The 461373-nt window shown below is 37.1% G+C and carries 344 protein-coding genes, 5 tRNA genes, 1 other RNA gene and 4 pseudogenes (1 of these 354 only partly in view); 180 read left to right on the top strand and 174 right to left on the bottom strand.

Features of this window, described 5'->3' with window-relative positions:
• Positions 1 to 563, bottom strand: the 5' portion of a protein-coding gene (locus IPJ80_01770) for an SDR family oxidoreductase (protein ID MBK7912210.1). 382 nt of this gene lie to the left of the window's left edge; 563 of the gene's 945 nt are visible here — the first part of the coding sequence; its start codon is at positions 561 to 563; the stop codon falls past the left edge of the window.
• Positions 564 to 1167: 604 nt separating this feature from the next.
• On the opposite strand from IPJ80_01770, the gene IPJ80_01765 reads away from it, so the two are divergent.
• From IPJ80_01765 to IPJ80_01750, 4 genes are all read left to right on the top strand, one after another.
• On the top strand, positions 1168 to 1917 hold the full coding sequence (locus IPJ80_01765) for a hypothetical protein (protein ID MBK7912209.1): 750 nt from the start codon (positions 1168 to 1170) through the stop codon (positions 1915 to 1917).
• Positions 1918 to 2067: 150 nt separating this feature from the next.
• Positions 2068 to 3309, top strand: coding sequence for a hypothetical protein (locus IPJ80_01760; protein MBK7912208.1), 1242 nt, complete (start codon positions 2068 to 2070; stop codon positions 3307 to 3309).
• Positions 3306 to 4301 carry a hypothetical protein gene (locus IPJ80_01755; GenBank protein ID MBK7912207.1) on the top strand — a complete coding sequence of 332 codons (996 nt, stop codon included), beginning with the start codon at positions 3306 to 3308 and terminating at the stop codon, positions 4299 to 4301. Before IPJ80_01760 ends, IPJ80_01755 begins: the two co-directional genes overlap by 4 nt.
• Before the next feature lie 86 nt (positions 4302 to 4387).
• Positions 4388 to 6274 (top strand): T9SS type A sorting domain-containing protein, encoded by a 1887-nt coding sequence (locus tag IPJ80_01750; GenBank protein MBK7912206.1) that lies wholly within the window; start codon positions 4388 to 4390, stop codon positions 6272 to 6274.
• Between the two features lie 443 nt (positions 6275 to 6717).
• Here the strand turns inward: IPJ80_01750 and IPJ80_01745 are convergent, their stop codons facing one another.
• The 7 genes from IPJ80_01745 to IPJ80_01715 all read right to left on the bottom strand — a co-directional run bounded on the left by IPJ80_01745 (position 6718) and on the right by IPJ80_01715 (position 15154).
• Complete coding sequence (locus IPJ80_01745) at positions 6718 to 7386, bottom strand: response regulator transcription factor (GenBank protein ID MBK7912205.1); 669 nt, start codon at positions 7384 to 7386, stop codon at positions 6718 to 6720.
• Positions 7383 to 8027, bottom strand: a complete 645-nt coding sequence (locus IPJ80_01740) for a hypothetical protein (protein ID MBK7912204.1) — start codon at positions 8025 to 8027, stop codon at positions 7383 to 7385. The genes IPJ80_01745 and IPJ80_01740 overlap by 4 nt, the downstream gene beginning before the upstream one ends.
• Before the next feature lie 723 nt (positions 8028 to 8750).
• Positions 8751 to 9140, bottom strand: coding sequence for a hypothetical protein (locus IPJ80_01735; protein ID MBK7912203.1), 390 nt, complete (start codon positions 9138 to 9140; stop codon positions 8751 to 8753).
• Between the two features lie 12 nt (positions 9141 to 9152).
• Positions 9153 to 9656 (bottom strand): hypothetical protein, encoded by a 504-nt coding sequence (locus tag IPJ80_01730; GenBank protein MBK7912202.1) that lies wholly within the window; start codon positions 9654 to 9656, stop codon positions 9153 to 9155.
• Between the two features lie 726 nt (positions 9657 to 10382).
• Positions 10383 to 13016 carry a valine--tRNA ligase gene (locus tag IPJ80_01725; GenBank protein ID MBK7912201.1) on the bottom strand — a complete coding sequence of 878 codons (2634 nt, stop codon included), beginning with the start codon at positions 13014 to 13016 and terminating at the stop codon, positions 10383 to 10385.
• Between the two features lie 10 nt (positions 13017 to 13026).
• On the bottom strand, positions 13027 to 13608 hold the full coding sequence (locus IPJ80_01720) for a hypothetical protein (protein MBK7912200.1): 582 nt from the start codon (positions 13606 to 13608) through the stop codon (positions 13027 to 13029).
• A gap of 376 nt (positions 13609 to 13984) precedes the next feature.
• The gene (locus IPJ80_01715; protein MBK7912199.1) at positions 13985 to 15154 is read right to left on the bottom strand and encodes an N-acetyltransferase; all 1170 of its coding nucleotides are present in this window, start codon (positions 15152 to 15154) and stop codon (positions 13985 to 13987) included.
• 162 nt (positions 15155 to 15316) lie between these two features.
• Between IPJ80_01715 and IPJ80_01710 the strand changes: the two genes are divergently transcribed.
• The 3 genes from IPJ80_01710 to IPJ80_01700 are packed head-to-tail and all read left to right on the top strand — an operon-like array spanning position 15317 to position 19188.
• Positions 15317 to 17254: a hypothetical protein gene (locus IPJ80_01710; protein MBK7912198.1), complete on the top strand. Its 1938-nt coding sequence runs from the start codon at positions 15317 to 15319 to the stop codon at positions 17252 to 17254.
• A 9-nt stretch (positions 17255 to 17263) separates the two neighbouring features.
• Positions 17264 to 18445, top strand: a complete 1182-nt coding sequence (locus IPJ80_01705) for a T9SS type A sorting domain-containing protein (protein ID MBK7912197.1) — start codon at positions 17264 to 17266, stop codon at positions 18443 to 18445.
• Positions 18442 to 19188, top strand: a complete 747-nt coding sequence (locus tag IPJ80_01700) for a hypothetical protein (GenBank protein MBK7912196.1) — start codon at positions 18442 to 18444, stop codon at positions 19186 to 19188. Before IPJ80_01705 ends, IPJ80_01700 begins: the two co-directional genes overlap by 4 nt.
• On the opposite strand, the gene miaA is transcribed toward IPJ80_01700, so the two are convergent.
• On the bottom strand, positions 19174 to 20088 hold the full coding sequence (gene miaA / locus IPJ80_01695; GenBank protein ID MBK7912195.1) for a tRNA (adenosine(37)-N6)-dimethylallyltransferase MiaA: 915 nt from the start codon (positions 20086 to 20088) through the stop codon (positions 19174 to 19176). The genes IPJ80_01700 and miaA overlap by 15 nt on opposite strands.
• A 122-nt stretch (positions 20089 to 20210) precedes the next feature.
• On the opposite strand from miaA, the gene IPJ80_01690 reads away from it, so the two are divergent.
• The gene (locus IPJ80_01690; GenBank protein MBK7912194.1) at positions 20211 to 21416 is read left to right on the top strand and encodes a 1-acyl-sn-glycerol-3-phosphate acyltransferase; all 1206 of its coding nucleotides are present in this window, start codon (positions 20211 to 20213) and stop codon (positions 21414 to 21416) included.
• 11 nt (positions 21417 to 21427) lie between these two features.
• Here IPJ80_01690 and rffA read toward each other — a convergent pair whose 3' ends face one another.
• On the bottom strand, positions 21428 to 22567 hold the full coding sequence (gene rffA, locus IPJ80_01685; GenBank protein MBK7912193.1) for a dTDP-4-amino-4,6-dideoxygalactose transaminase: 1140 nt from the start codon (positions 22565 to 22567) through the stop codon (positions 21428 to 21430).
• 101 nt (positions 22568 to 22668) lie between these two features.
• Here rffA and IPJ80_01680 point away from each other — a divergent pair, with 101 nt between their 5' ends.
• The gene (locus tag IPJ80_01680) at positions 22669 to 24168 is read left to right on the top strand and encodes a polysaccharide biosynthesis protein (protein MBK7912192.1); all 1500 of its coding nucleotides are present in this window, start codon (positions 22669 to 22671) and stop codon (positions 24166 to 24168) included.
• A gap of 16 nt (positions 24169 to 24184) precedes the next feature.
• Here IPJ80_01680 and IPJ80_01675 read toward each other — a convergent pair whose 3' ends face one another.
• Complete coding sequence (locus tag IPJ80_01675; GenBank protein ID MBK7912191.1) at positions 24185 to 26803, bottom strand: LPS-assembly protein LptD; 2619 nt, start codon at positions 26801 to 26803, stop codon at positions 24185 to 24187.
• A gap of 65 nt (positions 26804 to 26868) precedes the next feature.
• On the opposite strand from IPJ80_01675, the gene IPJ80_01670 reads away from it, so the two are divergent.
• From IPJ80_01670 to IPJ80_01650, 5 genes are all read left to right on the top strand, one after another.
• Complete coding sequence (locus tag IPJ80_01670) at positions 26869 to 27984, top strand: N-acetylmuramoyl-L-alanine amidase (GenBank protein ID MBK7912190.1); 1116 nt, start codon at positions 26869 to 26871, stop codon at positions 27982 to 27984.
• Between the two features lie 76 nt (positions 27985 to 28060).
• A complete protein-coding gene (locus IPJ80_01665; GenBank protein ID MBK7912189.1) occupies positions 28061 to 29089 on the top strand; it encodes an MCE family protein in 1029 nt (342 codons plus the stop codon).
• A 221-nt stretch (positions 29090 to 29310) separates the two neighbouring features.
• The gene (locus tag IPJ80_01660) at positions 29311 to 32475 is read left to right on the top strand and encodes a histidine kinase (protein ID MBK7912188.1); all 3165 of its coding nucleotides are present in this window, start codon (positions 29311 to 29313) and stop codon (positions 32473 to 32475) included.
• 2 nt (positions 32476 to 32477) lie between these two features.
• Entirely contained in the window at positions 32478 to 33227 is a 750-nt protein-coding gene (locus tag IPJ80_01655; GenBank protein ID MBK7912187.1) for a response regulator transcription factor, read from the top strand.
• A gap of 334 nt (positions 33228 to 33561) precedes the next feature.
• Positions 33562 to 36153 (top strand): serine hydrolase, encoded by a 2592-nt coding sequence (locus tag IPJ80_01650; GenBank protein MBK7912186.1) that lies wholly within the window; start codon positions 33562 to 33564, stop codon positions 36151 to 36153.
• Between the two features lie 77 nt (positions 36154 to 36230).
• On the opposite strand, the gene IPJ80_01645 is transcribed toward IPJ80_01650, so the two are convergent.
• From IPJ80_01645 to IPJ80_01615, 7 genes are all read right to left on the bottom strand, one after another.
• Positions 36231 to 38270, bottom strand: coding sequence for a T9SS type A sorting domain-containing protein (locus IPJ80_01645; GenBank protein ID MBK7912185.1), 2040 nt, complete (start codon positions 38268 to 38270; stop codon positions 36231 to 36233).
• A gap of 123 nt (positions 38271 to 38393) precedes the next feature.
• Positions 38394 to 38909: a GNAT family N-acetyltransferase gene (locus IPJ80_01640; GenBank protein MBK7912184.1), complete on the bottom strand. Its 516-nt coding sequence runs from the start codon at positions 38907 to 38909 to the stop codon at positions 38394 to 38396.
• A 24-nt stretch (positions 38910 to 38933) separates the two neighbouring features.
• Positions 38934 to 39317, bottom strand: a complete 384-nt coding sequence (locus tag IPJ80_01635; protein ID MBK7912183.1) for a cupin domain-containing protein — start codon at positions 39315 to 39317, stop codon at positions 38934 to 38936.
• Positions 39318 to 39327: 10 nt separating this feature from the next.
• Positions 39328 to 39741, bottom strand: coding sequence for a DUF1648 domain-containing protein (locus IPJ80_01630; protein MBK7912182.1), 414 nt, complete (start codon positions 39739 to 39741; stop codon positions 39328 to 39330).
• A gap of 155 nt (positions 39742 to 39896) precedes the next feature.
• The gene (locus IPJ80_01625) at positions 39897 to 41135 is read right to left on the bottom strand and encodes a DUF4153 domain-containing protein (protein ID MBK7912181.1); all 1239 of its coding nucleotides are present in this window, start codon (positions 41133 to 41135) and stop codon (positions 39897 to 39899) included.
• 25 nt (positions 41136 to 41160) lie between these two features.
• Positions 41161 to 41457: a transcriptional regulator gene (locus IPJ80_01620; protein ID MBK7912180.1), complete on the bottom strand. Its 297-nt coding sequence runs from the start codon at positions 41455 to 41457 to the stop codon at positions 41161 to 41163.
• Entirely contained in the window at positions 41454 to 42092 is a 639-nt protein-coding gene (locus tag IPJ80_01615) for a hypothetical protein (GenBank protein ID MBK7912179.1), read from the bottom strand. The genes IPJ80_01620 and IPJ80_01615 overlap by 4 nt, the downstream gene beginning before the upstream one ends.
• Before the next feature lie 189 nt (positions 42093 to 42281).
• Here IPJ80_01615 and IPJ80_01610 point away from each other — a divergent pair, with 189 nt between their 5' ends.
• Positions 42282 to 43556 (top strand): hypothetical protein, encoded by a 1275-nt coding sequence (locus tag IPJ80_01610; GenBank protein MBK7912178.1) that lies wholly within the window; start codon positions 42282 to 42284, stop codon positions 43554 to 43556.
• Positions 43557 to 43641: 85 nt separating this feature from the next.
• On the opposite strand, the gene IPJ80_01605 is transcribed toward IPJ80_01610, so the two are convergent.
• The 12 genes from IPJ80_01605 to IPJ80_01550 all read right to left on the bottom strand — a co-directional run bounded on the left by IPJ80_01605 (position 43642) and on the right by IPJ80_01550 (position 59720).
• Positions 43642 to 44172, bottom strand: coding sequence for an SRPBCC family protein (locus tag IPJ80_01605; GenBank protein MBK7912177.1), 531 nt, complete (start codon positions 44170 to 44172; stop codon positions 43642 to 43644).
• Positions 44173 to 44323: 151 nt separating this feature from the next.
• The gene (locus IPJ80_01600) at positions 44324 to 45511 is read right to left on the bottom strand and encodes a beta-lactamase family protein (protein MBK7912176.1); all 1188 of its coding nucleotides are present in this window, start codon (positions 45509 to 45511) and stop codon (positions 44324 to 44326) included.
• A 341-nt stretch (positions 45512 to 45852) separates the two neighbouring features.
• On the bottom strand, positions 45853 to 46407 hold the full coding sequence (locus IPJ80_01595; protein ID MBK7912175.1) for a dihydrofolate reductase family protein: 555 nt from the start codon (positions 46405 to 46407) through the stop codon (positions 45853 to 45855).
• Between the two features lie 254 nt (positions 46408 to 46661).
• Entirely contained in the window at positions 46662 to 49010 is a 2349-nt protein-coding gene (locus IPJ80_01590; protein MBK7912174.1) for a DEAD/DEAH box helicase family protein, read from the bottom strand.
• An 11-nt stretch (positions 49011 to 49021) separates the two neighbouring features.
• The gene (locus IPJ80_01585) at positions 49022 to 49336 is read right to left on the bottom strand and encodes a hypothetical protein (GenBank protein MBK7912173.1); all 315 of its coding nucleotides are present in this window, start codon (positions 49334 to 49336) and stop codon (positions 49022 to 49024) included.
• Complete coding sequence (locus IPJ80_01580) at positions 49317 to 51347, bottom strand: histidinol-phosphatase (protein ID MBK7912172.1); 2031 nt, start codon at positions 51345 to 51347, stop codon at positions 49317 to 49319. Before IPJ80_01580 ends, IPJ80_01585 begins: the two co-directional genes overlap by 20 nt.
• Positions 51344 to 52573: a restriction endonuclease subunit S gene (locus tag IPJ80_01575; GenBank protein MBK7912171.1), complete on the bottom strand. Its 1230-nt coding sequence runs from the start codon at positions 52571 to 52573 to the stop codon at positions 51344 to 51346. The genes IPJ80_01580 and IPJ80_01575 overlap by 4 nt, the downstream gene beginning before the upstream one ends.
• On the bottom strand, positions 52570 to 54087 hold the full coding sequence (locus tag IPJ80_01570; GenBank protein MBK7912170.1) for an N-6 DNA methylase: 1518 nt from the start codon (positions 54085 to 54087) through the stop codon (positions 52570 to 52572). Before IPJ80_01570 ends, IPJ80_01575 begins: the two co-directional genes overlap by 4 nt.
• Positions 54088 to 54599: 512 nt before the next feature.
• Positions 54600 to 55595, bottom strand: coding sequence for an alpha/beta hydrolase family protein (locus IPJ80_01565; protein ID MBK7912169.1), 996 nt, complete (start codon positions 55593 to 55595; stop codon positions 54600 to 54602).
• On the bottom strand, positions 55588 to 57624 hold the full coding sequence (locus tag IPJ80_01560; protein MBK7912168.1) for a hypothetical protein: 2037 nt from the start codon (positions 57622 to 57624) through the stop codon (positions 55588 to 55590). The genes IPJ80_01565 and IPJ80_01560 overlap by 8 nt, the downstream gene beginning before the upstream one ends.
• On the bottom strand, positions 57624 to 58055 hold the full coding sequence (locus tag IPJ80_01555; protein ID MBK7912167.1) for a hypothetical protein: 432 nt from the start codon (positions 58053 to 58055) through the stop codon (positions 57624 to 57626). Before IPJ80_01555 ends, IPJ80_01560 begins: the two co-directional genes overlap by 1 nt.
• 234 nt (positions 58056 to 58289) lie before the next feature.
• A complete protein-coding gene (locus IPJ80_01550; protein MBK7912166.1) occupies positions 58290 to 59720 on the bottom strand; it encodes a hypothetical protein in 1431 nt (476 codons plus the stop codon).
• Positions 59721 to 60791: 1071 nt separating this feature from the next.
• On the opposite strand from IPJ80_01550, the gene IPJ80_01545 reads away from it, so the two are divergent.
• From IPJ80_01545 to IPJ80_01530, 4 genes are all read left to right on the top strand, one after another.
• The gene (locus IPJ80_01545) at positions 60792 to 62984 is read left to right on the top strand and encodes a glutamine synthetase III (protein MBK7912165.1); all 2193 of its coding nucleotides are present in this window, start codon (positions 60792 to 60794) and stop codon (positions 62982 to 62984) included.
• A 742-nt stretch (positions 62985 to 63726) separates the two neighbouring features.
• The gene (locus tag IPJ80_01540; GenBank protein MBK7912164.1) at positions 63727 to 63990 is read left to right on the top strand and encodes a co-chaperone GroES; all 264 of its coding nucleotides are present in this window, start codon (positions 63727 to 63729) and stop codon (positions 63988 to 63990) included.
• 33 nt (positions 63991 to 64023) lie between these two features.
• Positions 64024 to 65661 (top strand): chaperonin GroEL, encoded by a 1638-nt coding sequence (gene groL / locus IPJ80_01535; protein MBK7912163.1) that lies wholly within the window; start codon positions 64024 to 64026, stop codon positions 65659 to 65661.
• A gap of 326 nt (positions 65662 to 65987) precedes the next feature.
• Positions 65988 to 69413, top strand: coding sequence for a T9SS type A sorting domain-containing protein (locus IPJ80_01530; GenBank protein ID MBK7912162.1), 3426 nt, complete (start codon positions 65988 to 65990; stop codon positions 69411 to 69413).
• A gap of 149 nt (positions 69414 to 69562) precedes the next feature.
• On the opposite strand, the gene IPJ80_01525 is transcribed toward IPJ80_01530, so the two are convergent.
• Positions 69563 to 70063, bottom strand: coding sequence for a hypothetical protein (locus IPJ80_01525; protein ID MBK7912161.1), 501 nt, complete (start codon positions 70061 to 70063; stop codon positions 69563 to 69565).
• 37 nt (positions 70064 to 70100) lie between these two features.
• Here IPJ80_01525 and IPJ80_01520 point away from each other — a divergent pair, with 37 nt between their 5' ends.
• The 7 genes from IPJ80_01520 (at position 70101) to smpB (ending at position 78929) form a co-directional block, all read left to right on the top strand.
• A complete protein-coding gene (locus IPJ80_01520) occupies positions 70101 to 70673 on the top strand; it encodes a HupE/UreJ family protein (GenBank protein MBK7912160.1) in 573 nt (190 codons plus the stop codon).
• 13 nt (positions 70674 to 70686) lie between these two features.
• The gene (locus IPJ80_01515; protein MBK7912159.1) at positions 70687 to 73029 is read left to right on the top strand and encodes a M1 family metallopeptidase; all 2343 of its coding nucleotides are present in this window, start codon (positions 70687 to 70689) and stop codon (positions 73027 to 73029) included.
• 118 nt (positions 73030 to 73147) lie between these two features.
• Positions 73148 to 74314, top strand: coding sequence for an NADP-dependent malic enzyme (locus IPJ80_01510; protein ID MBK7912158.1), 1167 nt, complete (start codon positions 73148 to 73150; stop codon positions 74312 to 74314).
• Between the two features lie 107 nt (positions 74315 to 74421).
• Entirely contained in the window at positions 74422 to 75819 is a 1398-nt protein-coding gene (locus IPJ80_01505) for an aldehyde dehydrogenase family protein (protein ID MBK7912157.1), read from the top strand.
• Entirely contained in the window at positions 75819 to 77987 is a 2169-nt protein-coding gene (locus tag IPJ80_01500) for a S9 family peptidase (GenBank protein MBK7912156.1), read from the top strand. The genes IPJ80_01505 and IPJ80_01500 overlap by 1 nt, the downstream gene beginning before the upstream one ends.
• A gap of 25 nt (positions 77988 to 78012) precedes the next feature.
• Positions 78013 to 78483: a hypothetical protein gene (locus IPJ80_01495; protein ID MBK7912155.1), complete on the top strand. Its 471-nt coding sequence runs from the start codon at positions 78013 to 78015 to the stop codon at positions 78481 to 78483.
• Positions 78480 to 78929, top strand: coding sequence for an SsrA-binding protein SmpB (smpB, locus tag IPJ80_01490; protein MBK7912154.1), 450 nt, complete (start codon positions 78480 to 78482; stop codon positions 78927 to 78929). Before IPJ80_01495 ends, smpB begins: the two co-directional genes overlap by 4 nt.
• Positions 78930 to 78987: 58 nt before the next feature.
• On the opposite strand, the gene IPJ80_01485 is transcribed toward smpB, so the two are convergent.
• A complete protein-coding gene (locus IPJ80_01485; GenBank protein MBK7912153.1) occupies positions 78988 to 81144 on the bottom strand; it encodes a T9SS type A sorting domain-containing protein in 2157 nt (718 codons plus the stop codon).
• A gap of 773 nt (positions 81145 to 81917) precedes the next feature.
• Positions 81918 to 84290, bottom strand: coding sequence for a choice-of-anchor B family protein (locus IPJ80_01480; protein ID MBK7912152.1), 2373 nt, complete (start codon positions 84288 to 84290; stop codon positions 81918 to 81920).
• Positions 84291 to 84561: 271 nt separating this feature from the next.
• On the opposite strand from IPJ80_01480, the gene IPJ80_01475 reads away from it, so the two are divergent.
• Together IPJ80_01475 and IPJ80_01470 are read left to right on the top strand one after the other, a co-directional pair.
• Positions 84562 to 85338, top strand: a complete 777-nt coding sequence (locus IPJ80_01475; GenBank protein ID MBK7912151.1) for an enoyl-CoA hydratase/isomerase family protein — start codon at positions 84562 to 84564, stop codon at positions 85336 to 85338.
• Positions 85338 to 86126: a class I SAM-dependent methyltransferase gene (locus tag IPJ80_01470; GenBank protein MBK7912150.1), complete on the top strand. Its 789-nt coding sequence runs from the start codon at positions 85338 to 85340 to the stop codon at positions 86124 to 86126. The genes IPJ80_01475 and IPJ80_01470 overlap by 1 nt, the downstream gene beginning before the upstream one ends.
• Before the next feature lie 619 nt (positions 86127 to 86745).
• Here the strand turns inward: IPJ80_01470 and IPJ80_01465 are convergent.
• Positions 86746 to 87120: an activator of HSP90 ATPase 1 family protein gene (locus IPJ80_01465; GenBank protein MBK7912149.1), complete on the bottom strand. Its 375-nt coding sequence runs from the start codon at positions 87118 to 87120 to the stop codon at positions 86746 to 86748.
• A 226-nt stretch (positions 87121 to 87346) separates the two neighbouring features.
• Between IPJ80_01465 and IPJ80_01460 the strand changes: the two genes are divergently transcribed.
• Genes IPJ80_01460 through IPJ80_01450 form a run of 3 tightly spaced genes read left to right on the top strand, consistent with a single transcriptional unit; the run spans position 87347 to position 91293 of the window.
• The gene (locus tag IPJ80_01460) at positions 87347 to 88213 is read left to right on the top strand and encodes a sigma-70 family RNA polymerase sigma factor (GenBank protein MBK7912148.1); all 867 of its coding nucleotides are present in this window, start codon (positions 87347 to 87349) and stop codon (positions 88211 to 88213) included.
• Positions 88214 to 88273: 60 nt separating this feature from the next.
• Positions 88274 to 89743 carry a glyceraldehyde-3-phosphate dehydrogenase gene (locus tag IPJ80_01455; protein ID MBK7912147.1) on the top strand — a complete coding sequence of 490 codons (1470 nt, stop codon included), beginning with the start codon at positions 88274 to 88276 and terminating at the stop codon, positions 89741 to 89743.
• 2 nt (positions 89744 to 89745) lie between these two features.
• Positions 89746 to 91293, top strand: coding sequence for a hypothetical protein (locus IPJ80_01450; GenBank protein ID MBK7912146.1), 1548 nt, complete (start codon positions 89746 to 89748; stop codon positions 91291 to 91293).
• Here the strand turns inward: IPJ80_01450 and IPJ80_01445 are convergent, their stop codons facing one another.
• Together IPJ80_01445 and IPJ80_01440 are read right to left on the bottom strand one after the other, a co-directional pair.
• Complete coding sequence (locus IPJ80_01445; protein ID MBK7912145.1) at positions 91294 to 91482, bottom strand: hypothetical protein; 189 nt, start codon at positions 91480 to 91482, stop codon at positions 91294 to 91296. It lies immediately after the preceding gene.
• A 175-nt stretch (positions 91483 to 91657) separates the two neighbouring features.
• Entirely contained in the window at positions 91658 to 92242 is a 585-nt protein-coding gene (locus IPJ80_01440) for a threonylcarbamoyl-AMP synthase (GenBank protein MBK7912144.1), read from the bottom strand.
• A gap of 206 nt (positions 92243 to 92448) precedes the next feature.
• Here IPJ80_01440 and IPJ80_01435 point away from each other — a divergent pair, with 206 nt between their 5' ends.
• Together IPJ80_01435 and rplS are read left to right on the top strand one after the other, a co-directional pair.
• Positions 92449 to 94707 (top strand): gliding motility-associated C-terminal domain-containing protein, encoded by a 2259-nt coding sequence (locus IPJ80_01435; protein ID MBK7912143.1) that lies wholly within the window; start codon positions 92449 to 92451, stop codon positions 94705 to 94707.
• Between the two features lie 77 nt (positions 94708 to 94784).
• Positions 94785 to 95156 carry a 50S ribosomal protein L19 gene (gene rplS, locus IPJ80_01430; GenBank protein MBK7912142.1) on the top strand — a complete coding sequence of 124 codons (372 nt, stop codon included), beginning with the start codon at positions 94785 to 94787 and terminating at the stop codon, positions 95154 to 95156.
• Between the two features lie 299 nt (positions 95157 to 95455).
• Here rplS and IPJ80_01425 read toward each other — a convergent pair whose 3' ends face one another.
• A complete protein-coding gene (locus tag IPJ80_01425; GenBank protein MBK7912141.1) occupies positions 95456 to 97096 on the bottom strand; it encodes a M1 family metallopeptidase in 1641 nt (546 codons plus the stop codon).
• Positions 97096 to 97944 (bottom strand): SDR family oxidoreductase, encoded by an 849-nt coding sequence (locus IPJ80_01420; protein ID MBK7912140.1) that lies wholly within the window; start codon positions 97942 to 97944, stop codon positions 97096 to 97098. The genes IPJ80_01425 and IPJ80_01420 overlap by 1 nt, the downstream gene beginning before the upstream one ends.
• Positions 97945 to 98047: 103 nt before the next feature.
• Here IPJ80_01420 and IPJ80_01415 point away from each other — a divergent pair, with 103 nt between their 5' ends.
• The 4 genes from IPJ80_01415 to prmA all read left to right on the top strand — a co-directional run bounded on the left by IPJ80_01415 (position 98048) and on the right by prmA (position 101858).
• Complete coding sequence (locus IPJ80_01415) at positions 98048 to 98401, top strand: hypothetical protein (protein ID MBK7912139.1); 354 nt, start codon at positions 98048 to 98050, stop codon at positions 98399 to 98401.
• Position 98402: 1 nt separating this feature from the next.
• The gene (locus IPJ80_01410) at positions 98403 to 99857 is read left to right on the top strand and encodes a GWxTD domain-containing protein (protein ID MBK7912138.1); all 1455 of its coding nucleotides are present in this window, start codon (positions 98403 to 98405) and stop codon (positions 99855 to 99857) included.
• A gap of 280 nt (positions 99858 to 100137) precedes the next feature.
• Positions 100138 to 101013, top strand: coding sequence for a bifunctional methylenetetrahydrofolate dehydrogenase/methenyltetrahydrofolate cyclohydrolase FolD (gene folD / locus IPJ80_01405; GenBank protein ID MBK7912137.1), 876 nt, complete (start codon positions 100138 to 100140; stop codon positions 101011 to 101013).
• Between the two features lie 2 nt (positions 101014 to 101015).
• Positions 101016 to 101858, top strand: a complete 843-nt coding sequence (prmA, locus tag IPJ80_01400; protein MBK7912136.1) for a 50S ribosomal protein L11 methyltransferase — start codon at positions 101016 to 101018, stop codon at positions 101856 to 101858.
• Here the strand turns inward: prmA and IPJ80_01395 are convergent.
• The 5 genes from IPJ80_01395 to IPJ80_01375 all read right to left on the bottom strand — a co-directional run bounded on the left by IPJ80_01395 (position 101821) and on the right by IPJ80_01375 (position 104539).
• Positions 101821 to 102423, bottom strand: a complete 603-nt coding sequence (locus IPJ80_01395; protein MBK7912135.1) for a Maf family protein — start codon at positions 102421 to 102423, stop codon at positions 101821 to 101823. The genes prmA and IPJ80_01395 overlap by 38 nt on opposite strands.
• A complete protein-coding gene (locus IPJ80_01390; protein ID MBK7912134.1) occupies positions 102413 to 103330 on the bottom strand; it encodes a UbiA family prenyltransferase in 918 nt (305 codons plus the stop codon). Before IPJ80_01390 ends, IPJ80_01395 begins: the two co-directional genes overlap by 11 nt.
• Entirely contained in the window at positions 103324 to 103818 is a 495-nt protein-coding gene (locus IPJ80_01385; GenBank protein MBK7912133.1) for an HAD-IIIA family hydrolase, read from the bottom strand. The genes IPJ80_01390 and IPJ80_01385 overlap by 7 nt, the downstream gene beginning before the upstream one ends.
• Positions 103819 to 103937: 119 nt before the next feature.
• The gene (iscX, locus tag IPJ80_01380) at positions 103938 to 104186 is read right to left on the bottom strand and encodes a Fe-S cluster assembly protein IscX (GenBank protein MBK7912132.1); all 249 of its coding nucleotides are present in this window, start codon (positions 104184 to 104186) and stop codon (positions 103938 to 103940) included.
• 11 nt (positions 104187 to 104197) lie between these two features.
• On the bottom strand, positions 104198 to 104539 hold the full coding sequence (locus IPJ80_01375; protein ID MBK7912131.1) for a 2Fe-2S iron-sulfur cluster binding domain-containing protein: 342 nt from the start codon (positions 104537 to 104539) through the stop codon (positions 104198 to 104200).
• 141 nt (positions 104540 to 104680) lie between these two features.
• Here IPJ80_01375 and IPJ80_01370 point away from each other — a divergent pair, with 141 nt between their 5' ends.
• Positions 104681 to 107311 carry an AAA family ATPase gene (locus IPJ80_01370; protein MBK7912130.1) on the top strand — a complete coding sequence of 877 codons (2631 nt, stop codon included), beginning with the start codon at positions 104681 to 104683 and terminating at the stop codon, positions 107309 to 107311.
• A 2-nt stretch (positions 107312 to 107313) separates the two neighbouring features.
• Here the strand turns inward: IPJ80_01370 and IPJ80_01365 are convergent, their stop codons facing one another.
• Positions 107314 to 108123 carry a class I SAM-dependent methyltransferase gene (locus IPJ80_01365; GenBank protein ID MBK7912129.1) on the bottom strand — a complete coding sequence of 270 codons (810 nt, stop codon included), beginning with the start codon at positions 108121 to 108123 and terminating at the stop codon, positions 107314 to 107316.
• Between the two features lie 32 nt (positions 108124 to 108155).
• On the opposite strand from IPJ80_01365, the gene IPJ80_01360 reads away from it, so the two are divergent.
• Positions 108156 to 110999, top strand: a complete 2844-nt coding sequence (locus IPJ80_01360; protein MBK7912128.1) for a CRTAC1 family protein — start codon at positions 108156 to 108158, stop codon at positions 110997 to 110999.
• A 389-nt stretch (positions 111000 to 111388) separates the two neighbouring features.
• On the opposite strand, the gene IPJ80_01355 is transcribed toward IPJ80_01360, so the two are convergent.
• Both IPJ80_01355 and IPJ80_01350 read right to left on the bottom strand, forming a co-directional pair.
• Positions 111389 to 111462 (bottom strand) — tRNA-His (locus IPJ80_01355).
• Positions 111463 to 111537: 75 nt separating this feature from the next.
• Positions 111538 to 112314 (bottom strand): phosphopeptide-binding protein, encoded by a 777-nt coding sequence (locus IPJ80_01350; protein ID MBK7912127.1) that lies wholly within the window; start codon positions 112312 to 112314, stop codon positions 111538 to 111540.
• Positions 112315 to 112492: 178 nt separating this feature from the next.
• Here IPJ80_01350 and IPJ80_01345 point away from each other — a divergent pair.
• The 12 genes from IPJ80_01345 (at position 112493) to IPJ80_01290 (ending at position 125467) form a co-directional block, all read left to right on the top strand.
• Positions 112493 to 112577 (top strand) — tRNA-Ser (locus IPJ80_01345).
• A 547-nt stretch (positions 112578 to 113124) separates the two neighbouring features.
• Complete coding sequence (locus tag IPJ80_01340) at positions 113125 to 113793, top strand: helix-turn-helix transcriptional regulator (protein ID MBK7912126.1); 669 nt, start codon at positions 113125 to 113127, stop codon at positions 113791 to 113793.
• Positions 113794 to 113914: 121 nt separating this feature from the next.
• Complete coding sequence (locus IPJ80_01335; GenBank protein MBK7912125.1) at positions 113915 to 115201, top strand: hypothetical protein; 1287 nt, start codon at positions 113915 to 113917, stop codon at positions 115199 to 115201.
• Between the two features lie 18 nt (positions 115202 to 115219).
• Positions 115220 to 116281 carry an imelysin gene (locus IPJ80_01330; protein ID MBK7912124.1) on the top strand — a complete coding sequence of 354 codons (1062 nt, stop codon included), beginning with the start codon at positions 115220 to 115222 and terminating at the stop codon, positions 116279 to 116281.
• A gap of 9 nt (positions 116282 to 116290) precedes the next feature.
• The gene (locus IPJ80_01325) at positions 116291 to 117649 is read left to right on the top strand and encodes a thiol oxidoreductase (GenBank protein ID MBK7912123.1); all 1359 of its coding nucleotides are present in this window, start codon (positions 116291 to 116293) and stop codon (positions 117647 to 117649) included.
• 424 nt (positions 117650 to 118073) lie between these two features.
• On the top strand, positions 118074 to 118457 hold the full coding sequence (locus tag IPJ80_01320) for a hypothetical protein (protein MBK7912122.1): 384 nt from the start codon (positions 118074 to 118076) through the stop codon (positions 118455 to 118457).
• Positions 118458 to 118487: 30 nt separating this feature from the next.
• Positions 118488 to 119216: a hypothetical protein gene (locus IPJ80_01315; GenBank protein ID MBK7912121.1), complete on the top strand. Its 729-nt coding sequence runs from the start codon at positions 118488 to 118490 to the stop codon at positions 119214 to 119216.
• Between the two features lie 108 nt (positions 119217 to 119324).
• Positions 119325 to 119525 (top strand): hypothetical protein, encoded by a 201-nt coding sequence (locus IPJ80_01310; protein ID MBK7912120.1) that lies wholly within the window; start codon positions 119325 to 119327, stop codon positions 119523 to 119525.
• 53 nt (positions 119526 to 119578) lie between these two features.
• The gene (locus IPJ80_01305; protein MBK7912119.1) at positions 119579 to 120109 is read left to right on the top strand and encodes an archaeosortase/exosortase family protein; all 531 of its coding nucleotides are present in this window, start codon (positions 119579 to 119581) and stop codon (positions 120107 to 120109) included.
• Positions 120106 to 120768: a hypothetical protein gene (locus tag IPJ80_01300; GenBank protein MBK7912118.1), complete on the top strand. Its 663-nt coding sequence runs from the start codon at positions 120106 to 120108 to the stop codon at positions 120766 to 120768. The genes IPJ80_01305 and IPJ80_01300 overlap by 4 nt, the downstream gene beginning before the upstream one ends.
• A complete protein-coding gene (locus IPJ80_01295) occupies positions 120758 to 121321 on the top strand; it encodes a hypothetical protein (GenBank protein ID MBK7912117.1) in 564 nt (187 codons plus the stop codon). Before IPJ80_01300 ends, IPJ80_01295 begins: the two co-directional genes overlap by 11 nt.
• A 198-nt stretch (positions 121322 to 121519) precedes the next feature.
• A complete protein-coding gene (locus IPJ80_01290; protein ID MBK7912116.1) occupies positions 121520 to 125467 on the top strand; it encodes a S8 family serine peptidase in 3948 nt (1315 codons plus the stop codon).
• Between the two features lie 687 nt (positions 125468 to 126154).
• On the opposite strand, the gene IPJ80_01285 is transcribed toward IPJ80_01290, so the two are convergent.
• From IPJ80_01285 to IPJ80_01275, 3 genes are read right to left on the bottom strand one after another with little or no spacing between them, the layout of a single operon-like run.
• Positions 126155 to 126505: a 4Fe-4S dicluster domain-containing protein gene (locus IPJ80_01285; GenBank protein ID MBK7912115.1), complete on the bottom strand. Its 351-nt coding sequence runs from the start codon at positions 126503 to 126505 to the stop codon at positions 126155 to 126157.
• 60 nt (positions 126506 to 126565) lie between these two features.
• On the bottom strand, positions 126566 to 129910 hold the full coding sequence (locus IPJ80_01280) for a VCBS repeat-containing protein (GenBank protein ID MBK7912114.1): 3345 nt from the start codon (positions 129908 to 129910) through the stop codon (positions 126566 to 126568).
• 41 nt (positions 129911 to 129951) lie between these two features.
• Positions 129952 to 131496: an acyl-CoA carboxylase subunit beta gene (locus IPJ80_01275; protein ID MBK7912113.1), complete on the bottom strand. Its 1545-nt coding sequence runs from the start codon at positions 131494 to 131496 to the stop codon at positions 129952 to 129954.
• A gap of 1201 nt (positions 131497 to 132697) precedes the next feature.
• On the opposite strand from IPJ80_01275, the gene IPJ80_01270 reads away from it, so the two are divergent.
• The 3 genes from IPJ80_01270 (at position 132698) to IPJ80_01260 (ending at position 150497) form a co-directional block, all read left to right on the top strand.
• Positions 132698 to 133291 carry a hypothetical protein gene (locus IPJ80_01270; GenBank protein ID MBK7912112.1) on the top strand — a complete coding sequence of 198 codons (594 nt, stop codon included), beginning with the start codon at positions 132698 to 132700 and terminating at the stop codon, positions 133289 to 133291.
• Positions 133292 to 133757: 466 nt separating this feature from the next.
• Positions 133758 to 134387 carry a hypothetical protein gene (locus tag IPJ80_01265; GenBank protein MBK7912111.1) on the top strand — a complete coding sequence of 210 codons (630 nt, stop codon included), beginning with the start codon at positions 133758 to 133760 and terminating at the stop codon, positions 134385 to 134387.
• A 12-nt stretch (positions 134388 to 134399) separates the two neighbouring features.
• Entirely contained in the window at positions 134400 to 150497 is a 16098-nt protein-coding gene (locus IPJ80_01260) for an HYR domain-containing protein (protein MBK7912110.1), read from the top strand.
• Between the two features lie 788 nt (positions 150498 to 151285).
• Here IPJ80_01260 and scpA read toward each other — a convergent pair.
• From scpA to IPJ80_01210, 10 genes are all read right to left on the bottom strand, one after another.
• Positions 151286 to 153415 (bottom strand): methylmalonyl-CoA mutase, encoded by a 2130-nt coding sequence (scpA, locus tag IPJ80_01255; GenBank protein MBK7912109.1) that lies wholly within the window; start codon positions 153413 to 153415, stop codon positions 151286 to 151288.
• 7 nt (positions 153416 to 153422) lie between these two features.
• Positions 153423 to 154907 (bottom strand): acetyl-CoA carboxylase biotin carboxylase subunit, encoded by a 1485-nt coding sequence (locus IPJ80_01250; protein MBK7912108.1) that lies wholly within the window; start codon positions 154905 to 154907, stop codon positions 153423 to 153425.
• A complete protein-coding gene (locus IPJ80_01245) occupies positions 154900 to 155928 on the bottom strand; it encodes a hypothetical protein (protein MBK7912107.1) in 1029 nt (342 codons plus the stop codon). The genes IPJ80_01250 and IPJ80_01245 overlap by 8 nt, the downstream gene beginning before the upstream one ends.
• Before the next feature lie 4 nt (positions 155929 to 155932).
• Positions 155933 to 156421: an acetyl-CoA carboxylase biotin carboxyl carrier protein subunit gene (locus IPJ80_01240; GenBank protein ID MBK7912106.1), complete on the bottom strand. Its 489-nt coding sequence runs from the start codon at positions 156419 to 156421 to the stop codon at positions 155933 to 155935.
• A gap of 48 nt (positions 156422 to 156469) precedes the next feature.
• Positions 156470 to 157669, bottom strand: a complete 1200-nt coding sequence (lhgO, locus tag IPJ80_01235; GenBank protein ID MBK7912105.1) for an L-2-hydroxyglutarate oxidase — start codon at positions 157667 to 157669, stop codon at positions 156470 to 156472.
• Positions 157670 to 157686: 17 nt separating this feature from the next.
• Positions 157687 to 158919, bottom strand: a complete 1233-nt coding sequence (locus IPJ80_01230) for a carboxylesterase family protein (GenBank protein ID MBK7912104.1) — start codon at positions 158917 to 158919, stop codon at positions 157687 to 157689.
• A 34-nt stretch (positions 158920 to 158953) separates the two neighbouring features.
• The gene (locus tag IPJ80_01225; GenBank protein ID MBK7912103.1) at positions 158954 to 159940 is read right to left on the bottom strand and encodes an aldo/keto reductase; all 987 of its coding nucleotides are present in this window, start codon (positions 159938 to 159940) and stop codon (positions 158954 to 158956) included.
• A 67-nt stretch (positions 159941 to 160007) separates the two neighbouring features.
• Complete coding sequence (locus IPJ80_01220; GenBank protein MBK7912102.1) at positions 160008 to 161573, bottom strand: T9SS type A sorting domain-containing protein; 1566 nt, start codon at positions 161571 to 161573, stop codon at positions 160008 to 160010.
• A 26-nt stretch (positions 161574 to 161599) separates the two neighbouring features.
• Positions 161600 to 164503 carry a TonB-dependent receptor gene (locus IPJ80_01215; GenBank protein MBK7912101.1) on the bottom strand — a complete coding sequence of 968 codons (2904 nt, stop codon included), beginning with the start codon at positions 164501 to 164503 and terminating at the stop codon, positions 161600 to 161602.
• A 94-nt stretch (positions 164504 to 164597) separates the two neighbouring features.
• Positions 164598 to 165503: a glycosyltransferase gene (locus IPJ80_01210; GenBank protein MBK7912100.1), complete on the bottom strand. Its 906-nt coding sequence runs from the start codon at positions 165501 to 165503 to the stop codon at positions 164598 to 164600.
• A 247-nt stretch (positions 165504 to 165750) separates the two neighbouring features.
• Between IPJ80_01210 and IPJ80_01205 the strand changes: the two genes are divergently transcribed.
• The 11 genes from IPJ80_01205 to IPJ80_01155 all read left to right on the top strand — a co-directional run bounded on the left by IPJ80_01205 (position 165751) and on the right by IPJ80_01155 (position 178805).
• Positions 165751 to 166932 carry a CofH family radical SAM protein gene (locus tag IPJ80_01205; protein MBK7912099.1) on the top strand — a complete coding sequence of 394 codons (1182 nt, stop codon included), beginning with the start codon at positions 165751 to 165753 and terminating at the stop codon, positions 166930 to 166932.
• Between the two features lies 1 nt (position 166933).
• Positions 166934 to 167560 (top strand): histidine phosphatase family protein, encoded by a 627-nt coding sequence (locus IPJ80_01200; protein ID MBK7912098.1) that lies wholly within the window; start codon positions 166934 to 166936, stop codon positions 167558 to 167560.
• Positions 167557 to 168300, top strand: a complete 744-nt coding sequence (locus IPJ80_01195; protein MBK7912097.1) for a menaquinone biosynthesis protein — start codon at positions 167557 to 167559, stop codon at positions 168298 to 168300. The genes IPJ80_01200 and IPJ80_01195 overlap by 4 nt, the downstream gene beginning before the upstream one ends.
• 228 nt (positions 168301 to 168528) lie before the next feature.
• A complete protein-coding gene (gene dnaA, locus IPJ80_01190; protein MBK7912096.1) occupies positions 168529 to 169929 on the top strand; it encodes a chromosomal replication initiator protein DnaA in 1401 nt (466 codons plus the stop codon).
• Positions 169930 to 170027: 98 nt separating this feature from the next.
• Positions 170028 to 170116: transfer RNA gene (locus IPJ80_01185), tRNA-Ser, on the top strand.
• Between the two features lie 158 nt (positions 170117 to 170274).
• Positions 170275 to 170349, top strand: a tRNA-Pro gene (locus IPJ80_01180).
• Between the two features lie 323 nt (positions 170350 to 170672).
• Positions 170673 to 171725 carry an NAD-dependent epimerase/dehydratase family protein gene (locus tag IPJ80_01175; protein ID MBK7912095.1) on the top strand — a complete coding sequence of 351 codons (1053 nt, stop codon included), beginning with the start codon at positions 170673 to 170675 and terminating at the stop codon, positions 171723 to 171725.
• Positions 171722 to 172906 carry a hypothetical protein gene (locus tag IPJ80_01170; protein ID MBK7912094.1) on the top strand — a complete coding sequence of 395 codons (1185 nt, stop codon included), beginning with the start codon at positions 171722 to 171724 and terminating at the stop codon, positions 172904 to 172906. The genes IPJ80_01175 and IPJ80_01170 overlap by 4 nt, the downstream gene beginning before the upstream one ends.
• A gap of 672 nt (positions 172907 to 173578) precedes the next feature.
• Positions 173579 to 174802: a TCR/Tet family MFS transporter gene (locus IPJ80_01165; protein MBK7912093.1), complete on the top strand. Its 1224-nt coding sequence runs from the start codon at positions 173579 to 173581 to the stop codon at positions 174800 to 174802.
• 7 nt (positions 174803 to 174809) lie between these two features.
• Positions 174810 to 177227 (top strand): T9SS type A sorting domain-containing protein, encoded by a 2418-nt coding sequence (locus tag IPJ80_01160; GenBank protein ID MBK7912092.1) that lies wholly within the window; start codon positions 174810 to 174812, stop codon positions 177225 to 177227.
• 12 nt (positions 177228 to 177239) lie between these two features.
• Positions 177240 to 178805 (top strand): hypothetical protein, encoded by a 1566-nt coding sequence (locus IPJ80_01155; protein MBK7912091.1) that lies wholly within the window; start codon positions 177240 to 177242, stop codon positions 178803 to 178805.
• A gap of 7 nt (positions 178806 to 178812) precedes the next feature.
• On the opposite strand, the gene IPJ80_01150 is transcribed toward IPJ80_01155, so the two are convergent.
• Positions 178813 to 180360 carry a hypothetical protein gene (locus tag IPJ80_01150; GenBank protein MBK7912090.1) on the bottom strand — a complete coding sequence of 516 codons (1548 nt, stop codon included), beginning with the start codon at positions 180358 to 180360 and terminating at the stop codon, positions 178813 to 178815.
• Complete coding sequence (locus IPJ80_01145) at positions 180347 to 180895, bottom strand: sigma-70 family RNA polymerase sigma factor (protein MBK7912089.1); 549 nt, start codon at positions 180893 to 180895, stop codon at positions 180347 to 180349. Before IPJ80_01145 ends, IPJ80_01150 begins: the two co-directional genes overlap by 14 nt.
• A 180-nt stretch (positions 180896 to 181075) precedes the next feature.
• Here IPJ80_01145 and IPJ80_01140 point away from each other — a divergent pair, with 180 nt between their 5' ends.
• Both IPJ80_01140 and feoB read left to right on the top strand, forming a co-directional pair.
• Positions 181076 to 181306, top strand: a complete 231-nt coding sequence (locus tag IPJ80_01140) for a ferrous iron transport protein A (protein ID MBK7912088.1) — start codon at positions 181076 to 181078, stop codon at positions 181304 to 181306.
• A complete protein-coding gene (gene feoB, locus IPJ80_01135) occupies positions 181287 to 183371 on the top strand; it encodes a ferrous iron transport protein B (protein MBK7912087.1) in 2085 nt (694 codons plus the stop codon). The genes IPJ80_01140 and feoB overlap by 20 nt, the downstream gene beginning before the upstream one ends.
• On the opposite strand, the gene IPJ80_01130 is transcribed toward feoB, so the two are convergent.
• Positions 183359 to 183805 (bottom strand): hypothetical protein, encoded by a 447-nt coding sequence (locus tag IPJ80_01130; GenBank protein MBK7912086.1) that lies wholly within the window; start codon positions 183803 to 183805, stop codon positions 183359 to 183361. The two genes, feoB and IPJ80_01130, sit on opposite strands and share 13 nt — an antisense overlap.
• A 271-nt stretch (positions 183806 to 184076) precedes the next feature.
• Between IPJ80_01130 and mnmE the strand changes: the two genes are divergently transcribed.
• The 5 genes from mnmE to IPJ80_01105 all read left to right on the top strand — a co-directional run bounded on the left by mnmE (position 184077) and on the right by IPJ80_01105 (position 187466).
• Entirely contained in the window at positions 184077 to 185453 is a 1377-nt protein-coding gene (gene mnmE / locus IPJ80_01125) for a tRNA uridine-5-carboxymethylaminomethyl(34) synthesis GTPase MnmE (protein ID MBK7912085.1), read from the top strand.
• A 229-nt stretch (positions 185454 to 185682) separates the two neighbouring features.
• The gene (locus IPJ80_01120) at positions 185683 to 185949 is read left to right on the top strand and encodes a hypothetical protein (GenBank protein ID MBK7912084.1); all 267 of its coding nucleotides are present in this window, start codon (positions 185683 to 185685) and stop codon (positions 185947 to 185949) included.
• 106 nt (positions 185950 to 186055) lie between these two features.
• Positions 186056 to 186241: a T9SS type A sorting domain-containing protein gene (locus tag IPJ80_01115; GenBank protein ID MBK7912083.1), complete on the top strand. Its 186-nt coding sequence runs from the start codon at positions 186056 to 186058 to the stop codon at positions 186239 to 186241.
• Positions 186238 to 186699, top strand: a complete 462-nt coding sequence (locus IPJ80_01110; protein MBK7912082.1) for a hypothetical protein — start codon at positions 186238 to 186240, stop codon at positions 186697 to 186699. Before IPJ80_01115 ends, IPJ80_01110 begins: the two co-directional genes overlap by 4 nt.
• Positions 186700 to 186914: 215 nt before the next feature.
• Complete coding sequence (locus IPJ80_01105) at positions 186915 to 187466, top strand: ORF6N domain-containing protein (protein MBK7912081.1); 552 nt, start codon at positions 186915 to 186917, stop codon at positions 187464 to 187466.
• 361 nt (positions 187467 to 187827) lie between these two features.
• Here the strand turns inward: IPJ80_01105 and IPJ80_01100 are convergent, their stop codons facing one another.
• Positions 187828 to 188409: a YdeI/OmpD-associated family protein gene (locus IPJ80_01100; protein ID MBK7912080.1), complete on the bottom strand. Its 582-nt coding sequence runs from the start codon at positions 188407 to 188409 to the stop codon at positions 187828 to 187830.
• A 305-nt stretch (positions 188410 to 188714) separates the two neighbouring features.
• Here IPJ80_01100 and IPJ80_01095 point away from each other — a divergent pair, with 305 nt between their 5' ends.
• Positions 188715 to 191792 carry a gliding motility-associated C-terminal domain-containing protein gene (locus tag IPJ80_01095; GenBank protein ID MBK7912079.1) on the top strand — a complete coding sequence of 1026 codons (3078 nt, stop codon included), beginning with the start codon at positions 188715 to 188717 and terminating at the stop codon, positions 191790 to 191792.
• A gap of 235 nt (positions 191793 to 192027) precedes the next feature.
• On the top strand, positions 192028 to 192690 hold the full coding sequence (locus IPJ80_01090; GenBank protein ID MBK7912078.1) for an NAD(P)-binding domain-containing protein: 663 nt from the start codon (positions 192028 to 192030) through the stop codon (positions 192688 to 192690).
• Between the two features lie 72 nt (positions 192691 to 192762).
• Here IPJ80_01090 and IPJ80_01085 read toward each other — a convergent pair whose 3' ends face one another.
• Entirely contained in the window at positions 192763 to 193935 is a 1173-nt protein-coding gene (locus tag IPJ80_01085) for an NAD(P)/FAD-dependent oxidoreductase (protein ID MBK7912077.1), read from the bottom strand.
• A 549-nt stretch (positions 193936 to 194484) separates the two neighbouring features.
• Between IPJ80_01085 and IPJ80_01080 the strand changes: the two genes are divergently transcribed.
• From IPJ80_01080 to IPJ80_01070, 3 genes are all read left to right on the top strand, one after another.
• Entirely contained in the window at positions 194485 to 195240 is a 756-nt protein-coding gene (locus IPJ80_01080) for a hypothetical protein (protein MBK7912076.1), read from the top strand.
• A gap of 77 nt (positions 195241 to 195317) precedes the next feature.
• Positions 195318 to 196073 (top strand): hypothetical protein, encoded by a 756-nt coding sequence (locus IPJ80_01075; GenBank protein MBK7912075.1) that lies wholly within the window; start codon positions 195318 to 195320, stop codon positions 196071 to 196073.
• Between the two features lie 185 nt (positions 196074 to 196258).
• A complete protein-coding gene (locus tag IPJ80_01070; protein ID MBK7912074.1) occupies positions 196259 to 196738 on the top strand; it encodes a hypothetical protein in 480 nt (159 codons plus the stop codon).
• Positions 196739 to 196829: 91 nt separating this feature from the next.
• Here IPJ80_01070 and IPJ80_01065 read toward each other — a convergent pair whose 3' ends face one another.
• From IPJ80_01065 to IPJ80_01035, 7 genes are all read right to left on the bottom strand, one after another.
• On the bottom strand, positions 196830 to 197291 hold the full coding sequence (locus tag IPJ80_01065) for a VOC family protein (protein ID MBK7912073.1): 462 nt from the start codon (positions 197289 to 197291) through the stop codon (positions 196830 to 196832).
• A gap of 78 nt (positions 197292 to 197369) precedes the next feature.
• Positions 197370 to 199940 (bottom strand): DUF4062 domain-containing protein, encoded by a 2571-nt coding sequence (locus IPJ80_01060; GenBank protein MBK7912072.1) that lies wholly within the window; start codon positions 199938 to 199940, stop codon positions 197370 to 197372.
• A gap of 324 nt (positions 199941 to 200264) precedes the next feature.
• Positions 200265 to 201044: a response regulator transcription factor gene (locus IPJ80_01055; protein ID MBK7912071.1), complete on the bottom strand. Its 780-nt coding sequence runs from the start codon at positions 201042 to 201044 to the stop codon at positions 200265 to 200267.
• A gap of 144 nt (positions 201045 to 201188) precedes the next feature.
• Positions 201189 to 202226, bottom strand: coding sequence for a histidine kinase (locus IPJ80_01050; protein MBK7912070.1), 1038 nt, complete (start codon positions 202224 to 202226; stop codon positions 201189 to 201191).
• 1 nt (position 202227) lies between these two features.
• Positions 202228 to 203334 carry a histidine kinase gene (locus tag IPJ80_01045; protein MBK7912069.1) on the bottom strand — a complete coding sequence of 369 codons (1107 nt, stop codon included), beginning with the start codon at positions 203332 to 203334 and terminating at the stop codon, positions 202228 to 202230.
• Positions 203335 to 203394: 60 nt separating this feature from the next.
• A complete protein-coding gene (locus tag IPJ80_01040; GenBank protein MBK7912068.1) occupies positions 203395 to 204777 on the bottom strand; it encodes a tyrosine phenol-lyase in 1383 nt (460 codons plus the stop codon).
• A 10-nt stretch (positions 204778 to 204787) separates the two neighbouring features.
• Entirely contained in the window at positions 204788 to 206176 is a 1389-nt protein-coding gene (locus tag IPJ80_01035) for a tryptophanase (GenBank protein MBK7912067.1), read from the bottom strand.
• 144 nt (positions 206177 to 206320) lie between these two features.
• Here IPJ80_01035 and IPJ80_01030 point away from each other — a divergent pair, with 144 nt between their 5' ends.
• A complete protein-coding gene (locus IPJ80_01030) occupies positions 206321 to 206854 on the top strand; it encodes a hypothetical protein (GenBank protein ID MBK7912066.1) in 534 nt (177 codons plus the stop codon).
• Positions 206855 to 206896: 42 nt separating this feature from the next.
• Here IPJ80_01030 and IPJ80_01025 read toward each other — a convergent pair whose 3' ends face one another.
• Both IPJ80_01025 and IPJ80_01020 read right to left on the bottom strand, forming a co-directional pair.
• Complete coding sequence (locus IPJ80_01025; protein ID MBK7912065.1) at positions 206897 to 207943, bottom strand: response regulator; 1047 nt, start codon at positions 207941 to 207943, stop codon at positions 206897 to 206899.
• A complete protein-coding gene (locus IPJ80_01020) occupies positions 207927 to 209216 on the bottom strand; it encodes a PAS domain S-box protein (GenBank protein ID MBK7912064.1) in 1290 nt (429 codons plus the stop codon). The genes IPJ80_01025 and IPJ80_01020 overlap by 17 nt, the downstream gene beginning before the upstream one ends.
• An 83-nt stretch (positions 209217 to 209299) precedes the next feature.
• Here IPJ80_01020 and IPJ80_01015 point away from each other — a divergent pair, with 83 nt between their 5' ends.
• The 4 genes from IPJ80_01015 to IPJ80_01000 all read left to right on the top strand — a co-directional run bounded on the left by IPJ80_01015 (position 209300) and on the right by IPJ80_01000 (position 211498).
• Positions 209300 to 209719, top strand: a complete 420-nt coding sequence (locus IPJ80_01015) for a CBS domain-containing protein (GenBank protein MBK7912063.1) — start codon at positions 209300 to 209302, stop codon at positions 209717 to 209719.
• Between the two features lie 38 nt (positions 209720 to 209757).
• On the top strand, positions 209758 to 210213 hold the full coding sequence (locus tag IPJ80_01010) for a universal stress protein (GenBank protein MBK7912062.1): 456 nt from the start codon (positions 209758 to 209760) through the stop codon (positions 210211 to 210213).
• 16 nt (positions 210214 to 210229) lie between these two features.
• A complete protein-coding gene (locus tag IPJ80_01005) occupies positions 210230 to 210670 on the top strand; it encodes an Hsp20/alpha crystallin family protein (protein MBK7912061.1) in 441 nt (146 codons plus the stop codon).
• A gap of 129 nt (positions 210671 to 210799) precedes the next feature.
• A complete protein-coding gene (locus IPJ80_01000; GenBank protein ID MBK7912060.1) occupies positions 210800 to 211498 on the top strand; it encodes a sulfite exporter TauE/SafE family protein in 699 nt (232 codons plus the stop codon).
• Here IPJ80_01000 and IPJ80_00995 read toward each other — a convergent pair.
• Positions 211495 to 211902 carry a hypothetical protein gene (locus IPJ80_00995; protein MBK7912059.1) on the bottom strand — a complete coding sequence of 136 codons (408 nt, stop codon included), beginning with the start codon at positions 211900 to 211902 and terminating at the stop codon, positions 211495 to 211497. The two genes, IPJ80_01000 and IPJ80_00995, sit on opposite strands and share 4 nt — an antisense overlap.
• 223 nt (positions 211903 to 212125) lie before the next feature.
• On the opposite strand from IPJ80_00995, the gene IPJ80_00990 reads away from it, so the two are divergent.
• Together IPJ80_00990 and IPJ80_00985 are read left to right on the top strand one after the other, a co-directional pair.
• Positions 212126 to 212743, top strand: a complete 618-nt coding sequence (locus tag IPJ80_00990) for a hypothetical protein (protein ID MBK7912058.1) — start codon at positions 212126 to 212128, stop codon at positions 212741 to 212743.
• Between the two features lie 12 nt (positions 212744 to 212755).
• Entirely contained in the window at positions 212756 to 213280 is a 525-nt protein-coding gene (locus tag IPJ80_00985) for a DinB family protein (protein ID MBK7912057.1), read from the top strand.
• 598 nt (positions 213281 to 213878) lie between these two features.
• On the opposite strand, the gene IPJ80_00980 is transcribed toward IPJ80_00985, so the two are convergent.
• From IPJ80_00980 to asnB, 3 genes are read right to left on the bottom strand one after another with little or no spacing between them, the layout of a single operon-like run.
• Positions 213879 to 215156, bottom strand: coding sequence for an O-antigen translocase (locus tag IPJ80_00980; protein ID MBK7912056.1), 1278 nt, complete (start codon positions 215154 to 215156; stop codon positions 213879 to 213881).
• Positions 215157 to 215180: 24 nt separating this feature from the next.
• Complete coding sequence (locus tag IPJ80_00975; protein MBK7912055.1) at positions 215181 to 216236, bottom strand: hypothetical protein; 1056 nt, start codon at positions 216234 to 216236, stop codon at positions 215181 to 215183.
• 10 nt (positions 216237 to 216246) lie between these two features.
• Complete coding sequence (gene asnB, locus IPJ80_00970) at positions 216247 to 218178, bottom strand: asparagine synthase (glutamine-hydrolyzing) (GenBank protein MBK7912054.1); 1932 nt, start codon at positions 218176 to 218178, stop codon at positions 216247 to 216249.
• A gap of 151 nt (positions 218179 to 218329) precedes the next feature.
• On the opposite strand from asnB, the gene IPJ80_00965 reads away from it, so the two are divergent.
• Positions 218330 to 219622, top strand: coding sequence for a glycosyltransferase (locus tag IPJ80_00965; protein MBK7912053.1), 1293 nt, complete (start codon positions 218330 to 218332; stop codon positions 219620 to 219622).
• Positions 219623 to 220023: 401 nt separating this feature from the next.
• Here IPJ80_00965 and IPJ80_00960 read toward each other — a convergent pair whose 3' ends face one another.
• The gene (locus IPJ80_00960) at positions 220024 to 222510 is read right to left on the bottom strand and encodes a YfhO family protein (GenBank protein MBK7912052.1); all 2487 of its coding nucleotides are present in this window, start codon (positions 222508 to 222510) and stop codon (positions 220024 to 220026) included.
• Positions 222511 to 222787: 277 nt separating this feature from the next.
• Between IPJ80_00960 and IPJ80_00955 the strand changes: the two genes are divergently transcribed.
• The gene (locus IPJ80_00955) at positions 222788 to 223165 is read left to right on the top strand and encodes a GxxExxY protein (protein ID MBK7912051.1); all 378 of its coding nucleotides are present in this window, start codon (positions 222788 to 222790) and stop codon (positions 223163 to 223165) included.
• A 667-nt stretch (positions 223166 to 223832) separates the two neighbouring features.
• On the opposite strand, the gene IPJ80_00950 is transcribed toward IPJ80_00955, so the two are convergent.
• Genes IPJ80_00950 through IPJ80_00940 form a run of 3 tightly spaced genes read right to left on the bottom strand, consistent with a single transcriptional unit; the run spans position 223833 to position 228504 of the window.
• Complete coding sequence (locus IPJ80_00950; protein ID MBK7912050.1) at positions 223833 to 224885, bottom strand: 2-oxoacid:ferredoxin oxidoreductase subunit beta; 1053 nt, start codon at positions 224883 to 224885, stop codon at positions 223833 to 223835.
• Positions 224882 to 226732, bottom strand: coding sequence for a 2-oxoacid:acceptor oxidoreductase subunit alpha (locus IPJ80_00945; GenBank protein ID MBK7912049.1), 1851 nt, complete (start codon positions 226730 to 226732; stop codon positions 224882 to 224884). The genes IPJ80_00950 and IPJ80_00945 overlap by 4 nt, the downstream gene beginning before the upstream one ends.
• Positions 226714 to 228504, bottom strand: a complete 1791-nt coding sequence (locus IPJ80_00940; protein ID MBK7912048.1) for an FAD-dependent oxidoreductase — start codon at positions 228502 to 228504, stop codon at positions 226714 to 226716. Before IPJ80_00940 ends, IPJ80_00945 begins: the two co-directional genes overlap by 19 nt.
• Before the next feature lie 399 nt (positions 228505 to 228903).
• Between IPJ80_00940 and IPJ80_00935 the strand changes: the two genes are divergently transcribed.
• The 8 genes from IPJ80_00935 to gldN all read left to right on the top strand — a co-directional run bounded on the left by IPJ80_00935 (position 228904) and on the right by gldN (position 238129).
• The gene (locus IPJ80_00935) at positions 228904 to 229380 is read left to right on the top strand and encodes a hypothetical protein (GenBank protein ID MBK7912047.1); all 477 of its coding nucleotides are present in this window, start codon (positions 228904 to 228906) and stop codon (positions 229378 to 229380) included.
• A gap of 409 nt (positions 229381 to 229789) precedes the next feature.
• Entirely contained in the window at positions 229790 to 230560 is a 771-nt protein-coding gene (locus IPJ80_00930; GenBank protein ID MBK7912046.1) for an MBL fold metallo-hydrolase, read from the top strand.
• The gene (locus IPJ80_00925; protein MBK7912045.1) at positions 230557 to 232521 is read left to right on the top strand and encodes a thioredoxin domain-containing protein; all 1965 of its coding nucleotides are present in this window, start codon (positions 230557 to 230559) and stop codon (positions 232519 to 232521) included. The genes IPJ80_00930 and IPJ80_00925 overlap by 4 nt, the downstream gene beginning before the upstream one ends.
• A 7-nt stretch (positions 232522 to 232528) precedes the next feature.
• Positions 232529 to 233494 carry a PorP/SprF family type IX secretion system membrane protein gene (locus IPJ80_00920; protein MBK7912044.1) on the top strand — a complete coding sequence of 322 codons (966 nt, stop codon included), beginning with the start codon at positions 232529 to 232531 and terminating at the stop codon, positions 233492 to 233494.
• Between the two features lie 199 nt (positions 233495 to 233693).
• Positions 233694 to 234935 (top strand): SUMF1/EgtB/PvdO family nonheme iron enzyme, encoded by a 1242-nt coding sequence (locus tag IPJ80_00915; GenBank protein ID MBK7912043.1) that lies wholly within the window; start codon positions 233694 to 233696, stop codon positions 234933 to 234935.
• Between the two features lie 95 nt (positions 234936 to 235030).
• Positions 235031 to 235627, top strand: coding sequence for a gliding motility protein GldL (gldL, locus tag IPJ80_00910; GenBank protein MBK7912042.1), 597 nt, complete (start codon positions 235031 to 235033; stop codon positions 235625 to 235627).
• A gap of 49 nt (positions 235628 to 235676) precedes the next feature.
• Positions 235677 to 237248, top strand: coding sequence for a hypothetical protein (locus IPJ80_00905; protein ID MBK7912041.1), 1572 nt, complete (start codon positions 235677 to 235679; stop codon positions 237246 to 237248).
• Between the two features lie 11 nt (positions 237249 to 237259).
• The gene (gene gldN / locus IPJ80_00900) at positions 237260 to 238129 is read left to right on the top strand and encodes a gliding motility protein GldN (GenBank protein MBK7912040.1); all 870 of its coding nucleotides are present in this window, start codon (positions 237260 to 237262) and stop codon (positions 238127 to 238129) included.
• Between the two features lie 126 nt (positions 238130 to 238255).
• Here gldN and IPJ80_00895 read toward each other — a convergent pair whose 3' ends face one another.
• The 3 genes from IPJ80_00895 to IPJ80_00885 all read right to left on the bottom strand — a co-directional run bounded on the left by IPJ80_00895 (position 238256) and on the right by IPJ80_00885 (position 242053).
• The gene (locus IPJ80_00895; GenBank protein MBK7912039.1) at positions 238256 to 239566 is read right to left on the bottom strand and encodes a hypothetical protein; all 1311 of its coding nucleotides are present in this window, start codon (positions 239564 to 239566) and stop codon (positions 238256 to 238258) included.
• A gap of 232 nt (positions 239567 to 239798) precedes the next feature.
• Positions 239799 to 241277 carry a glycosyltransferase gene (locus IPJ80_00890; protein ID MBK7912038.1) on the bottom strand — a complete coding sequence of 493 codons (1479 nt, stop codon included), beginning with the start codon at positions 241275 to 241277 and terminating at the stop codon, positions 239799 to 239801.
• A gap of 68 nt (positions 241278 to 241345) precedes the next feature.
• Entirely contained in the window at positions 241346 to 242053 is a 708-nt protein-coding gene (locus IPJ80_00885; GenBank protein ID MBK7912037.1) for a glycosyltransferase family 2 protein, read from the bottom strand.
• 236 nt (positions 242054 to 242289) lie between these two features.
• Here IPJ80_00885 and IPJ80_00880 point away from each other — a divergent pair, with 236 nt between their 5' ends.
• Positions 242290 to 243786, top strand: a complete 1497-nt coding sequence (locus IPJ80_00880; protein ID MBK7912036.1) for a right-handed parallel beta-helix repeat-containing protein — start codon at positions 242290 to 242292, stop codon at positions 243784 to 243786.
• On the opposite strand, the gene IPJ80_00875 is transcribed toward IPJ80_00880, so the two are convergent.
• Positions 243783 to 245060 (bottom strand): MFS transporter, encoded by a 1278-nt coding sequence (locus IPJ80_00875; protein ID MBK7912035.1) that lies wholly within the window; start codon positions 245058 to 245060, stop codon positions 243783 to 243785. The genes IPJ80_00880 and IPJ80_00875 overlap by 4 nt on opposite strands.
• A 150-nt stretch (positions 245061 to 245210) precedes the next feature.
• On the opposite strand from IPJ80_00875, the gene IPJ80_00870 reads away from it, so the two are divergent.
• The 4 genes from IPJ80_00870 (at position 245211) to IPJ80_00855 (ending at position 249217) form a co-directional block, all read left to right on the top strand.
• Positions 245211 to 246089: a RimK family alpha-L-glutamate ligase gene (locus IPJ80_00870; GenBank protein ID MBK7912034.1), complete on the top strand. Its 879-nt coding sequence runs from the start codon at positions 245211 to 245213 to the stop codon at positions 246087 to 246089.
• Positions 246090 to 246110: 21 nt separating this feature from the next.
• Complete coding sequence (locus tag IPJ80_00865; GenBank protein MBK7912033.1) at positions 246111 to 247076, top strand: succinylglutamate desuccinylase/aspartoacylase family protein; 966 nt, start codon at positions 246111 to 246113, stop codon at positions 247074 to 247076.
• Between the two features lie 121 nt (positions 247077 to 247197).
• Positions 247198 to 248535: a D-alanyl-D-alanine carboxypeptidase/D-alanyl-D-alanine-endopeptidase gene (dacB, locus tag IPJ80_00860; GenBank protein ID MBK7912032.1), complete on the top strand. Its 1338-nt coding sequence runs from the start codon at positions 247198 to 247200 to the stop codon at positions 248533 to 248535.
• Positions 248536 to 248539: 4 nt separating this feature from the next.
• On the top strand, positions 248540 to 249217 hold the full coding sequence (locus IPJ80_00855; GenBank protein ID MBK7912031.1) for a methyltransferase domain-containing protein: 678 nt from the start codon (positions 248540 to 248542) through the stop codon (positions 249215 to 249217).
• On the opposite strand, the gene IPJ80_00850 is transcribed toward IPJ80_00855, so the two are convergent.
• Both IPJ80_00850 and IPJ80_00845 read right to left on the bottom strand, forming a co-directional pair.
• Entirely contained in the window at positions 249218 to 250486 is a 1269-nt protein-coding gene (locus tag IPJ80_00850) for an adenylosuccinate synthase (GenBank protein MBK7912030.1), read from the bottom strand.
• Positions 250487 to 250619: 133 nt separating this feature from the next.
• A complete protein-coding gene (locus IPJ80_00845) occupies positions 250620 to 252854 on the bottom strand; it encodes a bifunctional (p)ppGpp synthetase/guanosine-3',5'-bis(diphosphate) 3'-pyrophosphohydrolase (GenBank protein MBK7912029.1) in 2235 nt (744 codons plus the stop codon).
• Between the two features lie 170 nt (positions 252855 to 253024).
• Between IPJ80_00845 and IPJ80_00840 the strand changes: the two genes are divergently transcribed.
• The 6 genes from IPJ80_00840 (at position 253025) to IPJ80_00815 (ending at position 258062) form a co-directional block, all read left to right on the top strand.
• Positions 253025 to 253106: transfer RNA gene (locus tag IPJ80_00840), tRNA-Leu, on the top strand.
• Positions 253107 to 253172: 66 nt separating this feature from the next.
• Positions 253173 to 254546, top strand: coding sequence for a hypothetical protein (locus IPJ80_00835; protein MBK7912028.1), 1374 nt, complete (start codon positions 253173 to 253175; stop codon positions 254544 to 254546).
• Between the two features lie 17 nt (positions 254547 to 254563).
• Complete coding sequence (locus IPJ80_00830; GenBank protein MBK7912027.1) at positions 254564 to 255250, top strand: ATP-dependent Clp protease proteolytic subunit; 687 nt, start codon at positions 254564 to 254566, stop codon at positions 255248 to 255250.
• A gap of 5 nt (positions 255251 to 255255) precedes the next feature.
• Positions 255256 to 256509 carry an ATP-dependent Clp protease ATP-binding subunit ClpX gene (gene clpX / locus IPJ80_00825; protein MBK7912026.1) on the top strand — a complete coding sequence of 418 codons (1254 nt, stop codon included), beginning with the start codon at positions 255256 to 255258 and terminating at the stop codon, positions 256507 to 256509.
• A 162-nt stretch (positions 256510 to 256671) separates the two neighbouring features.
• Entirely contained in the window at positions 256672 to 257028 is a 357-nt protein-coding gene (locus IPJ80_00820; protein ID MBK7912025.1) for a DoxX family protein, read from the top strand.
• A 254-nt stretch (positions 257029 to 257282) separates the two neighbouring features.
• Positions 257283 to 258062 (top strand): tRNA pseudouridine synthase A, encoded by a 780-nt coding sequence (locus IPJ80_00815; GenBank protein MBK7912024.1) that lies wholly within the window; start codon positions 257283 to 257285, stop codon positions 258060 to 258062.
• Here IPJ80_00815 and IPJ80_00810 read toward each other — a convergent pair.
• Positions 258036 to 259322 carry a serine hydroxymethyltransferase gene (locus tag IPJ80_00810; protein ID MBK7912023.1) on the bottom strand — a complete coding sequence of 429 codons (1287 nt, stop codon included), beginning with the start codon at positions 259320 to 259322 and terminating at the stop codon, positions 258036 to 258038. The two genes, IPJ80_00815 and IPJ80_00810, sit on opposite strands and share 27 nt — an antisense overlap.
• Before the next feature lie 203 nt (positions 259323 to 259525).
• On the bottom strand, positions 259526 to 260737 hold the full coding sequence (locus IPJ80_00805) for an HD domain-containing protein (GenBank protein ID MBK7912022.1): 1212 nt from the start codon (positions 260735 to 260737) through the stop codon (positions 259526 to 259528).
• Between the two features lie 57 nt (positions 260738 to 260794).
• Between IPJ80_00805 and IPJ80_00800 the strand changes: the two genes are divergently transcribed.
• The gene (locus tag IPJ80_00800) at positions 260795 to 262360 is read left to right on the top strand and encodes a PglZ domain-containing protein (protein MBK7912021.1); all 1566 of its coding nucleotides are present in this window, start codon (positions 260795 to 260797) and stop codon (positions 262358 to 262360) included.
• 45 nt (positions 262361 to 262405) lie between these two features.
• Here IPJ80_00800 and IPJ80_00795 read toward each other — a convergent pair whose 3' ends face one another.
• Both IPJ80_00795 and tatC read right to left on the bottom strand, forming a co-directional pair.
• A complete protein-coding gene (locus IPJ80_00795) occupies positions 262406 to 262840 on the bottom strand; it encodes a hypothetical protein (GenBank protein MBK7912020.1) in 435 nt (144 codons plus the stop codon).
• Positions 262837 to 263637 (bottom strand): twin-arginine translocase subunit TatC, encoded by an 801-nt coding sequence (gene tatC, locus IPJ80_00790; protein ID MBK7912019.1) that lies wholly within the window; start codon positions 263635 to 263637, stop codon positions 262837 to 262839. Before tatC ends, IPJ80_00795 begins: the two co-directional genes overlap by 4 nt.
• A 135-nt stretch (positions 263638 to 263772) precedes the next feature.
• On the opposite strand from tatC, the gene IPJ80_00785 reads away from it, so the two are divergent.
• Positions 263773 to 264957 (top strand): gliding motility-associated C-terminal domain-containing protein, encoded by a 1185-nt coding sequence (locus IPJ80_00785; protein MBK7912018.1) that lies wholly within the window; start codon positions 263773 to 263775, stop codon positions 264955 to 264957.
• A 255-nt stretch (positions 264958 to 265212) separates the two neighbouring features.
• Here the strand turns inward: IPJ80_00785 and IPJ80_00780 are convergent, their stop codons facing one another.
• The 3 genes from IPJ80_00780 to IPJ80_00770 form a co-directional block, all read right to left on the bottom strand.
• The gene (locus IPJ80_00780; protein MBK7912017.1) at positions 265213 to 268941 is read right to left on the bottom strand and encodes a gliding motility-associated C-terminal domain-containing protein; all 3729 of its coding nucleotides are present in this window, start codon (positions 268939 to 268941) and stop codon (positions 265213 to 265215) included.
• A 116-nt stretch (positions 268942 to 269057) separates the two neighbouring features.
• Positions 269058 to 270302, bottom strand: a complete 1245-nt coding sequence (locus IPJ80_00775) for an imidazolonepropionase (GenBank protein MBK7912016.1) — start codon at positions 270300 to 270302, stop codon at positions 269058 to 269060.
• 23 nt (positions 270303 to 270325) lie between these two features.
• On the bottom strand, positions 270326 to 271168 hold the full coding sequence (locus IPJ80_00770; GenBank protein MBK7912015.1) for an SPOR domain-containing protein: 843 nt from the start codon (positions 271166 to 271168) through the stop codon (positions 270326 to 270328).
• Positions 271169 to 271363: 195 nt separating this feature from the next.
• On the opposite strand from IPJ80_00770, the gene IPJ80_00765 reads away from it, so the two are divergent.
• Positions 271364 to 272353 carry a ketoacyl-ACP synthase III gene (locus tag IPJ80_00765; GenBank protein ID MBK7912014.1) on the top strand — a complete coding sequence of 330 codons (990 nt, stop codon included), beginning with the start codon at positions 271364 to 271366 and terminating at the stop codon, positions 272351 to 272353.
• A 7-nt stretch (positions 272354 to 272360) separates the two neighbouring features.
• A complete protein-coding gene (locus IPJ80_00760; GenBank protein ID MBK7912013.1) occupies positions 272361 to 273308 on the top strand; it encodes a nitronate monooxygenase in 948 nt (315 codons plus the stop codon).
• Positions 273309 to 273409: 101 nt separating this feature from the next.
• Here the strand turns inward: IPJ80_00760 and IPJ80_00755 are convergent, their stop codons facing one another.
• Both IPJ80_00755 and IPJ80_00750 read right to left on the bottom strand, forming a co-directional pair.
• Complete coding sequence (locus IPJ80_00755) at positions 273410 to 274153, bottom strand: hypothetical protein (protein MBK7912012.1); 744 nt, start codon at positions 274151 to 274153, stop codon at positions 273410 to 273412.
• Positions 274154 to 274550: 397 nt separating this feature from the next.
• Positions 274551 to 276254, bottom strand: a complete 1704-nt coding sequence (locus IPJ80_00750) for a S8 family peptidase (protein MBK7912011.1) — start codon at positions 276252 to 276254, stop codon at positions 274551 to 274553.
• Between the two features lie 123 nt (positions 276255 to 276377).
• Between IPJ80_00750 and IPJ80_00745 the strand changes: the two genes are divergently transcribed.
• The 11 genes from IPJ80_00745 (at position 276378) to IPJ80_00695 (ending at position 288139) form a co-directional block, all read left to right on the top strand.
• Positions 276378 to 277208 (top strand): outer membrane beta-barrel protein, encoded by an 831-nt coding sequence (locus IPJ80_00745; GenBank protein MBK7912010.1) that lies wholly within the window; start codon positions 276378 to 276380, stop codon positions 277206 to 277208.
• Between the two features lie 14 nt (positions 277209 to 277222).
• The gene (locus tag IPJ80_00740; protein MBK7912009.1) at positions 277223 to 279139 is read left to right on the top strand and encodes a RecQ family ATP-dependent DNA helicase; all 1917 of its coding nucleotides are present in this window, start codon (positions 277223 to 277225) and stop codon (positions 279137 to 279139) included.
• Entirely contained in the window at positions 279136 to 280209 is a 1074-nt protein-coding gene (locus tag IPJ80_00735; GenBank protein ID MBK7912008.1) for a glycosyltransferase, read from the top strand. Before IPJ80_00740 ends, IPJ80_00735 begins: the two co-directional genes overlap by 4 nt.
• 90 nt (positions 280210 to 280299) lie before the next feature.
• A complete protein-coding gene (locus IPJ80_00730) occupies positions 280300 to 281133 on the top strand; it encodes a hypothetical protein (protein MBK7912007.1) in 834 nt (277 codons plus the stop codon).
• A gap of 102 nt (positions 281134 to 281235) precedes the next feature.
• On the top strand, positions 281236 to 281454 hold the full coding sequence (locus IPJ80_00725) for a DUF3098 domain-containing protein (GenBank protein ID MBK7912006.1): 219 nt from the start codon (positions 281236 to 281238) through the stop codon (positions 281452 to 281454).
• A gap of 75 nt (positions 281455 to 281529) precedes the next feature.
• The gene (gene truB / locus IPJ80_00720) at positions 281530 to 282234 is read left to right on the top strand and encodes a tRNA pseudouridine(55) synthase TruB (GenBank protein MBK7912005.1); all 705 of its coding nucleotides are present in this window, start codon (positions 281530 to 281532) and stop codon (positions 282232 to 282234) included.
• Positions 282235 to 282301: 67 nt separating this feature from the next.
• The gene (gene gldA, locus IPJ80_00715) at positions 282302 to 283213 is read left to right on the top strand and encodes a gliding motility-associated ABC transporter ATP-binding subunit GldA (protein ID MBK7912004.1); all 912 of its coding nucleotides are present in this window, start codon (positions 282302 to 282304) and stop codon (positions 283211 to 283213) included.
• Position 283214: 1 nt separating this feature from the next.
• On the top strand, positions 283215 to 283946 hold the full coding sequence (locus IPJ80_00710) for an ABC transporter permease subunit (GenBank protein ID MBK7912003.1): 732 nt from the start codon (positions 283215 to 283217) through the stop codon (positions 283944 to 283946).
• Positions 283946 to 285652, top strand: a complete 1707-nt coding sequence (gene gldG / locus IPJ80_00705) for a gliding motility-associated ABC transporter substrate-binding protein GldG (protein ID MBK7912002.1) — start codon at positions 283946 to 283948, stop codon at positions 285650 to 285652. The genes IPJ80_00710 and gldG overlap by 1 nt, the downstream gene beginning before the upstream one ends.
• Entirely contained in the window at positions 285649 to 286665 is a 1017-nt protein-coding gene (locus tag IPJ80_00700; protein MBK7912001.1) for a DUF4340 domain-containing protein, read from the top strand. Before gldG ends, IPJ80_00700 begins: the two co-directional genes overlap by 4 nt.
• Positions 286666 to 286900: 235 nt before the next feature.
• The gene (locus IPJ80_00695; protein MBK7912000.1) at positions 286901 to 288139 is read left to right on the top strand and encodes a hypothetical protein; all 1239 of its coding nucleotides are present in this window, start codon (positions 286901 to 286903) and stop codon (positions 288137 to 288139) included.
• A 38-nt stretch (positions 288140 to 288177) separates the two neighbouring features.
• Here the strand turns inward: IPJ80_00695 and IPJ80_00690 are convergent, their stop codons facing one another.
• A complete protein-coding gene (locus IPJ80_00690; GenBank protein MBK7911999.1) occupies positions 288178 to 288804 on the bottom strand; it encodes an aquaporin in 627 nt (208 codons plus the stop codon).
• Between the two features lie 63 nt (positions 288805 to 288867).
• On the opposite strand from IPJ80_00690, the gene ribD reads away from it, so the two are divergent.
• Both ribD and IPJ80_00680 read left to right on the top strand, forming a co-directional pair.
• Entirely contained in the window at positions 288868 to 289884 is a 1017-nt protein-coding gene (gene ribD, locus IPJ80_00685; GenBank protein ID MBK7911998.1) for a bifunctional diaminohydroxyphosphoribosylaminopyrimidine deaminase/5-amino-6-(5-phosphoribosylamino)uracil reductase RibD, read from the top strand.
• A 100-nt stretch (positions 289885 to 289984) separates the two neighbouring features.
• Positions 289985 to 290542 carry a DUF255 domain-containing protein gene (locus tag IPJ80_00680; protein MBK7911997.1) on the top strand — a complete coding sequence of 186 codons (558 nt, stop codon included), beginning with the start codon at positions 289985 to 289987 and terminating at the stop codon, positions 290540 to 290542.
• 50 nt (positions 290543 to 290592) lie between these two features.
• On the opposite strand, the gene IPJ80_00675 is transcribed toward IPJ80_00680, so the two are convergent.
• Positions 290593 to 292134 carry a DUF853 family protein gene (locus IPJ80_00675; protein MBK7911996.1) on the bottom strand — a complete coding sequence of 514 codons (1542 nt, stop codon included), beginning with the start codon at positions 292132 to 292134 and terminating at the stop codon, positions 290593 to 290595.
• A gap of 215 nt (positions 292135 to 292349) precedes the next feature.
• Here IPJ80_00675 and IPJ80_00670 point away from each other — a divergent pair, with 215 nt between their 5' ends.
• Both IPJ80_00670 and mqnB read left to right on the top strand, forming a co-directional pair.
• Positions 292350 to 293117 (top strand): hypothetical protein, encoded by a 768-nt coding sequence (locus IPJ80_00670; GenBank protein MBK7911995.1) that lies wholly within the window; start codon positions 292350 to 292352, stop codon positions 293115 to 293117.
• Positions 293110 to 293799 (top strand): futalosine hydrolase, encoded by a 690-nt coding sequence (gene mqnB, locus IPJ80_00665; protein MBK7911994.1) that lies wholly within the window; start codon positions 293110 to 293112, stop codon positions 293797 to 293799. The genes IPJ80_00670 and mqnB overlap by 8 nt, the downstream gene beginning before the upstream one ends.
• 72 nt (positions 293800 to 293871) lie before the next feature.
• Here the strand turns inward: mqnB and IPJ80_00660 are convergent, their stop codons facing one another.
• The gene (locus tag IPJ80_00660; protein MBK7911993.1) at positions 293872 to 294975 is read right to left on the bottom strand and encodes a DUF3810 family protein; all 1104 of its coding nucleotides are present in this window, start codon (positions 294973 to 294975) and stop codon (positions 293872 to 293874) included.
• A 51-nt stretch (positions 294976 to 295026) separates the two neighbouring features.
• Between IPJ80_00660 and trxA the strand changes: the two genes are divergently transcribed.
• From trxA to IPJ80_00640, 4 genes are read left to right on the top strand one after another with little or no spacing between them, the layout of a single operon-like run.
• Entirely contained in the window at positions 295027 to 295344 is a 318-nt protein-coding gene (gene trxA / locus IPJ80_00655; protein ID MBK7911992.1) for a thioredoxin, read from the top strand.
• Between the two features lie 56 nt (positions 295345 to 295400).
• On the top strand, positions 295401 to 296330 hold the full coding sequence (locus tag IPJ80_00650) for a DUF58 domain-containing protein (GenBank protein MBK7911991.1): 930 nt from the start codon (positions 295401 to 295403) through the stop codon (positions 296328 to 296330).
• A gap of 9 nt (positions 296331 to 296339) precedes the next feature.
• Positions 296340 to 297101, top strand: coding sequence for a polyphosphate kinase (locus tag IPJ80_00645; protein MBK7911990.1), 762 nt, complete (start codon positions 296340 to 296342; stop codon positions 297099 to 297101).
• Positions 297082 to 297486, top strand: a complete 405-nt coding sequence (locus IPJ80_00640; protein ID MBK7911989.1) for an RNA-binding S4 domain-containing protein — start codon at positions 297082 to 297084, stop codon at positions 297484 to 297486. Before IPJ80_00645 ends, IPJ80_00640 begins: the two co-directional genes overlap by 20 nt.
• 41 nt (positions 297487 to 297527) lie before the next feature.
• On the opposite strand, the gene IPJ80_00635 is transcribed toward IPJ80_00640, so the two are convergent.
• Positions 297528 to 299573, bottom strand: a complete 2046-nt coding sequence (locus IPJ80_00635; GenBank protein ID MBK7911988.1) for a hypothetical protein — start codon at positions 299571 to 299573, stop codon at positions 297528 to 297530.
• Positions 299574 to 299768: 195 nt separating this feature from the next.
• Here IPJ80_00635 and IPJ80_00630 point away from each other — a divergent pair, with 195 nt between their 5' ends.
• Entirely contained in the window at positions 299769 to 300677 is a 909-nt protein-coding gene (locus IPJ80_00630) for an EamA family transporter (protein MBK7911987.1), read from the top strand.
• Between the two features lie 128 nt (positions 300678 to 300805).
• Here IPJ80_00630 and IPJ80_00625 read toward each other — a convergent pair whose 3' ends face one another.
• Genes IPJ80_00625 through dusB form a run of 4 tightly spaced genes read right to left on the bottom strand, consistent with a single transcriptional unit; the run spans position 300806 to position 304192 of the window.
• Positions 300806 to 301264 carry a DUF1772 domain-containing protein gene (locus tag IPJ80_00625; protein ID MBK7911986.1) on the bottom strand — a complete coding sequence of 153 codons (459 nt, stop codon included), beginning with the start codon at positions 301262 to 301264 and terminating at the stop codon, positions 300806 to 300808.
• A gap of 5 nt (positions 301265 to 301269) precedes the next feature.
• The gene (locus IPJ80_00620; GenBank protein MBK7911985.1) at positions 301270 to 301713 is read right to left on the bottom strand and encodes a hypothetical protein; all 444 of its coding nucleotides are present in this window, start codon (positions 301711 to 301713) and stop codon (positions 301270 to 301272) included.
• 38 nt (positions 301714 to 301751) lie between these two features.
• Complete coding sequence (locus IPJ80_00615; protein MBK7911984.1) at positions 301752 to 303182, bottom strand: HD domain-containing protein; 1431 nt, start codon at positions 303180 to 303182, stop codon at positions 301752 to 301754.
• Positions 303179 to 304192 carry a tRNA dihydrouridine synthase DusB gene (dusB, locus tag IPJ80_00610; protein ID MBK7911983.1) on the bottom strand — a complete coding sequence of 338 codons (1014 nt, stop codon included), beginning with the start codon at positions 304190 to 304192 and terminating at the stop codon, positions 303179 to 303181. The genes IPJ80_00615 and dusB overlap by 4 nt, the downstream gene beginning before the upstream one ends.
• Before the next feature lie 271 nt (positions 304193 to 304463).
• On the opposite strand from dusB, the gene nhaD reads away from it, so the two are divergent.
• Genes nhaD through IPJ80_00595 form a run of 3 tightly spaced genes read left to right on the top strand, consistent with a single transcriptional unit; the run spans position 304464 to position 309270 of the window.
• The gene (gene nhaD, locus IPJ80_00605; GenBank protein MBK7911982.1) at positions 304464 to 305732 is read left to right on the top strand and encodes a sodium:proton antiporter NhaD; all 1269 of its coding nucleotides are present in this window, start codon (positions 304464 to 304466) and stop codon (positions 305730 to 305732) included.
• A gap of 10 nt (positions 305733 to 305742) precedes the next feature.
• A complete protein-coding gene (locus IPJ80_00600; GenBank protein ID MBK7911981.1) occupies positions 305743 to 308844 on the top strand; it encodes a glycosyl hydrolase in 3102 nt (1033 codons plus the stop codon).
• 3 nt (positions 308845 to 308847) lie between these two features.
• Positions 308848 to 309270, top strand: coding sequence for a TonB family protein (locus IPJ80_00595; protein MBK7911980.1), 423 nt, complete (start codon positions 308848 to 308850; stop codon positions 309268 to 309270).
• 18 nt (positions 309271 to 309288) lie between these two features.
• Here the strand turns inward: IPJ80_00595 and IPJ80_00590 are convergent, their stop codons facing one another.
• The 5 genes from IPJ80_00590 to IPJ80_00570 all read right to left on the bottom strand — a co-directional run bounded on the left by IPJ80_00590 (position 309289) and on the right by IPJ80_00570 (position 315130).
• Positions 309289 to 310029 carry a TIGR02206 family membrane protein gene (locus tag IPJ80_00590; GenBank protein ID MBK7911979.1) on the bottom strand — a complete coding sequence of 247 codons (741 nt, stop codon included), beginning with the start codon at positions 310027 to 310029 and terminating at the stop codon, positions 309289 to 309291.
• 15 nt (positions 310030 to 310044) lie between these two features.
• The gene (gene trmD, locus IPJ80_00585) at positions 310045 to 310725 is read right to left on the bottom strand and encodes a tRNA (guanosine(37)-N1)-methyltransferase TrmD (GenBank protein ID MBK7911978.1); all 681 of its coding nucleotides are present in this window, start codon (positions 310723 to 310725) and stop codon (positions 310045 to 310047) included.
• A 169-nt stretch (positions 310726 to 310894) separates the two neighbouring features.
• A complete protein-coding gene (locus IPJ80_00580) occupies positions 310895 to 311479 on the bottom strand; it encodes an FKBP-type peptidyl-prolyl cis-trans isomerase (protein MBK7911977.1) in 585 nt (194 codons plus the stop codon).
• A gap of 85 nt (positions 311480 to 311564) precedes the next feature.
• Entirely contained in the window at positions 311565 to 312935 is a 1371-nt protein-coding gene (locus IPJ80_00575; protein ID MBK7911976.1) for a dipeptidase, read from the bottom strand.
• A 41-nt stretch (positions 312936 to 312976) separates the two neighbouring features.
• On the bottom strand, positions 312977 to 315130 hold the full coding sequence (locus tag IPJ80_00570; GenBank protein ID MBK7911975.1) for a S9 family peptidase: 2154 nt from the start codon (positions 315128 to 315130) through the stop codon (positions 312977 to 312979).
• Between IPJ80_00570 and IPJ80_00565 the strand changes: the two genes are divergently transcribed.
• Both IPJ80_00565 and IPJ80_00560 read left to right on the top strand, forming a co-directional pair.
• The gene (locus IPJ80_00565) at positions 315129 to 316208 is read left to right on the top strand and encodes a hypothetical protein (GenBank protein MBK7911974.1); all 1080 of its coding nucleotides are present in this window, start codon (positions 315129 to 315131) and stop codon (positions 316206 to 316208) included. The genes IPJ80_00570 and IPJ80_00565 overlap by 2 nt on opposite strands.
• Positions 316187 to 316792, top strand: coding sequence for a tRNA-(ms[2]io[6]A)-hydroxylase (locus IPJ80_00560; protein MBK7911973.1), 606 nt, complete (start codon positions 316187 to 316189; stop codon positions 316790 to 316792). The genes IPJ80_00565 and IPJ80_00560 overlap by 22 nt, the downstream gene beginning before the upstream one ends.
• Here IPJ80_00560 and IPJ80_00555 read toward each other — a convergent pair.
• The 5 genes from IPJ80_00555 to yidC all read right to left on the bottom strand — a co-directional run bounded on the left by IPJ80_00555 (position 316789) and on the right by yidC (position 321900).
• Positions 316789 to 317310, bottom strand: a complete 522-nt coding sequence (locus IPJ80_00555; protein ID MBK7911972.1) for a hypothetical protein — start codon at positions 317308 to 317310, stop codon at positions 316789 to 316791. The genes IPJ80_00560 and IPJ80_00555 overlap by 4 nt on opposite strands.
• A 29-nt stretch (positions 317311 to 317339) precedes the next feature.
• Positions 317340 to 318359, bottom strand: a complete 1020-nt coding sequence (locus IPJ80_00550) for a hypothetical protein (GenBank protein MBK7911971.1) — start codon at positions 318357 to 318359, stop codon at positions 317340 to 317342.
• Between the two features lie 102 nt (positions 318360 to 318461).
• Positions 318462 to 319505: an NAD(P)-dependent glycerol-3-phosphate dehydrogenase gene (locus IPJ80_00545; GenBank protein MBK7911970.1), complete on the bottom strand. Its 1044-nt coding sequence runs from the start codon at positions 319503 to 319505 to the stop codon at positions 318462 to 318464.
• A gap of 32 nt (positions 319506 to 319537) precedes the next feature.
• Complete coding sequence (locus IPJ80_00540) at positions 319538 to 320014, bottom strand: hypothetical protein (GenBank protein MBK7911969.1); 477 nt, start codon at positions 320012 to 320014, stop codon at positions 319538 to 319540.
• 65 nt (positions 320015 to 320079) lie between these two features.
• Positions 320080 to 321900 carry a membrane protein insertase YidC gene (gene yidC, locus IPJ80_00535; protein MBK7911968.1) on the bottom strand — a complete coding sequence of 607 codons (1821 nt, stop codon included), beginning with the start codon at positions 321898 to 321900 and terminating at the stop codon, positions 320080 to 320082.
• A gap of 796 nt (positions 321901 to 322696) precedes the next feature.
• Between yidC and typA the strand changes: the two genes are divergently transcribed.
• Complete coding sequence (gene typA, locus IPJ80_00530; GenBank protein MBK7911967.1) at positions 322697 to 324520, top strand: translational GTPase TypA; 1824 nt, start codon at positions 322697 to 322699, stop codon at positions 324518 to 324520.
• A gap of 40 nt (positions 324521 to 324560) precedes the next feature.
• Here typA and IPJ80_00525 read toward each other — a convergent pair whose 3' ends face one another.
• The 5 genes from IPJ80_00525 to IPJ80_00505 all read right to left on the bottom strand — a co-directional run bounded on the left by IPJ80_00525 (position 324561) and on the right by IPJ80_00505 (position 329986).
• A complete protein-coding gene (locus tag IPJ80_00525) occupies positions 324561 to 324980 on the bottom strand; it encodes a hypothetical protein (GenBank protein ID MBK7911966.1) in 420 nt (139 codons plus the stop codon).
• Positions 324981 to 324991: 11 nt separating this feature from the next.
• Positions 324992 to 325891, bottom strand: a complete 900-nt coding sequence (locus IPJ80_00520) for a hypothetical protein (GenBank protein MBK7911965.1) — start codon at positions 325889 to 325891, stop codon at positions 324992 to 324994.
• Positions 325892 to 326424: 533 nt separating this feature from the next.
• On the bottom strand, positions 326425 to 327762 hold the full coding sequence (locus IPJ80_00515; protein ID MBK7911964.1) for a vanadium-dependent haloperoxidase: 1338 nt from the start codon (positions 327760 to 327762) through the stop codon (positions 326425 to 326427).
• A 70-nt stretch (positions 327763 to 327832) separates the two neighbouring features.
• Positions 327833 to 329266: a HAMP domain-containing histidine kinase gene (locus IPJ80_00510; GenBank protein MBK7911963.1), complete on the bottom strand. Its 1434-nt coding sequence runs from the start codon at positions 329264 to 329266 to the stop codon at positions 327833 to 327835.
• 39 nt (positions 329267 to 329305) lie between these two features.
• Positions 329306 to 329986: a response regulator gene (locus IPJ80_00505; protein ID MBK7911962.1), complete on the bottom strand. Its 681-nt coding sequence runs from the start codon at positions 329984 to 329986 to the stop codon at positions 329306 to 329308.
• Positions 329987 to 330159: 173 nt separating this feature from the next.
• On the opposite strand from IPJ80_00505, the gene IPJ80_00500 reads away from it, so the two are divergent.
• A complete protein-coding gene (locus tag IPJ80_00500; protein ID MBK7911961.1) occupies positions 330160 to 331557 on the top strand; it encodes a vanadium-dependent haloperoxidase in 1398 nt (465 codons plus the stop codon).
• A gap of 131 nt (positions 331558 to 331688) precedes the next feature.
• Positions 331689 to 332159, top strand: a complete 471-nt coding sequence (locus tag IPJ80_00495) for a hypothetical protein (protein ID MBK7911960.1) — start codon at positions 331689 to 331691, stop codon at positions 332157 to 332159.
• Positions 332160 to 332175: 16 nt separating this feature from the next.
• Here the strand turns inward: IPJ80_00495 and IPJ80_00490 are convergent, their stop codons facing one another.
• Positions 332176 to 332874, bottom strand: coding sequence for a DUF1003 domain-containing protein (locus tag IPJ80_00490; protein MBK7911959.1), 699 nt, complete (start codon positions 332872 to 332874; stop codon positions 332176 to 332178).
• Between the two features lie 77 nt (positions 332875 to 332951).
• Positions 332952 to 333884: an SPOR domain-containing protein gene (locus tag IPJ80_00485; GenBank protein ID MBK7911958.1), complete on the bottom strand. Its 933-nt coding sequence runs from the start codon at positions 333882 to 333884 to the stop codon at positions 332952 to 332954.
• A gap of 219 nt (positions 333885 to 334103) precedes the next feature.
• Between IPJ80_00485 and IPJ80_00480 the strand changes: the two genes are divergently transcribed.
• The gene (locus IPJ80_00480; GenBank protein ID MBK7911957.1) at positions 334104 to 336968 is read left to right on the top strand and encodes a S8 family serine peptidase; all 2865 of its coding nucleotides are present in this window, start codon (positions 334104 to 334106) and stop codon (positions 336966 to 336968) included.
• 1 nt (position 336969) lies between these two features.
• Here the strand turns inward: IPJ80_00480 and IPJ80_00475 are convergent, their stop codons facing one another.
• On the bottom strand, positions 336970 to 338103 hold the full coding sequence (locus tag IPJ80_00475; protein MBK7911956.1) for a cysteine desulfurase: 1134 nt from the start codon (positions 338101 to 338103) through the stop codon (positions 336970 to 336972).
• A gap of 7 nt (positions 338104 to 338110) precedes the next feature.
• Positions 338111 to 339484: a phosphoglucosamine mutase gene (gene glmM, locus IPJ80_00470; GenBank protein ID MBK7911955.1), complete on the bottom strand. Its 1374-nt coding sequence runs from the start codon at positions 339482 to 339484 to the stop codon at positions 338111 to 338113.
• 61 nt (positions 339485 to 339545) lie between these two features.
• Here glmM and IPJ80_00465 point away from each other — a divergent pair, with 61 nt between their 5' ends.
• Both IPJ80_00465 and IPJ80_00460 read left to right on the top strand, forming a co-directional pair.
• Positions 339546 to 340271, top strand: a complete 726-nt coding sequence (locus IPJ80_00465; protein MBK7911954.1) for a class I SAM-dependent methyltransferase — start codon at positions 339546 to 339548, stop codon at positions 340269 to 340271.
• Positions 340272 to 340281: 10 nt separating this feature from the next.
• Positions 340282 to 340866, top strand: coding sequence for a phosphatase PAP2 family protein (locus IPJ80_00460; protein ID MBK7911953.1), 585 nt, complete (start codon positions 340282 to 340284; stop codon positions 340864 to 340866).
• A gap of 15 nt (positions 340867 to 340881) precedes the next feature.
• Here IPJ80_00460 and IPJ80_00455 read toward each other — a convergent pair whose 3' ends face one another.
• Positions 340882 to 342075 (bottom strand): pyridoxal phosphate-dependent aminotransferase, encoded by a 1194-nt coding sequence (locus IPJ80_00455; protein MBK7911952.1) that lies wholly within the window; start codon positions 342073 to 342075, stop codon positions 340882 to 340884.
• Positions 342076 to 342172: 97 nt separating this feature from the next.
• Positions 342173 to 345331, bottom strand: a complete 3159-nt coding sequence (locus IPJ80_00450) for a hypothetical protein (GenBank protein ID MBK7911951.1) — start codon at positions 345329 to 345331, stop codon at positions 342173 to 342175.
• 466 nt (positions 345332 to 345797) lie between these two features.
• Here IPJ80_00450 and IPJ80_00445 point away from each other — a divergent pair, with 466 nt between their 5' ends.
• The 6 genes from IPJ80_00445 to IPJ80_00420 all read left to right on the top strand — a co-directional run bounded on the left by IPJ80_00445 (position 345798) and on the right by IPJ80_00420 (position 367482).
• Entirely contained in the window at positions 345798 to 352127 is a 6330-nt protein-coding gene (locus IPJ80_00445; GenBank protein MBK7911950.1) for an HYR domain-containing protein, read from the top strand.
• Positions 352128 to 352556: 429 nt separating this feature from the next.
• The gene (locus IPJ80_00440) at positions 352557 to 356924 is read left to right on the top strand and encodes a hypothetical protein (GenBank protein ID MBK7911949.1); all 4368 of its coding nucleotides are present in this window, start codon (positions 352557 to 352559) and stop codon (positions 356922 to 356924) included.
• Between the two features lie 149 nt (positions 356925 to 357073).
• Positions 357074 to 361546 carry an HYR domain-containing protein gene (locus IPJ80_00435; protein MBK7911948.1) on the top strand — a complete coding sequence of 1491 codons (4473 nt, stop codon included), beginning with the start codon at positions 357074 to 357076 and terminating at the stop codon, positions 361544 to 361546.
• A 141-nt stretch (positions 361547 to 361687) separates the two neighbouring features.
• Positions 361688 to 365950: a T9SS type A sorting domain-containing protein gene (locus IPJ80_00430; GenBank protein ID MBK7911947.1), complete on the top strand. Its 4263-nt coding sequence runs from the start codon at positions 361688 to 361690 to the stop codon at positions 365948 to 365950.
• 69 nt (positions 365951 to 366019) lie between these two features.
• A complete protein-coding gene (locus IPJ80_00425) occupies positions 366020 to 366988 on the top strand; it encodes a zinc-binding dehydrogenase (GenBank protein ID MBK7911946.1) in 969 nt (322 codons plus the stop codon).
• The gene (locus IPJ80_00420; protein MBK7911945.1) at positions 366988 to 367482 is read left to right on the top strand and encodes a metallophosphoesterase family protein; all 495 of its coding nucleotides are present in this window, start codon (positions 366988 to 366990) and stop codon (positions 367480 to 367482) included. Before IPJ80_00425 ends, IPJ80_00420 begins: the two co-directional genes overlap by 1 nt.
• Here IPJ80_00420 and IPJ80_00415 read toward each other — a convergent pair.
• Positions 367468 to 368676: an aminotransferase class I/II-fold pyridoxal phosphate-dependent enzyme gene (locus IPJ80_00415; protein MBK7911944.1), complete on the bottom strand. Its 1209-nt coding sequence runs from the start codon at positions 368674 to 368676 to the stop codon at positions 367468 to 367470. The two genes, IPJ80_00420 and IPJ80_00415, sit on opposite strands and share 15 nt — an antisense overlap.
• A 43-nt stretch (positions 368677 to 368719) precedes the next feature.
• Between IPJ80_00415 and IPJ80_00410 the strand changes: the two genes are divergently transcribed.
• From IPJ80_00410 to nth, 3 genes are read left to right on the top strand one after another with little or no spacing between them, the layout of a single operon-like run.
• The gene (locus tag IPJ80_00410) at positions 368720 to 369781 is read left to right on the top strand and encodes an RluA family pseudouridine synthase (GenBank protein MBK7911943.1); all 1062 of its coding nucleotides are present in this window, start codon (positions 368720 to 368722) and stop codon (positions 369779 to 369781) included.
• Complete coding sequence (locus IPJ80_00405) at positions 369774 to 370805, top strand: hypothetical protein (GenBank protein MBK7911942.1); 1032 nt, start codon at positions 369774 to 369776, stop codon at positions 370803 to 370805. The genes IPJ80_00410 and IPJ80_00405 overlap by 8 nt, the downstream gene beginning before the upstream one ends.
• The gene (gene nth / locus IPJ80_00400; GenBank protein MBK7911941.1) at positions 370806 to 371447 is read left to right on the top strand and encodes an endonuclease III; all 642 of its coding nucleotides are present in this window, start codon (positions 370806 to 370808) and stop codon (positions 371445 to 371447) included. It begins immediately after the preceding gene.
• Here nth and IPJ80_00395 read toward each other — a convergent pair.
• Complete coding sequence (locus IPJ80_00395) at positions 371444 to 373792, bottom strand: BamA/TamA family outer membrane protein (GenBank protein MBK7911940.1); 2349 nt, start codon at positions 373790 to 373792, stop codon at positions 371444 to 371446. The genes nth and IPJ80_00395 overlap by 4 nt on opposite strands.
• A gap of 18 nt (positions 373793 to 373810) precedes the next feature.
• Between IPJ80_00395 and IPJ80_00390 the strand changes: the two genes are divergently transcribed.
• Entirely contained in the window at positions 373811 to 374560 is a 750-nt protein-coding gene (locus IPJ80_00390) for an RNA methyltransferase (GenBank protein ID MBK7911939.1), read from the top strand.
• Positions 374561 to 374767: 207 nt separating this feature from the next.
• Here IPJ80_00390 and IPJ80_00385 read toward each other — a convergent pair whose 3' ends face one another.
• From IPJ80_00385 to IPJ80_00365, 5 genes are all read right to left on the bottom strand, one after another.
• Positions 374768 to 375700: a TlpA family protein disulfide reductase gene (locus IPJ80_00385; protein MBK7911938.1), complete on the bottom strand. Its 933-nt coding sequence runs from the start codon at positions 375698 to 375700 to the stop codon at positions 374768 to 374770.
• A 183-nt stretch (positions 375701 to 375883) separates the two neighbouring features.
• Entirely contained in the window at positions 375884 to 378103 is a 2220-nt protein-coding gene (gene purL / locus IPJ80_00380) for a phosphoribosylformylglycinamidine synthase subunit PurL (protein ID MBK7911937.1), read from the bottom strand.
• A gap of 95 nt (positions 378104 to 378198) precedes the next feature.
• The gene (locus tag IPJ80_00375; protein MBK7911936.1) at positions 378199 to 378792 is read right to left on the bottom strand and encodes a thioredoxin family protein; all 594 of its coding nucleotides are present in this window, start codon (positions 378790 to 378792) and stop codon (positions 378199 to 378201) included.
• Positions 378789 to 379277, bottom strand: a complete 489-nt coding sequence (locus tag IPJ80_00370) for a TlpA family protein disulfide reductase (protein MBK7911935.1) — start codon at positions 379275 to 379277, stop codon at positions 378789 to 378791. Before IPJ80_00370 ends, IPJ80_00375 begins: the two co-directional genes overlap by 4 nt.
• A gap of 98 nt (positions 379278 to 379375) precedes the next feature.
• Complete coding sequence (locus IPJ80_00365; protein MBK7911934.1) at positions 379376 to 380623, bottom strand: S8 family serine peptidase; 1248 nt, start codon at positions 380621 to 380623, stop codon at positions 379376 to 379378.
• 207 nt (positions 380624 to 380830) lie between these two features.
• Between IPJ80_00365 and IPJ80_00360 the strand changes: the two genes are divergently transcribed.
• Together IPJ80_00360 and IPJ80_00355 are read left to right on the top strand one after the other, a co-directional pair.
• A complete protein-coding gene (locus IPJ80_00360; GenBank protein MBK7911933.1) occupies positions 380831 to 383101 on the top strand; it encodes a T9SS type A sorting domain-containing protein in 2271 nt (756 codons plus the stop codon).
• Positions 383102 to 383104: 3 nt separating this feature from the next.
• Entirely contained in the window at positions 383105 to 384730 is a 1626-nt protein-coding gene (locus tag IPJ80_00355; protein ID MBK7911932.1) for a T9SS type A sorting domain-containing protein, read from the top strand.
• Here the strand turns inward: IPJ80_00355 and IPJ80_00350 are convergent.
• Genes IPJ80_00350 through IPJ80_00340 form a run of 3 tightly spaced genes read right to left on the bottom strand, consistent with a single transcriptional unit; the run spans position 384727 to position 386909 of the window.
• Positions 384727 to 385380 carry a YggS family pyridoxal phosphate-dependent enzyme gene (locus tag IPJ80_00350; GenBank protein ID MBK7911931.1) on the bottom strand — a complete coding sequence of 218 codons (654 nt, stop codon included), beginning with the start codon at positions 385378 to 385380 and terminating at the stop codon, positions 384727 to 384729. The genes IPJ80_00355 and IPJ80_00350 overlap by 4 nt on opposite strands.
• Before the next feature lie 13 nt (positions 385381 to 385393).
• Positions 385394 to 385990, bottom strand: coding sequence for an aminotransferase class IV (locus tag IPJ80_00345; protein MBK7911930.1), 597 nt, complete (start codon positions 385988 to 385990; stop codon positions 385394 to 385396).
• Positions 385974 to 386909 (bottom strand): aminodeoxychorismate synthase component I, encoded by a 936-nt coding sequence (locus IPJ80_00340; GenBank protein MBK7911929.1) that lies wholly within the window; start codon positions 386907 to 386909, stop codon positions 385974 to 385976. Before IPJ80_00340 ends, IPJ80_00345 begins: the two co-directional genes overlap by 17 nt.
• Positions 386910 to 386938: 29 nt before the next feature.
• Between IPJ80_00340 and IPJ80_00335 the strand changes: the two genes are divergently transcribed.
• Together IPJ80_00335 and IPJ80_00330 are read left to right on the top strand one after the other, a co-directional pair.
• Positions 386939 to 387577 (top strand): aminodeoxychorismate/anthranilate synthase component II, encoded by a 639-nt coding sequence (locus IPJ80_00335; protein ID MBK7911928.1) that lies wholly within the window; start codon positions 386939 to 386941, stop codon positions 387575 to 387577.
• Positions 387574 to 390051 (top strand): carboxypeptidase-like regulatory domain-containing protein, encoded by a 2478-nt coding sequence (locus IPJ80_00330; GenBank protein MBK7911927.1) that lies wholly within the window; start codon positions 387574 to 387576, stop codon positions 390049 to 390051. The genes IPJ80_00335 and IPJ80_00330 overlap by 4 nt, the downstream gene beginning before the upstream one ends.
• Positions 390052 to 390116: 65 nt before the next feature.
• On the opposite strand, the gene pfkA is transcribed toward IPJ80_00330, so the two are convergent.
• Both pfkA and IPJ80_00320 read right to left on the bottom strand, forming a co-directional pair.
• Entirely contained in the window at positions 390117 to 391097 is a 981-nt protein-coding gene (gene pfkA, locus IPJ80_00325; protein ID MBK7911926.1) for a 6-phosphofructokinase, read from the bottom strand.
• Positions 391084 to 391929, bottom strand: coding sequence for a hypothetical protein (locus tag IPJ80_00320; protein MBK7911925.1), 846 nt, complete (start codon positions 391927 to 391929; stop codon positions 391084 to 391086). The genes pfkA and IPJ80_00320 overlap by 14 nt, the downstream gene beginning before the upstream one ends.
• 90 nt (positions 391930 to 392019) lie before the next feature.
• Here IPJ80_00320 and IPJ80_00315 point away from each other — a divergent pair, with 90 nt between their 5' ends.
• Positions 392020 to 392937, top strand: coding sequence for a 3-hydroxybutyryl-CoA dehydrogenase (locus IPJ80_00315; protein ID MBK7911924.1), 918 nt, complete (start codon positions 392020 to 392022; stop codon positions 392935 to 392937).
• A gap of 6 nt (positions 392938 to 392943) precedes the next feature.
• Here IPJ80_00315 and IPJ80_00310 read toward each other — a convergent pair whose 3' ends face one another.
• Together IPJ80_00310 and IPJ80_00305 are read right to left on the bottom strand one after the other, a co-directional pair.
• On the bottom strand, positions 392944 to 393288 hold the full coding sequence (locus tag IPJ80_00310) for a hypothetical protein (protein MBK7911923.1): 345 nt from the start codon (positions 393286 to 393288) through the stop codon (positions 392944 to 392946).
• A gap of 5 nt (positions 393289 to 393293) precedes the next feature.
• Entirely contained in the window at positions 393294 to 396131 is a 2838-nt protein-coding gene (locus IPJ80_00305; protein MBK7911922.1) for a leucine--tRNA ligase, read from the bottom strand.
• A gap of 337 nt (positions 396132 to 396468) precedes the next feature.
• On the opposite strand from IPJ80_00305, the gene IPJ80_00300 reads away from it, so the two are divergent.
• The 9 genes from IPJ80_00300 to IPJ80_00260 all read left to right on the top strand — a co-directional run bounded on the left by IPJ80_00300 (position 396469) and on the right by IPJ80_00260 (position 404549).
• The gene (locus IPJ80_00300; protein MBK7911921.1) at positions 396469 to 397011 is read left to right on the top strand and encodes a hypothetical protein; all 543 of its coding nucleotides are present in this window, start codon (positions 396469 to 396471) and stop codon (positions 397009 to 397011) included.
• Between the two features lie 85 nt (positions 397012 to 397096).
• A complete protein-coding gene (locus IPJ80_00295; GenBank protein ID MBK7911920.1) occupies positions 397097 to 397681 on the top strand; it encodes a Crp/Fnr family transcriptional regulator in 585 nt (194 codons plus the stop codon).
• A gap of 136 nt (positions 397682 to 397817) precedes the next feature.
• Positions 397818 to 398798 (top strand): MBL fold metallo-hydrolase, encoded by a 981-nt coding sequence (locus IPJ80_00290; GenBank protein MBK7911919.1) that lies wholly within the window; start codon positions 397818 to 397820, stop codon positions 398796 to 398798.
• A 605-nt stretch (positions 398799 to 399403) separates the two neighbouring features.
• Positions 399404 to 399814 (top strand): DoxX family protein, encoded by a 411-nt coding sequence (locus IPJ80_00285; protein MBK7911918.1) that lies wholly within the window; start codon positions 399404 to 399406, stop codon positions 399812 to 399814.
• Positions 399815 to 399819: 5 nt separating this feature from the next.
• Positions 399820 to 400806 carry a VOC family protein gene (locus tag IPJ80_00280; protein MBK7911917.1) on the top strand — a complete coding sequence of 329 codons (987 nt, stop codon included), beginning with the start codon at positions 399820 to 399822 and terminating at the stop codon, positions 400804 to 400806.
• 4 nt (positions 400807 to 400810) lie between these two features.
• A complete protein-coding gene (locus IPJ80_00275; protein MBK7911916.1) occupies positions 400811 to 401554 on the top strand; it encodes a hypothetical protein in 744 nt (247 codons plus the stop codon).
• A gap of 12 nt (positions 401555 to 401566) precedes the next feature.
• Complete coding sequence (locus tag IPJ80_00270; protein MBK7911915.1) at positions 401567 to 402178, top strand: DUF1003 domain-containing protein; 612 nt, start codon at positions 401567 to 401569, stop codon at positions 402176 to 402178.
• Positions 402179 to 402691: 513 nt separating this feature from the next.
• Entirely contained in the window at positions 402692 to 403168 is a 477-nt protein-coding gene (locus tag IPJ80_00265) for an acyl-CoA thioesterase (GenBank protein ID MBK7911914.1), read from the top strand.
• Between the two features lie 127 nt (positions 403169 to 403295).
• A complete protein-coding gene (locus IPJ80_00260; protein ID MBK7911913.1) occupies positions 403296 to 404549 on the top strand; it encodes a metallophosphoesterase in 1254 nt (417 codons plus the stop codon).
• A 165-nt stretch (positions 404550 to 404714) separates the two neighbouring features.
• On the opposite strand, the gene IPJ80_00255 is transcribed toward IPJ80_00260, so the two are convergent.
• The 9 genes from IPJ80_00255 to IPJ80_00215 form a co-directional block, all read right to left on the bottom strand.
• Entirely contained in the window at positions 404715 to 405656 is a 942-nt protein-coding gene (locus IPJ80_00255; protein MBK7911912.1) for a hypothetical protein, read from the bottom strand.
• 139 nt (positions 405657 to 405795) lie between these two features.
• Positions 405796 to 406482 carry a hypothetical protein gene (locus IPJ80_00250; GenBank protein ID MBK7911911.1) on the bottom strand — a complete coding sequence of 229 codons (687 nt, stop codon included), beginning with the start codon at positions 406480 to 406482 and terminating at the stop codon, positions 405796 to 405798.
• A 51-nt stretch (positions 406483 to 406533) separates the two neighbouring features.
• Positions 406534 to 406896 carry a DUF2065 family protein gene (locus IPJ80_00245; GenBank protein MBK7911910.1) on the bottom strand — a complete coding sequence of 121 codons (363 nt, stop codon included), beginning with the start codon at positions 406894 to 406896 and terminating at the stop codon, positions 406534 to 406536.
• Between the two features lie 198 nt (positions 406897 to 407094).
• Positions 407095 to 408402: a TolC family protein gene (locus IPJ80_00240; GenBank protein ID MBK7911909.1), complete on the bottom strand. Its 1308-nt coding sequence runs from the start codon at positions 408400 to 408402 to the stop codon at positions 407095 to 407097.
• Positions 408403 to 408443: 41 nt separating this feature from the next.
• Positions 408444 to 411527, bottom strand: coding sequence for an efflux RND transporter permease subunit (locus tag IPJ80_00235; protein ID MBK7911908.1), 3084 nt, complete (start codon positions 411525 to 411527; stop codon positions 408444 to 408446).
• A gap of 6 nt (positions 411528 to 411533) precedes the next feature.
• Entirely contained in the window at positions 411534 to 412604 is a 1071-nt protein-coding gene (locus IPJ80_00230; GenBank protein ID MBK7911907.1) for an efflux RND transporter periplasmic adaptor subunit, read from the bottom strand.
• Positions 412605 to 412721: 117 nt separating this feature from the next.
• A complete protein-coding gene (locus IPJ80_00225; protein MBK7911906.1) occupies positions 412722 to 413240 on the bottom strand; it encodes a MarR family transcriptional regulator in 519 nt (172 codons plus the stop codon).
• A 302-nt stretch (positions 413241 to 413542) separates the two neighbouring features.
• Positions 413543 to 413752 (bottom strand): hypothetical protein, encoded by a 210-nt coding sequence (locus IPJ80_00220; protein MBK7911905.1) that lies wholly within the window; start codon positions 413750 to 413752, stop codon positions 413543 to 413545.
• A 324-nt stretch (positions 413753 to 414076) separates the two neighbouring features.
• A complete protein-coding gene (locus IPJ80_00215; GenBank protein ID MBK7911904.1) occupies positions 414077 to 415096 on the bottom strand; it encodes a DUF3667 domain-containing protein in 1020 nt (339 codons plus the stop codon).
• Between the two features lie 505 nt (positions 415097 to 415601).
• Here IPJ80_00215 and katG point away from each other — a divergent pair.
• Positions 415602 to 417800, top strand: a complete 2199-nt coding sequence (katG, locus tag IPJ80_00210; GenBank protein MBK7911903.1) for a catalase/peroxidase HPI — start codon at positions 415602 to 415604, stop codon at positions 417798 to 417800.
• A gap of 410 nt (positions 417801 to 418210) precedes the next feature.
• Here the strand turns inward: katG and IPJ80_00205 are convergent, their stop codons facing one another.
• From IPJ80_00205 to IPJ80_00165, 9 genes are all read right to left on the bottom strand, one after another.
• The gene (locus IPJ80_00205) at positions 418211 to 418690 is read right to left on the bottom strand and encodes a tail fiber protein (GenBank protein ID MBK7911902.1); all 480 of its coding nucleotides are present in this window, start codon (positions 418688 to 418690) and stop codon (positions 418211 to 418213) included.
• A gap of 217 nt (positions 418691 to 418907) precedes the next feature.
• Positions 418908 to 419105 carry a hypothetical protein gene (locus IPJ80_00200; GenBank protein MBK7911901.1) on the bottom strand — a complete coding sequence of 66 codons (198 nt, stop codon included), beginning with the start codon at positions 419103 to 419105 and terminating at the stop codon, positions 418908 to 418910.
• Positions 419106 to 419188: 83 nt separating this feature from the next.
• Positions 419189 to 419836 (bottom strand): hypothetical protein, encoded by a 648-nt coding sequence (locus IPJ80_00195; protein MBK7911900.1) that lies wholly within the window; start codon positions 419834 to 419836, stop codon positions 419189 to 419191.
• A gap of 721 nt (positions 419837 to 420557) precedes the next feature.
• Positions 420558 to 421385, bottom strand: a complete 828-nt coding sequence (locus IPJ80_00190; GenBank protein MBK7911899.1) for a hypothetical protein — start codon at positions 421383 to 421385, stop codon at positions 420558 to 420560.
• Between the two features lie 82 nt (positions 421386 to 421467).
• Positions 421468 to 422088, bottom strand: coding sequence for a DUF4276 family protein (locus tag IPJ80_00185; protein ID MBK7911898.1), 621 nt, complete (start codon positions 422086 to 422088; stop codon positions 421468 to 421470).
• Positions 422085 to 423437, bottom strand: coding sequence for an AAA family ATPase (locus tag IPJ80_00180; GenBank protein ID MBK7911897.1), 1353 nt, complete (start codon positions 423435 to 423437; stop codon positions 422085 to 422087). The genes IPJ80_00185 and IPJ80_00180 overlap by 4 nt, the downstream gene beginning before the upstream one ends.
• 168 nt (positions 423438 to 423605) lie before the next feature.
• The gene (locus IPJ80_00175) at positions 423606 to 424430 is read right to left on the bottom strand and encodes a hypothetical protein (protein ID MBK7911896.1); all 825 of its coding nucleotides are present in this window, start codon (positions 424428 to 424430) and stop codon (positions 423606 to 423608) included.
• Positions 424431 to 424583: 153 nt separating this feature from the next.
• The gene (locus IPJ80_00170; protein ID MBK7911895.1) at positions 424584 to 425333 is read right to left on the bottom strand and encodes a hypothetical protein; all 750 of its coding nucleotides are present in this window, start codon (positions 425331 to 425333) and stop codon (positions 424584 to 424586) included.
• 369 nt (positions 425334 to 425702) lie between these two features.
• Positions 425703 to 426194: a UpxY family transcription antiterminator gene (locus IPJ80_00165; GenBank protein ID MBK7911894.1), complete on the bottom strand. Its 492-nt coding sequence runs from the start codon at positions 426192 to 426194 to the stop codon at positions 425703 to 425705.
• Between the two features lie 1703 nt (positions 426195 to 427897).
• Between IPJ80_00165 and IPJ80_00160 the strand changes: the two genes are divergently transcribed.
• Together IPJ80_00160 and IPJ80_00155 are read left to right on the top strand one after the other, a co-directional pair.
• The gene (locus IPJ80_00160; GenBank protein ID MBK7911893.1) at positions 427898 to 428164 is read left to right on the top strand and encodes a DUF4160 domain-containing protein; all 267 of its coding nucleotides are present in this window, start codon (positions 427898 to 427900) and stop codon (positions 428162 to 428164) included.
• On the top strand, positions 428161 to 428421 hold the full coding sequence (locus IPJ80_00155; protein ID MBK7911892.1) for a DUF2442 domain-containing protein: 261 nt from the start codon (positions 428161 to 428163) through the stop codon (positions 428419 to 428421). The genes IPJ80_00160 and IPJ80_00155 overlap by 4 nt, the downstream gene beginning before the upstream one ends.
• Positions 428422 to 428634: 213 nt before the next feature.
• On the opposite strand, the gene IPJ80_00150 is transcribed toward IPJ80_00155, so the two are convergent.
• Positions 428635 to 429072, bottom strand: a complete 438-nt coding sequence (locus IPJ80_00150) for a hypothetical protein (protein ID MBK7911891.1) — start codon at positions 429070 to 429072, stop codon at positions 428635 to 428637.
• Between the two features lie 1360 nt (positions 429073 to 430432).
• Between IPJ80_00150 and IPJ80_00145 the strand changes: the two genes are divergently transcribed.
• The 5 genes from IPJ80_00145 (at position 430433) to IPJ80_00125 (ending at position 440694) form a co-directional block, all read left to right on the top strand.
• Positions 430433 to 431773 carry an MATE family efflux transporter gene (locus IPJ80_00145; GenBank protein MBK7911890.1) on the top strand — a complete coding sequence of 447 codons (1341 nt, stop codon included), beginning with the start codon at positions 430433 to 430435 and terminating at the stop codon, positions 431771 to 431773.
• 876 nt (positions 431774 to 432649) lie between these two features.
• Positions 432650 to 436204, top strand: coding sequence for a chromosome segregation protein SMC (gene smc / locus IPJ80_00140; protein ID MBK7911889.1), 3555 nt, complete (start codon positions 432650 to 432652; stop codon positions 436202 to 436204).
• A gap of 359 nt (positions 436205 to 436563) precedes the next feature.
• Positions 436564 to 437157 (top strand): GTP cyclohydrolase II, encoded by a 594-nt coding sequence (gene ribA / locus IPJ80_00135; protein ID MBK7911888.1) that lies wholly within the window; start codon positions 436564 to 436566, stop codon positions 437155 to 437157.
• 887 nt (positions 437158 to 438044) lie between these two features.
• Positions 438045 to 438812: a nucleoside triphosphate pyrophosphohydrolase gene (gene mazG, locus IPJ80_00130; GenBank protein ID MBK7911887.1), complete on the top strand. Its 768-nt coding sequence runs from the start codon at positions 438045 to 438047 to the stop codon at positions 438810 to 438812.
• A 205-nt stretch (positions 438813 to 439017) separates the two neighbouring features.
• Positions 439018 to 440694, top strand: a complete 1677-nt coding sequence (locus tag IPJ80_00125; GenBank protein MBK7911886.1) for a T9SS type A sorting domain-containing protein — start codon at positions 439018 to 439020, stop codon at positions 440692 to 440694.
• A 114-nt stretch (positions 440695 to 440808) separates the two neighbouring features.
• On the opposite strand, the gene IPJ80_00120 is transcribed toward IPJ80_00125, so the two are convergent.
• From IPJ80_00120 to IPJ80_00095, 6 genes are all read right to left on the bottom strand, one after another.
• The gene (locus IPJ80_00120; protein ID MBK7911885.1) at positions 440809 to 443262 is read right to left on the bottom strand and encodes a TonB-dependent receptor; all 2454 of its coding nucleotides are present in this window, start codon (positions 443260 to 443262) and stop codon (positions 440809 to 440811) included.
• 397 nt (positions 443263 to 443659) lie between these two features.
• Positions 443660 to 444607, bottom strand: a complete 948-nt coding sequence (locus tag IPJ80_00115; GenBank protein MBK7911884.1) for a hypothetical protein — start codon at positions 444605 to 444607, stop codon at positions 443660 to 443662.
• 80 nt (positions 444608 to 444687) lie between these two features.
• Positions 444688 to 445626, bottom strand: coding sequence for a hypothetical protein (locus IPJ80_00110; protein MBK7911883.1), 939 nt, complete (start codon positions 445624 to 445626; stop codon positions 444688 to 444690).
• Between the two features lie 272 nt (positions 445627 to 445898).
• Positions 445899 to 447005: a DUF2911 domain-containing protein gene (locus IPJ80_00105; GenBank protein MBK7911882.1), complete on the bottom strand. Its 1107-nt coding sequence runs from the start codon at positions 447003 to 447005 to the stop codon at positions 445899 to 445901.
• Positions 447006 to 447359: 354 nt separating this feature from the next.
• The gene (locus tag IPJ80_00100; GenBank protein ID MBK7911881.1) at positions 447360 to 447770 is read right to left on the bottom strand and encodes a hypothetical protein; all 411 of its coding nucleotides are present in this window, start codon (positions 447768 to 447770) and stop codon (positions 447360 to 447362) included.
• Positions 447771 to 447841: 71 nt separating this feature from the next.
• On the bottom strand, positions 447842 to 448240 hold the full coding sequence (locus IPJ80_00095) for a hypothetical protein (protein ID MBK7911880.1): 399 nt from the start codon (positions 448238 to 448240) through the stop codon (positions 447842 to 447844).
• Between the two features lie 463 nt (positions 448241 to 448703).
• On the opposite strand from IPJ80_00095, the gene rpsO reads away from it, so the two are divergent.
• The 6 genes and pseudogenes from rpsO to ssrA all read left to right on the top strand — a co-directional run bounded on the left by rpsO (position 448704) and on the right by ssrA (position 454195).
• A complete protein-coding gene (gene rpsO, locus IPJ80_00090; protein MBK7911879.1) occupies positions 448704 to 448979 on the top strand; it encodes a 30S ribosomal protein S15 in 276 nt (91 codons plus the stop codon).
• A gap of 103 nt (positions 448980 to 449082) precedes the next feature.
• Positions 449083 to 451223: pseudogene (gene pnp / locus IPJ80_00085) on the top strand (polyribonucleotide nucleotidyltransferase).
• A gap of 171 nt (positions 451224 to 451394) precedes the next feature.
• The gene (locus IPJ80_00080) at positions 451395 to 452261 is read left to right on the top strand and encodes an RNA polymerase sigma factor RpoD/SigA (protein ID MBK7911878.1); all 867 of its coding nucleotides are present in this window, start codon (positions 451395 to 451397) and stop codon (positions 452259 to 452261) included.
• A gap of 71 nt (positions 452262 to 452332) precedes the next feature.
• A complete protein-coding gene (locus tag IPJ80_00075) occupies positions 452333 to 452755 on the top strand; it encodes a hypothetical protein (GenBank protein ID MBK7911877.1) in 423 nt (140 codons plus the stop codon).
• A gap of 30 nt (positions 452756 to 452785) precedes the next feature.
• Positions 452786 to 453732, top strand: a pseudogene (locus IPJ80_00070) (phosphoribosylaminoimidazolesuccinocarboxamide synthase).
• A 94-nt stretch (positions 453733 to 453826) separates the two neighbouring features.
• Positions 453827 to 454195, top strand: a transfer-messenger RNA (tmRNA) gene (gene ssrA / locus IPJ80_00065).
• 511 nt (positions 454196 to 454706) lie between these two features.
• Here the strand turns inward: ssrA and IPJ80_00060 are convergent.
• Both IPJ80_00060 and IPJ80_00055 read right to left on the bottom strand, forming a co-directional pair.
• Positions 454707 to 454928 carry a hypothetical protein gene (locus tag IPJ80_00060; GenBank protein ID MBK7911876.1) on the bottom strand — a complete coding sequence of 74 codons (222 nt, stop codon included), beginning with the start codon at positions 454926 to 454928 and terminating at the stop codon, positions 454707 to 454709.
• Positions 454929 to 455283: 355 nt separating this feature from the next.
• On the bottom strand, positions 455284 to 455526 hold the full coding sequence (locus tag IPJ80_00055; GenBank protein MBK7911875.1) for a hypothetical protein: 243 nt from the start codon (positions 455524 to 455526) through the stop codon (positions 455284 to 455286).
• 398 nt (positions 455527 to 455924) lie between these two features.
• Between IPJ80_00055 and IPJ80_00050 the strand changes: the two are divergent.
• Positions 455925 to 456523 (top strand): annotated as a pseudogene (locus IPJ80_00050) (transcriptional regulator).
• A pseudogene (locus tag IPJ80_00045) lies at positions 456520 to 457237 on the top strand (DUF3307 domain-containing protein). Before IPJ80_00050 ends, IPJ80_00045 begins: the two co-directional pseudogenes overlap by 4 nt.
• A gap of 166 nt (positions 457238 to 457403) precedes the next feature.
• Here IPJ80_00045 and IPJ80_00040 read toward each other — a convergent pair.
• The 8 genes from IPJ80_00040 to IPJ80_00005 all read right to left on the bottom strand — a co-directional run bounded on the left by IPJ80_00040 (position 457404) and on the right by IPJ80_00005 (position 461306).
• Positions 457404 to 457547, bottom strand: a complete 144-nt coding sequence (locus IPJ80_00040) for a hypothetical protein (protein ID MBK7911874.1) — start codon at positions 457545 to 457547, stop codon at positions 457404 to 457406.
• Between the two features lie 137 nt (positions 457548 to 457684).
• The gene (locus IPJ80_00035; GenBank protein ID MBK7911873.1) at positions 457685 to 457894 is read right to left on the bottom strand and encodes a hypothetical protein; all 210 of its coding nucleotides are present in this window, start codon (positions 457892 to 457894) and stop codon (positions 457685 to 457687) included.
• A gap of 57 nt (positions 457895 to 457951) precedes the next feature.
• Positions 457952 to 458125 carry a hypothetical protein gene (locus IPJ80_00030; protein ID MBK7911872.1) on the bottom strand — a complete coding sequence of 58 codons (174 nt, stop codon included), beginning with the start codon at positions 458123 to 458125 and terminating at the stop codon, positions 457952 to 457954.
• A gap of 15 nt (positions 458126 to 458140) precedes the next feature.
• The gene (locus tag IPJ80_00025; GenBank protein ID MBK7911871.1) at positions 458141 to 458428 is read right to left on the bottom strand and encodes a DUF2520 domain-containing protein; all 288 of its coding nucleotides are present in this window, start codon (positions 458426 to 458428) and stop codon (positions 458141 to 458143) included.
• Between the two features lie 51 nt (positions 458429 to 458479).
• Positions 458480 to 458791 (bottom strand): hypothetical protein, encoded by a 312-nt coding sequence (locus tag IPJ80_00020; GenBank protein MBK7911870.1) that lies wholly within the window; start codon positions 458789 to 458791, stop codon positions 458480 to 458482.
• Between the two features lie 743 nt (positions 458792 to 459534).
• Entirely contained in the window at positions 459535 to 459942 is a 408-nt protein-coding gene (locus tag IPJ80_00015) for a hypothetical protein (GenBank protein MBK7911869.1), read from the bottom strand.
• A 16-nt stretch (positions 459943 to 459958) separates the two neighbouring features.
• Complete coding sequence (locus IPJ80_00010) at positions 459959 to 460126, bottom strand: hypothetical protein (protein ID MBK7911868.1); 168 nt, start codon at positions 460124 to 460126, stop codon at positions 459959 to 459961.
• Between the two features lie 883 nt (positions 460127 to 461009).
• Positions 461010 to 461306 carry a hypothetical protein gene (locus IPJ80_00005; GenBank protein MBK7911867.1) on the bottom strand — a complete coding sequence of 99 codons (297 nt, stop codon included), beginning with the start codon at positions 461304 to 461306 and terminating at the stop codon, positions 461010 to 461012.
• Positions 461307 to 461373: the final 67 nt, after the last annotated feature.

Genomic DNA, 461373 nt, shown 5'->3' with positions numbered 1-461373 from the left:
CCATCTTCAACCCGCATGCGAGGACCGTAGGTATTGAAAATTCGAACAATGCGCGTTTCCAGATTGTGGTAACGATGGTAAGCCATGGTAATCGCTTCCTGAAATCGTTTGGCTTCATCATAAACGCCGCGCGGTCCGATAGGATTTACATTCCCCCAATAATCTTCCCGTTGTGGGTGTACCAAGGGGTCACCATAGACTTCAGAAGTAGAGGCTATCAGCAAACGAGATTTTTTATCTTTTGCCAAACCCAGTAAATTATGAGTCCCTAATGAACCGACTTTTAAGGTCTGAATGGGCATTTTTAAATAATCGATTGGAGAGGCCGGCGATGCAAAATGCAGGATATAATCCAGTTTACCCGGCACATGGACAAAACGGCTTACATCGTGATGATAAAATTCAAATTCCTTTAAGCGAAACAAATGTTCGATATTGGCCAGATTGCCGGTTATCAAATTGTCCATACCGATAACCTGATAGCCTTCTTTAATAAAACGGTCAGAAAGATGCGAACCGATGAATCCTGCCGCTCCGGTGATTAATATTCGTTTTGTAGCCATAGCTGCCACAAATATAAAAATTCAGAATGAAATAGTTGATAATCAATGAAGAATACAATAAATAAAATATATATGTTATTTTTTATATATACTTATCAACCTAAATATTAATAAATTATAAATAATGAAAGCTGGTATTTGAATCGAGAAATTGTCTAAAAATTACTTGATTTTTCAATGGGTAGAAAGTTGAATACCTAGGTTCTAATGGGGTGGATGAAGGTCTGGACGTCTGCAGGTCTGGACGACTGATCGGGATAAATGCATTTTTATTCTAAATGCTTTTGCATAAACGCAATTAATTGTGAGAGAGATGATTAATCAAATGTACACGAATCCTTTGCGCCTTGCACATTGTTGATTGCACATTAAAAATATAGGTAAGAGCTATTTTTTAATGATCCTTGGTCCAGGGTCTTCCTATTACACTTTAGCGCCTCTGCGTTTCAATGAGAATTCAACCAGTTGATACTGACAAATGGCTTATCGAACTTGGTCTTTTGGTCCATGGTCATAGGCCAAGCTATTCTCCATATTATTTTCACTCTTTACTCTAAATCACATTAAACTCATTTTAAACGTTTTTCTGGTAATTTTGAGCGATATGAATCGGATCATACTATTTTTTTGCTTTGCATGGTGGCTTCAATTCAGTGAGCTGTTTGCCCAGGAAAAGCCGGCTTTATTATTGGATTTTAATTATGGAATCGGGCTTCCTTTACAAGATTTATCGGAACGATTTGGGAATCATCTGGTTCTCGGAGCCGGAGCGACCTATCAACCTGCCAGGAATTGGATAAATTTTGGCGCCAGGTTTAGTTATTTTTTTGGCAGCCAGGTAGATGAAAATGTACTTAAACCATTTCAAACTTCTTATGAAGGATTGTTGATTGGTTCAGACCAGTATTTAAGTGAACTAAAACTTCGGGAGCGCGGGTATTTTATGCAACTGTATTGTGGTGGACTGGTCTCCATCGGGAGTCAGGAAAAGGCCCGCCAAAGTTTAAAACTGCAATTAGGCGCAGGTTTTATTCAACACCACATTCGGTTTGTGGATGATGCGCGGGCACTGAATCAATTCACAACCGATTACCTGCAAGGTTTGGATCGATTGAGTAATGGATTTGCAATAATACCATTTATAGGATATGAATACATTTCAAGAAAAAACTGGCTATCGTTTTACAGTGGAATAGACCCCGTTTTTGGATTTACAAAAAATCAAAGGAAATTAAATTACGATACCAATCAATCAGAATATGGCATCAACCGAAATGATTTTTTAATCAATTTCAAAATGGGTATTTATTTACCATTTTATTTAGGAAATACCGGTGAAGAAATTGAATATTAATTTATATGCAGGAGCAACAATTTATACATTTAATTCATCCCCCGAGTACGCGGGATGTACGTTACGCTCCCATAATCCTTAATCCTAAATTCGTAATCCGTAATTCGTAATCCGTAATTTTTAATTCTTATTTCTTAATTTGCATCTTCCGTGTACCTTCTTTATCGACATCTGATTCCGGTTTATTTTTTTGTGCTGCGCATAGCAGCCTGGTTTAGAACAGATGCTAAGGAATGGGTTGAAGGACGAAAAAATTGGAAGCGCGATTTACTTCAATTTACAGAAATCAATCCCTTGCCAAATTCAAAACGCATTTGGATGCACGTAGCATCTTTGGGTGAGTTTGAGCAGGGTCGGGTTCTTTTAGAGTCCATTCGTTTGAAACATCCGGAACACCAGATTGTATTGAGTTTTTTTTCACCATCGGGTTATAACAAACAAAAAAAGTACGATAAGGTAGATTATGTGTGTTATTTCCCATCAGATTGTTATTGGGAAATTCGTGATTTTATAGCTTGCTTAAATCCAACATTGGTTTTGTTTGTCAAGTATGATTTTTGGTTTAATTGTCTCGATGTACTTCATCAAAGAAAAATTCCATTTTGCTTTGTGTCCATGATTTTGCGTCCGGATCATTTTTTATTAAATGCATTAAATACTTCACTTTTAAATAAACTGAAGCCGGCCCATCAATTGTTTTTACAAAATCAAGAAACCTATAATTTATTAAAGGACCAATCATTTTCAAATATCCAAATTGCAGGAGATACCAGATGGGACCGTGTAGATCAAATTGCCCGGGAAAATAAACCCATACCTGGGTTGCATTTTTTTAGTGAATCAGAAAAAATTTGGATAGCTGGCAGTATCTGGCCTCATGATTTAAGCATATTACGTGAGGGGGTTTATGAATCCATTCAATCCGGATGGAAAATTATTTTAGTTCCCCATAAAACGGATGAAGAAAGTATTCAATCCATTGAAACCAATTTTTCAAATCAAACGATACGATACAGTCAACTGAATTCCAAAACAGCAGTTCCGGTTCTCATAATGGATCAAATTGGGTATTTAGCTGCTTTGTATCGCTTTGCACAATTTGCCTATATCGGAGGTGGATTTGGAGTTGGAATTCACAATATTCTGGAAGCATTAATTTATAAAATACCAGTTTGTTTTGGACCAAGATTTCACAAGTTTCCGGAGGCTGGCCAAAGTATCAAAAGCGGAATGGGTTTTGTAATAAATTCATCCAGGGATTTTGTTAAATTTTTACATAGTCAGGCCCAGCAAAAAAATGAAGACAAGACCCATTTTGATGCTTATTTTGTGGAAAATCTGGGTGCCAGCACACGCATTTATGACTATTTGAAAGAAAATAAACTGGTTTGAAAAAGTTTGAAATTGAAATCGGTCAAATGCAAAAAGACCATAAAGACCTCCATATTTTAGTTTTGGGGGATATTATGATCGATCGCTACATGAGGGGTCAAGCCACCCGCATTTCACCAGAGGCGCCGGTACCAGTGGTCTTGTGGAAGGAAACGGAGAATAAATTGGGAGGTGCCTCTAATGTTGTAGCCAATTTAAAATCTATGGGTTGTAAAACCAGTTTGATGGGCCTTTGTGGCGAAGATGCAGATGGCTTAATTCTAGAACGTTTATTGAAAGAAATTTGCTGTGACCAATTGTACATAGTAAAAGATCCCAAAAGGCCGACCACGGTTAAAACCCGAATTGTAGCAGACCAGCACCAGATTGTACGGGTAGATCAGGAGACCGAGGCAGAAATAGGTAAAGACATCCAGGAACATTGTTTACAGTCCTTGTATTCAATTTTAAAAAACCAGGACGTTAAAGTATTGATATTACAGGACTACAATAAAGGATTTTTAAATAAGGACTGGATCGCTCGAATCATTGAAATGGCGCGCTTACAAGGGGTCAAAGTGGTTGTCGATCCTAAAAAAAATCATTTTTTTGATTACAAGGGTGTACATTTATTTAAGCCTAATTTACGGGAAGCTGTACAAGCCACGGAATGGGTCTCCAAGCACCACGACGACCTTCCCCATTTGTCTAAATTCTTGAAAAACAAGTTGTTGTGTGATAAAGTGATGATTACATTGGCCGCAGATGGTATTTGGATTGAGGGAAAAAATAAAGGACAGATTTACAAAACGAGGCCCCGGAAAGTGGCGGATGTCAGTGGAGCGGGAGATACTGTAATCAGCCTGGCAGCGATTTGCGCTGCTTATTCGTTATCTGATGAGTTTATGGCAGTGTGCTGTAATATCGGCGGAGGGCAGGTCTGTGAGCGGTCGGGAGTGATTCCAGTTCGGAAAGACGAATTATTAAAAGAACTGGAGGAGATTATCTGCTAAAAATCGACCAATTATATAATACGGTTTTATATATTTGTGGGCTTTTTTGAAAAAAATTTATTCACAATCATCAATTTTCAGAATTTATGCAAAAAATTTTTACAATTTTATTTTTCTTAGGACTTAGCGTAAGCTGGGTAAACTCCCAGATCTTATGGGGAGGACCTAATGATCCAAATTCCACGTTTGCTGGTGGATTTAACGATTGGACTACCCAGGGTTTAAGTTCAGACGACCCTGCAAAAGCGGATAGTGCACGCTGGTATTATAGTGCTGCGGCATCTGCAGCAGGCGGCGCATATTATGGTACAAGAGGTGCAATTAACTCTCCTTCAAGAGCAAATGGAGCCATGGTTTTCAACTCCGATTTATTAGATAATGCTGGAGTTGTCGGAAATTTTGGCGGTGGCAAATGCCCTTCATTGCATTCAGGTGTATTAACTAGCCCTGTAATCAATTGCGCAGCTTTCGGCGGCGTTGCATTGAAGTTTAATCAGTACTATCGGAATTTTAATTCTACTTGTTTTGTAGATGTTTCCAATGACGGTGGTGTAAACTGGAATAGTTACCAGTTAAATCAGGATATCGCAAGCAATGCTGAAACGACTACAAACAATAGTGTTTTGATTGATATTTCTGCTGATGCAGCAAATCAAGCGACTGTTCAATTTCGTTTTCGTTTTGATGGCGAATATTATTTCTGGATTGTAGATGATGTTCAATTGGTTTCAGTACCAGATTATGACTTGGCTTTAAACAGTCATTTTTATACACCAGCTGCTTACAGACAGCCAAAAGCAATGATTTGTACAGACAGCTTTTTATTTCAGGCAAACCTTAATAACAAAGGTGGAAAAGCACAAACCAATGTGGTTTTAAAAGGAGAGGTTATTGGTATTGATCGCAAAACAGTTGTTTTTGCAGATTCAGTTATCATTGATCGTTTGGAAACTACAGATGATGACACTGCATTTAATGTAGCTAATTTATTTGTACCAAACAATTTAGACTTCGGTAAATATTTCCTCCGTTGGTCTGTTTACAGTAAAGATGCAACTACTGCTGATTTTAACAGAAACGACAATACCCGTGTTGACTCTTTTGAGATTTCCTTAAATGAGTTTGCTAAAGCTCCAAGAGCAACCAGTGGTGTTCGTGCAGGTGGTGGTGCTGCTTATGTTTTTGGTAACCAATACCGCACTTCAGATTGTTGGAATGACAATGATAAATGGTTTGCAAAACAAGCCAGATTCAGTATGGTAACCAATCAAGGGGGAACGCTTGATGGATATGCAGTTTCTATCTATTTAATGAAAGTTAAAGACGATGTAGATGGTGGATTCACCAATTTTGATGGATCAGGCGGAATCGCTTCACCTTCTGTAGATATTTTATCTGCTGAAGCATTTAGCGGTACTACTGAGAAAAATTACGACCCAATCACTGTGGATCTTACCGATTTCAATACAGGTGATAATGGAATTTTATTACAAAAGAGTTCTCGTTATTTCATTGGTGTGGATCACCCTGCAACTCCAACAGGCGCAGTACCAACATTCCACTCAATCAGCAATGAAAAATCATATAACTCTCAACCATTTTCAACGTTTGTAATTGACCAGGCTGGCGAATGGTTCAATGGATTCCAGGGAGTTAATACTCCGATTTTGGAATTAATCCTTGAGTTTGTTACTAAAACTGACGAAAAACCATTGGCTGACAATGTAATGAGTTTATATCCAAATCCAGTTGTTAATGACAACCTGAATGTTGGTTTGAATTTCTCTAACCCAACAGATGCTAACTTAACCATTGCAGATATCAATGGAAAAATCCTGAATTTTGAATCACACAAACAAGTAACTAAAGATGTATTTAAAATCAGTACATCTGCATTAAATGCAGGTTCTTATTTGATCCGTGTTTCTACCAATGAAGGAACCAGTACAAAACAATTTACAGTTGTAAAATAATAATTTATCAATCATTGATTGATACTAAACCCGGGGTCATTGACTCCGGGTTTTTTTTTAGCAGTTAGCAGTCAGGGGTCAGGGGTCAGTAGTTAGGGGTCAGTGGTACAAATTCAAAAATGCCCAGCATTCCAATTATATTTTGATCATTAAAACATGATTCATAGCAAGAAATTTTCTCTATAGCTAAAAGCTATGCATGTCTCACTTCTTATAGAAAATTTCCTTAATTATGCTTCGATTGAAATTTGACGTAGGCCAAGCCTACGCCCAGCAAGGGAATCAGTGGTCAGCAGAAAGGAGTCAGTAATTAAAAATTCAAAAATGCTCAACATTCAAATAGCCCTCCTCCCCAACAGCCCAACAGCCCAACAGCCCAACAGTCTAACAGTCTAACAGTCTAACAGCCCAACAGTCCAACAGCCCTCCCTCCTTTCCAAATCCTATTTAATCGTGGCTGCATCCAGCAAATCATTACGGATTGCATATAAAATTAGTCCAACGATGTTTTTGGAATTGGTTTTATCCAATAAGTTTTGGCGGTGTCTTTTGACTGTAAGAGGAGAGATGAAAAGTTGTGCAGCGATTTCGTCGGTAGTAAGTTGTTGACAAATGAGTAAAAGGATTTCTACTTCCCGTTCAGATAAGAGTTCTAGTGGATCTTTAGGAGTTTGTAATTTTTCATTGATTAATCCGTGGATGACGGTGGCGCCTAACTCTGCAGAGAAGAACTGATTGCCTTCCAACACATGTACGATGCCTCGTTTTAAATCTTCCAGCGAAGTATTTTTTACTAAATATCCTTCGACGCCTATTTTATAAAGTTGTAAAAACAATTCCTTGTCATTGTGAAAGGAAATCATGATGATGCGAATCTCGGGATGATTTTTTTTGAAATATTTAGCTGTATCTACGCCATTGAGATAAGGCATTTCGATGTCTAAAAGGATTAGATCAACTTTATTGGTTTCTGCTACTGCAATGGCTTCATTTCCATTGGAAGCCTCATAGATATGATCTGTAACGGGTAATTTGCGGACGATGTTTTTCATACCGGTCCGGAAGATGGTATGATCATCACAAATCAGAATGTTGATTTTCTGTTCACTCATATCAGTAATTTAGATGGCAATTTAATCATACATTGGAAGCCTTCCTGCATTTTACTTTTAAATTGTACTTCCCCTTCCAACAGGGTGACTCTGGATTTAATACTCAACATGCCATGACCTGGTTTTAGCACATCTGTGCCCATCCCATCATCCGAAAAATGGATTATAATTTCTTTTTTGGGCCCCAGCTGACTCGAGATCTTAATGTTTTTACAGCGGGCATATTTTAGAGAGTTATTGAATAGTTCGAGTAATATCCTGTAAACAGATAAGCCGTTGTCATCTGAAATATGGATGTTATCGTCAAACTGAAAATCAATTTTCGGAGCGGATTCGACTGAAGCCATTTGTTTGAAGAAATTTTGTAGAGACTTTTTTAACCCCAAATCCTTAAACAAGATGGGAGAGTTGCTGTGACAGATTCCACGAATTTCAGAAATGGACTGTGCCAAAATACCCGTCAGCTCTTTTTTATGTTCTTCCGACTCCACGGATTCCGGATAATCAAAAGACTCCACTTGCAATTTAGAAATTGCAATCAAAGGAATGACCTGGTCGTGCAGGTTTCTGGATAACTCCAGTTTCTCCCGTTCACCAGCATCAATGACCGCTTTAAACATCTCATTGTTTTTTCGAATCATGTTTTTATTGTACTTGTAAATCAGGTAGATGAAAAATCCTACGAGGAATACAAGGGAGAAGGTGGATGCGATTATTGGGTATAAGAGGGATTCCTGAGATGACATATAAATACGTAAGCGAAAAGTAAATTGTAGATTATATTAAGTACACTAAAAACTGTCCAGATCTGATTATAGAATAAATTATTGTCATAATACAAACTGTTTGGAAAAATGCTGTAAACAATATTGGAGGCTGTACTAAACATTAATAGATTTGCAGATAACCAAAACAATGGTTGAAGAAATAAATGTTCAACGTCTCCATTTGTCATTTTGATCAAAGATTTTGCTGAAAGAAACATCAGAATAAAATTGGCAAATACAATTAAAATAGTGTTCAATTGGTTTAGCACACCCTGGAAATAAATGGAATAGCAACTTCCTATTATAAAAACTGAATTAAGTATCCAAAACCATTTTTCTGAGATTGTTTTTGTTTTTTTATATAAAAATATGAATACAAGACAATTAAGAAAAGTGTAAATATTCATACTTAAGATATTTTTCATACCTAGATTTCGTAAGATAGGGTTTACAATTTCCGCTATTGTGCCAATCGTAATTGCAACAAGTAAAAAATTTAGGTATTTATGCATATTCTTTTTGAAATATGCATAAATACCTAAAAGGAAAGACAAATATTGAGAATAGGTAGAAATATCAAGAATATCCATTTGGATTCTAGAATATTTTTTCTGCTTTAAGGCAATCTGGAGGACAAGGACGTCCGTGTTCAGCAACTCCAACAACCGTTTCAACAAAACCTAAACTCAGACCTAAACCAGCAGCAGATACTCCTGCTATGTTATTGTTTTTTGGAACAATGATTTTTTCGTGTTCATCAACGCCTACCACAATCAGTCGGTTTTGTTTTTTTTCTCCTTCTGTTTTGATGGCATTAAAAACGCGTATTCCCTTACAACGAGGATGATTTATTATGGATTTTAAAAATTCTAGATTATAATATTCTGAAGCTAGGAAATCAGAATCGGTACCGTGAAGATATTTATAATCTTCAATCATCCTTTGTGCATCTGGAAGTGAAATATTATTATTAATATTGTTTTTCATGATTTTTATTTATTAAATTTTTTTAATATTTGAAACTACAATTACAATACAACTCATTTTATTCTTTTTTCGTTTACACAAGTAATCTCTGGTTTCTTGTGAAGTAATTTGATCTAATCTTTTTATTCCATTGCAAATACGAATTTTTTGATTTTTTTTCTTGTCAAGAAGATTAATAAAATTTTTTACAAAACTAGGTTCAAATGATTCGTAATCAATTAATTCGTATTCACTTAATCGATCTCTAATTTGATGAATATCATTTTGCCAATCTGTATACCTTGAAGGGACTTTTGACATTTCTATAAATTCATTAAAGTCATTTCTGAATTCTTTCCATTGAGACATGTATGAAGTGGCATCATCTTGAGAAATAAATTCTCCACCTAATATCTTACTTGTATTACTAAAATCTAATTCAACTTTAATAATTTTTACTGAACCTCGTACTTGTTTTGGATCAGTAATTGATGGGGATCGCCCATAACATTCATTTAATTCAACAATTTTAGCCATATTATTTTTTTTATTTGGTTATTGAAAAATGGTTTAACAATTCCAAATATAGCTATAAAAATTTGGCATTGCAATCTAAGTATTTTTACATATATATTATTGTAATATGTAAAAACCTGTAAAATTGCATTCTAAGTCATTTAGAATCTTTTAAAATACTCCTAAAGGAGTAGTGCAATTGGTCCATTTGGACGAAACAATTCAAATGAGCTTAAAATTCACATAGAAACACGGGTTCAAATTCGGAGTGAATTTATTCCCCATATAATTTAAAACAGCTTTTAGAGTATGCAATAGTCCAAAATAACCATTTTGAAAAATGGGCCTTTTTACCGATTGTTTTCTGTATGCAATCGTACAATCTTTGTAAGGTAATTAATCAAGAAACACCAATCTCACAGATAAGAACTGTAGAGCACCCTAAACAACATAGAAAGGACTTCGAAAGAAGTCCTTTTTTAATTAAGAATTAAGAATTAAAAATTAAGAATTATTTTTCCTTAGTGTATTATCCTTAATCCTGTTTTTTATGTTTACCAAATTTCCACTTGGTGGCCTATATTACTTTTGCAAATTATGGTTAAGGTCCAATCTGTTCATCGTATTCTTCCCGACAGCTCACTAGATATACGCTAAGTTCCCATAATTATTAATTCTTAATTATCCTAACGGGTACACGGGATGTATGCTACGCTCCCATAATTCTTCATTCATAATTCTTAATTCTTAATTCGTAATTGACTCCAGTCTTTCTTTCAACGCAATCAATCGGCTTTGTCCGTCTTCCAGTTTTTTGCGTTCTTTAGCTACCAGGTCTTTTGGTGCAGAGGCAACGAAGCGTTCATTTTCTAATTTTTTGAGGACGCTGTTTATAAATCCTTCCTGATAGCTGATCTCTTTTAGCAATTCAGTTTTTTCAGCTTCTATGTCTAATTCAACGGGGAGTTGTACAAAATACTTTTGGCGCATTCCCATAAAGGATTGGGCTGCTTCTATTTCCTGATCGGTTTGCAGGATCTCCGTTAATACTGCCATCTTTTTCAATAAACTGGAGGCTCCGGAGATTGCTAATAAATTGGTTTGGTCGTTTTTCATGATGTGCAAGGGAACGGAGATATTCATTTTCACACCGTATTTATTTCGCAATTCGCGAATTTGACTGAGGACAGTTCGCAATTCGGTCATGTTTGCAAGTAGTTCTGCGTTGACTGCTCCCTGGCTTGGCATCGATGCTACAATGCAATCTTCGCCTTCGTTTCTGGTTTTTAATCCGTGCCAGATTTCTTCGGTGATGAATGGCATAAACGGATGTAGGACGATGCAGATTTTTTCATACACTTCAATGATTTTAGTGTACAATTCCCCGGAAATGTTTTCTTGACTGGCAGGCTTTGCAGCCTCTAATAAAAATCCACAAAAATCTTCCCAGATGAAATTGTAAAGGGTTTTAATTGCTTCTGATAATTTAAGTTGTTCGAAATACTGCTTTTGCTCTAGCAATACAGCATTCAATTTGCTCTCCATCCATTCCATCAGCAGTTGATCTCCATCATTTGCTTGTTTTGAATTATCAGGAGTCCAACCTTTTATCAGTCGAAGTGCATTCCACATCTTATTGGAAAAATTGCGTCCTTGTTCGCACAGTTTTTCATCAAACAATAAATCCCCACCTGCCGGCGAACAAGCCAACATTCCAAATCGCACGCCATCGGCACCAAAATCTTCAATCAGTTGCAGTGCATCGGGTGAATTTCCCAATGACTTACTCATCTTTCTGCGCAGTTTATCGCGTACCATCCCGGTAAAATAAACTTTGTGAAAAGGCAATTGTCCTTTCCATTCATAACCGGCCATAACCATCCGTGCAACCCACAGAAAAATAATATCCCATCCGGTCACTAACACCGAAGTAGGATAATAGTATTTAAAATCCTCTGAATTATTATTTCCATCAAATACAGAAATAGGCCAAAGCCAGGATGAAAACCAGGTATCCAACACATCCTCATCTTGCTGTAAATCGGAAAGTTGAAGTGATAAATTGCCAGTCTTTTGCTGAGCCTGGGCCAATGCTTCTTCTGCTGTTTTTGCAACGAAGACTTCTTCCCCATAATACCAGGCTGGAATCCGATGGCCCCACCACAATTGACGTGAAATGCACCAATCGCGGATGGTATCCATCCAATGTCTATAAGTATTTTTAAAATGTTCTGGAGTAAACTGGATGGAATCGTCCATAACTGCTTCCAATGCAGGTTTGGCCAATTCGCCCATTTTAACATACCACTGCAAACTCAATCGTGGTTCGACCACTGCATTCGTGCGTTCACTTCGACCAATGCTGGTGGTGTAGTTTTCAATTTTAATTAAGACACCGGCTTCTTCAAGCAGCGGTTTTATTTTTTTACGTGCAACAAAGCGGTCTTCACCGACCAGGATGATGGCTTCTTTGCTTAGTGTTCCATCTTCATTCAAACAATCAATGACTTCCAATCCATGACGCAATCCAATTTCATAATCGTTGGGATCATGAGCAGGAGTCACTTTTAATGCGCCGGTTCCAAATTCACGATCAATGTACGTATCTGTTATTACCGGAATGGCTTTGTTTAATAAAGGTAAAATCACTTTTTTGCCATGAAAGGCAGTGTATCGTGGATCATCCGGATGCACACACACAGCAGTATCTGCCATGATGGTTTCCGGACGTTGTGTTGCGATTACAATTCCTTCTGTATCCGAACCTTCCAGTTTATACAGGATGTGAAACAAACTCGCTTGTTCGTCATGATGCAAGACTTCTTCGCTGGACAAAACGGTTTTTGCTTCCGGATCCCAGTGAACCATGCGTTTGCCGCGGTATAGTTTTCCTTTGTTATATAAATCGACAAAAGCACTGATTACAGCTTCTGAGCGCACCGGATCCATGGTAAATGAAGTCCGATCCCAGTCGCAGGATGCACCAAGTTTTTTTAATTGCTCGAGTATGATGCCCCCGTATTTTTCTTTCCATTCCCAGGCATATTTCATGAACTCATCTCTGGTAATGTCAGATTTTTTGATTCCTTTTTCACGAAGCATTTGGACTACTTTCGCTTCGGTTGCAATGGAAGCATGGTCGGTTCCGGGTACCCAACAGGCATTCATTCCATTTTGACGGGCTCGCCGTATCAAGACATCTTGAATTGTATTGTTGAGCATGTGACCCATGTGGAGCACTCCCGTCACATTGGGAGGTGGGATCACTATTGAAAACGGGACCCGTTCATCTGGTTTGGATGAAAAATAATTCCGTTGAAGCCACCAATCATACCATTTTGATTCAATGCTCCCCGGTTTAAATCGGGTTTCTAATTCCATAAAATTTTTATTAACGGACCTTGTAGGTACAAGCTTTCCACAAAATTCCCTGTTTCCGGTCTCGCTGAATCAGGATGATTTTATCAGATCGATTTGTACTTAAGTCCATAGTTAACTTAGATTGCGTAATACGCTCAAATATAAGGCCAACTGTTTCCGGATGAACCATCACCATGATTGGATAAGGAGATAAATTCGCTATTTCCTTTATAAGTACCTGAATATCAGATTGATCGTAATATCTTGGCTGGGTTTTCTTGTAATCCACCAGGGGTTGTAAAGTGAGGATGTTGTTGCGAAATGGGGTTGTGAAAAATGCGCCAAAATCAATGGTTTTCATGATGCGCAACAAATTTATTGCTCGCCATCGTCCTTCGGTTGACAAACCGGGATCCAAGCCAATCGTATCTTGTTCGGCATGAAACAGCAATACGATTAACTGTTTATCGGGATCTAAAACCAGGGAATCCCCATTTTCAAATTGAAATCGTTGATTTTTAAAGTGTAACAGTCCGGTGACCGTTTCTTGGGCGGAAAGCAAATTCAGAAACAAGCTCAGGAAAACGGAAAGTAAACAATTGGTTTTATTCATGGACTTAGAGAATCGTTTACAAAAGTACCGGTCTAAAAAAACTAAAAGGGTGGGAATCCTTCATTTAACAGGAGATTAACGCAACAAATTGATTGTGGACTTTGTGATAGAAGAGTTTAACGCGAAAATCACAGAGGGAGGAAAACGGAAGAGGAGGAGATTAACTTTGTATTTCTTCGTGTGTATTTTCTTCGTGGTCTTTGGTTTAAAGAATTTTCACGCAGAGACGCAGAGACGCAGAGACGCAAGAAAAATGTATGTTCTTACTATCAACTATCACCTATCACCTATCACCTATCAACTAATTTATTGCACACTAAGATCACAGAGTGAGGAACACAGAGGAAGAGGAGATAAAGCAGCGTGGAATCATAAATTACGATGATGGGGTATCAGATGCTTTTTTGAAAGGCTTTCGAATTGTAAATTGTTCATCCGGTTTTAAATATTGGATAAGGTTAGGAACTAAATGATTTACAATTCGATTGCGATGTGTCAAATAGCATACAAGGTCAACGGGCACCGCACCGACCGAACTTTTAATTTCAATGGCAGTTCGTGCAAGATTGATTTCTTTAAAATTCCCTTGAATGGCTATTTCAATAAATTTAATTAAGATATTAAAATAAACCTGATAACGCAGGTTATTCTCTTTCATCGTTCCGAGAAAATGTCCTAAAAGCTGTTGGCCATCATCAATCAAAGAATAAAATGCAATGAGTTCGTTGTCATGAAAAAAACCAAAGATGCGATAACGAGTTCCCAATTGACGTTTTAACTCAAGAAAATAATTTGGATTCAATTTTACCAAATTAAAATCTGCGCCATCAGCAGTGTTTAAATAGAGTTGATAAATGGCTGAATGGTAATCAGCTAGTTGTTCGAGATCAAATTCTTTATGAGTGAGGGATGCTCCGGCCTGAAGTGCTTTTTTAATACGCAGTCTGTATTTGGATTGCAATGCTGCAATGTAATCGTTGAGTGATTTCCATTCAGCATTTAAATGAAGCATCATGGAAGGTTGAATTAAAAACGGATGTAAATTTGAAAAACAGTCTTCTGCATTGGTGTTAAAGGCCTGTTGGGGTGGCAATTCTTTTAACAAGCAGAGATTGGCATAATCAATGTGTTCGTGTTGTTTAAAAAGTACCTGTAATAGCGAATCAAAAATTTGTTGAAATTCAGAATTAGCTAAATCAGGGTGTAATTTAAAACCATACGGGCCGGTTGATAGTAAATTGCCATTGATCAGGGTTACAAAATCTACTTGTTTGGCAACAAGTTTTTTGATTTGCGTATAAAAACAAGAAACCAAACTTTTTTTAGGCGCATTTTCCATTTTTAAGCGATCTGCTGCTTTAAATGGTACAATTTGAAAATAGAGGCAGGCCACCAATTTGGAGCTTTTATAAACCAAAACATAGCGGAATTTCATGGATTCCGGGGGAAATCGCTCGAGGATGTCCAGGTACTCCGAACTTAAAAGACGGCTGGTTGCAGGAATTTGATCCCAAATAGCAGAAATGCTTGATATGGCATCAAACATTTTAAATGTATACGGGGATTTAGATAAAACAACTTCCAAGCAAGTCTGTATTTTCAATACAAAATAACTGAAAATGAAAGGAATAGTTCATACGGTCGATTCGGAATGTCAAAAAAATTAGCCTAAAGCTGGTAAATTTGTGGAATCATCCGCTATTAGATTATGTATTCCAAACTATTCCTTTTATGTGCAGGATTGAATTTATGGGCTTGTGTTTCAAGTTCCCGTTATCATTCAGTACGATCTGAACGGGATCAATTGGCAATACAACTCAAGGAAAGTCAAATAAATAAGGATAGCTTTGAAGTAATTGCTCAGGATCTTGAAACGACCAAGCTTCAATTGCAAAAAACAGAAAATGTATTGATTGAATTTTATTTGAAGTACAATCAGGGTTCTGAGAAATCAGATTCAATTGCCAAAACCAATCCATTAGTAAACGAACAACAAGAATCCACCATTCAGGAAAGCCAAATGCTTGAGATGAAACGGCTCAATGACCAGTTAGTTCAAGCAAGAATTAATTATGAACAATTGAATGAAAAATACGAAAAACTGTTAAAATCAAAAGAACCAAAGAAGTCAACCGCTAAAAAATTAGACAGTTTAAATAAGGAAATCGTCGCTTTAAAAAATGCAGTTGCAAAAGAAAAAGCAAACCAGGTTATACAAGATAAGAAATTGGCAGCATCCAATAGTCTGCTGGATTCAATGACTTCACAAATTCAGTATGGGGAAGTTCGGATTAAACAATTGCAATACGAATTGAATGAAGCAAAACAAGAATCAGAAGCATTAAATGCATCCAAAGGTATTGATCAAAAGTTACAGGAATCTGAGTTAAAGACTGAAATCAACCAGTTGAAAGCGAATTTAGATGAACTGAATCGACTCAATGCACAAATGCTTGAAACCGTTCAATTGAAAGACAAGGAAATTCAAAAATCGCAGGAAGCTCTGGCGGCAATTAAAACTGAAAACGAACAAACGCAACAAGAATTAAAGAATTTAAAAGCTGTGAAATCCACTTCAGTCAATGAAGCAAGCTTGAAATCAGTTCAGGAAGAACTTAATCAACAGCTCAGCACGATTAAGGTCTTAAATGAAATCATAGAAGATAAAAATCAACAAATTCAAAAACAACAGACCGATCGTGCAGCCTTGGAAAACAAATTGATGAAAGCGGAAGCACAAATTCATGTGGAGTCTGACAGGTCTATGAATTTAGAGCAAGCCGATTCGATCAGGAAAATCCAGGAGATGGATTTAATGGCATTAAAAAGAAAGAATCAAGAATTGCTAGATAAGATGGAAATCCTTGCACAAGAAAAGGAGCAAGCGCAACAGCAACTAAAGCAATTGAAACTTGAATTAAAATCATTCGATCGAATGAAGGACAGTATTCAATTACAACAAGCCGAATTGCTTCGTTTGAAGAAAATGCATTCAGAAGAATTAAGTATAGCCAATTCGAGATTAAAAAACAAACAATCCAGTCTGGATAGTTTGAATGTAAAAATCAAGAAGCTAGAGGAGTCTAACAAGCAATTGCAACAACATATTACCCCACAAAACACAACGAATAATCAAAAAGAAGCAGCACCCCGTGTTGAAGCCAAGCAAGAGCAAAAAGAAATTCATGTTGATGAAGTGGAGCAACAGCCTGTTCAGAAACCAACCGGGGATGCAAGTAAAAAGAGATTGGGTGAACCTGTTATAGCTCAACTAAAAACATTGATAAAAACCAATCCTAAGCTCGAATTTGAAACCACTTCCTCTAAAGAACAGGGATTTATACAGATTCCATGGGCAGACTTATTTGATTCCGGCAGTTATGCTATAAAGGGATCGGGGGCAAATCTCATGGCTCTGCTTAGTACGACTGTTAAGCAAAACAGAAAATTACGCATTTCATTTGTAAAAGGGACACAAAGCCCAACTGATGTAGTTTCAACAGACAAGAGAATTCATACTTTAAAAAAGTTAATGCAGGTATATGGCGTATCGCAAAATCAAATCAATGAAAATTCAGAGGTTCCGGTAAGTTTAAAATGGACTACCAATACGGATCAGGTGGTTCTGATCGTTTATACTGAATAAAACACAGAGATGAGCAGGTGGGTCTGGATATTTTTATTACTCGTTTACAGTCAAGCAGTGGATTGCCAGCGGTGTAAGGCATACAGTTCCATTTATGAACCTGCAAACAATTCAGATCAAATATATAAGTTTCAATTCAGGGAAGCCTTGCAATGCAGATTAGTTTTTCATGTGTTTTATTCAACTCCTGAAGAAAAGCTAAGCAGCCTTCAAATCTATTCGCAGATGGAAGTATTGAATCGGTATTTCCATGAAGCCGTGAATTCAGAGGATTTTAACATTCCGGAACCATTCAGATCTTTAAAAGCTAATCCAAACATCCAATTTTGCCTGGCAGACACCACTCCGGCGGGAGAGCAGACAATTGGAATCGAATGGATTGCAATCAATGATTTGTCTATTGCCTGTAAATCAGAATTTGGAAAGCGCAATTTGATGCATAAAAATTTGGGTGGTGTTGACGTTTGGGATCCCAAAACCTATATCAATATTTTTGTGATCAATAGAAACCAATGTCCTGTATTGGGTGAAGCCATCTATCCCTGGGATGCAACGCTTGATGAGGATGGAATTTTCATTGATTATCGGAGCGTTGGAGCAATTGGCAGTGCCTATGGAAACAAACCTTTTCATCAAGGGAAAACCTTGGTGCACGAAATGGGTCATTATTTTGGTTTGTTACACCTTTCCGGGGATAAATCGGAATGTACAGGAGACGATGGTGTTTCAGATACCCCCGTACAGGATCTTGAATATTATGGATGCCCTGGGTTTCCACAAATACGCTGCGGACAATCGAGTCAATACATGAACTTTATGAGTTTAGTGGATGATGCCTGCATGCATATGTTTACAAAAGGACAAGTAAACAGAATGAACGAACAAATTCAATTATATCGCCCGGAAATTGGTAATATGAATTGTGCTATTGGTTCACAATCCGGTTTAGAGCAAATTTTTATACGGCAAGATCAAATGGATTGGCAATTGCTGACTAAAAATCACAAACTTTTTGACAGCAATCTTGAGTTGTATGATATGAATGGCCGACTTCGTTGGAAGCAACAGGTAAAAGCGGCATTAAGCATTAGCTTGTCCGCGGAAATTTTGGGTGTAAACCCTGGTGTATATTTTTTGTTAGTGTCAAATAAGGAAGAGAAACTATGTTACAAATTAATATTAGTAAGATGAATTGGAAGGGAATTAAATATGTTCTGTATTTTTTAATTGCTTTATTTAGCTTAAATGCCTGTAAAAGTGCAAAAGATGCGGCAAAGCCTAAGCATGTTGAATTGAAACATTGGCTTACCCTTCAAAAATATCCATGTTTCGGACATTGCCATGTTTATAAATTGAGTATGTATCGCAATGGATTAGTGATACTGGAGGGGAAGGAGCATTTAGAAAAAACCGGTGTTTATTTTAGTCAGTTGAGCCAAGATAAAATCAGAAGTTTCAAAAGAATGAGTGATGCATTAAACTGGGAAAGTTATCAGGCAGAATATTTAATAAACATTCCGGATCTACCGCTTACGGAACTTACTTACTTTGATGAAAATGGAGCAAAGAATAAATTTATTAAAAGCAATTCAAACCTTCCGAATGCTTTGGATGAATTGACAAAAACCATGGCAGCATTGATCAAGTCTGAAAAATGGACTCAAATCCAAAAAAAATCGGATCTGACAAATCCAGAAATCATCAGTGATGAGTTTATTGTTGATATGGATAGCACATTGACTGCAACGCAATTGGAAAATGAATTTTATTTGTATGATTTAAAATCAAAAAAGAGACTTTCCAATGAAATGAATTTATGGAGTTTTAAATACGATGAAACAAAAATAAATCGCTATGAAATGCTCATTATGTTGCGGATGCGTCCAGGAATACGGAGTGTAAATAATAATTTGAAAATTCTACCGAGGGAATAGTTCACTGAATTGTGTTCTGATATTCTTTAATGTTAAGGGATCTGTAGCATTAATTTGAATTCCGTTAAGTTCCTTTTTAAACCAGGTAATTTGCCGCTTTGCATAATTACGGGAATTTTGTTTAATGAGTTCGATGCAACGATCTTTAGTAATGCGTCCATCGAGATATTCATACGTTTCACGATAGCCAACCGTGTTTAATGCCTGGCACGAACGATATTGTTCAAGAGATTTTGCTTCATCAAACAATCCAGCTTCAATCATTTGATCAACGCGATGTTCAATTCTTTGATATAGCAGGCTTCTTTCCGGAATCAGACAAATTTCTTTAATATCAAAGGGTTTGGGAATGTTTGGTTTATTCAAAAAACTTGAAAATGGTTTTCCGCTTTCAAAATAGACTTCCAATGCTCTTAATATTCGTCTTGAATTGTTTAAATCGACTGTTGCGTAATATTCGGGATCGACTTCTGCTAACATATTGCGACAAGCTTCTATGCCCTTTTCATCCAGGAGTGTTTGACTTTGAAGTTTTACTTCTGTTGAAGATAAAGGAATTTGATCAATCCCTTTTAGGATTGCTTTTATATAGAGTCCGGTTCCACCACACAGAATCAAGACCGGATGTTGTTTAAATAATTCACTCAAGAGTACATGGACTTCCTGTTCGTAGTGGCCTACACTGTAAGTTCCATCAATTGGGATGTGATTAATGAAGTAGTGTTTAACCGATTGAAGCATTTCATTTGATGGTTTGCACGTGCCTATATTGACATCGCAAAACAGTTGTCGGCTGTCAGCAGAGAGAATCGGACAATTCAGTTCGACAGCCCAATGGTATGCTAAGTCTGTTTTGCCGGCTGCTGTTGGACCATCTATTACCAGTAAAGTATTCTTCATGTTCTGCCGTCAAAAGTAAACAATTGTTTATTTTTACAGATTCCAATTAATGAACATTCAGTATGTTTTATAAATTACTAAAGGTCTGGGCGCATCTTGCATTCAGATTGTACTTCCGACGGATGTTCATTTTCGGCAGGGAACGCATACCCAAAAAGGGACCCGTAATTTTTCTTGTAAACCATCCGAGTACTTTTTTAGAAGCTTGTATCATAGCATCCAACCAGCACCGTGATTTGCATTTTTTAGTTCGGGGTGACATGTTTGAAAAGAAATGGCTCTTGCCAATTTTGCGATCCACCAACCAAATTCCTATCTACAGATTTAAAGATGGCTTTGGTAAATTGCGCAACAACAAAAGCACGTTTGATCAAAGTTTTGAAGTATTGGCTCAACAGGAAGTTGTACTCATGTTTCCTGAGGCGAGTTCGCAATTGGTAAAATATTTACGCCCTTTGCAAAAAGGTGCTGCGCGATTGGCGATTGGAACGATTGAAGAGAAAAACGTAGATGAACTTTATGTGGTGCCGACCGGAATCTATTATATAAATCCAACCAAAAGCCGAAAAGATGTGTATTTGGAATTTGGTGAACCGATTGATGTTGTTGAATGGTATCGTTTGAATGAGCAGGCAGATGACAAATTGGGTTTATTAACCAATTTATTTCAAGAAAAAATGCAGGAAGTGGTGCCATCCATTTCGCATCATCATCAGGAGGGGGTTTATAACCTTGCATTTGAAATGATCGAAAAGCAATTAAATCCTTACAATGGATCAGGTGTTTTTTATCATAAGGCGCCGCATCAACAATTGTCAAAATTTATTGCAGCACTCAATAGCAAACCAACGCATGCATTGACAGAAATTAATAATGCAATTCATGCTTATGTGCCCAAAAATGTAAATTTTAATTCGTTTGATGCAGCTGTTTATTTTAATAGCGCACAACGAATTATCCAATTCATAGCATGTTTTATCTGTTTTCTGATTGGATTACCGGGAATACTAGCTTTTGGGATTCCATTGGTACTTGCTAAGTCATTTTCCAAACGCAAAATCAAGAGTTTAGAATTTTATCCACCGGTTCGTCTGGCAATCACCATGGTTTTTCATTTTTTATTTTCAATACTCATAGTGATTTGGTTACATTCCTATTATAATTGGATTGAAACCTTCCTGTTGTATTGGTTCTTAATACTTTCTTTGTATGCATTTGGACTGTTTATGGATTTTGCGGCCTACTTAAAAGTTCCTTTTTTAACTAAGTCCAATAAAAATTATAAAAAGCAACGGACGCAGATCGTTCGGAGCATTTGGAATAGATAGCAAAAAACAATTTATTTTTTAAAAAATTGAGTAATTCGGTCACAGACTATCAACACATCAGATTCTGTTAGATAGAAATGTAAAGGCAATCTTAGTAAGCAAGCTTCAAAAATATCGGTGTTGATCAAGGTTTGATTTAATTTATTTTTATAAAAACTGCTTCTGTGCAAGGCTCTATAGTGGGTTCTGGTTTGAATGTTTTGGGATGCAAGCATTTGTTGCAATTGAATCCGTTGAGATTCATCATTTAATACAATGTAAAATTCACTTCCATTTATGTGAGCATAATCGGGTACATCGGGTAAACGCAACATGCCATTTACAAGTAATTCATTTAGATTTTGTTGATACAGATTCCAAAGTTTCATTTGGTAGTTAAGCACCATGGTAAGTTCTTCTAATTGAGATAACAACACAGCGGCTTGAAATTCTGACATGCCATAGGAAGAACCGAGGGTTTGCCATTCATAAAAACTGGTTTCATGATTTTGAAAAGCTTTTCGGTTGGTTCCTTTTTCAAATATTAGCTCAGCTTGAGTTAAATAGGCTGACTGATTAACGAATAGTGCACCCCCTTCGCCGCAATGTATTATTTTGGAAGGGTGGAAAGACAAGCATCCCAGCGGAGCTATACTTCCTAAATATTGATCTTTATAACGGGCGCCGATGCATTGTGCTGCATCTTCGATAACTAAAATGTTATTTGCTTTCGCAAAAGCAAGAATTGGATCCATATTGATGGCGATGCCTGCATAATGTATTAAAACAATTGCTTTTGTTTGTGCTGTTACTTGCGGAAGAATTTGCTCTAATTCAACATTCGGTCTTAATGAAGAGGTATCTGCAAAGCGAATTGTGCATCCGCGGAGCAGAAAAGCATTTGCAGTGGAGGCAAAGGTGAAGCTTGGTAGAATAATTTCATCTCCGGTATTTAATCCAGCGAGCAATCCTGAAAATTCCAATGCATCTGTACATGAGCCGCACAGAAATACATTTGAAATTTGTTGATTTTGTTTAAACCAGCCTTTGCATTTATGGTGAAAAACTCCATCGCTGGAAGCATTATTTATTTTCAGCACCTCATCCAGATAGTTCGCTGCATGCGTCGATTGATAGGCGATATGAAATGGGATGTTGTGGGCGGACTGCATTTCCAAATGATTGCTTACTTTCGCTGTAAATGTAAAACATTCTAAACTGATCTTGGTTTTGTAATTTAATTAATTCAATCATACAATTTTTCTAAGAGTTCATGGAGTTTATTCGCAAACAAAGCCTTCTCAGTTCTATTATACAGATTGCAGGTGCAGTTTTAGGAGGACTCAGTACGATTTTTATTTATCCAAATGAACTTAGATTGTACGGTCTTTATGGATTTTTAACCAATACGGCTTCTTTGTTGGTTCCATTTATTAGTTTGGGCTTTGGTACGGTTTTGTTGCGGTATTATCCACATTTTAGTAATTCAGAAGAAAATTCATCCCGATTTTTTAGTTTTATTTTTTCTGCATATACTCTGGGGATCCTTGTATTTGCATGTTTGTTTTTAATGTTGTTTCCATGGATTCAAGACATTTTAAGTTCAAATGATACTTATATAGTGCCCTTTGTACTATTTATTTTGCCCATAGGGATTTTGTACGTTGTATTTGATTTGTTTTCAATTCTATTTATCAATTTTAAACGACTGGCTTTACCTGCATTCCTTGTTTTTTTGATGAAGTTGTTTTTGCCATTTTTATTTATACTGAGTTTTAAGGATTATATCTCTGACATTCAATTTACCTGGTTGATTTGTCTTTATTATGTATTTGCTATTGGATTTTTATATTATAAACTATCGGGCACCTCTCAGTTTAAATTTCCTTTAAAGCAATTTGTATTTCGTATTCAACAACGTGATGCGATGGTTCGATTTGCACTGTTTTCCATCTTAGGTGGAGCCAGTGCCATTTTGGCCTTGAGGATCGATTCGATTTTAGTGACTTCGTTTATAGGCGCTAAGGCAAATGGTTTGTTTACCCTGGCTGTTTTTATCAGCAATGTTGCGTTTATTCCTGCTGCAGCATTGACCGATGGGTTGAATGCAATGGTTGCGGCACATTCCAAGGAAAAGAATCAACATGATCTTAAATCGGTGTATTCAAAATCATCCGTAAATATGTTAATTCCAACGGTATGGATCGCATTATGCATTTACACAGGATTCATTTATTTAAGTCAATTGATGCCTAATCCGGATGAGCTGATAAAAATCGAACGATTGTTAGCCTGGCTTTTGCTGGCACGCATTGTAGATGCTGCAACAGGAATTAATCATTACATTTTAGCCTATTCAAAATACTATGTGTTGGAATTGTATTTATTGGTTTTGATGGCTGTACTTAATATCGCATTTAATTTCTGGCTTATTCCACAGTTAGGGATTGAGGGAGCTGCATTGGCAACCTTTTTGTCGGTTGCGATTTATAACATCCTCAAAACCCTGGTAGTCTATTGGAAAACAGGCATGCAGCCATTTTCGAAATCCTGGCTAAAGTTGGTGTTGCTCATCGGCTTTTGTTATGAATTGATGTCCCAAATCCATCTTGAACTATCTCCGCTGTGGTCACTTGCAATTCAATCTACACTCACAACAATTGTCTTTTTAGGTTTGGTGTATTTCAGTAAAATATCTTATGATTTAAATCAATTGATTCAAGAATTTTCAGAAAAAGCACTCAGATTGATTTCAAGCAAACGAAACGTATAGTGGAAATTCATTGAAACTACCTTCGGGCTCCTGAAAACGATTGATTGCTTGGCAATCGGATAAATTCCAGTGATCCTGGTTTGACTCCTAAAGTAAAAGAATAATAGCCAAATTGGGGAGACCAATCAAATTTCATTAACCAGCAATGTAAATCGCGTTCAAGTCCAAAACTTGGATATTGAATTCCTTTTTTATCAAAATTATAACTGATGTTGTTGATATTGATCCTCCATTTATTGGTAAGCGCAATGCTACCAGTTAAAGTAATGTTATGCAGCGTTCGTTCAAAGGTGTCTTTTCCTGTAGCTAAGCGGGTATGTCTGAAATTAATAATATGCTGTATGTTAAAATTGTAAAACAGTTCAGGCAAGGCTGCTTGTCCATTGTCTTTTTTATTTAAAATTTCTTTATTAAACAGTCCAATTAACTGTCCAATATTGATGTTTGTGTTAATATTAATAAACGAACTCGTGAGGTACACAAGTTTTTTATTTAAGTTGAGTGCATACGATTGACTCCGAATTTCATTTCCATTTAATAGGGTCCGACCATAAGGATCCATCGTAATTCCATAATACAAGGTAGTGTATCCCTTAAATATGCGACTGCTTCCACTACCGGATATCAAGCTAAGTTTGAAGGAGTCTGCAAACACATTGTAATTCGCTGAAAAATTGAAACCTTCCAGCAATGCAATTTTTTTAGCGGTAGAATCTTTTTTGGAATAGTATTTTAGTTCAACCCGATTGCCAATGTTGAAATTTATATTAAAATTTTCTGAAGGCACAGAGGATGTTCCAAATGGACTTTTTCCATAAATCAAGTATTCATACCTGCGGTTAAATGAATCACGTAAGTCAGAGTCAACTTGCTTAAAATAATTGAATGGATTTTTATGGTAGTCTGGAGCATAACTCATAGAAATGGTAGGAGTTACTTGATGTCTTATTCCTCTAAACCAGGATTTGGAGGATTGGATTTGTCCAAAGATCTGAGTTCCCAAACTTGCGCCGGTGCTGAACGTACGAAATGGATAAAATCCGGATTTATATTTAGTTTGGGTCAGACCAAACAAAGAATCTATCCCTAAAGTATCCTTTAATATGGTGTCCAGTAAAATTTTTTCTTGTTTATGAAAGAAAAATTCTTCATTGTAATTGATGCTCGGTGTAAGATTAAAATATTTTAATACTTTGAATGTTGCATTGATATCAGCGCGGTGTTTTATTCCATAAACTAAATCTTTTTCAAAGCCCTTTTGAAATATACTGGTATCGGTTGTGTTTAATGTATTCTGAAATTGAGCACCATAACTTAAGTTAATCCGGTCATACCATTTTTCAGATTGAGAAATGCGATTTTTATTTTTAAAGGGATTGATGGTACGCATTTGTACGTTTAATTCAGGAAGTGTCAGATTTAATTCGTGGGTAATTAAATTCTGTGAGTGACTCATTGCAGCAGATAAACTAAACGGACTGTTTGGAAAAGTATATCCGTAGTTAAAATTTGATCGCAAGACATTTTGTAAGGACTGTCTGGTATCCGAATAGACTGTTTTACTAAAACCCTTGGTTTCGATGTTCATGCTACCACCAAAGGTTTGATACGGATGTGCACCGGCTTCCTGATTGTGGCTCCAACGGAGACTTATGGGACGGTTTATATTCTTTTTATAATCGCCGGAAATTTCCTGAATCCGATTTTCGAACTGAAGTGAAAAATTGCCATTGTAACGGTAACGCCATTTGTAATTTCCACTGACATTTATTTTAAATGAACCTTTAAAAAAGATGTCCGTTAAAAATTTCAAATCCACATGATCATTTAAAGGCAGATAATACCCGATACCGGCTAGCCCAAAACCGCGATCATCGTATTGATATTCTTTGGGAAATAAAATCCCGGATTGTGCGTCTCTGGAAATTGGAAAAAAACCAAAAGGTAACCAGATGGGCGTGGGTATTCCTTCAATTTCTATATTGGAAGGACCGACCACCACCAATTTATTTGGAATTATTTTTTGTCGGGTACTTGCTATGCCAAAATGGGGTTTTTCTGCATCGCAGGTCGTGATTAATGCATGTTTATTGTAAATGATGTCATCCCCCTGGCTGCCGCTACTTTGTTTGGAGATAAATTTGGTTTGACTGCCATGGATGTATAAATCTTCTTCATGGGTTACCACTTCCTCAATCAAACCTTTTTTAGATTTAAAATTGTAAGTGATTTTTTTAGCTTTAAAAGATTGATCTGTTTCTTTAAATTGAGGAACTCCGGTCAAATTTCCACTAGAATCTGTTTGCGGTAAGGCGATTGCAAGATTCGTATTCAATTCAATACGAATGTAATCTGCCCGAATGTCCATGGTTTTATAATGGATGAATGCATTTTTGTATAAATGAATGACCCGTTCTTTGTAGTCAAACCGCACCCGGTCGTCTGCCCCATAATCCACCGGAACATCGATGCTATCAGGAGAAACCAGATACAATGCACCATTTCGAATGACCAGGGAATCCGATCTGGGAATACGAGTGGACGGCCTTTCCGGATTGGGCAAACTGTCCAGAATCTGGGCTGGTAAATTATAGTGTAAACTATATATTATAAAAAAAATAAATACTTTATTCAAAAAAAGATATAAATTTATATATATTAAATTATTTAATATGTATATTTGTACTAAGAAAACTCAAAATGCAAAACTACGATAACAGGGCATGCCTTGCAATGCAATTTATTGTCTATAATTTAATAAGCTTAACGCTTTATTTTGGTCCATTTATATCCACGGCTCAAAATTTGTCATATTACGGTGGACCGACCATCGTTTTAGATCCCGGACACGGGGGGCAGGATGACGGTGCAAAGGGGAAGGATTGCTCTGAAAAGCAAATAACCCTGGCTGTTTGTAAAAAAGTGCAGGGTATTCTGGCTGAAAAACTTCCCAAGGCTGCTGTCTATTTTACCCGGGAATCGGATGTCTTTGTCGCTTTGCATGAACGCGCCCGGATTGCGAATGACCTTGATGCCGAGCTGTTTATTTCTGTCCATTGCAATGCAGTGCCATCAAATCAGTCAAAGGTCAGGGGAACAGAAACTTATGTGATGGGATTGCATAAGGCCAGGGAGAACCTGGAAGTAGCCAGAAGGGAAAACAATGCAATTGCTTTAGAACATGCCAGTGATATTCACTATAAAGGCATTGATTTCGAATCACCGGAGTCCTTTATTGTACTCAATCATATCCAGGATCAGCATTTGCAAAAAAGCATCACTTTGGCAAAATCCATTGAATCCGAGTTCGATTTAGAGCATCCTGGGCATAGTAAAGGGGTCAAACAGGCAGGATTTCACGTATTGCATCAAGTGAGTATGCCCGCGGTTTTGATTGAGTGCGGTTACATGACCCATCCGGAGGAAGTATCGTATTTGTGCTCAGCCAAAGGCCAACAGGAACTCGCCGAAATGATTGCACGAGGCATTGTGCGGTATTTCTCAGTCAACCCGATCTATCCTAGCATTGCTATGCAGGACATTCAATCCAAAGCAGCTGTAAAGTCTGTTTCAGAGGAGTCCTTGGTTATTTATAAAATTCAACTTGCTGCTGCCAAGAACAAACCAGCCCAGGGATCTGTTTGGTATTCGGATCCTAATTACGAAATTCTTCAGGAGGACGGTGCATACAAATTGGTTTATGGAAGTTTTATAAGCCAGGAAGATGCAAACGAGGAAAAGGAACGAATGAAACAGCAAGGTTTTAAAGATGCTTTTATCATTAAGTTTAAAGAAGATCAGAAACAAACGAAATAGTCTGATAATGCCTCGGGGTCGCCTGATATAAAATACGTAAATTAGCACCTCTTTTTAAAAAAATAAATTCAGAGCCTTGCGCAACGAAGTTAAAGTCGGAATATTAGGTATTGTTACCCTAGCCTTGTTGATTTTTGGTTATAAATATTTAAAAGGCAGCAATTTGCTGGATCGTTCCAAAACCTATTACATCAAATATCCGGATGTTGGACAAATGGACCCTTCCTCACCGGTATTAACCAGAGGATATAAAGTGGGGACGGTTACTAAGTTGCAATTGGATCCAGACAATCCTAAAATGATCCTGGTTACCATTGAAGTTAAAAATGAAATAAACATTCCAAAATCGGTTAAGGCAATTTTAGTAAGTCAGGGATTAATTGGAGGAAAAGCAATCGTGCTTCAATTTGAAGAGTATTGTACCGATGATTGTTTGGCGAATAATTCCATAATTGCAAATGCTGAAATCGCCGGCACGCTCTCCAGTATGTTTAGTAAAGATGAATTAAAGGATTATACGCAAACATTTGGTGAAGAATTAAATCATATTTTGGATACAAGCAATGTAAATCAAAATGTTCAGGTTGCTGCCACCGTAAAAAATATACATTTCATATTAGACAATCTTGCAAAGGCTACTAAAAGTTTAAATCAATTGCTAAATGCCTCCACGGTACATTTGGATAAAACACTTTCAAATCTGGATGTATTGACCACGAGTTTAGCAAATAATGCAAATTCTGTTTCCAAGACTTTACAGAATATTGAAAAAATTTCTTCCAATATCAACCAATCGGATCCTGGCAAATTGGTAAAATCAACAGAAGAGACCATGCAAGAGCTCAATAAGACGCTTCGTGATAGTAAAGCGAGCATCGCCACTTTAAATTCTATTTTAACTGAAGTACAATCAGGCAATGGCAGTCTTACTAAATTAATCAAAGATCCTGCTTTATACCAAAATCTAAATAGCACCTCGCATAACTTAAGTCTGTTGATGCAGGATTTACGTCTCAATCCAAAGCGTTATATCCACGTTTCAGTATTTGGAAAAAAAGCAAAAGAATACAGCTTACCTGAAAACGATCCGGCAGAGAAACGTTAAAGCACCATGCTTTAAGTTTTTTTTTTTATTAAATTTACAAAACATGTGTAGGTATAAATGGGCTGAATCTGAATCTCAGCCATTCATTTGTCAAGCCGGACATTCATTGTAATACGATTTCTGAATTTAATTGTCCACCGGTCAATTGAAAATCGCATTGGGTCAATTCTTTAAAGTAAATGGATTTTTATTGACTCATTATTTTAGTAATTTTACAAGGAATGTCAACTTATGCTAAAGTAAACCCCTTTGTCAGTTTATGGGTGTGTGTAATAATGGGTTTGCTGGGCTCCTTTAATCTGATGGGTCAACAACATCGACTCAGCTTCCAACACTTAAATATTGAAAATGGACTCACCGATAATTCTATAAATTGTGCAACACAAGATGATGAGGGTTTTATTTGGATTGGTGGAGATTATGGTTTGTCAAAATTCAATGGGTATAGCTCCCGTTTAGTACAAGCTTGTCAAAAAGATACATCCGAAGGCAGCAATTTGCGAATTGCTTGTGTCTTTAAAGATAGCAAAGGGAGAATGTGGTATGGCTCTGTTGGTTTGATTTTATTTGATCCGATTTCAAAAGACTGTAAAATGTTTCGACATGAAAAAGGAAATGTCAACAGTTTACCTCACAACGATGTATTTGTAATAGTTGAAGACGAGTACCATACGATTTGGGTAGGCACCAGAAAAGGATTATTGAAATACAATGAGCAATCACATGATTTTATAAATTATGTTCATGATACTATTGGGACTGCATCTGAAATTCATGCTAAGAATCGCATCATCGACATGGTGGCCGACCAAAATGGGTCTTTATGGATGACCACCTTATCTGGATTATATCGTTTTTCAATTGCGACAAAAACCTTTGATGAATATCTGTTGGATCCCATAAACAGGACTTCTGAAATTGAAAATCACAGTACGTTTTTAAGTCTCGATAAAAAAGGAAGCATTTGGATCAATTATTATTCAAAGGGAATCTATTTATTTGACACCGTTCGAAAGAACTATGAACGCATCCACTTTCCAACGATTGCGATGCAAAATGCTTCAAAACGGATCAGTGATCTATTTTGTGATTCGAATGGAAATACCTGGGTCGCCACTACGTTCAATGGAGTTTTGTTTTATAATAATAATTTAAAAGAATGGCAACATTATACACACGATCCATTCAACATAACTAGTTTGTCAGATGATAAAACGACTTCAATATTTGAGGATGACGCAGGAATGATTTGGATTGGTACTTCAAGCAGGGGTATTGATCGGGTAAATTTATCAGGCGAACCGTTTGACCTGTATGTCTTACAACCTGGAAAACAATTCTCCATGTGTGAAAATGATATCACCAGTTTTTGTGAAGATAAAAAGTCAAATTTATGGATTGGGACTAAAAACGGCTTGATGTATTTCGACTTTAAATCAAATGCGTTTAGCTGTTTCAAACATGATTTGAATGATCGAAATTCGCTTTCAGATAATTACATCTATGGGGTTGATATGGATTCGTCAGAAACGATCTGGATTGCAACAGAAAATGGACTTAATTCGTACAATCCGAAGTCTAAAATTTGGAATCGTTATTTGTATTCAAAAAGCAATCCGAATTCTTTACCAGGAAGAATTGCTTTTGATGTTGAAGTACGTAAAAATGGCGAAGTTTGGGTTGCAAGCAACAGTCTTGTTTGTCGACTAAAATCCAAACAGGGATTTTTTGAGAATCGATACAATAATCCAATCATTGAAAAGTTGCGGCATTCTTTTTATATAACAATCTTTGAAGATAGCAGAAAAACGCTGTGGCTATCCACTGCACGTGCCGGAATATTGAATGTGAATGATTCATTTAGAATTCTGTATTCGCGTTTCCATACTACTGATTTTAAAGCAAGCATGGTACATCAATTTACAGAAGATTCAATCGGAAATATTTGGATGGCTTCTGATAAAGGAATTTATATTTGGATTAGATCCAGTGGAAAAATACTCCCTATCGAAACCAATGATCCCATTTTAAAAGGGGACATTCGATCCATTGTCTTAGCCAGCAATTCAAACCTTTGGGTAGGTACGCATCAAGGATTGTATCAGGTCAAAATGCTTCCAGATTATACCATGGATACGTTTACGAGATTTACCAGCAGTGATGGACTTCAAAGCAATGCGTTTAACACATTTGCAGGAATCAAATTAAAATCAGGAGCCCTGTGTTTTGGGGGGATAAATGGTTTTAATATTTTTAATCCGGAGCAGATCCGATCCAATCAATACATACCTAAAGTACAAATTGAATCTTTTAAAATAGGAAATCAAGCGTATGATATAGTAAATCAAAATGGCATGACTGAGTTGAACTTGAACCATACTCAGAATTCATTTTCTTTTGAAATGACTTCCCTTAATTACAACCATCCGGAGAAAAATCAATATGCCTATCAATTGGTGGGTTTTCATGAAAACTGGGTGCATACCGGTACCTATCGCTTCGTAAGTATCAACAATGTACCTCCTGGAAAATATACATTGCATGTAACTGCCTCAAACAATGACGGTATATGGAATAAGCAAGGTCGTCAATTACACATAACGATATCCGCTCCCTATTGGAAAACAAATTGGTTTAGATCATTGCTGGGTTTACTTGCAATCAGCATCGGATACTTTATTTACACCAGAAGAATCAATTCAATAAAGAAGTTAGAGCAGTTGAATTCAGATACCGTGCGGCAAATTGCAGAAGCTCGATTAATAGCACTAAGGGCACAAATGAACCCACATTTTATTTTTAATTCCTTAAATGCGATTCAACATCTCATTTCAGAATCAGAAAGTGAACTCGCACTTAGATATCTTTCGAAATTTTCAAAACTGATCAGGCTAATTTTAAAAAATGCAAATAAGAATACCCATACGATCGCAGAAGAATTAAAGATTTTGGAGTATTATTTGGAGTTAGAGTCTCTTCGGTTTTCTCCAAAATTCTCCTATCATTTTGACATTGACCCAAAACTAACTATCGATACGATCGAAATTCCATCAATGCTTATTCAGCCTTTTGTCGAAAATGCTTTGGTCCATGGATTGCTCCATAAAGAAGCAGCAGGATATGTTGAAATTCGTTTGATTAAAAACGAGAAGTTTCTGATCTGTTCAATTACTGACAACGGGATTGGAAGAGAAGCTGCTGCCATCATTCAAAAGCAGAAAGGGCTCGTTCATGAGTCGATGGCTGTCCGGCTAAGTACCGAACGTGTTGACATGTTGGCCAGATTGAGCAATCATAAAGTATCCATTGAAATTAATGATATAAAAGATGCACAAGGTACGATAATTGGAACTTGCGTAACGATTGAGATTCCATTAGATTTATAATTATGATCAAAGCAATTATTATAGAAAATGAACCCAGAAGCATCAAGCTGCTTAAAAATTTGTTGTTTGAGTATTGTCCGGAAGTCCTTGTCGTTGGTGAGGCTCAAAGCGTTGAGGAAGGTTACCATTGCATCATGCAACATCAACCTGATGTTATTTTTTTGGACATTGAGTTGCAACGAGAGTCCGGATTTGATTTATTGAATAAGTTTGTTGACATCCAGTTTGAAATTATTTTTACTACTGCTTTTGAACAGTATGCGCTGAAAGCAATTAAGGCATGTGCTCTGGATTATTTATTAAAACCCATCGATATTGATGAAATGCAATTGGCAGTTGGTAAAATTAAGAATGCCACAGCAACCAGTAAATCCAATAAAAAAATAGCCGTATTAAAGCAAAATTTGAATGAATCTAAATCTGAAGTATATCAATTGGCACTTCCTTCAATTGATGGATTGACTATTGTTCGGGTCAATGAAATTATGTATTTGCGATCAGATCGCCAGTATACTATCTTTTATTTGAATTCAGGGGAGAAATTGGTAACTTCAAAAAACCTGGGTGAATATGAAGAATTATTATCGGAGAATAATTTTTTTAGAGTGCATCATTCATCAATCGTAAATATTGCAGAAGTAAGAAAATATTTGCGGGGTGAAGGTGGTTCGGTGGTTATGAGTAATGGCGAACAAATTGAAGTTGCCAAACGAAGAAAAGACGATTTTTTAAGTAATTTCATTCGGAGATAATTTGTGTTTTTCCGGATGCCAGTTGTATATTAGTTTCTGCCACAAGTCAATTCTCGCTTTACAGGTTTTCTAATTGATACATATTTGTGAAGGATTAAATAAGTTGATTTTTATTTAATCTACAATCAAGCTTTAACCTTACCTATTTATTTATTCAATACTTTTTACTTCTGACTTTTTAGTTCAGTGGGTTATTTTATTTTAATGATTGTCATAGGACCTGTGTGCCGGGCAATTGGTTTGTAAAGTCATTAAAGGGTCTTTTGACGGTACTTCAATGACTGCTAGGTTTTATTAGAATAAATTAAATTATTATTTACTTATAATGCTAACTATGAAAAAATTAATTCAATTGGTTATTGTGTTTTTCACATTTGCAAATGCAATTGGGCAGTCTTTTAATCCTAATTTGGCTTCTAAGTTGCAACAGAAATTGGATGCATTGGTGTCGTCAAATCCCAACACGAAAGGGATGGCTGCAAGTGTCTATTATCCTGGTCAAGGGATATGGACGGGAGCAAGCGGCCTGTCGTACAGTGGACATCCAATTACGGCGGACATGGAGTTTGGACTGGCCAGTAATTCTAAATTATTTACTTCGGTAATGTTGTTAAAGCTTGCGGAGCAACACGTGTTATCATTGGAGGATTCACTCCATGAATGGTTGCCAAATTATAATAACATCAATCCAAATGTCACAATTCGTCAACTATTGAATCATCGAAGTGGCATCGATGATATGTTTTCTACACAGGCGCATTTGGATTCTATATTAAAAAAGCATGACCGGATTTGGAAACCAGAGGAAGTTTTAAAATGGATAGGCCCCATGCGATTTACTCCTGGTACGAATTTTTATTATTCAAATACAAATTACATCCTGGCAGGTTTAATTGTCAAAAGTGCCACCGGACAATCAATCGCAAAGCTCATCAGAGATAGCTTATTGACTCCACTGCAATTAGACAGCACATTCTTTGATGTTGAAGAAGCACCGGTTGGAACGATTTCGCATCGATGGTATAATGAAATTGATTTTCACGATACGTCCAGATTGTCTTTAAATAGCGCTGGCGGGCCTGCAGGTGCTATATTTTCAACTGTAAATGAAATGGCACAATGGTATCATGCATTGTTGGATGGAAATATCTTATCACCAAGTTCTTTAGCTGAGCTGACTAATTTTCTCACTCCTGGAAATTACGGATTGGGTTTTGCAAAATATACTTTCTTTGGAAATCTCTGTTGGGGACACGGAGGGCAAACACTGGGTTATAAAACACGTATGATTTATGATCCTTGCATGAAAGCGGTAGTTTGTGGACTTTCAAACTCTTTTCCTTCGGCATCTGATGGAATCACGGCATCATTGTATCAGGTATTGGTAGATTATTTACCAGCTTGTCCAGGTTTAATCTCTGGATTGACTACAGTTTGCCAGGGACAATCGAATGTAGTCTATACCGTACCGGCTATTAAAAATGCAACGAGTTATCTATGGACCTTGCCTGATGGAGCACAAGGCTTTAGTACAACGAACAGTATCAATGTTCATTTTGGATCAAATGCAGTTTCCGGAATGATAAGCGTACGGGGTGTAAATGATTATGGAGAAGGAGCTATCGCAAAATTAGCAATCACTGTAAATCCAATGCCCAATGCCATTATTACCGCAAATGGCCCAACAACAATTTGTCAAGGAAGCAAAGTGGTGTTAACTGCAAATCAAGCCAGTTCATATCTTTGGAATACAGCTGCCAAAACACAAAGCATTGAAGTGGCAACTGCTGGAAATTATATTGTAACGGTAACTAATTCTTATGGATGTAAGGCTGTATCCAATCCAACTACCGTAAAAGTTATAACAATTCCTGGAATGCCGGATCCAATTGTTGGACAAACATTTGCCGTGTGCGCAAATTCAAGTGGAACGTATTCCGTGACCCAAGTAAATGATGTGCAATATTATTGGACTCCTCCACCTGGATCAACTATTACCCAAGGACAGGGAACGAATTCAATTAGTATAAACTTCAACGGCAATTTTATAGGTGGAAGTTTAAGTGTGTTAATGTATAATGCCTGTGGTTTAGGTCCAAAAAGAAAAATAACGATAAGCTCTGTTCCAGCCGTGCCTGGTTCAATCGTTGGAAAAGTGTATGCAAATTGCAATGCGACTTCCAGTTATTCAATACGAACTGTTGAATCGGCTTTAAATTATACCTGGACTACGGACATTCCAGGTGCAGAAATTACCACATTTCAAAGTCCGGGAGATACCGCTGTGAGTATAAAGTTTCAACAATTTTATAGTGGGTACATACAAGTCTCCGCGAATAATAATTGTGGTTCCAGTGCCCCCAGAAAATTGCTTGTATATGGCGTTCCTTCAGTTGCAGGAACAATTTATGGAAATACCTCGCCATGCGCAGGTACAACACAGAACTATTACATTGCGGCAGTTACCGGTGCAACATCATACCAATGGACGGTTCCTACCGGATCTGTAATAATTTCAGGAAGCAATACCAATAACATCAAAGTATTAATTGGTGCAAATGGAGGTGATGTTTCAGTAATTGCAAAAAATGCATGTGGTAATGGTCCAATTAAAAAACTTACAATAACGGTTCCATGTCAAAGTATTAAACAGCCGGATGATATGGGCTTGAGCTTATCTGTTTATCCCAATCCATGCAATGAATCGGTTCACCTAAGTTTTAATGAGACAAAATTTGGGACAGGGCTCATTCAGATAACAGATTTTAAGGGGACATTATTACAAGAATTTCAGCATGCTTATGTTTCTGGAAGCAATACAGCCATTGTTCAATTAAATGGTTTAAGCAATGGAATTTATTCTTTGCATTGGATTTCAAATGATAAAATTAAAACAGTTAAACTTATCAAGATAAATTCCAATTAAAATATATTGGAAACTTTAAGATCGCCTGGACTACCTGCTTAGTCCAGGCGATTTTAAAGTTGAGTTATAAATTATATTTATTCAACAATCAGTTTTTTTGATATTTGATCATGCCCATGAACGAGCTCAATTATATAAACACCTTTCACCAAATTGGAAACTGTCAACGGTATTTTGTGCAAACCGGAAGCCAAGGTTCCGTTTATAAAAGATTGAATCTTTGTTCCGTGAATATCAAAAATAGATAATGAAACATCCTGGGATTCATTCAATTCAAAATTTACAAATGTCTGTGTACTGGCAGGATTTGGTATGATTTGGAATTTACTATTAGATGTTGATTCGTTGGTTGCAGTTACAGGAATGGATGCTTTCAAGGTAATGATGCTGTATGCTGGTAAGGAAATGTTAGTTTGCATACCACTTACATTCAAGTTGCTGGATTTCCAATAATTATTTAAATAGGAGGTATATTGATCGAATTGCAATCCGCTATAAGGTAAATTTAATAAAGCAGTTTGAACGGAATTTCGTGTATTGATGAGGACGATGGTCAAGCTATGGTCGGTTTCATGCAAATAAGCACTGCCCAATAAATCTGTTGAACCATTTGTAATGCAGGAAATGCGTTGAGCTCCCGGACGAATGAATTTATAATAATGTTTAGCTGCATTGTATTTTGGCGAATTGGTAGAAGCATTTGAATTGGTTAATCCATAATTTGTAACATTGCCATTGTTGTCAGCCGTTGTAAATGTCCAATATATCCATGCACTTTCCATGCCGGTTGTTAAAGCCTGATGAATGCGAATTCCAATTCCAAAAGCACCGTCTCCTGGAAATCCATTTGCCGGAAATAACCATTCCGGACTTTCTCCAGACGTTTCGGTCATCCAGGATTTTTTATTGAAGGAAGAAAATCCTTTGATGTTTGCAGGAATTCCTGGTGCGGGACTGGCATTCCATCCATTGACCCACCAATTCCATAAATTTGGATTGGCACCCGCAGCTGTTACACCATCATTTGCATATCCGTGAATGCAGAAAAAGTCAATGGCTTTTAATGCATCGGGATCTTGTCCGATGGATCGCAGGTATTGTAAATTTTTATGAGTAGGGCCACCGTATTCCCATAGTCCATAGGAATCACCGCCCAATAAATCCTCAGGCCCCATGATGCGGATGGATTTTAGTTCAGGATATTTATCAAATTCATTTCGAACAGCTTTAAGTGCGGCTATGTATTGCAATGAAAGGGGATAGGTCATGCTGGAATAATACTCTTCAAAATTTAATTCATTTTGAATGCTGATTGCATAAAAATTCATCTTATGAAATCGTTGATATCCGGCAATGTATGCAGCCGTACTGCGTGCAAATTGAGTCAGTGAAGAAGTAGGTCCGGTTCCGCCCTGAGATAGATCATTAAATACTGCAAGGGGTGTCCCTGAAACATCCAAACGACCTCCTGCAAAATTACCGCCCCATACAAAAGGCCAAGGAGTATTGGCAACCGGTCCAGGCCACCAGTTTTGATTGTAGCGATTTCCGGAACTTACTTTCAACCAGGGGAGCGGCGACCAGATAGATCCTACCAATTTGAAGTCACCCAATTGCGGGATCTTGGCTTTTCCATTTGTAATGGCTCCATCCGTCTGATATCGAAAATAGCTGATGTTTTTTTCTAAATCCGGACCCATTACGGCAATGGGTGCATTTCGCCCTCCAAAAGTTCTTGAGTAATCTGTAGGATTTGTATACGTTCTCACCCGATTTCCTTCAGGACCATCCGGATTGGCAGGGTCTTCAAAGTTAAATACGCTTTTTACGGATGAACCCATAAACCAGGGTGAGAAATAACTGAGATCTGAATAGGGAGCAATTAAACTGGGAGTCAGATCCACTCTATAAATGCTGCAGCCCATATCATCGAAATACAATTGATTCCACCAGGTTTGATTTACGGAAGCATCGCCCTGATGGGCTCCAAATCCATCAATAAACTGGTATTTTGTATTCGTAGATATACTGATCATTGGAGTTTGCGAAAATGCAGTAATAAAAACCAATAGGAAGCATAAGCAAGTAAGGTGTTTGTAGTACGTATTCAGTTTCATTTATTTTGATTTGAGGCTAAGGCTTATTCAACAAGACTGTACAAGATACAAAAATGTTGCCTGAGGTTTTTTAAAAAGGAGATATTATTTAATTGATGTACACTTTGAATGCATAGAAAATTCTCAGCTTGTTATGGTCTTTCTTGCTGCTTTATAAACAAACCATTCTTCACCATTTATTAAAAATGAATTAGCATAGTGCATGCCGATTTTTTGCAATACATGTATTGAGTTTACATTTTGTTTCATGGCCCTTCCTAAAATGATTTCCAGTTTCAAATGTAGAAATCCATAATTCAAACTTGCTCTTGAAACTTCAGTTGCAAATCCTTGTCCCCAGTACATTTTAAAAAATCTAAAACCTAGATCATATTCATTGAGATCCGGATTGTATTTTATACCACACCATCCTAAAAATTGATCGGTTGTTTTATGGATTACAGCCCATCGCCCCAATCCAGGCGCCTGGGTTTTGATGTATTGCATTATAAAATGGTTTGCTTCCTCCACCGATTGGAATGGAACATCCCCGGTATATTTTAGTACTTCCGGATCTTGATTTAAATTAAAAAGAGCAATGCCATCTTCAATAATAAAGGGTCGCAGCACAGTGCGTTCTGTTTCCAGGAATTGCATGATCAAAAATAATTCTTTTACAATAAATCAGATCCATTCCAATTCGTTTATTGTCATCTCACTTTTCACTGTTCCGGTATGTGCAGTTTCTTTGGGTTCAAACAATAGATTAAAAACCAGTTCACCATCTGTATGGGGTCGGTGTTCAACACCTTTTGGGACGATCAAAATTTCTCCTTCATGAACTGCTACTGTTGTACCATCTCTAAAATCCATCAACAAGGTTCCTTTAAAAACCATAAACAATTCATCTTCATGTTCATGACTGTGCCAGACAAAGTCGCCTTTAAGTTTGCATAATTTAACGTATTGGCCGTTTAGTTCGCCAATAATATGTGGAGTCCAAAGTTTATCAAACAATGAAAATTTTTGCATTAAATTAATGGACTGAATATGCTGTTTAGCTTGCATGTGTTTGTATTTATTTTGATCTAAAAGATAAAATTAAAAAATAAGCAATACTCCCAATCAAACAAACTAAAGCAATGGGTAAAAACCAAAAGCCAAGTTCATGAGTTCCTCCTTTTGCAATAAGTATGGTTTTAATTATTAGCGAACTAAAAATCAAAACCAGGATTAATTTTACAAAGCGAAGCATTCTGGTAGCGATTGCATATTGTCTGAATTCATTTTCTTTCGTAATTTCAACCGGATAATTAAAGCGATGCGGATATTTTTTTAGTATGCTAAGTCCTATATTGAGTATGCTAGCAATACCGGCCAAAATAAATAAATTTGATTTACTTCCAAAACCATCTGCTTTTCCATATGCATTGTAATGTTGAGGTATTACTTCTGGCAAATCGGAAAAATTTGCAAGAAGAAAAACCCACATCGCAAGAAGCGCAATCCAGCTGCAAACTTCAACAAGGCTGTCTACAGTACTTTCTTGATTTTTATTTTTAAATCTGGTGTCTATACTATTTGTTTTAAAGTTTTACAAGCTGTAAAGTCCATTGGCTCAGTTTATGCCATCATGTGCTTTATGCATTAGTTGAATTGAAAAATAAATGGAAATATAAAAGTAACCAAACAGATCCACAAAATGTAAACCGGAATAAAAAGAACGATGGAATATTCCACCCGTTGAATTTCAACTTTTTTAAATACATGTCTCGTAAGTTGAATCGTTATAAAAACCAGGTGAATCAGCATCAAAGTATTTGCACCCAACACAGCCAATCGGTTGGGTGTAATTCCCCATTCTGAAATTCTATATAAAATGGCAGAAAGTGCGATTCCATTTACAATTATGGTTACAAGGGACAATCCCAAAAGGATATAGCTTCCTAGTTTACCCGTGCGTTGTTTACCGGTTTCTGAAATTGAAAACAGGATAATAGCCATGACACCAATTAAGAGTGCATTAAAGATCATTAAAAACTCGCGGTCATTGTAGGGATCTTTTCCTGAATAGAAAATAGCCACTAAGTAAATTAGCAGCATGATGAATACCAGCGGACTAAAAATCCCCGCAATGACAGGAGAAATTTTATTTACCAGTTGTGGATTTGTTTGTGTTAAATACGTACCAAGTATTGGAGCAGCGGCAAGTCCGAAAATACCAAAGTAATTAAAATATAAATCCTCAATTTGAATTCCAATGACTGAAAACAATCCAATGGTAATGCCCGTAAGCATTCCACCTGATATTAAGATCAAGCCTGTTATAATGAGTAAGTCCCCATTGTAGCGCAGAAACTCAAGAATTTTGGATGTGTTTTTAAATTCCCCGCATGCATAGGAAAATCCTACGACAGCCCACAACAATAAAGGCAGGTGGATGCAAGCTAAAATCAAGCTATCACTTTTATCAGCGGACGGCAATAAATTTATATACACGACACTAAGAAGGAAAACAAGGCCGGCAAAGATTGTTTTTTTTATGGAAAGCCCTTTGTTCCATGCGAAATAACAAGTTAGCATTGGAAAGACAATAAATCCGATGTTTCTCTGATAAAACAACTCCGGATTTAAATTAAATAGCGATGGTATTTTAGCCAATAAGCCCGCAACAAGTGATGCAATCAATAAAAAGATAAGTTCATTTCGATTGCCCCAGGATATGTCGGGTCGATCATAGTTAATTCGTTCATTCCAATAAGCAAACAATTTTTGGTCCATCTGCTGGGGCTTAAGCAATTTCAAGGCTGCTTTAAATTCGGATTTATTGTCGCGGTACATTTTTTCCAATTGTTTTGGATTGTCAAGGTGTGATTGTATGTCCATGATCTTGTATTTTACGTTGACGGGTTTATTGTTTTTTTAAGAATTTTTCCAACAATTTTAAATGTGCATTAAAGGCTTTTTTTCCTTCACTGGTGGCACTGTAGCTGGTGTTTGGTTTTCGATCTATAAATTGTTTTTTTACTTTCAGATAACCTGCTTTTTCAAGCGCTGACAGATGGCTTGCGAGATTGCCGTCCGTTAGTTCAAGCAATTCTTTTAAGCTTTTAAATTCGACTTTATCGTTGACCATCAGTATGGACATGATCCCTAAACGGATTCGACTTTCAAATTCGCGATTCAGGCCATAGATCAATTCTTTCATCGTTCATAATTATAATAAAAGCGAATTCCGTAAGCGATGTGCAATACTCCAAATCCAATGGCCCAGCACAGCAATCCATAAGCTGGAACTAGGGCAGCAATCAATCCAAGAAGAATTTCCATTAATCCCAGATGGCGAATTTCAGTTCGGGTATAATGACTTGCATTTAATAAGGCAAGCCCGTAAAAAATCAGCATGGAAGGAAGGATCCATTCGATTTGTTGGTGCACGATGAGTATCAGGCAAAAAAGGGCACCGGTTAAGAATGGGATTAATAAGTTGATCAACAAACGTTTTGCTGTGGCATCCCAATGTTGCATTCCTTGCTTTTTAGCCAGCCGTTGGGTAAATAGGTAGGTGCTTAAAATGGACAGCAGTAAAACCAACAAGGCGTCGATTGTTAAAAAAACGGTTATGCTATGGGTAGATTCCTCTGAAGCACTTGCAAATTGTTTAAAATAGCTGTTTAAATTAAGGGATTGATCTTGAAGATACCAATAACCAACAGCAGCACCAACAAGTGCGTAAATTCCAATGCAGATACTGGAAAGTCCGCTGAGGGAAAGGAATCGGGAAGAGCGTTCCATGAGCTGTTTGATCTCAGAAAGTGTTTTTAAATGGTCTTGTTCGTTCATTGCAAAAGTACTTTGTAATGCAAAGTAAACGCATTTAAAGCGTATTATTGTATAATCCTGAAAGAAATTTCTTTTGAGGTAAGTATCATTCTAAATTCTTGTAGGAATTGCTTAAATGAAAAATCTCGGAGTTGGATATTTCTTGGGTTACGTATTTTTTTCTGTTAATTTGCTTTTATAATTGAATTCATGAAAATTGTGCTCCTCATTGGGATCAGCTTAATCGCTTGTATTTATTGGTTTTATGGCAGAAAATCTTTTCGAACGATTGAAAAGGATATTTCCTATGGACCCTTTACAATCCGTGCTACGGCAAATACGGGTCGCGAGCTCAACATGAATTATGGGATGGTTGACCGAACTCAGGTTGCCTATTCCATATTATACCAAGGCAAAGCCATTGAATTTCCAGACGGTTTACAAAGCAATACCGGCTTAGCTTTTTTATGGAATGTCTATGCTTTAGAAGGTGCGCGGCAACCCAGCCTGATAGCAGGCAGTCAGAATCTCTATTTAATTTATATCAACGAGGGAACTCCTGTCGTTGAGCCTTTGTTAAAACAATCCCACGATTTTGCTTCCTTGCAATTTTTAGATAGCAATCAGGGTCAGCCTGGTCTTTATGAAGAAGTATTTTCTAAAAGCGACACCGCCAATCTGGAGCAATTGAATCGTTTGGTCGGTGGCCGTTATTTAATGATTGGTGAACAAACGGTTCTTGATATTCAAACTTTTGAGAAATGGAATTTTCATGTTAACAATGATGCCATTGAAAATTATTCATTTCCGGCTCCACACGGTGCATTGGCATTTGCACCCGATCAAAAAAGCATCGTCTTTCTTGCAGAATTTCAATCCTGGAATGCACAGGATGAAGATTTGCCTGAATCTGAAAATGCCCTGGTGGTTTATAATTATTTAAATGATACGGGATATGTTGTTAAATTTGATAATACAGCGACCCGATTGATCAACATAAAGGAAGCAAATCTTGAATGGTTCAATCGATTTTTTGAATGGCGCAAAACGCAAGATGGCTATCATCTGGAATTGATCCAACATCAAAAACCTCCCAATTGGACCGGGCGATTTGATTCGACAGATGCTTATTATACCTTGTATCCGGTAAAGCCATCCATGCTGCCAGTTTTTTTAGATTTTGTTTTAAATCAATTGGGTTGGACGAAAGCAAACATAGTCCGGGATGAAACCCATGAATACACCGGTCATTGTTTAGATCTTGAGTTTGAAAATACCAAATTGGATATACGGTTTAAAGAAGACGAACAAAGCTTGTCATTCAGTAAGAATTTATATGTTGAAAATTCAACCAAATATGGATTGCTGGTAAATAAAATTGCCGATACGTTTGATGCTGAATTGCAATCCGGAAAATACCAGGAACATTTTGGACAGATACTCAATGAAACCAAGAAGATTCGGGGGGTGTATAAAGATAAATAAAGGCACAACTTTTTTAATCATTGCAGCTGCATAAACAAACTGGCTGTAAAATCAATTCAATTGCTGGTTGATAGGTATTGACAAACTAGTTTTCAAGTATGTTTTTCAAATTAGTCAAACTGATGTCCATATCCTTAGGAAGCATTTTTTCCATCATGGGGATCATGATGTTTACTGGATAGTTTAAGGTACCTGCATTGCTCCAGGATACTTTGGTTTGATTGTCAGCGATAGATTCTAATTCCATTATAATATAAGAAGACGTTTTCATAGGTTTTATAAAACGAATTTCTGCTTCCATTCTCTGGCCTTCGATGAGCTTTTTAATTTCCTTTTCTCCCTGACCGGCATCTTTGTTCCCGCTCCAGGCATAAATAAATCCTTCTGTCCCATCTGTGCCTTTATATTCTCTAATCCGATCTGAACCCGCCATCGCATTTTTGTTGAAATAGTCCTGGTTTTTAAGCAGCTTGATGTAGTCAAATACTTTTTGACGTGGCGCATTGATCGTGATTTCACATTTTACATAATGTTCTTTTTTCATGAAAAGTGCCAGGATTAAAAGCAATGCGATGATACCAACGATAGTCAACAAAATTATCAGTAGAATTTTCATTTCAATGTTTTAAACTGTTAAATAGAATAAAGTGTAAAGATACGAAGCTGGCAGGGGAAATGCCAAATCTGAAAATGTATGGATCCTGAGCCAGAGAGAAGGTGATCTCTACAAAATCCGGTATTCTCACAGCTGTATTTGTACAGACTTATTATTTTTTATTATTGTATGGAATATAGCCATGCCATTTCCAGGGAATGCACGTAGGGCCAACTAAAGTTTCTATAAGTTCTTGATATATGGATTCACCATTTTCACTATTGATTAAAATGACAATAGAAATGCCTTTGTCAATAAAATTTATATTGTAATTTCTCCAGGCCCCTCCATTGCCTTCTTTGAAGATGGCTTTACCGTTTGGACAATGTAAAATTCCCCATCCCAAACCATAAGACAATTTAATTTCTTTATATTCTGATGATTTTTCAAATGTTATCGGTGGAAATTGGGTAACTGAATGGATTTCAATTTGGGGTGTAATCATTTCATTAAACCATTTCTTTTTTAATCCTTTTTTTTGCATGATATATTCTATAAACTTAGAATAATCTGCTAAAGTTGTTACCAAAGAGCCTCCTGCAACTGCTTCTGTGCGTTTACGTTTTTTATCAATGTCGCCATTGCTCATATGGCCTACAGCTACATTGTCATCACCAAATGAATTGTGCCAAACATACCCTGTTCGGGACATTCCAATAGGCTTAAAAACATTTTCAATAGCTAATTCATCAATTTTTTTATTTGTAATTTCTTCTACAACCAATTGCAAGAGTTTAAAACCTTCACCGGAATAGGCGTATTTTGTTCCGGGGCTAAAGTAGATTTTCATAATACCCAAGGTATCTTGTTCTGAGGTGATTGGATTAAACCATCTTACATTAGGCAGTCCAGTAGTATGGCTTAAACACATTCTTGCGGTTATTAATTTCCAATTATCATCATTCGTTAAATCGGAAAAATAGTCGTATTCAGGGATTGGTTTGTTTAAATACAGGTAAAGCGGTTTGTCAAGATCCAATTTATTTTGTTGAACTAATTTCATTATAAGAAAACCAAATACAGCTTTACTAAAAGAAGCTCCATACATAATCGTACCAGGGTCAAGCAATTCATTTTTAGGTTTATTTCTATAGCCATAGGATTTTATAAAAACAGTTTTATTATTGTTTAGTACGGACAGGCTTAAGCCGTCAATATTTGCTTCGTTCATTAATCGTGTGATGGATTTATCAATTTCGTTAATCGAAACTTTGCTCCCATCAAGCTTAGTGATAAACTGTGATTGTCCAATGCTTAAGGTGAACGAAGTCAAAAATACAAGTGTGATTATTCCATTCATTGTATTTGTATAATTATTTATTGCACCAGCCTTTTGTATTTTTTTGAACGATTTAAGGCTTGTAAAAACTGTTGGGTCATAATGTGGGATCGACTCATTAATTGCAAATTTTGATAAAGGTACATTGCAGAATCTACCTGGACCCTGGCTTTTTTGTTAAACTTTTAAGCATTTCAAAATGGGGCAAATCGATTGGTATAGACTGGAAGCAAAATAATTTCTTTCATTTGCTTATGTATAAATAGTGTGAGACGGATCCTGTCAGCATGTATTAGGTAGTACCTACTGCCCGATGAGCGATTCATACATCTGGCTATCCAATGTCATAAAATTCTAAATTGTCAGTCGTTTTTTATAGGCTGGTAATAAAGTATAACCGGGCCGCTGTTAAAGTTTTTTGTCTTTAAGAGATTAAGCATCTTTCTGTCCTGCATATTTTCAAACAAGGGCAAGCCGCTTCCGGCCACCACTGGGTGAACCATGAGTTGATATTCGTCAATCAAATTGAGTTCCATTAGTTGAATAATTAAGCTCCGGCTGCCAATAAAAATGGCTTTGCCTGTTTGTTTTTTGAGTTCTAAAAGCGCTTCCTCAAGTGTTTTATTCGCCAGCTTTGCACTTTCCCATCCTGTGCTTTTCAGTGTATTAGAAAACACAAGTTTTGGAACTTTGTCTATTGCAATTGCAAAGTCGTCCATCGATTTGTCTCCAGAAGGATTTATGAGTAGCGTTTGCCAAAATTGCATGAGTTGAAAGGTAATTCGACCATAGAGGATTTCGCCCGATTCATTTAGCAAATCGGAATAATGATCATGTATTTCTTCGTCCGGACTAATCGCTGTGTGGTCGCAATATCCGTCCAGTGTCATATTGATTGCTGCAATTACTTTTCTCATTCTATCATGTTTATATTATTTAGTCTTTCATGTATATATGAAAACACTTTCGCTGTTGTTGTTTTATGAATACTAAGGATTTTCGGCTTTGCTTTTTCTATTTTTTTGAAGAGTCGATAAATATTTTAAAGCAATTTTGTCTTGCGTTGGCTTTCCAAACTCTTTGACAAAGCATTGATCCGTGTTTGGGCTTTTGCAGCTTAGCTATGTGTATCACTTTTGTTCGTTGCCTGTATATACTTGGATTCCTTTCATTACGCTGCTTTCTGTTTGTAAAGATGTTCTTGAAATTCTATGAACAGTCTACTAATGTTTGCTACGTCTCCTAAAATTTCTTTGGCGTCTTCCAATGATTGATACTTGTTTGTCAATAAGATTGGAAGTTTTTCTTGGTCGAGTTCGTCAACGCCTGTTTCAATATATTTACTCAATACGAACGTGATAAACTCTTTTTGTTTGTCGTTGAGTAAAGCAAAGATGGTCGCTTCGGCTGCTTTGGCTCTGGCTTCTCTTGTCATTGCGATATAGTCGCCATTGAAAACGTATTCCAGTACATCATACAAGTCGCTTTTTTCCATATCTACTAACTTTTGCAAAGTCAATAAATCGTCTTTTGGGAAACCTGCTGCATCTAAATTCTCTAGCAAGGTTTTTCTTGTTAATGGGTTGCTCCAAAGTTTTCGCAATTCTTCTTCGTCCCTGAAAAGTTTGGGCAATTCTCCAAACAGATTATTTAAAAATTCTTCGGATGAAATGGGTTTACCATCGGCACTCCAAAAAGAAGTTGAAATCATAGATTGTATTTCTCTTTCTTTTCCATTGCGTAGTTTGATTTTTATTTTCGGCTTCTTCAGAGTTAGCTCACCTGTATCTAAAAAAATTTGTGGTACGGTTGGTTTAGGTGTTGGATATAGTTTAGATTCTTTTGGTTCTTCTTCCAAAGGTTCACCGTCCCATTCGGGATCGCTGAAATGTTTATAAGCATCTACAAAGTCGTAAATGGTAAAAAACTCTTTGCCGTCAAACAGTCGGGTGCCACGTCCAACAATTTGTTTAAACTCAATCATTGAATTGACTGGACGAAGCAAAACAATATTCCGAATGTTTCTTGCATCAACACCTGTAGAAAGTTTTTGCGAAGTTGTCAGAATGGTTGGCAATGTTTTTTCGTTGTCTTGAAATTCACGCAACAATCTTTCACCTTCTTCTCCATCATTGGCAGTTACACGAACACAATAAAATGGGTCTTTGCTTTTTGCATTTTGGTTTACCAAATCCCTTATCAATGCTGCGTGTGCTTGATTGGCACAGAAAATTATTGCCTTTTCATTCTGATTTGCTTCTTCTAAAAAGATGTTTACACGCTTGGCTTCACGTTCTACAATTTCAATGGTGCGATTAAAGTCTTTTTCTTCATAGAGTTTACCTTCTTCAATTTCACCTTCCACAATGGTATCGTCCGAAGTATAGCGATAATCATCTAAGGTTGTTTTAATGCGTTTTACTTTGAAGGGCGTTAAGAAACCATCATTAATTCCTTCTTTAAGCGAATAGATAAAAACTGGTTCGCCAAAGTATTTGTATGTATCCACATTGTCTTTTCGCTTGGGTGTGGCTGTTAAACCTAATTGAACCGCAGGACTGAAATATTCTAATATGCCCCGCCAATTACTCTCGTCATTTGCTCCGCCACGATGGCACTCGTCTATGATGATGAAATCAAAGTAGTCGGCTGGGTATTCGCCAAAATAGGGCAGAGGTTTTCCGTCTGCATCCGTACCACTCATAAAGGTTTGAAATATGGTAAAGAAAATGCTGCCATTGGTTGGTACTTTTCCGCTTTTTTTAATTTCAGTGGGTTTAATTCGCACCAAAGCATCTTCGGGAAATGCTGCAAATGAATTGTAGGCTTGATCTGCCAAAATATTTCTGTCTGCTAAAAATAAAATTCTCGACCTGCGGCTACCGTCTCGTTTTAAATTCCAACGGGTTTGAAACAATTTCCAGGCAATTTGAAATGCAATGGCCGTTTTTCCTGTGCCTGTTGCAAGTGTAAGTAAAATTCTGTTTTTGCTTTGAGCAATGGCTTCAACGGCTCTCTGAACGGCTATTTCCTGGTAATATCTTAACTGCCAACTTCCGCTTTTATCTTCAAACGGCACATTGGCAAATTTTTCTCGCCAATCCGCTTCAGCATTCAGCTCTGAGTCTGACGGAGGGAAGGTTTTATTCCAAAGTTGTTCAGGACTTAAAAAGTCTGGCACCAAACCTTCTTCACCTGATTTCATACAGATTTGGTAAATGTTTTTTCCGTTGGTGCTATAAGTAGTTTCCAATTGCAATTTTTGAGCGTATTTCTTGGCTTGCATGACACCTTCGCCAACTTCTAGTTCATCGCTTTTTGCTTCTACAATTGCTAACTTGATGCCTTTGTAAACCAACACGTAATCGGCAATTTCTTTTTTGCCATTCCCACCGCCTGTTTGAATTTTTCCTAGTGTAATATGGTATTCACGAAGGACTTTAGAACCTTCTACAACGCCCCATCCACATGCCTTTAACTTGGGGTCTATGAGTTCTGCTCTTGTTTCTGCTTCGTTCATTTTATATTCATTTAAACAACACCACTTGCTTGAATGGCTTCTGTGTATTTTTCTATTGCACTTTTGTAAAGCTGTTCGCTTTCATCTTTGAAGCGACTTTTATTTTCAACTAGCTCATTGAACTTTTGAAAAAGGTGTTTGTAGATTATTTGATGTGCCGTGTTTTGTAACAAGCCTGCATCATAATCATTCATTTCAAAATCATCAGCAATTGCTTTATCGAGTAAAGTCAATAAATCTTCTTTACCAATTTGGTCTATTTCAATCCACTGGTCAGGCTCTTTGAAGAAGTAGCCTTTACCGTTTTCAATTTTTAAGTATATCATAGGACTGTTTTCTTTCAATGTATGCTGAATCACCTGCTTCAAGGCAATTAAGCATTATATTATAATTATTAATTTCTTCGCCATCAATAGATTTTAGTATTGGGTCAGCAGGATTACCCGAATAAACTTCATAAACTGCTTTGCCACCAACAATTTCCTTCTTTGTGTAGAGAATATAATCAGGCTTAATAGATGCTCCTACTGTGTTGTTGTGGGTAACAACAATTACAGGAACTGTCTTTGAAATTTGCCTGATTTGCTCATTCACTTCATTTTTTAAAAACAAATTATCAAATGATGATTCGGGTTCATCCACTAAAAGCAAATCAAAATGATGAGCATTTTGAATTTTTTCAAGTAGATTAAATTCTGACCTTTCTCCACCTGAAATTTCGGCATCAAATTCATTCAATATCCGATAACTGACATCTACAAAATATTTATAAAATTCAGTTTCTGGTATACGCTCCATTTTCTTTAGTTCATCCAAATATTGAATAGGAGAATCGTATAGTGGATAAGCAATACTGAAAGCAGTTTGTTGAATGCCGCTTTTGTTTTTTAGCTCTTGTGCTCCGTTAAATCTTCTTGTTGATGCCACAATCTTAAACCTACGGACATCTGTTTGTTCAATTACTTTTTCTCTCTTGATTTGAGTTGCAATATTTTCAAATTTCCTTAGCTTATCTTTTTCAAGAAGAATTGTATAGAAGTCAACATCTTTAATGTGTTCTGATGCTGTTGATGATTGCAACTCCTTTTGAATATTAAAAACAAGAGAATTTATCCACCTTGCTTTCAAGTTTTTCTCTTGCACTTCTTCATATTTCTTCATTAAATCAACAACTAACTCTTGCAACACCTTTTTAGAAATGTGGCTATCTATTAGAGTTCTGTATTGAGTATTCTCAATAAGTAATTCGGTTGCAGTTACTAATTGCTTTAATGTATCGTTGCTTGTTTCAATGAACTTGCTTTCATTAAACAGAGTGCATTTTGAGTAAACATCTTTTTTCTCTTCTTCTGCTGCAACTTTTAACAATGAGGTTAAATAACTTTCAATCCGTTTTTCATTTTCTTTTCTGTCAATTTTTGAAACATCTTCTACAACTTCTTTGAATTCTTTTAAGAATTGTTCTGAAATACTGCTTTGTTTAGTAGTAAGCAATTCATCAAATTTCTTTTTGTCTCTTTCTTCATCCGTTTCCAATAGCTCAAATTGCTTAATGTGTATGACATTGTCATACATAGCAGCAATTGTTTTAAGTGTATAGGTTTTACCTGATGACCTTTCACCTAAAATTACATTCAAACCTGTTGAAAGTTTTTGACCATTTTCAAAAATCTGAAAAAACCGATGTCCTTCTGTATGATGAAGAAAAACTTTGTGCTTATCCATCAAGCACGTTTTAATTGCCCTTAAAGAAGTATCATCAATATCAATAAAAGTTTGGCGTGGTGAGAATGCAGTCATATTCTCTGTAAATCTCAAATCACTAAATAAAACAGGAACTAAGCTGTTTGCATCTTTCAAACAATATTTGAATTTCTTTGCACTGGTTACTTCTCCCGATGTAATATGTGGTTTTAATTTTTCAATTATTTCAGGTCGAATAATTGGAGTTTTATCATAGTGCGGAATTAAAAGGTATCGACTTAGGTCAATGAATATTTCATTTAGCTTTTGAACAGTAATAAATTCAGATTCACTTGTGATTAAACTTTCAACTTGGTTGCACTTGGCTTCAAAGTCATCAAGTTCCGCATTTTCTGAGACCAATAGCAGATGTCCTTTCTCTAAATTTATTTCTATTCCTGGCAAAACTTTTATTCCAAGTTGTGCTGAAATCTGATTGAATTGAGGTAAATCAAATAAGTTGTGATTGGTAACTGCGATGCAATCAATAGCTAACTTTTCAACATACTCTTTTAGCTTTGGAAGGCTAAATATAAATGCTGAATCACTGTATTGTGATGGCTTTGTATGTAGATGTAGGTCTATCTTTTTCATACTGCAACCGCTTTTTCAGTTTTCAATTCTCCTGCAAATGCTTTTTGTAGGATAGATTTTTTCAGTTCTTCCAAATCGTTGATTTTTCTTTGGTATATGTCTTTTAGCTTTTGACTTTGCTCTGCTATTGAATCTACCTTGTCAATTATCATTTCCTGCTCTTTTAATGATTTCGGAAAAGGAATTTTCAATGAGGAAAGTGAACCCTGATTTAAACTCCTAATTCCAACTCCATTCCCACTTTCTACAAGTGTTTTTCTTGTCTGTTGAATTTTCAAAAAATGACAGAGATAGTTCGGATTAACTATTTTTGAATCTAACCTAATCCTTATAGTGAAACCCGAATGAGAAACTTTTTCATTGATTTTACCTGCTAATAACGTCCGACCAATTAATTGAGGATTACCATTAGAACGGACAGCCAAAATGTCCCCTTTTTTTAGCAAGTCAGTTTCGTTTATCTTACCATCAAGAGAAACTTCAACCAAATCATTGTCTGGAACCCAATAACTATCTTGAAAATCTTTGACCCCAACTATTTTTATTTTCTCCCCCTTGCTTCCTTTTGTATAGTTTATTCCATTCCTAAATGTTGCAAATTCTCCTAAAAGTTTTTGTTCCCAATCAGTTCCCTTTTGAGTGAATATTGCCTGTGCAGCATTTTCAAAAAGTTCATTTGCATTTAATAAGTTATGTTCGGCATTGGCTTTTACCTTATCTATGGCGGCAAAGCACTCGTCTAAAATGGAAACAATGCGTTGTTGTTCGGGGAGGGGTGGAAGGGGGACTTCAACAGAACTAACAAGAGCAATATTTAAATTTCTAACAGTTGAACCTGCAGCTAAATAATCAAATTGTTTAAAAACGTAAGGTGATGAAAGTAAGTAGTATAAAAACTCTGTATCAAATACTTTACTTCCGTTTTGCTTTAATACTAACCAACCATCGTGAATACAACCTGTTGTTTTCATTATGTATGGTCTTCCAAAGCTCATTGAGTTTGAAAGAATGAAATCACCTTCATTTACTAATCTTGTTTTATGCAGTCCGTCCTTTGTAATCTTTTCTTTGGTTTCATAAATATATTTTGTGGACGCTGTTGCATCAGAAATTTTTATCCAATTAATACCATCGGGAGAGTTCGTTAAATATTTATCTATAGGTCGAGGAGAACCACCACGCTCAATAGTTAGAATATCCCCCAATTTTTTCTTTCTCCAAGTCATATCAATTCCAAAATTGAGTTTAATATTTCCGCACTTTCTTCATCCAAGGCTTTCATTTCTTCCAATATCTCGTTTGGTGAACGGAGTCGAGCCGCTTCTTTTTTGTTGGGGTTTTTAACACTTAAATCAAAAGTGCTTTGGTCAATGTTTTTAATGTTTACTGTCCAGGAGTTTTCGCTATCGGCAAAGTTTTTTTGTAGTGCTACAAATTCTGCCAAGTCGTTTTCGTTGAGTGGGTTGGTCTTGCCTAAATTACGATCAAGGTTCAACTGGTAAAACCAAACCTTTTGTGTGGGCTTGCCTTTTTCAAAAAACAGCACCACGGTTTTTACCCCTGCACCGGTAAAAGTTCCGCCCGGTAAATCCAATACGGTATGCAGGTTGCAGTTTTCCAACAAAGTTTTTCGTATAGCAACCGTGGCATTGTCGGTATTGCTCAAAAACGTGTTTTTAATTACCACACCTGCTTTGCCACCTGCTTTCAGAATTTTAATAAAGTGCTGTAAAAAAAGCGAAGCGGTTTCGCCTGTTTTAATGGGGAAATTTTGTTGCACTTCGGCACGTTCCTTTCCGCCAAAAGGTGGATTGGCAAGCACTACATCATAACGGTCTTTTTCTTGTATGTCGGCAAGGTTTTCGGCAAGGGTATTAGTGTGTATGATGTTGGGGGCTTCTACTCCGTGCAAAATCATATTCATAATGCCAATGATATACGCCAATGATTTTTTCTCTTTGCCATAAAAAGTGCGTTTTTGCAGGATCTCCCAATCTTTTGTAGAAAGTGATTTAACCTGTCCTGAGCTTGCCGAAGGATTTTTCAGGTAGTCGAACGCTTCACACAAGAAGCCCGCAGAGCCCACAGCGCCATCATAAATTTTGTCTCCAATTTCTGGGGCAACTACTTTTACAATGGTGGTAATGAGCGGTCGGGGTGTGTAGTATTCTCCACCGTTTCGGCCTGCGTTGCCCATGTTTTTAATTTTGTCTTCATACAGATGGCTCATTTCGTGCTTCTCTGCATGGGTGCGGAACCGCAACTCGTCAATGCGGTTAATCACTTCTCGTAAATTGTAGCCGCTTTGTATACGATTTTTCAGTTCACTGAAAATCTCGCCTATCTTGTATTCAATGGTGGCGGCACTTTCGGCACTCTGTTTAAATTTTTTGAGGTAAGGAAAGAGTTTGTTGTTTACAAAGTCGGTGAGGTCGTCACCTGTCATTGCCTTGTGGTGGTCTGGTTCGACAAGCTCACCATCCTTCATTCTCGTCTTAGAATTCGGCCCCTGAGCCTGTCGAAGGGGCATTGCCCAAACTGTCCATTGGTAATCTTTGTCAATTATGGGCGTGTAAGTCTTGCCTGTGAGTTCCGCAGCTGTGGCTCGGTCTTTCTCCAAGTCGTCCAAATATTTGAGGAACAAAATCCAACTGGTTTGCTCCACATAATCCAATTCACTGCCACAACCGGCATCTTTGTGAAGTATGTCGTCTATATTTTTAAAGGTCTGCTCGAACATTATTTATCTTAGTTTTTATCAATTTGTAAAGTTAAGATTCTTGTCGTTGCCATTTGTCCAGTTGGCTAATATAGAATTAAAAACGATGTGTCCAGCTTTTTGCGGGATAAACTTGAAGGAAAATAAGAAGTACAGGTGGGTTGGCAAGGAGTGTTGGTTTAGTAGCTGTCCGTTTTTAATATTGTTTGTATGTCTGTGATCACCATTCAAAATGGTTTATTTTTTGCTAGTTTTAGTTGTCTGTTTGATTCTATCGATAAAGACGTTACACATGATTTTATAGAGTTGGTATTGCCAAAGTGCAGGAAATAGAATTCCGCCTGTCGCAGCTGACCACTGCTGAATAAAGATATAAAAGATGATGATCTAGACATAGTTAAATATTAAAGATTATGCTGGATATGCAGATGCATAATGCAAAGAAAGATGAAACACGGCTTCCTCCAGCCTGCATTTTGGCAATACCTATGTTGTTAACAGTATGGCCAACATGATGAGTTTGTCTTTCAATTTTAAGTTAAGGATTTTATTTCCTTTATCATGTCTGCTAAAATAGAGTTGAGACTAAAAAATACGGAAGTGTGAGCACTATTGATATAAAAAATTGGCGGTTTTTTATAAATATCATTAAGGATTAACTGATACTTAGTTGGGACAACTTCATCATATTTACTGATGTATTGTTTTATATACTTTGCTTTACAGTTATTGCCAAGATATTTTTGGTCAGCAATTGCCCAAATATCATTTAATTGTTTCTCTGTTACATTTTTTTTTAGTAAATCTTTTTTTACAAACCTTGTCAGGCTCCCATTCCAAGTTATACCTCCAAGCTCTGCACCTGTAATAAAGGGAAGGTAAAAATCTAATTCTTCAACCGTAGCTAATAGTCCAGCTTGAAACCCGCCACTGCTCATTCCAACAATTCCTAGTTTCTCATATTTACTTCTATAATAACTTACAATCTGTCTAAGTTCTGAAACATATTGCCTAAAGTTTGCAACAGTAAAAAGTTGATTGGCACTAATAAAAAGCTCACCCGAATAATAACCATCTGGCGTCCTTTCTTGATGAAATGGTTTTATGGGGAGTATGCAATCAATGCCAGCTTTTGAAACTTTTGTGCAAAAATTTTGTTCCATTTTTAAATTTGGCCTCGCCCATCCTGGAGAGAAGATTAAAAGAGTGCTCGCAGAACCTTCACTAAATATTTTATAGTAGCAATTCGTGTTTTCTTGAAATTTCGTAGAGAAAGGAGAAGTGAAAGAAAATGATTTGCACTTTGCCGTTTCATTTATTTCTTTAATATCAAAAAGATAATCTGGCAATTCACTTTTTCTGTAAAAATTCTCCGGCCAATTAAAATACTGCTTTGAAAACTCGTGAAAACTATCATTAGAATATTCTTTGCCATCAAATTCTTCCTTTTCGAAAAGAAGCGAACAGGATTTTTTATTAGTAACCTTTTGATATAGGTTATCAATTAATTGGCTAAAAAATTTATTCATAGGTATATAATTTAGCTTTAGTTACATCTTTCTTAGAAATTGTATTTGAATAAACCTCTTCGATAGAAAGTGACTTAATGAATACATTTGACTCTTCATAGTATGATTTAGTTAATTCTACAATAAACTTCCTAAATTCTTTTGAAAAATCCTCGACAGAATTTGATTGAATTAGTCCACCAATTAAATCCCGAATTAAGTAATACCTTATTCGTTTATTTTCTATAAATCCATTAATTATAAACTCATTCCATTTGATCTGGTAACTTCTTGGAAAATGTAAAGATAAAATTGAAGGGTTAGTTTTGTTGATTAATTGCCATTCGTTGATCACAAGACTGTTTTTAGATTTTGAAAGCAATGTTAAGATATAATCTCTATCATTTTCAAAACAAGAAGCAAGAAAAGTCAATAGGCTATCTCTCCAAATTTCATTATTAAGAATATTTAATTCAAATATTTTTCCGGCCACATACCTTGATGGCTTTTTATTTTCGAGAAAAGAAATATAGTTTAATTTTGGAGTAATTCTTTTAATGATTTCAGGGGATTTTATTACAAAGAATTGATTTGTAATTTCGGAAAATATCCCTTCGTCGGGATTATTATCAAAAAAACTATTGTCTAAATAATAAAATGGATTAAAATCAAGTTGCCCTTCAATAATTAATGGGTTGATAATTTTCTTACTAGTATTTAAAATATCCAAATAAAATTCCGGTGTCTGATTATTTATTTTTAGCAAATTATCAATAAAAATTGATAGAAAGAAGTAGTTTGATTCCGTTGGATTAGATAAAATTATTGATGTAATTGTATCAATGGTTTTTTGTTTATTTATACTAACCTGCATAATATAAACATTAAGAGCTATTGTACTTAGGTATCCATTAATACTGAATTTTCCAAATTCTATCATTTCCATAGAATTATTAATAAAGCTTAACTCATTCTTTGCATCTAATGTTTCATTAAAAAGGTCAATGAAATATTTAAAGTATCTATCTAATTGTTCTCGTTGAATTTTTATTTTGGATTTAGTATCGCTATACTCTATAAAAAAATAATTATTAATTTGTCTGCCAGTTTCAATGTTGCCTATTCCTTTATTCCATTGTTGGATACCTGCTGCTTCTAAAAAAGCAAATACCCTTTCTTTGATTTTAGATGAAATTGGGTTGTTTGAATTTCCGTAAATACTGTCGAAAATGAATTTATATTTTTCAAAGAGTAGCCTTTTAATAGTATTGATATTTTCGATTTTCCCTTTTGAATCTATAAGTACTTTAACAAAAAAAAATATTGTCAATTTTAATATAGTTAATTCCTTTTTGTCTTCCAATTTTCCAATATTAAGCATATTATATTTAGGAGTTATCTCGTTCAAAAGGTTTATAATTCTTTCAGGCTCTTTGAAGTAACTTAATGCTAAAATATCAGAATAGTTTTCAATAGTTGTGTCATCTTCAGTCAGCTCTAAAATGAGATTACGTAAATCTGAGTAATTTACTTTTGCCTTTAAGAAATGCAGAAAAAGGGCCTTTTTTAAATTGCTTGAACCAAATTGCTTTATGTTGCCACTCAATTCTTTTGATGATACTGTTTTCTTGGATAATAGAGTTTCAAAAAAGGTACCTATAAAATAAGTATAAAGGGAATTATTGAATTCGCACAAATGATTAAATATTGGGAATAGGAAATCCGTTATCCTGTCCGTTCCTTGTAGCATATTAGAAACTAATATACCATTAATATTACTGATTTTGTATGGATTTGTGTAGGAATTGTCTATGTGGCTTCTGATTTTATACAAAGTGTCAGCGAAAAAAGCACGATCACTTTCAAGTTTTTGAGTAGTAATTATTTCAGCAAATTCAATGTTTAAGGGATTGGTATAACTCCCTAAATCAATTTTATTATCTGCCAATGAAGGTTGATTTATTTTGTATTTTGAATATAAAAAAACAAACACATAAATAGTTAAGAATAGAGCTGATAAAATTATAGGAAACAAATCGGTTGTTGTCATTATTTATAGAGTGTTGAGTTTGAAAATTCAGTAGACTTCATTAATATTATATAAACTAATGTAGATACTACAACAACTAAAGTATTTACAAGAACTGTAGTAATATTTATATTATTTTCTGGAAGGGATAAAACATTAATGGCAACAATTATTGTCCAGAAGAAAATAAATAATGGGAGAATAAGTACATTTATCAACTCCCTTAAAAATATAAATTTTGTAGTAGTATTAAAAAAATAGTCTACACAGACACCTATTGTTGCAGCACAACAAAAGTAAAGGATTGAGCAATCAATTAACATACTTTTGAGGCTAAATATTTTGGAAGAATCAATTGAGGCGTTCATCAGTTTTGTCCATAAGGGCATAAAACCAAAGAAAACAGATAGAATAAGCCATATGGCTGTCTTTATTATGCTTTTTCTTTTCATATTGATTTCAAGGTTTATTCATTAACATTTAGGTTTAAAAATAATCAATTTACTTAAATTCTGTCAACTATCTGATTTCATTATAATATTTATATCAAAGTTTTGAAGATATCCGAAGGTTGAGATCTTGAAGCACTTCACTGTCAACCAAACACAAAATTTGATAGAAGCACAAAGCTTGATTTAACCACTGAACCGCCACTTTTGGTTAGGTGCTGTTAGATGTAGACCTTCTTATTTCAACAAGGTCCTTAAGTTGTCAACCGAGGTTTTTACTGTCTTGTCGAGCATCAAGTTGGATGATTTGCCTTTGTGTTCTTCTGTTATATATTTTATTAAGTCGTTTACAGGAGGCGATGTAATACTTGGTTTAACTATTTCTATGAGTTCTTTAAATTTTCGTTCGCACAATGAAAATTGCAGTCGGCTTGAAATTTTTGAATCTGTAAAAGATAAAGCAGCAATGTTTGCTTGGTGTGAGTCAAGACTGGAAAGAATTTCTGTATATATTTCATTGGCTGAAACAGCGACACCATTTCCATTAGTCAAAAATGTTTCAACGATAGCCATCACAAATTTCTTTTCTACTGACTTTGGAATTTTCATCGGTTGTCCGATAATTCGTAAGAGTTGTCGAGCAAAAGCAGGTTCGTTGTAAAAATTGTTGAAGCTTCTATGTGCAGACAAGAGGTTGTCAATGGTATTGTCAATTTCAATTGCTCTCAGGTCATCAGGAATATAACTTTCTGCATTGACAATTTGGAGAAACTGTCGTGATAACTTTTTTTCGTCTTGGCTATTGTTTGCTGTAAAATGAGCATACTTTAAACCAAATGATTGCTTAACATCTTCATCGACACGTCCCCAAATCTCAGGTAGTAATAAATTGATATTTTGATGCGTTTGGCTAGTGGTTTCGGGTCTTACATATATTCCGAAAAATCCAGATGCCAAATTGTTTATCTGTTCTTGCGTTAAGCTAGTTGAGAATACAGCAATTTCTTGTGCATCGCTTGCGGAAATAGTTGTGTTTTTTACTCCTTGAAGAAGTTGCTTAATTCTAATTGTAACATTTGAAATGGGTAATGTTATGACTTCTTTTATGCACGTTTCAAGCCAAGAGACTAATTGTAGTCCTGTTATTTCGCTATTATTTGGATGAGCAGCACTTGCCCAATTTCGCATATAATTTATGTATTCGAGATGCTTAAATCCTAAGTCTGAAATTAGCCCAATTTCTTTAGCACCTTTAATTAGGTCGTAATCATCAACTTTATCTAAATCATTATCATCCTTGAGTCTTTTTCTTCTATCTCCAGTTACGGCATTGTCATAAAAGAACTCAATGTCATATTGTGAAACACGTTTTCTTATTTGCAAAATTGTTTCATCCCATAGGTAATTTAGAGACGCGTCAAAAAGTCCAGAAGCTGTGCTTGCTATAAATTTGGAAAGATAAAGTGATTGTTGTTTTTCGTCTTGCGATATTTGGTTAAGAACGGTGTCAAGGTTCTTAAATACATTTACTCTCTCTGGGATGTCAACAAAAACACCCTCAGTAGGTAAATTATGTAAACTTAAAACTTGCTTTAATCCAGTTTCAAATTCGTTCAATTGAATTATGCCATTATTAGCTTGTTGATTCTGTGGTAAATTTTCGTTCATTGTCTTTGTTTTAGGATTACATCTAACTCGTTCATACAAGCTACAAAATATCGCATGGTCAATATATGTGGTTGGTTAAACTAGGTTTTAAATCCCTTCCTATGCAAATTTAAGTTTTTCTTTAATTTTTAAAAAGGCTTCAAGCAAATGAAAGATTAATTTATCCTTAAAATTTAATCATCCTGGGATTTTTCTGGAGCGTAAGCATGAATTACATCGCTAATTTTTCAAATTTAAAGCCCATGACGCGTTTTTTAGTCAAGAGCGATACATATTACCAAACTTGAAAAAGAATCGCCGACATGCAATATAAATAAGCTTTTCTTGCTAGGGTTCCAACCCATAAATATCTTTCGCTAAGCCGTAGGTTTCACCTACGTCCTAAATTTCAACCATAGAAGAACCTAAGTTATGCACAAAATAAAACGAAAACATGATTTAGGCTCCGCCTATAATGAGTTACATGATTTAAATTATTTCAGCTTAGTTTTTTCCTTTATAGGTTCAACCTATGCATGTCCCCTTTGCCATTGAAATTTTTTTCATTAATTTTTCAATCAAAATTAGGAGATTGCAGGATTCCAGAATTGCACCATTGCAGGATTTTATCAGCATTATTCAGCTTGAAAATTGCTGTTTTATTGCATGTTTTCCGTCGTTTTCCGTGCTTTCTCGGCATTTGACGCTATTACAAGCAAGTATCCTGGGAGTATGTACGGGATATGTACGGAGTATCCACGGAGTATCTACGGAATAGCTATACAAAGTGTCTTGTCAGCAATTAGTAGTCAGTGGCAAGTGGATCGTGTATATAATCCTAAAATAAAGTACAAGTTAAAATCAGGTTTCAAAGATTATAGGATTACAAGATTGTAGCATTGCAGCATTCTCCCCATCCACATATCAGGTTAATAAAAATATAAATATTTTTAGTAATTTTTAGTCACTTCAGACTATTTTACATAAAATAATTCACATTTATTTGTTAAAAACTGTGATTTCGTGGGGAAAAGCTCAAAATATTTAAATAATTTTGGGCATCCATTTATTTTTAATCTAAAAATTAAGCTCATGCCTACCAACCGCAGTACTGCCCTCAGTTTGTTTTTATCAAGACCCAAAACCCCGAAAGAACGGGATAATGCTAAAATCTCCAGTTATTATGGGGAAAATGTGTTTACCGACAATAAGTTAAGAAGCTATTTGTCTAATGATGCGTATAAGGCTTATACCCAGACCATCAACAACGGACAAAAAATCTCCCGGGAATTGGCGGACCAGATTGCCGCGGCTTTGAAGGCCTGGGCAATGGAACAAGGCACCACCCATTACAGTCACTGGTTTCAACCATTGACAGGGAGTACTGCCGAAAAACACGACTCCTTTTTTACATTGAGCGGTTCCGGATCGGCGCTTGAAAAATTTGACGGGGATGCTTTGGTTCAACAAGAACCGGATGCGTCTTCATTTCCAAGTGGTGGTTTACGGGCAACTTTTGAAGCCAGAGGGTATACAGCATGGGATCCCATGTCGCCTGCATTTATAATGGATATCGCGGGTTCGAAAACCCTTTGTATTCCAACGGTATTTATTTCCTATACCGGAGAAGCCCTCGATCACAAAGCACCGCTTTTGCGTTCTGTCGAAGCATTGGATAAAGCAGCTACCGGCGTAGCGCGTTATTTTGATCGCTTTGTCAACAAGGTAACGGCCACCCTGGGTTGGGAACAAGAATATTTTGTAATCGATAAAGCCATGTATTATGCGCGTCCGGATTTAATGTCCAGCGGACGAACCGTCTTTGGGCGCGGACCAGCTAAAGGCCAACAATTAGAAGACCATTATTTTGGAACCATTCCGGAACGTGTGTATGCCTTTATGGTAGACCTCGAGCGCGAATGTCATAAACTGGGAATTCCATTGCGCACCCGCCACAATGAGGTCGCACCCAGTCAATTTGAATGTGCTCCGATGTTTGAAGTGGCAAACATTGCGGTAGATCACAATCAACTCTTGATGGACTTAATGGATCGGGTAGCACGCAGACACAATCTGATTGTTTTGCTTCATGAAAAACCTTTTGCAGGCATCAACGGGTCCGGTAAACACAACAACTGGTCTATGAGTACCGATACCGGTACTAATCTCTTGGGTCCGGGTAAAACGCCACGCAATAACCTGCAATTCCTTACTTTCTTTATCAATACCATCAAAGCGGTTCACGATCATGCGGATCTCTTACGTGCAAGCATTGCAGCAGAAAGCAATGACTATCGCTTAGGAGCCAACGAAGCACCTCCTGCCATCATCTCGGTCTTCATTGGGGATTACCTCACCAAAGTCTTAGAAGCGATTGAAATGCGCGTAGACAATGATTTGAAGGAGGAAGAAGAAAATGAATTGAAACTCGATATTCATAAAATGATTCCGGATGTCATGATGGACAATACCGATCGTAACAGAACCTCTCCCTTTGCATTTACAGGAAATAAATTTGAATTCCGGGCTGTCGGTTCCACTGCAAATTGTGCAGATCCGATGATGATCCTTAATATGATTGTAGCCAATCAGTTGAATGAATTTAAAGAGCGCGTAGACAAACACATAGCAGATGGCGAGAAAAAAGATTCTGCCATCCTTAAAGAACTTCGCGAGTGCATAAAATCTTCAAAAAACATTTTGTTTGAAGGAGATAATTACAGCGAGGCCTGGGCAAAGGAAGCAGCAAAAAGAGGCTTGCCAAATATCAAAACCACGCCGATGGCATTGGATGCATTTACAACAGCCAAAGCCAATAAAATCTTTAAGGATATGAAAATCCTCAATGACAAAGAGCAAGAAGCGCGTCATGAAATCTATCTTGAAAAATACATCAAGAAAGTTGAAATCGAATCCAGCCTTGTAGAAGAACTGGCATTAAACCAAATCTTGCCGGCTTGTATCCGATACCAAACTGAATTGGTTTTAAATATCAAAGCAAGCAAAGATGCCGGATTGTCAAAAGGCGCATGCGCTACGCAGGAATTACTCGCAGAAAGTATCTCCAAACACATTAATGCCGCCTACGAAGGAATTGAAAAAATGCGTGTTCAACGAGAAAAAGCCGAACACCAAAATTCAACCCGCTCCAAAGCCATTTATTTCTGCGATCATGTAAAACCAATTTTTCTGGAAATTCGCGATCACGTAGATCAACTGGAATTGATTGTAGAAGATTCCTACTGGCCTTTGCCAAAATACAGAGAGATACTTTTTAATAGATAAGTCATTTCAAAAGAAAAAAAATCCCGGACTAAAACCTGGGATTTTTTTTTTTGAATAGTGCTTTTTTTTAATCGATCCATTTAAGACGAGACAAAATCAACCCTCCTCCCAAATCAAGGGTTTCAACCCTTGATTTTTCGAAAGACTCAAAATCAAAGAAACAAAACAACATCACGCACAAGCTCCACCCATCAATACACCCCTCCTCCCCAAATCAAGGGTTTCAACCCTTGATTTTTCGAAAGGCCCAAAATCAAAGAAACAAAACAACATCACGCACAAGCTCCCCCCCAAAATCCACTCCTCCTCCACAAATCAAGGGTTTCAACCCTTGATTTTTCGAATGCCCCAATCAAAGAAACAAACCCAAAAAGCTCCTTATTTCACAACCACCAACCTCCCTCATCTCCAAATCAAAAACATTCCTCCATATAAAAAAAATCACCCAATTATTCCTATCTTCCAGATTATCAACCACATACACATTGACACAGGTGTCATAGGGCATTTTTAATAAAAAAGCCTCATTTTTTAGATTTTTGATGCATTTTGAGTAAAACGCAGGCCGTTTTTTGCAAAATCATGTCAATTTGTCCCTGGTTTTGTCAGATTTTAATGCAAATCCGTTGGATTTTGACATAAAACCCTGCCAAAACGTGTTTTTTATTGGGATGGCATAATCTATGATACGGCAGTAGTGTAATTCGCAAATTTTTAATTCACTTAATAAAAATAGATTCATATGAAACCAATCAACGACCGGGTCGTAATTAAACCGGCTCCCGCTGAAGAAAAAACTAAAGGGGGAATTATCATCCCAGACACCGCTAAAGAAAAACCACTTCGTGGAGAAGTTATTGCTGTTGGTCCGGGAAAGGACGGCAACATGATGACTGTTCACAAAGGCGATATGGTATTGTACGGCAAGTATGCCGGACAGGAATTTCAATACAAAGGCAATGATTATCTGATCATGCGCGAAGACGACATTCTTGTAATTATCTAATCATTCATTCATTTTAAATAAATAGCAAACGATATGGCAAAAGAAATAAGTTTTAATGCCGATGCCCGTGAAAAATTAAAATCAGGCATCGATCAAATGGCAAATGCGGTAAAAGTAACACTTGGACCAAAAGGACGTAACGTCGTAATTCAAAAAAGCTTCGGTGCACCTCAGGTAACTAAAGACGGTGTGACCGTTGCAAAAGAAATCGAATTGGAAGATCCAATTGAAAATATGGGTGCGCAGCTTTTAAAAGAGGCAGCATCAAAAACAAATGACCTCGCTGGTGATGGTACAACGACTGCAACTGTATTAGCGCAATCAATTGTTGCTGCTGGTATGAAATACGTTGCAGCAGGTTCCAATCCAATGGATTTAAAACGCGGTATTGACAAAGGCGTAGCAACAGTTATCAATGATTTACAAAAGCAATCCGAACAAATCGGAAATGATTTTAGTAAAATCAAACAAGTTGGTTCGATCTCTGCAAACAACGACGAACAAATCGGAGACCTGATCGCAAACGCTATGAAAAAAGTGGGTGTGAATGGAGTCATCACGGTTGAAGAAGCAAAAGGAACTGAAACAACAGTTGATGTTGTTGAAGGTATGCAATTTGATCGCGGTTATTTAAGTCCGTACTTTGTTACCAATGCAGAAAACATGACAGCTGATTATGAAAATCCGCTGATCCTGATTTACGATAAGAAGATCTCTAACATGCAGGAAATGTTACCGATCCTTGAAAAAGTAGTTCAAACTGGAAAACCATTATTAATTATTGCCGAAGATGTAGATTCACAAGCATTGGGCGTATTGGTGGTAAACCGTTTACGCGGTGGATTGAAAGTGGTTGCGGTGAAAGCTCCAGGATTTGGAGATCGTCGCAAAGCCATGTTGGAAGACATTGCCATTTTAACCAATGGTACTGTAATCTCTGATGAAAAAGGATACAAACTTGAAAACACCGAGTTGGACAACTTAGGTACCTGCGAAAAAATTTCCATCGATAAAGACAACACTACCATCGTAAAAGGAAAGGGTGCCAAGAAAATGATTGAAGCGCGTATCAACCAAATCAAAGCGCAAATCGAAACAACAACATCTGAATACGATAAAGAAAAATTACAAGAGCGTTTAGCTAAATTAGCTGGCGGTGTTGCAGTTTTAAATATCGGTGCTCCGACGGAAGTTGAAATGAAAGAAAAGAAAGATCGTGTAGACGATGCATTGCATGCAACCCGTGCTGCTGTTGAAGAAGGTATCGTAACCGGAGGCGGCGTGGCTTTGGTGAGAGCAATCCCATCTTTAAACAGAACCCGTACTGTCAATGAGGACGAAGCATTGGGTATCGAGATCGTTAAAAAAGCACTCGAATCTCCAATTCGTGTAATTGCTGAGAATGCAGGTGTTGAAGGATCTGTTGTTTACATGAATGTTGCTGCAAAGAAAGGCTCTTATGGCTTCAATGCAAGAACTGGTGAATACGAAGATTTAAAGAAAGCCGGTGTAATCGATCCAACAAAAGTAACCCGTATCGCTTTGGAAAAAGCAGCGTCTATTGCTGGAATGATCCTTATGACGGAATGCGTTGTAAACGACAAACCAAAAGAGGACAAAGGCGGAGGCGGCCATCACCACCACGGCGGTGGAATGGACGGTATGATGTAAGAACCGTTTTAAACTATACTACTGAAAAAAGTCCTGCCTAAAAAACAGGACTTTTTTAATTTGTAGGTATAATCAATATTTTTTGGATTGCCACGAATGCACGAATTAAGGACGAATGAAGAGGAATCGCCACGAATGCACGAATTAAGGACGAATGAATTTTACACTTCGCATCTTCCATTCGTCTTCCATTCGTGCATTCGTGGCATTTCTTACATTTTCCATTCATTGCAACTCTTACCTATCAGTCCACCAACGCATGCATGTTTAAAATTTATCCGTTGAACCTTCTGAATTGCCTTAATTTTACCAGTTCAATGTTGCATATGAAAAACCTACTCCAATTCCTCAGCTTATTTTTAATCTTAAATAGCCTCGCCGCCCAGGATACCGTCACCGTCCAAACCTTCACCTGGGACAGTACAACCCGTAGAGCGGTATTCCAATTTCCCGATGATCCGACACAATCCTATCGTAAAATTATCATGCAATACAACATGCGTTGCCATGGCGCAAGGGTAGGAGTTGGCAGTGTGGGCTGTTATGAATGGGATTACAGCTGCAATACCTTTATCACCGATAGCACCAAACAAGATAGCAGTTTAGCCACGATTGGAAATTATGTGATTTCCGGGTTTAACGGATTGCAATTTTACTATACCACGATTCCAACATTCACCTACTATAATTCATTTCAAAAAAATGTAAACTATAGTGGAACCGTATCTGAACAAAAATTTGCAATTGGAAATGGAACCAATAATACAATTAGTTTTAATTCCAACGATGGAGTTTACCGCGCGCAATACCTGCTCACAGCAAACGAATTGTTGAGCAGCGGAATGAAAGCCGGAAAAATTACCGGATTGGATTTATTTGTGGTTGCACCGGGATCAAAATTGGATAATTTTCGCATTCGCCTTAAACATACCAAATTAAATGCGATATCAAATCCAGATCAGGAATCACTTTCAGAAGTTTATTTTAAGGATACCAATTTCAATCCATCGGGTATTCAACACTTTCAATTTTACAATGCCTTCAACTGGGATGGTATTTCTTCGATCTTAGTAGATTTAAGTTATTCAAATCCAGCAAGCACCACTGCACCTCAATTGGCTGCACATTATGTTGGCAATGTCCAACAATCAACTCACGCAAATGCATTGGAGCGGTCCTTGGTTTGGGATGGTTTGAGCAGTAAATTGGATGGCGGTAAATTGAATGCCATTTCTAATGAACTCACCGTATCCTTTTGGTTATTCGGAGCAACACCCATTCAACCAAACAACAACAGTGTGCTGGAAGGAGTAAATGCAAACAATCAACGGGCACTCAACATCCATCTTCCCTGGAGTAATGGAAGCATTTATTTTGATTGCGGTTTTAAAAATGGAGGTTATGATCGGATTGAAAAAGCAGCTGCTGTTTCTGATTACGAAGGACAATGGAATCATTGGGCTTTCACTAAGAATGCAGTAACCGGCGAAATGAAAATTTACAAGAATGGTACTCTATGGCTCACAGGTCTTGCTAAATTAAATCCCATTCAATTGAATTCCTTAACCATAGGCGATGCATCCAACAATGGAATCCCTTACAACGGACGCATGCGCGAATTGTCAATCTGGAATAAGACATTGGATTCCATACAAATCAATCAATGGAAAAACAAAAGCATCGATCCATCCCATCCAAATTATTCCAATCTGGTATTTTATTTTCCGTTTCAAGAAACAACAGGAGCTCTAATAAATGATTTAGCAGCTAGCCCGCAACATGCAACCCTCCCAGTTTCCTTAAACAGAAATCAAGAAAGGGGTCATCAATTACTCATGAATTTTACAAACAGTAATTTGCGACCCAATATGATTTTAGTTCAGGGAGTCTATACCGGACAAGTGGTTACAGACATTCCGGTTCTGGATTCGATACCGAATGGTCCACGGACTGTACGCCAATACAAAGTAGTTAATAATGACTTGATTTTAGATTCTACTTTTTATGTCTATGCAGCCGCAGAAGACAAAATTTATCTCGAGAATGGAGATGCATACGGTACTACGTTTATTGATCCGGAAGATTTAATTGATATTCAAAATTTAAAATACTATCTCCGCACGCCTGCAAAGTTTGAATTGCTTTCATTGGTTACACCTTATGGAAATAACCTGGATCTTGGAAAAGATGGAAAAACATTTCAGTTTGATGTAACGGATTTTACACCCATCCTTAAAGGCAAATGCATGTTATCGATGGAGTTAGGAGGGGAAAATCAGGAAGAAATCGATATCAAATTTTTATTTATAAAAGGAATTCCGGAACGCAATGTATTGGACATTGCAAATATTTGGCCGTTTCAACGGGGTTACTTTTCTGAAATATTAAGCAACAAACGATTTGAAGCGCGCAAGTTGCGATTGCATCCAACAGCTAAAAATTATAAATTGAGATTCTCTGTTACCGGTCACGAACAAAATGGAGAGTTTACACCCAGAGCGCATTTTGTTACGGTCAACGGTGCCAGCAGTAAAAAATTTCCATTTACGGTTTGGAAAGAATGTGGCTTTAATCCAATCTACCCACAAGGAGGAACCTGGATTTTTGATCGCGCCGGATGGTGTCCGGGCGCACCAACAGAAGCTTTTCACTTTGATATCAGTAATTTGGTAAACAGTGGTCAGGAAATTAATGTGGATTATGGTTTAGAGCCTCCGCAATTAGATCAGGCAAATTATTTGGTGTCGAGTCAATTGGTTTCCTACGGTCCTTTAAATCACAAATTGGATGCATCCATAGAAGAAATCGTAAGACCTGTGAGCAATCGGGTAGAATTTGATCGCCTGAATCCATCTTGTAATTTACCAACCGTATCGATTCGCAATACAGGGGCTGATGAAATTCGTACGCTTAAAATTGAATACGGTATAAAAAATCGAATCAAAGAAATTTATACCTGGAGCGGAGTATTGAGTTCGCTTACTGAACAACGCATTGAATTGCCTGTGACTCAAACTGATTTTTGGAATCCGGGTCCAGACAGCATTTTCCTGTTTGAAGCAGCTATTTTAGAAGTGAATGCTCAAAGCGATGAAGATCTTTCTAATAATATTAAAAGGGTAGCGTTTAAACCGGTTGATCGATACAACGGATCCATCTTGTTTGAATTTAAAACCAATAACATCCCACAGGATAATTCTTATAAAATAGTAAACAGTCAGGGTCAAATCGTGATTGAACGATCTAATATGGCACCCGTCACAGCCTATCGTGATGAGTTGTTGTTACCTCCCGGTTGTTATACCTTATATGTAAACGATGTTTCAAATGATGGATTGAATTTCTGGTACTTTCCAACGTATGGAACCGGATCCGCACGCATCATGCGTAAAGTAAACAACACCGTGATTCCGATTAAAACATTCAATCCTGATTTTGGTGGTGCCTTTCAATACGATTTTGTGTTGAATGGTCCGGTAAAAACCAATGAAGAAAACCTCACTGGAATGTTGAGCATTACACCCAACCCCAGTCATGGAAATGTTGACATCGCATTTCAATCACAATTATCAAATCCGGTGCAGATAAACATCAGAACCCTCGAAGGAAAAATCGTGTTTACAGACATCAGCAATCCTGGAAAATCCGGGCAGCCCATTAACTGGTCGCCAAAAAATTTGGAAGCCGGCAGCTATTTTGTGCAGATTATTCAGAATAATAAAATTGTAACGAGGAAATTAGTGGTGCAGTAAATACGATAATTTAAATACGGGTTTTAGTTTTTTATGGATGCGTTCTGTTCAAGTTTAATGTAAGCTGATATTTTAGCAAAGCATTTCATCTGTAAAACAGAATACTCAAATAAATTTTAAAATTTGGAATTGGATAAAAAATCAAATCCTTAAAATTGAAACGCTGCTTCAAATTCCGGTTGATCTACCTTCAATGATTTGCGTTGATTGCCTACTGTAACATGCATGATGTTAATCTGTCCTTCCAGGGCTTGATAGAGCAGGGTATTTTTTATTTGAACTGTACTGGGTAATTCGCATGCATCGGATTCAAAATAACACCAAACGGCTTCTTCTTCTTTTTCAAGTCCAAGAAATTGTAGGGCAATTGGTTTTCCATTAATTGTCAAAATTAAATTTTTTTGAATGTATTCATCTACCAGTTGATCCCGGACTCCAGGATCTTTTGGGAATGTTAAATTGATCGATTGACCGGTAACTTTGTGAAGGGTATTCTCAAAATCATCAATAAAAATTTTCACACTTAATTCCAGGTGCTTGCTTTCTGAATTGTACTTGATCTCACTGACGCTGAGATAAAATGGATGCAATGGAACATTAGAATTTGTAAAACTCAAGCTATGCACTAAGAAAATTAGGAAGTTCAACATTAGAAAAATTTACATTTGCGGAATAAAGTTAAGGGAGATGAATGAATTCATGCTATGGTTTTCAACCGGACTGCAACATATTTTAGATCTAAAAGCTTACGATCACATTCTTTACATTGTCTGCCTGAGTTTGTTATTCAGACTCAGCGATTGGAAAAAACTCCTGATCCTGGTCACTGCGTTTACATTGGGACATTCATTGACACTGGCACTGAGCGTTTTTGATTTGGTGACCATTCCAGCTTCATGGATAGAAATTGCAATTGCTTTAACAATAGCTGTAACCTGCCTTATAAATTTCAGGGAGTTGGCCATTAATCAGGCCAGCATTCAGGCCAGGTATTGGACCGCTTTGCTGTTTGGTTGTATTCATGGATTGGGATTTTCGTTTCTGTTAAAGGCAATGCTGGGCAAAGAAGAATCGGTGCTTTTTCCCCTGTTTTCTTTTAATCTGGGATTGGAAATCGGACAAATTGCAGTCCTGGTAGTCGTACAGGCTTTTACTTATTTTATCCACCATTTTGCAATTCAATTTGAAAAAATAATTCTATCTACGATAACTTTCGTAATTTTGTTGGTCAGTATCTATCTTATCCTTGGAAGGATCTAATAATATGAATAAAATGAAACGGACACTTTTTCTTTTAATTGGACTGCTGGCTTATGTTCAGATTCTTCAGTCTCAAAATATCCGCAACAATCCTACTTCAAATCACGGCAATCGATTCGAACAATTAGGGATCATATTACCGGATCCTAATGGATATCGGACAGCTTCAGGTGCTCCAGGCTCGGAGTATTGGCAAATGCGGGCGGACTACGACATCCAGGCCAGATTGGACGAGGAGAATACTAAATTATATGGTAGTGAATGGATTACATATTATAATAATTCACCAGATAAATTATACTACCTCTGGTTACAGCTTGATGAAAATGAACACAGTCCAAAATCTCCCAACAATTATGAATCCTATGACAGCAAAACCGATGAACGCGTCACACAAAATGATATAGATAATCTCGACCGCAGACCGATGACAACTGGCTACGGTGTGAATATTGAATCTGTGAAAGAAGGCAGTGGCCGCCCTTTGGCCTATACCATCAATCACACCATGATGCGGGTAGATTTGAATAAAGCGCTCCTTCCCGGCAAGTCTTTTAAAATCTTTGTGCAATGGAATTATAAAATTCCAGATCGCATGACAATGGGAGGACGCGGAGGTTTAGAGTATTTTCCGGAAGATGGAAACCACTTGTTTACCATGTCGCAATGGTTCCCTAGAATGTGTGTGTATTCAGATTTTCAGGGATGGCAAAACAAACAATTTACAGGAAGAGCAGAATTTGCGCTTGCATTTGGAAATTATAAGGTTCAACTGACAGTCCCTTCCGATCATGTGATAGCAGCTACCGGACAATGTCAAAATTATAAAGATGTTTTAAGTCCAGCGCAGTATAGACGTTGGGAATCCGCTCAACAAGCAAACGATGTGGTTGAAGTGGTTACCCTGGAAGAAGCCGTACAAGCTGAAAAAAACAAATCAGGCAAAACAAAAACCTGGATTTATAAAGCAGAAAATGTAAGAGACTTTGCATGGGGCAGTTCGAGAAAATTTGTTTGGGATGCGATGCCAATTCAAGTAGGATCCAACAAAGTCATGTGCATGAGTTATTATGCTAAAGAAGCCTATCCATTGTACAGACGCTATTCAACTAAAACAGTTGCACATACCATAAAAACCTATTCCAAATTTACAATTCCGTATACCTATCCGGTTGCAATTTCTGTAGAAGCTTCCAATGGAATGGAGTATCCTATGATTTGTTTTAATTTTGGAAGAGCTGAAAAAGACGGTACTTATTCTGAAGGAACCAAGTACGGAATGATCGGAGTTATTATCCATGAAGTAGGTCATAATTTTTTTCCAATGATCATCAACAGCGATGAAAGGCAATGGACCTGGATGGATGAGGGACTGAATACTTTTGTTCAAACCCTTACTCAGGAAGCATTTGACAACAATTACCCAACAGACCGGGGCAATCCTTCGCGAATTGCAGATTACATGCGTTTGCCAAAAGATCAGCTGGAACCCATCATGACAAACAGTGAAAACCTGGTGCAATTTGGTTCGAATGCTTATGCAAAAACAGCAGCCGGACTCAATATTTTACGGGAAACCATTTTGGGTCGTGAGTTATTTGATTACGCCTTTAAGGAATATGCACGTCGCTGGGCTTTTCACCATCCAACTCCGGCCGATTTTTTTAGAACAATGGAAGACGCTTCCGGTACCGATCTGGATTGGTATTGGCGCGCCTGGTTTTACGATATCGAACCGGTTGATTTATCAATTGATTCGGTTCATGTCAAACTAACCAATGAAGCCGTTCCAATGACACAGCTCAATTATTACATGCAAGCAGATGAGCCTACAGAATCACTGTCGAAATATATAAACAGAACTTCAGGAATGTCATTTTTAGTGGATCAGGATACCAGCCTTCGCGATTTTTATTACCACTACAACCAGGCAGAAGAAAAAAAGCGCGTTCGCATTCAGGCACAATTGGCTCCGGAAGAATTACAAAAAGGAGGAGACAGTACCTACTTATATGAAGTGCAATTCTCAAATAAAGGGGGTATGGTAATGCCGATTATTTTAAGATGGAATTATACAGATGGAACCTATCAGGATGAACGATTGGATGTGCAGATCTGGAGAAAAAACGAATATAAAATTGTCAAAACCTTCATTCGGAACAAGGTGGTAAAATCCATACAATTAGATCCTTTCAAAGAAACTGCCGACATCGATATAACCAATAACCAATGGAATGTTGCAGAAACACCCAGCAGGTTTGAAATCTTTAAAGCCAAGCGGGAACCACGCAGAGGAGGCCGACGCGGAACCTCCAATCCAATGCAGTTGGAAAAAAAGGGAAAAGGCGCCAATTAAGACCCGAGTCGGTTGGAAATGTTAATTCCAAGCCCTAATTGATGGGTATTTAAGACTATTCTAAGCGAACAGGACTAAAATCCGGTTTCGGTATTATTTTTGCTGGCTTAACAACTCTATGGATATATTCGAACGTTCCATTCGACTGCACCAGGAATTGCAGGGGAAAATTACCGTTGAAAACAAGTTGGACATCCGCTCAAAGGATGATCTGTCGCTTGCGTATTCACCGGGTGTGGCAGCTCCCTGCGAAGAAATCCATAATGACCCTTCCAAAGTGTATGATTATACCATTAAAGGAAATACCGTTGCCATTGTCTCTGATGGATCTGCAGTTCTCGGTTTAGGGAATATAGGCGCCCATGCAGCCATTCCGGTTATGGAAGGGAAAGCCATGCTTTTCAAACGGTTTGCAGGCATCAATGGCTTCCCAATCTGTTTGACAACTCAGAAAACTGATGAAATCATTTCAATAGTTAAAAACATTGCACCCGTTTTTGGGGGTATCAATCTGGAAGACATTTCTTCACCTCGTTGTTTTGAGGTAGAAGAAAAACTTCAGGATATTGGAATTCCCGTATTTCACGACGACCAACATGGCACAGCCATCGTCGTTTTGGCTGCCTTGATGAATTTTTGCAGGTTGACCGGAAGAAAAATGGAAGACCTCAAAATAGTGATCAATGGAGCCGGAGCAGCCGGCATTGCCATTGCAAGATATTTAGGTAAAAAGGATCGCGACGCCCGCAATCAAAAAATCGCCAAAGAGATTATCATGTGCGATACCATGGGAATCATACATAAAAATCGATTGGGAGTCAACGACATTAAAGAAGAATTGCTGCTCTATACCAATCCAAGAAATTTGATGGGAAATGTTGAGGATGCGCTCGTTGGGGCGGATGTTTTTGTTGGAGTAAGTAAAGCAAATCTTTTAAATAGAAATCACATCCGTTCGATGGCAAAGGATCCGCTCATTTTAGCATTGGCGAATCCAATTCCGGAAATATTACCGGATGAAGCCATGGCAGGTGGTGCCTTCATCGTTTGTACCGGACGATCCGATTTTCCCAACCAGGTAAACAATGTCCTGGCCTTTCCAGGCATCTTTTTAGGTGCATTGCACGCACGAGCCAAACGCATTACCCTGGCTATGAAATTTGCCGCTGCACAAGCTATTGCTTCCGCTGTGGAAAACCCGAGCCGGGAGCAAATCATTCCGCCTGCATTGGACGAATCCATCGCACATCGCGTTGCCAAAGCGGTAGCCGATGCAGCCCATTAATTCAATTTCCCCATTTAAGGGATCCTAACAATGCCACAGCCTTCTCGTATCTTTGATTCCTCATGCAAGTACCCGAACTAATTGATACTTCAGTTGATTTAAATTCAATGCATTCCATTTTTAAACAAATGGAGGCAAGTTTTCAATTAGCTCCTATTCCAGGCTATGAATTTCGCATGGCTGGTTTAAATAAACTCGAGCAAAATTTGTTGCGCTATCAGGATCGGATTGCAAAAGCCATGCAACTTGATTTTAATAAATCGGATTTTGAATCGCATACCTCAGAGCTTTTAACCTGTTTACTCGAATTGCGTATTGCTAAACGCGAATTAAAAAAATGGATGCGTCCAAAATCAGTTCAAACGCCTACCGAGTTAATTGGAAGTTCACATTACATTAGTTATGAACCTAAAGGAGTGGTTTTAATTTTGGCTCCCTGGAATTATCCGATAAATATTTCAATCATTCCTTTGATAGCCGCCTGGGCTGCTGGAAATAAAATTATACTCAAACCTTCTGAATTTGCTCCAAATGCAGCGAGCGTGATACAACAGCTGATTCAGGAAAGCTTTGCACCCACCGACGTTTGTGTGATCCTGGGCGATTCTAAAATTGCGGAGGCTTTAGTTCAATTACCTTTCAATCACATCTTCTTTACCGGATCGCAAAACACCGCGAAAAAAATATTAAAAGCTGCAGCCGAAAATTTGACCAGTGTGACCTTGGAACTTGGTGGAAAAAATCCGCTGATTCTCGATAATACCATTTCATTAAAGAAAATAATGCCCGACATTGTCTATGGAAAATGTATCAATGCCGGCCAAACTTGTGTTTCGCCTGATTATGTCTTGCTTCCAAAAAATTTAGTCACAGAGTTTGTAAGCCAATGGAATGAAACGCTTCAGAATATGTTTGGAGAAAAGATAATTTTCAATCCGGATTATTGTGGAATTGTAAACGAAGCACATTACCAAAGAATTTTAAAGATTGTCAACGAAAGTTTAGATCAGGGCGCGCAGCTGACAGACCCCATCCAATTAAATGCTGCTGATCGGAAAATTAAACCCATTCTTTTGCTAAACACAAACTGGGATCATGCGAGCATGCAATCCGAACTCTTTGGTCCGGTGTTGCCTTTGATTGCCTATGATTCATTGGAAAATGAACTCCATAACATTCAAAAAATTGACAGGCCCTTGTCCTTGTACATTTTTTCGAATGATACCCAACACCAAAATTTTATTTTAAATACCATCCGTTCCGGTGGAGTAACCATCAACAATTGCTTATTAAATTATTGCAATTTCAATTTACCTTTTGGAGGAAATCACCAAAGTGGTCATGGTTCGAATCACGGTTTTTATGGATTTGAAACCTTCTCACATAAACGAGGAATCAGTAAACAAGGAAAGTTGATTAATTCCTTGCGATTTTTTTATCCTCCATTTACAAAATCAAAAATTATTCTTAAAACCTACTTATTAAAATTAATAGGAAAAATATGATGCATCGAAAAGTATTAGTGCTCCTAAGTCTCTTTGTTTTTCAGTTTCTTACTGCGCAATTAAAAGAAATTAGCTTGGAGGATATTTATGAAAAAGGTAGTTTTTCGACCAAGGGCATACCTGGTTTTAAGTTCATGAATGATGGACAAAGCTATGTCCGTTTGCAAAACTCAACCATCACGCAGTATTATTTACTGAGCAATGATGTAAAGAAAGTTATTTTGGATGCTAGTAAAATTGAAAATGGACTCTTGAAAGATAAATTGGAATCCTTCGAATTCAGCGAGGACGAAACAAAGCTTTTATTAAAAACAGAATCAGAAGGCATATACCGATATTCATCCAGAGCAATTTATTATGTCTACGATTTGGAATCTGAAAAATTACAGCGAATCTATTCTCCTAATAAGATTATGTATCCTGCTTTTAATCCTAAAGGGGATAAAGTAGCCTTTGTGTTTGAAAACAACTTGTATTTTCAAGATCTAAAACACGGAAGTGTAAAACAAATTACAATGGATGGTAAGAAAAACTTTATCATCAACGGCGCATCAGATTGGGTATATGAAGAAGAATTCACCCTGACCAGAGCTTTTGAATGGTCACCGGATGGGGAAGATATTGCTTATTTGAGATTTGATGAAAGTCATGTTAAAGAATTTACTTTAGAGTATTATAAAAATGAGACCTATCCTGAACCCTATACTTTTAAATATCCAAAGGTCGGTGAAGAAAATTCCAATCTAACTGTTTGGAATTATTCTCTGAAAAAGAAGAAATCCGTCCAATTGGATATCGGCGAACGGGAAGATGACTATTTGCCCAGAATGAAATGGACTGGAACGCAAGATGAATTATGCATCACATGGATGAATCGGGACCAAAACCATTTAAAGTTGATCGTAAACAATGTTTCAACCAATAAATACAGAACTCTGCTGGAGGAAAAGAACAAGTATTACATTGATTTACATGATAATTTACAATTCTTAACCAATGGTAATTTTATTTGGACCAGCGAACAATCAGGTTATAATCAAATCTATTTATACGAAGCTACCGGTCGTTTGATCAAAGGACTTACAGAAGGCAATGAGGAATTGACTGAAATTTATGGGATGGATGAAGCCCAACAAAATTTGTTGTTTCAAAAATCAGTAAACAGAGGACTCGATCGTGCTATTTATAAATTGAATCTGGAAACCAAACAAATCACTCCGATTGCCATTAATCCTGGTTACAACAGCGCACAGGTCAGTCCGGGATTAAAATACATCATTTTGACCCATTCAGAAATCAACAAACCACCCGTCTATAGCCTGAACAACCAGGAAGGCAAAATCATCCGGGTATTGGAATCAAATGAAGCATTGAGCGAAAAGTTGAAATCTTATAAATTGTCCAATGTAGAAATCAGCAGCTTATTCAATCGACATGGTGATATGTTGAATGCTTTATTTATTAAACCCGTTGATTTTAATCCGGCGAAAAAGTATCCGGTATTTATGTTTTTATACGGAGGTCCAGGAAGTCAGGAAGTCATGAACCGATGGAATAGTTTTGGACAGTATTACTGGTTGCAAATGCTTGCTCAAAAAGATTATATTATTTGCGTTGTGGACAATCGTGGAACAGGAGGTCGTGGTGAAGAATTTAAAAAATCTACCTACATGCAATTGGGTAAACTGGAAACTGAAGACCAGATTGATGCAGCAAAATACTTATCCGAATTGTCTTATGTAGATGGAAGCCGTATAGGTATATTTGGTTGGAGCTACGGTGGCTATATGTCTAGCTTATGCATTTTAAAAGGAAACGATGTTTTTAAATCTGCGATTGCTGTGGCGCCGGTAACCAATTGGAAATGGTATGATTCCATTTATACAGAGCGTTATATGAAACGATTAAAAGACAATGCAAAAGGTTATGATGAGAATTCTCCGGTTAACTTTGCCGATCGGTTGAAAGGAAATTATTTGTTGGTACATGGAATGGCAGATGACAATGTGCATTTTCAAAATACTGCAGAAATGGCAAATGCGTTGATTAAAAACAAAAAACAATTTGATACCTACTTTTACCCAAACAGAAATCATGGGATTGGAGGTCAAAATGCACGAATTCATTTATACACAAAAATGACTTCCTTTGTATTAGAAAAAATATAATTAGCTTAGAAATTAAATCCATATTATGAAATCCTTACTCAGTTGTCTCGTTTTATTCGTCTTGTGTTCATGCGGCTCTGCACCTAAAATGGTCAATAAGAAACCCATCGATGTCGATTGGATTGTTGGTAAATGGAAACAAAAAGACATTGAAGTCTATGAAAAATGGGTTAAAATTTCAGAAATGGAATACAGCGGATTGAGTTATGATATGAATGCAGGATATGCAACCATCAAAGAGAAGATGCGCATTTTTTCTAAAGACAATAAGACTTGGTTTTATGAAGCAACGATCAAAGAAAACAACAACCTTCCTATTTTATTTACCTGGGTGCCGGATCCGGTAATTACTTTAAAATTTGTGAATGAACAACATAACTTTCCTCAAATAATCCAATACAAAAAGGAAGCTTTTGATGTCATGACTGCAACGATTTCAGATAAGAATGGAGATAAAAAAATGATTTTTGATTACAGCCGTTACGCGACCCAGTGAAAGACATTGAAATCCTAAACCGAAAAGCCAGTTACCTCTATAATTTTATTCAAACCTACGAGGCTGGAATTCTATTATCCGGACCCGAAGTAAAGTCAATTAAAGCAGGAAATGCCAACATGAGCGATGCCTATTGTATCGTTGAACACGGTGAGGTGTGGATTAAAAATTTAAATATCAATCCGTATAAACAGAGAGCAGAATCTGATTACAACCCCAAACAAAATCGCAAACTCTTATTAAACAAAGAAGAAATCCGTAAGATCGAACGGAAGATTTCAGAAAAGGGATTAACACTCATTCCTTATAAAATCTATGTAGCCGATCGGGGAATTATTAAAGTTGAAATTGTCTTGGTCTCCGGTAAAAAATCATACGACAAACGCGAATCCATCAAAGAAAAGGACGAAAAAAGAAATCTCGACCGAAATTTTAAATTGGGATAAACGGCATTCTAAAATTTGATTCAATACAACAGCTGATATGTATTTAACCTATCTGGGTTTATTTAAAAACTACAAATTTTGATATTTGACTCAGATTTCCTGATGTCATATTGATAAAATAGATACCCGGGTTTAAATCGATGTTTAGCTGGATCAACGATTCATTGGTAACCGTTGGAATGGTTCCTGCATCAATAGCTTGTCCCTGAATATTTATTATTTGATAGTGAATTGCATTTTTAATCTCCGAAGCAAATTGAATATTGAGTTGGCGATTGATGTATTGAGATTCAAACGCTGAAATGTTTGGACCCGATAAACCATATCCTTTAAATGGCGGGAGGTATTCGCCTTGCAATTCTGGAAATTCAATGTAAAAATTAATTGTAAGATATCCATAGACTTCGCAACCGTCCTGAAATGTAGTCCACTTTAAAGTATAGGCTCCAAAACGAGAAACACGCACTCTTGATTTTGGATCCGTAGGATCCGTAAAATGAACGGTTCCGGGTCCACCCGCATAGGTCCAGAGGCCTTTCTTTCCTTGTGCATTTAGTTTGGTTCCAAGCACCCCGCCTATTTCCTGGTCAGGACCAGCGATCATTTTTTTAGACCGCCCAAATTCAATGTCCAGGCAAGCCTGTAAACTACTTGAACAGGAATCTGAGTAACTAACACAGATTTTACCACTTGGCATACTGCTGTTCTTATGCCATAAGACACAGATACTGTCTGATTGATTTGGATTCGGACTTACGATGTCGCCCTCCACAACAGTCCAATTAAATGAAAATGGATCTTTAACGATATCTTTAATCGAATAACATTCAACGTCGCCTTTACAAACCTGATTTTTTCCCAATAAGTTGCCGGTATGAGGTGTACTTAAATAAGTATCCTCATCAATATCTTCATCAAATACAAAACTGCAGGTACCGGACTCAGTGCCAAATGTATATTGAGCTAAAACCAGCAATTGGTAAGTTCCTTTTTTTACTATTTTTAATTCCGGACCTTGTCCAAGAAATTGTGTGATGTTGTTTATTTTTTCAAACCAGGAATAACTATATTTCATATCGATCCCAACCCCGCAGGTATCCGTGTAATTTATAATTTCAGGACTCATAAACACATTTCCATTTTTGCAGTTTAAATGAAAATTAGTTTTCAGATCAACATAGGCAACGTTTAGAATGTAGCTACTATCACATGCGTAAATTTCTGTAGATTTTGTAATGGGTATTTTTTTATTAGCCGTACAATTCTTATAAAATACATTTTGGATTGGGTCGAAATAAGGATCGCTTCTTGTGCAAGAGACATAATTTATTTTGCCTGATTCTGGTTTGGGAAGTAATATAAATTCTACAATGCTATCAAAAATATGGCAGGATGTATTAAACCCCTGAGTATAAACTCCACTTGCGTTAATCTTCTGCTGATGCCACCTAAAGCCTCTTTGTTCATTACAAAGTATGCGCGTATTGCCATAAAATTGATCCTTTGTTACCTTGATCGTGGTACATGTGAGATTGGATTGACCGCAATTATAATCAGGAACACCGATGTAACCCTGAACACACAATACAAAATCCCCCTCATTGGGAAAATCGATTCGTACTTCCCGATCAAAATCATTTAGGGGCTGGCCATCAAATGTCCATTCATAATATCCTTCACAGGGTTCGTCTCGTGGTTCGACCGTAAATTTCTGAGAGCATGCACCCAAACTCATGTCAATAATATTGTTTGCGTCGTTGTTGATATTTTTTAAAACCAAAGGCAGGGGCGCATAGCCTCCGCTAACATTCATGGTGTAATCGCAAACAGTACCATTTAATCCATCAATATCAATATAATAAACTTTACAGGGTATTGGACTTGCTATCGTTATTTTCAATTGATAGCTGGGCGGAATGGGTGTTGGTGATCGTTTGCAAGAAACGGAAGTGCCTCCACAGCAGGCAGTACTAACACCCATATCCAGGCCTGGATTGTTATACCAGATATCTGAACAATTTGCCGTGGTAAGTATAATGTCAATTTTACTCCCATTGCTGACAAAGGCATAATGCACCTGATTTTGAGCTGCTCCGGTGCAAAGTTCATTGCATCGATCCCCACTGTAATTGCTGGACTCATCCAGGGTACAGCTTGAATTATTTAAGTTATTGGCTCCACAGGTCAATGGGATATTTGCGCAAAAACTGGACATGTTAGGACAATTTTGGCAATGGGATGAATAGACCATAAAGACGTTAAGGATAACTAACAAGAGATTTTGACCAGTCCGAAATAAGATGGAATTTAGATCTATTCGTTTCATAGATTTAGTTTTGTCCTTTAAACAATGACCCAATTTAATCAATAAATGCTGCTTTGGCGAAATTAAATTTGAGAAGGGCGTAACAAGTATTCAATACTTACAACAAATGCAGCTTGATTTATATAATATAAAATCGCAAAGAAACAACCATTGCTGTGCTTGGTACATACTCTTATAAGTAGAGATTATCTTAGAACAAATGATAAATTGGAATTATAAAAGGAAGTTACAAACTCATTTTATTCATTGGTATTTAAAAGCTTCCCTCAACAGATTTAAAAGTCATTGGATCAATCCATGCAGGATTCCTAATTGGCTGGATTAAATAGGAATCAATTTATAAATGAACTAGAAAAAGAAACAGGTATTTTAGAAAAAGCTTAACGGATTAAATTTTGTTTCAGTTTCGGTGGGCTCAACAATACATAGCGCCGCCAATTTTTACCATTTTAAATTTAGCGTACATTAAAAAGCTTAATTTAAATGCCTGAAACTAAGGATCGGAAATTATCTTTTATTGAATCCTAAGGATGGATCAAATAAACTGAATGCTGGAATTACTTCATTTTAGAATGGTAAATTAATATGGATGCCGCTTGTTCTTCAACATCCATATTAATTTATGCCATCAAATTAAATTCACTATAAGGAATTAATTTTATTTAAATTTTTACCACTTTGAAAAGTTTAGTTTCACCGGATTCATTTTGTACACGTACAAAATAAATTCCCTTCTCCAAAGTACTTCCAATTGGAATGTGTGACTCGTGTTTAATTTTCGTTGATAGTAAGATTTGTCCTTTCAAATTGCTGATGCTAAGATTTAAAGTTTGTGCATTTGGATTGATCAAGATGGTTTGATTTTCAAATACAGTGGCACTTAAAGTAATCTGAAGGCCAGTATTTACATCAGAATTTGCTACAGGATTTCCATCAAAAACTAAAAACGCATCCAATCCACCTTCAACTAAATGACCTGGATTGTCGTCTGCAATGCTTACCATAAACTTAACATCCGCTAATTTATTCGTTAAAGATTTTATAGCAAACCGTTCTTTGGCAATCCATGCAGATTCGCTTCTGTTTATATCTTCAATACTTAAAGTATCCGTACCAGATAAAATATAAAATTTGATTTTATCATTGGGGGCATTATTTCCACCGCCATTATAAAACCAATACGAATAATTCAATAGGGGTTCGTTGTATTTACTTAAATCCATCGTTGGGCTGGTTAAAATAGTAGCGCCATTATCTACATCTGCAGCGGATGGATCGATTGTTCCATTTCCTGTAACATAACAAGCATCCCCTAAATCAGTATCAACATCTGATTCTGCTTGCGCCTGATCGATTCCACTAATGGTTCCAACAGGTTCGCCACGAACCCAGGCACCGGTAGATGCAGTTGTTTTTGTGGTCCAATTTTGTTCTAAGATGAAATCATCCTGATATCCTTTGTCTAACAATACTTCAATTTCTGCTTTTGGACTTAAGGAACTAAAAACTTCTGCATGATGTAAATAGCCCCACTTTCCAACAACCAATTGAAAATTCAAACTATCCTGAAAGATTTTAATATTGGCTACACCGTCTGCTGCTGTCTGTGCAAGAATGGTTTTATTGGCATTAAACAACACAATTTTTGCATCAGCGATTAAATTTAAACTGCCTTTTTCTTTTACTATAATTTTTTGAACGATGGTATTTTTAGGAACGAGTTTGACATTTTTAATCGTTACTACACCATTTTCCAAAACAGCACTAGTAGTAAGTAAATTGTAATCCGGGTGAGAAAATTCAACCATGTAGTTACCTGCATTTGCATAGCCGGTTTTGTATTCTCCTTTTAGATTGGTTTGTTCATTGTTTTTTCTCGGAGTAATCAAACGCACTACAACATTTGAAATCACTTCATCGGTAAAACTGTCCCGAACAATACCTTCCAAATAGCAAGCCCGTATGTATTGAGGTTTAATAACAAACAATCCTCCTTCAATATCCGATGCGACGATGGTTTTACTTGGTAAAAACGGACTCACACCCCAGCAACCGTGAAACCCGGTTAGATTTCCGGAATAGGTGTCAACAGATCCAACTTCAATTAAATTTTCAGGACGGTGTGCATCGATAATTTTTACTCCATCGGTGTAATAGGATGTAATCAAATAACCATCCAGGTATCTGGTATTGTGTGGAATGACTCCGGTACCTTCCGTATCTTTTGGACGCCACTGATCAAGTAATTTTATATTATGTATATCAGAAATATCATAAGCAGCTACATACGCATTTTCTTTCTCATCTGTCGTAAACATATAGCGGTTATCATCCGATGGCCAGTTATTATGGGTAAAAGCAAAAGGAGTTTTTACACCATTGATTTCAACTGGTTTTGATTTATCCCTAACATCATATGCAGTCATCAGACCTTCATAAATTTCTGATGAATACAAAGTATCTCTGCGCATAAACATATCGTGGCAATAACGGGTGGTCTCAGCTCCTAAAAATTTAGGGTTATCAGGATCTTGATTGAGATCAAAAAATAAAACACCCTGCCAGGGACGACAGCCATTCAAACATAGAATTCCTTTGTCATCAACATATACCGTATGACAAGTTGTAATATTTGCAGTTTGATTGTTTGCAGTTATTGAAGTGGTCCAGAATTTACTGGTTATGGTACCCGGAGCATTTTTCATATTGACAATAATCACTCCATCGGAGGCATTATCTGTAACAGCATAGATGTAATCTTGGTAAGCATACACTTCTCTCCATATCGTATTAACTCCTTTTACGCTGGCTCGCAGAATCGGTTTTGAAGGATCTTCCAGACTGTAAATTTCTAAGGCATCACGGGTTCCGATGGCAGCATATTCAATCCCGTTGCGATCGACATAATGCCAAATGCCACTGCCTCCGCTAGGAGCCGGTACATGGGCAATGATTTTCATGTTGAGATCACCGTCCTGAGCTACTAAGCTATTGCTTAAAACAAGAAAGAACAGTAAACCAAGTATATTTTTCATACGATTTTATTAAAATTTCGTCAAAGGTAGTTCTACAAATATGAATTCATCCAGAATTTAACGTATAAATCGATAAATTTGGGCTAAATCACAAGCAGTATAACGCATGCAACTGCAAAGATGTGTTAGCCGAATTAGCTCTCTAAAAGCTGGACTGTTACAGTCAAAACATTTAAGATTCATTAAGAAATGCCCGTTCTCAATATATTTGCACCCGTTACCTAAAATCTCAGATACATAAACAATTCTGAATCAATCAATTAATTAAATCATGAATGAGGTATTAAAGCAATACGAACATAATGTCTGCATTTTGACAATCAATCGCGAGCAGGCGATGAATGCGTTAAATCATAATGTAATTGACGAATTAAATGCCGCAATCGATGAGATTGAGGCCAAAACAGATGAATTACGCGGCTTAATTATAACAGGCGCCGGTCCTAAATCTTTTGTTGCCGGGGCAGACATTTCTGAATTTGTAGGACTTAACAGAAAAGAAGGCATTGCGCTGGGACGAAAAGGCCAAATGTTGTTTTCGGAAATCGAAAAACTCAATATCCCTGTAATTGCAGCAGTAAATGGATTTGCGCTGGGAGGAGGTTGTGAATTGGCAATGGCCTGTCACATCCGGGTAGCAGGTTCCAATGCCAAATTTGGCCAACCGGAAGTAAATCTTGGATTGATTCCGGGATATGGAGGCACCCAAAGACTTATTCACTACATTGGAAAAGGAAAAGCAATCGAAATGTTGATGACAGGAGATATGATTACTGCAGAAGAAGCGCATCGTCTGGGTTTGGTAAATCACGTAGTTGATCCTGGAAAAGAAGTTGAAAAATCATTGGAGATCATCCAAAAAATTGCAACCAAAGCACCCATAGCCATCCAGAAAGTTATCAAAATTGTGAATTCATATTTTGATTTTGAAATGCAGGGATATGAATCAGAATTAGATTCATTTGGAAATTTAATGATTACCAAAGATGCAAATGAAGGGGTGGATGCTTTCTTAAATAAGCGCAAACCAACGTTCAAAGGAAATTAATGTTTGAATACCATAAAGATAAACAACGCTATTTTGACATGCAGTATCTCACTGCAAGAGATTTTATTATTCCATTTATAGAAGAAAAACGTCCACTTCAAAATCAGGATCGGGTTTTAGAAATTGGATGCGCAGAGGCAGGTGTTTTAAAGGCATTTGTTGAAAGAAACCTATCCTGTTATGGCATTGATTTAAGTCCTTCACGTATTGAAGCAGCCAAACATTTTCAACAAGAAGCATTTGGTTTGGGTAAATTAAAATTCCTTTCAAAAAATATTTATGACATCCAACTTAAATATGATTTGGATGGTCCGTTTGATATCATCTTATTAAAGGATGTGATTGAGCACATTCCAAATCAGGAGCAATTTATTCAGCAATTGAAAAGTTTTTTAAATCCCGGTGGAGTAATATTTTTTGGATTCCCTCCCTGGCAAATGCCTTTTGGCGGGCATCAACAAATGGCACAGTCAAAGCTCCTGAGCAAATTGCCCTGGTTTCATCTCTTGCCAAAATTCATTTACAAAAAACTATTGGAGTGGGGTGGCCAAGATGCCATCACCCTCAATGAATTTATGGAAATAAAAGAAACCGGAATTTCCATTGAACGCTTTGAAAAAATAATCAAACAAAATCAATTTCAAGTTTTAAACAGAAAGCTTTTCTTCACCAACCCCATCTACAAATTTAAATTTAATGTAGAACCCAAATCAGTTCTTCCGGGTTTAAATGCCATTCCTTATTTTAGAAATTACTACACCACAGCAGTGTATTATTTGATTGCCTGAGTATTGATTGATTTCAAATCTTGAAAAAACCAATTACTGAAGGTGTCCACGCCGAGGCTCACGGAGACGCCTTCGGAAACTTTGAGATAATCGAGTTATCTGAATCTCAAATTCGCATCTCTTCTGAACAACAAAAAACATTAAAAAAAACCAGTTCCCGAAGGCGTCCTCGCCGAGGGTCACAGAGACGGGTACATGATTAAAGCATTTTCCCAAAGCAACATGCTTTAATTTCAGCATTGTTACATTGAAAGATTGCAGGATCGCAGAATTGCAACATTATTTACCCTCCGCAAAAGGTCTTAAATTTTTTGATATACGTAGACGGGTACATAATTGAAGCATTAAAAAGTAAATTGCATCTAAAAAGGAAAATTTCTCTCCGAAAATCCTCGGCGGGGACGCCTTCGGAAACTTTGAGATAATCGAGTTATCTGAATCTCAAATTCGCATCTCTTCTGAACAACAAAAAACATTAAAAAAAAAACAGTTCCCGAAGGCGTCCTCGCCGAGGGTCACAGAGACGGGTACATGATTAAAGCATTTTCCCAAAGCAACATGCTATAATTTCAGCATTGTTAAATTGAAAGATTGCAGGATCGCAGAATTGCAACATTATTTACCCTCCGCAAAAAGTCTTAAATTTCTTGATATAAACCTCCCAAAGATCTTTTTGACCTTTTACCTCATCGTCATCACAAAAATCGGTCACCTCCAAAATGGTCTCATTGGTTATATCTGTCTTATAGATTCGGAATTGCAAAAATTCGTCTTCCCGGTCATTCCATCGGTATCTTACCAATTCTTCTTCGATATCTTGAACAAGGGTCGCCTCTTCGTGATCTCCTTCCCAATCAAAGGTATATTGGTCACCGATGTTATCCACCCGGTCACAAAACCAACGTACCATACAGGTGGGTTCGGTTGTAAAAAGGTAAAGCGTCGCAGGCGATGACTTAAACATGAACTCGGTTTGAAATTGGACTCTAGCCATTGATACTGTATCTTTTTTAATCTAATTGAGTACGTTGAAGCGGCAATATTAAAATTGTTTGAATATTTTTTTGTTAAATCATGAACTTTTTTTATTCACAAAACATTAATTCCTGATAGGGTTATTATTGCCAGCTTGGCATTATTTTCGCCCTCTGTTATAAAATTTCTCTAATTTATTTTATAATTCGTTGAATTTTAATAATTTATAAATTTACCAATCCTACATGAGGCAGTTAAAGATTACGAAATCCATCACCAATCGGGAAAGTCAGTCTCTCGAAAAATATTTACAGGAAATTGGAAAAGTAGATCTTTTGACTCCAGAGGAAGAGGTAGATTTAGCAAAAAAGATTAAACAAGGGGATCAGCTTTCCCTTGAACGACTCACTAAAGCAAACCTCCGTTTTGTGGTTTCAGTCGCAAAACAATATCAAAACCAGGGTCTTTCTCTTTCAGATTTGATCAATGAAGGCAATTTAGGTTTGATTAAAGCCGCTCAGCGTTTTGATGAAACCAGGGGATTTAAATTTATCTCCTATGCGGTGTGGTGGATTCGTCAATCCATACTTCAGGCATTAGCCGAACAATCACGGATTGTGCGTCTCCCATTAAACAAAGTGGGTTCTTTAAATAAAATTAACCGTGCTTTTTCTGAACTCGAACAAGAATTTGAACGGGAACCCTCTGCAGAGGAGTTGGCTACTTTGCTGGAGATTCCAACAGAAGAGGTGGAAACAACCATGGGTGTAGCAGCACGCCACGTGTCCATGGATGCACCTTTCGTGGAAGGTGAAGACAATTCTTTGTTGGATGTTCTGGAAAACGACAGCACACCTGCCACCGATGCAAAGCTGGAGTTCAAAGATTCTTTACGTCAAGAAATTGAACGGGCTCTTGGCACTTTAACAGATCGCCAGGCAGATGTCATCAAATTGTATTTTGGAATTGGTGTAGAGCATCCTGAGTCTCTTGAAGATATTGGGGATAAATTTGGATTAACCCGCGAACGGGTGCGCCAGATTAAGGATAAAGCCATTAATAAACTGCGTTCAGCTTCCAGAAGTAAATTACTTAAACAATACCTCGGATAAACCGCAAGCCGGATTGTTTTTTGCTTCGGATTTTATAACCTTTGCGGAAAATTAAATCCTATGTCTATCGTTAACCAAAACGAAAAAATTGAACTCGCACTAAAGGACTGGCGGGAAAAGGAAAAAAATGCACTTGAGTTAAGTAAAATCGTTGGCGACCTGCGTTTTGACCGTTCGATTGAATTGGTCATTTTTCGCAAGGATCTTTACGACGTGCGTCCCAGTCAAATTATCAGCGACCACCTCTTTGCAAAGAATTATATTGACAAACCCCTTGACCTTGATTTAAGCCTGGAGATTGCCCGCATTATTTTTAAAATGGATGAACTGGGCCCGTCACGGATAGACATTGGAAAATTAGCCTCCGAATGGGAAACACAGCAAAAGCATTTCGATAGCTTAGACCATTTTATAAAAGACCGTCTGCAATCGGGTTTGCAAATTGGTAATGTTGGATTTGAACCCAAAGACGTTGTTTTGTATGGATTTGGTCGAATCGGCCGATTGGTTGCGCGCAGATTGATTTCATCAACCGGAAGTGGCGAACAATTGCGATTAAAAGCCATCGTTGTGAGGGCAGGCATGAAAAATCAATTTGAAGAAGTGCATAAGCGATTGGCGCTTTTGGAAAGTGATTCAATCCATGGAAGTTTTCCCGGGGCTATTGAAGTAAGCCCGGACGGAACAGAAGCGATCATCAATGGAAATCGAATCAGAATGATCTTTGCTGCATCACCTGCGGAAATTAATTATGAAGATTATGGCATTCATGATGCACTCCTGATTGATAATACAGGAATGTTTGATACGCGTGAAAAATTATCCGCTCATCTTAGACCCGGTATTTCTGAAATAATTTTAACGGCTCCAGGAAAAGACATTCCCAACATCGTAGTAGGTGTCAACACCCAGGAAGCAGACAATGTAGATGAAAATATTTTTTGTGCAGCTTCCTGTACCACCAATGCAATCGTTCCAATTATTCAAGTAATAGATCAGGCATTCGGAATTGAAAAAGGACATTTGGAAACTGTTCATGCTTATACCAGTGACCAAAACTTGTTGGATAATTTTCACCGCAAACCGAGAAGAGGTCGCGGCGCACCGATCAATATGGTAATCACAAGCACAGGTGCAGCAAGTGCCGTTGCAAAAGTATTGCCTCATCTTAAAGGTAAATTAACCGGCAATGCCGTTCGCGTTCCGGTACCAAATGTTTCATTGGCAATTTTGAATCTGACTTTGGAAAAACCAACCAACCTGGAAGAAATCCTTGCCAAATTGCGTCATGCAAGTCTGTATGGGGATTTGGTTGAACAACTTCAGTATTCAACTTCAAACGAATACGTTTCCAGCAATGCAGTAGGTACTACCTGTGCTTCTGTTGTAGATGCACCGTCCACCATCGTTTCAGCAGATGGAAAAACAGTGACCATTTATGCCTGGTATGATAATGAATTTGGATATACCTGTCAGGTTGTAAGACTTGCAAAACACGTAGCTAAAGTGAGACGCTATACGTATTACTAGCCGTGAGCACCAACTTGGATACATATAAAAAATGGCAACCATTTTTATTGGGTTTGTGTGCAGCAATCGGTCTGATAGCTGGCATGAATATGCGACAAGTTCAAAAACCATCCGTTGAAACCAATGCGATCCAATTAAATTCAATGGATCGCATTCAAAAATTTGCGGATGTCATGGGTTATATTCAATCAAAATATATTGATAGCATTGATTTGGAAAAAAGCACAGACCTTGCTTTGGATGCATGGCTTGCAAGTTTAGATCCTTACTCAGATTACATTCCATCGAGCGAACTCAATTCATTTTCGAATCGAATGAATGGCACCGATGAGGATTTTGGATTGGATTTGGTAGTTGCTGATTCAAAAATAGTTATTCAAAAGGTTCGTGAAGCGAGTGATGCAGCTGCCGCAGGGATGCAAGCCGGTGATCAAATTAAATTGATCAATGGTTTGCAAATCAAACCCGACATGTATTATTTAGATTCATTAATTGATTCCATTTTAGAATCAAATCAGGATAGTATTGAAATTGCATGGTATAGTCATGAATTTGCACGGGAACAAAATTCAAAAATTGGTCTGAGTCCTTTTAAAGACAATGCTGTAGGACTTTCTTTCAGTCCTGAAAAAGGAGTCGTGTATTTGAAATTAAAAATCTTAAACAAAGAAAGTTACAGAGAATTTATGAATGTTTTGGAAACCTATGTTTCCGGAAAAAATTGCAATCGCCTGATCATAGATTTACGCGGAAATGCGGGCGGCCTGGTTCATGAAGCAGCTTATATTCTCAATCAACTCATACCGGAAAAAGATATTTTATTGTTTAAGACGCAAGGATTTAAAACTGCTGCAAAGGAATTTAAATCAACGGGAAAACCTTTTTTTAGATTAGATAAAATAGTAGTGTTGGTTGATAACGAAACAGCTTCTGCCGCAGAATTGATTGCAGCTTCTCTTCAAGATTTGGACCGTGCGACCATAGTCGGTCAAAATACGTATGGCAAAGGCACTGTGCTCGAACAATACAGCTTACCGGATGGATCTGCAATCCGCCTGGCCGTAAGCAGATTCAGTACCAATTCCGGAAGACTCATTCAAAAACCGTATGAAAATTCAGAAGAGTATAATTATTTGTCAAATCCTGAAAATTCAGGGGAGGCCATTTATTATAGTAGAAAAAAAAGAAGATTGGCTACAAATAAAGGGGTCGTTCCTGATATTGAATTAGATGCAACAAACTCTGCTTTTGATTCTACCCAACAATTAATTGCAATACCAATTATTGCAGGACATATCCATGAAATAAAAAAACTAGTAGCAAATCCAAAGGAATCTTTGAAAAGCAATAAGCAATTGGATTTGATTCTAAAAAATGAATTGTCAAAAGCAAAGACAAAATATTCCGGCATCCGTTGGAATGAAGAACAAATCATCCAAACTTGTCATGCAACAATTTTATTGTGGTTGTTTGGTGAATCCACCTTTCAGGAAGAACGATTAAAAACAGATCCGGTTTTTCAACGAGCTTTGCAAGAATTGAGAAATTAATTAAGAAAGAAGAATCGCCACGAATGCACGAATTAAGGACGAATAAATTTTATACTTCGCATCTCCCTTCTTCCATTCGTGTTCCATTCGTATTCCATTCGTGTTCCATTCGTGCATTCGTGGCATTTCTTCCATTCGTGTTCCATTCGTATTCCATTCGTGCATTCGTGGCATTTCCTCCTTCTTCATTCGTGTCCTCTATTCGTGCATTCGTGGCAATTCTTCCTTCCTCTATTTGTCCTCCATTCGTGGCAGCTCGTTTATTCAGTTTGACTTCAATTCAATAATTTTTAGAGACTAAAATTTCAATTGCAATCAGTTTATAAAAACTACACAGTTTTTTTCGAGAATCTATTCATCAGAATTACATCCTGATGAATTCCAATTCCCCTTCCGGATCAAATCGTATGATAGAGCTTACTTGATTTTTTGAAGTATCATCTTGTCTGTATTTTACAACATAATCTACTTGTTGTATGAGTAAGGGATCAATTTCTTCAAAATGAGTAGGAGCATCGACCCCGTTGAAATTTGCCGAAGTAGAAACCAGGGGCCCCTTAATTTCTTGAATGAGTGCCTTGCAGAAAACATCCTCACAAACACGAATGGCTATGGAACCATCCTGTGCAGTAAATCGGGGATCTAAATTCTTTGCATTCTTGTAGATGACTGTTAAGGGTCTTTTATGAAAACCCATTAGCGTTTCGACCCGGGGGTGAATGTAATCGATGTATTTTTTTAACATATCTATCGAGTCTACCAAAAGGATGGCAGCCTTGTTTCCGGGCCTTTTCTTAATTTCATACAATCGCTCCAATGCTTCAGGAAAATCCGTTGAGCAGCCCAAACCCCATATCGTATCAGTTGGATACAAAAGCACCTTCCCATCTTTTAGACACTGGACTGCACTCCAGAAATCAGTATTTTCATCATTTAAATTGAAATTCATCCAACAAATTTAATTTTGCATAATATATGGAAATTGTAAAGATCAAAGAAAAGCTTCAAAAATTTAAATGCCTTGAATAAAGCCCTTTTGGGGCAAATTAATTCAGTTCATTATGAGTTTTTGAATCGTTCATTTAAATTAGTTTTACATTATCATAACCAATTAACGCTAGAATTCGTTTAGTTAGATATAATCACAGGGAAATTTTGAGACACTTTCTACTATTATTGGTTTTTTTAAGTCATACCATGCTGTTGAATGGCAAACACATCATTGGGGGAGATATGTCCTATCGGTGTTTAAGCGTGGATACAGTCAATAAGTTTGTCAATTTTGCGGTGACCTTAAAAATGTATAGAGACTGTTATGCCTTTCAGGCCGCAGAATTTGACCAACAGATTAAAATAGGGATTTATGAGAAATTGCCCAATGGTTTTTATAGAAATGTCAAGAAACTGGATCAAGTATTATTAAAATCACCCATTGTTAAAATAAATGCTGATGAAGATAATCCTTGTTTGATAGTACCGGAGAATGTCTGTGTCGAGGAAGGTACCTATGAATTTCAAACCGGAAATTTGCGAATGAGTACCAATTCCTATTACATTGCTTACCAACGATGTTGTCGGAATGAAACCATTTCCAATATCCTAAACCCGGGAATGGATGGTGCTGCGTTTGTAATCGAGATTACTCCCGAAGGTCAGCGGGTTTGCAATAACAGCCCTCGATTTAAAAAATTTCCTCCCATCGTAATTTGCATCAACAGTGCGTTGAATTTTGATCATTCCATCATTGATGCGGATGGCGATTTAGTGACCTATGAATTTTGTACACCCTTGGTTGCGGGCGGACAGGATGGCACCCTCAACGGAAGTGAAATGTGTTATGGTGTAAAACCAGATCCGTTTGGCTGTCCGCCGCCATTCAGCACCGTGAATTTCAGAACTCCGATATATACTGCAAATACTCCGCTTGCCGGAAATCCGGTAGTTTCAATAAATCCTTTAACCGGATTGATTACAGGTAAACCCGAAATCCAAGGTCAATTTGTGGTGGGTGTTTGCATCCGGGAATTTAGAAATGGAATTCTGCTTACAGAAACCAGACGGGATTTTCAATTTAATGTGACCTATTGTGAACCAAAAGTGCATGCAAAACTGAAATCTGATTCAATACTCAGTGATAAAAAATTTATTATCAATCTCTGTGGCAAAACAAGCATTGATTTTGAAAATTTAAGTACCGATGTACAATACATTAGAGCCTATGATTGGACTTTTAATATCGGAGGTGTAAACCAAAAAGAAGCCCAAAGAAATGCGCGTTTTACCTTTCCTGGATTGGGTACGTATTTTGGAAAAATGGTTTTAAATCCAGGCAGTGAATGTTCGGATTCGGCTGATATTCAAGTGAATGTTTTTCCTGAAATCCGTGCCGGTTTTGGGTTTACTTACGATACCTGCGTTGCCGGACCGGTCTCTTTCTCAGACAATTCATTTTCAGGAAGTGGGCAACTAACCAATTGGAATTGGAATTTTGCTGGTGCTGGAAATTCGATTATTAAGGATCCAAGCTACCTGTTCAATACCCCTGGATTGAAATCAATCCGGCTTCAAGTTCGGGATATCAATGGATGTTTGGATGATACAGTGGCTACAATTTCCTATTTTCCGGTACCTCCTTTGTTGATCGTAGAACCTTCGACCTTTGATGGCTGTACGCCATTAAACGTGTGTTTTAAAAATCTTTCGATTCCTATCGACACGACCTATGACATTTTATGGGATTTTGGGGATGGGCAAACCAGTTCAGAAATTTCACCCTGTCATAGTTACAAAACCGGTGGTGTGTTTTCAGTTAAGCTCCAGATAACTTCACCCATAGGATGCTATATTGAGAAAAACTACCCCAATTGGATAAATTCTAGGCAGTCTCCGAATGCAGACTTTAGTTTTACCCCGGATAAATTTAATTCATTTCAAAAAACGGCCAGCTTCACAGATCTTTCAACTAATAGCAACAGCCGGTTATGGGTTTTTAACCTAAGTGATCGAAGCGTGTTGCTTAACCCAATTTATACATTTAGAGATACGGGTCAACAAAGGATCCAACTGATTGCCATAAATAACAATGGGTGTCGCGATACTTTGACTCAATACATTGATGTAGAGCCAATTGTGACCTATTTTATGCCCAATGCCTTTACACCAAACGGTGATTCAAAAAACGAGCAGTTTTTAGGCTCAGGGATTTTGGATGGCATGAGATCGTTTGAAATGAGTATTTGGGATCGTTGGGGTGGCCAGGTTTTTAAAACCAATGACCCCCTGGAAGGATGGAATGGCCGATTTGATAATTCAGGCAATAATTTGCCGAATGGCGTTTACGTATACGTAGTTCGATATACCACGCCTAGAAATCAACTCATCGAATTGAAAGGATTTGCCAGTTTGATAAGATAAATTAGGCTAAATTTTTAGAATTTCAGGTAAAAACTATATCTTTGCGACTCTTTTTAAAATCCTTAAACTAGAATATCATGGATTTGCTCAAATATGTACAGGACACATTAATGGACACCAGCCGGATCCCTGAATTTTCTTCAGGAGATACCGTCGTAGTCAGCTATAAAATTATCGAAGGAAATAAAGAGCGTATCCAGGATTACAGAGGAGATGTAATCAATGTCCGTGGTGAAGGCAAAAACAAAACCTTTACAGTTAGAAAAGTATCCAGCGGAGTTGGTGTAGAGCGTATTTTTCCATTTTCATCTCCCAATATTGCAGAAATTAAAGTGGTAAAAAAAGGACGCGTTCGTCGTGCCAAATTGTTCTACCTGCGCAAATTATCTGGTAAAAAAGCACGTATCAAAGAACGTACCTTGGCTGTCAAAGAAAGCACCGAGGCTTAATTGATTCCAAAAATCAGTAGCCAGGGATTAGTGTTCTGTGGTCAAAAAATTCTAACAAGCTAATAAGCTAATAAGCTAATAAGCTAATAGCCCTTCAGTCCTCCAGCCCAAAATCAGTGTTTAGGAAAAAGTGGTCAGTGGTTAAAAATTTCTAACAAACTAACAAGCTAACAAGCTGATAAGCTATTAAGCTAACAGCCTAACAGCCTAACAGCCTAACAGTCTAACAGTCTAACAGCCGTTCAGCCTTTCAGCCCTTCAGCCCTTCAGCCCTTCAGCCCTTCAGCCCTCCTCCTCACCTAATTTTCAATCGGTAACACTTCCACCAGGGATTGATTGTTTACTCCTTTAATGTTTTTAAACTTTTTACGGAATTCAATATTGCGTTCTTTGGTTCCGGCTTCAAGAGGGATGACCCGACCATCAATACTGATTTCTATTGGGATTTCTAATTTTTCTTCAGCAGCAATTAATTTATAAATGATTCGAGTCCGGTTGCTGTCAGCTTCTACTTTGATTTTTAATTTTGGAATTTCTGCATGATAAAAATACTGTTTAAAAAATGGCGTAAAATCTTTTTTTGTATAATTGTTTACATAATTAAAAAAAGTTTCACTGTCGATATTTTTATATTTATAGGTATTGTAAAATCCTTTGATCAGTTTAAACCAGGTACTGTCATTTTTAATTGCAAAACGCAAGGTCTGTAAAGCCCAACTTCCTTTGTAATACATATCTGAATCAGGAAATCCTTGATAATTTACATCGCGTGGTCCGATTAATGGATGTTTATTTTGGATCATGGACCGTTGACTATCTAGGTATTTCAGTGCTTCCTTTCTTCCAAATAAATATTCAACGTATAAGGATTCCAGATAGGTTGTAAATCCTTCATGGATCCACATATCAGCATGGTCTTTGCAGGAAACTGCATTTCCAAAATACTCGTGACCGCTTTCATGGACAATGATATAATCAAAATTTAAATTTTCTGGAATCCGTCCACCCAAATAGCCACGCTGGTAATTGTTTCCATATGCAATGGCACTTTGATGTTCCATTCCTAAATAGGGCGATTCTACCAAAGCATAGCCATCATTCCAGAAGGGATATTTATCAAAAAAATGTTCGTAAACTTCCAACATTTTTTTAGCCTGTTCAAAATGATTGCGGGCTTTCTCAACATTATAACTCAAAACATAATAATCCAATGGCAAAATGGATCCATCAAGTGCAGTGTATTGATCGCTAAAATGGCTGTAATCACCGATGTACAAACTCACATTGTAGTTGTTGATTGGATAACTCACTTTCCAATGATAGGTTTTATGCGTTTTATCCGCATCCGTCACTTTTGAAAGATTCCCATTTGAAATGGCCATCAATTCGGAGGGTACGGTAATGTGAATTTCCATCCCTTTCTCAGGTTCGTCTGAGAGATGGTCTTTGTTTGGCCACCATAAGCTAGCGCCGGTACCTTCGCAAGCAACACCCACCCAAGGTTTACCATTCTGATCTTTAGACCACACAAATCCTCCGTCCCAAGGTGCATTCTTTGCTACTTGTGGTTTTCCATCATAATAACATTTGAAAACAGCCTGTTCACCCTTTTTTAAATTGGTTTGAACCAGAATGGCATCATAGCTCCTTTGAAATTTTAATTCACGGCCACCTTCTGTTATTTTTCGGATATTCATTTTTTCAAAAAGGTCAATCTGCAGAACAGACAGCGCTTCGTTTGCAGATAAGTGGATTTCACAGACCCCTTTGAGGCTCTGATTATTAATATCTACAGCTACATCCAAGTCGTAAAAACTAACATCGTAGTTTCGTTCGGGCCTCAGTGAACCGCGAAGACTGTCTTTCAGACTAAACGAATTCTGACAAATTGCCGTTACACTAAAAAGAAAGAAGAGAAAAATTGCAGATAGGTATTTCATCAGACAGGCCTTATTTTTTTGTTATTGGACTTTAAATTTCTATTAACCAGATAATCAGCCCATTTATCAGGCAAAATTTTTGCCAAAAGTAAGAACAGAAATTTGTTTTTGTGGATCAGGTATCGGGTTTTAGGTTTCGTTGACAGTAGCGCATCCAGAATAGGCTGATTTAAAATGTCCGGAGACATGGCATTTTCTTCCATTTGTTGAATGATATCTGTAGCTTTTAGAAGATATTGTGCAAATAATCCCCCTTTATAATCTTCCGAAACGCCTAAATGTTTACTCCAGATTGCGGTTCGAATGGGTCCGGGTTCTATAACAACTACTTCAATTCCCAATAATTTTAATTCTCTTCTAAGGCTATCTGATAATCCTTCCAGGGCAAATTTGGATGCAGCATAACTTCCTAAAAAGGGTGAAGCAAATAAACCTGAAACCGAACTCATGTTTATAATTCGGGAACCCGGTCCATTTATTTGCAATAGGGGCATCAATTTTTGGATGAGCAACAAATTTCCAAATACATTAACCTGAAATTGATATTTGATCTTTTCCATCGGAACTTCGGTCAAAGGGCCTGGTATGGCTTGACCTGCATTATTAATTATGGCATACAGTCCCTGATTTCCTACGATTTTTTGAATTTGAATTGCAGCAAGCTCAATGGAATGCTCATTAGCTAAATCCATATACAATTGTATAAGTCCATTGGTTGATTTAGTCAACCCTTCAGCCAGATCACGATCCCGATGGGTCCCAATAACCTGAAATCCCTCATTTATTAAAAATTTGCTTAGATACAAACCAATCCCAGATGAAATTCCGGTAACAACTACAAATTTCAAAGTATTAATTTAGATGTAAATTTATCGAAAATACGCATCTTTAACGGGACTGCTTATCTTTACCAATCCAAGCACTAGCATTATTTGATCAGAGCCAATCATCATGCGATTTTTTTTATTTATTTCTGTCTGCCTGTTCCTAACTTCCTGTGTAAGTGATACTTCCATTAAACAAGACGAATTGATTGGAAAATGGATTGTGATTGAAGCCCTTCGAAATAATAAAAAAACGAATACGCTGGAAGGTGCCTTTTTCTATTTTGACCAACACATATTAACTACCAATTTTATGGGTGGCGAAAATCAGGCTGGCTATCAATTGGCAAAAAATGTATTGCAATTAACAAAAGGCATGGATTATACGTTTCACTTAGAAAGGACTCCGGAGTTGGGTGTAATTGTTATGAAAACAAAAATTCAGAAAACGGAATTCCTTTTCAAATTAAAGAAAGAATAGGATGAACAATTGGATAGCCTGGTTTCTTTTTCTCCCTAGTTTGCTGATGAGCAATTCTAAAGAGGGTATAGAGGCCTTTGTTCAGTCCAATGTATTTTACACCACCGAGTTAAGCCCCTACCTAGAAATCAGATTGCACATTTTAGCAGATCGATTTACCAAAAAAATCGAACGGGATAGCTTGTTGTCTATTGAATCTCAGGTAACCCTGATTTTGAGAAAAGACAGCAACATGGTTAAAGCAGAACGTCTCTTGCTAAACTCAACTCCTCAAAAAAATTTGCACGATATAATTCACCTCGTTCGGTGGCAGCTTCCGGCAGGAAATTATATTTTGGAAACTAAAATCGAAGATCTGCGGGATACAAGCAGGGAGTTGAGCTTGTTAGATTCTATTGAAATAAAAAACATTCCCCTAAAACCCCATGTCTCTGGTTTGCAATTGGCTTCAGTTATCAGAGAATCCAAAGACACTATTAATTTATTTTATAAAAATGGTTTTATAAGCGAACCTTTGCCTTACGCAGTATATAAAGAAACACAAAAGTTGCTTGGTGCATATTTTGAAACATATCATTGTGATAAACTTGGAAAACGATTTTTCTATAAATTCAATTTATCCAAGCAAGATTCAAGTGGAAATTTTATAGTCCAACAAGAATGGCACAAAGCACGCAATGCTCGAAATTTTGATGCGTATTATCTAAAACATGATATCAGTAATTTAACCAGTGGGACTTATCGCTTAACAGTTAAATTATTGAATGAATCTTCCAAAGAAGTAGCAGAATCATCTGTTGAATTTAACCGTGTGAATCCATTTTGGGATAAAATTGCTAAGTTAGTTGCAAGCAAAGTTGAAGATCATCAGTTTTTTGATACTTTATCTGAACCAATTATAGACTACAGCTTGCGGGCGATGTATCCCTTGATATCAAGCCTGGATGTCGATATCCTCAATAATTTTTTTAAGGATAAAAAATTAGAGGAAAAAAGAATTTTTCTCTTTGCCTATTGGAGTGATCAGGCCGACACAGCGAGAATTGCTTTTGATAAATTTTTAAAATACATTCGAAAGTTGGATGCCATGTTTTATTCAGGCTTTGGCTATGGTTTTGAAACCGCTCGGGGAAGTATTTATTTACGATACGGAAAACCGGATGAACAAATCGCTGAAGACAAAGACAACGGAGCTTTTCCTTATGAAATTTGGAAGTACAATAAAATTCTTAAAACAGGCCAAACCAATGTAAAATTTTTATTCTACAATCCGGATCTGGCTGGCAGCGATTTTCGTTTACTGCATTCAACAGCCCATGGAGAAATACACAATAAGAATTGGGAACTCGAACTCTATAAAAATGCCCTTCAGGAAGTGCGTGGCAACAATCCGATCGATGCCAACACCATTCCAGATGGATATAATCGCAGAGCCCGCGAATACTTCTATAATTGAAGTATTTATAAAATCTGCCATCATCAAAGCGATCTTTAATTTATTTAAAAAATTCACGCTATCTTAGGTAAGGACAAGCTTTTAATATCCACTGACAACGAACACCTATCAACTATTTTATTTCTCGCAGAGACGCAGAGACGCAATGGACAACTAAAAGCTCTTACTATCACCTAACAATTAACAACTATCAACTATCAACTATCAACTATCAACTATCAACTATCAACTATACTCCTATATTTGCACCCAAAATTAAATTCCCAATAATTCAAACCCTATGCTTCTATTAGACGGCAATAAATTATCGACGATTATAAGAAAGGAGATCTTGGCTAAAGTCATCCAGTTTTGTCAGAATGACATTCGGCCACCTCATTTAGCAGCGGTCATCGTTGGGGATAATCCTGCCAGTCAGGCTTATGTAAGAAATAAAATGCGCGCTTGTGAAGAAGTTGGTTTTGCTTCCAGTTTGATTAAGAAACCACATTCAACTACCCAAGCCGAATTATTGGATATTATTGCCAAATTAAATGAGGATGATCAACTGGACGGTTACATCGTGCAACTTCCATTGCCCAGACACATCGATGAACATGCAATAAATTTGGCGATTAATCCGATAAAAGATGTCGATGGATTTCATCCCAATAATTTTGGCAAAATGGCTTTGGGGTTTAAAGCATTTCAACCTGCTACGCCTATGGGAATTATGATGATGCTTGATCGATATCAAATTGATACCGAAGGAAAACATTGCGTGGTGTTGGGTAGAAGTAATATTGTCGGCACACCCATTGCTTTATTAATGTCAAAAAAAACCAAGCCAGGCAATGCAACCGTGACAATCGCACACAGCCGCACATCCAATTTAAGGGAAATTTGTTTGAGTGCGGATATATTAATTGCGGCTTTGGGAATTCCAGGTTTTGTGAAAGGAGACATGGTTAAAGAAGGCGTTGTAGTAGTCGATGTTGGTATCAATAAAATGGAGGACCCGGGAGTACCAAAAGGGTATCGATTGGTTGGTGATGTGGATTTTAATGAAGTTTCCCGAAAAGCAAGCGCCATTACACCCGTGCCCGGAGGCGTAGGTCCAATGACCATCACGGCTTTATTGGAAAACACCTGGAGTGCCTACAGTAAAGTGTATTAACCATGGTGGATTGCATTTCGTATCGCATTGAGACCAGTACCGAATCTTTTGATTTATTACTTGCTGTTTTATCGGAGTTGGGGGCAGATGCCTTTCAGGAACACGAAGATGCATTGGAAGCTTTTCTGGAAGGGGAAGACCTCTTGCAAAAACAAACAGCAATTGAAACTTACTTAATAGAAAATAAGCTTGTTTTTCATAGAATCGAGCATCAACGAAAAGACTGGAATGCTGAATGGGAATCAAATTTTATTCCATATACCATTGAAACAAAATTAATCGTTCGAGCTCCATTCCATTCTGAAGATCCAAATTATAAAGAGGAACTTATCATCTTTCCAAAGATGGCATTTGGGACGGGACACCATGAAACCACTTCCATGATTTTATCTTATATAGTGGATCAGGATTTTTCCAATAAAAAAGTCCTTGACTTTGGTTGTGGTACAGGCATCATTGGCATTCTTACTGCCAAACATCATGCAGATCAAGTGATTTTTATAGACAATGATCCTTTATGTATCGATAATACCCAGGAAAATTTACGATTGAATTTTGTTGAAGGTGCTCAAGTACTTTTAGGATCTGCAGATTTAATTCCAAAAATGGAATTTGATTTGATCATAGCCAACATTACACGAAACATTTTATTGGATACCTTGCCCACATTGTCTCAACATTTGAAACAAAACGGCCAAATCATTTTATCAGGTTTTCTTCATCAGGATTTGGATGATATGAACCATCAAATACACGCAGTTAGTTTAAATTATAAAAGCCACATGCAAAAAGGAGAGTGGATTTGCATTATTGCGGAAAAACCAATGCCCCTTCAAAGGATTTAAGTCCTTCATAAACCAAATCAGTTGGTAAGCCCATAATGTTTGCCTGACTACCATGTATATGAGAAATTTTACATAGTCCAATCCATTCTTGCACAGCATACGCTCCCGCTTTGTCGTAGGGTTTATACTGTGCTATATACCAACAAATTTCTTCGTGATTTAAAGGACGTAAATAAACTTCGGAACTCCCGGTAAACGCTATTTTTTTATGGTGGTCCTGGAGACATACCCCTGTATAAACGAGATGTTTTTTACCAGATAAATGAGCCAACGTAGTATATGCTTCATCAAAATCGGAAGGTTTGCCAAAAACCCGTTCATTAAGTACTACAATTGAGTCAGCAGTTAATAAGATTTCATTCGGTGCGATGCTGTGAATGGCATGCTTTGATTTGTTTTCAGCAATATGCTGAGCGACTTTAAATAACGGCAGATCATCCGGATAGCTTTCTTCAAAATCAAAACTCCGCTGTTCAAACCAAAATCCGGATTCCAGCATCAATTGAAATCTCCTTGGAGAGTTAGATGCAAGAATTATTTTTCTTAAATTAATTTTAGAATTCATACAATATGCAAAATAGAATTAATCCTGATAGCATTAAAAATTTTAAGGATGCACTGACATGAGCAAAATCATTTTGTTGAAATGACTTAAATAATTTAAATGAACAATAACTTGCCGGTGCTAATGCAAATGCAACGGCTAGCACTTGATTGAAGCTTGTGGGTTGTCGAATCATGTCTAGAACCAATACCGCGTCCAATGCTAGCATACACCACAAGGTCATCTTTTTTGCAGTTGGGATTCCGTAGTAAACGGCCGTACTTTGGCATTGTTGGACTTGGTCCGGAATAAAGTCTTCCAGATCTTTACAGAGCTCACGGCACAAATTGCAAAGCATTGCAAATATTCCAAGCATTAAGAACCGGTAATTCAACTGAGCCCACAAAGAATAATCGAGCATTCGTAAATCATTTAAATTCTCACGAAATGCAAATGGGATAAAAAGCAGCGCAAGCCCTGTAAAAGCGGCTACAATTAAATTGCCCAATACAGGAAAACATTTCAATTTGTAAGAGTAAATCCAAAGTAAAAAAACACTGATTGGATAAATCCACCATAACATTGTTTGGTGGCTTGTCAGGGCTAAATAAAAACTAATAGCTGCACCGACTCCAATTAAACTTATATAGAGTATCCAGCAAAATTGCAAGCTAAAATATTTAGGAATAATAAAATAGGATTCCTGTGTTGCGTCTATATGCCGATCATAAATTGCATTGATCACATTGCCGGATGCACAAACTAGAGTAAAAGCCAGCATGAGTAATAAAAACTGATTGAAATTTAAAGTCAATTCATCTGCGTCAAAAAATGGAAGGATTAAACAACGAAACACTAAAAATTGACTCCAGGCCAGAATAAATAAATTAGGCAATCGAAGCAGGCGATTCCAGGCTTTGATTACCATGAATCCTGTGCTTGTAAGATTTTTTCAATGATTTCGCGGACACAGCCATTGCCACCGGTTGCAGAAGCGATGTATTTTGAAACAGAAATAATTTCCGGGACAGCATCGGAGGGGCAACAAGGAAGTTCTACAACACGCATGATTTCAAGATCCGGCAAATCGTCTCCTACATAGGCACACACTGAATGATCTATATTCCATGATTTCAAGAGTTGATTCAGGACTTCCAATTTATTTTCAATCCCAAGGTAAATTTCCCGAACACCCAATAATTCAAAACGTTTGCGGGTGCCTTCTGAACGACCTCCTGAAATTATCCCGACGTGAAGGCCTGCCTGGAGAGCTAGTTTAATAGCATATCCATCTTTAACATTCATGCTACGTAAAAATTGACCTTCTTCGGTTACCAGGATCTTATTATCGGTTAAAACCCCGTCTATGTCCATTACGATTGCCTTGATTTTTGGAAAAAGCTGATATACATTCATGCATTAAAGGTATATGAATCTCGAATATTCATTTAGCTGGTAAATTATAAATATCGATTTTCTCTGCTAAAAAGGAATAATATTTATTGAAAGGACTGCAGGTTTTGTTCTACAACAAATTACGAATTATTATCCCGCCATTCATAGACCCATTTGGCTTGTATTTGCTCCAGATGAGCCTCGCTGCAGGCGTCGCGATGTCCTTCAAAATTTGGAATTTCCAAAACCCATTCTATTAAATCGGTGAAACGAATTCTGTATATTTTACCTTCATTAAATTCACTTCCAAAACGTTCATATAAGGCCATTGCGATGTCTTCATGATCTGCCCAATGAATAGGTAAATTTTCAATTTCTTTAAATGACATGCTTGTAGGTATTAATGTTCGTGTCCAATAATTCTTTTTTGGTCAGGAATCTCAACTTTGATATCTGCTTGTTCGTCCAGTAAAATGCATTGGCATGCCAAACGGGATTCCAGCCTGGGATTGATTGCCCGATCTATAAAATCTTCTTCTTTGTCTGAAATGGATTCTAAAAAGGACTCTCCGGAATGGATATAAACATGGCAGGTTGAACAGGCGCAAACGCCACCACAATTATGATTGAGATGAATATCGTGTTCTTCAGTGATTTCCAGGATCGATTTATCCAAAGCAGGGCACTCGACCACCCGATCGGCTATGAGCTTGTCCTCAAAAATAAAATGTATTCTAGCCATTATAAAACTGAAAGCTTAACACGAAGTCCGCTTAAAAGTTCATTTTTTATGGAAATTCAGGATTTTTTAAAAAATTGACTGAACCATCCTTTTTTGAATAAATGTGTTATATATTTAATCTTGAATCTGGTATAAACCAAAATGGAAGAAGAAATTAAAATTCCCGAAACCAAAAAATTTAAGTTTAAAGAACTAAAGGTTTACGCATCTACAGAATGGCTGGCAGATAATAAAAAAAAGTACCGCCAGGTATTTGATCGATTTGATACGTCCTATATCTATGTCGAACTATCATTTATTAATAAATATTTTGACAAGGAATCCTGGGAGACTGACATTGAATTAAAATGCTTTAGTTTAATTAAAACCAAGAAAGAAGTTTGCAATCTCAGCTTCCGGCGTAAGATTTCAAAATTTGATCATACGGTGTTTATTCGGGAAGGTTGGGGTAATAAGAAGGAAGGCTCTTTTTGGAAGAAGGGCAGTTATTATTGGGAAGCCTGGATGGATGGAGAAAAAATAGGGAGTAAGTATTTTTATATTGAAGATCCTGGAGTCTCTAAAACTGAAACCGACAGACCTTATATTGAATTGCAATCTCTTAAATTGTATGAGGGTCCTTTTGAAGATGTTTCTCAAGAAGAACGGAATTATGTAAAAACATTTAACGGGGAAGAAACCAGATATATCTATGCAGAATTGGTCCTGGACAATAAAAGTGTTCAAGCACATTGGCAATGCGAACTCTTTGTGAAGTTTTTAAATGAGTCTCGTGAATTAAAAGGACAAGTAACCCGTTTGGTTCCGGTACGCAGAGAAGATGAGAAAATACTTATTACAGCTGGGTGGGGCTCTAATGTGAAAGGATCCTGGTGGGAAGGTTTATATACGGTTGAAATAGTATTTATGGAGCGCCTTTTGGCTGTGATGCCTTTTGAGGTGGCTTTTGAGTTTGAAGAAGGTATTGCTCCTATAACACTTCCGCATATATCTGATCCCATCGTATTGCCAGGGATCGAACCCGATCAATCTAAATTGGAAGACATCTTATCTGAGTTAAACCAATTAATCGGTTTACAGGATATAAAGAGAAAAGTAAGCGAACATGCGCAATACGTTAAATTTTTACAACTAAGACAAGAAAAAGGAATTCGGGAAGAAGAAAAATTGGCTTTGCATTCTGTGTTTTATGGAAATCCCGGAACAGGTAAAACGACTATTGCCAAAATGATGGGTCGTTTGTATCGCAAGATGGGCGTGCTTTCAAAAGGACATGTTTATGAAGCGGATCGTGCAGAACTGGTTGGAGAATATATTGGACAAACCGCACCAAAAGTCAAAGAAGTTATTGAAAAAGCAAGAGGCGGCGTTTTGTTTATTGATGAAGCCTATGCTTTGGCAAGAACCAATGATGACAGCAAAGATTTTGGAAGAGAGGTAATTGAAATTCTTGTAAAAGAAATGTCAAATGGACCTGGTGATCTTGCAGTCATCATGGCGGGTTATCCCAAAGAAATGCGCTATTTTCTGGATTCAAACCCCGGCTTAAAATCCAGAATTAAATTGTATTTTGAATTTCCTGATTATTTGCCACAGGAACTTTATGAAATCGCAAATTTTGCAATGATGCGTAAAGGGGTTCAATTTAAATCAGATGCTGTGGAAGAATTACAGCATCTTATTCTCGAAGCCTATCGCAACCGCGACAATACCTTTGGTAACGCACGTCTTGTTTTCGATCTCGTGGAAAAAGCAAAAATAAATCTTGGAATTCGGGTGATGTCAAATAGCGCACCTCAGGAATTGGAAGTGGAATTATTAAGTAGCGTTACCCTGGAAGATGTGCAAAAGATCGAATTAGAACCTGTGCATGTTAAACCATTAATTCCAGTAGATCAGGAATTATTGCAAACTGCTTTAGTTGAATTGGATCAACTGGTAGGAATTGAAAAAGTAAAAAAAGAAATCCGAGAATTGGTTCGCATTGTTCAATTTGCCCGTAAATCAGGTAAAGAAGTATTAAATCAACATTTTCTACATACGGTGTTTCTGGGAAATCCTGGAACCGGAAAAAGTACCGTTGCAAGAATATTAGCAAAGATTTACAAAGCCCTTGGAATTTTAGAACGTGGTCACATGGTTGAAACCGATCGCCAGGGTTTGGTAGCAGGATACATTGGCCAGTCTGCAATTAAAACTGCAGAAAAAATTGAAGAGGCTATGGGTGGCGTTTTATTTATTGATGAAGCTTACTCACTCAGTTCCGTGAATCAACAAAACGCTGATTACGGAAGTGAGGTCATTCAAACCCTCCTGAAACGGATGGAAGACCAGCGTGGACAGTTTTTTGTCTTTGTAGCTGGATACACAGATTCTATGGAGCTCTTTTTAAAATCAAATCCTGGATTAAGCAGTCGCTTTGATAAGATTCTAAAATTTGAAGACTATTCCGAAGAGGAATTGTTTATGATTGCAATGAAAATGTTTTCAGATGTCAACTTGCATATCAGCGATGCAGCAGATACCCATTTGCGTGCTTATTTAGCCTATCTATTTGATAGTAAAGACAAGTTTTTTGGCAATGCCAGGGTGATTCGTTCGATATGTGAAGAAATCATTCGCTTCCAAAATATTCGTCTTTCCAATTTAAGTGAAAATGAGCTGCTAAAAACAAATCAAACGATAATTGAATTAGAAGACGTTTTGTCGTTTGTTCCGGGAAAAGACAGAAGGGATGTATTTAACAGACCTCGTTTAGGTTTCATGAAATAATTTCAGATAAATTTTTGCCAGGGTTTATAATACACAGGGATATAACTAAAGCATCCTTTTGTTAATTTTTTTGATTTAAATAATAAACCCCATCGCATCATTTCCAAACTGCAATGTATGGATGGGTGTCGACTCAATTCAATCCAGGCTTTATGCATTTCTGCTGACCAATGAATGTCATCTATTAGTAAGACTGCATCTTCTGTAAGCATATCAAGCAACTTATTAAAATTATCCAGGGTCGCTTGGTATCGGTGGTCTCCATCGATAAATACAAAATCAAACAAATTGGAACGGGGGTTATTTGATAAAAATTCATCAAATCGGGAATGCAAACAACGAGCAGAATTCAGTTCATAGTTTTGAAATAATCGGTTTGTTGATTCAGCGAGCGATGAATTTCCTTCAACGCTGGTATGAATACCGTATTTATTAGCCAGGGCCATACTCAAACCACTCATTCCGACAGATGCGCCAAGCTCCAAACTATTTTTAGGCTTAATAAAAGTAACCAATCGATACAAGCACTCATAGGCTGTCAAGGTATGTCCAGATTTCTTATACATAGCACCAATGCTCAGTCCTGCTTGTTGATGCGTTTTTGAGAAATCATTTTCAGCAATCAAATTATAATTTGATTCTAAGGATTTTGATGCCTCATGGATTTTTATAAAATCATAATAATTTCTGTCCGGATCATATACAAATTGTAGCAATTCAAACAAATAGGGTGCATGCATTTGATAAATGCTTTTGGCACTCAGATAATAGCGGCTATACAGGAACAGGCGTTGAATCAGTAGGGAGTTCAAATATTATAATTTTTTTAATATATTTGCATACTATGAAAAGCAAATTTAAGCTACACCCGATTCGTTTAACCTGCTTATCAATAATTTTATTGGTTTTGCAGCAGTTTATTTCTGCACAATCAATCTGGAACGAACACACTTTAGGTAAATCTTTTTTCAGTGGCATTGCAATCGCTGCTACAGATGTCAACGGAGACGCTACGGATGATTTATTAATTCTTGACCAGTCCAAAAAATTATGGTACGGAATCAATGACGGTTCAGCCCATTTTTTTTGGAATCAATTGCCATTTCATAGTCTTACAGCAGTCTATTCTATTAATGTTGCAGATATTGATCGAAATGGATACAATGACATCGCGTTAAGTGGAGAAGGAACACAAGTCCATATTTTATATCAATCAGCTACTGGATTTTCTGATAAAATTTCAGATGTTGATTATTTTTTCTCCCAGGCAGCTTGCTTTTTTGATATTAACCGGGATGGCTGGATTGATTTCACCATTTGCGATGACAATGCGGCATCACGGGTTTATCTAAATGATTCAACCGGTCAACTGATACGCAATAGCAGTATAATTAATTTGGAATTACCCGGTGTCGGGAATTCAGCAGGCAATTATGGCTGCATTTGGACCGACTTTGACTGGAATGGTATCCCCGATCTGTACATTTCAAAATGTAAGCCAGGAGTAAATGATCCGAGAGATCCCAGAAGACTCAATCTGTTTTATGTTTATGATAGTTTAACAAAATCTTGGAACAACCAGGCGGTCACTCGAGGATTAGATATTGGAGATCAAAGTTGGGCTAGCTTGTTTGAAGATTTTGACAACGATGGATTGACAGATGTTTTTGTTATCAATCATTATACTCCGTGTAATTTGCTTAAGCAGACTGCAGATCATCGATTTGAAAATGTTACGGCAAGTACTGGTTTGGAATACAATGGAATCGCCCTGCAAGCAGTTGCTTTTGATTATGACAATGACGGAGATTTAGACATTTTGCTAACAGGCACAGGTACCGAATTGTGGCAAAATCTGGGCAGCTTTAAATTCGAAAAAATAGACATAGAAGCTTTCTCTCAGGCATTTTCGAGTTGCGCAACAGGAGATTTTAATAATGACGGCAGTCTGGACCTTTATGCAAGTTATGCAGATCTGTTAAATGCGCCTTCCAACAAACAAGATAAGCTCTGGCTTAATCCATCAAACGGAAATCATTATATAAAATTTAATTTTGAAGGGACTCATTCCAATCGAAATGGAATTGGGACGAAAATTAAATTGTTTGTAAATGGTAAGATTCAAATCAGGGAAGTTCATGCAGGTGAATCCTATGGAATTCAAAATAGTATGGCTGTTTATTTTGGATTGGCTAAGGCGTCACGTGTTGACAGTGTTTATATTTATTGGCCATCCGGTTTAGAAGAAGTTTTCTACAATTTAATTCCAAACACACAATATAATTTTTATGAAAGTGGATGTTATCAGATAGTAGATCGAACAAAGCCAAACAAATTATTCTTTTGTGGCACCATTGATACCAATTTAATTGCTGATAGTAGATTTCGGGATATTCATTGGAATACAGGAAGTAACTCATATAAGATCCAACTCGTTGAGGAAGGTGTTTATTATTATACTGCACGGGATTCTAATAATTGTTTTTTTATTTCAGATCCGGTTTCTGTGTATCTGAATCCAAAAAATCAAATTCAATTAAATCACCGATACACAAAATACTTGTGTTCAGGTGATGAATTGGAATTGGCATTGAACCCCGAAGAATCGGTGCGCTGGTCCACAACAGATAGCGCTGCATCGTTAACAATAAAAACAAGCGGATTGTATTATGCCATCCGACAAGGTTTTTGTGATCTGGAATATTCTGACACACTTAATCTACAGTTTTTTGATACACCACTTTCACCACAAATTATCCCCGATACAGCCTATAAATCAGGTCCCAGAATTTTAAATGGGGGCGCCGACTCTTGTTTATGGTTTAGAAACGAAGACGATTTGTTTCCAATAGCAAGTGGACCTTTTTTTACTACAGACAGTTTGTTGCAATCAACATCGTATTGGCTTGAATATTTTAATAGAAACAGATACCCTCATGTACACGGAGGATTAAAAACCCCAAGTTATAGTGCGTCACCCTACCATGCCAATTTTATTAATAATCAAATGTTGTTTACGGTTTATAATCCGGTGATTTTAGATTCTGTCACGGTGTACACAGATGACCCCGGTAAACGAATCATTGAATTATTAGATGCAAATGGTGTGGTGATTCAACAACAAGAAATAAACACGGTCAAAGGACGTAATCAGGTATTTCTTGGTTTTAATATTCCCCCCGCTGAAAAACCATATAAATTAACTACCAATTCAATACAAAACACTGCAATTTTTGGATCAATTAGTCCCAGATTGTATCGATCCGATCAGAATTTTTATTACCCATTTTTTATTGAAGATAAAATTCGGATCAATACATCAGACAAAGGAGATAGTTACTATTATTATTTCTACGATTGGGTAGTTCGCTCCAATGATTTGATCTGTAAAAGTGAACGAGTTGAATTTCCAGTAGTCTTGATTCCCGATGCCAATCAAGAAGTATTTGCTAAGAATCCAAAACTTTATATTAATTCAAATCATGAACTAATCATTGAAGGGATTGATGGGTTTTATCAGATTGAAATACTTAGAATAGATGGCAGTTTGTTGGGTCAATATATAAGCAGCGCAACAAGTAATCCGATTACTACCGAAGCCTTTCCACCAGGTTTATATTTTATAAGAATCAATGCTGCTGATTTGGATCAATCTGCTATCCGGAAAATTTTAATAACGGGTCATTGATTTAATTCGGCCTCGATAGGGATTCAAATTGAAACAAAATCAGAAGAAAACAATCCGATTCTTGTAAAAATTGCACCAAAACAAATTGAGACCCTTTTTAATATCCAATTGGGTTTATGGAATTGTTTCTCAGTTTTAATTCCATTCCGGCGGAGAATTCCAAATCAAATGGATCTAAACCAGTATTTTTCTTTTGATTTCGTAGTGAGCCTCAAAAGTCCAATAAAATCTTTGCAAATAAAATATTTTTAGCATAAGTGCGGTCATGCTTATATTGTGAATAAAAATATGTGTAAGTTCTTGATCTAGAAGAAATTTAGGCTCGCGATACTAAGCCAAAGAAAAATCTGGGTTGAATAAAAAAAGCCCCAAAAAAGGGGCTTTAAATGGGTGGATGATGGGATTCGAACCCACGACCCTCGGAACCACAAACCGATGCTCTAACCAACTGAGCTACAACCACCATGTGATTCTTAATAGACCGTTGAACGCTTTGGTTCTCCTGGTTTCTTAAAAAGGAATGCAAAGATAAACAAAATTATTTCTGACCCGGTTCTGCTTGTAGGGTAAAAGTTCGTTCTACTGGATTAAATGGGTTATTAACCAGAACACCCGCACTGTCTAATAAACTTAATTTAATTTTATTCTCACCCATTGGTAAACCTGTCATGTAATAGGGTTGCCATTTATCAATGATAAATTCCTTTTGATTGATTTCTGCTTTTACTTTAAACATTTGACCTAAACGACAATTAGCCAAATAAAAGTCAAGCATCACTTTTTTAGTGTCTTTTCCTACATAAGTTCCTTTAGGCCGGGAATAAAATAGCATGGGCATATCTACAGGGCTCAGTTTTTTAAAGGAGCTGTCTTTGACTTCTGCATGGATCAATACGGATGCCTTTGGGTTTTTGATACTTTCATGGTAAGAACGGGAAAGAAAGGCGAGTACATAATGACTGCCGTCTTCGATTTTATAGTGAAATTCGGATTCATATTTGGCTTCATAGGGTTTATTGTCCACAATTAAGTGAATGTGTTGACCTTTATCCGAGTTAGCGCACATTTTTTGAGGCGCATCCGGTGTTTGTTGCCCCAACTGATAATCCCCGGAAAGAGTGAATTTAAATTGCCCATCACGATAATCCATTTTACTAATGGCAGCATCATAAAATGCGGCTGAGGGTTCAAAAGCAACAAGTTGTATACTGTCCTTGGGCGCATCAGTTGGAACCTGAGCATTTTCAGTTTTAGATTTACAGGACAAAAGACAGCTCAGAAGTGTAAAACAAGAAAAAACGATCCAGTTTTTCATACTTATATAAATTAATAAGGCTCTAAAATTAAGGGGAATTCGTATAAAACAGCGGTCATTTGGCAGCTGTTAACGTTTAAATGGTAGAAAAGGACCGGGATCATCAATTTAGACAGTCAAGAATAGCAGGATTTTGTCAGGGAGATTATCTTTGTGCCCGCAAGCTGAAATTCAGCCAGGAGGAATGGCAGAGTGGTTTAACGCGGCGGTCTTGAAAACCGTTGACTGTAACAGGTCCGGGGGTTCGAATCCCTCTTCCTCCGCAACATTCGAATGCTGACGAAGCAAAGCTTGTCAGCATGCCGACATTCCAAAAGGAAATAATTTTTTAGAAAGAAAGTAAGGTGGAATCGTCGGCATCCCTCTTCCTCCGCAAAATTCGAATGCTGACGAAGCAAAGCTTGTCAGCATGCCGACATTTCAAACGGAAATAGTGTTTTGGAAAGAAAGTATTGTGGAATCGTCGGCATCCCTCTTCCTCCGCTTCTTATAGAATTAAATTTCGGATTGGTATTTTAATTCCCATACTTTTATGGCTTAAGTGTATCACTTTCAAAATCAGTAATTGCCTTAGTTATTTAACAAACAGCCCACAGAATTTTAAACTTTTAGTCCGACGTCTTTATAAAAATGAACTTTTTACATGCAAATTGTATTTTTACATATTAAACCTTCCAATTCTTCAATACGGGTTTTTATAAAATGTTTCACGAGCAACTGATTCGAACTGGATTAACATATTCCTTAAGAACCTTAGAGAGTTCTAAGGAAAGCCATTGCTCGTTAACAAGAAGTTCAGATAAACTAATCTTGCGTTGCCAATTTGCTCCTCAAGATTGTAATATTTCCTTAAATGACAGTTTGGCTACCTATGAACTGCAATTTGATTTCCACAATGAATTTTTGGAAGTTTACTCCAATGATTTTGGAGCATTAGATTTAGATCAATTTACCTTATTTAGCCACAAAGAAATCTGTTGTAATACGCAAATGGTATTGCACGATATTGTAAAGTGCAAATATTCGGGAATATTAAAAAGTATGTTTTTAGAAAGTAAGGCACTTTCATTGCTCTTGTGTTTTCAAAATGAGCAAAACGCCCTCCAGGCATTTTGCAACAGTTGTAAATTTTTATCCAAACCAATTGAAAAGGATAAAATATTAAAAGCAAAGGAAATTATTTTAAGCACTTTAGATAAACCATATACCATCCCTGAATTGGCCATGATTATTGGGATCAACCAATGCTATTTAAAAAAGGGATTTAAAGAACTTTTTGGTAAAACCGTCTACGATTTTGTGCAAGAACAACGTATGATGAAAGCCAGGTTATTACTAACTACCACCACATTAAGTGTTTCGCAAGTAGCCGACCAGATTGGCTTCTCAAGCCAAAGCAATTTTAGTGCAGCTTTTAAAAAACATACTGGAGTTTTTCCCAGTGATTTGCAACGGGTCCTGACTGATGCAATCTCATAATGTATTTTCCCGAAAGGGCTAATAATTTCCTTTTTTAATATATTGAATTGAACAAAAGCAATAGACCTTTGCTTTCGTTTAGAAAATTCTTTTTAAATAGTATTCTTTTATTCATTTAATTATGAAAATCCAGTTGCCTAGAATCGGACCATACTTTATTAAAATTGCCGTATTAAGCAGCATGCTGTTTGGATCTGTTGGGTTACAGGTCTTAAATGCACAAACAGATTCGACCCCTTTGAAATCTGAATCTTTCAATCAACTGACCCAAAAACTTGATTTTGAAGCTTATGGAATTATAAATTATCATGCGTTTAATTGGCAATTGTTTCCAGACAAACGCAATGAAATTGATTTTTCGCAGGCAGTTATAGGCTTAGATTATCAAATTTCTGATCGTTGGAAATTTACTTCGGAATTGGAATTTGAGCACGGAGGTACAGGCGTTGCCTTGGAATTTGATCCTTTAGAGGAGTTTGGAGAGTTTGAATATGAAGTTGAAAAGGGTGGTGAAATTTGGTTAGAAGAATTTAATTTATCCTATCAATGGTTTAAGAATCATGCAATCTCATTTGGAAGGGTTAAACTCCCATTTGGACTTGCAAGCTTTTATGATGAACCAACTGAATATCTGGGCACTAGCTACAATCAATTAGAAAACACCATACTCCCTTCCAATTGGACTGAGTTTGGGATTCTTGTAAATGGCAAATTTGGTAAACATTTTAACTATTCACTGGGCATGGTGAACGCATTGGATGGTTCCGGTTTTAACTCAGCGAATTTTATCAAGAGAGGCAATCAAAGACGCTTTGAAACAGTCAAAATTGAAGACATTGCAGGCGTATTGCGTTTGGATTATGAATTTCAAAAAGACCAACTTTTTGGTATCTCATTTTATTCTGGAAACAGTAGAAACAACAGGCCCAAACCGGATTTGAATGTAAATGCCCTAGTGAGTTTGGCTGAATTCCATACCTATTTTAAATTTAAAACATTTAGCATAAAGTCGATGGCTTTATTTGGCCATTTACAAAATTCAGAATTACTGAGTCTTGCCAATAGAAACTTATCAAATAATCTCAATGTAAAACGAACACCCGTTGGTAAACAAGCTGCAGGATTCAATGCGGAATTTGCCTTAAAACCCCTGGCTCTTTTTACAAATATGAATACAAAGGAGTTGTATGTGTTTTCCAGTTTTGATTATTTTGATACGCATCAAAAAACAGAGGGCAGTATATTTAATAATCCACGTTGGAAAAGGCACATTTGGACTTTTGGAATAAATTATTTTCCAACAAAATGGTTGGTTTTTAAATCCCAATTTGAAAACCAGCGATTGGGTATTTCTGAAAAGAAATTTCAGCGAACATTTTCAATGGGATTTGCTTTTAATTTTTCTTAATAATAATTAAATAATAAGATGATAACAACTCAATTAAAATATTTTCTGAGCTTCGGAATCTTTTTTTCGATTTTTTCCTGTTCGGATGAACCGGTCAATCCACAATCAAATTATAGTGAAATTTTAAAGACTGAAACAAATCAAGTGATCATACTTACATATTATGATCTAAATGAAAAGGCTGGGTTACTTTCAGTGCGATGTGATGAATTTTCTTCAAATAAAACACAAGCCCATTTGGATCTGATGCGGCAACTTTGGCGCGATGCGCGAAAGCCATGGGAACAATCTGAAGGCTTTTTATTTGGACCTGTCGACATACAGGGAATTGATCCATCCATTGATTCCTGGCCTGTAAATGTGATCGATTTGGATGCCGTATTGGCAAGCAGTGATCCGTTGACTAAAGAGTACTTGGATGGATTGGAAGGAACTTTGAAAGGATTTCATACACTGGAATATTTGTTGTTTGGAATAGATGGAAATAAATCTGTTCAGGAATTTACAGACCGACAAATAGAATATTTAAAAGCATGTGCTCAAAGTTTAAAAGGAGAAACCAATAAATTACACACTGCCTGGATAAGCGGACCAAGTCCTTACGGAACGATTCTGAAAACAGCAGGGGAGCCTTCAAATCAAGTGTATCTCTCTCAAAAATCTGCTTTACAAGAATTGCTGGATGGGATTATTACCATTGCTGATGAAGTGGGTAATGGTAAAATCAATGACCCCTTTGTAACGAATAATATCACCTTGGAAGAAAGTCGATTTTCTGCAAATTCTAAACAAGATTTTGCAGATAATATTCGGAGCATTCAAAACATTTATTTTGGATCAACTGATGGGAATTATAATTTAAATAGTTTATCAGGCCTTATTAAAACAAAGGATGCAGCATTGGATAGTAAAATAATTAATCAAATACAAGAGGCTATTACAGCGATAATAAATATTCCTGGTACTTTTACGGAAGCAATTTCTGCCAACAGAGCTGCAGTTCAAAATGCACAAGATCAGGTCAGACAACTTCAGTTAATTCTTGAAAGTGAATTAAAGCCATTATTTGATAAACTCTAAGAAAAATACATGCTGCAAAGAGAATTTTGGATAATAACCTTCACAATTGGGTTCTTTTTGAGCTGTACAAAAAACGAAGAAGAACCGCTAAATGTATTGGCTGGTGGAAAGACAACTGTATTTGTAGAAAATTCAAATTCATTTCAATTTCCGGCTCCTAATCTATCGATTGAAGAATTGGAGCAACATCGTTTGGGCGATCAAGCCTTTGAAGCAATATTTGTTACCGCTCCTGCAACAAATAATAGCGGATTGGGTCCCTTGTTTAATCAAAGCGCTTGTGGATCCTGCCATCCAAAAAATGGACGCTCCGTTTTTTCTGAAAATCCCGGAGACCTGGCAGGTTTGTTATTTAGATTGAGTATTACCGGAAAGGGCCCACATGGCGAACCGCTTGCTGTTCCAGGGTTTGGCGGACAACTTCAAACCAAAGCCAACTTAGGCAAGCCAGCAGAAGCTAATGTTGATTATCAGTTCAAGTATGTCAATGGAACATTTGCCGATGGTGAATTGTATGAACTACGTCAGGCCATTTTCAGTTTGACCAATTCGTATATTCCTATTCCGGGAGGAACGCTAATTTCTCCCAGGATGGCCCCACCTGTTTTTGGTTTAGGATTATTGGAGTTTATATCGGAATCTGAAATTTTAAAAAACGAGGATATTCAGGATTCCAATGGAGATGGCATTTCCGGTAAAGCCAATTGGGTATGGGATGTTCAAAAATCAAGCATCCAGTTAGGGAGATTTGGTTGGAAAGCTGGTCAACCTGATTTAGTTCAACAAGCAGCTGCTGCATACAATGAAGATATGGGAGTGACCAATCCCTTGTTTAAAATCGAATCCTCCACCGGACAACGGCAACAGGATAGTTTGAAAGATGATCCGGAAATTGATCAGGAACTGTTAGAGCAAACTGCGTTTTATACCCGATCCTTAGCCGTTCCAGCGCCACGCAATCAATCAGATCCAACGATTCAAAATGGGAAAAGACTTTTTAAAAAAATAGGCTGTGAAAAATGTCACCTATCTAGTTTTAAAACCGGTGTCAGTCCATTTTTATTTTTAAGTAATCAATCGATTCAGCCTTATACAGATTTATTACTACACGACATGGGAGATGCTTTGTCAGATGGCAGACCAGATTTTAATGCATCTGGAAACGAATGGCGAACGCCGCCCTTATGGGGAATTGGTTTAACCTTATTAGTAAATGGCCATACCCATTTTTTGCATGATGGCCGGGCCAGAAATCTCCAGGAAGCCATCCTTTGGCATGAAGGAGAAGCTAAATCGAGTCGGGATCAATTTATAAAGTTGAATAAATCAGAACGCAGCGCAATCTTAAAATTTATTTTATCTCTTTAATTAGCTGATAAGCTAACAAGCTAACAAGCTAATAAGCTAATTTAATAATTCCGAGCTTTCCAACTTTTCTCACTTATCAGCTTAACAGCTTAACAGCTTATCAGCTTGTCTGCAGTTGTTCATCTTATACATTAAAATAATTTTTAATACAAAAAATACCATTTTGAATAGATCAGGATGATGATATTATTTCTACTTTTGCCATTGCCTAGGGGCATCGTATGCCCCGGCTAAACCAAAACTTAAACCATATATCTAAAATGCTAGCAGGGTAAGGGTTGGTAAAGCATAGGCGATTTATTTAAACCAATCTGTCCTGTGAATGATATCTCATCAGCACAAAGGTTGCTTATTGTCCTTCCGGATTGTATTGGTTGTTTATACTAAACCATTATTATTATTTTTAACATATTAAACCAATACCATGAATAATTTACTTAAATTGCTTGCGTTCGTGTGTATAGCCTTAATGGCCAATGCATCCACCGCACAGGCAATCCGACCAGCTACCGTTACGATTGATGGTCTCATTATCCTGGATAATAGTATTCCTGATTTAGCATCTGACTATGTTGCAGATATTACCAATCTGAATATTACTTCCTGGCAAGGAGCTAACACGTTTTTCCAAAAATATTTGGACAGAACAAATGGACGTGGAATTAACATTAGTTTCGATTTACCAAATCGTAAAATGTACATTTCAATTGATGTTGCTAACCAATATGTGGTGCCTCTATCACACGAACCACTAACCGTTGCAAGTTTCAATGAATTCTTCCGTGCGGTTCATGAAGGTCGCATCTAATTTTATCAATAGTTAAAAACTCAATAAATCATGAAAAAATTACTTTTATTAATATGTTGTATCGTTCTGAGTAAAGCTGCCTTTGCACAGTGTACAACAGGTGGATCTGGATTATTTCCAATTTTCACTTCAATGAACGGGGTAAAACCTACAGCTTATACTTGCGATACATTCCGTGCTTCTGGATTAACTGGTCAAACAGGGGTTCCATTAACTACTGGTGCATCTTCTTGCCCAGGTGGTACTTGTACTAACCCAGGGTATTTCGCTCCTTATTATGAAACATACCAATTCAAAAACACTTTATTGCAAAATCAGTGTTTGAGAATCAGCTTTACTGCTGTAAATGCTGGTGGTTGTAACATTACTTGTGCTTACTTAGGTTTGGCTCCAATCTTATTATGGACTGCAGCTGGCGCACCTTGCTACAATGCAGGTGAAATGGGTTCTCCAGGTGGTGTTTGTATGGGTGCTGGTGTTTCTTACCAATTAGAAATCCCACCATGTTCAAATTTCACTGTATTCTTAGCTAATAACAATGGTGCAAGAGGTTCTTATAACATGAACATTACTACTCCTTCTGGTGGCGTTGCTGCTGTAGGTTGTTTAGGTGCTGAGTGTAAAAAATTGTTGACTATCGGTGGTACACCGGTTCCAACGATGACTCAGTGGGGATTATTCCTTTTCGGTTTAATTATCCTGACTTTTGCTTCTGTTGCTCTTTATAACTTTACTCAAAGAGCTTCTGTTAAGCAATAAGATATTGCATTGTTAAAATATATTTAAGGGCAGCTTTTTAGCTGCCCTTTTTTGTTTTATTAGGAATATCCCTGCTTTGGATTGTTATTTTTGCAAATTATTATAATCATGATGCAATTTCCATTTAACCGTTCTGTCTTTGATAAAGCTTTTATGATTTCTTGTGTTCTTGCAGTACTGGGATGGGTTCTGATCTATCTGATTTGGGGAGAATATACCACCGCTGATATTGTATGCATGATCGTGACAGTACCAATTTTGGCTTATTTTATCCATGTATTATTGCTTTTCAAAGACTCAAATGATTAATTTGTTTATTTCATCTAAATCAAATCCCTAAAAATCTAAACCATTAATTTCCAATGTCCTATTTAAAAATTTGGTGGCAGGCTAAATCACCCATAAGCCGTTTCTTGATAGGGTTTATAGGGTTAATGCTTGCTTTTTATGTATTTTATTATTCTCCGCTCTATGAAAAATACATAATGGACTCCCTGCTTTCTGTTCAGGCCAGACTTTCGAATTCCATATTAAATTTACTTGGATTTGATACAGATACCAGTGGTGACATAATAGCTGGTTCTGATTTTAGAGTCAGTATTAAAAATGGATGCGATGGAATTGAAGCAACTGCTTTATATGTTTGTGCGATATTAGCTTTTCCATTTGTTTCGTTCCGGTCTAAACTCAAAGGACTGTTCTTTGGCGTTCTTACGCTTTCTGTATTAAATTTATTCCGGATTGCAGGTCTGTATCTAGCAGGCGTTTACTGGAAATCTGCTTTTGAATTTTTACATTTACATGGTGGGGTAATCGTTTTTACGATGATTGCTATTTTACTTTGGCTGATTTGGGTTTCTCAAATAAAATCTCACTTTGATCAAAAGCCATGAGTGGAGTCCTTAAATTCATCGTGTTTTGTCTTTTATTGTACACTGCATTCATGTTGTTGTTTAAAATACCTATGGTAGAGTCAGGTATTAATTCTGGATTCAGAAGTTCCGTTGAATGGGTATTGAAACAAGCATTTCCGGATGCTTATATCGAGACACAAAACTATTTAGATGCAAACAATCAGCTGGATCCAAATAGTTTTTATTTGGTGTACGGAAATCCTAAGACCATTGCTGCAGAAGAAGCATATGCAGCCCAACAACAGTTAAAAGAATATAAAATTTCAACCTTCTCATTTCAGTTTTTCATATTTCAAATGTTTGTTGTTCCGTTTGTGTTTCTGTTTTCTATCTTTTTGGCAAGTCCCATTGATTGGAAAAAGAAATTGATCAATACTGGATTTGCTGCACTTGCCTTATTGATTTTAATTCTTATAAAAACACTTTTACTTACCTTGTTCTCAATCGCTAATACACAAATTGGTATTTATACATTATCCGAATCTCAACTTTCTTGGGTATTTCACATAATTTCTGCAATGACACTTGGATTTAGTGTGATGTTCGTTTTTTGCCTTTGGCTGCTCCTGGGATTTCGAAATTCGAAATTCAACTCCATGTTTTCAAATTATATTAATCAATTTAAAAATGAAGCTTAGTTTTCTATTAGCATTTTGCCTTTTAATACTGATGGCCTGTTCGACCACTCAAAAACCATTCTCCAATTTAAAAGCAGAAGATTGCAGTCAATTTATTTTTGGACGGATTGAGTCCAGAAGACAACTGACTGAAGCCGATAAAAAAGCATTGCTTGAGAAGGGATTGAGAATTCAAGAAGTAATTTTAGATAATTTTTATCTGGGCTCCTGGAATCAAAAATGGGCTCAAACGGATCTGGAAAAAACAAACATCCGTTCGTTAAATCCATTTGGCTTTCAAGATAAACTGGCTTCCGGTTTAAATGTTACGGATTTAAAAAAATTGGTTGAGTCTCCCGGAAAAAGTATCATTTTACTGCAAACCATTACTACCGTTGATTCCACAGAATGGAGTGCTTTTGGCGAATTAATTTTTCATAAGGATTACTTCTATAGATTGGTTGTGCCACATCAAAATTTAATGGATCTCATCCAATATCCTTGTTTGCGGATGATGAGTATCGTAAAAGAGAATTATGAACCCGAGGACCAATCTTTTAACCCAAAGAAATAGGTTTTAGCTCCTGAAACACGCATTTTTATCAGCTATTACAGCTGATTTCTGATTGTTTTCCTGATTTCAATAGTTTGGTTATCTTTAATACTATTATTTAACATTTATTAAATGAAACCAGTATTTTTATTGATTTTCACAATTAGCTTCTGTGTATCGCTGCTCCCATTGAATTGCATCTTTGCCCAGTCAAAAAATTTGACGGAGAAAATAACCTTGCAATCTGAAAAGTCAATTCCCATAACGAGTTATAACAGGGATGAACTTATCGCTGATCGCTTTTATCGCATTCTTAGTTTTAGTCACTTGTTAAAGGAACAGGAAAAAGTTCAATTAAAGCAACTTGGAATTCATATTCTCGAATATTTAGATCAGTTTAATTACCTCGCCTCAATTCAACCTGCACATCTCAGTAAGGATCTGGGATTTTCAGCATTGCAATCATGTTACCGACTCGAAGCAAAACAAAAGCTTTCAACACAATTGTACTATGGTGAACCATGTATCACTCAAAATGGAAAATTTCAATTGGTCATTAAATATTTCAGCGATATCAGTGAAACTTCAATTCATCAATTACTGGCTTCCTCTGGTTTAAAATCAGACAGAATCTATCCATACAATCAAGTAATCTATTTATCAATTCCTGAAAATCAAATTTCTTCTTTGGCCAGTCTTCCATGGCTTGTTTTTATTGATTGTGAATCTGCCCCAGGGGAACCTGAAGATCGGGAAGGAAGAGCTCTGCATCGCGTCAATACCCTTGTCAACAATAAAATTGAAAACATTCATTTAACCGGACAAGGAGTTAAAGTCATGGTTCGTGATGATGGTTCAGTAGGTCCTCATATTGATTTTACCGGAAGGATCCAACAGGATATTGCTTTGGAAATAGGAGATCACGGAGATGGTGTTTCAGGAATTTTCGCAGGCGCCGGGAACCAGGATCCGATTGTGGAAGGGATGGCACCGGGAGCTGACCTTTATGTAATTAATTATCAACCCGATTTTTTGGATAAAACACTTTCCTATCATCAGAATGAAGGGGTGATGATTACCAATTCATCCTATAGCAATGGATGCAATGCAGGTTACACTATAGAAACCCAGGTAGTAGATAAAATGAGTTTTGAAAATCCAAATTTGCTACACGTTTTTTCAGCGGGTAATTCAAATGGCGCTGATTGCGGTTATGGAGCAGGTAACCAATGGGGAAATGTAACCGGTGGACATAAAATTGGTAAAAATGTTCTCACCGTTGCCAATCTTCGCTTGGACGGCACATTGGAAGAAAGTTCCAGCCGTGGCCCGGCGAAAGATGGACGAATGAAGCCGGAAATTTCTGCCCGGGGTACCAACGAATTATCAACTGCTCCAGGTAACGGGACCTTGGTTTTTGGTGGCACTTCAGCCGCTGCTCCCGGCGTAGCAGGTGTCTGTGCCTTGCTGTATGAAGCCTATAAGAAAAAATACAATCAAAATCCTGAATCTGCATTGATTAAAGCAGCCGTAATGAATACCGCTACAGACATCGGGACACCCGGACCGGACTATCAGTTTGGTTGTGGGGTGATCGATGCCTACAGGGCTTATAAATTGATCCAGGATGAACGTTTTCAAAAATTTACAATCAATCAAGGAGATTTAAAAGAATTTACTATCCAAATTCCGGATGGACTGCCCATTGCAAAATTCATGATCTATTGGCCAGAAATGGAATCCGCCTTAATGGCTCGCAAAGCGCTCATAAATGATCTGGATTTTGAAATAGTCGACCCAAACGGTACCATTTTGCTTCCCTGGGTATTGGATCCAAGTCCAAACGCAAGCACACTCGCTGGTGGTGCCAGTCGTGGTATTGACACCTTGAATAATTTTGAACAAATAACGATTAATTTTCCAAAAGCTGGAAATTACTCCGTTCGGATTAAAGGCAAGTACCTGCCTTCCAATTCAGTTGATTGCTATTTTTTAACTGAAATGGAGGATAAATTACTGAGATTGAATTTCCCCATTGGTGGAGAACAATTTAACATCACAGAGGTTTCTCAAATACACTATACTGCGTACGGACAAGATCCAATTCAATTTAACTTTTCAACGGATGCTGGTAAAACCTGGACTGATTTAGGGACTAGCGTTGCTGGTTCCAGAGTTCGGAATTTTTACATCCCCAATAATTTGTCATCTGATTCTTGTTTAATTGAAATAAGTCAAGGAACACAAACGGTGCGTTCAGATTTTTTTACGATTACCAATGGCGTCCAGGGATTTCGTGTGAGTAAATATTGTCCAACTGAAATGGAATTAAGCTGGAATGGAATTGAAAAAGACAGTTTTGTAATTTATAAATTGGGAGAAAAATATATGGAACCCTTATTTAAAACAACCAATAGTTCCATCTCGCTTCCAAATGATGATCCAAGAAAAGTTAAATGGTTTTCCATTGCGGGTTTTAAAAATTCAGCGCTCAGTAGAAGAGAATTAGCGATTCCAACACCGGATACATTAATTGGTTGTTCGATCTCCTTGGACCTTGCGTTGCATAATGCATCTCAAAATGGATCTTCTTTTTACAGCTGCAATGATTTAAGTCTTCAACCTGTATTTGAAGTGATAAACCGGGCTGCTACACCGGTCAATGGATTTAAAATCAAAGCAATCAGTAAAACAGGAATTGTTGAACAGCAATACAATGATTTAGTACCACCTTATGATACCATCCAGGTTGCATTTAATCAAGGCATTGTGATCAGTGATTTTGGAGTTAAAGAATTGAAAGCATGGATTGAATTCAATGGAGATCAAAATTATTTTAATGATACCATTTCTGTTCCTATTGAAATACAATCGTTGATAGATATCAATGGAACGTATCCGATGCTTGAATCATTTGCTGGAGCAGCCATTCCAAATACCTGGATTCAAAAAAATGCATTACCCGCATCTGATTGGAGCCTTACGGATGTTAAAGGAAAAAACAATCAAACATCAAAAGCTTTGTTTTTTGCAAACCAAAATCCAAATTTCAGAACATTGCCAATTACAATCGTCTCCAGTACGGCCAATTTAGCTACTGCAATCGAACCCTATTTATATTTTGATATGGCGGTGCATCATTTTACAAATAATGTCTATCAGGATAGTATCCAATTTAAAGTCAAAGCAGTTTGTGGAAATAAACAATTTGAAAAAATAATATTAAGTGGCATATTGCCAGAATTAACCACTGTAGAATCAACAGTAAATCAAAATTGGTTACCATTAGACACTTCCTGGTTTTGGATGGCTTACGATTTATCAGAATTTAAAGGATATAAAGTAGTTGTTGAAGTTGAAATCAAGAGAGGACAAGGTGATCGCATTTTTATAGATAATGTAGAAATTCGGGAACGGATTCCTGGAACCGGACAGGCGAGAATGGATATCAATCCAAAGCCAGGTTGTTACAATCGTATCATTACGTTTAAGGACAGTTCGGATTTTATTGGAGATGCTTATTACTGGAATTTTGGTTTAGGCGGAAATCCTGTATTAACGAATGGGAAAGGTCCGGTTACCACCAGATATACTTTGAATGGAAATAAGCGGATTAATTTAAAAATAAAATCTGCGCTGGCAAATGATGCAATTGTAATTGAAGATTTAGGTTTAGTAAATCAGGTTACCAATAGTTATACCTATAAGATAATCAGTGGCCGCACCGTTCAGTTTACCAATAATTCTGTTAACGCAGACAGCTACTTATGGGAGTTTGGAGATGGAACTACCTCTACAGAAAAAAATCCAATCCACGTATTCGATTCAGCAAAAATCTATCGGATAAAATTGACAGCAACCAATGTGTGTGGAGCTTCCAATCGCTCCATCTTTTTGGATTTAACCCTGACAGGAACTTCAAGCACTGACGAAATAATTACCTATTTGTATCCAAATCCAACTAAAAATGAAATTCATGTAATCAGTGGAAAAGAAATTCAAGCGGTTAGTATCTTAAATTTGGAAGGAAAAGAAATTTGGAGTTACCAAAATGTCAATCGAAAAAATTGCCTGATCGCAACCAGTCAACTTCAAGCTGGTATTTATACGCTGAAAATCATGTATAAAAATGGAGTAGAAATTCATCGGATTGAAAAAGTGAATTAAAGGAGGGCTGGAGGGCTGTTAGACTATTAGACTGTTAGACTGTTAGACTTTTAGACTGTTGGGCTATTAGGGAGGAGGGTTATTGATATGTCGAGCATTTTTGAATTTTTGACCACTGAATCCTAACTGCTGACCATTGATTCCCTGGCTAGGCGTAGGCTTGGCCTAGGTCAAATTTCAATCGAAGCATAATTAAGGAAATTTTCAATAAGAGGTGAGAAATCCTTAGCTTTTAGCTATAGAGAAAACTCCTTGCTATGAATCATATTTTAAAACCAAACAAACAGCCCACCAGCCCATCAGTCCTACAGCCGAACAGCCCTTCAGCCCTCCTTGAGTTCGTTCTTAGCTATCACCAAATTAAGCCTAATATAAAATGAGAACAATAAATAGGCTCAGCCTATGAGTAGTTATCTGTTTTCAATAGAAGAATAATTTTGCTTCTTTTTTAATTCTTTCCTCTATAGGTTCAACCTATGCAAGTATCCTTTACAATTGAAATTTATTTGATTTATTTATAGATCAAAATAAGGGACGTAGGCTAAGCCTACGCCCAGCGATGTAGTCTAACAGCCCAACAGTCTAACAGTCTAACAGTCTAACAGTCCACCACCCCTTCAGCCCATCAGCCCTCCAGCCCTCCATTCCTTCAGCCCTTCAGCCCTCTTTCATTAAACCCTCCTCACATTATTTCAAATGCAAACGGTGTTGCCTGTCGGCTAGTATTTCTTTAGATTCTTTTCGATCCGGATCAGGTACGCAACAATCGACCGGACATACGGCTGCACATTGAGGTTCTTCGTGAAAACCTACGCATTCGGTGCATTTATCAGGAACAATAAAATAGTATTCGTTGCTGACTGGTTTTTGTTTTTCCTGAACGTCGACAGTTTCACCATCTTCCAGAGTATAAGAACCGGATAGGGTGGTACCCTCTGCCATCGCCCATTCAATTCCACCTTCATAAATGGCATTGTTAGGACATTCTGGCTCACAAGCTCCGCAATTGATACACTCTTCAGTAATAATAATAGCCATTCAAATGGTATTTTGTAATAAAACAGTAACTAAGGCGATCAGTTCAATTCATTCATTCAATTATCTGACTTTGAATGCTTGAAGCTTTTCGTTGTTATTCGCAGCGATAATATAATAAAGATCATCACGACCTTTTACAATGCGCAATTCTCTCAAATCGTGAATGAGTTTTAATCCAGAAACAGAATTTACCAGGGATAAAAAAGAACCCGTTCCTGTATTAATTAATATTTGACCAACGCTTGCATCATTGCGTGCAGTTTCCACTTCTCGGTTAAAATAGTTTCCACCCAAGAGAATGTCATCAATCCCATCTTTGTTGAAATCAAAAAAAGCGATACTGTAAACAGGCGCAATTTGTGCATCCGCTGGCAAATTGACTTGTTCGAAACTGTTGTTTCCTTTGTTGATCAATGCAATGCTATGAAATTCAGTGGCTTCTTTTACTACAGTGCCATCCATTTTACCTTCAAGAATTTCATTGACAGATGCACGTGCAAATGCATCGTAGGTTTTAAATTTTTGAGAAATAAATGGCATTTGTTCTGATGAACATTGTCTTCCCCGTACTGGAAATAATTTACCATCCGGACTTTTAGAAGCGAGGTAAGTATCCCAACTGCCATTGTCGTCAAAATCATTTAAATAAACATAAAATGGCTTTTTTAATGAAGCTTTAAACTTAGAATTCATACCTAAATTACCTACTACCAAGTCCATTAAACCATCTTTGTTTAAATCCTTTTTTTCTATGGTATTCCACCATCCAAACAAACTATCCGTTTTAAATTCTTTAGTAACTTCTTCTAAATGATTTTTTTCATTTTTAAAAAACCGAATGGTCGACCACTCTCCAACGGTTACTAAATCTTCATCTTTATCATTGTCGACATCAATCCAACAGGCACCGGTAATGCAATCGAATGCCTTAGTCATATCCGGGAAATAACTTGCAGTTTTATCTTCAAAACTTCCGCGATTATTTATAAGAATGCAGCTGCGTTCAGATAATCCATATTTTCCTGGAACCAATCTGCCGCCAATAAATAAATCTAAATCACCATCTCCATCAATATCAGATGCTTTTGCAATAGACTTGCTAAAATGAAGTGCAGGAATTTTATTGCTGCCATCACTAAAAATTCCTTTTCCATTGTTAAGATATAAATGATCCGCATAAAGATTGGAGCCTTCCGGAAATTCATTACTTCCTGAAACGGTATAAATATCTAAATCTTTATCACCATCTGCATCAAAAAATAATACATCGAGATCTTCACTGGCTTTGTATGCCGCCCAGGGATTGGAATTGGATGGAATAAATTTTCCATCAGGAGTTTGCAATAATAATTGACCGGAAGAGCCAGCTGATCCTCCGAGAAATACATCACTCAATCCATCGCCATTAACGTCTCCTTCTTCAAGGGGTGGTCCCAATGTGGATTGTTTATAAGGGATTAATACTTCTTTTTTAAAATCGTCGTATTCATTTTCTACATGTGCAGTATTTTTAAAACTTTGTGCAGTCACTTCTTCCGTTAAAATAAAGGGAACTATTTGTAACAATTGTTCCTTCATCACAACGGTGGCATCTTTTTCTTTTATTGTAATGCTTGAATTGGCTTTTACATTATCTACCCGTATGTATTTTCCATTGGGCCATCTTACAAAGATGGAATCAACTTTTTCAACCCTGCCTAAACCAAAAGTGAGTATGGGTTCAGAACTTGACATATAGCCACGTGCATTTACAACTTCAGCCATTTGAATTTTGGATTCTCCATAAGCAATTAACACACGAGCACCATAAGATTTTAAATTTTTTCCCATGCCTTCGAGTTTAACCCGAACAAAATTTCCGGTTTTATTTTCTACTGCTAAATTTTTATAAACAAAAGCCTCCTGATTCATATTGTTGACAACAAGATCAACATCCCCATCATTGTCTAAATCTGCATACGAAGCACCTTGAGAAAATGATTTCTCATCCAATCCCCATGTTTTTGATAGATTGTTAAAATGCAAGAGTCCATCATTTTTATACATGTAATTAGCCAGTGGTACAGAAGGAGCTTTGTCTAAAATTTTTAAACGCGACATACTTTTATCCTTAATAGCTTCAAGTGCATAACTTGAAAAATCACGATTTCGGATATCGCGCAAAATACCATTGGTAATGTATAAATCTTTAAATCCATCCAAATCAAAATCAGAAAACAGGGTACACCAGGACCAATCCGTTTTTGCAACACCGGCCATCAATCCAACTTCACTAAAAAATCCATTTCCTTGATTTAATTGTAATGTGTTAAACATGTATTGAAAATTATTTCCGGATTTGGAAATTTTCCAAAATTTAGCAGGATCCATGCCAGCCATGTTTGTTTTATTTCTATAATGATCTTCCGGTGTCATATCGGCTATAAACAAATCCAACCAGCCATCATTATTTATGTCAGCTGCATCCACACCCATGCTAAAATTACTTATGTGCCGCAAAGAATAATTCGCAACGTTTTGATACGTACCATCTTCTTTATTTACAAATAAATAATCACCATAGTCGTAATCATTAGCCACGTAAATATCCGGATGGCCATCATTAAAATAGTCACCAATCGTTGCACTTAATCCGAATGCATAACTTTTTACACCTGCCTGATCTGTAATGTCTGTAAAACTTTCATTTCCATTGTTGCGGTACAGTCGGCTGGAGTATTGATAATGAGGTACATTCAGTGCCATAAGTGAATCACGTGTAGTATTGTGGTTTGGTGGTTGATTGACTAAATATAAATCCAAATCACCATCCAGATCATAATCAAAAAAACTTCCTTGTATTGAAAAACCCGGATCATCCAATCCATATTCTTTAGCCTTATTGGTAAAGGTGTTGTCTTTATTATTGATGTATAAAATGTTTCTCCGGCGTTCAGGATCCAGGTATAAACTATTGCACACGTATATGTCATCATAGCCATCACCGTTTACATCTGCTGCAGTCACTCCACCAGACCATTGGTTGCCTCCTTCAATACCCGCAGACTTGGAAATATCCTCAAACTTAAAATTTCCTTTGTTTAAATAAAGTTTTTCAGGACCCTGGTTTGATGCAAAAAATACATCTTGCAATCCATCATTATTTACATCTAAAATTGCAGTTCCGGATCCGGTATAATAACTGTCGAAAAACAATACATTTTCTTCTTCCGTTTCTGTGAGTTTATTATTGAATTTTATACCGGTTTCAGAACTCGGCATACTCTGAAATAATTTTACCTGATCAGAATCGGACGCATTTGTTGCTGTTTCTTTTTTGCAAGAATTACAAATCATCACAATAGAAAATAAAAGAAACAATTGTTTTAATGAATGCATTTTGTTCTTTGAAAATGATACGATCATAATAGCGATTGATATGGAATATAAAATTAATGAGTGATAGTTTATAATGGAATGTTTCCGTGTTTTTTTCTTGGTAAATTATCAACTTTATTAACCAGACTGGCAAACGCTTTGATTAATTTTATACGCGTTTCGGATGGTTCGATGACTTCGTCTATAAATCCTCTTGCTGCTGCATGATAAGGATTAGCAAATTTTTCAGCATATTCCATTTCTTTTTCAATTGCTGCATGTAATGGATCTGCTGCTTGTTCGATTTCTTTTTTAAAAATAATTTCAATAGCACCTTTGGCACCCATGACCGCAATTTCTGCTGTGGGCCATGCAAAATTAAAATCCGCACCAATGTGTTTGCTGTTCATAACATCATAGGCGCCACCATACGCTTTACGTGTTATTACAGTTATACGCGGAACGCTGGCTTCGCTGAATGCATACAACAATTTAGCACCGTTTGAAATGATTGCATTCCATTCCTGATCAGTCCCTGGCAAAAATCCTGGAACATCTTCAAATACCAACAACGGAATATTAAAGCAATCACAAAATCGTACAAAACGAGCAGCTTTTTTCGATGCTTTTACATCAAGACATCCTGCCAATACCATGGGTTGATTTGCAACGATGCCAATACTATTTCCAGCCAATCGTGCAAATCCAATGACCATATTTTCAGCATATAATTCCTGCAATTCAAAAAAGCTGTTTGAATCTACAACGGCCTCAATGGCTAGTTTAATGTCATAAGCTTGTGAGGAAGTAGAAGGAATCAAATCATTCAACTCCATTCGGATTTCATTGCCTGGAATGTAATCAACGTAAGGTGCTCGCTCTTCACAGTTTTGAGGAATGTAAGAAAGCAAGCTTTTTATTTTTTCAATGCAATCTTCATCATGATCGGCTGTCAATTGGCTTACACCAGATTTATTGGCATGTGTAAATGCACCTCCTAAATCTTCTGCAGTTACTTCTTCATTCGTAACGGTTTTAACCACATTGGGACCCGTCACAAACATATAGCTGCTTTGCTCTACCATTATAATAAAATCCGTGATAGCGGGGGAGTAAACGGCACCACCCGCACAAGGACCCATGATCGCAGAAAGTTGAGGAATTACCCCGGATGCACGCACGTTCCGATAGAAAATATCAGCATAGCCGGCCAGTGACCGAACCCCTTCCTGAATACGGGCTCCACCGGAATCATTTAAGCCGATCAACGGAGCACCGTTGCGCATGGCCATATCCATCAACTTACAGATCTTCTCTGCATGCGTTTCAGATAGAGATCCACCAAATACCGTGAAATCTTGAGCAAAAACATAAATCAGCCGTCCATGGACTAAACCATAACCGGTTACCACTCCATCTCCATAATAAATGGATTCCTCCATTCCAAAGTCCGAACTGCGGTGTGTAACCAGCATCCCCATTTCTTCAAAGCTTCCCGGATCACAGAGCAAATCGATTCGTTCACGAGCAGTAAGCTTCTTTTTAGCATGTTGTGCATGGACCCTGGCCAGACCCCCTCCAAGGAGCGCATCTTGTTTTCGGGACCGGAGGGCATCCAGTTTTTTAGTATCCATAATCCGCAAAGGTAGCTAGGCCAACAGAAATGAAGTATAAAGCTTTGTAATTTAAACAAGTGTATAAATTATCCTCGTAAACTCAATCAGGGATTCAGTATAAATTGCATTCTGGATTCGAATGGATGCTATTTAATAAGCATGTGAATTTGAACCCCAACCCCTTGAAAGGGGCTTTGCATTTTACTTCAAATAATGGCTTTGAATCCTTATGTGATTTTATTTTATTAAAAAAAAATTTGCTCTCAACACAAAACAGAAAGCCCCTTCCAAGGGGTTTGGGGTTCGGAGTTCAGTTAAATTGTTTTTTTAATAAATCATAAAATTTAAGAGTTAGCCTTTTCTTTCCATTTATCTTAATTCGAACCCCCAACCCCTTGAAAGGGGCTTTGCATTTTACTTCAAATAATGGCTTCGAATCCTTATGTGATTTTGTTTTAAAAAAATTTACTCTCAACACAAAAGAGAAAGCCCCTTCCAAGGGGTTTGGGGTTCGGAGTTCAGTTAAATTGTTTTTTTAAATAAATCATAAAATTTAAGAGTTAGCCTTTTCTTTCCAATTATCTTAATTCGAACCCCAACCCCTTGAAAGGGGCTTCGCATTTTACTTCAAATAATGGCTTCGAATCCTTATGTGATTTTGTTTAAAAAAAATTTACTCTCAACACAAAACAGAAAGCCCCTACCAAGGGGTTTGGGGTTCGGAGTTCAGTTAAATTGTTTTTTTAATAAATCATAAAATTTAAGAGTTAGCCTTTTCTTTCCATTTATCTTAATTCGAACCCCCAACCCCTTGAAAGGGGCTTTGCATTTTACTTCATAAAATGGCTCCGAATCCTTATTTGATTTTATTTTAAAAAAAAATTTGCTCTCAACACAAAACAGAAAGCCCCTTCCAAGGGGTTTGGGGTTCGGGTACGATTGAATGGAGAACAGATACTATTTTAAGAGGGAATTGATTTTTTAAAACATCATAGGGATAATAGATAATAGGCTGAATTCAAATCCCAAACCCCATTGACAGCAGGTTTATCCCTGGTTTGACTGGAACGCTTGCATTCTGGTTTGGGAATGATTCTAAATAAAACATCATTAATTAGGCCTATTATAAGAAGCAAAGGATGTCCATCATTGTGAATTTATTGATACCGATTGAAATTGCTTTAATGTAATTTTGCGACCTAAACCATAAGATACCATCATGTTCAAAATAGGTCTTACTCATTTAATGTGTTTACCCTTTCTATTGTTTCTGTCAGAATCTTGTAAGAAAACAAAGCAAGCAACAGTGGCAGCCCCTGCTGCTAACAGTTTCCCAACCACCCCGGCAGAAAAAACTGAGGAGGATTTAAAAAAGGAGGAAGCATCCCGTGAGATCATGGCACAGATTTACGACTACCTCCAGGCTCAAGGCAATTGCAATCAATTCAATCATTTGATTGATCAATTTAAAAGCAGGCACTTATTTGTAAATGCAGGTTTTCAGACCTACCAAATCTTAGCTGTAACAGATAAGGGTTTCGGCAGCATTCCGGAAGAGAAAAAGCAGGTATTGCGGGACACCAGCCGTTACAACCAGGGCTATCGGCTCGAATTTTTGCTACACCACATCATGGTGGTCCCCAAACGGAGGGATTCCAGAATACCTTCAAAAACTTTGCTAGGAGAAGAAATCTATGTACTTGATGACCAGAAAAAAATCCGGCTGGGATCTACTGATTATAAAATGAGGACTCAAAAAATGGTTTCAGAACAATTAGAAGTCATTCAAATTGATTCGGTACTTTACAGATAAGCATCCAAAATATTTTAACAAAACGGAGGAAAACGGACAATTGTATTACAAATTAATCATATACGTAAAAGCTGATTGATTATGATTTTACAAATTCACTCCATATTTTATATGTGCTTGGTTCACCCCGGACTGCTTACCCCCCTAAAATTACACATTGTTAATAAGTGTAATGTGTATAAAACTATATCACACAATGATATACGTTATTAAAAAAAAAATATAAGTTTTTTTTGCTTTCTTTAACTAGGCAATGAAGGCCTGTTTATATTTGCAAGGTATAAATCGGGGGAACGAAGACTCCGGTGACGAAGCAATTATTTATAAATTATTGATTTTCTGATGAGTAGCTATGCTATTCCGGGAGATTTTTAGTTTGTAAACAACCAAACCAAGGATGAAAAGACGCACCAAGCTAGAACTTAAGCTCAGGCTATGTATACATACATGGTTGATAAACTGCTGCATGGCAGTTGCCGTCTTTTTACTTTCCTCTTGCAACGAATCAAACGCCAATCAATCCAAAGAAGTCAAAGTGACTGCTCAGGATTCCGGCATGGTTAAAGTTGAATCTACCCAACAAGCCAATGAAGGAAGTGGAGTTAAAGGTCCTTTTGATTCCGACACCACCCTTCAAAATTTATATGCTGATATTATTGCTGGGATTAAATCCAAACCAGGCTATTCTCATTTTGCTGAATTCATGGAACGGGGCAAATTCATTTCGGTGTTTATGCGCCCTAGCAATTTACTCTATACGGTTTTGGTTCCATCCGATGCTGCCATGAAAACTTTGAATCAGGCAAAATTCAGTCAATTGGTATATCCTGAAATGGTCACCCAGGAAAATCTGGATTTCATGTTCAATTATGTTGGCTTTGGATTTTCAACAGAAGAAGGAAGATCTCCTGTGAGAACCATGGTTGGCAAACTACTTATATATGATTACGATAAAAAGAAATTAACCTTAGACGGGCACGAGTTGAAAGTTGAAGACGAGCTGAATCTCAAACCCTCTACGAAACTATATTTTATTAACAAGCTGGTTGAAGGTTCTGAAACCAGTGCTGCTAAAAACGAAGTTAAATCAAATTAAAAAACTAATCTCATGATAAACCTTTCCACATTTGACGCCAGTTTACGATCCAGGTTACTCGGATGGTGTTGTAGTTTAGTCTTAATCCTAGGCTTGACTCCAATGGCTTTCGCTCAGCCAACCTGTACCGTGGGTTCCGGAAATACGTTGACCGGACCAACTGGACCACCAAATCTTACAGTCAATTTTGATGCAGGCTGTAGTATTACTGTACCAAACGTAATCCCTCGCTGGACACCCACGCCGGGTCCTGGTTATGTATTAATAACCATCGACCAAGCGCCTTTGGCGGGCACTCCTTATACAGCGCCCAAATCGGGCACCTGTGCAAATGAGGATGTCAACGTATTGGTGACAGCCCTGTTCTTTTTTATAGGAAACGTCTTAGACCCATCGGATGATATCCTGTGTTCCTTAATACGTACCGATGTGGTATTGTTAAGAGACGTTACCCCTCCTACGGTGACGCCTCCCGGCATTACCTTAGATGTCGGACCTGGTTGTACTGTAACTGCTCCTCAGATTATAGCAACCTTGAATTCAGGTAATGTGGATGACAATTGTACCACAGATATGTACTTATTAAGCACAGCTACCGTAATCTCATCTTTACCTCCGGCATTGTCTTGCCCAACCAGTCCACAGGGACCCTATGGAGTAACCATTCGGGTTACGGATGCTTGCGGTAATACCGGTACAGGGATTCAATCCGTTACTTTGAGGGATCAAACCTTGCCTACTGTAACTTGTCCACCGCAACAAACCATATTTTGGAATGCTGCTTGCCAGTACAATGTCCCGGATTTAAGAAATTTAGCAACTGTATCTGATATATGTGGTGGCCCTGGTTTTACTTTAAGTTACCGTTTATATTCTGATGCCTCTTGCCCAGTAAATACAGCTTGTCTGAGAGTTCCTGGAGGAATCATATGTCCTTCAGCAAGATTAGATCTTTATCGTATATGTGCTCAAGACTGTTTTGGAAATGGAAATTTAGATCCTGCTTTCCCATCAGTACCTGCTAACTGTTGCACAACTACACTTTTGATTCTTGATAATACCCCTCCTGTTGCAACGGCAAATTGTCCTGCTAATATTACTTTAAATGCAGGTGCGAATTGTACAGTAATTATTCCGGATTTAAGGTTTGCCGGTTTATATACAGACAATTGCGATCCTATAAATCCAGCGGCAATTGTTCAAACACCTCCACCTGGGCCATTCAATGCCAGTGGTTTGGTTTGTCCGAATCCAACAACAATTAATGTAAGCTTTACTTATACCGACTGTAATGGAAATGGTCCTGTGGTTCATAATTGCGGTGCAATTATTACAGTACAAGATAATACTGCTCCATCAGGAACAGTCGTTTGTCCTCCCGGAGTAACTTATTTAAATTTAGATATTGATCCGGTTACTTGTCAATATACTACTGCTAATTTACCATCAGACTTTTTTGATGGATTGGCTATGATTTCTGATAACTGTGATCCAAGTCCTGAAATATTCGTTTTACCAGGTAATTATTACTGGGATTGTTATTTCTTAGGTCCAGATCTTATTCCTCTTGGTGCAAGAGATTGCGCAGGGAATGTGAATAATAACATAGGTTCTTGTGAAATTTTTGTTCGTGCAAATCCTGCAGATGCAGATTGGACCAACCCAGGTCGTATCTGTTTAAATACAGGCCAATTGCCTTTAAACTTATGTACTTTAATAACAGGTGTAACCTGTGGAGAGTGGAGTGGAGATGCTGTATCACCAGGACGTTGCAATGCGGGCGGTGGTATTTTCAATCCAACCCAACCAGGCGCTTATGCAGTTACTTATACGGTTGGTGATGCCAATTGTCACGTAGAATTAACCCGCGTGATCAATGTAGAACAAAGCACCAATCCTCCATACTTGATCGCAGATTTTGCATTCTGCGTTTGTCCGGATGAACTCATCGATTTAGAAACATTCTTATTAGGTTCTGCTCCGGAAGGCGGTAACTGGATCATCCAGAATCCTGGTGGTTTAAATTTTGTGTTACTTCCTCCTCCAGGACCGGGTAATTCACATGCAGCCCTTTATAATGACGGTTGCGGAATTAGCAGAATCATTTATGAATATACTGATTGCAACAACAATGCACGCAGAGATACCATCAACGTGGATTTCCACCGTTGTGCTGAGTTGGAAGTTGCTACTACTGACATCCGTTGTCAAGGAGATGGTACCTTTTCAACTTTAACTAATTTAAGAGGTTGTGATAATTATATAGTACGGGTATTTTCCGGATTAATTCCAGGAGGTAGCCACGTAACAACCATTGGTGCATTTACCTTCCCAACTTTTGATTTAAATCCTCCTGCAGGTAACTACAGCATTAGCTGGTCTGTTCAAGATCCTTCTGGTGTTTGTCCGGAAATATCACGGACCGATGTAGTGACCGTTTATCAAAAAGCACCTGCAGCATCCTCAACTTACGGTATCCAAAATCCGGGAGTGTTATGTGAAAGCAGAGCTTGGCCAGTGATTATATCCATGTTTAATGCAGTTGATCGTGCAGGCAATCCGTTGACAGCAGACAACATTCGTTGGTTTGGAGATGGAATTACCGATATCGGAACAACCGCTGAGTTTTTACCACCTGATGTGGACTATGACGGTTTACCTGGCCCTGGATTTTTCACAGTCTGTGTAAATGTAGGTGATCCAAAATGTGAAGAAACTATTTGTACAACCGTTGAAGTTAGAAATAATGTTGCCGGTACTTGTACAATTCAAGATTATAAAGCCTGTTTAGATCCAAAGGCGACCATTTCATTCTCGGATCTTTTAGCATCCAATGCGATACTGGGTGGTAAGTTTACAGTTACTGGAGTTACCAGTACAGGCGTGAATCCTCCAGCAGTAAACCAAACATTCAATTTCACTGGTGGTGTTCAACAATATGTTGTTCCAGCTGGTGTGTTTTCCTTGCAAATTGATACTTGGGGTGCTCAGGGCGGAAACGGAAGCTGGGGTGGCCCATGCGGAACGGGTGGTCGAGGTGGTTTTGCAAGTGGAACACTTGCTGTTACCCCTGGTCAGGTTCTAAATATTTATGTTGGTGGTCAAGGAGACAGCCAATTTGCAGTTGACGCCAACAATCCGGGAGGATTTAATGGTGGTGGAAACGGAGGATTTGATAATTTCCCACAAGTTGCTAATGGCGGCGGTGGCGGAGGCGCTTCTGATGTAAGAGTTGGAGGTGTTGGTCTTGCAAATCGTGTAATCGTTGCTGCTGGTGGCGGTGGTGCTGCTTGTAATGCTAATGGTGGTGCTGGTGGTGGCTTAACTGGTTCTGATGGAGTCGGATTTAGCGGATCTATTGGCGGCGGCGGTGGTACCCAAGTATCTGGTGGCTTAGCTGGTTTATTAACTCGCGGAGCAACCAATGGTTCCTCTGGCCAAGGTGGCCAGGGTGGTACTGCTGTAAATGCACAAGGTTGCGGCGGCGGTGGCGGCGGCTATTTTGGCGGTGGAGGCGGTACCTCAACGCAAGACCATGGATCTGGTTGGCCTGCTGGTGGTGGTGGTGGTTCTTCCTATATTGGAGGAGTTACTGCCGGATCTACAATGCCAGATGTTCAATCTGGTAATGGTTTAGTGAGAATTACAGCAAACCCAGTCGATTTTGATGTAAATGTTAGTACTGGCGACATGGTTACCGGTTTAGTTTACAACGGCGGTTGCGGTTATGTTGATTATGAATATAGAATTACAAGTTGTCCTCAGGACATCGTTTGTACCGGAAGAATTACAATAAATCAAAAAGCTCATATTGACTTAATTGGTGAGCAAACATTCTGCGCAAACGATACAGCCTTATATACTTTAAGAAATAATGGAACCACACGAATTTGTGGTGTTAATGGAGTTTTTGCTGGTCCAGGTATTGTTGATGCCGGTAATGGCGCTACAGCGACCTTTAGCCCTTCCGTTGCGGGAGAAGGCACGCACCTGGTTACTTATACCATTGGTATGAACAGTCCGGATGGTCCAAACTGTCAGGAAGTGGATACCATGGTGATGATCGTTTATGCTGCCAGCGATCCAAGCTTTAACTTACCAAGCAATATTTGTGCGGATGTTACAAGCTATACCTTATCATTAAGCAACCCACATGCATCTGTGGATGATGATTCTCCTGATTTTAATGCAGAAGTAATCTGGTCTGGTGATGGCGTTACGGATGGAACAGGGAATGACCCAACGGGTACATTCAATCCTTCTGCAGCGGGTCCAGGTTATCACCTGATTTGTGTGATGACTGGAGAAGCCAATTGCATGAAATACAATTGCAAATTAATTTATGTAGCTCCGGTTAATGACCCATCCCTTATTGCGGATCGTTCATTCTCTTGTTTTGACTTTGACTTTGGTTCAGGTCCATTTATTTTATTTGATTTGAGTCAATTATATGCAGGAACTAACACAACTCGTGGTGGAACCTGGTCTATTATATCAAGTGCTTCAGCTGCTGTTATTGGTAATGAAACATTGAGAGGAGGACCTGGTTGTTACCAATTGCGTTATTCATTACCTGCGAGATATACAGGTGCAACTGGCGGTTGTGCTGCAGTTTCTGAAGACATCTTTATCACTTTGGGTGAAGAACCTCAAACTGGCTTCGACCTTGCTGAAGAAGTATGTTGGAATGGAATTGCAGGTTCTGTAGTATTACCAACTTCTTACCATGGCGAAACTTATGGTAACGGTACATCATCCAGAACCTTCCAGTGGACTGCAAGCATCGTATCCGGTGCAGGTCCGGTTCCTAATTTTGGAACGGCTACAAGCCAAAACCCAACGATTACCGTTATGGGTGCTGGCGTATTCAACATTTGTTTAACTGAAACTTTAAACTACCCAGCTTGCGGTGCTGCTGGCGGCATTAGCTGTAGCAGACAATACTGTGAATTATTAACAGTACACCAAACTACTGCTGTTTCTATACCAAGTTGGACTCGTTTCGGTCCATTATGTACTGACGATCCTTGTGTTGACCTGGATTTAAGAATCACGGGAACAACTGGTGGTGTATTCACAGGTAATGGAGTTCAATTAGATCCTTCACATCCGAATTACAGATTCTGTCCTGGTATTGCAGGTCCTGGTATCCATGCAGTTACTTATACTGTACAAAATGGTGCAGGTTGTACTGCTGTAGAAACACATAATATTGAAGTATTTGCACCAGTTAGTGCAGTATGCCCACAAAACAATTTTGGTATTGCTTGTGCAGTGCATCGTTTAGGTTCTGTTCAGACTTATGGTGGATTTACCAATGCATCAGTTAGTACATTACCTGTATTTATCGGTAGCTACTACACCATGGGACAATTTGATTTAACTGGTTTCTTGTGCCCAACTGCAACCCGCGGTGGAACATGGACATTGATCAGTAGCCCAACCAATGCTATTGGTTCAGGTATTACTGGTTTTGTTCAAAATGAAACATTAGTCTATACCGATCCAGGTTGTTATACAGTTCGTTACACCGTAACAGCCTTCCCGGGTGCTGATGGAGCTTGTACTTCAAGTTTTGACTATACTTTATCAGTAGGAGAAGAGCCAACACCAAGATTCAGTATTCCTGATCAAACCTGTTGGGCAGTTGGTGTGCCAACTATCACATACAACATTCCTGCTAATTATTTATTGAGTACACAGCCTCATCCGAATACTACCTTATTCTTAAGAGGATTTAGTTCAAGTAACAATGCAGTTGCGACCGTTTCTGCCGGTGGTTTAGTTACCATTGTCGGTGCAGGTACTGCAACCATTTGTATGCAAGAACATTATGATAACAGTGGATGCACTTTTGTAGAATGTCGTAAAGAATTCTGTCAAACCATCACAGTAACCAACACAGTGACTGCTTCTAGTCCAACCTGGACTGGTTTTGGTCCAATTTGCGTAGATGCACCTTGTGTTGATTTAGATGCATTGGTTACAGGAACTCCAGGAGGTATCTTTACCGGACAGGGCGTACAACCTGCAGCGGGTGGTCATCCAAATTATGAATTCTGCCCTGCATTAGCAGGTGTAGGAACACATGTTGTTACCTATACAGTACAAAGCCCAGATGGATGTTCTAACGTATTGAGCAGAAACATCATCGTTGCACCATTAGCAAATGCTACTTTGGTCAACAAACAAATCCCATGTATTATTGAGCCAGGTGGCGTGATTCCATTATCTGTATTGTTTGCAAGCAGTGCAACTACGGCTGGTGGGACATGGACCTTTGCAGGTACTCCACCATCCGGTGCTCAAATTATGGGAGGAAATTTAGTATTTACTCAAGCAGGTTGTTATTGCTTTACTTATACAGTTCAAACAGTACCTGGAGCAACAGGCGGTGGATGTTTTGCACAAAACACAGCGTGCTTACAGATATCTGAGCAACCAACTCCTGGATTTAGTGTACAAAATGAGATCTGTTGGTCTACCAATGATCCGGTTACTACATTCAGTCCTTTAGTAAATAGTCCTTCATATGATCCTGCTGGAACGGTTACAAGAACTTGGGCTACAAACCCAACACCACTCCCTGCGATCACATTGAATACAACAAATGGTTCATTCACCATCAACGGACCAGTTCCTCCTGGTGGTTTGGTATTTGATCTTTGCATGACGGAAAACATTACTACTCCATCTTGCGGACCAACATCCGGACCAAATCAGGTGACGCCTCCAAATGCACAAATTGTTTGCAGTGAGGTGTATTGTGAGCGGATCTCTATCAGAGATGGTACTTTATTGAATGCAACCTTTACTGCAAATCCGGTTAACCCATGTGTGGGTCAATCGGTTACTTTAACCCCTGTATTGGGTGGCGGTACCTTTACTGGATTAGGTGTTACCAACAGTGGTAATGGCGGTCCAGGTACTTTCGTTGCCAATGCTTGTGGAATCTACGCTGTTACTTATACAGTGGATGATCCAAACGGTTGCAACAACAGCTATACTTTAAATATTTATACTGATACAGTCAGACCGACCTTAAACTTACCTGCACCAATTACTGTAAACTGCCAAAACCCATTGAGCCCATCTATGGCTACCTGGGCTGCTGGCGCAAGTGCTACGGATAATTGTGCCGGGGTTACAGTTTCTAGCCGCGTATTTGATCGCCAATCTTCATGCAGTCCTGGAACAGGAGTATATGTATTTGTATTTACTGCTACAGATGCTTGTGGAAACACACGGGTTGGTTATGCAAACTATACAGTTCAGGATGTAACACCTCCGGTAATTTCCGGTGGTTCTAACCTGGTTGTAGAATGTGGAAACGATGTGTATGCAAGAGTTTACAATTGGATTGATACCCATGCAGGTACAACTGCTACAGATGCTTGCGATGCATCCACATTCCTGTCTTGGACCAATAACTTCTCTGGTTTAATCAATAATTATTGCGGAGCTGCAATTCCAGTAGTATTTACTGTAAGAGACCGTTGTGGAAACACATCTTCAATAACATTTACATTACAAGTTAGGGATCAAACACCTCCGGTTTGGAATGTAAGACCTCAAAACCTTACAGTAGAATGTGATAATTCAAATGATCCATATTCTCAGATTTCAGCTTGGTTAAGATCAAATGGAAACGGAGTTGCTTTAGACTCTTGCCAAACGACTGTAAATTATACTAACAACTACAACGGTTTAACCGGTGGATGTAACAGAAACACAGGGTCAGCTTTAGTAACTTTTACAGCTTTTGACGTTTGCGGAAATGCAAATTCAGCTCAGGCTACCGTTACCATTGTAGACCGTACAGCTCCCGAAATTTTATCACCAGCAAAAGACACAACTGTTGAATGCGATGGTAGAGGAAATCTTCAGGAATTCGCAATATGGATTGCAAATCATGGTGGTGCAAGAGCAGCAGATTTATGCAGCGGCGTAAGCTGTCAGCCTTTAGCAAATGCTCGAGTTGCTTTGATTACTTCAAATCCATTCCCATGGGGATCAAATACCTACACCAATGAAATGAATGCGGTGTTTGGTGTTGGAAACTGGGATCGTTTTGATTTTAATGTGAATGCAGCGACAGTCTTCTCAAGAAATTATAGATTGGTATACGTAGATGGTAGTGATGCAGGTGCAAACTTATTTAATACGTTTGTCGGTAATAACAATAACCTCATGGAATCATGGGTTACTTGTGGTGGTCGCTTATTCTTGAATGCAGCACCTAATGTTGGTGGAAACATCAACTTAGGCTTTGGTGGAGTTGTAATTCAATATCCAAGCTTTACAGCCAATGTAATTCAGGCAAACCCACACGCTATTTTCAACGGTCCATTTTCACCAACTGGAGCAACATACAGTGGCTCATACTATGGACATTCTCTGGTTGGTCCTCCAACTATGAAGACAATTATCCGTGAAAATGGTGGAACCAATGGAACTGTATTAGCAGAAAGCTTATGGGGAGGTGGTATTGTAATGTTTGGTGGAATGACTTCAACAAACTTCCATTCACCACAACCGAATGCTGCAAACCTCAAGCAAAATATGCTTGCGTATTTAAATACAACGCCTCTTCAGACAGATCTGAACGTGTTGAATGATGGAATTTTTGTTTGGGATACTACATTAATGCGTACTGAAGTTACCTGTGGTGCAAATCGCAGATTAACCTATATGTTTAATGCATTGGATTCATGCGGAAATATTTCTGTAGGAACTATCGCGAAATTTATTATTCGTGATACAACACTTCCAGTTTGGTCAGTACCACCTTCTAATGCTACTGCTCAGTGCGATAGCAGAGGAAACATTGCTCAGTTGAACGCGTGGTTGGCTGCTAATGGTAATGGAACGATTTTGGCAGATGCTTGCAATGGTACCGTTCGCGTTGAACATGATTTAGTTAGAGAATATGATCGTTGCAGCAATACAGACAGTACTGTTTACAGATTTACTGCTTACGATTGTTCAGGAAATTCTGCAACTCGCGAAGCTTCATTTATTATCGTAGATACTCAGGCACCAACTTTAGTTACGCCAGCAAGAGATACTACAATTTCATGCGAGAATTTATCAGGTAATAATGATGATGAATTAATCGGCTGGTTAAATATCAGAGCAAGATTCTCTACAACAGATGCTTGCAGCGATCAAATCACTTATACCAACGATTACCAATCCTTAAATTGGGTGCGAGTATGTGGACCTTCAAGATATGTGGATGTGACATTCAGAGCAACAGACGACTGCGGTAACTTTACTACCAGCCGTGCACGTTTTGCAATTGTTGATACCACCAGACCAAGATTCTTGAATTGTCCTCCTCCTATTGTACAAAATGCAGAAGCGGATCATTGCGATGCATATGTAACAGTACCAAAATTGATTGCAGTTGATAATTGCACACATCAAGACAGTATTGTTATTACTCAGATCTATGGTCCAAATCCAGTACAATACAGATTCCCAGTAGGTACAACGATATTGAAATACGAAGCAAGAGATCTTTGCAATAACAGAGATACTTGTACGATTAAAGTAGTTGTAAATGATTACTGGGATGTTCCAACAATAACTTGTCCTGCAAACGTGGATGTAGAAAATACTCCAGGTGTTTGTGGTGTAAATAATTTACAAGGTCTTGCACCTGCATCTGTTAAAGATGTTTGTCCGCATACTGCTGTATTATACGTTATTAAAAATGAAGCAGGCGATACCCTTAAGAAAGGCATTCGCGATGCAAGCGGAAGTAATTTCCCTAAAGGAAATAATTCTGTATGCTATACCGTACAAGATCAACCGATCTTGTTGATTACTGAAGTGACCCAGCAAATAGATGCGACAGTAGTTGGTACAACCAGCCCACTGCCTACATTTATTGCTCCTTCTGATACCAATGGGGATTATGTGGAGATTACTAACTTCGGACCATCATCAATTGATGTAAGTTGTTTGTCTCTTCAAATCTTCCAGGGTGGAGCATTGGTTGGTACCTATACTTTACCAAATATGCCTGGACCGGTATTACCAGCAGGCGGCGTGTTGACTTTACACGTTGGTGCAGCAATACCTGGTTTCCCAGACAATCCTGCTAGGTTCTTCTACAACATGAACTTACCTGAGGTGGCTATAAACATGCCAAGAGGTTATGTTTTAAATCACCTGGGCTTACGCAATGTAGACGCAGTTACAACCAATGGCTATAATATTATTGGTCAGGGTACACCTGCTATGACTGCAGCTGGTTGGAGTGGAACCAGTGCAACAAATAACGACCGTGGTTCTTACTACAGATGGTGCATCTTCGACAATAATTCAGCTAATGACTGGAGATTGGCAGAAGCTTGCGAGCCAGCAAGTATTGGTTCAGTGAATCCAATATTGTTGCCTTATGTATTCCCATCCAATGGTTTAACTACTTCAGTACAAACAATTGCTGCTCAAAAAGCAACTTGTTGTTTCAATGTATTGGTTAGAGATACTGAAACTCCAATGTGTGCAACCAATGATACTTTAACATTCTCAGGTTTAACAGGTACTGCAACTGGACCAAGCTGTACTAGCTTTAGTTTAACAGTTCCTGCAAATCCTGCAACTAAGATCATTGATGTTTGGGTAAGAAACTTAAACTTAACAGTAACAAACTTTGCAAATTCAGAAGTGACCTTGATCCATCCAGATGGAACAAGAATCAGATTGTGGAATGATGGCAATTGTAATGGTACAACCAATATCAATGCCTTCAGAATATCAGATCTAGATCCTACTAAGATCAATGCGGCAAATTGTGGAACTTTAGGAACTGGCTTAAACTATAAACCAGATCAACCACTTTCAGTATTGTGTCCTAAATCCGCAGCAGGTACCTGGAGATTGGAGGTTGAAAACAATTCACCTGCTCCATCTTCACTTACCTTGAGTTCTTGGTCATTGACGATCATTTCTCAAAGAGCATATGCTCAAAGAGATACCATCATAAGCAACATTCCAAACTTGTGTGCTGCTGACTTAATGTGGATTCATCCGGATGTAATGGACAACTGTTGTATGGGTACTGTTGATGTTGAGTACATCCCAGTTCCAATGGCAGGTGCACCATTGCCAAAAGTTCCAATAGGAGGTCGCGTTGCAAATGGTTCTAAAACCACACAGCGTTTTGATGTTGGTATGACTCGCGTAGTGTACACATTGACTGACATGTCTGGAAATACAGGTACTTGTGAGTTTAAAGTAACTGTTCGCGATACGCAAAGACCAGTATTCTTAAACTGTCCAAAAGATTATACTATTAATCTTCAGGGTGGAGAGTGCTTTGCATTCCTTGAAGTTAACCCAGCATTAAACTGGTTTGAAAATTGTGATTCAACTCGTTTGGTTGTTGATCCACCATTAAATTCTCAATTGAGTATTGGTGTTCATGTAATCAGAGCAACGATCACAGACAGAGCAGGAAATAGTTCAGTATGTACCTGGACGATCACAGTAAATGAGTTTAGTCCAAATGGCACAGACTTAGCTTGCCATGATCAGATAAACTTCTCTTTAGGTCCAAATTGTACAGGTACATTAACTGCTGATGAATTATTGGCAGGTATTAACTACGGATGTAAAGACAAATTCACATTAATAATTGAAGATTGGATTACTGGTGCCAGACATAGTAACAACTTTACTACGGCTGATATCGGAAGATGTTTCAAAGTAACTGTAATTGATCCTACAACAGGAAATAAATGCTGGAGCAAAGTTTGTATTGAATACAAAGCAACTCCTTCTATTTCTTGTCCAAGAGATACCACAGTTCCTTGTAATTCTTCATTGGATCCATCTGTTTTAGGTAATCCACTTATTACAACATGTGTATTTGATTATGACATTCATTGGGATGATGTAATTGAAAAAGCAAGAGATTGCGATTTCCCAATTGCATTCATTATTCACAGAACATTTACTGTTACCAATGAATTGGGTAATGGCTCACAGTGTACTCAAACCATCCGCGTAAGAGGATTTGACTTAAGTGCAATTGAATGGCCACGCAGTTATGATAACCTGGATTTACCAGCATTGAAATGTAATGAAAAACGTTACGATAAAGACGTTACTCCACATATCTTACCTTCACCATATTGTGTTGATGGATACTTGTTGGATAGCGCATACTGGTATGCAACCGGTGGTGATCCAAGTATTGTAGATCCATTTACTAGAGATTTAAGTGGAGATAGAATACCAAAACGTTTAGGTTGGAATTATTTGGAAGGTGGTGTAAATGATCAGCATCCAAACCCAAGTCCAATTTATTACGATGAGCATCCAAACTGGAGAAACAGTGGTGCATGTTGGGGACCAACTCAGGTTGTTAAATGGTTAGGAACCGGTATTCCATCATTGGGCGGTCAACCATTAAGCAAGGACAATAAAGAATGTAATCTCTCTATCAGATATGATGATGAGGTTTATGATGTTTGTGCAAACGGTTATGAAATACTTCGTTACTGGAAAGTTAGAAACATGTGTTTACCACCATTAGCTGGCGTAAACCCTGTAGAATACATTCAGGTAATTAAGGTATTGGATCAGGAAGGACCAAAAGTTGCTTATCCTGATACTGTAATCGTAGGTACAGGTCCTTGGACTTGTGATGGTACTTGGGAAGTTCCATTCCCATGGATTACCGACAATTGTTCTGATTCAGTAAGCTATACTGTTCGCTCTTGGACTGGAACACCAATCCAACAAGCAGATGGAAGCTGGATCATCATCAATATGAAATTAGGAATTCATAATGTAATTATTACAGCGCAAGATGCTTGTGGTAATAAAACAGAAAAATCTATCAAAGTAAACGTTATTGATAACACACCTCCAGTTGCTGTGTGTGATAGAAATATCGTGGTTAGCATTTCCGGCAATCAATCAGCTGGTGATAACTATGGAAAGATTTTCGCTGAAGACATTAATGACGGATCATTTGATAACTGCAAAGCCCATGTATTCTTTAAGGCAATCCGTATGGATCAGTTAAGAGGAACCAACAATGGTAGCAATGCAAATCAGGCGGATAACGGTACAAACTGTGCTGGAGTAAATGGTGATGACAATTCGATCTTAGATGGCAATCAAATTTATTTTGATGACCATGTGAAATTCTGCTGCTCTGATGTAGGTAAGAAAATCATGGTGGTATTAAGAGTATTTGATCTTGAGCCAGGTGACGGTCCGATTGCACCAAGTAGAATGAATCAAAATGGAAACTTGTTTGGTCATTACAGTGACTGCATGATTGAAATTGAAGTTCAGGATAAAGGTGTACCAACAGTAGTACCTCCACCAAATATTGTGGTGAGCTGCTGGTTCTGGTTTGATGTAGATAAATTAGATGATCCAAACGATCCTACATTTGGACGTGTTGTGACTGACTTAGGAGATCGTCATAAAGTTGTGACTAACGACTTAGTATGTTACAATTACTGTGTGCGCAATGACATTACCGGATATCCTGGTTATGTACCTGGTGCACCACCATCAAATCCACCAGCTTGGAACAGAGCTTGTGATTACTACAGAAGTTTGTTTGATACAGCTCATTATGACAGAAAATATGAATTGGTTTGGGGATTTGACGGATATGTCTTAAGCAATTGCGGCAATACACCAACCATCAGTGTAAATGATAACAGAGAGTGCGGTCAGGGTCAAATTACCCGTACGATCGTAGCTCGTGGACCAAATGGAGTAAGTGTAACAGGAACTCAGATTATCTGGGTTGTTGATTGCGATCCATTCTATATCAACGGAGCAGACAATTGCGATCCTGATGATGACATTACCTGGCCAGGTAACTGTACAGGTCAGGCAACTACTATTGATGGTTGTGGAGCTGACATCAGCCCAGACAATCCATTATTAGGAAGACCAGTTGTAGAAAATGGTGCAGATGATCTTTGTTCATTAATCAGTATCGAGTACGTGGATGAAATATTCACAATCGAACCAGATGCATGCTTCAAAGTATTACGTCATTGGACAGTAATTGACTGGTGTCAATACGATCCAAGCATCGATCCTACAAAAGGTCGTTGGGAATATTTACAGATTATCAAAGTTCATGACACAGACAAACCAGTTGTAAGTATCAGCGTAGGAGATTGCGAACCAGCAGTTAAGAATGCAACAGACAACATTTGTTATGGTCACATCAGCTTAACAGCAGATGCAACAGATAACTGTAGCCCATTGGATTGGTTATTCTATGACTATAAAATTGATTTGTTCAATGATGGAATAGGAGCGCATTCTGGTTATGACTATAAAGTAGGTCCATTAACTCGTAAAGAGTTTGCTGCAGGTCGTACACCATTGTTCCACCATAACCCAGCTGCTGACGATGAAAACAATCCATTCGATGCAAGCGGTAACTATCCAGTTGGTATCCATAAGATCTGCTGGTTTGTAGAAGATGGTTGCGGAAACATTGGAACATTATGCCAATTATTTGAAATCAAAGATTGCAAAGCACCAACACCATATTGTTTGACCGGAGTAATTACTGTACCAATGCCAACAAGCAAGTGCGTAACAATCTGGGCAAAAGATTTGGATAGAGGAAGCTTTGACAATTGTACAGATCAGGATGACTTATTATTCTATTTCAATGGAGATCCAAATGCAACAAGCATTACAATATGCTGTGATGATTTCGTAGCAGCAGGTGCAAATGACGAGTTGTTAGTAGATGTTCAAATGTGGGTAGAAGATGAAGAAGGAAATACTGACTACTGCAAAACAGTAATCATCGTACAAGACAATCAAGATGTTTGTCCTAATACTGGAGCAGCGAAAGGTAGAATCACTGGAGATCTGAAGACAGAGAAAGGTGAGGAAACTGAATTTGGCGATGTTCAGATGTATGTAGGTGCTTCAATGAAAAAACAAGTGATTACACATTCTGATGGACACTTTATGTTTGGAGATTTGGATTACGGTCCTGCTTCAGAATATGTCGTTAGACCATTCAGAACTGATAATCCAATCAACGGAGTATCAACTGCAGACATCGTTAAAATCCAAAGACATATTCTTGGAATCGAAAGCTTGAACAGTCCTTATAAACTGATTGCAGCAGATGTTAATAACAGTGCTACAATAACTTCAGCTGACGTTTCTGAAATCAGAAGATTGATTTTGGGTATTACATCAGAATTCAGTAAAGTACAATCCTGGACGTTTGTACCTACACTTTACACATTTATCGATCCTACATATCCATTTAAAGCTCCAAGAGAAGCAGTTATACCTATGCCAGATGCTGGTAAGCATAATGAAGATTTTGTAGCAATTAAAATGGGAGATGTTACGAACAATGCACAAGCGCATAACTTCAGTGGAATTTCCAGCAGACATAATGACCAACTTCATTTAGAAATTGAAAGTGGTAAATTGAAAGCCGGTGAGACCTATACAGTTGAGTTTAAATCAAGCAACTTTAATGATATTGCAGGGTACCAGTTTACTCTGAAATTTGATCAGGAAGCAATGGTTTATACTGAATTAAAATCTGGAGTTCTTAATGTGGATGAATCTAATTTCGGAATGAAATCTCTTGAAAATGGAATCATCACAACCAGCTGGAATAATAAAGAAGGATTAAGCTTTGGTAAAGACGATGTGTTATTCTCATTGACATTTACAGCAATGAAAGATGTTAATATTGAAGAACTGTTGGCAATTACCAGTGACATTACTGCTGCAGAAGCATACAATGCTAAATTGGATATTAAAGGAGTTGACTTAAGTGTTCGTACGGACAATGGTGTTGTTGAAAGTGGTGTATTTGAATTATACCAAAATTCACCAAACCCATTTGAGGTTGAAACTTCAATCAGCTTCAGATTACCAAATGCAGGTCCTGCTTTATTGACAATCTATGATGTTACAGGAAAAGTTGTTCGGGTTTATGACATCAAAGGTGTGAAAGGTTTAAATACCTTGAAGATCGAGAAAGATGAGATCGAAAACTCTGGTGTACTATACTATCAATTAGATGGTGCAGGCCACACAGCTACTAAGCGAATGACTAAATTGAAATAAACATTTAATCATGTTTGAAAAATAAAAAGGCTGCCCATTTGGGCAGCCTTTTTGTTTTATTTGTTTTTTGATCACTTCTTCAATGCAACAATTCTTCAATTCTTCAATTCTTCAATGCTACAATGCTACAATTCTACAATTCTACAATGCTACAATGCTGCAATGTTGCAATTCTTCAATTTTTCAATACTTTCAGTTTAGGTAAGGGTAAATTCCTTCTATCAACTAACAACTATCAACTAACAACTAATTGATTTCACGCAGAGACGCAAAGAAGCCAAGAAGCAAGGAAGCAAGGGAGCCACAGTTCCTGCTATCAACTAACAACGATCACCTAACAACTAATTGATTTCACGCAGAGAAGCAAAGGCGCAAAGAAGTAAAGAAGCAAAGAAGCAAGGATGCAAGGAAGCAAGGAAGCAAGGAAGCAAGGAAGCAAGGAAGCAAGGAAGCAAGGAAGCAAGGAAGCAAGGAAGCCACAATTCCTGCTATCAACTAACAACTATCAACTAACAACTAATTGATTTCACGCAGAGACGCAAAGGCGCAAAGGCGCAAAGAAGTAAAGAAGCAAAGAAGTAAAGAAGCAAAGAAGCAAAGAAGCAAAGAAGCAAGGAAGCAAAGAAGCAAAGAAGCAAAGAAGTAAAGAAGCAAGGAAGCAAGGAAGCAAGGAAGCAAGGAAGCCACAGTTCCTGCTATCAACTAACAACTATCAACTAACAACTATCAACTAACAACGATCACCTAACAACTATTACCTATCCGCCAACATTAATAATGCTAATTATTTAGTATCGCGCTAATAATTTGAGAAGAACGGTTTTAGCTGCAGTAGGAACCGGAGTACCCGGACCAAATATGGCGATCACACCTTGATTATATAAAAATTCAAAGTCCTTTTCCGGGATGATGCCGCCTAGAACCACTAAAATATCTGAACGGCCAATTTGGCTTAATTCCTGAATTAATTCAGGGACCAAAGTTTTATGACTCGCTGTGAGTGAAGAAATCCCAATCACATGGACATCATTTTCTGCAGCTTGTTTTGCCACTTCAGCAGGAGTTTGAAATAATGGGCCAATGTCAACATCAAAACCTAAATCAGCAAACCCGGTTGCGACAATACGGGAACCGCGGTCATGACCATCTTGACCTAATTTTGCAACCAGGATGCGCGGACGTCTGCCATTTAATTTGGCAAAGTCGTCTGATAATTTAATGACTTCATTCATCATTGGTTTTTCCTGAAAACTTTTGAAATATACTCCAGAAACAATTTTTGGGTCAGATGTATAACGGCCAAACACATTTTCAAGTGCCTGGCTGATCTCTCCAAGAGTGGCACGGGCCTTTGCTGCCCGGATGCAACATTCCAGCAGGTTGCCATTTCCATTACGGGCCAGGGCCTCTAATTCGTTTAAACAAGCTTGCACTAATTCTTGATTTCTGTTTAAACGAATGGTTTTTAAAAGTTCTATTTGTTCTTCACGCACTCTGGCATTATCGATTTCCAGAATTTCAAATTCAGAAGCTTCCTGGCGTTCATTATAGATATTAACCCCTATGATTGAATCGATGCCAGAATCGATTCGTGCCTGTTTTTTGGTTGCTGCTTCTTCAATTTTTAATTTGGGCAAACCAATATGAATTGCTTTTGTCATGCCTCCCAATTCCTCTATTTCCTGAATGAGCTTTTTGCTTCTAGTGTATAACTGATTTGTTAAATATTCTATTTGGTAAGAACCACCAAGAGGATCTACCGTATTACAAATCTTCGTTTGTCTTTGAATATATAATTGAGTATCTCTGGCAATGCCTGCTGAAAATTCACTGGGGAGGGCAATGGCTTCATCCAGTGAATTGGTATGTAGGGACTGGGTGCCTCCAAAAACCGCAGCTAAGGCTTCAATACACGTTCGAGCGACATTATTAAAAGGTTCTTGCTCAGTAAGACTCCAGCCTGAAGTTTGGCAATGGGTTCTTAATGCCAGTGATTTTGGATTTTTAGGTTTGAATTCTGAAACCAATTCGGCCCATAACAACCTGGCAGCTCTCAGCTTAGCCACTTCCATCATAAAATTCATCCCAATTCCAAAAAAGAATGAAATCCTGGGAGCAAAATCATCAATGTCTAATCCTGCCTTTAAGCCGGTTCGGATGTATTCTAATCCATCAGCCAGGGTATAGGCTAATTCAATCTCAGCAGATGCACCAGCTTCTTGCATGTGATATCCACTGACACTTATTGCATTAAATTTGGGAAGATTTGCTGAGCAATATTTAAAAATATCAGATACAATTTTCATGGAAGGCTCTGGTGGATAGATGTAAGTATTTCGAACCATGAATTCCTTCAAGATATCATTCTGAATCGTGCCGGATAGTTTATGACTTGGTATGTTTTGTTCTTCGGCCAATGCAATATAAAATGCGAGAATCGGAAGCACGGCACCATTCATGGTCATGGATACTGAAATCTGATCCAGAGGAATCTGATCAAATAATATTTTCATATCCTCGATGCTATCAATGGCAACACCTGCTTTTCCGACATCCCCCCGTACGCGAGGATGGTCAGAATCGTATCCGCGGTGGGTAGCTAAATCAAATGCAACAGATAATCCTTTTTGTCCTGCTGCCAGATTTTTTTTATAAAATGCATTGCTGTCCTTAGCGTTTGAAAAACCAGCATATTGCCTGATCGTCCATGGCTGATTTAAATACATGCTTGCATAGGGGCCTCGTAAAAACGGGGCAATTCCTGAAACATAATATTTATAATTTTCATCCAACTCTGCTGGATTCAAATAAGATTTTATGACAATCGATTCGGAGGTATCAAATGTGTTTATTGCTTCCGGCGCAGGAAGATCCGGATGAGTCCACTTTAGATTTTTGATTTTTTTTAAATCCAGCATGCAACAATTAGTTATAAGTTTTTCTGTTGCTTTTCCAATTTGTTACAAGTCCTGAACTTATTTTAGGGGACTTAATTTGCATTATATAAATTTTCAGTGCAGCTAAGGCTGCTGCTTCTTCAAATTCCACATCCTCGTTTTTTGCCAGATAAGCTTCATAATTTTTCTGAATAAATCCAGTATCAAAATCACCCCGAATAAATTCAGGATGATTTAATACATAGCTTCCAAAATCAAGGGTGGTTTCAATACCTTTTATTTGAAATTGATTGATTGCAATTTTTAATTTTTCAATTGCCTCCAAGCGATTTGAACCATGTGAAATCAATTTTCCAATTAATGGATCATAGTGTATTGGAATTTCCATTCCTTCACAATATGCATCATCCAATCGGATGCTTTGATCTGTTGGCGGGCGATACATCTCCAGGGTTCCGGTACTAGGTAAAAATTGATTCAATGGATCTTCCGCACAAATACGGAGTTCAATACTGTGTCCATTGATTTTTAAGTCTTGCTGATTTAAATTTAATTTCTTGCCATCTGCAATTTCAATCTGCAATTGGACTAAGTCTATACCGGTTATCATTTCAGTCACGGTATGTTCAACTTGCAATCGCGTGTTCATTTCAAGAAAATAATAATTCAAATACTCATCGGCTAAAAACTCAACAGTTCCTGCACCTACATAGCCACAAGCCATGGCGAGTTTCAAAGCATCTTGGCCCATTCTTTCACGCAGTTCCGGGGATAAGCAACTTGATGGGGCTTCTTCAATAATTTTCTGATGCCTTCTTTGAATGCTGCATTCACGTTCATATAAATGAATGCCATTGCCATATGAATCTGTAAAAATCTGAATTTCTATATGTCTTGGTTTTGAAATATATTTTTCTATAAAAACAGAAGCATCACCAAAGGAAGCCATGGCCTCATTTCCGGCTGATTTTAATTGTTGCGCTAATTCATCCAATGAATTGACAATACGCATTCCTTTTCCACCACCACCTGCGGATGCTTTAATTAATAATGGAAATCCAATTTGAGTGGCGATTAGTTTGGCTTCTTCTAAAGAGTGAATCGCATGATCCGTTCCGGGAACTAAAGGAACGTTCATTTTTGTAGCAGTTTGTTTAGCTCCAATTTTACTACCCATTTTTTCCATTGCGGAAGCAGGTGGACCAATAAATTTTATAGATGATGATTCCACTAATTTTGCAAAAGCCGGATTTTCACTTAAGAAACCATAGCCTGGATGAATGGCATCTGCATTTGTGTCAATGGCGGCTTGCAGAATGCGATCCATTTTTAAATAGGAATCTCTGGATGCAGATTCACCAATATAAATAGCTTCATCTGCAGCAAGCGTATGCCGGGCATAGCGATCTGCTTCACTAAATATGGAAACTGTTTTAATACCCATTTTCTTTGCAGTACGGATAATACGTAAAGCAATCTCTCCTCTATTGGCTATAAGTATTTTACTAATCATAATTTAAACTCAATTGAATACTGTTCCATAAATGTTCGGCAATTTGTTCTGTTAAGTTTTCTATGCTATACGAACCAGATAATGGATCAGGTGTTTGATTTAAAAAAGCTTCATGTTGCAAAATCTGCAGTAGATGGACAGAAGTACGCAACCATTTTTTATTTTTATTCTCCAATGCTTGGTCTGATGAGGGTAATATAATTACATCAGGACTTGAGAGAGCGGCTGAAAGTGCAATGCTTGATAAACTGATCAGGTTTGAATTAATTGAATCATCCATTACCGATGGATCAATTGTAAGTGCAAAATGGGGATTCAAATTAATTTGAAAGACCGTTTCAAATTGTCGTAAAAGCAATTTAAGTGCACGGACAGAAGCAACATTTACCAGAAAGTCGTGGCCAAGATTTATTGATATAATTAGTTTCTCAGAAGTCAAATTTGTTTTTGAAAGAAAGTTAAACAGAGTACTCAATGCCTTAGTCCAACTGATGCTATTGTATGTTGGTAATGAAACGAACAGATGTTTGGCTTTTTCTGAAAAGTCACCGGTGATATGATTGATATAAAATTCAGAGCCTGGATGATTTAATAAGATATAAGTTTCAATTTCATGTGCTGTCGTATCATCGTAAACGTTCCAATGACTCGTAATGAGATCCAATTGAATGGTATGAAGCAAGATATCAAGGTAATCACCATCCATAGATAAATTGCATTCAAGGCTGATGTAATCTGCTCCATTTTTTAATGCGTGGAGTAAAAATTCATTGTTCTGTTTCGCATCGCTGAGTTGTATATGAATTCCACATTTCCACGGTTTAAAAGGAAAGGAATCTGAATGAATGGTGCTTGCCATTAAACCATCCGTATAAAACGGAAATGCTTTGACCGTAATCGCGTCATCTATTTTCCGATCAGCCTGGGCAATTTCTAGATTAGGATTTTCTTTTTTAATTTGTTCGATCCAGGAATCCAGATTTTGTTTTGGCCAGATTTTATTTATCGAATCTGAATTCATACACTCAGATAAAAGAAATTAGAATTTTATTTTTTTCCACTTTGTCGCCTTTTATAACAAAAATATTTTTAACGACGCCATCATGAGATGCCCGGAGTATGTTTTCCATTTTCATGGCTTCCAAAACGATTAATGGATCTCCTTTCGCAACAGTTGCATCCGGAGTGACTAAAATATCCAATACGACTCCCGGCATGGGAGCGAGCAAGGCATCGGTGTGTTTGGCTTTGCCTTCATGATAACCCAATGTTTGAATTAATTGTTGTATGGGTCCATTAATTTGAACTTGGAAAATTTTATTGGAACTTTTTAATTCAATACAATTTTTTTCAAGATTTGCATCTATAAATTCGAAACTAAAATTTCTATTTTTATGCAATAGGTAAAATTGATTGGGGTTTGTTTTTTTTAAAGGAATTGATTCAATTTCATCAAAACTTTTTTGAATCTTAGTATTCCTGCAAATAGCCTGGTAAGTATTATTCGTTTTCATGTTTTAAAGGTGTGCAAAGATACAATCAAATCCAGGGAACTGTAAATATTAATCCTTCTCAAAATACCAATCTGCAATTTGTTTGCCAATTGAAAGTCCGGCAGTTGCAGCAGGTGAAGGGGCATTGCAAACATGGATCATATTCGCACTGCGGAGGCGTACAAAATCCTCTACCATGGATCCCTGATCGTCTACCAGTTGGGCACGGATTCCGGAACCAGCTGGTTCAAGGTCTTGTGGTTCGATGCCTGGAGTCATTTCACAGGCTTTTGCTGCAAAATATGCTTTAGAATAATTCCTGCGATATTCAGAAATTCCGGTTTTCCAGTGCTTGGCAATTAATTTCCAAAAACCGGAATAATTTATAATGTCCATGCTATCCTTTAAATCAAATGCATGGTTTGAATATCCTTCTCTGTCCAATACTAAAACAGCATTTGGTCCTAAGGTTTGATCGCCATTCATCAATCGGGTGTAATGGATTCCCAAGAATGGAAATTGGGGATCAGGTACCGGGTAGATGAGTCGCTCGACAATGTCTTTTTTTTCTTGTTTTAATTTAAAATAATTTCCTTTAAATGGAATGATTTTAAAATTTAATTTTAATCCACACATTTTCGCAATCCGGTCTGATTGCAGTCCGGAACAATTAATAAAAAAATCAGTTACATATTCAGATTGATCTGAACACCGAACAATAAGTTGATTGTTTTTTTGTTGGACACTTATGATTTTTTTATTTGTGTCAATCTGGGAATCATTTTTGCTAATATTTAATGCAAGACTTTTAACCACCTTCTTGTAGTCAATTATTCCAGACTGAGGAATCAGGATCGCTTGTAAACAGCGTACATTTTTTTCAATTTCTGTAACCTGGTCCTGATTCAGTAATTTTAAATTCTGTAGTCCGTTTTGAATTCCATTATTATAAATTTGATTTAATTTAGGAATTTCATTGGCATGATTCGCTACAATTAATTTGCCGATTAAATTATATGGAATGTCATGTTTATTACAATATTCTACCAGCATTTGATAGCCTTGTATGCAATTCCAGGCTTTATACGATCCAGGTTTATAATAAATTCCGGAATGCATGACACCCGAATTATGGCCCGTTTGATGCATTGCAGGCTCGGCTTCTTTTTCTAAAAGCACGATGCGCAAATCCGGAGATCTGCTAAGCAGCTGATAGGCTGTAGATACCCCCACAATGCCGGCTCCGGCAATCAGTACATCGTATTTCATTAAGAGAACAGAATAAATTAATATTTAATCCAACGCAAGGTTTTTTGTGAAGAACCATTATAAATCGTCATAAAATAAACTCCGGATTTATAATTGGAAACCTGAATTAAATGATTAGTAGTTCTGTTTTCATGTGTTAAAATTTGTCCGGCTGCATTGAAAATAGTAAAGCCAAATTGGTCTGGTGCATTTTTAATTTCAAAATAATCAGAAACCAGGTTTGGAATAATATAAACACCATCTAGTGGTTGTGAGGTTTCAGTGCTGGAATTTGTAATTGTTTTACAGAAAAATGGTTTTGCTTGTTGCAATAGAAAATCGATGACGGCTTCATTGTCATGGGTAGCATGTTGATTGCCCTGGTAAATCCATGTTTCGTAATACAGTGGGTCCATCCCAATGTTTTTTAGACGTTCTGTTATTACACAGGTTCCATAAGCAACTGGATAGTTATTTGAAATAAAGGTATAGTTATAGTATGGAGGCCTTGCATCACAAGGAACCACCGGATCCTGGATTTGATGATAAGAAAACACTGCAATTTTATTATCCGTATTGATTGCATTCGTATCCAGTAATGCTCCAAAAATATTGAAGACACCCTGAATTTTTGAATCATAACCATTTTGGTTAAGCACTCCTTCAATGGGTCCTAAATCGGATCGTATTTTTGTCCCAATGGGTGAGATGGCGCCAGTTTCTTTTGGTTTTTCAGATGGCAGATCAAGAAATGCAGCATTTAAGGCAACAATTGACCCAGCGCTTGCTCCTCCAATCCAAATCCTGTCCAAATCAATTCCATATTGGTTGGATTTTGCTTTTAAGAATCGAATGGCTCCTTTCATATCGGTGGCACCGCGGTAACCAGCTCTAATAATTTCGGCAACATCATAAGAAAATGGCGGACCTAAGGTCGGATACGGTCCATCAAAGCCAATTCTATAATCTATGGTAGCAGAAACAATGCCCCGGCTCGCCAGATCACTACAAACGGCAGCAAAATCTTCACGGGCGCCTTGAAAAAAACCACCGCCGAATGCCCAAATGACAAGCGGTTTTTGAATTTCAGGAGATCCAATGGGGTAATAAATATCCAAAAACAAGGAATCTTGTAAGTCTCTGTAATCCGGGAGTATGCCGTAAAGCAATTTCTTCTCAGATGCAACTGCAAAACGCCCAGAGGAATAATCGCATTGTGAAAACGCATTGAATGTAAAGCAGGAGAATAAAAACAAGGCAAGATATTTCATACGTCAAATAGTTTATACAAAAATAGAACAGGACTCAATAGGGTGTTGTTGCAGGTTTGTTATTTAATATATTCTCAATTTGTTCATTTACTTCTTTTGTTAATAAAGGCAATGCATCTAAAGATTCAATGGTTTCTTCCAATTGTTCCAATCGGGTAGCCCCTAAAATGACTGTACTTACGTTTGGGTTCTGTGCACACCAGGCAATTGCCAATTTAGGAAGTGTTGTATTCAGTTGCTGTGCAAGTAGATTTAATTGGCTTGCTATTTTTAAATTTTCAGGTAGTAAATTTTTTTCTTTTAACCATTGGTATTCTGGTAATGCCATTCGACTTCCTTCAGGAATTTGATTGTTGAGATATTTGGTAGTTAATATGCCAGAGGCCAATGGAGACCATATGGTCGTTCCAAGTCCAACGGTTTTAAAAATTTGACTGTATTCAACTTCAATTTTATTTCTTGTAAGCATATTGTATTGAGGCTGTTCCATGGTAGGCCCGATTAAATGATATTGTCTTGCCCAGAGATGGGCTTCCATGATTTCCTGAGCAGACCATTCCGATGTTCCCCAATAAAGGATTTTTCCGGCATGGATTAATTGATTCATAGCCCACACGGTTTCTTCGATGGGTGTGTTTTTATCCGGGCGATGGGCAAAAAACAAATCCAGATAATTTAATTGCATTCGAATTAACGCTTCATCGCAGGCTTCCCGAATGTGTTTGCGACTCAATCCGGTCATATTGGGTCTTTTATCTCCTCGCCCGAAAAAGACTTTACTGGATACCAGGTAACTGCTTCGATCCCATTGCATGGATTTAAGAACCTGACCCATGATTATTTCTGCTTTGCCATGGGCATAGACTTCTGCATTATCAAAAAAGTTTATGCCTTTATCATATGCATAAGCCATGAGCTTTGCAGCAAGTTGTTGGTCTACTTGATTGTGAAAACTCACCCAGGAACCAAATGAAAGTAAACTGACTTGTAATCCGGAATGCCCTAATTTTCTGTATTGCATGTTCTGACATTAAAAAATAAAGGGTTGCTTGATTAAAGCAACCCTTTAAAATAATTATTTATTTTTTTTACTTAAACACAACTTTTGAAAAACTCTCTCCTTTGTTGAAATGAATTTTCAAAAAGTAAATACCAGATTTAAGTTCATCGCGATTGATTGTAACACTGTTTGAATTAATTTTTGAAATGGTGTTATAAACGCGTCCGTTTAAATCTAATATGGTAATAGATTGAATTGGAAAAGCAGCATCTGTTTTTACTACAATTTGATCTTGTGCAGGATTAGGTACAACATCTAAACCAACTGTAGACGGATCCAGATTCGTAATTCCTGTATATCTGCTAAGATCACAATTGAGACCCAATGCCAAACAAGCTCTAGGCTTTACATAATTGATTAAGGTATCAATAAAGCGAAGTGCTTTAGCTTTTGACATATCTGGATTCGTTTGCAAGCCTCTGGCATGATTGATGTTTGTTGCTGGATCCCAATAATCCCAAGGACTTGAATCATATGGACTTTCTCTAACTAATGGATACAGACCATCCAATCCATCGTTTAATTGATTAGCAGCCAATGTATATGGGTCGTTAAATAATTTCGACTTCGTACTAAAAACTTCGTTGTTACCAAATGCTGTATTCAAATATTGAATGAGGTAACTTCCTTGAACCGGAACTACTTCAAGAGGTGGAGTTACTGGAACTAACACAAGACCTTCTTTGTAAGGTGCAAATGGGTCGGTTGTACTGTGCATAGAAATAACCGGTGGTTGACCTGGATCAATCCAGGCAGAATCGCCTACAGCTCCACCCATGTTAACTCCAAGTTGGAATCCGGATTGGTATCCAACATGGTTTGGATAGCATAAGGTGTCGCCATCTGGAACACCCAATAAGGCACCAAATCCTGGAGGAACCGTACCTACCGTGGTACCCGTTAAATTTCCATTGATTGCTTCAATAACCATTGGAAGAATTCCGACGGGTGTGTTGATTAAAAATTTACCATTTGAAGCAGTTGGAATTTTTCCATAACTGTCTAATGCACCTAAGTTAGCAGCGACATAACCGCCGGTTCCCTGTCCCCATATTGTGATACGGGAAGTATCAACACCAAAACGATTACCAAATTCAGTTACATCTCTTTTAAAGAATCGTATGCAGGTATGTCCATCCTGAACACCGCGGTATGCAGCATTGATTAAGGTATATACACGAACGTCTTTGCTGGTATTTACAGGATCCCATCCAAGACGATAGTCAACGGATGCAACAACATATCCCATTTTAGCTAATTGTGTACAAATTTCAACACAGGTTGAATCGCGTCTTGTACCACTTACACTTCCATTTTGTGGATAAGGTAAAAAGTTTCCAGTGTGATAATAAAGAATCAATGGACGTGTAGCCAGATTATCTCCAACCGGACTGTATATGTCCATCATCAGAGGCTGTGGCATTGCTTGTTTAAAACGTGGATCTGCAACGGTTAAAATAGTTGCATTCACACCATAAACAATGTTTGTGTCAACTTTTACTTCACTGTATATCTGATCAAGATATCTTTGATTTTGTCCGAATAACAAAGTCAGGTTAAGTAAAAGAAAACAAAAGAGTAAAGTTTTTTTCATATAAAATTAATTTTTATTAACAATGATTATTTTTTCTTCCATTCATATAAGATCGTAAAGTAACTTAAGCGGCCAATAGATGGTCCGCCATAGGCTTCATAATGTTCGTTGTTTAATAAATTTGAAGCACCAAGTTTAAAAGTGGTATTCCATTTTGAACTCCTCCAATTGATTTGTGCATCCATTAATCCGTATGCAGGTAGATAACCGGTGAATTGTGGTGAGCCTTCAAAAATAAAATCCTGCACCCATTTATAATTAATATTAAATCCAATATTCCTGATGGTTCCACCAAAAAAAGAAAAATAAATATCCCTGCCTGAAAAACCAAGATTGTATTTGTTTTCAGGAGTATTGAAAGCAGGAATTATAGGATCTTCTTCATTCGTTTTAATCAGTTTATTGTAGGAATAATTTCCACTCAATGCAAAGAAGTCAGAAAAATAATAATTAATCCCGGCTGAAAATCCTTGTGTTTGTACTGTATTGATTGAATTGGCAGATACTCTATAAGCTTGAGGATCTTTTGGAAATCCGGTAACAGGATCAAATCTGGATTTGATTCCAATATTATAGCCAATAAAATCTTTGTACGTACTAAAGTAATATCCTAAGTCAATAAACGTGGAGTTAAACAAACTGGTTCGAATTCCTAATTCAAATGTTTTTACACGTTCCGGACGAATTGGATCTACAAAAGGTGGATTTATGGAGTCTTTTCGGATATACTCTATAGGTGTTGCCCGGTTTCCAAGATAATTTACAAAAGATTCAACCGTTATCAAGCTATCAAATCCGGAAAGGTTTCCTGAAAGGATGGCTCGTCCCACATTCAAATGCAAATATTGGTCAGTTAAAGTTGGATTTCGAACTGCAGATGAAAAGGAAGCCCGCAGGTATGTATTTTCTTTAGGCTTATAGACTAAAGAAGCTGCAGGGGAAGAGATAAGATCAAAATTTTCATTTTTATCAACACGCAATGCAAGATTTACATTTAATTTATTATCGAACAATTTTTTATTGATTCCCGAATACAAACCAAATTCAAAATTTCGAATTTTCCGTCCCATGGAATCTGTAAAAATGGTACCATCTGAATTGGGACTATACCAGCGCATGTTTCCACCTACAATTAAATTTTCTAAAAAGAATGGTTCAAAAGTGTATTCTCCCTGGACATGGTATAAAGCAGATTGGTCATAAAACCGGGTTCCCTTTTCAATGGAATTTGATTTGCCTGAAGTAATAATATTAAAAAGAGAATCAAATGCCCGGGTGCCTGGTGTTAGAAAATCAATCGTTTGTTCAGAAGGATTTAAGCTTTTCTTATTGGCAAAATCTTCTGCAAGACTGTGCCAATTGCGCAAGGTATCCGCATAATCGACCAACCATTTTTTCGCAGCATTAAAATCAAATTCACCCATTCCGGTATTTGGATTAAATATCACTTTTGGATAACCGAGTGCCCACATTTTTGAAGGTGAGTTGTTGTTTAACAACCAAAAGGTTCTGTAATTATTAGCCCAGATTTCATTGTTTTTAGTATAATCCAATAAGCGAATGGCAGTAAAATAGGGATCGTAAGAATCTCCTGCGTTTTCATTGGTTGAATAAGCCCTTAAAAAGTATTTGTTTGTTTTTTGTATTTCTATCCGATTTTGATAGAACAATATATTCTTAAGTGAAAAACGATTGTCTCCCTGATACACGGTAGTGCCGCTGCCAAAGCAACTGGCAATAATTAATTCAGGAGAATTGAATTTGTTTTTTGGATTTAAGCGCACATGCACTGCGGCATTGCCTTTGTAATTTTTTGTATTGTAATCAACCAGATCTTCTTCTTTGTATCCTGTGCGATAAAAGCTACGCAATCCCGGATTAGTCCAATAGTTGGATTCAGTTCCTGTTAAGGTATTGTTGCTGGTTAGGTCATTTAATGAATAATATTCATCTCCATAAATATTTACTGCATCCCATCTGCCCGGATTCGGAATGTTGTTGAGATAAAAGATAGAATCTTTTTTAATATTATCAACCGGATTGAAATTATTTGCAACCCAATCGTATGCTTTCATGAAAAAGAAATTGGCTTTGAAACCAATTAAATCATTTCCAGATTTATTTTTAATTACATCGGCATAGCGAATTCCGGTTTCAACTAAATTTCGTTCACCGGTTTTTATCATAGCCGACAGTCCTTTGTGATAAAACGGACTCTTGGTTTCCATTTTAATAACACCATTAAAAGCATTGGGCCCATAAAATGCTGAACTGGCTCCAACAATTAAATCAACTTTTAAGACATCCAATTCAGAGCAGCCAAGGAAATTACCTAAAGAAAAGTTTAAACCAGGTGCCTGATTATCAACCCCATCAATAATTTGCAAAGACCTTACCGGACTGGTGCTGTTAAACCCTCTGGTATTTACCACTTTAAAACCCAGACTGGCTGCAGTCAGATCCACATCTTTTAAAGAGCCAAGTCCATCATAAAAATTGGCCGAAGGAGTTTCTTTAATTGCAATTAAATCCATGGATTCAACAGTAAGCGGGGAAGATTTTTGTTTGTCACTAATTCTTTGACCACTCACTTCAACAACATCAATTAAAATGGATTCAACCTCCAATTGCATGTTGATTTTTTTTCCTGCTTCTGTATAATTTAACTCTTTGGTAGCATAGCCGCTGTATCTGAATTCCAAAACAAGGGGAAGACTGAGGTTCGTTTTTAATACAAAATCACCATCAAAATCCGTGGTGGTTCCTTGAGTGGTTCCTTTTATCAGTACGCTGGCTCCAATTAAAGCTTCACCTGTTTTTGCATCTGTCAATTTTCCGTTTAGGACTGTTTGTGCAAAAATATTTCCAGAAATACTGAAAAAGAAGCTATAATAAATTAGAGATAACTTTAATATGTAGTGAGCTTTCATTTAAACTTGTCTGAAATTGGGAATTTTGTTAAAATTCAAAGGCAAGTTAACGAAATCATTGCAATTCCTAATTAAATTATTAACAGAATCCGTTTTAGAATTGCCGGGTTAATTTATTTTTAAATCTGAGATAGAGTCCTAATTTATATATATCTAAATATATCATTTTTGGATTGTTGCTTAAAAGGTTTCGAACGAGTTTTCGCTCAATGCTTTTATACAATTTAAAAACCAACCAGCCTGGTAAGAAGGATTGAATCTTTTTAACCGTGGATTCAAGTTTTGTATTCAGTTTTTTATGGTGGAATTCTAATAGCAATAAATTTTTTACAGCACTTGCGGTTTTTCGTAAAAATATTCTCGAGCTATAGAGGCCCAAGTGTAAAACTTCATTTTCAATTTGCACAATTTCGATGACATGTTCCTGAAGCGTTCTTGCCCAAAGGCTGTCTTCATGCCCATAAACACTAAGGCTTTCATCAAAGGGATGTTTTAATAAAATGCTTCGGTGTGTAATAAAATTTACCGTATGAAACGTTTGGTAGGGATGTGCGATTCGTTTTGAAATCGGTGGATTTTCTCTTAACTTTCCATATTTCCAATGCAATTTTAATTGATCTTTTTGTGGTGGAAATTTATCATAACAACATGATCCATAATAAACAGATTGCTTCCCTAATTTAATGGCATTTAAATACGTTTGAATAAAATTGGAATGGATTAATTGTACGTCGCAATCTAAAAATAGCAACCAGTCAAATTGTGCTAAGTTACCCAGGCGATTTCTGGATGCAGCGCGGCCACAGTTTTTTGAATTTTCAAAAAATTTTACCTTGGATACTGATTTTAATTCCTCAAAAATATGGTGATATGATTGATCTGATGCATCATTTAATATAATGAGTTCAAATGGTATCTGACATTGTTGACATTGTTCAATAACTTGCCGTACTAAATTTCGCACATCATAATTGTAAACTGGAATTAATACGGATAGCATGTCACAAAGTTATCTATAAAATGAAACCGGAGCCTATGATTTTAAGGCAGCTAATTAAATCCAGTGAACCTTTAAGCCTTCACTTCTAATGGATTGACATTTTAATAAACAGCACATTTACATCCGATATTTTAATTAGAGGAATGCAAGCTTAATTGCATAAGTTTTCAAATTCCTCAAAATAGTTTTCATATTAAACACGATGGGAATATTCTTGTTACATTTATAGGATTAAATTAGTGAACGCATGACTTTATGGGAAGAAAGTGATATTTTGTTGAATTCTAATGATTTAATTCGTGGAATTCAGTCTAAAGTTTTAAATTCGGAACGCATAACAGCTGAAGAGGGCTTGTATCTGTTTGAGCATGCCAGTCTTTCTGAATTGGCCTATTTAGCAAATTACATTCGGGAGAACAAGCATGGTGATAAAAGTTTTTTTAACCGTAATTTTCATATAGAACCGACCAATGTCTGTGTCTATACCTGCTCTTTTTGTTCCTATTCGCGTTTGATAAAAAAGAGGGATGAAGGTTGGGAGTACACCCATGAACAAATCATGGACATTGTAAAATCGTTTGACGATAAACCTGTTACAGAAGTTCATATCGTTGGAGGTGTTTTACCAAAATATGATGTAGACTTTTACCTGAATCTTTTTAAGGAGATTAAGACTCACAGACCTGATTTACATATTAAAGCACTTACCCCGGTTGAGTTTCATTACATATTCAAGAAAGCGAAGCTTTCTTATGAAGAGGGTATGGAGCGCATGCTTCAAGCAGGTTTGGATTCCTTGCCAGGTGGGGGTGCAGAAATATTTGATGAAACACTCCGTGAAAAGATAGCAGGTGGAAAATGCAGTTCGGAGGAATGGCTGCGAATTCATGAAATCTGGCATGGCCTTGGTAAAAAATCAAATGCTACGATATTATACGGGCACCTTGAAACCTATGCCCACCGGATCGATCATTTGGAGCGATTGCGCGTATTGCAAGATAAAACGGGAGGTTTTCAAACATTTATTCCTTTAAAATTCAGAAATAAGGATAATGAAATGTCGTATTTGCCTGAAGTAAGTATTTTGGAGGACTTAAGAAATTATGCTGTGTCCAGAATTTATCTTGACAATTTTGAGCACATTAAAGCCTATTGGCCTATGTTGGGACGGACAAATGCACAGCTCAGTTTATCTTTTGGTGTCGATGATTTGGATGGAACCATTGATGATACCACTAAAATTTATTCGATGGCGGGATCAGAAGAACTCAACCCTGCTATGAGTACCGGGGAGTTGGTGCAATTGATTCAACAAGTTGGACGTACAGCCGTAGAACGGGATTCAGTATATAATATCATTAAAGAATATCAGGAAGGAGAATTAGTGAATACCAATACGTATAATTTTTACAATTTGCCAGTAGTGTAGTATGCATACTAGAAAAATGTTTATTCTTCGCCATGGTGAAACAGATCAAAACAGGAATGGTATTGTACAAGGCAGAGGCATTAATTCAACATTGAATGAAACGGGTTTGCATCAGTCGAAAGCGTTTTACCAACAGTATAAAAATATTGAGTTTGATCATATCCGTTGCTCAAGCCAACAAAGAAGTTACCAAACCATCCAACATTTTGATTCGTCAGACAGGCCAATCCTTCGGGACAGCAGATTGGATGAAATTGGTTGGGGAGAACATGAAGGGAAAGCAGGAGATCCTGAATTAATGGAAAAATATTATCGAATTATAAATTCCTGGTCCAATGGAAATTATTCTGATGCTGCACAGGGTGGTGAAAGTGCATGGGAGTTGAGTTTACGACTTCAGTCCTTTTTAGATGAGGTTCATGCTCTGGATTTTAAGAATGCATTAATTTGTACGCATGGAAGGACTTTGCGTGCAATGATTTGCCTTTTAAAAAAGCAAGAACTCATGCATATGGAGTTGGTTTACCACAGCAATACGGGTTTGTATGTTGCAGAATTCAATAACGACGATTGGCAAATCATTTTAGAAAATGATTGCAATCATTTATCTAAAAGTATCGAACGTTGAAAGTAGCTTGTGTTGAGTATCTGAATGCTTTGCCATTTACAGATGCTTTAGAAATCTTGTTTAAAAAAAATCAACTCAATTATATAAAGGCTGTTCCTGCTAATTGTGCTAATTTATTAAAAACAGGAGCTGTAGATTTGGCTTTATTGCCAATTGGAGCCATTTCAGATTTTGAAAAACTGTATTTAATTTCAGACTATTGCATTGCCTGCGTTGGGCCGGTTCGAACGGTTAAATTATTTTCAAATCAATCCATTGAGTCCATTGATTCTATTGTATTAGATTCTGCTTCCAGGACTTCTAATGAATTATTAAGAATTCTACTTAGAGATTATTGGAAAAATTCTTCCATAAAATTAATTAAGGAATCCGATGAATTGTCAAATGCACAATTTGCAAAATTAAAAATAGGGGATGCTGCATTTGAACTGGAAGGGAGGTATGCCTTTGAATATGATTTAGGTGAAATCTGGTATGCTTTAACCGGATTGCCTTTTGTGTTTGCAGTTTGGGTCGCTACCAAACAAATTTCCAAAGAGCAACAAAATATTTTGAATGAAGCTTTTAAAAAGAGTATTGCATCCATTGATCAATTGATTTATAAAAAAGAGGAATACAATTCACAAATTCTGGAATCCTATTTTAAACACAACATTCATTATGAATTGGATGTGAATAAAAGGGAGGGAATGAAACAGTTTTTAAATCGAGCTGGAATTTCAAATTGTTTAATGGATTAAACATCCGCCCTTTCCGATTCATCCAGCTGACTAGTAATTTTTTATATATATGTTTTATTAATATGTTACAAGTTTTTGATTATCAGATGCTTATTGTGATAAAAAAAATTGAAAGATTTGAATCAAGTCCATTTATTTTTTGCAATTTTGCAATCCTTTTAAAGTAAATTAGAGTCCATCCCAAAAATCGATTTAAATTTTACTTTGGAACCAATCGTAGTGCATAGTATCAGTGATCCTGTTATTGTCTGGAATAACATTCTGAATTTAATTCGGAATTCTGTGCCTAAGGAAAATTTTAGAAAGTGGTTTGAACCCATTGTTCCTGTTAAGTTGGTTGATCAATCCTTGACCATTCAGGTACCTAATAAATTTTTTTATGATTGGATTGAATCTCATTTTTTATCGCTTTTAAGATCCTGTGTTCGTAAAGAGTTAGGCGATCGGGGAAAATTGGAGTATCAAATCTTAATGGAAGATTATCAGAAGCCCCAATTGCTTACAAAAACGAAAACCAGTCAGCAACATGATTTTGAAGATCCGGGAGTTATAACCAATCCATTTGTTATACCCGGAATTAAAAAAGTGAAAATTGAAACCAACCTTTCACCGGCCTATCAATTTGAAAATTTTATTGAAGGTAATTGTAATCGGGTAGCCCGGCAGGCAGGAATTCATATTTCCCAAAAACCGGGCAATATGTTTAATCCCCTGGTCATTTATGGGAATGCTGCTTTAGGTAAATCACATTTGATGCAAGCAATCGGGAATGCGGTATTAAAGCAATATCCTGAAAAGACGGTACTCTATACCAATGCTGAAAAATTTACAAACCAGTTTATCAGTTCGGTCAAGAATAACACGGTCAGTGATTTTTCGAATTTCTATCATAACCTTGATGTCTTGTTATTGGATGACATTCAATTTTTTGCTGGCAAGTCTGGTACGCAGGAAATATTTTTCCATTTATTCAATCAATTGCATCAAACGGGAAAGCAGATTGTATTGGCATCTGACAGAGCCCCCAAAGACCTAAATGATATTGAAGAGCGGCTCATCAGTCGATTTAAATGGGGCCTCACAGCAGATCTGACCGTTCCGGATTTTGAAACCCGTATGGCCATTTTATTGACGAAGATGGACCAGGGGCAGATCCAATTGCCATCCAATGTGATGGAGTTTATATGTCAGAACATCAAATCAAATATTCGCGAATTGGAAGGTGTGCTCATTCGGATCATAGCAGAGTCATCCTTGAATTTCAAAAAAATTGACGTAGAATTGGCTAAAGAGGTCGTTCAAAACTATGTGAATCAGGTAAACCAGGAGTTAACCGTTGAATCAATAGCCAAAATCGTATGTGATCAATATAAGATTCCGGTTGAGAGGCTGGTAGGCAAAAGCCGGCAGCGACAAATCGTGATGGCAAGGCAGACAGCCATGTATTTTACCAAACAATACACCCAGAAGTCTTTGAAGCAAATTGGGGAGTATTTTGGGGGAAAAGACCATGCGACGGTGCTTTATTCCTGTAACATGGCAAAGTATTTAATAGATTCTGACCTTATTTTCAGAGAAAGAGCAGAGAATATTGAAAAGAAAATCCAGAAAAGCCAACGATTTAAATAGAATTCCTATTTTTGCGAGCCCAAAAGGGAAATGTCTCTTTTGAATACGAGCCTGACCAGCAGGAGTTAGCAAACCGGCAAATAAATCAGGTGCGTTTCGGAGAGGTGGGTGAGTGGCTGAAACCAACGGTTTGCTAAACCGTCGTACCTCGAAAGGGGTACCGAGGGTTCGAATCCCTCCCCCTCCGCAAAAACTGCATGGGTGTGTATTTTAACATGGAGGAATGAAGATTCTTAATGTAGTTTGTAAAGTGTATTTTTTACAAATAAGAATAAAACATCAATGATGTTATTGGGCTCATACAGAAATGCAAAAGAAGTTAAATTCTTTGCAGCCAAATATATTCGGGGCGTAGCGCAGTCCGGTTAGCGTACCTGCTTTGGGAGCAGGGGGTCCCAGGTTCGAATCCTGGTGCCCCGACAATAAAAGGTCTTTTGAGAAATCAAAAGGCCTTTTTTTTTGGGGAGAAAATAATGATCTGTTAGCGTATGGCGCCAAAGGCGCCAGGGTCCCCAGGTTCTCCTGCTATGCAGGACATGGAATCCTGGTGCCCCGACTACAAAAGCTCCTGTAAATTTTTACATAGGCTTTTTTTATTTTTTGGAAATAATGTTCTGTTAGCTTATTGAACTTTGAGCGCAAGGGTCACTCATCAAGGCTGGTTAGGGTAATAAAGATTCCTAAAATATTTAATACTTTTGCGCTTGTAATTCATAAGTTTATATATTAGTTTTTCATTCGCTATGCCCAAATTACTTGTTACAGGTTCCTCTGGTTTAATAGGCTCTGAAGTGGTCCGATATTTTGACCAAATGGGTTGGGAGTTGTTTGGGGTGGATAACAACATGCGGGCTGATTTTTTTGGCCCCAAAGGGGATACCCGCTGGAATCAAAAGCAATTGGAAGCCCATTGCAAACACTTCAAACACATCGAATTGGATCTTAGGGAGCGACAAAAAGTCCTGGAACTGATCCAGCAAATTCAGCCGGATTTTATCGTCCATGCGGCCGCACAACCCAGCCATGACCTGGCAGCTACCCGGGTTTTTGACGATTTTGATGTCAATGCCAATGCAAGCCTCAATCTATTGGAAGCCTGTCGCCGGTTTTGTCCGGAGGTAGTATTTGTATATATGTCAACCAATAAAGTGTATGGGGATGCACCCAATGCATTGAATTTGATAGAAAAAGAAAGCAGATTTGATTTTGCTGATCCAGCGTATTTTCAAGGGATTCGCGAAGACTTTACCATCGACCAATCCAAACATTCCCTATTCGGAGCTTCCAAACTGGCTGCCGATATTCTTGTACAGGAATACGGCCGTTATTTTGGATTGCGGTCCTGCGTATTGCGCGGCGGATGTTTGACGGGTCCCAATCACAGCGGTGTCGAACTGCATGGTTTTTTAAGTTATCTCGTCCAGGTCAATTTAACAGAAAAAGTATACACGATATTTGGATATAAAGGCAAGCAAGTACGAGATAACATTCATGCCTTTGATGTCGCACGCTTCATCGAACAATTTTTCCAAAACCCACGGGTAGCAGAAGTTTATAATATCGGAGGTGGCAGACAAAATGCTTGTTCAATTTTAGAAGCATTTGAAATCGTTGAATCAATTTCCGGCAAGAAAATGAACTATGTTTATAATGAAAAAAATCGCGAAGGAGATCACATTTGTTACATTTCAGATTTAAGTAAAATGAAAATGCATTATCCATCCTGGGATATCAGTAAATCCCTTGAAACCATCAACGAAGAAATTGTATTATCCTGGAAAACCCGATTGCATTGACATCGGATTCTAAATTATTAATTGTTTCCTGGGCTATTCCACCCTTGTCAGGAGGAAGCTCGTATATCACGCATCAACTCGCCAAACAATTTAAACCGGAAGAAATTATTATAGCCGGTGGCACGAAATCGTTTTTTAAAAAATCGGCTGTTTATGATGAGATTAAATACCATTATTTCTTTTCTGAAATTAATTGGAAAGGACATGGGGACCGGTATTTTGTTTTGTTTCGATGGTTGTTGTTTCCTATTGTTCTCTATCAATTAATTCGACTGATTCGAAACCAAAAGCCAACAGCTGTATTAGCATGCTTTCCGGATCCGTATTATTTGATAGCATCAAAATTTGCAGCCACCTATTTTAAGCTTCCATTCTATTCCTATTTTCACAACACCTTGGTAGAAAATCGTTCCGGCATTTCAAAATGGATTGCAAAGAAGATTCAGAATACAGTTTTTAATTCATCAAGAATTATATTCACCATGAGCACCGGGATGCAAAGCTATTACAGCAAGACCTATCCGCAATGGAAAGAAAAGTTTGATGTATTGCCTCATACGTTTAATGAATATCCCCATCGAACCGTTCAAAAATCCTTTAATCAAAATCCTCCCTACAAATTGGTTTTAATTGGTACGTTCAACCATTCCAATATGGAAGCTACCAGCCGCTTGCTGCAGCTGCTTTCAAAATATCCGGAGTTGTATCAATTAGACATTTATACCTCAACTCAAAAACCAATTTTTAAATATAAATGGAATCTGGATTTAGATGAATTGGGAATTCATTACAAGGGATATGTAAATCAAGAACTTGTTGATAACGTTCTTCAAAATTACGATGCCTGCTTATTAACTCATGGATTTGAAGGAGCCTATTCAGATATCGAATACCAGACCATTTTTCCAACACGCATGCTGCCTTTTTTACTTTCCGGAGTTCCAATTGTTGCACATATTCCAGGCGATGTTTTTCTTGCAGAATTTATTCGTAGCTATGATTGCGCGCAATTAATTTGTTCTAAGGAAGAACAAGCTATTTTGGAGGGATTGCAAATGGTCACCACCAATCCAAATCGGAGGCAAACATTAATTTCGAATGCACAAAAGACCACACCTTACTTTTATGGAAAGCAGGTAGTGGATCGTTTGAAAATGAAGATATTTATTCTAGGGGAATAGTCTGTAGAGAAGAAGTCTTTAGGGAAATGTTACAATGCTGCAATTTTGAAATGCTGCAATACTGTAATGCTGCAAAGCTGCAATTTTTCAATGCTGCAATTTTGAAATGCTGCAATGCTGCAATTTTTCAATGCTGGAATCCTGAAATGCTATAATGTTAATTTTAAATGCAATTTTCTGCCACCCAATGAGATCTCAACAAAAATGCCCAAAAGCTAATAAGCTAATAAGCTAATAAGCTAACAAGCTCAAAAGCTTAACAGCTTATAAGCTTAACAGCCCTCCTCCCTAACAGTCCAACAGTCCATCAGTCCAACAGCCCTTCAGCCCTCCAGTCCTCCAGCCCCAAAATCAGTGGTCAGCAATTAGTAGTCAGTAGTCAAAAATTCAAAAATGCTCAACATACCAATAACCCTCCTCCCTAACAGTCTAACAGTCCAGCAGTCTAACAGCCTTCCAACCCCTTCAGTCCTTCAGCCCTTCAGCCCTCCAGCCCCAAAATCAGTGGTCAGCAATTAGTAGTCAGTAGTCAAAAATTCAAAAATGCTCAACATACCAATAACCCTCCTCCCTAACAGTCCAACAGTCCAACAGCCTTCCAGCCCTTCAGCCCTCCAGCCCCTTCCCTGCGTTTACATAATCTCATTATCTTAGCGGACCTTATTCGATTGAATGGCAATGGAACAAAAATCCCTTAACAAGGCGCTTGGTTTTATTTTTTTAACAGTTTTGATTGATGTTACCGGATTGGGTATTGTGATTCCGGTCTTGCCACAATTGATTCAAGAGCTTTCCGGTTACCATTTGAGCGATGCCAGTCGGATTGCAGGCTATATGGGTTCGTCATTTTCCTTAATGTTGTTCTTATTTGCGCCCATTATGGGAGGTTTAAGCGATCGGTTTGGCCGGAGGCCGGTATTGCTCTTTTCTTTATTTGGTTTTGGGCTGGACTATTTACTCCAGGGATTTGCTCCAAGCATTACCTGGTTGTTTATCGGTCGGATCATTGCTGGAATTACGGGTTCTTCTTTTTCAACTGCCGGTTCCTTCATTGCCGATGTAAGTCCACCAGAAAAGCGTGCACAAAATTTTGGATTAATCGGCGCAGCCTTTGGATTGGGTTTTATCATTGGTCCTGCTATTGGTGCCCTATTAGGAAATTATGGCCTGCGTGTCCCATTTTTTGGGTCCGCTGTTTTGGCATTATTGAATATGCTTTTTGGAATATTCGTTTTGCCAGAATCTTTAAAACCTGAAAACCGAAGAACCTTTGATTGGAAACGTGCCAATCCACTGGGTACCCTGAGGGTATTGTTTAGTTATCCCATTGTAAAAGGCTTTTTGTTGAGTTTGTTTTTAGTTTATGTTGCGCATTACGCATTGCAAAGTACCTGGTCTTTTTATACGATTGAAAAATTTAAATGGGATGCAAAAATGATTGGCATTTCATTATCAGTTGTGGGTTTAATGGCAGCTATTGTGCAAGGTGGTTTGAGTCGAATCATTATTCCAAAATTAGGCAACAAACAATCCATTTTATTTGCTTTAATCATAGCCATGTTTGGCTATCTGGCATTTGCATTTGCTCCCACCGGATGGGCCATGTTTGCAATTACAGTTCCTTTTTCTTTTAGTGGATTGTCCGGCCCTGCAATTCAAGGATTGATCTCCAATCAAGTTCCTCAAAATGCTCAAGGAGAATTACAAGGCGGATTGATGGGCCTGATGAGTTTTACTGCGATTATCGGCCCACTGCTCATGACAAATTTATTTGGGTATTTTACCAATACCAGCCATGCGATCTATTTTCCGGGAGCTTCTTTTTTGTTGGCAAGTTTATTAGTACTTGCAGGTATTATTTTTATTGTTAAACCTTTATCACGCATTCATACTTAATCGATATATGAAAACATTATTAAATTCTTGTTTATTTATTTTGCTTGGTTTTGTACTTGCAGCTCAGCCAGATGATTTTATTCCTTGCCACAATGCAAGTGCACATCAGCTATATCGTTCAAAGCCCAGTGAGCTGGAATTGCAAGCCATGTTAAATTCTAACTTGCGTAGCGATAGTTTTGATATTTTAAATTATGCCATTGCCATTGACGTCAGTAATTATTCAGGTAAAAGCATTACAGCAAACACAACCGTTCGATTTAAAACAAAGATGGATCAACTCCAATGGATTCAATTGGATTTAAAACAGTTAACAGTTGATTCTATTTTGTATCACGGATTACCAATTGTCTTTAATTATGCGAATGATCTTATAACGGCTTTCTTTGGCAGTGCACTTCCTATCAATCATGAAGATGAAATTGTGGTGTATTATCATGGGATGCCCGTTCGCGATCCTGTATGGGGTGGATTTTATTTTGTTGATGACTACATTTACAATTTAGGTATTGGCCTTTCCACAACACCTCCCAATTTTGGAAAGGTTTGGTTTCCATGTTTTGACAATTTTGTTGAACGAACTACCTATGACTATATCGTAACATCTACTTCTGATAAACCAGCGTATTGCGTTGGCACATTTATTTCGGAAGAGCCCGTTGGTACCAAACAAGTCAAGAGACATTATCGGATGAATACGCCCATCACGACCTATTTATCAGGAATCGCAGCAGCCAATTATGCAGTGGCTAAAAGTGAACACCAGGGTTTAAATACTAAAATTCCGATCGAGTTGATTTCTAAATCACCCGATCTTGAGAAAATGAAAACCAATTTTGCAAAAATAGGTACGGCCATTGATGCTTTTGAATATTGGTTTGGTGCTTACCGTTTCGAACGGGTTGGTTTTGTTGCTACCACACAAGGTGCCATGGAACATCCAACCAATGTGGCTTATCCGGTAAGTACAATTCAAAACGGCACATTAATTCAAAACGAAAAATTATATGCCCATGAATACGGACATCATTGGTGGGGCGATGTAACTACACTGGATGATGCACGCGATATGTGGATTAAAGAAGGTAATGCTGAATATGCAAGTCATTTGTTTATTGAAAAAGCTTATGGAAAAGATGAGTTTATTGAAACTGTAAAATCCAATCTTTCCAATATTTTGTTTAATGCACATAAAAATGATGGTGGATTTCTTCCTTTATCACCGATGCCCTATGACCAAACCTATGGAACAACCACTTACCGTAAAGGGGCAGCCATGATTCACAACATGCGTGGATATTTGGGCGATGAACGTTACCGCAATGTATGTACTATGATTTTCGATAGTTTGAACGGCAAATCCATGAATGCCTATGAATTCAGAGATTTTTTAAATCGAAACAGTGGCGTTGATATGACGGCTTATTTTGACGATTATATTTTTAATCCTGGTTACTGCACGTTTTACGTCGATTCATTTAAAGTATATGATATGAACGGGCAGCATTATGCATACATCCAGGTAAAACAAAAATCATATCATGCCAATCATTTGTACCGGGATGTCCCACTAACATTTACGATGTACAATCAAAATCTGGAAAAACAAATCATAAAACAAAAAGTAAGCGGAGACTCTTATGGATTTAATGTATTGCTACCGGATGGTTACAGTCCGTCATTCGTTTTAATTAATGAAGACCAGCAATTAAATCTGGCAAGCTTGCAAAGTCATACCATAATAAATAAAACGGGAACTGCCAATCTGCCCTACACGGCAATTACCGTTAACGTAGGTGAGGTGAGTGATAGCAGCTATATAAATATTGTTCATCACCTGGTTGGACCGGATGCCAACCGAAAAGCAATTAATATTGATAAAATTTCTACCAATCATTTTTGGCAAGTGCACACCGTGAATCATGGCAAGCTGGCCATCGATGGGCGCATTGAATACAACGGAATTGATACGCTAAGTATTGATAACGATATCTTGTATAAGTCAGAAGACAGTCTGATTTTAGTTTACAGAAAAGACTGGTCAGAACCCTGGAAAGAATACCCTGATTATAATAAATTGATTGTAAATCCAACTGATAAAAGAGGATTTGTACGCATTACTAAATTAATAGCGGGAGATTATGCATTGGCCCATGGTTATCATGTAGCGGTTGCCAATCGCGATTTTAATGAACGTTTATTTAATGTATATCCTAATCCTGCTACAGATAAAATTCATGTAGTTGGTGAACATACGAAGGAAATTAGTAAGTGCGAAATCATTGACCGGAGTGGAAAAAATGTTCTTGAATGCGATTTTTATGATACGATAGATATTAGTCATTTAATAAGCGGATCATATATATTACAAACCTTTAATAAATCTGGAAAAATTTTATCCGCTACGCATTTTATAAAAAAGTAACAGGTTTAAATAATGAAAACCATTTTTCTGCTTTGTTGCCTGTTGCAATCATTGATTGGATTTACCCAGGCGGGTGTGTTGGATCAAACATTTTCAGGGGATGGAAAAGTTATTACAGCAGTAGGTACTGGAAATGATCATGCCTATGGTGTTGCAAGTCAGCCAAATGGTAAACTAGTCGTTGTTGGTTCATCCGAAAATGGAGCCTCAACTGATTTTGCAATTGTCCGTTACAATTCCGATGGCAGTTTAGACAATAGCTTTAGTGGGGATGGAAAACTTATACTAGACATAGCCGGTGGGAATGATGAAGCAAGGGCAGTGGTCATATTATCAAATGGGATGATTTTAATATCGGGTTTTGCATCTGTTGGTAATTCAACCGATTTTGCAATTGTACTGCTAAGTGCGGATGGTAAATTGGTCAATTCGTTTAGTGGTGATGGGAAGGCTACAATAGATTTTAGTGGTACCGATGATTTCTGTTATTCTATGTTGGTCAACAATGATAAAATTTATTTAGTGGGCAGTACCATTACAAATAGCCAGGAAGAGTTTGCGCTTGCCGTTTTGATGCAAAATGGCTTATTGGATACTTCATTTGATGGAGATGGGAAAACCAGCATAAACATTGGTGCTGGTCCGGATTTCGGACGAGCAATTGCCATTCAGGCTGATGGTAAATTGGTATTGACAGGATATACTGGAGCTGATTTTAATACTGATTTTGCAATCGTTCGTTTATTGACAGATGGAAAACCAGATCCATCGTTTAGTCAGGATGGCAAAGTGATCACAGACATAGGTCCGAATTGGGAACAAGCGTTTTCTGTTGCAGTTCAACAGGATCAAAAAATCGTAGTTTCAGGATTTACATTTAATAATACAGGCAACGACTTTGCATTGGTACGCTTTTTAACAGATGGAAGTTTAGATAAAAGTTTTAGTATGGACGGCATCGCAGTGCAAGCAATTGGAACTCGTTTTGATGAGGGATATGCAATGACATTGCAGCCAGATGGGAAAATATTAGTAACTGGAGAAGCAGCTCAACCTTCAACCGATGCAGATTTTGGATTGGCACGATTTACGGATGCTGGCATTTTGGATAAAACGTTTAGTGGAGATGGGACTATCATTACGCCGATGGGAAGTTTGATGAGTGAAGACATTGCTTATGCGATAACACTGCAAGCAGATGGTAAAATTGTAATTGCCGGTGAAGCCGAAAATGCTGCGAATTTAGATTTCGCTGTCGCAAGATATACATCTGGACTTGTAATTAATACAGAACAATCTGTTTCTGTATTGGAGGATGCCCGTGTTTTTCCAAATCCGGTACTTGATTATTTTTTATTGGATTTTAAGTTGAATGAAGACAAAAGACTTTCCATTGAATTAGTTGATTCAGGTGGGAATAAACTTCAATCATTTTTTACAAACTACCAATTTACACCAGGAGCATATAAATTAAACTGTAAACTAACTTCGGACTTAAGGAATGGAAAATACTATGTATTAATTTCTTCAGAGAATCAAAGGCAGATTCTGGAATTTGTGAAATTAAATAAAAATTGATTTTTGCTTATTTCAATTTAAAAGCCAATCCAATATTAAAATTAGTGGCAATGATCCGGTCTGAATTCGGGCCAAAACCATTTGGGGTGTCTCCAATTTTTTTAGGGCCCAACATGGCATTTAATTCAATTTCAGAATAGAGATTTAGTTTTGAATTCAATTGATGATTCACCCGAATGCCTGTAACTACATTGGCAAATGAATTCACTCCGAATGTTCCGCCATCCAATAAACCTTGATTGGAATCATTGCGCACACGGGTACTGAGCACTGAATTATCTTTAGTCCCATAAGCAATTCCCTGATGGACTGTACCGGATAAGTTTGTAATGGTGTCTAGTGTAAAATAATTTTTTAATGCAGCGCTGATGGACAAGCCAAGTTTTGCACTCACACTCCAATGGTTGCGCTGCACAACTTGTCTGTGTAGCAATACCGGAATCGAAAGAATGTGGGATTGAATTTTATCAAATCTGATTTTATAATAACCGTTTTCAAAGCTGCCCAAGGTTTCAGACATATTGGGTTGGTAGGACAAATGGCTGTAAATAAGTCCGCTTTCTATCATCCATTTTTTTGCTTCCACACCAAAACTCAGGGCTGTCTGAATTCCTGGACGCAATTGGTGTTGGTAGGTTTTTCCAAAATCCAGGAAAGAAGGGGATTGAATGGTATTTAACATAAGCCCTGTATGCATCATAAGCCAGGTCGATTTTAATGCGACTGGAATTATTTTATTTGGTAATGCATTCAGCACTTCAGGCAAATCTGTTAATACGATTGCATCCATGTTTTGGGGTAAGCCGGCTTGAAGTACAGGCAGATATTCTAAATTTTCCAGAATTGCAACTGGGTTTTGTAATGCAATTGCAGCAACTTCCTGATTGCTCTCTAAAGAACTTGCACTCGAAGTTTGATTGTATTCTATTGATTCCTTTACACTACCAGAAGCACTCGCTGAAGCACTCACTGAAGGATTGGATACAGGAAGCGTATTGTTAGAAGGAACTTGATTTGTCTGTTGTTTTTTTCGACCAGCAATTGGGATTAAACCTTTTGATTGATTGGCATCTCTGCTTTGTAGGAGTGCAGTTGAGTTATTTACTTTTGAACTGCTCTTTGCGGTAGTAGAAAAATGTTCGTTCCCAGCATTCAATTCTGAATTTGTTTGAATTGATTCTGTTTTGTTTTGAGCTATAGGGGCGACTAATTCAGCTGGTTTTTCTTTTATTGGTAAAATATTGGTAAGGCCAATATTATCCAAAGTCCACAGTAACAATAAAAACAAAAGCGATTCAATCATACGAGCCCGGATGATATGACGTCTTCGTTCAAGCATCCTGTTTTTCTTAGCTACAAAATGTTGCCAGTTAATTTGTTCAGAATCCAATTCCAAATTTTGGAAGCTCTGTTTAATTTTTTGATCAAATTCTAAATCGCTATCTGCTGCATCCATTTTCTGTTGCATAAAACCCCAATCCGGTGGCGTATTCGTGGAATAGGATTCCAGAATGTCTTTTATATTTTGATCAAAAGCTTTTTCAGATTTTGCCATGTAATAATTCCTTTAATTTAGTGCGTGCTTTCACCAGATTAGATCTGGACGTGCTTTCTGTTATATTTAGTGTTTCTGCAATTTCTCTATGTGAATATCCTTCGATGACAAACATGTTGAATACCGATCGATACATTGGAGGAAGTTTTTGAACGGCCTTCATCACTTCTTCTGCTGCCATGGAGTCCACCGGATGTGTATGTGAATAAGCCAAGGTACGGGCTTCATCCAAATCGGTCGTTGTGCGACGAGTTTCTTTTCTGTAAAAATCAATCGCAGTATTTACCATAATTCTTCGGATCCAGGCTTGCAATAAAGTTCCTGGTTCGTAAGAGCGAATGTTAGTAAAAACTTTCAAAAATCCTTCATGTAAAATATCAAATGCATCATCTGAGCTATTTGAATACCGCATACACACAGTCATCATCAAACGATAGTTTTCCTCATAAATCCGCTGTTGAGCCCAGGATTGCCGATCGATGCAAGCCAGGATGAGCTCCTGTTCAGATGGATTTATGGGTATTGCTATATTCATAAGAACCTACTCTCTATACAACGTATTTAAAGGCAATTTGCTGCTTTAAATTCGAAAATGAGATTAAAATGTTGGTTCTATTTTATATTAAATAATATTATATGTATAAATAGTACATATAGTGCAGTATATAAATTTTAATTAAGCCTTGGCTCCCAGACATTACTTTTGCAAACTACTATGCTCTATCCCAAAGGTAAATTCCTCATTCTTGGATTTAAAGATCCCTTTTTAGCAGCTCGCTTGATTGCCCTGGGAATCTATCCTGGAAAGGAATTGGAAATCAAACGAAAAGCGCTCTTAGGAGGTGCCTTTTACGTAGAGGTCGATTGTTGCCGTTTTGCATTGCGCGAGGATGAATTGTTTGGATTGGAATTAAAACAAATACCAGATGCAGGGGCAATTGTATAAAGTTGGTTTAGTAGGAAATCCAAACAGCGGCAAGACGAGCATTTTTAATCTGCTTACCGGTCTGAAACAAAAAGTTGGGAACTATCCAGGTGTTACGGTGGATTCCAAATCCGGAAAATTTAATGCTCCTGACGGATCTGTAATTGAATTAATTGATTTTCCAGGTGCCTATAGTTTGCATTCCAATACCTACGATGAGTTTGTATTGACCAAAGCTTTGATTGATATAAATGACCAAAATCATCCGGATGCAATTATTTATATAGCGGATATCTTATTGTTGGATAAACAGTTGCTGTTGCTGACTCAAATTTTAGATTTAGAATTTCCCGTAATTGTATGTTTGAGTAATTGTGATTTAGCTGAACCGGACCTAATCGAAAAATGGACTTTGCTATTAGAACAAAAATTAAAATGTCCCATCATTCCGGTTAGTTCAAAATCACATTTGAATCTGGATACACTAAAAGAACGTATTCAAAGTATCATTCAGTTTGCTCATATTTTTATTTCGAATAAAAGTAGTTATACAATTCCGGAACATGAGCTTGAAAAATTTGAACCGAATCCCTTATTTAAAAATGATTACAATAATTTATTGTGGAAACATTACGGTCAAAAAATTCAATCGTCCAGAATCAACAATTATTTTGGAAAAGAACATTCATTAAAACTGCAAATTGAGGAAACGCTGCAACGTTATGTTTTAATAGATGAATGGGTTTCTTTAGTTCAATTTGACAGAAGCAACCGATCTAAAGAAAATACCAATAAGATTGATTCGGTATTAACGCAACCGTTGTTAGGAGTTACGATTTTCACTGTAATCATGTTTTTTATTTTTCAGGCAATCTTTTCCTGGGCCAGTTATCCTATGGATTGGATTGAATCTGCTTTCGCTTCCTTGCAAGGAAGTTTGGGAGAATTGATGGGAGATGGATTGTTTGCTCAATTAATTGTCAAAGGACTCATCCCCGGCTTAAGTGGAGTCATGGTTTTTATTCCACAGATTGCGATTTTATTTTTTCTAATCAGTTGGATGGAGGAGTTGGGCTATATGGCCCGGGTGGTTTATTTATTTGATCATCTGTTAAAGAAAGTAGGATTAAATGGCAGATCGGTGGTTGGTCTCATCAGTGGGGGTGCTTGTGCGATTCCTGCAATCATGTCAACGCGCAGCATCAACAATCAACGGGATCGTTTGGTAACGATGTTTGTGATTCCATTGATTCCTTGTTCGGCAAGAATTCCGGTATACACGGCTTTAATTGGATTCATTGTTCCCTATAAAGAAGTGATGGGTATTTTCAATAGTCAGGGAGTTGCATTTATGGCTTTGTACTCTTTGGGAATTGTAATGGCTTTATTAACGGCATTGGTAATACGCTATTTTGTAAAGTCAGATGAACTCAGTGTGTTGGCTATGCAATTGCCTGATTACCGATTGCCTCAAATGCGACAGGTATTGATGGTGGTCTATGAGAAAGTTAAGAGCTTTGTATTTGAGGCTGGAAAAATTATTTTATTGATCAGTGTGATCTTATGGTTTATGTCTAGTTTTTCGTGGAAAGGAGAATTGGAACAAGTAGAGCAAACCGTTCGAATGGAATCCAATGCATTGGGCAGAGATTCTTTAGCAACCTTATCGGAGATAGAAGCCAGGAAATTAGAACATTCGTTTGCAGGAAAAGCAGGACGTTTTATTGAACCCGTTGTTGAACCATTAGGATTTGACTGGAAAATTTCCATTGCATTATTAACTTCATTTGCAGCGCGCGAAGTTTTTGTGGGAACGATGTCTACCATTTACAGTTTAGGTTCCAACGATGATGAAATTTTATTAAGAGATCGGATGGCATTGGAAAAACGAGCAGACGGTAGTCCATTTTTTGACAGGCGGACGTCCATTTCCCTGATCTTGTTTTATGCATTTGCAATGCAATGCATGAGTACGTTTGCAGTCATGTGGAAAGAAACGCGCACAAAGCGTTGGCCCATCTTCCAATTTATTTATATGGGATTACTGGCTTATCTCGCATCCTGGACAGCCTATCATTGGTTTTGAATTGGGGCTGCGGGTTTTGATACAAATTCAGGTTCTACTTTATAAACCAGATAGGTAGTTTCTCCCCGAAATGCAATTTTAAGATATTTCTCTTTATAGTGTAAAGTCACTTTGCTTCCAGCTTTTGAAGCTTCCTCGACCTGACGCGCCACCTCGGAATTAATCACTGAAAAATACCAGACATTGTCAGCAGGTTTTCCATTGTTTGCCGAACCGGAGAAAAAGCCAAAATTTAATTCACCTTCATATGTTTTGAATACAAAGCCTTTGTGACTTATTTTGGTGACAAATCCTGTACGCGATCCTTCGCTATAATTTGCAAATAAAATAAACAGTAAGAAAGCCAATCCAATGAGTAACAGGAGCAGTATAATCCGTTTCGTCCATTTCCACCATTTTTTACCTGTCTCTTTAAGTACGTCCATAGTTGCCATATAAGCTGCTTTTTCGCGAAAATAATTATTTTTAACCCAAATTTTTCAGTTAAGTTTCGTAGTGAGAGTCAAAAGGCCAATAAAATCAAGTGCTCACGGAATATTTTTACTGCAGGCATAGTCATTATTATGTTGAGGATAAAAATATGAGTAAGTGCTTGATTTTGAAGGAATTTTGGCTCGTAATAGAAAGTTAACTGAAAAATTTGGGTTTAGGATGAAAAGACAATCCAATACAATAAACATAGTTTTGCGCTAATAAATTCCACCCTTGCAAAAAACTACCATAGCCGCAATAGCTACTGCTCCGGGAACGGGAGCCATTGGATTGATTCGGGTTTCCGGGTCGGACAGTATTTTATTGGTTTCCCGGCTATTTAAAGGAAAGGATCTGTTGAAGGTAGCAGCAAATACGGTTCATTTTGGTAAAATTACAGATGCAAGCGGGCAGGTTTTGGACGAGGTCCTGGTGACGTTGTTTAGATCCCCCCATTCTTATACAGGCGAAGACCTGGTTGAAATTTCTTGTCATGGTTCGACTTACATCCTCCAATCCGTTTTAAATAGCATATTGGTTGCGGGAGCTGTGCCTGCAAAAGCCGGAGAATTTACTATGCGTGCATTTTTAAATGGAAAAATGGATTTATCCCAGGCAGAAGCCGTTGCAGATTTAATTGCATCAGAAACCCAAGCTGCACAACAATTGGCTATCAGTCAATTAAAAGGTGGAATCAAAAATGAAATTCAGGAATTGCGATCAGAGCTCTTGCATTTTATCAGTTTGTTGGAATTGGAATTGGATTTTTCAGAAGAGGATGTTGAGTTTGCCGATCGTAAAAACCTGGAATCTTTATTAATAAAAGTGCAAGATCATATTTTAAAATTGTACGCCAGTTTTAATTTAGGCAATGCGGTAAAGCAAGGTGTTAAAACTGTAATAGCTGGTCGACCCAATGCAGGGAAATCAACTTTACTGAATGCCTTATTGCAAGAAGAGCGCGCCATCGTATCAGAAATTGCAGGAACAACCAGAGATACGATTGAAGAACCACTCAATATCAATGGAATTTTATTTCGATTGATAGATACAGCCGGACTTCGTGAAGCACAAGATCAGATTGAAAAGATGGGTGTTGAGCGAAGTTTGGAAAAGATAAAAGAATCCAGTGTTTTGGTTTATGTATTTGACGTAATCGAAACCAGTAAAGAACAACTCTGGGAAGATCTTGAAAAATTAAAACAAGCAGGGCAACAGCTTTTAGTGATTGCAAATAAAATGGATTTGAATCCCGGAGTAGATTATGAGCACTATGTAAATCAATTCCTGAGCAAGAATCAAATCATACCCTGTTCGGCAAAAAACAAAATGAATTTAGAATACATCAAAACCCAATTGTATCAATTGGTTTTAGGAGATTCGAAAATTCAAGATGACAGCATTGCAATAAATGCAAGACACCAGGATGCACTTCAAAAATCCATTCAACAGATTGAAGCAGCCATTCATGGCATGCAATCCGGATTGCAAAGTGAATTGCTGGCTCAATACATTCGACATGCGCTATATCATTTAGCTGAAATCAGTGGGGAGATTACCAACGATGAAATTTTGGGAACCATTTTTGGCAAGTTTTGTATTGGAAAGTAATTCGTTTTCTCTTGTTTGTTATTCATTTGATTTTCAACACTATATAAAATAAATCTGCTCTTCCTCATCCTGGTTTGTCTCTTTTATACTTAGTTTTGTTGCCAATTTGTTGCCTAAACTTGTATACTCATTGTTGCCGGGCAACAAAAAATCAAGAAATGGGAGATCACGCTACATTGAGCTACATTCTGCTATATACAGCTGTATCAAGCTACAAAGAACTACAACAATGAGTAGTAATATTCGCCTGGAGAAGACCTGTCAGTATTGTGGTGAGAATTTTATCGCAAAGCCAACAGTAACTGCATTATGTTCCGATAACTGTGCAAATCACAGCTACGAAAATCGTAAGCGGGAAGAAATGGTTCAGCTTGAGAATCAAAAGGAAAATAAGCGTGTTCTATTCAATCCAATTAATACTTCAATAATTGAAAATTTTCATTTTAATAGAATTTCAACTGACAGTTTGGTAATTATAATTACTTTCACTAAATGATACAAAATTATTCAGAAGATAAAAAAATGATTGCTATATTAATAGCAATGTAAAACCTATATTTGTAAAACCGAATCCAATTTATGATTGTTTCGAAATTAACAATTTGAAAGCGAAGGAGATATATTCTTGCCAAATTATAAATTTGTCGGGTCAAATAGTACAGTCGGATTTCTTAAATGAAAATAGGAAGATTTGTCTTCAAAATATTAATCAAGGTATTTATCTATTAAAATTGTCTAATAGCGAAATTAATACAATTATTAAAATTGTTAAATCTAACAAAAATTGAAAATACTATTTTGCTTCGCCACCTGCTTAACATTTGCATCCTGTTATATAAATGATGTACCTAAGAAACAAATTCCAATTGGTAATTTCATTTATGGAACTTGGATTGACACTGTTTCTTTCAAAAGTATATTTACCGATTCAACTTTAACTAATACTCCTACTGTTAGGTATACATTCAACATTGATGGTTCCTATAAGGTAACTGATGAAAATATTATTCTCGGCTATACTACCACTGAGGGAGAATTTAGTTTTAATGAACTTGATGGAATTATTTCTTTTTATCCAGATTCGGATGTGTTAAAAGATTCATTAAAATTACCGCATTTTATTACCAAATGGCAGGTCAATTATATAGATTCGGTTTCAATGGAGTTAATCCATCAAATCTCAATTAAAGATTCAATTATCACATCGTTTAAAAATTACTCAAGAGTATTTGCAAAATTATTCTAACCATTTATTGTTATTATTTTTATTTTGTAAAAATATTTAATTTGTACATATTTTAAAAGTGGAATTTCAATTACGCTTACGCTAATTGCCTATTAAGGGAATTGGCACCTTAAGGAAATTGAAAGGGGGACCCTTAGAGCCTCAAATTTCTCGCAAAGGTTTGCGAGAATAAGAACAACCGACATCGATCACTTATTTTTAAACATTTAAAGCAAATGGAATTACAAGTTATTCAAAAAAGAATTTATGAAATTAGAGGACAAAAGGTAATGTTAGATTTTGACCTTGCAGAACTCTATGAAGTGGAAACTAAAGCTTTAAATCAAGCTGTAAAAAGAAATATTAAACGATTTCCATTTGATTTTATGTTTCGTTTAACTACAAATGAATGGGAAATTATGCGGTCACAAATTGTTACCGCATCAAAAGATGATAAGCCGAAGGGGTCACAAATTGTTACCGCATCCCAAAAGAAACGGAATATTATTGCAACCCCTTATGCATTTACAGAACAAGGACTGGCCATGTTAAGCGGTATATTAAATTCTGAAAAAGCAATTGGGGTAAACATTGCAATTATGAGAACCTTTGTAATGATACGAAAATATGCATTGACATATCAGGAATTAAGTGATCGATTAAAAGAAGTAGAAGGCAAATTTCCAGATATATATAAAGTAATAAACTACCTTATGGGTAAGGATAAGATGGCAACAGAACAGAAAGAGCGCAAGCAAATAGGATTTAAAACAGGCAAGGACCAATAAATACATTCCTCAAATGACAATCAATTTATATTAAAACATAGTGCAATTTCATAAAACAGGTAAACTTTGTATTTAGGCTTTTACCCATCCAATCCACACTCTAAATCAGTCGAACCAACCCGAATGGAATTTCAAAAAACCTACGTATTTGATAATTCTATAAACCCGATTGAGAAGCAGCTTAATAGAGAAACCTTGCAACTTGCCAAACAGATACGGTAAAAAAAGAAAGCCATTTGAACAAACCCGAAATATACATCGGATACGAAAAGAAACAACTAAAGAAAAAGAGCATGGCGAACTGGTCCTATAAATAATTTAGCGCAAATCAATACTAATTATTTATTGTCTTTCGAATTATTTACCTAAACGTACTAGGTTTCACTTTTTGATGCGCGCAGCTTGCAATTTCATGAATTCTTTTTTCTCTTGTTTTTTCAGTCTTTGCAAGGACCAACCACTGAAGCATGGATTTTTTAACAGATTTACTTAAGCTTGTAAAAAAGGCTTTTGAACCAGGCATCGATTGGAATGCTTTTTCCAGGTCCTTTGGAATGATTAATTCTTCTACTTCATCCAATAAGGTCCAGGATCCATTGAGTTTTGCTTTTTCTATTGCTTCAAGTCCGGCTGCTGCCATGCGATTGGTTTCGATAAGTTGTTTGATTTTTTCTTTGTTGATTTTTGACCAGGTTCCGTTTGGCTTTCTCCGACTGAAAAACTGCATGATTTTTTCTTCATCTAAGGATTTTGACTTGCTGTCGATCCAACCAAAACAAAGGGCTTCATCAACTGCATCGCTCAGACTATAATTGGCTTGTGGTGAATTCTTTTTATAATAAACCAACCAAACGGATTGCTTTATACTGTGATTATCTTGCAACCACTGCCTCCATGCTTCCAGATTTGGCGGACATACCGTTTCGGTTTCTTTAGTTTGCATTTATATCGATGGGATTGAAGCTTATTAAAATGAATTAATAAATTTAAGCAGCCATAAAATTAGTTTATTGCAATTCATTTAGTAAATAATTTCTTGCTGCATTTTAATTTAAAATCTTTTAGGTGGTCATCTAAAAATTGATTTTAAATTTCAATTTTAATTTAGCTCCACCAAACTGAATTTAATCTTACATTTTTAATTTCTTTTATTTAATAAGATTCAAAATAACAGTTATGGCCTAGACAGTCAAAATTGGAATAATTATAGCATTATCATGTATATTTACAAGGTATCAAAACTAATTTTTGGATACTAAACTAGACCGGCTTATTGTTCGCAGGTTCATCCTGCTGTGTCTGTGCATTGGATCATTTAATGCCCAGTCACAATATTATAGGGTGCATTACATTGCGCCAGCGCCCTGGCAATACTGGCACAGTGCCAATGAAATCATCATTGCTACACCCTCAGATAGTTTGATTTCCATAGATGTTCGCAAAAGCGATGGGACCTATTTGACTACGCTGACTGCGAAGGTGGGCGCTCCGGCAATTTTCAGACCTCCGGGTAATTTCAGTGGATTTAACAGACATCCTTTGCAAACAATACTTTCTGGTGCCGGAATGATTTTAAAAAGTGATCATCTGTTTTCTGTGAATCTTCGCAACATTGCTTCAGACCAATTGGGTACTGATGCATTCATCAAAGGAAATGCATCCCTTACCAGTTTAGGGGATCCGGGGATCGGACTTTCGTTCAGGGTGGGTTATTACCGCGATGGGCCTTTGCCATCTGAACTTCCGATTTATACGATCATGGCGCTTTACGATCAAACCAGTATTTCAATAAATGGAACTGCGACAGTCAATCTTCAAGCTGGTGAGAGTTATTTGTTCAGAAGCGCAATAGGTTCTTTGGTCGAAGCAAGCAAACCTTGCGTGATGAATACAAGTGCCTTTATGGATGCTCCCGGAGGATGTGGAGATGGTACCTTCGATCAAATCCCACCTACAGCAAGTTTGGGTACACGCTATTTTATAGTTCGAACCCAAGGGAATGCGATTAGCGAACAATCAAGCATTGTAGCAACAAAAGACAGTACCGTTTTAACCATCAATCGCTATAATGCAACAGGTACTTTTTTATCGACTTCAAATGTGTTGCTTGCTCTTGCCGGAAACTTTTTAACCATATCAAATGGAGACGGTGTTGCTCCCTTTTCAGTTGCAGAAGTTCGAAGTGATGATAAATTAGCTGTATTTACCGGATCGGCTCAATCTTGTGAAGTGGATGTCTCAACCAGTTTTCCGGTTTCTTCCCCTTGCAATGGTTCTAACTTTGTTGAAACCTCCAGTTTCAAAGCATATCGAAGCAATGACCTCCCTTACTTTTGTTACATACTCCTGGAAGATGTAAATGCTCGGGTTGATTTTAATGGAAAAGATCTTGAAAGTATTGTTGCGAAACGAAGACAAATCGGTACCAGCAACTGGTACATGATAAATTTCAATAGCAGTCAGGTTAATAATCCACCAACCATATCTATTTCAAGTGCTGTAAAATTATATGTTGCCATCATTCAGATAGGTGGAGGATTTTCGATGTCTGCAACATTTTCAAATCTGATCGATCAGCCTACCGTACCCAATGTGTTGTATATAAAGAATGGTCCCTGTCCGGTTCGATCTGCACGCTTGTCAACGAATAGTGCCAGCAGTCAGTATCAATGGTATTTAAATGGGAATCCCATTGCAGGAGCAGCGGATAGTTTTTTTATTGCTACTCAAGCTGGCTTGTATCAAGTCCGTGGATTATTGGCCTGTGGCGAATACCAGGAATCAGCCCCGGTTTCTGTGGTTCTTGATTCCATTCCGCATGGCTTTAAAAAATACAGCAGTTGCGATCATTTTAATTGGCAGGATTCCATTTATACGGAAAGCGGAATTTTTACAAATCAACTGGTTGATTCAAATGGATGTGATAGTATAGCAACTTTAGAGCTGGTCATCCACAAAAGTTCTGAAATCCAATTACAAGAATCGGCCTGCGAATTTTATAAATGGCAGGTCAATGGACAGACTTATACAAAAAGTGGAATCTACTACGATACGTTGATCAATCAACAAGGGTGTGATAGTATCCTGGTCTTGAATTTAAAAATACTGAATACAGGATATCACACGATGGATGTTGAAGCCTGTAAATCTTATACCTGGCCATTAACAGGAACTGTTTACACTCAAAGCGGTGTTTACAGAGATACCCTCATGAACTCTCAGGGTTGCGATTCGGTTGTAAGCTTAAACCTTAAGATATTGGATGCATCGATTCACCAAATTTCTGTAAGCAAATGCAGTAAGTATTTATGGCCTGTAAATGGAAATACATTTTATCAAACTGGTGTTTATAAAGATACGCTGTTGACGGCACATGGATGTGATTCCATCATTGTATTAAATCTCGAAATTCTAAATGAAGATCGAATTGAAGAAACGATTAGCAGTTGTGGATCCTATCGATGGGCAGTCAACGACAGTGTCTATTTTAAAAGTGGTGATTATTTGAGTTTATTAAAAAACGAGAACAACTGTGATTCAATCCGGGTAATTCATTTAACCATTTTAAATTCAAGCAGCGATACCCTTCGTATTCAATCTTGCAATCACTATACCTGGCCCATCAATGGGCAACGGTATTTTAAAAGTGGATTATACGCTGATACTTTGGTAAATCATCTGGGTTGTGATTCCATCGTTATGTTGGGGCTTACCGTTTCTCCGAATTACGAACTCCGGGATACCCAAAGACAATGTGATTCGTACTATTGGTTTCCAGCCAATAAAACATATCAGACCAGTGGTGATTATCAATTAAATCTCCAGACCAAAGCAGGATGTGATTCAGTGATTCGTTTAAATCTGACCATTGATCCTCAATTTCAAATTACGGATACAGTCAGTGCATTGGGCAGGTACTTTTGGAAGATAACCAATAGCATCTATGATCAAGCTGGAATATATCAATCACGCTATCAAACCGTAAATGGCTGTGATTCTTTATATGTTTTGCTACTGCAAATCAGAAAGCGAGGGGATGTATTTATACCCAATGTATTTACTCCAAATGGAGATGGAGTCAATGACCGATTCACCGTATTTTCTACTCCTGAGATCAAAGAAATTCAGCGACTCCGACTATACGATCGATGGGGTCAATTGCTTTATGAGTTAAAGAATTTTCCACCAAATGATGTATCGTATGGATGGGATGGAAATTTCAGAAATCAAAAATCAAATCCTGCTGTTTTTGTTTGTACCGTGGAGTGGATCGATTCAGAAGGGGAGCTGCATATTCTTTCCGGGGATGTTACTTTGATTCGATAGAAAGAAACTAGGTATAGTCTATGGTCTATAGGCTATAGGCTGTGGTATAATGCACAATAAATAAAAGTTTTAAAGCATTCACAATACTTTTATCATTGTAATAAAATCAGAAGTTCTTTTCATCTAAAACCTGGCACTTATCCATTATTTAAAGGCACCAGGTTGCCAATCATCTATTAAATTTAAAAAAAATCAAACCATTCCATCAATATCCTGTTTTTAAAAATAAAACAGTATGAAAATAGGAATTTTAGGAAGTGGAGCTGTGGGGCAGGTATTAGCTGCTGCCTTTAAAAGTGAAAATCATGAAGTCGTTTTAGCAACTCGAAATCCTTCAAAGGACGGTTTGACACCATGGAAGGATGCCAATCCAGGAATACCCGTTTGCTCGTATGCTGATGCAGGTATGCAAAGTGATTTGTTGGTTTTGGCTGTAAAGGGAAGCAGTGCAATGGAAGTTTTAAATCTTGCAGGAAAAGAGGCACTTAAGAACAAAATTGTCATAGATGCTTGTAATCCAATCATACATGCTGACAATGGTTTTCCAGTGCATGACCACGGAGTCATTCGTTATTTTACAAATGCCAATGATTCATTGATGGAACAGCTTCAAAATAGTTTTCCAGATACCAAATTTGTCAAAGCATTTAACAGCGTAGGCAATAGCTTTATGTATAAACCTAAATTCTCTCAAGGAGCACCAACCATGTTTATCTGTGGCAATGATTCCAGCGCAAAAGAACAAGTGGCCAGTATCCTGACAAGTTTCGGCTGGGAATCAGAAGACATGGGTGGGGTAGAGGCAGCGCGTCCAATAGAAGCCCTTTGCCAATTATGGTGTGCACCCGGGTTTATAAGGAATCAATGGACGCATGCATTCAAATTGTTTAAATTGTAGTGAATTGGTGAATGCAAACCAGGAATTTATTTGACCTAAAATTGTAATGACAATTAAGGGATTATGTCCTATTTAATTGGACGCTGATTTTGCGATGGCTGTTCCCGCTATAAATCCTGTTGTCCACGCTGCCTGGAAGTTAAAGCCGCCCGTTAATGCATCAATATTTAATGCTTCTCCAACGATATAAAGGCCTGGTACGATTTTACTTTGCATGGTTTTAAAATCAATTTCTGCGAGTGAAATCCCTCCGGCCGTCACAAATTCATCTTTGTTGGTATTCTTACTAAAAATAGGAATTTCACATGCAGCCAGGAGATCGACCATGGATTGAATTTCCAGTTTATTTAATTGGGCCCATTGCTTTTCAGTATTTAAATTTAATTCAATTAATACATTATTCCAAAAACGATTGGGCAGTTTGAAAGGAGAATAATTTGCGATTGATTTTTTAGCTTGTAATAGTTTAATTGAATTTAATTCACTTAGTATTTCCTGCCTGGTTTGATTTATCCAATTGATACTAATTGTAAAATTATAATTTTGCTGTGCAAGATGTCGGGCAGCAAAAGCGGATAGCTTTAAAATACACGGACCGCTTAATCCAAGATGGGTGATCAAGGTGATACCCTGTGCCTCAAATTCTGTGTCTTTGATTTTTATCAGTGTGTTATTTAATGAAATGCCCGATAAATTTCGAAACAGGGTATGTTTTGAATTAAAAGTGAATAAACTAGGAACAGGTTCAATAATCTGGTGATTCAGCTTACTTATTTCATTCCATATTGTTTTATTGCTTCCACTGGCAATCATTAAGTAGTCTGCATCTAGCTGTTGATCATTAAAGGATATAATAAATTTATCTGGTTTTTGAATTTTTAAAACTTTGGCATGAAGGATAATTTTTATATTCAATTTCAATGCTTCTCTTTTTAAACATTCTAGTATGCTTAATGAATCATCAGATACCGGAAACATTCTTCCATCTGCTTCGGTCTTGAGTTTAACGCCCCGGCTTTCAAAAAAGTCTATGGTATGTTGGCAATTAAACTTATAAAAAGGAGAAATGAGTTCCTTTGAACCCCGAGGATAATAGTTTACTAATTCGTGAACATCAAAGCATGCATGGGTCACATTGCACCGCCCTCCACCTGAAATCCTGACCTTGCTAAGGACTTCTTTACCTTGTTCCAAAATACTTATTGCAATACCTGGATTGTTTTGCGCGCATTGGATGGCAGCCATAAATCCGGCTGCTCCTCCTCCAATGATCACTAATTCTTTTTTATGGCTCAAGTGCACAAAGATAAACTAAGAAAATTTGAGGAAGAAAATACTGCCTGAAAATAGCCACTAATTTAAGCCACTCTGGATTTCAGTTCAGGGATAAATGTTTTGATTCGAAGCAGCAATGATTTATTGTTCGTAAATGAGTAATTATTGAATCATCCAATAGTTATCCGTTCTTCATCCCATGGTCATCTGAAGGTCATCATAAAGTCATCCCAAAGGCATCCGTAAGTCAGCAGTAAGAAATCAGTAAGATATCTACTATTTTGAAATGCTGATTTTAAGCTTTAAAGTATACTATAGCTTTATTCACCTTTTAATCTTCGATTTGGGATTACAAGAGCAGCAATTGAGAGGCGGCAAATGCGCCAAAAGCGACACGATGGAAACTAAATTAAATTGAAATTCCTTTAATAAAGAAAGAAACAAAACGAATGCGATAAACAGATTTCTATTGTTTCACGATTCCATTTAATATGAAACAAAGTTTAAATTACTAACAAAATGGCAATACAGGAGGGTTTAATAAAGCTGGTAGGTAATTTGGAAAACTTGAGTTTTTATAAACTCAAAGGAAAATATTTTGTGAGAAGGAAAACCGGACCAAGTGCTGAACATTTGAAAACAGATTTAAAATTTGAGCGGTGCCGGGAGAACATGAATGAATTTAAAACTGTTACTCAATTCGCCAAGAAAATAAGGGTTTGTGTTCGGGCATTTTTAGGATTAGATGCCGATCCAGATCTTAAAAATCGATTGGTCAAAACACTCTATAAAGTAAAAGCACATGATTTGATTACTCCACGCGGAGAACGCAATCCCATAAATGCACTAAAAACTGAAGGAGGAAGGAAATCATTTATAGGATTTAAGTTTAGCAAGCCAAGCATTTCTTTAAACCATTTAATGGACGCTTATTCAGTTTGTGTTATTGATAATCAGCTCCACTTAGAATCTTTAAACGTACATCATAACTATCGGCCCATCAACAAGGAACACCGTGTTGGTTTTCAATGTATTGAATTGCTTATTGATACGGGTTCCGGTTTTATTGAAAGTAAGATCATGCAGGAGCAAATTCTCGAAAACAAAAGATCTTCTCAAACTTTGGATTTAAATTGTAAGTTGATTCAATCTGGTAAACACATCCAGGTTTTCATTTTAAAATCCAGGCAATTGAATGCATTAAATGAACTGGCCTATAGCAATCAAGTAGTAGTGGAAGTCATTTGGATTTCATCCTTCAATGAAAATCAATAAAGCCAGTTCTAAAATAAGGCTATTTGAATTTAGCTATAAAGATTAATTTTAGGATATCAAATAGATCCATTTAATTAATGCAAGCAAACACAATACAAGAAGTCATTGCTCAGTTGGATGATATTATTTCAAAGGGGATCCAAAATGAGGATCGGGGAGCATATTTTGCAGCGCTCTATCGAAAGGTAACTCAGGAAGTTGCCAATAAATTAACCGAGCATTATTTTGAAGATTCGATCCGGATGGAGAAACTTGATGTCGTATTTGCAAATCGGTATCTAATCGCATGGGAGCAGTATCAAAACAATCAAACTTGTTCGGAGGCATGGAAATTTGCATTTGATTCTGCGAAATCCAACAAGCCTATGGTATTGGAGCATTTGTTATTAGGGATGAATGCGCACATTGGCTTGGATTTAGGAATTGCAGCGGCAACGATAGCTCCCGGGGATGCAATCCATAGTTTAAAAAATGATTTTGATAAGATTAATGTCGTATTGGCAGAATTAGTGAATGGTGTTAAAACTGATTTGTATGCCATGTGGCCATTTAGCAAGCTTTTCAGTTGGATGAACACCTCCGATTTTGAAAATACGATAGCCGGATTTTCTATGAATATTGCCAGAGATGCTGCCTGGAAAGTTGCTTTGGATTATGCCTTTATTACGGAAGAGATTCAAAAGAGGAACTATATAATAAATAGAGATCAACAAGTGCTTGCGTTTAGCCAAAAGATTCTATTTCCGGGAAACGCCATTTCTAAAATCAAGTCTGGATTTAGGATGTTTGAATGGGGGAGTGTAGCAGACAAAATACGGCTGTTGATGGATTGACTAGCTGGGAATTCTGGACATTTAATTTTCTTAGTAGAAACCTATATAAAAGGCCACATCATTCAATGAACCTGGAGATATTATTTATTCATTTTGGGCTTCGGATATTTTGCTACTTTTGCTGAGTTAACCAACAAGTACTAAATTTGCTTGTGATTTTTTCTAAATCATTTTAAATAGTTATCATGTTAAAATCAATTTCTGTAATTTTAGTATTGCTGATAAGTGGATTTATACAATCTGCTAAAGCTCAAAAGGCCTTTGATTATGAATGGTCACACTACAACATTGTATTTACCCTTGCATCAGATTTTAAAGAAGTCACGAATACTGCAGATGAATTTACAGCTTCTGGTGATGGAATGGAATTTGGTATTTTCCCATTTAATGATAACACGGTGGATCATTCTAATATTACAGCCTATACGATTGAAATTGCAAAATCTTTAAAACTCGAACAGTTGGATGACGTAGATGTTATTGAACTCAATGGCTTGAAAGGTGCTTATGTGGAGGGGTATAAAGAAGGGGTTCGGATTTTGGTTTTGGGTTTTATTGATCCCGATTCAGACACCAATTTTTTTGCAACCATTACGTTTGCAGATAATGATCAGGTTGCTGAAGACGAAGCTGTTGAAATATTAAAGAGTATTCGTAAAAAATAAAACTTTCCAGGAAGCTTTATTTCAAATAATTATAAAAAAATGCATCTAAAGTTTAATTTTTAGATGCATTTTTTTTTTGATTTATTGGATACTACGAGTTGTTATCCTCAAATTGTTTGTGAGTTGCCAATTCAAAGCTTATCTGCCAGTTGATCCCAAAAGCATCCGTTAACATTCCGAAATAAGATTCCCAAAAGGTTTTACTCATCGGCATCGTCTGGATCCCACCTTGAGACAGGCCCTGGTAAATACGGTCTGCTTCTTCCATACTATCGGCAGTAACTGAAATAGAAAAATTAGTACCCGGCTGATAATATTTTGCCCATTCCCCACCGGTATCACTTCCCATTAAAACGGAATGATTTCCTATAGGTAAAGACATATGCATAATGCGGTCTTTTTGATCGTCAGGAATCGCAGGCATATTTTCCTGTACAGGCATTTCGCCAAAAGTACCTACATAAGGAAATTCACCACCAAAAACGGATTGGTAAAATTCAAATGCTTGTTTGCAGTTCCCGTCAAAAGTCAAATAAATATTTACTGAAGGCATTTTAATAAGATTTTAAGGATTTAAAATAAATTCAAAAGGGACGGTAAAATTACTATTAAAATTGTCTTGATTTATAAACTAATTTTCCATAGCAAAACTTATCATTTGGTCAATTGTCATTTGAGCTCCTTCATTCCATGCCTGATTAAATAGTTCTGCAGGCATCTGCTGTTTAATATTGTTCTTGGCATCTGTAATGATTGCCTGTAAATCATCCCATACAGGCATTTGAGTAGTTTCCCTTAAATGTTCTACGGCGCTTAATAATGTAACTGCATGGACAAATTTATTTTCATTTATGGAGACCAGGGCCCAAATTTCCAATGACCAAGCCAATGCCTCATAAAAATGTAAGTTTTGACTAAGCAAGATGCTTTCTCTTAAATAGTTTTTAGCGTTGGAATTTTTTTGCATTACCTCGACCAGTGCAAATCCACTAAGGCAAATTATCACTGAAATCTCATTGTGATCATTTTTTGCTAATTCGATGCTTTGTTGGTAATATTCCTTTGCTTCTTTCAAACGATTTCCCATATAAATGGAATTACGTCCCAAGCCACTCAAGGCTAAGCTTATACCGGTTGTCAATCCAATTTTTTTATACTTTTCTAAACTGGAATTTAAATATTTGTCTGCGATTTCGTATTGTTTTATAATGGTTGCTACGATACCCGCAATCAACAATGCGGTTGCAACGAGTTCATCATCATCCTGTAATTGAATCAAGTCCAGATTCTTTTGTAATGTAGCATGATAGCTTTCAAAATCTCTTTGTAAAAATGACATGATTCCAACATTGGCAACCAGGAGGCACAGCGTCTTATCATCTAAAGGTGAATTGCCTTGTTTTTGCTGATCCCATGCTTTTCTCAACCAATGGTATGCTTCTTTGGTATGTGCATTTACCCACCAAAACAGCCATAAATTCCATGCGATTTGAGTTAATTTTGAAACTTCATTTCGTTCAAGTAAAAAGTCCAGCACCTGGCGGATGTTTGGATGTTCTTTTTCCAAGAGCGCTAAGGCTTCACTTTGATCAATTTTATTTTTTTGCAATTTAAAAGAATGCAATGCGGTTCTATAGTAATCAGCCTGAAGCATTTTTAAGTCATCCAACTTTCCCAGTCCGCTGAGTTTTTCAAGCGAAAATTCCCGAACACTTTCCAGCATCTGAAATCTCACTTGCATGTTTTCATCTTGTTTTGTAAGCAAGCTTTTATTTAGTAAGGAATCCAATAGTCCCAAGGTATCGTCTTTTAAATCTGCCCCCATCCATTCAATGGATTCCATCAAAGCACCGGCATTAAATAAGCTAATCCGCAACAGCAATTCCTGTTCATTTTCAGTAAGTAAATCAAAACTCCATTCAATCGTATTGCGAATTGTTTTTTGTCTATCCGGGATATCTCTGAAATTTCCCTTTAAGATGTCTAAACGATGATCCAATTTTTTCAGAAGAAGTTGTGGACTCAAAGCATTGATTTGACCGGCAGCTAGTTCAATAGCAAGCGGCAATCCTTCTAAGCGCTTGCATATTTGAAATAACACCGGTTTATTGAAATCTGTCAATTCAAAATCTGGTTGTATGGCTTGTGCTCTGTTAATAAATAATGCTACAGCTGGTGGTAAGCCATCAGCTTGATGATCGTTTTCACTTGTGAAGCTATCTGATAAAGGCGGAACAGCAACAACCTGTTCAAATGAAAGAGACAATCGTTCGCGACTGGTAACCATAATTTTAATGTGCGGTGCTGCATATAATAAGTCATCTATGATCGACGCAGCTTCTGTGATTTGTTCAAAATTGTCTAGTACTAGGAGTAAATTTTTATCCTGTAAAAAAAACTTCAAACTTTCTAAGGTATTTCCGGCAGATACTTTGATGCCCAGATTGTAACAAATGGTTTCAGCGGCAAGTAATGGATCCCTCACCGGAGCCAATGCAATAAAAGCAATTCCATCTTTAAATGAACTTTCAGATTTTCTGGCACTTTCGATCGCCAAACGGGTTTTGCCTATACCTCCTGGACCAAATAAAGTAATCAATCGAATGGATGGTTTTTCTAATAGATGGGTGATGTGATTGAGGCATTTTTCGCGGCCGATTAATTGATTTGGAGCAGCTGGTAACAAGTGAAATAATTTAGCATCTGTGAGATTTCGATGTAAACTCAAATTAAAGCGCTCAGTTAATAATACAGCTAAATCATTTATAATTAATTGTTCTAACTCTTCAGGCTCAGAAAATGATTTGTATGAAACTTTATCGTCCCGTTGAATTTTTTGCAGTAATGCTGACAAGCGATTTTCCCGCTGACCTGCAGATTTTTTTATATAAATTAATTTGGGCATATCGCCAGAAAGTTGGTATTCATCTTCCAATCCAGAAATGGATTCTTCAGGTGCAACCCAACCGTACCGATCCCAATAGATTCCAACAAAAATCTGACTTTGAGCGAGGTACTCGCGATATAAATTTCTCGGAGCATGAGGCCTGGCTCCCAATTCAAACATAACCGGTGTTAAATGAATTTCTTGAATAGCTTTTCTTGCAGCCTCCCGCTCTTCAGCTAATTCTTGTAAGGTCGAACTGATAAATACACGGAGCCGTTGATCGGGAGTGAGAATAGGTGAATTTAAAGTATCCATTTAATTATTGTATTAAATTTAATTTGATGATGCAAAGATGAACAGGTTGTTTGCTATACACCAGCTGCTTATACATGAATTGAAGAAAATGTAAACTGAATTGATTTGGAATTCCTTTTTTGGTTTTCAGAAATATAAAGTCTGAATACATAGGATTAGATGGTATGATCAATTTCTTAATCAAGGTTTAAAATCAAACTCCTTCCAGTATTTAAAGTCCTATTGACTAGAGACCAAAGCCAAGAATGTCGATTAGCTATTTATGGGTTGATTCCGCCCAGATATGTGGACGTTTAGGAAATGAATGTCAGAAAAACAATGGTGTTATTTGCCCATCCATAATTTAAAATCTGTGACTTTTTCGCGGCTTACAAGTGCTTCCTTTTCGTTTTTTGGTTTTAAGCCAAGGATCAGGCGGTTTCCAAAATAGTCATTGATTTGATCCATGGATTTTATTGAAACTATGTAAGCCCTGTTAATTCTGAAAAACTGAGATGGGTCAATCATTTCTTCAATTTCATCTAATTTGTATTCGACCAGGTATTTCTTATCATCAAAGGTTTTAAAAAAATTGAGTCGGTCATCACTAAAGAAATAAGCGATCTGGTCAATATCAATAGAAACCAGTTTTTGGGCATGTTTAACCAGAAATCGTTTTCTGAATTCCTGTTTTGATTGAAGCCTGGATTGAAGTTCTCTCACTAAAACATTCATATTTAAGGAGGACTCTGACGAACCAGCATATGATTTTTTAAGATGTTTAAATTTATCAAGTGCTGATTCTAAATCATCCTTTTGGATGGGTTTCAATAGGTAATCGATACTATTTACTTTGAAAGCCTTTAAAGCATATTCATCATAGCTTGTAGTAAAAATAACTGGGCTCTTCACTTCAATCCGGTTGAATATTTCAAAGCTTTGTCCATCTGCCAATTCAATATCCATTAAGATCAGATCAGGCGTTGGATTGTTTTGTAGCCATTCTACCGAGGAGGCAATGCTATCCGCAGTACCAACAATTTCAATATCAGGATCTACCGAAAACAAGGTTTTTTGAAGCTTTTTTACTGCAAGTTCCTCATCTTCGATTAGTAATAATTTCATGATTTTATACAATTTTTAATACAGAAGTTAAAGGTACACAGCGAATTGATCATACTGGTTTGAGTTCCGTTGAATCGGGATTTGTCTAAATTGAATTGAGGAAATCAAGGTATGAATTGTAATTATCAATTTTAGAGATTCCCTTTAGTCTAATAAAGGCAAACTTACCCTAAATTGGGCTGGACCTTCTTCAATCAATACATCCTCCCGATTTAGTAGCCGGTATTTTTCTTTGATATTGGATAAGCCAATTCCGGTAGAATCTACAGGGTGGAGTTTCTTTTGAAGTTTATTTTCTACCACAATACGACCTGATGGCTCTGTATATATTTTTACAATCATGGGCATTTGCCGACTGACAATATTGTGTTTAACTACATTTTCGATCAATAGTTGCAAGCATAAGGTTGGTAATTGAGAATCTTTGTAAATTGGATTGATTTCCATTTGGATGTCCAGTGCCTGTCCAAATCTTGTTTTAAGTAATTTGTTAAATGATTGAATGAATAAAATCTCCTGCTCCAGGGTACTCATACCGCTTTCATTATTTCTGAGTAAATAGCGATACACTTTACTCAATTCGTCAAGAAATTTCTCAGCCTGATCCTTGTCTTCAGATATCAATGAAGACAAAGTGTTAAAGCAATTAAATAAAAAATGCGGATTAACTTTCTGTTTTAAGTTATCAAATTCTTGTTGTAGTTGCAGTTGCTTGATAAATTCCTTTTCTTCAATTACTTCTTTATATTTCTCAATAATATAGATCACTTCCCAAAGGGATTCAAACAATACATTCACTGTCAGGCCAACCAGTAGCGCATATTTCAAGTCTTCCTGTTGAATTATATAGCCTTGTATATGAAAAAAGTGAAAAACGTAAATGATAAGGATCACTGAAGGGGACATTACCAAAAGATTAATCGGTAATTTTAGAAACACCCTGGTGCGTGTTTGATCTAATCCTGGATATTTTGATATCAGATAATTATCATAAATATAATGAGACCTCCAGGAAAAATAACCGATCGCATAGATGATAGGATACGAAATTAACCAAATGGTCCATTCAGAAAATAGGCGTTCACCAAATAATATGTAGCATAATGAATAGCTAATAAATGGCATTGAGATCCAAAATCCAATATATTGATAGCGGGGCGGTTTAGGAAAATGCAAGCTCATTCTATTGGTTTTGGATTAGTGGAAGGATTATTTTTCGGGTCACCCGATCATCTGAAATTTCCACCTCATCTTCATTCAGGAGTCTGTATTTGTTGACTAGGTTGTTAAGCCCTTCATCCAAATTTAAATTGCTTACGATGGTTTTTTCATGGAGGGTATGAGATATGATCAACTTATTTTTGTTTTCAGAATATATATGAATTTGCAGGGCTTGTTTTTTGTTTAATGCATTTGTATAAATTATATTCTCCAGGATAACTTGCAAACTTAATGGGGGAATTAATTTAGTACGAATCTCATGCGGTATGTTAATGTTGCTTTGAATTGCCTGCCCAAAGCGTGCTTTTGTTAGATAAAGATAGGATTGTGCAAATTTTATCTCTTCTTCCAAACTAACAAGATAATCTTCATCGCTTCTTAATAAATAGCGATGGACTTTGGTCATTTCATCTAAAAATCGAATGGCATCCTCTTCGTTTTCGTGAATTAAGCCCGATAAAGTATTAAAGCAATTGAATAAGAAATGAGGATTAATTTGTCCTTTGAGTCCAAGTAATTTGCTGCGTTGGTATGAATTTCGAAGTTTTTCACTTTCCGCAACTGAGGACTTCCATTTTTCCCAATTGGCCATCCCTTCATTAATAAATGTAATGACCGTGCTCATGACACAGGCATATAAGATGGTGTACCATAAATTTTGATCTAATGGCTTACAGGGCATCCAATGGAAGTAATTGTAGCATGCATAAATTCCATGAATGGCAACAATATTTAAAATATAAAAAACAGGAAGCATGACAGCAATCCGTTTAAACAAATCTCCTGATGCAGAAATTCGTCTGCTAATCAATACGGCAACGGTACCAAAAATTGCATAGACAATCAGAAAGTAGAAAACACTGATTACGAAACTTTTGTAAATACCTTCAAAGCTGTTGTATATACAAAAGCCAAAAATCAGCAGATTCATAAACAGAATATAGGGAAGGATAACCCATAAAAACACCATGGGCTCCTTATTGCTATACCGTTTCATAGTCACAAGGCGAAGGTATAAAAAAGCGATGCTTCCAATAGAGCGGTATGTATGAAATGAGCTAAAAGCCATTTCAATTGAGGATATTCTTTATAATATGGATTCAAGCCACATGCCTGAATATTTTATCCCTTAAGACGAAAGCATTTTAAAGCGGGCCTGAAAGAACCGTAAATATTTTGGTTCATAGGTCATTTCCATCCCTTTGATTTTTTTTCTTCGTTCATAGACCCTGGCAGTTGATTCCGCAATGACATCCATATGTGCTTGTGTATAAACTCTTCGGGGTATGGTAAAACGAACCAATTCTAATTTGGGCATATGGTTTTCACCGGAAGCTTTTCTACCAGCAGAAACAATTCCGCGTTCCATGGTTCGTACCCCGGAATCCAAGTAAACTTCGGCTGCTAAAGTTTGAGCAGGGTAATTGACTTGTGGAATGTGAGGTAAAAATTTTAATGCATCTACAAAGATGCCGTGTCCCCCGATCGGTTTTACGATTGGAATATTAAATAATTGCATCTGTTGACCCAAATATTCAACTTGCCCAATTCGGGCTTTAATGTGATTGTCCTGGACGCTTTCCCGGATTCCAATCGCCATTGCTTCCATATCGCGACCTGCCAGACCCCCATAGGTATGCAATCCTTCATAAACAACTACCAGATTGCGGGCTTCTTCAAAAACCTGCCAATCGTTGATTGCTAAAAAACCGCCTATGTTAACCAATGCATCCTTTTTAGCACTCATGGTGGCACCATCTGTGAGTTTGCAAATTTCGAGAACAATTTCAGCAATTGATTTTGTTTTATATCCTTTTTCTCTTTGTTGTATAAAGTAAGCATTTTCAGCAACCCGTGTCATGTCATGGATGATGCGGATGGAATGCTTTTTGGTAAGGGTTCTGAGTTCTTTTAAATTTGACATACTGATGGGTTGCCCACCAGCCATATTGACGCTGGTTGCAATACTTACATATGGAATTTTGTCGGCCCCGTATTTCTTGATCAGTCGCTCCAATTTATTTAAATCAACATTTCCCTTAAACGGAAATTCATTTTCCGGATCATGTGCTTCATCAATTATGATATCTTCAAATCTACCACCAGCCAGTTCCTGATGCAATCGGGTTGTAGTGAAATACATATTTCCCGGAATGATGTCGCCTTTTTTTATTAAAATTTTAGATAAAATATTTTCAGCACCTCGTCCTTGATGTGTGGGAATTAAGTAGTTGTAACCGTATGTTTTCTTTACAACTTCTTCCAGGTGATAGAAATTCCTGCTTCCTGCATACGCTTCATCTCCCAACATCATGCCTGCCCATTGTTGATCACTCATTGCAGAAGTGCCACTGTCAGTTAGCAAATCAATGTAAACATCTTCTGAACGCAATAGAAATGTATTGTATCCAGCATCCATCAATGCTTTTTTTCTTTGTTTGGGCGTGGTCATTTTTAGCAATTCAACCATCTTCATTTTATAGGGTTCAGCCCAACTTCTTTTAATATACATGGTGTTTTAATTAATTCGTGTGAATGGGTTTTAATTTAGCTGTAAAATGACGCAGTAACGGGGCTTCTTCCAGAATCGTATAACCGTTTAATTTGTCCCGATTCTTCCAAACTTCGATAATGACTTCTGCTACATAATCAATATGACTTTGTGTATAAACTCTTCTTGGAATTGCCAACCGAACCAATTCCTGGTTTGCAGGAATTAAAACCTTTGTATCAGAATCCGATTGATACTTTCCAAACATCAGCGAACCAATTTCTACACTTCGGATTCCACCTTCAATATATAAAGCACACACCAGCGCTTGTCCGGGATATTGATCGGGTGGAATGTGTGGTAAGAATGCTTTAGCATCCAAATAAACTGCATGACCACCAGCAGGTTGCATGATGGGGATGTTGTGATCTATAAGTTTTTGAGCCAAATATTCAATGCTCCGTATGCGATATTGCAAGTAGTGTTCATCCAATACTTCTTCTAAACCAATTGCAATCGCTTCAAGATCCCTTCCTGCTAATCCGCCATAGGTTGGAAATCCTTCGGTGATAACCAATAAATTTCTACATTTTAGTGCAAGTTCTGATTGTTGTAAAGCTAAAAACCCTCCAATATTTGCGAAAGCATCTTTTTTAGCACTCATCGTGCAACCATCTGCATAGGAAAATAATTCACGGGCTATTTCTTCAATGCTGTTCGTACTGTATTCTTTTTCTCTGATTTTAATGAAATAACAATTTTCTGCAAATCTGCAGGCATCGATAAAAAATGGAATTTGATATTGTTTACAAATCAACGAGGCGTTTCGAATATTTTCCATACTGACCGGTTGTCCTCCGTTGGAATTATTTGTAACTGTAATAATCACCATTGGAATATTTTCAGGCCCAATATTCTGAATATGCTGATGCAAGGCTTCCAGGTCAATATTGCCTTTAAATGGTGCAGGTTTTGATGGAATTTTACCTTCCATACAAGGAAGATCGATCCCCTGAGCTCCTGAAAATTCAATATTAGCCCGGGTCGTATCAAAGAGGGTATTGCTTAATACTGTTTTTCCCTTTCCACCAAGTATATTAAAGAGAATGTTTTCAGCGGCCCGTCCCTGATGCGTTGGAATTATATAGTTCATGCCCGTTATTCTGCGAACGGTATTTTCAAATCGATAAAAACTCGGACTGCAGGCATAAGATTCATCTCCCTGCATGATGCCGGCCCACTGATTGCTGCTCATGGCGCTTGTGCCGCTGTCAGTAAGTAAGTCAATGATCACATCTTCTGAGTGAATCAGAAAGGGGTTGTAAAATGAACGCGCCAGGATCTGGCTGCGTTCAACTGCAGAATTAAAACGGATGGGTTCAACGGATTTAATCCGGAATGGTTCAATGATTGTTTTCATATGTATTGGCTTTCTAGTAAAAAAAAGTTCTTTAAAAATCAAATGATTTTATAAAAACTTGGTTCGGTTACAAAATTAAGATACATTTGTCTTAAATAAAGAAAAATCTTTTGTTTAGAGGTGCTTTTTAAATAAATTTAAAGTATGTCCAGAATGTCAGGCATTTTAGGAATCATCCTATTAGGTGTTTTTTCTTTTGTCCAGGGACAAGAAATTATTAAGCCAGAAATTGGTATGCAAAAGCTTTCTGGTTATCACATTGGGCTTGTTCAGATTTTATTTGGAGTCCACAAGTCCGAAATCACTTTTCTTGATAAATCCGACTTTTATACCATCGGTTTTCCAATGGGGATTACATTAAATACAGGGAGTAGGCTTAAAATTGATTTGGAAATCGTTCCGGTTATCAAACCTTATTTAGAATTAGAAACCCCTTACAATGTGCACTTGTTATATCATCCAGGGATCCTGCTGCCTTTTAGAAATAATTATACCTTAGGTTTTAGACTGGCTTTTGAAGCCGGAGAAAATCAGTTTGGTTTTACCCCATTAATTAATAAGTCCTTTGCATTAAGCAAGCATTGCAATTTTTTTATTGAATTGCTTGCACCGACTCGTTTTGCAAAGAAGCAGTCATTTAATCAATTGATTGGCATTCATGTAGGATTGGGTTTATAAGAACTTCAGACCAATTCTTCTGAATCGTATGTTCCAATAAAATTATAAAACCAAGGCATTTAACTTTTGAACCTGGAGTAAACTAATGCCTTCAGAATCCAGGTGTATTAATTTTTCTTCTTTAAATTCCGTAAGCATACGAATCAAGGTTTCTTTAGCCATGCCACAATAGGCTGCAAGGTCATCCCGGCTTAATGCAATGGCTTTGTCTTTAAACAACCCCGACAGGAGGATCAGATGGTAAGCTACTTTTTCTCTTACATTTCCGTAAGAATTAATTGAAAGCCTTTGTACATATTCTTGGGAGTAAGCGGTACAAAAAGCCTGATATGCATACAGTAAATTTTCTTTTATTATAATGTCTTCAATAAGTTTTTTTGGAATTGCTTTAATGGCACACTCCTCAATTAATTCCAGGACACTTGAATACCGTATATGAAAGATTCGATTCAGGCCAACGACACCCGGGCCCAGATAAAAATTTAAGATTAATTCTTTGTCCCCTACAGATTCTATTACTTCTTTAGCAATGCCGCCTTCAAGAAAATAAACATGATTAACATTGTCTCCAAGATTCCAGATTTTTGTTTTTTTACCCAGTATTTTGCTTTCTGTTTGATCAAGGAGTTGTTTTACCTGGGGAACTGTTTGAATCAAATTTAAATCCAATAATCCAGTAAGCGATTTTCCGAATTTCAACCTGGAAATTCTTTTGTATTTGTTAATCTTTTTTTCAATCACTGCCAATAAATCTGCAGCTTCAAAGGGTTTAACTAAATAATCTTCTGCTCCAAGATTCATTCCCTTTCTGAAATCATCCTTTTCAGCTTTGGCTGTTAGAAAAATTACAGGGATATCCTTTAAATGCTCATCTTGATTGATAATTTTTAACATGCCAAGACCATCCAGATTGGGCATCATGATATCACTTAAAATCAGATCCGGTTGGTGTTGCCTTGCAGCCTGAATTCCCTTTAGGCCATCTTCTGCGGTAAATACGGTGTAATCTGAAATCTCAAGTATTTCAGCAATGTTTTCACGCATTTCTGTATTATCCTCAATTAACAGGATTTTAGTTTTGTCGGCCATGCTTAGGTAATTTTATAGTAAATTGGGTTCCTTCCTTTTCTTTTGATTTAAAACTGATACTTCCCTGTAGTACATCCAGGTATTTTTTTACAATATTCAATCCTAGTCCGGTACCTTGAATGTTTAATACATTTGAACCTCTATAAAAAATATCAAAAATAAATTTTTGTTCACTTTCAGGAATTCCAATTCCATCATCAGCCACTGAAATTTCTGTATGCAACTCTGTATCTCGGATATTAATATCAATTTTGGATGAGTCTCCGGAATATTTAACCGCATTGGCAATTAAATTATTTATTATATGCCGTACGCAATTTTGATCAGTTAAAATCTGGTATTCCGGACTGGTTTCATAATTCATCCGAATGGTTTGCTCTGGCTTTTTTAATAAGTTAAATTCTTCTGTAATTTCCTGAACTAAATGAATAAGGTCAATGGATTCTAATTTAATATTAAATTTTCCTTCTTCTATACGGGTTAGGGTTAAAAATTCATTAAGAATTCCATTCAGGTAATGTATATTATTTTTGATTTTAGCTAAATGATTGATTTTTTTAGCACGGGTTTCTGCAGAATCATAGTGCTCAATGAGGTTAATTGAACTTAGGATATTTGCCAGGGGCGTTCGGAACTCATGAGATGCAATCGACACGAACCGGGACTTTAGTAAATTCAAATCGCGTTCTTTTTCCAAAGCATTTAAAAGTTCTTTTTCCCGCAGTTTTAATTTTTTTTCAATTTCAATGCGCTCATTGATTTCTGTTTCAAGTGCCAGGTTATTCGAACTTAGTTGATTAATGCTTTCCCGCAGTTGGCCTGTTCGGGAATCAACTAAATTTTCGAGATTCTTATTGACATAAATCAGTTTTTGTTCGACTTCTTTTTGTGCAGTTAAATCATGGATAACTCCGGTAAAATAAATTTCTTCTTCAACTATAAATTTACTCACAGCGAGTCGGACCGGAAATTGGGTTCCATCTTTTTTGACCCCTACAACCTCCCTGCCAATGCCAATAATTTTATTGATGCCTGTTTGGATATGATTATTAATATATTGATCGTGTAGCCTGTTATGAGGTTCCGGAGTTAAAACATTTACATTCTTTAATAATAACTCGGATTTTTCGTAGCCAAAAATTTTGGCTGCGCTTTCATTCAACAGCAGAATGGTCCCTTTTGCGTTAATTATAATGATCGCATCAATGGCCGTTTCTAATACAGAACTTAAAAAGTTTCCAGTTTTATAAAAATGCTGTGAATTGGAGTCCATTACCTGAGCGATATCATTTTAAATGTTGACAAAGATCAGGATTTAACTGGTATTAGCCTGATAATTTTACAAAAAATTAAGCGATGAATTTAAAGAACCCGGTTAGTGATATTATGACACGTGAGTTGGTTACCCTGACTCCAGAGGATGATTTGTTTATGGTAAAGGAATTATTTGAAAACCATTCCATCCACCATATCCCTGTAGTCCATTTTCGGAATTTAGTGGGCTTGGTAAGCAAATCTGATTTTTTATTATATGCCAATTCAATCCTGGAAGGGAAGTCGGTTGAAATTCATAGCGATCAAAAATTGAAATTCACAAAAGTGAAGCAAATCATGGTGACCAGATTAGGGAAATTGGAGCCAGATGATCGAATTGAGGTTGCCATTGATGTGTTTTTAACTAATTATTTTCATTGTTTGCCTGTAGTTCAGAAAGACGAACTGCTGGGCTTAGTGACACCATATGATATTTTAAGGTATATCAGCAATCCTGCTTAAAATTATTATATTTGGTGGAAAATTATAAATTCTCAAATATGGTACCTTTTAATAAAATTCTTTGTCCCTACGATTTTTCAGAATACTCTAAACATGCCCTGGCATGGACATTAAAGTTGAATGAATCAAATAATTTGTCCATTTATATTTTGCATATTATGATTAATCCCTTGTTGTATGAAACAGGGAGTCCGGTATTTGGAAATCAAATTTATGCTGATGACCTTTTAAGTAAATTGCGTGAAGAAAATCAAGTGCTATTGGATGAATTAATGGCTCAATTACAAATTGACCATCCTGAGATGGAATTGCATTTAATTTGTAAAGAAAGCAATGATATTGGCGCTACCATAATTGAATCACAGCAAGAATTAGAAGCGGATTTAATTGTAATGGGATCCCATGGGCGAAAAGGAATTAAGCGTTTTGTATTGGGCAGTGTAGCGGAGGACGTTGTCAGACATGCCAAATGCCCAGTGCTGGTTGTTAGATAACAATAAATTTTGTCATATGAATTCTTTAAGTCGAATTAACAGGAATTTCCCTTTTTTTAGTATGATTCCTACCTGGTATGATGACTTTACAGGTTCAGAACTATTTAAAGGGAACGAATTAAACTTTCCACCAATTAATGTTTTGGAAAGTATTAAACATTTTTCAATTGAAATTGCTGCTCCCGGCTTTTCAAAATCTAATTTTAAATTGAAGGTTGATGATAATTCCATGTTGACCGTTTCTGTGGAAAAGCAAGACAAGCAGGAAACAATGGAGAAGGCCAATTGGAAACACAGAGAATTCAACTATTCAGCATTTAGTAGAAGTTTTTCATTGCCAAGTATAATTGACCAGTCTCACATTACAGCTGCTTATGTAGACGGGATTCTTAAAATTCATTTGCCTAAGCTTGAGCAGGTTGAAGAAAAAGTAGCCAAGGAAATTAAGATTGCCTGATCTTTTGTTTCTGATCGATTGCCAGAAATAAATGATCGTCATTAGTGCTCTTGCGCTTTTTAAGTATTATTACATAAAATCTAATTAGTCTTGAGCAATTTTACTGTAGCTGTTTTTTTATTTCTGGCAATTCTGGCTGAAATTCTTGGAACCATTGGTGGTTTTGGGTCTTCAATTTATTTTGTACCACTTGCAGAATATTTTTTAGATTTCCATACAGTCCTTGGAATTACAGCATTATTTCATGTTTCCAGCAATCTTACTAAAATAGGTTTTTTTCGTAAAGGAATTGATCGCAGGATTCTGATCTATTTAGGAATTCCAGCAGTTGTATTTGTGATTTTAGGAGCAGCTTTAAGTCGTTATGTCAAGAAAGAAACGTTTGAATTGAGCATTTCCGTTTTGTTAGTTATACTTGGCTTCCTGTTGCTTTGGTTTCGCAATTTAAAATTGAGTATAAATCCTGTAAACTCTATTACAGGGGGTGCGCTTTCTGGATTTGCTGCTGGTCTCATGGGTACCGGAGGAGCAATTAGAGGATTGGTTTTATCAGCATTTCAACTCGAAAAAGAAGTTTATATTGCAAGTTCAGCCATTATAGATCTTGGAGTTGATCTAAGCAGAAGCGTAGTGTATGTGATGAATGGATATGTGCATCGTGACATCCTTTATTTGGTGCCTCTGCTTATTCTGGTTAGTTTAATTGGAACCTATTTAGGTAAATTGATTTTGAATCGAATCCCATCAGAACGATTTCAAAAAATGACCTTAGTATTAATTTTATTGATTGGAATTGGAGGTATTGTAAAAGTTTTAATTAAAACTTAAAGCAACATTTGATTTCGATCTGTCTTTTTTGCTTCCTGAACGGCATTGTAAAAGGATTCAGCTTCTTCATTTTGTTTGGCGAGTGTCCAGTCATCCGTTACCGTAGTTTCTATCCAAACATCACCTGATTTTCTGAATACCTGGATTGACAATCCAAAAGAATCCTGAAACTCTTGTTCAAGATCCATGACAGTCGTATAGGGATGAATTTCAAGACTGCCTTTATTGTGTACAGACCTGCAATCTTTTAAGATCAGGTTTGCGGGTATCATGAGTTCTTTTTTTGATCCGGTATGTTTCGAATGTCCTTTACTAAAGAATTCAATTTTCAGGAAAGGGTAGCGCGCAGAAAAGAGTTCCTGAATTTCACGAATACTTAAAGCATCATTTATTACAATTTTCATAGTTGTACCAATAACTTATTATTCATTTATTAACCCATTCTAATAGCTTTTCTTAATTTTATTACTAGTTACTTTAGTCCAGTGCTTAGCCAAATCGTTCTGTAAAAATTCAGCAATTTCCAGACGCATCCCATGACCTTCATCAATCAACTTATTGATACTTGTCAAATTACAATCAAAGAACCCATGGGTTTTAATAGGAAACAGCCATATTTGCATCCATATGATTGAAATTTTAACAGGGACATTCATTATCAGCCTATTGCATGCTTTAATCCCTAGCCACTGGTTGCCTTTAGTGAGTTTGGCTAAAGCTCAAAAATGGTCTGAGTCTGAACTTATTAAGGTTGGATTTTCATTATCGCTTGCTCATGTGCTCAGTACCGTAATGTTAGGCTTGATTTTAGGTGGTCTTGCACATAAATTTTACCAATCCTATCAACAGATCCTTGTATGGCTTGGTCCGGCAATCTTAATTTTATCTGGTATATATTTTATTTACAGGCACCATACCCACCATCATTTTCATATTGATGACCAGATGATGGAGCAAACTAAAACCCGGAAACAGGTAATTTATGCTCTATTGGCTTTTATGTTTCTTTCTCCTTGTCTTGAAATAGAAGCCTATTTTATCAATGCCAGTTTTTATGGTTGGAAAATTTTAGGCTTGTCTTTGATTATCTATGTGGTTATTAGCATGGCCGGAATGTTAACCGGGATCTTTTTGGCAAATCGTGGACTAAACAAAATCAATTCGCATAAATGGGAGCACAATGCTGGAATTGTGACTGCAATTACCATGATTCTTACAGGCTTACTTTCACTTATTTTTCATTAAATTACTAACTAGATGGCGTTTAATCTGAATCATATTATAGAAGTACTCCAAAGAACCCCTGATGTTTTGGATTCATTGTTAATGGGTCTTTCTGATTCATGGCTTTATACCAATGAAGGAGCCGAAAGCTGGTCTCCATTTGATGTTATGGGACATTATGTACATGCAGAAAAGACAAACTGGATTCAGCGTATTGAAGTTATTCTAAACGGTAATGGTTCAGGTACATTTCAATCCTTCGATCGATTTGCACAATTCGAAAACTCAAAAGGTAAGACCATCAGCGAACTTTGTGCTGAATTCCGCCAGGAACGAATTGCGAATTTGAAATCATTGAAAGAAATGAACTTGGGAGCCTCCGATTTCATAAAAACCGGTATTCATCCTCAATTTGGTCAAGTGACCTTGAGTCAGTTGCTATCTACCTGGATGGCTCATGATTTGGATCATATATATCAAATAGTACGGGTTATGGCAAAGCAATACAAAGAAGATGCCGGTCCATGGGTGGAATTTCTCAGAATCCTCAGATCGTAAATTCTATTTCAATACTGCAATTCTTCAATACTGCAATTCTTCAATGCTGCAATTCTAAAATGTTGCAATCCTTCGATGTTGCAAAACTGCAATGTTGATATGTTGAGATTCTAAAATCCGGGCATGTATATTTATAAAATATTAGTTGGAGTGTTTCGATATTCCAGAGTCCAGCCGTGAAATCAGTGGTCAGTGGTCAGTGGTCAGGAGTCAGTAGTTGTCACTACCCGAAAGGTAAATTCCAGCCCAACAGTCCTTCAGCCCCAAAATCAGTAATCAGCAGTTAGGAGTCAGTAGTCAGTAGACAAAAATTCAAAAATGCTCAAAATACCGATAACCCTCCTCTCTAACAGTCCATCAGTCCCAAAATCAGTGGTCAGGAGTTAGTGGTCAGTGGGTCACTGGAAACCTCCTCCCTAACAGTCCAACAGTCCAACAGTCCAACAGTCCAACAGTCTATCAGCCCCTCAGCCCCAAAATTAGTGGTCAGTGGTCAGTATTCAGGAGTTAGTAGTTGTACTTTGTCTAGAATTCCACAGCCATTCATCCCTCCTCCCTAACAGCCCCTCAGCCCAACAGCCCCTCAGCCTTCATCCCCTCATCCCTTCATCCCCATCTGTTGTTTCCAAGGCTTTGGCAATACACTTTTTTTGATAAGTACGATGAGGTCTTTAAAAATAATCAGATAAATGCAGAAATAAAGTAAACAAGCAATTGCGTAAGCATAGCTACAGCCTATCAAACCAAATTGTTTGAGACAAAAATAAGTGCAGACTATTAATAATGCATGAAAGGATAGATCTGCTTTTAAGCCACTTCTAAACATGGCTTTTGATGTGATGATATAACTCAGTATGAGCGCAGAAATCCGAAACACATCCCCCATCATTTGAAATCCAAATAAAACACGCATGGGTCTGAAGGTTTCCGCTAATAAGATTGATATAATCAGATCACGGCAAAGCCAGATACTCCCAGCTATAAGAATCATTACCGGAATGATCCGTTTAAATGCTTTTCGGATTTCTCGAACCAATTCAGCTGTTTCTGAAATGCCAGAAAGTTTTGGAATAAAATAAACGACCATCGTGCCGGTAATAACAGCTAAATAGCGATCTGAAAGGCTAAACATCGCTTGCCACAATCCGGCATCGGTAATACTCAGATTCCATTCAACCATTTCACGGATTATTATCATCGACCACATCCAGCTAAAAGATGTAACTGCTGAAAAGACTCCATATTTAATCAACTGTTTTGCAAATTCCAAATTCAAATGAAATTTGAAAAATTCTCTATTTAGAAATTTCAATTTACTTAATGCGATCATTCCGGTTAAGGTAGAGAATAGTGCAAACAGTGAATTCGAAAGCAGGGCTCCAATTACATTGTACTTTGTTATAAGAATCAGCGTAGTGATTAAATTTAATAAAGAAGCAGCTATGTTGACATAAGTTAGTTTATTGATTTCACCCAAACCATTTAATATCCCTGTGATTAATACTTGAAGTGAAATGAGTATCAAGAAACAACCATACAGTATAAATACAATTTTAAAATCCTGATCTTTAAATGCAGCTTGATTCAGATAGCTTGAACTGACTAATACAAAAAGACAACAAATCAACGAACCAATTCCAATAATACTAAAGGCAGTTTGAATTATTTCTTTTAGTTTCTGTTTGTTGTCTTTGTGTTCAGAAACATATTTTACGATCCCGGTTGCAATTGAAGCAGTTGCAATGATGAGAATCAATCCGGAGATGTTTCCAAATTTTCCAATGTAAGCGGTACCAACCGGACCGATTATTTTTGCACTCAACTTTGTTATTATCAGGCCGGTAATCATATTGATCACAGCAGACAGGCCACTCATAAAACTAGTTTTGTAAAAGTTCATTTACTTTTTGGTTAGTTTCATGGCAAGAAAAGGTGACAAATTCAAAACGAAAGGATGTTTAAACTTAAGCAATCCATTTAGCACAATGGAAATGCAATTTTTTAAAAAAGAAGCATAATTCGTATTATAAAAACCCGGCAATGCTTCTATTGAAAATCCTGCTGATTCTGCTGCATTTTGATAGTCTGAATAAGCTACCAGGCGTTCAACCCAGGCTCCAGTAATTGGATCACAGGTATTGCTTGATTCAATTGGAGGAGCAGACCAGTTGCCGGATTGAATAAAATGTTGAGTGCGTTTTAATATATCTTTTTCGATATAGCTGCGATTTAAAATGGCAAGCCTTCTGATTGTTTCGGAATCTAATTGAGGGAAATGATTTCTTATCAACTCAGAACGCAATTGAACGCCACTGAGTGATTCATCCAAATCCGGGTGGTCCATATCAACCCGACTGCCTTTGTATTCATATTCTTTATGTATTTTTAAATGCAGTCTTTTTACCAATGGATTGTGTATGTTGGCAGACGTAGTGATTACCACACTAAAACCTTCAGATCCCAAACCAGCAATATCATTAAAAAATTCTCGGTAATCGGGTAAGTGTTCGATTACATTGCGGGAAGCCAAACCAAGAATGCTTAAGTCATGGAAATGACAATACGCTATTAAAGCATTGGTATCACCTAATACAAAATAATCCGGGCGCGCATTGAGCGCAGTACCAATTTTTCGAATGCCATCAAGGTACTCATCAAATAAATCGTGACTGATACAGGTATAACCCATTCTTTTAACCAGAAACGAAAACAAACCGATACCAGCTCCATGATCTACTATAATCGCATTTGATTTCTTTGAATTCTGATTCAATAATAAGTGATATAGGATAAATGCATTGCATTTACTTACATAACTCAACTTCGTAAGATCATATCGAAAATAACTTTTAACACTTTCAGAAACATCCAATGCATCGATATCAAGTTGCAACAAATCATCTTGCAATTGAAATGCTACTTCTTGAATTCTCTTTAAACTGGGATTGGTTTGCACGAAGATTAATTTATGGGTTCGTTTGGAAAGTCGATTGGTACCACAATTCGCTGGTGAAAATTTTCCACAATTCGTTTTCGCCGAATTGATTGATATCTTTTGTAAGCCGATCTTGTATCTGTTTGCCGTGCCACCAATCTCTCGATAAGAAACCTGAACTATGAACCATATCCATTATCGCTGATTTTAAAACAGTATGTGTCCAATAAGAAGTTGGAGTTGCAAATCCAATTTTATCTTTCCGTTTAAGAATAATCTCTGGAACATAGGGTTTCATGCTTTCTCGTAAGATGTATTTTGTTTCACCTTGATGCAATTTTAATTGATCGGGTATATAAAATGATTTTTCAACCAACCGATGATCTAAAAACGGAACACGGCTCTCAATTGAATTAGCCATTGAATTTCGGTCTTCCCAATGCAACATGTGCGGTAAGTGGGTAATTTGAATTGCGTTTTGTAAGGCCGTTGATAGCAAGGAGCGATTTGTGTGCAAATTTATTTGCATCTGCGTTTCAGGATACAAGTTAGATGATGCATATTTTTTATGTTCTAATTTTCTAAGTGCAACTGAATCTAACTGCAATCGTTGTTTCGCAAGATAATTATGCGATATGGCAGTTTTGAAGCCTTGTTGAAAGGCTAAGGCTGCAGTCGTTTTCAGGATTTCCATGATATTGCCTTGCTGATAACATTGCGCCAAATAATATTTATAAAAATAAGGATAGCCGGCAAACAATTCATCACCACCTTGTCCATTGAGTAATACAATGATACCTGCCTGACGGACATTGCGATAATTTAAAAATGCAGAGAAGGGACTCCCTCCTGCAGTTGGGGCATCTTGATGATATGTCCATGCTGCCAATTCTTCAACAGTAATTTCTTTACTACCTGTTTGAAATGTAGATTGAAATCCACCCTGGTCTAAAACAGCTTGAATGTAACTTCGCTCATCATACTGTTTACCTTCATAAAATACAGAAAAGGTGCGTATGGATTGATTGGTTAATTTTCTTGCCAGGCAACAGATTGAAGAAGAATCAATGCCGCCACTTAAAGCAATACCCAAAGGCACATCGCTGCGCAAACGCAATTTAATAGAATCACTTAATAACGCTTGTATGGAATTACAGGAATTGGATTCATTCAGCATTTCTCGTTCTGAAGCCATTGGGATGTCCCAATATTTTTTTAGTTCGATGCCTTTTAAAGAAACAATTGCATAATGTGCAGCAGGCAATTGTTGAATTTCAGTTATAAAAGTTGCCGAGGTTTCAAATTGACGATTCCATTGAAGAAATTCTAATAACGCCTGACGATTTGGACTGATTTTGTTTGGGATAATAGCAGCGATTTGTTTTTCTTCAGAAGCCCAAATAAATTGATTGCCATCAAAAAAATAATTAAATGGCTTGATCCCCATGCGATCTCTTGCAATAAATAGACTACTGGACCGATTGTCATAGATAACAAACGCAAACATGCCAATAAATTTTCCAAGGCATTGTTCATTCCATTGTAAATACGCATGTATTAAGACTTCAGAATCGCTGTTTGTTCTAAATTGATGGCCCAGCTTGATCAATTCCTCACGAATTTCAATATAATTGTAAATTTCTCCGTTGAAACTCAACCAAATTTGACCCGAGGGGTCTGCCATGGGTTGATGTCCTTTGGCAGAAAGATCGATGATTGCAAGCCGTCTGTATCCGATGCCAAGATTGCAATTGGTATGATTTGGCAATACGGATGAGTTTGCTTTTATTTCTGAAATGGTGTCATCGTGTACATGGTGATGGATGTTTTTGTTGGCAGTATGGATTAGTAAATAGCCTTCATCATCCGGACCCCGATGACGGATGATCCGGGTCATTTTTAACAGATCCTGACTGTTTATAGATGCTCCATCCAGATTAAAAATTCCAGCTAAACCACACATGTATCGGGGCAAAGTTATAAAAAGTGAAGGAAACCATTTTCTTCAAGGCTTGCTGATCCAATCCTTGGTGTTTCAATACTAAAACATTTCTCCCATTCAGCATTTCAAAGCTTAATTTTACCCGTACAATCTAGCTATAAGTACTGCAACATTGAAACGCGTTCTCATTATCACTTATTATTGGCCACCTTCCGGTGGGTCGGGCGTCCAGCGGTGGTTGTATTTTACGAAATATCTCCGGGATGCTAATTGGGAACCAATCATTTATACGGTTCAAAATGGGGAGTATCCCTATACAGATTCAAGTTTGCAGCAACATATACCGGATCATTTGGAAGTGATAAAAGGCCCGATTTGGGAACCTTATGCCTTATTTAAAAAGCTATCCGGTAAGAAGGAACAGGTCAATCCAAGCATTTTTTCTGAAATGGAACGCGGTTCCTGGTTTAAGCGGTTCTTACTGTGGATCCGTGGAAATTTCTTTATTCCGGATGCACGAATGTTTTGGATCCGTCCTTCCGTACATTTATTGGAAAACTATTTAAAAAAACACCCGGTCGATTTTATAGTTAGTACAGGTCCTCCTCACAGTACCCATTTAATCGCACGTTCATTAAAACGTCGATTGGATATTCCCTGGCTGGCTGATTTTCGGGATCCCTGGACACAAATTTATTCGTTTAAACAACTCAACTTAAGCAAGCTTTCAAAAAGAATACACCATCGGCTGGAACATTCTGTTTTGCAGGAAGCCAGTTTAGTAGTGACAGTAAGTCCGGATTGTAAAAAAGGATTGGAATCATTGGTCAATCGTGAAGTAAGTGTAATTACCAACGGATATGAAACGTTTCCAAAACAGAATCCTGTAAAAGATCATTCTAAAATTAAAATGGTTTATGCTGGTGTGTTAAGTGCAGATCGCAACCCAGGTATTTTTTGGAAAGTTTTGGAAAATTATTTAAGTGACAATCCTGCAATTTCAGAAAAATTTGAGTTGATTCTTATTGGGAATATAGATCCATTGATCGTTTCTCAATTAAAAGTTTCTGGCTTATCTCCTTTTTTGCAAGTCCTTGCATCCATGCCACACGCGCAACTGCAGCATTATTTGTTTGAAGCTGACCTCCTTCTGTTGGTTGGTGTTCCCGGAAACAAAGGGGTAATTACCGGTAAATTTTTCGAATACCTTTATTTGCAAAAACCAATTTATTCAATTTCACCTAACAACAGTGATGTTGTAACAATTTTGAAGGAAACGGAAGCAGGTTTGAATGCTGATTATACTGACGCAGAGCAATTGTATTCGAATCTTGAAAGACTTTTTGAAATGGTGGCTACTAATTCCTTTCCAAAAAATGATGCTAAAATTGCCAACTATTCACGTAAAAATCTGACCACAGCGATTTCAAATTTAATGAGTGATTATCTGGAGAAAAACAAGTAATTTATTTTCATTTCATTTCTTGTCCCTTCTGAACCCCAAACCCCTTGAAAGGGGCTTTTCCATTAGTAAGATTGAATAAATTATTTTAACAATATAGATATTGTTAAAATATTAAGCATAATTGAATACAAATTCAAAGCCCCTTTCAAGGGGTTTGGGGTTCAAACAATCATGAATAATAATTGTACGTTGTTTATTTTAACAAAATAGATATTGTTAAAATTTTACTTTAAAATTTTAATCACAACTTGAATACAAATTCAAAGCCCCTTTCAAAGGGTTTGGGGTTCAAACAATCATGAATTAGATTTAAACGTTGTTTGAAATTAATAATTAAAATTTTCAAAAGATTAAATTCCAAACTTCTTACCAAGAATTTGTATCAGGAATATTAATTCCCCTTATTTTAATTTCATGAATTCTTTATAAGCTACAAATCCCATTAATCCGATTAACAACAAAGAACAAATCATGGAAAGATTTTTTCCAAGCATAAACGATTTGGGTTTAAATTCCATGACAATCTGGTGTTTGCCATCTGGAATCTGACATGCTCTCAAAACGTAATTTGCCCTGATTAAATCTACTTCTTTTCCATCAATACTCAGATGCCAACCTAAATCCGGACCATACCAGATTTCAGAAAATACAGCTAATTGATTTCCGCTGCATTTTGCTTCATAAACCATTTTATTTGGACTGTAGGAAGTTAATTTAATGGAACCATTTCCATCAAATTGTTTTTGAGTTAGTTTGGAATCAAATTCCTGATTTACAATTGCAAATTGGTTTAAATTATTTTTACTGAGTTCTGCAATTTCATCATCCGGTGTACTAACCATTTTGACATTTTGTACCAACCAGGCATTTCCCATTGCAAATGGATTGGGTAAGGGCATTTCTTTTCCTGGCTGACCTAAGATAAAATATTTTGTATTGAGCATGTTTAATACACTCAATACGGAAAGTGAATTCGTTAAACTGCTGTCGGAAGTAAAATTTTGCAAAAAACCATTGAGCTGTTGAATTTCAGGTTCGATATGAAGATCAATCAAATCCTGATATCGCTGCAATTTTGCCGGATGATAACCGCCGATGTGATTGTGAAAGAAAGACGGCATCGAACTGTTAAACGTATTGACCGTTAGATCGAGTACCCTATATTCTGCTTTGTCACCTAATATTTGTGAGTCAACTTGACGTGGTTTTTGAGATTGTTCTTTTTTAGATTTACTTACGAAATCTTCCTTGCTGATATATCGCGTAGCTACGCCACCGAGATCAATTAGAGTTAGGAGTCCTAATGCAATCGCAGCATAGCGCAATTGGATTTTAGACTTTAAATAAGCCCAAAGCAACCCAGCTGCTAATACGATGAATATCAGGGACCTCCATGCATCACTCTGCATTAAGGATTTACGATCCGAGATCAATGCGTCTGTATCCAATCCTTGATTTGCATATCCTGCATCCGAGCTGTGTTTAAAATCAAAAAAGCTCGGACCCAACAAAGCAAAAAACAAACAAATACCTCCTGTAATCGCTAGACTGTAATATAATTTTTTTAATATGGATTCATCCTTTTTATCAGCGTTTGATATTTGATACAATGCCATCATTCCCAGGATCGGAAAAAAGTAGGATACAACAGACAAGATGCTGCTTGGTGCTCTGAATTTACTGTAAAGCGGCAAGTAATCAAATAGAAAATGATTTAATGTTTCAAAGTGTTTACCCATCGACATCAACAAACCCAAACTGACTGAAATGCTAATCCACCATTTGATTGGGCCCTTAACAATAAACAAACCCAGAACAAACAGCAAACACATGATAGCACCAAAATAAAATGGGCCACTGGTAAAAGGAAGGTCTCCCCAATACAATGGGGCTTTAAATCGCTTGGGTGCATTGTAACCTTTTTTACGCAAGCTTTTTAATAGTTCAGAATTTGCATCTACAGGTTCTGAGGTTCCGCCTCCGGCAACTCCCGGGATTAAACAAGACATCAGGTCGATGCCTCCATTGCTCCAATTGGTAGCATAGTCCCATTGTAAACCCGCAGTATTTACATCTCCTGTCACATCGTTTGTTTTTTTACTTAAGATGTGGCCACCCCGCATGGTTTCTTTGGCATATTCGTATGTAGGAAGGATTGAACTGGATGAAGCAAGCAAGGCTAAAACAACAATGCCTGCCATGATCCCACTCGGAATCATAAAGTTTTTAAAATCTTTGTCTTTAATAAATTGAATTGCAAATGCAAATACCAGTGGCAACATCAGCAGCATGGTATAATAACTCATTTGCACGTGGTTGTTGAGCACATTAATGCCCATTCCTAATGCAAATAATGCAGCGCCTTTCAACCAGTTTCCCCGATATGAAAGTATCATGCCGGCGATTATAAAACCAATCATAGAGAGCACAATCAGTTTAGGAACGTGTCCGGCTTCTAATACGATAAAATTGCCGGTTACCAGAGCCGTTCCCAATCCACCCATGCAGGCAAATGGGACACTGAGTCCAAGGACTAAATACAATACATAAAATGATAAAGCGCAAAAGAAGAATATGGCAACGGGTCCGCTTAGAAATCCTAAAGCCAAAATCTTTTGCACATAAATCATGAAATTATAATCCATTGGGGTGGATATCTGGTAGGCCGGCATCCCTCCAAACATGGTCCCAGTCCATAAAGCAGGATCTCCCGGATGTTGTTTGTTATATTCTAATATTTCACGTGCTGATCCTTCCCAACTTGAAACGTCTCCCTGTTGTAACACTTTTCCTTGCCAGTGTGGAGCAAAGAAAAAGGAAATGACTGCGATAAACAACAGAATGACAATCAGATGCGGATATACTTTTTGAAACAGATTTTTTAACATAATGAAGGAATATGAACTTCAAAGGTATCGGTTATTTTTAAAATTCATTCAGTTTGTTGGTATTGAACCAAAAGTTGTTCTTGCAGCAATCCGGAGGCATTAAAAACGTACTGATTGGATTTAGGGTGCCCAATAAGGTAAACGATTTTAACCGGATAATTTGACATTAAGCTGTCCGAATCAGTCTATTTTTGTAAAACTATGGAGAACTATGAACCACCACTAAATTTTTTGCGGTTTGCAAATTAGGTTTAGAAAAATTTTCAATTAAGTCGATATGACAGAAAATGAAATTACCTATAAATTAAGAGGAGCTATTTTTAGGGTATACCGTACACTGGGTCCGGGATTATTGGAAACGGTATATGAAGCCGCATTGAAACATGAAATTCGCAAAGATGGTTTAATTGTAAATTGTCAGGTGCCATTGCCAGTGATTTATGACGAAGTCAAAATGGAAGTGGGATTTCGAATTGATTTACTCGTTGAAAACAAAGTAATCATTGAAATTAAATCCGTTGAAAACCTTGCAGAAGTTCATCATAAGCAAGTTTTGACCTATTTGAAATTATCCGGAATGAAATTAGGTTTGTTGGTAAATTTTAATTGTGTCGAAATAGAAAAAGCCATATTTAGGAAAGTAAATAAACTATAATTCTGCAAGACCTTAAGGAAATTCTTTTTGTCCTGCAGACTTCGCAGAAAAGCGCAGAATGAAAATCTTTTCTGCGTAAATCTGCGAGATCTGCGGGAAATATTTTTTGTCCCGCAGACTTCGCAGAAAAGCGCAGAATGGAAATTTTTTCTGCGTAAATCTGCGAGATCTGCGGGAATTTCTTTTTGTCCCACAGACTTCGCAGAAAAACGCAGAATGGAAATCTTTTCTGTGTAAATCAGCGAGATCTGCGGGAATTTTTTTTTGTCCCGCAGACTTCGCAGAGAAGCGCAGAAAGGAAATCTCTTCAGCGTAAATCAGCGAGATCTGCGGGAAATTCTTTTTGTCCCGTAGACTTCGCAGAAAAGTGCAGAAAGGAAATCTTTTCTGCGTAAATCTGCGAGATTTGCGGGAAATTTTTTTTGTCCCACAGACTTCGCAGAAAAGCGCAGAATGGAAATCTTTTCAGAGTAAATCTGCGAGATCTGCGGGAAATTCTTTTTGTCCCACAGACTTCGCAGAAAAGCGCAGAATGGAAATTTTTTCTGCGTAAATCTGCGAGATCTGCGGGAAATTCTAATTGTCCCGCAGACTTCGCAGAAAAGCGCAGAAAGGAAATCTTTTCAGAGTAAATCTGCGAGATCTGCGGGACAAACTCTATTAAAGTTTAACGTAAACTTTCGTTAATCGATTTTAATGCGTTATCGCCAGGACACAATTCAGACTCGGTTAAGGCGTTGAGTGGTTTTTTTGTTGTATTTAATATTTGATGTAACTCCTGACTTTCTTCATTGATATAGATCAAACCTGTTAAAATTTCACCATTTTTATTGGCTTCATGCAATGCATGTACTGCCGAATCGCGATTCGTTGGATCCCAGTCAGCTTGCAACTTATTGAGTTTAATGAGTGAACCATCGTGCATGGTGACCAATTTGTTGCTACCTGCTTCATAATCGGTTTTAATTTCAGATGCATGGGGCACAAAATCTACAGTTGCCGTTGCATCAATATGATGGCGAACATAATCATATGATTTAGTAGAACCAACATTGTTGTTAAATGTTACACAAGGAGATATCACATCGATGAGCGCAAAACCAGGATGCGCCAAAGCAGCTTTGATTAAAGGAATCAATTGCACTTTATCACCAGAAAAACTACGAGCTACAAATCCTGCTCCCAATTCCATAGCTAAACCTGGTAAATCAATATTCTGAAATAGATTGGTTGAACCGGCTTTGCTTTTAGATCCTTTATCTGCAGTTGCTGAATCTTGTCCTTTCGTCAAACCATAACAACCATTGTTCATTACAATGTAAGTGATGTTTAAATTGCGTCGAACTAAATGCACAAATTGTCCCATTCCGATGGAAGCGGTGTCCCCATCTCCTGACACGCCAAGATAGATTAAGTCTCTGTTGGCGAGATTAGCACCAGTTGCAACACTAGGCATTCTGCCATGTACAGAATTAAAACCATGTGAATTGCCTAAAAAATAGGTTGGTGTTTTTGACGAACAACCAATGCCTGAAAGTTTAGCTAGACGATGGGGTTCAATGTTTAATTCAAAACATGCCTGAATTAAGGCCCCTGATATGGAGTCATGCCCACATCCGGCACAAAGGGTTGATAACGAACCTTCATAATCTTTTCGCTTATACCCTAAATTATTTACAGGTAATTCCGGATGTCTGAAATTTGGTTTTATATAACTCATGAGGCATTCATTTCAAAAGAAAAGTCTTTGCTTCTCTTGTTTTCTTTTTGAATATAATTGGTGATCTCTTTGTAAATATGTGCAGCAGTGATTGGCATTCCATCGTAATTCAACACGCGAATCAATTTGTCCGGATTTATTTCAAGTTCGTTGATTAATAAAGTCCGCATTTGTGCATCGCGATTTTGTTCGATTACAAAAAGAATTTCATGATCTTCTACAAAATCACATACCTCTTGTGTAAAAGGGAAGGCGCGTAATCGCATTGCATCCAATTCAATTCCATCTTTAGCAAGTAAATCACGGGCTTCAACCGATGAAAAATGACTGGTTCCAAAAAACAACATGCCCATGGATGCATTCGATTCTGATTGCATGAGTTCAGGTTTTGGAACATAGGATTTAATAGTCTCCCATTTTTTCAACAAACGATCCATGTTGCGTTTGTATGCATTTCCATCTTCCGTATAAATTGCATATTCATCTCTTGAAGAACCTCTTGTAAAAAAGGAGCCTTTTGTTGGATGTGTTCCTGGAATCGTACGATAAGGAATTCCATCACCATCTGAATCTAAATAACGACCAAAGCGTCCGATTTGATCCAGCTGTTCAGCGGTCAATACTTTTCCACGTCGATATTGAGTTGTTGATTTCCATTCCAATGCATCGCTTACATGATCATTCATTCCTAAATCCAAATCAGACAGAATTATGATAGGTGTTTGTAATTGTTCTGCAAGGTCAAACGATAAGGCAGCAAATTCAAAACATTCCTTTGGTGAACTCGGAAACAATAAAACTTGTTTGGTATCTCCATGGGAAGCGTGCGCTGCAATTAAAATATCGGATTGTTGTGTTCGAGTCGGCATTCCGGTTGATGGGCCAGTACGTTGCACATCAACCAATACGGCCGGAATTTCAGCAAAATAGGCAAGTCCTAAAAATTCCTGCATCAATGAAACACCCGGACCACTGGTTGCTGTAAATGCACGGGCACCATTCCACATCGCACCAATGACCATACCCATTGCGGCCAATTCATCTTCTGCCTGGACGATGGCATAATTATTTTCATTCGTTTCAGGATCTACACGATATTCAGCAGCATAATCTGCAAATGCATCAACTACTGAAGTGGAAGGTGTAATAGGATACCATGCAGCTACAGTGGCTCCTCCATAAATTGCACCCAATGCAGTTGCTGCATTTCCTTCAAATAATATTTTATCTTTTAAAAGATCGCGTCGTTCCAAACGATAGGGCAGTGGATGTGCAAAATTTTTATGAATGTATTGATACCCTAAATCCAGGGCATGATGATTCGGTTGAATTAATTTTTCCTTGCCTTTAAATTGTTCGTTGACCAATTGTTGCAACACATCCATTTCAACATCAATTAATGCTGCTAAAGCACCAACATAAATGATGTTTTTAAACAACATCCGTTGACGTGGATCAGTATATTCCTGAATGGTAATTTCAGTCAATGGAATTCCTATATAATTGATATCTTCCCGAATATATTCCTTGTGAAGTGGTTTCGTATTGTCATAAATAAAATAACCACCGGATTTTACACTCGCTACATCTTGCAGCATTGATTGCGGATTTACACAAATCATCAAATCGATGCCATCTCGACGGCCAAGATAAAACTGGTCGTTGACACGCACTTCATACCAGGTAGGTAAACCCTGAATATTAGATGGAAAAATATTTTTAGGACTTACAGGTATGCCCATTCTAAATATTGCTTTTGCAAACATGTTATTGGCACTCGCACTTCCTGTACCATTTACATTTGCAAACCGAATAACAAAATCATTAATTATAGAATGTGCTTGCATGAACCGGCTTTAGTAACTTGATAAAAATATTTTTGCATATCCCATGCAGTTGTCGGACAGCGTTCGGCACACAATCCACAATGCAAACACACATCTTCATCTTTAACCATAACCCGTTTGGTGGGCAGGACTTCAGAAACATATAAATCCTGGGTAAGATTGTTTGCAGGTGCAGAAAGACGGGTACGCAAATCCATTTCTTCGCCATCTTCGACAAAAGAAATGCAGGACGTTGGGCAAATGTCAACACATGCGTCACATTCAATACAACGACTGGTTGTAAAAACTGTTTGCACATCGCAGTTTAAACAGCGTTGGGCTTCTTTAAATCCGTTTTCGAGGTCAAAGCCCAATTCAACTTCTTTCTTGCGGTCTTTGAGTGTTAATTTTTTATCTGCCTGTGGAACGATGTATCGAAGATCATCAACAATTTTACTGTCGTATGCCCATTCGTGAATTCCCATTTTTTGAGAAACCAGATTGACCATTGGATGAAGCCGCTCGGTCAGATTTTTACCTTGACAATACAAGTCAATTGATATTGCAGCCTGATGCCCCTGGGCAACTGCAGTGATTACATTTTTTGGTCCAAATGCCGCATCACCACCAAAAAATACATTAGGAATGGATGATTGATGAGTTAATACATCTACTTTAGGCATTTCCCATTGGTCAAATTCAATGCCTAAGTCCCGTTCAATCCATGGAAAACTATTTTCTTGTCCGATAGCCAGTAGAATTTCATCCGCTTCAATCAACACCTCAGGTTCACCGGATGGGACTAATTTTCTTTTTCCGGAATCGTCTTTTATTGCCTTAACTTTTTCAAAGCGCATGCCTTTGAGTTGTCCATTTTCAACAACAAATGATTTGGGTACATGACAATCCAGTATTGGGATATCTTCATGCATTGCATCCTCTTTCTCCCAGGGAGATGCCTTCATTTCTGAAAAAGGACTCCGAACTACGACTTTCACTTCTTCACCTCCTAAACGGCGTGAGGTTCGACAGCAGTCCATAGCGGTATTACCCCCACCAACGACAATTACTTTCTTGCCAATTTTAGCAGTATGCTCGAATGCCACATTAGCCAACCATTGGATTCCGATATGGATGTTTTCTTTAGCATCCCACCGACCCGGTAAGTCTGGCAGATCTTTTCCTTTTGGAGCCCCGGTTCCAACAAAAATTGCATCATAGCCTTTTGAAAGAATTTCTTTTAGGCTGTTGACATAAGTTTTAAAATGTGTGTGAATGCCTAGATTCAGGATGAAATTTACTTCTTCAGACAACACCTCATCCGGCAAACGGAAGGAAGGAATTTGACTCCGCATCATTCCACCGCCAAACTCCTGGTCATCATACAGATGAATTTCATAACCTAGGGGCGCAAGATCCCGTGCAACGGTCAAAGATGCCGGTCCACCACCAATCAATGCGATCTTCTTGCCATTTGGGGGAAAAGGACCTTTCGGCATATGGACACTTACGTCTCCCTTATGATCGGCAGCAACTCGTTTCAATCGACAAATTGCGACAGGCTCTTCCTCAACACGACCTCGACGGCAGGCTGGTTCACACGGCCGGTCACAGGTGCGACCCAAAACACCCGGAAACACATTGGATTCCCAGTTAACCATGTAGGCTTCGGTATATTTCCCGGCCGCTATCAAGCGGATGTATTCCGGAACCGGGGTATGGGCAGGACAAGCGTATTGGCAGTCAACTACCTTATGAAAATACTCCGGATTTTTGATATCTGTTGGTTGCAAATGTTCCCTTTTTAAAAAGCGCGACAAATATATTAATTAAATGTTGCAAAGAAAGAATGGTTCATTGAAGCCAGGTGTGAATCGGCAGTTGGAAGGTTAGAAGCTGGGTCAGATTGAACTGGAATTTTCCATTCTTCCAGCTTGACATAGGCTTAGTTGATGGTTGACTTCTTACTCATAGAAAGCATTAAAAAGAGGGTCGAGCCATTTCAAGCTAGTAAATCTGAATAGCTATAGTTCGTTTCGTCTGAGTAACACAAACTCACAAAATGATTTTTGTACTGGAAATTGCACTTAAAACGGTAACTCCATAGGAGTAAGGGCACCGAATTTAAATTAAAGTAAGCTTTCATGGATGTAACAATCATAACTTTCATATGTTTTAATTTAAATCCACTGATGAAATACTGGGTGCTTTTTCTGATCGGTTTAATTTTCCTTGCTTCATGTGATGAAAAAGAGTGCTGTCCTCCACCCGAACATGATTATTTAGTATTTGGAGTATTTCGAGGTTTTTGCAGTGGCCCTAAGTGCATCGCTATTTTTAAATTATCGGATTCCATGTTGCTTGAGGATATCAATGATAATTATCCTTCCAACAATTCATTTTATGAAGGCAATTTTGAATCACGTTCCAATGAAAAATTTAACGAGGCCAAAAAGTTGTGGAGTCAATTCCCAAAACAATTTCTTAGTGATTCACAAAGAGTTTTTGGAATACCAGATTCCCACGATCAGGGTGGGGTTTATTTAGAATATAAATCGCATTCCTCCCATAACTTTTGGATCCTGGATACCAGCATCGAAATACTTCCAGATGCATATAAAGACTATACTCAAATGGTAATTGAAACAGTGGATAAATTATTGCTCTAGTTGTTGATTGAGTCAATTGTGAATTCGTCTTTAGAAAAGAAGTCTATAGGGAAATGTTGCAATGCTGCAATCCTGCAATGCTAATTTTGACTACTGAAGGCTAACTACTGATTTTAGGGCTGGAGGACTGTAGGACGGACTGTTGGGCTGTTAGACTGTAGGGCTGTTGGGGAGGAGGGATGAATAGCTATGGAACTCGGACAAAGGACAACTACTGACTCCTGAATACTGACCCCTGAATACTGATTTTGGGGCTGTTGGGGAGGAGGGATGAATAGCTATGGAACTCGGACAAAGGACAACTACTGACTCCTGACCACTGACTCCTGATCACCCCTGACCCCTGACCACTGACTCCTGATGACCTCTGACCCCTGACTCCTAAAATTTATCTCGCTACCTTTGTTCTATGCGCATCACCTTTCTCGGTACAGGTACTTCACAAGGCATTCCGGTTATAGCTTGCACCTGTCAGGTTTGTAATTCAGATGACCCGCGTAATCAAAGATTGCGGACTTCTGTATGGCTTGAAACCAATCAACAGTCTATCTTAATTGATATCGGTCCGGATTTTCGTCAGCAAGCCTTGCGTCATGGGATTACCAGGATTGATGCTATTTTATTGACTCATGAACATGCAGATCATACAGCCGGGATGGATGATATCCGTCCAATTAATTTTGCAATGGACCGGAAAATTCCACTATATGCGGAAGGGCATGCAATCCAAGATTTGCAACAAAGATTTTATTACATTTTTGGTCCTAATGAATATCCTGGTTTACCTCAGCTCGAGTTGGTTGAAATAACTCCCAATCTACCATTTACTATTGGAGAAGACCTCATTTTTCCATTCCGGGTGAAACATGGGCGGATGAATATTGTAGGATTCAAATTGAACCAGTTGGTTTACATCACAGATGCCAGTCATTTGGATCCAGCAGAAATTGAACTAATTAAAAATTGTGAATGTCTTGTTGTGAATGCATTGCGGCACAAAGCCCATCACAGTCACTTTAATTTAGAGCAAGCCTTGGAATTTATTCAACAGGTACAACCCAAACAAGCGTATTTAACTCACCTGAGCCACCAAATGGGAAGCCATTCAGAAATCGAAAAAACATTACCCGGTTCAATTCGTTTAGCCTATGATGGATTACAAATCCATCTCCCGTCATGAACCCATTCCAGTTTGAAACCAGTCCGTATCTAAAACAACACAAAGACCATCCCGTAGATTGGCATGCATGGTCTGCCGAGACTTTAGCCAAAGCGCTGCATGAACAAAAACCAATCCTGGTGAGTATTGGATACAGCACCTGTCATTGGTGTCATGTGATGGCACATGAGTCGTTTGAAGATCCACTCATTGCAACACTGATGAACGATTATTTTGTAAATATTAAAATTGATCGTGAAGAACGGCCGGATCTAGATAACTATTTTATGAATGCCATTCAGGCAATGGGAATTTCAGGAGGTTGGCCATTGAATTGTTTTCTGACTCCTGATGCAAAGCCATTTTATGGCGGAACGTATTTTCCACCATCACCTAATTTTGGAAGGCCTTCCTGGAAACAAATTTTAATATCCGTTCATGAGGCATTTATTCAAAAAAACAATGAAATTACCCAACAAGCAAACGAGCTTTCAAAACATTTGATTCGGCTGAGCACAGCAGGTCAGAAAGTGAGTACAGATAATCAAGGAATTGACTATCCAAAATTAATAAGCCAACTAACAGGCTATTTTGATTTGAATCAAGGAGGTTTTGGAAATCAACCTAAATTTCCACATGCCAGTTTGATACGCTTATTGTTTCAATTGGGGATTCTTAAAAAAGAGAACCGATTAATTCAACATGGTGTATTGAGTTTGAAAGCCATGAGTGCGGGTGGGATCTATGATCAATTGGAAGGCGGATTTTGCAGATATTCTGTCGATGGACAATGGGATGTTCCTCATTTTGAAAAAATGTTGTACGATCATGCGCAACTGATTCAGGCGCTGGCTGAAGCTTGTAGAATTACCAACGATGGATTTCTCAAACAAAGAACCCGGCAGTCCATTCAATTTTTTGAACAATATATGCAGGATGCATCGGGCCTGTTTTATGCTGCGATGGATGCGGATTCTGAAGGACATGAAGGTACTTATTATGTTTGGACAAAATCCCAACTTCAAGACATCCTAGAGGATAAGTATGCATCTTTTGTGGCGTCCTATGGTCTGTCAAATCTGGATCACCACCATACTGATTTAAAAGTACTGCGCATACGCCCTGGAATTTCTGATTCGGAAGAGTTAATGAAAATTATAGAAGACCAGGCTGCATGTTTAAATACGTTGAAAGCTGCAAGAAGTCTTCGAATCAAACCGGATATTGACACTAAACTAATTATCAGCTGGAATGCTATGTTGGCATCAGCTTATTGTGCATGGTACCTTGCAGAGGCAAACGAATTGGATTTGACTACAGCGCAAAAAATCGTTGATCAGATCCTGGACAAAGGATTTAAGGAAGATCAGATACTCTGCCGATATTTATTCAATAATCAGAGAGTCGGCAATGGATTTTTGGAAGATTATGCCTGGTTTATAAAAGCGCTATTGGATGTTTACAGTTTGACCGGACGTTCAGATTTAGTGAGGAAGGCAGAACAGTTGATGGATTTTGTGCTCGTTCATTTTAAAGAAGAATCAAGTTGTTTATTAAAATCAACGGCATACTTTCATGAAGATGCCTTGCATTCGATCACAGACTGGGGTGAAAGCAATTATCCAAATCCCAATGCAGTATTAATTTATTGTGGCAATTATTTGAATGAAGCAACATCGACCTTAAAATATCAATCTTTTATTGAAGGGATGCTTGAGCATATGGAATCCATTTCATTACAACATCCGATCGCAATGGGGGGATGGCTTGAGGCCTTGGTTTCTTATAAAGAATCGGTCCCGGTAATAAAAACCCATTCAATCCAAAAAGTGATACCAATGTTACAATCCTGGTTCATTCCCGGACTGCTGTTAATTCCAAATTCCAGCGAATCGGGGTTTCAGCTGTGCGATCAGGGAGTATGTTTTTCTACAGTTGACTTGCCGGAAAAACTTGTACCTTTATTAAGTAAATACAGTTAAGGTGCATTTGAGTCAAATCTTAAAAATTAGTTTCTTTATATTCATAGCGGTACGTTTGATCGGACAACAAACTTCATTGATTACTCAAGCGTCCAGAGATCCTTATTTTGTAAATGCAGCCTATGCTGGATTGGAAGGCACGCTCATCGCATCTGCGCATTACCGCAATCAATGGTTTAAGCTGGATGGGCATCCACAAACCATTTTGGTGGCCAGCCATTTTCCGATTTATAAAATAAAAAGTGGTTTTGGCTTCAGTTTAGGACAAGACCAAATCGGATTACAAAGTGAGGTGTTTATTAAACCCAGTTTCAATCATGTATGGAATTTTAATTCCTGGTTGGTATCGGGGGGTGTCCAAATTGACTTAAAATCCTTGGCTTTTAATTCCATCAATGCGCGGACACCGGATGGCGAGTATTCCAATGGTCAGGTAGATCATCAGGATCAGCAATTATCAAATACTGACCTGAATGGTGGATTTTTTGATTTGGGCTTAGCAGTTTTTATTCAGAGGGCTCATTATAAATTTGGAATCAGTGCCGACCGTTTATTAGAGTCAGGATCCTTAAAAAACACCCTCTTATATAATAATAACCGTGAATTTCGGGTTTTGGGTATAACTGACTGGGAATGGGAGCAATTTACCTTTCGGGGAGGTTTCTTGCTTTATACAGATTTAAATCGGTTTCAGTCGGATATTTTTAGCAACTTTGAATATAATGGCAATATTTTTGGTGGGTTACATGTAAGAGGTTACGATGGGAGTTCGATGGAATCCCTGGGAATCACTGCAGGTTTTGCTTTAACGAGAAAGCTGCATTTGGCATATACCCATGAATTTTATTTAGGGAAGATTGATAAAGGGCTGGTAACAGGCAGCCAGGAGATGGGTTTATATTATAATTTGGGGAGAGCTGTGGGTCTTGGAAAAGCTCCAAGAATTATTCACAGTCCCAGGTATTCTGACTAAAATTTAATTTTATTGAAGTTTTTAAGGAAATTTTCATAAGATTTTAGTTGGAGCACAATAAATTACAGATAATTAAAGTTCGCATTTTTACAAGATGGCCTATCTATAAGCTGAAAAAATATTTTTTTAGGGAATCTTTTTAATGTCTTATATTTACGCCACTTTTTATAAAAGACAAAGTAGGTAAATTTGTATGCAGATGAGAAAATTGAATCTCTCTATCTATGCCCTGTTGCTATTATTAGTAGCATCTTGCGGCAAGAAACAACAAGATGGGCAGCTGGTTGGAGCCATGGATCGTCCGAAATGGGGTGGAATTAATCCCTACGGTATGGTATATGTCCCAAGCGGTACATTAACCATTGGTCAAAGTGATCAGGACTTCTTTCATACCCTGGTCCAGCCCCAAAAATCTATTTCCATTTCAGGTTTTTACATGGATGACACGGAAATCACGAATAATGAGTACCGTCAATTTGTGTATTACGTCCGGGATGAACTGGCTCATAAGGCTTTAGGTCATTTCATTGAAAGCGAAGACGGTCAAACAGAAGAAGTTGACTGGGAACAGGAAATTGATTGGGAAGACGAAACCTTAAACGATATGTATTTCCAGGGGGCTGATGCTTATAAAGGCGTTAAAGAACTGGACAGTCGTAAATTCGTTTATGAGTGGGAGTGGAAAGACTGGCAAAAAGCAGCCCATACCCGCGACATTAAAAGGTCCGCAATTATTAATAAGGTGAAAACAAATATCTATCCGGACACTTTGTGTTGGGTTAGAGACTTTGCGTATTCTTATAACGAGCCGATGACTCGTAATTATTTCAGCCATCCTGCATTTGATGATTATCCTGTAGTAGGTGTAAACTGGCCACAGGCCCGCGCATTTTGTTACTGGAGAACCAGCATATGGAATAAATTTAAAGGCGAAGACGAACCAAATTCTGAGGAATTCCGCTTGCCTACTGAGCATGAGTGGGAATGGGCAGCGAGAGGTGGTCAGGAACAGGCTCCATTTCCTTGGGGTGCCTATTATCCTAGAAATGCAAAAGGTTGTTTGCTAGCTAATTTCAAACCGGGTCGCGGAAATTATCCGGAAGACGGTGGATATTATACAGTAAAAGCAGATGCTTACTTTCCAAATCAATATGGCTTATACAATATGTCAGGAAACGTTGCTGAATGGACTGAATCAGCCTATTCAGATAACGCACATATCATCATGCATGATCAAAATCCTGATGTAAAATATGATGCAAAAGCAGAAGATCCTGAATCCTTTAAGCGGAAGGTGATCCGTGGTGGAAGTTGGAAGGATGTAGCATATTACCTGCATACAAGTACCCGCAATTGGGAATTTCAAGACACAACCAAATCCTACATAGGTTTCCGTTGTGTATTGGCATTTTTAGGTAGATCAGAAGGCGATTTTCATTAATTTGAAATAAATTCAATGAATATTATAATGATTCAATCATTATAATATTAACTGTTATCAAACAATTTTTCTCTTAACTCATAAAACTAAAAACAATGGCTATTTACAAACAGAATTGGTTCAAATACCTTAAAAACTTAGTGATTGGTGTGGGTGCATCCATCGTTATGTTGGGAGCGCTTTTCAAAATCATGTCCTGGGAAGGTGGTGATATCATGATCACTGCTGGTTTGGTTACTGAAGCAATCTTGTTCTTTATTTTGGGCGTTATTCCACCAGATAAAGATTACTATTGGGATAAATTATATCCAGGATTAGGTGACGCTGAAGCAAAAATTAATCCATTGACAGAAGGCCCAATGAAAGGGGGCAGTCGTCCAGCAAACGGTGAAGTGGTTGAAAATCAATTAGCCGGTATGTTAGGTGAATTGCAAGTTATGTCTAAAAGTCTTGGTTCATTAAAAGCTTTGCAGGAAGTTGACTTTAGCAAAACCAGCGATCAGGTGAAAGCTATGGGTAATTTCTATGCAAGATTAAATGATGCAATGTCAGAAATGAGTGCATCATTAGATGATACCAAAAAATATAAAGAGCAGGTTGCCGCATTGAACAAGAATTTGACAAATCTGAATTCAGTTTACGGAAATATTCTTTCTGCATACAAAAACATGGGTGGCGGAGCTGCTCACTAATTTGTAATTGTTTAGAAATTTAATTGATAACCAATAAATAGAATAAAATATGTCAATTCCTAAGCAGCCGCGCCAGCTCATGATCAACATCATGTATCTGGTGTTAACAGCGCTCTTGGCTTTGAACGTTTCTGCCGAAATTTTCAACGCATTCAAATTGGTAAATAATAGTCTTAAAGATTCCAATGCAGCATTAGATAAATCGAATGATGCACTTGTGCCTTCAATTGATAAAAGATCCAAAGCAAAACCTGAATTCGCACGATTTGCTGAACGCGCTCCTTTGGCCGTCCAGTATGGTAAGGAATTTACAGAATATGTAAATTCAGTGTTAGATGAGCTTATTGACAAATCAGGTAACAAAAATGGTTCTGTGGATGATGGTGATTACATCGTTGTTGGAGATCACAAAGATCTTAAAGGCAAAAAGAATAAAGACGTTACCACAAGAGAAATGGTAAATAACAAAAAGGGTGTTGAATTAAAAAACAAAATTTTGGAATATCGTACCAAATTTTTGTCTTTAATTGATGACACTTTAAGATCGAGCATGGAAGCCGAAATTGCATTAAATATTGATGATGAAACTTGGAAGCACAGCAAAAACAAGCACAGTTGGGAAGAATTTACTTTTAAACAAATGCCACTTGGAGCTTGCTTACCAATTTTTACCAAATTTATTAATGATGCAAAATCTTCTGAAAATGCTGTTTTAAATCATTTTAGTAAGAAATTAGGTGGGGAGGATGTCGTACTTGATAAATTTACGGTAATCTCTTCTCCAAAGAAAAACTATGTGATTAAGGGTGAACCTTTCGAAACAACCATTGCACTTGCAGCGTCAACTTCGAAAAGCACCAGTACCAAAGTAGCACTATCTGTAAACGGATCTAGCTTATCAGTAAGTGCAGATGGTGAAGCCGTATGGAAAACAGTTCCAGGTGACGTTGGTATTAAAAAATATACTGCCGTTGCTTCTGTTACAAATCCGGTAACCAATAAAACAGATACCTATCGTAAAGAATTTGAATTTGAAGTTGGTGAGCGTTCTTGCAACGTTGCCGCTGAAAAAATGAACGTATTCTATATAGGTGTTGACAATCCAGTTGCGATATCAGCTGCGGGTATTCCTTCTGCTCAGTTATCAGTTGCTGCTACCGGTGGTGGTATCAATATGAACAAACAGGGCGGTGGTAAATACATTGCTACAGTTAGCACTCCTGGAGAAGCTACCATCACTTTAAGTGGAGGTGGACTTCAGGCTACTGGATTTAAATTTCGTGTAAAAAGAATTCCTACTCCAATACCAATGCTTAGTGATAAGCGGGGTGGTGCAATGCCAAACGGTGTGTTTAAAGCACAACAAGGTGTTATTCCAGTGTTGGAAGGTTTTGAATTTGATGCAAAATGTACCATTCAGGGATATAACCTGGTACGTGTTGCTCCTAGACAAGATGCACAAATTGTTGCCAATACAGGTGGAAGGTATTCACCTCAGGCTCAAAATTTAATTAATGCAGCAAAACCGGGTGACCGTTATTTGTTTGAATCAATTAAAGGAAGATGTCCTGGAGATGCTGCTGCCCGTGATTTAGGTGACATGTCCTTTCAAATTAAATAAAAATAGTTTTCATGAATCAGTTTAAGATTTCATTCTTGGTATTCTTGCTTTGTGCAGCATTCAACATCAGTTTGATGGCACAAACGGAAGAAGAAAAAACGGAAGCCAGCGAAGAAGAAGAGGATTCCGGTTATTTGGATGATATTGTCGCTCGCAATCTGGTTAAGGATCAGCGGATTTTGGATTACCAACCAATTCGGGAAGCCGATATTGTTTGGGATAAAAGAATCTGGAGGGTTATTGATGTTAGAGAGAAAATGAACTTGCCATTTGTTTATCCGGTAAGACCTTTTTTTCAGATCCTTATTCAAGCTGCTGAAAACGGTGACATAAAAATTTTCCGCGAAGACAACTTTAAAAAGTTTCTTACCGGAGAAGAACTGGATAAATTATTACATCGGGTTGATACCGTTGTTGTAATGGATCCGGAGACCTATGTTGAAACCGTTCAAATCCGTAAATCAGATATCGATTTTAACGATATCAAAACCTATCGGGTAAAAGAAATGTGGTATTTCAATAAGCAAACATCGCGTTTAGAGTGCAGAGTCCTTGGAATTGCACCAATTAAAGATGAATACGATGATGCCGGAAATTTGAAATATACTTTACCCATGTTTTGGATCTATTATCCTGAAGCAAGAATGTTTTTGTCTAGAGAGAAAGTATTCAATGATCAAAATGACGCAGCTCCAGGAACCTGGGCCGATGTATTTGATTCACGCTTCTTCTCAAGCTTTATCATAAAAGAATCCAATGTAATGGACAATCGTTTATCAGATATTTTTAAAGGCGAAAATGATGGTGTAAAACTGTTGTTGGAATCTGAAAAAATCAAAAACGAAATCTTAAACAAAGAACATGATCTTTGGACTTATTAATAAATAAGTTCTTATAAAATAAAAAGGCTGTCTGTATTCAGGCAGCCTTTTTATTTTTATCTAATTTACCCATCAACTCTTTTGGAGTGACATACTTCTTCAATAAGCATTTTGCAGTCGAAAAGTTTATATCAAATTCGGATTTAATTTCCGAATAGAATGAAGTTCATAAATCAATACAATAAACACAAGGAAATATTCTATGATGACCAGCATTGGTTCGTAAAATTCAAATTTTAAATCATAGCGGGCATAAGAAAAAAACACCAGATAACTCCAGCTGATGCCTGTCAAGGGTAAATAGAAACATGATAAAAACACTAGCAAGCTTAAATACCAGGGATGCACGGTAGAGCTCAGAAGCAAATAACTAAAAAGTAAGTACCAGGCAGTTTTAAAACTAAATGATCTTTGTGAATTAAAACACCATTTTATAATTAAGTAAATAGCGATGGGCATGAAGCAAATCATTAAATAGATGCCTACTAGTTTTTTTTCATCATAAAATTTATTTACATCACAGTAATGTGTTAAGTGACCATATAGAAACGAGTTAAATTCAAATTGATGAAAGTACAATCCCAGGCTAGCTTTATATCCAGAGATACCGGGTAAAATAAACCATAAAGCTGCAAGCAATGGAATAAGAAATCCAAAAGCCAGGAGAACATTCTTTTTGATGAAATCCGATTTGCTTAAAAACAAAATACCAAACAGAAATGAATTTAATTTACTGATTACGGAAAGACCTAAATTAAATCCACTCTTTAAAAAATGGCCTTGATTGTAATTAATAATTGCAAGGCATAAAAACAAAATTAAAAACAATTCAAAATGGAGGTTGCCATTGAGTTCAACAATACAGAGTGGGCTGGCGTAAAACAAAAGACTTTTCTTGGCTTGAAAGCCTGAGCTTTTCAATAATTTAATTAAGCTGAAAAGTAATGCACCATCTGCAATCAGATAAACGCATTTTAAGAGCATGCTAAACGCAGTTATATTTTCACCAGACAACATGCTGCAAAATCCAAATACTGCTTGACTGATGAGTGGATAGACTGTATGATATTCCGGTGAATTTAAAAGAGGGTAGAGTGATTTTAATTCAATAGCCAAGTTTCCTGCATATCGATTTAATACCTCATTGGGTGTATTTATAAATGGATTTATCCCATGAGATACTAAAAGTCCATCCCATTTAAATCGATAGATATCATCTGACAAATTTGGAAATGCAAAGACGATAATGAGTTTTGTTGCAAAAACAAGCATCAAAATTAGCTTGAGTTGCTTTTCATCTTTAATGCGTTTGTAAAAATAGGCAAAGCAAATTCCTGCAATTGCAATGGGGCTAATTATAGAAAGCCAGTTTGTTTGTTGGGCATAATAGCATACATAGAGAATAGAGATACAATAAAGTATGGCAGCGGAGATCATTTGGATCACAAATAAGATATCAAGAACATTTACAAACTAGATCAAACTAATTTATAAATATACAATGAATCGTACGGATGAATGTCATCAAATAATCAGTTGGATTAATGCGGAGCAGGATGGAAATGAATTCCAGAGAAGCGAACACAGCCTGTTTCGATTCCTGATAAGCTTATCAGGAATTCTCTAATGGCAAGAATTCTAAAAAATGAAAGGTATGAAAGCCCTGGTATTATTTGAAACTCAGATGTCTTACAGAATAATAGAAGTTTAATCCAAATCCATACATCAATAGCACATGGAACAATAAAAATGAATAATACTCTATATAAACAGCTAAGGCAATAGCAAAAATAAAATACAGGCAAATGAATGCTTCTATCCAGGTTTTCATTGTAATTTTTTGAACCAAGTACCTGTTTTGAAGTATTTTATCTTTTAATGTGGTTAAATTAAATTTGGGAGTCCGGATAAACGCTGATTTCTTTCCAAAATAGCCCTCTAATACTGCGATGCTGTTGTGAAAACTAAATCCCATTGAGATAGCCATAAAGGTTGGAAACAGGGTCATAAACCTCCAGATGCGGTGTTTAACATTTTTTTCTTTCCAACACATCATATTGTTGGCTTCATAAAATACGGACATAACCGCCAAAGTGCCTAAAAGGCAAAATCCTAAAAATGTCGCTTTCAATTCCAGGTCATCCATTACATAAAGAACCGGAACACTGATTAAGGCAACCCAAAATATCATTAAGAAGATCCCACTGCTCACCAAATGCATAAAAGCATGAAATTTGGTTGCCAGCGGTAGATTTGATTTTAAAATAACAGGCAACAGTTTACGGGAATTTTCAGCACCACCTTTCATCCATCTGAATTGCTGGGATTTCAATCCATACATTTCAGCAGGTAGCTCAGCTGGACAAATGATATCCTCCACGTATTGTATTTTCCAACCTTTCAACTGAGCTCTGTAACTCAAGTCTAAGTCTTCAGTCAAAGTATCAGATTGCCAACCACCTGCTTCATCTATACAGGTTTTACGCCAAATACCGGCAGTGCCATTAAATTGAAGAAAATGGCCTGCAGCGCAACGACCGGCTTGTTCAACTGTAAAATGAACATTTAATTGGAAAGCTTGTAATTTGGTTAGTAGGGAGTAATCTTCGTTGATATGCTCCCAACGAGTCTGAACCACACCAATGTTCGGATTATTGAAATAAGGCATGCTCTTTTTTAAAAAATCAGGTTCAGGTAAGAAGTCTGCGTCAAAAATGGCGATAAATTCACCTTTGCAAACTTTGGTGCCTTCTTTTAATGCTCCTGCCTTAAATCCTGAGCGATCAGTTCGATGGATATGTTGTATGTCAAAACCAAGTGCTTGATACTGAGCTATTTTGTTTTTAGCGTGCTCTTTGGTTTCATCAGTAGAATCATCGAGTACCTGAATCTCCATACGGTCTTTCGGGTAATCTAAATTGGTAATATTATCTAATAAACGATCGATTACATACAACTCATTAAAAATGGGAAGTTGAATGGTAACCATCGGATGATAATCCGCATCGGTTAATGCCGGAAGTAATACTTTATTCTTTTTCTGTTTTCGATAAGCCTTCAACAAATTAAGCTGAAGAAGTGAAAAGCTGGTTATATATAAAAGACATGCGGTATAAACGCATATCAGAAAAATCTGCAAGTTGTCCATATCTATCGCAAAAATAAAAAGGTCTATGGAGCCTTAACGCATCTTAGTCAAAATTTTTTAACACAATTTTAACCTTTAACATATGTTTTGAATATTGTCAACAGAATCTTTGAAGCTGCACCGAAAATGCCCTTAATTGTACCGGAAATTTTTGATTTGCCAATACGTTTTCGATAGCTTACTGGAACTTCACCAAATTTCATTTTACTCCTTGCGGCCTTAATTTGCATTTCTACAGTCCATCCATAATCCGGATCTTCCATTTTTAATTCCAATAATTTGTCAAAACGGATGGCTCGAAAGGGCCCCAAATCACTAAACTCATATTTATAGAGTAGTTTTATTAAAAAGCAGGCGAGGACATTTCCAAATCGCTGGATCAGCCCAAGAGAACCGGCTTCCGGATTTCCCTTAACTCTGGATCCAATGACCAAATCAATGTCTGAATCTTGAAAGGGCTCCAGGAGTTTCAAGAGTTCTTCCGGGTAGTCTGAATAATCCCCATCCATAAATACCAGAATGTCCGGATAGCTATTCGGACCAAGTTCAATTAAATGCTGGATTCCTGTTTTACATGCAGAGCCATATCCACGCTGTTTAGCATGCAAAACGGTTGCGCCATGTGCTTTCGATACTTCAACGGTCGCATCCTGGCTGCCATTATCACATACGTAAATACTTCGGACAACTTCCCTGGGTATAGCATCAATCACCAATCCAATCGATTGCTCTTCATTTAATGCCGGTATAATTACATCAACTACCGGATGCATCATTAACACAGTGGATCAATGTAAGCTAGAGGGCTTTTAAAGCCTTGGTCAGATAGGTTAATACAAAAGGTAGCCCCAACCAGAACCATGCAGGGAAATACACCAATAAAAATACGGTGACGGCAGTCGAGATTATAAAATAGAGCCAATCACTTTTTTGGGAGGTATTATTGTCTGACATGTGTAAGATTTAAAGTGCAAAAATAGTATTATTTTATAATCTAACTTTAGGCGATTTTATGAAACTAAGGATATTAAGAGCTGTTGGACTATTTTGTACTTATTTACTCCTTTTCTGGTCTATAGGATCCTGCCATAAGGAAAATTTTACGGAGGATCCAAGAGCCATGCTTCGTTTTGAACAAGACACACTGAGCTTTGACACGGTTTTTACAAGCATTGGATCGGCAACCCGTGTTCTTAAAGTTTACAATCCAAACAAACAGTCAATTCGGATTGATAGAATCTATATCCCGGGTGCGAATCCATCTGAATTTAATTTTAACATCGACGGCTTACCTGGTAATGATGTTTCAAATCTTGAGATTCGGGCAGAAGATAGCATTTACCTTTTTTGCGAAGTCCGAGTCAATCCAAATGACCCTCCGGAAATCAGTCCGTATATAAAATTAGATAGCATTGTTTTTGAATACAATAGTCATTCCGATCGGATGATTTTAATGGCCTTTGGACAAAATGCTAATTACTTTCCCTCCAAAGCATTTAAAGGGCAAGCTGGGATTATCGACCTTCAAGGGGGGAGTTTAATCTGGGATGATCCTAAACCTTATATATTTTATGGAGTAGTATATATTGACCACGGATCATTTATTATTAAGGAAGGAACGCGTGTCCATTTTTGGGGTGGTCTTACAAAGACAAAGGATTCGAATGGAAACGATGTATTTTATAATGACGGCAGATTAATCATTGGTGCAGATGCCAACTTGCAAGTCACTGGATCGAAAGCACGGCCAGTAATTTTTGAAGGAGTAAGACTTGAACCAGCCTTTAAAAATACAAGCGGTCAGTGGTCAGGGATTTTTTTTGATAAAGGCAGCAAGGGAAATTCAATTGAATTTGCTGAAATTAAAAATAATTTGCTCGGGGTCTATTGTGATTCTATTGTTGAATGTAATATTTCAAATACGAAAATTTACAATAACAGTCTCTATGGAGTATATGCTTCTTCTGCATCTGTAAAACTGGCAAATTGTTTATTTTATAACCAAGGTCTTTCAAGTATAAACATTGAAACAGGTGGAACCTATGCAATCAATTATTGCAGCCTGGTAAATTTTGGAAATACAGAACCAGCGCTCTTTCTGAGTAATTCGCGATGCATAGATTTTCCTTTTTGTGAAATCGTCTACGAACATCCACTACACGTTTTAATTCAGAATAGTGTAATTACCGGTTCAGATCGGGATGAATTATGGATGAATGAAAAAATGAGTTCGGCATTTAAACCTTTTTTTAAAAATTGTTTATTTCGGATTGATGAATTAATCAAAGTATTTCCTGATTTCAATTCATCCTATACGGATCAATGTGAAATATATTCAAGCTTTGACCACCTTTTTAAAGATATTTCAAAAAATGATTTTCATCCGGATACCTTATCCGTTCTTGAAATGAAAGCACTCGTCATTCCGGAGATTGATTCAGATTTGGATGGAGTAATGCGCGATTTAATCAAACCGGACATTGGTTGTTATGAATACATCGTGCGTTAATCGGTAAGCCGTACCGAAGATTTATTTACTTTTTGAATGATGATTCCTGCCAGTAAAAAAAACACAAACAAAGCGAGTACACTGCTGCGCATGCTTCCGGTATATTGATTGATAAAACCAAACACGAAGGTTCCAAATACGATTGAAGTATAATAAATCGAATCATAGAAACTAAAGAAGCAGGTAGTATCCGGATGATTTTTAGGAATTATTTTTGAATATGTTGATCGTGAAATTGCTTGAATGCCACCTAATACCATTCCAACCATGGCAGATAAAATATAAAATTGAATTTGCGTATTTACAAAATATGCTGCGACACAAATGATTGCCCAGATTCCGATCATAATTTTCAAAGCTATTAGATTATGGGTCTTGCGCGAAATCATGGCAAAAACCAGTGCTCCTATAATTGCAACTAATTGTAAAATCAGAATAACCAGAATGAGCTCTGCAGATTCAAAATGTAATTCTTTTTTTGCAAAAGAGGATGCCAGGTAAATTACAGTTTGTACTCCGGCACTGTAAAAAAAATAAGCGCTTAGATAAAATTTGGAATCCCGGTCGTGGCGTGTAAAATTCCAGGCTTTTTTTAATTCTCCTATGCCATGAAAGAGATTTATTTTTTTTTGAGAATCCCGTTGGTCTTTAGGCAGCCACAAAAAAGCAAATTGTGAAAAACCAATCCACCAAATACCCACACTTAAAAATGAAAGCCTGGCCGCATACTTTCCATCACTTAATCCAAACCAATCGGGATGTTGTATCATAACGATGTTCAAACACATCAGGATGACAGAACCAATATATCCAAAAGCATATCCTCTTGCACTTAATTTATCCGCACGATCGGGTGGAACGAGATGCGACAAATACGAATCATAAAATACCAAGGATCCGGCATGACAAGCCGTAGCCATTAAAAATCCGGAAAGGCCAATCCAAAGTGTATCGGGTCCATCAAAAAAATATAAAATCATACAGCCTAAACTACCCAAACTGGTAAAAATTCGCATAAATAGCTTGCGATATCCGCTGTAATCAGCTATGCCTGATAATATGGGTGAAAGCAAACTTATGAACAAATACGCGAAGCTTACTGAAAAAGCGTAAAGGGACGCATTGGATAAATTTAAACCCAATAGGGAAATTGATGTTGGCGAGTTGTCTAAAAAATAAATTGGAAAGATGGCTGTAGAAATGACTAAGGAATACGATGAGTTAGCCCAATCAAACATTACCCAACCAAATTCAGCCTTTTTATTCTTATCCATAGTCAATGTCAATTAAAATTCCAAATTAATGGAATTTTCTAAAAGGCATGTGAGTATGTTATAAATTCTTAATGAATTTAAATCCAATCGATCATAAAATGGGCTATTTTGTCGCTTTAATTTTGTTGAATAGAATCAGGAATCGAAGGAATGAGAATATTAATTTTATCCAGAAACGCATCGCTGTATAGTACTCAAAGTCTAATTTCAGCGGCTATCCGACGAGGGCATCAGGTACAAGTTGCTGACCACTTGATGTGCAATTTGGTTATTGAAAACCAAAATCCTCAACTTTATGTAGGATTAGACCCAATTGGCCCTATTGATGCCGTAATTCCAAGAATTGGAGCTTCGGCAACTGAATACGGTGCTGCAGTTATACGCCAGATCGAAGCTATGGGAATTTTTACTAGCGTCTCTTCCGAAGCCCTGTTAAAAGCAAGAAACAAATTGCATTGCATGCAAATATTGAGCAGTGCAGGTCTGGATGTGCCAAAGTCGGGCATTTCTGGAGGAGACCTGTGTGCAGGTTTGGTTTACGACCAAATTAGTTCGGGTAAAGCTGTGATAAAGTTATTGTCCAGTACACAAGGATTGGGTGTAATTTTATCGCATACTAAAAACCAGGGTGTTTCAGTTATTGAAGGTTTTCATCGGGTAGGTCAAGATGTGATGGTTCAGGAATTTGTTGAGGACGCGGATGGATCTGATATCAGGGCTTTTGTTGTGGATGGTGAAATTGTTGGATCGATGATTCGCCAGGCGGTTCCAGGTGAATTCAGATCGAATATTCATCGGGGGGCTTCAGCTTTAATGGTAGATTTAACAGATCAGGAACGTACGGCAGCCATCACCGCAAGTAAATTATTGGGTTTGTCAATTGCAGGAGTGGATATTCTTCGTGCATCTCGGGGACCGCTGATTTTAGAAGTCAATGCATCACCAGGATTAGAAGGGATCGAAGGAACGACAAAAGCCGATATTGCGGGAAAAATAATCAGTTATATAGAACGCAATGTCAGGAAATAAATCATTTACTAAATTTAATTGATGTCAGGTTTTATCTTACAAGGACAGGAGTTTCCACCAGGCAGTTCGGGACTGGTTCGGATTAATGCAGGTAGATTGCCTTCAGGAAATCGGATTTCTATTTTTACGTACATATTCAGAAGTAAGAATCCTGGTCCTACCGTTTTGTTATTGGGAGGCATGCACGGAGACGAAATAAATGGTGTTGAGATTATAAGAAGAGCGATTGCAGAAAAATTATTTCACCAACTGACTGCAGGTACTGTGATTGCAATTCCTTTATTAAATATTTTTGGTTTTATAAATTTTTCAAGGGATGTACCGGATGGGAAAGATGTTAACAGAAGTTTTCCTGGTACGGGATCTGGATCATTGGCATCCCGGATTGCTAAAATTATTACAAAGAAAATATTGCCTTTGGTAGATTTTGGAATTGATTTTCATACAGGTGGCGAACAACATTATAACTATCCACAAATCCGATTTTCATCAAAACATGAAGAAGCTAAATCATTGGCTTTGAAATGTAATTTCAATTTAATGGTTGAGAAAGTTTTGGTTGCAAAATCATTGCGTAAAATTGCCAAGGATATGAAAATACCAATTATTATTTATGAAGGAGGGGAGTCAAATAAATTAGACCCATTTTCTATTCAACAAGGTCTTAAACTGATTAGGGAATTATTGTTTAAATCAAACATGTTGGCTCAAGGATCAAAGCCACAAGGAATTCGAAGATTGTTTAGAAAAGCAAGCTGGGAACGAGCACATGAGGGTGGAATTGTAAGCTATCGAAGAGAGTCTGGTAATTTTGTAAGTAAAGGCGAACTGCTTGCAATCATTTCCGATCCATTTGCTCAAAAGGAAACCCGCATGCATGCATCCAAAGATGCATTTATTTTAAGTCACAACAATGCACCCTTGGTGAATGTAGGTGATGGAATGTTTCATCTTGCATACGAAGAAGAAAAATATGCCATATTGTAATCACTTTAGTTGGCTCATTTTTAGCTTCATTTGTTTTTATGCATCTGAAATATATCCACAAAATTTGCATTCTAAAAGACATTTGCATAAAATAACCAAACAATTTGTCAAGAATGATCTGTTGAAACACGCAAGCATCAGTTTTCAAATTTATGATTTAAAAACAAAAAAAAGTATTGCCTCTTACGATGATCAAAGATCATTGATCCCGGCATCCATACAGAAAATACTAAGCTGTGCCACAGTTCTTAAAATTGCAGGACAGGATTTCCAATACAAAACTCCAGTTTATCTGCTGGGTAAAAAATCTACTGAAACTATTTTTGATGGAGATTTGGTCTTCAAAGGAAGTGCTGACCCAAGTTTTGCTTCTCCTTTGATGCCAGGTGTCCAATTGCTTGATGGAATTGCAGATTCTATTTATTTCAATTTGAATGCGAATGGAATAAAAACCATTCGAGGGGATATTATAGTGGATGAACATTTTGTAAGCGATGTTCCTGAAAATCCGGAGTGGTTATATTATGATTTAGCAAACTACTATGGGGCAGGTTGCTTTGGATTTAATTTTATGGAAAATCGAGCCAAAATTGTTTTGAAATCTTCTGATCAAGATGGAAGCATCTGTCCAATTGATTATGTGTCTCCGTCCATTTTAACGAGCTTTTACCAATCTAAACTCGTAGGTTGGAAGGATCTTGATGATCCTGATGTATTTGTAATTGGCAGTGCTACTTCCTGCTTGCAGGAAGTTCGAGGAAATTGGCGGTGCTGCAATTCAGATAGCATGATTATTTATTCTGCATTGAATAAACCTTCTGAAGTATTTAAAGATTTATTAAAACTTGAACTGATTCGGAGGGGAATTCAGTTTGAATTGAGGCAACATGATGATCGTTTTGATTCAACTTTGGTAATGACCATTCATTCACCCAAATTGGAAAAATTGTGTAGCCGCGCTCTAGGTAAATCTGTTAATTTATATTGTGAAAGTTTTTTACATCAAATTGGATATCAATTGAATCAAACTACAGATCGTAAACAAGCCATTCAAAGTTTAGAAAATATGATAAAAAAATTATTTTATTGGAAAGATGCGAATGGATTTGTTTTGGAAGATGGTAGCGGATTGTCTCCCAAAAATATGTTATCAGCATGGCAGATGAATCAATTTTTACTTTGGCTGGATTTTAATTCGGGCTTAACTAATTTTTGGACACTCTTGCCGGATGCAATGCAGGATTCTAAACTAAAACATTCGATTCGACTCAATAAAAAATATAATTTTGGACTTCGACTTAAAAGCGGCTCCATGGAACGTGTAAAAACATATGCTGGTTATATTACTGAAAATTCAAAGCCGCGTTATTGTGTGAGCATCCTGATCAATCATTATACTTGTTCGGGCGAAGAAATGAATGCCTTGCTTGGGAATTTATTTAACCAGTTATTAAATTAAACACATGAACTATATTTTAGGAGTATGTTGCTTGTTTTGTTTTATACAGTGCACAAATCCTCCAAAACATTTGCCTTACGAAAAGCTTAAAAACAATGCGGATAGCATAACTGTCGAAGATTCCGAATCAAATGATGAAGACATTCGGGATCGCACAATTTGGCAAAAGCCTTATGAAGTAATTCATATGTTAGGCTCATTAGAAGGCAAAACGGTTGCAGATATTGGAGCGGGCAGTGGATATTTTTCATTTCGATTTATTTATGAAGCTGCACACGTAATAGCCATTGACATTGAACCTGAATTGATTCAACTCATGGATCAGGAAATTAAATTTTACAAACAAGATTTACAAGATAAAATTGAAGCTCGATTGGCTACTCCTAATGACCCAAAATTACAACCAGCCGAAGTTGATATCGTTTTTATGTCAAATACCTATACGTATTTACCCAATCGGGTAAATTATCTCAAAGAGTTAAAATCAAAATTCAAACCAGGTGGAAAAATCATGATAATTGATTTTAAAAAGAAGTTAAGTCCGATAGGTCCGGCTCAAAAAAATAGATTAGCGCAATCTGAAGTGGAACAGAATTTATTGGATGCCGGCTATCGTTTGTTGGTTTCAGATGATCGTAAATTGGAATACCAATACATCATTATTGCAGAACCCAAACCCTGATTAAAAACAAATCAACTCATCTCGTCCTGGTCCGGTAGACAAGTAAGATAAGGGGATTCCGGTTTTTGTTTCAAGGATATTAATAAAGTCTTTAACTGGTTTTGGCAGTTGATCGGGTATTTTACAATGTTCAAGATGTTGTAACCAACCAGGTACGCTGGATGTGTTTACATTTTTTATTTGCTGCAAATCAAATGGCCATTCAAGGGTAGTTTGATTAGTATTTAATGTATAGGAATCAACACACTTGATTTCTTCAAATGAATTCAAGACATCCAGTTTCGTAATACATAAATCGCTGACGCCATTAATCATGCAACTGTAATGCAATTGGACTAAATCGAGCCATCCACATCTTCTGGGTCTTCCAGTGGTAGATCCAAATTCGTTGCCTTCTTTCCTCAATCGTTCACCGGTTTCGTCCAGTAATTCTGAAGGAAATGGTCCTGAACCTACCCGGGTGCAATAGGCTTTTGCAATGCCAATGATTTTTCGAATGCTTTTTGGTGCAATGCCCAAACCAGTGCAAATTCCAGCAGCGATGGTATTGGATGAAGTGACATACGGATAGGTTCCAAAATCAACGTCTAACATGGTGCCCTGAGCACCTTCTGCCAGAACATTTGCCTGTTTATTTAATAGTTGGTTCACCCAAAATTCACCCGCGCACAGTTGAAGTGTTCTGATTTGATCAATGGATTCAAACCATTTTGTTTCTTCTTCTTCAATTGGGAATTCAGTTTTTGGAAATAATTTTAAAAATTGTAAATGCTTTTCTTTTAAGCTATAGTAGTCTTGTTTGAAACTTGCTGACAAAAGATCTCCAATGCGCAAACCATTTCTGCCGGTCTTGTCCATGTAACAGGGTCCGATACCTCTGAGAGTTGATCCAATTTTATTTTTGCCTTTCGAAACTTCCGACGCAAGATCTATCCAGCGATGGGTTGGCAGAATCAGATGTGCCTTTTGTGAAATGTACAGGCGATCCCTTAAATCCGGTATTTCCTGATTTAACATATCCAATTCTTTAACCAGGGTCGTTGGATCAATGACCACCCCATTTCCTATGAGATTTAAGGTATTGGTCCTGAAAACTCCGGAAGGTAGGGTATGAAGAACAAATTTCTTTCCGTGAATCCACAACGTATGACCTGCATTTGGACCACCCTGAAAACGACAGACAGCCTGATATTTATCAGCCAGAAAGTCAACGATTTTACCTTTTCCTTCGTCTCCCCATTGTAATCCTAAAATGGCATCTACAGGCATTTTATAAGCGTATTGATTTGCTGCGAAGGTAAATATTTAGATTATAAAAAAACAAATATGTTTTTAAATCGAATTGGATTCAGATGAATTAGCAATAGGGTAAATGAAATTGTAGGTATTGAAAACCAATCGGTTAATGGTCAACGCGGTGAACGCTTGAAATTCCTTCCAGCTGGGATAAGGCCGTAATGATATAATTTAAATGGGTTCGATTATTTACGGTTAATCCGATTTTTCCTTCAAAAGTTCCTTGGTGGCCTTTGATGCTAAAGCTGGTAATGTTGACGCCCAATTTAGTTGAAATGTGATGGGAAAGCCTTTCGATAACACCGGGTCCGTCATCGATTCCAATAATTAATAATTCTGCATTAAAGGTTTCTTCCAATTTATCAGACCATTCTGCTTTCAAAATCCGATAGCCGTGATTGACCATGAGATGTTCGGCATTCGGACAATTGGATCGGTGAATTCGCAAGCCACTATTCGTAGTGACATATGCAAATATTTCATCTCCATGCAATGGATTGCAACAATGTGCCAAGGTGTAATGATACTGTCGTGCATTTTCGCCATTTACCAAAATTCCTACATTTTGTTTAGCTGCAGCGGGGCCTGATTTAGCAACGGGCTCTTTATCTTCTACGGGTTCTGGTTTGATTTCTATCAGACGCCCTTTGTCAATGTTAAATGTTTTAAGGCTTTCTGTTACATCCAGTCGTTCTTCCCCAATTGCACAATATAAATCAAAGCGAGTTTTAAAATTAAATGTCTTTGCTAATAAATCTAAATTCTCGTCTAACAATAATTTACCATTTTTAAATTTGCGTTCGAGAATTTCTTTTCCCATATCAGCAGCCTTTCTCTTTTCTTCTTTCAAAGCAGTGCGAATGCGTGATCTGGCTTTTCCGGTCACAACCAATTGAATCCAGTCTTCAGTTGGTTTTTGATTTTTATTGGTAAGAATCTGAACCTGATCCCCACTTTCCAAGGCTTGCCCCATTGGAACCAATTTATTATTTACTTTAAAAGCGCTTGCATGATATCCAATATCTGTATGAATCGAAAAAGCAAAATCCAATACGGTGGCTCCTTTTGGTAAAACTTTCATATCACCATTGGGGGTATAGATGTAAACTTCCTCGCCGTATAAATTTGCTTTAAAGTCATTTAAAAATTCAATGGCATCGTTATGTGGTGTTTCCAAAACATCCCGTACGCTGTCAAACCAATGATCATACACACTTTGAAGACTATTGACTTCTTTGTATTTCCAATGGGCTGCAAATCCTTTTTCAGCAATTTCATCCATTCGTTTAGATCGGATTTGGACTTCAACATACCGACCCCCTGGACCAATTACTGTCGTATGTAAAGATTCATATCCATTAGACTTTGGTGTGGTAATCCAATCTTTTAAACGCTCCGGAATCGGGCGATGGACATCGGTAACTATGCTATAAAATAACCAACAGGCTGATTTTTCTTTTTCAAGTGGAACGTCTAAAACAATCCGGACCGCAAACAAATCATAGATTTCTTCAAAAGCAACTTTTTTTGTTTTGATTTTATTTGAAATGGATGAAATGGTTTTCGGTCTTCCAAATATTTTATATTTTAAATTCAGTTTATCTAATTCAACTTTAAGGGGCTTGATAAAATCATTGATAAATTTATTCCGGTCCTTTTGAGTTTGTTTTAGTTTATTGTTGATTTCATGATACAATTCGGGCTCAGTAATTTTCAAACACAAATCCATGAATTCGGATTTTAAATTATAGAGACCCAATCGATGTGCTAAAGGCGCATAGATATAACTGGTTTCGGCAGCAATTTTTAATTGTTTATGCCGGGGCATTATGTCTATCGTGCGAAGATTGTGAAGCCGGTCAGCCATTTTGATCAGAACGACCCGAACATCCTCAACCAGAGTAGATAAAACTTTTTTGAAATTTTCAGCTTGCGGACTTTCAACATTGTATAAACCATCTAATTTGGTTAGTCCGTCAACAATTTTAGTGATTTTAGGCCCAAATTGTTGTTCAACGTCACCTAATTCAACGGGGGTGTCTTCAACCGTATCGTGCAATAGTGCCGCAATGACTGCAGTAGGACCCAGACCCATTTCTTCATAACAAATTCGGGCAACTTCTAAGGGATGTGTAATATAAGGTTCTCCGGATTTACGCCTTTGATTGCCATGGGCTTTTAAAGCAAATTCAAAAGCATCGCGTATTTGATTTTTATCTTCAATTGCGATCTCGCTATGACTAATTGCACGCAATAAACGGCGATAAGCGGCGCGGATCAAGCGTTGATCCTTTTCTTTTTGTAATTGTAATTGGAGGTCTAATGTTTCCGCAGCTTCCATATCAGAATGACAAAGCTAAATCAAAAATGTTGATTTTTACAAGATTCAATCACTTTTTTCATACTACTTTATTTGTTATTAGAGGGTAACATATTAAATAAATAATATATATGAATGAAAAAGGAAAGATTATCAGATTTGTTCTGATTGATTAACTTTGCCGGGCTTTTGCGGGCGTGGTGAAACTGGCAGACACGCCAGACTTAGGATCTGGTGCCGAAAGGTGTGTGGGTTCGACTCCCTCCGCCCGCACTCTTTAAAACCATAAGGGATACTTTCTTGTTATTTACCCGATTTTCATAATTTCTCAATTGATTCATGAATACACGTTTCGAACCGATATCTGAACATCACGGCTATTTGAATATTACTTTAGATCAAGCTGATTATATGCCTCAGTTTGATGAAGAATTAAAGAAAATTAAGAAAAATGCCAGTATTAAGGGCTTCCGCCAAGGAGCTGCTCCCGACAGTATGTTGCGAAAATTATACGGGGATGGAATCAAAGGGGATTTGTTACAAAAGAATTTAAACGCCATAATTGAAAATTACCAGAAGGATCAGCAACTCCGATTTTTAGGAGACTTAATTCCAGTACCTGCTGAAGCTGAAAATCTTCAAAATGAATCTATAGAATTTAAGTTTGAAGTTGGGATCGCTCCCAAGCCACATCTTGATCAAATGTTGGATGGATTTTCAATTCAAAAATTTAAAGTTGAAATTCCTGAAGAACGCATCACAGAAGAAGTGGATCACATGCGCAATCGTTTTGGGGAATCTACAGAAACGGAAGAGCCTATCATCAAAGAAGATTATCTTGAGATTGAGGCTTATGAAATGGAAAACGGAACATTAAAAGAAGCTGGTTGGAAAACAGAGTTTCCGGTATCGTTGGGCGAACACATGCATGAGTCTTTTTTTGAAAAAGTGGCAGGCTTAAAAAAATCAGATTCTTTTGTTTTTAATATGGATGAGGTTGAAAAAAATCTTACGGAAGACGATATTAAAAAGTATTTGTTAAAAATTAATCCTGACACTGCAGAAACACCCGGAAATACCTTTGAAGGTAAAATATTAAAAGTGATGCGTAAGCAGGCTGCTGCGCTTTCAGAGGAATTTTACAAAAAAGCATTTGGACCTCAGTCTGAAGTCAATAGTGAAGAAGAATTACGTACAAATATCAGAACCAATTTGCAGTCTTATTTTGATGTAGAATGTACCAAGTTGTTAGATATTGAACTTGTAAAGCACATGGTAAACCGCGCAGCACTGAATCTACCGGAGGTTTTTTTAATTAAATGGTTGCAGCAATCTTATGAGGAGTGGCGCACCAAAGAAGGACACGAACTTGAACATTCCATGTTGCATTTTAAAGAAGGGATGGCATGGAATCTAATTCGAGATCAAATCATTGTCGATCATAATATCGAAGTGCAAGTCACAGATATTATTGATTTGGTTATTAATGAAATGAAAAATCAATATCCTGGAGTTCAGTTACCGGATGAATCATGGCAAGAACTTGCAAAGAGAACTTTAGGAAATAAGGAAAAAGCAACTCAATATTATATTGAGGAGCAAAATCGCAAAGCACTGGAATGGATTAAACAACAAATCCAAATTCAAGAAGAATCTATTTCTTTAGATCAATTCAGAGATAAGGTTAAGGCATTAAATGAACACCACCACTAAATTTTAAAACAAGCATTATGTTTTCAAAAGATGAATTTAAAAAATATGCTACCAAACATCTTGGTATGGCATCTATGCATTTAGATAAATACATGGAGCAGTCTGTTCCAAACATTAAAGGATTTACTCCAACGGTGATCGAAGAAAGACAAATGAATGTTGTTGGAATGGATGTATTTAGCCGTTTGATGATGGACCGGATCATTTTTATGGGCGTCCCTGTAAATGATTATGTTGCAAATGTCATCCAGGCGCAGTTGTTGTTTTTAGATTCAGCAGATCCTAAAAGAGACATACAGATGTATATCAATAGTCCGGGCGGATCTGTGATTGACGGACTTGGAATTTATGACACCATGCAATATGTGAACCCAGACGTGGCTACCATTTGTACAGGATTGGCTGCATCCATGGGTGCTGTATTATTGGCTGCAGGCACCAAAGGAAAACGCACTTGTTTAAAACATAGCAGGGTGATGATTCACCAACCTTCAGGAGGTATGCAAGGTCAATTTAGTGATATGGAAATTTCCTATCAACTAATTAAGACCATGAAAAAAGAACTTTATGAAATTCTGGCATATCATACAGAACAACCGTATGAGAAAATCGAACAGGATTGTGACCGGGATAATTGGATGGTAGCCAGTGAGGCTAAAGAATATGGGCTTGTGGACGAAGTTTTAGTAAGAAATCGTAAGTAATCACCATGGCCAAAAAAAGGTCTGATAATTTACAGGATGAAACCTGTGTATTTTGTGGTAAAAACCAATCTGAAGTTGGAATTTTAGTACAAGGAGAAAATGCATCCATTTGCGATGTTTGTATTTTTCATGCGCATCAAATAGTGGAGGAAGAACTATTGAAGGGTGGTCCTAAAAAAACAAAAGCAAAGGAATTTCAATTGCCGGAACATTTTTCTCCAAAGTTTATAAAGAATTATCTGGACCTCTATGTTGTCGGACAAGATGAGGCAAAAAAAACCTTGTCGGTCGCTGTGTACAACCATTATAAGCGCCTGACTGAATTCAAAGACAATGAGGTTGAAATTGAAAAATCAAATGTCTTATTTATAGGTCCAACTGGAACAGGGAAAACCCTGATGGCAAAATCACTTGCCAAGCTTTTAGATGTTCCTTTTGCAATCGTAGATGCCACTTCATTTACGGAAGCTGGTTATGTAGGAGAGGATGTGGAAGGAATGTTGAGCCGTTTGCTGCAGTCTTGTGATTATGATATTTTTCAAGCAGAAAAAGGAATTATATACATTGATGAAATGGATAAGATTTCGCGACGTTCAGAAAATCCATCATTAACTAAAGATGTGGGGGGCGAAGGAGTACAACAAGCGATGCTAAAAATTATTGAAGGCGCTGACGTCAACGTTCCACCAGCCGGGGGGCGCAAGCATCCGGAGCAGCAATTTTTAAAATTAAATACACAGAATATTTTATTTATCTGCGGAGGTGCATTTGACAGCCTGGAAAAAATAATCGCAAAACGATTAAATACGCATGTAATCGGATATTCTCAAGCATCAGAGCGGGTGGATGCATCGGAAGAGAGTTTGATCAAGTATGTTAGCCATCAAGATCTTAAAAAATTTGGTTTAATACCGGAATTATTGGGGCGATTACCGGTTTTGGCTTATTTAGAATCCTTATCAAAAGAATCTTTGATGGAGATTTTGACCTTACCCAAAAATGCAATTATCAAACAATACCAGAAGTTGTTTGCAATGGACAATATTCAATTGGAATTTAAAAAAGAAGCGGTATCCACCATTGCCGAATTGGCCTTTGAGAATAAGTTAGGTGCGCGAGGGTTGCGTTCGATTTGTGAATCTGTATTGAAAGAGGCTATGTTTGAAACCGATCGTGACAAAGTCAATCGAAAAATTACCATCGACAAAGCCTATGTCCTTAAAAGGATTGATAATCAATTGATTAAAAAGACGGCCTAGCACTAAATTCTTTAAATTTTATTATTTCCCTAATTATTATCTGTGAACTAACGGATAGGACTTATTTAATATGAATTAATTTCATATATGAAAAATATGAATTTGATTAAATTGCATTATATTGCAAAAAATTAATTTATTAACCTTCAAAACTCAACGAACATGAATGCATTTATTGGAATTGGTAAGTACTTATTTGCTTTACCCATTGCTGTTTTTGGAATTAATCATTTTTTGTATGCCGATCTGATGGCTGGATTGCCACCATTTGGAGGACTGATTATGGTTTATTTGGTAGGAGCTTGTTTAATTGCTTTTGCAGTCAGTGTGTTTATTGGCAAATATGATAAATTGGCAGCAGTTTGTTTAGCAGTACTCATGATCGTGTTTGTATTAATGATACATAGAGGTGCAGCCATGAGCGGGGATATGGGCAATTTCTTAAAAGATTTGGCAATCGCCGGAGGTGCATTGATGTACGCCGGGGGCTACGCAAAGGACAATAGCATCATAGGATAAAAATTTTTAATTTATATTTGAAAGGCCGGACATTCCGGCCTTTTTTGTTATTCGTATTTTTTAACCCATACATTTTTTAATTTTCGTTGAAGAGTTAAAATCCAATAAAATAATTTCGAACTGAATGAATTTGCAGAAAGCCTGATATCAAATAGCTTGGGGATCATAAATAAGTTTATTGTTTTCTTTTAAGGAATTTTGACTCATAATAAAGTTAATTAAAAATCTGGTTTTAACTGTATGTTTGATGACTGATGCGAATTGTATTAAAATTATCATACCGGGGGGATCATTATTTTGGATGGCAAATTCAAGCCAACCAAATTTCAGTGCAGCAATTGCTTCAGGAAAAAATCAAAGTATTAACAGGTGCAGAGGTTGCCATTACAGGATGTGGGAGAACAGACACCGGAGTTCATGCCCGAAATTATTTTGCACACTTTGATCTACAGGATGAACTCGTTTCTAAACTCAAAATACGCTCTCTGAATGCAATTTTACCTGAAGATATTGCAGTGCATAATATATTTCATACAACGGACGATTTTCACGCACGGTTTGATGCAATCTCAAGAAGTTATGTGTATCGTCTGCAATTAGTCAAGGATCCGTTTCAATTAGCAGAATGTTATTTTTTTAAGGAATGCACAGAATTAAATATTAACAAGCTTCAAGATGCTGCTGAAATAATTTCAACACTTTCAGAATTTAGTTCGTTTGCAAAAACAGGAAGTAATTTACTGACCTTTCCCTGTAATATAATGGAAAGTTATTGGTCTAATCCAGTTCCGGCATATTACGAATATCATATCAAAGCAAATCGTTTTGTAAGAGGCATGGTGCGATTAATTGTAGGCATGTCTATCAATTTGGCACTTGATAAAATTACCAAAGAAGAAATTCTAAAAGATATAAACTTGAAAAAGCAGATCAGCAAATCATATAGCATAGCTGCCAAAGGCTTATGCCTTGAACACATTGAATATGCTCCTGAAAAATTAAATCAATTAGTTGATCTGGATTTCCGGATATAAAGGAAAGCGCTCCATGAATTTATTAATTTCCGTCCGAATTTCTTGAATTTTTATTTCATTATTCCTGTTTGAAATTAAATCATTGATCCAACGTGCCGTTTGCTCAAAATCAGGTTCTTTAAATCCTCTGCTCGTCAATGCAGCTGTACCCAATCGGATTCCAGATGTAATCATTGGGGAAGCCGGATCATTGGGTATCATGTTTTTATTAGTAGTAATGTCTGCCCGAATCAATAATTGTTCAGCTTCTTTGCCCGTAATCTGTTTGCTTTGAAGATCTACTAAAAATAAATGATTGTCAGTACCATCAGAAACAATTTTAAAACCATTGTCTTTCATGGCTTCCGAAAAGGCTTTTGAATTGCGAATGACTTGTTGGGTATAGCTCATGTAATCAACAGTCATTGCTTCTCTGAATGCAACTGCTTTAGACGCAATAACATGCTCTAAAGGACCACCTTGTGTGCCCGGAAAAACAGCACTGTTTAATAATTGGGACATGGGGATCAAGTTTCCTTTTTTGTCCTTTTTTCCAATTGGATTTTCAAAATCCGAACCCATCATAATTATTCCTCCCCGGGGACCGCGAAGGGTCTTGTGAGTGGTTGATGTAATTATATGGCAATAAGGAATTGGATCATTTAATTGTTTGGTTGCAATCAATCCAGCTGGATGCGCAATATCTGCCATAAGCGTAGCGCCACTTTCATCCGCGATTTCCCGGAAGCGTTTATAATCCCAATCTCTGGAATAGGCAGATGCACCACAAATTAATAATTTAGGTTTGTGTTCAATGGCTTTTTGATAAACGGATTCCATATCAATTCTTCCAGTATCCGGATGCAAACCATAAGACACCACTTTAAAATATTTTCCACTAAAATTTACAGGTGAACCATGGGTTAAATGACCACCATGTGCCAGGTCTAGTCCCATTAGGGTGTCTCCAGGTTTTAATAAACTCAATTGAACAGCCATGTTTGCTTGTGCACCGGAATGGGGCTGTACATTGGCATATTGGGCACCAAACAATTTACACAAGGATTCAATGGCCAGATTTTCAATTTCATCAATAACTTCACAGCCACCATAATATCTTTTACCGGGATATCCTTCAGCATATTTATTATTAAGCCAGGTACCAATGCTTTTAATAACATCCAGACTAGCAAAATTTTCTGATGCGATTAATTCTAATCCCCTTCGTTGACGATTTAATTCTTTATTGAGGAGGGCGTTTACAAGTTTATCCTGAATCATGCACTGTTAATTTAGAAGGTGAAGGTAAGTGAATTTAAGATTATTCTAAAAATTCAAGCTAAATCTTAAGTAAATGGGAAGGTTTATAAATAAGTTGATCCACTTGTAATAAGTTTAGATCAACCAGATTAGATTCATTTAAATTTTAAATAGCAAAGATTTCCTGAATAGAAAGAGTAACAAACAACAGCAGGCTTTATAAATTAAATTTCCTTTGGAATGCCAATGAAGTATTTTAACTCCTTGATGGTAAAGTGGTCTAGAGAGATTGCTTCTGAAAGTTTTATAATGCCAGCGGATTTTGTTTGTATCATGATTTCATCCTCATTTGGGTTGTAAGCTTGGAATTCAGAATAATTTTCCTGAACCAATAGGGAAGTATCATTCCGAGAGAGATCAAGTGTATGCTCAGTTTGTTTGCGATACCCTTGTAATACATCTTGTAAAAAATTATTCTTATTATAAATAAGTTTAAAAAACTTACGACTTAATAAGCAATTTGCAAGGTAGGATATTAACGGCTCCTTGGAATGGCTGCAGGTTTTTAAAAGCATTTCGATATCATTATCATCAATTTTTTGAAATGCACGAAGAAGGTCATTTGGATCCTTTTCAGCTGTATCTTGTAAATTGTTAAACAAAAAATACTGCAAGCTTTCAGGTGCAGCGGGGAGATTGTTTGTTTCAAGCTTACACTTACTTAGTAAAACTTCAAGCATGTGTTCTGCCATCAGGGATGTTTTATGCATATACACTTGCCAATACATAAGCCTTCTCGCTGATAAATAACTTTCAATTGATAAAACGGCTTTTTCTTCAAAAACAAGTCTGTCGTCATCAATACCCATCATATTGAGAATGCGATCATAACCAATAGTCCCTTCTACAACGCCGGTAAAAAAACTGTCCCGGTTTAAGTAATCCATACGATCCACATCCAGTTGGCTGGATACCAATTGACAAAGGAATTGCCGGGGATATTTTTTTTGAAATATTTGAATTGCAAGGTTCAGGGCCCCGTTAAATTCCTGATTAAGATCGTTCATAATCAGGAGCGTAAGGTTTTCATGATCTACAGGAACTAAACTATGTTCTAGAACATGTGAAAATGGGCCATGGCCAACATCATGCAATAGAATGGCTATTTGAGCTGCTTCAAACTCTTCTGCATTGATAGGATACCCTTTAAGTTTTAAGGTTTCAAGGGATTTAGTCATTAGGTGAAATGCACCCAATGCGTGCTGAAAACGTGTATGCACAGCTCCTGGGTAAACAAAATGACTCAATCCGAGTTGTTTTATTCGGCGCAATCGTTGAAACCAGGGATGGTCCATTAAATCAGTCAGAATTCCTTTCGGAACCATAATAAATCCATAAATCGGATCATTTATTATTTTGACGGGGCTCGTTGGCATAGATTTGAATACTATCTTTTCAGTTTGAATCGTTTCCTCTTAAAGGCCATCAAATTTATGGATAAAATAAGGATACTTTGGGCAGATGATGAAATAGATCTGTTAAAACCGCAACTTTTTTTTCTTGAGAAAAAGGGTTACCATCTTACTACTACTACAAACGGGCATGATGTTCTTGATCTATTAGAGAAAGATCCTAAATCTGCGGATCTGATTTTTTTAGATGAAAGCATGCCAGGAATTACAGGGCTTGAAACATTGAATCGATTAAGACAAAGAGGGATCCAGCAACCGGTTGTCATGGTGACGAAAAATGAGGCTGAAAATATTATGGAAGAGGCTATCGGATCTGAAATAGCAGATTATTTGATAAAACCGGTAAATCCTAACCAGTTAGTAATGACCATTAAAAAATTAATGGATAATAAACGATTGGTTTCTGAAAAAAATACGATGGATTACCAAATGGCATTCAGGGATCTGTTTATGGAAATAAATGGCAATCCGGATTATAAAGTCTGGGTAGATATCTATAAAAAACTAATTCAGTGGGAATTAAAATTTGACCAAAATGCATCTACCGAAATGCACGAAATTTTAATCAACCAAAAAGCTGAGGCAAATTCTGAATTTTCCAAATACATTATCAATAATTATCAGAAATGGTTTGAAAACCCGACGAAAGAGCAGCCAAGTTGGTCACATCAATTAATGTTGAAAAAAGTATTTCCTTATCTGAAGAATGACATTCCCAGTGTTTTTGTATTGTTAGATAATCTTCGGTTTGACCAATGGAAAGTCATTGAGCCCGTGATTGCAGAGTTGTATTCCATTGAAGATGAAGATTTTTCATTTAGTATCTTGCCTACCACAACGCAATACAGCCGGAATGCTTTATTTGCGGGATTATTACCATCGGAAATTGAAAAGCATTATCCGGATTGGTGGTTAAACGATAATGAAGAGGGAGGTAAAAATTTAAAAGAACCCGATTTATTTGCAAATCTGATTAAAAGAAGTCTTCAAAAGGATTTGAAATTTGAATATTTTAAAGTAACAAATGCCACACATGGTAAAAACCTGGTTGATTCTGCACATAATTTATTGCAAAACAATCTTAGTTTAATCGTTTACAATTTCATCGATATGTTATCGCATGCTCGTACTGAAATGGAAGTGCTCAAAGAATTGGCTTCGGATGAAAAAGCGTACCGATCTCTTACAAAAAGTTGGTTCATGCATTCTCCTCTTTGGGCAACCTTGCAAAAGCTTAGCCAATATAAAGTACAATTATTTATTGCCACAGACCACGGAACCATTCGTGTAAAAGATCCATCTAAAGTGATTGCAGACCGCGAAACGACTACCAACTTGCGTTATAAAGTGGGAAAGAATTTAAATTATGAAAAGAAAGATGTTCTGGAAATAAAGGAACCAAATAAAGTTGGACTTCCTCGTCCGAATTTATCTTCAACTTTTATATTTGCCAAAGAAAATTTTTATTTTCTATATCCAAATAATTTTAATTACTATCAGAATTATTATAGAAATACATTTCAACATGGCGGCATTTCTATGGAAGAAATGATTTGCCCGGTTATTAGATTGGAATCTAAAGCATAAAACATCGAATTCAGCATTCTTTTAATATTGAAATGCTGCAAGGTTTTATTGCTGCAAGGGTTCAATGCGTGATTTAAAATAGTCAAACCTTGCCTTGTCACAAATAAAACGAATGTTTTTACCGAGGCTGCTCTTATAGGCAAGACGTACTTTGACTCGGTTCATCCCAAATAAATGAATTGTTGAAAAACTAACCACCTGATCAAGTGGTAATTTAATGGTCTTAAAGTAGTTTGTTATATAAATATACGAATCATCCAATTCAACGCGTCTTAATTGAAATAAAAAATAATAGATACAAAGTCCAAAAAATAAGTAAAAAGCAATGAACCCAATTTTAATTGGTACTGGATTTGAGAAAGGTAAATCTTCCGGATCTTGAAGCACAAAAAACAAACAAAGGCTTCCAAAAAATACAAACCAGAATACTGGAATAAAGATCGATAAAACCAAGGTCAGGGAAGATGAGATTCGGATCATGAGAGTGGCTTGGGTTCCTTCGGATAATTATATGCAGCAACGTATATACTCAATTCATATAAGATCAAAAGAGGAAACGTGACGACAAGCATTGACGTCACATCCGGTGGAGTGATAATCGCTGCTACTATTGCAATGACTACTATGGCATGCCTCCGGTACGTGCGCATAAATCCTGGCCCCATAATACCAAGTTTTGAGAGAAAATATACAACAAGTGGTAACTCAAACACTAAGCCGGTTGCCATAGTGTACATCGTCATTGAATCGACATATGAACTCAAACTGGCTGAACTTTCAACAAGGTCACTGACATTGTATGATGCGAGAAATGCTATAGAAAAAGGGGCTAAAATGAAATAACCAAACAAGACACCCAATAGAAATAGAAAGGTGCACCAAAAGATTACACCGGTAGTAGCCTTTACCTCTTTGTCGTACAAGCCTGGTTTTACAAAACGCCAAAACTCCCAAAATACCAGGGGGAATGCCAAGATCAAGCCGATAAAAAAACTAACCTTTAAATGAACAATCAATTGCTCACTCAATTCTCTTGTAAACAATTTAATGTCCTTAGGTGAAATACAGGTAAACTCTGATAAATTACAAAAAAAGCGATAGGTTACAAAATCTTCATGGACCGGGCCCAATACCACCGTATCAATCACAAAACTTTTTTGAGTAAATACGATAACAGCAGCTACACAGATGTAAGCAGCAGAACGAAATAGGTGACCTCGTAATGCATCAATGTGATCCAGAAAACTCATTTCCTGGTCTGGGGGAGTGGTTCGCACCTTATTTTTGAAGAGTCTCGCTAACATAAATGAATCGAAGCGACGGCAAAACTACATATATTTTTATACCCACTTTTAGACCTTTTTCAAAAAACAAGGTTTATTCCCTTAAGGAATTCATAATTTTGAGTCTTTATGAATCGAATACTAATTTTTATACTCTTTTTCCCTGTTTTGCTCCCTGCTCAGCAAAAACTGAAATTTAGTTACTCGTTTGACCAATGCGCATTAACAGAACTTTCACAACAGACCAATCCGGCTACAACATCCAAAGCTCCAGTTTGTGTGTGTGGACTTGAAAACGATGCCTTGGAACTCAACAATCAAATACTTACCTTACCATTGCAGGCCGATACATTTTTTTACGGTGACTTCAGTTTGGGTTTTTCAATTGCCATTCAACCTGGAATTGGAAATTTTGATGTGTTGTCAAAAATGAAAAGCTGCAATGCAGATACCTCATTTATGATTGTTTATCAATCTAAAGATTCTACTTTTGTTTGTTCGTTACAACAAGGTTTTGATAAATTTATTCAATTAGTTGGAAAAGCAGATGCCGGACAATGTTGGCAGCAAATTGTACTAACTAGATCTGCCGGGCAATTTCGTTTATTTATAAATGGGGCTTTGAAAGACGAGCAATCCTCCAATTTTATATTGAGATTAAATAACAACGTTCCAATCAGTTTTAATGGATCTCCTTGCAATTTTGCAGCTAAAATGAATGGTTTGTTGGATAATGTGTATCTGACCAACTACAGTCTGAATAGTTCTCAGGTTTTGAATGCACAAATTCTTCAAGATCAAATTTTAACTTCAGACAGTTTAATTTTTGCAGGATCCTCTTTTAATATCCGTGCAGAAAGCGAATGTGCTTCCACCATCCAATGGACTCCTTCCAACGGATTAAGTTCCAGTTCAATCTTGAATCCCTTGGCCAGCCCATTACAAACAACCAAGTACTTTTTAAATGTCAGGCACGGTTTCTGTACAGCAACAGATAGTGTTTTGATAAAAGTCATTGATACGTCCAAAATTGATTGCTCCCAGCTTCGATTGCCAACAGCATTTTCACCTAATAATGATCAAGTCAATGATGTATTTTTTATTTCTAATAACTACATTATAGAAACACTCCATTACTTTGATATCATAGATCGAAATGGCTCTTTGATGGTACGTTACCAGGATCCTAAAAGCCAATGGGATGGTAGTTGGAATGGCAAAGAACTTACACCGGGTACTTATTATTATCGAATTTCCTATTCATGTAAAAATGAAGACTACAAAGTCAAAGGAAGTTTTTTTCTCTTGAAATAAACGTTCAAACGAGTTAGCTAAATTGGAGGTCTAAACCTTATTAAGATTAATTCCATCCTGAAATAGGCATAAGATACAAGAGGGAAAGCTAAAAGCAATAAAAGCCAAACTGCAATGAAGAATTTCACACAGAAGTAACGTGTGATTTTATTTTTGTTCGAATTTTGAAATGCATCTTGTCATCGAAGGTAATTTAGTTCGTGTTTAAATTCAAATGACAATCATGATTTCATCTCATTACCTAAGCTTAGCCCTTTAACGAAGCAAAGTCAAATCACCGCGATAGACAACAGTGGCCCCATCCCGGAATAATGCTTCAATTATATAAACATATACACCAGGATTCATATAATCACCGTTGTTTCCAAAGCGGCCATTCCAGGTATTAATTGAGCCATTGCTTAAATCGGGATTTTCCTCGATATACACTTTATTGCCCCATCGATCAAATACCTGAACTGATTTAATTGCATCCACTCCAGAGCCCGTAGTTATTGTAAAGAAATCATTGATATTATCGCCATTTGGAGAAAATGCATTTGGTACATATAACTTGCGTGCATTACGGACAATAATGGTAATCTTATCGCTGACTTCACAACCATTTTCATCAATGACGGTCAAAAGGTATTCTGTATTTCTGCCCGGTCTTACAAATGAACTGGCATTTCCTGGAGTACTTACAGATCCTGATGGATTCCAAATGATGGTGTCTATCAACACATTTGAATTTAATTTGCCATCCAGGAAGATGCTGTCACCTAATTGGATCGTATCGAAATCCTTCCCAAAATTTAATGAAAGTAAATTGGTTGGATTACTTATCGTGATAGTTGTATCAACAAAACAATTATTTTTATCATAAATTCGAACCATGTAAGAACCACTAAATAATGGAACCGTTTCGCTTAGATTATTTGGAGCTCCATTATCTACGGTAAATCGATACAAAGGGCCACTGCCTCCGTTTGCCTGAAGTACAGTGAATAATATCTGGTCATTGGTACATCGTGGGGTATCGATTGGACTTAATGAAAATTGCAATGGCGGGGGTTCTTTGATCGTATAGCTAGCTGTCCCGGTACATCCTTTTACATCTGTTACAGTTAAAATATAATTTCCAACCGGTAAATTAGTTGCAACAGAATCCTGAAGAATTGGAGGATTCCAGGTAAATATACCTTTTCCACGATTTCCGCCGGTCCAGGCAGTTGTAATCCTACCATCATTTCTTCCTGAACACGTGATGTCCAAAGTAGCACCTAAAATGACGTCCACCCGCACTGAATCAGGTTGTCTCAATCGGATGGAATCCAGATAAACACAATTAAAACTATCCTTAATATTTACGTAATACATTCCATCTCCTAAATTCCCAAGGCTCGGTGTGTTGACCATAGGGTTAACCCAACAATATTGGTAGGGACCAGTTCCCCCTTTTGCTTTGATATTAATTTGACCATCGTTTGATAAATAACATCTTGGTGGAATAATACTTAGACCTGGAGTATCAATACTAATCGGAATGGCGGCTGGAACATTAAAGAAGAATGTATCGGCACAAAATCCATTGGTTACAATTACATATTGATTGCCTGAACATAGTGTGTAGGTTGTATCTGAATTTATAAATACTTGTTCACCATTGGGCCAGGTAATTGAATATGTTGAATCTTTTCCAGTTGCTAAAATGATGGCTTGCGCATCGCAGGTTCCAACTGTAGCGCAGGTAGGGGCAATGATTGAAGATAGTTGGATAGAAGTTTTTAATGGATCAGATAAAGTGAAACAAGTATCCAATGCCGGACAACCGCCCATGTCATCAACATGCAAACAATAGGTGCCTGAAACAAGATTGGTATTCACCGCGTTTTGAACGCCGTTATCCCAATTATAGATTAATACACCTTGTCCGCCAGTTACATTAACAATGATAAACCCATCATTTCTGCCAAAACATTGTGGATCTCTAATATTGGTCGAATTTATTTTAATTGCATTTCCAGATACATCCAATGTAACAGAATCAATTGCTTCACATCCATTCTGATCTGTAATGGTCACATAATATTTACCCGCAGCTACATTATTTAAAACAGCTGAATTACCAGCTACGTTCCATTTAAAGCTTTGAATCGGTCTGGAACCAGGGGTAAAAACAACTTCGACTCGCCCTGTCGCATCACCCGGACAAACCGGTTTAATTAATTTAAAACTATCAATACGAGGACCATTGGGTTGAATTACTTGATAGGATTTTATCAAGGTACAATTGTTGGCATCCGTCAGGGTTACTGTGTAATTTCCTTGGGATAGATTCGTAATTCTGGGACCCATAAATGAAGTATTCCATTTAAATGAATAAGGTCCTATTCCCCCTAAGCCACGGACATCTATAAATGCATCCATTCCGGGTTGACAAGATTCTGTAGTATCAATGGAGTTTTCAAGAATTTCCAACTTGCTTGGTTCAGACAAAACGATCGTGTCTATTCGTTCACATCCCGCATTGTCTGTAATTTTTAAATAGTAAGTTCCTTTTGGAATTTTTGGACTGATATACGTTGAGACGCCATTCTGCCCACCAAAAACAGATTGATTTAATTGATTGGTGAGTTGAAACAAACAAGGCGTATTAAGAATTCCTGCAGAACTAATAAATGAATAAATTCTACCGCTGTCGCCAAAACATTTAATGGTGTCTATTACAATGGAATCCAGTAGATTTCCCGAAAATTTAACGTCAAAATATTGTGTATCTCTACAGCCTCTGCAATCTTCAATGATTACAAATTGATTGCCGGATAAACTGTCATTGATACTAACTGTATCACAAATATTATCATTGGTGTTTTGACTCCAGTAGAAGCAATATCCGGTTACCGGACAAGGGTCTCCGCCAGTGGCTCTGGCTAAAACAATCCCATCCTGTTTACAGCTGGCATCCTTTACAATATTCACTTGTCCAAATAAAGTATCTGCAAATAAGGTAAAACTGTCTTGTGCATAACAACCTACTGAATCTTTCACGTTGACCATGTAGGTCCCTACAGGTAATTTATTGATGGTGGTCACTCCATAGGAATTCAAAGGGCGCCAACCAATTACATAAGATCCGGATCCACCTGTAATTCGTATAGAAATTGATCCATCGGATGTGTTCCAGCATGTAGGATTTTTAAGGCCATTTTGAAAAATGGCTATCGGACTTGCGAGGCCTATCACTAAATTGATCAAAGTATCTTTACCCGTTGCATCGGTTACACGTATCTGATAATTACCCGGAAATAATCCGTTATAAATAACGCAATCACCACTTTTTTGAAGAATGTCATTTTGAACAGGAGCTGTTATTTTGTCAACTCGGTAGGGTGGGGTTCCACCATAGGGCTTTATGGTAATCGTTCCGGTATTGGTAAATGTTCCACAGGAGTAAGTAATTACACATAGGTCTACAGGCTGGCCTATGCAAATTTGATTGTCATTGGAATTGATTTCTTCAAAACAGTATTCATCTGCGTTACAATCCAAAACTTCATTTTGAATGGGAGATTTATTAAAAAAATTGATGTTGGTACAAGTACCCGGTTCTCCAATTAATTTAAATTTAATCATGATCAGTGTATCCCCATCCTGCAACCCAGCACAATTTCCATTAGGATTCGCCCAAAGAAATCGAACGATTTTACGGGTGTTGTCAAAATTGATATTGTTACTGGTGTCCAATCCTACAAGTTTATTATTGGCCCACCTTGCAATGGGCATAATGACCAATGGATCATATGCTATAGCGAATTGAACAGAAAGTATGGTATCAAACTTATATACCCGTACGGGCACCCAAATACAATCACCTTTTGGGGCTGAACCCCCAATAATGTCAAATTGAACACACTTTGGCTGCGCAAAGGACGATTCGGGTTCGATCAGGCAGAATAAGAAAATAAAGGGCAAAAAGTGCTTACATAGTATTTTATAGATCATCTTCAGATCATTTGGTCCGCAAAGATATTTAAAAAAAAGGTAATATGAAATTAAGGAAGCTCAGCAATTACAACGAAGTTTTTGCCGAAAATGGTTTGCAAAACTAGGGATTTTATTTAAATAACAGGCTGACCTTTTATTAAAATGCGGTCAATCCATTTCGTGCCAAAAGAATAGGGCAGAAATTCAAAGCTGGAAACAGGGTTTGTTATAATTAAATTTGCAACTTTACCAGGGGTCAGACTACCCAATTGATCCTGTATTTCCAGGCTGTATGCCGCATTGAGGGTCATAGCATTAAAAGCTTCTTGGGGGCTTAGTTTCATCTGAATACAGGCTAAACTAAAAATAAATGGCATGCTGGAAGACGGACAGGTTCCCGGATTAAAATCGGAAGCTAAAACCATGGGCAAGCCAGCTTCAATCATTTCACGCGCCGGACCTTGTTCCAGATTCATGAAGAAAGCAGCTCCGGGTAAGAGTACCGGTAGGGTTTCTGAATTTTTAAGTTGTTCGATCTCATGGGAGTTGCAGACCTCTAAATGATCTACGCTGATTGCTCGGTGGCGAATAGCGGTTTCAATGCCTCCACTGTGTGAAAATTGATTTGTGTGGATGCGCGCTTTTAAGTTGTAGTGGGAAGCTGCTTCCAGGATTTGATCTGTTTCTGATGTACTAAAGAAATTTTGTTCGCAAAAAACATCGCAATAGTCTGCCAATCCCTCCGCTGCGATTTGAGGCATCATCTGTTTGATGATTAAATCGATATAACCTGCATGATTTTCTCTAAACGCCAAAGGGTAGGCGTGTGCAGCTAAAAAACTGGCCTTAATTGGAATTTGAAAATTTTCTTTGAGTCTCTTTATGACCCTGAGGATTTTTAATTCGTTTTCAAGATCCAAACCATAGCCGCTTTTTATTTCAATGGCGCCGGTACCGCTTTGAATAGCTACTTGTAATCGTTGGGCTGCATGTGAATACAATTCATCTTCAGATAGTAATCCTAATTTTCGTGCTGAATTGAGGATGCCACCTCCTTTTGCAGCAATTTCCTGATAACTCAAGCCATGAATGCGATCTGTAAATTCTTGTTCACGCCATGCTGCAAAAACCAGGTGCGTATGACAATCTATAAAAGAAGGAAGCACCAAACCATTTTTTGCATCCAGGATTTCACCTGAAAATTCAGGCGCATTCTGATCTGGTCCAAAAGATTTTATTTTTCCGTGTTCGATCAACAAATAAGCGTGATCCAAACAATCTAATTTATTTAACTCTTTTCCCTTCTTAAGTGCCAGAGCTGTATTAGAAACTCCAACCAATTGTTTGATATTGCGAATCAGAAGGGAACTTGAATCCATGTTGTTAAAGTCTGGGAAATTTATTAATTTGCTTTTACAACACCTGAAAAATGGTTCTTTTGCATATATGCTAAAAATACAGCCGCTTCTTCTTCAGTTTCAAATTCGCCAATTCTCACTTTAAATGTTGTTTTAGATTTGCCTGTTTCAGTAGCAATCAGTATTTGTTGATTGAAGTTAGCTGCTAACTGGATGGATAGATTGTCTGCATTATCCCGACTAGAAAATACTCCCGCCTGGATGTGAAAAGATTTTGACGCACCTGATAAATCTTGATTGGATTTTGATTCATTTTGAAAGGTGGTTTCTGTACTTGCAGAAACATTACTTTCACTTCCATTGGATTCTTGCGAAATTTTTTCTGAATCAAACTCATCCAATTCTAAAAGCGGCATTTCAATGCTCACGTTTTCATCAAGATTTGCTTCCTGACTTTTAATTTTTGCAGATTCTGGTTTTGGCATTTGTTCCAGATTTTCTTCCACCCAGGCAATAAAAGATTCTGCATTAAAAGATTCTTCTTTTCTTGAAAGAATTTTTCCAGAAGCCTTCATTAATATGATTGTAGGAAGTGCCTGTATTTTATATTCAGCTTTTAAGTTTTTTTGTTCGTCAATATCTACTTGAAAAAAGATAGCATGTTCAGCTATAAATTGTTGGACTTTTACATTTCCAAAAACAGCTTGCTCCATGTCTTTTGCTGGAATACACCATTTGGCTGTAAATTCCATAATGACAATTTTATTTTCCTGACAGGCTTTCGCTTTGGCAGCGTTGATGGTTTTTTCAGTTGGAAAATTGTTGGCTTGGAGTTGTAAACCGGAGATCCAAAGGATCAATAATGAATAGAATTTAATTGCGTTCATGTTTTTGAGTTTTTTGGTAATGAATAATATCTTAAACTGCTGCAAAAAATAGACCAAAAATTAAATTATAAAATATTAATATATATAAAATATTAATTATAAGCTTATTACACTTTAAAATAAATTTTAATAAGTTAATTGATTTGTTTCAGTTTTCTGATATCCATGTATCTTTACAGGCTCAAATCAGCTAGCATGACCAAGTTATTAGCATCTATTAAAGGCATTCAAGGATATGTTCCCGATTATGTGTTGACCAACGCAGAGTTAGAAAAAATGGTAGATACCACCGACGAATGGATTACCACCCGAACGGGAGTCAAAGAGCGACACATTCTAAAAGAGCCTGGGATGGCTACTTCAGATTTAGGTAAAAGGATGGTGGAAGAATTGTTAAAAAAGACGGGGACGAAACCGGAAGAAATTGAGTTGCTGATTTGCTGTACCGTAACGGGCGATATGAGATTTCCGGATACTGCGAGTGCTATTTGTTATAAAGTGGGAATTAAAAATGCCTTTAGTTATGATATCAACGCTGCCTGTTCCGGATTTCTATTTGGATTAACAACAGCTGCAAAATTTATTGAAAGTGGAACGCATAAAAAAATTATAGTAGTTGGGGTTGATATGATGTCTTCAATAATTGATTATACAGATCGAGCCACTTGCATCATTTTTGGAGATGGAGGAGGAGCTGTTTTATTGGAGCCGGATGACAGTGGAAATGGCATCATTGATAGTGTTTTACACGTAGATGGAGCCGGTCGTGAATTCCTTCACATGAAGGCGGGCGGTTCGCTTAAACCACCTACACATGAAACCATAGATCGCAAAGAGCACTTTGTTTTCCAGGATGGGAAACCTGTTTTTAAAGCGGCCATCAATGGAATGGTGGATACCATTCAAGACATCGTTAAAAGAAATCATTTAAGTCTGGAAGATATCAACTGGCTGGTTCCTCATCAGGCAAACATCCGTATTATAAATGGGGTTGCCGAAATGCTTGATTTCCCTAAGGAAAAAGTTATGATTAATATCCATAAGTACGGAAACACAACTTCAGGAACAATTCCATTGTGTTTATGGGAATGGGAATCCAAACTAAAAAAGGGAGACAAACTATTGTTATCTGCTTTTGGGGGTGGCTTTACCTGGGGAACGACCTACCTGAAGTGGGCCTATTAAAATGGACATGCAAACCAGACTTACCAAGTTATTGGGAATTCAATATCCTGTATTGATGGCGCCTATGTTTTTAGTTTCTAATGTTGCAATGGTTAAGGCGGCTGCTGAAAATGGAATCGCAGGATGCATTCCTGCATTAAATTTCCGTACCAATCAGGATTTGAGAAAGGCTTTGGAAGAATTAAAAGCTTCGGGAATCTGTTATGGAATCAACCTGATCGTAAATAAATCAAACTATAAATTTAAAGACCAACTCAATTTAGTGCTTGAATTTAAAGTGCCATTTGTAATTACCTCATTGGGCAATCCATCCAAAGTCATTGAAGCGTGTAAACCCAGAGGAATTAAAGTGTTTTGTGATGTTTCTACCATTGAATATGCATATAAGGCTGCAGCGCTAAATCCAGATGGACTTATTGCAGTTACCAATCAGGCAGGGGGTCATCTTGGACCCTTATCCCCGCAAGAATTTGTTCCTGAGTTAATTCGATTATTTCCTCATCTTATAATTATTTCTGCAGGTGGTGTGGGTGATTATAAATCTTTAAATGAGAAATTAAGCTTAGGGGTAGATGGAGTTTCAATTGGAACCGTTTTTATTGCTTCTGAAGAGGCGGACGTATGTTTAGAATACAAACAAGCTTGTGTAGATTATTCAGCTAAGGATATTGTTTGTACCACTAAGTTAAGTGGAATTCCCTGCACTGTAATCAATACAGACTACGTTAAAAAAATTGGAACCAAGCAAAATGTATTGCAGAAATTACTTAGCACAAATAAAACTTTTAAAAAGTGGTTTAAACTTTGGACGTACAAACGGGGAATGGATACGCTCTATAATGCTGCGTTTGATGCAGGGTATCACAACGTATGGTGCGCCGGTACCACAATAGAATACATTGATGCAATCAGACCCGTAAGCGAAATTGTTAAACGCATTGTAAAAAACAAATAAAAAACCCAACAAAAGGATTGTGATTTAATCATCTTGTTGGGTTTATAGTAAATCAACAATTTTAATCCAATCGATTAGAATAGTCTTTTTCCATTCAAAAATTATTTTAAAATCTTCCGGAGGTGTTCATCAACACCATTTACACATTCATTCCAACTTTTCCAGAAATTATCATAAGAACCGACCCCGTGAACGGATTCAAAATCTTCTTTAAACTTAATGTCCATGTCAAAATCTGCATAATGATCAAAATTATAAACAATGGAAGCATCTCTACCAGTATTACTCCAAAGATCATTGTAAAATACTCTTGAGGAAAATGGATATTTTTTTGCTTCCCAAACTGCTTTATTTTTTTTCATCAACTCTGCAAATAAGTAACGCTTTCCGGGTTTAATGTCTACTACCCAAACATCCAAATGACTTGGATTGTATCCAGCAGGTGTATAAGAAAGATCATCTTTTAGTTTCCAAAAATTGGATTCTCCGTATTCTTCTACGTGAGCATCCACATTTTTATCCCAATCATCATCATGTTTGGCATCACCTTGTGGCATGTGATCCATATCAGTATAGGTTAATGGGCCCATTCCCCAAATATACCAACCATCACTTCTGCTCCCTTCTGTAACTATTGATAAGGATGCTTTAGAAGGCCCAGAAGCATGAAACGCTGCATTATGAGCTTTTACACCTTGTTCAAATTGTTTTTCATGCCCTCGTTTTGGTTTAATAAACATATTGTTATACATGGAATAATCAGGCTTTGCAGCTGTTGTGCTTTGCGCGACCACTGAATCTGTTATAAAACAGAAAGAAAGCGCAATTAAAATCATTTTCGACATCAAATTGTATTTAAAAATTAATAATCAGTAAATATAACTAAAATATGCGTAAAAAGCTACAATGATTATTGTCAGACTCTAGATTGCAAAGAGCTGGTTGACTTTTGTTTTACGTCAGCATACAAAAGATAAGATTAAAAAATGACTCAAACTAATTGAATTCTTGCAAAGAAGCAAAGAAGCAAGGAAGCAAAGTAGCAAAGAAGTATGGATGCAATAGTTCCAGCTATCAACTAACAACGATCACCTATCAACTAATTAATTTCTCGCAGAGACGCAAAGTAGAAAAAAAGCAAGGACGCTAATAAGCTATCAAGCTAAGAAGCTAATAAGCTATCAAGCTAGCTATCAACTAACAACGATCAACTATCAACTACCCCCTATCACCTATCACCTATCAAGTTCTTGGCTGAGAAGGATTTTGTATGCCACCTTCCGGATCAAAACGTTCTGAGTTTTTAAGTTTCTTTTTGCCTTTTGTTTTTGACGCTAGTTTTACAGCTTCATAACTGTTGATCATACCACCTGATACAGAAATGTCTGACAATTTAGCATCTGTCTTAACACCTGGAACGGTTACTTTGCTAGTTTCTTTGACTGCACTTTCCAGTAATATTTTACGAACTTGTTTTGCAGTCAATTCAGGAAAATAGGAGCGTATCAAGGCAGCAACGCCTGCTGCAATCGGACTGGCCATAGAGGTTCCTTGTTCGTTCTTGTATTTGTTATTTGGAATCGTTGAATAAATTTGAACACCTGGAGAAAATAAATCAACCGATTTTTTTCCATAATTTGAAAATCCTGCGATGGATTTTGGTGCGTCTTCAAAAGATAATGCACCAACTTCTAACCAGTTGGATGCTTTATTACATCCAAGAAATTTTTTCTTGGCAAAATACTTATTGGGATAATTGGGCACCTTGTCATTGTTTTCAGCAGAATTACCGGACGCGTGTACTAATAATACATCGTGATCCTTTGCATATTTTACTGCTTCATCCACTGTTTCCTTATTAGGGGAATGCCCTTTGCCAAAACTCATATTAATGATTGAAGCACCATTGTCAACGGCGTAGCGAATGGCATTGGCAACATCTTTGTCGCGTTCATCGCCATCGGGTACACAACGAACCGACATAATGCGCACATGATCTGCTACACCATCGATGCCAATCCCATTAGACCTCTTAGCAGCCACCAATCCCGCTACATGTGTGCCATGCGAAGCATCCGGACCTTCTACATCATTGTTGCCATATATACGTTCATTGACATTGTCATAATTGTCTCCAATAATGGTTCGGGGATTGTAATCCGGATTAAATGCATACTTTAATTCATTGGTATAATGAATTTTTCCTTCTTCAAAATCTGTAACTAAAAATGATTTCAGTTCAGCTACATTTTTAAAGTTTGAGTTTTCTGCCAGGATTTGTTTAGTCATCGCAATACTCATCGAAAGGGATTTGGAATCTTTTTCATCAATGTTATTGATGTTTTCCAAATTCAAAGCTTGATCACCCAGTGCATTTGCTAAGGTATCAAGCAGTCCAAGTATTAATTTTTCAGTATGTTGAATATAATCCAAATTCGTTTGGGCACTTTTTTGGCGACTTTCAGTATCTGTCTTTAGTTTAATGAATTGATCGTATTCTTTTTTTTGTTTTCCGGTTAATTTAGAACGATCTGCTTGTTCGTATTTGTAGCGGAGTTGCGCATACAAGCGGGTCGCTTCATACGTATCATTGGCAACATTTCCATTTTTGCCTCCAATAAAATTCCACCCATGGATGTCATCGATGTAGCCATTTTTATCATCGTCGATGCCATTGCCGGGGATTTCTTTTGGATTGGTCCACATAACATCTTTTAAATCATCGTGGTCTGGTTCTACACCGGAATCCAGGATTGCAACGACGATGGTTTTAGCTTTCTTGCCGGCCAATAATTCTTTATAAGCTTTTTCAGTTGAAGTTCCATTGAGTCCATCCTGAGATTTGTCCAGTAGATGCCAATTTCTTGGTAAAGCATCCTGACCAAAAAGGTTTTGAAACATTAACAGACTGATTACCAGGAACAAATTAGGTTTTAAAAAACGCATATAATTACAGTTTAAGAATTTATTTAATGAATAAAGTGTTATTAATCAACATTTAAAATATAATATATTAATATTATTTGAAATATGTTTGTATTTTTGCCTTCTGTCATTAGCAGGTCAAAGATGAGAATAACAGTTTTAACTATCCTTAGTTTATGTTGGCTTCAAGGCATAACGCAAAATATTGACCTTGGAGTATCTTTTGGGGCATCCAATTACAGCGGGGATTTAACTGAGTCAATCAAAGCTTCTGTAAAACAAAGTCACCCATGTTTCGGACTCCATCTCCGGGCTGAAATTGACCCTGTATTTAGTCTTCGGTTGCATTTTATGCAATTGGCTGTGAGTGGGGATGATCGGTATTCCACCCGCCCTGGCATTGATAAAAGAAAGTTACAATTTGAATCTCAAATACAGGAATTGGGTTTTTATGGTCAATTTCAATTATTAAGTCTGTTTTTAGAGCGTGCTCCCAGATTGAGTCCTTACCTGGAATTTGGAGTTTCTGCATTCCATTTTAATCCAAAAGCCAATTACTTTGGCAGTGCTGTTTCATTGCAAGCCTTAGGAACTGAAGGGCAAGGAATGCCAAATTATGATCCAAAATATTCGCTTTATAGTTATGCATTGAATTTTGGCTTTGGACTGCGCTATTTTATTTCGAGTTCTTATTCATTAAGTTTGGATATGGTAGCACGGCAAACCGGTACAGATTACCTGGATGACGCTTCAAAAAATTATGTTTCTTATCAGGAATTACTTGAAAATAACGGACCGGTTGCAGCAGCCCTTGGAAACAAAATCAACGCGGCTACAGGCACCCAACGCGCCAATCCTGCTGACAAAGACTGGTTTCAATCGCTAACCATTGGATTTTCTTACCATTTTGGTAAAAAATATCATTATTTTAATCCAAGTTTGCAGAAACATCAGATTCGCTGTCCACATTTTTAACAACACCCAACGCATTGGATCCACTTGAGATCCTTCAGAAATACTGGTCTTATCCGGATTTCAGATCCCCACAAAGAGAAATTATTGATTCAATATTATCAGGCAAAGACACTGTTGCACTTTTGGCAACCGGTGCAGGAAAATCAATTTGTTTCCAGGTTCCGGCCCTTTGTTTACCCGGAGTTTGTTTAGTTATATCCCCGCTCATTGCATTGATGCAAGATCAAGTGGCCCGTTTGAAAGAATTAGGAATTCAGGCAGCGGCCATTCATTCTGGTATGCATTGGAAAGAAATGGATGCCATATTATCAAGAGCCCGCTACGGTGATTTGAAACTATTATACCTTTCACCTGAACGATTGGAAACCAAAGACAGTTTGGATGCGATCCAGTCCATACCGATCAGTTTGATTGCAGTAGATGAAGCACATTGCATTTCTCAATGGGGGCATGATTTTAGACCGGCTTATCTTAAGATCGCAACAATCAGGGAATTTACAAAGGCTCCCATTCTTGCATTGACTGCAACCGCAACGCAAAAAACAAGAGAGGAAATTAGTTTACATCTAAAACTAATCAATCCTGCTGTTTTTGAAACCAGTTTTCGTCGTGCTAATTTGTCCTTGCTTATATATGAAGAGGAGCAAAAGATGGAGGCACTCTTACATTTTTTAAAACCGATTCAAGAAAGTGCCATTGTCTATTCAAGAAATCGCAGACAAACCATTGATTTAGCACAATTCCTTGTCCAATCAGGAATATCTGCAAGGGGTTATCATGCAGGCCTATCAGCAACAGATCGGAATCAAATCCAAAAAGATTGGATTGCAAATAGAACCCAGGTGGTCGTTGCAACCAATGCATTTGGGATGGGTATTGATAAACCAGATGTGCGACTGGTAGTTCACCTGGATTTGCCCCAGGGGCTGGAAGAGTATTTTCAGGAAGCCGGTCGGGCAGGTCGGGATCAAAAAAAGTCGTATGCAGTTTTATTATACAATCAGCAAGACATCAATCGCTTGCAGCAACAATGGATTGACCAATTCCCAGATGAAGATTATATCCGTGAAGTATACAGATGTCTTGCCCTGCATTATGAAATTCCTGAAGGTGCCATAACCAACGAATCTTTTGATTTTGATATTTTAGAATTCAGCAAACGCTTTAAATTTAAACCGCTGATCTGTTTAAACGCATTAAAAATTTTAGAGCAAAACGAACGAATTGCACTGACTGAAGGAATCCTTTCACCTTCCCGGTTGCAAATCATTGCAGATATTGAAACACTGAATTCTTATCGGAATCGCGATCCTAAACTTGACCTATTGATTCAGGCTTTGTTGCGAAATTATGAAGGAATCTTTTCAGTTGCTGTACAAATTCAGGAACAAAGTTTAGTTTCAATTTGTCAATTGGATCTTGAAAAGATAATTCAACTATTAAAATATTTACATTCAGAACAGCTTATTGATTATCATCCTGCCGGCAATAAACCTCAGGTGCTTTTTATTAATACGCGAATCAGAAGTACGGTACTTACTATAAATAAAGTGTTGTATCAACAACAAAAGGAACGCATGAAAATCAGAATCCAATGGATGTTGGATTTATTAAATACTAACAAATGCAGACAAGTATTTATCTCGATGTATTTTGGACAGGAATCCGGATCTGATTGCGGCATGTGTGATAATTGTTTGGCCAAAAAATTAGGCAAACCGGATAAGCAACTTTACTTAAAATGGAAACAGCTTATTCTTGATGAATTAAACACAAAGCCTTCCATGACCTATCGCGAAATCTTGCATTTATTTCCAATCAATAAAAAATCATGGGTTGAGTCGATTGTACAAGACATGATCCTCGAGCAAGATCTCATACGACAACATGAATTAATCCGTTTAAATCCAAATAGGAATCCTCCGGCATGAGAATTATCATAACCGTAACAACGGATATTCATTACGACCAACGCGTTTGCAAAATAGCTAACAGTTTAACAAATGCCGGCCATTCGGTTGAGGTAATCGGAAGGCAAAAGGTAAAATTGGAACCCCGGATTGATTTGTTTCAAAAACGATGGATTCAGTGTTGGTTTAATAGAAGTTTTTTATTTTATGCTGAATTTAATGTAAGGCTTTTTTTTAGCTTGTTATTTAAATCATGTGATGCTTTTTTGGCTTGCGATTTAGATACCTTATTGGCGGCAGGTCTGGTCGCAAAAATCAGAAATAAAAAATTAATTTTTGATGCACATGAATACATGGAAGAATCAGTTGAACTTAGAAAGAAAAAGTGGATTTCTTCTATTTGGTCTTTCATAGGTAAACTTACGATACCCTGGACGGATGAGCGGATCACGGTATCTGATTCATTGGCCGACGAACTAAAAGCTAAATACAGGTTACCGTTTCATGTAATCAGAAATTTACCCTATTTTCAGGATATTAAGCCAAATGACCATCCACAAAAAATCATTTGGTATCAAGGCGCATTAAATGAAGGGCGAGGGCTGGATCTGGTCCTGGAATGTTTGCTTGAATTGCCGGATTATCGTTTTCATCTGGCTGGTACCGGAGATCTGGAAGAACATTTAAAAAATCGCACACAACAATTGGGATTAGAAAACCGGGTACAGTTTTTTGGTCGTCTGAGCTATCAAGAAATGTTGAGCCATGCACGAAATGCATTTGTAGGTATTGATTTATTAGAATCAGATAGTAAAAGTTATTGGTTCTCTTTAAGTAATAAGACTTTTGATTATATGCAAGCGATGTTGCCATCGATTCAAATGAATTTTCCGGAATACCAGCAAATCCAAAAGCAGTTTAAAACCAATATATTATTAGACGAACTATCAAGAAATAATGTTATCGACGCGATCGTGAAATTTGAAAATACTGAATTTTATTTTGGATGTAAAAAGTCCTGCAACTTGGCAAAACAAACCTTTCATTGGAAAGAAGAGGAGAAAACCTTGTTGCCAATTTTTAGTAAATAAGTTAATTTTAACTGGCAAATGGCATTTGATCCAACATTGCTTTTAATAAAGTAAAATATAGCGTTACTTTTAGGGCTCCTAAAAAATTTCATGGACCAAAACCGCAGTTTCTTTTTACATGCCTTAACTTATGCCTGGGTTCTTTTTCTTATAGGGATTGGAATGTTGGCATGGTTTCATGGATTGGGTTTGGAAAGAAAGCTTAAAGAAAATACGGCATTGGCTGTTGAATTGAAGCAGGGGAGCACTAAAGCTCAAATTCAGGAATTCAGGATCTGGTTAGAACAACAAGAACAATTGATTCCAGCAAGCATCAGGCTGATCGAAGCAAAAGACTATCAAAACCTAATTGACAAAGAAATGGTGTCCCAGGATTCTGCTTTGGAATGGGGCACTTTAATGCCTGTACTCATTATTTTCAAACTAAAACAAGAATTTTTAGATAAACAGCGTTTAAGTTCTTTTGAGGAGTCCGTTTATAAGCATTCGATCGTGAGCCATTTTAGTTATCAAAACGAAATCACAAGTAAATTATCAAATGTGGTCGACCGGATCCGAATGATATTCCTTGGGATCACATTGGTTTTTATCCTGGTAGGGATACTAATAAGTGATTATTTAGCTCAGGTATTTGTCGATTCCAGAACCGGAATCATACGCTCCTGGAATGAATTGGGTACAAATCCCCAGAAAATAATTCAACCGTATTTAAAACGGGCCAGCCTCTTGGGATTGGCCAGTGCATGTATGAGCGTATTCATTATGGGTATCATCATTTTATTGATTAATTACCTGCTTCCCTGGGGACTCGAATGGCTTGAAATAAAAAAATTCTTTTATGTTTTGCTCATTTTGCTGATTTTAGGCCCAACTTTGCAATATTTCCTCGTGAAACGAAAAATACTTTCAGTTATAAACAATTAAATAATGGGAGAATCCAAACAGAAAAAATCAAAATCAACGGTTCAGGCTCCAAGCAATATTCAGGAAAAAATGAGTTCTGAAAAACGTTCCTTTAATAAACCCATGTTTGAAATGACCTATGGTTGGGCTCAGTATAAATGGATGTTGATCGGATTGGGATTCATTGCCCTGGGTTTAATCCTGATGTCCGGAGGCTGGATGCCAAGTCCGGATGTTTGGGATGAAAGCATTATTTACAGTTCGAGACGCTTGGTGTTAGCCCCCATTTGTATGATTATTGGACTGGGCCTGCAGATTTATGCAATCTTTAAGCTTGATTAGAGCCCATTAGCATTCAAACTTATTTGCGGTATTCAATTAGTTTGTTTTCACGCTAACAAACCTGGCAATTATTTTATGCAGTTAACCAAAGACACCATTAGCCAAGCTGATTTTGCATCTGGTTGTTTAATTTTGGTAGACAAGCCTTATGGACTTACTTCCTTTAAGGTGGTTCACAAACTGCGCAGTCGAATTTCAGACCGCAACAAGACTAAACTTAAAATTGGGCATGCAGGCACCCTCGACCCATTGGCAACAGGTTTATTGATTCTATGTACCGGAAAAATGACCCGCCAAATTGATAGCTATCAAGCTTTGGTAAAAGAGTATTCCGGCATTATTACTTTAGGGGCTACCAGGCCAACTTTTGATATGGAAAGTCCTATCAATGAAGTGTTTAACTGGAATCACATTCAATCGGAGCAAATCGAATTGGTAAGACAAGGCTTTTTAGGCGAACAATGGATGACTCCACCCATTCATTCGGCTGTTCAAATTCAAGGCAAACGTGCCTATGAATTGGCTCGGAAAGGCTTAGAACCCCAATTGGAACCCCGTTTAATTTGTATCGATTCATTGAAAGTAGATAGTTCAAATTTGCCTGAATTGCGTTTTAATGTTGTTTGCAGTAAGGGCACCTACATCCGAAGTCTGGCGAATGAATTTGGCAAGCGACTGGGTTCGGGTGCATACTTAGCTGCCTTGCGCCGGGAAGCAATAGGCGACTATTCAGTGGACTCTGCTTGGAATCTGGAAGAATTGCTTGATTTATTGAATTAAGCCCCCCTTCTTCATCGCATTTTTTGTATTCTTTCGTTATACCTTTGCCGATCATTTAAAATGAACTATGTCTATTCAGCTGCATAATCTTACCAAGATTTATGGTACACAGCTTGCGGTTGATCACATCAGTTTTTCAGCCGGTAAAGCTGAAATTGTTGGATTTTTAGGCCCTAATGGCGCTGGAAAAACAACAACCATGAAAATGATTTGTGGTTACCTGCAAGCCACTGAAGGAGAAATTAAAGTCTGTGGGATGGACATCACCGAATATCCAATTGAAGTAAAACGCAAAATTGGATATTTACCGGAACACAATCCACTCTATAAGGATATGTATGTTCGGGAATACCTCTTGTTTTTTGCAAAACTTCTAAAAATTGCAAATCCTAAGAAACGTGTAGAAGATTGTATTGAACTTACCGGCCTTAGCATAGAACAAAATAAGCGGATTGGTTCGTTGTCAAAAGGCTACAGGCAACGGGTGGGACTTAGTCAGGCCTTATTGCACGATCCGGAAGTACTGATATTGGATGAACCTACCAGTGGCCTGGATCCAAATCAACTAATGGAAATCAGACAATTAATCAGACGAATTGGAAATCAAAAAACCCTGTTGCTATCTACCCATATCATGCAGGAAGTGCAGGCTTTGTGTGATCGGGTTTTAATTATCAATAAAGGAAAATTAGTTGCGGATGAACCAATCGGCGCGTTGCTCCAAATGCAAAAACATAAACGCATCATTTCAATAGAGTTTGCATCCCAGGTTGATGTAAGCCAGTTATCAAAAATCAGTTTAGTTGAATCTGTGCAGAAAGTATCGGAGTATAAATTTTTGATACATTCTGCTGCCGAAAATGATATCCGGGAAGAATTATTTAAAATTTGTGCTAAAAATTCCTGGACCATTTTAGAAATGAAAGAAGAAAAATCCAGCATTGAATCTGTATTTAACCAACTAACAACTTCAAAATAATATGTGGACTCTGGCAACACGTGAAATCAGAAGTTTTTTCAGTAGCCTCATTGGCTACATGGTGATTGGAATTTTTGCAATTATTATGGGCTTGATTCTTTGGGTCTTTCCTGATTTTAGTTTGTTAAACTATAATTATGCTGGCTTGGATCAATTGTTTTCTTTGGCACCCATGATGTTTGTTTTTTTAATTCCAGCCATAACCATGCGTTCATTTTCTGAAGAATTGCAAAATGGTACCTTGGAAATATTATTGACCAAACCACTCCATGAGTATGAAATAGTACTTGGGAAATTTATTGCTGCACTTTGTTTAGTTGGAATTGCATTAATTCCAAGTGGTTTGTATTATTTTTCAATTTATCAATTGGGATCGCCAGTTGGCAACATTGACAGCGGTTCTGTATTAGGATCTTATATTGGATTGCTTTTTTTATCGGCAGGTTTTACCGCAATTGGAATATTTTGTTCCTCTTTATTTAAAAACCAAATCGTTTCATTTTTGTGTGCTTTATGTTTGTGTTATTTAATTTATTTTGGTTTTTTTTATATTTCAAAATTGCCAGTATTTTTTGGTAAAACCGATGATATCATTCAGCAATTGGGTATGGATTACCACTACAATTCAATGGGCAAAGCACAATTGTTATTATCAGATTGCATCTATTTTATTAGTTTGGCCGGCTTTTTTATTTTTCTTACTGTTGAAACCATTAAAAGCAGAAACTTCTGATGGCATTCTTTGTAAAACTGGAACGAAGTGTAAGAATCCTATTGGTTTTAGGAATTCTTATTTTTATTAATATCATCGCATCCCTTTTTAATGCATCCGTCGATTTGTCAGAAGATCGTAGATTTTCACTTACACCTGCGAGCATTCATACTATCCAGAATATCAATGACAACATTTACATACGGGTATTATTGGATGGCGAATTTCCTGCAGGATTCAAAAGATTGAGACAAGGGGTTAACGATCTGTTGTTTCAATACAAAAAGAGAAACGGATTTATTTCATTTGAATTTGAAAATCCTAATGAAGGATCTGTGGAGGAAATAAACAAACGCAGAGAAAATCTTTCGAAAGATGGTTTGGTTCCAATAAACTTGCAGGTACGCAGTGGGACAGAAAAAAATGAACAGTTGATTTACCCTTATGCGATATTTAATTATGGCGAACGAAAAATAGCAGTGAGTTTATTAGAAAACGTTCCCGAATTAGATCAGGAGGAAAATCTAAACAACAGCATTTCACAGCTTGAATATAAATTTTCAAATGCTATCGATAAACTATTGCATCCTGAAAAGAAAAATGTATTATTGACAAGCGCCAACGGTGAATTGCCAACAGAAGAAACCAAAGCCATTGAAACCCTTTTACGCCCATTTTATAATGTAGGAAGAATTAATTTGGACAGTGTGTATCAAATTAAAAAGGAAGCAGATGTTTTGATTGTAAATAAGCCAACTAAACTATTTTCTGAACGGTCGAAATTTATCTTGGATCAATACATTATGAATGGTGGCAAAGTGATCTGGTTTGTGGATGCACTTAAAATGAGTTTGGATAGTTTAGCAACGCGAAGTGAATTTATTCCGGAGCCACAGGATTTGAATTTAGGGGATCTCTTTTTTAAGTATGGTTTTCGGATTGAGTCAAACATGGTTTTGGATATGGAATGCTCCAGAATTCCTCAGGTAATTGGCAAAGTTGGAGACAAACCCCAGATCGAGTTATTTTCCTGGTACTATTTCCCAATTCCGGCACCTCGAACCAATCATCCGATTGTAAATAACATTGATAGAATCTTAATGGATTTTCCTGCAAGTATTGATACATTAAAAACAAAACAAGTTGTCCGAAAAATTCCTTTAATTGTATCTTCTAATTACAGTCGGTTTCAATTAGCACCTGCAAAAGTAAGTTTTGACATATTGAGGTATAAACCGGAACCTGAAAAATTTAATAAGCCCAATTTAATTATGGGATTGCTTTTGGAGGGGACTTTTAATTCTGCTTTTGAAAACAGAGTCGAAGAAAGCATGTTGCAATCCCTAAAATCAATTCAAGCGGAATTTAAAAGCAGCAGTTCGGAGACCAAAATGATTGTAGTATCAGATGGGGATGTGTTGAAGAATTATTATGATTTTTCTACCAATAAATTTTCAACACTGGGATATAGTAAATTTGAAAAAACGACCTACAATGGGAATAAGGAGTTTTTTCTCAATTCCATTGAGTATTTAACGAATAGGGAAAATATACTGGAAGCAAGATCCAAACAATACAAAATCAGATTATTAAATCAAGTCAAAATTGATCAGGAACGAAGTTTTTGGCAGGTATTGAATTTAGGACTTCCTTTAGTTATTTTAATTTTATTTGGAATCGGAAATACGTATTGGCGTAAGAATCGTTATACTAAAAACACAGCATGAGGCGCAATGCAATTTATTTTTTAGTTGTCTTATTTATAGTCCTTGGTGGATTAGCCTGGTACGGATTGAACAAACCGGATGAAAAAATGAGTGCCATTCTTGCCGACAGGGATTTTGCAATTAAAGACATTGATGATGTAGGCAAAATATTTTTGGCTGGAAGGGATACAACACCCAATACCCTTGAATTGATTAATGGGACCTGGATGATCAATGCTAAGTACAAAGCAAATCCAAATGCTGTTAAAAATTTATTGGAAACATTGCGGGATATTAAAATGCAGTCCATACCACCCAAAGGCCATATTAAAGGGATTATGGAAGGGCTGGCCGTTTTTGGAATTAAAGTTGAAATTTATTCCAGGAAACTCGAAAAATTAAAGACCTATTATGTAGGATCTGGAACGCACAGTGAATACGGTACCTATTTCTATATGGAAAATGGGCAGCAACCTTATATTATGGAGATTCCTCATTTTTCAGGGAATGTAAGAGAACGCTATGATTTAAGTGAGCTTGATTGGAGGGACCGCAGCGTTATGGATGTAGATTATCAGGATATCGAGGCAGTACAGGTGAGTTATCTGGATGAGAAATCAGAGTCTTTTACAATACGTAAAATTGAAAACAGCTTGAAATTATATGATTTTACAAATCAAGAAATTTCTTTGAATTCAAAAGCAAAAAAGACGGTTGAAAATTATCTTAAAGAATTTCCGGATGTTGGTGCAGAAGCTATCCAGAATGATCATCCTCAACGAAAACTGCTTGAAGAATTGGAGCCATTTTGTACCATAGAAATTAAGCGATTATCCAATGCAAATCCATTGATTTGTAAATTTTACCCTATTGAAATAGATTCGGTAGGTGAGGCATCCCAAGAAGTTAAACAGACTCATTTAAAAAGAGCTGAATTTTTCAGGATGCACGTCATACGGAGCGACGGAGATTTTTTATTAGTGCAGTATCCGGTTGTAGAAAAATTATTCAGAACGCGTCAAAGTTTTCAATAGTTCGTTTTATATTTGTTATGTCAACAGGATTACACCCATCCTGAAGATCTTTTTATGATTTGCAATTATAACACGGCAATCATAGCTATTTTTTAAAATTAATGGAGTCCTCGGTAAGCCTATCAAACGGGGCTTGTTTTTTTTGTAAACGCTTTTTTACGGAAGTAATTAAGATGTTTAAAAAATTGCAATGCAAAATGTTTAGGCTTATCGTGATTCTTTAAAATGAAAGCACATGAGAATTGGCCTGATTTGTATTTTATTATTTATTGGATTTTATTCTGTAGCGCGTCTTAAAGATCAAGTCGTGTGGGGCTTTTTTGGACACAAGTTAATCAACCGACTTGCCGTGTTTACGCTTCCGGAGCCTATGATTGAATTTTACAAAGCACATCTGGATTATATAGTCGAACATTCTGTAGATCCGGATAAAAGGCGTTATGCAGTAAAAACAGAAGCCATTTGCCATTTTATTGATCTTGATAAATGGATAGAAGAAAATCATAGCCTTCCTGATAAAGATTTGTTGAAAGCATTTATTAGAAACAATGCAATTTATTTGACTTCCAGGGATTCCAAAGTGCTCTTGTTTGACACGTTGTTTACGGTTTCTAAAAATACGGATTCTTTGTTTTATAGTAAAAAAATGCTTGAATCTGGATTAGTAGTTGAATCCGGAATTGAATTAAATGATTTTTACCAAGTGCTGAAACAACGGGATTTTAATTTTTTTAACGGAGACGAATGGATTTTTCCTTCTTATTATTTTGAAACCATCTTCCCTTGGATTCATGTGGAGGATCAAATTGAAATCGTGGATCGCTTTTCTGTACATGGCATCTTACCTTATAATCTGGAGCGTTGTTTTTATCGTTTGGTAAAAGCGTTTCAAACAAAAAATGTTTCTGCAATTTTACGAGGTTCTGCTGAATTGGGACATTATATAGGAGATGCACATGTTCCATTGCACACCACCATGAATTACAATGGTCAATTGACCAATCAACATGGAATCCATGCATTTTGGGAAAGCAGAATTCCCGAATTATTTGCTGTTGAAACATTTGATTTTGTGGTAGGAAAAGCAGAATACATCAGCGATGTAAGAGAACGGATTTGGGATATTATCGTGGAAAGTCATAAAGGCGTAGCCTTTGTTTTGGATATGGAGTTTAAACTCAATAGCGTAACCCCTGATGACGAGAAATTTTGTTATGATACCAGGTTAAATACAGTTATTAAAACGCAATGCAAAGAATATGCGAAACGGTATATGGATTTATTAGATAATCAGGTGGAAGAGCGGATGCGGGAAAGTATTTTTGCTTTGGGCAGCTTTTGGATGACGGCCTGGTATGAAGCAGGTCAACCGGATCTCAATGCATTGATCGCAGATTCCAATAATTTGACTTTTGATTTACAAGACAGTGTGATATTTAATAAGGCGCTCATCATAGATAGAGATCACGAGTAAAGCATTCAAGGAATTTCGTGTGTGGATTAATTTGCTTATTAATCTTTTCCATTTACAAAAAGATACACATACGCGGCTAATACAGCGCCTAAAAATTCACCAACAAAATAAATCCACAAGTTATTAAAACCTGAAATTTGACTAATTCCCAAACTAAATGCAATGGCTGGATTGAAAGCACCGCCTGATATCCCGCCAAATGAAAATCCACATGCTGCAAAAGCCAAACCAATGGCGATACCATAAAACGAATTGCCTTCGGTGTCTTTTGAACTGGCAACATTGAGGACGACCCAACAAAGGGCAAAAGTACCCAATGCTTCAGCAAGTATAGCCTGTAATGCATTGCTGGATAAGTCTAATCCACTTCCCATTTTATTAATCAGAAAGCTATTTACCAACAAGGACGCAATGCTTGCCGCCAGCAATTGAGCAAATATATAGGTTGGAACATCGGTTGCTGAACATTTTCCTCTGAGAAAAACTGCAATGGTCACTGCCGGATTATAATGGGCACCTGAAATATGTCCCCCGGCAAAGATCATTGCCATCAGCATGAAGCCGGCAGCCAGAGGCATTAAATTGGTTTGACCATTTAAAACACACAGGTGAATGGTGCAAACCAAGAAAAAGGTTCCAATAAATTCAGCAATGAGTTTTTTGATTTTCATATACATTTGTTCGAAATCCAGTATAAATGTATTCTAATTTGAGGAAGTGCCCAAGCTATGGATAAAGTACAGGCTGAAAAATACCTTGCTTATTGTTTTTATCTTGCTGAACAGGGTAGTGGATCGGTCTCGCCCAATCCAAAAGTTGGCGCTGTATTGGTGTATGATGGGCGAATTATAGGAGAAGGTTATCATCAGCAATTTGGTAAAGCACATGCTGAACTCAGAGCACTTGAATCGGTTAAGCCAGAGGATGTTCATTTGATTTCAAAAGCCACTTTGCTGGTAAGTCTTGAACCTTGTAATCATTATGGGAAAACCGGACCGTGTACGGAGCTTATACTTAAAAATAAGATTCCAGAATTGGTGTTTTCGAACTTCGATCCCAATCCATTGATGGCTGGAAAAAGCATTCGTTTATTAGAACAAGCTGGTGTAAAAATATTGGGTCCTTTAATGGAACATGAAGGCCATCAGGTCATTCGGGAGTATGTGTGCAATGTTGCCAATCAAAGGCCCTATGTAATTCTGAAATTTGCACAAACAGCGGATTATTTTTTAGGCAAAACCAACACGCGTACTAAAATCAGTTCGTTTGCAAGTGATCTGTGTGTTCATCGCTGGAGATCTGAAGTGGACGCTATTATTATTGGAAAAAACACTTTAGAAATTGACAATCCTCTTTTAACCACCAGACACTGGGCGGGGAAAAATCCGGTCCGGATCGTTTTAGCCCGAATTGCTAGGGACCAACGTTTAAAGTGGAATGCATTTAATAAAGACGCCACAACGTATGATTTGGATGATCTTGGCTTGGAAGATGCGTATTCAGTAGAGAATTTATTAGCAAAGTTGTTTGACCTCAGGCTTGGAATCGTAATGGTCGAAGGAGGAGCTCAAATCTTCAGTTTTTTTCAAAAATCAGGTATCTGGGATGAAGCCAGGATTATAACGAACAAGGAATTGAAGATTGGGGAAGGGCTTGCAGCACCTTCAATTCGTGGTCATTTGATGAAATCGATCACATTAGATAAAGATATCATACATTATATCGCGAAAAACAGACCATATTAGTTAAAGTTCTTTTAAAGTGGGCTTATTTAAAACCCCTTCCCTTGTTAAATCAGTTACTTAATCGTTATTTTGTTGTCTAAATAATTAAAAAGTAAATCCGATGAATCGTAGATTTTTGCACGCAAGCCTGTTCGGAGCACTCACACTTGTTTTGGTATTTGGATCTTGTGGACCGGCCCAATCCCAGGAAAAAATTAATTGGGTAAATTGGGAAGATGCACAAAGCTTGATGAAAAAGCAAAAACGCAAAGTACTGGTTGATGTTTATACCAATTGGTGTGGATGGTGCAAACGAATGGATGCATCTACTTTTCAAGATCCAAGAATTGTAAAATACGTTAATAAAAATTATTACGCTGTTAAGTTTAATGCGGAGCAACGCGAGGATATCAATTTCAAGTCTAAAGTCTTTAAATACATGGCTCGCGGAAACAGAGGCGTTCATGAGTTAGCTATTGAAATTACTAACGGACAATTATCCTATCCAACCTTTGTTTTTATGGATGAAGATTTTAATACCATCCAACCATTGCCTGGTTATCAAGATGCGGATACTTTTGAAATAATTACTAATTATTTCGGAGGAAATCATTACAAGACAACTCCTTACCAATCTTTTCAAGATAACTTTAAAGCAATGCCGGTAAAAGGAAAATAAATTGGTGTATTTTCAAACCAATTTATTTGACTTAATGTATTCGATACAAGCTAAAACCAAGATTTCTTTTTTCGGGTTGTAGTTGGTTTAATTCCAAACATCCCTAATAATCCACGGGTTAGTTCACGTGCAACGGTGCGTCCTACTTGTCTGGTTACCGTGCTGTCAAATACTTTTTGCAATACACTTTTGCCTCTTGTTTTTGTTTCAGGAACTGATGGTTCTTCTTCTTGTTGAGCAGCACGTTCTTCGTATTTTTGAAGTAAGATTTCTGCAGCGCTTTCACGATTGATGGATTCATTATAGTATTCTGCAATCTCAGACGAATTAATAAGTTGACGGATTTCTGTATCGGTTAAAATATCCATCCTCGATTCTGGGGCGCGCATCATAACATGTGCTAATGGCGTTGGTATTCCTTTTTCATTCAGTCCGGTAACAAATGCTTCGCCAATACCCAATTCTGTGATTAATTGGGGCACGTCATAAAAACTTGTTTCCGGATAGTTTTCAGAAGCCATTTTAATTGCTTTGCGATCTTTTGCAGTAAATGCTCTCAAGGCATGTTGCACTTTAAGTCCTAATTGCGCAAGAATACTTTCTGGGATATCAATTGGGTTTTGAGTTATAAAAATTAATCCAATTCCTTTTGAACGAATTAATTTAATTACAGTTTCCATTTGATCCATTAATGCAGAACTTGCTTCGTCAAAGAGCAAATGGGCCTCATCAATAAACAACATCAATTTTGGTTTTTCTAAATCACCCACTTCAGGAAATTTGGAATAAACCTCTGCAAGAATTTGCAACATGAAGGTGCTAAAAAACTTTGGCTTGTCCTGAATGTCTGTGGCGCGAAGGATGCTTATAATTCCATGACCATGTGCATTTTTTCGAATTAAATCTTCTACTTCAAAACTGCGTTCTCCAAAAAATAAAGTAGCTCCTTGTTGTTCTAATTCAATCACCTTTCGCAAAATGGTACCACTGGATACACTAGAAAAAGCTCCAAATTCTTTTTCAATGTGTTCCTTTCCATCTTCACTGATAAACTGAATCACTTTTTTAAGGTCTTCAAGATCCAGTAACAACAATCCGTTGTCATCACAAAATTTAAATATCATGGACAAGACGCCTTCCTGGGTATCATTTAAACCAAGTATTTTTGAAAAGAGCACCGGACCAAATTCGGAAACCGTTGCTCGCATCCGAACACCTTCTTGTCCTGAAATACTCAATAATTCAACCGGATTGCTGTGAGCCTGCCAGTTGATATGAATTGCAGCGTGTCGTTCTTTAATTTTTGGATTTTCACTTCCTTCAAGGGCAATGCCACTTAAATCACCTTTAATGTCTAAAAGCAAACAGGCAACTCCTTGTAACGAAAGTTGCTCGGCCATGACCTGAAGTGATTTTGTTTTACCTGTCCCGGTTGCTCCTGCAATGAGCCCGTGACGATTCATCATTTTTAATGGCAAGCCAATCTGGACATCTGGAATTACTTCTCCGGCCAAAACCGCAGCTCCTAAATTGATAATTGGGCCCTGGAATTGATAGGCTGGTTTTAGTTTTTCAATAAATGCATCCTTCATAGATATAAATAAATTAATTGAACCCCTCAAATTGAGTTGACAAAGGTACAACGTCGGTTATAGAATTGGTTCGATGAAATTCAATCAACATTCTCCGTTATTAAATAATTACTTCGCCTGACTCAATAAGTCTATAAAAAGGAAATATATAAATCAGTTAGTTTAGCATTGTTTTGAGACTCCCTATTCTGTTCGTTCTTTTTTGGAATTGTCCTTTGACAGCACAATATTCCATTTTTTACACTTTTGTGACCAGTGAGGCAAGGGGTACCGGTAAAACCGGTATCTGCTCCTTTCTGGTAGAGTCGGCTTCTATGAATCCTTCTGGAATATCACGAATCAAAAACAAATTGGTTGAACTGGAAACATACAATTACTTTTTCGTTAAAGACTTATACGCTGGCTATGTATCGTATCAGCAACCATTCAAAAATTCAGGATTGGGGATCAGCATGGCCTTTGAGGGGAGTCCCGAATTCAATGATTTTTCGTTTGTCGGAAACTATAGTAGAAAATTAAGTCAAAAGGCGCATCTTGGTATTGCTGTATATTATATTCATGGATTTCGGTCGTTTTCAGCTGAAACCAATCAGCTTGCTTGCAGCGTTGGATTTCAAACGTATTTAGGTTCTAAGATTTTACTTGGTTTTGTGTTCCAGAATCCAATTCAACTTGATGCTGAATTTCAAAGATTTAATAAATCAATTTACAAATTAGGTCTGTGCTATCTCGTAAATCAATTTACAGAAATGAACCTGGAATGTCATTTAAATAACCTCACTGCGACGTCTATCCATATTGGTTTCCGATATGATATCCATTCCAGGCTGGGTTTGTTGGGTGGCTATCAAACGAATCCTGCTACCTATAGTTTTGGATTAATAGCTAAATTAAATAATAGCATTAAAATCACAAGTTCCTTTGAGAAACATTTACTTTTGGGTTGGAGTCCCTCCTTGGGAGTGAAATTTTATCTTGAATAAGTCGTATAAATTAATTTTAGTAAGCGCTACAGAAGCGGAAATTGATCCTGCAATCCGTCATTTAAAACAACATGCAGAAACCATCAGTTTCTCTCAATTTAATTACAGAAACTTACAAATAGTACCTCTTGTAAGCGGAATCGGGAGTACCATGATGGCATTTTCCCTGGCTAGATTTAAGGGTTTGCAGGACTTTAATTTAATAGTACATGCAGGAATTTCAGGATCTTATCAACAGCATATTCCTGTTGGAAGTTTGGTGGAAGTGGTTTCTGAACAATGGGGTGATTTAGGGGCCGAAACAATCGGTGGGGAATTTATCGATGGGTTTGAATTGAATTTAATGGATTCAAATCGGTTTCCTTATCAACAAACGCGATTGCTAAAATCCAGGCAGGTTCCGAATCCAAATTTGCCCACAGCAAAGGGCCTTACTGTAAATCGAACCAGCGGATCGCAAAAAAATATTGAATTTTTAAAAACAAAATACAATTGCGATGTTGAAAGCATGGAAGGGGCTGGTTTGTTTTATGCTGCAAAAATCATGGACATTCCTTTCGTTTCAATACGATGTATTTCAAATTTTGTTGAACCCCGCGATAAATTGAAATGGAAGATTCCTGAAGCAATCGAAAATCTAAATAAATTTATTATTTCCTATTTTGATACATTGGAAATTTAATACTAGAACGTATAATTTGAACGAATTTATCTTACAGATAGTTTGACAGAATACGTAAGATGTATTTTTAGTTCATTGGAATGTGGTACGACGCTTTTTATCATAATTGATTACCATAGGAATTATTTCTGCGTATGATTTTTGTCCGGTTTGAATGCCATTTTGCTTCAAATACCATTCATAAAACCAGTCACGCAACTGAGGCAATATTTCAGGATAACGGTTATTGGCTTCTTGAATCATTTGTAAATCACGCTTAACTTTCTTGTTTGCTTGAATAATTATTTGCTTATAAATTTCTGGATAATTTCTGGATGCAGCATTTAATAAATACCGCCAGTAGTTTAATTCAGCAGCATAACGAATGTATGGATTTTCACTGTGCCTGCATGACAGATAGGCTATTAAATTGCAGTCGCCTTCATGCGTCCAACCCATCCCATGACTTAATTCATGTGCCATCGTAAAGGGTTTTGAATAGACCGATAAACCTGCGTCTATTTGGCTTTCCCCACAAAAAGGCAAATACACCCCGGAAGTTGACCAAACCAATAAAAACCCTGGCGGGCTTAAATTCCGACATCGAATCCTTGAAAAACTTAGAAAATCATTCGATTTCAGAAAGTCATTTACAAGACTGCGGATTTCAGATTCCATTTTAAAAGCATTAAAATCAGGGTTGTCTAAATCAGGGGAATCAGTTATCCGCATGGAATCAACCAGCTGTGATTGTTTTTTTAAGCTTTCTACAAACTCGTCATCGCTAATTTCTTTATAAAGCTGCCATCGAATGCCTAAAGGCACTCTATGATAATTAAATCCCCATGCCCAGTAAAACCAGCAATAATGAAAGGAAATCAAGCACAACAAATTGATTATCAATTTTATATAGCTTAATTGATGATTCCTGAGTTTATAAATTAAAATCGCAAAAAATGCCAAAAGGCCAAATAACCATATATACAAGACAGGAATTGGGAGCCATGAAATCCCAAAGTCCCAAATCCACCTTAATTTGGAATAAATCAGCTGATGGTAAATTTTTTCGGTCAGGCTGCTGTCCAGATTAAATATCCAGGCTGAGACAACAGTAATACCAAGCAAGCCAAGACAAAAAACTTGGAATTTGGAGAGATTGGTATAAACACTTCTTAAGATTTTGATAAGGTTTTTCATTGAACTAATTCAAGGGCATGGCGTTATAATAGAAATCAAAATTAATACGATATGGCTTTTGAATTTACAGATACTAATTTTCAAGCAGAGGCTTTGAATCCAAATGGCGCTGCAGTGGTTGATTTTTGGGCTGAATGGTGTGGCCCTTGTAAATTGGTTGGACCAATTATTGACGAACTTTCATCAGAATTTGGCGAGAAAGTAAAAATTGGAAAACTAAATGTCGATACAAACCCAAGTGTTTCTATGCAATTTGGAGTTCGTAGTATCCCTACGATACTTTTCATAAAAAATGGACAAGTAGTTGACAAGCAAGTAGGAGCAGCAAGTAAAGCTACCTTGAAGCAGAAATTGGAAGCAATTATTTAACAAGAAAAATTAAACGGGAAGGCCCTTATCTTTGTCGGTAAGGGCTTTTGTTTTTTATGGGATTCTTTGATCAATTTCCAGTACAAGCATTTAATCATTTGGAACTGCTGGCCAGTCAGGTGGTGGAAGGGTTTATTATAGGGCTCCATAAATCGCCTTTTCATGGATTCAGTGTAGAATTTGCTGAACATCGATTGTACAATGAGGGAGAATCAACAAAGGATATCGACTGGAAGGTCTTTGCCCGCACCGATAAATTGTTTACTAAAAAATTTGAAGAGGAAACAAATTTGCGATGTCAGCTCGTTTTGGATGTTTCAACATCGATGTATTTCCCTGAGGAACATTTAAAATCAGGTCTGGTTTTAAATAAACTTCGTTTTGCAGCATTGGGTGCAGCTTGTTTGATGAATGTATTGCGCAGACAAAGAGATGCTTATGGTTTGTCAGTTTTTGATGACGAATTGCGCATCCACACACATGCTAAATCAAGTACCTCGCATTATCAACTTCTGCTAAGTTATCTTGAAAATTATATCCTCAATAAACAACTCAATAAAAAGACACAAACAGCAGATGCCTTGCATCAAATAGCCGATCAGATTCATAAACGCTCCCTCGTTGTGTTATTCAGTGATATGTTTGATGATCGTGAAAATTTAGATGAGTTATTTTCAGCTTTACAACATTTGAAATACAACAAGCATGAAGTCGTTCTTTTTCATACATTAGACAAGAGTCTGGAGCTTGAATTTAATTTTGAAAACAGACCCTATCAATTTGTTGATATGGAAACAGGCGAACAAGTAAGAGTTCAAGCACATCAAATTAAGGAGCGGTATTTAGAAAAGATACAAGCTTTTCATCACGAATTAAAGACTAAGTGTTTGCAATATCGTATTGATTATCATGAAGCAGATATAAATGCAGGATATGATTATATACTGCAGTCGTTTTTTGTTAAACGCAAAAAAATGTACATTTAAATCCGAAGTATGCCAAAAATAATCTTATCGAAAATTTCTACCAAATCCCCAAAGAATGCGGATAAAAAATCTGTCCAGAAGAAAACAGATGATTTAGTGACTAAAATCGGGAAAATGTCTGAAATGCTTTGGGCAGAAAAGAAGCATAGTTTATTAATTATTTTGCAAGGGATGGATGGCAGTGGAAAGGATGGTGTTGCTAAATCCGTATTTATGGCCTGTCCAGCTTTAGTAGTTGACGCTCATGCATTTAAAAAGCCATCAGAAGAAGAATTCGCTCACGATTTTTTGTGGCGGGTTCATAAAAATACTCCTGCAAAAGGACAAATAAAACTTTTTATAAGAAGTCATTATGAGGATATTCTAATTCAACGTGTGCATCAATGGATTGACGATAAGCGAGCAGCTGTAAGATTGGAAGCGATTAATAATTTTGAGAAATTACTAACAGAAGATAACGAAACAACGATCCTTAAGTTTTATTTACATCTTTCTCATGAAAGGCAATTAGAAAAGCTAGAAGAAAGAAGAATTGATCCGGAAAAACAGTGGAAGTTTAACCCTGCCGATTTTGAAGAAAGCAAACTTTGGGATAAATACATGCGATACTATGAAGCAGCGATCAATGGTTCTGCAATTCCATGGCACGTGGTTCCATCTGATTCCAGATGGTATCGCAATTATTTTGTTGCCCAAAAGGTCTATGATACCTTAAAAAAATTAAACCCCGCATTTCCATTGATTTTAGAAAATGGAAAAGACAAGACTTGATAAATGGCTTTGGGCTTGCCGATTTTATAAATCCAGGACATTAGCTTCTGAAGCATGTAAAAATGGAAAAATCAGTAGCAAGGCCATTCCATTAAAAGCTGCTCATTTTGTAACAGTCGGAGACTTATTGGAAGTTCGCAAAAATGGATTTCAGTTTTTAATAAAAATTCAAAAAATTATTGATAAACGGGTAGGAGCTCCACTTGCAGCAGCCTGTTATGAAAACAAAACATCTGAAGAGGAACTTAATAAATATGCAGCCTGGTTTACGGGAAAAGCACAATCAGAGCAAAGGGAACGCGGCGCTGGCAGACCAACCAAAAAAGAACGACGCGAAATTGATGACTTCAAAACCTTTGCATTTGAAGATTTTGATGAGATCTAAACCTTGTCTAATTTTAACAGTCAATAAAAATTTGCAGTATCTTACTTAGAAAGTATCATTTTACCGGCAATGACTTGACTTGTACTACGTATTTGATATAATCCCAAACCAATATAAGGAAGTTGAACTTGAATGGTGTTGATTCCTTTAGTTAGGGCATGTTTAGAATTATATAAAATTTTTCCATCGATACCAAAACAATTCAATTCAATTTCAAGGGCTTGTGAACTATTCAGTTGCCATTCGACTGCATTCAATTGCTTTAGGTAATTTAATTGAAGCAATTCAAACGATTCTTTGGATTGCTCGTTGTTGCGATCCTCCAGGTCAGATTTCTTTTCAACTGGATTAATGAGGTTTCCGGTGCGGATTGCAACGATGGCTTGTTTTTCTAAATCATGATGATGTACATCAATAGGAATTTTAAAATCATGGATTTCAGCCAATGGATTGGAACTGTTTTTAAATACATAATCCGAAGATATGTATTTCCATATGTTAGGAATCAATTGTGAATTTCTGGCATTAATGACCCGGCGCAATAAATTGTAATCTAACTGATTGATTTCTTGATCAGAGTTTATATCAGCAGCAAAATATGCATAAGGTGATGTAGGTATAATTTGACCGTTGATAATTTTTCTTAAATAGTTTAAGTCATTGTAATCAATGGCCTGCTCATCTTTGCTCATGCAATTTAAAATTAATGTATAGTCCATTTTAGAATTCAGGTCATCAAATGCATACTGATATTGATTGTTTGCATGTAACATTGTTTCTCGGATTTGTTGATTGTCGATCAACTTAAGCTGTAAAAGGCCGGGTGAAGGTGTATTGTAGAAAAGCACTTGACCTTTAAGACTTCGTTTGCCTCCTGTTAAATTTCCATCACAATTTGGAATTGCAGGATTATTGTTTTGAATTTCAATGCTTGTTTTGCAAACATCCTGATTGCCAAGCGTATCCGTGACCCAAATTTCAACATCCTGGATACCAACATCTTTGCAAGTATAGGTTCTTGATCGATCCGATCCATCTTTAGAAAATGAGAAATTTAATTTTTGTCCTGGACAACTATGCCAGCTGCCTTTGTCAAGATCGGAAGCCCAAACATCGATCATTCCTTCGTCAATGGTTCCATCTTGATTTTGATCAACGGGCATCAAGGTGAGGATAACACCAGTAAGACAGTAGGGTGTGGGTAAAATTTTATTTCTTACATCAACAGTTACTTCACATTTTATTTCTGTACCGCAGGCATATTCAGCAATATAGAAAAATTTAGTGATGCCATTTGGATAATAACCACTGGCATCTGCACCTGAATTAATTGCATACTTGGACGTGTTGTATATTTTATGATACACCGGACACGATGATTGAAAAATTGCTGAATCGAGTTTTACATAAAGGGTGTCGCAGGTCCGATTATTTAATACAACCGTATCTTTTTCACATAACAAAGCAAGCGTGTCGGGCACACTGATTAATTTAATGACTTGAGTATAACTAAAAACTCCTCTGCCCGGATAATTGATTGGGTCGTATTGGCACCAATCCAATATTTTCCATTCCCGCACAATTTTTTCGCAGCCTTCATCAACACGAAAACGGGTGTCTTTATATGAAACCATCGGTTTTGAACATTTAGGTCTTTCCCAGGATGGTTTATCATAAGGAGCTTGAAGATTTTTCAGTTCATTTTGTGGATTGCAAGCTCGAATGATCAAAGATTGAGGCCAGGTAATGTCCGCATAGCCAAATCCAGTTGCATTACTAATAGTGATAACCTGTGTACAGCTAAGCCATTTCCAGTTTTCTGGATTTTCAACACCCCAAACGCGTTTAATTGTACCCTTGCCACAATCATCAATTTCAATGGTTGTTTTACAATCATGCTGGAATTGAATGATGCCATTGTAGTCCGTATAAGCCTTTCCATATACATTCAAGTCATGCAGATAATCTTCCCGGCAACTGACGGTTACATCCGGCGGACAAACGAGTGAGAAATCTGCAAAAGTTTGACTTACAGTGGTTAAGCTAACGATTAATAGTAAAAATGCATGGAGTGGGGAGGTATTCATAGCCCTGTTTTTGGTATTAAAATTAATTCGTCGGATTTAGGGGGCTAGCAAATATACAAAAAACTAATAATCTAAAGTTCTTCGTGAAAATATGTAAAATTTGACCAATCTTTGATAAGCTATTTTCTATTTTGGAGTATGCTTTTTAGGTATTCGTATAAATTTTAATGCGCTCAAACTAAATGCTTTTTTCTTATGGTTCCAGTTCAAAAACCAGGTCTTTTTGCCTGGAGTTTACTTATTATTTTAACTATTATTTGGGGTTTTAGCTATTATTTTATTAAGCATAGTTTAGTTTCATTTAATCCTTCACAAGTGGCTAGTTTAAGGATGGTATTTTCTGCAATTGCCTTGAGTCCTTTTTTACTTAAAGCACTTAAAAGCGTTGAACGCAAAAACTATCCCATGATATTTTTTGTAGGATTTATAGGTGCTTTTCTTCCTGCATTTTTATATCCTTTTGCGCAGCAAAAAATTTCCAGTTCATTGGCAGGGATTATCAATGCCTTCACACCAATTTGTACATTTGGAATTGGTGTATTATTTTTTGGTGTTAAAAACGAGCGATCTAAATTAATCGGTACGATCATAGCACTGATAGGTGCTTTTTCATTAATACTCTTAAAACCCAATGCCGAAATCCGAGCAGAGGGACTTTATTTATTAGTTGCATTTGCTTCGCCTTTATTGTATGGTTTAAACGGAAATACCATTAAATCAAAACTCGGTTCCATTTCAGGGATTCAAATGACTACACTGATGTATTTTTTTATGTCATTGTATTGTATCCCGTTGTCGTTTTGGAATGGCTCATTTCAACAAATCCCATTGGCCATTAGTTCTGGAAATGCCTTTTATCATTTAGTAGCACTCAGTGTATTGGGAAGTGCGGTTGCTATGGCATTGTTTAATGTGTTGATTCAAAAAGTACACGTTATGTTTGCAGCGAGTGTAACCTATTTAATGCCACTCGTGTCCTTGTTTGTTGGTTTCTTTGACGGAGAAAAACTCGGTATAAATGATATTGTTGGTCTGATTTGTATCTTAACCGGTGTCGTGATCATTAATGGGTTGATAAAAATCCAATCTGGTAAACCATCATAAATTATTGAATCTTTTGAATTTTAAATCTATTACAATTTAAGAATTTTACCAAAAATCTGGAACACATAATTCATTCCACTTCTACTCTGGATGAACGCTATGCTCTCTTACTTCTTAATTTTTAATTCTTAATTTGATTTAAATACAGTAATCCAACTGATAAGAACGAGTGCAATGAGTTCACAGAGAGTCCTCAATTTATGCAATAACCACCATTGATCCCTTAAATGGGTCCAGTTGTCTGGTAATGTTTCTGCTTTCCATTCAAATATTTGTAATTGGATTGGGGTATTTCCAAATCGCGAGATTAATATACATGCTAAAAAGCAAGCAGCCGAAATGAATAAGCAAATTGCATTGATTTTTTGTTTGCGACTGAAATAGCCGTCAAGTAGTGATAATATGAATGCAAGAATTACCAGGGAAATCATCAAAGTATTTAATGATTGTACCAAATTTCGTTGGAGCTCGAGATAAGCTGATTGTGAATATTGTTCCGGCTTTATTCCCATCCATAATCCAAAACTGGTTCCTGCTAATAAAGCTGCAATTAAAATCAATAAAAAACGAATAAGTAAGTGCTTCATTTTACTCAAGGTTTTGATTTCCAAATTTTATCCGATTCATCCAAATATTCTGGTATGGCTGCTGATCCATACCAAATATAACTCTCCGGAACCAATAAACCTCCATTTATTGCAGGGTCAGTATCAAGCAATTGTTGTGCTTCTTCTAATGTAGTTACATTTAAAATAAATAGTCCTCTAAATTCATTTTGATTTTTTTTGAATGGACCAGCTACAATCAATTTTTCTAAATCTACAAGTCTTCCCATGTTTTTGAAATGCCCTGTAAAACAACTATCAATAAATGCTTTGTCAGTTGTTTTATTTGGTCCTGTTTTGAGAATAACAAAAACATATTTTTTCATTCCATAATCATCCGCCATGAGTTTTTTAGCCAGCACAGAGTCGTATTTTGGATTTAGGGTTTGACCAAAGCCACATTGTAAAAAAAAGAATATCAATATCACAATACCAAAATATTTCATATTTAATTCTTAATTCTTAATTTTTAATTCTTAATTGTTAAACCTAATTCCATCGCTTTTTCTTCCATTAATTTCAAAGCAGCCTCTCGTGTATTTGGGATTTGATTGTCGAGTATGGCTTCGCGAATAGCCGTTTTAATAAGTCCTATTTCGCGTCCGGGTTTAATGTTATATGTTTTCATTATGTCTTCTCCGGTTACAGGAGGTTGCCAATTTCGAATCCGATCGCGTTCTTCCAATTCATAAAGTTTTTCCCGGACTATCAAATAATTATTTAGATAGCGATTAACTTTAGTAATGTTTTTTGAAGTAATGTCAGCCTCACACAATAGCAGCAAATCTTCTAAATCTTCCCCGGCTTCAAATAGCAGGCGTCTTAATGCTGAATCAGATATTTCTTCTTGTGTTAAAGCAATTGGTCTTAAATGCAAGCGTACCAATTTTTGTACATATTTCATCTTGTGATCCAGGGGCAATCGCAGCTGTTTAAATAATTTTGGTATCATGTTGGCACCTAAGGCATCATGTCCATGAAAGGTCCACCCATGTTCTGGATCAAATCGTTTGGTTTGCGGTTTGGCGATGTCATGAAACACTGCTGCCCACCTGCACCAAATGTTTCTGGTTTTTAAAGCAAGGTTATCAACTACTTGCAAGGTATGGTAGAAATTGTCTTTATGTCCCTTTCCATTTTGGTATTCTGCACCGTGCAATAAAACCAATTCAGGTAAAATTAATTCCAATAATCCTGTCCTAAATAAGAGGTCAAATCCAATTGAAGGTTTATCGCATTCCAATATTTTTTCAAGTTCAGCAGTTATTCGTTCCCGGGATACAATTTTTAATCGGTCTTTTGATTGAATGATGCCTTCGTATGTTTTGTCTTCAATTTTATATAATAATTGATTTGCAAAACGGATTGCGCGTAACATTCGCAACGGATCATCGGAAAAAGTTTGTTCAGGATTGTTTGGGGTGCGAATTATTTTTTGTTCAATATCCTTCATCCCATCAAACGGATCTATGATTTCTCCATAATTTTCAGCATTGAGACTTATTGAAATGGCATTAATTGTAAAATCACGACGCAATTGATCGTCTTTTAAATTTCCACTGTAAACAGTTGGTTTGCGGGAATCTACATGGTAGGATTCTTTTCGGGCACCTACAAATTCAATTTCCAATTCTTTGTGTTTGATCATTGCCGTGCCAAAGCGACTGTACACATTAACACTTGGCATTGGACGAAATTTACTAGCCACATGTTCAGCCAAGGCAATTCCATCTCCAATACATACGATGTCGATATCTTTTGAATCCCTGCCAATAATTTTATCACGGATAAAGCCCCCAATTGCATAGGCTTTTACATCTAATTCTTTACTGGATTCAGAAATGATAGACAGAATTTTTTGTTCAGATGCGTCAAGCTTAAATATCAATGATTGATTCATTCCTGAAAAACGAGATTAGGTTCTAAAGTATAACTAATTTCAAGCTGATCCAATATTTCTAAAATTCGTTGTGGATTTGATTCGGTAACCAATCGCATTCTAAATTCTTTTACATTGGGCAATCCTTTAAAATAATTGGTATAGTGTCTGCGCATTTCCAATACCCCTAATTTTTCACCTTTCCACTTTATAGAATTGATTAAATGTTGACGAGCAGCATCTACACGTTCAGAAGCAGTTGGAGGCGCAAGGAGGCTTCCAGTACTAAAGAAATGCTTAATTTCTCGAAATATCCAGGGATATCCAATACTGGCCCTGCCAATCATAAGTCCATCTACCCCATAGCGGTTTTTATATTCTAATGCTTTGACAGGATGATCGATATCTCCGTTTCCAAAGATTGGGATATGCATTCTGGGATTGTTTTTGACTTTAGCAATCCAACTCCAATCAGCTTCCCCTTTATACATTTGGGACCGGGTCCGCGCATGGATAGTTAAGGCTTTGATACCAATGTCCTGAAGGCGCTCGGCCACTTCTTCAATAAATATCATGGAATCGTCCCATCCCAAGCGGGTTTTAACAGTAACCGGAAGATTGGTCGATTTGACGACCGCTTCTGTTAGCTTAACCATTTTGGGCACGTCTTTTAAAATGCCAGCACCCGCCATTTTGCAAACTACCTTTTGTACCGGACAGCCGTAATTGATATCGAGGATTTCGGGTTGTGCCTTTTCTACGATTTCTGCGGCCTTCATCATAGAATCATATTCTGCACCAAAAATCTGAACACCGATGGGGCGTTCCTCAGGATAAATATCTAGTTTTTGAAGAGATTTCTGGGCATCTCGGATCAATCCTTCAACCGAAATAAACTCGGTAAACATAAGATCGCAGCCTTGTTGTTTGCACAGCGCCCTAAAAGGAGGATCGCTGACATCCTCCATAGGTGCCAGAAGGAGGGGAAATTCTGGCAATGCGATTGGTCCAATAGTAACCGATTTTTGCATGGAGCTGCAAAGGTAACCAGAAGCATCCAAATTGAAGTATTGAGCCATTGTATAGACTGGTTAAAAAATGGTAAAATGAATTGTACAATTATTCAAATTCATAAAAGGCCATTTTTTTATATAAATAATCAAATAATAAAATATGAAACCTTGAGTTGTATTGATAAAGGCAAATAATAATTCGGTGATTGTTATTGAAGACTAATAACTCGTTGATATATTCAAATTTCCTCTATAAATCTTAGTACCTTGCAAAAAAAATCAGAGCAGCATGATTTTAGCAATTAGTCTTGTTTTTTTAATTGGATATTTATTAATCATTTTTGAACATAAGGTAAAAATAGACAAAGCAGTCAGTGCTTTATTAGCAGGGGTAATTTGTTGGATATTAATTGCTTTGTCCCCGGATTCAGTAACTGAAAGTGGTGTCGATGTATCCAGTATTTTAATTCATCATTTTGGTGAAATTGCTTCCATTCTGTTTTTTCTATTAGGCGCAATGACTATTGTAGAATTGGTTGACCTTCATCATGGATTTGATGTAATTTCTCAATGGATAAAAGCTAAGAATAAATGGACCTTGCTTATTATTATCAGCATAGTAACTTTTTTTCTTTCTGCTGTCTTGGATAATTTAACTACAACCATCGTTATGGTCTCTCTGATCCGAAAGATATTATCTCATCAGGAAGATCGATTTTGGTTTGCAGGATTTATTGTCATAGCGGCAAATTCCGGTGGAGCATGGTCTCCAATTGGTGATGTAACCACGACCATGTTATGGATCGAGCACAAAGTAAGTACCTTACAATTGATTAAGTTTTTAATAATCCCATCTATATTAAGTATTGCAATTCCAATTGGTATTGTAAGATTTAATAAACGATTCCAACAAAATGTAGAATTACCAGAGAAACCTAAAGAATTAGCAAGCCTAGCTTCTAAAGTATTTCTTTTTCTTGGTATTGGATTGTTGATTTTGGTGCCGATCATAAAGGCCTTAACTCATTTGCCTCCATTTATTGGTATGATGGGTGCACTTGCGGTGATTTGGTTAATTTCCGAATTGGATTTGCCTTCCTTGTATCCACCGCAAAAGGATTTTTCTAAACCTACCGTTAGAAATGCACTTTCTCGAATTGAAATTCCAAGTATTTTATTTTTTCTTGGAATATTATTGGCAATTTCTGCTTTGGAAGTAATAGGCCAGCTAAAAGTACTAGCTGATTTTTTAAATAACTACATTCAGGATACCGCAGTCATTGCTTTAGTTCTAGGAATCCTTTCTGCGGTGATCGATAATGTGCCATTAGTAGCAGGCGCTATTGGAATGTATGATTTACCATTGGATCATCATTTCTGGCATGAATTAGCATTTGCAGCTGGAACAGGTGGAAGTATATTAATCATAGGTTCAGCAGCTGGAGTTGCTGCCATGGGTATAGAAAAAATAAGCTATCAATGGTATTTAAAGCGTATAAGCCTATTGGCATTGATTGGCTATTTAACAGGGTGGGTGTGGATTTATTTTGCTATTTAATTTGATTCGTATGAAAACAAGATTACTAATATTAATGGCTTCATTCATTGTTTTTCTTTGTGATGTTAATGCGCAGATGAAATGGGATGAAAAATATTATAAATCCATGCAATGGAGATTGGTTGGACCTTTTCGAGGAGGTCGGTCATGTGCAGTTGCAGGTATTGAAAACAAACCGAATGAATATTTCATGGGTGCTACCGGGGGTGGGGTTTGGAAAACGACCAATGGGGGTTCAACCTGGAAAAACATTTCTGATGGTTTCTTTGGAGGCAGCATTGGTTCAGTTGAAGTGGCTGCTTCAGATCCTAATGTAATCTATGTTGGAGAAGGGGAGGAAACGATTCGAGGAAACATGAGTTCCGGACATGGCATTTGGAAAACTGAAGATGGCGGGAAGACATGGATTAAAATAGGTTTAGAAAAGACAAAGCACATCGTAAGAATCCGCACACATCCTAAAAATTCAGAAATTGTATTAGTGGCAGCGTTGGGAAATGTTTATAAAGCAGGTCCGGATCGTGGAATCTATAAAACCATTGATGGTGGTAAAATCTGGAAACGCGTATTATTTATAAATGACAGTACAGGAATCAGCGATTTAGTATATGATCCGGAAAATCCTCGCATCTTATATGCTGGAAGCTGGAATGTGCAACGAAATGCCTATCAATTATCTAGTGGTGGAAATGGTTCTGCATTATGGAAAAGTATGGATGGAGGAGATACCTGGAAGAATATTTCAAAAAGCAAAGGACTCCCTGAAGGCCTTTGGGGTAAAGTAACCGTCAGTGTCAGTGGGTCGAATCATGATCGCATTTATGCCATGGTTGAAAATGAAAATGGTGGATTGTTTAGATCCGATGATGGCGGTCAAAATTGGACGATTGTGAATAGCAATCGAGAATTGCGGCAGCGGGCCTGGTATTTTTCAAGAGTGTATGCAGATCCACAGAATGAAAATATTGTTTACGTTTTAAATGTGTCTTTTCATAAATCCATGGATGGTGGTAAAACATTTGTTACGATGCCTTCAAATCATGGGGATCATCATGACTTGTGGATTAATCCAAAAAATTCACAGCGTATGATTTTAGCTGATGATGGGGGTGCTCAAATTACAGACGATGGTGGACGTCATTGGTCTTCGCTGGACAATCAACCAACGGCTCAGTTTTATCGCATAAGTACAGACAATCACATTCCATTTCGCATTTATGCAGCTCAGCAAGATAATAGTACCATTCGGATTGCTCATCGAACGTCTGATTATTCTATCGGAAGGGAAGATTGGGAACCTACTGCAGGGGGGGAGTCAGGTCATATTGCTGTGGATCCATTGAATCCTGAAATCGTTTATGGAGGATCTTATGGTGGTTATTTAACTCGTTACGATCATTCAAAAAAGATTTCTAGAAATATTAATGTGTGGCCGGATAATCCAATTGGACATGGAGCAGAAAAATTAAAATATCGATTTCAATGGAACTTCCCGATTTACTTTTCACCCCACAATCCAAAGCGATTATATTGCGCATCCAATAAATTGCATGTTACAGAAAATGAAGGACAGTCGTGGGAAACGATCAGTCCGGATTTAACTCGCAACGATACTTCAAAACTAAAATCTTCGGGTGGGCCCATCACGAAAGACAATACATCTGTTGAATATTATTGTACCATTTTTTCCGTGGTAGAATCTCCGCTTAAATCAGGTACTATTTGGGTTGGTTCAGATGATGGCTTGGTTCATTTAACAAAAAATGGAGGGCAAAGTTGGATGAATGTGACACCGGTCAATCTACCTGAATGGACGCAAATAAATAGCCTCGAAGCAGATCCGTTCAATGAAGCAGGATGTTATTTAGCTGCAACAGCATATAAAAATGGAGATTTTAAACCATACCTATTTAAAACTGAAGACAATGGCAAATCCTGGAAACTAATCGTCAATGGAATTGCCGGTGATCATTTTACAAGAGTCATCCGCGCCGACCATAAAAACAAAGGACTTTTATTTGCAGGCACAGAGTATGGCATGTATCTGTCATTTGATGACGGTTCCAATTGGAAACCATTTCAATTAAATTTACCAATCGTTCCAATTACAGATTTAACGATTCGCGAAAATTTTATCATTGCAGCAACACAGGGACGTAGTATTTGGATGATTGATGACATCAATCCATTGCGGCAAATTCAATCAATGAATGTGACCAAGCCTCAGACTTTGTTGTTTCAACCAAAACCTATGATCCGAATGGGAGGAGGAACTTTTGAATCATTGACAAACGGTACCAATCATCCAAATGGTTTGATTGTGCATTATTACATAGATACCTTATATCCAAAGGATACAATTAAATTATATTGTATTGATCAGAGAAATGATACTGTGAGTGTTTATTCAAATTTCCCGGAATCGAATGAATATAAATTGGATCTTATTTCGGGAAGCAATCGAATGATTATCAATCCAAGAGTGCAGCCTGCCAAAAGTTTTGACGGTATGGTCATGTGGGGTGCTGATTTATCGGGGCCACGTGCATTGCCTGGAATCTATAAGTTGCATATTCACAGTCGTTCTAATATAGATTCAACAAATTTTGAAATCGTAGCTGATCCTATATATCCTGTGTCAGCTCGAGACATTCAACTGCAATATGAGTTTGTAAAGAAAGTCAGAGATCGTTTGGATGAAGCGCATCGTTGCATAATTCAAATCAGAGACATCCGTAAGCAATTAAATGACTTTACATCAAGTTTGAATAAAAATTTAGAATATGAACGGCTCACCAAGTTAAAAACAAAGATAGACAGCAGTCTAACAAGCATTGAAAATGAATTGTACCAAACTAAAAGCAGAAGCAATCAAGATCCCATAAATTATCCAATTAAATTGACCAACAAGCTAGCTCATCTTTCTGATTTAACGGCTCATGGTTCGTATCCGCCTACCGACCAGGCAGAAGCCTGCAGACAAGAACTTGACAAACTCATTGCGGATCAATTGAATGCATTTAATTTATTGAAAACACAAGAACTAAAGCAGTTTAATCAAGCCATACTCGATTTGCAATTAGAAGTCATTAAGCCAAAGGAAATTAAATAAATATTGAAAAAAGAAAAAAAACATAGAAATTTTATTCCGCAACCGGATTATCCGGGAGGGCCCAAAGGAATTACTGAATTTATCTATAAAGAATTGAAATATCCAGAAGATGCGATTCCTCATAAAGTTGAAGGTACGGTTGTGTTGAAAGCAGAAATCAATTACAAAGGAGATGTAATCGATGCAAAGATAATTTCAAGTTTATTTCCTTCCTGCGATGAGGAAGCCATCCGTGTGGTGAAGCTATTAAAATTTAAAATTGAAAAAATCCGAGATCTTAAAGTACGTTATTATAAGACCTTTAATATTAAGTTTAAAATTCCAATCAAATCTGCTGAGATGATCGTTAATTATACAGTTTTAAAAACCGAACCTAAAAAACAAAAACTTGAATCTCCAAAAATTAATTTTACTTATAAAATTTAAAATTGATGATAATTAAACTTATTTAACAGGTTTTAGTTTTATTCCCACACGTTTACGTGTCACATAAAATGGCAAATAAAACATTAAGAAAAGCAATGCCATTAAAAATTGACCGGTTAATAAGTACCAGGGCCATGGACCTAAATAATCCAACATCGTTGCAGCATCTGGTTTTCTCATAGAAAAAAAATAATTTCCACCTGTACTGTTATTTACAACCAAAGAAAAAGCGAGATAAACATTGGCGCCTATTAATGCATTTTTTAAATCTGAAAAATAAATTTTCCATTTAAAAACCATCAAGCCATAAAAGAGCAGGCTGATCAATCCGCAATGAATCCACCAGTACCGAAAATAAATAAAATGAGGAAACGGTTCTTTTAAATCTGGGGTTATTACTGCTTGTAGGGTTCCTGCCAATACCCAAAAATATAAGATTCCAAAAAACCAACGGGATCGATAATACAAAGCAATTGGAAATACCAGGGTTAATAAATTGCACAAATGAAAGGGGAGGTCTTCACGAATATCAAAGCGACCATTCCACCATCGAAATACCATCCACCACAAAACGGCAACTCCTAGAGAAATTGAAAACCACCAGGCTGACTGGAATTGTAAGGTGCTGTCTTTGTTTTGAGCCCAGCGAATCCATACCAGAGTCATCAAAATAAAAAACAAGATTGGGATCAGATGTTCTAAGCCAAAAGGCTGAAAACCGGTTCTGCTTCCAAATACAAGTTCATACCATGTCTCCATGCCTAAAGATAATTTTTATTCTTCTTTTAACAAATCAGGTCTCCGTTCTTGAGTACGTTGGAGGGATTGCTCCATACGCCAGTTTTCTATTTGAGCTTGATTGCCACTCAGCAAAATGTTTGGAACCTGAAGTCCTTTGTATTCAGCAGGTCGTGTGTAAACAGGTGGAGCGAGCAGTTGATCCTGGAATGAATCTGTCAATGCAGAAGTTTCGTCATTTAAAACACCTGGAATCAGACGGCCAATCGCATCTACTAAAACGCAGGCTGCTAATTCACCACCGGATAATACATAATCGCCTATAGAGATTTCACGGGTAACCCAATGATCCCTTACGCGTTGATCGATCCCTTTGTAATGGCCACATATCATTAGGATGTTTCCCTTTAAACTCAACTGATTGGCAATGGATTGATTCAGTAATTCTCCATCAGGGCTCAGGTAAATAATTTCATCAAATGAGTATTTTGATTTTAAAGATTCAATGCAGTTGACCAAAGGTTCAATCATAAGGACCATGCCGGCAGCCCCACCGTATTGGTAGTCGTCCACTTGTTTGTATGCTCCCAATCCAAATGATCTTAGGTCAATTAGTTCAACGTCTAATATTTTCTTATCCCGGGCACGTTTGAGTATGGAATGCTCCAACGGACTCCTTAGTAATTCAGGCAATAAACTAATTATGGAAATGTGCATGTTGACAGCTTAAATAATAGGTTTCTCACCGGGCGCCTATTAATCAAATCAAAGATATTCAAATTTTAATGGCTGTATCGTGCTTTAAGTTTAACTACACGATACAGCCATTAATTAATTATTGCAATATGGGTTCTCTCAAAAGAGAACATTTGGCAAAAATTGGAATTTATTCGATCCCCAATAATTCTACTTCAAAAATCAATGCAGAAAATGGTTTGATATCTGCTCCGGCACCTTGTTCACCATATGCCAGATTGTATGGAATGTATAATTTGTATTTTGATCCTACATTCATCAATTGCAGTGCTTCCTGCCAACCGGCAATAACGCCATTTACTGGTAAGCTAATCGGTTCGCCACGTTCGACGCTGCTGTCAAATACCGTACCGTCGATGAGTGTGCCATGATAGTGGGCTTTAACTTTTGCTGTTGGACCAGGCTTGGCACCGTCACCCATTTTAATCACTTCATATTGAAGTCCACTGGCTGTAGTCATCACTCCGGAACGTTTTTTATTCTCGGATAGAAATTTTTCTCCTTCTTCTTTGGCCCCTGCATTCTTTTTAGCTGCTATGGCAGACATTGCCTGAGAGTAGATCTGAGTTGCCTGTTCTTTTGTGATGCTTGTGGGTTTGTTATTTAAAACTGCTTCCAATCCATCAGATAAATCTTTTGAATTGACTTTATCAAGACCTTGTTGTTTAAGACTGTTTCCAAATAAAATACCGATACTGTAACTGAGAGAATCCATGTTTGATTTGTTTTTTTGTGCTTGAAGGCTTAAGCATGAAATCATGCTAAAAATTAAAATGTTGTTTAATGTTTTCATTATACGATTAGCTCTTTTTTGTTTCTGAATAATTCTTGTAAAAATGCGGAATGGTTTCAATGCCTTTATAAAAATTGAACAAACCAAACTTTTCATTTGGTGAATGTATATTATCTGAATCCAATCCAAAACCCATTAAAACTGTTTTAATTCCCAATACTTTTTCAAACAGCGCTACGATTGGAATACTGCCTCCACCTCTGGTTGGGATTGGTTTTTTACCAAAAGTTGTTTCAATGGCTTTTGCAGCTGCTTTATAAGCCGCACTATCTGTTGGTGTAACAGCAGCTTCGCCTCCATGCAATTCAGTTACCTTGACAGTTACATAAGGAGGTGCAATTTTCATGAAATGTTTTTCAAATTGTTTAGCTATCTTTTTTGATTTTTGATTAGGTACTAAACGCATAGAAATTTTTGCATACGCTTTTGATGGCAAAACCGTTTTAGCACCTTCGCCGGTATAACCTCCCCAAATACCATTTAGTTCCAATGTTGGGCGAATCCCGGTGCGCTCTAATGTGGTATATCCATCTTCACCCCAAACTTCCTGAATATTTAGATCCTTTTTATATTCTTCTAAATTAAAAGGTGCTTTGTTTAATTCTTTACGTTCTTCTGGGGTCATTTCAATAACATCTCTATAAAAACCGCGTACTTTGACTTTGTTGTTTTTATCGTGCAGGGATGCAATCATTTTTGCAAGTATTGTGATTGGGTTGGCAACCGCGCCTCCATAAACACCAGAATGTAAATCGCGATTCGGTCCGGTAACTTCAACTTCCATATAGGTTAAACCACGCAATCCGGTTTCAATTGAAGGGTTTTCCATACTGATCATGGAGGTATCACTCACTAATACAATATCTGCAGCGAGTTTCTCTTTATTTGCTTTTAAAAATTTGTCGAGGTTTGCACTACCAACTTCTTCTTCTCCTTCAATAATAAATTTGACATTGCAAGGAAGACTATTGGTTTTAACCATGCATTCCAGTGCTTTCACATGCATAAATACCTGTCCTTTATCATCGCAGGCTCCACGCGCATAAATATTTCCATCTTTCACAACCGGTTCAAAAGGGCCACTTGTCCACAAATTGAGTGGGTCGGGTGGTTGCACGTCATAATGACCATAGGTCAAAACGGTTGGCAATTTTGGGTCAATTATTTTCTCAGCAAGGACAACCGGATGTCCTTTGGTTTTACAAATTTCAGCTTTATCACAACCAGCGTCTAACAAAGCTTGTTTTACTGCTTCTGCACACCGTTTGGTATCTTCATTATGTTTTGAATCTGCACTTACAGATGGGATTTTTAAAAGCTCCAGCAATTCATCTAAAAAGCGTTGTTTATTTGATTCTAAATATTGATTTGCGTTCATATTATTTTATTTTAATAGGTTTAAACGTTAATTAATTTAATTTATTTTAATTGAGGTGTAATCTTCATTTGAGAAAACATAAAGCTTAATATATCTGCAGCTTCATCAATTCGCTTTGATGTGGGTTTTCCTGCGCCATGACCTGCACTGACATCAATTCGGATTAACATCGGTAAATTGCCTTGCTGTGCTTTTTGCATAGCCGCAGCAAACTTAAAAGAGTGGGCTGGAACAACCCGGTCATCGTGATCTGCAGTAGTAATCATGGTTGCTGGATAAGCAGCCGGCTTGGCATTATGCAACGGTGAATACTTGATCAAATAATCAAATCCTTCTTTTGTATCACTGGTACCGTAATCAGCAGCCCAGGCCCAACCAATGGTAAACTTATGATAACGCAACATATCCAAAACCCCAACAGCGGGAAAGGCAACTTTGCAAATATCGGGTCTTTGAGTTATCGTTGCACCAATTAACAAACCGCCATTGGATCCGCCTTGAATTGCTAAATGGTCGCGGTCTGTATATTTTTCAGATACTAAATAATCAGCAGCGGCTGCAAAATCGTCAAATACATTTTGTTTGCGCTCTTTGGTTCCTGCTTCATGCCAGTTTTTACCAAACTCTCCTCCACCTCTTAAATTGGCAACAACATAAAGTCCATTGTTTTCTAAAATAGGCAAACGGGAAACTGCAAACGAAGGAGTTAATGAAATATCAAAACCACCATACGCATACAACAAACAAGGGGCTTTGCTTTCTTTTTTAAAATCTTTTTTATGAGTGATAAACATCGGAACTGATGTGCCATCTTTGCTTTTGAACCATACTTGTTCCGTAGTATACAGTTCTGGATTATAACCCGCAATTTCAGAAGTATATTGCAAAGTGGATTCATACGTATTCAAATCCAATCTATAAATTGAGTTTGGTCTAATGAAAGAGGAGAATGAATAAAATGCTTCGGGATCATCTTGCTCGCCACTAAAACCTCCGATTGTTCCTAATTCCGGCAATTGCAATTCTTTTAATTCTTTCCCATTGAGATCAAATACCTTAACCACACTTGTTGCATTGTGCATATACACGGCAACCAGTTTGCCACCAATCAAATTGACAGATTGCAATACATCTTTTGATTCTGAAATTATTGGAAACCATTTGTCGGCTGTTGGAGTTTTCATAGAAACAGCAAACACCTTCCAATTAGGAGTTTCGTGATTGGTATGAATAAATAAAGTATCTCCGGAGTTTCCAATGACATTGTAGTCGCTTTCAAAAGTTTTAACCAACCATTGAAATGCACTATTTTTTTTCGCAAGATCTTTTATTGCCAATGAATTGCCACTGGTGGATTCTGATGAACTCAATATTAAAAAGCGTTCATCATCCGTCAGGCTCGCATACGAGTTGCGCAGCGGATTTTTAGGATCATTGTAAATTAGCGCATCAGCAGATTGAGGGCTGCCCAATTTGTGAAAGTAAACACTGTGATTTTCATTTTTTGCTGACAAGGCACCGGTGCCTTTGGGTTCAGGATATCGACTGTAATAAAAACCATCATCTTTCCATGATGCTCCACTAAATTTAACCCAATCGATTGTATCGGTTAAATCTTTATTTTGATCTAAATCTTTCACCACTATTTTAGTCCAATCAGAACCACCTTCTGAAATTAAACAGGCCATGTATTTCCCATTTTTAGAAAAACTATGACCGCTCAATGCAACGGTTCCATCTTTGGAAAGTGTATTGGGATCCAATACGAGTTGCAAACTGTCTTTCAGGTTATTGGTGCGATAAAGTACATCCTGATTTTGAAGTCCATTGTTTTTAAACAAAAAATAGCTACCGGATTTTTTTTCTGGTATGCTGTATTTAGCATAATCAAATAGACCTTCAATGTGTTTTCTTAAATCATTTCGGAAAGGAATTTTATCCAATACTGAAAATGTTAATTGATTTTGTGATTTTACCCATTCCATCGTTTCAGATGAATGATCATCTTCAAGCCACCTGTATGGATCGACGATTTTATTTCCAAAATAATTATCAAAAACCGTGTCCATTCTGGTTTCAGGATAACTTAGTTTTGTTTCAGAAGCCTCAGGGCCAGAATGGGCAGTTTGCTGTTTACAGGCACCAAATAGTCCAATCATAATCACCATGCTTGTATAAAAAAAATTCCTTTTCATGCTTAAATGCTTGTTGTTTTCGAAAAGAGAGGCCAAAATTACAGGATTACAGGGATCTTTCACTAATTTTGTATTAATTTCAATCGTTAATGTGCTTTCAAAGTATCTTTATTTTAAGTGTTTCTATTTTAAAATAGCCTTTTTTTTAAGCCTTGGATTTTACGGCAATCTTTATGCATCAGCTTGTTCCGGCGACTCGCTTAGCCGCCTGGAAACACGTTTAATTGCCGGGATTTATCAAACGAGAAACCAACAGCACGAACTGAACATAACACAAGAACAAATTCGTGCGCAACTGGTTGATTCGCAACTATCTAAAAAACAAAAAGCGGCATTGGATAAAAACTTGAAACAGTTGAACCTGAAGGCAGCAAATCTATCTAAGCTTGAACAAGCTTATCTGATGCTATTATCCGATTCCAGAAAACTCATTTATAAAAGAGATCCAGATGCACAAATCAGCTTGAAGAGAATTAACAAAGCACTTTCTTCACTCGAAAAAATGCAGCTACCTTCTGGTGCTGAGTTTAAGGTATTAAAAAATAAAGAAATCCCACATGCTTCAAATAAGGTCTACGATCAGATTCTTGATTCGCCTTGTCAGCTTACTCAAAACGAAGAGGGTTCAATCTGGGCAAATGAATATTCCAGTTTTTTTGAATACACAGATCCAAGGATAAGTAGTTATTTTAAGGAACAAGATTTTTTAGAATGTTTTGCCAGGTTTATTGAAGTCAAGAAGAAGTATTACCTGGAATTGAAGTTTGTTTTACATTCACCAAAAGCTTCACAGATTTATGGGAGTATCGATCCTTCAAATCCAGCACGTCTGGACTTTTTAAATGGAGATTTTATTTATTTAGAAACATTTGCATTAAATACATCTGAAATCGAAGCAGGAACTGGAAATACGCTGATCACAATTCAATACAAACTGGATAAAGAAGATCTAAATTATTTGTCTAAAAATGAAGTTGATGCATTTACAATTATTTGGACCAATGGAGCCGATCGTTTTGAAATAATTTATTTGGATGTTCTCAAAAACTTGCTTGAATGTCTCAAAAAAAGGAGCTAACTAAATTGGGTTTGCATTTGCCAACTGACCCAAGATGGACAGATCTTGCCTCAATGTCTTTAGAGGATATCCTTACAGATCATGCATATTGCGAACAAAAAGCTGCGAGTTCCTGCATCTCATTAGTTCAACAATACCCTGACAAAGAACAGTTAGTGGAAAAAGTATCACCGGTTGTAACAGAAGAATGGGGGCATTTTCGAATGGTGATCGCCGAACTAAAAAAACGAAATTTAAAACTGGGCTTTCAACGAAAAGATGAATACGTTCATGGTTTGTTGGGCTTTCTAAAAAAAGGAGGATCAAGAAATGGAAGACTTGTTGAACAATTGCTTTGTTGCGCTTTGATTGAAGCCAGAAGTTGTGAGCGATTTCGCTTATTATCTTTAGAATTGCAAGATCCCCAGCTACAGGAATTTTATTACCATTTTATGGTGTCTGAAGCGGGTCATTACAAGATGTTTCTTGAATTGGCTGAATTGTATTCAGACAAAGAGTTTATCCGGATACGATGGCAAGAATTCCTTCAGTTTGAAGCCAATTTAATAAAAGGATTAAATGTCAGAGGGGACCGAATGCACTAATTTTTTTTAGGATCTTCTTTTGACTCTTCGCTTAATTGAATCAATCTGGTTAAAATATCCACACAAGATTGCACAAGAGGACGTATGCTGGCTGCCTGTTCTTCCTTTGATTTTGAAATAATTTGTGTGTATTCTTCCGGGCTCATAGCTTCAGTAATTCGATCTGTGGCACAGCTGCAATAATCATTCACAAGCTGTGGATATGCCTCGGCGGTCCTTTTGCCATTTTCAAGACATTGTTTCGTTAATGCGTCTCGTGCACTTTGTTCCCAAACGTAAACTTTTTTAGGAGTATCTGATGTCTGAACCGGCACAGGCACTGGATTTTGTTTTTCTGGCCAGATTAAATAAAGCCCTAAGCAGCAAAGTAAAATGGATAAAGTGCGCACAATAAAATTGTCCACTTTTTGTGCTTCGATTGGTTTTTTTGAAACAACATCTTTATGGATGATTTTGAAGTTGCTCAATAAAAAATAAACACCGCCTAAAACACAAATAATACCAAGATACAATAGCATAATATTAATTAATCCTAAACAAAAAAAATCTATTTATTGAAAATCCCATCGTATGAGTTGGATTCTGAATCTTTTCGATCCACGACTACACGTTCTGGGATTTTACTGTCCATTTTAAATTTATCATCTTTCCCTCCCATAAAGAGCAGCTTACTCTTTTCATCATAATCTTGCAACATCTTTAATCCTTCTTCCTCAAATACGCCATTTTGCAAATCAACACTGTTCATAAAGTTCTCTGACAATTCCATAAAGCGTTCCATTTCTCCTACCTTGTACGCTACATCATCTGCAATGTGTTCAAGAGCCTGATCAAATAATACGCGTTGATCGGTATTTCCACTGATCACATTCATTGCAGATTTCATGGCGCTGTGTGAAGCACGAATCGCTTTTCGCTCTTGCTCTTTTAAATTAACCTGATCTCTGGTGTCTGCCAATAATATTTCTGAATTTTGGTACATTTTAATTAATACCTTATTGAGAATATCCATTTTGCTTAACAAATGATTGTATTTCTCATTCGTTTCCTGCAGACGAGCTGCTTTTCGGGTTGATAATACCATTTGGGCTTCGAGATTTTGAGTCCTTGCAACCTGAGCCATACGAAGTTGGGTTTCTATTTCTTTTGAATTTTCAGAAACATTGTTTTGGAGTTTTTTTATTTGCCCTTTCAGCACACCAATTTGTTCGCTCATTTTAGACAAATTGTTTTCAAGATCGCTGATGTAATTTTTTAAGATGCCAATTGGATCAATGGTTACAAAGATTCCGGTTATCCATCGCATGATGCTTTTATACATGTAGCCTATTAAGGTACGCATGCGTGGATCAAGAACCATATAAATGATGGCTCCTAAAACCAACAACATTCCGGCCAGGTAAACCATGTTTTGAGTCAGGCTGATTAAATAAGGAAGGTATTTATATAAAATTGCTCCACCACCTATTAATAAGCCTGCTAGTACCACAGTGCCTGTAACACCTTCGGGTTTACTCCAAAAGCCTTTTGGTTTTTCCATTCCGGGACCTGGATTAATTGCTGCCATAATTTCTTAATTATATGAATTTAAATTATAAACAAAAGTATTGCTAATCAGATTAAAAATGGGATTTATACCTATAAATATACGCATATCGTCGACAAGCAGTTAAACAAAATCGACATCCGGCAAATACGGATATCGCATCAGAAATTGAATTGCTTTTTCAAGATCCAAATTGTCATACACAACACTATAAATCATATTGATAATCGGAAGTCTTAGGTGATAATGTTTGGCCAATTGGTTTGCTATGCGAACTGTACGCACACCCTCTACTACTTCATCCATGGATTGTATAATTTCCTGGAGTTTTTCGCCTTTGCCCAGTCGGTAACCGAAACTAAAATTTCTACTTTTGGTGCTGGTTGCGGTGGCAATCAGGTCACCAATTCCTGCCGTCCCTAAAAAGGATCGTGAAGTTGCACCTACACTTCTTCCCAATTCAATCATTTCACGTAATCCACGGGTAATCAACATAGCTTCAAGATTCTTACCAAGTCCTTTTCCTGCCAACATTCCGGAACCTAGTGCTATAATATTTTTAAGGGCTCCGGCCATTTCAGCTCCTACCAAATCATAGGATCCGAAAACATAAAATAGTCGGCTTCCTAATACATCTGATCCCGCTTTGATCACTTCATCGTATTCGCTTGCAATCACAGATGCGGCCGGTTGTTTGTCAAGGATTTCCCGATAAAGATTTGGGCCTGCCAGACAACCAACCCGAATCACAGAGGTCTCTTGTCTGATTACCTCACTCATGGTGTGAATATTTTTTCTGGAAATATTTACCATGGCCAAATTCGCAATTGGAATGCCTGCAATATCTAATCCTTTTGTAGCATGAATCAAAATATGGGCAGGTGTAAGATAAGCCGCCATGTTGCTGCAAGTTTCCCGAAAATTTTCTGAAGGCACCACAGGAAAAATAATCTTTGTTTCTGCACAGATTTCTTCAAAGGATTGGGTAGCCCGAATGCGAACATCCAGATTGACATTTAAATTACTGTGTTGTTGATTGATTTTATCAACGATTTCTTTCTTTCGGGCATATATGATTACATCGGTATTGTGCGCAAGCAAAGTAGCGATTGTCGTGCCGAAACTTCCTGCACCTATAACTCCAACAACTCTATGTTTTTCAGTCATGCAATCGAAATTGCTTCTTGGTAATTTTGAAATTACCGATGATTAAATAATTCTTGAAAATGAGCCTCAATAAAAATTTCAAAATCTTTTAACTCTTTTGGCGCATGGTGATTGTCAATTACTGATTTTCGCATTCCATTTTCTTTAAGCGTTATAATGGTATTTGGTAAATCAGGGATGTATAGTTCTTTTTCTATTGGATACACAGATGCAAGTTTATAGAAATCAAATTTCCTTAATTCTGCTTTTACCAGATTCCACCAGGAATCACTGGCCAGCCGGTAAGCCGTTCCCAAATTGTCTACATGTTGAATTCCATCGTATTTTACAATGCCATTTTGGTAAATTGTAAAATCGAATGTTGGACAAAACCCAAAACAAGCAGACCGACGGTAAAATAGCAAGGTGTCAGTATTACTTAATAAAGTGTCTTCTGGAGAAAAAACTTGTTTAAATACCGGTAAAGCAGATGGAATGATAGGCCCATCAACTTTTTTATTTTTTTCCATGTTTTTTCGACTGCAAGAAGTAGAAAAAAAACATAAGCAAATTAAAATGAACTGTATCGAACGAATCATTTTTTAGTTTTTTTATCACGTTCCAAAGCTTGTCTTTGTTGTTCTTTCATCATGGTTTCCAATCGTTCTCTAAATCCTCCTTTCTTACGTGGTTTGGTTTTATTCAATTCCAGCTCCCCGCGTATCTTGTCTGTATCAAACAGCAAACTTCGCCCAAGGATCGTTTGTCCTATATTTAATAAATTGCTAAAAAACATATAACAAGTTAATCCTGCAGCTGTTTTATTAAACATAAACCAGAATATAACCGGCATTAAATATTGCATATACTTCATTGCTGGATTAGCAGAAAAATCCATGGATTGAGACGAATAATATGTGAAGATCAAGGTTGAAATCATCCATAAGAAAGCAAACAGAGATAATGTATTTCCAAATAAAGGTAAGTTAAAGGAAAGATGGATAAATTCATCAAAAGATGTTAAGTCAGCAGCCCATAAAAAGGACTCTTGTCTAAATTCAATGGTTGCCGGAAAAAAACGATACAATGCAATCCAGATTGGCATTTGTAATAATAAAGGAAAACAACCTCCGAGCGGATTCACACCAAATTCGTTGTACATTTTCATGGTTTCCATTTGTTGCTTTTGCATATCATCTTTATGCTTGTTGCGAACCTTTTCGATTTCTGGTTTCAAAGCAGTCATCTTCGCTTGAGAATGCAACATTTTATAAGCTAATGGAAAAACAAGAAGCTTCACGACAAAAGTCATCAACAAAATGATAAAACCTTTATTTCCTATAAAATTGGAAAGGAATACAAAGAGTGGCCGTATTGCATATCGATTGATGCTACCAAAAATACTCCAGCCATAAGATATAATATCTTCCAATTCAATATTAAATGATTTAAGTCTTTTGAAATCATTTGGACCAATATACCATTTCATTTTAGCTTCCTTCTGATCCACTTCCGTGGCAGGTATGCTTAAGTCTGTAACCAGTTTTTTTAAATCGTTTGAATTGGGTTCCAGTAAAACAGTTTCATATCGACCTTTGCTAAAACCATTTTCAGAAATTAAACTGCTGTTGAAAAATTGATTGGAATGTGATACCCATTGAACTCGTTTGTCATTTGTTTCAATTTTATCATCATTTCGGCAAGAGCAGTAATCCGGATTTTCTTCTTTTTCTTTAAAATAAACCGTGCTGGCGTATTTTTCATAATTCGTATTGCGCTCAAGTTTGTCCAAATAGTTTTCCCAATGTATAACGAGATCTTCTTTTAATTTAAGATTTTCGGTACGGATACTATATTCTAATTGATATTCAGAAGGCAATAAGCGGTAATTAATTACAATGCTTCCACCTGTGTTTACTTGTGCAGTAAAACGAATTTGACTTGGATCGGCCTGATTAATTTCAAAATTTAAATTTTTTGTAGACAGCTCTCCCGATTCTGTTTTGAGCCTGATATCATAATCATTTTTGATATCTTCTAACAGACTTAAGGGTGATTTTTGTTCGATCCCATCTGCGCCAACATTAATTTTATAATGATTTTTAATTGTTGCTTCTAAAATTCGTGCACCTTTCGAACTAAATTTTAATTTAATCAGCTCATTTTCAAGGATAACTTCTTTAGTGGGTATTTGAATTGCTGAATCATTTAAGGTCTTGGTAGTATCTGTAATGGCAATTGGGTTACCTTGATTAACAGGTGCTTCTTCAGGTTTAGCTTTTGTCAATTGACTTATGGAATCCTGACTTTGTTTTTTTCTCAATTGCTCCTGCATTTCAGGTTGAAAAAAATATTGATTCCACAGAAACAATACAGCAATGATTAATAAAATTCCAATGATATGATTTCGCTCCATATAATTCAGGAAGGTTTAAGGGGGGCAAAGCTACAATACTCTATGTTATTATAAGCGGAGGAGTCGTAATCGAATTCCAATGCTAGAACTTAACAGAATTTGTTAATGTATAAACAAAAGAAGCTGTTATAAAAATCCCAAAAGGGTATAAATATTCATTTTTAAAGAAGCAGAATGCCAAAAATTGGCTTAATTTATATATAAACAGTTATTTACATAGTATATTTATATATAATATAATTTATTTTAGGAGGGCTGGCAAACTATCGTCGGCCTAATAAAATGCCTTGGTGGGCTAGCTTAAAATTTATTAAATGCGGAATAGGCAAAAAAAAACTACCCGTCCCTGTGGGCGGATAGTTTCTAAGACAGTAGTAGGTAATGTATAAAATTTAAAAAAATCCTTAATAATATGCTTCAATACCCGGGATATTGAAGCGAACCTTACCTATCACTACCTTTTAATTCAGTAAATGATAGATTTGGTTTTAATTTCATTATTCAAACAATTCCACTTAATAACCGGCTACCATTTTAAGACCCACCAAATGCCTGGAATGCTGCTTTGAAATCAAGAATTTTTAAAAATATTTTTAATATTTTATAAGTGACTGTAATTCAGCTGTTTATATGAACATGGAATTCTTGCCTTCAATTTGCTGGTTTTCTTTTATATTATATAAATTTATATATATAAGGGCTTTATTATTAATTGCAAATTATATGTTATCTCATTTTAGACTTGATTTTGAATGCATAAATTAGACTAATTTTGCAATCCATTTTAGTAAATTATATGCAGGATATTCGCAACATTGCTATTATAGCACACGTAGATCACGGGAAAACCACCCTAGTGGATAAGATTTTACATCAAACTAAATTGTTTAGAGAAAATCAACAAACAGGAGAATTGATTTTGGACAACAATGAGTTGGAGCGTGAACGAGGTATTACCATCCTTGCTAAAAATGTGTCTGTTAATTATAAAGGAACCAAAATCAATATCATCGATACCCCCGGCCACGCGGATTTTGGTGGAGAAGTTGAACGGGTGTTAAATATGGCAGATGGGGTGTTGCTATTGGTTGATGCCTTTGAAGGTCCCATGCCACAAACCCGGTTTGTATTGCAAAAGGCCTTGAGTTTAGGAAAGAAGCCCATCGTTGTCATCAATAAAGTGGATAAGCCAAATTGTCGTCCGGAAGAGGTGCATGACCATGTTTTTGAATTGTTTTTTAATTTGGATGCAACCGAAGAGCAATTAAATTTTCCAACCATATACGGTTCTTCGAAACAAGGTTGGATGGGTTTGAATTATAAAACACCTACCGAGGACGTCACCCCATTATTGGATGCAATTATCGAGCACATTCCTGCTCCTATAATTCCAGAAGGCAATCTTCAAATGATGATAAGCAGTTTGGATTATTCAAATTACATCGGACGGATTGCAATTGGACGTATTCTCAGACAAGGCATTCGAATCAATCAACCGGTGTCCCTCGTGAAGCGCGATGGTTCCATCATGAAGTCCCGGATTAAAGAATTATACACATTTGAAGGCTTGGGCAAGACGAAAGTGGAATCTGCTGAAGCCGGAGATATTTGTGCAGTATTTGGTTTAGAGGATTTTGAAATCGGGGATACAATTGCTGATTTTGAAAATCCGGAAGGCTTGACGCCGATAAAAGTGGACGAACCAACGATTTCCATGTTATTTACGATTAACAATTCTCCATTTTTTGGTAAGGAAGGTAAATACGTAACTTCCAGACATATTCGTGAACGGCTGGAAAAAGAATTAGAAAAGAATTTAGCACTTCGCCTGGAAGACACAGAAAGCCCTGAATCAATATTAGTATATGGTCGTGGAATTTTACACCTTTCTGTATTAATTGAAACCATGAGACGGGAAGGCTATGAAATGCAAGTTGGTCAACCTCGTGTAATAATAAAAGAGATTGATGGAGTAAAATGCGAACCAATAGAAGTCATGACGGTAGACGTTCCTGAACAGTTTTCCGGAAAAGTAATCGAATTGGTAAGCCAACGGAAAGGGGAAATGCTGGTTATGGAAACCAGAGGGGATTTAATTCATATTGAATTTCAAATTCCATCCAGAGGATTAATAGGCCTTCGGAATATGTTGCTCACTGCCTCAGCAGGTGAAGCCATCATAGCCCATCGATTCAAAGAATTTCAAGCCTGGAAAGGAAATATTCCTTCCAGATCCAATGGAGTTCTGGTGTCTAAACTAGCTGGAATGGCGACAGCTTATTCTATAAGTTACCTACAGGATCGGGGTCGGTTTTTTATTGACCCGGGTGAAAATATTTACATCGGTCAAATTCTTGGCGAACAAATTCGACCAGGTGATTTGGTTGTAAATATTGTGGAAGGTAAAAAATTGACCAATATGCGGGCCTCAGGTTCTGATGGTACTGTACAAATAGTTCCAAAAATTAATTTTTCTTTAGAAGAAGCACTTGAATACATTCAGGAAGATGAATATGTAGAAGTAACTCCAAAATCGATACGTCTTCGCAAAATTATATTGGATGAAAATGAGCGCAAAAAAGCGCAAAAACGAACCGAATCCATTGAAGCAATGGCTTAAAAAAAAACCCGGAGTGATTCACTCCGGGTTTTTTTTTGTTTTAAGGTTTTATTGAAAATTCAAATTTTGAGATTTCTTCTTCAACACCATCTTCATGGCCCCAGACTTTTGCCTCAAGAACCCAGTTACTGTTTGCGCTAAATCCATTTGCAGAATTTAATAAAAAAGAATCAGTAAATTCATACGATCCACTTGGATCATCTACGTGTTCATTAGTAGGTTTACTGTAAACTTCTACTCCTGTATTTTTATTAAATATTCTTACATTAATGTGATGTACAGTTTCACCGGTATGGCTTTCAAAATTTATTAGTATGTTAAAGCTATCATTTAATTGATAACTGGTTTTAGTTGGCTGTTCGATGTGGGCGTGGTAATCATAAATAAGTTTATTGTCATCATCAGAACAAGCAAACAGTAAAAAATTAATAGACGTTATTAAAATAAGAAATTTTTTCATTTTTAAATTTTTTAAAATAAGTAAGTTAATTGAATTGAAAATTTGTTTTTTAAAGTGGCATTTCCACCTGAATACTGTTGATCAAGTGCAAATGCGCGTGAAATACTCAATAAATAATTTGTGTAGTTAAGATTTAATCCTGCATCAATATAATGACCACGGCCTCCTGTCCCTTCGACCGTGCGATTGTTTTTATATTGATCGGAACCAATCTGTTCAAAATAATATCCAGCAAACGGTATGATCTTAAACGCATCACTCAACGTAGCTTCATAATAATATAAAGCCTGTAACTGAAATGGGTTTCCAAATTTATATCCATTTTTTGAATTGGACAGAAAAGTATAATTTGCATTTAAAACGATTCCATTGGTAGCATTGGAAAAAGCACATTTTGGATTGGTGTTGATACCCCATGCACCGTTTGACAAATTAAAGTTTTCAGGTAAATTTAAATCATGAATAGCAGCATTGTATTTTCCAATTGGAAATTTTAATTGGGATGCAATTTCAAAATAAAATTTATATGAGTCATTGAATAATTTACGATTTACAAGTTCGTATGCAACGCCAGCTTTAAAGTCCCCAATTCCATGAACACCATTTTTTTGATCGGATTCTTTACGGGTATTATTTAGAAAGTTGATATCTGCATAAAGTCGCAGTTTGCTTTTGATGTAATAGGCTCCATTAATTTCAAAACTTTGGAATCGGTCTTTGATCAATTCTCCGGAAAGTGATTGAACTTCAAAGTTGGCATTGGAATGCCTGAAGCCCAATTGATTCCGGTGCAAATTAGTAAGCAGGCCCATATTGGAATATGAAATACTGCATCCACAAATATCACAGGCATTTAAATGGACTATCTGGAACAAAAAGCCCAGACAAAATATAAGAATCTTCCTGGTCATGTAATTAAATTTATTGATAATAAAAAGTATTCAACAGAAGTTGTAAGTTAAACACTGAATACTTGAAACTTGAGTTAAACCTAAATAAAAAACTAAAATTAAACCAGGAATTTAGGGGGATAATCAATGGCAGGATGATGTGAGCGGGCCTTTGGGTATAAATAGAAGGAATTTATTTTGCCAATTGGTAGAGAAATGAATTGGGAATGTATTATAGTCGTTGGCGGAAATAAAGTAAGTGCATTAGTAAGCTCGGTAAACTGTGCCGAATTATTTTGGTTTTTCTTCTGTTCGACTAATTTCTTTTTCAAGTAACATTTGCCATGGCATTTTTTCAAAGGTTTGCTTTTATTAATACAAGCAGTCTTTTCAATTGTAGGTTGATTTAATTTGAAGAAACTGAATGCAATAACCCCCTGCATGCCGGATGCAATCAATAAAAAAGAAAAAAATAGGGCAAATGCTTTAAACACAATTTGTATTTGCTATACCAAAGGTATTACAATTCGTTGTTAGAAAAGGAATTAAATTAATTACAAAGAAGAGAAATCTTGTTTGAATATTTGAAGAGCACTTGCTTTTTTTCCTACCAGGAAGCCTAAACGCAGTCCTTCTTCACAATCCATTCTATAATGGACACCAAGGGCTATTCTAGAATATGCATTTTCAAAGGCCATTTCGTAAAATGAATGAAATTTACGAGGTTTCCCCATAAATTCATCTCGGCCTTCATGGCTATGATCAACCATCTCATAATTTCCTCCATACAATGAAGTTAAGACTTCACAAGCGCTAGCCCCGAAAATAGAATGGCCCGATGGGTAAGATGGAAAATTTGGCGTGTGAAATAATGGTTGCCAATTTTTATTGAAAACTTTATGGATATATGTTTCTGGACGCTCCAGGTTGTAGTAATATTTTGAATTCCAACAGGCAATCGCTGCATCATTTAATCCAATTCCCAGTTTTAAATAGGTTTCTAAGGTTTTTTCCAAAGGTGGTAGTTCTTTGCAAATGACCTGATTGGCAATTGAAATCCAGCGGGAACTTGGAGTAAATGTCAATCCGGGATGGTCATCGCTCCAAAATTCAGCTATCCATTTATTTTCAAATGAAAGCGGAGAGCTAATTGTCAACACTTCAAGTGCTCCTGTATAGTATTCAGATCCAGCTAATGTAGAATATTCCGGTAGGGGTTTAGCCAAAAACTCATTCAGATTAATGATAAACGGCCTGACTTTTCCCCAGAAAGGAAGCAGGGGTGGCATTGGGAATTCCTCAGAAACTTGCCATTGCCCAGGTCCGGTTAAATTTGAATACTGTTTGTCATAAATGTGTAAGTAGGATTGGTGACCAAAGCTGTCATGTGAGGAGTATTCAAAAATGGAAATAGCAACTGAATCCCCAAACTTTTTAGAACCTTCTATTTGCGATTTGGAATGATGCTTTAATAAATATTGATCCCATTTAGCAAACAGTGTTTCTGAATGATTGTAAACTTCTGTTGGAGCGGTTAAATAAAATTTCGAAAACATCCTGCGATAACAAGCATTTAAAGCAGCTTGAACTATAAATGGTTCATGCCCTTCAAATTTCAGCGCTTGATAGCCAGGTATAATATTGGCGGTTGTGTTAAGCTCTCCTTCAAATGCTGGTCTTGCACTTTCTAAAGCCGCAAGTCCTATGAACCCAAAGCTTCTGGCTGAATTTGGACTTCGATATCCTTCTGAGTAACGATCTGCTTCCAGAAAAAATTTGTACCAATCAACAATCAATTCTGTTGTTTTGTCTGAATTTGTTTTAATAGGATCCAAACAGGCGTACCAACCTATCGCACTAATAAATACCAAAGTAAATACTCCTAGTATCAACGATTTCTTCCAATTGAAAATTAGTTGTAGGTATATATGCTTAAAGGTTAACACAATTAGATTTTACTATTTAATGGTACTGCAATTCAAATTGAGTTTTGGACTGAAGCGCTATGGGTTTTGAAGTAAGTTCAGTTTGTTGAATGGCTATTGGGGTAAACATCAATCTAAAAACGGTTCCACCAGATACTCCTGGAAATACATCCATTCGAATTTTATGGATTTTTAATATAGATGAAACCAGGGACAATCCAATACCGGACCCTTTAATCACAGATGTTTGTGGACTCCGGTAAAATGGTTCAAAAATATAAGGAAGATCGGCTTCATTAATACCTGGTCCATTGTCTACGATATCAATTTGAATCTGTTGATTCAGTTGACAATCCATCAATACTTTAATTTTATAATCCGGACTAAATTTGCATCCATTTTCAATCAAGTTGACGAGTGCCGTTTTAATTAATGCTTCATTGGCATTCACAACCAGATTGCGTTCGTCTTCTGGTAAATTGAAAATTTCAAAATGAATCTTATATTCAGGATGTGCTTTTACAAGTTGTGACTTCACTTGCCATACTAATTCATCTATGCGAAATTCATTAAACTCAACGACTGTATGGTCAGCGGTGATTCTTGCAAGTTGCATGAGTTTATTTGAAACTTCATTTAAATTTTTTGTATCGTCTAAAATAGAATTAAGTGTTTCTTTGTATTGTTGTGGAGTGCGTTCATTTTGCAAACTCACCTCAATTTGGCTAATGATCACACTCAATGGATTTTTAAGTTCGTGTGATATGTTGGATAAAAATAATTTTTGTGTAACAAAAGCTTTTTGAATCCGGTCTAATAAATTATTGAAGGTGATTACCAATCGCGAAAGTTCATCGTTTTGATTGTGGATTTTTAAACGATGACTCATATCGGTTGGAAGAATCTCCTCCAGTTCATTCATAATGTGGTTTACCGGAGCCAAAGCTTGACCAGCGAAAATCCAACCACCGATAGCAACTAATACAATAAACAAAATAAAAACCAACATTAATATTTTGGTTAGATCATTGAGATGCTCAGATTTAAACACAGCCTCCGCAACGACTACGTAATTATTGTTTGACTTATCGTGGTATACTAAACCAAGCGCATTAAAAGCTTCTCTGTTAAATCGGTATTCACCGGAACTTTTAATCTCTGACAATTTTCCAGCATCCAGAAATTCAGAACCAGGATTGAAGCTATATATTCGTTTATTATCCTGATTATAAATCGTTATATTTTCAGTGTAAATTGATAAGTTTGGATTGGTTTCATTCTTTTTTTCATTATATAGTACTTCATGACCAACAATCATGTCGGCTGTCATGATGGCTTTAGATTTAAGATTGCTATAAAAGTCATCCCGAACCTGCTCCTCAAACTCAAAATGAATAAACATCAATGCAAAAACCATAATAATTGCAACGATCAAAATAAATTGTATCGTAAGTCTTCGGCGAATTTGCATGGCGAAACAGGTGTTTAATGAATTGAAGCTTTTTAAAGCTTATTGTTCCAATTTAAATATGTAACCGGCTCCAAATATAGTGTGTATCAGCTTCTTATCAAAAGGTCTGTCCATTTTGTTTCGTAAATAATTAATGTAAACTTCGATCATATTGGTATTGGTATCAAAGTGAATATCCCAGACCTTTTCTGCAATTTCGGCTTTAGAGATTACGCGACCTTGATGTCTCAAAAAGTATTCTAGTAGTGCAAATTCCTTAGGAGTCAGGTCGATTTTCTTGTTTGCCCTGTAAAATTCTTTGGCATCGATGTCCATCCGCACATCCTCGAAAATTAAAATTTGATTGGCCTGTGCCCTTCCTTTGCCCCTTCGGGATAGTGCTTTCACCCGGGCAAGTAACTCTTTGAATTCAAACGGTTTAACTAAATAATCATCTGCTCCGGCTTCCAGGCCTTCAACGGTATTATTCGCACCAGCAAGAGCGGTTAACAATATGATTGGGGTACTTTGGTTTTTTTCCCGTAACGATTTGACCAGGTCGATTCCATTCAAATTGGGCATAATTATATCAGAGATGATCACGTCGTAATCATTTTCCAAGGCCAATCGAAGTCCATTTAAGCCTTCATGGGCCAAATCTACTCCAATCTGATTTTCTTCAAAACCCTGTTTTAGGGCTTCAATAGCTTTAAATTCATCTTCAATTACAAGTACTCTCATGGAATTAATTCAGGGCGACTTCCAAATATCGTGAAGGCGGTGCATGTTTTCAAATGTTAATTCGATTTTAAGGAAATTCTAATTAGATTCTAAAAGCTTCTTAAGCACCTCCGTTTGGTAGGAAATTAACTTTGTACTTCGAACGAAATATTTTTTAATATCATTTCTAATCTATGAAAATCAAGCAATTATTATCCTTATTTCTTCTTTCCGCAAGTTTGATATTGTTTTACAGCTCTTGTAGTAAAGATGATGACAAAAAATCAGATCTTGCAAATCTTGTTTCTGACTATGATGCAAATGCATCTCTCGAATGGAATAAAATGTTCCTTGAAATTGAGCGCTATGCTGCTGGTTACAGACCTGGTCCAGCTCCAAGATCTTTGGGTTTAATGGGATTGGCATGTTACGAAGCACTAATCAGTGGGATGCCAGATTATAATTCGATTGCAAGTCGATATCCTGGATTGAATATTCCCAAAGTAAAGGATGGTACCAAATACCATTGGCCAACGGTTGTTCACTCGATATACGTTACAATGATTCCTAAGTTTTTCCCCGATATTAAATCAGAAGTTAAAATTCGTGTAGATGGTTTAATCAGCAGCCAGAATGCAAAATTTTTGGCCGAAGCTGGTGAAGAAACCTACAATGCTTCAAAAGCTTTTGGTAATGAAGTAGGTTTGGCTGTATGGAATTGGTCAACAACTGACTTTTATGGACATGATCACTACAAAGATCCATTTGGAACTTACGATTGGTCGGCTCATTACAGAGGTCCTGGAGATTGGAAACCAACTGTTCCTGGACCAACAAAGCCTATGGGCGCCATTTATGGAAAAGCAAGAACCTTTGCAATCACAGAAACTGAGAAAATTTGTTTGCCCCCTTCTGCTTATTTTATGCAATATTCAGAAAATCCAAATTCCGAGTATTATTCTCAAGCTTTACAGGTTTATACCAAAACAGCTTCTAATTATCAAACTGAATGGATAGGTGAATTTTGGAGTGATGATTTGTTAAATCTTACATTCAGCCCCGGACCCCGCTGGATTGCCGTTGCAAACCAAATTATTCAAACTGAAAAATCGAATTTAGAAACTGCTACAGTTGCTTATGTAAAATGTGGTATGGCTTTAAGTGATGCAGCAGTAGGTGCATGGAATTCAAAATATATTTATAATGTAGAACGTCCGGTTACTTATATTTTAAAGGTAATCGACCCAAATTACAAACCAAATTTGGATAATCCTTTAACTGGGGATATTGGCTTTACTCCACCATTTCCAGCTTATCCTTCTGGTCACTCTACAATGGGTGCTGCAGCTGCTGAAGCATTAGCCAGCGTGTTTGGTTATGCATACTCCATGACTGACAGATGTCACGAAAACAGAACTGAATTTGAAGGCAAACCAAGAAGTTTTGGAAGCCTTTATGAAATGGCTCTTGAAAATGCATGGTCACGCGTATTATTGGGTGTACACTGGAGAATGGACTGTGACGAAGGTGTAAACTTTGGTACAAAAATAGGTAGAGCTGTAAACAACCTACCTTGGAAAAAGAAACAATAATTTCATAAATATTAGATCTAAATATAAGAGAGGTTGAATGTTACATTCAGCCTCTTTTTTTTAGTAAAACAGGGTGTTCCAATTTATTAATTACATTTTGTATGTAATTTTAATCCTAATTTTTTAATAAAATGACATTACATTTTAACTATTCAACTCCAATTTATTTAGGTATAATCCTGAGCTGCTTGTTTTGTTGTAAAAACAGCCCAAAAGAAGAATTGAAATATTATGGAACCGGAGCAATTAGTAAAAGGACCCAATTGATCAATAACAAAAAGGAAGGGGAAATGATTGATTATTATGCAGATGGTAAAATTAGATCCGTGCGCTTGTTTAAAGATGATTTCCAAACTGGCAAAAGCACATTCTATTATCCTCAAGGCTCCGTTGAAGAAGTCCAATATTTTGAAAAGGATAAACAAAATGGAGGAGATACCAGCTTTTATGAAAATGGAAGGATTAAATTAATCGTTGAGTATAAAAACGGCTTGAAAAACGGATACGTTCGAAAATTTGACACGACCGGAACACAATATTTTTTTGCTAAGTATGATATGGAAAATCTTGTCGAGGTAAACGGGATAAGATTACAAAAATGATTATTGAACAATCATTTTAGGATTTAATTTTATTCATGATATCATTCATCATTTCTATTTGAAGTTTTTGAATTTCTATTAATTCCCTTTGTTGGTGTAATATCAAATGGTCTAATTTTTCATGCAACATTCTAATTTCCAGTTCTGATTTTAAATTGATCATGTAATCCTTTTTAGAACGCTCCCGATCCTTTTCTTCTTGACGGTTCTGACTCATCATGATGATTGGTGCCTGCAAAGAAGCAATGCAGGACAGTATTAAATTGAGCAGTATAAACGGATAGGGGTCAAATTGCTGGTGCCTAAACCAAAAGATATTCATTACGATCCAGATGGCTATAAATCCTAAAAATGTAAGTATGAATGTCCAACTACCCCCAAAGCTTGCTACCAAATCGGCTAAGCGCTGTCCGGGGCTTAATAGCGTACTGTCATCCTTTTCTATTTGATCTGTTAAGCTGGTTTCATCCTTGATAGCGTGTAATACATTTTCACGCAAGTCTGCCAAATCATCCACTTCCTGAACCAGGGTATTGGCTATAAATCGTTCGCGGTATAAGTTTAATTCAGATATTGAAATGCAACTATTCTGATTAAAATCGGATTTATCTTTAAGTATCAGATCAAAAATTGATTTTCTGATTGTGGATGCCGGGATCCGTTCCATGATGGAATACTCTTTTCCCGTTAGATCGGATTTAAATGAATCTTGCATAGTATAAATTATAGATTAAATTCAATAAAAAAAGCCGATGAGTTTAGTCACCGGCTTTTAATATGTTTTAAATTATTTTATTGTCTGTAAAGTTTTCCATTTTCCTCAACAACGATATAGGCTTCTTTAAATCCTCTTGTTTTTAATTTATCCATAACATCTTTTGCTGTTTGTTCTGTTTGATAATTTCCTAACACGATAATGGTCCAACCACCTTTAGTCCAATGTTCAATATTTCCTAAATCATTTATTTTGCTGACATCAAACCAATCTGGTGCCTTGTATTCAGAAACCCGAATTTTGTATTTTCCATCTTCAAAATTAGTTGTTTTAGTATTAGGAGCTTCCGTATTAGGAGTAGCTTTCGGAGCAGAGGCAGTAGATTTAAATAACATCGTGGATCTTCCTGTATCCAGAATATCGGCTACGATGAAAGCATCTTTTAATCCATTTTTCTTTAGAAGATTTAACACGGCAATGGCTTCATTGACGTCTTGAAAACTACCAATGCGAATTTTTGTAGCTCCATCTGCATCCACTTTGTATACATCTCCATATGCAGCGTACTTACTAAATCGATCCGTCATTTTATCAGTAAACTTACTGAGCGCTGTAATTTGAACAAAATACAGTTTATTAGCCTGTGCATCGGGCTTACCTGAAATAGCGGGGTCATCAAATAATAGTATTTTATCAGTTGCCATGAGGCTCACACCGACTAATTCTTGCATGGCATTCGATCCAGTGCTGCTTTCATCGATAATGGAAGTTTGTTTTGTTTGACGAACTTCAGATTCAGGAATTGCTGTTGTGCTTTTAGCTGCCTTTGGTGTTAATTGTGCTGGAACAGCCATTGCTTTTAGTTCAGCTTCTATCGGCTTTGATGCGGTTTCTTGCTTTTTGACCGTTAAAGTCTGATTCGGCTTCTTGAGGTCACTATTCTGGGAAACGAGATCAGAAAGTGGACTGACGAGTATCAATCCCAATGAAATAAGAATAATTTTTTTCATAGTTTCAATTTTGGTTACCTTGGTAGGCGTCTGTTATTAAAGCGCTAATATATTAAAAATATTTGTAATTTATATACAGATTACTAAAATATTTAATATATTTTTTGATTTCCTGGACGTTTTCTAATATTGTGTACCTTTTCACAGGTTTAAATACTCCAGATGTTTCAATATTACCGAATTTTCTTAAGGTTGCTTGTCATTGCCATTTTCAATTTTATGGCTGCTCTAATGCATTCCCAGTCCTTAAATTATAAGCAAGGTGAGCTCATTGTGCAACTTGCTCCCGGGGTGGATTTTAGTAGTTTAAAGTCTCAGGCAACTTGGAAAAGGGCAAAATCTGCATTGAGCTTGGTACAGCCAATAAGAAAATTAGGTCCGGTTTGGAATTTATGGCTTTTGAAATTTGATTACAGTCAGTATAATGAAACAGCTCTGATCAATCAATTACGACAGATTCCTGAGATTTTAAATGCTCAAAGAAATCATTTAATTCAGGAACGCCTGATTCCAAACGATCCTTTTTTTAACAGGCAGTGGCATCATTTAAATGACGGTTCAAATGGACGAAACCCAGAAGCTGATTTTGATTCTGAAAAAGCCTGGGATCTGACCACCGGCGGATATACCGAAAATGGGGATACCATTGTCATTTGTGTGATTGATGATGGTGTTGATTGGTTTCATGAGGACCTTTTTGACAATCTTTGGCTCAACTTAAAGGAAATAAATGCCAATGGTATAGACGATGACTTAAATGGATATGTTGATGATTTTCATGGTTGGAACACCTACACAAACAACGATGTGTTTGAATTAGGGAAACATGGAACCCCTGTAATGGGTCTCATCGGAGCTCGAGGTAATAATCTGAAAGGAATCAGTGGTGTAAATTGGAATGTTAAAATCATGGTGGTTGCCGGAGGTGGAGATGAAGCCAATGCGCTGGAATCCTATGCGTACCCATTTTTATTTCGTCGTCAATACAATCAATCAAATGGTAAACAAGGCGCTTTTGTCGTGGCTACCAATTCATCCTGGGGTGCCGACAATGCACGACCTGAAGATGCTCCTTTATGGTGTGCTATTTATGACAGTTTGGGGAGTGTAGGCATTCTAAATGTTGCATCCACTACCAACCAAAATGTTGATGTTGACATTGAAGGGGATTTGCCGACAACTTGCGAAAGCGATTACCTACTTACGGTTACCAACATGGATGATCTCGATAAAAAAGATAATAATTCCGGATACGGAAAAAAATCAATTGACATTGGCGCTTATGGTGAATCGGTTTACACGACGTACATAAACAATACCTACAGAACCTTTAGTGGTACCAGTGCAGCCTGTCCACAGGTAAGCGGGGCTGTTGGATTAATTTATTCTCTTCCTTGTACCAATTTGGCTGCTTTGACAAAATCAAATCCTGCTCAAGCGGCTTTGGAGGTAAAACAAATAATCATCAACTCGGCAAAGCAGAATGATGATTTGATCAATATCACCGTTTCAGGAGGCGTAATGAATTTATTCCAAAGTCTTTTGCATGCCAGTCCCATTTACCTTGCCCATCAAGGCTTGAATTCTTTATTATTAGCTTGGGAAACAACTACGATCTATCCCATTAGCGTACGCTTTCGGATTAAAGACAAAACCAGTTGGGTTGACACGCTTATATATGACGGAAATCAGCTGCTATTGGATCATTTAGAGCCTTGTACCGAATATGAATTACAAATAAAAAATGCTTGCCAACGCTATGAATCCTTTTATTCACCCATTCGGATCTATAAAACAGCAGGTTGTTGTGAATCACCATATGATTTCAGAATTGTCACAAAAACAGATCATGATGTCAAACTGAAATTTCGTGATCCAAGTGGGGCAGGTCAGATTACAGCATTACTCCGATTAAATGGCACGCAAAAATGGGATACGTTTATTGTCAAGCCAATAAATGATTTATTCTCTTTGGAGAACCTTAAATCTTGTGCTCAGTATGAATTGCGATGTTATAGTTTTTGCAATAATCGTCCCAGTCCTTTAAGTAATGTGTTGCTTATCAATACGGACGGTTGTCAACAATGCGGTGACCTTGATTACTGCAAAAGATTCAGGCCATCCAGCAGCCTTGAGTGGCTGCATTCAATTACAATAGATAATATCCTTTATGTCAGCGGAAATAATGCTGGTTATGGAAATTTTATTGGTAGTAACCAGTCATATGTTTTTGAAAAGGGAACAAACCATTCTGTTAATTTTAAAGCAGGCTATCTGAGCGATAGCAGTCAGGTAGTTGTTGCAGCATGGATTGATTTTAATCAAGATGGATTTTTTGATTCGGCGGAAAATTTTGCAGATCCTACTGAGAAATTTATTTATTCAAAATCTTATAATTTACCAATTCCATTGAATGCAAAGACTGGCTTAACCCGCATGAGAATTTGCATGAAATATGCAGAAGTATCTGATGCTACTCCGCTCGCTTGTTTTCAATCTATAGAATTTGGTGAGTATGAAGATTATTGTGTCTGGATCAATGAGGGACCTTGTGAAGCAATTCAATCAATTGTTCCAAATTCTATTAGTCAAACTAATGCATCTTTTACAGCCATCATGACTAACCCAAGGCAGGTTGCCTTTGCTTACCGTAAATTGTATGATGCTGAGTGGAACTATGGCAATGGAGATTCAAGGGATGTTCAATTAAAGAATCTGGACAGTTGCAGTTTATATGAAATTCAAATTCAAACGCAATGCAATGAATTTTTAACATCGCCTGCTATTTTAACATTCAGAACACCAGGTACAGGATGTATCATTAAAAACAAGGATTTGGTTAATAATACTTTGAAAGTGTTTCCGAATCCTTTTAGCAATGACTTATTCTTGGAAAATCCTGAACACCAATTTATAAATGCAATTCAGTATTTTAAAATGGATGGCTCGCAGGTAAAGTACCAAAATATTAATTCAAATGATGGCCTGATAAATATTCAAACTGAATTAAATCCAGGCATGTATTGGCTTTGTGTCCATCTTTCTAATACGAATTACCGAATCATCAAAGTTGTACGTGAATAAGCTAGTGTGCAACTTTTCGAAGTATTGAAACACAGCGTTCAATTTCTTCAGAATTTGTTAAATGTGAAAATGAAAAACGAATGGCTCTTCCTGGATGATCCGGACGAATTTTACTGATCACATGGCTTGCTTTTTCAGCCCCAGAATTACATGCACTGCCACCGGAAACACTTAAGCCTTCAATATCCAGTTTTATTGTCATCAAATCAATCCCTTCAAAAAACGGAAATTGCACGTTCAATATTTTTGGAGAGGATGCTTGTAAAGGAGTATTGATTAAGGCATCCGGAAACTGTTCTAAAATAGTCTTGCGGAGTTGATCTTTAATATTTTTTAAATGTTGAATTCTTTCTTCAAAATGCGCGTAGCAATAAGACAGGGCTTTAGACATCGCTCCAATGCCAATTAGGTTTTCAGTGCCGGCACGGACAGACCGTTCTTGAGATCCTCCATGCAATAAGGGTTCTAAAGCATTTTGATTTTTTATATATGCAAATCCACATGATTTGGGTGCATAAAATTTATGCGCTGAGCCACTTGCAAAATCAATTGGCAAATTAGAAAAATCATAAGGGAAGAATCCAATTCCTTGTACGGTATCTGAGTGAAACAGGGCCTGATGATTTCTGCATAAGTTTCCGGTTTCTTCAAGATTCAATATCGTGCCAAGTTCATTATTTACATGAATCAAGGATACCAGTGTTTTTTGTGTATCCTGGCGCAATAAAGATTCCAATTCGTTTAAATCAATTTGACCAAATTCATTGACCGACAAGAATTCAATTTTTGTATTATACTGTTTTGCCAGCCAGTTAAAACTTTGAAGATTACACGAATGTTCGATGGGGCTGCTGATAATCCTTTTAACACCTAACGAAGTTATCGAAGATTTTAAAATCAGATTATTGGATTCTGTTCCACAACTTGTGAAAAATAATTCGGAGCTATTGCATTTGAGGAGGCCAGAAATGTTTTTGCGATGTTCTTCCAAAAAACTTTTAGCTATTCTACCTTCAGCATGTGTTGATGAGGGATTTCCATATATAGTTTTCGCAATTTCTGAAATGTATTCTACAACTTCAGGCAAAATAGGTGTAGTTGCAGCATAATCAAGGTATATTCGGTTTGCTTGCATGCCTTGTTTAGAATTTTGCAATTTTTAATTTAATGCTGTTAGCAAGATTTTCTGCTTCCATCATCGTTTTGGCTTCGGTATAGATTCGTATAATGGGCTCTGTATTCGATTTCCTCAAATGAATCCAGGAATTATCAAAATCTATTTTCATGCCATCTTCAAAATTTAATTGCTCATTTTGGAATTCCTTTTTCAGATAAGTTAATAATTCAAGATAATTTAAATCTGCATTCAATTCAATTTTATCCTTATGCATAAAATAGCTAGGGTATGATTTTCTCAATTGACTGAGAGATTTATTTTGTAAAATCATATTGGAAAGGATCAATGCAATTCCAACCAATGAATCACGCCCATAATGCAAATCTGGAAGTATAATTCCACCATTTCCTTCTCCACCAATACATGCATTGGTTTCTTTCATTTTTTTTACAACATGGACTTCTCCTACCGGACTTGCAAAATATCCACCCCCTTTTATTTTGCATAAATCACCCAGGGCTCTGGATGATGATAAATTCGAAACTACATTTCCGGGTTTTATTTGCATCATGTAATCTGCAGCAGTAACCAGCGTATATTCTTCCCCAAAGTAATGTCCATTTTCATCTACTAAAGCCAGTCGATCCACATCCGGGTCAACTGCGATTCCAAGATCAAACTGTTGTGATCCGGTAACTTGCATCAATTCAGTGAGGTGTTGTGGTAAGGGTTCTGGATTGTGGACAAATTCGCCCGTAATTTCTTTATTTATTAAGTGATATTCAATATTTAATGCATCAAACAACACCGGCAATGCCATGGCTGCGGTTGAATTAATACAATCAGCAACAATTTTAAAATTTCTGGATCTTATCGATTCAACTGGAATAAAAGGGAGGTTTAAGATAGCGTCTACATGTCGTTGTATGGATTGGTGGTCTGTTTCAAGGCGTCCTAATTTATCTACTTCTGCATAATCAAATTTTGTATCCTGACTCCAATTTAGTATTTGAATCCCTTCTTCTGAAGAAATAAACTCACCGGAGGCATTTAGTAATTTTAATGCATTCCAGTTTTTTGGATTATGACTGGCTGTAAGGATTATGCCACCATCTGCCTTGTGATAAGGTACGGCCATTTCAACAGAGGGCGTTGTGCTTAAACCCGTTTGAATGACATCAACCCCCATAAATTGTAAACTGGAACAAACAAACTGTGATAAGACTTCGCCACTCATTCGTCCATCTCTACCGATAACTACTCTTGGTCTTTCTGTTTTCAATTGAAGCAAACGAACATAAGCAGTTGTGAATTTTAATAAGTCTAATGGACTTAAATTATCACCTGGAAAACCACCGATGGTGCCTCGTATTCCGGAAATTGATGTAATTAAACTCAAGGCTTTAAATTTTTACCCTGCAAAAGTATTAATTTCGGGCTTGAATTCATTAAAACAATGCATGAAGGAATGGTTTGAAGAATGGTTTGATACGGCATATTATTACCATTTGTACTATCAACGAAATGAAAACGAGGCTGATGCTTTTGTTGAGCGACTTGTTACTGAATTGAAAATGCCGGCCTATTCCCGTGTTTTAGATGTTGCCTGTGGGAATGGACGACATGCGCTTGCTTTTAATCAAATGGGATATGATGTAACCGGAATTGACCTGTCATTTAAGAAAATCCGGGAAAATCTCCGTTTTGAAAAAGAAGATTTGCATTTCTACCGGCACGATATGCGACAATTGTTCCGAATTAATTACTTCGATGTAGTCTTAAATTTATTCACCAGTTTTGGATACTTTAAATCTCACTATGATGAACTAAATGCAGCTTCAGCAATAGCGGCGAATGTTAAGGAGGGAGGTCTTTTTGTAATTGATTATTTTAATGCTGCTTACATCCGAAAACATCTACAAGCAGAAGAAAAAGTGGAGGCAGGAGGTTATTGTTTTCTGATTCAGAAGCAATTGGAATTGAATTGGATTTCTAAAAAAATATGCGTAATTGAAGAAGATAAATGTTCAATATTTTATGAAAAAGTCAGATTGTATCAAACGCAAGACTTAATCAATTTGTTTGGTCAGTTTGGACTGCACATTTATAAAATGTTTGGTTCGTATCAATTAGATGAATACGTTCCTGAACTTTCCGAGCGAATGATTTTGGTATTTAAAAAATGAAACACGCAACATGATTAAATACTTGAATCATTTGGATCATGAATTGTTTGAATGGATTCAATTGTACATAAGATCCGCAACGCTTGATCCTTTTTTCTTAGCTTTCAGAGATAAAAATTTTTGGATTCCACTTTATGTTTTTTTGATTAGCTGGGTAAGTTTCAATTTTGGTAAACAATCCTGGAAAGTGTTTATTTTATGTGTATTTACGGTAATCATTACTGATCAAATGAACAGCAGTGTGTTTAAAAAATATTTTCAGCGAGACCGTCCTTGTAATGAACTTTATTTTAAAGATCAATTTGTATCTGCATTGCCTTGTTCCGGTGGATATAGTTTTCCATCATCTCATGCTACGAATCATATGGGAGTAGCAGTTATGATCGTTTTGATCTGTAGTGGACTCTTAGGAAGATGGAAATGGCTTCTTATTTTTTGGGCACTCCTCATAGGGTTTTCACAAGTTTATGTGGGAGTGCATTTTCCAATTGATGTGCTGGTTGGATGGATAGAAGGCAGCTTTTGGGCAATAAGTTTATTTTGGCTAAGTCGATACTTCAGTTTCTTTAAAATCAAGCCGAATCAACACCATTAAGAAATTAGTTTGTTCTTAGATGAGTTTATCCAAAGCAATTCGGATTCTTTTAATAGATTCGACGATGCGCTCTTCAGAAAGTGAATATGAAATCCTGAGACAATCTGGTGCGCCAAATGCAATTCCATTTACAACAGCTACTTTGGCTTCTTGTAAGAGATAAATTGCCAAATCATCTGAGTTTTCGATGATTCCCGTATCGTACTTCTTGCCAAAACAAGATTTCACATTCGGTAACACATAAAATGCGCCTTGTGGTTTATTGACTTGCCATTCCGGGATTATCTTTATTTCATCTAATAAGCGGTCTCGTCTTTTTTCAAATGCTTGACACATATCTTGGGTTGGCTTAAGATCAGATTCTAAGGCAAGGCAAGCTGCTTTTTGACTAAAAGATGCTGCTCCAGAAGTAAATTGTCCTTGAATTTTTATACAAGCATTTATAACTTCGGATGGACCACCCATATAGCCAAGTCTCCATCCTGTCATTGAAAAGCCTTTCGAGAAACCATTGATTGTTGCTGTACGCTGATTCATATCTGGAAGAGAACCAATGCTCATATGTTGGGATCCAAATTGAATGTATTCATAAATCTCATCTGAAACGATGAGGATCTCCGGATAATCCCTTAAAACATTCGCATAAAGTAGCATATCTTCTCTGCTAAACACCGTACCAGTTGGATTACAGGGGCTTGAAAACACAAACATCCGTGTCCGGGAGCTAAGGGCATCTCTTAGTTGTTGGGCGGATGGTTTAAAATCTTTATCAACGTCTGCAAACACACAAACAGGTGTCGCTCCAGCCAATTTAATAATTTCGTAATAGGATACCCAATATGGGGAAAACAACACCACCTCATCTCCAGCTTCCAAAAGCGCAAAACATAGGTTAGCAAAACATTGCTTGGCCCCATTTGAAACGATTATTTCTTCCGGACTGTAATGGAGTTGGTTGTCCTTTTTAAATTTTTTAGAGATGGCCTGACGCAATTCCAGGGTCCCTGCAACGGGTGTGTATTTGGTATATCCATCTCTTATGGCTTGAATTGCAGCCTGTTTTATATGATCAGGAGTATCAAAATCAGGTTCACCCAGACTCAGATTGATGACATCATGGCCCTGAGCTGTCATTTGTCTGGCAAGTTGTGCCATTTTTAAAGTGGCAGACTCAGTCATTAACTGGGCCCTTTGAGCTATTTTAAACATCGTGCAAATGTCTGAATAATTGCTGATACGAACTTCCTAAAATAAAAAAAACCGGGAGCAAGCCCCGGTTTTAAAAGGAATAGGATCCAAACGATTTCTATCGTAAATGGAAAAATTTATAAGTCTTTGAATCTGTAGAATCTTTAATTCGTATAAAATACACGTTGGTACTTAAATTTTCAGTTGAAATCAATATTTCATGAGGACCTGATTCCAATTGAATAATTGGAATTTGTTTACTTTCAAGATTAAACAATTCCAATTTAAGGTCTGCAGGAATTAATTGCTCAGAAAATAAGCCAACGGTACCTGATGAATTATTAACGATCAACCGTTTAATACTAAATTTAGAAGGATCATTGCTGATGCAATCTATGGTTCGAAATTCAACAACAGAACAACAACCCGGATTATCATTCTCGCAAATTTTTATAAAGTCGAAATCCCTGCCACTCTGTTTAAAATTATTGATAATAAGGGGCAAAGAATCAAATCTAAAAAATCCAATATTTTTTGTTCGGTCAAATACATCAAAAAATGCGTTGGTTGTACCTTGATATTTAAAATCTATTTTCAAAGCATACTCATCAGGGCCTGTGCAATTTAATGGGGTTGCTTTGACATCAAATATTCGACAAGGCTCTCCTTGAGGCTTACAACAGGGTCTTTCTATATATCGATCTGTAAAAATGGTTGTGTCCTTCTGGTCTCTGATGCGGAATTTATAAATAGTGTGACAATCTGCTTTAAAAGGTCCCACCACGACGGGTACTTGTGTATACGCAAACGTTTTAATTAATCGGCCATTTACAAAAATTTCAAAGGAATCGGAAACTTCTCTGTAGCGGAATCCAAATTTGACATTAAAGGTGGAGTCTGGTTCGCAATCAGAACGAGTCATCGTTAATTCATAAATTTTAGCATCCGTGGAATCACAACATACTTTGCCCAAGAAAGCCTCAGCTCTGCATTCATTTTTCTTGCAATCTTCAATTACAAATTCATAGGGAGTGTTACAATCAGCCGTAAGCGGACCAATTTTTATCGGTAAATTAGCATAACGGAATTCACCATAATCATGGCCATTGCCACGCAGCCTAAAACATTCTGAAGTTCCTATATAATTAAATTTGAGAATTGCGTAGAATTTCCGTTCACCCTCACAATGCGTTCTGGCAACACTTACATTTGAAATTTTACAATCAGCGGTATTACAACAAACAACTCCAAGGTCTTTGACAAGTGAACAATGTGGATCTGCACAATCAACGATTAAAAACTCATATTCAGTTTTACAATCTCCAGGTAATGGGCCAATTTTTACAGGAAGTTGACTGTATTTAAATTCACCATAAGTTCTTCCATTTCCTTGAATTTTAAAGCAATCCGATGTATTGGTATGATCAAAATTGAATGAAACATAAAAATTACCATTTGCATCGCATACAGATTTTTCAAAACGTAATCCACTTAATTTGCAGGGTCCGGGTGGCACACTATCACAACAAACCTTGCCAATAAACTTTTCAAGTCCACAGCGTTCATCTTTACAATCTTTTATAACGAGTTCATATTCGGTTTTGCAATCTCCTGGCAACGGGCCTAATAGTAAAGGCAAGGAAGAGTATGGAAATTCTCCATAAACATGACCATTGCCGGAAACCTTAAAACAATCAGAAGTATTGTTGTGGCCGAAATTAATTTTCAGAAAAAATTGTTTGTCGTTGTTGCATTCCAATCGGGTAACATTTAAATCAAACAACTTACAAGGCTCTGGCGGGACACTGTCACAGCAGACTTTACCAATGAATTTTTCGAGGGAACAATGAGGGTCTTTACAATCTTGGATAAATAATTCATATTCTGTTTTACAATCACCCGGTAATGGGCCTAAAAGTAAAGGCAAGGAAGTATACGGAAATTCTCCATAGACTTTTCCATTTCCGGAAACCCTAAAGCAATCGGAGGTATTGTTGTGTCCAAAATTAATTTTCAGATAAAACTGTTTGTCATTATTGCATTCAAGTCGGGTAACATTCAGATCAAATAATTTGCAAGGTTCAGGAGGCACTGTGTCACAGCATACTTTACCTATAAATTTTTCCAGTCCACAGCGCTCGTCTTTACAATCTTTAATTACAAATTCATATTCGGTTTTACAATCACCTTGAAATGGCCCTAATTTTAATGGCAAAGAACTGTAGGGAAATTCACCATAAAATTTCCCGTTTCCTGAGACCTTAAAACAATCTGATGAATTCCGATTTTTAAAATTAAGAACAACATAAAACAGTTTGTCAGGTGTGCAATCCGTTTTTTCAACAATTAAATCATACAGCTTACAAGGTTCTTGAATTGTGTCGCAGCAAACAGGTCCCCAAAGGGTATCGGTGGCACAGGAAAGATCTCTGTGATCTGCAATTAGAAAATTGTATTTTGTAACGCAGTCACCTAGAAGTGGGCCGATTTTATAAAATGCCTCACCGTATTTGAATTTTCCCATTAAACGGTTGTTGGCCTTTAAAAAGAAGCTATCTGAAACGCCGGTTGCTTTAAAGGCAATTTTAGCATAAAACATCTTATCCGAATCGCAGGCTGTGCGCTCAATTTTCAAATCTGAAATTTTACATTTTTCAGGACAACAAATTTCAGGAATTTCGATCCGGGCCTGGCACTCGGGTTTGTCACAATCAACAATGGTAATCAACCTTTTAGTAATGCAATCTCCTTCAAAGGGACCCAGGTTTAGTGGTAAAGCGCTGTATTCAAATTCCCCGTAATTTTGATCATTTATTTTTAATCTAAAGCATTTGGAAGTGTTTTGATATTTAAAAGTGAAAAGTAATTTGAATCGATTGTTACTATCACAATCAGATTTATCGTATTTCAAGTCAAATAATTCACAATTGGACTCGCAGCATACTTTCCCCAATTCCCTAGCAATTTGGCAAGATTGATTAGTAACATCTGTGATTACAAATTCATAAACCGTTGAACAATCACCCGGTAACCCATCAATTATAATTGGCAGTTTGGAATAGGCAAATTTGCCGTAATTCTTTCCATTTCCAGTAATTGTAAAAAAATCGCCTGCATCTCTGTAACCAAAGTTGATTTTAACGGCAAATTTCTTGTCTGGATTGCAATTGGTTTTGGTGATCACCAAATCAAATAATTCACAGGCTTGAACTTTAGGAAATAGCCCTGTACCCAGGAATAAAATACTTAAGCTGAGAAGGAGGTTTTTAAATCGCATGTGGTGATTTTTAATCAAAATATAGTTTTATGCTACAGTGTACGTAAAAGTAAGTCAATCAGTTGCTTTGAAGTTAATTTTTGGCAAAAAACAGTATTTGGAAATTTCGAACTGTATTTAAAAAAGTTATATATGTAGTTTCCGATATATCATACTAATAAAAAAGCTGTGAATAATTTGGTATTTCAAAATGCTGTGTTATTTTTGCTAGGTGAAAGGATTCTGTTAAGTCAGGTCCTACTAATTGATTTTTGATAGAGACGAAGCAACTCTTCCAAAGTCATATTTGTAAATTATTATTAATCAAGGTCTTAGGCATTTGAAAGCGTTTCATTTTGCTTGAGTTCTTTGATGTTTAATTCTATTTGTCTAAAATCAAAGTCTTTAGGTTTTAGGCTGAATAGGGTTTAACTGTGTTTTAAAATGAGTATTAAAGACGAATTTATTTAATAGTATAACCAAATTCATGAAACGTTCAATTTTGTATTTCAACTTATTCCTGGGAATTCTTGTTGCCCAAACAAGCTTAGCCCAAGATTGCCAGTTTGCAGCATTTCCGCCGCAAGGACTCACCTCCAGTTGTGCCGGGAAAGTGGCATTGGAATGTCCTGATTTTGTGTTGCCTGAATGTGGATGCATTCCGGATCCAAATGCAAAACCAGCAATAGTAAAGAAACATTTTGAATTAAATTTCAGGGAATTCCCACCTGGAGGGGTTCATTTAGATTCAACGTTGACCATTTTTGAAACCGTTCCTGCAGCAGGTTGCGCTGATGTAACCATAGTTATGACTGCAATTGGCGATTTAAGTGCCAGACCATTTGAAGATTTAGTATTGGTGGATGAAAATGGAACCATCATTTGCAGGGTAGGAGGTTTGGATTGTCAGGTTGTTGAAAGCAGCTGCACCATGTCCTTTTGCGAATTCAATTCGCAAATCCAAGGGGGATTGCGTTGGAAAATATTACCTAATTCATTGATAACCAATGGACAGTCTTTCCCATTTTGTCAGGAAAGTTGGCTAGACATCGAATTGAGAATTCCTCAATCAAATATCCGGGCAATCAATGACATCAATCATAAATGTGGTGGAGAAGTTGAATTGCCAAATGGAATTACCAAAATAAAATGGTCCAGTATTAATAAATATACCTGTGAAGAAATTTCCACGGTACAAGAAATTAACGTCAATGACCGCATTCCACCTGTAATATTGAATTGTCCAACCAAAGGAATCACTATCAATTTAGGTCCTGGTGAATGTGAAGCTGCATGGAATGCTCCTATGTTTATGGCCATGGATGATTGTCCGTTTCCTCTTGTTTTTGGACAAAATGCCTTGTCAGGAGGTTGTAATCAGTTTTTCCAAAATTTCTGCGGGATTAATGCTTGCGGAGATAGTGGGGGTTACTTTTTTGACATTAGAAATAAAAGCAATTGCCCAATTTATATACGTGGATTTTCAGCTGCATTTACAGGTGGATCTGCCAGTACTGCCGGTACATACGAAGTTTATACCCGAAATACTGCTAATACTTCCTGGAGAGCTGCGCCAACCGGCGGATGGCCAACTGGTCAAACTTGTTTAAATAATATGCCTAAATCAGCCTGGTCATTAATTAAAACGACCGGTGTTGCTGATTCTGTGCGTACTTCAGCCTGGACCGCAGGTACCGCTGGGTTGTTTAAAGACACAATTTATTTATCTAAACCGGTTGCAGGAAGTCGGAATGCTCCTATTTGTAATAATTCAGGCAATGTAGCCCAAGTTGCAAATGATGATAAAGGGATGATATTAAACCCAGGTGAATTAAGAGGATTTGGAATTTTAGGTACGATCAATTCAGGTTACAGCATGAACCTACCAGGTTTTGGTACCTGCTCAGGTGGAAATTATGGTGATAGTATCATTGCTATTAATCCAGTTCACAATTCACCTGCAGGAGGTATAGGAGTTATCTCTGTAAATCTTGCTGGTGCAAATTTTGGGATCGCCTGCAGTCCATTTGGATTTCCCGGTGATGTATTGTACTCAAGAATTGATCCGGCAACTTTAGGAATGGTGCCAGTTGTTCAAACTTGTGGCCAGCCTTATGGTCCGGGATCTTATTTTCCAGTAGGATGCAAAACCTTGTGTTATGAAGCAACCGATGCAGCTGGAAATAAATCAACTTGTCAATTTGATGTGTGTGTTAATGCATACCCTAATACAGTAACTCAATTAACTTGCCATGACGAAATTCAAATCAGTTTGGATGAAAATTGTTTCGCTACTATAAGCGCAGATGAAGTACTGTCTGGCGGACCTTATAAATGCTATGATTTATATATAGTTGAATTAAGAGATTGGATTACCAATATTTTGATTGACCGTCAACCCAACGTTCCGGGAGTTCAAGTAGGTATTCAAGATATTGGAAGAGAAATAAAAGTTACCGTTAGAGATCCTGCAACAGGTAATTCTTGTTGGGGTCATTTAACAATCGAAGATAAAATTGCACCAATTTTAGTTTGTGCAAGAGATACCTGCGTTACTTGTGGAACCACAGAACTCACTCCGGCATTTTTAGGAACTACACGTGTTACTGAAAATTGTGGAAGCTATTCTTTAACATACAAAGATGTTGTTACCCAAGGTGGATGTGCTGTTGGTTATGAAGAGCGGATTGTGCGTACCTGGACCGCAATAGATGGTTCAGGAAATAAAGCTGTTTGTTCACAAACCATTACAGTAGGATTGGCAACATTAAATGACGTGGGTGTTCCGGAAAATTATGATGATATCGATGAACCTGCGTTAGCATGTGATGAGAAAATAAATACTACAAAAGATTATACACCTCATTATTTAGCATATCCTTATTGTGTAGATGGGTACATTCTGGATTCAGCACATTGGTTTGCTACAGGTGGATTTTTACCAAGTCCAAATGGGGATTTGGCTGGAGAACGTTTACCAAGAGTTCTTGGCTGGAATTGTATAGATACTGGATTGTATGTAGGACATCCAAGTCCTTGGCCAATTTATTATCCTGCACATCCAAGCTGGAGGCCTAATAATCCTGTTTGTTGGGGACCTGATGAAGTTGTTATGTGGGCTGGAACAGGATATCCAACTGGTAGTGGTTGTTCTAATTTAGGAATCAACTTCCAGGACATCATTATTGATGTTGCAAAACCAGGATGCGATGCTGGTCCTATTGGATGTTATAAAGTATTGAGGAAATGGACCGTTCTTGATTGGTGTACTTCAATCGTTGGAGGGCACAATCAAGTTATTAAAGTGATTGATAGATATGGACCACAAGTCTTGTATCCTGACACTGTCAATGTAAATATGGAAGTTTGGACATGCACCGGTAGATGGGAAGTTCCAAAGCCATGGTTGTTGGATAATTGCAGCAATGAAATTCATTACACGGTTGAAATAGAAAATGGAACTGTATTGGGTGATGAAAATGCGGGTTATGTGATAATTGGAATTGAACCAGGCGTATGGAATGGTTATATCGTTGCTGAAGATTGTTGTGGAAATATTACCAAACGCAGAGTTGCAGTCAATGTTGTAGATAATGTGCCACCTGTTGCAGTATGTGATCAAAAGACTGTGGTAAGTATCAATGGAAATCAAAGTCCGGGTGAAAATTTTGGAAAAGTATTTGCGAAAGATTTAAATCAGGGAAGTTTTGATAATTGCGCACCACATATCTTCTTTAAAGTAATACGCATGGAGCAATTGCGTGGAACGAATAATGGTAGCAATGCAAACCAAGCAGATAATGGAACGAATTGCGCATCTGTAAATGGAGACGATAATGCAGTATTAGATGGAAATCAAATTTATTTTGATGATCATGTTAAATTCTGTTGTACCGATGTTGGTAAATCAATCATGGTTGTTCTAAGGGTGTTTGATCGCGATCCTGGTACAGGACCTATTGCTCCTAACAGAATGAACCCAGGTGGGCCATTGTTCAATCGCTTCAGCGATTGCATGATAGAAGTGGAAGTACAAGATAAAAGCGTTCCAACTGTGGTTCCTCCACCAAATATCGTAGTAAGTTGCTGGTTCTGGTTTGATGTTGATAAATTAACAGATCCAAATGATGCTACTTTTGGTAGAGTTGTAAATGATTTAAGTCAAAGACACAAAGTGGTAACCAATGATTTGGTTTGCTATAATTATTGTGTTCGAAATGATATTACAGGATATCCAGGTTATGTGCCCGGGGCACCACCATCAAACCCACCTGCATGGAATCGTGCATGTGAATATTATCGTTTTCTATTTGATACAGCTCATTATGATAGAAAGTATGAATTGGTTTGGGGATTTGACGGAACTGTTTTAGGTGCTTGTGGTACCAATTATTCCATATCTGTAAATGACAATCGCGAATGTGGTCAAGGTCAACTTACCAGAACCATTGTTGCAAGAGGCCCTAATGGAATCAGTGTTACAGGAACTCAAATTATTTGGGTGGTCGATTGTGATCCATTTTATATCAACCGTGCCGATAATTGCGATCCGGATGATGACATTACCTGGCCGGGCAATTGCACAGGTCAAGCAACTACTATTGATGGATGCGGAGCTGATATTAATCCGGATAATCCATTATTAGGAAGACCTGTTATTGAAAACAATGCAGATGATTTATGCGCATTGATCAGTATTGAATATACAGATGAAATATTTACAATTGAACCGGATGCTTGTTTTAAAGTATTACGTCATTGGACAGTAATTGACTGGTGCCAATACGATCCAAGCATTGATCCTGTGAAAGGTCGTTGGTCTTATCTGCAAATCATTAAAGTACATGATACAGACAAACCGGTTATTTCAGTTGAAATTGGAGATTGTGAACCTGCAGTAAAAAATGCAGCAAATAATGTTTGTTATGGTCACATTACGATTACAGTAGATGCTACAGATAATTGCAGTCCGCTTGATTGGTTATCCTACGATTATAAAATTGATATTTTTAACGATGGAATAGGGGTACACTCTGGCTTTGATTATGCTGTTGGACCTTTAACTAAAAAAGAATACGCTGCCGGCCGTACGCCATTAAAACATCACAATCCATTAGCTGATGATGAATTAAATCCATTTGATGCAAGTGGTAGCTATCCAATTGGTATCCATAAGATATGTTGGTATGTAGAGGATGGTTGCGGAAACTTAGCAGCTAATTGTCAGTTGTTTGAAATTAAAGACTGCAAAGCTCCAACACCTTATTGTCATGTAGGAGTCATTACTACAGTAATGCCAAGTAGCGGCTGTGTCACTTTATGGGCAAGAGATCTGGATGCTGGTAGTTATGATAACTGTACTGATCCTGAAGATTTAAGAATTTATTTTGATGACTTTGGTTCAGACAGCGTTACGATTTGCTGTGAAGATTTTGTATCCAGTAAAATAAATGATGAATTAATTATTCCGGTTACTATATGTGTAGAAGATGAAGAAGGAAATAAAGATTGTTGCAAAACAACCATTGTTATCCAGGATCCACACAATGTTTGTCCTGATGTGGGTTCATTCGGAAAAATTACCGGAGAATTAAAAACATTGAATGATGAAGGAACTCAGGATGCAGATGTTCAACTGATTGAGTCAACTGTAATGAAAAAACAAATGACTACATCCAGTAATGGACTTTACTTATTTGGTGATTTAAATTATGGAGTTGCTCAGGAATATGTTGTAAAACCAAGAAGAACAGATGATCCGTTGAATGGTGTTTCAACAGCAGACATTGTAAAAATTCAACGCCATATTTTAGGCATTGAGGATTTGAACAGTCCATATAAATTGATTGCTGCTGATGTCAATAACAGTTCATCAATTACTGCGGCAGATATTTCTGAAATCAGAAAGTTGATTTTAGGTGTTTCAAATCAATTTAGCAAAGTTGATTCCTGGACCTTTATTCCTAAAGATCATTTTATGGATGCTACCAATCCATGGAATGCACCTCGTGAAGTAATTGTTCCAATGCCAACTGCAACTGAAAAGATTGAGAATTTTATAGCTGTTAAAATGGGTGATGTTAATAATAATGCCCGTGGACACAATTTCACTGGTTCAACCAGCCGTAACAATAGCCAACTTCATTTTGAACTTGACAATATTCCTGTTGTTGCCGGTGAAGTCTATAAACTTCAATTTAAAGCAAGTGATTTTACTGGCATCTCTGGATATCAGTTTACTTTGAAATTCGATGCAAATCTCTTGTCTTATGCAGGAGTTGAGTCAGGTGCATTGGCGGTAGATGAATCCAATTTTGGAATTAACCGTGTAGAATCTGGTATTCTAACCACCAGCTGGAATAATAAAACCCCGGTGAGTATAGATTCAAAAACCACATTGTTTACAGTCGTGTTCCATGCAACAGGTTCTGCTCATATTGGTAATTTATTAGCGATCACCAATGATGTTACTGCTGCGGAAGCTTATGGTAGCAACTTGCAGATAAAAGATGTCTTGTTGAATATCCGTACTGAAAAAGGACTTGTAGAAAGTGGCGTCTTTGAGTTATATCAAAATACACCTAATCCATTTGTTAAAGAGTCAGTGATTAATTATAGACTGCCAGAAGCGGGCCCTGCAAAATTGAGTATATATGATGTTACAGGCAAAGTGATCAGAGTTTATGAATTGAATGGGTTGAAAGGTTTAAATTCAGTTAAAATAAACCGCACTGAGCTAAGTGCCAGTGGTGTTTTATATTACCAATTGGATGCTTTAAACTTTACAGCAACAAAACGCATGTTGGTTATGGATTAATTAAAGGGTAAACCTTTTAAAATTATATTAAGCCTGAGGGCGCAAGGGAATCCTTGCGCCCTTTTTTTTATGCTAATTATTGATAATGAGCAGCTTATGTTTTTAAGGAGTCAATGGGAAGGGTAGATTTATGAATCCCTAAAATGCCCTAAAATATTTTTATATAATTTTTTTTTCCCCATCTATACTTTGTATAAAGTATAAAATCAAGTTTTCAAGTAACTAATATATTAGTACAAATAGTAATCTATTTAAATTAGATTTATTCTACAATAGTAAAATTCGGCACTCATTTTTTGGAATGTTAGTTGCAATTATTCAGAAGAGAATCGGTGATAATCCTTTTTGAAGGAGTCCCGTTTTTTACCTACCCCCCACCCAGATTTACACATAAACGGTTTCAGGCCATTTGTGCCTGAATGAATATTAATGAGCAAAAACGAATTTTATAAATATACGGATATGAATAAACCAATACTTACACGAGACATTAAGTTTGCCTTGGGAAAGTATTTATTGCAGTTTTTACTTTTTGTAAGTTTTGCAATAAATAGTTCCACAGCACAACAAGCATGCGGGAATCCTTCTCCATTAACGGGTGTTACATCAGTAGTATGTAATAGTGAAGTGGATACATTTAGATTTAGAGTTGGTACGTATAATGCAGCATTCACGTATCAATTGTCTGTTTCACCGATTGGAGGTTTTACCTCAGCTATATTTGATCCTGCTATACCAGGATTCAGAGTAGTTTGGGGAAACACACCAGGAAACTACAACATGTATTTTCAAGTAATTAATCCTCCGGGCAATGCTTGTACGGATACCTTTAACATACATCTTTCAAATAGGATTGCACCACAAATGAATTGTAACGATACAGTGAATGTATCGCTTGATGAATTTTGCAGTGCATTGATCTATCCTAGTATGTTTTTAGAAGGTCCCTTTGATTCATTGGATTATTCTTTAACAATTGTTGATGCAATCACTAGAATCCCACTAAATTCTAGTCCGTATGTCAATGGTGCTAATATTGGAAAATATTACATTGTATATGTTACGCATATTTGTTCTGGCAATTATTGTTGGGGTTATATTTTAGTTGAAGATAAAATAAAGCCAAAATTGGCTTGCTCAACGTACACAATTAATTGTGACGCAGCTTATGCACCAGAAAATTTAGGTTTTCCTGTTCCACCAGGCGGAGTTAATCCTACGCCCATTGGTCCCCGAACATATTACACAGCCAATTCAGCATATGATAATTGCGGTCCGGTAACCTTGAGTTATGTGGATCGATTGGTTCATGCAAATTGTCCACCGCCTGTTCCATACATTGATACAGTTTTTAGAGATTGGACTGCTATCGATTCTTATGGTAATATTACGAATTGTTCAGATACAATTCTAATTCGTATTGGTGACATAACAGCAGTAATATGTCCACCCAATTATGATAATATCCAACATGCAGCTTTAAGTTGCAGTGATCCATATTTAAAGGATGGAAATGGAAATCCACATCCGGATGAAACCGGCTATCCAACATTTGTACATTGTCGCAATCTCGATTTTACATACCATGACATTAAATTAAAAGTTTGCGAAGGAACTTATAAAATTCTAAGAGAATGGATCATCGCAGATTGGTGTACAGGAAGAACCACGACGTGTATTCAAGTAATTAAAGTTATTGATGATCGTTTAATTCTGACTTGTTCTTTAAATCAAACCATTGTAACATTACCCAACAGTTGTGAAGGAGAGACCACCATTGAAGTGCCACAAGCATTTAAAGAATGTTCACACATCACCTGGCAGGTATTAATTAAAAGAGGTGTATTAGATACTACAATCCCTCCTTCAGCAATAAATGCATCTGCAGATGGTATTATAAAATTAAGTGAGACCCTATATAAAGTAAAAAACATCCCTGTAGGTTTGTCATGGGTATTGTTTATTGGTACTGATAATTGTGGAAATAGCGATACCTGTGCCACAGAAGTAACTGTAATTGAAAAAACCAAACCAATTGCAGTATGTGATTTGGAAACAGTTGTTGCTTTGACAGATGATGGCTCAGCAAAAGTGTATGCAGAAACATTTGATGATGGTTCGCATGATAATTGTGCCATGGGAGGATTCCGTGTTCGACGTATGACTCCAGGTAATTGTCCAAGTCCTATTAAAGCTGATGATCAATTCGGTCCTTATGTTGAGTTTTGTTGCAATGACATACCAAATAACCCAACCCTGGTAGTTTTGGAGGTAACGGATCTTGCAGGAAATACAAATGAATGCATGGTACGTGTAATTGTTCAAGATAAAAAACCACCGGTTGTAGATTGCTTACCTAATATAACAATCAGTTGTGAGTTTGATTATTCAAATTTAGCTGTTTTTGGAACCTATAGAAGAACTGCAGCGGAAAGAAGAGTTATTAAACTATTTGATCCAACGTATGATAAATTTGTTCAACCTCATTTATGGGGTTACGATGGACTCGTAATTGAAGATTGCAATCTTCATATTGATTCATCTGTAAGTTATGCTTTAAATCATTGTGGCGTCGGTAATATTTTACGAAGATATACTTTTTACGATGATTTTAATGCTCCTTATACTTGTGATCAGTATATCACAGTGGTTGATTCAACACCATTTAATGGAGCGATTAGCTGGCCTGCATCTCCGATTGAAGTGAATGGATGTCATGCAGCCATTGATCCAAATGTTACCGGCAAACCGAGCTGGCCAACCAATTTGACTTGTTCAAATATATTGGCTACCTATGACGATCAGGTATTTAGTATTGTTGAAAATGTTTGTTTTAAAGTATTGCGTAAATGGACTGTGGTTGATTGGTGTATTTATGACAGTAAAACAGGTTATGGAAGATGGTCCTTTACTCAGGTTATAAAAGTAAAGAATTCAATTGCGCCAACATTCACGAGCAGCTGTGCAGATATTTCATTTGAAAGCACTTCATCAGATTGTAATGGTTTTGCAACCTTAGTTGCATCTGCAATTGATGATTGTCAACCTGCTCAATTGGTTTACAACTATGAAATTGATCTAAGTGATAATGGGTCAATCGATTACACTGGAATTGGAAATAATGCAAGTGGTACCTATCCAGTAGGAACACACCGTATCAAATGGACGGTAACCGACCAGTGCGGAAATTCGACCTTATGTGACTATTTATTTACGATTCTGGATCGGAAGAAACCTTCACCGGTTTGCGTAACTGGTATAATAACCGTGATTATGCCTTCAAATGGACAAATTACAATCTGGGCATCCGATTTCAATGCTAAAAGTTTTGATAATTGTACACCGCCTCAAAGATTGAATTATTCATTCTCTGTAGATCCATCAGATAGATCAAGAACATATACATGTTCTCAAATAAGAAATGGTGTGTCAGAATCTTTTGATGTTAGCATATATGTAACCGATGAGTATGGAAATTATGATTATTGTGATACAAAAGTGATCATACAGGATGGCTTAGGCAATGCGTGTTTAGATAATTTGACCGGAGGTGGTTCTACAGGTAATCTTGCAGGAAATATTTTCAATGAAGCAAATAGCAAAGTTGAAAATGCGATGGTTACCTTAAATTCAAATTCTCCGGCAATGACTAAGTATGAAATGACCAGACCTGATGGACAGTATTCATTTATTCAAATTCCATTGAATGAAAATTATATATTATCTGCTGAAAAAACAGATGATCCACTGAATGGAGTGACTACGCAGGATATTGTTTTAATACAAAGACATATTTTAGGATTGCAGTTGTTGAATTCACCTTATAAGTTGATTGCAGCTGATGTTAATAATTCACAATCAATTACAGCGAAAGATGTATCTGATCTGAGACGATTGATTTTAGGAGTCACTACAGATTTTATAGATCATAAATCTTGGAAATTTGTAAATGCGAGCCAAGTATTTGCTGATGTCAATCATCCATGGCCATATAATGAAAACAGTGCGATTAACCAGTTTAGCAATGATAAATTAGACAATAACTTTATCGCAGTTAAAATGGGAGATGTGAGTGGAAATGCTCGTACGAGTCAATTTGGTAATTCACAATCCAGAAATTCAAATGTCATGGAATTAGCGGTTCCTGATATAAGTTTCTCCTTAAATGATTTAGTCCGTGTTCCAGTGAGATTAAATGCAGCACATACTATTTACGGTATGCAATCTGAATTCAATTTCGATCCTTCCAGTTTAAGTTTCGTAGACATTGAATCAGGTGCTGTTAAACTGGATGCATCTAATTTTATCAGCAATGGTTTTGCGAATGGTAAAATGCGGATGAGCTGGGAGCAGGTTAACGGAATTGATGCTAATCAGACGTTATTTACATTGATTTTTAAAGCAAGCCGAAAGGGAGAGCTTAGCAGAAGCATGACCTTAATGAATAATAATTTTAAAGCTGAAGCATATGGTGAAAACACCGAAGCATTTGACCTGTCTTTAAAATTCTACGATAACAATAATGTTTCGACCAATGGATTCTATTTATTTCAAAATCAACCGAATCCATTTAGTCAATCCACCAATATTTCATTTCAACTTCCACGCGATGGTGAAGTGCGATTGAAAGTAACGGATGTGGATGGGCGCATACTAATGAATCTAAGCCAATTCTATAAATCAGGTTTCCACACTGTGGAAATCGATAAGCGGGAACTTAACAGGGCTGGTGTACTTTATTACCAATTGGAAATGGAGGGACATCGAGCCATACGGAAGATGCTTCTTGTTGAATAAAGAGATCGTTTTCTAATTATACTCCCGTTTTTACCCCCAAAGTTTTAATAATCAAAACTCATTATACCCTCAAAGAACCGTTTGAGGATCTCAAAAATTGTCATTCATATTGTAAAAAGATAAATACTAAAACAAATAAATTATTCAAGATGAGCAAATTATTTTACCCAAAGCAATTATCGATCTGGAGTCAGGCTTTAAGCTTGTTTCAGATGAAGAAAATGATTGCAGTCTTGCTGTTAACATGGGCAGCCATGCAGCAAGCCGATGCTCAGTGTTTAGATTTGACAAAAACATTGATTGGTGTTGCACCAGCTTCCAGTGGTGTTGTTGGTAACATTGATGTCACGTATCATTTGCATCTGAGAAACACATGTCCAATAACCACCAGTGTTGATGTTTTTGATGAGCCATCCTTACCATCAAATTTGGGCATTGCTTTTATTCGTGTAGTTGGAACACCTCAAATTGTTTCAGCAACAGATCCGATGAATGCAGGTACCATAAATCCTGGATATACGGGCATCGCTCCAAACCATAATTTGACCGATGGGTCAGGAGTGTTTTTTAATATTCCGGTTGGATATTCAGAAGTGACTTATAGTGTTACTTATGAAGTCAACCCACGAATTCCAGGTGCCCCATCTCCTTTAAACAATCAATTTAGTGTAAGTCATGGTCCGGGTGCACCTGAAACCATTATTAACTCTAACATTGTAAGCATTCCGGATTGTTGGACTAATTGTCAATTGGCTTGTAACAATCAGGTTCAAATTTCAGTAAACAGTGTTTGTGAAGCACAAATACTGGCTGCAATGATTTTGGAAGGGGAGTATTCTGATTGTGCAGATCTTGGATTTTTTGAAGTTACAATATATGATGGTAACAAAAAGGTTAATCTTCCTTTAGACCAATCGTATTTAAATAAGAAATTAAAAGTTAATGTACGGAATGTAGTATGCAATAATAACTGCTGGGGATATATGATTTTAGAAGATAAAACCCCACCAGCTTTAAATTGCCGGGTTCGCGATACCATCAGTTGTGCAGCAAATACATCACCACAAGCATTGGGATTTCCAGTCAATACATCCTTTGTGGATCAAAGTGTGTATCCTTACATAGTTCGTCACATAGACTCTTGTGGTATTGTTTACTTGACCTATCAAGATAGTCTGGTAAAATATGATTGTTCCAATGATTCACTGAGTGCTACCATCTATCGTAAATGGTGTGCAAGAGATCCAGGAGGCTTTACAGCTTGTTGTATTGATACCATTGATTTACGAAGAGGCACATTGGCTGATATTACTTTGCCTAGACATTACGATGGTCAGCCAGGTAACTTGCCAATGTTGAAATGTGATGGAAACTGGACGAAATTAAGCAATGGATTCCCGGACACCTCTCCATCTGGAACAGGAAGTCCCTCAGGAGTTTTTTGTGGTAACATTCAATATGATTTTACAGATGATACCTTACAAGTTTGTAAGGGAACTTATAAATTATTGCGCAGATGGATAATTTTAGATTGGTGTAATCCTTCGTTTAGAATTGATTGGATACAGCAAATCAAAGTAGTTGACGATCAACCACCTATAGTAACCTGTCCTAAAAATTATACAGTTAATACCAATCCATGGTCATGTACAGGATCTTTGATTTTACCTGTTCCGCTCGATTGGACGCCTACCACTGCGATAGATTCCAATACCATTCCTTTGGTGATTGAAAATTGTTCTGGTTGGACTTATTATGTTAAGCATTTACCTGCAACCAATCCATTGGATTGTACACCAATTCCTGGTCAGGGAGATACTAAAAATATTACAAAGCTTGCAGATGGAAGATACCGAGTAGATAATATGCCTTTGGGTTGTAATTGGATATATTATGTAATTACAGATGGTTGTGGTAATTCTACAGTGTGTCAGTTTGATATCGTAGTAACAGATCATACACCACCGGTTGCAGTTTGTCAGCAAAAAACTGTAATTTCTTTAGGTTCAAATGGAAAAGCAATAGTTCCAGCTTCAGTGTTTGATGATCGCAGTCATGATAATTGTGGACCAGTTCATTTTGAAGTTAGAAGAATGGATCCTGGACCTTGTGGAACAAATACTTTTAAAACCGAACAAGAATTTTGTTGTGCAGATGTATCTGCTACGGTTCCAGTAGTTGTTGTTTTGCGAGTTATTGATGCATCAGGAAATAGCAGCGAATGTATGATTGATGCATTTATTCAGGATAAATTACCTCCTAAAATCACTTGCCCAAAAAATGTAGCAGTAATTTGCGGAACAGATTTGAGTAATTTGAATGCATTTGGTGTGCCAACCGCCACAGATAATTGCACAGTACGATTAGAAACCAGAGTATCCAATAATTTATCAAGCTGTAATGTAGGAACAATAGTCAGGGAATTCATAGCTATTGATAATGGAGGACTGAGAGATTCATGTACTCAAATTATTACAGTTTATGATAACAGCCCATTTTCAAGTAATGATATTATTTGGCCTGCGGATATTTTATTGACAGGTTGTACAGATAGTCCGGATCCAAGCATTACCGGCAAACCTGCTTATAAAAATAGAGATGCGTGCAATCAGCCAATTTCTTCGCATTCAGATCTTGCTTTTAATTATGTGGAAGGAGTTTGTTATAAAATTTTAAGGACATGGACAGTAATAGACTGGTGTACTTATAATCCGGCTGCATTGCCAAATCCTACTGGAGTATGGTATCATACCCAGGTTATTAAAATAAACAATACGGAAGCTCCGAATTTTACAAGTTCATGTGAAAACAAACAGTATTGCATTCAATCTGATTGTTCTGTGAATGTATTACTGGAGGCAACCGCATCAGATAAATGTACTCCTCAGGATGAATTGAGATGGACCTATCAATTAGATATTAATAATGATGGTGTTGGAATAATTGCTGGGACAAATAATAAATTTTATTATGATTTACGTCAAGGCGTTCATAGAATCACCTGGACAGTAGAAGATCAGTGTGGTAATAAATCGACTTGTAGTTATTTAATCACAGTAGTTGATTGTAAACAACCTACACCTTATTGTTTGCCTGGAATTGTAACGGTAATCATGCAAAATAATGGAACGGTTACCATATGGGCAAAAGATTTTAATGCAGGTTCATCAGACAACTGTACAGACAAACCAGATTTGCGCTATTCGTTTTCAAGTGATGTGAATAATATTTCACGGGTATTTACTTGTGCTGATCTGGCTAATGGAAAGGCAGACACGATTGAAGTTATGATGTTTGTTACAGATTTAGCAGGCAATCAAGATTTTTGCAGAACCAATATTATTCTTCAGGATAATCAGGATGCTTGTCCGGATGTACCCACTTTTGGAAATCTGGGTGGTGCAATCAGAGGATACAATCAAAATCCTTCGCCTGAAGTATTAGTAAATGTTCAATCTGCTGGTAGTCCAATAACTTCTGGAAACACAAATGGTTCAGGAAGCTATGTGTTCAGTAATTTGAATATGCACAAAGATTATATGTTGATTCCTGAATTTGATAAAGATCCTTTAAATGGAATTTCAACAAAAGATATAGTAAAAATTCAAAGACACATTTTAGGATTGGAGATTCTTGATTCTCCTTACAAATACATTGCTGCAGATGTTAACCGTTCAGGAAGCATTACAGCAAGAGATGTAAGTGAGTTGCGGAAATTAATATTAGGTATTGACAATAATTTCGAAAATAATAAATCCTGGAATTTTGTGGATGCAAATTGGGCAATTACCCCGGATAATTTTGCATCCTATAAAAATCACATTCAGTTGAATGATTTTAACCAGAATGCAATGAATGCTGATTTTATATCAGTTAAAACCGGTGATGTTACCGGTGAAGCCAATACCGGTTTACAAAATCAAAACCAGGTGAGCAGATCAAATCACAACCTGGTACTTGAAGTTGGTGAAGCAAATTTTGACAAAAATGAATTGATTAAAATTCCAATTCGTAGCATTAATAATGACTTTAGTTTAAATGGACTTCAGTTTGCGATACAATTAGATACAAGAGCTCTTGAATTGGTTGCGATAGAAAGTGCAGGTTTGGAAATGGACCCATCAAATTACAATGTATTAGGCGATGGTACAATCAGACTGAGTTGGAATGGTAATCAACCAAAGTTGATCTCCAACATGGAATGTTTGTTCTATTTAGTTTGTCAATCAAAGCAAGTTGGTCAAATCAATTACAATTCATTGAGAGTAATTCAGGAAGATTACTCCGCAGAAGCGTATACCCTGGATGGGGATTATGAGATAGCAATGGTTTATCGTTCAGGCAATAACAAAGTCGATGAATCATATGAGCTTTTCCAGAATATTCCGAATCCATTTTATAGTGAAACGAATATTTACTTCAGAGTTCCTGAAGAAGAGCGTGTGATGATTGGATTCTATGATATTTCAGGTAAGATGTTGAAATCTTATGAGATAGCAGCAAAAAAAGGAATCAATACGCTTAAAGTAAAAAGTGAAGAGTTCAATTCAAACGGAGTACTTTATTATAAGCTGGATGCGGATCGATTTAGTTCAACACGAAAAATGATTATTTTAAAATAAACGGTTCTTGGGTAATTAGGCTGATTCCGGGGACAATCAAACGTTCCCGGATGAAAGCCAAATTCCAGATCTAAAAATTAATTAAACAGATATAAAAATTTCTTAATCATGACCAAGAAGTTACCATTAAAAAATAGTATTATGAAAGAGATCTTCCAAACTCTTCAAGGGTTTTTACTTCTTACTGTACTTGGTAAAAAAATGCGTTTTCAAGTAGCAATAGCCTTGCTTTTTGCTTTCGCAAACTTAAGCAATGCACAGTATGTAAGCGGAGACACCAGCGTATGTCCTGGAACCACTGTAACGTATAATTTCAGTGGAGGACCGTGGACCATTCAATTAATTTCCGGAGGCGGCACATTACTCTCGCCAGTAGGACCATTAAATAGTTTTACTATTGCATGGGGAACTGTTCCGGGAATTTATATCCTTAGATTGGATAACGGCAGCGGTGGATTTTTCAGCCAACATGTATATGTAGAGGGAGATTTTTCACTGGCATGTGATGATCTTGTCAATGTTTCTTTAAATGGAAATTGCCAGGCATTAATTACACCAGACGTTATGTTGGAAGGCGAATTGTACCCTGATGATTCTTATTTGGTTACAGTTTATAATATCAACAACATCCCAATTCCTGGTAATGTTGTAGATTATAGCCATCTGGGCAAGACCTTGAAAGTGCATGTACGTCATATATGTTCAGGTGTCGCTTGCTGGGGTCGGATTTATGTGGAAGATAAATTTATACCTGAATTATCATGCAATCCAAGTCCATATATTGTAGCTTGCAATAGAGATTATTCGCCTGACACGATTGGGTTTCCATTGCCAATGGGTGCAACACACACAGCACATCCAACACATCAGCAATGCTATATCATCAAGAATTTTGACTTGTGTTGCGACGTTGAATTGTGTTATACCGATACGTATCTTAAAAATGGTTGTAACAATTATCCATATGCTCAGGTTGAGCGTAAATGGGTTGCAACAGACTGTAAAGGAAATAAAACAGATTGCATAGATTCAATTTATATTATTCAAGCTACGTTGTCAAATTTAGTTTGTCCACCAAATTACGATGGTTTTCAAAGACCTCCACTTCAGTGTGATAGCATCAAATATCCATTTGGCCCATATCCTGCTGGTTGGAATGCTTTAGATAACGGCAATCCATCTCCTTATGATTTTTACAAAGATGGAAAGTTGATTTGGAGAGGAACAGGCGTTCCAGCAGGTGTAAGTTGTGATCATATTGCGGTTACATTTAGAGATATAAGAATTCCGGTTTGCGGAAATTCATTTAAACTTTTACGTAACTGGAAAATATTTGATTGGTGTACAGGTACTTTGACAGAGTGTGTTCAGTTTATTAAGGTAACTGACGAACGCGCTCCAATAGTTTCATGTAGCCGGAATTACATTACATTTCCAACAGACTATTATGAATGTACCGGAACTGCAACGATCCCACCACCAGATGTAATTACAGATTGTTCATCCACTAGTTTCACAGTGGAATATAAACTGGCTGGACCTGATGGTAAACCTGAAGCAGGAGACTACCGCACAGATCATATTACCTATTCAGGTGGAAATGCAATAATTACTGGTTTACCAAAGGATACAACCTGGGTTCAGTATGTGGTTACCGATGCATGTGGAAATAGCACAAAATGTCGAGTTGAAGTTTTAATCGTAGACAATTTAGATCCGGTTGCAATTTGCGATCAACATACAGTAGTTTCGATAAATGATCAAGGGGTTGGTGAATTGTATGCCACTTCTGTTAATCAGGGCAGTTATGACAACTGTGAATTAGATTCAATGGCCATTCGCAGAATGAATGATTGGTGCGGAATTGCTGGCAATACCAACTTTGGAAGCTATGTAACATTCTGTTGTGAAGATTTGACCCGAAATCCTCACATGGTTGTATTCCGTGTATGGGATAAAAAAGGAAATTTTAATGATTGCATGGTTCAGGTTACTGTCCAAGAAAAAACACCGCCTGCCATAGTATGTCCAAATCCAATAACAGTTGATTGTGATGTAAATTTAGAAGATCTGAATCTTTTAGGTCGTGCAACTGCCACAAATATTTGTGCCAATACTACGATCACTAAATTGGATGAGTATGTGACCTGGAAATGTGGAACTGGAATTATAAGAAGACGATGGACAGCAACCACTGCCGGTGGAATTGCAACTTTTTGCGATCAATACATTACAGTAGTCAATCAACATCCTGTAACCAGTGATTCCATTTCATGGCCCGCAGATATCATTATTGATGGTTGCAAAGCTGTGGATGCTCATCCTGATTTTGCAGGCAAACCAATACTGCCATCTAAAAAAGCTTGTAGCAACCTGATCAGCGGATATACCGATGAGCGTTTTTACAGTGTAGGTGGTTATTGCATTAAAATCATCCGTCACTGGAGAGTGATTGACTGGTGCTTGTATGATGTCAACAATCCAAGCAATGGCGGATTATTTACAAGAGATCAATTAATTTACTTAAGAAATAAAGTAGCACCTACTTTAGAAAACAGTACCTGTTCAGCTAAGGAAGCTTGTGCTAATGATTTAACCTGTGATGGCCCGATCGAATTGATTGGTCGTGCAACGGATGATTGTACCGATGCTACTAAATTAATATGGTCATATCGGGTAGATCTAAATAACGATGGTACCTTTGGTGCATCAAATCCAGGAAATAATGCCAGCGGAACATACCCCGCAGGTACACATAGAATTGAATGGACGGTTGCTGATTCATGTGCAAATACTGCAACTTGTAACCAATTATTTACAATTAAAGATTGTAAAGCACCGACTCCAATTTGTAAAGTAGGAGCCATTACTGTGATTATGCCTTCAACTAAATCAATTACAGTACCAGCTAGAACATTTGATCAAAAAAGTGAGGATAACTGTACTCCTCAAAATTTATTGCGATTCTCATATAGTGTAAATCCAATAGACTCTAATAGAACATTTACTTGTGCTGATATCAGAAATGGTATCAAAGATTCAGTAACTATTAGAATGTACATTACAGATTTATTTGGAAATCAAAGTTATTGTGATACAAAGCTGTTCCTACAAGATGGTGCACAGGATAGTTGCAAAAATAAATTTACAAACGGAGGTATAATTTCCGGATTGGTTAGTACAAATAACAGCTCAGTATTGCAAAATGCTCATTTGGAATTATTGAAATCAGATGTAATGTTTGGTTCGATAAATTCTGAAAAAACCGGATCATTTACTTTTGTAGACATACCTGAAGGTGACAATTACAAATTGACACCCAACAAGAATGATGATGTTGCAAATGGAGTATCTACTGCTGACATCGTTTTATTGCAGAAACATATTTTAGGTGTTCAGAAATTTGCTTCTGTTTACCAGTACATTGCAGCGGACGTAAATAATTCTAAATCAATTACAGCAGCGGATGTATCAGAATTGCGTAAGTTAATACTGGGCATTACAGATTCATTTAAGGATGGAGTCAATTCATGGACTTTTGTGAAGAACAGCATGACCTTTACAGATCAGGAGAATCCATGGTTGAATTATCCTTGGGATAATCAATATGAATTAAAAGATTTGCAGGGTGTTAATAGCTCCATGGATTTCATGGGAATTAAAATGGGTGATGTTAACTACAGTGCAAAAACAACTGAATTATCAACTTCAGGAGAAAGTCGCTCAGGAGATCGCCTGGTTATTGGATTGGAAAAATCAAGTTTAACTCCAGCTGCATCCGTACAAATTCCAGTATATGGAACCTGGAAATCTAATTTAAACGGATTTCAGTTTGCGCTGCAGTACAATACTGATTATGGAAGCCTTATCCAGTTACGTTCTGGTGAACTTGAAATCAATGCAAACAATTACAAAATAATTGAGGGTCAAAATGGACAGGTTTTAATAAGCTGGGACAGCAAATTACCTGTTAAAGCTTCTGATAAGCCCTTGTTTTATATGGACTTTAAAATCGTAAGCCCTTGCAATGCACTTCAATTGGTGGAATTAAATCCAACTATTTTGAAAGCAGAAGCCTATGATGATCAAATTCAAATTATGAATATTGCGATTGCTCAACGTGGAACCGATCTTAACAAATTGGCTTGCGAACTTTATCAAAATCAGCCAAACCCGTTTAATGAGCAGACACAAATTGGATTTCAGGTGCCTGAAAAACAATTGGTGGTATTAAAAATATTTGATGCAAGAGGTCATCTAATGTTGAAGAAGGAATTCATGGCAGAAAAGGGTAAGAACAAAGTAACATTACAACAACAAGAGATTGGCCGTGCGGGTATTTATTATTACCAGCTTGAAACGGAGAATTTTGTTGGGACTCGTAAATTACTTTTGACTAACTAGAGATTTTTTTATATCGGTTTAATAATTATAAGTGTCTTCTTCGGAGGACACTTTTTTTATTTTTACACCATGAGAGCTATACAACTGGTATCAGAAAATGAAGGATTGCAATTGGTAGATTGTCCAATGCCCGATCAGAAGGAGTTATTTAAAATCATTCGGGTCAGTCATGCAGCCTTAAACCACAGGGATTTATGGATCAGTAAAGGCCGTTATGCCGGCATCAAGTATCCGGTAATCCTTGGTTCAGACCTCTGTGGATATGATGATGAAGACCGTCGGGTTATTGTCAATCCAGGTTTTTATTGGGGAGATGATCCTCGTGTTCAAGCCAAATCATTCCAAATATTAGGCTTACCTGAAAATGGATGCTTTGCAGAGTATGTTTCAGTGCCTGAAGATTCTATTTATACTGCTCCTGAGCATTTGAGTAATATTGAACTTGCTGCCTTGCCCTTAGCAGGCATTACAGCCTATAGAGCATTGGTATCAAAATGCAAACCACAAGCAGGTGAAAATTTACTGATTACTGGAATCGGAGGAGGAGTCGCTTTGCAAATTTTACAATTAGCCCTGGCTTTGAAATTAAATGTTTATGTAAGCTCTTCAGATGATCTTAAAATTGACCAGGCAATCCAAATTGGAGCACTCGGTGGTGTCAATTATACAAATTCTGAATGGGATTCCGAACTAATGAATTTATCCGGTGGATTTGATATGATTATTGATAGTGCAGGTGGGGACTCGTTTTCAAAATTTCCACGGCTGTGCAAACCCGCAGCTCGTATTGTCTTATATGGTGGTACCAATGGGATTATTTCAAATTTAAGTCCACAACAATTGTTTTGGAAGCAGATTTCTGTTTTTGGTTCAACTATGGGAAGTCAATCCGAGTTTTCAGGTATGTTGAGTCTTATTAATGAATATAAGATTATTCCTGTCGTTGATAGTGTTTATAATATGGCAGATTTTAATTCCGCCTTTAAACGTATGGAATCAAAGCAACAATTTGGGAAGATCGTATTGAATATATCCTGATGAAGCAGATTGGCTTGCTTTCGGATACGCATTCCTTCCTGGATCCAAAAATCTACAAATACTTTAAGGATTGTGATGAGATTTGGCATGCGGGAGACATTGGTTCAATGGATGTATTGGATGAGTTGATCAGATTTAAACCAGTGCGTGCTGTATTTGGGAATATTGACGGTACAGAAATTAGAATGAATAGTTCTGAAATTCAATTGTTTGAAATTGAAAATTTCAAAGTACTGATGATTCATATTGCAGGACCTTTTTCTAAATACAAACCGGAATTACGCAATGAATTGAAATTGCATAAACCTGATATTTTAATATGTGGCCATTCGCATATTCTAAAAATTGCAAATGATCCCGTATATCATACGTTATACATTAATCCGGGAGCATGCGGAAAATCAGGGTTTCATAAAGTAAGAACGATTGTCCGATTTACATTAGACAATAAAAACATCCGCAACATGGAAGTTATTGAATTACACAACGATTAATGCTTGTTCAATATCTGCCAGGATATCATCGACATGTTCCAATCCAATGGAGAATCGAATCAATGAATCTTTGATGTCGTATTTTAAACGTTGGTCAACAGGAATTTTAAGATGACTCATTGTTGCAGGATGTAAAATCATTGTATCCGTTTCCCCAAGAGAAGGTGCAATGGCACAATGTTTTAAAGCATTGCAAAAACGAATGGCTTCATCAAGCGTATCGCCTACTTCAAAACTTACAATGGCACCATAGGCCTTCATTTGTTTTAAAGCCAGAACGTGACTTTTATTGGAAGCTAATCCCGGATAAAAAACCCGTTTTATTTTTGGGAGTTGTTCCAGTTTTGTAGCAAGTTGAAGCGCATTTTCAGATTGTTTTAACATTCGGATGCTCAATGTTTTTAATCCGAGATTGATCATCCAGGCGTCAAAGGGATTTGAATTACTTCCCGTTAGTTTTAAGGTCTCCCAAATTTGTTTATGCAGATTGCGATCTCGGGTAATGATTGCACCTCCGGTTGAAGTGCCATGTCCATGCAGGTATTTGGTAGTTGAATGTACAACTACATCTGCCTGAAATCGCAAAGGTTGCTGAAGGATAGGTGTTGCAAAAGTGTTGTCCACAACAAAATAATAACCCAGGTTTTGACAAGCCTTACCAATTGCTTCCAAATTAAAACATTGTAAGGTCGGATTGGCAGGGGTTTCAATATAAACCAAGGTCTTGCGCTTTGGATCTGCTGATTTTAAATTTTGTAGTTCCTCCAAATTGCTAAAATCTGAAATAATTGTTTCGATTTGTTGTTTTCCAAAGATCTTTAAAAACAATTCCGTAGTGCCGCCGTATAAATTACCCTGAGTAATAATTCGATCCCCTGGATTTAAAAGTGTTTGGATTGTTAAATTGATAGCAGCCATTCCACTACTGCTGAGTAATCCAAAAGCAGGAAAGTCTAATCCGAAGGCTTCTAGATCGGCAATTTTTTGGGCTACCGCTTCAATAGTGGGATTGCCATACCGGGTATACACATGTTCACCGGGTTGATTTTTAAAAATTTCTATTCCTTCTTCAATAGAATTGAATTTAAATGCCGAACTTGCAACAATTGGAATTTTGTGAGCTGGCGTGGTTGTGTGTATTTTTGCCTCCGAAGCGCAAAGGCTTTCTAAATGCTTGAAATTAATAGATTCCATAATTTTTACAAAGTTCAAATTTCTATATTATTGTTGAATTGATATGAGTGAAGTAACTGAAATATTTGAATTAAATGATGACGAAAGCCTGGATGAAATAACGATTGAAGTTGATAAAGGCCAATCCAGTATCCGTCTGGACCATTTTTTAGTAACCCGATTGCCAAAAGTATCCAGAAACCGCATTCAAAATGCCATCTCAGCAGGTCTCGTTTTAATAAATGGAAAAATAATCAAGCCAAGTTATAAAATTTCAGGTTCTGAAACCATATTGTTAAGGATACCCAAAGTTCAGGATCACTCTGAAATCATTCCTGAAGATATTCCGCTTGATGTGATTTATGAAGATGCTGATTTGATGGTCATCAATAAAAAGCCTGGTATGATCGTTCATCCAGCACAAGGAGTTTATAGTGGAACGCTGGTAAATGCTTTGGCATATTATTTTCAACAACAAAAAGATCCGAATGCAGCAATGGAGAAGGAACGTTTTGGCTTGGTGCATCGGATTGATAAAGAAACATCCGGACTGTTGGTTGTAGCAAAATCAGATTTTGTTCATACGCATCTCGCGAAACAATTTTTTAATCATACCATTGAAAGAGAATACCTAGCACTGGTTTGGGGCGAACCCAATCCACCTGTAGGGAGAATTGAAGCCAACATTGGACGTGACCCGGCTCACAGACAACGTCAATTTGTTTTTGCAGATGGATTATCAGGCAAAGTAGCTTCGACAAATTATGAATTGGTGGAAGGATACTATTATACCAGTTTGGTAAAATGCAAACTGGAAACGGGGAGAACCCACCAGATTCGCGTACATATGAAGCACATTGGCCATCCATTATTTAATGATGAGAAATACGGTGGAGATACTATTTTGAAAGGAACCGTATTCAATAAATATAAACAATTTGTATTAAACTGTTACAAATTACTTCCAAGATTTCCTTTGCATGCAAGAAGTCTGGGTTTTATTCATCCGGTAACTTCCAAGAAAATGTTTTTTGAATTGGATCTTCCGGATGATTATAAATTATTATTGGATAAATGGAGGAATTATACAAATTCCCGAAAAGAATTGGTCGAAGCCGATGAATAATTCGAATTATATAAATAAACTATGTTCCCTGGCAGTCTATTTAAATGACTATTTGCAGAGTTCAGATCAAAGTTTAGAACGGGCCAAATCTCAGGCTGCCATTGAAAATCCCTTTTTTACTCCCCTGGAAATAGATCGAATGATTGTTAGCATCCGAATGAATTATTTGGATGAAGCCAAAGTCCGAAATTGGTATCATTCTTTTCCAGTTGAATTCCAGGGATCAGAAAAACGAATTGGAATTATAGCTGCGGGCAATATTCCTTACGTAAGTTTTCATGATATCTGGTGTTGTTTAGCAGCTGGTTTTAAAATTGCTTTGAAGCCTTCTTCAAAGGATCATGCACTTATAGTTAACCTTGTACAAAAAATTAATGAATTTTTTAATCAAGAAAATAATCCCATTGAGATTGTAGAAAAACTTACTCGGTTTGACGCAGTGATTACTACGGGTGGACATCAGGCTAGTCAATTGTTTAAATCCTATTTTGAAAAATATCCATCTTTGATAAGGGGTCATCGCAATTCCATTGCGATTTTATCAGGCAATGAATCGGAAGAAGACTATTTTAATCTTGGTAAGGATGTATTTTCATATTATGGACTTGGATGCAGAAATGTACATCATTTATTGGTTCCGGTAAATTATAACTTTGATAAATTGTTGGATTGTTTTGATTTGAGATTTGTTAATGTAAAGGAATGTAATAAGTATTGCAATAATTACGACTATTATTTAGCCTCTCAACTTTTAGGTCGATCTCATTTTTTGCAAGCAGAAAGTATTTTATTGATTGAAAGTCCAAAATTAAATCCACCAATTGCCTGCTTGTTTTTTTCATATTATAAAGATGAAAATCAATTAAATGAACTAATTTCTTCATGGAAGGATCGCTTGCAATGTATTTGTAGCAATATAAATTCCTTCGCGTTCCCGGTAATACCATTTGGCAAGAGTCAATTTCCTGAATTGGATAGTTACCAGGACAATTTGGATACCATTTCATTTTTAGCAACTTTGTAAATGCCAAGAATTTCAGCCAAAGAAAAGGCCAAGCAAATTCAATCTATTTTGGATGAGTTGTTTCCACATCCCGAAATACCATTAGCACATCAAGACGCATATACATTATTGATCGCAGTGTTGCTTTCTGCTCAATGTACTGATTTGCGAGTTAATCAGGTGACGCCAGATCTCTTCAAGTTGGCGGATAATCCATATGCAATGGCAAAGCTCCCGGTTTTGGTAATTCAGGATATCATAAGGCCTTGTGGATTATCTGCTGCAAAAGCTAAAGCGATTTCCGGTTTATCCAATATACTTATAAAGTATTATTCAGGGAAGGTGCCATCATCCTTTGAACAATTGGAGTCATTGCCTGGAGTAGGGCACAAAACAGCTTCAGTAGTAATGTGTCAGGCATTTGACATTCCTGCATTTCCGGTGGATACCCACATTCACCGCCTGGCTAAACGATGGGGACTTAGCAGTGGAAAGAATGTGAACCAAACTGAATTGGATTTAAAAAAATGCTTTCCTATGGATGCCTGGAATAAAATTCATTTACAAATGATATATTATGGACGAACTTATTGTCCGGCGCGTGGGCATATACTGGAAAATTGTAAAATCTGTAAATTGTTTAATCCCCTGGGTAAAAATTAAAACGGATAATCCAATGCGATATGAATTGCATAGTTTTCAAATAAATTATCAAGGCTTACAGGATAGGTACTGGAAAAAATCCAGTGTCTGTTTTCACTGTTTAAATAAGGATTTCGAAGTTTAAATCCAATATCTACTCTAAACAGGAAATAGCTTAAGTCAAATCGCAATCCAAAACCTGTTCCAACAGCTATTTGATCTAAAAAATTGGTACTCAAAAATCCATCTCCTTTTTGAGCACTCGTTTTAGGAAGAAGCCAAATATTTCCAACATCCAAAAACAAGGCAGCTTTAAGTCTCCAAATCACATCAAATCGATATTCAACACTGCTTTCTAGCTTAAAATCCCCGGCAGCATAATATGTTTGTCGATTTTCAAGAGAGTCGCTGAGATTTAAATTTCCGGGGCCTAATTCTCTAATATTCCAGGCACGAAGACTTTGAGGGCCTCCAACATAAAATTGTTTAATATAGGGGACTGCCGAGCTGTTTCCAAAGGGTGTTACAAGTCCAATTGAAAATCGTGCAGCCAATTTGCTTTTACTGGTCAGGGAATAATAAGCACGATAATCAAATTCAGTTTTATAAAATTTTGAAAATTCATATTCTCCAAATGAAAACGTGTCTTTTCGGGAGTTTAAAGTATTATACAATTGATTTGCCAAGTTTATTTCGAAACCTGAAATATTCGTACTGGCAATAAATGAATTTTGGAATTTATTTTTGATTTTACCCTGATAGTAAAATGTAAAATTGTCAAGTAAAAATGAAGTAAATAAGCGTCTTCCGATAAAACTATTTTTTAAAAATTTATTTGAATCTAATATTTCATTAAAATAGGGAGTTGTTTTGGGAAGATATAACGAAAAGCCAATGGTATTCAGTGAAATTCGCTTGCGGCGTTTTATTTGCCAGTCATAACTTACATTGGTGTTGAAGGATAAATATTGATAAAGTTGCACGAGGTTTTCATAATCTAAACCGGCAACGATATTCGTACGACTGTCTGGTTTGCTTTTAAAATGTATGAATGGACGCGCCAACCAGGAAGCCAAATGCAAGCTTCCTGTCAGATCATAAAAACTTGGAAAAGACAATTCATTGCTATAATGAATATTCAATGAATTAAAATCATTTAATTTAAATACATTTAATTCTGTACCTACTTCAAAACGGGTTGTAAAACTTTCAGCTCCCTTAAATAGATTTCTGTTTTTTAGAAATGCAAATCCAGAAATTCCAAACAGTGTTTTACTGGCCGTTTTAATGGATGTGTAATTTAGATCTGAACCATAATCAAAGACCCAAATTTTATTGGGGGTCAATTGGATGTTGTAATTTATTTTAGTTCGGTCAACGCTATCTATTTTCGCCTCAATATTTACAAAGCGGTAAGTACCTAATTTGGAAAGTTGATTATACGTTTCGTCAACCAATGATTTATTTGAAAGTTGTCCTGGACGAAATAATATTTTTGCGGCAACGGCTTTTGGTCTTATGAAACGATGATCTGGGTTAATTTGAAAAATTAACGAATCGTACAAAATATTTAATGGTGGAATGGAATCACTGGGTGTAAATGCTGGATTTATAGAAATATAATTAACTGAATACCTTGGATGGTTGCTTTTTCCTTCTGGATTAATAATTTTTAAAACGATGTTTGCTTTCAGGTGTACCGTATCTGCATCTAACGTTTGAATATAAACAGGATTGAACTCGGCAAAACCATTGTTGAATAATAAATCGCTGATGCGGGCTTTTTCATTTTGAAATAGACTATTGTCTAAGGGTTCACCGGGTGTTAAAAAACTTGCATCTGAATTTTTAAGTAAGAGCTCCTGAATTGATTTATCCTCTGCAACAAATTTTACATCATTTATATAATAACGTTGACCAGGATCTACTTTGTAAATTACATTTACTTTAAATTTATTTGTATCAATGGTGTAATAGCTTTTGGCATTAAAGAAGCCTTGATTATACAGGTAGTTAAAAATATTTGATTGGGTAGCCCTGCAAAGTGTAGTATCTAATACAGAAGGTTTTTCACTTTGTTTAGCTAATGAATTGGTAATCCAGTTAGATTTTTTCTTTTTGATGACATATTTATAGTATAGATATTCTCGTGGAAATACTAAAAAGAAGTTGCGATTTGGCTTTTGTTTTATTAGGGTAACTAATTGTTGATTTAGGGTCAGTTTGTTTTCTATGGTTTGTTTGCCTTCTATCTGAATTTTATTTGCGTGCAGAAGCTTTTCGTCAGCTTTTAATACTTTGCTGGTATTACAAGCACTTAGTAATAGACTGATTCCAGTTAATATGATAAATTTGTGAATGTTCATGCATGTACCCCGACAAAGATGCTAAGTAAATCAGAAAAATCACTAATAAATTCGTTAAAAGATAGAAAAACGAGGCTGTCTGAGCAACTGTATTTGGCTGAAGGGAGTCGGCTGGTATTGGATTTGTTGGCCTCAGTACCGGATCAGGTTTATAAATTAATAGCGAGTCCGGATTGGATTCAAAGAAACAGTCGGGTATTGAAGTCAATCAGTGGACCAATTGTTGAATTGTCAACAATTCAATTGCAATCGGTTTCAACGCTCAAAACAACCACAGAAGTCGTAGCTTTGATGAAATGGCCGGATTTCAAACATTTACACCAGTATAAAGAGCCGTATCTATTGTATTTGGATCGAATCAGCGATCCAGGGAATTTGGGAACCATCATCCGGACGGCGGATTGGTTTGGTTTATACCGGATTTATTGTTCCCCGGATTCTGTAGATGTATTTAATAACAAATGTGTTCAGGCAAGTATGTCTGGAGTCAGTAGGGTAGAAGTCATTCAAAAAACATGGATCGAGTTGATTGAATTACATCCCGGGATTTTAAAGTATGCAGCAGTGCTTGATGGAGATCCATATACCCAATTTAAAAAAGAAAATCTTCAATTAATTTGCATTGGCAATGAAGCCAATGGCCTTTCAGAAGAGATTATTAAATCGTGTGATTATAAAATCAGCATCCCAAAATCAATTGATTCAAAATCGGAATCTTTAAATGCAGCCATAGCAGCCTCGATTTTAATGTCCTGGAAAAATGTGTAAATAGTTAGGAATTTCATCCGATTCCAAGAATAGTTGATTTCAAGGCCTATCGAATTTCGACAAGCTCATTCTCAATTTGTAGACCAGCTATATTTCTAAAATAAAAAATCCTTGTATTAAAAAATAAAATTTTGTATTTTTTAATACAAGGATTATAAATTTTTTTTTTTTTTTTAAAATAAGAATCCTTGAATTTTATAAAAAAGTTTAAAGCACTTTTAATATTTCATCTTCAAGATTATCTCTTGGATTCACTGCAACGATTTTTCCATCTTTTCCAATGAGGAAGGTTTTAGGAATGGATTGCACACCATAAATTTTAGCCGGATCGCTTTCCCATTTTTTTAGATCACTTACATGGGTATCCCAGGTTAAATTATCTTTTTCGATAGCGGCCACCCAAGCTTCCTTGGCACGATTTGAAAATTCTTTAATCTGAGCTTCTGAGCCTAATTGTTGTTTGGTTCTGCTGTCTACGCCATCAAGCGAAACACTAAACACCGTAAATCCTTTTGATTTGTATTTGTTATAAATTTCAACAACATGTGGATTCGCTCTTCTGCAAGGTCCGCACCAACTTGCCCAAAAATCAAGTAAAACTACTTTGCCTTTTAAATCAGACAACTTATAAGATTTTCCTTTTGGTGATGGAAGGTTGATGTCTGGTGCAGGCATTCCAACTTTTATAGATTCGGTGGCTTCTTGTGATGCCATCATTTGCTCGGATTGCTTTACAAAGGAATCGTATGTTTTTGTAAATTCAGAATCCGGATATTTTGATTGAAGATTTTTTAATATATCCTTGTGGGTTGCAAGAAAATCAGGTCTGAATCCTAAAAATTGAATTGCAACAAGGCCAGCTGCCAATGGACTTTTGATGGTCGTTATTTTATTTTTTACACTTTCGGCGGTAGGCTGTGATGCAGTAAATTCTGCAATTGCATCAAACACCTCATCAGAAGCATCTGAACCTTTAACATTTACTTTTCCTGATCCCAATTCATTAAAGTTGCCATTAAAATCAATGGTGCTTTCTGTTCCGTCTAAAACAAAAATCAAATTTTGTTGTCCCATTGAAATCTTATAAAGTCCTGGTTTTGGGCTTTCTTTCAGACTGAATTTGAATTTGCCACCTTTCATTTCACTCTTATCGATTGGAGTTCCAGAATTGTCTAAACCAATCCGGTCCAGGCTAACAGCTAAATCGGGTGCATTATTAAAATCTCCGGTGATTTGTTTGCCCTGACTACAGGATAACAAAGCAAGTAATAAAAAAAGCAATGAAAAATGTTGTCCTCTCATTTTTGTAATAATTATATTCGGTTAAAACTGATTTGAAATGGATTTAGAATAAAGCTCAAAGTAATCCCGGGTTGAGCCAAAATTTTGCTCATTAATTACCAGTTCTCCTTTTGTAACTTCCCCTAAATAATGGAATTTTTGTCCATTTTGTTGCAAAAATAACTCAAATTCTGCTTTATTCTCAGGTTTTATAGTCAAAACGGCCCGTCCCTGGTTTTCACCAAATAAGAAGATGTCCTTTCGGTAGGTTTCTGGAATTTCGATGAAAAACCCTTTTTGGTTTTCTGAGAAACAGGATTCTGCCAAACAACAAAAGAGACCTCCTTCTGAAATATCATGAGCAGACTGAACCCATGATTTGCGAATAAGCTGTTGAATTGTTTTGTGAAGTAAAAATTCTTCTTCTAAATCAAAATGCGGTGCTGGAGCATGCGTAATCCCATGAATGATGTGTAAATATTCAGAATATCCAATGAAATTGCTCTGAACTCCTAAAACATAAATTAAGTCCCCTTCAGATTTAAATTCAAGCGTGGTAGCAAAGCGTTCGTCTTCCATAATTCCCAGCATTCCAATCGTTGGAGTAGGAAAAACAGGTTCTGTTCGATCTTTTGTAACGGTTTGATTGTAAAAACTGACATTGCCACCCGTAACCGGTGTATCAAATTTCAGACACGCTTCGCCCATTCCTTTTAATGCATGTTCAAATTGCCAATAAACCTCCGGATTGTAAGGATTTCCAAAATTCAGACAGTTTGTAATTGCAACCGGAATGCCCCCGGAACAACTGATGTTGCGGGCACATTCACTCACTGCAATCATCCCACCTTTATGAGGATCCAAATAAACATAAGCAGAATTACAGTCTGTGGTCAGGCACAATACCTGAGAATGCCCTTTTACTCTCACCAAAGCAGCATCTGCAGACTGCACCGAAGTCATGGTGCCTGTACGCACCATTTTGTCGTATTGTTCGTAAATCCAGTTTTTACTGGCTATATTTTCAGAAGCAATCAGTGTTTTAGCCACTGCGACTAAATCAACGGGTTCTTCAATTAAGGTGTTTTCAAAAGCATCGATCAATTCAAAATAGGCAGGTTTTACTGATTCGCGCACATAGATTGGAGCGCCTCCTCCTAAAACTAAACTTTCAGCAGGTACATCCGCAATTTTAGCTCCATGCATAAAGTATTCGAGGCGTCCGGTGTCTGTGACTTCTCCTATTTGAACACATTCTAAGTCCCATTTATCAAATACCTCCAAGAGTTGTTTTTCACCACCTCGTTTACATACCACCAACATTCGTTCTTGTGATTCTGATAAAAGGATTTCGAATGCCTGCATATTTTTTTGGCGGGTAGGCACTAAATCTAAATTGATTCGCATGCCGGTCATGCTCTTTGCAGACATTTCTGAAGTCGAACAGGTGATCCCTGCAGCTCCCATGTCCTGCATGCCCACAATTTGCCCTGTAGCAATTGCCTCTAAACTAGCTTCAAGCAGCAATTTTTCTTGAAAGGGGTCGCCTACTTGCACAGCGGGTAAATCTGATGCAGAGTCCTCTGTTAAATCTGCTGAAGCAAACGTGGCACCATGAATTCCATCTTTGCCGGTTGCGGAGCCAACTATAAATACAGGATTTCCGGGTCCGTCAGCCCGTGCAGATACTGTTTTGCCAATTTCAACGATGCCAACAGACATCGCGTTGACCAATATATTTTGATTGTAACAATGATTAAAATAAACCTCTCCACCCACAGTAGGAACTCCAAAAGAATTGCCGTAGTTGCCAATTCCTTTAACCACCCCTTTCATCAATTGCTTGGTGTGACTGTTATGCAAATTTCCAAATCGGAGGGAGTTTAAAGCGGCAATTGGACGTGCGCCCATGGTAAAAATATCCCTATGAATACCACCCACTCCGGTTGCTGCCCCCTGGTAGGGTTCAATCGCAGAAGGGTGGTTATGCGACTCAATTTTAAAAGCACAAGCCAGTCCATCACCTATGTCAACAAGTCCGGCATTTTCTTCACCGGCTTCAACCAGAAGCCGCGATCCTTTACGAGGCAATTTTTTTAATTGTAAAATGGAATTTTTATACGAACAATGTTCAGACCACATTACAGAATAAATACTCAATTCTGTAAAATTTGGTTCACGCCCTAGAACCTGAACAATTTTTTCGTATTCGGTATCGAGTAAGCCTAGCTTTTTTGCAGTTTCAAGTCCGGTTGAAGACATTAAAATAGATTTTGTTCAGAAACCGCAAAGATAGATGAATCGATCCAACTAGGCTCTAAAATATCACAAAATGCTTTAATATGTTTTAACCTGGCCTAAGCTTTCTTTTTAATACTGCAGCCAACCGCTTTGGTTGTATTTGGATTTGGATCTTTACCTGATTCTAAGGCTGAAATTGCATCTTCAACATAACGAATTTGAACCGCAGCTTCATCCTTTGCATTGTCGTCAATTGCGCCAATGTATTTGACCACTTTATTTTTATCGAGTATAAAAACATGGGGTGTTCTCGTAGCTCCAAATTTAGGATATACTTTTTGTCCTTCGTCAAATAAATATGCGAATGGATATTTCTTTTTCTTGGAAAGTTTCTGCATGCTTTCAAAATTATCTTCAGGCACCACCTCTGGATCATTTGGATTAATTGCAATCACTGGATAGCCTTTTTTTGAATATTTCTTATGAAGTTCGATAATTCTTTTTTCATACATCTGTGCAAACGGACAATGATTGCAAGTAAAAACAACAATGTATCCATTTGCATTTTTGTAATCTGAAAGACTTACCATTTTGCCGTCGACATTTTTCAAGCTAAAGTCTTCAGCCGCTTGGCCAATTTGATATGCCTGAGAGTTTACAGAACCTGAAAGTATTAGTAAAGTAAAAACACTGAATAATAATGATCTCATGATTTAAAGCGATTTATAAAATTTTGAATAAATTCTTGAAGTTGCTCAGTGGAATCAAACGATGCCTCTTGGAATTGTTTTCTACCCTGAAAACTAAGCAAAGTAGCTGGTATAGAGCCTGACCAGCTGGTATCAATTTCACTAATCCACACATTGGGATTCCCTCCATCAAATACGATGACTTCGGAATGAATGCCTTTGTTTTTAATGAATGGCGCCAGTTTGCGTTTAATATTTTCCGGAAAATCCAGGCTTATCAAATACAGCCTTTGTTTTTTGGTATTGTTTGTTTCATTAAGTTGTTCAAAATAAGGCAATTCTTGAACACAAGGCTTACACCAGCTTGCCCAAAAGTTAAAAATTCGCACGGTGTCATCCTGTTTGTTAATCAACTTTTGAAGTCCTTCCCTTCCAATGACAGCTTGAGAAGCAGCTTTTTCAGAAAGGTAAAAGCACACGAATACCAGAAATATGTTTAGGCGCATTGTCAATTAAACGATTGCTTCTGAAAATAGTTTCTTTAGATATAAAGCAAAAGCCTTAAAATCACTGATTTTAAGGCTTTTTTAACGATATCGACCGTTTATTGAATGGAGGCTATTTTATAGCTGGTGCCCCCATTCGAAACACTTCCGTTTTGAACCGGAGAAGATTGCAAATAATGCATAATTCCTGCAACATGTGGAGTTGCCATGGACGTACCGCTCATGGTGGCATAGCCCCCATTTTTATAAGTTGAATAGACGGAAGACCCAGTTGCAATCCAATCTACCGGAGGTACACCATAATTTGAAAAGGAAGACCAGGCCTTTGCGCAAGTCATAGAAGCAATGGTATGCAGGTTGGTAGCATTTATACATGCTGGAGTATAATAACTTGCATTGGCAGAATTGTTTCCAGCTGCAACAGCAATCCGTGTTCCGGCATTGCTCAAATTGGTTAATGCCGTCACATAACTGGATTGTGAACTGCAATTATTACCCCAATAGCCGCCTAAACTCATGTTTACAACATCCCCGGATTCATCATTTGCTGCCACGTGATTTAATCCATTTAATATCCAGGAAGTTTGTCCGGAACCCTGGCAATTTAATACCCTTACAGGGACTACGCGTGCACCGGCGGAAACTCCCACAACACCAATCGAATTATTTTTAGCTGCAGCGATTCCGGCACAATGGGTGCCGTGTCCATGACAATCGTCAGGATTGTTTTGTCCACTGACAAAGGATTTTGCATAAGCCGGATTGGTTTCCACGTTGAGGTCAGGATGATCTAAATCAATACCGGTATCCACGATCCAAATCCATTTGGAGGAACCCGATCCATCCTTTGGACCTGCAGCATTGGTAATGCCGCAAGGGGTAGTTTGTGCTCTCATGCCGGTTGGGCCTGGATCAATTGTGAAATCTGGAAGATGCACTTCCATATCATTTTCAATCATTTCAACACTGGAATGATGGATTAATCGATTCAATTGCGTTTTATTGAGCGTTGCAGCTATGCCATAAAAGATCTCAGTGTAATAAGCACTCACAGCAGATACAGGGATATCACAGTCTTGCAAGATATTCGTGAGTTTGGTTTTAAAAAACGATAGTTTTTCCTGAGCTTGAAGCGCTGATTTTTCACGAGTATCTGGGAGTATACTTGATTTGAAATCAGCCATAACAAAGGGTTTAATCTGGATAATGTATTGATCAGGTATTGAGCCGATAGCAGGTGTCAAAAGCGGGGCCTGCCAGGCATCCTTCCCATCCTGGTTGCATGATTGGAGCGTGAAGCATGCGATTCCAAGGCTTAATAAAACTAAATTGAAGTTTGCTTTCATAATTTTGTTTTTAAATTGTTACAAATTTATCCATTTACGATAACTGGAACAATGGTTTAATGTTTTTTTATTTTGAATTGTAGCATTTAATGCCAATTTATGACTGTTTAGAGCAAGGGTCAGTATTAATTAGCTTAAATTTCAGGTCCTGGATACTTTGTATCGCAAATCCTTAATTTTGTACGTTATCTTCATGAGCAATTTATTATGAGAAAAATATACTGGTTCCTTTTTGCCCTAATTCTATTATCAAAAGATTCACACGCTCAAATTTTCGAACCTAAACAGATTCCTTTTGAATCATTGGATGGCAGAGCCTTAGACTTTGCTCTTGTGGGAGGAATGGATAATGTACAAGTTAATGAATTTGATCTGGACATGGATGGGGTAAAGGATCTTATTCTGTTTGATCGTGCAGGAGATATTCTATTGCCTTTCAGATTTGAGCAGCAATCTGGAAGCTATCAGTACAGTCCGAAATTCAAACGAATGTTTCCAAAAATGAAAGATTGGCTAATTACCAGGGATTACAATCAGGATGGAACGATGGATCTTTTTGGGAGTTGTTTTAATACAGAAGGAATACCGGGCATAGAAGTTTACAAAGCAATTAAGGATCAGGGACAGTATCGCTTTGATAAATTTGACATGAAGAAACAATTTAAAGCGCTTTATTTTCCAATTGGAAACAGCAATGTTCAAATACCGGTAGATTATTCAGATTTACCTGCTTTGGATGATGTCGATGGAGACGGGGATCTGGATATTGTGTTGTTTGAACCTGGTAACAATAGGGTTACCTGGTTTCAAAATGTAGTAAAGGAACGAGGATTTTCAGCTGACACCCTTGCCTATGTTTATTCAGAGAATTGTTATGGTCGCTTCGTTGAAAGTGGATTTACATCCGAAATCAAACTGAGCGGTTCAAGGGATACGTGCGCAAGTTTATTTGGGCCGGTCATTACGTCTCGTCATGCAGGATCTACCATTTTGAGTCTTGATTTAAATGGAGATGCACTGCGGGATGTTTTAATTGGAGATCTTACCAATACCGGAGTGATTGCGTTGTATAATGGAGGAAATAAAAATCAAGCCTGGATGACACAACAAGTAACGCACTGGCCTTCTAAACAAGATTCGGTGAATATAGCGATCTTTTTAGGTGCATTTGATGTGGATTTAAACCATGATGGATTAAGGGATGTCCTCATCGCTCCAAACCAACGGGGCATTTCAGACAATGTAAATAATTTGTGGTATTATAAAAACACCGGCACTAGCAGTCAACCCAATTTTCAATTGCAGACCAAAGATTTATTTGGTGAACAAATGGTAGATGTTGGTTCCGGATCTGATCCTTGTTTTGTTGATTATAATCAGGATGGTTTGATGGATCTGGTAATTGGTTCGGAAGGGATATTTGTCCGTGGAACGAATCTACGAGATGCACGTTTGTTTTTATTTGAAAACATTGGAAGTCAAATCAATCCAAAATTTAAACTTGTCGATTCGAATTATTTAGAATTCAATCAATTTTCGTTAAATGAGGATGCCCATCATAGTTTTACTCCTTCCTTCGGAGATTTGGATGGTGACGGGGATTTGGATTTATTGGTTGGTGAAAATCAAGGTCAGTTTTTTTATTGTGAAAATACCGCGGGACCTAAAACTAAATTTAAGTTTAAAAAACCGGTTTACCCTTACAAAGACTTAAGTGTCAAAAGCAATAGTTCACCTTTTTTAGTTGATCTGAATCGGGATGGCTTGGTTGATATAGTAAGTGGTACCAAAGTAAATACCAACAATGCGAATAACCAAGCATGTGGAAGTTTCTACTATTTTCAAAACCAGGGAGTGACTAATTCACCGGTTTTTGATCCGGATTATTATAAGGCACCCAACACAAATTGTCTTGGAAAAATTATTGTGAATTCAATTTCTTCCAAATCCTATACCTGTCCTGAAATTATTGACTTCAATGGAAGCTATCGTTTATTCAGTGGGAATATTTATGGTGAATTAAAAATGATTGGAAGTATTGATGGCAACCTGGATGGGAGCTTTAGTATGTTAAATCCACACTATGGTCAACTGCAGGAAGGAGAGCGATTGACCGTAAGTTTGGCTGATATTGACAATGATGGGATCCTGGATATCGCCACTGGAAATTCACGCGGAGGCATTGCTATTTATGGGAGCAATTTAAAGACCGATGGAACGGTTTCAACCCATGTTCTATCAAAGGATGAAATCATAATAAGCCCCAATCCATCTCATGGCTTATTTGAATTGGCTAGCACAGACAGGATTCAAGGAAGTATGGAACTTGTAAACATGGAGGGCAGGCAAGTATTTTATGAATTATTAAATTTCGATCGAAAAATTCGATTTAATTTTGAAGATATTGAAAATGGTATTTATTTAGTCAAACTTATAAATGGTAACAAATTAACTTGTTACAAGTGGATTAAAATTTAAATTATGAATCTGAAAATTTCTCTTGTACTTTCCTGTTTCTGCGGCCTAATGCATGCTCAGAGTTTGTTAAAAATCACGGCTGATTCAAGCAATCCAATTCAATTTTTAGAAATTACAAGCAGCAGTTCATTTGGTAGCTTAGGATCCGTACCAGCGTCTAAAATATACGCAGTTAATGTGCTGAATACCCAGAAAAATTTAACGGAGGCCCTGATCCTAAATTTTCAAAATGCGGGAGATCTTAAATCAGGACATCTCATTGGACAGAAATCAGGAAGCATTCAGATAAAGAAAATTGTTGCAACAGGTGCGGATGAAGTTTTTTTTATTGGAACATACCTGGTCCAAGGAAGTGGAAACTACCTGATTATGGGTTTGTTCAATTTTAAAATCAACGCATTAAAGTATGTAAAAATAATTTCTGACTTAATTGAACCAAACCGAACATTAAATCCAGTAGATGTAATTAATATCAGAGGGATATACTATTTGTTGCTCGAAACTGAAATAAATTATCTTGGAACACAAAACAATAAAATCGTTTTATTGGCTTTTGATGGTTCACAAATTCTTTGGTCTAAAATATACAACAGCCTTGCTCCAATACATGCAGAAGCTCCAGCTTCCCTGGCATTGGGACCCAACGACGATTTGTTGATATCAGGAACCATCAGGCCTGTAGGTGATAATTTTTTTCGAATGATGTTGGCAGAAGTTTCTACAGAAGGAGAGCCGGTGGCATTAAAAATGGTAGAACTCTTTAGTGCGGATGGGCTATACAACCATCGCTTTGGATTTACTTCTATTGAACCCAAAGGAGCCAATATATTTATGTTTTCACAGTCTGTTGTTGGGCGCTCTGAACCAGGAACCTTGTTGATTAGTTGGTTTGATGCAACCTTGACACTTAGAACCTGGAGAAATTATACTGCTCCAATTCGTGCTGAAGCAATTAATACCGATGGCTTTTATTTTTATGTTGGTGGTCAGGCGCCGGTTGAAAATGGTTACCAGGGTTATTCATTAATGAAAATCAATTCGAGTAATGCGATCATCGAGAAATATAAATATTTTAAAGAAAGTTTGCAGAACTCGAGCATTGCTACCTCGTCTTCAATTAATTACGATCGCGGAGATGACAAAACCTGGACTTTGATTAAACCGAATGGCAGCTTGGAAAATTATTTGGTATTATTAGAAAATAGTGGCTTGATGGATCACGACTGCAGTGAAGACTTGAGTTATACGGTTGCGAAAGATCCCATGAAGATTACGGATGTCGTATTTAATTCAAAAGCATTGGACTTGCAGTTGGCAGATTTGGATTGCAGCTTAAACGATATTGAATTATTTCAAATAGATAAATGCCGGGTGACCAGCGTTTCCAATCAATCAAAAGATCAAGCCATCATTTATCCTAATCCTGCGAATGGAAAAATTAATTTAACTACAAAGGAGGATATGGAGTTGATCCAACTACTGGATCTTAATGGAAAGATTTTATCAGAATTTAAAGCATCTAAAGCACATGAATCTTTGACAATGCAACTTGAATCAGGTATTTATTATGTAAAAATTGTACTTGCGAGCAAGAAAACTTTTGTCAATAAATTAGTGATTGTAAATTAATTAAATAATTTACTTCCAATTCGAACCATGGTGGATCCTTCCTCCAGCGCAATCGTGTAGTCCGAAGACATACCCATGGAGAGTTCTTTGAATGCAGTAAATTCAGGATGCAATTTCTTGATTGATTCAAAATGAAGTTTGAGTTTTCGGAATTCACTTTGAATTTGATGGGTATCTTCAGTAAAGCTTGCCATTCCCATCAAACCTGAAATTTGTACACCAGATAAATTTATCCATGGGTCATCGTTTAAAGAGTCAAGAAGCTTTGTATATTCAAATCCTTGTTTTTCGGATTCAGTTCCAATTTTAATTTCAAGTAAAATGGGAATCACCCGGTTGTATTGGATAGCGGCTTTGTGAATCGTTTCTGCCAATTCAAAAGAATCAACGGAATGAATCATACAAATCCATTCTGCAATTTTTCTGACTTTATTCTTCTGCAAACTTCCAATTAAGTGCCATTCAATATCTGATGGCAATTGGTTTTTGCGTTCCAGTAACATTTGCACTCTGTTTTCTGCAAAAATTCTTTGACCGGCTTCATACAAACTAAGAATTGCCTCGGTGCTCTGATTTTTACTTACGGCAATTAATTGGGCATGGTATGGCTTCAGCGTTTCTAAAATCTGCTTATAGTTGTTTAGGTTCATGGTGAATTGAAAATTAAGAAATCAAATCCATTGAATATTCAATTGTTGAATCCAATGGATTCATCGCATTTATCAGCTTGAATTTTTTAAATAAAGACAGATGTTTCAACTGGATGGCTTCTTCATGAATTTTCCAGTCGGCTATTAACGAAGCACGCATAGTGCCTTTAAGTAAAGGATCTATTGGAGTTAGCCATCGGTAGCCATCGTAGAATGCCAAATTACTTAAGCTTGAATCTGTCAGATATTCATTTTTAACTATAAGGAGCTGGTGGTCTGATGGAATGGTTCTAAGATATTGATCAAAACACATTCTGTCTATGTATTTGAAGTTATAACTAAGCTGATTGTCATGAATCAGGTGGAATTTCTTATAAGTTTTTGGATTATAGGCCAGACAAAAAAACTGATGTGACGTTTCATTGTAGCTGAATTTGCATTTCACTAATGGAAATCGTGCCTGAACATTTTTAGAAATCAGGTATTCCAGGTGTGGTGAATCAATTTTTGGGTAAAATTGTTTAAATGTATGATCAATTCGCAATTGATGATAATACAGATTTTGAGGGACCCCATCCCTGATGGAAATGCTTTCAAAAAATCGGAACATAGACTTTGTGAATTAATTCTTGGTATTCTTGAAAAGCATCAGAATGAAAAGTGATGCCACCCCCGCTTTTAAATTCAAGTCCATCCTTGGTTTTTTCAATATATCGGATCATCACCGCGCTTTGCAAACTGGTGCCATCGTAAACGCCAAACACTCCGGTATAAAATCCGCGATTGTAATTTTCTGTTTTAGAAATTAGTTCCAGCGTTTTCTCTTTGGGAGCACCACAAATGGATCCTGCCGGACAAATTTTATCAAATAAGAATCCTGGATGATCTAAATAATAATTTTGTAAGGTTCCGCTGATTTCTGAACTCATTTGCCATAATTCGTCATTGTGTGTTTTTACCTTCAACAGAAATTTATAACGTTTGATGGCAACCTGGTCAGAAACCATGCTCAGATCATTCCGCAATAAATCAACAATGGTATTGTGTTCTGCCGTTTCTTTGAGGTCATTCAATAAATGAAAACCTTCCGGATCGTCCGCAACCCTTTTGGTTCCTTTCATTGGAAAGGTATTTATTTGGCTGCCATTGATAGTTACAAAAGATTCGGGGGAGAATACAACAAAAGTATCTTTAATATAAAGTTTGTAAGGCGCATTTGTAAATCGGAAAATGTCATTCAAACTCAGATTGGTCTCCAATTTAGTAGCTTGAGTTAAATTGCACAAATAACTATCACCGTTTTGAATGGCCTGATAAACCATATCAAATTTGGTTTTGTAGGAATCAAAGGATACAGGAACCGGTTTAAACCTAAAGGGACGATTTAATTGTTCAACAGGTTTTTGATTGCAAATTGAATATTTAATCAATTCATCATTGAGTTCATCCAGAGGTTCACAAATACCACAGGTTTTCAAATAGTCAATCACAAACAGAAAAGGTCTTTCATCCTGTTTAAATGAATTCATACGCTCAATAACTGAAGAATGCGCTCTAAATGGCTTTTGCAATCGAATCTTTGTCTATTTTCGTCCGAAAGTTATTAGCTTTTATTGTGTATTCAAATAAAGAGATCTTACTTCTTGATAACAGGGATTCATTTACCTACAATTTAGTTCATTTATTGAAGAGCTTAGATGCTGTACCAAGGATCCTGGATTCCTTGAAATATCTTGATAATGAAGTAGTTAAGTTTGAGAAAATTCTGTTTTCACCAGGACCGGGCATACCAGATCATTTTCCTGCAATGAAATCTATTTTGTCAAATTATCAAAGCAAGCAAAGTATTTTGGGAATTTGTCTTGGTCATCAAGCCATTGCAGAATTTTATGGAGCAAAATTATTTAAACAAGATGTGGTGCAACACGGTCAGGTAAAACAAGTCATTAACAAGGCAACGCATTTAAATTCAATTATAAGCACCATGCCTGCAGTATTTGATGTAGGATTGTACCATTCCTGGGCAATTGATGAAAAAAGCCTGCCGGATTCATTGCATGTTACTTGCGTATCAGAAGATCAAATCATTATGGGGATAAAACACAAAACATTCAATATTGAAGGAATTCAATTTCATCCGGAATCATTTTTAACAAAACTTGGCAGAGAGCTGCTGGAAAATTGGTTGGCAACATGAAGATTTCGTTCCTGGTATTTTGTTTGTTTGCTTTTTTGAATAGTTCATTTTCCCAATTGAAAGGAACGATTTCGGATCCTGAGGGCAATCCATTAGCATTTGCTTCAATCTATATTAAATACACCACCAAAGGAAGTATCAGCAACAAAGACGGATCCTATACCCTGGAATTACCTGTTGGCAGGAATAAAGTTGTGTTTCATTATTTAGGATATCAAATAGAAGAGCGGGACATAGATTATCAATCTGGTCCCATGCTCTTAAATATTATATTAAAACCTTCAACCTATAATTTAAATGAAATTGTTATTTCTTCGGATCAGGAAGACCCGGCCTATGCAATCATTCGAAAAGCAATAGCAAAGCGAAATTTATATTATTCCGGAAAATCGGATTTTCAATGCAATGCATATACAAAAGGGTCAATTAAAATTCTGGATATACCAAAAAAAATATTGGGCAAAGAAATTGGGAATTTGGATGGCAATCTGGATTCAAATAGAAAAGGGATTATTTATTTGTCTGAAACCGTTTCTAAACTTAATTTTAAAAAACCGGATCATTTTTATGAAGAAATGATATCTTCCAGAATCTCGGGAAGGGATAATGGATTTTCATTTAATCGAGCTTCTTCCGCCTTGTTTAATTTATATGAAAACACCAATGAATTTGGAAGAGCCATTGTTTCACCGATTGCAGATTATGCATTAGATTACTATAAATACAATTTACTAAGTACGGATACACTTCAGACCGATCAGCTAATCTTGCATAGGATTCGGATCATTCCCAAAAACAACAGCCTTCCTGCCTGGTCCGGAGTGATTACGATACAAGAAAATTCATGGAATTTGTATGAATTAAATCTTCATATTTCAGGCAAACAGGTGCAACAGGAATTGTTTGATAGCATTTACCTCAGCCAGGTATTTATTCCAGTATCAGGATCCGATCGTTTTGAATTGCAATCGCAGGTTTTTGGATTTAAAGCGGCATTGTTTGTTATAAAATTAGAAGGCAAATTTGCTGTAGTGTTTTCAGATTATGATTTTGAAAAAGTTGCTGAGCCACAAGATAAAAGGGTGCTGTTGCGAATTCAGGATGGAGCCAATGCAAAGGAAGTGGTTTATTGGGATTCAATCCGACCGGTTCCATTAACAACGGAAGAAATCACCGACTATCGATCCAAAGATAGTTTGAAAACAATCCGGGACTCTAAGGTCTATAAAGATTCAGTAGACCAACAGCGGAATGAATTTAAAACCATCCATTTTCTAACCGGCTATACGTTTCACAACACCTATAAGAAGCGTTCTTATTCCATTGCCTCTCCTTTGGAAATTATCCATTTTAATCCAGTGCAGGGTTGGAGTTTAGGGACCATACTTCGGTTTAATCAACAACAGCATGTAAAAAATGAATACAACGAATACCGCATCGAATCTAAACTAGACTACGGTTTTGCAGAAAAAGTTTTCAGGCCAAGTTTTAGTTATACACAACGATTTAATGAATTTAGAAAAGCGGAGTTATCGGTAAAGACTGGTATCGAACTGGAAGCCTATGATCATAACCCCGGATCCCTCATCGTTCAGGAAATTGCAAATTTGTGGCTTAAAAAAAACTACAACAAATTTTATGAGAATCGAATGATCGGGTTGAATTATAAACAATATATAGCCTATGATTTTTTATATTTTGGTGAGTGGAATTACAATGCCAGATATAATTTGACAAATCATTCAAATTACAGCATAGCAAAGAAAGATCGATACTATTCTTTGAATAGCAGCAGCGATGATTTCAAGGATAGTTTGAAGATCAATCATAAAGAATACATCAGTTTTACCAATCGGATTCGGTGGCGTCGCGGAACTAAAGTTTGGTTGGCGCCCAATGCAACGGATTATCTTGAGAGTGAATGGCCGGTCGTGAGGTTGCGACATACCTGGGGTGTTTATCCAAATTCCAGAGAACAGTTTCATGTAGTTGGCACCAGTATTTATAATGACCAGTCCTTGCAGAATTGGGGTCAACTCAGCTATTTAGTGAAGGCAACTAAAATTTTCCATAAGAACCCATTGGATCCATCTGAATGGATTTTTCAAAAAGGGAATCCTTATATTTTTTACAACAAACCAAATGACCCGGATGTGTTTTTAAGTTTAAATCCTTATGCGCACAGTACGGATAATCATGCATTGTCCTGGTTTCTTGAATGGGATTTGCAAGGAAAATTATTAGACCGGATTCCTTTAATTAATAAATTGGGTTTAAAAGAATTGATACGTTGTTCATCCGTTATCAATGACAGAAATAAACCGTATACTGAATATTCAATTGGATTTGGAAATATAGGGTACAAAGTATTTAGAGTCTTTCGTCTGGATTGGGTTCATGCATTTGAAGGTTCGGACTATCAAAAGTCGAGCATTCGACTGGCCTTATTAAGTAATATAGGCGGAGGAAAATAAAGTATTCACAATTTTATTGCAATAGGTAAAACAAGATTCGATGATTTAGAAATGAATCTAATGGATTACCTCCCTAATATGTCTGCTAATTTGATAAGATCTTCATCCGGATATTTTTGATGTTGAACGGCTTGATCAAAATCAGTATAAACTATTTTATCATTGACGATGCCAGCCATGCAATTGTGTTTTCCTTTTAATAAAGCCTCAACGGCAGCATGTCCCAGGCGGCTGGAAAGTATTCGATCCGCAACACTGGGAGATCCACCTCGTTGAATGTGTCCGATGATAGCCATTTTAATTTCATATTCCTTAACGCGTTCTTTTAACAGTTCGGCGATCATCGGGGTGGGTCCAATTTTATTTCCTTCTGCAACAATGACTAAGCTGAATAATTTTTTTCGTTTAAGAGTTTTCTTAATCTCGGCAACCAATTGATCAATGTTTTCATCATGTTCTGGGATTAATAAGGCACTGGCTCCGGAAGCGATTGCAGTATAGAGTGCGATGTAACCGGAATGCCTTCCCATCACTTCAATCAAAAACAAACGATCATGAGAATCAGCTGTGTCACGTATTTTGTCGACTGCTTCGATTGCAGTATTGACAGCTGTATCAAAACCAATCGTAAAATCGGTTCCATATAAATCATTGTCGATGGTGCCTGGCAATCCGATCATGGGAAATCCGGTTTCTTTAAAAAAAACAGAAGCCCCTGTAAACGTACCATTGCCACCAATTGCCACAACTGCATCCAGATCATTGGCTTGCAAATTTTCAAAAGCTTTTTGGCGATTGGATGCTTCTAAAAAACGACTGCTTCGGGCAGTTTTCAATATGGTACCTCCCTGGTGAATGATATTGCTGACATCGGTAGTTTCCAAACGGATAATTTCTCCATCGATCATTCCTTCAAATCCTCTATAGATTCCATAGACGTGCAGATCATAATAATTTGCAGTACGGGTTATCGCCCGAATTGCAGCATTCATTCCAGGAGCATCTCCTCCGGAGGTAAAAATTCCAATGCGTTTAATGGGTTTCATATTTTAAATGGTAAGCCAATAAATGTTGAATTAATTTCTGACTGCAATTTCCAAAATTTAAACCATAATTATTCAAACTGCTTCTAAATTCATCGCGCAGGTAATATCCGATCGAGCCACATAAATGCACCGGTAACTGGAGTGGTTTGTAAATTAAAATTCTGTTTTCAATAAATTCTTCAATGCCTAATTTAATGATCGGTTTTAAGGATTCTGCATTTTTATGTTGAATTGCAAATCGGGCAAATTCTGCCAATTTGAATGCTGGTTTTTGAGAATGATATAATTGAAAAATAAAATCATGATTTAATGCCGGGTACTGATTTTCAAAATGCTGTCTTAATTGGGTATCCATTTTGTTTAAAAAATAAAGCTGGAGCAGTTTTTTTCCAAAATAGTTTCCGGAGGCTTCGTCTCCAAGTAAATAACCAAGGGAGGGAAGTTGGTGAACAATCGCATGGCCATCACAATGTGCAGCATGACTGCCGGTTCCTAAAATTGCAACGATGCCTTCTGCACCTTCGCATAAGCCCCGACCACTTGCTAAAATGTCTGAATGAATCGTTAGATGAACATTCGGAAAGTGCTTTTCAAACAAAATGCCAAGGATGTCTTTAGCCGATTGTGAATTGCATCCTGCACCATAAAAAATTATGTCTGCAGGCAGATCCGGACAATTGAATTTGGTTTTTTCTAAAATGGTATCCAAATAACTTGGAGCTTGCGTAGTTGGATTGATCCCATCGGTTTCAAAATGGGTACTCTGATTTGCACCAAAAAATACCCAATCCGTCTTACTGGAACCAGCATCCGCGACTAATTTATATCCCATAGAATTGCAAGATAGGATTTATATTTTTACTCTACAATTTGTTAAATACTGCTCAAAGCTTAGCTTTGCGCGCAATATTCAAAAAAAATCATGAAAAATATTACAGTTATCGGAGCGGGAACCATGGGAAGTGGCATCGCTCATGTATTTGCACAATATGGTTATCAGGTTGTCTTAAATGATATTTCTGCACCGGCATTGGAAAGAGCTTTGGCTTCGATTACTAAAAATCTGGATCGGATGGTAGAAAAAGCAAAATTAACCGGCGAGGATAAAATCAATACTTTAAATCGCCTTACCCTAAATTCTGATCTGGAATCTGCCGTTGAAAATGCTGAATTGGTAATTGAAGCAGCCACTGAAAATGAGTCACTTAAGTTAAAAATATTTACTGATCTCGAACGGATGTGTTCGCCAAATACAATATTAGCCAGTAACACATCAGCCATTTCATTGACAAAAATTGCTTCCATTACCAAAAGACCAGATAAAGTCATTGGAATGCACTTTATGAATCCGGCTCCCATCATGAAATTGGTTGAAATCATTCGTGGGTATAATACATCCGATGAGGTTTGTGAAATCATTATGAATCTTACCAGAGCACTTGATAAAGTTCCTGTTGAAGTCAATGATTATCCTGGTTTTGTTTCCAATCGCATTTTAATTCCTATGATCAATGAAGCTGTGCATTGTTTGTATGAAGGAGTTGCAGGAGTTGAAGAGATCGATACCGTAATGAAATTGGGAATGGCGCATCCAATGGGTCCCCTGCAATTAGCAGATTTTATTGGACTGGATGTATGTCTTGCTATATTAAGGGTATTGGAAGATGGATTTGGAAATCCTAAATATGCTCCTTGTCCTTTATTGGTTAAAATGGTTACCGCAAACAAATTGGGCGTTAAATCCGGAGAAGGGTTTTATGCATACACTCCGGGATCTAAAGAATTGGTCGTTGCTCCTAAGTTCAGTCGGTTTCCGGCTACGCTGAGCAATCTAAGTTAGACACCACTAATCCTTTCCTTCCACATGAATTATGTGAAAGAAGCGGTGAATGATTGGGGCAAAAACAATCGTTACACTTGAAAGAAAAATGATGCCACTGTACATGGCATAAAATGAGGCAAATAATTTAAGTTCATCACATGGTTTTTCTACGTCCGGACCCATGCCGGTTAAAATCATGCTGGCATTGTATAAGCCATCGATCCAATTTAAATTTCCAAAATACATATAGCCAAGGGTACCTAATAAAAGTGAAATGGAAATCATCAGTGTTCCAAGTATCCAGAATTTCAACAGCCTTTTGTAAAAGATACGGGAATGAACAACCGCTTTGGATTTATTTTCAAACATATTTCTTAGATAACAATATTAATCATGCGATTAGGAACAATAATAATTTTTTTTATTTCTTGGCCCTCCAACCATTTTTTAATTTCATCCAATTCTACAACTTGTTTCAGTAACTCATCCTGGCTCATTGTTTTAGCAACGATCCATTCAAACCGTTTTTTACCATTGATACTCACAGGATAATTGACTTCGTTCTTAATTAAATGCGTTTCATCAGCCTGTGGATAGTTGCAGTGATGGATACTTCCGGAATAACCTGCTGTATGCCAGATTTCTTCTGTGATGAAAGGGGCAAACGGAGCCAGTAATTGTGCCAATGATAAGAGTACGTCTCTTTTAGTACATCCAAGTCTTTTTAATTCATTGACGCAAATCATAAATGCACTGACCGAAGTATTGAATGATAATTGTTCGATATCCTGATTGACTTTTTTAATACAAGTGTGTAAGATTTTAAGTTCGTCTGGAGTCGCAGGTTCATCCGTTAGAACAAACTGATCGTTTGCATCATAAAACAAATTATAAAACTTCCTCAAAAACTTACTTACACCATCAATGCCTTTGGTATCCCAGGGTTTTGCCTGGTCTATAGGTCCTAAAAACATTTCATACATCCTGAAACAGTCTGCGCCATAGGTAGCAATTACATCATCCGGGTTTACCACATTGTGGTATCGCTTTGACATTTTGCCGGTTTCAGAAAGCGTATGAATTTTGAAGTCATCTGTAAGTTCATTTAACAAACAGGTAGATTCTGTATTTTTAAACATGCTGCCTGCAAATTCGGGCCTCCATTTTACAAATTGCAGAATACCTTCTTTAGAAAGATGTGAATGGTCCGTGTTGTAATCACTTACATAATCAATGTGCACAGGAATGCGTGCTAATTGATCATCTGGATAGTCTGTTTTTAAATTTAAATCTATAAATACTGGTGGATGACTGTCTTTAACCAGAAGCAATGATTCAATGATCCCTTGAATCATCCCTTGATTTACTAATTTTTTAAAGGGTTCATTTGTATTTACAAAGCCGTAATCAAATAAAAATTTATGCCAGAACCGGGAATACATTAAATGACCTACAGCGTGTTCAGTCCCTCCGATGTATAAGTCAACGTCTTTCCAGTAATTCAATTTATCCTTTGATGCAAATGCTTCTATGTTAACAGGATCCATGTAACGAAGGAAATACCAAGACGAACCGGCATATCCGGGCATGGTATCGGTTTCGCGGATAAAACCATTCCAGTTCACCCAATCAGTTGCGGAAGCCAGAGGTGATTTGGCTGATTTTCCTGGTTCTATTTGTTCGAGATGGGGCAATTCCAAAGGCAATTCTGATTCGCTTAATTGGTACGTCTGACCTGTTTCATCGTAATAGATTGGAAACGGTTCTCCCCAGTACCGTTGTCTGCTAAAATTAGCATCACGCAGTTTATATTGAATTCGTGTTTTACCAATTCCTTTGGATTCCAATGATTCTAAAATTTCAGTGATTGCCTGATCAACTTGTTTGCCATTTAAAAAATCGGAATTGATCATCGTACCTACTTTATCTTCCAGATCGGCTGTTGGAAAATTTGATTGATCAACCACCTGAACAATGGGTAAGTCAAAATGCTTTGCAAAGAGTTGATCTCTTTTATCATTGCTAGGCACAGCCATGATGGCTCCGGTACCGTATTCAATCAAGACATAATCTGCAATCCAAATTGGGATCTTGGTTTGATTAAATGGATGAATGGCATACGCACCGGTGAATACACCGGAGACTGATTTATTATCCGTTTGACGTTCGCGTTCGGTTTTCCGATTGCTGTGATTTATATATTGTTCAACCGCTGGTTTTTGAGATGGAGTCGTTATACTCAAAACCAGTGGATGTTCAGGAGCAAGTACCATAAAACTCGCACCGAAAATAGTATCTGGTCTTGTTGTAAAAATTTCAATGGATTCCGGATGATCATCAACAGCAAAAAAGATTTGCGCACCGATTGATTTACCGATCCAATTGCTTTGCATAATTTTTAATGAATCAGACCATTCCAGGGTTTCCATGTCTTTCAACAAACGTTCGGCATAAGCTGTAATTCGCAAGGCCCATTGCATCATAGGTTTTTTCTCAACCGGATGACCGCCACGTTCAGATACACCGTCTTTGATTTCATCATTTGCCAATACAGTGCCTAATGCTTCACACCAATTGACATAAGCAGTTTTGCGAAAAGCCAAGCGATAATTCATTAAGATTCCTTCTTGTTCGATGCGACTTTTTGTGTTCCATGCTGTTGCATCAAAAATGGTTTCTTCAGAATGATGCGCTGGAATGGACTGGTTGCCAAATCGTTCGAATTGCTGTACCAACTCTTCTATCGGTTTTGCTTTCTGCTCGGCAGTATTGTAATAGGAGTTGTAAAGTTTTAAAAAGATCCATTGAGTCCATTTATAATAGTTCGGATCACAGGTAATCACCTCACGGGACCAATCGTAATTAAATCCAATATTATCGAGTTGTTCACGATAACGTTGAATGTTTTGCGCAGTTGAGACGGAAGGATGGATGCCTGTTTGGATAGCATATTGTTCTGCAGGTAAGCCAAAGGCATCAAAGCCCATTGGGTGCAAAACATTAAATCCGGACATTCGTTTGTGCCGCGCTACGATATCTGAAGCAATGTAGCCCAAAGGATGTCCAACATGTAAGCCGGCACCGGACGGGTAGGGAAACATATCCAAAACATAAAATTTGGGTTTACTGAAATCATCGGCTACTTTATAAACCTGATTTTCATTCCAATACTTTTTCCACTTATCTTCAATTCCCTGATGTAAAAACTCCATGCCTTTATTTTATGCAAAGTTAAGGGAATGTTTTACAGAAGCAATGCTTCCGGACAGCGATGCCAAAACGATTTGTTAATAACACAGGCATGCTAGCCCTTTTTATTGCTGATTTCATCTGGAAGTATTAAGGAATGACTAAAATGTGCGTAAGTGTGACTGTCCATTTATGAAATATCCGTTTTTATTTGAAATTTCAATTGTGCTGATTGAATTCAAAAACCGGATGCCAAATGTATTCAGATTTCAAAATATACTTATTTTTACTGTGCATTTTTGAAAACACCTAAAAATAGTTAATATGGAAATCCAGGTAAGCTTTGATGAAATTAAGCAATTGTTAAAGGAATTAGCAATCAGCCAACAAGAAACCGATCGGAAATTTAAGGAAACCGATCTCCAATTTAAAGAGACTGAACTTCAATTAAAAGAGACGGATCGGAAGCTGAATAAAATGATCCATCAATTTGAAAGTCAGTGGGGAAAGTTTGTCGAGAGTCTTGTAAGTGGAAATTTGATTAGTCTACTTCGCAGCAAAGGAATTGATGTTCACGATACTTCGCAACGTCGGACAGGTATACACAACGGACAACAATTTGAATTTGATATTATTGCCAAGAATGGTAATGAAATTGTTATCGTTGAAGTCAAATCAAATTTAAATATTAAAGCAATTAAAGAATTCATAGATGAATTACGCCATGCTAAAGAATGGTTGGATGAATATGCTGCTTATAATATTTATGGCGCTGTTGCCTATTTACATGCCAGCGAAGAAAGTCCAAAGTTTGCCGAACGAAATGGTTTATTTGTAATTCGCGCTACTGGAAAAGGCGCCGTGATAACAAATGCTGAAAATTTTGTTCCAGCTTTGTGGTAATTTCAAATGCTTGTAACTTAGCGGCAAGCATTGGGACCATCGCTGGTAGTGAACTTTAAGAATATGAATAATCTTGCCTTACATTATGCACGATACATTAATAACATACATCAATAGCAAACTCACAACAAAGCTGTCTGAGGAAGATAGCAATTTGCTTGCAAGCGTTTTTAAACCGAAAAAATTCCGGAAACACCAGTATCTGCTACAGGAAGGGGAGGTATGCAAATTTGCGGGGTTTATTGTAAAAGGGGCATTTAAGCAATATACGGTTGACAAAACCGGGAAGGAAAATATTCTCGGGTTGTATATTGAAAACTTCTGGGTTGGCGACCGTGAAAGTTTTATGGTAGGCACACCATCGCCTTACTTTATTGATGCCTTCGAAGATGTGGAAATGCTGATGGTGAACAGAGAAGATTTTATTAACAAATTAAGCCGACAACCTTTCATCAACGAAATGATAAAAGTGGTTACCGAAAAGCAATCCTTTAATCTGCTGAAAAGAGTTCAGGCAGCGCAAACGCTTACGGCAGAAGAGCGTTATGAAGATTTTGAAAAGAGATTTCCCGAATTTATGCAGCGGTTTCCTCAACACATAATCGCCTCTTATCTTGGCATGACCAAGGAAACACTAAGCCGCATAAGAGCCGGTTCAATAAAAAAATAGCTACCATTTTATTTGAAAAACGTTGACCTACATCAACGTTTTTTTTTGTCTTGCCTCATCGTTTCAGGCGTTGAGGTCGCTGCATTTTTGCATCATTAATTCAAACAAATTATTAAACAATTAAAAACTAAAAAAAATGAAAATTCAAAAATTGGCAATCGCAGCCATTGTATGCGCAACTGTATTTTTTACATCATGTGAAAAATCTGACACCAATCCCACTAAAGTTAACTTTTCCAATGCCCCGGCTGCTTCTCTTGCACCAAGTGCTAGCGTGGAGGTTGTGACTGAAGACAAAGTTCGATATCATGTTTTGAATTTTGGAACAAGATGGACTTCAACAATTGTGGAATCAGAAAAGGAGATTACTCTGGTAGATGTGGGTATCAATAACTCTGGCGGGGCTGTTATTCCAGTTGACTTAAGTAATTCAGGAGCGGAACTCCGTGCCTATGCAAATGCAATTAAAAAACCCATGAACATCATTATTACACATCCTCACATTGACCACTATATTAACTTAGACAAATTCAAGGATGTAACAGTTTATGCGCAAACAAAAGATGCCGCTGTCTTGAATACCGATGCAACCTTTAATCAAGTGTACGGTGATACGGCCATAGGAGTGTCTGGCTCAAAAGAAATTGGCGGTTTTGAATACTACTTTGACAATGTTTCAGGTACTGAAGCGGTCGAAAATGGATATGTATATATTCCAACTGAAAGGGCGGTATTCACTGGTGATTTAACCGCAATTAAGAGACATTCCTATATTCGTGATTATACACCACTTGACAGTGTGGACGAATTGAGTATTTGGATAAACGCCCTAACTGATATGAAATCAAAATTCAGTAACTACAAGTATATTTTTGTTGGACACCTAGGTTACCAAACAAATGTAACAGGCAATTTTGACGCAACCATTGCTTATATAGGTAATGCACAAGGTTTGATTAAAGGAACAAAAAATTTAACTGCTGGTGGAACCGCTACTAGTGTACAACAAGTAGTAGATGAGCTAAAAATTTTATATCCAACCTATGGAGATGGAGCACTTTATTTCTCACTGCCAAATGCTTTTTATCCAGGAGACCCTGGTGCTCATTGGTTTTAATTCAGCATTAAGTTTATAATAGTATGTTGCTAGAATACTGCGAGGTGATAGAATAAAATAGCGCACTATTTACAATTAAATTAGGATTAGTTTTTTAAGATTGATTAACTCAGTAAAGGCGTTCCGTGTGTTAGACGGAACGCCTTTTTTCGTTGTATAAGTTATACATGACCACGTAAAAGCTCGATATCAACTTCGTAAAAGAATTCGGACCAACCAGTGAACCGTTTTCAGAATTAATATCCATATGAGATGGGAACAATCTTTGCAGACGGTGATTTTGTTAAGATCCATGGAGGATATTCCAGCTTCTTTCCTAAGCCGATTGTAGGTGTAGATATCTTTAGGGTGAAGACAGCAAGCCCGCTGAACACCATGGTATGCCACAGGAGGAAGTTCCTACAGACAGCACTGCAAGCAAGATATCATTTTTGCACTGAATATGCAGATTGACGAGATAGGGAAAAGCAGATCCATTTTTTTGAAAAACGTTGACATACATCAATGTTTTTTTTTGCCCTACCTCATCGTTTCAGGCGTTGAGGTCGCTGCATCTTTGTATCATTAATTCAAACAAATTATTAAACAATTAAAAACTTAAAAAAATGGAAAAGAAAAATTCTTCAAAAACAATGCACATCTCTTTATGGGTGGCACAAATTCTTTTAGCAGCGATGTTCCTCATGTCAGGTTTCATGAAAGCATCTATGCCCATCGAAAAACTTTCAGCTATGATGCCCTGGACAGGCAGCGTTCCTTCCGCACTTGTCAGGTTCATAGCTGTTGCCGAACTTCTTGGAGGCATAGGTTTGTTACTGCCTTCATTACTTCGCATCAAACCCCAACTCACCGTATTGGCAGCAGTTGGACTTGCAACAATCCTTTTGTTATCCATTCCCTTTCACATTTCAAGGGGTGAAACACCAATGATTGGAATGAATGGCTTGTTCATGCTCATAGCTTTATTTATTGCATGGGGCAGAAGTAAAAAAGCTCCTATTTTACCAAAAGCTTAATTAAAATGGAAAGAAAAGACTTTATTAAAACTATTCTCGGCACTTCAACATTACTATTAACAATGGATGGAATATCAACATTAGCTAATGCAATGTCGTTGCAAAAGGCTAACGAATTAAAACATGTAAATTCAGATGAAATAGCCTCTTTTGAGGCTGTTCATCTGAATAATACTTCAATTGAAAAAGCCATTTCATTTTGGACAAAAGTAATCGGTATGAAGTTGAGAAGCCAATCTGACTCAGTAGCTGAATTTGGCACAGAAAACAAGACATTGGTAGTGGTTCATCAAACAGCTAAATCTGTATTCAAGGAAGGTTACAGTGGTTTATATCATTTCGCTATTCACTTAGCCACCAAAGAAGACCTGGCCAAGGCAATTTATCGCTTACAACAAAACAAATATTTCTTTTCTCCCATAGACCACACAATGACTCAATCATTGTATCTGACAGATTACGATAACGTGATGGTTGAATTAGCATTTGAAACACCTGAACGTTTCAAAAGAGTAATTACAGAAGGTGGTCTTTTTATGGAAGACACGGATGGCACTATCAGAGGTGCGTCTGCACCATTAGATACAGAAGAAATTCTAAAAAGCCTTGTAGATAAAGATTTGAGTAAAATTATTAATGATGACGCTAAGATTGGGCATATACATTTTTATGCTCAAGATGTCACACTTAATAATGAGTTCTACAAAAAAATGGGGTTCACTCAATTCAACTTTTTTCCACAATACAAATACGCTGATTTAGGAGCAGGAGGAGTTTATCAGCATCGTGTGGCGATGAATTCGTGGCATGGCATTAATAAACCATTGGCTCCACCCACAAATGCCGGGTTAAAACACTATCACATCGTTTTCAAATCCAAAGAACAACTTTTAAAGGCAGTTAAGGCAATTGATAATGCACAGGAAAAAGAAGGCAATTATTGGGCGACCGATCCTACAGGAATTAAAATATTACTTACGCATAAAGTGTAGATAAATGAGTAACACCAGGGTTCAAAAATTTATTAACTTATGTATTGTACAATTAGCATTGATAAGTAGCTGCACGGCACAAAACAATCAAAATATTATGGTATCACATACATCATTACATTATATCATTAGAGAGAGTAACAATAGCGTTGCAAAATCGCCACTTTTGATTTTGTTGCATGGACATGGCAGTAATGAGAATGACTTGTTTTCATTTAGTTCACAAATTCCGGAAAACTGGATAGTAGTCTCTGTCCGTGCTCCCTATAAGTTAAGCGAAAACAGTTACCGTTGGTATGATGTGAAAATGGTAAATGAAAAAATAGTCATTAATATTGATGAAGAAGAAAAAAGCAGAAACAAACTAATGCAGTTAATTTCTGAAATAACCCAAAAGTATAATGCAGATAGCAAAAAAATTATTGTTGCAGGGTTTAGTCAGGGAGCGAATATGGCCTCAGCTATTAGCTTAACAATGCCTGAAAAAATAGCCGGCTTCGGTGTTTTAAGTGGTCGTTTTGTTTATGAATTAAAACCTTACATAAGCTCTTCTGTTTCCTTAAAATCATTAAAGTGTTTTCTTGCTCATGGGAGTAAAGATAGTATGTTGCCGATAACGTATGCCAGGGAAAATCAGCAAATGCTCCAAAGCCTTGGCATATCGGTAGCTTTTTCAGAAGATGCAGTTGCTCATTCTATCTCGCCTAAACAGTTTGGTGAATTTCTTCAATGGTTAAATCAGTTTTAAACAACACATCAAATGAGTGAATTAGATTTTGAAAAGCTATTAGCTAGAAATAACGAACATTTATCAAAACTTAATGATATTGTTCAGCAAACATTAAAAGAGGAAGAGTCTTTAGTTGATAAGTTATTACACCCCGAAAAAGAGAAACTATCCTTTGCTGAAAATCTCTCTGATAAAATTGCAAGGTTCGGTGGCAGTTGGCATTTCATCATATTTTTTGGTATTATACTTTTTTGCTGGGTTCTGTTCAATATTTTTTCCCCTTACAAATTTGATGCTTATCCATTTATTTTGCTGAATCTTTTGCTTGGTGGCGTTGCTGCTTTACAGGCACCCTTCATTATGATGAGCCAAAACAGACAGGTCGAAAAAGACAGGCTGAAAACCGATAATGATTACATGATTAACCTTAAAGCTGAATTGGAAATTCGTTCGCTGCACCAAAAAATTAATATTATGATGCAAGACCAATCCAAAACAATGCTTGAATCCCAGGCATTGCAAGTAAGACATATGAATGAAATTTCTGAAAAATCCTTCCGTATAAATGAGCAACACACTAAAGTAATTGAGGAGTTGATAATAAAAGTGAATGCACTTCTTAGTACTTCTACTTTAAAATGAACAGAGATATTTTATGCTTGAAAATGTGTAAGCGAATATTTAGCATCAGGACTTGCAGGCAGTTAAAGAGTATGCTAGCCGCTAACAAGGGCTTAGCGATAGCATGCGGACAGCGGTTAATTGTATTGTTGTGATTCCATTTTACATTTGTGCTTACCCACAGTTTAGTGCTTCGTGATGCCCGCCATCGCCAAGCCCTCAATCGAAATGCTACAATCCCAAAAAAATGCTACAATACTAAAATGCTGCAATTCTAAAATGTTGAAATGCTAAAATCTTTAAATGCACTACCAGATAAATATAAACAGAGCAGATTTATTTTAATTTTAATATTACAGCATTAAAGCATTAAAGCATTAAAGCATTGCAACATTGTAACATTGCAAAATTGCAGCATTGTCGAATTGCAGCATTGCAAAATTGTAACATTGCAGCATTTTCCACCCGGCTTCCTATTTAAACACCTCTAAACTATTCCACCCGGAATTTGTTTGCCTTATTTAAGCAAAGCTCATGACAAAAATTCCACAATCCAGACATCGCATTCGATTTAAAGATTGCGATCCACTGGGGCATTTATACAATACGCGATTTATTGAGTATATGTTGGAAGCGCGCGAAGATCAAATTCTTGAGCATTACCAATTAAACTTAATGGATTATGCTGAGCAAAATAAAAAATCCTGGGTATTGGTTAAGCATGAAATAGCTTATTTGCAGGAAGCAAAACGAAATGAATGGGTGTGGATTCGTTCCTTGATCATTCGATGTTCAGAAAAAGATATTTTGGTGGAATATCAAATGTGGAATGATGAACAAACAAAACTGAAAGCTTTATTGTGGTCCAGATTTTTACACATTGATTTGCTATTAAAGAAGACAACTGTCCATCCACCAGAAATTCAAGCCCTTTTAGAAGGCAATCTGGTGCAAATAGAAAAAACAGGTTTTGATGATCGGGTTAACTATTTAAATCAAAAGGATCAATAGGATTCATTTTTAACTGGAGTCTATAAAAGTCTTTGAATAGTCCCCATCTGTATTCCAGAATCATTTTGAAATTGGAACTTTCTGTTGTTTTTCGTGTTTTATTTCTCGTAATTAACGCACTTAAACTATGGGCTTTTTAATCCCAATCTTATTAATATTGGCTATCGACTTCTATGCCTTCCAGGGTTTAAAGACCCTGTTATCGAGTAGCCTGCAACATGCAAATTATATTTACCTGAGTTATTGGCTGGTTTCGATCGTGCTTCCGGCTTTGTTTGTATTTGGAATGATTGAAATGCGTCGTAACCATCAAATGCCGGTCATTTGGGTGACTCTGGGTAATATTTGGTTTATACTTCTAATGACCAAGCTGGTCTTTATTTTAGTCTTGTTTGGAGAAGACATCTACCGGTTTTTTGAAGCGATTTATTTTAAGCTGAGCAGCTATTTTAGCAACGAACTAACAGAACAAAGTCCAACCATGGCCTCCCGGCGTAAATTTGTAAGCCAGGGTGCCTTGTTTTTAGCTTCCATCCCGTTTATGTCGCTTACCTATGGCTTATTGCGGGGGCGATATCAATACAAAATTCATAAGCAAACAGTTTATTATAAGGATTTGCCCGAGGCATTTGATGGATTCCGAATCTGCCAGATTTCGGACATTCACAGCGGTAGTTTTGAGGATCGGGAAGGGGTAATCAAAGGACTTGATTTGATTAAATCTTTGAACAGTGACCTGATTGTTTTTACCGGAGACCTGGTAAACACTTTTGCAACTGAATTCGATCCCTGGGTAAATGACTTTAAAAGCCTAAAAGCTCCACATGGTCAATTTTCTATCCTGGGAAATCACGATTACGGTGAATACACGCAATGGGAAACGCAAGAAGCTAAACAGCAAAATTTTGAGGCCATCAAAGCACACCATGCTGAAATGGATTTTAAGTTACTTTTGGATGAATCTGTTAAAATTGAAAAAAATGGACAGTCAATTCATCTGCTTGGAGTTGAAAACTGGGGAGTTGGATTTGGAAAACGAGGCAATCTGGAAAAAGCATTGAATCAAGTACCTGAATCAGAATTTAAAGTCTTGCTTTCTCACGATCCAACCCATTGGGAAAATGAAGTCAAGATGCACCCGCAACACATTCATTTAACACTCAGCGGACATACACACGGAATGCAGATGGGAATTGAAATACCGGGATTTAAATGGAGTCCTATCCAATACCGTTATCCTAAATGGGCCGGACTATACCAGGAAGCAGGACGCAACTTATACATCAACAGGGGCTTTGGGGTATTGGGATTCAGAGGTCGTGTGGGGATTTGGCCGGAGATTACAGAAATCACCTTGAAGAGAGGAGAGGAGTCTGTTTAGAAAATGCTGCAATTCTAAAATTCTAAAATGCTGCAAACCAATTGATTTAATTGGTATAATCTGGAAATTAAGAATATGTCTATAAAGTCTATAGGCTTTTAGTCTGTAGATTTAAATTGAATTATAATTTCAAAATTTCCAATTGATTTTTCTGATCTATAAGACTCATTCTTTGACGACTTTCAAGGGGCCTAATTTTCCAACATCGAATAAATAATTTCCGGTGATGTAGCCATCGATGCTGGACGAATCTTCTGAGTTTGTAGAATAACTAAATGGGATTTGAATTTCTACACCCAGTTGTTTGTCCAAAGCGCTGTATTGAGCTTGTGAAAGTAGTTTGTATGGTTTTTTTAGATGATCTTTTGCCCAGGTATCTGAAAGGACGCGCGCTTGTTCAATCCAATCCAACAGGCGATCTGATTCTGTATTAAATAACCAATTTTCATTCATTGCTTTGATGGCTATCGGGTAAGCAGTTTCTGATCGCAGATAAACAATAGAATTTCTCAATTGCCAGCGGTCTGCACGTTCCCAATGTTCTAAGGGTACAATGTCTCCGAATTCAGTGTTTAATGTCTTTGGTTCCATGAAATCTATGGCCAGTCCATAATCCTTTGCCTGCGGCCAATTTTGGAGTGCGGGAGCTATTTTCTCAAGACATTGTAAACGGTTTTCAGGCTTAGGTTCTTCAAAAATTAAGATTCTCAGATACCCGTTTCGTATGCTGCAGCTGAAAGAATTCAAACCCGTTTCTTTTAAGAGTTTGAGCAAGGAGCGGGCATCTGCCAGTTCGGTTTCAGCTTTGACCAGATCAGTTTTTACTTCTTCAAGCGATATTCCCAAGTCATCTTGTCGTTTATCCCAGCGAATGTAAATCTGCAACAAACTGTCATCTTTACGCGCAACCACAGAGTTTTTAACTTTAAAACTCAAATGGTGAATCGGATCCGCCGTATGCGTATTTACAATATACAATTGACCTTTAAAATGAGTATCAAGCCAGGCTTCCAATCCATCTGTCTTTTTTCTTTTTCCAAAACAACTGTAGAGAAAACTACCAATTGCAAGGGCAATGATTATTTTTATTATTAGTGACCATCCCATGGGCAAAATTTCAAGCGTAAATTAAATCAAATTATTATCTGAAGAAATTATATTGATCAAATATCGGATTTATTTTTTATTGAATAAAAAAGTGCTTTTGGGATTTAATTTAAATTATTTTGAAGCAAAATTTTAAAATTTAATACCATATATTTTTTGTTTTTAAAAGGATTCTAATGCCCGCTAAATGTGAAAACAACACCAATGGTACCACGCAAGTTGGCAACCAATTAAAAGGAAAATACAAAACGGCAATATTGGCTTGCTCAAATGCCAATTGTTGAAATGGAAAGGGTGCTGCTAAAACTGCATGTATTACTATATTCAAAAGTAGTCCAAGGCAGATGAAATTCCAGATTAAAATAGTAATAATGCTTAATTTCTTTTGGATAAATCCATAGTAAAGAACAAAGCAAGCCGATATTCCTGAAAGGATGTCGTAATTTCTTCCAGCAAAGGTCATGAGCTCCGGTACTTTTTTATAAACAAACAATCCATACAAAACCATTTCAATTGGAATGCGGAGGGTATGCATCAGAGTCAATGTTTTGAGATCCAGGCGATCGATAAATTGTCTTCCGTTGATAGTTGCAAAAAGTCCAAAGATTAGCAAAAGTGTGGGTAGAACAGCAAGTAACAATCTGGGTGGCATGGCATCTGTTTTAAGAAAACATCCGGAGAGCCCGAGAATGGATTGAATCACAAGCCAGCTAATCAAGAGCAACAAAGTTGGTTTTGAATAATGACTTGCTTTATAGAATAATCCGACCAGACTGAAAGTGATCAATCCGAAGACCAGACTTATAGAGAGCGGTAAATTTTCCAATATTTAAATTTTTAAAATCAGATGTGCTTTATAGAAAACTAAAATGCCGTTTTATGGATATGATTCTGCTTTTAATGCAAATGCCGTCCAGGTAGCACCCAATGCATCAACAATACCCAGCATTAGTAAATTCAAAGGCATTTGACCCGTACTGATTAAAAGCAGGCATCCAACGAAAAAGCCAAATCGCAAATAAACTGAGGCTTTGATATAGATTTTGATATCATACCTGCCACATAATAAATCGTATAATCCGATCACCAACACCAACAAACCTATAAACCGTGCCCAGCCATTTGGTAGCGCAGGCAATTGAAACATATTTATTAATGTTTCAGGAACTAATAGAAAAAGGATACCCGCGATTGCGGTATAAATACCAAAGTAAAAAAGTGATTTTCCCGATTGAGTCATAAGATTATTTGGTTAAATCATTTATTGATAAATCATTCAATTTTCAATTCAATCTTTGGCATGTGCTTGATTTAAGCCATTAACTGATTTAATGTGCATGCTACAAGCTTGCCACAAACAAATTTAAAGCAGAATGTTCTGCAAACCTATTTAACTCCTGAATAAATATCAGGAGAGTATCGTATGGTCAGTTGAATGTTATTGTACTAAATTTCCAATGAGCATCCGCAATTCGGTTTCTGCGCTTTTTGCATCAAACAGGCTATTGGCCAATCGGGTGGTGGCAGCTTCATTGAGTTGTTGCGCATCTTTTAATTCCAGAATGGTTGCATCAGCCAGTTTAAATCGCTGGGCCATGATGTTTAGATTTTCAGCAGCCAGTTTGAAATTTTCCTGTTCAGCTTTTGCCAATGCAATGGCATCCTGGTATCGCTGCCAGGCATTGATTACAGTAGATTGTAAATTTACTTTCGTTTCAACATAAGCCAGTCGCACATTCTCTTTTAAAAGTTTGCTGTTTTCCACTTGCTTGCGTTGGATTCCATTGTATAAATTCCAGTTCAGGGTCAGCCCTACCAAGGGACCGCGACTTTGGTTTACTAAAAATAATCCCTGAGTCGACGAACTGCTCACAAAATTATAACCTGCATTGAGATTGATTCTTGGGTACGCATACGATTGTTGCTCTTTAATTTCATGCTGCCGTTGTTGTTCCAATAACTGCAATAGTTTTAACTGGATATTTCCGGATTCCAGTTTTGCAAGTGCTTGTTCTAAATTGATAGTTTCATCAATCTGAAGACTGTCGCTTACATCAAAATCACTGTTCAGCGATCGCATCATTAAGGTATTCAAATTTAACTTGGCGATTTTTAATTGGGAGCTTTGTTTTACAAGATTATTTTTTTGAATATTCAGATCTAACGAAGCCTGTAAAAATTCAGAGCGGGCTGATTTTCCGATCTTCAATTTAGTGTCTGCTAATTTAAGACGTTCTTCGTAGAGCGATAAATTGTTTAAAGTGCTTTTTAATAAGATGTTTTGTTTTACAATTTCAGCATAGGCATTGATCACATTGGAAATAAGCGATTCCGTATTGAACAACACATTGAGTTCGCCCATTTCTTTCAGGGTCTGAAGTTTTTTATAGGTAGCAAACATTTTGGTTCCGTCAAACAAGACCCAATTCAAGACCAATTGGCCATTGATTGATTTATTAGCCACACCCGTTTTATTAATTTCGGAGCCTGTATTGAATTCTTGCGTGAGGTTGTTGTTGGAGTAATTGGTACCCGCATTCAAATCCAAACTTGGAATCATACCTGCCTGAGCTCTGCTTAAATTATTGGATGCGATGCGGGCTTCGTTTTTACTGATAATTAATCCGAGGTTATTAAACAATGCCGTATCGATGGCTGATTGCAAACTGAGTTGAACCTGTGCACCCACTGCGAAACTGCAACTGATAAGTACCAGCAATAAAATTGTTTGTAAGCCGTTTTTCATAATTTGTTTAATAGCTGTTTCAAATTGAGATCTATCCTAATTTACTGAACCACCAATTCTGCCTGTTCTGTTTTTGTTGAATGCTTTTTCTTTGAGATGTAACTATACATTGAAGGAATGACAAATAGGGTCAAGAGCAATGAAAACATCAAACCCCCGATGACTACAATTCCCATTCCCATCCGGCTTTGAGATGCTGCTCCAAATGAAATAGCAATGGGAAGTGCACCCAGAGAAGTTGCCAGGCTTGTCATTAAAATAGGGCGTAAACGACCTACAGAAGCTTGAAGTATTGCTTCTGATTTTTCCATTCCTTTCTCTTGAAGTTTGTTTGCAAATTCAACAATCAAAATTCCGTTTTTGGTAACCAATCCGATTAACATGATAATTCCAATCTGACTAAATATATTCAGCGTTTGATTAAAATACCAAAGCGAAAACACCGCTCCGGCAATTGCCAATGGAACGGTTATCATTATAATGAGCGGGTCGCGAAAGCTTTCAAATTGTGCGGATAAAATAAGATATACCAAGAGCAAGGCCAATCCAAAAGCAAATGCCAGACTCGACGAACTCTCAGCAAAATCACGGGAAGCTCCGCTTAAAGCCGTTGTAAACGAATCGTCCAATGTTTTGGCTGCAACTTCTTCCATCGCGGCGATGCCTTCTCCAATCGTTTTTCCGGGCGCTAATTGGGCACTCACGGTTGCAGACATGTATCGGTTAAAATGATACAGCTGAGGCGGACTGCTGCTTTCTTTGGTCGAAACAATATTATCTAATTGAATAAGTTGTCCGACATTGTTGCGAACATAAATTGATTTAAGATCTATCGGTTTATCCCGGGATGCTCGTTCAAATTGGCCGATGACTTGATATTGTTTGCCAAGCATATTAAAATATGCCAGGCGTTGCGGACTAAAAGCCAATTGCAAGGTTTGTGCAATGTCTTGAACAGATACTCCCAGGTCGCGCGCTTTGTCACGATCAACCGACACGTTCAATTCAGGTTTGTTGAATTTTAAATTGGCATCTACAACTCTAAAGATTTTATTTTTTGAAGCTTCTTCCATAAATACAGGAAGTTTTTCTTTCAAGCGTTCGAAGTCGGGAGCCTGTAAAACAAATTGAATCGGCAATCCACCAAATCCACCGGTTGAAATGGTTTGTTGTTCGACTACCGATATTTTTGCTTCAGGAATTAAGGATGATTTTTGAATAAGGTATTGTGCAATTTCTTTTTGACTACGCTTGCGTTCGTCAGGATCTTTTAATGCCAATCGAACAAATGCAGAATTTGGCGAACCAGTGCCAGCAAAATTTGGAGCAGTAACTGTTAAGCAAACTCTTTTTTCTTTAATTGAATCCTGAATAAATTGAGTCATTTTATCAACAACTCCATCTGTGTATTCAAAAGTTGCACCTTCAGGTGCAGTCATTAGAATGCGCATCCAACTTCTGTCTTCGAGCGGTGCAAGTTCTGATTTTAATCCGGAACCAAAAAACCAAATCATAAACCCGCAGACTGCAATCAATCCAAAGGCCATCCAACGAAATGACAAAAACCGATTCAATGCATCCTGATATCCGGAATTGAGTTTTTCAAAATACGGTTCGGTAAATTGATAAAATTTACTTTTGGTATTTGACTTGCGCACCAATTTAGCATTTAACATGGGCGTTAGTGTCAAGGATACAAATGCCGATATTAATACGGACCCGGCCAACACAACGCCGAATTCCTGAAACAGTCTGCCAACAAATCCTTGCATAAAAATGACCGGTAAAAAAACAGAAGCCAGTGTGACCGATGTAGAAAGCACAGCAAATAAAATTTCATTAGACCCCTTTTTGGCAGCTTCTATGGGCGACATGCCGTCTTCAATTTTTTTGAAAATATTTTCTGTAACGACTATACCATCGTCAACGACCAATCCGGTTGCTAATACAATAGCCAATAAGGTCAATACATTGATAGAGTAATCCATCATGTACATAATAAAAAATGCACCGATTAAAGATACAGGAATATCTATCAAGGGTCGGAAGGCTACAATCCAATCCCGAAAAAAGAGGAAAATGATTAAGATCACCAGGAGAATCGCAATCAATAAGGTTTCGGCCACTTCATTTACCGCCTTTTTAACAAACTTGGTGTTGTCAAGCGCTATATTAATCGAAAAGTCTTTGGGCAACTCTTTCTTAAGTTGTTCAAATCGTTTGTAAAATTCATTTGCAATATCAATATAATTAGCACCGGGTTGCGGCACCAATGCCAGACCAATCATTGGGACGCCCGATTCTTTTAATACCGTTTCTTCAGCTTCAGAACCTAAGCTAGCTGTACCAACATCACGAAGTCTGACTATCGTACCATTTGTATTTTTTATGATGAGATTATTAAAATCATCTTCACTGCTTAATTTTCCTTTTGTATTAATGGTAAGTTCGGTATTGTCGCCAGCAATTTTTCCACTTGGCAATTCAACATTTTCCCGATCCAGTGCTTGTTTTACATCCAGTGGTGTTAAACCAGCTGCCGAAAGTTTTGCAGGATCAAACCAAATGCGCATGGCATATTTTTTCTGACCCCAAATTTGAATGTTACTCACTCCGGGAATGGTTTGCAATCGTTCGGCGACTACATTTTCTGCGTAATCGCTGACTTCCAGATGGCTCAGATTTTTACTCTGAAACGTCATGGAAATGATTGCATCTGCATTGGCATCTGATTTGGTGACCGTGGGCAATGCATCAATGTCTAAGGGAAGTTGTCTGACCGATTGCGATACTTTGTCGCGTACATCATTGGCAGCCGCTTCCATATTGATGTTGATGTCAAATTCAACGGTAATCACACTGGATCCCTGGTTGCTGCTGGAAGAAATGGATTTAATTCCGGCGATGCCATTTAATCCTTTTTCAAGAGGTTCCGTGATTTGACTTTCAATGATGTCAGCATTGGCACCGGAATAATTGGTGCGCACTGTTATAACCGGCGGGTCAATGCTTGGATATTCCCGCACACCTAAATACTTAAAGCCAATTACCCCAAAAAGAATAATCAGCAGATTCATCACGATCGTGAGTACGGGTCTGTTAATGCTGGTAGTCGATAAACTCACGGTATGTTATTTAGTGATTCTTAAATCAGTTCCTGGACGCAAGCCCATGATTCCTGTAATGATGATGCTATCTCCGGCATGCAAGCCTGAAAGGATTTCCACTTTGGTCTCGGTACGCAATCCGGTTTCAACCGGAACTGCTGCTGCTTTATTATTACGGCAAACAAAAACCTGCTGTCCTTTTAAAATCGGGATGATCGCCTGACTGGGAACCATCAAGGCATCTTGCTTTTTGTTGAGTACCAATTCTATTTTTGCAAACGAACCGGGAAGTAATTTATTCCCTGGGTTTTCAGCTTTTGCACGAATGCGAAGGGCGCGGGTGGATGCATCAATTCCTGGTTCAAAAGCATAAACCGTTCCCCGATATTTTTTATCGGAACCTTCTGTACTAAAATTTATGGCATTGCCAGTTTTTATTAAACTGGCATAACGTTCCGGAATCGAAAATTCTATTTTAACAGGATTGAGTTGTTGGATGCTGGTCACAATTTGTTGCGGGGTGATGTAGCTGCCTACACTGATGTTTCGCAGTCCCAATATCCCATCAAAGGGTGCGGTAATATTCGTGCGACTGATTTGCACTTTCAATACATCCGCATCTGCTTGTAATGAACGGACTTGATTGGTTGCCTGGTCATATTCTTCCCGACTCAATCCCTGGATGTCAACCAATTGTTTTGAACGCTGCAATTTTTCTTCTGCCAAAACGATTTCGGCATTGATTTTTTTTAATTGAGCCTGCAAGTCTGCATCATTGAGCTTTACCAATAATTTTCCTTTGCTGACCGGAGCGCCTTCATTGATATAAAGTCCAATCACTTTACCGGATATTTCAGGTTTTAGTTCAACCGTTTCGTTTGCAAGCAGCGAGCCGCTCGCAAATAAATTATTATCCAATGTTTCCGGTTGAAGCACAAATACACTAACCGTTGCTGCTGGTGGCATAGGTTTGGCAGCGGGTTCGCCTGGTTTTGTTGCAGGAGAATTCTTATCATCCTTCGGAGCTGGGAAATAGTAAATTTTAATCAGCACTAAGGCGACAATAAGCAAGGCAATTGAAACAAGGCTTTTCATATAGTTTATTTAAGATCTCTTTAAATTCAATGAGTGAAATTTTGTTTTGGATTTGTTGTTGTATTTCTTATTTCGTAAAATTTATATTCTATTAAATCAAGCAATTAAAAATTTAACTTAGGCTTTTGATTTAGCTTTCTGAACGGGTTTCAATTGCATCATCATCGGTACACCTACCTCGGCATCCAGTTTTGTTGAAATTTTAGCAAGCGATTCAAAAAGGAGCTGTTTATTTGAATCACTAAGTTCTGAAAACATTTTTTTATTAATTTGATCGATAGCTCTTTTTATTTCCGGGATCAACTTAATTGCCTTTGGCGTCAGTGAAATCAAATGGGCTCTCCGATTCTGACTGTTGAGTTTTTTGCTGATCATGCCTGCTTTGCTTAAGTGGTCTACGATCCGCACCATTTGAACTTTATCGATGAGGAAATAATCGGCAATGTATTGTTGCGACACGGCCCTGTTTTCGTGGTCTAATAGGAGTAAAACCGAAAAATTGCGATCCAGGTCCAAATGTTTTAAGGATTGGGAAAGCACACCAAAGTACTTTTTAGTAATCAATGCCAGGGTAGTACCCAAAGGCAGCCATTCGTGGGTTGATGAATTCATCATAGTATGGATAACAGTTAACATTGTAAACTGTTTAAATGAGACTTGAATTTGTTTGAATCAATTAAAGGGAAGGATGGTTGCTTTCAGCTTGCACTTACATTTTACAAAATTTCTGCAACCGTCATAAACAGTATTAAAGTTCAAGATATTTACTCGGCCGGATCAAATTTTTAAAGATCTCCAGGCGCTTAAATCCGTAAGAATGGAAATTGTTTTGGCTTGTGAGCAAATTACAAATGCATCTTAAAGGAAATCCATACGTACAAATAGCGGTTTTTAAAACCTACGATGTACTTGAAATAATTAAAATTTTCTTAAGGCATTTACTTTATGGGATCAGCATCTTTTGATTCTAATTTAAATTGAACAATTAGAGAAGCGAAAACCAGACTTGCGCCAAAAGCTTTTAAAAAATCACGTACATCTCCAGACAATTCAAAGAAAGAATGAGTTAGTAAATCAAAACTCATAAAAATGCTACCTGCAACCATCAGCAGAAGGGTCGGTCTTTTTATGCGATTAAATAGTTTCATCTGCTTGCTTAAATTTAAGTAAATATAGTATATTATTTTATTAAACCTTGATTCAATTTACGTTAGGATTATTTTAATGCTAAGTTATTTCCTTCTAAAGTTGAATAATTTTTAAGCAATCGCTTCTTGGTTTATAAGTTTAGGATTTATATTTTATCAGATTGAGAACTCACGTTAAACTATGTGAAATTCTTGGAGCACGAATGGAATGATTCAACTAAACAAAAATAATCTGTCCAATGAATTATTATAAATTTTCAAAAGTAACAGGCAGTTTAGCATTCAGCAGTTCAGGTAATTTCTTATTGTATCCTCATAGGTAATTTAGCTTCCTGAATTCAAAGAAATCGCATAATGTACCAACTGATATATTGTAAAAGACAATAAACAGGATATCAACATCCGGATTGCGGTAGTTGGCCAATTAAATTTAAATACTTTTTTAAGTGATATGAAAAGAAATGCAATCAATACCATCAAACTTAGTATTAAAAGTACTTTCAAAAGCATGACGCTGATGGACGAGAAAATCATTATTTCAGAAAGCAAAATGGAATAAAACACAAGAAAAAAACATGAAAAGTGTATTGAATAAATTATGGTATCATAATATAACAGTCCTTTTTTATAAAAAATGACAAAGAGGATGCTGGCATTAATCGGAATCATTATCAAAAAAAGCCATTTAAATATGCTTGAAACCATGATACTCACTTCAGGAACAGTCATGTTGCGGCTAATTCGGAGTTTTTTATTAGCTGCATAAAAACGGGTAATGAGGTTGTTGCTGTACCCAAATTTTGTCAACCAGTCTGCCAGCCGATTAGAATCTGTTTTTTTTAATTCCCTTAGATCGGCATTGGTGACTTGAGGGTTTTTCATAAACCAGGAAAATGGGGCAACCAAAATGACATCTTGAATACTATCTGCTGATTGATCAAACATTTCACTGATGGTTAAGTTGTTTTTAATTGCGTCATCAGCGTATGATCCGAAATAGCCTGATTTTGCAAGATTTTTCTCAAATACACCTATAATGAGGAATGTGAAAATTGATATAAAAATAAATAGACGCACAGGGGGTGTATAACGACCTCGGATGTTGTTAATGTAATCCAGAGAAATTTGACCTGGATGTAGTAACAAGACTTTAAAAGAATACCAAAATTTTGAATCAAAATGGATTAAGCTTTCCAGCAACTCATATGCATAATGAATGAGTGGAAACCTGGGGTTGTGATTTTCCTGACCGCAATTTGGACAATAATTAATGTGTTCGCCCTTGGCTTCAAATTCAAATAGACAATTTGCGCATGCATGCTGTTTTAGTTTTTTTCGACTCATGGTATTTCAGGCGGATAGATAATAAGTGGTTAAAATCGTTGAGAATTGGAATAGGTAAAACAAACCTGGCATCTGCTTTGTAATGCGGTCATTGCAAATTTATAATTTTCCAGGAGAATAAAAGACCTCCATTTGCCTCTTTGCTCCCGATCGTTTTAAATATTGCCATGTTTTCGAATCCAAAGCTATCCAAATCAATAAAATTTGCAGGCCTTATATCAATTTACTTTGAACTGGTTATTATAAATTCAAATAAAACCAGCCTGACGAAAATCATTGAATTTGGAAATTTCATTGATAACAATCTTCCCGAGAGTTAACAACAAAGTTCTTAACTATTCAAACTATCTGCCAATTTTAACGTTTCAATTTTAGTGAATAGATGGGTGCGATTGCAATTAAAATTCACAAGTGATTTTGAGTGTTAAATTGAATAAAATCTAAGATAAATAAATAGTAAAAATCTAATCATAATTCTAAAACAAATAAAAAACAAACCATTTATATGAGTGAAGAAAGCAAATGCCCTTTTTCAGGAGGAAAAATTAAACAGAGTGCAGGCAATGGCCCCGGCAACCGCGATTGGTGGCCCAATCAGTTAAAACTGAATATTCTACGGCAACATGCAGCTCAATCCAATCCAATGGATGCGGAATTCAATTATGCTGAAGCATTTAAGTCGCTTGATTTAAATCTTGTTAAAAAAGATATTTTTGAGTTAATGACCAACTCGCAGTCCTGGTGGCCTGCAGATTACGGACATTACGGACCCTTCTTTATCCGGATGGCCTGGCACAGTGCAGGTACTTACCGGATCTCTGACGGACGTGGGGGAGCGGGTTCCGGAACTCAGCGCTTTGCGCCACTCAACAGTTGGCCCGACAATGCCAATCTCGATAAAGCGCGATTGCTTTTGTGGCCTATAAAACAGAAATACGGAAAGAAAATTTCCTGGGCAGACCTGATGATTTTGGCTGGTAACTGTGCGCTTGAATCCATGGGATTTAAAACCTTTGGTTTTGGCGGTGGCCGGGAAGATGTTTGGGAACCCGAACAAGATATTTATTGGGGTTCTGAATCCAAATGGCTGGATGATAAACGGTATTCTGGAGACCGGGAGCTAGAAAATCCATTGGCTGCCGTTCAGATGGGATTGATTTACGTCAACCCGGAAGGTCCTAATGGAAATCCGGATCCACTTGCAGCAGCCCGCGATATTCGCGAAACCTTTGCACGCATGGCTATGAACGACGAAGAAACCGTAGCATTAATTGCCGGCGGACACACTTTTGGAAAAACCCACGGTGCTGCCGACCCGAGCAAATATGTCGGTCCGGAACCAGCAGCTGCTTCGATTGAAGAGCAGGGTTTGGGATGGAAAAACAGCTTTGGAAAAGGTTCAGGAGGCGATACCATCACCAGTGGACTGGAAGGTGCCTGGACGACCACACCGACCAAATGGAGTAATAACTTTTTTTGGAACCTGTTTGGTTATGAATGGGAATTGAGCAAAAGTCCGGCAGGTGCACACCAGTGGAAACCAAAACATGGCATGGGTGTTGATTCGGTGCCTGATGCACACGATCCGAACAAACGGCATGCTCCCATCATGTTGACCACCGATCTTGCTCTTCGAATGGATCCTGCCTATGAAAAAATATCCAGACGATTCCATGAAAATCCGGATGCGTTTGCCGATGCATTTGCACGAGCCTGGTTTAAACTGACCCACCGGGATATGGGCCCAATTGCACGTTACCTGGGTCCGGAAGTTCCGAAGGAAACACTCATCTGGCAAGATCCCGTTCCTGCGGTTAGCTATCCACTCATTGATCACCACGATGAAGCCATTTTAAAAGAAAAGATATTAGCATCGGGGCTCTCAATTTCCGAACTCGTTTCTACAGCCTGGGCTTCCGCCTCAACATTTAGAGGATCAGACAAACGAGGAGGCGCAAACGGTGCACGGATCAGACTTTTACCTCAAAAGAATTGGGAAGTCAATCAGCCTCAGCAATTAGCCAAAGTAATTCAGGTACTGGAAAAAATTCAGAATGAATTTAATAAAGAACAGAGCACCGGCAAGACGCTTTCAATGGCCGATTTGATCGTTTTAGCAGGAAATGCAGCAATTGAAAAAGCAGCACAGCAGGCAGGACACGAAGTAAAAGTACCATTTACAGCAGGACGCACCGATGCAAGCCAGGAACAAACCGATATCGATTCCTTTGCAGTACTTGAGCCGCTTGCAGATGGATTCCGAAATTATGCTAAATCAGCATACCGTGCAGCAGCTGAAGAACTGTTAGTAGATCGCGCCCAATTGCTAAACTTGACGGTACCTGAAATGACCGTGCTGATTGGAGGAATGCGCGTACTCAAAACCAATTTCAATCAATCAGCGCATGGGGTATTTACCCAACGCCCGGAAGTACTAAGCAATGATTTCTTTGTCAATTTATTAGACCTTTCAACTGGATGGAAAGCAATTGATAACTCAAAGGAACTTTTCGAAGGCAGTGACCGTGCAAGTGGAAAAGCAAAATGGACGGCAAGCCGTGTGGATTTAATTTTTGGTTCCAATTCAGAATTGCGCGCACTTGCAGAAGTATATGCCTGCGATGATGCACAAGAAAAGTTTGTCAACGATTTTGTTGCAGCCTGGACGAAAGTGATGAATTTAGATCGGTTTGATTTGAACTAAGAATTTATGTTCATTAATAATTGATTCCATTTCGTTTGGTTATTTAAACTGAACTAGAAACTTCATTATTCTTGGAAGGGGGCTGTTTACATAGCATCATTGGTTGATTCCAATTTTAAATTTTGTTTTTGTTAAAAAAACAATTTGCTAAGTACACAAAACTTAAAGCCCCTTCCAAGGGGTTTGGGGTTCAAATGATGTTGAAAGAAAAGTAAATTCCATTTTAAGGTGGTATTTTAAATAATGAAAAAATTGTTAGAATCTAACTTGTCTCAATTTTTAATATGATCAGGTATTGCTGATAATGTTTGTTGATTGAATGGTTTATATATTTGAAAGACTGGTCACAAATAAAACCAGAATGGATTTTAATTTGTCTTGAGCAAAAATAATTCACATGTAGTTTTATACTACGCTCTCGACGGAAAAGGTCCTTTTATGGATATAATAAATCGAGTATTAACAGCGACAGATCTTAAATCGGGTAATGCGAAGGTTGTATTGCCATCGCCACCATAAAGCGTGCCTATCAGTGCGAATAAAGCTTGATTGTTTATCTTGATTAACTGGCCTTCACAAAATTCCCAACCAATCGGCAATTCATCATCAGAATATGGTATTATAATTCCAAGAAAATTTAAATTATCCAGAAAGCCGGATAGCGATATAATAAAACGAACACCTCCGTATCTTTTTTCTTCTTCCCGCAAATCAGGAACAGCAAACAAGGTATTATCTTCTTCAGCAGAAATCGAACCCAAGTTTGCATACAAATCCGGAAACTGACTAATGGGCAAGAGTTGTCCTTTGCAAAAAGCGTAATTGTATGGTTCAAAATTACCTGCAAATAACACAATGGGTTCAACAGACGTGATGTTTTTGTCAATCATAGAATGCGCGGTAATAAGAAGGTTTCAGGTTCTTTAGTAAAATGCATTAAAGATATCCATTATTCTAAAAAGCTAACAAGCTGATAAGCTAAAAAGCTAACAAGCTCAAAAGCTTAACAGCTTAAAAGCTTAACAGCTTAAAAGCTTAACAGCTTAAAAGCTTAACAGCTTAAAAGCTTAACAGCTTAAAAGCTTAACAGCTTAATAGCTTAATAGCTCAAAAGCTGTCACCAATACTAAACAGTTGAAAATTATAACTTTTCTTCCAGTCCGCACTGTCTGCAATTTTGGTCCAGACATACTTTGGATCATTGGAAGGCAATTGTGTTGTAGAAGTTGGCTTTATTTTATTGTTGGGAAGATTCGTGCAGGAAGCAAGAAGGATTAGAATGATGGGGATTGGGTAGGGGAGCATTTATATAATTCGTAATTTAGATGCTGTTCCTTAAAAAATAAGTATAAGTTGCGATGTCTATTTTTGACTAGCGAACTTAATTTTCAACTGATCCAAGTCCGTTTCTGGTATTTAATTCTCCATTTATTGTTTTCTTTTCTTAAAATGTATCGTATTCCCATACCACATTCACCACCACAATAAAGTTCCATATCAAATAGCATCGTTTTATGATCTAATGAAATGATAGGGTTTGAAAATTTAATCAGGGCATGTGCTTTATAGGTTTTTTCAAGAACAATAAAAAAATCATAGGGGGGACTAAACTGTCTAATAGAATCTAGGGTCGATGCTTGAATTGTTTTGCCGTTTATTTTATTAGGATTTAGAAGACTGTCTTTAAAGCTTGTAATTTGATTATACATATAGTCAATGTCTCCTTTGTCTATTAATCCTTTTAAATTATAGGATCTAAGCAGGTCTTTTGAGATTGAAACGACCCCAATAGGTCTTAACGGGGGTGGTAGCGGAGATGTTAAGCAATTATTGTTATCCCGCCATTTGTCATAATCAAATGAATCTTGAGCTACTTTTATTAAATCTAATTCAATGATTCTGCTCGTATCGACAATTTGCATTCTAATGAAATCATCTATGATCTCATAGTAATTTTCAAATTTGTCTTCAGAATGGTTGTTGCAGGATGAAGTGACTAAATAAAAAATTAATAGTGTTAATTTAAGAAATTTCATAGGAATGCAATTTATGGCCTCAAACGCAGAGCTATGTTGAAGATATTGTGTTAATAGACAAATTTACCTCTAAAATGTTAAATTATCAGACTATGACTTTGCTAACCGCTGTAATTGTGACTTGAACGCAAAGTTTATCCTGTATTTCAGGAGTGGTGTAGGAGGCGTACACTGATAAAGGCATCTGGCAGGGGCCGTTTACTCGATTATAGGATATTTATTTAGTCCATAAATATAATATCTCCTAGATGTGAACAATTAAAAATGGTTTCTGGAATTAGAATTGAATCATTTGAAACCAACCTAATATTTATATATAAAGGAATTTGATGTTGTATTGATTGCAATACCAAACAATTTATTGTATCAGGACTAGTATTGAAAAGTTTAATACCTGAATTCAGTAATATTGAGTCGCAGTTATCCTTAATTTGCGGTATTTTCCAAGATTCAATCTCAATAACCTTGCCTACATTTAAGTTAAAGTATTTCGAACTGGGATTGTTGTTAATCAAACTACATTCATTTCCGGAAATTTGTTTGAATAAGTGATTGCATGATTTATCATCATTTGTATTACATCTTATAAAGATGGTTAGAGCGACTAATAACAAAATCAATTTTGAAAAAGACATGTTTTTATTTTAATGGTCTATAACGTTTAGTACTGGCGACGGACGACCGATAGGGAGTCTGTAGTACAGTACATTGTTATCCTTATTTATTCAATTTTTGTTTCTAAATTTTTGAATCGTTCTGCATTTTCTGGATATAAATCAATCATAAACCAATGATTCTTCATTATCTCCAATGATTTAGAAATTATTTCTTTTTGATATTCTATTTCTTCAACTTTTCTTTTGAATTCTGAATCTGCTTTCTTTCCTTCTAAATCTTTGTATCTATTCAATAATTCATGTTTAAATTGTCCTTCATTAATTTTTTCTTTGAATTTGGATATTAATTTTTGGTATGCTCCTACACTGTTCAAATAGTCAAATGGCTGAAATCCCCCATTATGTTTTGGTATCTCTTCAAATGCTTTTCCAAGATCATAGGTAGGGATTAATATTTTATAAAATTCAAAAAGACATCTGTCAAGCTTATTCCAATTTATATCATACCTTGGACCAATCATCAAAAAGTAAGGCGATCTTATTGTGTTAAAGAATTCAGTCCTAATTAGGGCTCCTTTACACAAGGCCATAATTAATATCGTAGTGTTTTTTGCCCTTGTGTTCATTTCACTAAGCTCTTTCGTCAATTCGGACCAAAGAATTTCATCTTCAAGAAGTTTAATTCCAGTTCCATCTTCATTTCCGTGTGCAGCTATATGGATTAAAGGGAATAAGTTATCTGCATCCTTAATTTTTCTTATTCCGTTTATTAGATGTTCTTTGTTTATTATTTTCACATAATAGAACTGGGTAAGATCTTTATCTCTAAGACCATCAATTACTTTACCAATGGCAATTGTAGTTCTGTCATCTTCTAATGATTCAAAAATGAAATATCCATTAATTTTTGTTGTGGAAGGTAGGCTTGTCATTTAATTATAATTAAGGATAACGGTTCGCAGCTTGCAGAAGGCGGGACTTTCGAAGCACCATCTGTCAACCTACGACTAAAGGTTATCCGGAGCCGAAAAGTTTCTGCATCAACGTCCGCCTCGCTTTTGGCAAGATGCTGTTAGGCGTAGTTATTCCAAGCTTGTTTATATAGTCGCAATTAATGTCTGCAATTTTGTCTGCAAATACTTTGAAGCTGGGAGAATTTTTATACATCTTTTTAATGTCAGCATTTAAGAACATATCAACGCAATCAGTCGTCTTGCCATAAGAACCAATTACTTCTTTAAGTTTCCCGCAACCATTTATGCAGTCTGTGTTTAATGGTTTTCCCTTTTTACTCTTTAGTTTGTCCCAGTCGGCAAGAATCCAATTTTCTAACATTCTATCTGCAACTCCAACTCTTAGGTCAAGGTTATTAATGCCCTCTTTTTTAATTGACTCTTCAAGCTTAGCTATCATTTCCTTGCATGATATATTTCTTGATTCTTTATCAACCAATATAATTACAGGGTAATGTCGATTATTCAATACTTTTATTAATGATGCGATTTTTTTTGCCATAGCCTCAATGGAAACATCTTTTCCATTTAAGTCTGTTCTTCGAATTGGAGCACCTGGACAGATATTTTGAATAATATTTCGTTCGGTGAAACCATCAACTATAAATGCAGGATTCATCATGCCTCAAAAGAATCTGAAAAGTAAAAATGACCTAAACCAAACCCAGACTGAGAAATTTCCTCTTTTAAGGCTTGAATATTTGCAATTCTTCTTGCTGAAGTTTTACCCTCCACTAGGTCAACTAGAATAACTTCTTCTGGATTGCTTGAATTGAGAAGTGATTCACTGTGGGTAGTCATGATTATAAAAGAATGATTCTTCTTTTGTTCGATATGCTCTCTCATTATTTTTGCAATTTCGGCTTGCATCCAAGGATGCAAGAAATTTTCAGGTTCCTCAATTGAAAAAATAGTTTTTGAAGTTAGTATTGCTGTTATTAAAGTCAGCCATTTAATTGTTCCATCAGACATTGATGAAAGAGGTAGAACAGCATCATATGAACCAGTTTTTATAAAAATTCGCACAATCAACCTATTGTCAAAAGGGTCATTGTCCACAGTTAAATCAACTATTGTTTTGTTAGCGAGTTTTAAATATGAAATTATTTTTTTTAATGATTTTGGGTCATAATTTCTTTCTGGTCTCTCAATGAAATAATGAAATCTAAATTCTACAACTTGGCTAAAAGGTTTACTTTTCTTTAATGCATAAAGTGTTGTTGCTAAACCTGAACCGTCCTTCTTAATTCCAGGTGGCGTTGCTGCATCCTCTTGCTCCTTAACTTTACTCGGCACGACATTAAATGACTCCCCTCCTAAAATATCGTTTATTATTATGTTTGCTGACTCTATTATTGGAAAAAGTGGAGCAACAATTATTCTAGCTGATGGGTCATTTTGAGTAATGAATTCTTTAAACCCCTTTTCAAAGTCCTCTTCTTTGTCATTTGGATTAAAAAAGAACCGAGGTTTGAATTTTTTTCTATTCAACTCATGTATTGTTACGATTGGTTTTTCGGATGCTTTATATTGAAATTCAAGATGGAAGTCCCAAACTGTTTTTCCTTTTATTTCGTCAGGGTCTGCCCAAAATTTGGTAGCAGTTCTAACTTTGATGTCTTGGTAGTCAAAGTATATATCGTCTTTTGAAAATGACGACTTTATTATTGTCGTGTATTCATAAATAATAAAAGTGTTTGCTTCGGCTTGAGACGAGCCGAATATTTTAAATTTTATTGTGTCCTGATACTCTTCTTTACCTATTTTTTTGAATATAGAACCTGCTCCTCCGATTGAACTTACGGCATGTCCAATTGAGTTGTTGGCAATTTTAGAAAGGAATTCAAAAAAGAGAATAATGTTTGTTTTTCCGGCACCATTAGGTCCAACAAGTATATTCAAACCTGACTTCAGTTTTAGTTCGAACTCCGAAAGAGATTTGAATCCGTCAACTTCTATTTTTGTTATCATTGCAAATTATTCTATTTGTTGTCTTTCTATAATTACGCCTAACATGAGGGTACTTGCGATGTGCCGTCATGTTTGGTAACCAAAAGTAAGAAATAGTATTTTATTTTCAGCCGAAAGTGAACATTAAATTTATTGGCGGCATGATCGTAAGTGCTATGTTATGTGATGTTAATTGAAATTTTTGATCAATAGACTATCAAACTTTAGTACTTGAAGCCATGAATAAGGCATTATTCTTAAATCAGTTTCTAGTTGAAAACAAATAAGTTTATTTCGATAAAAACTAAACTCATATTTAGGAATAAACTTACCATGATTTTTTCTTTGAATTGTATCTAATATTTTTTGATTTTTTATAATATTTATAACTGTATCAATATGACCTTTTCGTTTTATTCTCCCGATTTCATAGTCAACAATATAATTAGTATACTTTCCTTTATAGCCATCAATTTCAATTGGTTTCAATTTATCTATTCGTATTGAATCAATATTTGCCATATCAGAAATATCTAAAAGATTTTCTGTAGTTAATAAATTAATTCTGTTTGCCTGACTAATTATCTTGAGTAATTTTTTTTCTATTTCTACAAGATCTCTACAATTTGATTCTGAACCATAATACCGAAAATTATTAATTAGACTATCCTTCAATAAAAATTTTAAACTCGAAGTTGAAGCATGCGTTATCATTATTCTTTCAAGTCGAAAAGTATCTGACAGTATTCTTTGAGCTTCTTCATTTATAAGTTTAAATATTTGATTCTGTTTAGAAACCTGAGCATAATATTTGGGCCCATATTTGCACGAGCCATATCCATCACATTCGCCACGTTCTAATTGTAAAAATATTATTGAATCACTTGACACAATTAATTGAATATAAGAGCTATCAGAGTGAGTTGATAGATGAATTTCATCATAGAGTTTTTTTTGCTTGTTACAAGAACAATTTAAAATTATAATAAGTAAATAAAAATTGAGTCTCATCATATTTTTAATATCACAGAACGGCCAGAGATTGAAGCAGGCAGAGCATTTTCGATGATTGCCAAAAGATACAAACTCAAGCCAAATTTACGAATTTTTCTTGATTAAAAGATTTATGCTCTGCTTGCTTAAATCTCATGTTATAGGAGGCCTTTTCTATTTCCATTTGAATATTTCTAATCCATTAATTTGAAAAACAACTAAAATACTATTTATTGTTACTAGCACGAAACACAACAGTCCAATAGAAAAAAATACAAAGCAAGATATTCTAGCCCAGAACCTTGTTGTTTTGCTATATTCAAGTATATTCCAAAATGAGACCTTCAAATTTTCATTTTCAATTCGTTGATTCAATTGTTCATTCAATTTTATTCTTTCAAATTTTACCTCGTCACTTCCTGTTTCATAGCTATTTGACCATGTCGGTCTCTTTGATTCTTGATCGTCATAATATTTTCTAATAAAATTAAATTTTTCAATCTTGTCAGCTGGTAAAGTCCGCATGAATGCATCCATATATTCTTTACTTTGGTCTGATAATGGATTTTCCTTTCTAAAATTCCTATATTTTAAATTGAATTCATCAAAGGGAATTTTAAGATCCTCGCTGTACTTGTTTAAATGCCAAAAAATTCTTCCATTACTAATAAAATCTGAATAAGTAGAATTTTCCTTTATAATTAAAGGAGCGAATATTTGGAAAATTAATGTTCCTAATGTGAATAGAATTGCACTTAAAAACAGCAATTGCCAGTTGAATGGAATTAAATCAGCTGATTTTAAAAAATCTAATTTTGTAATTATTGAAACGATTAGAGGGATAATAAATAAATAGATATATGTTCGCCTGACGTAAATGTTATTTCCAATATATGCAAGGAATTTCCAATTTATTAGATTCATAAAATTGAGTTTTTAATTGATCTTTAGGTCTCCTATAACATACAAATCTACGCAATAATTGCGCTAAGCGGCTTATGTATGAAGGTCCATTTGGTCTAACTGATTCGCGATTTTCCGACAATCCATATCTATGATATGAATGTAAATCTCTATGGTATTAATTTAGTGGTATCCTATAATTTGATAGATTTAATTTAAATCTATACCACCATTCAGTAAATTATTATTTATTTTATAAGAATCTGTTTGGGATAAAGTAGATAAATTATAGTCAATTTATTGCAATTAAATACGGCTTCGCCGCAACCACTCACAAAAATTATTGCAAAGGCCGAATAAAACTATTTGTAAAAATTAAATATTAACGCATCACCCAAACTGCAAATCATCCAGAGGCATTTCAATCAGAAATCCCATAGACCATTGCTCCAATTTGAGTTGTACGGTTTTCTTGCCTAAAAAATCCATAAGCAGTCCGCTCTGACCGGCAAGCAATCCGGAGCGGATTTTTACAAATTGTCCTTTTAGTTTTTTTAATGGTTGAAGCGAGGAGGGGATAAGCAACGACTGACTCGTTTGGAGTAAGTTCATTTCTTTCTCATCCAATACCGCATCGCGGTTTTCATGCTTCACATAATGCATTACCCCCTTTGCCTGAAACACCGCATTGCGGTCTTTGGCTTCATTGCACACAAATAAATAACTCGGAAACGCCGGCACCTTCATTTTTTTAATCCGGTCCGACCAAGCCCGCTTCACTTCTATTTTTGGTAAATAATGCCGGATGCCGAGCTTCTCCAATTGCTGCTCGACTTTAAATTCATACCTGCTTTGGATGTATAATACTCTCCAGATGGGCATACACGGGTTGGTTGTTCAGCGAAGATAGCAAGTACTTGTTAATTTTTACAATCTGTTTGTTAATTTTTTCTTAAAAGGATTTAAGGCTGTTAGACTATTAGACTGTTAGACTGATAGGGAAGAGGGATATTGGGCTGCAAGGCTGGAGGGCTGTTAGACTGATAGACTGTTAGGCTGTTAGATTGACGAAATGTTGGCTTGAATGTAGGATATAGAAGTAAATTAAAATCGACCGTTCGAAATGCAGCGTGCGGCGAAAATTTTTCAGAGCCAAGTTAAACTAAGTATTCTATTAGTTGTAAAACTGACGCATTTGCATAACCACCAAAAGCGTGTGAAAAATTTGAGCTGAAGCTCGAGCTTAGCAAAAATGCCTTCATTTCGAACAAGCCTTTTGGTTTTCTATTGGGCGAATGCAAAAGAACGGAAGGGTGCGCGGGTTAGCTTTTGCGCTAGCATTTCGTACCAGGAATTCTTTTCCGCTCTGGATAAAATAAATTCAGGACGTTCGAAATGCAGCGTGCGGCGAAAATTTTTCAGAGCCAAGTTAAACTAAGTATTCTATTAGTTGTAAAACTGACGCATTTGCATAACCACCAAAAGCGTGAGAAAAATTTGAGCTGAGGCTTGAGTACTGCAGGAACGCCTTCATTTCGAACAAGCCTTTTGGTTCTTTTGGGCGAATGCAAAAGAACGGAGGGGTGCGCGGGTTAGCTTTTGCGCTAGCATTTCGTACCAGGAATTCTTTTCCGCTCTGGATAAAATAAATTCAGGACCGTTCGAAATGCAGCGTGCGGCGAAAATTTTTCAGAGCCAAGTTAAACTAAGTATTCTATTAGTTGTAAAACTGACGCATTTGCATAACCACCAAAAGCGTGTGAAAAATTTGAGCTGAAGCTCGAGCTTAGCAAAAACACCTTCATTTCGAACAAGCCTTTTGGTTCTTTTGGGCGAATGCAAAAGAACGGAGGGGTGTGAGGGTTAGCCTTTGCGCCAGCATTTCGTACCAGGAATTTTTTTCTACTAGGGATAAAATAAATTCTGGACCGTTCGAAATGCAGCGTGCGGCGAAAATTTTTCAGAGCCATGTTTAACTAAGTATTCTATTAAATGTAAAACTGGCGCATTTGTATAACCACCAAAAGCGTGAGAAAAATTTGAGCTGAAGCTCGAGCTTAGCAAAAACGCCTTCATTTCGAACAAGCCTTTTGGTTCTTTTGGGCGAATGCAAAAGAACGGAGGGGTGTGAGGTTTAGCCTTTGCGCCAGCATTTCGTACCAGGAATTCTTTTCCGCTCTGGATAAAATAAATTCAGGACGTTCGAAATGCAGCGTGCGGCGAAAATTTTTCAGAGCCAAGTTAAACTAAGTATTCTATTAGTTGTAAAACTGTCGCATTTGAATAACCACCAAAAGCGTGAGAAAAATTTGAGCTGATGCTTGAGTTCAGCAAAAACGCCTTCATTTCGAACAAGCCTTTTGGTTCTTTTGGGCGAATGCAAAAGAACGGAGGGGTGTGAGGGTTAGCCTTTGCGTCAGCATTTCGTACCAGGAATTCTTTTGCTATTGACAATAAACACCAAGCTACTGACCCCTAATTGCTGACTACCGGACATTCAGCATTTAGAGCTAAGTAGTCAAAATTGCAGAATATTGATATAAATTTAATTTTTTAAAAATATTATTTTTGTTTAAATTTACAGAATGCCAGAGATTTCCAGATTTTTTGGAATAATTATTAAAATGTATTACAACGAACACAATCCACCACATTTTCATGTTGAATATCAAGATTTTACTGCTGTAATTAGTATTGAAGATGGAATGGTAAAAGGTGAAATGCCCAGAAAACAGTTAAATTTAATATTTGAATGGCTTGACTTACATAAATCAGAACTCATTTATAATTGGGAACTTTCACAATTGAGAAAATCATTAAACAAAATAGAACCTTTAAAGGATGAATTATGAATGTAATTAGAGTTATTGATGCAAAGCACCTTGAAAGCTTTAAGTTAAGTTTAAAATTTAATGATGGATTAACAGGCGAGGTTGATCTTGAAAATGAATTATATGGTGAAATTTTTGAACCTCTAAATAATATTGACTACTTTAAAAAATTTACACTGGACACATGGACGATCTGTTGGCCAAATGGAGCAGATTTTTCACCCGAATTCCTATATGAACTTGCAGCTAAAAGTAAACTTGAATTGGTAAAAAAATAAGTTTAGGAGTCAGGGGTCAATAGTTGGTATAAAGAATTAAATTTAACTAAAGATAAAATTCAATCAGGACCGTTCGAAATGCAGCGTGCGGCGAAAATTTTTCAGAGCCAAGTTAAACTAAGTATTCTATTAGTTGTAAAACTGACGCATTTGCATAACCACCAAAAGCGTGAGAAAAATTTGAACTGAGGCTTGAGTACTGCAGGAACGCCTTCATTTCGAAAAAGCCTTTTGGTTCTTTTGGGCGAATGCAAAAGAACGGAGGGGTGCGCGGGTTAGCTTTTGCGCTAGCATTTCGTACCAGGAATTCTTTTCCGCTCTGGATAAAATAAATTCAGGACGTTCGAAATGCAGCGTGCGGTGAAAATTTTTCAGAGCCAAGTTTAAAAAGTATTCTATTAGTTGTAAAACTGCCGCATTTGAATAACCACCAAAAGCGTGAGAAAAATTTGAGCTGAAGCTCGAGCTTAGCAAAAACGCCTTCATTTCGAACAAGCCTTTTGGTTCTTTTGGGCGAATGCAAAAGAACGGAGGGGTGCGCGGGTTAGCCTTTGCGCCAGCATTTCGTACCAGGAATTTTTTTCTACTAGGGATAAAATAAATTCTGGACCGTTCGAAATGCAGCGTGCGGCGAAAATTTTTCAGAGCCAAGTTAAACTAAGTATTCTATTAGTTGTAAAACTGACGCATCTGTATAATCACCAAAAGCGTGAGAAAAATTTGAGCTGATGCTTGAGTTCAGCAAAAACGCCCTCATTTCGAACAAGCCTTTTGGTTTTGGGCGAATGCAAAAGAACAAAGCCCCTTGTTATTCGTGTCAACAATTGAAGGCACCTGTTTTTTACCCTACTTCGCTGGGCGTAGGCTTAGCCTACGTCCTAATTTTCAATCCTAGATGAACTAAGTTAAACTTGAAATAAAAAGCGGTCATCAAATAGGCTTAGCCTATGAAGAAATGCATGTTTTATATAGAAGAATAATTTTGCTTCAATTTATTTCATTCCTCCATAGGTTCAACCTATGCATGTCCCCTTTATAATTGAAATTTATTTGATTAATTTTCGATTCATGATTAAGACGTAGGCTAAGCCTACGCCTAGCAAAAATTAGTGGTCAGTAGTTAGTATTCAGTATTCAGAAATGCAGAATAAGGAGTAAAATTTAAAAAAAGATAAAATAGATTCAGGACCGTTCGAAATGCAGCGTGCGGCGAAAATTTTTCAGAGCCAAGTTAAACTAAGTATTCTATTAGATGTAAAACTGACGCATTTGCATAACCACCAAAAGCGTGTGAAAAATTTGAGCTGAAGCTCGAGCTTAGCAAAAACGCCTTCATTTCGAACAAGCCTTTTGGTTCTTTTGGGCGAATGCAAAAGAACAATACCCCTTGTTGTTCGGATCATCAATTGAAGACATCTGTTTTTTACCTTCCTACGCCCAGCAAAAATTAGTGGTCAGTAGTTAGAGGTCAGTATTCAGAAATGTAGAATAAGGTGTAAAATTCAAAAAAGATAAATTAAAATCAGGACCGTTCGAAATGCAGCGTATGATTTGATTTTGTCTGACTCCTAACTCCTAACTGTTGAGTACTGATCCGTAGGCTTAGCTTACGCCCAGCGAGAGGATTGCAGTATTACAAAATCGCAACATTGCAGGATTTTATTGAGTGTACTTTAGTTTGAAAATTGCTATTTTATTGCACGTTTTCCGTCATTTTCCGTGCTTTCTCGGCATTTGACGCTATTACAAGCAAGTATCCTGGGAGTATGTACGGGATATGTACGGAGTATCTACGGAGTATCGTGCCAGAATACAGCGGTCAGTGGTCAAGAATCCAGCAGTCAGTGGTCAGCAATTAGTAGTCAGTAAGAAATTCAGCAGTTAGGGTTCAGCAGTCAGAGGTCAGTCTAAATCAGCATTCTAGTATTTCAAGATTGCAGCATTGCAGCATCGCAAAATTGTAACATTCGAAGATTCCAGCATTTCCCTATCTTGCCCAAAATATTCAAACTTGCACGAGTTTTGGTTTAATGTGAAAAATGTCTTTAGGCTTTCGCTGCCTATGATGATTGGGAGTGCAGCCCAGAATATCATCGCTTTGACCGATAGCATGTTTTTATACTATTATGACGTCCACGATTTTGCAGCCGCTGGGTTTGTTTCGGTGTTTTATCTGGTCGTCGCGGCCATTGCCTTCGGTTTCAGCAAAGGCGGACAAATCCTCATCGCCCGGAAGTTTGGGGAGAAGAATTACGACTTTGTCCGCAAGTACTTTTATGCCATCCTCATTTACGAACTCATCCTCGGGGTGATCGTGTTTAGCTTACTCTACTTTGCTGCGCGACCCATACTCTCTGTCTTTGTACAATCCGAAGTCATACTTAATAAATCCATCCTGTTTCTCGATCAACGCATCATCGGATTGATTTTCGCTTACGTCGGATTGGCATTAGTGTCCCTCTACATTGGCATCAAACGACCCAAGTTCATTTTGATTGATACCGTGGTGCTTTGTACCCTCAACATCGTTTTAGGGTATTTATTGGTTTTCGGCAAACACGGATTTCCGGAAATGGGTATCGCAGGTGCGGGATTAGCCAGCGCGATCTCAGAGATCGTTGCTTTTGTGGTCTTTCTGACCTATATGATTTTCGACAAGGAACTCCACAAATTCCAACTCTGGAAAATTCCGCATTTTGAGTTTTCGTGGATTAAGACCATCAACTCCATCAGCTTTACCATCTTGCTTCAATCTTTATTGGCCATCGGTTCCTGGTTTTTATTCTTTTCCTTCATCGAAAAACTAGGGGAGCGGCAACTCGCTATTTCCAATTTACTCCGAATCGCTTACCTCGTCTTAGCCATTCCCTGTTGGGGCTATTCCACCGGCATCAATACCCTGGTCAGCAATACCATCGGTAAGAAACGACACCAGCGCGTGCTTAAGCTAGTCTTCCATTCTTCCATGGTAGCATTTGCAACCACCGCAGTGATTTCAATCCCATTCCTTTTGTTTCCATTGACCTTTATGGCCCCTTTGTTAGGCCATCACGACATCTCCCTCATTCAGGATGCCGTACCGTATTTCCGCATCCTCCTGTGCATCTTATTGGTTTACAGCATCACCACCATGTACTGCAACGGCGTCAGTGGGACCGGCGAAACCCTCAAAGGCCTCACCATCCAGGCAATCGCCTGCGCAACCTACCTGACCATCGCCTTCTTTGCAGTCAAAGACCCCGTCAACGGACTCGCCCTGGCCTGGTCTGCCGAAATAGCCTACTGGCTCATCCAGGGATTTCTATCCTACCGTGTCATCACCTCCGGCCATTGGAATTTCTTGAAAATATGATTTGGTGAATGAGTCTGATTTTAATTTGTAGTAATAATTAAACTGCAATCTGAACCCCAAACCCCTTGAAAGGGGCTTCACATATTACTTCATCGAATGACTCTGGATTCAAATGAAATTTGAAAAAAAAAATATTTTACTCCACACTCAAAACTAAAGCCCCTTTCAAGGGGTTTGGGGTTCGAGCAAACATGAGTGGAATGAAGAATGCCTAACTTTTTACTTCATTTAATGATTCTGTATGCAATTTTAATTTATAGAAATAATTAAACTGCACTCTGAACCCCAAATCGCTTAAAAGGGGCATGACATTTTGCTTCATTAAATTCCAAATTCCATTACTAGCATTCACTCCCTCAACCCAACAGCCCAACAGCCCAACAGTCCAACAGTCTAACAGCCCAACAGCCCAACAGTCTAACAGCCCAACAGCCCAACAGTCCCAAAATCAGTAGTCAGCAGTTAGGAGTCAGTAGTCAAAAATTCAAAAATGCTCATCATACCAATAACTTTCCTCCCTAACAGCCCAACAGTCCAACAGCCCAACAGCCCAACAGCCCAACAGCCCCAAAATCAGTAGTCAGCAGTTAGGAGTCAGTAGTCAAAAATTTAAAAAAATGCTCATCATACCAATAACTTTCCTCCCTAACAGCCCAACAGTCCAACAGCCCAACAGCCCAACAGCCCAACAGTCTAACAGCCCTTCAGCCCCCCTCCTAAAAATTTCTATACTTTTTTTATCTATTCATAAACCCTTGATAGTGGCGCTCCAAAATAGTATAAATAATTATATGTGATTGATATACAGATGTTTGCAAAGGAGCTTGCCACACATATAGAAATTATTTATATTAAATTAATCTATATTTTTGCGGCATGAGATTGAAAAACCTCACCATAAAAGGCTTTAAAAGTTTTGCGGATGAGACGGTCATTCACTTCAATGAATCCGTTACTGGCATCGTCGGACCGAATGGTTCGGGTAAATCCAATATCGTGGATGCCATCCGTTGGGTATTGGGCGAACAAAAGGGCCGCGAGCTCCGTCTGGAGCAGATGTCGGATGTCATTTTTAATGGCACCAAAAAGCGGAAAGAAGCTCCTTTGGCTTCTGTTTCGCTGAATTTTGAGAATACGCGCAACCTGCTACCCACAGAGTATCAAAACATCGAAATCGCTCGTTTGCTTTACCGCAGTGGCGATAGCGAATATCGACTCAACGGGGTGACCTGCCGGCTCAAAGACATTACCGGGCTGTTTTTAGATACGGGAATTGGCCCGGACTCTTACGCCATCATCGCATTAAACATGGTGGAGGATTTGCTTTCCAATAAAGAAAGCGCCCGTCGGAAGATGTTCGAACAAGCTGCAGGTATTTCTAAATACAAAGCACGCAAACGGGAAACCCTCAACAAACTGAAATCTACCAAAGAGGACCTTGCACGGATTGAAGACTTGCTTTTTGAGATCAATACCAACCTGGTCGAATTGGAGAAGCAAGCCAAACGCACGCGTAAATTCAACGAACTCAAAGAAAAATATAAATCTGCCGGATTATTGGCTCAGTTTCTTTCAGTAAAAACCTTGAAAGAAAAACTGGAAGTGCTGGAAACTTCTGTCCAGGAAGAAATGCTGAAGTTGCAGGATGAAGAAGTTGGATTGAATTCCATCGAAGCGAGCATCGAAGCGCAGAAAAAAGCACAGCTGGATCAGGAAAAAAATCTGTCTGAGTTTCAAAAGAAAGTCAACGAGGTATTGGATACCATTCGTCAACTGGAAAGCAATATTCAGATTAGCCAACAGAAAAAACAATTTCAGTCGACGCAGCTGGAAACCATTCGCCAAAATCTTAGTCAGGCTGCAGGACGTTTGGATCAATTGAAATTGGATGTTGCAGCTATCCAAAGCGAACAAGCTCAAGTGGAATTGGGTTTGATGGAAGCCGATCAGGCCGTAGTCAATCACGAAGAAATTTTTAACGGCAAACAAGCTGAATTTAATTTACTGAAATCCGGAGTGGATCAGTTTCAATTGGACAAACAGGAAAATGAAACAGCCATCTACGAACTTGAAAAAGAATTAGCCATTCAACACAACCGGATCGAAAACTTGCACGCAGATTCTAAACGTTGCGAAGAAGAAATCGAGTCGAAGTTTAACGAACACCAGAATAAAGAAAATCAACACAAAGAACTTTCTGTAAAATTAAAAGATGTTCTTTCAGAAATTGATCAGGTAAAAGTTGCCGAAGAAAATCGTTTGTTGGGATTAGAACAAGTTCAGATTGAATTGGAAGCCTGTACTCAAAAAGTTTCTACCATCCACCGTCAACGCGATGCCAAGCAAAATGAGTTTGAATTGCTCAAGAGTATGGTTGAGAAAATGGAAGGCTTTCCTGAATCCATTAAGTTTTTAAATCAAAATTGGCGCAAAGATGTTCCGGTACTTTCGGATATCATCTACACGCCTGAAAAATATCGTTCTGCCATCGAGTTGTACCTCGAAAATTATTTGAATTATTATGTAGCCCATACGGAAGAGGATGCTGTGAAAGCCATCCGCTTGTTGTTTAATAATTCGAAAGGCAAAGCCAACTTTTTTATACTGGATAAATTCAGAGACAGCAAAGCAGTTGAACGCAGCATACCGGGTTGTATTCCGGCGCTTTCCATTATGGAAGTGACCGACATGTACAAACCCCTGGTTCATGATTTGTTAAAGGATGTTTATATTTTAGAGAATGACAATCACTTAGAAGATGTGATCCATTTTCCGGATGATGTTTCGGTCATTTCCGTCAGCGGTTCCATACTGAAAGCAAATAAAATCATTACCGGTGGTTCGGTAGGTTTGTTTGAAGGAAAGAAACTGGGGCGCAAGAAAAATCTTGAAAAACTGGAAGCCGAAATCAAAGAACTGGAATCACAGGCCATCCTAAATGAAAAAGAACTTGCAGAACTAAAAAATAAAATTCGAACCTTTGAATTAAACAATCGCCAGAAAGAACTTGAGCAATTGCGCAAGAAAGAATCTGAAGAATTGCAACAGCTTGCTCAGATTCAAACACACCTCAGTCACTATCTGGATTTGAAAGCTGATTTAGAGCGCAGAATTGCAGCCAATAAAATGCAAGCTGCTGAAATCGCTCAGGAGTTGAATAGCAAAGAACAGCGCATTGTTGAATTGAAAGACAGACAACAACAATTGGTGCATTCGCTGCACAGTTCGGATGAAGTGTACAATCGGGTCTCTATCGAACTTTCAGAAATTACAGGAATCTACAACCAGGCTAAACTGGAATTGCTTAAATGGCAAAATCGATTTGAGAATATCAACAAAGACCTGGATTATAAAAACAAACAAATCGAAGAACTCCAGACACAAACCATCAACGACGAATTAAAACAAACGGAGTTGATTGAATCGCTTGGCGAACTGGAAACTTCACTGACCCAATACGAAAGCGAGTTGCTTGAAGTCCTGGAATTCAGAAAAAATATGGATTCCAATTTAACCACGCTCGAGCGCGATTATTACGAAGCCCGCAACCGGATTTCAGAAGATGAGGCGAAAGCCAAACAACACCAGCGTTCCATTCACGAGTTGCAATCTGCCATTAATGGAATCAAAGACCAGAAAGCTGAATATAAATTCCGGATACAATCAGCTTACGAAAAAGCCGAGCTGGAATTTATGGCAAAGCTTGATGAATTTGTTGCAAGTGAAGAAGACGAAGGCTTGGATTTAGAAGCCTTGATTTCCAAATCACAGTATTACAAAACCCGGATCGATAATTATGGGGAAGTAAATCCGCTGGCATTGGAAGCTTATGAAGAGATGAAAGCCCGGTTGGATAAGATCACGGAGCAGCGCGATGATATTTTAAAAGCACAGGATAGTTTGTTGGAAACCATCAAGGAAATTGAAGAGACGGCTACACAGGGATTTATGCAAGCCTTCAACCAGGTGCGTGTACATTTTCAGGTTGTGTTTAGAAGTCTGTTTACCGATGACGACGACTGCGATCTGGTGTTAGTAGATGAAAACGATCCGCTGGAATGCGACATCGACATTATTGCCAAACCTAAAGGAAAACGACCTAAATCAATTTCCCAGTTGAGTGGGGGAGAGAAGACGCTTACGGCCATCGCGCTTTTATTCTCACTCTACTTACTCAAGCCAGCCCCATTCTGTATTTTTGATGAGGTGGATGCTCCATTGGATGACATCAACATTGAGAAATTCAACCTCATCATTCGCAAGTTTTCGAAAGAATCCCAATTCATCATCATCACCCACAATAAATTGACCATGGCAGATGTCGATGTTTTGTATGGAGTTTATATGGAAGATCAGGGCGTTTCGTCCGTGACAGCCGTCGATTTCAGGAAATACAGTCATGAAATCGTATTGGAAGAAATGGCGAATTAAACAAAAACAGATTTATAAAGCTTTAAACCAAGAGTAGAATCCCCTGATAGAATTGCCTTTGATTGGGTGCAAGCCAATTTATAACACATATTGACAAAAAATATATAAGAATCTCGTCCGGAAACTTGATTTTACAAAATCTATTTTCAGATATTGTGCCTCGAATCAAGCTTACGTAAAACCAAAGGATTTTAAATGTTTATTGTCTGTATCACTACAGCCGTATTGCTATTAAGTACGGCGATAATGCTTTGGCAACGAAAAGGATCCGGCTTTAGGAGGATTTAATTCTTGCCTTATAACCAAAACTCTTCTCAACATTCACCCAAGGACCGTTGTTTTGAGTCTGAGGTTTAACAATGAATGTATTGATGAGTCAATCAACAGAAGCTTTTTTGCCCACTACTTACGGACCCTTTGATATCCGTAGTTTTCCCAATAAGGAAAACCCCTATGCTCCGGCACTTGTTTTAATATCCGGCGACCCGGAAAATTTTCAAATACCACTAATACGTATCCACTCCGAATGTTTAACCGGCGATGTGTTTGGTTCCCTTCGTTGTGATTGTGGCTATCAACTTCATAAATCCATGAAATTGATAGCAGATGAAGGTGGATTGATCATCTACCTAAGACAAGAAGGGCGCGGAATCGGCCTCCATCATAAAATCGAAGCCTATCAAAAACAAGATTTGGGAATGGACACCGTCGAAGCCAACGAAGCATTGGGCTTTGGTCCCGATCTCAGAAATTACGACGAAGCCATAGAAATTCTCCGCATTTTCAAACTCACAAAAATCCGACTCCTCACCAACAATCCGGCAAAAGTCAACGCCCTCGAAAAAGTAGGCATCCACGTAATCGACCGCATCCCCCTCTTGGCCCTCCCCAATGAACATAATAAATCCTACCTCGACACCAAACGCCAAAAGATGGGACATTTGTTTCCCTAATTCCTAAATGCTACTTTAATGCAATGCTGCAATTTTGCAATGCTGCAATCTTGCAATGCTGCAATTTTACAATGCTGCAATTTTGCAATGCTGCAATTTTACAATGCTGCAATTTTGCAATGCTGCAATCTTGCAATAAATTTAATTGGTGTATTTGCTGCGATAGGAATTCAAAAGAACAAAGCTTCCGCTTGGCGTAGGTTTAGCCTACGTCATTTAGTTCAATCGAAGATGAAACTAAGTTAAGCACAATATTAAACGTGAACATCATATAGGCTCAGCCTATGAGGAATTACATGATTTAAATTGAATAAGATTATTGTAATAAGAATGTGTCATTCCTACATAGGTTCAACCTATGCATAGCTCAGTAGTCAGAAGTTAGGGGTCAGGAGTCAGTTAAAGATAGAATAAAATCAGGACGTTCGAGATGCAGCGTTCGGCAAAAAAAATGCTCAACAAACCAATACACCTCCTCCCTAACAGTCTAACAGTCCAAAAATCAGTAGTCAGCAGTTAGGAGTCAGTAGTCAAAAATTCAACTCTACCTTACAGCCATGCAGCCCTACAGCCTTGCAGCCCAATATCCCTCTTCCCTAACAGTCTAATAGTCCAAAAATCAGTAGTCAGCAGTTAGGAGTCAGTAGCCAAAAATTCAACTATCCTTACAGCCATGCAGCCCTACAGCCTTGCAGCCCAATATCCCTCTTCCCTAACAGTCTAATAGTCTAACAGTCTAATAGTCTAAACCCTCCAACCCTCCAACCCTCCAACCCTCCAACCCTCCAGCCCTCCAGCCCCTCAGTCCCTCAGCCCCTCTTAGAGATCCCAAGATTGAAAACAGCTGTTTTAACCAGATTTCATTACTTTGCATATTAAATCCAATCATGTCAGAACTCTCCGGTGCTTTTTTGAACTTAGTAAAAATCATGGACGACCTTAGGGAAAAATGTCCCTGGGATAAAAAACAAACCATCCACAGCCTCCGCTCCTTAACCATAGAAGAAACCTACGAACTAGCAGATGCAATCATTCAGGAAGATTACAAAGGCATCAAAGAAGAATTAGGAGATCTGCTCTTGCACATTCTGTTTTATTCAAAAATTGGAAGCGAACAACAAGCCTTCACCTTACAAGAAGTCATTGAAACCATTTCTGAAAAACTCATTCACCGCCATCCACATATTTACGGAGATGTCAAAGTGGAGAATGATGAAGAGGTAAAACAGAATTGGGAAAAATTAAAACGACAAGAAGGTAAAAAGAGTTTATTGGAAGGCGTTCCAAACTCATTGCCTGCTATGGTAAAAGCATTGCGCATGCAAGACAAAACCCGCCAGGTTGGTTTTGAATGGAAACACATTGATCAGGTATGGGATAAAGTAGAAGAAGAAATGGGAGAATTAAAATCTGCAGTAGATTCAAATGCAAGCATAAACGAAATCGAATTGGAATTGGGCGATGTATTTTTTGCCCTGATCAATTACGCACGTTTCCTAAAACTAGATCCTGAAACCGCATTAGAAAAAGTAAATCAAAAATTTAAAAACCGTTTTCAATACATCGAACAACATGCCGGCAAACCATTAGATGAAATGAGTTTGGAGGAAATGGATGTGTTGTGGAATGAAGCTAAGTCAATTACGAATTATTAATTTCGAATTACGAATTTCGAATTACGGATTACGAATTGAATATGCTAATAAACTTAGTCTAATATTACTTGTAATTCTATTTAGATAGGTCCCGCGAATACGCGGGATGTCCGCTACGCTCCCATAATTCGTAATTCGTAATTAATAATTCGTAATTAATTAACTACATTTGGTTTCAAGTTTTCAATCCATTCAAACAAGCACATTGAAAAGCATATTCATTAAATCATTCGCAATTCCAATCTGCATTTTTGTTAGCATCCGTTTATTTGCACAGGATATTCCGGAAGTGGAATATCAGGAGACTAAACAAGATGCATACATGCCTATGTTGGAAAGCGAGAAAAAAACCAGTCCGGCTTATTTTTTCGCGTCACCTCAAATTACAACGCGGCAGGTAAATGTTGATGCCAATGGAAGAAACATCCTGAACGATGCAGCCAATGAGCCGAGCCTTGCAATTGATCCAAAGAATCCTAACAGAATGGCTATGGGTTGGAGGCAGTTTGATAATGTGTTGAGTAATTTCCGACAGGCAGGAATTGGAGTGAGTGAAGACAATGGATTGACTTGGAAAAATTTGATGCCATTGGATGCAGGTGTATTTAGATCCGATCCCGTTTTATGTGCTGACAATCGCGGGAATTTTTATTACAATGCATTGGCAGGAAATTTTACCTGTGATGTTTACAAAACAAACGACTTGAATAAATGGATCAACAGAATCTATGCTCATGGTGGCGATAAACAATGGATGACAGTTGATAATACAAATCAATCTTCAGATGGTAATTTGTATGTGTATTGGAATTATGATTATTCGAGTTGTACGGATTATAATTTTACACGATCTACAAATAAAGCATTGAGTTTTGAAAACTGCAGTGTAATTCCAAGCTATTTAACCAGAGGAACTGTCACGGTGGCACCGGATGGATCGCTTTATGCAGCAGGCTCGCGTTTTAGTCAATTTTATGTAAATCGCTCTGAAAATGCCAAAATCCCTGGAATGGATGTGGAATGGGATTTAAGTAATACCGTTGATTTGTTGGGTCAATTGCCTTCTTATTTTGGACCCAATCCAGGTGGTTTATTAGGTCAGGTTTGGATAGCCAGCGACCATTCAACAAAAAGCAGCAGAGGCAATTTGTATTTATTGAGCACTGTTTCAAGGCGTGACAACGGGGACTATGCCGATATCCTGTTTAGTAAAAGCGAAGACCGGGCTGAAAGTTGGTCTGCACCCATTGCAATCAATAAGGATCGTACAAATTCAAATTATCAATGGTTTGGTACAATGAGTGTTGCTCCCAATGGACGCATCGATGTCATTTGGCTGGATACACGAGATCATCCCGGCACGTATTTGTCTAGCTTGTATTATTCCTATTCAAACGATGCCGGTCAACATTGGACTCCCGATCAAAGACTATCCGATTCTTTTGATCCACATGTCGGATATCCAAACCAAAATAAAATAGGAGATTATCTGCACATGATTTCCGACAACAAAGGAGCCCACCTCGCCTGGGTTGCCACATTCAATGGCGAACAAGATGTGTATTACAGTTTTATAAAACCAGACACCATCAGCGCAACAGCAGATGCAAACATTCAACAAAACCAACTATCCATTTATCCAAATCCGCTAACTACCAACAGCCAGTTTGAATTTTACAGTACAGAAAATCAAACCATCAAAATAATTATTTGCAACACACTCGGCAATAAAGTATTAATTAATTCAATCCCCGTAATCATTGGAAACAACACCTTAGAATTAAAAAATGTCCACACAACTTTAAGCAGAGGAGTTTACACCCTTCAGGTACAAAACACAAAAGGGATAGTTATTGCAAGAAAATTGTTTGTAGTAAAATAAATTAATTACGGATTGCAAATTACGAATTACGAATTACGAATGTTTAGTTTTGCGTCACTCTTATAATTCGTAATCCGTAATTCGTAATTCTTAATTCTTAATTCTTAATTGAATCTAATTCCCTCCTTCTCCTCCAACTCTTCCTGCCTCATCTTCCGAACCAACAGTTCGTTTGCGACTTTTTACTTTATCATTGCCGAAGCGATAGCTCATATTTACATTGATGCGGCGACTGTCCCAGCGACCATTTCCATAGGATTCGAGTCCATCGAAAACAGAAACGCCTTCCCATCCGGATTCATAGAATATATCGCTGAAGGATAATTTAAGATTGAGTTTATCCTGAATGAATTTTTTCTGAATACCAGCATCTAAATTCCAGCTGCTTTCATATACGAATACACCGCCCCAGATGCCGGGACCAGAATAATATCCTGAAACTTCAGCTTTTAAACCATAGGGTAGGCTGAAACTATGTTGTTGAAAAATGGAATAGGTATAAGCTTGTAGATCGACCACGGCACCATTTCCATAATCTGCCTGGTTGTCCAAATGCGATCCACTTAAATTGAAATAAGCTTCCCAGGATTTTGTGATTTGAAAGGGTAGGCTTGCATTGAAGCTCCAAATTTTTTGAGTCGCTAAATTATCCCAATTGATAAAACTGGCGCGTGGATCCACATCATCCGGTCCGATCAGACGAGTAATTTGATCGGTGGTTAAGGAGTATCCCAATTTAAAATTAAAGCGATAGGCCAGGGTATAGTTTAGTTCCAGATTATTTACAATTTCCGGGGATAAGTATGGATTTCCCTTTTCAAATGACAACTGACTCAATTGATTGTTAAATGGATTCAATACATTGTAATCCGGACGATTGATGCGTCGGCTGTAATTTAAACCCAGACTGTTTTGTGGTGACAGGTTGAAATTCAAACCTGCACTTGGAAACCAACTCAGGTAATTTAAAATCACAGGAGGCTCTTGCAATTCAGGAAGCAGTGCAATTAAATCACCGGTTGCATCTGTTTGTTCGGCACGCAAGCCCATATTCATAGTCCATTTTTTACTCAACATGCGATTGTAACTAACATAAGCTGCGTATACATTTTCATCGTAATTAAATCGATTCGAACGAAACGGGTTAATGGTTCCATTTTCCTTTTTACCATCATACACATGATACGTATTGTCAGTTACGACCCGGCTTAATTTAGCACCATACCCCAATTTGCCTTTAAAAGCAGCGTGTTCATAATCCAGTTTTAATGTGAGGATATCAATTTCAGAAGGCGTATTGAAATAATTGAAAAGCTCAGATAATTTATCACGATCTTCTGCATTGTAATAGGTATTTACCTGATCGCGTTTGCTGGTATTGTTGTAAAATCCATAATCCAAATCAATATTTAAACTCTTGTTTTTCTTATCATCAAAACGGTAGTTTAAATTGAAGCTTTGATTGTTTCGAGGATTTTTAGAAACCGTTTTTGCAATTAAAATGCTGTCGACCAATTCGGGAGTATTTGCTGAGCCGATGGTAATTTCATTGGTTCCCCAGTTTTTACCGTCGTTATAAAAGCCATTTAATAAGATGCCAATGGTTTGATTTTTAGTTAAAAAATAATCCGTCCCCAAGCGGTAATTATAATTTTTACGATCCGGACGGGATTCATTGTATTCTTCGAGGTATAAACCGTTTTGATAACTTTGAAACTTCATGATATTGAATCCGATCCACTGACCCGCTCCCAGCGTACCAAAAAGATTCAGGTTTTTATTTCTGTAGTTGCCGGTTCCGGATGCACTGTATTTCGGATATTTTCCTTGAATGTAGGAAGCATTGACGGTGCCATTGGTTCCCAGGTTGCTGTCTTTTTTTAAGCGGATGTCGATGATGCCTGCATTGCCTTGTGCTTCGTATTTAGCTCCGGGATTGGTAATGATATCAATGCGATCAATTTGTTCGGCAGGCAAGTTTTGCAAATAATTGCTGAGATCCTGTCCGCTCATGGGCACTCGTTTGCCATCCAGATATACCAACACCCCCGAACGACCCAGGAGACTGATGTTGTCATTATTGTCAACAGTCACGCTGGGGGCTTTTCGCAAAAGGCTTAAAGCATCCGAACCAATGCTGTTGATGGTTCCTTCCACATTAAATACCAGACGATCTGGTTTTACTTCCAGGATGCTTCGTTTGGCACTGACTGTTGTTTCCTTAAGATTAATGGGCGTGGTATTCATTTTCAGAACTCCTAAATCCTGTGTCTGATTGTTTTGAATGGAAATTCCTCCCAATTGATAATCCTCCATTCCCACATAGGTCGATTTTAAATAGTACGAACCATTTTGAAGATCTTTAAATTCAAAATGTCCTGTTTCATTGCTATTTGAAGCCTTTACCAGACTGCTATCTGTTGCATTAAACAGGCCCATATTTGCATAGATGAGCGGAGTACCTTGTTCGTCTTTTAAAATACCGTGGAGGCTTCCTGTCTGTGCAACCAGTTGCAGGCTTAACAAGCTTGCGATACAGGAAATAAAGTAATTGAATGAAGGGTTCATCAGTATAAAATTTGAGTAATAAACAGGCTTAAAGTTAAGCATTTTATTTATATATACGAAGTTCTTCGTACTTTAACAAATAATTAATTTTGAGGGGAGAAGGGCAATTGGATATTGCACAAAAGGTCAAAGTATCAGAAATAAAGCGCTGTGTTCAAATTAGATGTTTATTATAGCTCCTATTTCTATTGAATTTTGGTCATAGTTACCAGTTGCCGAAGGCGTCCTCGCCGAGGCTTAATTGGAGTATCAAACACGCTGGCAAGAAAAGTAATTTAAGTTATTTGGAAGTTCATGTTTGGAGCTATTTAGAAGAATGAACTTTTCAATAGAATTAATTTTCACAAAAGTCTATTTCAAAAATGGATTCAGATTCTTATTGACAGCAATTTCATGCTTAATGATTAGCTACCGGAGCAATTTTACATTTATATAAATATTTACATTTTAAATCAAGTTTTTTCTCAATTGTGAATCCAGATTTCCTTAATTTATTAAGTATTTTACTATACGATAAGGTTTCTAATTGTTGAATATGAGGGCCTTCGCAACCATGTAAATGCATAATAATCAGATTTCCATCTTTTTTTAAAGATTGTTTAATTCCAATAATAAGTTTATCAATATCAAAATTTATTTGAATTGGAAAATTGATAAATATTAAATCATACAAACCATTAAATACAGGAACCGTATATGGAGCTATTTCTATTATTAAATTTTGTGAACCATTTTTAAAGCTATTAAAATGAGAAATAAAATTATCATTATAAACATGACCAAAGTAACGGCCTGACAAAGCTTGATAAACAGTGATACTATCGTAGATGCTGCATAGAATAGGGGCCAGACACATCATTCCAGGACCGTAATCAAAAATGCAATCATTTTCTTGAATATCTAAAAATTCCAATTCCCTTTCAATATCCATGTTGTTTTTAATCTTAAAAGGATATTCTCTTTCATAAAATCCGTAATTGATAGAAGACCTTAAGTAATGATTTTCATTATTAATTTGGTCCACATTTATATTGTTCTTACTAAAAATACTATTAGAATCAAAATAGCTGGAATAACGATGCGGATATCGTTCATTCATTTCCATAAAGTATAAATCGGGCCACATATAATTAAAAATAGGACCGTAGTTTCTGATTTTAGCGATTCTTTTGGCTTCAGCTGACAACACACCAAAAGCCAAGGCCTTGTTTGTGTCTGCCATGAGTTCATCCCTAAATTTAGAAAGGCCACTAACCATTTTAAATCTATGCATTGAATCAAGTTGGCTGGAAAGACTCCAGGGTACCAGAAGAATATAAACTAAAGCCAATTTGAACCGATTCATACGCTTTGCTTTTAATCAAATAATAAATTTAATTGCTAAGATTTTAAATTAGTGACGAGTAATTTATTTGCAATTCAGAATTAATTTGTTTCCGCTTTAACACATTTATATATCACTTTTGAATCCAATTGTAATTCCGATATAATTTTTAACCCTGCCTTACTTGTTAATTTGTTGAGTTTCTCTCTTGGAAAAAATTTTGGCTGTTCAACTTCATTGTGTATCCATCTTTTGTATTGTGTAAAAAACAGATAACCATCTTTACGAAGTATATTATTTGTGTTTTTTAGAACTTTTAATGGAGTGTCGGAATAGCCAATTGGCCAGTTAAAAAATACTTTTTTGTATTGAATGATATTGTTTTTCTGAAAATTAAAGTCTGGATCAATTATTTCTATGCTCGAACCGTCTTTAAAGCTATTGAAGTGTTTGATTAAATAATTCTCGTTGATTTCATTTTTATTTAACTGTGGTGCAAATAGATAGATTGTTAGATTCGGATAAATGGAACATAATAAAGGTGCAAAGCACATGATTCCAGTCCCAAAATCATAGATTGTATCTCCTTCTTGTATAGTATAAAATTCAAGTTCTTTTAAAAGAGTAAGCTTTTTATTTATATTGAATGGATAGGCATTTTCGACTAAACCATAATAGTTGGCACTGACTAAGTAACGATTTTCACTTTTTACTTTTTGAATATCAATATTCATTTGGGTGAGAATGTTGTTTTTTCCATAAAGATTTGCGAGATTGCGCCGATTGTATTCCTGGAAATTGTACCGAATTTCATCATTAAAATAATAAGTATGCAGATTATTGATGCTATCCCAATTTAACTTTGCATTCTCATGTACAACTACGCCATAGGCAATTACACTTTGAGTGTCTTTGAGTAATTCCGAACGAAATTCAGACAAACTTTTTATAATGGATGCTTGTGTAGCTGAGTCCATTTGCCCTTCGAGCTTTGAAACATAGATCATCAAAAAGCAAAACAAAAGCATGCCGCTTTTCATAAAAGAAGGTTAGTGTCCCTACAAATATAGAAAATCAATCCTAATTGCAAAATCTGCTTTTCAATAGCAATCCAATAGCAGAACTTATCTGATTTCTTATAAGGTGATACCTATCAAAAGCCAAAAGGTAATTATAAGATCAAAACATTTTGCATTCCAGCATTCCAGCATTCCAGCATTCCAGCATTCCAGCATTCCAGCATTCCAGCATTTCAGCATTTCAACATTTCAGCATTGTAGAATTGCACCATTGCAGAATTGCGGCATTTCCCTTAATTCACATCCTTCCTTTCCATCAACTTCTTAATCATTCCCTCCACATTGATTTTATTAGCAGGATCCGGTGCCAATTCCAGGGCTTGCCTTGCATAGGTCAATGCTTTGTCGTAGGCTCCATTGGCTGACAGTCCACGAGTCATGCCCACTAGGGTTGTAAAGGTGTTGGGATGTTTTTCATAATTCATTTTAAAAACATCCAATGCTTGTTTATATAATTTCAGGCCGATTAATTGACGAGCATATTGGTGGACTTCAAAAATACCGGCGGTGGGTAGAATTTTTTGCATGGTGGCAAACGCTTCATCGCTTCTGTTTAATTTTTGAAGAATTTGTGATTTGGTAGTCCAGGCCTGAAAACTATTTTGTCCGCCGAATGTAGTACTGGTTGCGGTATCAGCCCATACCAATGCCTGATCCAGGTTGGTATTATTTTGAACGCACCATTGCGCTGCCTGATTCCAGGACTGCCAAATAAATCCACGCTCGCTGCGCAGTTCTTTTCTAAAAGAATTCAATTGATCCCGAATGTAATCTGCTTCTACTGTAAATGCAATTTCCAATTTTTCCCATTGCAAAGCAACCACAGCAGATGTGTTGGTTTGATTCTTAAAAATATACTGCAACCATTCAACACTTTGGTCCAGTTTGACCGGTTTTACTTTAACGCGAAGGGCATCTTCGCTTGGGTCATAGTAAAAAGCACCCCACGAACTGTTATTTTTTGAAAAAATGAGCGTGCAGAAACTAGTATCATAAATAATAAAAAAACCGTATTTACCAGCTGATAAATCCTGGCCATTTATTTTTACATCATTCGAAAAGCTGATGGTGGTATTTTCATTTGCACCTGCCCGCCAAGGAGCTAATTTGGTATTCCCAAACCCTAAATCTCCCAGGCCATAATGTACCAATTCACCCCAAATCTTTCCTTCACGCCCTTTAACACCCGGTCGACTGTAATCAATGCGGACTTCAGTAAGACCAATCCATTCCGAAATGCTGGCCTTTTTATTACCACCATCCGGCACGGTAGTTAAAGGGATCTGAGCATTTAGTTGCCCGACAAACAAGAACAAGAAACACCATGATAAAAGCTTCATATTTAAATAGTTTCCACAAACCTACGAATAAATTCGTAGATACACACAAAATTCAAATTCTATTCGTGCTCCATTCGTGCATTCGTGGCAATCCCTCTTTCTTCATTCGTGCTCCATTCGTGCATTCGTGGCAAACCTCCTTTCTTCATTCGTCCTCAATTCGTGCATTCGTGGCAATCCTCCTTTCTTCATTCGTCTTCCATTCGTGCATTCGTGGCAAACCTCCTTTCTTCATTCGTCCTCAATTCGTCCTCCATTCGTGCTCCATTCGTGCATTCGTGGCAAACCTCCTTTCTTTATTTCGTCCAACATTCGTGGCAACAAATATTAATTTGGACTTTCTAAAACCAATCCTTATCTGGAAAAAGTCATTGTTGCAAGTCCACCGAATACATCAAAGACTATTTTATTACATGCATTGGATTTAACATCAACCGTATTTCCAATAGATGCAGAATTATCAATTGCAACCGCACGAAAAGTTACACTCGTACTATCAGCAACATATTTTTTTACTGGAAGTGCTTTGCCATTTAATTCACCATCAATAAGCAAATCCTCTGGAACAGTTGAAAATGTACCATCCGCATTGAAAGTACCAGAACCCGATTCACTAAATCCTAAACCTTTAATCTGGATGTTCCATGTTCCAATAATATTTGTGGGAACTGCTGTTGGTGTACAATTATCATCATCATCTGAACAAGCAGACAGCATAGCAATAGATAAGACAAAGAATGCCCAATGGAAGAATTGATTTTTCATGTTGATTTGTATAATTTAAATAAAATTTTTTAATAAAGCTTAAGTGATGTTAATCATGCACAACGAACAACTTACCGGGTGAGAATTAATTTAGTATCTGCATGATCCAGACTTTTTAATTCGATATAATCACATTTATAACTGCTAAAAAGATAGTCAATGTTAATTTGTTTTTTCTGATCGCTTGAAATTCCACTAAATCGTATTCCTACTGAATCAATGCTAAATTTCTGGCTGCTTAAAAAAGCACCAAAAAATTTATTCGGAATAATTAAATCAGCCGGATTACTGGTAAAGGTCCTAAAAGCTGAAAAACTCAAGGTGCCTTTTGTGGATTGACTGTTTATGAGTTCAGCATTCCATTCACCATAAATGCTCAATGCCGGAATTTCTGAAAAGCAATCTTTTACAGGTTCCTTATGGCATGCTACAAGAACAAATAAACAACTGAGAACAGCGAATTTTCCCATTTATTTCCCTAATTCAATCAATAAAAGTACAAATTTTATTAATCAGCAATGCTATAATTTAATCCAACAGCCACCAAAATTAGTAGTCAGAAATTAGTAGTCAGGGGTCAGTCAGTCAAAATTAGTAGTCAGAAATTAGTAGTCAGGGGTCAGTCAGTCAAAATTAGTAGTCAGAAATTAGTAGTCAGGGGTCAGTCAGTCTAAAATGCTCAACATACCAAAAACCCTCCTCCCTAACAGTCCAATAATCTAGCAGTCTAATAGTCTAAGCCCTCCAGCCCTCCAGCCCTCCAGTCCATCAGTCCATCAGTCCATCAGCCTAACAGTCTAACAGCCTAACAGCCTTCCCTCCCTCCAGCCCCCTTTTCCCACATTTATTTCCCTAATTCAAACATTTATCCTATATTTGCGGCGCTAAAACTGATCTTAGTGATCACATTTGGTAACTTTTAATACAATTAAAATGGGTTCTTTCTTAACTAAAGAGGCTAAAGCAGGCATCTTTAAACAGTTTGGTGGTTCTGATAAAAACACCGGAAAAACAGAGTCTCAAATAGCGCTTTTCACTGCTAGAATCAAAGGACTTTCCGACCATCTTCAAACCAATAAAAAAGATCACTCTTGCAGAAGAGCCTTACTTCATTTGGTAGGAAAACGGAAACAGTTACTTAACTACTTACACAGTAAGGATTTAGCTCGTTACAAAGCCATTCTTGACCAATTAGGTCTGAGAAAGTAAAACGAATCAGGATTTTCTGCTTCAACGGATCAGCCAGTTTATTTAGAGTACCAGGGGACTAAAGAGTAGCCCCACATTGATTAACATATTAAGATTTTATTTTATGGGTTTAAAAACGCCTTTCTCTACCTCATTTCAACTTCCCGATGGGCGTGAGGTCATCCTAGAAACCGGAAAATTAGGCACCCAGGCGCATGGCTCGGCCGTCGTCAAATTGGGCAAAACGATGTTGTTTGCTTCAGTAGTTTCAAACAAGGAAGCTAAAGAAGGGCAGGATTTCTTCCCGCTGTCTGTTGACTATCAGGAAAAATTTGCAGCCGCTGGTAAAATTCCTGGTAATTTCTTTAGAAGAGAATCCAAACTATCAGATTATGAAGTGTTGATTTCCCGATTGGTAGATCGCGCAATCCGCCCATTGTTTGCTGATACCTATCTTACAGAAACCCAGATTATTATAAACCTGATTTCAGGAGATGCTGAAACCATGCCCGATGCATTGGCCGGCTTGGCAGCTTCAACCGCATTATCTTGCTCAGATATTCCTTGGGAAGGTCCAATTTCAGAAGTTCGGGTTGCTAAAATTGATGGCAATTATGTTGTAAACCCAAATCGTACAGACCTGGCTCGCGCTACCTTAGACATCATCGTAGCAGCTACATTAAAAAACCTCATGATGGTTGAAGGGGAAGCCAATGAGTGTCAGGAACATGAATTGATCGAAGCCATTAAAGTTGCGCATGAAGCCATTAAAGTTCAGTGTCGTGCTCAGTTGACCCTTGCTGATATGTTAGGCGAATCCGTTGCTAAAAAACGGGAAATTCCAGTAGTGGAAGAAGATCAGGAATTAACGGATTTCTTGCAAACCAATGCGGCAACTCAAATCAAAACAATTGCGGAATCGGCTTTGGAAAAACATGCGCGCAAAGATGGTTTTGATGCCATCCTGAAGTCTTGTGTAGAAATGTTGACTGCCACCAAAGGTGAAGAATATACCACCGAAAACAAGCGAAAAATCGCTGCGTATTTCGATAAATTAAAGAAACATACCATTCGTCATATGGTACTCGATTCAGGCAAACGTTTGGATGGAAGAGCCAAAGACGAAGTCCGTCCAATTTGGACAGAAATTGAATATTTGCCGGCTGCTCACGGTTCTGCAATTTTCAATCGGGGAGAAACCCAGTCTTTGACATCTGTAACACTGGGAACCAAAGACGATGAAATGCTGATTGACAATGCATTCAATCTTTACAACGAAAAATTTATCCTGCATTATAATTTTCCTGCTTTTTCAGTTGGAGAAGCAAGACCCTCCCGCGGTCCCGGCCGTAGAGAAGTTGGCCATGCAAATTTAGCGGCGCGCTCTTTGCGTAAAATTATGCCGGATACATTCGCATATACTACCCGGATTGTTTCGGATATCCTCGAATCAAATGGTTCGTCTTCCATGGCCACTGTGTGTGCTGCATCTCTGGCTTTAATGGATGCCGGGGTTCCTGTAAAAAACCAATTTCAGGAATTGCAATGGGTTTGATTTCAGAAGGAGGTAAAACTTCTATTCTGACCGACATCCTGGGTGACGAAGATGCGTTGGGCGATATGGACTTTAAAGTAACCGGAACGGCTCAGGGAATTTGCGGAACGCAAATGGATATGAAAATCGACGGACTTTCTTATGAATTACTGGAAGAAGCATTGAACCAGGCAAAACAAGGCCGTCTTCATATTTTAGATAAAATGGCTGAGACGATTTCAGTTCCAAATCCGGATTTGAAACCCCATGCTCCAAGGATTATTGAAATCATCATTGAGAAAAGCTTTATAGGTGCAGTGATTGGACCCGGTGGTAAAATTATCCAGGAAATGCAAGCCAAAACCGGTACTAAAATTAATATCGAGGAAGTAGGCGATAAAGGAATTATAAACGTAGCTGGTACCAATAAGGAAGGAATGGATCAAGCCATTGCCATGATTGAAAAAATTACCTTTTCACCTCAGATCGGAGATGTATACGATGCAACTGTTGCATCGATCTTTCCATTCGGAGTATTTGTTGACTTTAGAAACAAATCCGGTTTGTTGCACGTCAGTGAAATGTCTCACAGCCGCATCGACAATGTAGAAGATGTATTTAAAGTAGGAGATCACGTCAAAGTAAAACTGATTGGAGTCGATCCAAAGACAGGTAAACTACGTTTATCCAGAAAAGCAATCATGCCAAAAGACGGAAGCTCCTCTTTCTAAGCTTCGCATTTTTCGGGTTCAATACTTTGAACCCATTGCATTGTATGAGTTCAATACTTTGAACCCATTATATTAGTCAGCGTTCAACTTCTTGAACCTATTTGATTTGTCAGGCTTCAGCCCCTTGAACCCAAATTATTCCGTAAGTTTGTTTGATTTTTTTTCAAACAGATGCGGCAATTAAAAATTTCACAAAAAATCACCAACAGGGAGAGCATTGCGCTCGAACGCTATCTGGCAGATATTGCTAGAATAGAAACCATTGCCCCGGAGGAAGAAGTGGAGTTAGCCAAACGAATTAAATCAGGCGATCAGGATGCTTTAGATAAATTGGTACAAGCCAACTTGAGATTTGTTGTAAGTGTTGCCAAACAATATCAAAACAACGGACTCACCTTAAACGATCTGATCAATGAAGGCAATGTCGGTTTATTGAAAGCGGCTAAGCGTTTTGATGAAACACGTGGTTTTAAATTTATAACGTTTGCAGTTTGGTGGATTCGTCAATCCATTTTAACAGCCATCATTGAGAATTCAAGAATGATTCGTTTGCCTTACAATAAATTTCACAGTCAAAAACAAATCAATACCGCGTATCAATCTTTTTTACAACAATTTGAAAGAGAACCAAGCCCTGAAGAAATATCAGAGTTGTTTGGTATGAAACCGGAAGACGTATATAACATTCTACAATCCAACAATAAAACCATTTCTTTGGATTCTCCGGTTGATGGCCAGGAGGGCAGCTTTGAATTCATTGACACCATTGGCGATGATTCCATTGCAGCACCTGATATGGGCTTGATGAAGGATTCCATGAAGGAAGAACTAAAATTTGCATTGATTCAGTTGTCACCCAGAGAACGTGAAGTGATCACCTTGTTGTATGGCTTAGAAGGCACCATGCCCAAAGGATTGGATGAAGTTGCCGAATCCTTTGGTATTTCAGTAGAGCGCATGCGCCAGGTACGCGATCACGCATTTAAAAGACTGAAACGTTTGTTTAAGCGCTACAACATGAAACCGCTAAATAACTAAGCGTTTTAAAACAAATAGCATGCAATTGCGTTTTCTTTTCAGGTTTCAATAAACGGTTTTATCTTAGTGCCATGACAGTTAGAAATCAATTTCGCTTGATTGTTTATCGGTTCCATGAAAAGGGACTTGAAGTCCTGATGATGAATTCAAAAGACGAAGTCACCAACAACATCTTATTTGACGGGAAAGTGTTTTTAGATCAGTTTGAACACCAGATTCAAAAATATCAGGCTATTGAATTGGAAGGAACTGAGGAAAACGGCATAAAGGCATTGGCAATTGAAGCCGATTGGCACGACCTTCCAAAAGTCAGACATTTACTTGTACAGGATTTGCACATGGTCAAAGACGTGCTTTATACCAAATTACCTGAAATGCAAGGTTCTTATGTAGCGGTAAAAGAAGCCTTTAAAAAATTACTGCCTCACGAATACAGTTTCTTAAAGGAATTAAAAGACATTTTGTTGGATCGCAACACGATTCGGAATATCTGAACGATGCCGCTTCCAAATTTATAATAGTTTATGTTGCCCGAACACATCGCCCTTTCAGGTACAGATTTTCATTTTAAAAATCAACAACAGGTTTACCATGGAAAAGTGCGGGATGTCTATGATATTGGTGATAAATTAATCATAATAACATCCGACCGGATTTCAGCATTCGACCATATTTTGCCAAGGCCAATTCCGTGGAAAGGACAAGTTTTAAATCAAATTGCAGCTCATTTTCTTGAAGCTGTTAAAGATATTTGTCCGGTTTGGCTCGAAGAATGTCCGGATCCCAATGTTTCCGTTGGGAAAAATGCCAGGGAATTCCCATCGAAATGGTTGTCCGTGGATACTTAACCGGCCATGCCTGGCGTACCTACAAATCTGGTGAACGGGTTTTATGTGGAGTTCAAATGGAGGAAGGAATGCGTGAAAATCAACAGTTCACAAGCCCCATCCTGACACCCACAACCAAAGCCAGTGAAGGACACGATGAAGATATTTCTTCAGATTCACTCATCAAAAGAGGCATTGTAAACAAAGAACTGTGGGAGGACATGGCAAGGCTTGCTTTTCGTTTATTTGAACGTGGTACTTCAATTGCTGCAGAGCAAGGGCTTATACTGGTCGATACAAAATATGAATTCGGACTTTTTGAAGGAAAATTAATCTTGATGGATGAAATTCATACACCAGATAGTTCGAGGTATTTTGAACGAGCAAACTATCTGGAACATTTCAACAACAATACCTCGCCTACACAACTCTCCAAAGAATTTGTCCGGGAATGGTTGATGGCACATGGATTCCAGGGGAAGGAAGGTCAATTGATGCCGGAAATGCCCGATTTATTTGTTTGGACCATTTCAGATCGCTACATCGATTTATACGAACGGATCACAGGAAAACCCTTTGTAAAATCAGACTCCGGGATCCCTGTAAGACAGCGGATTACATCCAATCTTTCAAAATATTTATAGTTTCCGGAACTTTCAAACACCTGATATCGTTTTCTCATTACAATTTAAATGTAAATTGATTTTCTTGCACAGCTATACAAGCACACATCATAATGGGGTTGTATTGGAATCGACAGGAAATGTAATGGTTTAGTAAGCATGTCGTAGGATGATAGCACGCTACGTAAAAAACGGGTATCGACTTTTAAATGGCAATACTTCTTTTGCTGTTGCAGCCTAATTCTAGTAGTTAGTATGCATCTGTGTCCCGGGATGGATGTCTGATAAATTCCGCATGACACATCATAAAACATCAGGCTGGATGCTTAATAGTCCCGCTTAATCATCGAGAAAGAGGGAATAAGGTTTGGTAAGCTCGTTTTCTAAGCTCCACCAAATCTGACAAGTAAATAGAAAACTAAACATGTAGAAAGTTAAATGATTCTTTCTCTGGACGCGGGTTCGAATCCCGCCAGCTCCACCAGGTTCAATTAAAAATTAATAATTAAGAATTACGAATTATGGGAGCTTAGCGTGCATCCCGTGAACTCGCGAGACGAATTATGGGAGCGTAGCCTTCATTTAGCCTGCTTTGGGACGAATTGTAGAATTTTGAAATCGTATTAGCCTTATTAAGTATCGACAAAAGAAATTACAAATTAATGCATGTTTTATTTTTAGATGGCTATTTGGATTTCAACTTTTTTAATATTTAGTTTAACTGTTCAGGATCTCGACGACAATCCCAAATAAATAATATAAGGATATGCTCACTCATTATTTCATAAAATATAATATACTGTAGAATCACAAAGCCTCTTACATTCTCGAATTCTGTTGCAATTGATAATAATGGAAATCTTTGAATTAATTTAGTGGAGTCACGAAATGTTTTCAATAACTTCTTACTGTAAGTTGACTACTTATTTTGCTGATCAAAAAACTTTTTTATGTCCTTTAAGTCATTTTTTGCGATTTCAGACCATACTATTGGTTTAGTCATCTAATAAATCATTAAATGCTTGTTCTGTTGTATAGTGACGACCGGTTTTATATTCATTTCTAGCCTCGTGAATCAACATTTTTTGTTCTGCATTTAAAGAAATTACTTGCTTTGTTTCTAGTATGTCTTGCAAAAGAGTATACACTTCCGGAAGTATTTCTTCATTATCAATACCTTGTATCCCTTTGATAATTTTTTCTTTGATAGTAGACATATATTATAATTTTATGCTAATTTACAAAATTAAGCAAAATCAATACGTATTGGCTTGCTTGGAATAAGATAAATATTGAATGCGGGATGAGAAGTTTATCACGCTGAAAGCGTGAAATCCCGCCAGCTCCACCAGGTTCAATTAAAAATTAATAATTAAGAATTATGGGAACGTAGTGTACATCCCGCGTACTCGCGGGACGAATTATAATTTTTTATATTTTAATAAGTGTTCGTTCTATTATTAGAATTTTTCTCATTGTAAATGCATTTTCATTTGATGCTTTGTTGATGCAATAAACAAAAGCCCTCATCATTAGAATGACAAGGGCTTTTTAATTTTTATATTTATACAATTAATGACATCGGCCAATGCATGTGGTATAATTGCGAATGGCTTTTTCAATGCACCAGGTGTAGTTTTGTGGAGCTACGTGTTGGCAAACCGTTAGATCTCGGCTTAATTGTTTTCCACAATTGGATCGACACGATGCAGGTTGTGGAATTTGAAATGTTGCAAATGTTATAGATGCTAAATTAAATGAATCATTCTGCAAGGCCACCGTATCCAATGCCTGGATATAGGCCAATTCACTCAATCCAGCAATTTGTGCATCTTTTATACTAAGTGCTTTTCAATTGCATCTAGACGGGGACCCCAGTTCTGAGGCTCTTCTTTTTTACATGAACATAAGAGGAGTAGGAGGAAGAAAAAAATTGTAATTAGAATCTTCATAATTTTTTTTGTTTAGGAATAAGGAAATAATATTTTAAATACCATGCAAAGTTGCGAGCTGATACAATTCCGGTCAATCCGCTGAAAGGGCCATATTTTCAGTGGTTCTAAAGGTGTAATAGCTATGGCAAATGGATACATGCCAGATGTTTTAGTATCAATGTATTGGCTTAAGAAGCTATATATTATTTTATCGGCTTTTAAGTCGATATTTTGTTATATCGGATAATTATCCGATATTTGGGTATGGGGAATTCCAAAATGTTTGCCGTGCTTACCGGGGATGTAGTTAATTCGCGACAAGGAGACGCTGCTACCTGGATGCCGCTGTTAAAGCGTACACTCAATGTATTTGGCACAGAGCCGTCAGATTGGGAAATATACCGTGGCGATAGTTTCCAAATGCTGCTTCCGGCCAGGGAAGCACTTCATGCCGCTCTTATTATCAAGGCAGGGTTAAAACAAATTCCCAAATTGGACGTCCGAATTGCCATCGGAATAGGAACTGTAAACTACCGTGCAGCTAAAATTACAGAATCCTCCGGCGATGCGTTTACTAGATCCGGCAGTTGTTTTGATGCTTTGAAAAAACAATCCTTGAGCATTGCGACTGGAGATGAATCGTTTAACGAGCGTTTTAATCTGATGTTGGCCTGGGACTCCTGACTATGAATTCCTGGAGTGTGATTGTTGCACAGGCCATTCAAGCTGCGCTGGAAAATCCTGATAAAAATCAAATGGAACTAGCTCAATTACTCAAGAAGTCTCAAAGTTCAATCAGTGAAGCATTGACTCGCGGTGGCTATGAAGAGGTCTTGCGAATGGAACAATATTTCCAACAACAAATCCAAAAGCTATGATCGAGTTGTTTCTGAAAATTCTTTTAGCGCATTTACTGGGTGATTTTGTGTTCCAGCCTGAAAAATGGGTATTGGATAAAATGGCTAAAAAGCATCGTTCCGTTTATTTATACTGGCATCTGTTGGTGCATCTTTGTTGCTTTTGACAATCCTGCAATTTGATGCGGATTATTGGCTTAGCATTGCAATTATTCTTCTTTCTAATGGTCTCATCTTTTTATTAAAATTGCATTTGCAATCCAAAATCGTTAATCGCCTCAACTTTTTCTGGACCAAATAGCGCATGTATCCTTACTTGTTTGTGTTGCCTCCATGTATGTACCTATGGAATTTTCATCAGCATGGATATTTAATTCGCAAACCACCTTGTTTCTGGTTGCTGTTGTTTGTGTAAGCTATGTGTCTTCGATTATAATGAAAGTATTGATCAGTGCCTGGAAAATGGATGAGGAAAACGAATCAGACAGTTTAAAAAATGCAGGAAAATATATTGGAATTTTAGAAAGACTCCTGATTTTTGGTTTTATCATTTTAAATCAATGGGCATCCATCGGATTGTTGATTGCAGCAAAATCAGTGCTGCGGTTTAATGATTTATCAAGATCAAAAGACAGAAAGTTGACGGAATATATATTGACAGGAACGCTCCAAAGTTATAGTTTGGCTATTATTATTAGTTTGCTTTACACTTATTTTATAAAATTAGTTAATTAAACTTTATAATAATTCCACTAAATCTTAAAATGAGTAAAGCTGCTTAATGGCTAATATAATTTGATTTAGTCCATTTTAAATATTCGGGCCGCGAACCAGTTTAAAACTGATTTCAAAACGTACACTTTCTCTTCCGGAATTTCCATTATACCGGTAATCTAAATAATTAGTAAAAAAAGAAATTTCCTTCTATTGAGCCACTTGGTTGACTGTAGTTGGTAATTGCAATTTGAATGTCTTTAGGGATAGCTGTTATAAATTCATCTCCATTCGTATAAATTAACTGCAGGTCACCTGATTTTTGCAACATTGGGATCATTTGCAAAAACACTCAAGAACGTGCCGGTTACGGTGTCGCCTTTCCAGGCCAATTGATAAAACTGTTGGATTCTAAATTCATGCCCATACCTTCTTGAATGGGTTGGATTAGCACCTTGTTAATTAGCTTCAAGCAATAAATTGATGATCATCGGTATGGTTTTCACTAATCAAGTCGAAATTTCTTCCTGAAAAATTTCCTGATAATATACTGATGCGAATTTCACTGGGTCGAGTAAATTGATCTGGATTGGCAGGATCAATGGTGCATGTACTCAGACTTAAAGAGATCATGCAAAAAATAATAAATCTAAAAATGAAAGGATTAACTGATCTCATGGGAACGAATTTTATAAGTAGCATTCATTGAATTAAATACTTGATAAACATCTTGTATCAGGCTTCAGTAACCAGTTTGATAGCATCTTCAAGATTGGATAATTTATCGGTTTCTAAAAACTTATAGGTTTTGTTCAAAGGGCCAGTTTCAAATTTGATGATTATTTTATTCCCCGATTTAAATACGGTAATCAATAATTCAGGATGTGGAATCTGTCCCCGAATTCTCATGCTTAAAGGTTTGTTCTATAATTTGCGAATATTTTTATACAATGACCGGTATTCAGGAAATTCTGAAACCAATAAACGGATGTGTTTTTCTATAGTATTTACATCCCCTCGTTTTGCAGGACCGGTTTGAGCATTGATTGGATCCAGGCGGAATGCTTTGTCTACCGTTTCAAGCATTAAGCTATGCAGTACTTCAAAAGGAATTTGAGCTTTATCGAGGATTTTTAGCTGCCAGTAGATTGTAGTTTGTAAAATTATTGGCAAATACGGATGCCAAATGCAAATGAGTCCGCATTTGATCATTCATTTCTAATAAATCATTGCTTAGGGTCTGAGCAAGCGGACGGAGGAGGCTTATTGCTTCGGACTTCCTTCAATAAAAATTGGGATGTGCGTCCAATCCAATTCTTTAAACTTACTGAATGTTTGAAGAGGATAAAATAAACTCCTGTTAATAAAATAGGCATCAATCAGATCCGGACTGTTGACACCTGAACTATGAGCAACGATGGCTTGTTTTTCCAGTTTTGTTGCCAATGTTTTACTAAGTGCTTCAATCGCATCATCTTTTATGCATATTAAATAAATCTGCGCATTGCTGTTTATCCGATCAATCTGATTAATGGCTTGAGTTTGTAAAGATCTGCTAATAGTTTGCGCGTTCAAGATCTCTGGAATAAACTTGGGCGATTTTGTGACCGCTAAGTTTGAGTTTTTACAGAGCGGTTGCTAAAATTGCCTGAACCTATCAATACAATTTCAAAAGGGCATCGCGCTTGTTTTGCGTTTCGTATAGGATGCTAAGCATGCCCGAAAGCATCAGGATGCTTCAAACCATACCAGATTAATCCATGGGAATTCAATAACCTGAATTACAATAAAATCGTTGCGTGCAGCATTTTCAGCAATCATTAAAGGCAATTTCATTGTATTCAGATTTGGATGAATTGAATATTCAAATCCCATTTCTTCTGTCTGTGGATTTATTTTGAAAAGCGAAGTGTAATTCCGGGATGAATGGCACTTACCGGCATCGATACAATTTGATTTCCTTTTATCAGGTAGATTGGTTTCAATAATACCTGTTTCATTCCATCATGAAATTCAATTTCAGCAGCAACTGCGATCTCGTCCTCTTTGGGTACATATATTTCAGGATCTATGTCTCTGCTGATGGTATTGAGCTTAAGATATTTTCCATCCCCGATAGTTGCTTGTTGACCCTTTTTAAACTGGGCTTCTCAAATTTAATGTCCTCCCATCTTGGATTTACTAAATCGTAAACTGTATCGGAATTTGAATCGAACCCGATACGCATCAATTGAAAAAGGAATTTATAGACCAGATTTTGTCTGAACAGAATTCCGGGACTGGCAATTTTGATTCCTTGTCCTCCAGGTTTTTAATTTTTAATTGAAATTGAAGCTTCTGGTCTCGGATTTAAATTCAAAATCCTTGGCGGAAAAATCATTTAAGATGCTATCTAATATAATAAAATGATTCTTTGTATAGATGGTATCCTTTAATTTACAAAAATACAATTCGTATTTTAAACTGTCTTCTGCCTGTTTTGCCGCTTCTACATCCGTTTGTGTCTGTGGAATTTGTGCGATCAATGAAAATACATCGCGATTTAAATAATGTTTAGTGGATGGATTGGCAGCTACTTTTGTCAATTTATTGTCATATTGAACCTCTGGATGTAATTTGAACTGTTCAATTTTATTGTTTAACGAATCTTCTTTCCAGAAATCAAGTTCATAGATTCTGCTCTTATTAATAAGGTATCGGACGAATAATTTGCAATACCCATTCATAAACATTTTTTCGTTTTTAATTAAAAAGTAAGATGTTTTGAAATATCATCTTCAGACCAATTTCTAAAAGGTCTCGCTGGGCAAATTCATTTGTTGAAATAATACGCTTATTAATACCTGTAAATAAAATACCAAGTAATAAAATTCCAAATCCACCATGTGAACAAACCAATGCGGATTGCATTGGATTAAATCAGATGCTATGAATTAAATACAAAGCTGAACTGCAGATAGCAAACCAGGCAGCACCTAATAAAGTCATGTGGCTCAGTGTAATTTATCAAACGAATACAAACTGATCAACTCAGTATGCAAGCAATTACAAGACACAAGGAAATACGAATCAAAAAATGATTTACCTAATTTTAAACTTCGATCCCCTAAATAACGCAAATAGATGGATACTGAAGAAAGCACAGCAACTAAAACTCCAATCCAAAGTTGGTATTGGTTGCTTGATGTTTAATGGGTTCAAGGGGGGCTTCTGTGCCAGGATTCCATTGAAATATTTAATAATTTTCAAATTGATCTAAAATTTTATTATAAACTGGAATAGATGTAGTAAAACTTATAAGCAATGCGCTAAAAAGAGTAAAACCAGACTACCAATAAACATCCAAAATTCACGTGAATGAAATTGTTCTTCGTTTTCTTTTGTGAGGAATAAGTTTATAACGGGAAATAAAGTGACCAATGGAATTATACTGACGATAACACAAAAATTTATAATTGCCATTTCCAAGCCCATTTGGGTGAAAGCATGTGCAGAGCTGTCTCCTAATATTCCGCTTCGTGTTAAAATGAAGAATACACAACAAGTATAAAGACAAGAAATACAAGCTCATCGTAGCGCCTACAGAAAACCCGGTAGATTTGCGACTAAAGTGGTGTGAATACCTGCAACTAAAACAATCCATGGCACCAATGACATATTTTCAACAGGATCCCAGGCCAGTAACCACCGAAGCTCAAAGCTTCATAGGCCCAAACACCACCCATTAAAATTCCTGTCCCCAAATAAAGCCAGAAAAAATGACATTCAGGGCAATACAGGTTTTAACCGAGTGCTAAAAATCTTTTTGCATAATCCACTGAGTGCATATGCAAATGGGATAATGATTTAAAGCAAACCAAGAAACAAAGTAGGAGGATGAATGATCATCCAATAATTTTTGAAGCAACGGATTTAAGCCATTGCCTTTTATGAGTTGGGTATATTCGGCATTGTTGAAAAGTGGGATATCCATGATATGCCTGAGCAGTGCAAAGGACTGCTGCCGATTCGGCTTTCGCGTATAAATGCCTAACAGCATGCTGGTTAAAATCACATTGACAGCCAGGATGATTGATAAGATGCTGATCAAAACGGGATTTAAAATTAAAGAACAAACTGAAATGCAATTCCAAAACATCCACAATAAAAAACTCCTT

Source organism: Saprospiraceae bacterium, assembly GCA_016714025.1.
Lineage (GTDB): Bacteria > Bacteroidota > Bacteroidia > Chitinophagales > Saprospiraceae > Vicinibacter.
This window is presented reverse-complemented; position numbering and strand designations above follow the sequence as displayed.

Excerpts from the sequence above, each read along its gene's own strand:
- IPJ80_01720 (MBK7912200.1), bottom strand. The coding sequence starts at position 13,608 with ATGAATAAAACCAATTGTTTACTTTCCGTTTTCCTGAGCTTGTTTCTG.
- IPJ80_00475 (MBK7911956.1), bottom strand. The coding sequence starts at position 338,103 with ATGCAAGCAAACCGAATATACCTTGATTATGCTGCAACTACACCTATT.
- IPJ80_00700 (MBK7912001.1), top strand. The coding sequence starts at position 285,649 with ATGAGGCGCAATGCAATTTATTTTTTAGTTGTCTTATTTATAGTCCTT.
- IPJ80_00375 (MBK7911936.1), bottom strand. The coding sequence starts at position 378,792 with ATGAGATCATTATTATTCAGTGTTTTTACTTTACTAATACTTTCAGGT.
- IPJ80_01320 (MBK7912122.1), top strand. The coding sequence starts at position 118,074 with ATGAATAATTTACTTAAATTGCTTGCGTTCGTGTGTATAGCCTTAATG.
- IPJ80_01055 (MBK7912071.1), bottom strand. The coding sequence starts at position 201,044 with ATGAAATTATTACTAATCGAAGATGAGGAACTTGCAGTAAAAAAGCTT.
- IPJ80_01710 (MBK7912198.1), top strand. The coding sequence starts at position 15,317 with ATGTATTCCAAACTATTCCTTTTATGTGCAGGATTGAATTTATGGGCT.
- IPJ80_00365 (MBK7911934.1), bottom strand. The coding sequence starts at position 380,623 with ATGAAAGCAAACTTCAATTTAGTTTTATTAAGCCTTGGAATCGCATGC.
- IPJ80_01060 (MBK7912072.1), bottom strand. The coding sequence starts at position 199,940 with ATGGATACTTTAAATTCACCTATTCTCACTCCCGATCAACGGCTCCGT.
- IPJ80_01605 (MBK7912177.1), bottom strand. The coding sequence starts at position 44,172 with ATGAAAATTCTACTGATAATTTTGTTGACTATCGTTGGTATCATCGCA.
- IPJ80_00600 (MBK7911981.1), top strand. The coding sequence starts at position 305,743 with ATGAAAACAAGATTACTAATATTAATGGCTTCATTCATTGTTTTTCTT.
- IPJ80_00215 (MBK7911904.1), bottom strand. The coding sequence starts at position 415,096 with ATGAGTCGAAAAAAACTAAAACAGCATGCATGCGCAAATTGTCTATTT.
- IPJ80_00895 (MBK7912039.1), bottom strand. The coding sequence starts at position 239,566 with ATGATCTCCGCTGCCATACTTTATTGTATCTCTATTCTCTATGTATGC.
- IPJ80_01105 (MBK7912081.1), top strand. The coding sequence starts at position 186,915 with ATGGAATTACAAGTTATTCAAAAAAGAATTTATGAAATTAGAGGACAA.
- IPJ80_00160 (MBK7911893.1), top strand. The coding sequence starts at position 427,898 with ATGCCAGAGATTTCCAGATTTTTTGGAATAATTATTAAAATGTATTAC.
- IPJ80_01615 (MBK7912179.1), bottom strand. The coding sequence starts at position 42,092 with ATGAACGAACAAGACCATTTAAAAACACTTTCTGAGATCAAACAGCTC.
- IPJ80_01165 (MBK7912093.1), top strand. The coding sequence starts at position 173,579 with ATGGCAATGGAACAAAAATCCCTTAACAAGGCGCTTGGTTTTATTTTT.
- IPJ80_01300 (MBK7912118.1), top strand. The coding sequence starts at position 120,106 with ATGAGTGGAGTCCTTAAATTCATCGTGTTTTGTCTTTTATTGTACACT.
- IPJ80_00075 (MBK7911877.1), top strand. The coding sequence starts at position 452,333 with ATGACAGTTAGAAATCAATTTCGCTTGATTGTTTATCGGTTCCATGAA.
- gldA (MBK7912004.1), top strand. The coding sequence starts at position 282,302 with ATGTCTATTCAGCTGCATAATCTTACCAAGATTTATGGTACACAGCTT.
- nth (MBK7911941.1), top strand. The coding sequence starts at position 370,806 with ATGCCAAGAATTTCAGCCAAAGAAAAGGCCAAGCAAATTCAATCTATT.
- IPJ80_00575 (MBK7911976.1), bottom strand. The coding sequence starts at position 312,935 with ATGAACGCAAATCAATATTTAGAATCAAATAAACAACGCTTTTTAGAT.
- IPJ80_00245 (MBK7911910.1), bottom strand. The coding sequence starts at position 406,896 with ATGACTCAATCGGGAAAATCACTTTTTTACTTTGGTATTTATACCGCA.
- IPJ80_00225 (MBK7911906.1), bottom strand. The coding sequence starts at position 413,240 with ATGTTAACTGTTATCCATACTATGATGAATTCATCAACCCACGAATGG.
- IPJ80_00750 (MBK7912011.1), bottom strand. The coding sequence starts at position 276,254 with ATGCGTTTTTTAAAACCTAATTTGTTCCTGGTAATCAGTCTGTTAATG.
- trmD (MBK7911978.1), bottom strand. The coding sequence starts at position 310,725 with ATGCACATTTCCATAATTAGTTTATTGCCTGAATTACTAAGGAGTCCG.
- IPJ80_01655 (MBK7912187.1), top strand. The coding sequence starts at position 32,478 with ATGATCAAAGCAATTATTATAGAAAATGAACCCAGAAGCATCAAGCTG.
- IPJ80_00360 (MBK7911933.1), top strand. The coding sequence starts at position 380,831 with ATGAGAAAAATATACTGGTTCCTTTTTGCCCTAATTCTATTATCAAAA.
- IPJ80_01475 (MBK7912151.1), top strand. The coding sequence starts at position 84,562 with ATGAATGAGGTATTAAAGCAATACGAACATAATGTCTGCATTTTGACA.
- IPJ80_00240 (MBK7911909.1), bottom strand. The coding sequence starts at position 408,402 with ATGAAAAACGGCTTACAAACAATTTTATTGCTGGTACTTATCAGTTGC.
- gldN (MBK7912040.1), top strand. The coding sequence starts at position 237,260 with ATGAATCAGTTTAAGATTTCATTCTTGGTATTCTTGCTTTGTGCAGCA.
- IPJ80_01485 (MBK7912153.1), bottom strand. The coding sequence starts at position 81,144 with ATGTCCAGTTTTTGCGCAAATATCCCATTGACCTGTGGAGCCAATAAC.
- ribA (MBK7911888.1), top strand. The coding sequence starts at position 436,564 with ATGAATGTATTGATGAGTCAATCAACAGAAGCTTTTTTGCCCACTACT.
- IPJ80_01150 (MBK7912090.1), bottom strand. The coding sequence starts at position 180,360 with ATGGCAAAATCTGAAAAAGCTTTTGATCAAAATATAAAAGACATTCTG.
- IPJ80_01085 (MBK7912077.1), bottom strand. The coding sequence starts at position 193,935 with ATGGCTGCCATCCAATGCGCGCAAAACAATCCAGGTATTGCAATAAGT.
- IPJ80_01330 (MBK7912124.1), top strand. The coding sequence starts at position 115,220 with ATGATAACAACTCAATTAAAATATTTTCTGAGCTTCGGAATCTTTTTT.
- IPJ80_01155 (MBK7912091.1), top strand. The coding sequence starts at position 177,240 with ATGAAAACCATTTTTCTGCTTTGTTGCCTGTTGCAATCATTGATTGGA.
- IPJ80_01425 (MBK7912141.1), bottom strand. The coding sequence starts at position 97,096 with ATGAAATACCTATCTGCAATTTTTCTCTTCTTTCTTTTTAGTGTAACG.
- IPJ80_01525 (MBK7912161.1), bottom strand. The coding sequence starts at position 70,063 with ATGTTGAACTTCCTAATTTTCTTAGTGCATAGCTTGAGTTTTACAAAT.
- IPJ80_00450 (MBK7911951.1), bottom strand. The coding sequence starts at position 345,331 with ATGCGATTTAAAAACCTCCTTCTCAGCTTAAGTATTTTATTCCTGGGT.
- IPJ80_00200 (MBK7911901.1), bottom strand. The coding sequence starts at position 419,105 with ATGCTCCCCTACCCAATCCCCATCATTCTAATCCTTCTTGCTTCCTGC.
- IPJ80_00420 (MBK7911945.1), top strand. The coding sequence starts at position 366,988 with ATGAAGCAGATTGGCTTGCTTTCGGATACGCATTCCTTCCTGGATCCA.
- IPJ80_00915 (MBK7912043.1), top strand. The coding sequence starts at position 233,694 with ATGAGAAAATTGAATCTCTCTATCTATGCCCTGTTGCTATTATTAGTA.
- IPJ80_01530 (MBK7912162.1), top strand. The coding sequence starts at position 65,988 with ATGAAAAACCTACTCCAATTCCTCAGCTTATTTTTAATCTTAAATAGC.
- IPJ80_00040 (MBK7911874.1), bottom strand. The coding sequence starts at position 457,547 with ATGTTGCAAAAATCAGGTGACCTGCAGTTAATTTATACGAATGGAGAT.
- IPJ80_00925 (MBK7912045.1), top strand. The coding sequence starts at position 230,557 with ATGAACCCATTCCAGTTTGAAACCAGTCCGTATCTAAAACAACACAAA.
- IPJ80_00810 (MBK7912023.1), bottom strand. The coding sequence starts at position 259,322 with ATGATTCAGGATAAACTTGTAAACGCCCTCCTCAATAAAGAATTAAAT.
- IPJ80_01250 (MBK7912108.1), bottom strand. The coding sequence starts at position 154,907 with ATGATTAGTAAAATACTTATAGCCAATAGAGGAGAGATTGCTTTACGT.
- IPJ80_01275 (MBK7912113.1), bottom strand. The coding sequence starts at position 131,496 with ATGGATACTAAAAAACTGGATGCCCTCCGGTCCCGAAAACAAGATGCG.
- IPJ80_00440 (MBK7911949.1), top strand. The coding sequence starts at position 352,557 with ATGAGCAAAAACGAATTTTATAAATATACGGATATGAATAAACCAATA.
- IPJ80_01310 (MBK7912120.1), top strand. The coding sequence starts at position 119,325 with ATGATGCAATTTCCATTTAACCGTTCTGTCTTTGATAAAGCTTTTATG.
- IPJ80_00775 (MBK7912016.1), bottom strand. The coding sequence starts at position 270,302 with ATGGATTCAAGTTCCCTTCTGATTCGCAATATCAAACAATTGGTTGGA.
- IPJ80_01560 (MBK7912168.1), bottom strand. The coding sequence starts at position 57,624 with ATGACAACAACCGATTTGTTTCCTATAATTTTATCAGCTCTATTCTTA.
- IPJ80_00480 (MBK7911957.1), top strand. The coding sequence starts at position 334,104 with ATGGCTGCTCTAATGCATTCCCAGTCCTTAAATTATAAGCAAGGTGAG.
- IPJ80_01705 (MBK7912197.1), top strand. The coding sequence starts at position 17,264 with ATGAGCAGGTGGGTCTGGATATTTTTATTACTCGTTTACAGTCAAGCA.
- IPJ80_00980 (MBK7912056.1), bottom strand. The coding sequence starts at position 215,156 with ATGAGTGGCCTGTCTGCTGTGATCAATATGATTACCGGCCTGATAATA.
- IPJ80_01385 (MBK7912133.1), bottom strand. The coding sequence starts at position 103,818 with ATGAATGTATATCAGCTTTTTCCAAAAATCAAGGCAATCGTAATGGAC.
- IPJ80_01725 (MBK7912201.1), bottom strand. The coding sequence starts at position 13,016 with ATGGAATTAGAAACCCGATTTAAACCGGGGAGCATTGAATCAAAATGG.
- IPJ80_00960 (MBK7912052.1), bottom strand. The coding sequence starts at position 222,510 with ATGTTAAAAAATCTGTTTCAAAAAGTATATCCGCATCTGATTGTCATT.
- IPJ80_01270 (MBK7912112.1), top strand. The coding sequence starts at position 132,698 with ATGTTCAAAATAGGTCTTACTCATTTAATGTGTTTACCCTTTCTATTG.
- IPJ80_00280 (MBK7911917.1), top strand. The coding sequence starts at position 399,820 with ATGGAAAGAAAAGACTTTATTAAAACTATTCTCGGCACTTCAACATTA.
- IPJ80_01630 (MBK7912182.1), bottom strand. The coding sequence starts at position 39,741 with ATGTGGGTTTTTCTTCTTGCAAATTTTTCCGATTTGCCAGAAGTAATA.
- IPJ80_00935 (MBK7912047.1), top strand. The coding sequence starts at position 228,904 with ATGAAATACTGGGTGCTTTTTCTGATCGGTTTAATTTTCCTTGCTTCA.
- IPJ80_01520 (MBK7912160.1), top strand. The coding sequence starts at position 70,101 with ATGAATGAATTCATGCTATGGTTTTCAACCGGACTGCAACATATTTTA.
- IPJ80_00320 (MBK7911925.1), bottom strand. The coding sequence starts at position 391,929 with ATGGGATATAAATTAGTCGCGGATGCTGGTTCCAGTAAGACGGATTGG.
- IPJ80_01465 (MBK7912149.1), bottom strand. The coding sequence starts at position 87,120 with ATGGCTAGAGTCCAATTTCAAACCGAGTTCATGTTTAAGTCATCGCCT.
- IPJ80_00520 (MBK7911965.1), bottom strand. The coding sequence starts at position 325,891 with ATGACCAGGAAGATTCTTATATTTTGTCTGGGCTTTTTGTTCCAGATA.
- IPJ80_00635 (MBK7911988.1), bottom strand. The coding sequence starts at position 299,573 with ATGAATACCTCCCCACTCCATGCATTTTTACTATTAATCGTTAGCTTA.
- IPJ80_00995 (MBK7912059.1), bottom strand. The coding sequence starts at position 211,902 with ATGAAAATTGTAATAAATGATGCTTTAAGTATTCGTGAAATTCAGGAA.
- IPJ80_00510 (MBK7911963.1), bottom strand. The coding sequence starts at position 329,266 with ATGCAAATTCGCCGAAGACTTACGATACAATTTATTTTGATCGTTGCA.
- folD (MBK7912137.1), top strand. The coding sequence starts at position 100,138 with ATGCTTCTATTAGACGGCAATAAATTATCGACGATTATAAGAAAGGAG.
- IPJ80_00660 (MBK7911993.1), bottom strand. The coding sequence starts at position 294,975 with ATGAAAAACCTTATCAAAATCTTAAGAAGTGTTTATACCAATCTCTCC.
- IPJ80_01550 (MBK7912166.1), bottom strand. The coding sequence starts at position 59,720 with ATGAACGAAAATTTACCACAGAATCAACAAGCTAATAATGGCATAATT.
- IPJ80_00645 (MBK7911990.1), top strand. The coding sequence starts at position 296,340 with ATGCCAAAAATAATCTTATCGAAAATTTCTACCAAATCCCCAAAGAAT.
- IPJ80_00820 (MBK7912025.1), top strand. The coding sequence starts at position 256,672 with ATGAATGCATTTATTGGAATTGGTAAGTACTTATTTGCTTTACCCATT.
- IPJ80_00990 (MBK7912058.1), top strand. The coding sequence starts at position 212,126 with ATGATTGAAATTTTAACAGGGACATTCATTATCAGCCTATTGCATGCT.
- IPJ80_01030 (MBK7912066.1), top strand. The coding sequence starts at position 206,321 with ATGTCCAGAATGTCAGGCATTTTAGGAATCATCCTATTAGGTGTTTTT.
- prmA (MBK7912136.1), top strand. The coding sequence starts at position 101,016 with ATGGTGGATTGCATTTCGTATCGCATTGAGACCAGTACCGAATCTTTT.
- IPJ80_00675 (MBK7911996.1), bottom strand. The coding sequence starts at position 292,134 with ATGAAGGATGCATTTATTGAAAAACTAAAACCAGCCTATCAATTCCAG.
- IPJ80_01700 (MBK7912196.1), top strand. The coding sequence starts at position 18,442 with ATGAATTGGAAGGGAATTAAATATGTTCTGTATTTTTTAATTGCTTTA.
- IPJ80_01500 (MBK7912156.1), top strand. The coding sequence starts at position 75,819 with ATGCATCGAAAAGTATTAGTGCTCCTAAGTCTCTTTGTTTTTCAGTTT.
- IPJ80_00505 (MBK7911962.1), bottom strand. The coding sequence starts at position 329,986 with ATGAGAGTACTTGTAATTGAAGATGAATTTAAAGCTATTGAAGCCCTA.
- IPJ80_00460 (MBK7911953.1), top strand. The coding sequence starts at position 340,282 with ATGATTAAATACTTGAATCATTTGGATCATGAATTGTTTGAATGGATT.
- IPJ80_00930 (MBK7912046.1), top strand. The coding sequence starts at position 229,790 with ATGCGCATCACCTTTCTCGGTACAGGTACTTCACAAGGCATTCCGGTT.
- IPJ80_01360 (MBK7912128.1), top strand. The coding sequence starts at position 108,156 with ATGAAAAGCAAATTTAAGCTACACCCGATTCGTTTAACCTGCTTATCA.
- IPJ80_01545 (MBK7912165.1), top strand. The coding sequence starts at position 60,792 with ATGCCTACCAACCGCAGTACTGCCCTCAGTTTGTTTTTATCAAGACCC.
- IPJ80_00500 (MBK7911961.1), top strand. The coding sequence starts at position 330,160 with ATGAAAATCAAGCAATTATTATCCTTATTTCTTCTTTCCGCAAGTTTG.
- IPJ80_00615 (MBK7911984.1), bottom strand. The coding sequence starts at position 303,182 with ATGAATCAATCATTGATATTTAAGCTTGACGCATCTGAACAAAAAATT.
- IPJ80_01140 (MBK7912088.1), top strand. The coding sequence starts at position 181,076 with ATGCTCTATCCCAAAGGTAAATTCCTCATTCTTGGATTTAAAGATCCC.
- IPJ80_00955 (MBK7912051.1), top strand. The coding sequence starts at position 222,788 with ATGACAGAAAATGAAATTACCTATAAATTAAGAGGAGCTATTTTTAGG.
- IPJ80_01090 (MBK7912078.1), top strand. The coding sequence starts at position 192,028 with ATGAAAATAGGAATTTTAGGAAGTGGAGCTGTGGGGCAGGTATTAGCT.
- IPJ80_00555 (MBK7911972.1), bottom strand. The coding sequence starts at position 317,310 with ATGCTATTGTATCTTGGTATTATTTGTGTTTTAGGCGGTGTTTATTTT.
- IPJ80_00405 (MBK7911942.1), top strand. The coding sequence starts at position 369,774 with ATGAATAATTCGAATTATATAAATAAACTATGTTCCCTGGCAGTCTAT.
- IPJ80_00865 (MBK7912033.1), top strand. The coding sequence starts at position 246,111 with ATGTCAGGTTTTATCTTACAAGGACAGGAGTTTCCACCAGGCAGTTCG.
- IPJ80_00560 (MBK7911973.1), top strand. The coding sequence starts at position 316,187 with ATGTCTCAAAAAAAGGAGCTAACTAAATTGGGTTTGCATTTGCCAACT.
- IPJ80_00765 (MBK7912014.1), top strand. The coding sequence starts at position 271,364 with ATGACCAAGTTATTAGCATCTATTAAAGGCATTCAAGGATATGTTCCC.
- IPJ80_00010 (MBK7911868.1), bottom strand. The coding sequence starts at position 460,126 with ATGCAATCCGCATTGGTTTGTTCACATGGTGGATTTGGAATTTTATTA.
- IPJ80_00800 (MBK7912021.1), top strand. The coding sequence starts at position 260,795 with ATGGATAAAATAAGGATACTTTGGGCAGATGATGAAATAGATCTGTTA.
- IPJ80_01440 (MBK7912144.1), bottom strand. The coding sequence starts at position 92,242 with ATGAATTTCAATTTAAATGATGAAAATACTGATTTCTGGAGTGCAGTC.
- IPJ80_00275 (MBK7911916.1), top strand. The coding sequence starts at position 400,811 with ATGAGTAACACCAGGGTTCAAAAATTTATTAACTTATGTATTGTACAA.
- IPJ80_00265 (MBK7911914.1), top strand. The coding sequence starts at position 402,692 with ATGACAAAAATTCCACAATCCAGACATCGCATTCGATTTAAAGATTGC.
- IPJ80_01070 (MBK7912074.1), top strand. The coding sequence starts at position 196,259 with ATGTTAAAATCAATTTCTGTAATTTTAGTATTGCTGATAAGTGGATTT.
- IPJ80_01210 (MBK7912100.1), bottom strand. The coding sequence starts at position 165,503 with ATGCTATCCGTATTAATTCCAGTTTACAATTATGATGTGCGAAATTTA.
- purL (MBK7911937.1), bottom strand. The coding sequence starts at position 378,103 with ATGTCTTCAACCGGACTTGAAACTGCAAAAAAGCTAGGCTTACTCGAT.
- IPJ80_01050 (MBK7912070.1), bottom strand. The coding sequence starts at position 202,226 with ATGAGCTTGCATTTTCCTAAACCGCCCCGCTATCAATATATTGGATTT.
- IPJ80_01540 (MBK7912164.1), top strand. The coding sequence starts at position 63,727 with ATGAAACCAATCAACGACCGGGTCGTAATTAAACCGGCTCCCGCTGAA.
- pfkA (MBK7911926.1), bottom strand. The coding sequence starts at position 391,097 with ATGAAACCCATTAAACGCATTGGAATTTTTACCTCCGGAGGAGATGCT.
- IPJ80_01020 (MBK7912064.1), bottom strand. The coding sequence starts at position 209,216 with ATGGACTCCAATTCACAGCATTTTTATAAAACTGGAAACTTTTTAAGT.
- IPJ80_00305 (MBK7911922.1), bottom strand. The coding sequence starts at position 396,131 with ATGGAGTTTTTACATCAGGGAATTGAAGATAAGTGGAAAAAGTATTGG.
- IPJ80_01220 (MBK7912102.1), bottom strand. The coding sequence starts at position 161,573 with ATGAAAAAAACTTTACTCTTTTGTTTTCTTTTACTTAACCTGACTTTG.
- IPJ80_01620 (MBK7912180.1), bottom strand. The coding sequence starts at position 41,457 with ATGAAAGAATTGATCTATGGCCTGAATCGCGAATTTGAAAGTCGAATC.
- IPJ80_00875 (MBK7912035.1), bottom strand. The coding sequence starts at position 245,060 with ATGGATAAGAATAAAAAGGCTGAATTTGGTTGGGTAATGTTTGATTGG.
- IPJ80_00185 (MBK7911898.1), bottom strand. The coding sequence starts at position 422,088 with ATGATGAATCCTGCATTTATAGTTGATGGTTTCACCGAACGAAATATT.
- IPJ80_00710 (MBK7912003.1), top strand. The coding sequence starts at position 283,215 with ATGTGGACTCTGGCAACACGTGAAATCAGAAGTTTTTTCAGTAGCCTC.
- IPJ80_01045 (MBK7912069.1), bottom strand. The coding sequence starts at position 203,334 with ATGGCTTTTAGCTCATTTCATACATACCGCTCTATTGGAAGCATCGCT.
- IPJ80_00285 (MBK7911918.1), top strand. The coding sequence starts at position 399,404 with ATGGAAAAGAAAAATTCTTCAAAAACAATGCACATCTCTTTATGGGTG.
- IPJ80_00950 (MBK7912050.1), bottom strand. The coding sequence starts at position 224,885 with ATGAGTTATATAAAACCAAATTTCAGACATCCGGAATTACCTGTAAAT.
- IPJ80_01600 (MBK7912176.1), bottom strand. The coding sequence starts at position 45,511 with ATGAATGGAATAATCACACTTGTATTTTTGACTTCGTTCACCTTAAGC.
- IPJ80_00985 (MBK7912057.1), top strand. The coding sequence starts at position 212,756 with ATGGCGTTTAATCTGAATCATATTATAGAAGTACTCCAAAGAACCCCT.
- IPJ80_00890 (MBK7912038.1), bottom strand. The coding sequence starts at position 241,277 with ATGGACAACTTGCAGATTTTTCTGATATGCGTTTATACCGCATGTCTT.
- IPJ80_01455 (MBK7912147.1), top strand. The coding sequence starts at position 88,274 with ATGTCTATCGTTAACCAAAACGAAAAAATTGAACTCGCACTAAAGGAC.
- IPJ80_00105 (MBK7911882.1), bottom strand. The coding sequence starts at position 447,005 with ATGAAGCTTTTATCATGGTGTTTCTTGTTCTTGTTTGTCGGGCAACTA.
- IPJ80_01145 (MBK7912089.1), bottom strand. The coding sequence starts at position 180,895 with ATGAATATAGCAATACCCATAAATCCATCTGAACAGGAGCTCATCCTG.
- IPJ80_00345 (MBK7911930.1), bottom strand. The coding sequence starts at position 385,990 with ATGTTCCGATTTTTTGAAAGCATTTCCATCAGGGATGGGGTCCCTCAA.
- IPJ80_00350 (MBK7911931.1), bottom strand. The coding sequence starts at position 385,380 with ATGAACCTAAACAACTATAAGCAGATTTTAGAAACGCTGAAGCCATAC.
- IPJ80_00880 (MBK7912036.1), top strand. The coding sequence starts at position 242,290 with ATGAAACTAAGGATATTAAGAGCTGTTGGACTATTTTGTACTTATTTA.
- rplS (MBK7912142.1), top strand. The coding sequence starts at position 94,785 with ATGGATTTGCTCAAATATGTACAGGACACATTAATGGACACCAGCCGG.
- asnB (MBK7912054.1), bottom strand. The coding sequence starts at position 218,178 with ATGTGTGGTTTAGCTGGAATTTTTAATCTGGATGGAGCATCTATAAAC.
- IPJ80_01645 (MBK7912185.1), bottom strand. The coding sequence starts at position 38,270 with ATGAAACTGAATACGTACTACAAACACCTTACTTGCTTATGCTTCCTA.
- nhaD (MBK7911982.1), top strand. The coding sequence starts at position 304,464 with ATGATTTTAGCAATTAGTCTTGTTTTTTTAATTGGATATTTATTAATC.
- typA (MBK7911967.1), top strand. The coding sequence starts at position 322,697 with ATGCAGGATATTCGCAACATTGCTATTATAGCACACGTAGATCACGGG.
- iscX (MBK7912132.1), bottom strand. The coding sequence starts at position 104,186 with ATGTCATTTAAAGAAATTGAAAATTTACCTATTCATTGGGCAGATCAT.
- IPJ80_01660 (MBK7912188.1), top strand. The coding sequence starts at position 29,311 with ATGTCAACTTATGCTAAAGTAAACCCCTTTGTCAGTTTATGGGTGTGT.
- IPJ80_01580 (MBK7912172.1), bottom strand. The coding sequence starts at position 51,347 with ATGAAAAAGATAGACCTACATCTACATACAAAGCCATCACAATACAGT.
- IPJ80_00745 (MBK7912010.1), top strand. The coding sequence starts at position 276,378 with ATGAGAATAACAGTTTTAACTATCCTTAGTTTATGTTGGCTTCAAGGC.
- IPJ80_00845 (MBK7912029.1), bottom strand. The coding sequence starts at position 252,854 with ATGGAAGCTGCGGAAACATTAGACCTCCAATTACAATTACAAAAAGAA.
- IPJ80_00390 (MBK7911939.1), top strand. The coding sequence starts at position 373,811 with ATGCTAAGTAAATCAGAAAAATCACTAATAAATTCGTTAAAAGATAGA.
- IPJ80_00165 (MBK7911894.1), bottom strand. The coding sequence starts at position 426,194 with ATGCCCATCTGGAGAGTATTATACATCCAAAGCAGGTATGAATTTAAA.
- mazG (MBK7911887.1), top strand. The coding sequence starts at position 438,045 with ATGTCAGAACTCTCCGGTGCTTTTTTGAACTTAGTAAAAATCATGGAC.
- rpsO (MBK7911879.1), top strand. The coding sequence starts at position 448,704 with ATGGGTTCTTTCTTAACTAAAGAGGCTAAAGCAGGCATCTTTAAACAG.
- IPJ80_00080 (MBK7911878.1), top strand. The coding sequence starts at position 451,395 with ATGCGGCAATTAAAAATTTCACAAAAAATCACCAACAGGGAGAGCATT.
- feoB (MBK7912087.1), top strand. The coding sequence starts at position 181,287 with ATGCAGGGGCAATTGTATAAAGTTGGTTTAGTAGGAAATCCAAACAGC.
- IPJ80_01040 (MBK7912068.1), bottom strand. The coding sequence starts at position 204,777 with ATGTATATTAAAAGAAGTTGGGCTGAACCCTATAAAATGAAGATGGTT.
- IPJ80_01680 (MBK7912192.1), top strand. The coding sequence starts at position 22,669 with ATGGAGTTTATTCGCAAACAAAGCCTTCTCAGTTCTATTATACAGATT.
- IPJ80_01315 (MBK7912121.1), top strand. The coding sequence starts at position 118,488 with ATGAAAAAATTACTTTTATTAATATGTTGTATCGTTCTGAGTAAAGCT.
- IPJ80_01410 (MBK7912138.1), top strand. The coding sequence starts at position 98,403 with ATGAACAATTGGATAGCCTGGTTTCTTTTTCTCCCTAGTTTGCTGATG.
- IPJ80_01735 (MBK7912203.1), bottom strand. The coding sequence starts at position 9,140 with ATGAAAAACAATATTAATAATAATATTTCACTTCCAGATGCACAAAGG.
- IPJ80_00830 (MBK7912027.1), top strand. The coding sequence starts at position 254,564 with ATGTTTTCAAAAGATGAATTTAAAAAATATGCTACCAAACATCTTGGT.
- IPJ80_00155 (MBK7911892.1), top strand. The coding sequence starts at position 428,161 with ATGAATGTAATTAGAGTTATTGATGCAAAGCACCTTGAAAGCTTTAAG.
- IPJ80_00490 (MBK7911959.1), bottom strand. The coding sequence starts at position 332,874 with ATGCAAGATTCATTTAAATCCGATCTAACGGGAAAAGAGTATTCCATC.
- katG (MBK7911903.1), top strand. The coding sequence starts at position 415,602 with ATGAGTGAAGAAAGCAAATGCCCTTTTTCAGGAGGAAAAATTAAACAG.
- IPJ80_00385 (MBK7911938.1), bottom strand. The coding sequence starts at position 375,700 with ATGAAAGGTGGCAAATTCAAATTCAGTCTGAAAGAAAGCCCAAAACCA.
- IPJ80_01670 (MBK7912190.1), top strand. The coding sequence starts at position 26,869 with ATGCAAAACTACGATAACAGGGCATGCCTTGCAATGCAATTTATTGTC.
- IPJ80_00455 (MBK7911952.1), bottom strand. The coding sequence starts at position 342,075 with ATGTTTAAAATAGCTCAAAGGGCCCAGTTAATGACTGAGTCTGCCACT.
- yidC (MBK7911968.1), bottom strand. The coding sequence starts at position 321,900 with ATGGAGCGAAATCATATCATTGGAATTTTATTAATCATTGCTGTATTG.
- IPJ80_00680 (MBK7911997.1), top strand. The coding sequence starts at position 289,985 with ATGAATCGTAGATTTTTGCACGCAAGCCTGTTCGGAGCACTCACACTT.
- IPJ80_01025 (MBK7912065.1), bottom strand. The coding sequence starts at position 207,943 with ATGGCCGACAAAACTAAAATCCTGTTAATTGAGGATAATACAGAAATG.
- IPJ80_00205 (MBK7911902.1), bottom strand. The coding sequence starts at position 418,690 with ATGATTGACAAAAACATCACGTCTGTTGAACCCATTGTGTTATTTGCA.
- IPJ80_01375 (MBK7912131.1), bottom strand. The coding sequence starts at position 104,539 with ATGGCTAGAATACATTTTATTTTTGAGGACAAGCTCATAGCCGATCGG.
- IPJ80_01120 (MBK7912084.1), top strand. The coding sequence starts at position 185,683 with ATGAGTAGTAATATTCGCCTGGAGAAGACCTGTCAGTATTGTGGTGAG.
- IPJ80_01445 (MBK7912145.1), bottom strand. The coding sequence starts at position 91,482 with ATGAAGAAGGAGGAAATGCCACGAATGCACGAATGGAATACGAATGGA.
- IPJ80_01460 (MBK7912148.1), top strand. The coding sequence starts at position 87,347 with ATGAGGCAGTTAAAGATTACGAAATCCATCACCAATCGGGAAAGTCAG.
- IPJ80_01765 (MBK7912209.1), top strand. The coding sequence starts at position 1,168 with ATGAATCGGATCATACTATTTTTTTGCTTTGCATGGTGGCTTCAATTC.
- IPJ80_01555 (MBK7912167.1), bottom strand. The coding sequence starts at position 58,055 with ATGAAAAGAAAAAGCATAATAAAGACAGCCATATGGCTTATTCTATCT.
- IPJ80_01415 (MBK7912139.1), top strand. The coding sequence starts at position 98,048 with ATGCGATTTTTTTTATTTATTTCTGTCTGCCTGTTCCTAACTTCCTGT.
- IPJ80_01240 (MBK7912106.1), bottom strand. The coding sequence starts at position 156,421 with ATGAAAACGAATAATACTTACCAGGCTATTTGCAGGAATACTAAGATT.
- IPJ80_00220 (MBK7911905.1), bottom strand. The coding sequence starts at position 413,752 with ATGAAACTATTTAATCGCATAAAAAGACCGACCCTTCTGCTGATGGTT.
- IPJ80_00805 (MBK7912022.1), bottom strand. The coding sequence starts at position 260,737 with ATGCCAACGAGCCCCGTCAAAATAATAAATGATCCGATTTATGGATTT.
- IPJ80_01690 (MBK7912194.1), top strand. The coding sequence starts at position 20,211 with ATGTTCATTTTCGGCAGGGAACGCATACCCAAAAAGGGACCCGTAATT.
- IPJ80_00465 (MBK7911954.1), top strand. The coding sequence starts at position 339,546 with ATGAAGGAATGGTTTGAAGAATGGTTTGATACGGCATATTATTACCAT.
- IPJ80_00445 (MBK7911950.1), top strand. The coding sequence starts at position 345,798 with ATGAAACGTTCAATTTTGTATTTCAACTTATTCCTGGGAATTCTTGTT.
- IPJ80_00545 (MBK7911970.1), bottom strand. The coding sequence starts at position 319,505 with ATGACTGAAAAACATAGAGTTGTTGGAGTTATAGGTGCAGGAAGTTTC.
- IPJ80_01595 (MBK7912175.1), bottom strand. The coding sequence starts at position 46,407 with ATGAGAAAAGTAATTGCAGCAATCAATATGACACTGGACGGATATTGC.
- IPJ80_00625 (MBK7911986.1), bottom strand. The coding sequence starts at position 301,264 with ATGAAGCACTTACTTATTCGTTTTTTATTGATTTTAATTGCAGCTTTA.
- IPJ80_00570 (MBK7911975.1), bottom strand. The coding sequence starts at position 315,130 with ATGAAAAGGAATTTTTTTTATACAAGCATGGTGATTATGATTGGACTA.
- IPJ80_01515 (MBK7912159.1), top strand. The coding sequence starts at position 70,687 with ATGAAACGGACACTTTTTCTTTTAATTGGACTGCTGGCTTATGTTCAG.
- IPJ80_00780 (MBK7912017.1), bottom strand. The coding sequence starts at position 268,941 with ATGATCTATAAAATACTATGTAAGCACTTTTTGCCCTTTATTTTCTTA.
- IPJ80_00540 (MBK7911969.1), bottom strand. The coding sequence starts at position 320,014 with ATGGAAAAAAATAAAAAAGTTGATGGGCCTATCATTCCATCTGCTTTA.
- IPJ80_00410 (MBK7911943.1), top strand. The coding sequence starts at position 368,720 with ATGAGTGAAGTAACTGAAATATTTGAATTAAATGATGACGAAAGCCTG.
- IPJ80_01715 (MBK7912199.1), bottom strand. The coding sequence starts at position 15,154 with ATGTTTGATGCCATATCAAGCATTTCTGCTATTTGGGATCAAATTCCT.
- IPJ80_00885 (MBK7912037.1), bottom strand. The coding sequence starts at position 242,053 with ATGATGCATCCGGTAGTTGATGTAATTATACCGGCATTAAATGAAGAG.
- IPJ80_00255 (MBK7911912.1), bottom strand. The coding sequence starts at position 405,656 with ATGGGATGGTCACTAATAATAAAAATAATCATTGCCCTTGCAATTGGT.
- IPJ80_01390 (MBK7912134.1), bottom strand. The coding sequence starts at position 103,330 with ATGGTAATCAAAGCCTGGAATCGCCTGCTTCGATTGCCTAATTTATTT.
- ribD (MBK7911998.1), top strand. The coding sequence starts at position 288,868 with ATGGATAAAGTACAGGCTGAAAAATACCTTGCTTATTGTTTTTATCTT.
- IPJ80_00735 (MBK7912008.1), top strand. The coding sequence starts at position 279,136 with ATGAGAATTATCATAACCGTAACAACGGATATTCATTACGACCAACGC.
- rffA (MBK7912193.1), bottom strand. The coding sequence starts at position 22,567 with ATGCAGTCCGCCCACAACATCCCATTTCATATCGCCTATCAATCGACG.
- IPJ80_00945 (MBK7912049.1), bottom strand. The coding sequence starts at position 226,732 with ATGCAAGCACATTCTATAATTAATGATTTTGTTATTCGGTTTGCAAAT.
- IPJ80_00035 (MBK7911873.1), bottom strand. The coding sequence starts at position 457,894 with ATGAGATCAGTTAATCCTTTCATTTTTAGATTTATTATTTTTTGCATG.
- IPJ80_00435 (MBK7911948.1), top strand. The coding sequence starts at position 357,074 with ATGAGCAAATTATTTTACCCAAAGCAATTATCGATCTGGAGTCAGGCT.
- IPJ80_01335 (MBK7912125.1), top strand. The coding sequence starts at position 113,915 with ATGAAAATCCAGTTGCCTAGAATCGGACCATACTTTATTAAAATTGCC.
- IPJ80_01035 (MBK7912067.1), bottom strand. The coding sequence starts at position 206,176 with ATGAAAACAATCATTGAACCATTCCGGATTAAATCCGTTGAACCCATC.
- gldG (MBK7912002.1), top strand. The coding sequence starts at position 283,946 with ATGGCATTCTTTGTAAAACTGGAACGAAGTGTAAGAATCCTATTGGTT.
- scpA (MBK7912109.1), bottom strand. The coding sequence starts at position 153,415 with ATGCTGGATTTAAAAAAAATCAAAAATCTAAAGTGGACTCATCCGGAT.
- IPJ80_01480 (MBK7912152.1), bottom strand. The coding sequence starts at position 84,290 with ATGAAAAATATACTTGGTTTACTGTTCTTTCTTGTTTTAAGCAATAGC.
- IPJ80_01470 (MBK7912150.1), top strand. The coding sequence starts at position 85,338 with ATGTTTGAATACCATAAAGATAAACAACGCTATTTTGACATGCAGTAT.
- IPJ80_00355 (MBK7911932.1), top strand. The coding sequence starts at position 383,105 with ATGAATCTGAAAATTTCTCTTGTACTTTCCTGTTTCTGCGGCCTAATG.
- IPJ80_01590 (MBK7912174.1), bottom strand. The coding sequence starts at position 49,010 with ATGAACGAAGCAGAAACAAGAGCAGAACTCATAGACCCCAAGTTAAAG.
- IPJ80_00650 (MBK7911991.1), top strand. The coding sequence starts at position 295,401 with ATGGGATTCTTTGATCAATTTCCAGTACAAGCATTTAATCATTTGGAA.
- IPJ80_00815 (MBK7912024.1), top strand. The coding sequence starts at position 257,283 with ATGCGAATTGTATTAAAATTATCATACCGGGGGGATCATTATTTTGGA.
- IPJ80_00485 (MBK7911958.1), bottom strand. The coding sequence starts at position 333,884 with ATGAAAAAAATTATTCTTATTTCATTGGGATTGATACTCGTCAGTCCA.
- IPJ80_01295 (MBK7912117.1), top strand. The coding sequence starts at position 120,758 with ATGAAGCTTAGTTTTCTATTAGCATTTTGCCTTTTAATACTGATGGCC.
- IPJ80_00525 (MBK7911966.1), bottom strand. The coding sequence starts at position 324,980 with ATGAAAAAATTTCTTATTTTAATAACGTCTATTAATTTTTTACTGTTT.
- IPJ80_00770 (MBK7912015.1), bottom strand. The coding sequence starts at position 271,168 with ATGAACGCAATTAAATTCTATTCATTATTGATCCTTTGGATCTCCGGT.
- IPJ80_01325 (MBK7912123.1), top strand. The coding sequence starts at position 116,291 with ATGCTGCAAAGAGAATTTTGGATAATAACCTTCACAATTGGGTTCTTT.
- groL (MBK7912163.1), top strand. The coding sequence starts at position 64,024 with ATGGCAAAAGAAATAAGTTTTAATGCCGATGCCCGTGAAAAATTAAAA.
- miaA (MBK7912195.1), bottom strand. The coding sequence starts at position 20,088 with ATGAAGAATACTTTACTGGTAATAGATGGTCCAACAGCAGCCGGCAAA.
- IPJ80_00195 (MBK7911900.1), bottom strand. The coding sequence starts at position 419,836 with ATGAAATTTCTTAAATTAACACTATTAATTTTTTATTTAGTCACTTCA.
- IPJ80_01305 (MBK7912119.1), top strand. The coding sequence starts at position 119,579 with ATGTCCTATTTAAAAATTTGGTGGCAGGCTAAATCACCCATAAGCCGT.
- IPJ80_01505 (MBK7912157.1), top strand. The coding sequence starts at position 74,422 with ATGCATTCCATTTTTAAACAAATGGAGGCAAGTTTTCAATTAGCTCCT.
- IPJ80_00495 (MBK7911960.1), top strand. The coding sequence starts at position 331,689 with ATGACATTACATTTTAACTATTCAACTCCAATTTATTTAGGTATAATC.
- IPJ80_00415 (MBK7911944.1), bottom strand. The coding sequence starts at position 368,676 with ATGGAATCTATTAATTTCAAGCATTTAGAAAGCCTTTGCGCTTCGGAG.
- IPJ80_00115 (MBK7911884.1), bottom strand. The coding sequence starts at position 444,607 with ATGAATCGGTTCAAATTGGCTTTAGTTTATATTCTTCTGGTACCCTGG.
- IPJ80_00060 (MBK7911876.1), bottom strand. The coding sequence starts at position 454,928 with ATGTCTACTATCAAAGAAAAAATTATCAAAGGGATACAAGGTATTGAT.
- IPJ80_00905 (MBK7912041.1), top strand. The coding sequence starts at position 235,677 with ATGTCAATTCCTAAGCAGCCGCGCCAGCTCATGATCAACATCATGTAT.
- IPJ80_01495 (MBK7912155.1), top strand. The coding sequence starts at position 78,013 with ATGAAATCCTTACTCAGTTGTCTCGTTTTATTCGTCTTGTGTTCATGC.
- IPJ80_01570 (MBK7912170.1), bottom strand. The coding sequence starts at position 54,087 with ATGTTCGAGCAGACCTTTAAAAATATAGACGACATACTTCACAAAGAT.
- IPJ80_01745 (MBK7912205.1), bottom strand. The coding sequence starts at position 7,386 with ATGAGTGAACAGAAAATCAACATTCTGATTTGTGATGATCATACCATC.
- IPJ80_01065 (MBK7912073.1), bottom strand. The coding sequence starts at position 197,291 with ATGCCTTCAGTAAATATTTATTTGACTTTTGACGGGAACTGCAAACAA.
- IPJ80_00370 (MBK7911935.1), bottom strand. The coding sequence starts at position 379,277 with ATGCGCCTAAACATATTTCTGGTATTCGTGTGCTTTTACCTTTCTGAA.
- IPJ80_00870 (MBK7912034.1), top strand. The coding sequence starts at position 245,211 with ATGAGAATATTAATTTTATCCAGAAACGCATCGCTGTATAGTACTCAA.
- IPJ80_01175 (MBK7912095.1), top strand. The coding sequence starts at position 170,673 with ATGCCCAAATTACTTGTTACAGGTTCCTCTGGTTTAATAGGCTCTGAA.
- IPJ80_01280 (MBK7912114.1), bottom strand. The coding sequence starts at position 129,910 with ATGATCGTATCATTTTCAAAGAACAAAATGCATTCATTAAAACAATTG.
- IPJ80_00725 (MBK7912006.1), top strand. The coding sequence starts at position 281,236 with ATGTTTGAAATGACCTATGGTTGGGCTCAGTATAAATGGATGTTGATC.
- gldL (MBK7912042.1), top strand. The coding sequence starts at position 235,031 with ATGGCTATTTACAAACAGAATTGGTTCAAATACCTTAAAAACTTAGTG.
- IPJ80_01575 (MBK7912171.1), bottom strand. The coding sequence starts at position 52,573 with ATGACTTGGAGAAAGAAAAAATTGGGGGATATTCTAACTATTGAGCGT.
- IPJ80_00590 (MBK7911979.1), bottom strand. The coding sequence starts at position 310,029 with ATGGAGACATGGTATGAACTTGTATTTGGAAGCAGAACCGGTTTTCAG.
- IPJ80_01215 (MBK7912101.1), bottom strand. The coding sequence starts at position 164,503 with ATGAAAGCTCACTACATATTAAAGTTATCTCTAATTTATTATAGCTTC.
- IPJ80_00110 (MBK7911883.1), bottom strand. The coding sequence starts at position 445,626 with ATGAAAAGCGGCATGCTTTTGTTTTGCTTTTTGATGATCTATGTTTCA.
- IPJ80_01510 (MBK7912158.1), top strand. The coding sequence starts at position 73,148 with ATGGATATATTCGAACGTTCCATTCGACTGCACCAGGAATTGCAGGGG.
- IPJ80_00695 (MBK7912000.1), top strand. The coding sequence starts at position 286,901 with ATGAGAATTGGCCTGATTTGTATTTTATTATTTATTGGATTTTATTCT.
- IPJ80_00565 (MBK7911974.1), top strand. The coding sequence starts at position 315,129 with ATGCTTAAATGCTTGTTGTTTTCGAAAAGAGAGGCCAAAATTACAGGA.
- IPJ80_01585 (MBK7912173.1), bottom strand. The coding sequence starts at position 49,336 with ATGATATACTTAAAAATTGAAAACGGTAAAGGCTACTTCTTCAAAGAG.
- IPJ80_00100 (MBK7911881.1), bottom strand. The coding sequence starts at position 447,770 with ATGAAAAATCAATTCTTCCATTGGGCATTCTTTGTCTTATCTATTGCT.
- IPJ80_00640 (MBK7911989.1), top strand. The coding sequence starts at position 297,082 with ATGGAAAAGACAAGACTTGATAAATGGCTTTGGGCTTGCCGATTTTAT.
- IPJ80_01350 (MBK7912127.1), bottom strand. The coding sequence starts at position 112,314 with ATGAAAAACTGGATCGTTTTTTCTTGTTTTACACTTCTGAGCTGTCTT.
- IPJ80_00260 (MBK7911913.1), top strand. The coding sequence starts at position 403,296 with ATGGGCTTTTTAATCCCAATCTTATTAATATTGGCTATCGACTTCTAT.
- IPJ80_01230 (MBK7912104.1), bottom strand. The coding sequence starts at position 158,919 with ATGAAATATCTTGCCTTGTTTTTATTCTCCTGCTTTACATTCAATGCG.
- IPJ80_00180 (MBK7911897.1), bottom strand. The coding sequence starts at position 423,437 with ATGATAACAAAAATAGAAGTTGACGGATTCAAATCTCTTTCGGAGTTC.
- IPJ80_00015 (MBK7911869.1), bottom strand. The coding sequence starts at position 459,942 with ATGAATGGGTATTGCAAATTATTCGTCCGATACCTTATTAATAAGAGC.
- IPJ80_01610 (MBK7912178.1), top strand. The coding sequence starts at position 42,282 with ATGAAAATTGTGCTCCTCATTGGGATCAGCTTAATCGCTTGTATTTAT.
- IPJ80_01130 (MBK7912086.1), bottom strand. The coding sequence starts at position 183,805 with ATGGCAACTATGGACGTACTTAAAGAGACAGGTAAAAAATGGTGGAAA.
- IPJ80_01285 (MBK7912115.1), bottom strand. The coding sequence starts at position 126,505 with ATGGCTATTATTATTACTGAAGAGTGTATCAATTGCGGAGCTTGTGAG.
- IPJ80_00120 (MBK7911885.1), bottom strand. The coding sequence starts at position 443,262 with ATGAACCCTTCATTCAATTACTTTATTTCCTGTATCGCAAGCTTGTTA.
- IPJ80_00315 (MBK7911924.1), top strand. The coding sequence starts at position 392,020 with ATGAAAAATATTACAGTTATCGGAGCGGGAACCATGGGAAGTGGCATC.
- IPJ80_00550 (MBK7911971.1), bottom strand. The coding sequence starts at position 318,359 with ATGGCAGCAATTAATCCAGGTCCCGGAATGGAAAAACCAAAAGGCTTT.
- dusB (MBK7911983.1), bottom strand. The coding sequence starts at position 304,192 with ATGCAAAAATCGGTTACTATTGGACCAATCGCATTGCCAGAATTTCCC.
- IPJ80_01225 (MBK7912103.1), bottom strand. The coding sequence starts at position 159,940 with ATGCAATACAGAAAATTAGGGCATTCCGGATTACAAGTCAGTTTACTT.
- IPJ80_00850 (MBK7912030.1), bottom strand. The coding sequence starts at position 250,486 with ATGCCTGTAGATGCCATTTTAGGATTACAATGGGGAGACGAAGGAAAA.
- IPJ80_01005 (MBK7912061.1), top strand. The coding sequence starts at position 210,230 with ATGAATTCTTTAAGTCGAATTAACAGGAATTTCCCTTTTTTTAGTATG.
- smc (MBK7911889.1), top strand. The coding sequence starts at position 432,650 with ATGAGATTGAAAAACCTCACCATAAAAGGCTTTAAAAGTTTTGCGGAT.
- IPJ80_00330 (MBK7911927.1), top strand. The coding sequence starts at position 387,574 with ATGAAGATTTCGTTCCTGGTATTTTGTTTGTTTGCTTTTTTGAATAGT.
- IPJ80_00795 (MBK7912020.1), bottom strand. The coding sequence starts at position 262,840 with ATGATCCGAATCTCATCTTCCCTGACCTTGGTTTTATCGATCTTTATT.
- clpX (MBK7912026.1), top strand. The coding sequence starts at position 255,256 with ATGGCCAAAAAAAGGTCTGATAATTTACAGGATGAAACCTGTGTATTT.
- IPJ80_00395 (MBK7911940.1), bottom strand. The coding sequence starts at position 373,792 with ATGAACATTCACAAATTTATCATATTAACTGGAATCAGTCTATTACTA.
- IPJ80_01260 (MBK7912110.1), top strand. The coding sequence starts at position 134,400 with ATGATAAACCTTTCCACATTTGACGCCAGTTTACGATCCAGGTTACTC.
- IPJ80_00835 (MBK7912028.1), top strand. The coding sequence starts at position 253,173 with ATGAATACACGTTTCGAACCGATATCTGAACATCACGGCTATTTGAAT.
- IPJ80_00270 (MBK7911915.1), top strand. The coding sequence starts at position 401,567 with ATGAGTGAATTAGATTTTGAAAAGCTATTAGCTAGAAATAACGAACAT.
- IPJ80_01635 (MBK7912183.1), bottom strand. The coding sequence starts at position 39,317 with ATGCAAGCTAAACAGCATATTCAGTCCATTAATTTAATGCAAAAATTT.
- IPJ80_01200 (MBK7912098.1), top strand. The coding sequence starts at position 166,934 with ATGCATACTAGAAAAATGTTTATTCTTCGCCATGGTGAAACAGATCAA.
- IPJ80_01075 (MBK7912075.1), top strand. The coding sequence starts at position 195,318 with ATGCAAGCAAACACAATACAAGAAGTCATTGCTCAGTTGGATGATATT.
- IPJ80_01565 (MBK7912169.1), bottom strand. The coding sequence starts at position 55,595 with ATGAATAAATTTTTTAGCCAATTAATTGATAACCTATATCAAAAGGTT.
- IPJ80_01010 (MBK7912062.1), top strand. The coding sequence starts at position 209,758 with ATGGTACCTTTTAATAAAATTCTTTGTCCCTACGATTTTTCAGAATAC.
- IPJ80_01265 (MBK7912111.1), top strand. The coding sequence starts at position 133,758 with ATGGCAGTTGCCGTCTTTTTACTTTCCTCTTGCAACGAATCAAACGCC.
- IPJ80_01370 (MBK7912130.1), top strand. The coding sequence starts at position 104,681 with ATGGAAGAAGAAATTAAAATTCCCGAAACCAAAAAATTTAAGTTTAAA.
- IPJ80_00340 (MBK7911929.1), bottom strand. The coding sequence starts at position 386,909 with ATGAATTCATTTAAACAGGATGAAAGACCTTTTCTGTTTGTGATTGAC.
- IPJ80_01650 (MBK7912186.1), top strand. The coding sequence starts at position 33,562 with ATGAAAAAATTAATTCAATTGGTTATTGTGTTTTTCACATTTGCAAAT.
- IPJ80_00290 (MBK7911919.1), top strand. The coding sequence starts at position 397,818 with ATGAAAATTCAAAAATTGGCAATCGCAGCCATTGTATGCGCAACTGTA.
- IPJ80_00755 (MBK7912012.1), bottom strand. The coding sequence starts at position 274,153 with ATGTCGAAAATGATTTTAATTGCGCTTTCTTTCTGTTTTATAACAGAT.
- IPJ80_00230 (MBK7911907.1), bottom strand. The coding sequence starts at position 412,604 with ATGAAAAGCCTTGTTTCAATTGCCTTGCTTATTGTCGCCTTAGTGCTG.
- IPJ80_01730 (MBK7912202.1), bottom strand. The coding sequence starts at position 9,656 with ATGGCTAAAATTGTTGAATTAAATGAATGTTATGGGCGATCCCCATCA.
- IPJ80_01395 (MBK7912135.1), bottom strand. The coding sequence starts at position 102,423 with ATGAATTCTAAAATTAATTTAAGAAAAATAATTCTTGCATCTAACTCT.
- IPJ80_00030 (MBK7911872.1), bottom strand. The coding sequence starts at position 458,125 with ATGAGAATTCGGGGACAGATTCCACATCCTGAATTATTGATTACCGTA.
- IPJ80_00175 (MBK7911896.1), bottom strand. The coding sequence starts at position 424,430 with ATGATGAGACTCAATTTTTATTTACTTATTATAATTTTAAATTGTTCT.
- IPJ80_01750 (MBK7912206.1), top strand. The coding sequence starts at position 4,388 with ATGCAAAAAATTTTTACAATTTTATTTTTCTTAGGACTTAGCGTAAGC.
- IPJ80_00170 (MBK7911895.1), bottom strand. The coding sequence starts at position 425,333 with ATGAATCTAATAAATTGGAAATTCCTTGCATATATTGGAAATAACATT.
- IPJ80_00295 (MBK7911920.1), top strand. The coding sequence starts at position 397,097 with ATGCACGATACATTAATAACATACATCAATAGCAAACTCACAACAAAG.
- trxA (MBK7911992.1), top strand. The coding sequence starts at position 295,027 with ATGGCTTTTGAATTTACAGATACTAATTTTCAAGCAGAGGCTTTGAAT.
- IPJ80_00425 (MBK7911946.1), top strand. The coding sequence starts at position 366,020 with ATGAGAGCTATACAACTGGTATCAGAAAATGAAGGATTGCAATTGGTA.
- IPJ80_00730 (MBK7912007.1), top strand. The coding sequence starts at position 280,300 with ATGGACCAAAACCGCAGTTTCTTTTTACATGCCTTAACTTATGCCTGG.
- IPJ80_01015 (MBK7912063.1), top strand. The coding sequence starts at position 209,300 with ATGAATTTAAAGAACCCGGTTAGTGATATTATGACACGTGAGTTGGTT.
- IPJ80_00430 (MBK7911947.1), top strand. The coding sequence starts at position 361,688 with ATGAAAGAGATCTTCCAAACTCTTCAAGGGTTTTTACTTCTTACTGTA.
- lhgO (MBK7912105.1), bottom strand. The coding sequence starts at position 157,669 with ATGAAATACGATGTACTGATTGCCGGAGCCGGCATTGTGGGGGTATCT.
- IPJ80_01100 (MBK7912080.1), bottom strand. The coding sequence starts at position 188,409 with ATGCAAACTAAAGAAACCGAAACGGTATGTCCGCCAAATCTGGAAGCA.
- IPJ80_00855 (MBK7912031.1), top strand. The coding sequence starts at position 248,540 with ATGAACTATATTTTAGGAGTATGTTGCTTGTTTTGTTTTATACAGTGC.
- IPJ80_00760 (MBK7912013.1), top strand. The coding sequence starts at position 272,361 with ATGCAAACCAGACTTACCAAGTTATTGGGAATTCAATATCCTGTATTG.
- IPJ80_00580 (MBK7911977.1), bottom strand. The coding sequence starts at position 311,479 with ATGGATTCTCTCAGTTACAGTATCGGTATTTTATTTGGAAACAGTCTT.
- IPJ80_00190 (MBK7911899.1), bottom strand. The coding sequence starts at position 421,385 with ATGACAAGCCTACCTTCCACAACAAAAATTAATGGATATTTCATTTTT.
- IPJ80_00335 (MBK7911928.1), top strand. The coding sequence starts at position 386,939 with ATGGCTTTTGCAATCGAATCTTTGTCTATTTTCGTCCGAAAGTTATTA.
- IPJ80_01160 (MBK7912092.1), top strand. The coding sequence starts at position 174,810 with ATGAAAACATTATTAAATTCTTGTTTATTTATTTTGCTTGGTTTTGTA.
- IPJ80_01625 (MBK7912181.1), bottom strand. The coding sequence starts at position 41,135 with ATGGACATACAATCACACCTTGACAATCCAAAACAATTGGAAAAAATG.
- IPJ80_00310 (MBK7911923.1), bottom strand. The coding sequence starts at position 393,288 with ATGTTTGAAAATAAATCCAAAGCGGTTGTTCATTCCCGTATCTTTTAC.
- IPJ80_00630 (MBK7911987.1), top strand. The coding sequence starts at position 299,769 with ATGGTTCCAGTTCAAAAACCAGGTCTTTTTGCCTGGAGTTTACTTATT.
- IPJ80_00095 (MBK7911880.1), bottom strand. The coding sequence starts at position 448,240 with ATGGGAAAATTCGCTGTTCTCAGTTGTTTATTTGTTCTTGTAGCATGC.
- truB (MBK7912005.1), top strand. The coding sequence starts at position 281,530 with ATGCAGTTAACCAAAGACACCATTAGCCAAGCTGATTTTGCATCTGGT.
- IPJ80_00025 (MBK7911871.1), bottom strand. The coding sequence starts at position 458,428 with ATGATCAAATGCGGACTCATTTGCATTTGGCATCCGTATTTGCCAATA.
- IPJ80_00785 (MBK7912018.1), top strand. The coding sequence starts at position 263,773 with ATGAATCGAATACTAATTTTTATACTCTTTTTCCCTGTTTTGCTCCCT.
- IPJ80_01740 (MBK7912204.1), bottom strand. The coding sequence starts at position 8,027 with ATGATTCGAAAAAACAATGAGATGTTTAAAGCGGTCATTGATGCTGGT.
- IPJ80_01205 (MBK7912099.1), top strand. The coding sequence starts at position 165,751 with ATGACTTTATGGGAAGAAAGTGATATTTTGTTGAATTCTAATGATTTA.
- IPJ80_01245 (MBK7912107.1), bottom strand. The coding sequence starts at position 155,928 with ATGAATTCAGATTCGATAAATAAAATCTGGCCAAAACAAAATCTGGAT.
- IPJ80_01080 (MBK7912076.1), top strand. The coding sequence starts at position 194,485 with ATGGCAATACAGGAGGGTTTAATAAAGCTGGTAGGTAATTTGGAAAAC.